435 protein-coding genes, 2 tRNA genes and 3 pseudogenes (2 of these 440 running past the window's edge) are annotated in these 456,043 nt (G+C 64.9%); 187 read left to right on the forward strand and 253 right to left on the reverse strand.

Translation table 11 applies throughout. From position 1 onward, the window contains the following. The 7 genes from HAP47_RS29930 to HAP47_RS29960 form a co-directional block, all read right to left on the reverse strand. Positions 1–2,571 carry the 5' portion of an acetyl-CoA carboxylase family protein gene (locus HAP47_RS29930; RefSeq protein WP_173641494.1) on the reverse strand. The gene continues 744 nt to the left of window position 1, outside the view, so only the first 2,571 of its 3,315 coding nucleotides appear in the window; it begins with the start codon at positions 2,569–2,571; the stop codon falls past the left edge of the window. 17 nt (positions 2,572–2,588) lie between these two features. After that, positions 2,589–3,473, reverse strand: a complete 885-nt coding sequence (locus HAP47_RS29935) for an ABC transporter permease (RefSeq protein WP_173641493.1) — start codon at positions 3,471–3,473, stop codon at positions 2,589–2,591. Beyond that, positions 3,470–4,426 (reverse strand): ABC transporter permease, encoded by a 957-nt coding sequence (locus tag HAP47_RS29940; protein ID WP_173641492.1) that lies wholly within the window; start codon positions 4,424–4,426, stop codon positions 3,470–3,472. The genes HAP47_RS29935 and HAP47_RS29940 overlap by 4 nt, the downstream gene beginning before the upstream one ends. Positions 4,427–4,429: 3 nt before the next feature. Further along, a complete protein-coding gene (locus HAP47_RS29945) occupies positions 4,430–5,977 on the reverse strand; it encodes an ABC transporter substrate-binding protein (protein WP_173641491.1) in 1,548 nt (515 codons plus the stop codon). A gap of 64 nt (positions 5,978–6,041) precedes the next feature. Beyond that, on the reverse strand, positions 6,042–7,049 hold the full coding sequence (locus HAP47_RS29950) for an ABC transporter ATP-binding protein (RefSeq protein ID WP_173641490.1): 1,008 nt from the start codon (positions 7,047–7,049) through the stop codon (positions 6,042–6,044). Next, positions 7,046–8,122 carry an ABC transporter ATP-binding protein gene (locus HAP47_RS29955; RefSeq protein WP_173641489.1) on the reverse strand — a complete coding sequence of 359 codons (1,077 nt, stop codon included), beginning with the start codon at positions 8,120–8,122 and terminating at the stop codon, positions 7,046–7,048. Before HAP47_RS29955 ends, HAP47_RS29950 begins: the two co-directional genes overlap by 4 nt. Next, complete coding sequence (locus HAP47_RS29960; RefSeq protein ID WP_173641488.1) at positions 8,122–10,560, reverse strand: CaiB/BaiF CoA transferase family protein; 2,439 nt, start codon at positions 10,558–10,560, stop codon at positions 8,122–8,124. Before HAP47_RS29960 ends, HAP47_RS29955 begins: the two co-directional genes overlap by 1 nt. A gap of 244 nt (positions 10,561–10,804) precedes the next feature. Between HAP47_RS29960 and HAP47_RS29965 the strand changes: the two genes are divergently transcribed. Continuing rightward, complete coding sequence (locus HAP47_RS29965) at positions 10,805–12,019, forward strand: mandelate racemase/muconate lactonizing enzyme family protein (RefSeq protein ID WP_173641487.1); 1,215 nt, start codon at positions 10,805–10,807, stop codon at positions 12,017–12,019. Between the two features lie 165 nt (positions 12,020–12,184). On the opposite strand, the gene HAP47_RS29970 is transcribed toward HAP47_RS29965, so the two are convergent. The 3 genes from HAP47_RS29970 to HAP47_RS29980 all read right to left on the reverse strand — a co-directional run bounded on the left by HAP47_RS29970 (position 12,185) and on the right by HAP47_RS29980 (position 17,227). Further along, positions 12,185–13,420, reverse strand: a complete 1,236-nt coding sequence (locus HAP47_RS29970; RefSeq protein ID WP_231168464.1) for an ABC transporter substrate-binding protein — start codon at positions 13,418–13,420, stop codon at positions 12,185–12,187. A 107-nt stretch (positions 13,421–13,527) separates the two neighbouring features. Then, complete coding sequence (locus HAP47_RS29975) at positions 13,528–15,567, reverse strand: hydantoinase/oxoprolinase family protein (RefSeq protein ID WP_173641485.1); 2,040 nt, start codon at positions 15,565–15,567, stop codon at positions 13,528–13,530. 7 nt (positions 15,568–15,574) lie between these two features. After that, entirely contained in the window at positions 15,575–17,227 is a 1,653-nt protein-coding gene (locus tag HAP47_RS29980) for a hydantoinase B/oxoprolinase family protein (protein ID WP_173641484.1), read from the reverse strand. Positions 17,228–17,492: 265 nt separating this feature from the next. On the opposite strand from HAP47_RS29980, the gene HAP47_RS29985 reads away from it, so the two are divergent. From HAP47_RS29985 to HAP47_RS30000, 4 genes are read left to right on the forward strand one after another with little or no spacing between them, the layout of a single operon-like run. Continuing rightward, positions 17,493–17,978 (forward strand): DUF305 domain-containing protein, encoded by a 486-nt coding sequence (locus tag HAP47_RS29985; RefSeq protein WP_173641483.1) that lies wholly within the window; start codon positions 17,493–17,495, stop codon positions 17,976–17,978. Next, the gene (locus HAP47_RS29990; protein WP_173641482.1) at positions 17,978–19,435 is read left to right on the forward strand and encodes a YncE family protein; all 1,458 of its coding nucleotides are present in this window, start codon (positions 17,978–17,980) and stop codon (positions 19,433–19,435) included. Before HAP47_RS29985 ends, HAP47_RS29990 begins: the two co-directional genes overlap by 1 nt. Beyond that, on the forward strand, positions 19,432–19,962 hold the full coding sequence (locus HAP47_RS29995; protein WP_173641481.1) for an RNA polymerase sigma factor: 531 nt from the start codon (positions 19,432–19,434) through the stop codon (positions 19,960–19,962). The genes HAP47_RS29990 and HAP47_RS29995 overlap by 4 nt, the downstream gene beginning before the upstream one ends. After that, on the forward strand, positions 19,959–20,729 hold the full coding sequence (locus HAP47_RS30000) for an anti-sigma factor family protein (protein WP_173641480.1): 771 nt from the start codon (positions 19,959–19,961) through the stop codon (positions 20,727–20,729). The genes HAP47_RS29995 and HAP47_RS30000 overlap by 4 nt, the downstream gene beginning before the upstream one ends. 8 nt (positions 20,730–20,737) lie before the next feature. On the opposite strand, the gene HAP47_RS30005 is transcribed toward HAP47_RS30000, so the two are convergent. The 9 genes from HAP47_RS30005 to HAP47_RS30045 all read right to left on the reverse strand — a co-directional run bounded on the left by HAP47_RS30005 (position 20,738) and on the right by HAP47_RS30045 (position 29,725). Then, complete coding sequence (locus HAP47_RS30005) at positions 20,738–21,982, reverse strand: MFS transporter (RefSeq protein WP_173641479.1); 1,245 nt, start codon at positions 21,980–21,982, stop codon at positions 20,738–20,740. Between the two features lie 161 nt (positions 21,983–22,143). Next, positions 22,144–22,989 carry a CmcJ/NvfI family oxidoreductase gene (locus HAP47_RS30010; RefSeq protein ID WP_097670318.1) on the reverse strand — a complete coding sequence of 282 codons (846 nt, stop codon included), beginning with the start codon at positions 22,987–22,989 and terminating at the stop codon, positions 22,144–22,146. A gap of 261 nt (positions 22,990–23,250) precedes the next feature. Then, positions 23,251–24,192: an ABC transporter substrate-binding protein gene (locus tag HAP47_RS30015; RefSeq protein ID WP_173641478.1), complete on the reverse strand. Its 942-nt coding sequence runs from the start codon at positions 24,190–24,192 to the stop codon at positions 23,251–23,253. Beyond that, positions 24,189–25,283: an LLM class flavin-dependent oxidoreductase gene (locus tag HAP47_RS30020; protein WP_173641477.1), complete on the reverse strand. Its 1,095-nt coding sequence runs from the start codon at positions 25,281–25,283 to the stop codon at positions 24,189–24,191. Before HAP47_RS30020 ends, HAP47_RS30015 begins: the two co-directional genes overlap by 4 nt. A gap of 33 nt (positions 25,284–25,316) precedes the next feature. After that, complete coding sequence (locus HAP47_RS30025) at positions 25,317–26,489, reverse strand: acyl-CoA dehydrogenase family protein (protein ID WP_173641476.1); 1,173 nt, start codon at positions 26,487–26,489, stop codon at positions 25,317–25,319. Continuing rightward, entirely contained in the window at positions 26,483–27,280 is a 798-nt protein-coding gene (locus HAP47_RS30030) for an ABC transporter ATP-binding protein (RefSeq protein ID WP_173641475.1), read from the reverse strand. Before HAP47_RS30030 ends, HAP47_RS30025 begins: the two co-directional genes overlap by 7 nt. After that, complete coding sequence (locus tag HAP47_RS30035) at positions 27,274–28,290, reverse strand: ABC transporter permease (protein WP_173641474.1); 1,017 nt, start codon at positions 28,288–28,290, stop codon at positions 27,274–27,276. Before HAP47_RS30035 ends, HAP47_RS30030 begins: the two co-directional genes overlap by 7 nt. Further along, positions 28,268–29,362, reverse strand: a complete 1,095-nt coding sequence (locus HAP47_RS30040) for an ABC transporter substrate-binding protein (RefSeq protein ID WP_173641473.1) — start codon at positions 29,360–29,362, stop codon at positions 28,268–28,270. The genes HAP47_RS30035 and HAP47_RS30040 overlap by 23 nt, the downstream gene beginning before the upstream one ends. Positions 29,363–29,437: 75 nt before the next feature. Beyond that, positions 29,438–29,725: a hypothetical protein gene (locus tag HAP47_RS30045; protein ID WP_173641472.1), complete on the reverse strand. Its 288-nt coding sequence runs from the start codon at positions 29,723–29,725 to the stop codon at positions 29,438–29,440. A gap of 111 nt (positions 29,726–29,836) precedes the next feature. Here HAP47_RS30045 and HAP47_RS30050 point away from each other — a divergent pair, with 111 nt between their 5' ends. Further along, complete coding sequence (locus tag HAP47_RS30050) at positions 29,837–30,823, forward strand: ABC transporter substrate-binding protein (RefSeq protein WP_173641471.1); 987 nt, start codon at positions 29,837–29,839, stop codon at positions 30,821–30,823. Between the two features lie 349 nt (positions 30,824–31,172). Beyond that, entirely contained in the window at positions 31,173–31,952 is a 780-nt protein-coding gene (locus HAP47_RS30055) for an SDR family oxidoreductase (RefSeq protein WP_173641470.1), read from the forward strand. Between the two features lie 167 nt (positions 31,953–32,119). Here HAP47_RS30055 and HAP47_RS30060 read toward each other — a convergent pair whose 3' ends face one another. Next, entirely contained in the window at positions 32,120–32,419 is a 300-nt protein-coding gene (locus HAP47_RS30060; RefSeq protein WP_016843119.1) for an HU family DNA-binding protein, read from the reverse strand. 434 nt (positions 32,420–32,853) lie between these two features. On the opposite strand from HAP47_RS30060, the gene HAP47_RS30065 reads away from it, so the two are divergent. The 4 genes from HAP47_RS30065 to HAP47_RS30080 all read left to right on the forward strand — a co-directional run bounded on the left by HAP47_RS30065 (position 32,854) and on the right by HAP47_RS30080 (position 38,038). Beyond that, the gene (locus HAP47_RS30065) at positions 32,854–34,467 is read left to right on the forward strand and encodes an ABC transporter substrate-binding protein (RefSeq protein WP_173641469.1); all 1,614 of its coding nucleotides are present in this window, start codon (positions 32,854–32,856) and stop codon (positions 34,465–34,467) included. Positions 34,468–34,605: 138 nt separating this feature from the next. Then, on the forward strand, positions 34,606–35,583 hold the full coding sequence (locus tag HAP47_RS30070; protein WP_173641468.1) for an ABC transporter permease: 978 nt from the start codon (positions 34,606–34,608) through the stop codon (positions 35,581–35,583). 2 nt (positions 35,584–35,585) lie between these two features. Next, complete coding sequence (locus tag HAP47_RS30075) at positions 35,586–36,416, forward strand: ABC transporter permease (RefSeq protein ID WP_173641467.1); 831 nt, start codon at positions 35,586–35,588, stop codon at positions 36,414–36,416. Next, positions 36,413–38,038, forward strand: coding sequence for an ABC transporter ATP-binding protein (locus HAP47_RS30080; RefSeq protein ID WP_173641466.1), 1,626 nt, complete (start codon positions 36,413–36,415; stop codon positions 38,036–38,038). Before HAP47_RS30075 ends, HAP47_RS30080 begins: the two co-directional genes overlap by 4 nt. A 36-nt stretch (positions 38,039–38,074) precedes the next feature. Here the strand turns inward: HAP47_RS30080 and HAP47_RS30085 are convergent, their stop codons facing one another. Continuing rightward, positions 38,075–39,442: an NAD(P)/FAD-dependent oxidoreductase gene (locus tag HAP47_RS30085; RefSeq protein ID WP_173643055.1), complete on the reverse strand. Its 1,368-nt coding sequence runs from the start codon at positions 39,440–39,442 to the stop codon at positions 38,075–38,077. Between the two features lie 128 nt (positions 39,443–39,570). Between HAP47_RS30085 and HAP47_RS30090 the strand changes: the two genes are divergently transcribed. From HAP47_RS30090 to HAP47_RS30105, 4 genes are all read left to right on the forward strand, one after another. Further along, on the forward strand, positions 39,571–40,425 hold the full coding sequence (locus HAP47_RS30090) for a VOC family protein (RefSeq protein WP_173641465.1): 855 nt from the start codon (positions 39,571–39,573) through the stop codon (positions 40,423–40,425). A gap of 217 nt (positions 40,426–40,642) precedes the next feature. After that, positions 40,643–41,965: an ABC transporter substrate-binding protein gene (locus HAP47_RS30095; RefSeq protein WP_173641464.1), complete on the forward strand. Its 1,323-nt coding sequence runs from the start codon at positions 40,643–40,645 to the stop codon at positions 41,963–41,965. Next, on the forward strand, positions 41,962–42,903 hold the full coding sequence (locus tag HAP47_RS30100; RefSeq protein WP_173641463.1) for a carbohydrate ABC transporter permease: 942 nt from the start codon (positions 41,962–41,964) through the stop codon (positions 42,901–42,903). The genes HAP47_RS30095 and HAP47_RS30100 overlap by 4 nt, the downstream gene beginning before the upstream one ends. After that, on the forward strand, positions 42,900–43,724 hold the full coding sequence (locus HAP47_RS30105) for a carbohydrate ABC transporter permease (protein WP_173641462.1): 825 nt from the start codon (positions 42,900–42,902) through the stop codon (positions 43,722–43,724). Before HAP47_RS30100 ends, HAP47_RS30105 begins: the two co-directional genes overlap by 4 nt. Positions 43,725–43,867: 143 nt before the next feature. Here the strand turns inward: HAP47_RS30105 and HAP47_RS30110 are convergent, their stop codons facing one another. From HAP47_RS30110 to HAP47_RS30125, 4 genes are all read right to left on the reverse strand, one after another. Next, positions 43,868–44,062, reverse strand: coding sequence for a hypothetical protein (locus tag HAP47_RS30110; RefSeq protein WP_173641461.1), 195 nt, complete (start codon positions 44,060–44,062; stop codon positions 43,868–43,870). Positions 44,063–44,102: 40 nt separating this feature from the next. After that, positions 44,103–44,318, reverse strand: coding sequence for a hypothetical protein (locus HAP47_RS30115; RefSeq protein WP_173641460.1), 216 nt, complete (start codon positions 44,316–44,318; stop codon positions 44,103–44,105). A 1,074-nt stretch (positions 44,319–45,392) separates the two neighbouring features. After that, positions 45,393–46,067 (reverse strand): cysteine hydrolase family protein, encoded by a 675-nt coding sequence (locus HAP47_RS30120; RefSeq protein ID WP_173641459.1) that lies wholly within the window; start codon positions 46,065–46,067, stop codon positions 45,393–45,395. 209 nt (positions 46,068–46,276) lie between these two features. After that, positions 46,277–47,350: a YeiH family protein gene (locus tag HAP47_RS30125; RefSeq protein WP_173641458.1), complete on the reverse strand. Its 1,074-nt coding sequence runs from the start codon at positions 47,348–47,350 to the stop codon at positions 46,277–46,279. Between the two features lie 86 nt (positions 47,351–47,436). Between HAP47_RS30125 and HAP47_RS30130 the strand changes: the two genes are divergently transcribed. Then, positions 47,437–48,369, forward strand: a complete 933-nt coding sequence (locus HAP47_RS30130) for a LysR family transcriptional regulator (RefSeq protein ID WP_173641457.1) — start codon at positions 47,437–47,439, stop codon at positions 48,367–48,369. Positions 48,370–48,456: 87 nt separating this feature from the next. Here the strand turns inward: HAP47_RS30130 and HAP47_RS30135 are convergent, their stop codons facing one another. The 3 genes from HAP47_RS30135 to HAP47_RS30145 all read right to left on the reverse strand — a co-directional run bounded on the left by HAP47_RS30135 (position 48,457) and on the right by HAP47_RS30145 (position 51,508). Then, entirely contained in the window at positions 48,457–48,678 is a 222-nt protein-coding gene (locus HAP47_RS30135) for a hypothetical protein (protein WP_224942950.1), read from the reverse strand. Positions 48,679–48,826: 148 nt separating this feature from the next. Then, entirely contained in the window at positions 48,827–50,065 is a 1,239-nt protein-coding gene (locus HAP47_RS30140) for an ATP-binding protein (RefSeq protein ID WP_173641456.1), read from the reverse strand. 159 nt (positions 50,066–50,224) lie between these two features. Then, on the reverse strand, positions 50,225–51,508 hold the full coding sequence (locus HAP47_RS30145; protein ID WP_173641455.1) for an allantoate amidohydrolase: 1,284 nt from the start codon (positions 51,506–51,508) through the stop codon (positions 50,225–50,227). A gap of 372 nt (positions 51,509–51,880) precedes the next feature. On the opposite strand from HAP47_RS30145, the gene HAP47_RS30150 reads away from it, so the two are divergent. From HAP47_RS30150 to HAP47_RS30170, 5 genes are read left to right on the forward strand one after another with little or no spacing between them, the layout of a single operon-like run. Beyond that, positions 51,881–52,990: a BMP family ABC transporter substrate-binding protein gene (locus HAP47_RS30150; protein ID WP_173641454.1), complete on the forward strand. Its 1,110-nt coding sequence runs from the start codon at positions 51,881–51,883 to the stop codon at positions 52,988–52,990. Continuing rightward, positions 52,987–54,096 carry an ABC transporter permease gene (locus HAP47_RS30155; RefSeq protein WP_173641453.1) on the forward strand — a complete coding sequence of 370 codons (1,110 nt, stop codon included), beginning with the start codon at positions 52,987–52,989 and terminating at the stop codon, positions 54,094–54,096. The genes HAP47_RS30150 and HAP47_RS30155 overlap by 4 nt, the downstream gene beginning before the upstream one ends. Before the next feature lies 1 nt (position 54,097). Continuing rightward, a complete protein-coding gene (locus HAP47_RS30160; protein ID WP_028339446.1) occupies positions 54,098–55,024 on the forward strand; it encodes an ABC transporter permease in 927 nt (308 codons plus the stop codon). 16 nt (positions 55,025–55,040) lie between these two features. Continuing rightward, positions 55,041–55,724 carry a biuret amidohydrolase gene (gene biuH, locus HAP47_RS30165; RefSeq protein WP_173641452.1) on the forward strand — a complete coding sequence of 228 codons (684 nt, stop codon included), beginning with the start codon at positions 55,041–55,043 and terminating at the stop codon, positions 55,722–55,724. Then, positions 55,721–57,253 (forward strand): ABC transporter ATP-binding protein, encoded by a 1,533-nt coding sequence (locus HAP47_RS30170; RefSeq protein WP_173641451.1) that lies wholly within the window; start codon positions 55,721–55,723, stop codon positions 57,251–57,253. Before biuH ends, HAP47_RS30170 begins: the two co-directional genes overlap by 4 nt. 254 nt (positions 57,254–57,507) lie before the next feature. Here the strand turns inward: HAP47_RS30170 and puuE are convergent, their stop codons facing one another. Both puuE and HAP47_RS30180 read right to left on the reverse strand, forming a co-directional pair. Further along, positions 57,508–58,446 carry an allantoinase PuuE gene (gene puuE / locus HAP47_RS30175; RefSeq protein ID WP_173641450.1) on the reverse strand — a complete coding sequence of 313 codons (939 nt, stop codon included), beginning with the start codon at positions 58,444–58,446 and terminating at the stop codon, positions 57,508–57,510. 1 nt (position 58,447) lies between these two features. Continuing rightward, a complete protein-coding gene (locus HAP47_RS30180; RefSeq protein WP_092124838.1) occupies positions 58,448–58,861 on the reverse strand; it encodes a DUF3830 family protein in 414 nt (137 codons plus the stop codon). 199 nt (positions 58,862–59,060) lie between these two features. Between HAP47_RS30180 and HAP47_RS30185 the strand changes: the two genes are divergently transcribed. Then, on the forward strand, positions 59,061–59,795 hold the full coding sequence (locus HAP47_RS30185) for an SDR family NAD(P)-dependent oxidoreductase (protein WP_173641449.1): 735 nt from the start codon (positions 59,061–59,063) through the stop codon (positions 59,793–59,795). Between the two features lie 132 nt (positions 59,796–59,927). Next, a complete protein-coding gene (locus HAP47_RS30190; RefSeq protein ID WP_173641448.1) occupies positions 59,928–60,128 on the forward strand; it encodes a hypothetical protein in 201 nt (66 codons plus the stop codon). Between the two features lie 12 nt (positions 60,129–60,140). On the opposite strand, the gene HAP47_RS30195 is transcribed toward HAP47_RS30190, so the two are convergent. The 3 genes from HAP47_RS30195 to HAP47_RS30205 all read right to left on the reverse strand — a co-directional run bounded on the left by HAP47_RS30195 (position 60,141) and on the right by HAP47_RS30205 (position 62,415). Continuing rightward, entirely contained in the window at positions 60,141–61,031 is an 891-nt protein-coding gene (locus HAP47_RS30195) for an aldose 1-epimerase family protein (protein ID WP_173641447.1), read from the reverse strand. Positions 61,032–61,135: 104 nt separating this feature from the next. Further along, positions 61,136–61,903, reverse strand: a complete 768-nt coding sequence (locus HAP47_RS30200; protein WP_173641446.1) for an enoyl-CoA hydratase-related protein — start codon at positions 61,901–61,903, stop codon at positions 61,136–61,138. Positions 61,904–61,980: 77 nt separating this feature from the next. Continuing rightward, the gene (locus tag HAP47_RS30205; protein WP_173641445.1) at positions 61,981–62,415 is read right to left on the reverse strand and encodes a MarR family winged helix-turn-helix transcriptional regulator; all 435 of its coding nucleotides are present in this window, start codon (positions 62,413–62,415) and stop codon (positions 61,981–61,983) included. Positions 62,416–62,676: 261 nt separating this feature from the next. On the opposite strand from HAP47_RS30205, the gene HAP47_RS30210 reads away from it, so the two are divergent. The 8 genes from HAP47_RS30210 (at position 62,677) to HAP47_RS30245 (ending at position 71,152) form a co-directional block, all read left to right on the forward strand. Then, a complete protein-coding gene (locus tag HAP47_RS30210; RefSeq protein WP_231168465.1) occupies positions 62,677–63,576 on the forward strand; it encodes a CHAD domain-containing protein in 900 nt (299 codons plus the stop codon). Between the two features lie 161 nt (positions 63,577–63,737). Beyond that, on the forward strand, positions 63,738–64,010 hold the full coding sequence (locus HAP47_RS30215) for a helix-turn-helix domain-containing protein (protein ID WP_173641444.1): 273 nt from the start codon (positions 63,738–63,740) through the stop codon (positions 64,008–64,010). Beyond that, entirely contained in the window at positions 64,007–66,022 is a 2,016-nt protein-coding gene (gene hyfB, locus HAP47_RS30220) for a hydrogenase 4 subunit B (protein ID WP_173641443.1), read from the forward strand. The genes HAP47_RS30215 and hyfB overlap by 4 nt, the downstream gene beginning before the upstream one ends. Next, complete coding sequence (locus HAP47_RS30225) at positions 66,013–66,969, forward strand: respiratory chain complex I subunit 1 family protein (RefSeq protein WP_173641442.1); 957 nt, start codon at positions 66,013–66,015, stop codon at positions 66,967–66,969. Before hyfB ends, HAP47_RS30225 begins: the two co-directional genes overlap by 10 nt. Next, positions 66,969–67,631, forward strand: a complete 663-nt coding sequence (locus tag HAP47_RS30230) for a hydrogenase-4 component E (protein ID WP_173641441.1) — start codon at positions 66,969–66,971, stop codon at positions 67,629–67,631. The genes HAP47_RS30225 and HAP47_RS30230 overlap by 1 nt, the downstream gene beginning before the upstream one ends. Then, positions 67,628–69,076 carry a hydrogenase 4 subunit F gene (locus HAP47_RS30235; protein WP_173641440.1) on the forward strand — a complete coding sequence of 483 codons (1,449 nt, stop codon included), beginning with the start codon at positions 67,628–67,630 and terminating at the stop codon, positions 69,074–69,076. Before HAP47_RS30230 ends, HAP47_RS30235 begins: the two co-directional genes overlap by 4 nt. 18 nt (positions 69,077–69,094) lie before the next feature. Further along, positions 69,095–70,606, forward strand: a complete 1,512-nt coding sequence (locus HAP47_RS30240) for a hydrogenase large subunit (RefSeq protein ID WP_173641439.1) — start codon at positions 69,095–69,097, stop codon at positions 70,604–70,606. A gap of 12 nt (positions 70,607–70,618) precedes the next feature. Next, positions 70,619–71,152: an NADH-quinone oxidoreductase subunit B family protein gene (locus HAP47_RS30245; RefSeq protein ID WP_173641438.1), complete on the forward strand. Its 534-nt coding sequence runs from the start codon at positions 70,619–70,621 to the stop codon at positions 71,150–71,152. Between the two features lie 153 nt (positions 71,153–71,305). Here HAP47_RS30245 and HAP47_RS30250 read toward each other — a convergent pair whose 3' ends face one another. Continuing rightward, positions 71,306–72,316 (reverse strand): LacI family DNA-binding transcriptional regulator, encoded by a 1,011-nt coding sequence (locus HAP47_RS30250; protein ID WP_173641437.1) that lies wholly within the window; start codon positions 72,314–72,316, stop codon positions 71,306–71,308. A 98-nt stretch (positions 72,317–72,414) separates the two neighbouring features. Here HAP47_RS30250 and HAP47_RS30255 point away from each other — a divergent pair, with 98 nt between their 5' ends. The 3 genes from HAP47_RS30255 to HAP47_RS30265 all read left to right on the forward strand — a co-directional run bounded on the left by HAP47_RS30255 (position 72,415) and on the right by HAP47_RS30265 (position 75,575). Continuing rightward, positions 72,415–73,287: a phytanoyl-CoA dioxygenase family protein gene (locus tag HAP47_RS30255; RefSeq protein ID WP_173641436.1), complete on the forward strand. Its 873-nt coding sequence runs from the start codon at positions 72,415–72,417 to the stop codon at positions 73,285–73,287. Positions 73,288–73,364: 77 nt separating this feature from the next. Beyond that, positions 73,365–74,711, forward strand: coding sequence for an MFS transporter (locus HAP47_RS30260; RefSeq protein WP_173641435.1), 1,347 nt, complete (start codon positions 73,365–73,367; stop codon positions 74,709–74,711). 3 nt (positions 74,712–74,714) lie between these two features. Then, a complete protein-coding gene (locus tag HAP47_RS30265; protein WP_173641434.1) occupies positions 74,715–75,575 on the forward strand; it encodes a sugar phosphate isomerase/epimerase family protein in 861 nt (286 codons plus the stop codon). Between the two features lie 40 nt (positions 75,576–75,615). On the opposite strand, the gene HAP47_RS30270 is transcribed toward HAP47_RS30265, so the two are convergent. After that, the gene (locus HAP47_RS30270) at positions 75,616–75,912 is read right to left on the reverse strand and encodes a hypothetical protein (protein ID WP_231168466.1); all 297 of its coding nucleotides are present in this window, start codon (positions 75,910–75,912) and stop codon (positions 75,616–75,618) included. 51 nt (positions 75,913–75,963) lie between these two features. On the opposite strand from HAP47_RS30270, the gene HAP47_RS30275 reads away from it, so the two are divergent. After that, positions 75,964–77,148 (forward strand): hypothetical protein, encoded by a 1,185-nt coding sequence (locus HAP47_RS30275; protein WP_231168467.1) that lies wholly within the window; start codon positions 75,964–75,966, stop codon positions 77,146–77,148. 115 nt (positions 77,149–77,263) lie between these two features. On the opposite strand, the gene HAP47_RS30280 is transcribed toward HAP47_RS30275, so the two are convergent. Together HAP47_RS30280 and HAP47_RS30285 are read right to left on the reverse strand one after the other, a co-directional pair. Then, complete coding sequence (locus HAP47_RS30280) at positions 77,264–78,115, reverse strand: division plane positioning ATPase MipZ (protein WP_173641432.1); 852 nt, start codon at positions 78,113–78,115, stop codon at positions 77,264–77,266. A 194-nt stretch (positions 78,116–78,309) separates the two neighbouring features. After that, a complete protein-coding gene (locus HAP47_RS30285) occupies positions 78,310–79,098 on the reverse strand; it encodes a crotonase/enoyl-CoA hydratase family protein (protein ID WP_173641431.1) in 789 nt (262 codons plus the stop codon). A 104-nt stretch (positions 79,099–79,202) separates the two neighbouring features. On the opposite strand from HAP47_RS30285, the gene HAP47_RS30290 reads away from it, so the two are divergent. From HAP47_RS30290 to HAP47_RS30305, 4 genes are all read left to right on the forward strand, one after another. After that, positions 79,203–79,772 (forward strand): TetR/AcrR family transcriptional regulator, encoded by a 570-nt coding sequence (locus tag HAP47_RS30290; RefSeq protein WP_173641430.1) that lies wholly within the window; start codon positions 79,203–79,205, stop codon positions 79,770–79,772. A 37-nt stretch (positions 79,773–79,809) separates the two neighbouring features. Further along, on the forward strand, positions 79,810–80,568 hold the full coding sequence (locus tag HAP47_RS30295; RefSeq protein WP_173641429.1) for an SDR family NAD(P)-dependent oxidoreductase: 759 nt from the start codon (positions 79,810–79,812) through the stop codon (positions 80,566–80,568). Between the two features lie 111 nt (positions 80,569–80,679). Next, on the forward strand, positions 80,680–81,603 hold the full coding sequence (locus HAP47_RS30300) for a glutathione S-transferase family protein (protein WP_173641428.1): 924 nt from the start codon (positions 80,680–80,682) through the stop codon (positions 81,601–81,603). 226 nt (positions 81,604–81,829) lie between these two features. Then, positions 81,830–82,864 (forward strand): LLM class flavin-dependent oxidoreductase, encoded by a 1,035-nt coding sequence (locus HAP47_RS30305; RefSeq protein WP_173641427.1) that lies wholly within the window; start codon positions 81,830–81,832, stop codon positions 82,862–82,864. Positions 82,865–83,376: 512 nt separating this feature from the next. On the opposite strand, the gene HAP47_RS30310 is transcribed toward HAP47_RS30305, so the two are convergent. The 4 genes from HAP47_RS30310 to HAP47_RS30325 form a co-directional block, all read right to left on the reverse strand. Beyond that, positions 83,377–84,951, reverse strand: a complete 1,575-nt coding sequence (locus HAP47_RS30310; RefSeq protein ID WP_173641426.1) for a porin — start codon at positions 84,949–84,951, stop codon at positions 83,377–83,379. A gap of 843 nt (positions 84,952–85,794) precedes the next feature. Next, positions 85,795–88,899, reverse strand: a complete 3,105-nt coding sequence (locus tag HAP47_RS30315) for a DEAD/DEAH box helicase (RefSeq protein ID WP_173643053.1) — start codon at positions 88,897–88,899, stop codon at positions 85,795–85,797. 753 nt (positions 88,900–89,652) lie between these two features. Then, the gene (locus HAP47_RS30320) at positions 89,653–90,351 is read right to left on the reverse strand and encodes a carboxypeptidase-like regulatory domain-containing protein (RefSeq protein ID WP_173641425.1); all 699 of its coding nucleotides are present in this window, start codon (positions 90,349–90,351) and stop codon (positions 89,653–89,655) included. Positions 90,352–90,583: 232 nt separating this feature from the next. Continuing rightward, positions 90,584–90,658: transfer RNA gene (locus HAP47_RS30325), tRNA-Gln, on the reverse strand. 220 nt (positions 90,659–90,878) lie between these two features. Between HAP47_RS30325 and HAP47_RS30330 the strand changes: the two genes are divergently transcribed. Then, on the forward strand, positions 90,879–92,657 hold the full coding sequence (locus tag HAP47_RS30330; RefSeq protein WP_173641424.1) for an acyl-CoA dehydrogenase: 1,779 nt from the start codon (positions 90,879–90,881) through the stop codon (positions 92,655–92,657). 278 nt (positions 92,658–92,935) lie between these two features. Here the strand turns inward: HAP47_RS30330 and HAP47_RS30335 are convergent, their stop codons facing one another. Next, entirely contained in the window at positions 92,936–93,187 is a 252-nt protein-coding gene (locus HAP47_RS30335) for a hypothetical protein (protein WP_173641423.1), read from the reverse strand. 38 nt (positions 93,188–93,225) lie between these two features. Continuing rightward, positions 93,226–93,522: a 30S ribosomal protein S21 gene (gene rpsU, locus HAP47_RS30340; protein WP_173641422.1), complete on the reverse strand. Its 297-nt coding sequence runs from the start codon at positions 93,520–93,522 to the stop codon at positions 93,226–93,228. Between the two features lie 497 nt (positions 93,523–94,019). Here rpsU and HAP47_RS30345 point away from each other — a divergent pair, with 497 nt between their 5' ends. Further along, positions 94,020–94,283, forward strand: a complete 264-nt coding sequence (locus HAP47_RS30345) for a DUF6894 family protein (protein WP_173641421.1) — start codon at positions 94,020–94,022, stop codon at positions 94,281–94,283. A 116-nt stretch (positions 94,284–94,399) separates the two neighbouring features. On the opposite strand, the gene HAP47_RS30350 is transcribed toward HAP47_RS30345, so the two are convergent. The 3 genes from HAP47_RS30350 to HAP47_RS30360 form a co-directional block, all read right to left on the reverse strand. Next, complete coding sequence (locus HAP47_RS30350) at positions 94,400–94,555, reverse strand: VOC family protein (protein WP_231168468.1); 156 nt, start codon at positions 94,553–94,555, stop codon at positions 94,400–94,402. A gap of 102 nt (positions 94,556–94,657) precedes the next feature. Next, entirely contained in the window at positions 94,658–95,092 is a 435-nt protein-coding gene (locus HAP47_RS30355) for a hypothetical protein (protein ID WP_231168469.1), read from the reverse strand. 41 nt (positions 95,093–95,133) lie between these two features. Next, positions 95,134–95,364, reverse strand: coding sequence for a hypothetical protein (locus tag HAP47_RS30360; protein ID WP_173641420.1), 231 nt, complete (start codon positions 95,362–95,364; stop codon positions 95,134–95,136). Between the two features lie 128 nt (positions 95,365–95,492). Here HAP47_RS30360 and HAP47_RS30365 point away from each other — a divergent pair, with 128 nt between their 5' ends. Both HAP47_RS30365 and HAP47_RS30370 read left to right on the forward strand, forming a co-directional pair. Further along, positions 95,493–96,056, forward strand: coding sequence for a DinB family protein (locus HAP47_RS30365; protein ID WP_173641419.1), 564 nt, complete (start codon positions 95,493–95,495; stop codon positions 96,054–96,056). 115 nt (positions 96,057–96,171) lie between these two features. Continuing rightward, complete coding sequence (locus HAP47_RS30370; RefSeq protein WP_173641418.1) at positions 96,172–96,900, forward strand: alpha/beta fold hydrolase; 729 nt, start codon at positions 96,172–96,174, stop codon at positions 96,898–96,900. A gap of 27 nt (positions 96,901–96,927) precedes the next feature. Here HAP47_RS30370 and paoC read toward each other — a convergent pair whose 3' ends face one another. From paoC to paoA, 3 genes are read right to left on the reverse strand one after another with little or no spacing between them, the layout of a single operon-like run. Beyond that, the gene (paoC, locus tag HAP47_RS30375) at positions 96,928–99,135 is read right to left on the reverse strand and encodes an aldehyde oxidoreductase molybdenum-binding subunit PaoC (RefSeq protein WP_173641417.1); all 2,208 of its coding nucleotides are present in this window, start codon (positions 99,133–99,135) and stop codon (positions 96,928–96,930) included. A gap of 17 nt (positions 99,136–99,152) precedes the next feature. After that, positions 99,153–100,103, reverse strand: coding sequence for an FAD binding domain-containing protein (locus HAP47_RS30380; protein ID WP_173641416.1), 951 nt, complete (start codon positions 100,101–100,103; stop codon positions 99,153–99,155). Beyond that, positions 100,100–100,741 (reverse strand): aldehyde dehydrogenase iron-sulfur subunit PaoA, encoded by a 642-nt coding sequence (paoA, locus tag HAP47_RS30385; RefSeq protein ID WP_173641415.1) that lies wholly within the window; start codon positions 100,739–100,741, stop codon positions 100,100–100,102. Before paoA ends, HAP47_RS30380 begins: the two co-directional genes overlap by 4 nt. A 404-nt stretch (positions 100,742–101,145) precedes the next feature. Here paoA and HAP47_RS30390 point away from each other — a divergent pair, with 404 nt between their 5' ends. From HAP47_RS30390 to HAP47_RS30425, 8 genes are all read left to right on the forward strand, one after another. Continuing rightward, on the forward strand, positions 101,146–101,907 hold the full coding sequence (locus HAP47_RS30390; RefSeq protein ID WP_173641414.1) for a crotonase/enoyl-CoA hydratase family protein: 762 nt from the start codon (positions 101,146–101,148) through the stop codon (positions 101,905–101,907). 76 nt (positions 101,908–101,983) lie between these two features. Beyond that, positions 101,984–103,654, forward strand: a complete 1,671-nt coding sequence (locus HAP47_RS30395; protein WP_173641413.1) for a bifunctional metallophosphatase/5'-nucleotidase — start codon at positions 101,984–101,986, stop codon at positions 103,652–103,654. A 108-nt stretch (positions 103,655–103,762) separates the two neighbouring features. Beyond that, positions 103,763–104,689, forward strand: a complete 927-nt coding sequence (locus HAP47_RS30400; protein WP_173641412.1) for a histone deacetylase family protein — start codon at positions 103,763–103,765, stop codon at positions 104,687–104,689. Positions 104,690–104,814: 125 nt separating this feature from the next. Continuing rightward, complete coding sequence (locus HAP47_RS30405; protein WP_092124735.1) at positions 104,815–105,066, forward strand: exodeoxyribonuclease VII small subunit; 252 nt, start codon at positions 104,815–104,817, stop codon at positions 105,064–105,066. A gap of 544 nt (positions 105,067–105,610) precedes the next feature. Beyond that, positions 105,611–107,539, forward strand: a complete 1,929-nt coding sequence (gene dxs / locus HAP47_RS30410) for a 1-deoxy-D-xylulose-5-phosphate synthase (RefSeq protein ID WP_173641411.1) — start codon at positions 105,611–105,613, stop codon at positions 107,537–107,539. A gap of 38 nt (positions 107,540–107,577) precedes the next feature. Beyond that, on the forward strand, positions 107,578–108,141 hold the full coding sequence (locus HAP47_RS30415) for a nucleoside 2-deoxyribosyltransferase (protein WP_173641410.1): 564 nt from the start codon (positions 107,578–107,580) through the stop codon (positions 108,139–108,141). Beyond that, positions 108,138–108,911: a TlyA family RNA methyltransferase gene (locus HAP47_RS30420; protein ID WP_173641409.1), complete on the forward strand. Its 774-nt coding sequence runs from the start codon at positions 108,138–108,140 to the stop codon at positions 108,909–108,911. Before HAP47_RS30415 ends, HAP47_RS30420 begins: the two co-directional genes overlap by 4 nt. Continuing rightward, positions 108,904–110,145 carry a class I SAM-dependent RNA methyltransferase gene (locus tag HAP47_RS30425; protein WP_173641408.1) on the forward strand — a complete coding sequence of 414 codons (1,242 nt, stop codon included), beginning with the start codon at positions 108,904–108,906 and terminating at the stop codon, positions 110,143–110,145. The genes HAP47_RS30420 and HAP47_RS30425 overlap by 8 nt, the downstream gene beginning before the upstream one ends. A 117-nt stretch (positions 110,146–110,262) precedes the next feature. Here the strand turns inward: HAP47_RS30425 and HAP47_RS30430 are convergent, their stop codons facing one another. Further along, positions 110,263–111,111, reverse strand: coding sequence for a DUF1194 domain-containing protein (locus tag HAP47_RS30430; RefSeq protein WP_173641407.1), 849 nt, complete (start codon positions 111,109–111,111; stop codon positions 110,263–110,265). A gap of 280 nt (positions 111,112–111,391) precedes the next feature. Between HAP47_RS30430 and clpS the strand changes: the two genes are divergently transcribed. Then, on the forward strand, positions 111,392–111,697 hold the full coding sequence (gene clpS, locus HAP47_RS30435) for an ATP-dependent Clp protease adapter ClpS (protein WP_021076758.1): 306 nt from the start codon (positions 111,392–111,394) through the stop codon (positions 111,695–111,697). A 90-nt stretch (positions 111,698–111,787) separates the two neighbouring features. Next, positions 111,788–112,552, forward strand: a complete 765-nt coding sequence (locus tag HAP47_RS30440; RefSeq protein ID WP_231168470.1) for a hypothetical protein — start codon at positions 111,788–111,790, stop codon at positions 112,550–112,552. 7 nt (positions 112,553–112,559) lie between these two features. Here the strand turns inward: HAP47_RS30440 and HAP47_RS30445 are convergent, their stop codons facing one another. The 4 genes from HAP47_RS30445 to HAP47_RS30460 form a co-directional block, all read right to left on the reverse strand. Continuing rightward, entirely contained in the window at positions 112,560–113,447 is an 888-nt protein-coding gene (locus tag HAP47_RS30445) for a DMT family transporter (RefSeq protein WP_173641406.1), read from the reverse strand. Positions 113,448–113,458: 11 nt separating this feature from the next. Next, positions 113,459–114,652 (reverse strand): adenylate/guanylate cyclase domain-containing protein, encoded by a 1,194-nt coding sequence (locus HAP47_RS30450; protein ID WP_173641405.1) that lies wholly within the window; start codon positions 114,650–114,652, stop codon positions 113,459–113,461. A gap of 50 nt (positions 114,653–114,702) precedes the next feature. Beyond that, positions 114,703–115,791, reverse strand: a complete 1,089-nt coding sequence (aroC, locus tag HAP47_RS30455; protein WP_173641404.1) for a chorismate synthase — start codon at positions 115,789–115,791, stop codon at positions 114,703–114,705. A 136-nt stretch (positions 115,792–115,927) separates the two neighbouring features. Then, positions 115,928–116,527 carry a histidine phosphatase family protein gene (locus tag HAP47_RS30460; protein ID WP_173641403.1) on the reverse strand — a complete coding sequence of 200 codons (600 nt, stop codon included), beginning with the start codon at positions 116,525–116,527 and terminating at the stop codon, positions 115,928–115,930. Positions 116,528–116,702: 175 nt separating this feature from the next. Between HAP47_RS30460 and HAP47_RS30465 the strand changes: the two genes are divergently transcribed. Further along, the gene (locus tag HAP47_RS30465) at positions 116,703–117,191 is read left to right on the forward strand and encodes a sigma-70 family RNA polymerase sigma factor (protein ID WP_173641402.1); all 489 of its coding nucleotides are present in this window, start codon (positions 116,703–116,705) and stop codon (positions 117,189–117,191) included. A 67-nt stretch (positions 117,192–117,258) separates the two neighbouring features. Next, a complete protein-coding gene (locus HAP47_RS30470; protein WP_173641401.1) occupies positions 117,259–118,023 on the forward strand; it encodes an anti-sigma factor family protein in 765 nt (254 codons plus the stop codon). A 387-nt stretch (positions 118,024–118,410) separates the two neighbouring features. On the opposite strand, the gene HAP47_RS30475 is transcribed toward HAP47_RS30470, so the two are convergent. Together HAP47_RS30475 and HAP47_RS30480 are read right to left on the reverse strand one after the other, a co-directional pair. Beyond that, positions 118,411–119,370, reverse strand: coding sequence for a DnaJ C-terminal domain-containing protein (locus HAP47_RS30475; protein WP_173641400.1), 960 nt, complete (start codon positions 119,368–119,370; stop codon positions 118,411–118,413). A gap of 132 nt (positions 119,371–119,502) precedes the next feature. Next, on the reverse strand, positions 119,503–119,907 hold the full coding sequence (locus HAP47_RS30480; protein ID WP_173641399.1) for an RT0821/Lpp0805 family surface protein: 405 nt from the start codon (positions 119,905–119,907) through the stop codon (positions 119,503–119,505). Positions 119,908–120,015: 108 nt separating this feature from the next. Between HAP47_RS30480 and pdxH the strand changes: the two genes are divergently transcribed. Beyond that, complete coding sequence (gene pdxH / locus HAP47_RS30485) at positions 120,016–120,657, forward strand: pyridoxamine 5'-phosphate oxidase (RefSeq protein ID WP_173641398.1); 642 nt, start codon at positions 120,016–120,018, stop codon at positions 120,655–120,657. 37 nt (positions 120,658–120,694) lie between these two features. Continuing rightward, positions 120,695–121,447, forward strand: a complete 753-nt coding sequence (locus HAP47_RS30490; protein WP_173641397.1) for an SDR family NAD(P)-dependent oxidoreductase — start codon at positions 120,695–120,697, stop codon at positions 121,445–121,447. 143 nt (positions 121,448–121,590) lie between these two features. On the opposite strand, the gene HAP47_RS30495 is transcribed toward HAP47_RS30490, so the two are convergent. Beyond that, a complete protein-coding gene (locus HAP47_RS30495) occupies positions 121,591–121,812 on the reverse strand; it encodes a hypothetical protein (RefSeq protein ID WP_173641396.1) in 222 nt (73 codons plus the stop codon). A gap of 131 nt (positions 121,813–121,943) precedes the next feature. After that, positions 121,944–122,921: a magnesium transporter CorA family protein gene (locus HAP47_RS30500; protein WP_173641395.1), complete on the reverse strand. Its 978-nt coding sequence runs from the start codon at positions 122,919–122,921 to the stop codon at positions 121,944–121,946. A gap of 350 nt (positions 122,922–123,271) precedes the next feature. Here HAP47_RS30500 and HAP47_RS30505 point away from each other — a divergent pair, with 350 nt between their 5' ends. Beyond that, positions 123,272–123,949 carry a L,D-transpeptidase gene (locus HAP47_RS30505; protein ID WP_173641394.1) on the forward strand — a complete coding sequence of 226 codons (678 nt, stop codon included), beginning with the start codon at positions 123,272–123,274 and terminating at the stop codon, positions 123,947–123,949. 23 nt (positions 123,950–123,972) lie between these two features. Here HAP47_RS30505 and HAP47_RS30510 read toward each other — a convergent pair whose 3' ends face one another. Then, a complete protein-coding gene (locus HAP47_RS30510; RefSeq protein WP_371821679.1) occupies positions 123,973–125,163 on the reverse strand; it encodes an extensin family protein in 1,191 nt (396 codons plus the stop codon). Positions 125,164–125,239: 76 nt separating this feature from the next. On the opposite strand from HAP47_RS30510, the gene HAP47_RS30515 reads away from it, so the two are divergent. Together HAP47_RS30515 and HAP47_RS30520 are read left to right on the forward strand one after the other, a co-directional pair. Then, complete coding sequence (locus HAP47_RS30515; protein ID WP_173641393.1) at positions 125,240–126,868, forward strand: fatty-acid--CoA ligase; 1,629 nt, start codon at positions 125,240–125,242, stop codon at positions 126,866–126,868. Positions 126,869–127,140: 272 nt separating this feature from the next. Then, positions 127,141–127,998, forward strand: coding sequence for a DUF1499 domain-containing protein (locus HAP47_RS30520; protein WP_173641392.1), 858 nt, complete (start codon positions 127,141–127,143; stop codon positions 127,996–127,998). A gap of 151 nt (positions 127,999–128,149) precedes the next feature. On the opposite strand, the gene HAP47_RS30525 is transcribed toward HAP47_RS30520, so the two are convergent. The 4 genes from HAP47_RS30525 to HAP47_RS30540 form a co-directional block, all read right to left on the reverse strand. After that, positions 128,150–129,067 carry an MBL fold metallo-hydrolase gene (locus tag HAP47_RS30525; RefSeq protein ID WP_173641391.1) on the reverse strand — a complete coding sequence of 306 codons (918 nt, stop codon included), beginning with the start codon at positions 129,065–129,067 and terminating at the stop codon, positions 128,150–128,152. A 142-nt stretch (positions 129,068–129,209) separates the two neighbouring features. Continuing rightward, positions 129,210–130,424, reverse strand: a complete 1,215-nt coding sequence (locus tag HAP47_RS30530; protein ID WP_173641390.1) for an acyl-CoA dehydrogenase — start codon at positions 130,422–130,424, stop codon at positions 129,210–129,212. Positions 130,425–130,554: 130 nt separating this feature from the next. Beyond that, positions 130,555–131,631, reverse strand: a complete 1,077-nt coding sequence (ribB, locus tag HAP47_RS30535; RefSeq protein WP_173641389.1) for a 3,4-dihydroxy-2-butanone-4-phosphate synthase — start codon at positions 131,629–131,631, stop codon at positions 130,555–130,557. Between the two features lie 182 nt (positions 131,632–131,813). Next, positions 131,814–133,559, reverse strand: a complete 1,746-nt coding sequence (locus HAP47_RS30540; RefSeq protein WP_173641388.1) for a cation:proton antiporter — start codon at positions 133,557–133,559, stop codon at positions 131,814–131,816. A gap of 59 nt (positions 133,560–133,618) precedes the next feature. On the opposite strand from HAP47_RS30540, the gene HAP47_RS30545 reads away from it, so the two are divergent. After that, complete coding sequence (locus HAP47_RS30545; RefSeq protein ID WP_371821680.1) at positions 133,619–134,161, forward strand: DUF3124 domain-containing protein; 543 nt, start codon at positions 133,619–133,621, stop codon at positions 134,159–134,161. Between the two features lie 61 nt (positions 134,162–134,222). Beyond that, positions 134,223–135,461, forward strand: coding sequence for an aminotransferase-like domain-containing protein (locus tag HAP47_RS30550; RefSeq protein ID WP_173641387.1), 1,239 nt, complete (start codon positions 134,223–134,225; stop codon positions 135,459–135,461). A gap of 18 nt (positions 135,462–135,479) precedes the next feature. On the opposite strand, the gene hpaD is transcribed toward HAP47_RS30550, so the two are convergent. The 3 genes from hpaD to HAP47_RS30565 are packed head-to-tail and all read right to left on the reverse strand — an operon-like array spanning position 135,480 to position 138,001. Continuing rightward, on the reverse strand, positions 135,480–136,334 hold the full coding sequence (gene hpaD / locus HAP47_RS30555; RefSeq protein ID WP_173641386.1) for a 3,4-dihydroxyphenylacetate 2,3-dioxygenase: 855 nt from the start codon (positions 136,332–136,334) through the stop codon (positions 135,480–135,482). Between the two features lie 23 nt (positions 136,335–136,357). After that, positions 136,358–136,693 carry a helix-turn-helix domain-containing protein gene (locus HAP47_RS30560; RefSeq protein WP_231168473.1) on the reverse strand — a complete coding sequence of 112 codons (336 nt, stop codon included), beginning with the start codon at positions 136,691–136,693 and terminating at the stop codon, positions 136,358–136,360. Positions 136,694–136,720: 27 nt separating this feature from the next. Continuing rightward, a complete protein-coding gene (locus HAP47_RS30565) occupies positions 136,721–138,001 on the reverse strand; it encodes an amidohydrolase family protein (RefSeq protein WP_173641385.1) in 1,281 nt (426 codons plus the stop codon). Between the two features lie 231 nt (positions 138,002–138,232). Between HAP47_RS30565 and HAP47_RS30570 the strand changes: the two genes are divergently transcribed. Continuing rightward, on the forward strand, positions 138,233–138,448 hold the full coding sequence (locus HAP47_RS30570) for a hypothetical protein (RefSeq protein ID WP_173641384.1): 216 nt from the start codon (positions 138,233–138,235) through the stop codon (positions 138,446–138,448). A gap of 92 nt (positions 138,449–138,540) precedes the next feature. On the opposite strand, the gene HAP47_RS30575 is transcribed toward HAP47_RS30570, so the two are convergent. The 4 genes from HAP47_RS30575 to HAP47_RS30590 form a co-directional block, all read right to left on the reverse strand. Then, a complete protein-coding gene (locus HAP47_RS30575) occupies positions 138,541–139,359 on the reverse strand; it encodes an aldo/keto reductase (protein ID WP_173641383.1) in 819 nt (272 codons plus the stop codon). A 219-nt stretch (positions 139,360–139,578) separates the two neighbouring features. Continuing rightward, positions 139,579–141,159, reverse strand: a complete 1,581-nt coding sequence (locus HAP47_RS30580) for an alkaline phosphatase D family protein (RefSeq protein ID WP_173641382.1) — start codon at positions 141,157–141,159, stop codon at positions 139,579–139,581. 333 nt (positions 141,160–141,492) lie between these two features. Beyond that, positions 141,493–141,924 carry a hypothetical protein gene (locus HAP47_RS30585; protein WP_173641381.1) on the reverse strand — a complete coding sequence of 144 codons (432 nt, stop codon included), beginning with the start codon at positions 141,922–141,924 and terminating at the stop codon, positions 141,493–141,495. Between the two features lie 226 nt (positions 141,925–142,150). Further along, complete coding sequence (locus HAP47_RS30590; RefSeq protein ID WP_173641380.1) at positions 142,151–145,624, reverse strand: indolepyruvate ferredoxin oxidoreductase family protein; 3,474 nt, start codon at positions 145,622–145,624, stop codon at positions 142,151–142,153. Positions 145,625–145,844: 220 nt separating this feature from the next. Between HAP47_RS30590 and HAP47_RS30595 the strand changes: the two genes are divergently transcribed. The 4 genes from HAP47_RS30595 to HAP47_RS30610 all read left to right on the forward strand — a co-directional run bounded on the left by HAP47_RS30595 (position 145,845) and on the right by HAP47_RS30610 (position 148,681). After that, positions 145,845–146,795 (forward strand): hypothetical protein, encoded by a 951-nt coding sequence (locus HAP47_RS30595; RefSeq protein ID WP_173641379.1) that lies wholly within the window; start codon positions 145,845–145,847, stop codon positions 146,793–146,795. A gap of 46 nt (positions 146,796–146,841) precedes the next feature. Beyond that, positions 146,842–147,396 (forward strand): carboxymuconolactone decarboxylase family protein, encoded by a 555-nt coding sequence (locus HAP47_RS30600; protein WP_173641378.1) that lies wholly within the window; start codon positions 146,842–146,844, stop codon positions 147,394–147,396. A gap of 1 nt (position 147,397) precedes the next feature. Beyond that, on the forward strand, positions 147,398–148,198 hold the full coding sequence (locus HAP47_RS30605; RefSeq protein WP_173641377.1) for an SDR family NAD(P)-dependent oxidoreductase: 801 nt from the start codon (positions 147,398–147,400) through the stop codon (positions 148,196–148,198). A 264-nt stretch (positions 148,199–148,462) separates the two neighbouring features. Then, on the forward strand, positions 148,463–148,681 hold the full coding sequence (locus HAP47_RS30610) for a hypothetical protein (protein WP_173641376.1): 219 nt from the start codon (positions 148,463–148,465) through the stop codon (positions 148,679–148,681). 133 nt (positions 148,682–148,814) lie between these two features. Here HAP47_RS30610 and HAP47_RS30615 read toward each other — a convergent pair whose 3' ends face one another. Both HAP47_RS30615 and HAP47_RS30620 read right to left on the reverse strand, forming a co-directional pair. Then, positions 148,815–151,997: an efflux RND transporter permease subunit gene (locus HAP47_RS30615; protein WP_173641375.1), complete on the reverse strand. Its 3,183-nt coding sequence runs from the start codon at positions 151,995–151,997 to the stop codon at positions 148,815–148,817. 23 nt (positions 151,998–152,020) lie between these two features. Further along, a complete protein-coding gene (locus HAP47_RS30620) occupies positions 152,021–153,262 on the reverse strand; it encodes an efflux RND transporter periplasmic adaptor subunit (RefSeq protein ID WP_173641374.1) in 1,242 nt (413 codons plus the stop codon). Positions 153,263–153,465: 203 nt separating this feature from the next. On the opposite strand from HAP47_RS30620, the gene HAP47_RS30625 reads away from it, so the two are divergent. After that, positions 153,466–154,065 carry a TetR/AcrR family transcriptional regulator gene (locus HAP47_RS30625; RefSeq protein WP_173641373.1) on the forward strand — a complete coding sequence of 200 codons (600 nt, stop codon included), beginning with the start codon at positions 153,466–153,468 and terminating at the stop codon, positions 154,063–154,065. A gap of 290 nt (positions 154,066–154,355) precedes the next feature. Here the strand turns inward: HAP47_RS30625 and HAP47_RS30630 are convergent, their stop codons facing one another. From HAP47_RS30630 to phnG, 9 genes are all read right to left on the reverse strand, one after another. Then, positions 154,356–154,967: a pyridoxamine 5'-phosphate oxidase family protein gene (locus tag HAP47_RS30630; protein WP_173641372.1), complete on the reverse strand. Its 612-nt coding sequence runs from the start codon at positions 154,965–154,967 to the stop codon at positions 154,356–154,358. A gap of 75 nt (positions 154,968–155,042) precedes the next feature. Further along, entirely contained in the window at positions 155,043–155,642 is a 600-nt protein-coding gene (gene phnN, locus HAP47_RS30635; protein ID WP_173641371.1) for a phosphonate metabolism protein/1,5-bisphosphokinase (PRPP-forming) PhnN, read from the reverse strand. Beyond that, the gene (locus HAP47_RS30640; protein ID WP_173641370.1) at positions 155,639–156,793 is read right to left on the reverse strand and encodes an alpha-D-ribose 1-methylphosphonate 5-triphosphate diphosphatase; all 1,155 of its coding nucleotides are present in this window, start codon (positions 156,791–156,793) and stop codon (positions 155,639–155,641) included. The genes phnN and HAP47_RS30640 overlap by 4 nt, the downstream gene beginning before the upstream one ends. A 13-nt stretch (positions 156,794–156,806) precedes the next feature. Continuing rightward, positions 156,807–157,505 carry a phosphonate C-P lyase system protein PhnL gene (gene phnL, locus HAP47_RS30645; RefSeq protein ID WP_173641369.1) on the reverse strand — a complete coding sequence of 233 codons (699 nt, stop codon included), beginning with the start codon at positions 157,503–157,505 and terminating at the stop codon, positions 156,807–156,809. Positions 157,506–157,513: 8 nt separating this feature from the next. Further along, complete coding sequence (phnK, locus tag HAP47_RS30650) at positions 157,514–158,311, reverse strand: phosphonate C-P lyase system protein PhnK (protein WP_173641368.1); 798 nt, start codon at positions 158,309–158,311, stop codon at positions 157,514–157,516. After that, positions 158,304–159,188: an alpha-D-ribose 1-methylphosphonate 5-phosphate C-P-lyase PhnJ gene (locus tag HAP47_RS30655; protein WP_016846424.1), complete on the reverse strand. Its 885-nt coding sequence runs from the start codon at positions 159,186–159,188 to the stop codon at positions 158,304–158,306. Before HAP47_RS30655 ends, phnK begins: the two co-directional genes overlap by 8 nt. Beyond that, the gene (locus HAP47_RS30660; protein WP_173641367.1) at positions 159,185–160,288 is read right to left on the reverse strand and encodes a carbon-phosphorus lyase complex subunit PhnI; all 1,104 of its coding nucleotides are present in this window, start codon (positions 160,286–160,288) and stop codon (positions 159,185–159,187) included. The genes HAP47_RS30655 and HAP47_RS30660 overlap by 4 nt, the downstream gene beginning before the upstream one ends. Positions 160,289–160,291: 3 nt before the next feature. After that, positions 160,292–160,900 (reverse strand): phosphonate C-P lyase system protein PhnH, encoded by a 609-nt coding sequence (gene phnH / locus HAP47_RS30665; protein ID WP_173641366.1) that lies wholly within the window; start codon positions 160,898–160,900, stop codon positions 160,292–160,294. 4 nt (positions 160,901–160,904) lie between these two features. Beyond that, positions 160,905–161,366: a phosphonate C-P lyase system protein PhnG gene (phnG, locus tag HAP47_RS30670; protein ID WP_173641365.1), complete on the reverse strand. Its 462-nt coding sequence runs from the start codon at positions 161,364–161,366 to the stop codon at positions 160,905–160,907. 126 nt (positions 161,367–161,492) lie between these two features. On the opposite strand from phnG, the gene phnF reads away from it, so the two are divergent. Further along, positions 161,493–162,218 (forward strand): phosphonate metabolism transcriptional regulator PhnF, encoded by a 726-nt coding sequence (phnF, locus tag HAP47_RS30675; protein WP_173641364.1) that lies wholly within the window; start codon positions 161,493–161,495, stop codon positions 162,216–162,218. A 153-nt stretch (positions 162,219–162,371) separates the two neighbouring features. Here the strand turns inward: phnF and phnE (HAP47_RS30680) are convergent, their stop codons facing one another. The 4 genes from phnE (HAP47_RS30680) to phnC form a co-directional block, all read right to left on the reverse strand. Beyond that, positions 162,372–163,220, reverse strand: coding sequence for a phosphonate ABC transporter, permease protein PhnE (gene phnE, locus HAP47_RS30680; RefSeq protein ID WP_173641363.1), 849 nt, complete (start codon positions 163,218–163,220; stop codon positions 162,372–162,374). Continuing rightward, the gene (gene phnE / locus HAP47_RS30685) at positions 163,217–164,101 is read right to left on the reverse strand and encodes a phosphonate ABC transporter, permease protein PhnE (protein WP_173641362.1); all 885 of its coding nucleotides are present in this window, start codon (positions 164,099–164,101) and stop codon (positions 163,217–163,219) included. The genes phnE (HAP47_RS30680) and phnE (HAP47_RS30685) overlap by 4 nt, the downstream gene beginning before the upstream one ends. A gap of 81 nt (positions 164,102–164,182) precedes the next feature. Further along, positions 164,183–165,112, reverse strand: coding sequence for a phosphonate ABC transporter substrate-binding protein (gene phnD, locus HAP47_RS30690; protein WP_092124685.1), 930 nt, complete (start codon positions 165,110–165,112; stop codon positions 164,183–164,185). Between the two features lie 75 nt (positions 165,113–165,187). Next, positions 165,188–166,003: a phosphonate ABC transporter ATP-binding protein gene (phnC, locus tag HAP47_RS30695; RefSeq protein WP_173641361.1), complete on the reverse strand. Its 816-nt coding sequence runs from the start codon at positions 166,001–166,003 to the stop codon at positions 165,188–165,190. Positions 166,004–166,212: 209 nt separating this feature from the next. Here phnC and HAP47_RS30700 point away from each other — a divergent pair, with 209 nt between their 5' ends. From HAP47_RS30700 to HAP47_RS30710, 3 genes are read left to right on the forward strand one after another with little or no spacing between them, the layout of a single operon-like run. Next, positions 166,213–166,860: a chloramphenicol acetyltransferase gene (locus HAP47_RS30700; protein ID WP_173641360.1), complete on the forward strand. Its 648-nt coding sequence runs from the start codon at positions 166,213–166,215 to the stop codon at positions 166,858–166,860. A gap of 14 nt (positions 166,861–166,874) precedes the next feature. After that, a complete protein-coding gene (locus HAP47_RS30705) occupies positions 166,875–168,047 on the forward strand; it encodes an alpha-D-ribose 1-methylphosphonate 5-triphosphate diphosphatase (RefSeq protein WP_173641359.1) in 1,173 nt (390 codons plus the stop codon). Between the two features lie 20 nt (positions 168,048–168,067). After that, positions 168,068–168,757, forward strand: a complete 690-nt coding sequence (locus HAP47_RS30710) for a DUF1045 domain-containing protein (RefSeq protein ID WP_173641358.1) — start codon at positions 168,068–168,070, stop codon at positions 168,755–168,757. A gap of 8 nt (positions 168,758–168,765) precedes the next feature. Here HAP47_RS30710 and hemC read toward each other — a convergent pair whose 3' ends face one another. From hemC to HAP47_RS30780, 14 genes are all read right to left on the reverse strand, one after another. Beyond that, complete coding sequence (gene hemC / locus HAP47_RS30715) at positions 168,766–169,710, reverse strand: hydroxymethylbilane synthase (protein WP_231169017.1); 945 nt, start codon at positions 169,708–169,710, stop codon at positions 168,766–168,768. A gap of 130 nt (positions 169,711–169,840) precedes the next feature. Beyond that, positions 169,841–170,461, reverse strand: a complete 621-nt coding sequence (gene pncA / locus HAP47_RS30720; protein ID WP_173643047.1) for a bifunctional nicotinamidase/pyrazinamidase — start codon at positions 170,459–170,461, stop codon at positions 169,841–169,843. Further along, the gene (locus HAP47_RS30725) at positions 170,461–171,279 is read right to left on the reverse strand and encodes an aspartate dehydrogenase (protein ID WP_173641357.1); all 819 of its coding nucleotides are present in this window, start codon (positions 171,277–171,279) and stop codon (positions 170,461–170,463) included. The genes pncA and HAP47_RS30725 overlap by 1 nt, the downstream gene beginning before the upstream one ends. Then, positions 171,279–172,676 carry a M20/M25/M40 family metallo-hydrolase gene (locus HAP47_RS30730; RefSeq protein ID WP_210285336.1) on the reverse strand — a complete coding sequence of 466 codons (1,398 nt, stop codon included), beginning with the start codon at positions 172,674–172,676 and terminating at the stop codon, positions 171,279–171,281. Before HAP47_RS30730 ends, HAP47_RS30725 begins: the two co-directional genes overlap by 1 nt. Positions 172,677–172,826: 150 nt before the next feature. Continuing rightward, a complete protein-coding gene (locus HAP47_RS30735) occupies positions 172,827–173,315 on the reverse strand; it encodes a Rid family hydrolase (RefSeq protein ID WP_173641356.1) in 489 nt (162 codons plus the stop codon). Positions 173,316–173,334: 19 nt separating this feature from the next. After that, positions 173,335–173,745: a c-type cytochrome gene (locus HAP47_RS30740; RefSeq protein WP_231168476.1), complete on the reverse strand. Its 411-nt coding sequence runs from the start codon at positions 173,743–173,745 to the stop codon at positions 173,335–173,337. Beyond that, positions 173,742–175,334 (reverse strand): flavin monoamine oxidase family protein, encoded by a 1,593-nt coding sequence (locus HAP47_RS30745; RefSeq protein WP_173641355.1) that lies wholly within the window; start codon positions 175,332–175,334, stop codon positions 173,742–173,744. The genes HAP47_RS30740 and HAP47_RS30745 overlap by 4 nt, the downstream gene beginning before the upstream one ends. Positions 175,335–175,458: 124 nt before the next feature. Continuing rightward, positions 175,459–176,211: a 2-amino-5-chloromuconate deaminase CnbZ gene (gene cnbZ / locus HAP47_RS30750; RefSeq protein WP_173641354.1), complete on the reverse strand. Its 753-nt coding sequence runs from the start codon at positions 176,209–176,211 to the stop codon at positions 175,459–175,461. Between the two features lie 951 nt (positions 176,212–177,162). After that, positions 177,163–178,383, reverse strand: coding sequence for an ABC transporter substrate-binding protein (locus HAP47_RS30755; RefSeq protein ID WP_173641353.1), 1,221 nt, complete (start codon positions 178,381–178,383; stop codon positions 177,163–177,165). Positions 178,384–178,600: 217 nt separating this feature from the next. Beyond that, positions 178,601–180,031 carry an amidase family protein gene (locus tag HAP47_RS30760; RefSeq protein ID WP_231168478.1) on the reverse strand — a complete coding sequence of 477 codons (1,431 nt, stop codon included), beginning with the start codon at positions 180,029–180,031 and terminating at the stop codon, positions 178,601–178,603. Positions 180,032–180,071: 40 nt separating this feature from the next. Then, complete coding sequence (locus HAP47_RS30765) at positions 180,072–180,269, reverse strand: hypothetical protein (RefSeq protein WP_173641352.1); 198 nt, start codon at positions 180,267–180,269, stop codon at positions 180,072–180,074. Between the two features lie 44 nt (positions 180,270–180,313). Beyond that, positions 180,314–181,108, reverse strand: a complete 795-nt coding sequence (locus tag HAP47_RS30770; RefSeq protein WP_173641351.1) for a FadR/GntR family transcriptional regulator — start codon at positions 181,106–181,108, stop codon at positions 180,314–180,316. A 127-nt stretch (positions 181,109–181,235) separates the two neighbouring features. Next, positions 181,236–182,357 (reverse strand): amino acid ABC transporter permease, encoded by a 1,122-nt coding sequence (locus HAP47_RS30775; protein WP_173641350.1) that lies wholly within the window; start codon positions 182,355–182,357, stop codon positions 181,236–181,238. Between the two features lies 1 nt (position 182,358). After that, positions 182,359–183,495, reverse strand: a complete 1,137-nt coding sequence (locus tag HAP47_RS30780; protein WP_210285630.1) for an amino acid ABC transporter permease — start codon at positions 183,493–183,495, stop codon at positions 182,359–182,361. Between the two features lie 171 nt (positions 183,496–183,666). On the opposite strand from HAP47_RS30780, the gene HAP47_RS30785 reads away from it, so the two are divergent. From HAP47_RS30785 to HAP47_RS30800, 4 genes are all read left to right on the forward strand, one after another. Further along, positions 183,667–184,542, forward strand: a complete 876-nt coding sequence (locus tag HAP47_RS30785) for a MurR/RpiR family transcriptional regulator (protein WP_173641348.1) — start codon at positions 183,667–183,669, stop codon at positions 184,540–184,542. 17 nt (positions 184,543–184,559) lie between these two features. Next, on the forward strand, positions 184,560–185,909 hold the full coding sequence (locus HAP47_RS30790; protein ID WP_173643043.1) for an aspartate aminotransferase family protein: 1,350 nt from the start codon (positions 184,560–184,562) through the stop codon (positions 185,907–185,909). Between the two features lie 12 nt (positions 185,910–185,921). After that, complete coding sequence (locus HAP47_RS30795) at positions 185,922–186,932, forward strand: amino acid ABC transporter substrate-binding protein (RefSeq protein ID WP_173641347.1); 1,011 nt, start codon at positions 185,922–185,924, stop codon at positions 186,930–186,932. An 85-nt stretch (positions 186,933–187,017) separates the two neighbouring features. Then, on the forward strand, positions 187,018–187,650 hold the full coding sequence (locus HAP47_RS30800; RefSeq protein ID WP_173641346.1) for an aspartate/glutamate racemase family protein: 633 nt from the start codon (positions 187,018–187,020) through the stop codon (positions 187,648–187,650). A 118-nt stretch (positions 187,651–187,768) separates the two neighbouring features. On the opposite strand, the gene HAP47_RS30805 is transcribed toward HAP47_RS30800, so the two are convergent. After that, positions 187,769–189,103: an MFS transporter gene (locus HAP47_RS30805; RefSeq protein ID WP_173641345.1), complete on the reverse strand. Its 1,335-nt coding sequence runs from the start codon at positions 189,101–189,103 to the stop codon at positions 187,769–187,771. 326 nt (positions 189,104–189,429) lie between these two features. Between HAP47_RS30805 and HAP47_RS30810 the strand changes: the two genes are divergently transcribed. After that, positions 189,430–190,629 (forward strand): multidrug effflux MFS transporter, encoded by a 1,200-nt coding sequence (locus HAP47_RS30810; RefSeq protein WP_210285629.1) that lies wholly within the window; start codon positions 189,430–189,432, stop codon positions 190,627–190,629. Between the two features lie 163 nt (positions 190,630–190,792). Here the strand turns inward: HAP47_RS30810 and HAP47_RS30815 are convergent, their stop codons facing one another. Both HAP47_RS30815 and HAP47_RS30820 read right to left on the reverse strand, forming a co-directional pair. Further along, positions 190,793–191,197, reverse strand: a complete 405-nt coding sequence (locus HAP47_RS30815) for a hypothetical protein (RefSeq protein WP_173641343.1) — start codon at positions 191,195–191,197, stop codon at positions 190,793–190,795. Between the two features lie 221 nt (positions 191,198–191,418). After that, positions 191,419–191,853 (reverse strand): DUF983 domain-containing protein, encoded by a 435-nt coding sequence (locus HAP47_RS30820; RefSeq protein WP_231168480.1) that lies wholly within the window; start codon positions 191,851–191,853, stop codon positions 191,419–191,421. Between the two features lie 81 nt (positions 191,854–191,934). Here HAP47_RS30820 and HAP47_RS30825 point away from each other — a divergent pair, with 81 nt between their 5' ends. Continuing rightward, positions 191,935–193,311, forward strand: coding sequence for an aminotransferase-like domain-containing protein (locus HAP47_RS30825; RefSeq protein ID WP_173641341.1), 1,377 nt, complete (start codon positions 191,935–191,937; stop codon positions 193,309–193,311). A gap of 104 nt (positions 193,312–193,415) precedes the next feature. Beyond that, positions 193,416–194,714, forward strand: a complete 1,299-nt coding sequence (locus HAP47_RS30830) for a serine hydrolase domain-containing protein (protein WP_371821681.1) — start codon at positions 193,416–193,418, stop codon at positions 194,712–194,714. Positions 194,715–194,913: 199 nt separating this feature from the next. On the opposite strand, the gene HAP47_RS30835 is transcribed toward HAP47_RS30830, so the two are convergent. Next, positions 194,914–196,146 (reverse strand): rhodanese-like domain-containing protein, encoded by a 1,233-nt coding sequence (locus HAP47_RS30835; RefSeq protein WP_173641339.1) that lies wholly within the window; start codon positions 196,144–196,146, stop codon positions 194,914–194,916. A 247-nt stretch (positions 196,147–196,393) separates the two neighbouring features. Between HAP47_RS30835 and glgC the strand changes: the two genes are divergently transcribed. Then, the gene (gene glgC, locus HAP47_RS30840; protein WP_173641338.1) at positions 196,394–197,656 is read left to right on the forward strand and encodes a glucose-1-phosphate adenylyltransferase; all 1,263 of its coding nucleotides are present in this window, start codon (positions 196,394–196,396) and stop codon (positions 197,654–197,656) included. Next, a complete protein-coding gene (glgA, locus tag HAP47_RS30845) occupies positions 197,653–199,107 on the forward strand; it encodes a glycogen synthase GlgA (RefSeq protein ID WP_173641337.1) in 1,455 nt (484 codons plus the stop codon). Before glgC ends, glgA begins: the two co-directional genes overlap by 4 nt. Before the next feature lie 7 nt (positions 199,108–199,114). Here glgA and HAP47_RS30850 read toward each other — a convergent pair whose 3' ends face one another. The 6 genes from HAP47_RS30850 to HAP47_RS30870 all read right to left on the reverse strand — a co-directional run bounded on the left by HAP47_RS30850 (position 199,115) and on the right by HAP47_RS30870 (position 202,010). Next, a complete protein-coding gene (locus tag HAP47_RS30850; protein ID WP_173641336.1) occupies positions 199,115–199,447 on the reverse strand; it encodes a hypothetical protein in 333 nt (110 codons plus the stop codon). Positions 199,448–199,596: 149 nt separating this feature from the next. Continuing rightward, positions 199,597–199,773 carry a hypothetical protein gene (locus tag HAP47_RS41945; RefSeq protein ID WP_441299935.1) on the reverse strand — a complete coding sequence of 59 codons (177 nt, stop codon included), beginning with the start codon at positions 199,771–199,773 and terminating at the stop codon, positions 199,597–199,599. Continuing rightward, positions 199,721–200,050: a hypothetical protein gene (locus HAP47_RS41950; protein ID WP_441299936.1), complete on the reverse strand. Its 330-nt coding sequence runs from the start codon at positions 200,048–200,050 to the stop codon at positions 199,721–199,723. Before HAP47_RS41950 ends, HAP47_RS41945 begins: the two co-directional genes overlap by 53 nt. A gap of 348 nt (positions 200,051–200,398) precedes the next feature. Beyond that, a complete protein-coding gene (locus HAP47_RS30860) occupies positions 200,399–200,887 on the reverse strand; it encodes a DUF417 family protein (protein ID WP_173641335.1) in 489 nt (162 codons plus the stop codon). Positions 200,888–201,110: 223 nt separating this feature from the next. Beyond that, positions 201,111–201,314, reverse strand: a complete 204-nt coding sequence (locus HAP47_RS30865) for a hypothetical protein (RefSeq protein WP_210285335.1) — start codon at positions 201,312–201,314, stop codon at positions 201,111–201,113. Between the two features lie 60 nt (positions 201,315–201,374). Continuing rightward, positions 201,375–202,010, reverse strand: a complete 636-nt coding sequence (locus HAP47_RS30870; protein ID WP_173641334.1) for a TetR/AcrR family transcriptional regulator — start codon at positions 202,008–202,010, stop codon at positions 201,375–201,377. Between the two features lie 251 nt (positions 202,011–202,261). Between HAP47_RS30870 and HAP47_RS30875 the strand changes: the two genes are divergently transcribed. Genes HAP47_RS30875 through HAP47_RS30910 form a run of 8 tightly spaced genes read left to right on the forward strand, consistent with a single transcriptional unit; the run spans position 202,262 to position 211,071 of the window. Next, the gene (locus HAP47_RS30875) at positions 202,262–203,572 is read left to right on the forward strand and encodes a phytoene desaturase family protein (RefSeq protein ID WP_231168484.1); all 1,311 of its coding nucleotides are present in this window, start codon (positions 202,262–202,264) and stop codon (positions 203,570–203,572) included. Between the two features lie 5 nt (positions 203,573–203,577). Continuing rightward, positions 203,578–204,432, forward strand: a complete 855-nt coding sequence (locus HAP47_RS30880) for an ABC transporter ATP-binding protein (RefSeq protein ID WP_173641333.1) — start codon at positions 203,578–203,580, stop codon at positions 204,430–204,432. After that, positions 204,429–205,220, forward strand: coding sequence for an ABC transporter ATP-binding protein (locus tag HAP47_RS30885; RefSeq protein WP_173641332.1), 792 nt, complete (start codon positions 204,429–204,431; stop codon positions 205,218–205,220). Before HAP47_RS30880 ends, HAP47_RS30885 begins: the two co-directional genes overlap by 4 nt. Next, on the forward strand, positions 205,220–207,154 hold the full coding sequence (locus tag HAP47_RS30890) for an AMP-dependent synthetase/ligase (RefSeq protein ID WP_173641331.1): 1,935 nt from the start codon (positions 205,220–205,222) through the stop codon (positions 207,152–207,154). Before HAP47_RS30885 ends, HAP47_RS30890 begins: the two co-directional genes overlap by 1 nt. Then, positions 207,155–208,027: a branched-chain amino acid ABC transporter permease gene (locus HAP47_RS30895; protein WP_173641330.1), complete on the forward strand. Its 873-nt coding sequence runs from the start codon at positions 207,155–207,157 to the stop codon at positions 208,025–208,027. After that, positions 208,027–209,073 (forward strand): branched-chain amino acid ABC transporter permease, encoded by a 1,047-nt coding sequence (locus tag HAP47_RS30900; protein ID WP_173641329.1) that lies wholly within the window; start codon positions 208,027–208,029, stop codon positions 209,071–209,073. The genes HAP47_RS30895 and HAP47_RS30900 overlap by 1 nt, the downstream gene beginning before the upstream one ends. 29 nt (positions 209,074–209,102) lie before the next feature. Then, positions 209,103–210,263, forward strand: coding sequence for an ABC transporter substrate-binding protein (locus HAP47_RS30905; protein ID WP_173641328.1), 1,161 nt, complete (start codon positions 209,103–209,105; stop codon positions 210,261–210,263). Positions 210,264–210,267: 4 nt separating this feature from the next. Then, positions 210,268–211,071 (forward strand): NAD(P)H-dependent oxidoreductase, encoded by an 804-nt coding sequence (locus HAP47_RS30910; protein WP_173641327.1) that lies wholly within the window; start codon positions 210,268–210,270, stop codon positions 211,069–211,071. Between the two features lie 133 nt (positions 211,072–211,204). Here HAP47_RS30910 and HAP47_RS30915 read toward each other — a convergent pair whose 3' ends face one another. The 9 genes from HAP47_RS30915 to HAP47_RS30955 form a co-directional block, all read right to left on the reverse strand. Next, a complete protein-coding gene (locus HAP47_RS30915; RefSeq protein WP_173641326.1) occupies positions 211,205–212,398 on the reverse strand; it encodes an acyl-CoA dehydrogenase family protein in 1,194 nt (397 codons plus the stop codon). Next, complete coding sequence (locus HAP47_RS30920; RefSeq protein ID WP_173641325.1) at positions 212,395–213,330, reverse strand: alpha/beta hydrolase; 936 nt, start codon at positions 213,328–213,330, stop codon at positions 212,395–212,397. The genes HAP47_RS30915 and HAP47_RS30920 overlap by 4 nt, the downstream gene beginning before the upstream one ends. 1 nt (position 213,331) lies before the next feature. After that, a complete protein-coding gene (locus tag HAP47_RS30925) occupies positions 213,332–214,084 on the reverse strand; it encodes an SDR family NAD(P)-dependent oxidoreductase (RefSeq protein ID WP_173641324.1) in 753 nt (250 codons plus the stop codon). A 3-nt stretch (positions 214,085–214,087) separates the two neighbouring features. Next, positions 214,088–214,882, reverse strand: coding sequence for an enoyl-CoA hydratase/isomerase family protein (locus HAP47_RS30930; RefSeq protein ID WP_173641323.1), 795 nt, complete (start codon positions 214,880–214,882; stop codon positions 214,088–214,090). Positions 214,883–214,983: 101 nt separating this feature from the next. Then, positions 214,984–215,481 carry an aromatic-ring-hydroxylating dioxygenase subunit beta gene (locus tag HAP47_RS30935; RefSeq protein ID WP_173641322.1) on the reverse strand — a complete coding sequence of 166 codons (498 nt, stop codon included), beginning with the start codon at positions 215,479–215,481 and terminating at the stop codon, positions 214,984–214,986. Next, positions 215,481–216,740, reverse strand: a complete 1,260-nt coding sequence (locus HAP47_RS30940) for an aromatic ring-hydroxylating oxygenase subunit alpha (protein ID WP_173641321.1) — start codon at positions 216,738–216,740, stop codon at positions 215,481–215,483. Before HAP47_RS30940 ends, HAP47_RS30935 begins: the two co-directional genes overlap by 1 nt. A 182-nt stretch (positions 216,741–216,922) precedes the next feature. After that, positions 216,923–217,426 carry a hypothetical protein gene (locus tag HAP47_RS30945; protein WP_173641320.1) on the reverse strand — a complete coding sequence of 168 codons (504 nt, stop codon included), beginning with the start codon at positions 217,424–217,426 and terminating at the stop codon, positions 216,923–216,925. Then, complete coding sequence (locus HAP47_RS30950; RefSeq protein ID WP_173641319.1) at positions 217,423–218,493, reverse strand: phosphotransferase family protein; 1,071 nt, start codon at positions 218,491–218,493, stop codon at positions 217,423–217,425. The genes HAP47_RS30945 and HAP47_RS30950 overlap by 4 nt, the downstream gene beginning before the upstream one ends. Then, positions 218,490–220,043, reverse strand: a complete 1,554-nt coding sequence (locus tag HAP47_RS30955) for an acyl-CoA synthetase (protein ID WP_173641318.1) — start codon at positions 220,041–220,043, stop codon at positions 218,490–218,492. Before HAP47_RS30955 ends, HAP47_RS30950 begins: the two co-directional genes overlap by 4 nt. A gap of 201 nt (positions 220,044–220,244) precedes the next feature. Here HAP47_RS30955 and HAP47_RS30960 point away from each other — a divergent pair, with 201 nt between their 5' ends. From HAP47_RS30960 to HAP47_RS30980, 5 genes are all read left to right on the forward strand, one after another. Further along, complete coding sequence (locus HAP47_RS30960; protein WP_173641317.1) at positions 220,245–221,468, forward strand: ABC transporter substrate-binding protein; 1,224 nt, start codon at positions 220,245–220,247, stop codon at positions 221,466–221,468. Between the two features lie 55 nt (positions 221,469–221,523). After that, a complete protein-coding gene (locus HAP47_RS30965) occupies positions 221,524–222,639 on the forward strand; it encodes a hypothetical protein (protein WP_173641316.1) in 1,116 nt (371 codons plus the stop codon). Continuing rightward, positions 222,639–223,565 carry an acyl-CoA thioesterase gene (locus tag HAP47_RS30970; protein ID WP_173641315.1) on the forward strand — a complete coding sequence of 309 codons (927 nt, stop codon included), beginning with the start codon at positions 222,639–222,641 and terminating at the stop codon, positions 223,563–223,565. The genes HAP47_RS30965 and HAP47_RS30970 overlap by 1 nt, the downstream gene beginning before the upstream one ends. A 211-nt stretch (positions 223,566–223,776) precedes the next feature. Continuing rightward, positions 223,777–224,010 (forward strand): hypothetical protein, encoded by a 234-nt coding sequence (locus HAP47_RS30975; RefSeq protein WP_173641314.1) that lies wholly within the window; start codon positions 223,777–223,779, stop codon positions 224,008–224,010. Between the two features lie 344 nt (positions 224,011–224,354). Next, positions 224,355–225,569 carry a PepSY-associated TM helix domain-containing protein gene (locus tag HAP47_RS30980; protein ID WP_173643041.1) on the forward strand — a complete coding sequence of 405 codons (1,215 nt, stop codon included), beginning with the start codon at positions 224,355–224,357 and terminating at the stop codon, positions 225,567–225,569. 9 nt (positions 225,570–225,578) lie between these two features. Here HAP47_RS30980 and HAP47_RS30985 read toward each other — a convergent pair whose 3' ends face one another. Both HAP47_RS30985 and HAP47_RS30990 read right to left on the reverse strand, forming a co-directional pair. After that, positions 225,579–226,106 carry a DUF4269 domain-containing protein gene (locus tag HAP47_RS30985; RefSeq protein ID WP_173641313.1) on the reverse strand — a complete coding sequence of 176 codons (528 nt, stop codon included), beginning with the start codon at positions 226,104–226,106 and terminating at the stop codon, positions 225,579–225,581. 222 nt (positions 226,107–226,328) lie between these two features. Then, positions 226,329–227,966 (reverse strand): isocitrate lyase, encoded by a 1,638-nt coding sequence (locus tag HAP47_RS30990; RefSeq protein ID WP_173641312.1) that lies wholly within the window; start codon positions 227,964–227,966, stop codon positions 226,329–226,331. Between the two features lie 146 nt (positions 227,967–228,112). On the opposite strand from HAP47_RS30990, the gene HAP47_RS30995 reads away from it, so the two are divergent. Continuing rightward, positions 228,113–229,552, forward strand: a complete 1,440-nt coding sequence (locus HAP47_RS30995) for a helix-turn-helix domain-containing protein (RefSeq protein ID WP_176396279.1) — start codon at positions 228,113–228,115, stop codon at positions 229,550–229,552. Positions 229,553–229,561: 9 nt separating this feature from the next. Here HAP47_RS30995 and serA read toward each other — a convergent pair whose 3' ends face one another. The 9 genes from serA to deoC form a co-directional block, all read right to left on the reverse strand. Next, on the reverse strand, positions 229,562–230,815 hold the full coding sequence (gene serA, locus HAP47_RS31000; protein WP_173641311.1) for a phosphoglycerate dehydrogenase: 1,254 nt from the start codon (positions 230,813–230,815) through the stop codon (positions 229,562–229,564). 358 nt (positions 230,816–231,173) lie between these two features. Next, positions 231,174–232,265 (reverse strand): ABC transporter ATP-binding protein, encoded by a 1,092-nt coding sequence (locus tag HAP47_RS31005; RefSeq protein WP_173641310.1) that lies wholly within the window; start codon positions 232,263–232,265, stop codon positions 231,174–231,176. 83 nt (positions 232,266–232,348) lie between these two features. Next, on the reverse strand, positions 232,349–233,788 hold the full coding sequence (locus HAP47_RS31010; RefSeq protein ID WP_371821826.1) for an extracellular solute-binding protein: 1,440 nt from the start codon (positions 233,786–233,788) through the stop codon (positions 232,349–232,351). Positions 233,789–233,837: 49 nt separating this feature from the next. After that, positions 233,838–234,875: a carbohydrate ABC transporter permease gene (locus tag HAP47_RS31015; protein ID WP_173641308.1), complete on the reverse strand. Its 1,038-nt coding sequence runs from the start codon at positions 234,873–234,875 to the stop codon at positions 233,838–233,840. Further along, complete coding sequence (locus tag HAP47_RS31020) at positions 234,872–235,747, reverse strand: carbohydrate ABC transporter permease (protein WP_173641307.1); 876 nt, start codon at positions 235,745–235,747, stop codon at positions 234,872–234,874. The genes HAP47_RS31015 and HAP47_RS31020 overlap by 4 nt, the downstream gene beginning before the upstream one ends. Before the next feature lie 7 nt (positions 235,748–235,754). Then, a complete protein-coding gene (gene rbsK, locus HAP47_RS31025; protein ID WP_173641306.1) occupies positions 235,755–236,678 on the reverse strand; it encodes a ribokinase in 924 nt (307 codons plus the stop codon). Between the two features lie 4 nt (positions 236,679–236,682). Next, entirely contained in the window at positions 236,683–237,138 is a 456-nt protein-coding gene (locus HAP47_RS31030; protein ID WP_173641305.1) for an RbsD/FucU family protein, read from the reverse strand. Between the two features lie 81 nt (positions 237,139–237,219). Next, positions 237,220–239,607, reverse strand: coding sequence for an aldehyde dehydrogenase family protein (locus HAP47_RS31035; protein WP_173641304.1), 2,388 nt, complete (start codon positions 239,605–239,607; stop codon positions 237,220–237,222). A 10-nt stretch (positions 239,608–239,617) separates the two neighbouring features. Continuing rightward, positions 239,618–240,640, reverse strand: coding sequence for a deoxyribose-phosphate aldolase (deoC, locus tag HAP47_RS31040; protein ID WP_173641303.1), 1,023 nt, complete (start codon positions 240,638–240,640; stop codon positions 239,618–239,620). A 239-nt stretch (positions 240,641–240,879) separates the two neighbouring features. On the opposite strand from deoC, the gene HAP47_RS31045 reads away from it, so the two are divergent. Continuing rightward, positions 240,880–241,674 carry a DeoR/GlpR family DNA-binding transcription regulator gene (locus HAP47_RS31045; RefSeq protein WP_173641302.1) on the forward strand — a complete coding sequence of 265 codons (795 nt, stop codon included), beginning with the start codon at positions 240,880–240,882 and terminating at the stop codon, positions 241,672–241,674. Between the two features lie 80 nt (positions 241,675–241,754). On the opposite strand, the gene HAP47_RS31050 is transcribed toward HAP47_RS31045, so the two are convergent. Further along, positions 241,755–242,906 (reverse strand): substrate-binding domain-containing protein, encoded by a 1,152-nt coding sequence (locus HAP47_RS31050; RefSeq protein ID WP_173641301.1) that lies wholly within the window; start codon positions 242,904–242,906, stop codon positions 241,755–241,757. A 271-nt stretch (positions 242,907–243,177) separates the two neighbouring features. On the opposite strand from HAP47_RS31050, the pseudogene HAP47_RS31055 reads away from it, so the two are divergent. Continuing rightward, a pseudogene (locus HAP47_RS31055) lies at positions 243,178–243,893 on the forward strand (IS5 family transposase). Between the two features lie 13 nt (positions 243,894–243,906). On the opposite strand, the gene HAP47_RS31060 reads toward HAP47_RS31055, so the two are convergent. Continuing rightward, complete coding sequence (locus tag HAP47_RS31060; protein ID WP_173641300.1) at positions 243,907–244,899, reverse strand: ABC transporter permease; 993 nt, start codon at positions 244,897–244,899, stop codon at positions 243,907–243,909. Further along, the gene (locus HAP47_RS31065; protein ID WP_371821684.1) at positions 244,896–246,470 is read right to left on the reverse strand and encodes a sugar ABC transporter ATP-binding protein; all 1,575 of its coding nucleotides are present in this window, start codon (positions 246,468–246,470) and stop codon (positions 244,896–244,898) included. Before HAP47_RS31065 ends, HAP47_RS31060 begins: the two co-directional genes overlap by 4 nt. Before the next feature lie 268 nt (positions 246,471–246,738). Between HAP47_RS31065 and HAP47_RS31070 the strand changes: the two genes are divergently transcribed. Beyond that, complete coding sequence (locus HAP47_RS31070) at positions 246,739–248,571, forward strand: outer membrane protein assembly factor BamB family protein (RefSeq protein ID WP_173641298.1); 1,833 nt, start codon at positions 246,739–246,741, stop codon at positions 248,569–248,571. 291 nt (positions 248,572–248,862) lie between these two features. Here the strand turns inward: HAP47_RS31070 and HAP47_RS31075 are convergent. Then, positions 248,863–248,939: transfer RNA gene (locus HAP47_RS31075), tRNA-Pro, on the reverse strand. A 79-nt stretch (positions 248,940–249,018) separates the two neighbouring features. Here HAP47_RS31075 and HAP47_RS31080 point away from each other — a divergent pair. The 4 genes from HAP47_RS31080 (at position 249,019) to HAP47_RS31095 (ending at position 252,600) form a co-directional block, all read left to right on the forward strand. Beyond that, entirely contained in the window at positions 249,019–250,005 is a 987-nt protein-coding gene (locus HAP47_RS31080; protein WP_173641297.1) for an L-threonylcarbamoyladenylate synthase, read from the forward strand. 111 nt (positions 250,006–250,116) lie between these two features. Beyond that, positions 250,117–251,544 (forward strand): FAD-binding oxidoreductase, encoded by a 1,428-nt coding sequence (locus HAP47_RS31085; protein WP_173641296.1) that lies wholly within the window; start codon positions 250,117–250,119, stop codon positions 251,542–251,544. A 14-nt stretch (positions 251,545–251,558) separates the two neighbouring features. Then, positions 251,559–251,999 carry a GNAT family acetyltransferase gene (locus HAP47_RS31090; protein WP_173641295.1) on the forward strand — a complete coding sequence of 147 codons (441 nt, stop codon included), beginning with the start codon at positions 251,559–251,561 and terminating at the stop codon, positions 251,997–251,999. Between the two features lie 19 nt (positions 252,000–252,018). Beyond that, entirely contained in the window at positions 252,019–252,600 is a 582-nt protein-coding gene (locus HAP47_RS31095; RefSeq protein WP_173641294.1) for a GDP-mannose pyrophosphatase, read from the forward strand. Positions 252,601–253,004: 404 nt separating this feature from the next. Here HAP47_RS31095 and HAP47_RS31100 read toward each other — a convergent pair whose 3' ends face one another. Next, positions 253,005–253,445, reverse strand: coding sequence for a hypothetical protein (locus HAP47_RS31100; RefSeq protein WP_173641293.1), 441 nt, complete (start codon positions 253,443–253,445; stop codon positions 253,005–253,007). Between the two features lie 259 nt (positions 253,446–253,704). Between HAP47_RS31100 and HAP47_RS31105 the strand changes: the two genes are divergently transcribed. Then, entirely contained in the window at positions 253,705–253,959 is a 255-nt protein-coding gene (locus tag HAP47_RS31105; RefSeq protein WP_173641292.1) for a hypothetical protein, read from the forward strand. Between the two features lie 87 nt (positions 253,960–254,046). Here HAP47_RS31105 and HAP47_RS31110 read toward each other — a convergent pair whose 3' ends face one another. Continuing rightward, positions 254,047–254,520, reverse strand: coding sequence for a hypothetical protein (locus tag HAP47_RS31110; RefSeq protein WP_173641291.1), 474 nt, complete (start codon positions 254,518–254,520; stop codon positions 254,047–254,049). Positions 254,521–254,644: 124 nt separating this feature from the next. On the opposite strand from HAP47_RS31110, the gene HAP47_RS31115 reads away from it, so the two are divergent. Together HAP47_RS31115 and HAP47_RS31120 are read left to right on the forward strand one after the other, a co-directional pair. After that, entirely contained in the window at positions 254,645–255,412 is a 768-nt protein-coding gene (locus tag HAP47_RS31115) for an SDR family NAD(P)-dependent oxidoreductase (RefSeq protein ID WP_173641290.1), read from the forward strand. Positions 255,413–255,581: 169 nt separating this feature from the next. Next, a complete protein-coding gene (locus HAP47_RS31120) occupies positions 255,582–255,842 on the forward strand; it encodes a helix-turn-helix domain-containing protein (protein WP_021076090.1) in 261 nt (86 codons plus the stop codon). Between the two features lie 3 nt (positions 255,843–255,845). Here the strand turns inward: HAP47_RS31120 and HAP47_RS31125 are convergent, their stop codons facing one another. After that, positions 255,846–256,832, reverse strand: coding sequence for a hypothetical protein (locus HAP47_RS31125; RefSeq protein WP_231168486.1), 987 nt, complete (start codon positions 256,830–256,832; stop codon positions 255,846–255,848). Positions 256,833–256,961: 129 nt separating this feature from the next. Here HAP47_RS31125 and HAP47_RS31130 point away from each other — a divergent pair, with 129 nt between their 5' ends. Further along, the gene (locus tag HAP47_RS31130) at positions 256,962–257,489 is read left to right on the forward strand and encodes a collagen-like protein (protein ID WP_173641289.1); all 528 of its coding nucleotides are present in this window, start codon (positions 256,962–256,964) and stop codon (positions 257,487–257,489) included. A gap of 56 nt (positions 257,490–257,545) precedes the next feature. Here the strand turns inward: HAP47_RS31130 and HAP47_RS31135 are convergent, their stop codons facing one another. Beyond that, a complete protein-coding gene (locus tag HAP47_RS31135) occupies positions 257,546–257,788 on the reverse strand; it encodes a hypothetical protein (RefSeq protein WP_173641288.1) in 243 nt (80 codons plus the stop codon). 98 nt (positions 257,789–257,886) lie between these two features. Beyond that, on the reverse strand, positions 257,887–258,153 hold the full coding sequence (locus HAP47_RS31140) for a DUF2277 domain-containing protein (protein ID WP_173641287.1): 267 nt from the start codon (positions 258,151–258,153) through the stop codon (positions 257,887–257,889). Positions 258,154–258,272: 119 nt separating this feature from the next. Between HAP47_RS31140 and HAP47_RS31145 the strand changes: the two genes are divergently transcribed. Next, the gene (locus tag HAP47_RS31145) at positions 258,273–258,518 is read left to right on the forward strand and encodes a DUF2188 domain-containing protein (protein ID WP_173641286.1); all 246 of its coding nucleotides are present in this window, start codon (positions 258,273–258,275) and stop codon (positions 258,516–258,518) included. Positions 258,519–258,533: 15 nt separating this feature from the next. Here HAP47_RS31145 and HAP47_RS31150 read toward each other — a convergent pair whose 3' ends face one another. Then, positions 258,534–259,223, reverse strand: a complete 690-nt coding sequence (locus HAP47_RS31150) for an ArsR/SmtB family transcription factor (RefSeq protein ID WP_173641285.1) — start codon at positions 259,221–259,223, stop codon at positions 258,534–258,536. Between the two features lie 139 nt (positions 259,224–259,362). On the opposite strand from HAP47_RS31150, the gene HAP47_RS31155 reads away from it, so the two are divergent. The 5 genes from HAP47_RS31155 (at position 259,363) to HAP47_RS31175 (ending at position 262,383) form a co-directional block, all read left to right on the forward strand. Beyond that, entirely contained in the window at positions 259,363–259,764 is a 402-nt protein-coding gene (locus HAP47_RS31155; RefSeq protein ID WP_173641284.1) for a nuclear transport factor 2 family protein, read from the forward strand. 108 nt (positions 259,765–259,872) lie between these two features. Continuing rightward, a complete protein-coding gene (locus HAP47_RS31160) occupies positions 259,873–260,934 on the forward strand; it encodes an alpha/beta fold hydrolase (RefSeq protein ID WP_173641283.1) in 1,062 nt (353 codons plus the stop codon). 18 nt (positions 260,935–260,952) lie between these two features. After that, entirely contained in the window at positions 260,953–261,300 is a 348-nt protein-coding gene (locus HAP47_RS31165) for an MmcQ/YjbR family DNA-binding protein (protein WP_173641282.1), read from the forward strand. A gap of 154 nt (positions 261,301–261,454) precedes the next feature. Further along, positions 261,455–261,808, forward strand: a complete 354-nt coding sequence (locus HAP47_RS31170; RefSeq protein WP_173641281.1) for a hypothetical protein — start codon at positions 261,455–261,457, stop codon at positions 261,806–261,808. A gap of 149 nt (positions 261,809–261,957) precedes the next feature. Beyond that, positions 261,958–262,383: a hypothetical protein gene (locus HAP47_RS31175; RefSeq protein WP_231168489.1), complete on the forward strand. Its 426-nt coding sequence runs from the start codon at positions 261,958–261,960 to the stop codon at positions 262,381–262,383. 97 nt (positions 262,384–262,480) lie between these two features. On the opposite strand, the gene bfr is transcribed toward HAP47_RS31175, so the two are convergent. Together bfr and HAP47_RS31185 are read right to left on the reverse strand one after the other, a co-directional pair. Beyond that, positions 262,481–262,969 (reverse strand): bacterioferritin, encoded by a 489-nt coding sequence (bfr, locus tag HAP47_RS31180; protein WP_173641280.1) that lies wholly within the window; start codon positions 262,967–262,969, stop codon positions 262,481–262,483. A 227-nt stretch (positions 262,970–263,196) separates the two neighbouring features. Further along, the gene (locus HAP47_RS31185; RefSeq protein ID WP_173641279.1) at positions 263,197–263,469 is read right to left on the reverse strand and encodes a (2Fe-2S)-binding protein; all 273 of its coding nucleotides are present in this window, start codon (positions 263,467–263,469) and stop codon (positions 263,197–263,199) included. A 386-nt stretch (positions 263,470–263,855) separates the two neighbouring features. Between HAP47_RS31185 and HAP47_RS31190 the strand changes: the two genes are divergently transcribed. Together HAP47_RS31190 and HAP47_RS31195 are read left to right on the forward strand one after the other, a co-directional pair. Further along, positions 263,856–264,161 carry a hypothetical protein gene (locus HAP47_RS31190; RefSeq protein WP_050422015.1) on the forward strand — a complete coding sequence of 102 codons (306 nt, stop codon included), beginning with the start codon at positions 263,856–263,858 and terminating at the stop codon, positions 264,159–264,161. Between the two features lie 231 nt (positions 264,162–264,392). Continuing rightward, positions 264,393–264,677, forward strand: coding sequence for a hypothetical protein (locus HAP47_RS31195; RefSeq protein WP_173641278.1), 285 nt, complete (start codon positions 264,393–264,395; stop codon positions 264,675–264,677). Positions 264,678–264,764: 87 nt separating this feature from the next. Here the strand turns inward: HAP47_RS31195 and HAP47_RS31200 are convergent, their stop codons facing one another. Further along, positions 264,765–265,997 (reverse strand): lytic murein transglycosylase, encoded by a 1,233-nt coding sequence (locus HAP47_RS31200; protein WP_173641277.1) that lies wholly within the window; start codon positions 265,995–265,997, stop codon positions 264,765–264,767. 189 nt (positions 265,998–266,186) lie between these two features. Between HAP47_RS31200 and HAP47_RS31205 the strand changes: the two genes are divergently transcribed. Beyond that, positions 266,187–267,353: a toll/interleukin-1 receptor domain-containing protein gene (locus tag HAP47_RS31205; protein WP_173641276.1), complete on the forward strand. Its 1,167-nt coding sequence runs from the start codon at positions 266,187–266,189 to the stop codon at positions 267,351–267,353. A gap of 30 nt (positions 267,354–267,383) precedes the next feature. Here HAP47_RS31205 and HAP47_RS31210 read toward each other — a convergent pair whose 3' ends face one another. Both HAP47_RS31210 and ettA read right to left on the reverse strand, forming a co-directional pair. After that, on the reverse strand, positions 267,384–267,968 hold the full coding sequence (locus HAP47_RS31210; RefSeq protein ID WP_173641275.1) for a TIGR00645 family protein: 585 nt from the start codon (positions 267,966–267,968) through the stop codon (positions 267,384–267,386). Between the two features lie 167 nt (positions 267,969–268,135). Then, positions 268,136–269,785: an energy-dependent translational throttle protein EttA gene (gene ettA / locus HAP47_RS31215; protein ID WP_173641274.1), complete on the reverse strand. Its 1,650-nt coding sequence runs from the start codon at positions 269,783–269,785 to the stop codon at positions 268,136–268,138. Positions 269,786–270,056: 271 nt separating this feature from the next. On the opposite strand from ettA, the gene HAP47_RS31220 reads away from it, so the two are divergent. After that, a complete protein-coding gene (locus tag HAP47_RS31220; RefSeq protein ID WP_173641273.1) occupies positions 270,057–270,299 on the forward strand; it encodes a hypothetical protein in 243 nt (80 codons plus the stop codon). A 126-nt stretch (positions 270,300–270,425) separates the two neighbouring features. Further along, complete coding sequence (locus HAP47_RS31225; protein ID WP_173641272.1) at positions 270,426–271,388, forward strand: D-2-hydroxyacid dehydrogenase family protein; 963 nt, start codon at positions 270,426–270,428, stop codon at positions 271,386–271,388. A gap of 9 nt (positions 271,389–271,397) precedes the next feature. On the opposite strand, the gene HAP47_RS31230 is transcribed toward HAP47_RS31225, so the two are convergent. Continuing rightward, positions 271,398–272,150, reverse strand: coding sequence for a DUF4336 domain-containing protein (locus tag HAP47_RS31230; protein ID WP_173641271.1), 753 nt, complete (start codon positions 272,148–272,150; stop codon positions 271,398–271,400). Positions 272,151–272,252: 102 nt separating this feature from the next. Then, complete coding sequence (locus HAP47_RS31235; RefSeq protein ID WP_173641270.1) at positions 272,253–273,500, reverse strand: L,D-transpeptidase; 1,248 nt, start codon at positions 273,498–273,500, stop codon at positions 272,253–272,255. A gap of 322 nt (positions 273,501–273,822) precedes the next feature. Between HAP47_RS31235 and HAP47_RS31240 the strand changes: the two genes are divergently transcribed. Continuing rightward, entirely contained in the window at positions 273,823–274,653 is an 831-nt protein-coding gene (locus HAP47_RS31240; RefSeq protein WP_173641269.1) for a hypothetical protein, read from the forward strand. Positions 274,654–274,663: 10 nt separating this feature from the next. Here HAP47_RS31240 and sseA read toward each other — a convergent pair whose 3' ends face one another. From sseA to HAP47_RS31255, 3 genes are all read right to left on the reverse strand, one after another. After that, entirely contained in the window at positions 274,664–275,521 is an 858-nt protein-coding gene (gene sseA / locus HAP47_RS31245) for a 3-mercaptopyruvate sulfurtransferase (RefSeq protein ID WP_173641268.1), read from the reverse strand. A gap of 100 nt (positions 275,522–275,621) precedes the next feature. After that, positions 275,622–276,035: a rhodanese-like domain-containing protein gene (locus HAP47_RS31250; protein WP_173641267.1), complete on the reverse strand. Its 414-nt coding sequence runs from the start codon at positions 276,033–276,035 to the stop codon at positions 275,622–275,624. A 133-nt stretch (positions 276,036–276,168) separates the two neighbouring features. Next, complete coding sequence (locus HAP47_RS31255) at positions 276,169–277,344, reverse strand: vWA domain-containing protein (protein ID WP_050632069.1); 1,176 nt, start codon at positions 277,342–277,344, stop codon at positions 276,169–276,171. Between the two features lie 285 nt (positions 277,345–277,629). Here HAP47_RS31255 and HAP47_RS31260 point away from each other — a divergent pair, with 285 nt between their 5' ends. From HAP47_RS31260 to HAP47_RS31270, 3 genes are all read left to right on the forward strand, one after another. Then, entirely contained in the window at positions 277,630–277,875 is a 246-nt protein-coding gene (locus HAP47_RS31260; RefSeq protein ID WP_173641266.1) for a GlsB/YeaQ/YmgE family stress response membrane protein, read from the forward strand. Between the two features lie 105 nt (positions 277,876–277,980). Beyond that, on the forward strand, positions 277,981–278,823 hold the full coding sequence (locus tag HAP47_RS31265; protein ID WP_173641265.1) for an AAA family ATPase: 843 nt from the start codon (positions 277,981–277,983) through the stop codon (positions 278,821–278,823). Between the two features lie 72 nt (positions 278,824–278,895). After that, entirely contained in the window at positions 278,896–280,398 is a 1,503-nt protein-coding gene (locus HAP47_RS31270; RefSeq protein WP_173641264.1) for a flavin-containing monooxygenase, read from the forward strand. Between the two features lie 208 nt (positions 280,399–280,606). Here the strand turns inward: HAP47_RS31270 and HAP47_RS31275 are convergent, their stop codons facing one another. The 6 genes from HAP47_RS31275 to HAP47_RS31300 form a co-directional block, all read right to left on the reverse strand. Next, positions 280,607–282,250, reverse strand: coding sequence for a GMC family oxidoreductase (locus HAP47_RS31275; protein ID WP_173641263.1), 1,644 nt, complete (start codon positions 282,248–282,250; stop codon positions 280,607–280,609). 28 nt (positions 282,251–282,278) lie between these two features. Next, positions 282,279–282,872, reverse strand: coding sequence for a GNAT family N-acetyltransferase (locus tag HAP47_RS31280; protein WP_173641262.1), 594 nt, complete (start codon positions 282,870–282,872; stop codon positions 282,279–282,281). Between the two features lie 138 nt (positions 282,873–283,010). Next, entirely contained in the window at positions 283,011–283,937 is a 927-nt protein-coding gene (locus tag HAP47_RS31285) for an SMP-30/gluconolactonase/LRE family protein (protein ID WP_173641261.1), read from the reverse strand. Between the two features lie 338 nt (positions 283,938–284,275). Continuing rightward, positions 284,276–285,163 carry a 4-(cytidine 5'-diphospho)-2-C-methyl-D-erythritol kinase gene (locus HAP47_RS31290; RefSeq protein ID WP_173641260.1) on the reverse strand — a complete coding sequence of 296 codons (888 nt, stop codon included), beginning with the start codon at positions 285,161–285,163 and terminating at the stop codon, positions 284,276–284,278. A 268-nt stretch (positions 285,164–285,431) separates the two neighbouring features. Beyond that, complete coding sequence (locus HAP47_RS31295) at positions 285,432–287,219, reverse strand: tetratricopeptide repeat protein (RefSeq protein ID WP_173641259.1); 1,788 nt, start codon at positions 287,217–287,219, stop codon at positions 285,432–285,434. A 553-nt stretch (positions 287,220–287,772) separates the two neighbouring features. Beyond that, a complete protein-coding gene (locus HAP47_RS31300) occupies positions 287,773–289,431 on the reverse strand; it encodes an electron transfer flavoprotein-ubiquinone oxidoreductase (RefSeq protein WP_173641258.1) in 1,659 nt (552 codons plus the stop codon). Between the two features lie 192 nt (positions 289,432–289,623). Here HAP47_RS31300 and HAP47_RS31305 point away from each other — a divergent pair, with 192 nt between their 5' ends. Continuing rightward, positions 289,624–290,433 (forward strand): uracil-DNA glycosylase, encoded by an 810-nt coding sequence (locus HAP47_RS31305; RefSeq protein ID WP_173643037.1) that lies wholly within the window; start codon positions 289,624–289,626, stop codon positions 290,431–290,433. A 91-nt stretch (positions 290,434–290,524) separates the two neighbouring features. Here HAP47_RS31305 and HAP47_RS31310 read toward each other — a convergent pair whose 3' ends face one another. The 4 genes from HAP47_RS31310 to HAP47_RS31325 form a co-directional block, all read right to left on the reverse strand. Continuing rightward, positions 290,525–292,030, reverse strand: a complete 1,506-nt coding sequence (locus HAP47_RS31310) for a glycosyltransferase family 39 protein (protein ID WP_173641257.1) — start codon at positions 292,028–292,030, stop codon at positions 290,525–290,527. A gap of 251 nt (positions 292,031–292,281) precedes the next feature. Then, positions 292,282–293,058 (reverse strand): ribonuclease HII, encoded by a 777-nt coding sequence (locus HAP47_RS31315; protein WP_173641256.1) that lies wholly within the window; start codon positions 293,056–293,058, stop codon positions 292,282–292,284. Positions 293,059–293,136: 78 nt separating this feature from the next. Continuing rightward, positions 293,137–293,583, reverse strand: coding sequence for a VOC family protein (locus HAP47_RS31320; protein WP_173641255.1), 447 nt, complete (start codon positions 293,581–293,583; stop codon positions 293,137–293,139). 126 nt (positions 293,584–293,709) lie between these two features. Then, a complete protein-coding gene (locus HAP47_RS31325) occupies positions 293,710–294,888 on the reverse strand; it encodes a PA0069 family radical SAM protein (protein WP_173641254.1) in 1,179 nt (392 codons plus the stop codon). A 164-nt stretch (positions 294,889–295,052) separates the two neighbouring features. Here HAP47_RS31325 and HAP47_RS31330 point away from each other — a divergent pair, with 164 nt between their 5' ends. Then, the gene (locus tag HAP47_RS31330) at positions 295,053–295,622 is read left to right on the forward strand and encodes a glycosyl transferase (RefSeq protein WP_173641253.1); all 570 of its coding nucleotides are present in this window, start codon (positions 295,053–295,055) and stop codon (positions 295,620–295,622) included. 93 nt (positions 295,623–295,715) lie between these two features. After that, positions 295,716–296,657: a bifunctional helix-turn-helix transcriptional regulator/GNAT family N-acetyltransferase gene (locus tag HAP47_RS31335; protein WP_173641252.1), complete on the forward strand. Its 942-nt coding sequence runs from the start codon at positions 295,716–295,718 to the stop codon at positions 296,655–296,657. Between the two features lie 73 nt (positions 296,658–296,730). On the opposite strand, the gene moaB is transcribed toward HAP47_RS31335, so the two are convergent. Further along, positions 296,731–297,294, reverse strand: a complete 564-nt coding sequence (moaB, locus tag HAP47_RS31340; RefSeq protein WP_173641251.1) for a molybdenum cofactor biosynthesis protein B — start codon at positions 297,292–297,294, stop codon at positions 296,731–296,733. A gap of 173 nt (positions 297,295–297,467) precedes the next feature. Beyond that, positions 297,468–298,403: a KPN_02809 family neutral zinc metallopeptidase gene (gene ypfJ / locus HAP47_RS31345; RefSeq protein WP_173641250.1), complete on the reverse strand. Its 936-nt coding sequence runs from the start codon at positions 298,401–298,403 to the stop codon at positions 297,468–297,470. Positions 298,404–298,784: 381 nt separating this feature from the next. Between ypfJ and HAP47_RS31350 the strand changes: the two genes are divergently transcribed. The 3 genes from HAP47_RS31350 to HAP47_RS31360 all read left to right on the forward strand — a co-directional run bounded on the left by HAP47_RS31350 (position 298,785) and on the right by HAP47_RS31360 (position 301,266). Continuing rightward, entirely contained in the window at positions 298,785–299,918 is a 1,134-nt protein-coding gene (locus tag HAP47_RS31350) for a site-specific DNA-methyltransferase (RefSeq protein ID WP_173641249.1), read from the forward strand. A gap of 198 nt (positions 299,919–300,116) precedes the next feature. After that, positions 300,117–300,443, forward strand: coding sequence for a hypothetical protein (locus tag HAP47_RS31355; RefSeq protein WP_173641248.1), 327 nt, complete (start codon positions 300,117–300,119; stop codon positions 300,441–300,443). 136 nt (positions 300,444–300,579) lie between these two features. Then, entirely contained in the window at positions 300,580–301,266 is a 687-nt protein-coding gene (locus HAP47_RS31360; RefSeq protein WP_173641247.1) for a glutathione S-transferase family protein, read from the forward strand. Positions 301,267–301,333: 67 nt separating this feature from the next. On the opposite strand, the gene HAP47_RS31365 is transcribed toward HAP47_RS31360, so the two are convergent. Beyond that, positions 301,334–301,510, reverse strand: a complete 177-nt coding sequence (locus tag HAP47_RS31365; RefSeq protein WP_231168491.1) for a DUF1127 domain-containing protein — start codon at positions 301,508–301,510, stop codon at positions 301,334–301,336. Between the two features lie 4 nt (positions 301,511–301,514). After that, the gene (locus HAP47_RS31370; protein WP_173641246.1) at positions 301,515–301,958 is read right to left on the reverse strand and encodes a nuclear transport factor 2 family protein; all 444 of its coding nucleotides are present in this window, start codon (positions 301,956–301,958) and stop codon (positions 301,515–301,517) included. Positions 301,959–302,049: 91 nt separating this feature from the next. On the opposite strand from HAP47_RS31370, the gene HAP47_RS31375 reads away from it, so the two are divergent. After that, complete coding sequence (locus tag HAP47_RS31375; protein WP_173641245.1) at positions 302,050–302,964, forward strand: LysR family transcriptional regulator; 915 nt, start codon at positions 302,050–302,052, stop codon at positions 302,962–302,964. A gap of 165 nt (positions 302,965–303,129) precedes the next feature. Here the strand turns inward: HAP47_RS31375 and HAP47_RS31380 are convergent, their stop codons facing one another. Then, on the reverse strand, positions 303,130–303,750 hold the full coding sequence (locus HAP47_RS31380) for a glutathione S-transferase family protein (RefSeq protein WP_173641244.1): 621 nt from the start codon (positions 303,748–303,750) through the stop codon (positions 303,130–303,132). 173 nt (positions 303,751–303,923) lie between these two features. Between HAP47_RS31380 and HAP47_RS31385 the strand changes: the two genes are divergently transcribed. Further along, complete coding sequence (locus HAP47_RS31385) at positions 303,924–305,192, forward strand: flavin-dependent oxidoreductase (protein ID WP_173641243.1); 1,269 nt, start codon at positions 303,924–303,926, stop codon at positions 305,190–305,192. A 182-nt stretch (positions 305,193–305,374) separates the two neighbouring features. On the opposite strand, the gene HAP47_RS31390 is transcribed toward HAP47_RS31385, so the two are convergent. Further along, complete coding sequence (locus HAP47_RS31390) at positions 305,375–305,794, reverse strand: PaaI family thioesterase (protein WP_173641242.1); 420 nt, start codon at positions 305,792–305,794, stop codon at positions 305,375–305,377. Positions 305,795–305,862: 68 nt separating this feature from the next. Further along, complete coding sequence (mutY, locus tag HAP47_RS31395; RefSeq protein ID WP_173641241.1) at positions 305,863–306,954, reverse strand: A/G-specific adenine glycosylase; 1,092 nt, start codon at positions 306,952–306,954, stop codon at positions 305,863–305,865. A 141-nt stretch (positions 306,955–307,095) separates the two neighbouring features. Here mutY and HAP47_RS31400 point away from each other — a divergent pair, with 141 nt between their 5' ends. The 8 genes from HAP47_RS31400 to HAP47_RS31435 all read left to right on the forward strand — a co-directional run bounded on the left by HAP47_RS31400 (position 307,096) and on the right by HAP47_RS31435 (position 317,008). Next, positions 307,096–307,575, forward strand: coding sequence for a DUF721 domain-containing protein (locus HAP47_RS31400; protein ID WP_173641240.1), 480 nt, complete (start codon positions 307,096–307,098; stop codon positions 307,573–307,575). A gap of 122 nt (positions 307,576–307,697) precedes the next feature. Further along, positions 307,698–308,354, forward strand: a complete 657-nt coding sequence (locus HAP47_RS31405) for a DsbA family protein (RefSeq protein WP_092124558.1) — start codon at positions 307,698–307,700, stop codon at positions 308,352–308,354. Positions 308,355–308,689: 335 nt separating this feature from the next. Then, the gene (smc, locus tag HAP47_RS31410; RefSeq protein WP_173641239.1) at positions 308,690–312,154 is read left to right on the forward strand and encodes a chromosome segregation protein SMC; all 3,465 of its coding nucleotides are present in this window, start codon (positions 308,690–308,692) and stop codon (positions 312,152–312,154) included. Between the two features lie 122 nt (positions 312,155–312,276). After that, a complete protein-coding gene (locus HAP47_RS31415) occupies positions 312,277–313,242 on the forward strand; it encodes a small ribosomal subunit Rsm22 family protein (RefSeq protein ID WP_173641238.1) in 966 nt (321 codons plus the stop codon). Between the two features lie 250 nt (positions 313,243–313,492). Further along, on the forward strand, positions 313,493–314,053 hold the full coding sequence (locus HAP47_RS31420) for a LemA family protein (protein WP_173641237.1): 561 nt from the start codon (positions 313,493–313,495) through the stop codon (positions 314,051–314,053). A 34-nt stretch (positions 314,054–314,087) separates the two neighbouring features. Further along, positions 314,088–315,347 carry a M48 family metallopeptidase gene (locus HAP47_RS31425; protein ID WP_173641236.1) on the forward strand — a complete coding sequence of 420 codons (1,260 nt, stop codon included), beginning with the start codon at positions 314,088–314,090 and terminating at the stop codon, positions 315,345–315,347. A 163-nt stretch (positions 315,348–315,510) separates the two neighbouring features. Further along, the gene (locus HAP47_RS31430; protein WP_173641235.1) at positions 315,511–316,254 is read left to right on the forward strand and encodes a hypothetical protein; all 744 of its coding nucleotides are present in this window, start codon (positions 315,511–315,513) and stop codon (positions 316,252–316,254) included. Between the two features lie 85 nt (positions 316,255–316,339). Continuing rightward, positions 316,340–317,008, forward strand: coding sequence for a hypothetical protein (locus HAP47_RS31435; protein ID WP_173641234.1), 669 nt, complete (start codon positions 316,340–316,342; stop codon positions 317,006–317,008). A 156-nt stretch (positions 317,009–317,164) separates the two neighbouring features. On the opposite strand, the gene HAP47_RS31440 is transcribed toward HAP47_RS31435, so the two are convergent. Both HAP47_RS31440 and HAP47_RS31445 read right to left on the reverse strand, forming a co-directional pair. After that, complete coding sequence (locus HAP47_RS31440) at positions 317,165–317,704, reverse strand: adenine phosphoribosyltransferase (protein ID WP_074131621.1); 540 nt, start codon at positions 317,702–317,704, stop codon at positions 317,165–317,167. A gap of 14 nt (positions 317,705–317,718) precedes the next feature. Continuing rightward, complete coding sequence (locus HAP47_RS31445) at positions 317,719–319,884, reverse strand: anthranilate synthase component I (RefSeq protein ID WP_173641233.1); 2,166 nt, start codon at positions 319,882–319,884, stop codon at positions 317,719–317,721. A 342-nt stretch (positions 319,885–320,226) separates the two neighbouring features. On the opposite strand from HAP47_RS31445, the gene HAP47_RS31450 reads away from it, so the two are divergent. Beyond that, the gene (locus HAP47_RS31450; protein WP_231168493.1) at positions 320,227–321,225 is read left to right on the forward strand and encodes a VOC family protein; all 999 of its coding nucleotides are present in this window, start codon (positions 320,227–320,229) and stop codon (positions 321,223–321,225) included. A 146-nt stretch (positions 321,226–321,371) separates the two neighbouring features. On the opposite strand, the gene HAP47_RS31455 is transcribed toward HAP47_RS31450, so the two are convergent. The 3 genes from HAP47_RS31455 to petA form a co-directional block, all read right to left on the reverse strand. Continuing rightward, a complete protein-coding gene (locus HAP47_RS31455) occupies positions 321,372–322,046 on the reverse strand; it encodes a dienelactone hydrolase family protein (protein ID WP_173641231.1) in 675 nt (224 codons plus the stop codon). A gap of 165 nt (positions 322,047–322,211) precedes the next feature. After that, positions 322,212–324,284: a cytochrome c1 gene (locus tag HAP47_RS31460; RefSeq protein WP_173641230.1), complete on the reverse strand. Its 2,073-nt coding sequence runs from the start codon at positions 324,282–324,284 to the stop codon at positions 322,212–322,214. A gap of 72 nt (positions 324,285–324,356) precedes the next feature. Beyond that, complete coding sequence (gene petA, locus HAP47_RS31465) at positions 324,357–324,887, reverse strand: ubiquinol-cytochrome c reductase iron-sulfur subunit (protein WP_173641229.1); 531 nt, start codon at positions 324,885–324,887, stop codon at positions 324,357–324,359. A gap of 277 nt (positions 324,888–325,164) precedes the next feature. Here petA and HAP47_RS31470 point away from each other — a divergent pair, with 277 nt between their 5' ends. The 6 genes from HAP47_RS31470 to HAP47_RS31495 all read left to right on the forward strand — a co-directional run bounded on the left by HAP47_RS31470 (position 325,165) and on the right by HAP47_RS31495 (position 328,711). Beyond that, positions 325,165–325,665, forward strand: coding sequence for a tRNA (cytidine(34)-2'-O)-methyltransferase (locus HAP47_RS31470; protein ID WP_173641228.1), 501 nt, complete (start codon positions 325,165–325,167; stop codon positions 325,663–325,665). Between the two features lie 10 nt (positions 325,666–325,675). Next, the gene (gene queE / locus HAP47_RS31475) at positions 325,676–326,308 is read left to right on the forward strand and encodes a 7-carboxy-7-deazaguanine synthase (protein WP_173641227.1); all 633 of its coding nucleotides are present in this window, start codon (positions 325,676–325,678) and stop codon (positions 326,306–326,308) included. 34 nt (positions 326,309–326,342) lie between these two features. Then, positions 326,343–326,708 (forward strand): 6-pyruvoyl trahydropterin synthase family protein, encoded by a 366-nt coding sequence (locus HAP47_RS31480; RefSeq protein ID WP_173643035.1) that lies wholly within the window; start codon positions 326,343–326,345, stop codon positions 326,706–326,708. A 2-nt stretch (positions 326,709–326,710) separates the two neighbouring features. After that, complete coding sequence (gene hemF, locus HAP47_RS31485; RefSeq protein WP_173641226.1) at positions 326,711–327,607, forward strand: oxygen-dependent coproporphyrinogen oxidase; 897 nt, start codon at positions 326,711–326,713, stop codon at positions 327,605–327,607. After that, positions 327,598–328,338, forward strand: a complete 741-nt coding sequence (locus HAP47_RS31490; RefSeq protein ID WP_173641225.1) for an HAD family hydrolase — start codon at positions 327,598–327,600, stop codon at positions 328,336–328,338. The genes hemF and HAP47_RS31490 overlap by 10 nt, the downstream gene beginning before the upstream one ends. A gap of 112 nt (positions 328,339–328,450) precedes the next feature. After that, complete coding sequence (locus HAP47_RS31495) at positions 328,451–328,711, forward strand: YodC family protein (RefSeq protein WP_173641224.1); 261 nt, start codon at positions 328,451–328,453, stop codon at positions 328,709–328,711. Positions 328,712–328,853: 142 nt separating this feature from the next. Here the strand turns inward: HAP47_RS31495 and HAP47_RS31500 are convergent, their stop codons facing one another. Genes HAP47_RS31500 through HAP47_RS31515 form a run of 4 tightly spaced genes read right to left on the reverse strand, consistent with a single transcriptional unit; the run spans position 328,854 to position 331,691 of the window. Beyond that, positions 328,854–330,110, reverse strand: a complete 1,257-nt coding sequence (locus tag HAP47_RS31500; protein WP_173641223.1) for a CCA tRNA nucleotidyltransferase — start codon at positions 330,108–330,110, stop codon at positions 328,854–328,856. Continuing rightward, positions 330,107–330,370, reverse strand: coding sequence for a DUF6111 family protein (locus HAP47_RS31505; protein ID WP_173641222.1), 264 nt, complete (start codon positions 330,368–330,370; stop codon positions 330,107–330,109). Before HAP47_RS31505 ends, HAP47_RS31500 begins: the two co-directional genes overlap by 4 nt. Then, complete coding sequence (locus HAP47_RS31510) at positions 330,367–331,002, reverse strand: CoA pyrophosphatase (protein WP_371821827.1); 636 nt, start codon at positions 331,000–331,002, stop codon at positions 330,367–330,369. Before HAP47_RS31510 ends, HAP47_RS31505 begins: the two co-directional genes overlap by 4 nt. A gap of 32 nt (positions 331,003–331,034) precedes the next feature. Then, positions 331,035–331,691, reverse strand: a complete 657-nt coding sequence (locus tag HAP47_RS31515; protein ID WP_231168494.1) for a DUF1285 domain-containing protein — start codon at positions 331,689–331,691, stop codon at positions 331,035–331,037. A 229-nt stretch (positions 331,692–331,920) separates the two neighbouring features. Here HAP47_RS31515 and HAP47_RS31520 point away from each other — a divergent pair, with 229 nt between their 5' ends. From HAP47_RS31520 to HAP47_RS31545, 6 genes are all read left to right on the forward strand, one after another. Then, positions 331,921–332,925 (forward strand): AAA family ATPase, encoded by a 1,005-nt coding sequence (locus tag HAP47_RS31520; RefSeq protein WP_173641220.1) that lies wholly within the window; start codon positions 331,921–331,923, stop codon positions 332,923–332,925. Further along, positions 332,925–333,866 (forward strand): DUF58 domain-containing protein, encoded by a 942-nt coding sequence (locus tag HAP47_RS31525; RefSeq protein ID WP_173641219.1) that lies wholly within the window; start codon positions 332,925–332,927, stop codon positions 333,864–333,866. Before HAP47_RS31520 ends, HAP47_RS31525 begins: the two co-directional genes overlap by 1 nt. Next, complete coding sequence (locus tag HAP47_RS31530) at positions 333,866–336,676, forward strand: DUF4159 domain-containing protein (RefSeq protein WP_173643033.1); 2,811 nt, start codon at positions 333,866–333,868, stop codon at positions 336,674–336,676. The genes HAP47_RS31525 and HAP47_RS31530 overlap by 1 nt, the downstream gene beginning before the upstream one ends. Before the next feature lies 1 nt (position 336,677). Further along, positions 336,678–338,741, forward strand: a complete 2,064-nt coding sequence (locus tag HAP47_RS31535; RefSeq protein WP_173641218.1) for a hypothetical protein — start codon at positions 336,678–336,680, stop codon at positions 338,739–338,741. Positions 338,742–338,900: 159 nt separating this feature from the next. Continuing rightward, positions 338,901–339,329 carry a DUF2946 family protein gene (locus tag HAP47_RS31540; protein WP_173641217.1) on the forward strand — a complete coding sequence of 143 codons (429 nt, stop codon included), beginning with the start codon at positions 338,901–338,903 and terminating at the stop codon, positions 339,327–339,329. Between the two features lie 119 nt (positions 339,330–339,448). Beyond that, on the forward strand, positions 339,449–341,815 hold the full coding sequence (locus HAP47_RS31545) for a TonB-dependent receptor (protein ID WP_173641216.1): 2,367 nt from the start codon (positions 339,449–339,451) through the stop codon (positions 341,813–341,815). A gap of 57 nt (positions 341,816–341,872) precedes the next feature. On the opposite strand, the gene HAP47_RS31550 is transcribed toward HAP47_RS31545, so the two are convergent. The 3 genes from HAP47_RS31550 to HAP47_RS31560 form a co-directional block, all read right to left on the reverse strand. Beyond that, entirely contained in the window at positions 341,873–342,190 is a 318-nt protein-coding gene (locus HAP47_RS31550) for an EthD family reductase (protein WP_092124536.1), read from the reverse strand. A gap of 114 nt (positions 342,191–342,304) precedes the next feature. Beyond that, positions 342,305–342,817: a GNAT family N-acetyltransferase gene (locus HAP47_RS31555; protein ID WP_173641215.1), complete on the reverse strand. Its 513-nt coding sequence runs from the start codon at positions 342,815–342,817 to the stop codon at positions 342,305–342,307. A 39-nt stretch (positions 342,818–342,856) separates the two neighbouring features. Next, positions 342,857–343,345, reverse strand: coding sequence for an NUDIX domain-containing protein (locus HAP47_RS31560; protein ID WP_173641214.1), 489 nt, complete (start codon positions 343,343–343,345; stop codon positions 342,857–342,859). A 147-nt stretch (positions 343,346–343,492) separates the two neighbouring features. Here HAP47_RS31560 and HAP47_RS31565 point away from each other — a divergent pair, with 147 nt between their 5' ends. Continuing rightward, positions 343,493–344,380, forward strand: a complete 888-nt coding sequence (locus HAP47_RS31565; protein ID WP_173641213.1) for a metallophosphoesterase family protein — start codon at positions 343,493–343,495, stop codon at positions 344,378–344,380. Between the two features lie 102 nt (positions 344,381–344,482). On the opposite strand, the gene HAP47_RS41380 is transcribed toward HAP47_RS31565, so the two are convergent. After that, positions 344,483–344,608 carry a hypothetical protein gene (locus HAP47_RS41380; protein WP_256459367.1) on the reverse strand — a complete coding sequence of 42 codons (126 nt, stop codon included), beginning with the start codon at positions 344,606–344,608 and terminating at the stop codon, positions 344,483–344,485. A gap of 134 nt (positions 344,609–344,742) precedes the next feature. Between HAP47_RS41380 and HAP47_RS31570 the strand changes: the two genes are divergently transcribed. After that, complete coding sequence (locus HAP47_RS31570; protein WP_176396278.1) at positions 344,743–344,910, forward strand: hypothetical protein; 168 nt, start codon at positions 344,743–344,745, stop codon at positions 344,908–344,910. Between the two features lie 375 nt (positions 344,911–345,285). On the opposite strand, the gene HAP47_RS31575 is transcribed toward HAP47_RS31570, so the two are convergent. Both HAP47_RS31575 and HAP47_RS31580 read right to left on the reverse strand, forming a co-directional pair. After that, entirely contained in the window at positions 345,286–345,861 is a 576-nt protein-coding gene (locus HAP47_RS31575; RefSeq protein ID WP_173641211.1) for a hypothetical protein, read from the reverse strand. 211 nt (positions 345,862–346,072) lie between these two features. Next, on the reverse strand, positions 346,073–346,282 hold the full coding sequence (locus HAP47_RS31580; RefSeq protein ID WP_016839740.1) for a DUF4170 domain-containing protein: 210 nt from the start codon (positions 346,280–346,282) through the stop codon (positions 346,073–346,075). A gap of 242 nt (positions 346,283–346,524) precedes the next feature. Here HAP47_RS31580 and HAP47_RS31585 point away from each other — a divergent pair, with 242 nt between their 5' ends. Then, on the forward strand, positions 346,525–347,967 hold the full coding sequence (locus tag HAP47_RS31585; RefSeq protein WP_173641210.1) for a helix-turn-helix domain-containing protein: 1,443 nt from the start codon (positions 346,525–346,527) through the stop codon (positions 347,965–347,967). 2 nt (positions 347,968–347,969) lie between these two features. Here the strand turns inward: HAP47_RS31585 and HAP47_RS31590 are convergent, their stop codons facing one another. The 4 genes from HAP47_RS31590 to HAP47_RS31605 form a co-directional block, all read right to left on the reverse strand. Continuing rightward, the gene (locus tag HAP47_RS31590) at positions 347,970–348,227 is read right to left on the reverse strand and encodes an iron oxidase (protein WP_173641209.1); all 258 of its coding nucleotides are present in this window, start codon (positions 348,225–348,227) and stop codon (positions 347,970–347,972) included. Positions 348,228–348,688: 461 nt separating this feature from the next. After that, positions 348,689–349,120: a hypothetical protein gene (locus HAP47_RS31595; RefSeq protein WP_173641208.1), complete on the reverse strand. Its 432-nt coding sequence runs from the start codon at positions 349,118–349,120 to the stop codon at positions 348,689–348,691. Between the two features lie 79 nt (positions 349,121–349,199). After that, positions 349,200–349,838 carry a S1 family peptidase gene (locus HAP47_RS31600; protein ID WP_173641207.1) on the reverse strand — a complete coding sequence of 213 codons (639 nt, stop codon included), beginning with the start codon at positions 349,836–349,838 and terminating at the stop codon, positions 349,200–349,202. Positions 349,839–350,367: 529 nt separating this feature from the next. Continuing rightward, complete coding sequence (locus HAP47_RS31605) at positions 350,368–350,829, reverse strand: GYD domain-containing protein (RefSeq protein ID WP_231168496.1); 462 nt, start codon at positions 350,827–350,829, stop codon at positions 350,368–350,370. 251 nt (positions 350,830–351,080) lie between these two features. Between HAP47_RS31605 and HAP47_RS31610 the strand changes: the two genes are divergently transcribed. After that, entirely contained in the window at positions 351,081–351,452 is a 372-nt protein-coding gene (locus HAP47_RS31610) for a hypothetical protein (RefSeq protein WP_173641206.1), read from the forward strand. A 245-nt stretch (positions 351,453–351,697) separates the two neighbouring features. Next, positions 351,698–352,648, forward strand: coding sequence for an aldo/keto reductase (locus HAP47_RS31615; protein ID WP_173641205.1), 951 nt, complete (start codon positions 351,698–351,700; stop codon positions 352,646–352,648). A gap of 210 nt (positions 352,649–352,858) precedes the next feature. Here the strand turns inward: HAP47_RS31615 and htpX are convergent, their stop codons facing one another. The 5 genes and pseudogenes from htpX to HAP47_RS41955 form a co-directional block, all read right to left on the reverse strand. After that, positions 352,859–353,791: a zinc metalloprotease HtpX gene (htpX, locus tag HAP47_RS31620; protein WP_173641204.1), complete on the reverse strand. Its 933-nt coding sequence runs from the start codon at positions 353,789–353,791 to the stop codon at positions 352,859–352,861. Positions 353,792–354,016: 225 nt separating this feature from the next. Next, a complete protein-coding gene (locus HAP47_RS41655; protein WP_371821687.1) occupies positions 354,017–354,385 on the reverse strand; it encodes a response regulator in 369 nt (122 codons plus the stop codon). Positions 354,386–354,536: 151 nt separating this feature from the next. After that, positions 354,537–354,935 (reverse strand): annotated as a pseudogene (locus HAP47_RS41660) (ATP-binding protein); the annotation flags it as partial. Next, a complete protein-coding gene (locus HAP47_RS41665; RefSeq protein ID WP_371821688.1) occupies positions 354,935–355,171 on the reverse strand; it encodes a histidine kinase dimerization/phospho-acceptor domain-containing protein in 237 nt (78 codons plus the stop codon). The gene HAP47_RS41665 and the pseudogene HAP47_RS41660, both read right to left, overlap by 1 nt. Positions 355,172–355,248: 77 nt before the next feature. Continuing rightward, a pseudogene (locus HAP47_RS41955) lies at positions 355,249–355,671 on the reverse strand (hypothetical protein). Positions 355,672–355,853: 182 nt separating this feature from the next. On the opposite strand from HAP47_RS41955, the gene HAP47_RS31630 reads away from it, so the two are divergent. From HAP47_RS31630 to HAP47_RS31645, 4 genes are all read left to right on the forward strand, one after another. After that, positions 355,854–357,197 (forward strand): lytic murein transglycosylase, encoded by a 1,344-nt coding sequence (locus tag HAP47_RS31630; protein ID WP_231168498.1) that lies wholly within the window; start codon positions 355,854–355,856, stop codon positions 357,195–357,197. Between the two features lie 160 nt (positions 357,198–357,357). Further along, positions 357,358–357,861: a DUF1993 domain-containing protein gene (locus tag HAP47_RS31635; RefSeq protein ID WP_173641203.1), complete on the forward strand. Its 504-nt coding sequence runs from the start codon at positions 357,358–357,360 to the stop codon at positions 357,859–357,861. Positions 357,862–358,078: 217 nt separating this feature from the next. Continuing rightward, a complete protein-coding gene (locus HAP47_RS31640; protein ID WP_173641202.1) occupies positions 358,079–358,933 on the forward strand; it encodes an SDR family NAD(P)-dependent oxidoreductase in 855 nt (284 codons plus the stop codon). A gap of 88 nt (positions 358,934–359,021) precedes the next feature. Next, a complete protein-coding gene (locus HAP47_RS31645; protein WP_173641201.1) occupies positions 359,022–360,125 on the forward strand; it encodes an alkene reductase in 1,104 nt (367 codons plus the stop codon). 216 nt (positions 360,126–360,341) lie between these two features. On the opposite strand, the gene HAP47_RS31650 is transcribed toward HAP47_RS31645, so the two are convergent. Then, positions 360,342–360,815, reverse strand: a complete 474-nt coding sequence (locus HAP47_RS31650; RefSeq protein WP_231168500.1) for a MarR family winged helix-turn-helix transcriptional regulator — start codon at positions 360,813–360,815, stop codon at positions 360,342–360,344. Between the two features lie 73 nt (positions 360,816–360,888). Between HAP47_RS31650 and HAP47_RS31655 the strand changes: the two genes are divergently transcribed. Next, positions 360,889–362,058 carry an FAD-dependent oxidoreductase gene (locus HAP47_RS31655; protein WP_173641200.1) on the forward strand — a complete coding sequence of 390 codons (1,170 nt, stop codon included), beginning with the start codon at positions 360,889–360,891 and terminating at the stop codon, positions 362,056–362,058. Positions 362,059–362,131: 73 nt separating this feature from the next. Next, on the forward strand, positions 362,132–362,944 hold the full coding sequence (locus HAP47_RS31660) for a tetratricopeptide repeat protein (RefSeq protein ID WP_173641199.1): 813 nt from the start codon (positions 362,132–362,134) through the stop codon (positions 362,942–362,944). Here HAP47_RS31660 and HAP47_RS31665 read toward each other — a convergent pair. The 16 genes from HAP47_RS31665 to HAP47_RS31740 form a co-directional block, all read right to left on the reverse strand. Continuing rightward, positions 362,933–363,643 (reverse strand): hypothetical protein, encoded by a 711-nt coding sequence (locus HAP47_RS31665; RefSeq protein WP_173641198.1) that lies wholly within the window; start codon positions 363,641–363,643, stop codon positions 362,933–362,935. The two genes, HAP47_RS31660 and HAP47_RS31665, sit on opposite strands and share 12 nt — an antisense overlap. Before the next feature lie 172 nt (positions 363,644–363,815). Further along, positions 363,816–365,558, reverse strand: coding sequence for an ABC transporter substrate-binding protein (locus HAP47_RS31670; protein ID WP_173643029.1), 1,743 nt, complete (start codon positions 365,556–365,558; stop codon positions 363,816–363,818). A gap of 108 nt (positions 365,559–365,666) precedes the next feature. Beyond that, the gene (locus HAP47_RS31675; RefSeq protein ID WP_097672938.1) at positions 365,667–365,993 is read right to left on the reverse strand and encodes a DUF2160 domain-containing protein; all 327 of its coding nucleotides are present in this window, start codon (positions 365,991–365,993) and stop codon (positions 365,667–365,669) included. A gap of 9 nt (positions 365,994–366,002) precedes the next feature. Beyond that, positions 366,003–366,809: a carbohydrate ABC transporter permease gene (locus HAP47_RS31680; RefSeq protein WP_021075985.1), complete on the reverse strand. Its 807-nt coding sequence runs from the start codon at positions 366,807–366,809 to the stop codon at positions 366,003–366,005. After that, positions 366,809–367,711, reverse strand: coding sequence for a carbohydrate ABC transporter permease (locus tag HAP47_RS31685; protein WP_092124514.1), 903 nt, complete (start codon positions 367,709–367,711; stop codon positions 366,809–366,811). Before HAP47_RS31685 ends, HAP47_RS31680 begins: the two co-directional genes overlap by 1 nt. Further along, a complete protein-coding gene (locus HAP47_RS31690) occupies positions 367,711–368,796 on the reverse strand; it encodes an ABC transporter ATP-binding protein (RefSeq protein ID WP_173641197.1) in 1,086 nt (361 codons plus the stop codon). Before HAP47_RS31690 ends, HAP47_RS31685 begins: the two co-directional genes overlap by 1 nt. A 12-nt stretch (positions 368,797–368,808) precedes the next feature. Then, a complete protein-coding gene (locus tag HAP47_RS31695; RefSeq protein WP_173641196.1) occupies positions 368,809–369,948 on the reverse strand; it encodes an ABC transporter ATP-binding protein in 1,140 nt (379 codons plus the stop codon). Further along, entirely contained in the window at positions 369,945–371,489 is a 1,545-nt protein-coding gene (gene glpD, locus HAP47_RS31700) for a glycerol-3-phosphate dehydrogenase (RefSeq protein WP_173641195.1), read from the reverse strand. The genes HAP47_RS31695 and glpD overlap by 4 nt, the downstream gene beginning before the upstream one ends. Positions 371,490–371,830: 341 nt before the next feature. After that, complete coding sequence (locus HAP47_RS31705; RefSeq protein WP_092124510.1) at positions 371,831–372,661, reverse strand: DeoR/GlpR family DNA-binding transcription regulator; 831 nt, start codon at positions 372,659–372,661, stop codon at positions 371,831–371,833. Positions 372,662–372,806: 145 nt separating this feature from the next. Beyond that, positions 372,807–373,481, reverse strand: coding sequence for an HAD family hydrolase (locus HAP47_RS31710; RefSeq protein WP_173641194.1), 675 nt, complete (start codon positions 373,479–373,481; stop codon positions 372,807–372,809). Between the two features lie 81 nt (positions 373,482–373,562). Beyond that, positions 373,563–373,757 carry a hypothetical protein gene (locus tag HAP47_RS31715; RefSeq protein WP_163161526.1) on the reverse strand — a complete coding sequence of 65 codons (195 nt, stop codon included), beginning with the start codon at positions 373,755–373,757 and terminating at the stop codon, positions 373,563–373,565. A 168-nt stretch (positions 373,758–373,925) separates the two neighbouring features. Further along, positions 373,926–374,279 carry an acyl-CoA thioesterase gene (locus tag HAP47_RS31720; RefSeq protein ID WP_231169018.1) on the reverse strand — a complete coding sequence of 118 codons (354 nt, stop codon included), beginning with the start codon at positions 374,277–374,279 and terminating at the stop codon, positions 373,926–373,928. An 89-nt stretch (positions 374,280–374,368) separates the two neighbouring features. Beyond that, positions 374,369–376,465, reverse strand: coding sequence for a 3-hydroxyacyl-CoA dehydrogenase NAD-binding domain-containing protein (locus tag HAP47_RS31725; protein WP_173641192.1), 2,097 nt, complete (start codon positions 376,463–376,465; stop codon positions 374,369–374,371). Between the two features lie 2 nt (positions 376,466–376,467). Next, positions 376,468–377,751, reverse strand: a complete 1,284-nt coding sequence (locus HAP47_RS31730) for an acetyl-CoA C-acetyltransferase (RefSeq protein WP_173641191.1) — start codon at positions 377,749–377,751, stop codon at positions 376,468–376,470. Then, positions 377,751–380,018 carry an acyl-CoA dehydrogenase gene (locus tag HAP47_RS31735; RefSeq protein ID WP_173641190.1) on the reverse strand — a complete coding sequence of 756 codons (2,268 nt, stop codon included), beginning with the start codon at positions 380,016–380,018 and terminating at the stop codon, positions 377,751–377,753. Before HAP47_RS31735 ends, HAP47_RS31730 begins: the two co-directional genes overlap by 1 nt. A gap of 269 nt (positions 380,019–380,287) precedes the next feature. Further along, complete coding sequence (locus HAP47_RS31740; protein WP_173641189.1) at positions 380,288–381,553, reverse strand: SMP-30/gluconolactonase/LRE family protein; 1,266 nt, start codon at positions 381,551–381,553, stop codon at positions 380,288–380,290. A gap of 170 nt (positions 381,554–381,723) precedes the next feature. Here HAP47_RS31740 and HAP47_RS31745 point away from each other — a divergent pair, with 170 nt between their 5' ends. Next, entirely contained in the window at positions 381,724–382,071 is a 348-nt protein-coding gene (locus tag HAP47_RS31745; protein ID WP_173641188.1) for a hypothetical protein, read from the forward strand. A 24-nt stretch (positions 382,072–382,095) separates the two neighbouring features. Here HAP47_RS31745 and HAP47_RS31750 read toward each other — a convergent pair whose 3' ends face one another. From HAP47_RS31750 to HAP47_RS31765, 4 genes are all read right to left on the reverse strand, one after another. Next, complete coding sequence (locus HAP47_RS31750) at positions 382,096–382,719, reverse strand: flavin reductase family protein (protein WP_173641187.1); 624 nt, start codon at positions 382,717–382,719, stop codon at positions 382,096–382,098. 162 nt (positions 382,720–382,881) lie between these two features. After that, on the reverse strand, positions 382,882–383,490 hold the full coding sequence (locus HAP47_RS31755; protein WP_173641186.1) for a TetR/AcrR family transcriptional regulator: 609 nt from the start codon (positions 383,488–383,490) through the stop codon (positions 382,882–382,884). A 21-nt stretch (positions 383,491–383,511) separates the two neighbouring features. Beyond that, positions 383,512–386,649, reverse strand: a complete 3,138-nt coding sequence (locus HAP47_RS31760) for an efflux RND transporter permease subunit (protein ID WP_173641185.1) — start codon at positions 386,647–386,649, stop codon at positions 383,512–383,514. A gap of 134 nt (positions 386,650–386,783) precedes the next feature. Beyond that, the gene (locus HAP47_RS31765) at positions 386,784–387,890 is read right to left on the reverse strand and encodes an efflux RND transporter periplasmic adaptor subunit (protein WP_173641184.1); all 1,107 of its coding nucleotides are present in this window, start codon (positions 387,888–387,890) and stop codon (positions 386,784–386,786) included. A 246-nt stretch (positions 387,891–388,136) separates the two neighbouring features. Between HAP47_RS31765 and HAP47_RS31770 the strand changes: the two genes are divergently transcribed. After that, positions 388,137–388,520: a hypothetical protein gene (locus HAP47_RS31770; protein ID WP_173641183.1), complete on the forward strand. Its 384-nt coding sequence runs from the start codon at positions 388,137–388,139 to the stop codon at positions 388,518–388,520. A 206-nt stretch (positions 388,521–388,726) separates the two neighbouring features. On the opposite strand, the gene HAP47_RS31775 is transcribed toward HAP47_RS31770, so the two are convergent. From HAP47_RS31775 to HAP47_RS31785, 3 genes are all read right to left on the reverse strand, one after another. Beyond that, positions 388,727–390,061, reverse strand: coding sequence for an MFS transporter (locus HAP47_RS31775; RefSeq protein WP_173641182.1), 1,335 nt, complete (start codon positions 390,059–390,061; stop codon positions 388,727–388,729). Positions 390,062–390,278: 217 nt separating this feature from the next. Then, positions 390,279–391,442 carry a winged helix-turn-helix domain-containing protein gene (locus HAP47_RS31780; RefSeq protein ID WP_173641181.1) on the reverse strand — a complete coding sequence of 388 codons (1,164 nt, stop codon included), beginning with the start codon at positions 391,440–391,442 and terminating at the stop codon, positions 390,279–390,281. A 105-nt stretch (positions 391,443–391,547) separates the two neighbouring features. After that, complete coding sequence (locus HAP47_RS31785; RefSeq protein WP_173641180.1) at positions 391,548–391,790, reverse strand: hypothetical protein; 243 nt, start codon at positions 391,788–391,790, stop codon at positions 391,548–391,550. Positions 391,791–391,952: 162 nt separating this feature from the next. Here HAP47_RS31785 and HAP47_RS31790 point away from each other — a divergent pair, with 162 nt between their 5' ends. Further along, positions 391,953–392,585: an OmpA family protein gene (locus HAP47_RS31790; RefSeq protein ID WP_173641179.1), complete on the forward strand. Its 633-nt coding sequence runs from the start codon at positions 391,953–391,955 to the stop codon at positions 392,583–392,585. A 62-nt stretch (positions 392,586–392,647) separates the two neighbouring features. On the opposite strand, the gene HAP47_RS31795 is transcribed toward HAP47_RS31790, so the two are convergent. Further along, positions 392,648–393,952, reverse strand: a complete 1,305-nt coding sequence (locus HAP47_RS31795) for a phospholipid carrier-dependent glycosyltransferase (protein ID WP_173641178.1) — start codon at positions 393,950–393,952, stop codon at positions 392,648–392,650. 234 nt (positions 393,953–394,186) lie between these two features. Here HAP47_RS31795 and HAP47_RS31800 point away from each other — a divergent pair, with 234 nt between their 5' ends. Both HAP47_RS31800 and HAP47_RS31805 read left to right on the forward strand, forming a co-directional pair. Beyond that, the gene (locus tag HAP47_RS31800) at positions 394,187–394,897 is read left to right on the forward strand and encodes a FecR family protein (protein ID WP_173641177.1); all 711 of its coding nucleotides are present in this window, start codon (positions 394,187–394,189) and stop codon (positions 394,895–394,897) included. Between the two features lie 2 nt (positions 394,898–394,899). Beyond that, positions 394,900–396,054: a hypothetical protein gene (locus HAP47_RS31805; RefSeq protein ID WP_210285331.1), complete on the forward strand. Its 1,155-nt coding sequence runs from the start codon at positions 394,900–394,902 to the stop codon at positions 396,052–396,054. Between the two features lie 67 nt (positions 396,055–396,121). Here HAP47_RS31805 and HAP47_RS31810 read toward each other — a convergent pair whose 3' ends face one another. The 3 genes from HAP47_RS31810 to HAP47_RS31820 form a co-directional block, all read right to left on the reverse strand. Further along, a complete protein-coding gene (locus HAP47_RS31810) occupies positions 396,122–396,451 on the reverse strand; it encodes a hypothetical protein (RefSeq protein WP_173641175.1) in 330 nt (109 codons plus the stop codon). 67 nt (positions 396,452–396,518) lie between these two features. Next, positions 396,519–396,761 (reverse strand): hypothetical protein, encoded by a 243-nt coding sequence (locus HAP47_RS31815; protein ID WP_173641174.1) that lies wholly within the window; start codon positions 396,759–396,761, stop codon positions 396,519–396,521. A 196-nt stretch (positions 396,762–396,957) separates the two neighbouring features. Beyond that, positions 396,958–398,727: a glycosyltransferase family 39 protein gene (locus HAP47_RS31820; RefSeq protein ID WP_173641173.1), complete on the reverse strand. Its 1,770-nt coding sequence runs from the start codon at positions 398,725–398,727 to the stop codon at positions 396,958–396,960. Between the two features lie 539 nt (positions 398,728–399,266). On the opposite strand from HAP47_RS31820, the gene HAP47_RS31825 reads away from it, so the two are divergent. Then, on the forward strand, positions 399,267–399,938 hold the full coding sequence (locus HAP47_RS31825) for a response regulator (RefSeq protein ID WP_050401724.1): 672 nt from the start codon (positions 399,267–399,269) through the stop codon (positions 399,936–399,938). Then, positions 399,938–401,383, forward strand: a complete 1,446-nt coding sequence (locus HAP47_RS31830) for a sensor histidine kinase (protein ID WP_231169019.1) — start codon at positions 399,938–399,940, stop codon at positions 401,381–401,383. Before HAP47_RS31825 ends, HAP47_RS31830 begins: the two co-directional genes overlap by 1 nt. A gap of 29 nt (positions 401,384–401,412) precedes the next feature. Here HAP47_RS31830 and HAP47_RS31835 read toward each other — a convergent pair whose 3' ends face one another. The 3 genes from HAP47_RS31835 to HAP47_RS31845 all read right to left on the reverse strand — a co-directional run bounded on the left by HAP47_RS31835 (position 401,413) and on the right by HAP47_RS31845 (position 402,974). Next, positions 401,413–401,835 carry a VOC family protein gene (locus tag HAP47_RS31835; protein ID WP_173643028.1) on the reverse strand — a complete coding sequence of 141 codons (423 nt, stop codon included), beginning with the start codon at positions 401,833–401,835 and terminating at the stop codon, positions 401,413–401,415. A gap of 120 nt (positions 401,836–401,955) precedes the next feature. Continuing rightward, entirely contained in the window at positions 401,956–402,504 is a 549-nt protein-coding gene (locus tag HAP47_RS31840) for a serine aminopeptidase domain-containing protein (RefSeq protein WP_231169020.1), read from the reverse strand. Further along, positions 402,432–402,974: an alpha/beta hydrolase gene (locus tag HAP47_RS31845; RefSeq protein ID WP_231168504.1), complete on the reverse strand. Its 543-nt coding sequence runs from the start codon at positions 402,972–402,974 to the stop codon at positions 402,432–402,434. Before HAP47_RS31845 ends, HAP47_RS31840 begins: the two co-directional genes overlap by 73 nt. 216 nt (positions 402,975–403,190) lie before the next feature. Between HAP47_RS31845 and HAP47_RS31850 the strand changes: the two genes are divergently transcribed. Further along, a complete protein-coding gene (locus HAP47_RS31850) occupies positions 403,191–404,717 on the forward strand; it encodes an amidohydrolase family protein (protein ID WP_173641171.1) in 1,527 nt (508 codons plus the stop codon). 69 nt (positions 404,718–404,786) lie between these two features. Here the strand turns inward: HAP47_RS31850 and HAP47_RS31855 are convergent, their stop codons facing one another. Both HAP47_RS31855 and HAP47_RS31860 read right to left on the reverse strand, forming a co-directional pair. Further along, the gene (locus HAP47_RS31855) at positions 404,787–405,524 is read right to left on the reverse strand and encodes an enoyl-CoA hydratase/isomerase family protein (RefSeq protein WP_173641170.1); all 738 of its coding nucleotides are present in this window, start codon (positions 405,522–405,524) and stop codon (positions 404,787–404,789) included. Positions 405,525–405,653: 129 nt separating this feature from the next. After that, positions 405,654–406,178, reverse strand: coding sequence for a cupin domain-containing protein (locus HAP47_RS31860; protein ID WP_173641169.1), 525 nt, complete (start codon positions 406,176–406,178; stop codon positions 405,654–405,656). 139 nt (positions 406,179–406,317) lie between these two features. On the opposite strand from HAP47_RS31860, the gene HAP47_RS31865 reads away from it, so the two are divergent. Beyond that, a complete protein-coding gene (locus HAP47_RS31865; protein WP_173641168.1) occupies positions 406,318–406,533 on the forward strand; it encodes a CsbD family protein in 216 nt (71 codons plus the stop codon). Between the two features lie 69 nt (positions 406,534–406,602). Here the strand turns inward: HAP47_RS31865 and HAP47_RS31870 are convergent, their stop codons facing one another. The 4 genes from HAP47_RS31870 to ggt form a co-directional block, all read right to left on the reverse strand. After that, positions 406,603–407,592, reverse strand: a complete 990-nt coding sequence (locus tag HAP47_RS31870; protein WP_173641167.1) for a D-2-hydroxyacid dehydrogenase family protein — start codon at positions 407,590–407,592, stop codon at positions 406,603–406,605. Positions 407,593–407,637: 45 nt separating this feature from the next. Beyond that, on the reverse strand, positions 407,638–408,096 hold the full coding sequence (locus HAP47_RS31875; RefSeq protein WP_173641166.1) for an FKBP-type peptidyl-prolyl cis-trans isomerase: 459 nt from the start codon (positions 408,094–408,096) through the stop codon (positions 407,638–407,640). 64 nt (positions 408,097–408,160) lie between these two features. Then, positions 408,161–409,369 carry an NAD(P)/FAD-dependent oxidoreductase gene (locus tag HAP47_RS31880; RefSeq protein ID WP_210285329.1) on the reverse strand — a complete coding sequence of 403 codons (1,209 nt, stop codon included), beginning with the start codon at positions 409,367–409,369 and terminating at the stop codon, positions 408,161–408,163. A gap of 129 nt (positions 409,370–409,498) precedes the next feature. Next, positions 409,499–411,085 (reverse strand): gamma-glutamyltransferase, encoded by a 1,587-nt coding sequence (gene ggt, locus HAP47_RS31885; RefSeq protein ID WP_173641165.1) that lies wholly within the window; start codon positions 411,083–411,085, stop codon positions 409,499–409,501. A gap of 183 nt (positions 411,086–411,268) precedes the next feature. Between ggt and trhO the strand changes: the two genes are divergently transcribed. Together trhO and HAP47_RS31895 are read left to right on the forward strand one after the other, a co-directional pair. Further along, the gene (trhO, locus tag HAP47_RS31890; protein WP_173641164.1) at positions 411,269–412,021 is read left to right on the forward strand and encodes an oxygen-dependent tRNA uridine(34) hydroxylase TrhO; all 753 of its coding nucleotides are present in this window, start codon (positions 411,269–411,271) and stop codon (positions 412,019–412,021) included. Then, entirely contained in the window at positions 412,014–412,229 is a 216-nt protein-coding gene (locus HAP47_RS31895; protein WP_173641163.1) for a SlyX family protein, read from the forward strand. The genes trhO and HAP47_RS31895 overlap by 8 nt, the downstream gene beginning before the upstream one ends. A gap of 30 nt (positions 412,230–412,259) precedes the next feature. Here HAP47_RS31895 and HAP47_RS31900 read toward each other — a convergent pair whose 3' ends face one another. Further along, positions 412,260–413,147 (reverse strand): LysR family transcriptional regulator, encoded by an 888-nt coding sequence (locus HAP47_RS31900; RefSeq protein WP_231168506.1) that lies wholly within the window; start codon positions 413,145–413,147, stop codon positions 412,260–412,262. 398 nt (positions 413,148–413,545) lie between these two features. Here HAP47_RS31900 and HAP47_RS31905 point away from each other — a divergent pair, with 398 nt between their 5' ends. From HAP47_RS31905 to HAP47_RS31915, 3 genes are read left to right on the forward strand one after another with little or no spacing between them, the layout of a single operon-like run. Next, a complete protein-coding gene (locus tag HAP47_RS31905; RefSeq protein ID WP_173641162.1) occupies positions 413,546–413,959 on the forward strand; it encodes a TadE/TadG family type IV pilus assembly protein in 414 nt (137 codons plus the stop codon). 1 nt (position 413,960) lies between these two features. Beyond that, positions 413,961–415,631: a pilus assembly protein TadG-related protein gene (locus HAP47_RS31910; RefSeq protein WP_173641161.1), complete on the forward strand. Its 1,671-nt coding sequence runs from the start codon at positions 413,961–413,963 to the stop codon at positions 415,629–415,631. Between the two features lie 56 nt (positions 415,632–415,687). Next, complete coding sequence (locus HAP47_RS31915) at positions 415,688–415,984, forward strand: hypothetical protein (RefSeq protein ID WP_231168508.1); 297 nt, start codon at positions 415,688–415,690, stop codon at positions 415,982–415,984. A gap of 224 nt (positions 415,985–416,208) precedes the next feature. Here the strand turns inward: HAP47_RS31915 and HAP47_RS31920 are convergent, their stop codons facing one another. Next, the gene (locus tag HAP47_RS31920; RefSeq protein WP_173641160.1) at positions 416,209–416,394 is read right to left on the reverse strand and encodes a hypothetical protein; all 186 of its coding nucleotides are present in this window, start codon (positions 416,392–416,394) and stop codon (positions 416,209–416,211) included. A gap of 120 nt (positions 416,395–416,514) precedes the next feature. Here HAP47_RS31920 and hemE point away from each other — a divergent pair, with 120 nt between their 5' ends. Next, positions 416,515–417,561, forward strand: coding sequence for a uroporphyrinogen decarboxylase (gene hemE / locus HAP47_RS31925; RefSeq protein ID WP_173641159.1), 1,047 nt, complete (start codon positions 416,515–416,517; stop codon positions 417,559–417,561). 172 nt (positions 417,562–417,733) lie between these two features. Here hemE and HAP47_RS31930 read toward each other — a convergent pair whose 3' ends face one another. The 6 genes from HAP47_RS31930 to HAP47_RS31955 all read right to left on the reverse strand — a co-directional run bounded on the left by HAP47_RS31930 (position 417,734) and on the right by HAP47_RS31955 (position 422,256). After that, on the reverse strand, positions 417,734–419,365 hold the full coding sequence (locus HAP47_RS31930; protein ID WP_173641158.1) for a GMC family oxidoreductase: 1,632 nt from the start codon (positions 419,363–419,365) through the stop codon (positions 417,734–417,736). 178 nt (positions 419,366–419,543) lie between these two features. Next, positions 419,544–420,353, reverse strand: a complete 810-nt coding sequence (locus tag HAP47_RS31935; RefSeq protein WP_173641157.1) for a GntR family transcriptional regulator — start codon at positions 420,351–420,353, stop codon at positions 419,544–419,546. Between the two features lie 127 nt (positions 420,354–420,480). After that, positions 420,481–420,810, reverse strand: a complete 330-nt coding sequence (locus tag HAP47_RS31940) for a 2Fe-2S iron-sulfur cluster-binding protein (protein WP_173641156.1) — start codon at positions 420,808–420,810, stop codon at positions 420,481–420,483. 12 nt (positions 420,811–420,822) lie between these two features. Beyond that, the gene (locus tag HAP47_RS31945) at positions 420,823–421,119 is read right to left on the reverse strand and encodes a ferredoxin (protein WP_092124473.1); all 297 of its coding nucleotides are present in this window, start codon (positions 421,117–421,119) and stop codon (positions 420,823–420,825) included. Positions 421,120–421,122: 3 nt separating this feature from the next. Beyond that, positions 421,123–421,467, reverse strand: coding sequence for a 2Fe-2S iron-sulfur cluster-binding protein (locus HAP47_RS31950; RefSeq protein WP_092124472.1), 345 nt, complete (start codon positions 421,465–421,467; stop codon positions 421,123–421,125). 21 nt (positions 421,468–421,488) lie between these two features. Beyond that, positions 421,489–422,256: a TenA family transcriptional regulator gene (locus tag HAP47_RS31955; RefSeq protein ID WP_173641155.1), complete on the reverse strand. Its 768-nt coding sequence runs from the start codon at positions 422,254–422,256 to the stop codon at positions 421,489–421,491. A 310-nt stretch (positions 422,257–422,566) separates the two neighbouring features. Here HAP47_RS31955 and HAP47_RS31960 point away from each other — a divergent pair, with 310 nt between their 5' ends. The 3 genes from HAP47_RS31960 to HAP47_RS31970 are packed head-to-tail and all read left to right on the forward strand — an operon-like array spanning position 422,567 to position 426,138. Beyond that, positions 422,567–424,108, forward strand: a complete 1,542-nt coding sequence (locus HAP47_RS31960; RefSeq protein ID WP_173641154.1) for a hypothetical protein — start codon at positions 422,567–422,569, stop codon at positions 424,106–424,108. Positions 424,109–424,118: 10 nt separating this feature from the next. After that, on the forward strand, positions 424,119–425,624 hold the full coding sequence (locus HAP47_RS31965) for an aldehyde dehydrogenase family protein (RefSeq protein WP_210285328.1): 1,506 nt from the start codon (positions 424,119–424,121) through the stop codon (positions 425,622–425,624). Positions 425,625–425,664: 40 nt separating this feature from the next. Beyond that, on the forward strand, positions 425,665–426,138 hold the full coding sequence (locus tag HAP47_RS31970) for a GlcG/HbpS family heme-binding protein (RefSeq protein ID WP_173641153.1): 474 nt from the start codon (positions 425,665–425,667) through the stop codon (positions 426,136–426,138). Here the strand turns inward: HAP47_RS31970 and mhpA are convergent. Together mhpA and HAP47_RS31980 are read right to left on the reverse strand one after the other, a co-directional pair. Then, positions 426,128–427,753: a bifunctional 3-(3-hydroxy-phenyl)propionate/3-hydroxycinnamic acid hydroxylase MhpA gene (mhpA, locus tag HAP47_RS31975; RefSeq protein ID WP_173641152.1), complete on the reverse strand. Its 1,626-nt coding sequence runs from the start codon at positions 427,751–427,753 to the stop codon at positions 426,128–426,130. The genes HAP47_RS31970 and mhpA overlap by 11 nt on opposite strands. 7 nt (positions 427,754–427,760) lie before the next feature. After that, complete coding sequence (locus HAP47_RS31980; protein ID WP_173641151.1) at positions 427,761–428,756, reverse strand: VOC family protein; 996 nt, start codon at positions 428,754–428,756, stop codon at positions 427,761–427,763. 282 nt (positions 428,757–429,038) lie between these two features. Between HAP47_RS31980 and HAP47_RS31985 the strand changes: the two genes are divergently transcribed. Then, positions 429,039–431,000 (forward strand): putative bifunctional diguanylate cyclase/phosphodiesterase, encoded by a 1,962-nt coding sequence (locus HAP47_RS31985; protein WP_173643023.1) that lies wholly within the window; start codon positions 429,039–429,041, stop codon positions 430,998–431,000. A 34-nt stretch (positions 431,001–431,034) separates the two neighbouring features. Here the strand turns inward: HAP47_RS31985 and HAP47_RS31990 are convergent, their stop codons facing one another. The 7 genes from HAP47_RS31990 to HAP47_RS32020 form a co-directional block, all read right to left on the reverse strand. Then, positions 431,035–432,015, reverse strand: a complete 981-nt coding sequence (locus HAP47_RS31990) for a PDR/VanB family oxidoreductase (protein ID WP_173641150.1) — start codon at positions 432,013–432,015, stop codon at positions 431,035–431,037. A 12-nt stretch (positions 432,016–432,027) separates the two neighbouring features. Continuing rightward, positions 432,028–432,774 (reverse strand): GntR family transcriptional regulator, encoded by a 747-nt coding sequence (locus HAP47_RS31995; protein ID WP_173641149.1) that lies wholly within the window; start codon positions 432,772–432,774, stop codon positions 432,028–432,030. A gap of 8 nt (positions 432,775–432,782) precedes the next feature. After that, the gene (locus tag HAP47_RS32000; RefSeq protein WP_173641148.1) at positions 432,783–433,832 is read right to left on the reverse strand and encodes an aromatic ring-hydroxylating dioxygenase subunit alpha; all 1,050 of its coding nucleotides are present in this window, start codon (positions 433,830–433,832) and stop codon (positions 432,783–432,785) included. Positions 433,833–434,081: 249 nt separating this feature from the next. Continuing rightward, positions 434,082–435,116 (reverse strand): DUF2778 domain-containing protein, encoded by a 1,035-nt coding sequence (locus HAP47_RS32005; RefSeq protein WP_231168510.1) that lies wholly within the window; start codon positions 435,114–435,116, stop codon positions 434,082–434,084. Positions 435,117–435,325: 209 nt separating this feature from the next. Next, on the reverse strand, positions 435,326–437,707 hold the full coding sequence (locus tag HAP47_RS32010; RefSeq protein ID WP_173641147.1) for a putative bifunctional diguanylate cyclase/phosphodiesterase: 2,382 nt from the start codon (positions 437,705–437,707) through the stop codon (positions 435,326–435,328). Between the two features lie 144 nt (positions 437,708–437,851). Then, complete coding sequence (locus HAP47_RS32015) at positions 437,852–438,262, reverse strand: DOPA 4,5-dioxygenase family protein (protein ID WP_173641146.1); 411 nt, start codon at positions 438,260–438,262, stop codon at positions 437,852–437,854. 23 nt (positions 438,263–438,285) lie between these two features. Next, complete coding sequence (locus tag HAP47_RS32020; RefSeq protein ID WP_173641145.1) at positions 438,286–438,906, reverse strand: class I SAM-dependent methyltransferase; 621 nt, start codon at positions 438,904–438,906, stop codon at positions 438,286–438,288. A gap of 185 nt (positions 438,907–439,091) precedes the next feature. On the opposite strand from HAP47_RS32020, the gene HAP47_RS32025 reads away from it, so the two are divergent. Beyond that, positions 439,092–439,796, forward strand: a complete 705-nt coding sequence (locus tag HAP47_RS32025; RefSeq protein WP_173641144.1) for a hypothetical protein — start codon at positions 439,092–439,094, stop codon at positions 439,794–439,796. Positions 439,797–440,310: 514 nt separating this feature from the next. Then, on the forward strand, positions 440,311–441,123 hold the full coding sequence (locus HAP47_RS32030) for an enoyl-CoA hydratase (RefSeq protein WP_173641143.1): 813 nt from the start codon (positions 440,311–440,313) through the stop codon (positions 441,121–441,123). Between the two features lie 219 nt (positions 441,124–441,342). On the opposite strand, the gene HAP47_RS32035 is transcribed toward HAP47_RS32030, so the two are convergent. The 7 genes from HAP47_RS32035 to HAP47_RS32070 form a co-directional block, all read right to left on the reverse strand. Then, positions 441,343–442,125 carry an SDR family NAD(P)-dependent oxidoreductase gene (locus HAP47_RS32035; protein WP_173641142.1) on the reverse strand — a complete coding sequence of 261 codons (783 nt, stop codon included), beginning with the start codon at positions 442,123–442,125 and terminating at the stop codon, positions 441,343–441,345. A gap of 285 nt (positions 442,126–442,410) precedes the next feature. Beyond that, entirely contained in the window at positions 442,411–443,280 is an 870-nt protein-coding gene (locus HAP47_RS32045; RefSeq protein WP_173641141.1) for a hypothetical protein, read from the reverse strand. Between the two features lie 19 nt (positions 443,281–443,299). Further along, a complete protein-coding gene (locus HAP47_RS32050; RefSeq protein WP_173641140.1) occupies positions 443,300–444,046 on the reverse strand; it encodes a TetR/AcrR family transcriptional regulator in 747 nt (248 codons plus the stop codon). 58 nt (positions 444,047–444,104) lie between these two features. Further along, on the reverse strand, positions 444,105–444,983 hold the full coding sequence (locus HAP47_RS32055) for an SMP-30/gluconolactonase/LRE family protein (protein ID WP_173643021.1): 879 nt from the start codon (positions 444,981–444,983) through the stop codon (positions 444,105–444,107). A gap of 35 nt (positions 444,984–445,018) precedes the next feature. Further along, positions 445,019–446,089, reverse strand: a complete 1,071-nt coding sequence (locus HAP47_RS32060) for an aldose epimerase family protein (RefSeq protein ID WP_173641139.1) — start codon at positions 446,087–446,089, stop codon at positions 445,019–445,021. Positions 446,090–446,091: 2 nt separating this feature from the next. Further along, positions 446,092–447,021 (reverse strand): Gfo/Idh/MocA family protein, encoded by a 930-nt coding sequence (locus tag HAP47_RS32065; RefSeq protein ID WP_173641138.1) that lies wholly within the window; start codon positions 447,019–447,021, stop codon positions 446,092–446,094. A 237-nt stretch (positions 447,022–447,258) separates the two neighbouring features. Further along, on the reverse strand, positions 447,259–448,284 hold the full coding sequence (locus HAP47_RS32070) for a histone deacetylase family protein (protein ID WP_173641137.1): 1,026 nt from the start codon (positions 448,282–448,284) through the stop codon (positions 447,259–447,261). A gap of 151 nt (positions 448,285–448,435) precedes the next feature. Here HAP47_RS32070 and HAP47_RS32075 point away from each other — a divergent pair, with 151 nt between their 5' ends. Then, on the forward strand, positions 448,436–449,047 hold the full coding sequence (locus HAP47_RS32075; protein ID WP_173641136.1) for a TetR/AcrR family transcriptional regulator: 612 nt from the start codon (positions 448,436–448,438) through the stop codon (positions 449,045–449,047). A 3-nt stretch (positions 449,048–449,050) separates the two neighbouring features. Here HAP47_RS32075 and HAP47_RS32080 read toward each other — a convergent pair whose 3' ends face one another. Further along, the gene (locus HAP47_RS32080) at positions 449,051–450,001 is read right to left on the reverse strand and encodes a fatty acid desaturase (RefSeq protein ID WP_173641135.1); all 951 of its coding nucleotides are present in this window, start codon (positions 449,999–450,001) and stop codon (positions 449,051–449,053) included. A gap of 14 nt (positions 450,002–450,015) precedes the next feature. Then, positions 450,016–451,047: an alpha/beta fold hydrolase gene (locus HAP47_RS32085; RefSeq protein ID WP_173641134.1), complete on the reverse strand. Its 1,032-nt coding sequence runs from the start codon at positions 451,045–451,047 to the stop codon at positions 450,016–450,018. A 214-nt stretch (positions 451,048–451,261) separates the two neighbouring features. Here HAP47_RS32085 and HAP47_RS32090 point away from each other — a divergent pair, with 214 nt between their 5' ends. The 4 genes from HAP47_RS32090 to gudD form a co-directional block, all read left to right on the forward strand. Beyond that, entirely contained in the window at positions 451,262–452,599 is a 1,338-nt protein-coding gene (locus tag HAP47_RS32090) for an MFS transporter (protein WP_173641133.1), read from the forward strand. A gap of 152 nt (positions 452,600–452,751) precedes the next feature. After that, positions 452,752–453,657: a LysR substrate-binding domain-containing protein gene (locus tag HAP47_RS32095; protein ID WP_173641132.1), complete on the forward strand. Its 906-nt coding sequence runs from the start codon at positions 452,752–452,754 to the stop codon at positions 453,655–453,657. A gap of 127 nt (positions 453,658–453,784) precedes the next feature. After that, positions 453,785–454,726, forward strand: a complete 942-nt coding sequence (kdgD, locus tag HAP47_RS32100) for a 5-dehydro-4-deoxyglucarate dehydratase (RefSeq protein ID WP_173641131.1) — start codon at positions 453,785–453,787, stop codon at positions 454,724–454,726. A gap of 32 nt (positions 454,727–454,758) precedes the next feature. Then, positions 454,759–456,043: the 5' portion of a glucarate dehydratase gene (gene gudD, locus HAP47_RS32105; RefSeq protein WP_173641130.1), read on the forward strand. 71 nt of this gene lie beyond the right edge of the window; only the first 1,285 of its 1,356 coding nucleotides appear in the window; its start codon is at positions 454,759–454,761; its stop codon lies beyond the right edge, outside the window.

Here is a 456,043-nt window from a genome sequence, read left to right on the forward strand (position 1 = left end):
GCGCAGCAGCCGCTGATCCGGCGCTTTCCAGTCCGCAACCGCGCCCTGGAAATAGGACAGATACTTCTGCGCAACCGTCGTCGCCTCTTCCTCGTCCTCGACCAGGATGTCGATCACGCCGTTCGGCGACTGGAACGAGACTGGGCCGACCTCGGCGGGATGATAGACCCCGAGCCCGCCGCCCTCGATCATCGCCGGGCCGCCCATGCCGATCGAGGCGTTCTTGGTGGCGATGATGACGTCGCAGACGCCGAGCATCGCGGCATTGCCGGCGAAGCAATAGCCGGAGACGACGCCAACGACAGGCACGAGGCCCGAGAGCTTGGCGAACTGCACGAAGGACGGGCCGTCGAGCCCGGTCATGCCGAGCCGGTCGGTATCGCCGGGCCGGCCGCCGCCGCCCTCGGCATAGAACACCAGCGGCATGCGCCACTGCTCGGCGAGGCCGAGCATGCGGTCGATCTTCTTGTGGTTCATGTGGCCCTGGGTGCCGGCGAGCACGGTGTAGTCATAGGAGATCACCATGCAGCGCGCGCCGTCGGCGCCGAAATCCCTGGCGTTGACGGTGGCGACGCCCGCGATCAGTCCGTCGGCCGGCGTGTTCTTGATGAGGTCCTCGACCTTGCGGCGGCGCCGCTGCGCCGCGATCGCAAGCGAGCCGTATTCGACGAACGAGCCCTCATCGACCAGCTGCGCGATGTTCTCGCGCGCGGTGCGCTGGTTGGTCTTGCGGCGGCGCTCGACCGACGCCGGCCGGTTCTCGTCCAGCGTGATCGCCTTGCGCGCGATCAGTTCGGCAAGGTCCGGGCGGATGTGATCGAGATCGATCGCGGCCGCTTCCTCCGCGGCATGGCCGTCGACCTCGGCCGGCTCGAGGAACAGGATCGGCTCGCCATGCATCAGGGTGACGCCGGGGCCGCCGGCGATCCTGGTCACCCGGCCGCCATGCGGCGCCGTGACGAGATGCTCCATCTTCATCGATTCCAGCACCGCGATCTGCTGGCCTGGACGGACCAGATCGCCCTCCGTGACCTCGATCGCCACGATCGTGCCCTGCAGCGGCGCGGGCACCGGGAGCGATCCCTCCGGCGCCACCTCGGTGGCGACGGCCTTGGTCGCCGCCGCCTCGCCCACCTCGATCAAGGGGGCGGCGAGATCGCTGGCCGCACCGACCAGCGCCGCCACATGCGTATCGATGAAGTTGGTGCTGATCTTGTTCCGCCCAAAACTCTGATGCGCCAGGATCGCGCCGAGGAACGGGATGTTGGTGGCGACGCCGCCGATGCGGAATTCGCGCAAGGTCCGCGACGCCTTGTGCACCACGTCCGTCCATTTTTGGCTCGGCGAATGCACGATGACTTTCGCCAGCAGCGAGTCGAACGCGGCGCTGGTCCGATAGCCCGAATAGCCGAACGTATCGACCCGGACGCCGGGGCCGGATGGCAGGTCGAATACATTGAGCGTGCCGCCGGTCGGCTTCGTCACGCCCTTCTCGTCCATCACCTCCATGTTGACGCGCAGCTGCATGGCATAGCCGCGCGGCAGCGGAACGGCTGATTGCGCCAGCCCGAGCGAAGCCAGCGTGGCGCCGGCGGCGACCGCGAGCTGCGAACGTACCAGGTCGATGCCGAGCACCGCCTCGGTGACGGTGTGCTCGACCTGGAGCCGCGGATTGGCCTCGATGAAGGCGAAGGCGACCTCGCCTTCCCCCTTGCTTTCCTCTGCCTCGTCATCGACCAGGAATTCGAAGGTGCCGAGATTGTCGTAGCGCGCGGCGGAGGCGAGCTGCTTTGCCGCCTCGATGATGCGCGCGCGCAAGCCATCGCTCAGCGACGGGCTCGGCGCCACCTCGATCAGTTTCTGGTTGCGGCGCTGGATGGTACATTCGCGCTCCCAGAGATGGCTGATGGCACCATGACGATCGCCGATGATCTGCACCTCGATGTGGCGGGCCTTGCGGATCAGCCGCTCGACATAGACCGCATCGTTGCCGAACGCCGCCTTGGCCTCCGACTGGCAGCGCGCGTAGGCCTCCTCAAGTTCGGCCGCGTCCTCGACCACGCGCATGCCGCGCCCGCCACCGCCGGCGATCGCCTTGATCATCACGGCAGCATTGGCGCCGAGCGACGTGAAGAAGGCTTTTGCTTCGTCCAGCGTCGTTGCACCGGACGTTCCGGCGATGATCGGCACGCCGCATTTCTTCGCCAATGCTTTTGCCTTGGCCTTGTCGCCGAACAGATCGAGCGCCTCCGGCGACGGACCAACGAAGGTGATCTTCTCCTCGGCACAGCGCCGCGCCAGCTGCATGTTCTCGCTGAGGAAGCCATAGCCCGGATGCAGTGCATCGCAGCCGGTGGCCTTGGCCGCTGCGATGACAGCCTCGATATCGAGATACGCCCGCGCGCCGCGGCCGGGGATCTCCTGGCTGGCATCGGCGGATCGGACGTGCAGCGAGGCGGCATCGTCGGCGGGATAGATCGCGACAGTCGCGATGCCGCTCTCGGCCGCGGCGCGGGCAATGCGGATCGCGATCTCACCGCGGTTGGCAATCAGCAATTTCTTGAAGGACATGGTCATTCCACCAAAGGTCAACGATCCTTCATGGTCGGATCGAGCACGACACGCAAGGATTCTCCCAGCGCGTTGAACGCCAGGGAGACGACGAGAATGGCAAGGCCCGGCGCATACATCTGCTCCGGGGCGATTTCCATATATTGATAGGCGCGCGCCAGCATGGCGCCCCAGCTCGGGTCCGGCGGCTGGATGCCGAGGCCGAGGAATGACAGGCTGGCCTCGGCAAGCAGCGCCGCGGCGAGCAGCAGCGTCACCTGCACGATGACCGGCTGCAGCGTATTCGGCAGCACATGGCGCCACAGCACGTGCCAGGTCGGCGCGCCAAAGCCCCTCGACGCGTCGACATAGAGCTCCTGCCGCACGATCAGCGTACGGGCGCGGACGATGCGTGCCAGCGCCGGAAACATCGTGATGCCGATCGCGATCATGCCGTTGGTCAGCCCGATGCCGAGCGCGCCGGTGACCGCGATCGCCAGTACAATGGCGGGGAACGACAGGAACGTGTCGATGATCCGGCTGATGATGTCGTCGATCCAGCCACCGAAATAGCCGGCGACGAGGCCGACCGGCAGCCCGACCAGAACCGCAACGCCGACCGCGAGCAGGCTGGCATAGACGGTTGCCGGTGCGCCGTAGATCAGGCGGGAGAAGATGTCGCGGCCGAGATCGTCGGTGCCGAGCAGATGCAAGGGCCCCGGCGGCGCCAGCATGTTGTTGACGTCCTGCGCGGTCGGCGCGTAAGGCGCCATCCAGGGCGCGCCGATTGCCACGACAACGAGCACCGATAGCACCAGGATCGACAGCGCAGCACGGAGATCGTTGGCGAGCCAGCGCAGGAAACGCCGGAGCCGGGTCGGCTTGGCCGGCATCTTGAGCGGAGCAAGTGCGGTGTCGGTCATTGCTCGATCCTCGGATCGACCGCCGCACACAGCAGATCTGTGATCAAATTCACTGCGATCACGACCACCACCATGGTGAAGACCACGCCCTGCACGATCGGGAAATCAGGCTGGATCGCGCCGCGCACGATCAGGCTGCCGAGGCCGGGGATGGCGAACACCGCCTCGATCACGACGGTCGCCGCCAGCATGCGGTTGACCAGCAGGCTGATGATGGTCAGCAGATTGACGCCGACATTCTTCAGGCCGTGCTGCCAGAGAATCCGCGACATCGACAATCCCTTGGCATGCAGCGTGCGGACATATTGCGAGGACAGCACCTCCAGCAAGGCGCCGCGCAGTTGGCGCGCGACCTCGGCCATGCCATAGGCCGCGATCGCGACGGCAGGCAGCAGCGCGTGCCGGATCGCATCGATCGGCGAGGCGCTGAAGGATTTTGCGCCGGTCGCCGGCAGCCAGTTCAGCTTCAGCGAGAACTCCGCCACCAGAATCATCGCGAGCCAGAAGCCGGGCACCGCGACGCCGAGCGAGGCAATCATGCTGATCAGCTTGTCGACCCAGCCGTTCGGCTTGATCGCGGCGATCACGCCCATCGGAATCCCCGTGACCAGCGCCAGCAGCAGCGCGATCACGACGATCAGCAGCGTGTTCGGGAAAGCGCGGCCGATCGAATCCGCGACCTTCTCGCCGGTCAACAGCGATTGCGAAAGATCGCCCTGCGCAACGTGGCCGAGCCAGGCGCCATATTGCACCAGGAACGGCCGGTCGAGGCCGTAGATTGTCCTGATCTCGCTGATCCGCGCGTCGGTCGCGTTGTCGCCCGCTAGCGTCACGGCAACGTCGCCGGGCACCAGCTTGAGCAGCGCAAACACCATGAAGGTCGCGAGCAGGATCACGGGCAGCGCCTGCACGAGGCGGCTGCCGATGACCTTGACTGGTGACCGTCGTGCCATGGTTCAGCCTTCGAGCCAGACGTCGTCGTATTTCGGCTTGCCAAGCAGATTGGGCCGATAGCCCTGCACCTTCTTGTTCATCGCGACCAGCTCGAACTGGAACGCCAGCGGCGCGACAAAGGCGTTTTCCATGACCAGCCGCTGCACAATGGAGAACGCCTTGCGCCTGACCTCGATATCTTCAGACGCGCGCGATTCCTTGATCGCTGCCTCGAGCTCCGGAGGCACCGGCGCGCGGCCGCCATTGTAATAGGCGTCCTTGGTGAACATCAAAGAATAGGTCAGGCTCGGGTCGGGCCGTCCGGTCCACGCCGAGAGCAGCCCGGTCCCCTTCTTCTCCGGACCGAAGAACGCGGCGGAGGCCTCCGCGATCGGGGCATTGACGAACCGCACGTTCATGCCGGCCTTGCGCAATTGCTCGATCAGGATCTCCTGACGCTGCACCGAATCCTGATCCGGATAGCCGCCGAGCTCGATCGGGGTGCCCTCCTTGAAGCCGGCCTCGGCGAGCAGCTTGCGTGCCTTGTCGGGATCGTAGGGATAGAGTTTCGCGACCTCGGCATCATAGGCCCAATGCGCCTTCGGCAGGTTCATGTAGGCGGGCTCCGCGAGGCCGGCGAGCGCGGCCTTCACGAAGGACTCGCGATCGATCGCGAAGTTGAGCGCCTGGCGAACCTTGACATTGTCGAACGGCGGCTTGGCCCAGTTGAGGAAAATCTGGAGCACATAGAGCGTCGGGCCGTGCACCACCTTGACGCTGGAGGCGCGCTCGATGATCGCCTTCTGCCGCGGCGGCAATTGATAGATCAGGTCGTTCTGCCCGGCGGTGACCGAGCGGGCGCCGGTGGTGAGTTCGGGAATGATCGAGAACTCGATGCCGTCGGGACAGGGCCGGTCCGGCTTCCAATATTTCTCGTTGCGCTTGACCACGATCTTCTCGCCGTCGGCCCAGCTCACGAAGGCATAGGCGCCGGCGCCGACCGGCTTGCGCGTCACGACGCCGCCCTCAGCCGCCTTCAGCGCCGTCGGCGATACCATCATGCCGGCGCGATCGGAGAGTATGCCGGGCAGCGCGGTATCCGGCGTCTTCAGCTTCAAGGTCACCTGCTGCGGACCGGTGACCTCGACCGAGGCGACCGAGAGCAGGTCGGCCTTGATGTTCGACTTCGCATCGCTCCGGTTGCGATCGAGGTTGAACTTCACAGCTTCCGCATCGAGCGGCGTGCCGTCATGGAAGGTGACGCCGGCACGGATGTTGAGCACCAGCGTATTGGGATCGGTGAACTTCCAGCTTTCGGCGAGCCGCGGCTTCGGCTTCAGCGTCTCGAAATCCCACTCGACCAGCGTGTCGTACATCGTGAACAGGAAGGCGTGGTCGGAGCCGGCGCCGCCGGTTGCCGGATCGAGGCTCGACGGATTGGCCGGCGCTGATATCCGCAAGGTGCCGCCCTTCTTCGGCGCGGCTTGCGCGAATGCACTGCCGCCGAGCGTGGTGCCGGCCAGCGCCGCCGAGATCAGCGCCATGGCCTCGCGTCGTGTCGTCATCGTCATGGCGTTGTCTCCAGTGCTGTTTGGAGCATGATCTTCTCGGAAAACCACATCATACTTTTCCGGATCATGCTCTCGGCGAAAAATTCGGGCGGTCGGCGAAATGGCAGGCCACCCAGTGATCGGGCTTCAGCTCGCGCCACTCCGGCACACGCTCGGTGCAGAGCGGCTGCGCATGCGGGCATCGGGTGCGGAAGCGGCAACCCGAGGGCGGATCGATCGGGCTCGGCACCTCACCCTGCAGAACGATCCGCTGCGCTTCGCGCATCGCCGACGGCAGCGGCCGCGGCTCGGCCGAGAGCAGCGCGATCGTGTAGGGGTGCAGCGGGCGCTCGGCGACCTCCTCGGTCGGCCCGAGCTCGACGAACTGGCCGAGATACATCACCGCGACGCGCTCGCTGATATGCGAGACCACGGCGAGATCATGGGTGATGAAGACATAGGTCAGCCCGAGATCGCGCTGCAGATCGGCAAACAGATTGAGCACGTCGCCACGGATCGACATGTCGAGCGCGGCCACCACCTCGTCACAGACGATCAGTTTCGGCTTCAGCGTCAGCGCGCGGGCGATCACGACGCGCTGCTTCTGCCCGCCGGACAGCTGGTGCGGATAGCGCTCGCCGAACTCCTGCGGCAGCCCCACGCGCTCCAGCGCCTCCCGCGCTAGCCGCTCCCGCTCGGCGCGGCTGCCGACGCGGGCAAGCTGCAGCGGCTCGAGCACGGAGGCCAGGATCGTCATGCGCGGATTCAGCGCCGCGTTCGGATCCTGGAAGATGATCTGATAGTCGCGGCGATGGCTCTGGAAATTTTGGCGCGGCAGCGCCGTTGGGTCGATGCCGTCATGCAGGATGGCGCCGGCGCTCGGCTTCAGCAGAAACACCAGCGCGCGGCCGATCGTGGTCTTGCCCGATCCGGATTCGCCGATGATGCCAAAAGTCTCGCCGCGGCGGACGTCGAAATTGACGCCGTCGACCGCCTTCACGGTGGCGCGACGGTCCGAGGTCTGGAAGCGGACCTCGAGGTCGCGCACCGATACGATGGGCTCGCCGCGCTGTTCAGCAGATGCTGCGGTCATTGCGTCGCGACCTTCGCAGCAGCCGGCGTATCGGGCGGATGCAGCGCGCCCGGCAGATTGAGCTCGGCAAAGCGCCAGCAGCGCACCTTGCGGGCGCCGCCGGCGTCCTGCAGCTTCTGCTCCGTCTCGCAGCCCCTGGCGGCATGCGCGCAGCGGGCGCGGAAGCGGCAGCCGGCCGGCATCTCCGCGATCGACGGCACCCGGCCCGGGATCGACGGCAGCCGGCCGTGCCGCGGGCTCAAATGCGGCAGCGAGCGTAGGAGCCCCGACGTATAGGGATGCAGCGGCCGCACCAGCGCCTCATCGACGGTGGCGTCCTCGATCACCTCGCCGGCATACATCGTGATCATCCGCGTGCAGGTCTCGGCGACGACGCCGAGATCATGGGTGATCAGCATCAGCGCGGTCTTCGAGGTCTCGCTGATGTCGCGCAGCAGCTCGAGGATCTGCGCCTGCACGGTGACGTCGAGCGCGGTTGTCGGCTCGTCCGCGATCAGGAGCTGCGGCCCGCAGATCAGGCTCGCGGCGATCATCACGCGCTGGCGCATGCCGCCGGAGAGCTGGTGCGGATAGTCGTCGATCCGCCGCTCCGGCGAAGCGATGCCGACGCGGCGGAGCATCTCCAGCGTTTTGGCGCGCGCTTCCTCGTAGCTGACATCGGTATGGACGCGCAGCGTCTCCGCGATCTGGTGGCCGACGGTGAAGACCGGATCGAGCGCGCTCATCGGCTCCTGGAAGATCATCGCGATCCGCTTGCCCCGGATAGCGCGCATCTGCCGCGCGCTGCAGGAGGCGAGATCGACGCCGTCGAACAGGACCCTGCCGTCGAGCCCGGCAAAATTGCCCGGCAAGAGGCGCAGGATCGACAGGCCGGTGATGGTCTTGCCGCAGCCGCTCTCGCCGACGATGCCGACCCGCTCGCCGGGCGCGATGTCGAATTCGATCCGCCTCGTCGCCTGCCAGATGCCCTGCGCAGTCTTGAAACGAATGCCGAGCCCGCGCACGGACAGCAGCGGCCGCGCGCCGTCGCGCGCACCCTCCGCCTTGCGCTGTGCCGGCTGGTTTGCCTCCATCAAACCGCCGCCCGCTTCTTCTCTTTCACCAGCTGCTCCTCCATCAGCATCTCGGTGCCGATGATGCCCTCGCGGCTGAGCTCCTCAAGCTCGGCGTCGGAGAGGCCGAGCATGCCGGACAGGATCTCGCGGTTGTGCTCGCCGAGCGTCGGCGGCACCGAGCGGATCGCAAACGGTACATCGCCCTCGCGGAACGGCATCGACGGCTGCGGATGCTTGCCGATGAAGGCGCGGTCGACCTGCTGGATGAAACCGCGGGCGTGGAGCTGCGGGTCCTGCAGCAGATCGATCGGCAGCCGCGCCACGCCGGAGGCGATACCTTCAGCCTGCAACGCAGCCATCACCGCGTTCGGATCGCGTGCCGAGGTCCAGGCCGTGATCGCAGCCTCGATCTCGGCCTCGATGGCGCGCCGGCCCGCGGCCGACTTGAGCGTCGCGTCCGTCGCCCAGTCCTCGCGGCCGAGCAGCCGCGCGAGTCTTGGCCACATCGCGTCGTCGGACACCGCGACCACGATCCAGTTGTCCTCGCCATCGCAGCGAAAGCAGCCATGCGGCACGAAATCAGGATGGCGGTTGCCATACTTCGTCGGCGGCCTGCCGCCGGTCGAATGCGCCACGATCCAGGGTGCGGCGAACGGCATCATGCACTCGATCTGCGCGAGATCGATGAACTGCCCCTGCCCCGTCAGCCTGGCGTGGATCAGCGCCGTCAGCACCGCGGCGGCGCCGTTGAGGCCGCCGACGGCATCGCCGAATGCGGTGTGGCTCATGACAGGCGGACCGCCGGGATCACCGACCACGCTCGGCAGTCCGGAGCCCTGCTCCAGGGTCGAGCCGTAAGCGCGGCAGTCGCGGTGCACGCTGCCGGCACCGAACGCCGACATCGACATCATCACGAGCTTTGGATTGATCTTGCTCAGCACGTCGTAGCCGAGGCCGAGCTTGGGCAGCACCTCGACCGAATAATTGTCGACCACGAGGTCGGCATCGGCGAGCAGGCGCTTTGCCAGCGCAAGCCCCTTCGGCCGGGTCAGATCGAGCGTGATGCCGCGCTTGTTTCGGTTCATGATGCAGTAGCGCACCGACTTCTCGTACATCTGCTCCAGCACATAGGCCGGGCGGCGGTCGACGCCGCGCCACCAGTCCGGATACTGTGTCGCCTCGATCTTGATCACGTCGGCGCCGAGATCGGCGAGCGTCCGGGTGCAGATCGGCCCGGCCCAGCCCATCGAAAAATCGACGACGCGGATGCCCTCGAGCGGCAGGCGATTGGTCGGAGCCGGCTTCGGCGCCGGCGCCGGCACACGTGGCGCGGCCGCGGGCCTCGCCTGCTGCTCGCCGAGATCAGGCACGCGGCCACCGCGCAGCGGCGGCGTTCCCGTCAATCGTTGCATCGTGCCGGCGGAAAGGCCGGTCTCGTCACCGACCGTGATCGGAACGATGGCGCCGCGCGCAAGCTTTTCTTCGTCGGCGATGAGATCCGCAATCTCCGGCACCGGAACGATCGGGATCTTGCGCTTGAGACCCTCGGCAAACCATTCCTGCGCGGTGCGCTGCTTCAGCTTCGGCAGGATCTTGCCTTCGATCTCTGCGACGCGTTGCAGCCGGTCGACGCCCATGACCAATGTCGGATCGTCGCGCAGATCGATGAGCCCCAGCATCTCGCAGAACGCGCGCCACTGCGCCGGGGTCACCGTGGTGACGCCGAGCCAGCCCTGCCTGGTCTCGTAGATGCCGACAGGAAAGGTCGGCCAGAACCGGTTGACGCCGATCCGCCGCATGATGTCGCCGCGCTGGAACGCCTCGAACATGATGTATTCGGTGACGGCGATAGAGGCCTCGAACAGGCTGAGATGGCTGCTGCGCCCGCGCCCATCCTGCATGCGGCCGAGCACCGACGAGGCGGCCGCGATGAAGCCCCACAGCCCGCCGAGAATCCCGGCCTGGAAATCCGGCGCGTGCATCGGCGGCCCTTGCTCGGGCCCGACCAGCTTCACGAGGCCGGTGAGCGCGCGGATCGTGGAATCGGTCGCTGCGAAATTGGCATAGGGACCGCGATCGCCGAACCACGTGAGGTCGAGATGGATCAGCCCGGGATTGTTCCGCTTGATCGCATCGAGATCGAGGCCGGGACAATTGGCCGCATCGATGCCGCGCCCATCGAGCAGGATGTCGCAGCCGGCAATCAGCTCACGCAGGCGCGACGCGGCGCTCGCATCGCTCTGGTCGAGGACGACACTCGATTTGCTGAAATTGAGAAACGCAAACCACGCGCTGTGCCCCCGCGGGGTCAGCGGCGCGGTGCGCCGAAGCGGATCGCCCGCGGGCGGCTCGACCTTCTGCACATCGGCGCCGAAATCAGCGAACAGCCGCGCGCAATAGCTCGTCGCCGCTGCGCTTCCGATCTCGACTATCCGCAGATGCGACAACGCGCCCATCACGCTTCCTCGCGACAAAATGACCAGCCGATGCCATCGGCTGATTCAGTTTCTTGTTGCGTGAACTTGAAGCCGCGCCGACTGTGTGATGCAAGTGGAATTTTCTTCCGCTTGACGGAATTCGCTGGATTGCCGCAGCACTTTGCAACACGCGTGCGCTGACGGTCTGCCGCCGTGCGGTTGACGCATTGCTCGATCCGCTATTGTGCTCTCTTCAACACCAACAAACGCCGGGCAGGAAACCATGAGCAAGTCCACCACAATCAAAAGCGTCGAGACGCTCGCCTGCGATGCCGGCTGGCGGAATTATCATTTCGTCAAGGTGACGACGTCAGACGGGCTGGTCGGCTGGAGCGAATATGACGAGGGCTTTGGCGCCCCCGGCGTGACGGCTGCGATCGAGCGGCTGTCGGCGCGCGTGGTCGGCAAGAACGCGTTCGAGCACGAGCGGATCTATGTCGAGCTGTTCGCCGCGACGCGCCCCGCCGCCGGCGGCGTGGTGGCGCTGGCGCTCGGAGCGATCGAGAACGCGCTGCTCGACGTCAAGGCCAAGGCCCTCGGCGTGCCCTGCTACGATCTGCTCGGCGGCAAGATCCGCGACCGCGTGCGGGTCTACTGGTCGCATTGCGCGACCTGGCGCATCAATCATCCGGATTGGTACAAGCCTGCAATCACCGATCTCGACGGCGTCAAGGCGATCGGGGCCGAGGTGCGCGAGAAGAAATTCACGGCGATGAAGACCAACATCTTCGTCTATACCGATGGCAAGCCGCAAGGCTGGCGGCCCGGCTTCGGCTCGCCGTTCCAGCCCGAGATCAATGTCGACCGCAATGTGCTGCGCAATCTCTGCATGCATCTGGAGGCGATCCGCGACGGCGCGGGGCCGGATGTCGATCTCCTGCTCGACCTCAACTTCAACGCCAAGACCGAGGGCTATCTGAAGATCCTTCGCGCCATCGAGAAGATGGATATGTTCTGGGTCGAGATCGACACCTTCAACCCGCAGGCGCTCGGCTATATCCGCCGCCAGAGCCCGCATCCGATCTCGTCCTGCGAGACGCTTTTGGGCCTGCGCGAATTCCTGCCCTATTTCACCGAGCAGGCGATGGACGTCGCGATCATCGACACGCCGTGGAACGGGGTCTGGCAGTCGATGAAGATCGCCGCGGCCGCTGAGCATTTCGAGCTCAACGTCGCGCCGCATAATTTCTACGGTCACCTCTGCACCATGATGAACGCGCATTTCTGCGCGGCAGTGCCGAACCTGCGCATCATGGAGACCGACATCGACCGGCTGGCTTGGGACCACGAGCTGTTCACCCACGTGCCGGAGTTCGTCGACGGCCATCTCGTGATCCCGGATCGCCCGGGTTGGGGCACCGAGCCGAACGAGGAAAGCCTGCGCGCCCATCCGCCGCAGAACAAGGGCGGCCTGCTGAATTACGGGCTCAAGAAGTAGGTGGTTACTTAGGGAGCTGAGCGGGGGCACCGCCTAACCCGTCATCCTGAGGAGGCCGCGCAGCGGTCGTCTCGAAGGATGCACGGCCACAGTCGGGCCGTCGCCCCTTCGAGACGGCTGCTGTGCAGCCTCCTCAGGGTGACGGTGATGGAGTGACCACCGTGCTCAATTATCCTCCCGCACCGGCGTGAACGCGCTCTCGATCACGTCGCCAATCGGCTGCCAGGCGTTGCCGTCGAACTGCACCAGCCGCATCTGCTTGATCGGGCGGAAATCCTTCGGCCCGGTGTTGATCACGATCCCGGGCAGCGCGATCGGGCTCTGGTAGTCCTTCAGCGAGGCGGCCTGCCGCATGATGTTCTCGCGCGACAGGTCGTCGCCGCACTGGCGCAGCACCTGCATCAGCGTGTCGGCGGCGGCATAGCCGAACACGGCGTAGATGTCGTCCTTGTCGCCGTCGGGATAGTACTTGTCCATGAAGGCGTCCCACGCCTTGATCTGCGGATCGTTCTTCCAGGCGGCGTCGCCGGCATCCTTCAGGAACGAGGTCGAGATCACGCCGAGCGAGTTCTGCAAGCCCGCCGGCCGCAACGCGCTGGCAATCGAGGCCGATGCATTGTCGAGGATGAACACCGGATGCCAGTCGAGGTCGGCGGCAGCGCGGATCGCGCGCGCCGCGATCGCCGGCGCACCGTCGAACACCAGAATATCGGCGCCGGAGCCTTTCAGGATTCCGATATGGTTCTGGATCGCGGTCTCCGACGCGTCGAAAGCGAGATCGGCGACGATCATCCCCGCGGTGTCGCCGAGCCCTTCCTGCAATCCCTTGAACAGATCGCGGCCGAACTGATCGTTCTGCCACAGCACCGCGATCTTGCGGGACGGATAGGCGGACTGGATGTAGTTGGCGTAGATCCGCCCCTCGGCGCGGAAGGTCGGCTGCCAGCCCATGGTCCAGGGAAAGGTTTTCGGCTGCGCCCACTCCTCGTCGCCTGAGGCGACGAACAGCTGCGGGATATTCTTCTCGTTGAGGTATTTTCGCACAGCGAGGTTGCTCGGCGTGCCGAACGAGCCGAACATCAACAGCACGTCCTGGCTCTCGACGAGATCGCGGGTCTGCTCCATGGCGGTCTTCGGATTGGAGCTGTCATCGACCGAGACGAACTTGACCTTGCGGCCGTTGATGCCGCCATGCTCGTTGATCATGTCGAAATAGGCGGCTTCCGCCCGCCCGATGGTCGCGAACGCGGCGAGCGGTCCGGTATAGGGCATGACATTGCCGACGCGGATCTCGCTGTCCGTCTTCGCTTCGGGCGACTGCTGCGCATGCAATGGCGACGCCGCGAGCATCGCTGCGAGGACAAGGGATTTCGAAAGCACGGTTTGTCTTTTTGTTTGCATCAACATCGCCACAAACGCCGGCAGCAGCCGGCGCTCCCTCCCGAGGAGGCGACCTTATCGCCCAAGCCAATGCCGGGAAAATGAAATGTTGATGGCGGAGGCGAACCTCAGCGCAATGTTATGTCGAGCCAGCCCAGCGGGTTGACCGCGACGCGGTCGCCGCTGTCGACCAGAACCGTGGTGGTTTCGGCTTCAATGATCGCGGGACCGGCCAGCTCATGGCCCGGCTTGAGATCGTCGAGCGCATAGACCGGCACCTCGCGCCAGGCGCCGAACCAGGCCTGTCGTTTGCCGCGAGGCGCGCAGGGTGCGGCCGACGCTGCCTCGCCGACATCGCCGCCACCGCGCGCCACCTTGCCGACCGCGGCGGCACGGGCGTTGACGAACACCACCTCCTGCCCGCGCGAGGCATAAGTGTAGAGCTCCTCGTGGCGGCGATGGAAGCGCTCCTCGATCTGTGCCACGAGGTCCGCGGCGCCGAGATCGAGGTCGCCGAGCGGCACGTCGATCTCGAACACCTGCTCGCCGTAGCGCATCTCGGCCGAACGCTCGATCGCGATGTCGCCCTTGAACCAGTCGCGCAGCCGGCCAGCGGCCTGCTCCTCCAGCCCGGCGAACAGCGCCCTCACCTCATCGGCGGAGATCCGTCCGGTGCCGTAATGGGTGCGGCTGACCTCGTAGCGCAGATCGCTGGTCAGCATGCCCCAGGCCGAGAGCACGGAAGCGACCGTCGGCACGATGATGCGCTTGATCTCGAGCTCGCGCGCGACTTCGGCCGCATGCATGCCGGCCGCGCCGCCAAAACTGAGCAGCGCGAATTTGCGGGGATCGACGCCACGGCGCAGCGTCATCAGGCGGATGCCGTCGGCCATCTTCAGATTGATCATCTTGTAGATGCCGGCGGCAGCCTCGATCAGGGACAGATCGAGCGCCTGCGCGATCCGATCGACCGCGGCTTCCGATGCCGCGCGATCGAGCGGCCGCGCGCCGCCCATGAAGGCGGCTGCATCGAGATAGCCGAGCACGACATTGGCATCGGTGACGGCGGCAGCTAGGCCGCCATTGCCGTAGCAGGCCGGCCCCGGCACCGAGCCCGCGCTCTCCGGCCCGACCCGCAGCGTGCGGCTGCCGTCGACACCGGCAATCGACCCGCCGCCCGCCGCGATGCTGGCGATGTCGAGGCTGCGCAGCGCGATGCGCTGGCCCGCGAGCATGCCGTCGGCCGACAGCGAGGCCTGACCGTCAGCGATCAAGGAAATATCGGTCGAGGTGCCGCCCATGTCGAACGGCACGAGATCGGGAATCCCGAGCATCTCGGCGCAGCGGCGGCTGCCGGAGATGCCGCCGGCCGGGCCCGACAGCACGGTGCCCGCGGCAAGCCGCGAGGCTTCTTCCACCGGCGCCATGCCGCCATGCGACAGCACGACGAACAGCGAGCCTTTGAAGCCCGCCTCATGCAGGCTGCGCTCCAGATTGGTGAGATAGCGCCGCACCGTCGGCGCGACATAGGCGTTCACGATCGTGGTCGAGACGCGCTCATACTCCTTGATCTGCGGCAGCACGTCGCTCGAGCGCGACACGCTGACATCGGGCAGCTCTTTCGCCAGCCGCTCGACCGCGGCGAACTCATGCGCGGGGTTGAGATAGGCGTGCAGGAAGCAGACCGCGATTGAGTTCGCGCCGGACCGTTTCACCTCGGCGATGACGTCGCCGAGCGCGGCGGCATCGAGCGCAATTGCAGCGCTGCCGTCGGCCTTCAGCCGTTCGCGGACGCCAAACCGTCGTTCGCGCGGCACCAGCGGCTCGGGCGGCGGCGTGCGCAGATCGTAGCGGTCCGGCTTCAGCCCCTCGCGCATCTCCACGACGTCGCGATGGCCCTCGGTGGTCAGCAGCGCGACCCTGGCGCCCTTGCGCTCGAGCAGCGCATTGGTCGCAACCGTCGTACCGTGCACCAGACGATCGGTTGCCGCGAGCATCGCCGCGCGGGTGACGCCGAGGCGGCGCGCCAGTTCCTCAAGTCCCGCCATGACGCCGATCGACTGATCGGCCGGCGTGGACGGCGATTTCGCGAAAACGGTGCGCCCGGTTTGATCCATCGCAACCAGGTCGGTGTAGGTGCCGCCGACGTCAACCCCAATCGTGTACATCGCTGCCCTATACCGCTTTCGAAACCAGACCTTGAGCGACGTCGCGCGCCCTCGCCTCCGCCGTTCGCTTCTCCGGCGGACCCCAGCCGCCGCCACCAGACGAGCGGATTTCCAGACAATCGCCCGGGCGCAACTCGATGCCGACCTCCTTGGTCTTCAACACGCGCGGCGCGCGGCCTTCCGACAAGAGGCGATAGTGATGCGGCTCGCCGTCCTTGCCGCCGAGCATGCCGCAGGGGCCGTGGCGCGCGCCATCGCCGGCGGTGTTGCCCTTGGCGGGCTTTGCCGTCTCCAGCACCATGTCGAGCGCAACGCCGAGCCCGCCGCGATGCTGGCCGTCGCCGCCGGAATCCGGCCGGAACTCGTGCTGGCGGAAATGCAGCGGAAAGCGCACCTCGGCAACCTCGATGCTGCCGAATTTGAGCCCGCCGACCGAGTGCCACTCCCCGATCGAGGAATAGCCGTCGCCGCCGGGCGATGCGCCGCCGCCGGGCCGCGCCTGGAACATGTGCCAGATGAAGTTGCGCCCGTTGCGCGGATCCTCGCCCTGGATCGCGATGCGGAATCTACGGCCCCATCCGCCCATTACGCGATCCGGACAGGAGGCCGACATCGCCTTGATGATGGCTTCGACGATTTCGTTCGAGGGATGGCTGGTGCACAGCGTCACCGGACGGCCGGGGTCGGCCCACACGATGGTGCCCTGCTTCGCCACCACCTTCAGCGGCCGCAGCGCGCCGGTGTTTTTGGGAATATCGGCGTCAATCAGATAGGCAAAGGCCATCGCCACCGCCGCCTGCATGTTGGCGTGCGACGAGTTGACGAAACTCGTCGACTGCGGATCGGAGCCGGTGAGATCGACCTCGATATCGCTGCCCGTCTTGGTCACCTTGGCGGCGATCCTGATGTCGGTGCGGCCGTGGCCGTCATCGTCGAGCAAGGCTTCGCCGTAGAACACGCCGTCCTTCCAGCTCGACACCACGGCGCGGCTCTGTTGCTCGGTGGCATCAAGAATGGCCTCGATCGCGGCCTCGACAGTCTCCGCGCCGAACTCGCTGAACAGTTTTGAGACGCGGCGCTCGCCGAGATGCGCGGCGCCCAGCATCGCCGCGAGGTCGCCGCGGAATTCCCTGGGGTTACGGATGTTGAGCGCCAGCAGGTCGAGCAGATCCTCACGCGGCTTGCCGGCCTCGTAGAGCTTGATCGGCGGAATGCGAATGCCTTCCTGATAGATCTCGGTTGCGGCCGGATTATAGGCACCGTGGGTGGCGCCGCCGATGTCGCTCTGATGCGCGCGCACGATGGTCCACAGAAGCCGCTTGCCGCCGTCGAACACCGGCACGAAGGCGGTGAGATCAGGCAGATGGCTGCCGCCATGATAGGGATCGTTGAGCAGGATGACGTCGCCGGGCGCGACATCCTTGAAGCGTTCCTCGACCGCGAGCGTCGCCCACGGCAAGGCGCCGACATGCACCGGGATGTGATCGGCCTGCGCGATCAGCCGCCCGCCGGTGTCGCAGATCGCCAGCGAAAAATCGCGGCTGGAATTGAGGATTTGCGAATAGGAGGTGCGAAGCATGGCTTCGCCCATCTCCTTCACGATCGACGACAGGCGGTGCTGGACCACGGAGCGGGTGATTGGATCGATCTTGGCGGACATCTTGGCCTTGTTGGCGCGTGCGATTGCGCAGCGAGGATCGAGGAACCGGTCGAGCGGAACCGGAATTCCCTCTTATAGCCAGTGGCTTGCCGATCGCAAACCGGCCGGTTCGGCCGGAACGGGGTATTCCATCGATCAGCAAGTCGTGATCGACAAGAATCGACCTAGCGACGGAATAGAACTCTCGCCACCGCGTCCCACCCATGCAAGCCGGCCCCAAAGGCCGAACCGCTCAGACTTCCCCGACAACTCCCAGGGTGACGCAATGCTTCCTCGATTCCTCAAACCCGGCCTCGCGCCGCTCGGCGCGGCCGTCCTGCTCGCCGTTGCCGCGGCCGCGTTCGCGCATGACGATCATCCGGTCCAGACCGCGCAGACGGCCGATGAGAGCGCCTTCCTCGCCGAAAACGATGCGGCGATGACCAAGATGATGAACGACATGGCCGCCAAGCCGAGCGGCGATATCGATCGCGATTTCGTCGCGATGATGACGCCGCACCACCAGGGCGCCATCGATATGGCCGTGATCGAACTCCGCTACGGCAAGAACGAGCGGCTGCGCCGGATCGCACAGGAGATCATCGTCGAGCAACGCCAGGAGATCGACGCCATGAAGCTCGCGCTCGGCGAACAGGTCACGGACACGACACCCGCGCCGACACAACAACCCGGACCGAAACCCGCCCCGGGGGCGACCACGCACGATCACATGAACATGCATCACGACATGATGAAGCAGGAGACCAAGTGATGGCGAGCCCATTCATGAAGGGCCTGTTGGCCACCAGCATGATCGTGCTGTCGACATCCGCGTTTGCCGGTCAGGCGCCGGGCGCCGTGTCCTCGCCCGACATTCCGATCAGCCATCACGACCGCGTCTACGCCGCCGAGCAGTTCTCGAACACGGTGTCGGTCACCGATCCCGTCGACAATAAGCTGCTCGGCGTGATACGGCTCGGCGATCCGCAGCCCGGCAATTTCAGCCCGCTCTACAAGGGGCAGGTGCTGGTCCACGGCATGGGCTATTCGCCCGACCACCACACCCTCGCCATCGTCTCGATCGGCTCGAACTCGGTCACCTTCATCGACACGGCAACGAACGCGGTCAAACACGTCACCTATGTCGGACGGTCTCCGCACGAGGCGTTCTTCACGCCCGACGGCAAGGAAGTGTGGGTCACCGTGCGCGGCGAAAATTACATCTCGGTGATCGACTCGCAGAGCTTCAAGGAAACGATGCGGATCGAGGTGCCGGCGGGACCGGGCATGCAGATCTTCTCGCCCGACGGCAAGTACGGCTACATCTGCTCGTCGTTCAATCCGGAGACCGACGTGGTCTCGGTCGCCGACCATCAGATCGTCGCCAAGGTGAAGCAGGAAAGCCCGTTCTGCCCGAACATCGCGGCCTCGCCTGATGGCGAGCAGGTATGGTTCACGCTGAAGGACACCGGCAAGACGCAGGTCTTCAACGCCAGGCCGCCGTTCAATCCGATCAAGACGATCGACACCGGCCCGATCACCAACCACGTCAATTTCGCGAAGACGGCGAAGGGTACTTTCGCTTACATCACGATTGGTGGGACCAACGAAGTCAAGGTGTTCCGCACCGACGACTTCTCGCAAGTCGCGACCATTCCGGTCGGCAACCTGCCGCACGGCGTCTGGCCGTCCGGCGACGGCACGCGGGTCTATGTCGGCCTGGAAAATGCCGATGCGCTGGCCGCGATCGACACCGCGACCAACAAGGTGATCGCCAACATCCCGATCGGCCAGGCGCCGCAGGCCATCGCCTATGTGCCGAACGCCGCACCGAATCCTGATGATCGACAGAACCTGCAGCCGCTCGGCGTCGCCGGCCAGGTTGCACACCTCGCGCTCGCGCCAAGGAAGGAAGCCAAGGGCGACAAGCCGCCGACCAGCGTCTCGCTGTTCGATCAGGGATTGATCCAGGTGCTGCAGGCCTCGGTCACCGGCCTCGAACCGAAGCAGCACTACGTCCTGGCATTGGCTGACAAGGCGGACGGGACCGGCACGGTGCAACCGCTCGCCGCCTTCATGACCAATCCGGCAGGCTCCGCGATCGTCAATGTGACTGGCCCGATCCGGCAGATCGTGCAAAGCTCGGGCAAGGCCGAACGGCGCTACCTCGTCATCGCTCCCGGTGAGCCGTCGAAGTTCGGCGCGGCCGTACAGGTCGAGACGCCATGAGCGACATGCTGCACCAGATCGAGCCGGTAATTCCAGCGTTGCGCCGCTATGCGCGTTCGCTGGTCCGCAACCGCGCGGCGGCCGACGATCTGGTGCAGGACTGCCTGGAGCGCGCCGTCACTCACTGGCACCAGCGGCGCGACACCGGCAGCGCAAAGTCGTGGCTGTTTGCCATCCTGCACAACCTTGCCATCAACCAGTTCCGCAGCGCCGCGGCACGCGTCCAGCATGTCGCCATCGACGAGGCGGGCGAGCACGAGTTCGGGCAAAGCGCCGAGCAGGAACAGAAACTGATGTATCAAGACGTGCTCGGGAAACTCGCCAGGCTTCCCGACGAGCAGCGATCGGTGCTGCTGCTGATCGCCGTTGAAGACTTGAGCTATGCGGAAGCCGCCAAGGTGCTCAATATCCCGATCGGCACCGTGATGTCGCGCCTGTCGCGGGCGCGCGAGAGATTGCAGCAGGAGCTGGAAAGGCCCGCGGACAACCAGCAGGGGAATGTCGTGCAGTTGCGGAGCAAGCCATGAGCAATCGTCCGATCTCCGAAGACGATCTGCACGCCTATGTCGATCACGCGCTCGAGCCGGAGCGCCGGGCCGAGGTCGCCGCCTATCTGGAGAGCCATCCGGATGTGGCGAATCGCGTCGCGTCCTTCTCGGATCAACGTAGCCTGCTGCGTTCAGCGCTCGCGCCGATCGCGGAGGAGCCGCTGCCGCCGCAACTCAATCTGTCGAGGATCATCGAGAACAAGCGCCGCCGCTCGACTGCATCGTCGTTCCGTTGGGCGATCGCGGCGATGCTGATGCTTGCGATCGGCGGTGTCGGCGGCTGGGCGGTCCGTGGCGCCACAGACGGGCCTGCGAGCGGCGTTGCCGCGCTCGCGCAGGAAGCAAGCGACTCCTACAAGGTGTACGCCTCCGATCACACCCGGCCGGTCGAACTGCGCGACAGCACGGAACTCGCGGCGTGGGTTTCCAGCCGATTGCACCAGCCGGTCAAGCTGCCTGATCTGAGCAAGTCGGGATATCGTTTCATGGGCGGACGTGTGGTGCCGACCGCGCATGGCCCCGCGGCCATGTTCATGTATGACGACGATCGGGGAGACCGGCTTGTCGTGCTGACGCGGCCGATGACATCGGACCAGAACGCACCGATGGCGCCGCATTCGGGCAGCGACTTCGCCGGCTTCTCCTGGGCCGATGGCGGATTGGGCTATAGCGTCGTGGGACCGGGCGCGGCCGAGCAACTGCGACCGCTTGCCAACGAGATCCGCAAGCAGGCACAGACAATCTGATCAACGCGTCAGGGCCTGGTATAGGCCCAGAACAGCACGATCCCGATCACCAGGGCGCCGGCGATGAACAGCAGCACCGCGGGCAGCCCGAACAGTGCCGCAACGCCGGCCGTGCTGAACTGCAGCAGCGCCGCGCCGAGGAAGAACGCAAGATTGACCGACGACAGCGCCTTGCCGGTGTTCTGGGCGTCGACGAGTTGACGCGTCATGCCGTAGATCAGCGGCTGCGCCGAGGTCGCAAACCCGATCAGGATCAGCAGCACCAGGTCATACTGCACCGGCATCACGGCGGCGCCGAGCAGGTTCGAGACCGCCAAATGCGGCGCGCCGGCGGCCATCAGCACCAACAGCAGCGCGGCGACAGCATGGGTCGACGCCACCATGGTGCGGCGATGTCCGAACTTGCGATCGATGGCGCCGATACAGGCCGGGCCAATGATCATCGCCAGCGTAAACAGGCCGAGCACATTGCCGGCCTCGATGCGGCTCAGACCCTTCACATCCATCAGCCATGGCCCGCCCCACAGGCCGCGCAGCACCAGCGAGGCGCCGAGCGACACCAGCGACAGCGCGATCAATCCGCGCAGGCCGCGCGACAGGCCGAGCCGCAGCACCTCGGCCATCTGCTGCAACGGCGAGGAATCGTCTGCATGCGCCGCCGGCTGCCGCGGCACCAGCGCGAACACCGCGATCAGCACGACGATGCCGAAGCCGGCCGCCCCCCAGAAGCCGGCGCGCCAGCCGAACTGATCGACCACGAAGGCCAGCGGGCTTGCCGACAGCAGCATGCCGATATTGCCGATCGAGAGGATCAGGCCGGACCACAGGCCGAACTTTGCTGCCGACATCTGCTTGGCCGCCAGCGTCATCGGGCACATCAGCATGCCCGAGGTGGCGATGCCGAGCATGAGTTGCCCAAGCACGAAGCTCGCGGGCCCCGTGGCGAGCGCCGAGACCACCGTCCCGACCACGGTACCTCCGAGAAGGCTCAGCGACACCGGCCGCACGCCAAAACGGTCCATCGCGGCCCCGACCGGTATTTGCGAGGCGGCAAAGGAGAAGTGGTAGATCGAGGTGAGGCTCGCCAGCGCCTGTGGCGAGGTGCCGAAATCTCGCGCCATCAGATCGAGGCTGATCGCGGGGATCGTGCGCAGCAGCGTCGACAGCATGTGACCGCAGGCCAATGCCAGAAGTGCAAGGACCAGGGCGCGGAACCCGATCCCCGCGGCTTCTTTCGTCACCACGCCGTCCATGAGTCGCCCTTTCCCCCAGCAGTTTGGGGCGGGGCGTAACATTATTGGGACAGAGGTGCCAACTTTGGGAGCAGAGCTGATGGGCTCAGCCTATCCGCGGGCACACCTCTCCCGCAAGCGGGAGAGGGAGCGCAACTCTTATGCCGTACCGTTCTTCGCCATCAATGCTTATGGAACACCAGCGTGCGGAGCTCGATGCTCTCGCGCGGCGCGGCATCCGCTGGCGTGGTCGGATCGACGAAGGCCGTGTGCGGTCCAAACCGCGTCCGGCCGTCGGTCGCCGAGTCGTAGCATTTCAGCAGGATCGCCTCGTCCGGCGTCATCTCGGGAATGTAGAACCAGCGATGGTTCGGATTGTACTTCACCGAATAGGTCTCGCCGCTGCGGTTCGGGTAGATCAGGTCGGAGGCGATCAAATCCTCCGGCGCGACCGTGGTGCCGTCGGCCATCGCAAGCGGTGAATCGCGCAGGGGGCCGCGGATCGGGCGCCACAGATTGATCACCTGGACGCGGCCCTTGACGAGTTGCTCGGCTTCGTCAGGCAAATGCTCGAAGACCCGATTGTGGCCGGAGACGGCGGTCTGGTCGACATGGACGCGGGTCGCGGGCTGGCGCGGGCCGCCGCCGCGGATATCAGCCGCCCCCTCGACACGCTTGCGCACGGTGTGGTCGAAGATGAAAACGCGATCCGCCTTCAGTGTCGCCTTGAGAAAGGCCTCGACGGCGGGATAGTAGACATTGCGGACTTCGTTGTCGTCGTAATAGTCCTTCACGATGGTTGGATGCTTGACCAGCGCAAAGCCCTCGCGGTCGAGCGAGAAGCTGTCGGCGATCAGACGCCCGTCAAAGATCGGGACATTGTGGGCTTCGGGCAGTGCGGTGGATTTGGGTTCGCCGGGCGGCGGATCGAAAGCGTAAGTCCGGGGCTTGCCCGGCGTCGGCGCGAGATAGTTCAGTTCAGCGGTCACAAACGGCAGCGACTCGATGCGAGTTTCTTGAAGGCCCACGGTGATCTCCCGGACTCGATTGTTCGTCCGATTGATCTTGGAAGCGCTGACGGCTGCGGCAAGGCCGCGGCGAAAATAGCAATGTTGCGGTTTTGTTAGAGGCCGAAAGGGGAAAATCCTTGCTGGCGGCTACCCGCCGACGAATGGATATCTTTGGGATCACGGATTCGTTAGCGGCGTTCGCCGTCACCGCGGGTCCGCTCCACCTCCCCCGCAAGCGGGAGAGGGAGCGCGCTGCCGATGCGGCGCTTGTCCGCCCGGCTATAGCCCGGCCCCTTTCTCCACGGCCGCTGCAAACGACCGGTCGACGATGTCGGCGGCGTTGATCTTCTGCCGGATCAGGCCCCAGCGATCGTAGAGATCGATGGTCTTCTGCTCGTCGGCCACCACGCTGTCGTCGATTGGCGCGATGCGGATCCTGGCGCGCGTCAGCCAGTTCAGTGGCACCGCGGGCGGGATGTTCATCAGCCTGCCCCAGGTCGCAGCGTAGCCTTCGACATTGTTCTGCGACCATGCGCGCGCGGCCGCGAGGCGACGCACGAAATCCTCGAGCTCGGCGCGCTTGTCCTTGATCGCGTCCGGCGTCGCGACCTGGAAGCCGAGGCCGGGCGTGATGCCGTCAGCCGTGATGACGCGGCGCGACTTGAACAGCACTTCCTCCTGGCTGACATAAGGCTCCCAGGTCGACCACGCATCGACAGCGCCCTGCGTGTACGCGACCTTCGCATCCGACGGCGCGAGGAACACGATCTGCACGTCGCTCGCCTGCCAGCCCTTCGATTCCAGCGCGGCCAGGATCAGCTGATGGCCGATCGAGCCGCGGCCGGTTGCGATCTTCTTGCCGCGCAGATCGTCAAAGCTCTTGATCGCGGAATTCTCCGGCACCACGACCGCGAGCCCATCGCGCGACTGCCGCACGGCGGCGATCGCCTTGACCGGGATCCTGGCGGCGGCCGCGAAGGTGAATGGCGCGTCGCCGACCAGGCCGGTGTCGATCGCACCCGCGCCCAAAGCCTCCAGCAGCGGCGCCGCGGCGGCGAACTCCTTCCATTCGATCTTGTAGGGAACGTCCTTGAGCACGCCGGCCGCTTCCATCACGGCCTGCGAATTGCCCTTCTGGTCGCCGACGCGCAGCGTGGTCTGCGCGACGGCCGCGTCGATGGCGGCGAGCGCAAGCGCCGCCGCGACAATGAGACGGATCATTCGGCGGCGATCCCCCGCTGCTGGTCGCGTGCTTCGATCAGCTTGCGGGTCAGCGGAATCAGCTCGCGGCCATAGTCGATGGCATCGACCAGCGGATCGAAGCCGCGAATCAGGAAATGGCTGACGCCGAGATCGTAATAATCGGCGAACACCTCGGCGACCTGCTCGGGCGTACCGACCAGCGCGGTGGTGTTGCTGTTGGCGCCGGTGAGCTTTGCGATCTCGGTCCACAGCCGCTTGTCGATCCGCGCGCCCTGATCCGCGAGCGCCAACAGCCGCTTGGCGCCGTCGGTCGCATGATTGGGCCGGCGGTAACCGGTCTGGTCCTGCAGCGCAGTGGCGCGCTCGAGGATATGCTCAGCCTTCGCCCATGCCTTCTCCTCGGTGTCGGCCAGGATCGGCCGTACCGACAGGCTGAAGCGCGGCGTCGGCCGGCCGTGCTTGGCCGCGGCCGCGCGCACCCGCGCGGTGACGTCACGCACCTGCGCGTAGGATTCACCCCACAGCGCGAAGGTGTCCGCATGCTTGCCCGCGACCTCGACCGCGGCATCCGAGCCGCCGCCGACGAAGGTGTAGATGCCGCCCTTCTGCAGCGGTTTCACCTGCGAGAAGCCGTTCTCGACGTTGTAGTACTTGCCGCTGTAGTTGAACGGCTTCTCGCTGGTCCATTCCAGCCGCACCACGTCGAGGAATTCGCTGGTGCGGGCGTAGCGCTCGTCCTTGTCGTCGAGCGTATTGCCGTCCTGGCGCAGCTCAATGGCGTTGCCGCCGGTGATGACGTGCAGCGAGACGCGGCCGCCATAGAACTGATCCAGCGTCGCGAGCTGGCGCGCCAACAGCGTCGGCGCGGTGAAGCCCGGGCGCTGCGCGATCATCACCTTGAGCTGCTTGGTGATGGTCAGCACATGCTGCGCGACCTGCAGCGCGTCCGGCGTGGTCGAGTGAAACGCCAGCAGCGCGCGATCGAAACCGGCGAGCTCATGGGCCTTGGCGACGGTCTCGATATAGGGCGGATCGAGCACCGGGCCGGACCGGACGATGGTCTCGGAGGCATTGTTGTTGGTGATGAAGCCGATGAACTCGACCGGCATGACTGACAACTCCGTTGTTGTTGGCTGTTGTTTTCAGACGCCCAGCGCGGAACGTCCGGCGGAGACACGGGTGGCATCGTCTTGCGGGGTATGGACGCGGCCGCACAGCACGTCGCGGTAATGCCGCTCCAGCGGATTGGTTCGCGACAGACCGTGATTGCTGGTCAGCGACAGGGCATCCTCCACGACTGCTGCGGCGTTATTGGTCACCGTCAGCTTGATGATGTTAGACTCGATCGCGGACAGCGGGAAGCCGTTATCGAAATCGGCGGCGAAGCTGTCGATCAGGCGGGCATTGACGGCAAGCCGCGCCTCGATACCGCCGACGACCTCCTGCATGCGCGGCAGCGTCGCCAGCGGCGCGCCGAGATTGGCCGGCACCCGTTCCTTGAGGAACTTGACCAGCCAGTCGCGCGCCGCACGCGCAATGCCGTCATAGATCGCGGCGACGAAGATCGCGTGCACGGTCGCCTGGGTGACGTCAAGAACCTTCCAGTCATCGGGCTTGCGGACGTCGATCTCGTAGTCCAGCGGAAACACCGCGTCGTCGAAGATCACGGTGTGGCTGCCGCTGGCGCGCAGGCCGAGATGATCCCAGGTCTCCTCGATCCGCGTTCCCGGCAATCCGGCCGGAACCAGAAACAACCCGACACGAGTCTGCGGCTCGTCGGTTTTCGCCCAGACCGAATACCATTTCAGGATCGGCGCGCCGGTCGAATAGATCTTGCGGCCGGTGAGCCGCCAGCCGGTTTCGGTGCGGCGCGCCGTGGTCGCCGGCAGGCCGCCACGCGCGGGCGAGCCGAGCTCGGGCTCGACGCGCAACGCGTTGATCAGCGCCACGCCCTCGACCGTCTCCCTGGCGAGCTTGCGCGAAAGACGTGCCGGCCAACGCGTGCTGCGCGCCATCACCAGATGCTGAATATAGTGCATCGACAGCACCAGCGCGGTCGACGGATCGGCCTTGCCGATGATGCCGAGCACGCGCGTGGCATCGCGCGCGCCCGCCCCGCCTCCGCCTGATACCGCCGGCACGGTCAGCGCCAGCAGCCCTTCGCGCGAGAGGTCAGCGAAATTCTCGAAGGGGAAGCTGGCGTCACGATCATGCGCGGGCGCACGCGCGGCAAACACTTCGGCGAGCCGCAAAGCGCGCGCGATGTATTCGGGCTCGTTTGCCGGCGGCAGCTCTCTCGCCGCTGTCGTCACCATGTCGCCTCCAGTCCGAGCAGCCCGAGGATCTGCTTGCGCAGCTCGGCGAGATAGGGATCGCCGCGATGCCGCGGGTATGGCCGGGCGACGGCGATATCGGCCTTGATCCGCGCCGGCCGATCGGAGAGCACGATGACGCGGTTGGCGAGCACCAGCGCTTCCTCGACGTCATGGGTGACCAGCAGCGTGGTAAAGCCCTTGCGCTGCCACAGCGCCACGAGCTCAGCCTGCATCGCGATCCGCGTCAGCGAATCGAGCTTGCCGAGCGGCTCGTCGAGCACCAGGATCTTCGGATCGTTGACCAGCGCGCGCGCCAGTGCCACGCGCTGCGCCATGCCGCCGGAGAGCTGGTGCGGATAGGCATTGCGGAACGACGACAGCCCGACCAGCTCGATCACGGCATCGACCCGGTGCCGCTGCGCCTTCAGGATGCCCTGCGCTTCCTGCCCGAGCGCCACATTGTCCCACACCGAGCGCCAGGGAAACAGCGTCGGGTCCTGGAACACGACGACACGCGACGGATGCGGGCCACTGATGCGGACTTCATCCTCGCGCAGCGAGCCGCTGCGCGGCTTCTCCAGCCCCGCGACCAGCCGCAGCAAGGTCGACTTGCCGCAGCCGGACGGGCCGAGCAGCGCCACGAACTCGCCCGGCGCGATCGCAAGGTTCACATTGTCAAGCACCGGCAGCACAGCGCCGTCGATATCGAACGCATGGCTGACGCCTTCGATGTCGAGCTCGGCGCCGACGACGGGATAGGTGATCGCCTCGGCGGCGGATTGCACTACCATTTGACGACGCCCTTCTGCCAGACCAGCAGGCGGTCGCGGGTGCGGAACAATAGCGTGATCGCGCCGGAGCAGAGCAGCGACATCACGATCAGCGCCGCATACATGTTGGCATAGGCCGCCCAGCCCTGCGCCCATTGCAGGTACCAGCCGAGCCCGGCCTTGACGCCGATCATCTCGGCAACCACGAGCACGGCAAAGGACGAGCCGAGCCCCATGAACAGCCCGACGAATACGTGCGGCAGCGCCGCCGGGATCGCGACCTTGAGCACCAGGAACGACGGCTTGGCGCCGAGCGTGCGCGCGACGTCGTAATAGGCGCTGCTGACGCTCGCCACGCCCGACCAGGTCAAGACGGTCACCGGGAAGCCGGTCGCCAGCGCGATCAGGAAGGTCGAGGCGCTCCAGCTCGACGGGAAGGTGAAGAACGCGATCGGCAGCCAGGCGGTGGCAGGCAGCGGACCGATGAAGCGCAGCACCGGATGCACCCAGTAGCCGATCTTCTGCGACCAGCCGATCGAGACGCCGGTGAAGAAGCCGACTGTCGCACCGATGATGTAGCCGCCGAGCTGTAGCTTGATCGAGGCGAACACGCTGTCGAGCAGTTTCGGCAGATCGTCGGTATAGACCTCGAGGATCGACTGCGGCGGCGGGAAGAACGGCAGCGGCAGCCAGGCGAATTTCGCGGTGGCGACCTCCCACAGCGTCACTAAGACGCCGAAGGCCACCAGCCATGGCGCACGCTTGCGCAACGCTTGCCCGGCGCTGCCGAGATAATCCGCGCTGAACGTACCGAACAGGATAAAGGCCGCGATGACGATCGCACCGATGCCGAGCGATTGGGTCCGCGACCAGTCGCCGACATCGGGCCAATAGAGGCACGACAGCCCGAACGCGAGCCAGGCGAGGGTTGCCGCGAGGCCAACGCCATAGCTGCCGGAGAGGTTCGAGAACGTGACCGCGGCGCGCGGCGCGGCGGCGGCCGTCGTGTCAGACACTGAATACGTCGACATAGATCCGCTCCGCGAATTTGGCCGTGTCGGTGCTCTGCTTGAACACCTGCACCGATTTCAGGTCGTCGGCGTAGCCCTTGAGCTCGCGCTTGAGCACTTCGCCGGTGGGATGATGGTGATGGGTGTGGTAACGCGCCATCGCCTCGAGATCGGCGAGGTTGGCCGACTTCGGCGCATAGGGCTGGAACGATTTCGCCGCCTTGTCCGGGTTCTGCGAGGTGAACATCGCGGCATCGAGCAGCGCCTGGGTGATGGCGCGCGCGACGTGTGGCTCTTCCCGTACCAAACTGCCGCGCAGGCCGACGATGCAGCAACTCTTGTCGCGGTATTCGCCGTCGAGATTGGAGGCGACCTCCTTGTATTGCGTGTCCTTCAGCCAGAGATAGGCGAGCGGGTCCGACGACAGGAAGGCCTGCACCTCGCCCTTCTCGACCGCGACGTTCAGGAGATTGCCGGGATAGGCACGCCAGTCGACATCCCTCACCGGGTCGATGCCGAGCTTGGAGAGCTGGATCGAGAAGAAGTTCTTGTCGGGACCGGCGAGATCGCCGACCGCGACGATCTTGCCCTTGAGATCGGCGAGCTTGTCGAAGCCGGAATTGGTGCGTGTCAAGACGCGCATGCAGCCGCCATGGGTCCCGGCGGCGATCTTGACGTCGAACCCCTGCTCCAAGGGCTTGAGCCAGCGCAGCGCCATGCCGAGACCGGCGTCGCTCTTGCCGGTGGCGATCGCCTCCAGCAGCTGGTCGGTCGAACCGGAATAGTTGACGAGCTCGACGTCGAGATTCTGCTTCTGGAAGAAGCCATGGTCGATGGCGACCGGCAGCGGCGCGAGGCAGACCGCGCCGGCGTTCCAGGACAGCTTCAGCTTGCGCGGGCTGCCTGCCAGCGGCGGCGCATCGGAGCCGGTCTTGCAGATCGGGAATTCGGAGAAATCGATCGCCGGCGTGATCGCCCGCGGCGCGAAGGCCTGCGCGCTATAGGCGCCGATCGGCGCGGCAAAGGCCGCGGCGGCCCCCGCGCGCAGCAAGGTGCGGCGATCCATCACCGTCTTCTTGTTATCCGTCGACATTATCACTCCTGCATTTCGGCAAAGCTCCGCCCCGCGCGCAAAACGTCTCCGTCTGCGCGCCCCATCGTTCGAAGCTCATGGTTCAGAAAAAGCGGATTTCTCCGGCGCTATTGCACTCAAAGCAACGCGCAAATGATGCGGCGCGACAAGTTCATCGTCAATGAAATGGAATTTCGAATGTAGTCGGCGCCGCAGCTGAACTCTCCACGATCGCAGCGCGCGACGATGAAAGGATTTTCGCTGTTGTCGCGGCGCAGACGCGCGACCCAGCGGCATCGATTGCACCGAATTTGAGCGAAACATCGCCGCTTGCGCGATGTCTTCTACGCATGATGGCTCGGCGAGATCATCCTTGCTGCGCACGGGCTGACTTCAGTTTTCCGTTTCGTTGACGGCGAGCGGCTTGCTCATAGACTCGGTCGAACGCTGCCGCGCTTCCCGACGAGCAGCGAATGAATCAGAAAGAAAATGCATATGCGCAAACTGACCCGCTCGGGTTCTCCCTATACTTTCACGCGCCGCACCGCGGCCGCGCTGATCACAGCCGTGATCACGCTGTCGACATCGGCCGCAGCTTTCGCGACTGACGCGATCGTGCTGCGCGTCGGCGACCAGAAGGGCGGCAACCGCTCGCTGCTCGAGATCTCCGGCCTCGCCAAGGGTCTGCCTTACAAGATCGAGTGGTCGGAATTCCCGGCCGCAGCCCCGATCCTGGAGGCGATCAATGCCGGCGCGCTCGACGTCGGCTACACCGGCGACCTGTCCTTCCTCACGGTCTATGCCTCGGGCGCGCCGATCAAGGCGATCGGCGGCACGCGCTCCGATGCGCGGACCCAGGCGATCCTGGTGCGCGCGGATTCGCCGATCAGGACGGCGGCCGATCTGAAGGGCAAGCGTCTTGCCGGTACCCGCGGCGGCTGGGGCCAGTTCCTGATCGATGCGACGCTGGAAAAGGCCGGCAACAGGATCGAGGATGCGACCTTCGCGCCGCTCGGCCCGGTCGACGCCAAGATCGCGCTCGTGGCCGGCTCGATCGATGGCTGGGCGGTGTGGGAACCCTACGTCTCCTTTGCAACGCTGAAAGACAATGCGCGCGTCGTCGCCGATGGCGAGGGCTTGACGCCGACCATCACCTTCATCGTCGCCTCCGACAACGCGATCGCGACCAAGCGCGCCGCGGTGCAGGATCTGGTGCAGCGGCTGAACAAGGCGCGGCTGTGGTCGCTCGACCATGTCGCGGAGTATGCCAGGAATACGGCCGAGCTCACCAAGCTGCCGGAAGACGTGCTGCTCGCAGCCTACACCGCGCAGAAGACGAGCCCGATCGCGATCGACGAGGCCGTGGTGAAGGAGGTGCAGGCCGCCTCCGACCGCGCCACGCGCTACGGCATCCTCGGCAAGACGCTGGATGTCGGCAAGGCCGTCGACCGAAGTTTCACGGCCAGCGCGAATTCAAACTAGGCCATGCCTGAATCAGCGAACTCTCTATTCACCTCCCCTTGAAAAGGGGAGGTCGGATTGCGCGGAAGCGCAATCCGGGTGGGGATCCTGCCTCCACAGACGCCGGCGTCCGTGGAGAGCAACCCCCACCCCGCCCTCCCCCTTTCAGGGGGAGGGAGACAATCGGCAGTGCTCACCTGACGAAGTGCTCATCCGACGGGTACCAGGCCGCGCACCGCAATGGAGACATCCGATGCCCGGCCCGCTCCATCTCGCGATAATCGTCACAGCACACCTGCTCTGTATGACCTTGTTGGTCGCGCTGTCGGTTTGATAGCGTTCTCCGCGGGGAAGCCCAGGGAGAACAACAATGAACCTCACAATGAAAGACCGCGTCGCCGTGGTCACCGGCGGCAGCAAGGGCATCGGGATCGCGGTGGCGCGGCGGTTTGCGGAATCCGGCGCCAAGGTCGCGATCCTCGCCCGCGGCGCGGCCGACCTCACGGCGGCGCGCGAGGCACTCGCCAAGGACGGCCTCGTGGTGCGCGATTACGTCTGCGACGTCGCCAAGGCCGCCGACATCTCTAAGGCGTACGACCAGATCGTCGCGGATCTCGGCAAGATCGACGTGCTGGTCAACAATGCCGGCACCGCGCGCACCCTGGCCTTCGAGAGCATCAGCGATGAGGCCTGGCAGGAGGACCTCGACCTGAAACTGTTCGCCGCGATCCGCTTCAGCCGGCTGGTGTGGCCGGGCATGAAGCAACACAAATGGGGCCGCATCATCAACGTGCTCAACACCTTTGCGAAGGCGCCGGCCGGCAATTCCGCGCCGACCTCGGTGTCGCGCGCGGCCGGCATGGCGCTGACCAAGGTGATGGCCAATGAGGGCGGCGAGCACAACATCCTGGTGAATGCGCTGCTGGTCGGCCTGATCATGAGCGATCAATGGGTCAAGCGGCACGCGGCCCAGGCGCCGAACACGGATTTCGGGGAATTCGCCAAGGGCCTTGCCAAGGGCACGCCGCTCGGCCGCATCGGCACGGCGGAGGAGTTCGCCAACCTCGCCTGCTTCCTGGCTTCGGAGCAAGGCTCCTACATCACCGGCACCGCCATCAATGTCGATGGTGGCCGATCGCCGGTAGTCTAGAGCCCCGGTCCAGGTTTAGCCAGGCCCCAGGGCTCAAGATTCTGCTTTGGCGCGTTTTCTTCACGCGAACCGGTGTCCACTGCGCTCGAAAACGCTCAAGCGGGCAACCAACGGCAGGAAGCGACGGCTCAAAAGCAAAAGGCCTCCGTCACCGGAGGCCTCTCATCTTAAACCGCGTCCTTGGCGGCCTTGACCGGCCGTGCGCGGACGATCTTCCGGGCCGGCTTGGCCTTGAACATCATCTCTTCGCCGGTGAAGGGGTTGGTGCCCTTGCGCGCCTTGGTCGCCGGCTTCTTGACCACAACGAACTTGGCGAAGCCGGGGACGAGGAACACCCCGTTCTTCTTCAGCTCCTTGTGGCCGACATCGACGAGCGAGTCCAAAACGTTCTTGACGTCGCGCTTGGAGAGTTCGGTGGTGGTCGCGATCTTCTCGATCACTTGCGACTTCGACAGTTGGGTAGCCATGGTTGCTCCATTGATTCTGGAGTGGGCACGATATGGCGGAAAACGCCGAGAAAAACAGTGTTTTCTGCACTCACCACAGCAATATCGCTGTGGACAGCCCCCGAATCAGGGTTTTTCCAGTGTTTTCTCCAGTCAAGTCGCTTCCGACCCCTAAAATTACAGGGTTTGCGCGGCTTCGGGGCTACCGAAACGTCCTCTCGATCGAATCACTCGACTCATCCCGCGCGGCCCAAGTGCGACAATGCTGCGCGCAATTCGGGTTGCGAAGCACAGCGGCTGGCCACTTCAGGTTTTGGAAACGATCCTCCAAAAGGCCGAGGCATTAGAAAATGACTCGGGTTCCCATTCCATCGTAACATCGCAAACGGGCGCCACGGCCGATCGGCTGGCCACCCCGCTGCAAGCCTTTATGTATGACTCCGGAGACCCCGCGTATGGATTTGTCCCGCCTCGAGATCAACCGCCGCACGGCCCTTCTGACCTCGGCCGCGATTGCGGCCAATGTCATCAATCCGATGCGGGCATTCGCGCAGGAAACCCCGCGCAAGGGCGGCGTGTTCAACGTCCATTACGGCGCCGAGCAGCGCCAGCTCAACCCGAGCATCCAGGCCTCGACCGGCGTCTACATCATCGGCGGCAAGATCCAGGAGAATCTGGTCGACCTCGACGCCCAGGGACAACCGGTCGGCGTGCTCGCCGAGAGCTGGGAGGCGACGCCGGACGGCAAGACCGTCACCTTCAAGCTGCGCAAGGGCATCACCTGGCACGACGGCAAGCCGTTCACCTCGGAGGACGTCGCCTTCACCGCGATGAACATGTGGAAGAAGATCCTCAACTACGGATCGACGCTGCAGCTGTTCCTCACATCGGTCGATACGCCCGATCCGCAGACCGCGATCTTCCGCTACGAGCGGCCGATGCCGCTGAACCTGCTGCTCCGGGCCCTGCCCGACCTCGGTTATGTCTCCGCCAAGCATCTCTATGAGAGCGGCGACATCAGGCAGAACCCGACCAATCTGGCGCCGGTCGGCACCGGCCCATTCAAGTTCGTCAAATACGAGCGCGGGCAGTACATCATCGCCGACCGCAACCCGGACTACTGGCGACCGAACGCGCCCTATCTCGACCGCATCGTCTGGAAGGTGATCACCGACCGCGCCGCCGCCGCCGCCCAGATGGAGGCTGGCGAGCTGCACTACAGCCCGTTCTCGGGGCTGACGATCTCGGACATGGCGCGGCTCGGCAAGGACAAGCGCTTCATCGTCTCAACCAAGGGCAATGAAGGCAACGCCCGCACCAACACCATCGAGTTCAACTTCCGCCGCAAGGAACTGTCCGACATCCGCGTCCGCCGCGCCATTGCGCATGCGATCAACGTGCCGTTCTTCATCGAGAACTTTTTGGGCGATTTCGCCAAGCTCGGCACCGGCCCGATCCCCTCGACCTCGACCGACTTCTATCCCGGGCCGAACACGCCGCAATATCCCTACGACAAGGCCAAGGCGATCGCGCTGCTCGACGAGGCCGGCTTCAAGGCCTCCGGCGGCAACCGCTTCTCGCTGAAACTGCTGCCGGCGCCGTGGGGCGAGGACATCTCGCTGTGGTCGACCTTCATCCAGCAGTCGCTGGGAGAAGTCGGCATTCAGGTCGACATCGTGCGCAACGACGGCGGCGGCTTCCTCAAGCAGGTCTATGACGACCACGCCTTCGATCTTGCGACCGGCTGGCATCAGTACCGCAACGACCCCGCGGTTTCGACCACGGTGTGGTACCGCTCCGGCCAACCCAAGGGGGCGCCGTGGACCAACCAGTGGGGCTGGGAGGACAAGACCGTCGACAAGACCATCGACGATGCCGCGACCGAGGTCGATCCGGTCAAGCGCAAGGCGCTCTATGCCGACTTCGTCAAGGAGGTGAACACCGAGCTGCCGGTCTGGATGCCGATCGAGCAGATCTTCGTCACCGTGATCACCGCAAAGGCGCGCAACCACTCCAACACGCCGCGCTGGGGCTCGGCGAGCTGGCACGATCTTTGGCTTTCGGCCTGAGGCGGCGCGCCTGCGCAGATGGACCTGTACCCCCTCACCCGGATCGCATCTTACAATGCGATCCGACCTCTCCCGCAAGCGGGGCGAGGTGATCAAGGGGCGGGTGTCCACTTCGTTCGAAAACGCTATAGATAACCGATGCGTATCCTGAGCCTTGCGGGGCGGCGGCTCGCCGCCTCGATCCCGACCCTGTTCCTGATCCTGATCGGCGTGTTCCTGCTGCTGCAGCTCGCGCCGGGCGACACCGTCGATGCGCTGATGGCGCAAATGGGCGGCGGCGATGCCGCGACCGCGCAACAGCTGCGCAAGTTCTACGGCCTCGACCTCTCGGTTCCGGCGCAACTCGGCAACTATCTGTGGCACCTGGTGCGGCTCGATCTCGGCTTCTCCTCGATCTACGGCAAGCCTGTGGCGACCGTGATCCTGGAACGGCTGCCGCCGACCATCCTGTTGATGACCGCGTCGCTGTCGTTCGCGTTCTTCTTTGGCCTGGTGTTCGGCGTGATCGCCGCGCGCGGCGTCAACCGGTGGCCGGACACCTTGATCTCGACACTCGGCCTGATCTTCTACGCAACGCCCTCGTTCTGGTTCGGGCTGATGGCGATCGTGGTGTTCTCGGTCTACCTGCAATGGCTGCCGCCGGGCGGCTTCGAGGACATCGGCACCGTGCAGAGGGGGATCTGGCACGTGCTCGACATCGCCGCGCACCTGGTGCTGCCGACGCTGACGCTCGGGCTGATCTTCCTTGCGATCTATCTGCGCATCATGCGCGCCTCGATGCTCGAGGTCCTGAACCTCGATTTTGTCCGCACCGCCCGCGCCAAGGGGCTGGACGAGACCCGCGTCATCACCCGTCACGTGCTGCGCAACGCGCTGCTGCCGATGGTGACGCTGATCGGCTTGCAGGCCGGCACCATGCTCGGCGGCTCGGTCGTGGTCGAGAGCGTGTTCTCCCTGCCCGGCCTCGGCCGCCTCGCCTATGAATCCGTGGTGCAGCGCGACCTCAACACCCTGCTCGGCATCGTGTTCGTGTCCGCGCTCCTTGTGATTGTCGTGAACTTCGTCGTCGACCTGCTCTACGCGCGGCTCGATCCGCGCATCGCAACGGAGGGCTGACAATGGACGCGGTGAAACGCTACTTCCGCAGCCCGGCCGCGGTGATCGGCCTGATCCTCCTGCTGCTCATCATCGCGATGGCTGTCAGCGCGGGCTTCCTCTATCCGCGCGATCCGCTCGCGCTGGCGGGCCGGCCGCTGGTCTGGCCGTTCTCCAATCCGCGCTTCCTGCTCGGCACCGACAATTCCGGCCGCGACATCGCCGCCCAGATTTTCTACGGCGCGCGGATCTCGCTCCTGATCGGCGGCGTCGCCACCGTGATCGCGATCCTGATCGGCATCCTGGTCGGCGCCTTCGCCGGCTATTACGGCGGCTGGATCGACAACGTGCTGATGCGGATCACCGAAGCTTTCCAGACCCTGCCGAACTTCGTGCTGCTGCTCGTACTGGTCGCGGTGTTCGGCTCGACGCTGACCACGGTGACCATCGCAGTCGGCGTGGTGTCGTGGCCGGCGCCGGCGCGGCTGACCCGCGCCGAGTTCCTGTCGCTGCGCAACCGCGAATTCGTGCAGGCCGGCAAGACGCTCGGCATGAAGGACCTCCAGCTGATCCTCGGCGAGATCCTGCCCAATGCGCTGCCGCCCGTGATCGTCTATGCCAGCGTGGTGATGGCGGTCGCGATCCTGCTGGAAAGCGCGCTGGCGTTCCTGAGGCTATCCGACCCCAACGTCGCCTCCTGGGGCAATCTGATCGGGCTCGGCCGCGACGTGCTCCGTGTGCAATGGTACGTCTCGGCAATCCCCGGCATTGCGATCCTCGTCACCGTGCTCGCGGTATCGCTGGTCGGCCAGGGCCTCAACGATGCGCTCAATCCGAGGCTGAAGAGCCGATGAGCGACACGGTCCTATCGCTCGACGGGCTCACCGTGCGCCTGCCCAAAGGCGCCGACCGGCCGCATGCGCTGTCCGACGTTTCCCTGTCGATTGCGTCCGACGAGATCCTCTGCGTGGTCGGCGAGTCCGGCTCCGGCAAATCGATGATGGCGAACGCCATCATGCGGCTGCTGCCGAACGAGGTCACCATCGAACGGGGCCGGATGATGTTCGACGGCCGCGATCTCTGCACGGCAGACAGCGCCGAAATGCGCGAGGTGCGCGGCGCCGGCATCGCGATGATCTTCCAGGAGCCGATGACGGCGCTCAACCCGCTGCGCACGATCGGCGACCAGATCGGCGAGATGTTTGCGATCCACACCGGCCTGTCGAAGGCCGAGATCAATGCGCGGGTAGAGGCACTGCTCGAGGATGTGCGCATCCCCGACCCCAGGGCGGCCGCGAAGGCCTATCCGCACGAGCTGTCCGGCGGCCAGCGCCAGCGCGCCATGATCGCGATGGCGCTGGCGCTGGACCCGAAGCTGTTGATCGCCGACGAGCCGACCACCGCGCTCGACGTCACGACGCAGGCGCAGATCCTGAAGCTGATCCGCGATCTGCAGCAGCGCAAGAAGACCGCGGTGCTGTTCATCACCCATGATTTCGGCGTGGTCGCCGAGATCGCCGACCGCGTCGTGGTGATGCAGCACGGCGCGATCGTCGAGCAAGGCACGGCCGACAAGGTGCTGAACGACCCCCAGCATGCCTACACCAAGCAGCTGATCGCAGCGGTTCCGCCGTTGAAGGCACCGCCGCCGCGCATCCTTTCCGGCAAGGACATCCTGACCATCGACGGCGTCTCCAAGACCTACCGCACCGGCGGCTTCCTCGGCCGCGGCGCGCGAGTGACCGAGGCGGTCAAGAACGTCTCGCTGCGCCTGCCGCGCGGCGCAACGCTCGGCATCGTCGGCGAGTCCGGTTCGGGCAAATCGACGCTGGCGCGCTGCATCGTGCGGTTGATCGATCCCGACAGCGGTTCGATCGTGCTCGACGGCAAGGACTGGGCGAAGCTCGGCCGCGACGCCATCAGGCGCGAGACCCGCCACATCCAGATGGTGTTCCAGGATCCCTTCGCCTCGCTCAACCCGCGCCGCAAGGCGGCCGAGCTGGTGGCGCAGGGACCGATCGTGCACGGCACCGACCGCGCCACGGCGATCGCGGAAGCGCGAAAACTGTTCGAACTGGTCGGGCTCGATCCGTCCGCCGGCGATCGCTACCCGCACGAATTCTCCGGCGGCCAGCGCCAGCGCATCGGGCTCGCGCGGGCACTGGCGCTGAAGCCGGATGTGCTGGTCGCCGACGAGCCGGTTTCGGCGCTCGACGTTTCGGTGCAGGCGCAAGTCTTGAGGTTGCTCGCCGGGCTGCGCCAGCAGCTTGGGCTCTCCATCATCTTCATCACCCACGATCTGCGGGTAGCCGCGCAGATCTGCGACCTCGTTGCCGTGATGAAGGATGGGGCCGTGGTCGAGCAAGGGTTGATCGCCGAGGTGTTCGGCAGGCCGCAGCATCCTTACACGCAGGCGCTGCTGTCAGCGATCCCCGGCGGCGACTTCACGCGAAAGCGCGATGCCTTGATCGCCTGATCGAGCCATCGTGCGTGGTGCGTCGCTGGTCCGCGCTCACCGCGAGCGGCGCGAGGCGAGCAAATGCTCCGCCCAGCGCAACAACTCGAAGCGATCGCCCTTGACCAGCTCCTGCGCATCGCGGCGCCTGTAGAGCACCAGCATCCATGGCGCGAGCTTGCGCAACAATCCATGCGCCATGTACTGCACCGGCTCGGTGAACGGCAGCGCCAGCTCGCTTTCCGGCACGCCCTGGACGGCTCGCGCCAATTCGCGGCCGAGCGGGATCGTCAGCGCGACGGCGCGGCCGTTGCAGCCGGTCCAGCCATAGGCATTCGGTCCGAGGCGATGCATGCGCGGCAGGAAATCCGCGGTCATCCCGACATAACCATTCCAGACATAGTCGAAGGAGACGTCGCCGATCTGCGGCCACAAGCGTTGCAACCGCTCGGTCACCCGCGCCTTCAGCCGCGCGGTCTTGTCGCCAGGGCCAAGCACGGCGCCGCCGGTGACGAGGCGATTGCGGGCGTCATAGCGCGCGAAATACAGCTCGCCATGGGTATCCGACATCGCCTGCCGGCCGGGAATGATGGTCTTGCGGACATTGTCCGACAGCGGCTGCGTCGCCATCTGCCACGACAGCACCGGCATCACCTCGGTCGCGATCTCAGGCACCAGCGATTTTGCGAATTCGCCGCTATAGGCATTGGTCGCGACCACCAGCGCGCGGCCGGAGATTTCGCCTCTTTCGGTCTTCACCACCCAGCGATCGCCGCGGCGCTCGAAGCTCAGCGCAGGGGAACGGGCATAGATCCGCGCGCCGAGGCCGAGCACGGTCCGCGCAAGACCCCGTGCCAGCGCCAGCGGATTGACGTGACCGCCGGTCCTGTTCCAGAAGCCGCCGTACCAGGCATCCGAGCCGAGCATGTCCCTCGTCTGGTCGCGCGACAGCAATTCGACCGGAGCGCCGAATTTCGACCATTGCTGCACCCGCCGCTCCGCGATCCTGATGCGGCCAGGCGAATGCACCGGCTGCACCCAGCCGGCCTGCTCCTGCTCGGCCTCGATATTGTAGCGCTTGACGACGTCGAACAGCATGGCCGCGCTGTCGCGCAGCATCGCGACGAAGCGCTCGCCGGCCGCGCCGTGCCGGGCGATGATGTCATCGGGATCGGGACGCGAGAGCGTCGGGATCACCTGGCCGTTGTTGCGGCCCGAGGCGCCCCAGCCCGGCTCGGCGGCCTCGACGATCGCGACGTCGACATTGGCCTCGCGCAGATGCAGCGCGGTCGATAGACCCGTGAAGCCGCCGCCGATGATGACGACGTCGGCCTGTTGCGCGCCGGTCAATTCGGGGCAATCGGGGCCGGGTGGCGTCACTGCTGCCCAAAGCGAATCGGGCCAGCGCACGGCATTGCTGCTCATCATGATCCTTTCTTGCGGGCGTCCGGTCATTCTGGTTAGCTTTAAAGCATGATCCGGAAAAGTGCGTAGCGGTTTTCCGAAAAGATCATGCCCAAGCAAAGTCCCTATTCCAGCCGGGAAGACAACAAGTGACACTCAAGAACGTCATCGGAATCGATCACGCCGTGGTCATGGTGAAGGACCTCGACAAGGCCGCCGAGAATTACAGGCGGCTCGGCTTCACCGTGTCGCCGCGCGGCACCCATAGCGCGCATATGGGATCGGGCAATTACACCATCATGTTCGACCCTGACTACATGGAATTGCTCGGCGTGCTGACGCCAACGGAACACAATGCTCCGGCACGCGCCTTCCTCGAGAAGCGCGGCGAAGGCATCGAACGGATCGCGTTCACCGCGCTGGATTCGACCGCCGGTGCCGAGGAGATCCGCGCGCGCGGCTATACGCCGATCGGGCCGACCGATTTCGAACGCCCGGTGACACTGCCCAACGGCACGGTCTCGGCCGCGAAATTCCGCACCTTCCAGTGGCCGACCGCCGAGGCGCCCGGCGGCGTCCGGATCTTCGCCTGCCAGCACAAGACCCGCGAGACGGTGTGGATTCCCGAACTGATGACGCACGCCAATGGGGCAAAACGCCTCAAGCAGGCGCTGATCGTCTCGCCCGACCCAGCGACCGATGCCGCGCATCTCTCCAGGATGATCGATATCGCCGCGAGGCACGATCCCGACGGTGCGGTTGCAGTGCCGTCCGGCGGGGATCGCGCCGACTTCGTGTTCCTGACCAAGGATCAGCTCGGCAAGCGCTATCCCGGCGTATCGCTGGATGGCCTCTCCGAGCGCGGCGGCGCCGGCCTCGTGATCGCTGCCGACCTTGCCGCCACCGAGAAGGCGCTGGGCGCGACCGGCGTCAAGAGCGGCAGCGGCATCACCGTGCCGCCGGCCGCTGCGAACGGCACCCTGCTCGCCTTCGTCAAGGCATAACTGCCATACCATGCGCGGCGCGGCGTTATGCAGCGGCGCCGCGCATCCGGGGGCTAGGCATGGAAGGTTGAGACGCTCAAACATTGATGCGATTGCAAATCGCATCAATGTTCTCGCTCAATATCCTGAGCATGATCCGTTCGGAAAACCGGTTTCCACTTTTCCGGATCATGCTCTACTATCTCTCCCAAACAAGAACCGTCCCTGGGAGAGAAACATGTCGCATCACCTGATCTCGCGCCGCCAGATGCTGGCCGGCACCGCTGCCGCCGGCGCGGTTGGATTGACCGGATTTCCGGCCCGCGCCGAGCTCAACTGGAAGAAATATTCCGGGACGACGCTGGAGGTGATCCTCGCCAAGGGGCCGCGCGGCGACAATCTGCAGAAATACATCAAGGAATTCACCGAGCTCTCCGGCATCAAGGTCGAGTCGGAGCAGATTCCCGAGCAGCAGCAGCGCCAGAAATGCGTGATCGAGCTGTCCTCGGGCAAGCCGAGCTTCGACGTCGTGCACCTCAGCTATCACGTTCAGAAGCGGCAATTCGAGAAGGCGGGCTGGCTCGCCGACATGTCGGGCTTTCTCAAGGACTCGAGCCTGACGCCGCCCGACCTCGTCGAGAGCGATTTCTCGGCCGCCGGCCTGCAGTATGCGCGCAACGACAAGGGCCAGATGCTGTCGCTGCCGTGGTCGGTCGACTATTTCATCCTCTACTACAACAAGGAGTTGTTCCAGAAGAAGGGCGTCGAGGTCCCGCAGACGCTGGAGGAAATGGCGGTCGCCGCCGAGAAGCTGACCGATCCCAAGGAAGGCATCTACGGCTTCGTCGGCCGTGGCCTGCGCAACGCCAACATGGCGATGTGGACCAACTTCTATCTGAACTATGGCGGCGAATTCCTCGATGCCAAGGGCAACATCCTGACCGACGGCCCCGAGGCCGTCGAAGCCACCAAGCTCTATCAGCGGCTGCTGACGAAGTGCGCGCCGCCCGGCGTCGCCGGCTTCAACTGGATGGAATCGATGGCCTCGTTCACGCAAGGCCGCGCGGCGATGTGGATCGACGCCGACGGCTGGGCGCCGCCGCTGGAGGACCCCGCCGCCTCGCGCGTCGTCGGCAAGGTCGGCTACACGCTGGTGCCCGCCGGACCCAAGGGCAAATTCTCGTCGACCTATGGCGACGGCGTCGGCATTCCCGCGGCGAGCAAGAACAAGGAAGCCGCCTACCTGCTCTGCCAATGGGTGGTCTCGCGGGGACAGGGCGCCCGCCTGCTGCAGGCCGGCGGCGGCGTGCCGTTCCGCAACTCCATCGTCGACGACCCCGAGGTCGCCAAGGGCGTCAAGACCAAGGAATGGCTGCAATCGGTGGTCGATTCAGCCAAGATCTCCAAGCTCGGCCTGCCGGTCATCATCCCGGTCGCCGAATTCCGCGACATCGTCGGTGCGGCGCTGACCGCAACGCTGTCGGGCGCCGATCCCGCCACCGAGCTGAAGAAGGCGCACGAGCAATTCCGCCCCATCCTGGAGCGTAGTGAAAAAGCGTGAGCGTGGTGACACAGGCTGAGCCGGCGGCGGCCGAAAACAATGCCGCGCCGGCGCGTGAATGGCGTCCGCCGTCCTACTGGCCGTTCGTGATTCCGGCGCTTGTCGTGGTGCTGGCGGTGATCGTCTTTCCGTGGGTGTTCACGATCTGGATGAGCATGCAGGAATGGAAGGTCGGCTCGCCGACCGTCTTCGTCGGGCTCGCCAACTATCTGCGGCTGCCGACCGATCCGCGTTTCGTCGAGGCGGTCGGGCACACGCTGTCCTACACCGCGCTGTCGGTCGTGCTGCCGCTGGTGTTCGGCACGCTGGCGGCGGTGGTGTTTCACCAGAAATTCGCCGCGCGCGGCTTCCTGCGCGGCATCTTCATCATGCCGATGATGGCCACTCCCGTCGCGATCGCGCTGGTGTGGACCATGATGTTCCACCCGCAGCTCGGCGTCTTGAACTATCTGCTTTCGCTGGTCGGCCTGCCGCCGCAGCTCTGGGTGTTCAACCCGACGACGGTGATCCCGTCGCTGGTGCTGGTCGAGACCTGGCAATGGACGCCGCTGGTGATGCTGATCGTGCTCGGCGGCCTCGCCGCGATCCCGACCGAACCCTATGAGAGCGCGCAGATCGACGGCGCCAATTTCTGGCAGGTGTTCCGCTTCATCACGCTCCCTTTGATCATGCCGTTCCTGTTCATCGCCGGTATGATCCGGATGATCGACGCGGTGAAAAGCTTCGACATCATCTTCGCGATCACGCAAGGAGGGCCGGGCTCGGCGTCGGAGACCATCAACGTCTATCTCTACAGTGTCGCCTTTGTCTATTACGACCTCGGCTACGGCTCGGCGATCGCGGTGGTGTTCTTCCTCCTGATCGTGGCGCTGGCGGCGCTGCTGCTCTACCTGCGCAAGCGCCTGCTGTGGACCTCAGAGCTCGGAGACGGCGCATGAACCTGCGTCAGATTCTCGGACGGATCGGGCTGTGGCTGTCGGTGTTCGTCATCGTCTCGCCGGCAATCCTGTTCTTCCTCTGGATGGCCTCGCTGTCGCTGAAATTCGAGATCGACAACGCCTCCTATCCGCCGGTGTTCATCCCGGAGCATTTCGCCTGGAAGAACTATGCCGACGTGTTTGCCTCCAACCGCTTCCTCACCTATTTCAGCAACAGCCTTGTTGTCACCGGCTGCGCCACGGGGCTTGCGATGCTGGTCGGCGTGCCCGCGGGCTACGGCATTGCGCGGATGGCCGCGCATAAATCGGCGATCGTGATCCTGATCGCGCGCATCACGCCCGGCCTGTCATATCTGATCCCGCTGTTTCTGCTGTTCCAGTGGCTCGGCCTGCTCGGCACGCTGGTGCCGCAGATCATCATCCACCTCGTGGTGACGGTGCCGATCGTGATCTGGATCATGATCGGCTATTTCGAGACCACGCCGCTGGAGCTGGAGGAAGCCGCGCTGATCGACGGTGCCACGCGCTGGCAGGTGTTCCGCCATGTCGCGCTGCCGATCGCCAGGCCCGGGCTTGCGGTCGCCTTCATCCTCGCTGTGATCTTCTCCTGGAACAACTTCGTGTTCGGCATCGTGCTGGCCGGGCGCGAGACGCGCACGCTGCCGGTCGCGGTCTACAACATGATCTCGTTCGACCAGCTGAGCTGGGGCCCGCTCGCCGCCGCCGCGCTGATCGTGACGGCGCCGGTGCTGCTGCTCACCGTGATGGCGCAGCGGCAGATCGTGGCGGGGCTGACGGCGGGCGCGGTGAAAGGCGGCTAGAGCTTGTACCCATCGCCCGCCGAATGACGCCCGCATTGCCGTCAGAAGCGGACAAAAGAGGCGCGCTCAATCATGTCGGCTAAGGACCAAGGCGGACAAGGCAGTCAAGCCGCATGAAATGAGAGCGCCACGTAACGGGGCATTCAGGCATTGAACTGTTCAGCGCCAGCGCGGCGAAAGGGCTTTTGCAAAGTCAGCAAGTCCACAGCGGCAGCCTCCTCTTGCAATCGCCGTTCGATGAACTGGCGTTCCGTATCGGACAGAATGGTTTTGAGCAACCGCCGATATCGTTCAATGTTATTGCGATGGGCGCTCAGCCGGACTACGTCCTTTTCCATGCGGTACTCCTCACAGAAGGTGAAGGACTATGACAACGGATCAGGCAACAACACGTGGCGGCTGATCCGGCCGCACAATGCGAGTGCTTCGTGCCGCGTTCTCGTTGGCCGGCTTAGCCTGACCTATCCAGTATTCAGCGATCAGGCGTTCCCACTCTTCTGCCTCTTTGACCCAAAAGGACTCGTCTTCATTTTCAAATTGAGCGCGCTGACGGCAGAATGATGCCATGGCGCGGCAATGTTCTAGCATATCCATTTCGACCCCCTGTCTTCTGGAAGCAACGAGACGCTAGGCAAGCGATGTGCCGGTTTGATTGCAATCTCGTGAATTTCAAATTGAGTGAAAGAAAAATGCAGCGACGACAGGCATTTATTGAACAATGCTGGCACCTGTGGGACATCACGGCCGGACCACGCAGACGCAGCATTGATCGAAGTCAATTGCGGGACGCCGAAAGCCGAACACAATATTTAGATGAAGATCACAGACGTCGCGTGCCCACAATGCTTGTCGATCTACGAGGTCGCTGAGTCTGCGTCTCCGCTTGGCACCCCGGGGCACGTCGAGTGCAGGGCGTGTGGTCAAACCTTGGCCGCTTGGCAAGATCGAAAGCTGAGAGCCTATCGCTTGGTCGTGTCGCCCGAATACAAGTATCGGTCCGTCTTAGCGCCGCTCTCTCCCATGACTTCAATGAGCGCAGCGCATTAGCGCAGCGTGCAGTCCTAGGGTTTCGAAGAGACGTTCTGAATTCGTTGCCGTTCGATTTTTCGGAAAGCTCTTTCCAAAGAAGCTGCCACCAAGTTGAGCGTACGGGCCTCCTGATGCGCTATGAGCGGCGGCTTTGTCGCTGTTGGACTCGCGCTCCGGGGCAGTTGCTGAGCCGCCAGTCCGGTTAGCGCGTGACCCAGAGGACCACCAGCCCAATCGCGCCGATTGCAAGACCGACCCAAACGGCGGTTCGATCTTCAGAAGCCCAGATATTTGCTTCCTGTGGCCTTTTCATACGTTACCTTGGGAGCAGGATACCCATTCCGACGATCCCACGTCGAAGGTCCCGCTTGGTTCAGCGAGGATTGACCAACCGAAATTCTAAGGTCTTGCTTGTCAGCAATTGTCCGGGCCAAGGCCCGTCAAGATCGCGTAGCTTTGCTCTTGCAATGCTCCAATCATATGACAGTTCTGTGAATAATCGAGCGCAAGGAGCAGTCCCTGGTCCCCGTTTCAGCTTGATGGTGACCCCGGGCTCCGTGCGTCGACTGCCTCGCCTTCATCCGGCTTACTTCGATATGGCTGCGCGTTAATGAGTCCGCAGCCTAATCTCATCTTGCTCTACCCAGCGAGTGCCTCCAGCACCGCGGCTGAATCGGTGACCCAACCGAAGATGCCGCCCTGGGCCTTGATCATCTTCAGGCCCATCTCGTGGAATTCCGGGAAGTAGGACGCGCAGCCGTCGGAGATCACGACGCAGCGATAACCGCGGTCATTGGCCTCGCGCACCGTGGTGTTGACGCAGACTTCGGTGGTGACGCCGCAGACCAGCAGATTCTCGATGCCGTATTTCTGCAGGATGTCGCCGAGCTCGGTGGCGTAGAACGCGCCCTTGCCGGGCTTGTCGATCACGATCTCGCTCTGGAGCGGATAGAGCTCGGGGATGATGTCGTGGCCCGCCTCGCCGCGGATCAGGATTCGTCCCATCGGTCCGGGATCGCCGATCCGGAGCGACGGCGCGCCGCGTTCGAGCTTTGCCGGGGGCGCGTCCGAGAGGTCAGGCAGATGGCCCTCGCGGGTATGGACGACGAGCAGCCCGGCGTCGCGCACCGCGGCGAGGACGGCGCCGATCGGCTTCACCGCGCGGGCAAGCTGGCTGACGTCATTGCCGAGCGTCTCGCCGAAGCCCCCTCGCTCCATGAAGTCGCGCTGCATGTCGATGATGACGAGCGCGGTCTTGCTCCAGTCGAGCGTGATCGGCGCTGGCTCCGCTGTGATCGTCCTCATGCTCGCCATCACGTCCCCCTGGGCCAAATTCCGCAGGCTCAGTAAAGCAAGCGACGTGCCATCGGACAATCTGCGGCGTTCATAGGGTGGGCAAAGGAACGCGGCGACGTGCCCACCATCCGCGCCGTACTCGTGAAGGTGGGCACGCTTCCACCTTCGCTCTTCGAGCTACAGCAGACAAGTCGCTTTGCCCACCCTACGAAGAACGAACCGCGGCGCTACTTGAAGAAATGCACGAGGCCGATGCTGAGGCCCAGCAGCAACATCAGCGACAGCGTGACCGCCGCCGTCACCCGGCCGCCGACGGTCGAGAGCACGCGCACGTCGACGCCGAGCCCAAGCGCTGCCATCGAGACGACGGTGAGGATCGCCGCCGTTTTCGTCACCGGCGCGATCGCGATGTCGGGCACGAGCTGGAACGAGCGCAGCGCGGCCAGCACCAGGAAGCCGATGATGAACCAGGGCACCAGCTTGAACGGGCTGATCGAGGCGGCCTTTGCAGCACCTTCCCTGGCGGTGCCGGCGGCCTTGCGCCGCCGCGCGACGAACAGCGAGAGGCCGACCACGATCGGGCCCAGCATCAGGACGCGCACCAGCTTCACCAGCGTGCCGATCTGGGTGCTCACGATGCCGGCAGGCACGGTCGCCGCCAGCACCTGCGGCACGGCATACACTGTGAGGCCGGCGAGGATGCCGTATTGCGTCGCCGTCAGCTTCAAGAGCGGAATCAGCAGCGGCAGGCCGAGCACCATCAGCACGCCGAGAATGGCGGTGAACGAGATCGACGAGGCGATGTCGTCGCCATCGGCCTCGATCACGGGCGCCACCGCCGCGATCGCGGAATTGCCGCAGATCGAATTGCCGCAGGCGATCAGGATCGCGAGTTTGGTCTTGAGGCCGAGGATCCGGCTGAGACCATAGGTCACCGCAAGCATGATCACGACGGTGACGGCGATCGCGCCGATCAGGAGCCCGCCCGACGCCACGATCGCGGCGAAGCTGATGGACGCGCCGAGCAGCATCACCGCGATCTCGAGCAGTTGCTTGGCGCTGAAGGCAATGCCGGATCGCCAGCGCTCCGACGGCTCCCAGGCGGTGCGCACCGCCATCCCGAGCAGGATCGCGACGACCAGGGCCTCGATATAGGGATGGTCGAAAACCCGCTCTTCGGCGGCCTGGATGCCGAGCGAGATGACCGTGACCACCCCGCAGAGCAGAATGCCCGGAATCAGCAGGAAAATGCGCTTCAGCGCCCCATGCTTCTGCCCCTGATCTTGTTTTTGTTGCGGCACGACATCCTCATTTCGGAGAAGATTTTATGCGCCCGGGCGCGCCTCTTGGCTAATATCTTTTCGAACTGCCCCGATAGAGAGAAGTTATGTCCCTCAACCTGCATCTGCTCCGTCTGTTCGCGGCCGTGGCGAGAACCGGAAGTTTCTCCCGCGCCGCCGACCTCCTGCACATCAGCCAACCCGCGATCTCCAAGGGCGTGCGGGATTTCGAGTTGCAGGTCGGCTGCCGGCTGCTCGACCGCACGCCGAAGGGGGTGCGGCCGACTCGGGAGGGCGCGGCGCTGGCGCGGCATGCCGAGACGCTGTTCGCGGCCGAGCGCGCCGCCGAGGACGAGTTGCAGGCATTGCGCAACCTCGACGGCGGCTCGCTGCGCATCGGCGCCAGCACGACGATCGCGACTTATATGATCCCGGAATATCTCGGCGTGTTTCACCGCGCCTTTCCCGGCATCGACTTGCATGTCGTGAGCGCCAACACCTCTGATATCGCGGCGCTGATGCTGGGGCACGAGATCGAAATCGCCCTGGTCGAGGGGCCGGTCGAGGACGAGAATTTGATCAGCGAAGCGTGGCGTACCGACGTGATGGTCCTGATCGCGGCTCCGGATCATCGCTTCGCAGCCGCCGCGGGAGCGATCGACGTCCGCCTGCTCAACGACGAAATCCTGATCGTGCGCGAGCCCGGCTCAGGCACGCGCGAGGTGGTCGCGCAGGCGCTGGCCGCCCATCGCGTCGAACCGCAGCGGACGCTCGAGATCGGCAGCACCGAGGCGATCAAGCAGGCGGTGGCCGCCGGTGTCGGCGTCGCCATCGTTTCGGTCGCAACGATCGACGATCAGGTGAGGCTGGGGAAGCTCAAGGTCATCCCGATCAAGGGCGTCAATATCGAGCGCACGCTCTGGCAATTGAAATCGCCCGGCCGGCTGGACGTGCCGGCGGCGGTCGCGTTCGAAGGGATCATTCGGGAAACAAAAGGCGCGAAGGCGGCGCCGCGCGCGGCGTCCGCTAAAGCGCGATGAGATCAGGTTGAATCGTCATCGCGCTTTAGCTCTTTGTTTAAGCATGATCTTTTCGGAAAACCGCTTCGCACTCTTCCGGATCATGCTTTAAAGCGCGGCGAACAGACCCTGCGCCCACGCAACGGCATGCTCGAAGCTGAACACGCCGGGCTCGAAATAGACCGCCCGCGCCAGCACGATGCCGACCACCAGCACCCAGAACACGCTGGTGCCCGCGGTCTTCAGCCATTTCGACACGCCTTCGCTTGCGGCCGAAGAATCGACCGCGGGAACCGGCTCGCCGAAGGGATCGAATGCGGATTGGCTCATCGTCTTGACCATCAGGAATACCCGCACAATGTCGCAACGGCGGGGGCGGAAGCAAGGGTAGTGGAATGCCTTTTGCGGCAGTTAATTGGAATGACGTTATCCGGCCCGGAAGCCGGGGAGCATTTCCTTCTCGGCGCTCCAACCGGGATCAACCGTCGATCCCGCGCTGCGGCGCCACCCGCGGCAGCTCGATCCGCACACTCGTCCCCATGCCCGGGACACTATCCAGATGGAGCTCTCCGCCCAGCCGGTTCGTGACGATGTTGTGAACGATGTGAAGGCCGAGCCCGATACGGCCAATGTCGCGGCGCGTGGTGAAGAATGGATCGAAGGCTTGCCGCAGCACGTCGCAGCTCATCCCGCAGCCATCGTCGGCGAACAGGATTTCCACCTGGTCCGCGCCTGACGCGCGCAGCCGGATCGTGATGGTGCCGCCCTTGCCGTCGGGAAACGCATGCGCGAGCGAATTGACGAACAGATTGGTCAGCGCCTGGCCGTAAGGGCCGGGATAGCTGTTCATCGCAAGACCCGACGGGCAATCGACCTCGAGCGCCAGATTGTTCTTCGGCAACGCCGGCCGCAGGTTCGAGAGAACCCGCTCGGTCACCTCGGCAAGATCGAACTGGCTCCGGTTGAAATAGCTGCGATCGACGGCCACCTGCTTGAACGATTGCACCAGATCCGCTGCACGCTTGAGGTTGCCGACCAGCAGCGACGCCGCGCTCTCGACGACCTCGATGAAATCGCTCAGGCTGGAACGCTTCAGCTTGCCGCGCGCGGCCTCGGCAGCGAAGTCGGCGCATTTCTGCTCCAGCACCGAGGCGACGGTGAGGCTGGTGCCGACCGGACTGTTGATCTCATGTGCGACGCCGGCCACCAGTCGGCCCAGCGCCGCAAGCTTCTCCGCCTCGATCAAGGACGCCTGGGTCTCCTGCAGATGATGCAAGGCCTTCTCGGCCGCATCCCGCGCAGCGCGGATTTCGCGTTCGCTGCGCTTGCGGTCGGTGATCTCCTCGGCCGCGACGTTGACACCGACGATGCTGCCGTTCGGCTCGCGCTGCGGGTGCCAATGCGTGATCCAGCACCGCTCGTCATTGTGGCCCGGGCGCTGGCCGTAGACCTCCACGCCGGTGACGGGTTCTCCTGTCTCCATGATCGACCGGACGATACCCTCGACCGCCGCGGCCAGCCCCGGCACGCAATCGTGCACGGTGCGTCCGAGATGACCTTCGACCGAAATGCCGCATATCTCGGTGAGCCGCTGGTTGATCTGGAGGTAGCGGCAGTCGGGAGAGAGGTAGGCAAGACCGATCGGTGCAGTGTCATAGATGAGCTGCAGCGCCGGTTGTTTTGGGAACTGAACGTCCTGGACGATGGACGAGCGCATGTCCTCCCCCCCCGTTCGGACAAGTCTAGCGCTTCCGGGCCGGGCCGCAAATAGCCCCGACCGATGCGGGAAATGCCGATCAAGCCTGTCCGGATTTGGTACGGACGGACGACGGCGGAGCCGGGACTGGTGCTGCGTGGGCCGCTAGGCGCGGCAGCTTCAGCTATTCACTCCACCGTGCGGTCGAAAATCCTCGATAAAACGCAGCAGCACCCGTGCGCCGGTGTCGGCGTCGGCGAGCTCGACATGCTCGGCCGGATTGTGGCTGATTCCGCCGCGGCAGCGCACGAAGATCATGCCGACATCGGCGACGTCGACCATCGCCATCCCGTCATGCCCGGCGCCGCTCGGCAGCTCGAACACGGCATGACCCTCGGCGGCGACCGCCGCCGCGATCTGCGTCTTCAGCCACGGCGCGCAGGGCACGCCGCGGTTCTCGTGAGTGACGTCGATCTGCAACGCGAGTTCGCGGCGCTTTGCGATCGCCTCAATCTGACGCACGATGTCGGCGACCGCACGCTTGCGATGCATGTCGCTCTGCGAGCGGATGTCCATCGTGAAGGACACCTTGCCTGGGATCACGTTGGTGGCGCCGGGCATGGCGTTGATATAGCCGACGGTGCCGACGAGGCCGGCTTCATCGCTCTTGCAGAATTGCTCGATCGCAACGATGCATTCGGCGGCGCCCGTCAGCGCATCGCGCCGCAGCGGCATCGGCACGGTGCCGGCATGACCGGCCACGCCGGTGAGATTGGCGGCGAGCCGCGTCGCACCTGAAATCGCGGTGACGACGCCGACCGGCAGCGCCTTCTGTTCCAGCACGGGGCCCTGCTCGATGTGCAGCTCGACATACCCGAGCAGCTCGCGGCGGGCGCGCGCCGCCTTGCCGATATGATCGGGATCGAGCCCGAACTGCACCAACGCATCGCGCATCGAGGTGCCGGCGCGATCGCGCGTGTTGAGCACGCTCTCGTCGAACGTGCCGGCCACCGCGCGGCTGCCGAGCAGGGTCGACGCAAAGCGCACGCCCTCTTCGTCCGCGAAGCCCACGATCTCGATCGCGAACGGCAGCCGCCTGCCGCGCCGGTTCAGATCGGCGACGCAGGCGATCGCGGTGATGACGCCGAGCGGGCCGTCCCATCTGCCGGCATCGCGCACGGTGTCGTAATGCGAGCCGAGCATCAGGGCCGGCAGGCCCGGCCGCTCGCCCTCGTAGCGGCCGCAGACATTGCCGATCGCATCGAGATGCGCGCTCATGCCGGCCTCGCGCATCCAGGACAGGATGAGATCGGCCGCCCTGCGATGCTCGTCGGTGAGGAAGACGCGCGCCAGATGCTCCGGCGTCTCGGAGATCGCCGCGAGCTGATCGATCCGCGCCACGATGTCGTCGCCAAGGGAGGATGGATTGGAGGACGATTTCGCGGACGGTTTCTTCTCGCTCATGCTGTTTCCCATCAGTCCGACCCGCCACTCGAGCCCGCTTCACTCGTAGCAGGCCCGATCCGATTGACCAGCCGGCAAATCACGCCTTGGTCGCCGCCTCCTAGCCGACTCGCGCCGGTCGTCCGGCGGTTAGCGACTGCTTAACGGCATTGCATACAACGGCGATCGATCGCTCACAAAATAGGCAAGAAAGTCTCACTCGGCTTCCGATCCATGCCACTCCGACAAATATTCCATTTCATATTCAGCCACTTATTGAATGATGATCGCCAAACGTGCTCTGGCACGAAGCTTGCGACACTCCCTCAAGCGCCGCCGCTACGGCGGCTGCGACAAGGACAGGCGGGCCGGACCCGCCGGAGGGAGCACGCGATGGATTTTGGCAGGATTTCAAGAAGGCATTTGTTGCAGGGAAGCGCAGCATTGGCGCTCGGCAGCACGCTCGGCGTTCGCGGCGCGGCGGCAGCGGAAACCACGGTCGGCTTCATCTATGTCGGGTCCCGCGACGACTACGGTTACAATCAGGCCCACGCCCAGGGCGCGGCGGCGGTTAAGAAGCTTCCCGGCATCAAGGTGGTCGAGGAAGAGAAGGTGCCGGAGACCGACGCGGTCGAGAAGACCATCGAGTCCATGATCAATCTCGACGGCGCCACGCTGCTGTTTCCGACCTCGTTCGGCTACTACAACCCGCACGTCGTCAAGATGGCGGCCAAGTTTCCAAAACTGCACTTCGAGCATTGCGGCGGCTTGTGGACCGACAAGGACCCGAAAAACGCCGGCAGCTATTTCGGCTACATCGACGAAGCGCAATACATCTCCGGCATCGTCGCCGGCTATTCGACCAAGAGCGGCAAGCTCGGCTTCGTCGCGGCCAAGCCGATCCCGCAGGTGCTGCGCAACATCAACGCGTTCACGCTCGGCGCCCGGCTCGCCAATCCGAAGGCGACGACGCAGGTGATCTTCACCGGCGACTGGTCGATGCCGGTCAAGGAAGCCGAGGCGACCAACAGCCTGATCGACCAGGGCGTCGATGTGCTGACCTGCCATGTCGACGGACCGAAGACGATGGTCGAGAACGCCGCGCGCCGCGGCGCGATGGTGTGCGGCTATCACGTCAACCAGTCGCCGCTGGCGCCGAAGGCCTATCTCACCGGCGCCGAGTGGAACTGGGAAGCGCTCTATCCGAAATTCGTCAAGATGATCACCGCGGGCGAAGCGATCCCGAACTTCTATCGCGGCGGCCTGAAGGAAGAGATCGTCAAGGTCTCGCCCTATGGCGAGATGGTCTCTGCAGAGGCCCGCGAGCATGCCGACGACGTCAAGGCCAAGTTCATGTCCGGCGAGTACGCGATCTTCAAGGGCCCGCTCGTCGACAACAAGGGCAAGACCGTGATCGCCGGCGGCACCGATCGCGGCCAGCAGGATCCCGAACTCGAGAAGATGGACTACCTCGTCGAGGGCGTGATCGGAGCCACCGCGTGACGACCGAGACGGCGGAATCGGTGGAGGCGGCCGGCGTTGCTCCGGCCGCCGATCCCGGCTTCCTCCAGCGCTACGGCGCGAGCATCGAATACATCCTGATCCCGGGCGCGGCGCTGGTCGGCGCGCTCGCGGTGTTCGGCGGTTTTATCGCGCTCTACGGCAAGAACCCGCTCGACCTCTATTTCTACATGTATTACGGGGCCTTCGGCACCTGGTTCTCCTGGCAGAACACGCTGACCCGCGCAGCGCCGCTGATCCTGACCGCGCTGTGCACGGCGCTGCCGGCGCAGCTCGGCATGGTGATCATCGGCGGCGAAGGCGCGCTTCTGATCGGCGCGTTGTCGGCGACATCAGCGGCGCTGGCGTTGCAGGGCGCGGCGCCGATCGTCGTGCAGATCGCGATGGTGATCGCGGGCATGATCGGCGGCGGCCTCTGGATCATGCTGTCCGGCGGCTTGCGGCAGTATCGCGGGGTCAACGAGACGATCTCGAGCCTGCTGCTGGTCTATATCGCGCTCGCGATTCTGAACCATCTGGTCGAGGGGCCGATGCGCGATCCGGCGAGCCTCAACAAGCCGTCGACGCGCGAGATCGGCGCCGCCAACATGATCGGCAGCATTCCCGGCACCGACGTGCATTGGGGCCTGGTGTTCGGCCTCGTGGCAGCCGTTGCCGCCTACATCCTGATCTATCACACCACCTTCGGCTTCGCCGCGCGCGTCGCCGGCGGCAACATCCGCGCCGCCAAGATCGTGGGGCTTTCCGTCGGCAAGCTGATCCTGACCGTCTGCTTCCTCGCCGGCAGCAGCGCGGGACTAGCCGGCATGATCGAGGTCGCGGCCGTGCAGGGCCGCACCAATGCCAACCTCGCCGCGGGCTACGGCTTCACCGGCATCCTCGTCGCGTTCCTGGCGCGACAGAATCCACTCGCGATCATTCCGGTCGCGATCCTGCTCGGCGGCATTTCCGCCTCCGGCGGCCTGTTGCAGCGTCGGCTCGGCCTGCCCGATGCGTCCGTGCTGGTGCTCCAAGGCATCATCTTCGTGTTCGTGCTGGCAAGCGACGCGCTGTACGGGCGGATCGGCTTCCTGAAGGGAAAGTCCTGACATGGCGGATGCTTCGCTCGGGCTCTGGACCGTCCCGCTCGCCGTGTTCGGCGGCGCCATCCGCGTCTCGACGCCGTTCCTGTTCGTCAGCCTCGGCGAATGCATCACCGAACGAAGTGGCCGCATCAATCTCGGCCTCGAAGGCACGCTGGTGATGGGCGCGATGAGCGCCTACGGCATCTCCTACCTCTCCGGTTCGCCATGGTTAGGCGTGCTCGCGGCGGGGATCACCGGCGCCTTGTTCGGCGCGCTGCATGCCGGCATCTGCTCGCTGCCGCGAGTCAACGACATCGCAGTCGGCATCGCGCTGATGCTGCTCGGCACCGGGCTCGCCTTCTTCCTCGGCAAGCCGCTGATCGAGCCGACGGCGGCCCGGCTGCCGGCGATCGATTTCGGCTGGTGGAGCGACGTGCCGCAGGTGCGCGCGGCGCTGCGCATCAACGTGCTGTTCCTGATCGGCGTTGCGATCGCGCCGCTGCTCTATTGGGCCTTCAGGACCACGCGCTGGGGCTTGTTGATCCGCACCGCCGGCGAGAGCGCGGACGCGGCGCGCGCGATGGGTCATTCCGTGCTGCTGATCCGGTTGCGCGCCACCATGGTCGGCGGCTTCCTCGCCGGCATCGGCGGCTCATTCCTGTCGCTGTTCTATCCCGGCAGCTGGAATGAAGGGCTCTCCTCGGGACAGGGCATCACCGCGGTTGCGCTGGTGATCTTCGCGCGCTGGGACCCGATGCTGTGCCTGTGGGCCTCGCTGGCGTTCGGCGGCGCCGCCGCGCTCGGGCCCGCGCTGCAATCGGTCGGCATCACCTCGGGCTATCATTTGTTCAACGCCGCGCCCTACATCCTGACCCTGGCGATCATGATCATCACCTGCTCGCCGAAGCGCACGCTGACCGGCGCGCCCGCCGAATTGTCCATCACCCGATAGGCCGCGAGATCATTCCATGCCCGAGCGCTTCATCAAATCCGAACCCTACGCCTGGCCCTACAATGGCGACCTGCGGCCGGAGAACACCGCGCTCATCATCATCGACATGCAGACCGATTTCTGCGGCGTCGGCGGCTATGTCGACAAGATGGGCTACGATCTGTCGCTGACGCGGGCGCCGATCGAGCCGATCAGGAAACTGCTCGCGGTGATGCGTGCGCAGGGTTTTCACATCATCCACACCCGCGAAGGCCACCGCCCTGATTTGACCGACCTGCCCGCCAACAAGCGCTGGCGCTCGCGCCAGATCGGCGCCGGCATCGGCGATCCCGGCCCGTGCGGCCGCATCCTGGTGCGCGGCGAACCCGGCTGGGACATAATCCCCGATCTTGCGCCGCTGCCGGGAGAACCCATCATCGACAAGCCCGGCAAGGGCTCGTTCTGCGCCACCGATCTCGAGCTGATGCTGCGGCTGCGCGGCATCGAGAACATCGTGCTGACCGGCATCACCACCGACGTCTGCGTCCACACCACGATGCGCGAGGCCAATGACCGCGGCTTCGAATGCGTGCTGGTCGAGGATTGCTGCGGCGCGACCGACAAAGGCAACCACGACCACGCGCTGAAGATGATCAAGATGCAGGGCGGCGTGTTCGGCGCGGTGGCGAAATCCGCCGACCTGATCGGGGCGCTGTCGTGATCATCGGCGAGCTGCCCGCCCCATCGGGCGCGTTCGGCGTCGACGCCATCGCCATGACGATGCGGTTCGGCGATTTCCTCGCGCTCGACAATGTCGAGCTCAAGGTGCGGCCCGGCTCGTTTCACGCTTTGCTCGGCGAGAACGGCGCGGGCAAGAGTACGCTCGTCAAATGCATCATGGGCTATTACCACGCCACCGAAGGCGACATCATCGTCGGCGGCCGTCAGCAGACCATCGCCAATCCCAAGGACGCCCATGCGCTCGGGCTCGGCATGGTCTACCAGCACTTTACCCTTGTGCCGGCGATGACAGTCGCCGAGAACCTGGTGCTGGCACGCGACGATGTGCCTGCCATGGTCGACTGGCGCAAGGAGAAGAAGGAGCTCAAGGCGTTCCTGGCGCGGATGCCGTTCAAGGTGCCGCTCGATGCAAAGGTCTCCGACATCTCCGCCGGCGAACGACAGAAATGCGAGATCCTCAAGCAGCTCTATCTGAAGCGCCGCTTCCTCATCCTGGACGAGCCTACCTCGGTGCTGACACCGGGCGAGGCTGACGAGGTGCTCGGCATGCTGCGCGCCATGGTGGTCGCGGGCGAGCTGACCATCCTGATGATCACGCACAAGTTCCGGGAGGTGATGGCGTTTGCCGACGACGTCACGATCCTGCGCCGCGGCAAGCTCGCCGGCTCCGGCCGGGTCGCCGACCTCACGCCGGACGAGATGGCCCGCACCATGATCGGCGCCGAGCAGCTGACGGTGCAGCCGCCGCGTACCGGCGAGACCGGCGCGGCGAGGCTCGAGCTCGACAAGCTCACCGCGCTCGACGATGCCGGCACAATTGCCGTGCACGGCGTGTCGCTGACGGTGAAGAGCGGCGAGATCGTCGGCATCGCGGGCGTCTCCGGCAACGGCCAGCGCCAGCTGGTCGAGGTTCTGGCCGGCCAGCGCGAGGCCGAAAGCGGCACCATCCGCGTCCAGGGCGAGCCCTATGCGGCGAGCCGCGAGGAGATGCGCCGCCACAAGATGTCACTGTTGCCGGAAGAGCCGCTGAAGAACGCCTGTGTCGGCGGCATGAGCGTCGCTGACAACATCGCGTTCCGCGAGTTCGACCGCGCGCCGTTCGCGCGCGGCGGCTGGTGGCTGAACCGCTCGGCCTTCCGCGACGACGCGGAGCGCAAGATCAACCGTTACAAGATCAAGACGCGGACGCCGGATACGCCGATCGCAGCATTGTCGGGCGGCAATGTGCAGCGCGCGGTGCTGGCGCGCGAGCTCTCGGGCGATGTCGAGGTGCTGATCGCCGCCAATCCCTGCTTCGGGCTCGACTTCGCGGCGGTGGCGCAGATCCACGCCGAGATCATGGCCGCGCGCAACCGCGGCGCCGCGGTGCTGCTGGTCAGCGAAGACCTCGACGAGCTGCTGGAGCTGTCGGATCGGCTGGTCGTGATGTTCCACGGCGCGTTCGTGCATGAGGCCCGTGCCAGCGAGGCCGACCTCACCGAGATCGGCCGGCACATGGCGGGACACTGACCATCCACGTCATTGCCGACGGGACGATGCAATCAGCTCTGGCCACGCAAAGAGGTCGTCCCTGCGAAAGCAGGGACCCATACTCCGCAGCGGATGTTGTCAATGGGATTCGTCGTTCCAGCGTTGCGCAACAATCAGCATTCGTGGTTATTGGTCCCTGCTTTCGCAGGGACGACACGGAGTTTGTGGCGCGCGATCCCGCCATTGCAATGACGAAGCGGTTTATCAGCACTCCGCGTCATATCAACGCTGGCCTAGCCGATCTCGAACGCTTCCGCGGCGAGATGCTTCAGATTGGCGTGCCAGTGCTCGGCGATCGCAAGCCGTGTCGGCACCCAGACCCGTTCGTGCTTCTGGATGTAGTCGAGGAAGCGCATCAGCGCGGCGGCGCGACCGGGACGGCCGACGACGCGGCAATGCAGGCCGACCGACATCATCTTGGGTCGCGTCGCGCCCTCGGCATAGAGCACGTCAAAGCTGTCCTTCAGATAGGTGTAGAACTCATCGCCGCCGCCAAAACCCTGGGCGTTGATGAAGCGCATGTCGTTGGCATCGAGCGTATAGGGGATCACGAGATGCGGCTCGGTGCCGGCTGCCTTGATCCAGTACGGCAGATCGTCGGCATAGGAATCGCAGAGATAGCGTAGGCCGCCCGTCTCCATCAGAAGCCGCAGCGTGTTGATCGAGGAGCGGCCGGTGTACCAGCCGAGCGGCCGCGCACCGGTCGCCTCGGTATGCACGGCAATGGTGCGGGCGATCTCCGCGCGCTCCTCGTCCTCCGACATGTCCTTGTGCTCGACCCAGCGCAGGCTGTGGCTCGCGATATCCCAGCCCGCCTCCTGCATCGCCGCGACCACATCCGGATTGCGCTTCAGCGCCATCGCGACGCCGAACACCGTGGCCGGCAGCTTGCGCTCGGTGAACATCCGCCATAGCCGCCAGAAGCCGGCGCGTGAGCCATATTCGAACATGGTTTCGATATTGGCGTGACGCTGACCGACCCAGGGCTGCGCGCCCAGCACGTCAGACAGAAACGCCTCCGAGGCACGATCGCCGTGCAGGATATTGTTCTCGCCGCCCTCCTCGAAATTGACCACGAACTGCACCGCGACACGCGCAGCGTCGGGCCATTTCGGATCCGGCGGGTTGCGGCCGTAGCCGCGGAGATCGCGCGGATAGCGGGCCTCGGTCACATCAGATTTCCTCGAAGCGGATCTGCTGCGCACCCTTCCACAACACCGTCTTGCCGAAGGCGGTGAGGTTCTCCAGCCCCGAGGTCAGCGTGATGAAATGATTGCCGGCGAGCTGGCCCATCTTGCTGGCGAAATGCACGCCGCCATAGGCCAGCAGGATCTCGGTCTCGCTGATGCCGCCGGGATAGAGGATGATCTGGCCCGGCGCCGGATAGCTGGTGTGGTTCTCGTAGGAGACGCCGAAGTCGAGATCGCCGAGCGGCATCCAGACGCCCTCGCCGCTCCAGCGCACGTGGATCGCCTGGCTCTCGAACGGCATCGCCTTGCGGAAGGCGGCGACCGTCTTCGGCGCGAGCTGCTCCTCGAAACGGGCGTCAAAGGTGAACTCGCCGGCGCGGACAATCAGTTTGCTCATCGAACTCTCGTGGGTGGACTGGACGGAACGATGTCCCAACCATTGCCGCCGGCCCGCGCCGGACGCAAGGCCGATTCCAGCTCCAGATGCCGGTTTTTTGCCGCAATAGCGCCCGCGGCAACGCAGATTTGAGCAGGGCTGCGTTGCACCCCGGCTCCCGCTTTGCGAACCTCTCTGCACTCGCAAAGGAGGGCTGCCGATGACGACAAACAGTCTGCACGGACACGTGGCGCTGGTGACCGGCGGATCGCGCGGCATTGGCGCTGCGATCGTCAAGATGCTGGCAGAAGCCGGCGCCGCCGTCGCCATCAATTATCTCGAACGCTCGGCCGAGGCGGAGACGCTGGCGAAGGGTATCACCGCCGCCGGCGGCCGGGCCGTCGCTGTCGCCGCCGATGTCTCGGAAGCAGCCTCCGTCGCCGGCCTGGTCGATCGCGCCAAATCCGAGCTCGGTCCGATCGACATCCTCGTCAACAATGCCGGGATCGCGATCGTCAGGGGTGTCGACGACCTCCTCGAGGAGGATTTCGACCGCACCATCACGGTCAACCTCAAATCGGCATTTCTTTGCACGCAAGCGGTGCTGCCGATGATGCGCACCCGAAAATGGGGCCGCATCGTCAACATCTCCTCCGGCGCAGCGCGCGGCGCCGGCGCGATCGGGCCGCACTACAACGCATCGAAGGCGGCGATGGAGGGCCTGACCCGCGGTTATGCCGCGCGCCTCGTCAAGGAAGGCATCACCGTCAACGCCGTCGCGCCATCGCTGATCGAGACCGACATGATGAAGGGACAGAGCGGCCTCGTCAGCCGGATCCCGATCGGCCGCTTCGGCACCGCCGAGGAGGTCGCGCAGGCCGTGATGCTGCTGGTCAACAACCCTTACATGACCGGACAGACCATCGCGATGAGCGGCGGCATGGCGTTCAACTAGGGTCCAGGCCGGCATCGAACATCGGACGATCGAATTGCGGGGCTTCGGTTCCGCGCCGTCATCAAAGCGTGGCAGGAACTGTGCTCGACTATGACAGTTGTCCGCTCGGCGAAACCGGATTTGGAGCTTGTCGTGATCAATCCGAAAACGCTTCTCGAACGCGCCGCGCAGCTGGCCGATCAGGCCAAGGGCGAGCAAGATGCCGGCATTCGCGAGCGGCTGCTGCGCATGGCGGAGCATTACCGCGATCTCGCCGCACATGAGGCCTGGGCGCACGAAAATCCGCCATCGGTGGGCGCGATCACCAGCGCGCTCAGCTCCCGCGCGCATTGATCTGACCTTCGATCAGCTCACGCGAATGCGATAGCCCAGCGACTGACGTGCGCCCGGCGCGATGTGCATCAAGCCGGGCTTGTCGGCGAACTCGCCGTCGAACTCCGCAGGGCTGGCAAAGCCGTGCCACGGCTCGATGCAGAGGAACGGCGCGCCGCCGACCTTCGACCAGATGCCGAGTTCGCGGAAGCCGCGCCACGACATCTCGATCGCAGGGCCTTGTGTGGCTGCTGCCGGGCCTAGTGTCGCCGTGAAGAGGATCGATGTACTTGCGACCTGATCGAAGACCATCGCGTCGTCATCGAACAGCTCCTCCGACAGTGCGAGCGTTCTGCCCTTGACCGGATTGGGTTCGGGCTGCGGCCGCATCAATCCATCCTTCAGCCGCCGGATCGGCGCAAGTTCAGTCTTGCCGAAGGTCAGCGTGTAAGCCTCCTTCGGCAGCCCCGGCACCAACGGCCAGTTGAAGGCGGGATGACCACCGAGCGAGGCCGGCAGCATCTCGTCGCCGGTGTTGATGATATCGAAGGCGACATCGAGATCGGTACCATCAACGGTGTAAGTGACCTCGAGCCTGAACGCGAACGGATAGCGTGCCGGCGTTTCCTCATCGTCGGTGAGCGCGAGCTTGCAGGATCGCGGTCCCTGCTCCAGCCAGACAAAGCGGCGATCCCGCGCAAGGCCGTGCTGCGTCATCGGATAGGTCTTGCCATGGTGACGCAGCGTGTCGTTCTTCAACCGGCCGACGATCGGGAACAGGATCGGTGCATGGCGCGGCCATTGTGGGCCAGCCTGCCACAGCAACTCGGTTCCGTCGGCATTGCTGAGCGACGACAATTCGGCGCCCTGCGCCAAAATGGTCGCGGCGATTCCGTCGCCGCGCAGCGTGTGACTGTCGCTCATGCCTCGCCTCACCGGTTGCGCCATGCCCTGACACGAGATGTTCGATGCCGGCGAAGCCGTCAACCCCCAAGCGATGGGGCCGCCGGCGCGCGGCTGCCCCCAGCCTACCCTGTGATCTTGGAGAAATCAGGCTGCCGCCGTTCGGCAAAGGCGGCAAAGGCCTCGCGCGCTTCCGCGCTCATCAGCCGCTGCTGGAAGATTTCGCCCTCGCGCGCCATTTGCGCGCTGATCCTGGCGGGATCGCGCATCAACGCCTTGGTGTGCTGGAGCGAGCCGAATGGCCGCTTTGCCAGTGCGTCCGCCGCCGCCCGGGCCTTGGCGCGGAGATCCGCAAGCGGCACTACGGCATTGGCAAGGCCGATGGAGACCGCAGTCTCCGCCTCGACCGGCTCGCCGAGCGCGAACATCGCATAGGCCCGCGCATAGCCGATGCGCTGCGGCAGCAGATAGGTCGAGGCCGCCTCCGGCACCAGCGCCAGATTGACGAACGGCGTGATCAGCCGCGCGGTCGGCGCGAGGTAGACGAGGTCGCAATGCAGCAGCATGGTGGTGCCGATGCCGACCGCATTGCCCTGCACGGCTGCAACCAGCGGCCGCGTCGCCTTTGCAAGACAACTAAGGAAGCGCGACACGTGACGCTCGCCCTGCACGCCGCGCGACACCGCCGCGAAATCAGCGAGATCATTGCCTGCGGTAAAGCTGTCGCCGTCGCCCTGCAGCAGCACTGCGCGGATTGTAGAATCGCTTTCCGCGCGTTCGAGCGCGTCGGCCATCGCGCCATACATCGCGTTGGTGATCGCGTTCTTCTTGTCCGGACGCGCCATCGTCACGGTGAGAACGCCACCGTCCAGCGCTACGACCACTTCACTCATGTCTCACTCCTGTTGCTTGCTTCGCGTTTGACGCGTTTTCTTGACGCGAACCGGTCCCCACTTCGCTTGAAAACGCTCTAACCATTTTTGTCTTTCGGAAATTTCTCTTGCAGGCTGGTCAGCCAGCGCGACACCACGTCGATCTCGGCTTCCGAAAATCCGTCCATCAGGCGGTTGTTGATCACCTTGGTCCGCGTTGCGGCGCGCTTGCCGAGCTCCTGCCCCGCCATGGTCAGATGCAGCCGCTGGCTGCGCCCGTCCTCACCGTCGCGCCGGCGCTTGACGAGGCCCGCACGCTCCATCCGGTCGGCGAGCCCGGTCATCGCCGACGGCACGATGTCGAGCGCCTGCGAGACGTCGCCGATCAGCGCACCGTCATTGCGCCCAAGGAAGAACAGCACGCCAGCCTGCGCCGACGTCAGATCGTGCGCGGCCGTCTCCTGCTCGACGGCGCGTTGCAGCCGCCGATAGGCCACGGTCAGAAGAAAGATCAGCCGGTGTTCCGCTCTCATGCCGCAATTATATATTTCGTGTGCGAAATATCAAGATATTTCGTGCGCGAAATATCCAACGGGCGCCCCTGCCGGGACTACCCGCTTATCGAGCGGAATGGGCCTCCTCGACCGGGTTGATTGCACATTTTGATCGTGTCGTTGGATCGTTGCACTGCGGATCGGCAGAAAACCCTTGATAGAAATCAATCAAACGGGAAATCTTTGGATCAGGACGGCAGCTGTCGCGTTTGCGGCTCCGACCGGATCGCGAGAGAGTTCATGACGTCAACCGCAAGTCCGGTCAGGGAGCGCGTTGTCCGCCCGAAGCGGCTACGCCATCTCAGCGAAGCCATGCGTTGTGAGACCGCGTTTCGCCTGATCCTGTCCGAATGCCTCGAGGAAGTCGCAACCAACCACGAGGCCCTGAGTTCCGGCGATCCGGCCGCGCTCCATCAGACCCGCATTGCGCTGACGCGGCTGAAGGCGGCGATTGCCTTCTACGGCCCGATGGTGGCGGACAGCGAATGGACGCGGCTGAAATCCGAGCTGAAATGGCTAAGCGCCTATCTCAGCGCAACGCGAGACCTCGACGTTGCGATCGACAACAGCAAAGGGCTGCCGGAAGAGCGCATGCTCAGGACAGCACGCGCCGATGCGTTCGAAGCCCTCAAGGAAGCCTTGCAGAGCGACCGTTACTGGCAATGGTTCGACGGCATGTGGGACTGGGTCGGCAGCGGCCCCTGGACCACGCGGCTGAACCGCCGTGCCGCGCAACGGCGAGCGGTGCCGGTGTCGGTGTTTCATGCGCGCCGGCTGGCGCGCTGGCATGGCAAGCTGTGCCAGAAGAGCCGCGGGCTGCAGGGCGTGGGCAAGAACAAGCGCCACCGCGTTCGGCTCGCCAGCAAGCGGCTGCGCTACGCCATCGAGTTCTCAGAAGGCGGATTGCCCCCCGACGAATACGCCTCATGGCGGACCGTCCTCAAGCATCTGCGCAAGGGACAACAGCTGCTCGGCGAATTGAACGATGACGAGGTCCGTCGCGCGCTGCTCGAGAGTGCCGATGCCCCCGCGCGGCGCGCCGACGAGCGCAAGGCCAAGCACCAACGCGTGCACGAGCGGAAGCGCAAGAGCCGCCTGCTGCGCCGCGCCGCGGCCGTCTACCGGAAAATCTCCAACTAAAGCGCGCATCAGTGCATCGTCGGCGGCGCGGATACGGGCCGAATTGACGATCGCGCTAGAAATGATGTATTAAACATCATTTATTGGACTTGTAGCATCACTACTTGATGTATATAAATGACATCCAAATAGACCCGACCCTCAATCGACGGCTTCGATCGATGATCACCGCGGCGCAGCTACGGGCTGCCAGAGCCTTACTTGGCATCGACCAAAGGCAGCTCGCCGAGTTGTCCGGACTTTCGGTGCCGACCATCCAGCGCATGGAGGCGAGCGAGGGCACCATTCGAGGCAATGTCGACTCGCTTGTGAAACTGATCGACGCGCTCGGCACGGCGGGCCTCGAAGTCATCAACGAGGGCGCCGTCAGCGGCGGCGGCGGCCGCGGCGTACGATTGAAGGCCGGATCCGGGTCGTCGAGGGTGCAGACATGATCCCGGCGGTCGCTCAGCAGATCTGGTGTGTCGCCGCACTGCTGGGAACGACCGCTCTCGCGATCGCAGTGAGCCGATCGCGCCGATCAACAGCCATTGTCTACGGCGCGACCTTTGCGATTTCGTTGGTCGCATTGGCCGGAGCCCTGTTCTCGCTCATCGCCCACGCCAGTGCGACGGAACTGATGTTGCCGGTCGGCTTGCCGTGGCTGGGATCGCATTTCCGCCTCGACGCGCTTGCCGCATTCTTTCTCGCCGTGGTCAATCTCGGCGGAGCGGCCGCAAGTCTTTATGGCCTCGGCTATGGCAGTCACGAGTCCGCACCACAGCGCATCCTTCCGTTCTTTCCGGCATTCCTGGCCGGGATGAACCTCGTTGTGCTGGCCGACGATGCGTTCACCTACCTCTTGTGCTGGGAATTCATGTCGCTTGCGTCCTGGGCGCTCGTGATGGCGCACCACCGCGATGCGGACAATGCACGAGCGGGCTACGTCTATCTCGTCATGGCAAGCTTCGGAACGCTGGCTTTGTTGCTCGCTTTCGGCCTGCTGTCGGGAGCTGGCGGCAGCTACAGTTTTGCGGCCATCCGCAGCGCCCAGCACACGCCTTCCGAAGCCGCGCTGGTGCTCGCGCTGATGCTGCTCGGCGCGGGGTCGAAAGCCGGCCTGGTGCCGTTGCACGTATGGCTACCGCTGGCGCATCCAGCGGCGCCGAGCCATGTCTCGGCGCTGATGAGCGGCGTGATGACGAAGGTCGCGATCTACGGATTCATCCGGGTCATGTTCGATCTGCTCGGGCCGCCCAGCTGGTCGGCTGGTGTCGTCGTGCTCATCCTCGGCGGTGCCACCGCCGTGATGGGGATCCTCTATGCGCTGATGGAGAAGGATCTCAAGCGCCTGCTCGCCTACAGCACGATCGAGAACATCGGCGTCATCTTCGCAAGTCTCGGCCTTGCGCTGGCATTTCAGGCCAACGGCCTCGGCCTGGCAGCGGCGCTCGCCTTCACAGCCGCGCTGTTCCACGTGCTCAACCATTCGTTCTTCAAGAGCCTGCTGTTCTTCGGCGCTGGCGCCGTACTGACGTCGACCGGCGAACGCGACATGGAGAAGCTGGGCGGCCTGATCCACCGCATGCCGCTCACCAGCTTCGTCTTTCTCGTCGGCTGCGTTGCGATCTCGGCGCTTCCGCCGTTCAACGGGTTCGTCTCCGAATGGCTGATGTTTCAGGCCGTCCTGCAGAGCCCCGATCTGCCGCAATGGCTACTGAAGATCATGGTGCCCGCGGTCGGCGCCTTGCTGGCGCTGGCGGCGGCGCTCGCCGCCGCGTGCTTCGTCAAGGCCTTCGGAATCACTTTCCTCGGCCGCGCGCGGAGCCCGGCCGCGCAAGCCGCCGGCGAAGTCGATCGCTATTCGCTTGCCGCGATGTTCAGCCTCGCCCTGCTCTGCTTCCTCGCCGGCATTCTGCCGGGCCTGGTGATCGACGCGCTCTCGCCGGTCACTATGGCCACGATCGGCCATCGGATGCCACTCCAGGCGAACGACCCCTGGTTCTCGATCGTGCCGATCGAGGAGAGCCGCAGTTCCTACAACGGATTGCTCGTCTTTGCTTTCATCACGGCCGCGGCGTCGCTTGCGGTGTATTTCATCCATCGCTTTGCGTCGCGCGCGATCCGGCGCGGACCGGCCTGGGGTTGTGGCTTCACCGATCCGACACCGGCGGCGCAGTATTCCGGGGCGAGCTTCGTCCAGCCGATCCGCCGGGTGTTCGGCACGTTGGTTTTCCAGGCCCGCGAGGATGTCGACATGCCTTCGCCGGGCGAACTGCGGCCGGCCCGCTTCAGGGTCGATATGCACGATCTGGTCTGGGAGCGGCTGTACACGCCGGTGACTGAAGTCGTTTGGTTTTTCGCCGATCGGCTGAACCAGCTCCAGTTCCTGACCATCCGCCGCTACCTCAGTCTGGTCTTCGTGACCCTCGTCACATTGCTGCTGGCGCTCGCAATATGGTCGTGATCTCGGACATTCTCGTTCAGTTCGGCCAGATGACGCTGGTGCTGCTGCTCGCGCCGCTCCTGACCGGCGTGGTGCGCAAGGTCAAGGCCCGCCTGCTGCGCCGGAGAGGTGCGTCGATCTTCCAGCCCTATCGCGACCTGCTGCGGCTGCTTCGCAAAGAGGTCGTGCTCGCCGAAAACGCGTCCTGGCTGTTCCGTGTCACGCCCTACGTGACGTTCGCGGCCATCTGGGTCGCCGCGGCGCTGGTCCCGACATTTGCGACCGGCCTCGAATTCAGCTGGAGCGCCGACCTGATCGCGATCGTCGCCCTGCTCGGCAGCGCGCGGTTCTTCCTCGCGCTTGCCGGTATGGATGTCGGCACCAGCTTCGGCGGCATCGGCTCCAGCCGCGAGGTGATGATCGCTGCATTGGCCGAGCCGGCCATGTTGTTGATGGTGTTCTGCGTCGCGCTGATTGCCGGCTCCACCCAGCTGTCGACGGTCGCGACCTTCATGGCGTCGTCCGAAGTGGGACTGCGCGTCTCGCTCGGCATGGCGATGATTGCCCTCGTCATGGTGGCGCTTGCCGAAAACGCGCGCATCCCGGTCGACAACCCGGCGACGCATCTGGAGCTGACCATGGTGCACGAGGCGATGATCCTCGAGTATTCCGGGCGGCACCTCGCCATGATCGAGTTCGGCGGCTTTCTCAAGCTGCTGCTGTACATCTCCCTGATCATCTGCGTGTTCTTCCCGTGGCAGATCACCACCGAAGGCGCAGGTCCGCTGTCCTATCTGGTGAGCGTCGCCGCCTACATCCTCAAGCTTGCGGTCGCAAGCTTCCTCCTTGCCGTGTTTGAGACCGCGACGGCGAAGGTGCGGGTTTTCCGTGTCCCCGAGTTCCTCGGCGCCGCGCTGATGCTCGGGCTGCTCGGCACGCTGCTCCGGTTCGTGTCACGGAGCTTCTGATGCACAACCTCGCCTTCGACATCGCCCATCTGCTCGCCGGCGGCCTCGTGCTGATCAGCTTCATGATGCTGTACCAAGACCGCCTGTATGCGCTGCTGAACATCTTCGCGCTTCATGCAGTGGTGCTCGCGCTTTCGGTCGCCTGGCAGGCGTTCGTCCAGAACGCACCGCATCTCTATGTGACGGCGATGATCGCGCTGGTCTTCAAGGCGATCATCATCCCGGTGGCGCTGCACCGGATCGTCAAGCAACTCGGGATTCATCGCGATATCGAGACCGCGGTGGGTATCGGCCTGACCATGCTGGCGGGCATGGGGCTCGTCGCCCTCTCCATGGTGCTGATGCTCCGGGTGACCGGCGCGGCCGATCCGCTGGCGAGGGAAGACCTCGCCTTCGCGCTGTCGGTGGTGCTGCTGGGATTGCTTGTCATGGTGACGCGGCGCAACGCCGTCAGCCAGGTCGTCGGCTTCATGTCGCTGGAGAACGGCCTGGTGCTGGCCGCGACCGGCGCCAAGGGTATGCCGCTCGTCGTGGAAATCAGCGTCGCGTTTTCGATCCTGATCGCATTCATCGTCATCGGCGTGTTCTTGTTCCGGATTCGGGAGCGGTTCGACACCGTCGACGTCGGTGCGCTCGATGAATTCAGGGGAGAGCGGCGATGACTGCGGCATCGGATGCCGTCGCCTGGGTTCTGCTGATACCGATCTGTGCCGCGGCGGGGCTTGCGGTGCTGCCTGGCTACCGGCTGACCGCAGGGCTCAATATCCTGGCCAGTCTCGGCACCTTGCTGGCCGCACTTTCCCTGCTCGTGATCGAGCGCCCGCAGCCCGGCCACTACCTGCTGATCGACGATCTCAACATCGTCTTCATCGTGCTCAACACCTTCGTGGGATTCACGACCAGCGTGTTCAGCGCGAGCTATATCGCGCATGAACTCGAGACCGGGCGGCTGACGCCGGGCTATCTGCGATTCTACCATGCCATGTATCAGGTCATGATGTTCGGCATGAACCTCGCATTCGTGTCGAACAATATCGGCCTGATGTGGGTCGCAGTCGAGATCGCCACGCTGACCACCGTGCTGATGGTCGGCATCTACCGGACCCATGCGGCGCTGGAGGCCGCCTGGAAGTATTTCATCCTCGGCAGCGTCGGTATCGCGCTCGCACTGTTCGGCACGATCCTGGTGTACATGGCGGCGCGGCCGGTCATCGGCGAAGGCCAGGACGCCATGGTCTGGACGGTGTTGATCAGCCGCGCCGCAACCTTCGATCCGGCATTGCTCAACGTCGCCTTCATCTTCCTGCTGCTCGGATACGGGACCAAGGTCGGCCTGGCGCCGCTGCACGCATGGCTTCCGGATGCCCATGCCGAGGGCCCGACCCCGATCTCCGCCGTGCTCTCCGGCCTCTTGCTCAACGTTGCGCTCTACGCTGTGCTCCGCTTCAAGATCCTGCTCGCCGCCAATCCGGATGCGATATCGCCGGGCCCGCTGATGGTGACGATGGGGCTGACCTCGCTGCTGTTCGCAGCCTTCATGCTTTACCGCCGCCGCGACATCAAACGGCTGTTCGCCTATTCCTCGATCGAGCACATGGGCATCATCGTGTTTGCGTTCGGGATGGGTGGCCCGCTCGCCAACTTTGCCGGCCTGCTGCACATGGTGATGCACAGCCTCACCAAGTCGGGGATCTTCTACGCCGTCGGCCACATCGCACAGGTGAAGGGTACGCAGCGGATCGCCAACATTCGCGGCCTGACTGAAACCCATCCGGCCCTCGGCTGGAGCCTCGTGATCGGCGTGGTCGCGATCGCCGGCCTGCCGCCGCTCGGCATCTTCATGAGCGAATTTCTGATCGTCAGTTCCACCTTTGCACGCCAGCCGCTGCTCGCTATTCCGCTGGTTTTCGGCCTGCTGCTCGCCTTGGGCGCGCTGATCCTGCGCCTGACCAGCCTTGCGTTCGGCGAGCCGCGCGGCAATGCCGCTCCGGCGGATGCGTCCTATTTGCCGATGTTCGCGCATTTCGCGCTGGTGCTGACTGCGGGCATCTACCTTCCGGGACCGCTGGTCGTCTGGTTCCAGCACGTCGCCAGCCTCCTGGGCTAGGGCGAGGGAGAACGGGATATGCCGAAATTGATCGATCTGATCCAGGCGGGCCGCAAGGTCGAACGGCACCATCCATGGCCGCGCGCAGTGGTGGACGACGATGTCTGGCGCTCCGCCGCCAGCGCGCTCGCCGATGGCGGCTTGAGCCTGCTCGGGCTATGGGGCGAGGCATCGTGCGTGCATATGGCGATCCTCGACGACCACACCTCCGATATCGGCGTGATCAGCCTGGATTGTCCCGATCGCCAATTCCCGTCGGTCGCGGCCTATCATCCTCCGGCGCTTCGATTGGAGCGCACCGTCCATGACCTGTTCGGGCTTCGGGCCGCGGGCACGCCGGATCCCCGTCCCTGGCTCGATCATGGCCGATGGCAAATGCGTTTTCCGCTGGGCGAACGTCTCGATGCGTCACCGGATGCGGCGCCCTATCAATTCCTTCCGGCCGAAGGGGACAGCCTGCATCAGATTGCGGTCGGCCCCGTGCATGCCGGCATCATCGAGCCCGGACATTTCCGCTTTACGGCGAGCGGCGAGACCGTGGTCCGCCTGGAGCAGCGGCTCGGCTACACCCACAAGGGCATCGAAGGGCTGATGGCGGGGAGCACCGTCGAGCAGGCCGCGCGGCTCGCCGGCCGGGTCTCCGGCGACAGTACGGTCGCCTATGGACTGGCATTCGCGCAGGCCGTCGAGGCCGCGCAGCAGATTGCCGTGCCGCCGCGCGCGCTCTTGCTGCGTGCGCTGATGGCCGAGCTCGAGCGACTGGCCAATCACCTCGGTGACATCGGAGCGATCTGCAATGATGCGTCATTTGCGCTGATGCAGGCACATTGCGCCGTGCTGCGCGAGTCTGTGCTGCGCGCTGCCGACGCTGCATTCGGGCACCGCCTGATGCGCGACCTTGTCGTTCCCGGCGGCGTCGCGCGCGACATCGCAAGCGACGGACCCAACGTAATCCAGGCCGCGCTTGACCAGATCCGCCGGCATTTCCCTGCGCTGGTCGAACTCTACGACAACACCGCCTCGTTGCAGGATCGCACCGTCACCACCGGCATCGTTACCCCGGCGCTCGCCCGGCAATTCGCAGCCGGTGGCTATGTCGGGCGCGCAAGCGGCCGCAACCATGACGCCCGACGCAGGCCCGGCTATCTCCCCTATGATGTTCTGCGTTTCGAAGTCCCCGTTCTCAGCGAAGGCGACGTCAACGCCCGCGTCTGGATCCGGATCCGGGAGGTCGAGCAGAGCCTTGCGCTGACGGACCAGATCCTCATCGGCCTCGAGGCCGGCCCCGTCAGGGTGTCGCTGCAAGGCGCGACCGAAGCCTCCGAAGGCATGGCGGTGGTTGAAGGCTTTCGGGGCGACATTCTGGCCTGGCTACGCCTCAACGGAGATCGGATCGAGCGATGTCATCTGCGCGATCCGTCGTGGTTTCAGTGGCCCCTGCTCGAGGCAGCGATCGAAGGCAACATCGTGGCGGACTTCCCACTCTGCAACAAGTCGTTCAACTGCTCCTATTCGGGGCATGACCTCTGAGGACCGCAGGCGATGCGCAAACTTTTGCTCCAGGGCCTGTTTCGCCAGCCATTGACCGAGCAAGCGCCGCGTCCGGACGACGCTGCGCTCGCGGAGCTCGGGGCCATGGTCGGCCGCACCGCAAGACGACGCCTCGGCCGCAGCCTCTCGATCCGCGAGGTCGATGCGGGCTCGTGCAACGGATGCGAGCTGGAAATTCACGCGCTAAGCAATGCGTATTACGATGTCGAACGGTTTGGAATCCGGTTCGTCGCCTCACCGCGTCATGCCGATGTTCTGCTCGTTACAGGCCCCGTCACCAAGAACATGCGCGAAGCGCTGGAGCGCACCTACCATGCGACCCCGGATCCCAAATGGGTCGTCGCCGTAGGCGATTGCGCCAGGGATGGCGGATGTTTTGCCGGCAGCTATGCGGTGGTTGGCGGGGTCTCGGCGGTTGTCCCTGTCGATCTCCATATTCCAGGCTGCCCTCCTTCGCCGATGGCCATTCTGCGTGGCCTCATCGGCTTGCTCGAGGCTGTGGACGCCGACGTCGCGGCAAAATGACAGCATGCAGAGAGACGCGTTAGCGACCTGCGCCTGCCCGGTGGCGGCGATTGCTAAAGCATGATCCGGAAAAGTGCGAAGCGGTTTTCCGAAAAGATCATGCTCAAACAAGGAGCTAAAGCGCGATGACGATTCAACCCGATCTCATCGCGCTTAGCCGCTGTCGCGCAGCACCAGCTCGAAGCCGAGATCGATGCGGCGCTCGCCGCCGCGCTCCAGCGTCAGCGTTGCCGCAGTGCGACCGATCGCGTCGCCATGCACGCTGATCGTGCTCAATGTCGGCGAGATCAGCTGGCCCATTTCGAGATCGCCGAGCCCGATCACGGCGACCGGCTGCGCCGCTGCAGGCCCGTCGCGCAGCAGGCCGGCCTTGCGCAGCCCCGACATGAAGCCGATCGCATGCGCATCGTTGGCGGCGAACACCGCGTCGACATCGGGCAGGCGCGCATGCGCCGCCACGCTGCCCGAGTCCTTGCGGTCGAGGATCAGCCGCCGCGGCTCGGATAGGCCGCTTGCCAGCGCCTCGTCCCTGAAGCCGAACCAGCGCCGCGTGCCGCGCGGATCATCGCCGCCGATGAAGGCGAGCTGCTTGCGCCCTTGCGCAACCAGATGCTTCGCGACGGCGACACCGGCCTTGTAATTGTCGAAGCCCGCGACCGCATCGATCGGGTTGGCCGGCAGATCCCAGGTCTCGACGATCGGAATCCGCGCATTGCGCAGCAGGCGGCTGCCTTCCTCGGTCGCCGGCGAGCCGACCATGATGATCGCCTCCGGCCGCCGCGACAGCAGCGCCGCGAGCACGCGGTCCTCGCGCACCGCGTCATAGCGCGACTGCGCCAGGATCACGGAGAAGCCGAGCGGCTCGAGCTTGTCGGACAGGCCTTGCACCGTGTCGGCGAAGATCGAGTTGGCGATGGTCGGCACCAAGACGCCGACCGAATTGGTCCGCGCGCTCGCCAGCGCGCCTGCCACCAGGTTCGGGACATAGCCGAGGTCGCGCATCGCCCGCTCGACCCGCGCCCGCGTCTCGGGGGCAACCAGGTCAGGCATCCGCACCACCCGGCTCACCGTGATCGAGGAGACGCCGGCGCGTTTGGCCACCTCTGAGAGGGTGGGCGCGGCGCCCGACGGGCCGGTCCCGGATTCGGTCAGGTCGGAGCTCATGGACCGGACCCTGCACGATTCCGGGTTGCCAAGCCACGATGTTAGCGCTAGCATCCGCGAATGTTAGCGCTAACATGGAACGAAATGGGAGAAATGGCGTGATTTCGGACGAACAGGCCCAGGGCTACAAGCGCGACGGGGTGATCGTGGTCCCCGAGGTGCTGAACCAGGAGACGCTCGGCAAGGTACGCACGGTGCTCGCCGAGCTGGTGGCGGGCGCGGCCGCCGTGAGCGAGCATACCGACGTCTACGACCTCGAGCCGGGCCATACGCCGGAGACCCCGCGCGTCCGCCGCATCAAGGCGCCGCACAAGGTGCACCCGATCTTCGACGAGATCGTCCGCAGCCCCGCCGTGATCTCGATCCTGACCAAGCTGATCGGCCCCGGGCTTCGCCTGCACGGCTCCAAGCTCAACATGAAGTCGGCGCAATACGGCTCGCCGGTCGAGTGGCATCAGGACTGGGCGTTCTATCCGCACACCAATGACGACATCCTCGCGATCGGCGTGCTGCTCGACGACTGCGATATCGAGAACGGCCCGATGCTGGTGACCCCGGGATCGCACACCGGCAGCACGATGTGGGATCATCACGGCGAGGACGGCTGCTTCGCCGGCCTGATCGATCCGGACCAGATCCAGGACGACATCAAGCGCGCGGTGCCCTGCATGGGCAAGGCCGGCAGCATGTCCTTCCACCACGTGCGCGCGCTGCACGGCTCGGCGACCAACACGTCAAGCCGGCCGCGCAACCTCTTGCTCTATGAAGTGGCCGCCAGCGACGCCTGGCCGCTGATGGGCGTGAAGGACTTCGACGAGTTCAACAGCCGCCTGCTGGCAGGTCCGCCGGTGGTCACACCGCGGTTGACCGACGTGCCGGTGCGGATGCCATTGCCGCCGGCCAAACGGCAGGGATCGATCTACGAGACCCAGTCGGCGGCGAAGAAGTCCTACTTCACGCGCGCCGCGTGAGACTGACGACAGTGCCCGCGGCAAGCCGCGGGCACTGCTGCTTTCAATACATAAAAAACAAAACAACGGGGAAACGAATGACCGAGATGGCAAGAGATGGCGCTCGCACATCGCGCCTGCGTGTGATCCTGGCCGCAAGCATCGGCTCCGCGCTCGAATGGTACGACTTCTTCCTCTACGGCACCGCGGCCGCGCTGGTGTTCGGCGAGCTGTTCTTTCCAAAGAGCGATCCGGTGGTCGGCACGCTGCTGTCGTTCCTGACTTTCGGCGTCGGCTTCGTGGTGCGGCCGTTCGGCGGCCTGCTGTTCGGCATCCTCGGCGATCGCTATGGCCGCAAGCCGGTGCTGGTTGCAACCCTGTTGATGATCGGCATCGGCACCACCGCGATCGGCTTCCTGCCGACTTATTCGCAGATCGGCGTTTGGGCGCCGATCCTCCTCGTCGCGATGCGCGTCATCCAGGGCCTTGGCGCCGGTGCCGAGTATGGCGGCGCGGTGATCTACCTCGTGGAGAACGCGCCGCCGAAGCATCGCGGCTTCTGGGGCGGCTTCGCGCCGCTCGGCGTCTCCGTCGGCAATCTGCTCGCCGCCGGCGCCTTCGCGCTGGTGACGATGCTGCCGCGCGAGGACCTGATGAGCTGGGGCTGGCGGCTACCCTTCCTGGCAAGCTTCCTCCTGATCGTCGTCGGCATCTTCGTCCGAATGCGCATCACCGAGACACCGGTCTACACCCAGGCGGTGGTCGCGCGCGGCAAGGTCGAGAGCAATCCGGCGATGGAGGCGTTGCGCCGGCACCCGCGCAACTTCTTCGTCGTGCTCGGCGCCCGGATGGCCGAAAACGGGCTCGGCTATTTCTTCCCGGTGTTCGGTCTGAGCTACGTCATCACCACGCTCGGTGTGCCGAAAGCGGAGGCGCTCAGTGCGCTGATGCTGGCATTCACGGTCGAGCTGTTTGCGATCCTCGGCTTTGCGGCCCTGTCGGACCGGATCGGACGGCGGCCGGTCTACATGTTCGGCGCGCTGGCCGGCGTGGCGCTTTCCTTCCCGTTCTTCTGGATGGTCGGCACCAAAGAGTGGGTCATGATCGCGCTCGCCTTCATCCTGGCGCGCGCGGTGGTGACGGCGGCGATGTTCGGGCCGCAGGCGGCGTATTTCGCCGAACTGTTCCCGCCGCAGCGCCGCTTCGCCGGCTTCGCCTTCGCCCGCGAGCTCGGCTCGCTGCTGTCGGGCGGCCCGGCGCCGTTCGTCGCCACCGCACTGGTGGCGGCCTACGGCACCTGGTGGCCGGTCGCCTGCTACGCGATGTTCCTGTCGGCCTGCACGGTGGTTGCGATCTGGATCGGGCCGGAGACCTATCAGGAGAACATCGCCGAGGATACTAGCGAACAGGCCGAGCTGCCCGCAGCGATCCCGGCGCGGGCCTGATCGATGGCGCAGCAGCTGCGCGTCCTGCAGTCGCTTTGGGCGATGGAGCGGCGGCTGGCGGACGAACCGGAGTGGCCACTGCAAACCCAGCTCGCGATGATCCGCGATGCAGGGTTTGACGGCGCCGGCGTGCGCTTCATCGATCCCGCCTTTGCGCGCGAGGTGACGAGCTTCCTTCGCGCGCATGGCATGATCTGGCAGGCGCAATGCTATCCGAAGGGCGTCGACGACCTGAGGCCGGTGCTGGAGCTGGTCGTCGAGCTCGGCGCCGATCACGTCAACCTGCAGCCGGACATCCGGCCGCGCCGGCTTGCCGATTGCATTCCCCTGCTCGAAGGCTGGCGGCGACTGGCCGCGGAGGCCGGCGTCGCCGTGCATGTCGAGACCCATCGCGATCGCATGACGACCGACCTGTTCTTCACGCTCGATCTGCTCGACTGCTTTCCCGATCTGCGGCTGACAGCCGATCTCTCGCATTATCTGGTCGGACGAGAGTTCGCCTGGCCGGTCGACGACGTCAATCATGCGATGATCCATCGCATCCTCGACAATGCCTGGGGCATCCACGGCCGCATCGCGAGCCGCGAGCAGGTGCAGATCTCGCTCGGCTTTCCGCAACATCAGGGTTGGGTGTCGCTGTTCATGGACTGGTGGGACTACGGCATCCGCTCCTGGCGGAAGCGCGCCGGGCCCGATGCGACCCTGACCTTTCTGTGCGAGCTCGGCCCCCCGCCCTATGCCATCACCGGGCCCGACGGCAGGGAATTGTCCGACCGCTGGCAGGACGCGCTGGTCATGAAGGACATGATCCGCGCACTGTGGGATCGCATCGCGAACGAGCCGAACGGCGCGGCATCGAGTTGATCCAGAGAAGCTGCAGCGGCATGCTGCGGCGAAGCGCCATTCAGAACGCCGCGAACTCCTTATGCGCGACCATCGGGTCCTTCCTTCTCGACGCTTCGCATGCGTCGTTGTCCTGGCCATTGCGGCCTTTGCCCAGGCGAAGGCCGCAGCGGCGGAGCTGACGCTTGACGTCGTCGCCATGCAGCGTGTTGCGACCATCGATGCGCGCTTCCAGTCGTACAACATCGAGATGGTCGAAGTGACCGGCGGACGGTTCTGGAGGCCCGATGCGGCCGCCGACACACATCCGCGCATAGCGGCCGAGCGGTTCGCGGCGCGCGCTCCGATCGATCTGCATGACGGCAGGTTGCGAAGGCTCGCAGCAGCCCTCTCTCCTGCCTTCCTGCGTGTGAGCGGAACCTGGGCCAACAGCACGTTCTTCGCGGATTCCGAGAGGCCACCGGCCGCGCCGCCGGCCGGCTTCAACGGCGTGCTGACACGGCAACAATGGCGGGACGTGATCGACTTCTCGCACGCCGTCGACGCTCCGGTTGTCACCTCCTTTGCGATCAGCGCCGGCACGCGTGGCGTTGAAGGCCGATGGACCTCCGAACAGGCCCGGCAGCTTCTCGCCTTCACGAAATCGACCGGCGGCCGGATCGCCGCAGCCGAACTCATGAACGAGCCCGATCTGCCGGCCATCGGGGGCGCCCCAGCGCACTACGATGCCGCAGCCTACGGCCGCGATTTTGCAACGTTCCGCGCATTCATGAAGGACACCGCACCCGACGTGACGATCCTCGGCCCAGGCACGATCGGCACCGGCGCGGAGGCTCGAGCGCGCTTCGCCGTCTCGGCCGCAGGCATCGACGCGGTCTCCTACCATCATTATGGCGCGCTCTCGGCGCGATGCTTCGGCGATCGCACGGCAAGGCAGGCATTGTCAGACCAATGGCTGGCACGAACCGGCAAGACATTCGCCTTCTACCGGACGCTGCGCGACCGGCTCGCACCGGACAAGCCGATCTGGCTGACCGAGACCGCGGAGACCGCGTGCGGCGGCAATCGCTGGGCTGCGACCTTCACCGACACATTCCGCTATCTCGATCAGCTCGGGCGACTCGCCAAGGCGGGAGTTCAGGTGGTGATGCACAACACGCTTGCCGCGATCGACTATGGGCTGCTCGACGAGCGAACCCATTTGCCGCGGCCGAACTACTGGGCCGCGCTGCTATGGCGACGGCTGATGGGAACCACCGTGCTCGATGCCGGTGTCGGCGAGCAACCCGGTCTCCACATCTATGCCCATTGCGCGCGCGATATGCCGGGCGGAATAGCCATGCTCGTCATCAACAATGATCGGCGGATCCGGCGCAGGCTGACGCTGCCAGCGGCATCGCAACGCTACACATTGGCGAGCGAAAAACCTGTCGACGGCAATGTTCAGCTCAATGGCAGCACGCTTGCCCTTGGGGCTTCCGACCAGATGCCCGCCCTGGATGGCAAGCCGACCCCGGCGGGAGCGATCGTCTTCGCTCCCGCAACGATCACGTTCCTGACCGTTGCCAATGCAGGCAACACCAACTGCCGCTAAAGCGCGATGAGATTAGATTGAATCGCCATCGCGCACTAGCTCTTTGTTTGAGCATGACCTTTTCGGAAAACCGCTTCGCACTTTTCCGGATCATGCTTTAGCGATCCGACCTCGCCTACGCCGCGTCGCGGCTCGCGTCGGAGGATTCCGCCGTGCGCGACACCAGGTGACCCAGCATGATGGCGGTCATCAGCCGCTCCATCTCAAGCCATGCGGTGACATGCGACATGGTCGGCCGGCCGCCGAGCGCGAGCTGATTGACATCGTCGACCGCGGTCAATCCGCGCGGATAGAACTCGCGGAAAATCACGCGCTCGGCCAAGCCGTCGACCAGGCGGAAATTCAGCGTCTTCGATAGTTCGTTGAGGGCTTCGCCGACCAGCCGCTTGTTGCGCGAACCGATCGTCGAGAGGCGGTTGCGCAGCACCACCCACTCGAATGCCGGCTGATCGTGCGCGCTGCGCTGGCGCCGCGCTTCCTCCACCATCTTCGAATAATGGCTGATGCCGGTCACCTTGAAGTCGTTCGGATCGACGGTGCCGAGCACGTCGAAGTCGAGGAAGCTGTCGTTCAGCGGCGTAATCAGCGTGTTCGCCAGCGTATGCGTGAACGTCGTCAGATAGGTGTCGTGGCCGGGGCAATCGATGACGACAAAATCGTGCGAACGGCCGAGCCGCTCGACGATCTCGGCAAGCGAGCTGCGGCCGAGGGTCTCGACCTCGCTGCTTCCGCCGCCTACCGTCTCGAAGCACATATGCGCGGGGATACCGAGATCCAGCGAGGTTTCCCGCGCCCAGTCCCGCCGGTTGTCGACGTAGTGCGTCAGCGACTTCTGCTTATTGTCGAGATCGATGGTGGCGACACGCTGACCCGCCTTGATCAGCGCGATGGCGACGTGCATGGCAATTGTCGACTTGCCCGAGCCGCCCTTGTTATTTCCGACAACTATTACTCGTGCGTTTGTCATGGGAATCCATACCGGACGCTTGAGTGAAAGCAGGACGAAATTGAATTTAATGAATGGATTCGAATCTCCCTGATTCGACGAATCTCGACAAGAGTCGTCGCGCGATCATTGTGATCGAAATAGATGCGGCTGCGACAACATTGTCACAACCGCAATTCGAGCACGTATCGTGAACGCAGCGAGCGCCGCTGAGACTAGCGCCCCTGGAACACCGCGGCGCGGCGCTCGACGAACGACTTGATGCCCTCGGCCGCATCTGCCGTGTTGAGCACGCGTTCGCGGATCTGCGGGATGATCGCAATTGCCGCCTGCTCGCCGGCTTCGATGAACTTGCGGGCCGCCTCTTTCGTCACCTGGATTCCAAGCGGCGCATTGCACGCGACGATCTCCGCAAGCGCCATCGCGCGCTCAACCTGCTGACCGGCCGGCACGACTTCCTGCACGAGGCCGATCCGATGCGCTTCTGCGGCACTGAACTCGTCGCACAGCAAGAGGTGATACATCGCATCACCCCACCCGGCGCGGCTGATGTAGCGGAAATGCGCGCCCGCCAGCGGCGCGATGCCGCGCCTGGCTTCCATCTGACAGAACCGGCTGTCGTCCGCGGCAACGACGATATCGCCGGCCAGCATCATCTCGATGCCGACGGTGAACACGATGCCCTGCACCGCCGTGATGATCGGCTTCCTGCACCGCTTCGACAGTCCAAAGGGATCGACGTTGCCTTCCGGCAACGGCTTGCGGCTCGCCGTCGGACCAAAGAATTTCGGCATGTCGAGACCCGCGGTGAAACTGCCGCCGGCGGCACAAAGCACGCCGACCCGGAGGCCGTCGTCATTGTCGAGCAGCGTCAGCGCGTCGGACAGCTCAGCCATCATCTCCGGGCTGAAGGCGTTCTTCTTCGCCGGATTGTCGATGACGATCTTCAGGATGTGATCATGCCGCTCGTGGCGGACCCGCCCTTCGCTCGCGCTGCCGGACATCTGTTCCTCCCTGCTTCGTGACTGATAATTTTATGGATGATAGTTGTCATCCAGATGTATGATGGTCATAATGCAGATTGAGAGTCAAACAGGGGCTATACGAAATGGGGCATTCCCAGGCCGACAAGGCCAGGAGCCGTGAGCGGATTCTGAACGAGGCTGCGACGCAGATCCGCGACAAGGGGCTCGACGCGCTCAGCATCGGAAGCCTGATGCAGCAGGTGAAGCTGACCCATGGCGGCTTCTATGGCCACTTCGCCTCGCGTTCCGACCTGATCGCCGCGGCGCTGGAACAGGCGCTGACCTTGGGCGAGGCGTCGGCGCGCGCATCCCGCGATCCCGACAAGCCGGTCAGCGTCAACTCCCTGGTGCGAAGCTATCTCAGCCGCAGCCATCGCGACTCGCCGAAGTCGGGCTGCGCGATCGGCGCACTGATCTCCGATGTCGGCCGCGCCGATGAGCAGTGCCGCGCGGTGATGGAACCGCACATCGAATCCTTCATCGCCAAGGTCGCCGATGCGTTCGGCGACGGTGACGACAGCGACGCAATCGTCGCGGTGAGTGCGATGGTCGGCGCACTCGCGATCTCGCGCGTCATCACCGATCCGAAGCGGTCCGATGCCATTCTGCGCACGGTGCGCGACAGCATCGTCGCGATGGCATCCGACGAATGATTTCGCCCGCGCCGCGGGCAGCTTGATGGAGTGAGCCATGAACGACCGATCCGGCCTCGAGCCGACCGCTGTGCAGGGAAGCGTGCTGATCGCCGGCGTCGGCGCATCCAATGGCCTCGGCGCCGCGATCGCGCGTCGTTTTGCAGCCGGCGGCTATCCCGTCGCGATCGCCGGACGAAACGCCGAGAAGCTCGCCGCGACGGCGGCCGAACTCGCAGCAACCGGCGCCAAAGTCACCCATGTCGTCGGCGATGCCTCAAGTGCCGCGGATGTCGCCCGCTTCGTCGAGGCTGCCGGAAAGCTCGCCCCGCTGGCGATGGCCGTGCACAATGCAGGCTCCAACCGGCCCGCGCCGTTCTTGAAGGTCACCGAACAGCGCTTCGAGGAGCACTGGCGCGAACACGCGCTCGGCGGATTCCAGCTCGCACAGGCCGCGATCCCTGCCCTGCTTGCGCGGGGCGGCGGCACGCTGGTGTTCACCGGCGCCAGCGGCTCGTTGCGCGGCAAGGCCAACTACTCGCCATTCGCCTCCGCCAAGGCCGCGCTGCGCGCGCTGGCGCAGAGCGTGGCGCGGGAATTCGGGCCGCAGGGCATTCATGTCGGCCATGTCGTGGTCGACGGCGGCATCGAGGGCGATCGCCTGCTCAGTGTACGCCCGCAATTGAAGGACGACCGCGGGCCGGATGGGCTGCTCAACATCGCAGCCATCGCGGACGCCTATTGGGTGCTGCATCACCAGCATCGCAGCGCATGGACGCTGGAGCTCGACCTGCGGCCATGGGCGGAGTCGTTCTGACGACCCTGCGCCGTCGTCCTTCTCCCGAGAAACGGGTTGCGATCCGCCGAAATCTCGTCAGGCTGTGCGACAAGGTCCGAGGAGATCGCACCCCTATCCCGGGAGAAGGCCATGTCGCAGCCCACGCCGATCCTGCATCATTTCGATCAATCGCCGTTCTCCGAGAAAATCCGCGTCATCTTCGGATTCAAGAAGCTTGCCTGGAACTCGGTACGGATTTCCCGGATCATGCCGAGGCCGGATTTGATGCCGATGACCGGCGGCTATCGCCGTACGCCGACGATGCAGATCGGCGCGGACATCTACTGTGACACCCAGGTGATCATCCGCGAGCTGGAGCGGCGCTATCCGACGCCGACGCTGTTTCCCGCAGGCAACGCCGGGATGCCCTGGGCGCTCGGCATGTGGACCGACCGGCCGTTCTTCCAGAACACGGTCACCCTCGCGTTCGGCTTCATCGGCGACAAGGTCCCGCAGGATTTCACCGAGGATCGCGAGAAGCTGCGCGGCGCCAAGTTCGACGTCGCCGCCATGACCGCGGCGCTGCCGCAGATGCGCGACCAGTTCCGCGCCAATGTCGACTGGATCGAGGCGCAACTCGGTGACGGCCGGCAGTGGCTGTTCGGCGAGTTCAGCCTCGCCGACGTCAGCGCCTACATGAACGTGTGGTATGCGCGGCAGAGCGTCGCCACGATCGACGAGATCATGAAGCACTTGCCACGTACTGCGGCGTGGGAAGAGCGCGTCCGCGCCATCGGCCACGGCACACGCACCGAGATGTCGTCGGCAAACGCGCTCGAGATCGCGGCGAAGGCGCGGCCGGAGTCGCCTGTTTTCGACGACCCTTTGGATCCGAACGGTCGCAAGCCCGGCGACATCGTCAGCGTGATGCCGGATGACTACGGCAAGATCCCGGTCCGCGGCGAGATCGTCTCGCTGTCCGCACAGCACATCGCGATCCGCCGGTCCGACGAACGCACAGGCGAGGTCGTGGTGCATTTCCCGCGGGCCGGCTTCCTGGTCATCCCGGACTGATCGCCCCGGCCTCGGCCGCAGGCCGGATACAAGCGACCTGGAAACGCTGCGTTTCGCAGCGTGGCCTTGCCGGCCGGCGAACAGGCAATAGCTCCACTGGATCTCCAACCGAAGGCTCCACAGCGCAGGGCTTGCGGACATTCTCCGCAGCAACACGACCTCTCGGCCTGCGTGCGATGGGTGGCCCGTGGCGGATGCTTCGCCACGCCGACAACTGGACTGATTGATGACGACCTCTCTCGAATTCGGGCTCGACACGTTCGGCGACGTCACCAGGGACGCAGCCGGTGCGCCGCTGCCCCACGCCCAGGTGATCCGCAACGTCGTCGACGAGGCAGTGCTGGCCGATCAACTCGGGATCGATTTCATCGGGCTCGGCGAGCACCACAGGGCCGACTTCGCGATCTCCTCCCCCGAGACCGTGCTGGCGGCGATCGCCGCGCGCACCCAGAACATCCGCCTCGGCTCGGCGGTGACCGTGCTGAGCTCGGACGATCCGATCCGCGTCTTCCAGCGCTTCGCAACCGTCGATGCGGTCTCGAACGGCCGCGCCGAGGTGATCCTCGGCCGCGGCTCATTCACCGAGTCGTTCCCGCTGTTCGGCTTCGACCTCAGGCAATACAACGAGCTGTTCGAGGAGAAGCTCGACCTGTTCGTCGAACTCCTGAAGCAGGAGCCGGTGAGCTGGGAAGGCAAGCTGCGGCCGCCGCTCAGCGGCCAGTCGGTCTATCCGCCGGTCGAGCACGGCCGGCTGAAGACCTGGATCGGCGTCGGCGGCAGCCCGGAATCGGTGGTGCGCGCGGCGCATTACGACCTGCCGCTGATGCTCGCGATCATCGGCGGCGATCCCAAGCGCTTTGCGCCCTATGTCGACCTGCACCAGCGCGCCTACCAGCAGTTCGGCCGGACGCCGAAGCCGATCGGCGTGCATTCGCCGGGCTACGTCACCGAGACCGACGCGCAAGCTCGCGAGGAGTTGTGGCCCGACTACAAGGTCATGCGTGACCGGATCGGCAAGGAGCGCGGCTGGCCGCCGATGAGCCGCGACGAGTTCGTAGCCGAGGCCGAACACGGCTCGCTCTATGTCGGCGGGCCGGAAACCGTCGCCCGCAAGATCGCGGCGACCGTGAAGGCGCTCGGCGCGGCGCGCTTCCAGCTGAAATATTCGGCGGGCCGGCTGCCGCATGAGAAGCTGATGAAGAGCATCGAGCTCTACGGCCGCAAGGTGGTGCCGATGGTGCGCGACATGCTCGCCGGCTGATCGGCGAGAGCGCGCCCACCAAAGCAAAACCCCCGGCGTTTTGGCGCCGGGGGCTCTGTTGGATCGCAGTCAGATCAACCGGGACGCAGCATGTGCATCTGCTACCGAGACAGTCGCCTCAGCCGTGCTCTCGAGTCAGAGCTTAGGTTTCGTAGAATGATAGGTGAACGGGTCCGCCCCCCATCCCCGGCCATGTCGCTCTAGCCAGCCCATTGCCACTAACTTCCGGCACGTTGGATTGACGCGCTGTATGGAACCTCCCTTGCCGAACAGCCGCTCGGCAAGTTGGCGCTCGGTGAGACCTGGCTGCTCGCGGATTATGCGAATTATTTGTTGGGCTACCGTCATGGCTCGCCAAACGTCCATCGCGGGTTGGCCCGCGTCAATGACCCAAATTTGACATCGTGCAAAAGAAAAAATGGCTGCCGCGCCGCAGACGCATCGCCGAACAAAGCAAAACCCCCGATGTTTCCACCGGGGGCTCTGTTAGATCACAGTCAGATCAACCGGTATTACCAGTTGCGCTGAGCGCGGAGCATCAGGAGAAGCGTATTCTGGTCCTTCAGCTCGTAGAGAGCTGCGGGCTTGCCGATAGGAGCGCTGGGCGCCACGACCGTGCCTTCGCTCTTCTGATCGAGATGGGTGTAGACCAAGTCCGCCGAGAAGGTCAGGTTCTTGATGGGGGTCCACTGGGTCTGCGTACCGAGCTGCGCGATGTTGTAGTCGGGGTTGCAGGTGGTGATAGCAGCTCCGCTGCCCGCAGGAGCAAGTGCGCTCCGGATCGAACCACCGACGCCGCCAACACCGCAGATGAGGGTCTTGGCCGTGTCGTTGTACATCACAGCAGCATAAGCACCGTAGATCGAGGTGTTCCAGTACGGGTTCCAGTTATGCACGTATGCACCGCGGAAGCCCCAGGTCTGAACCAGCTGCTGCTGTGTTCCGGTCGCGAACACCGAGTCGGGCGCAATGCCGAACCCTACGCTCTGATAGGCGCCGGCCAGACCGGTGCCGCCATAAATGGTATTCGCACCTGCCGAGCCGGCGAGGTCCTGGATGTTGTAGCGGGTCGCGCCGTCCGTATACACGCCCTGCATGTTGATGGTGTCGCCCGGTCCGGTCGGGATGTTCTTGATCGACAAGGCCAACTGACCAGCCCAGCCCCACCTGTCGTCCGGATGACCGGTCAACTCAGTGCCGCCGTAGTAGGCCGCATGATTGTCATGCGCCGCGAACGAAGCCTGGAACAGTCCCCAAGCCTGGTCGACACGCAGCATCGCGACGAAGTCCGGAGCAACCGTGCCGGCATAGTCGCTGGCGCCGAAAGGACCGGTAGCGCCGATAGCGGCGCCGATCGGGCTAAGGGCGCCAAGATTGGCCACACCAGCCTGATAGTACTGGGTCTGATCCTGAGCCGACAGAGACAGCGACACGCCGTTGCCGAACTGAGCGGTGTAGGTGAACTGGTTCACGCCAGTGATCGTACCGCCGCCGCCGACGAGACCGTCGTAGTTGTTGCCCGGGTAGTTGGCCCACGGAGCCGAGAACTGCGAGACCGCCTTACCCATGGTGAAGCCGGCGAACTGGATGAAGGCGTAGTAGACGCCGACCGTACCACCAGCAACCGCACCGGAGTTCGCGTTGTTCGGAGCCGAAGCGGTACCGATCGGCGAGTAAACGGTCGCGCCGTTGCCCTGGCCAGCGTAGGTGTCCGACGTCCAGGAGAACGTCGCATCGAAGAAGGTGCGGACGACGCCGTATTCGGTCGCGGTGCGCGTGTCGATGTTGAGGTCTTCACGAGACCGCCAAGTATAGCCGTTGGTGAAGCGATTTTTCGCCCCGCCAGCGCCCGAGGTGTTGCCGGTGTTGTCCGAGTTGGTGTTCACCAGAACGTCTGCGCGCAGATAGCCGCCCAGCTTGATACAGGTATCGGTGCCCGGGATGTAGTAGAAACCGGGACCATACAGGGAGCAAACCTTCACGTACTCGACCGCTTTGGCCTTGACGGGAAGATCGGCCGCCTGAGCTCCGCCGACCGCGACGAGAGCCGCCGCCGAGCCGAGGATAAGGCTCTTAACCATCTTCATGTTAAACCTCCAAGTTGCTCTATCTCAGGGAAGGTTCCGGATCCGCCGGGTAAAACACCCTCAGGTTGGTTCCCTTTGTCCCTTAAATCCCCGCTCAGTCGCTTCGCGCCTTCGGACACACCCGCATGAACGCGAGGGACTTAAGCGAACCACCTAAAACGGGACGACCTTGGGATGCCCCCCTCCGTCGCAGTTCCATATGAGACAGAAGGCCCCCGATCACGCAACAAAAGACCGCTCGCGTAGAGGTAAGTTACGGCTGTTTTCGGGCAAATGTTGCACAAATACCACGGGTATTTGAACTGCGGCGTTTCGACAAGCCATTGAAATATAGCGATAATACCGGAGATACCGCTAGCGGGCCCAAGCTTGGGCAACACCGGGCGGAACGGTGTGCAAAAAGCATCGTCCTACGGAGAAAACGAAAATCGGAGGCTGTTCCGACGCCACTGATTCCGGCTCCGTGCCCAAAATTTCGGCTCGAAAATGCCGGTATCTGAACGACATAGCCCGCTCCAAATACCGTCGACTCGCGCCTGGAAGGGGGCATTCCGATTGCTCGGAGCAGGTTGGACGACGGCGGACGGACCGCCTCACATGTGCACTACCGTTGCTACATGTCACGGCGATGTCAGCGCACGGAATCAGTCGATTTGTTCTCCGCAGCCGGCACACGATGAAATATCTCCACTGCTCGCGCGATGCACTCACATGGCGCGAAACAGCCCGCTGCAGTCACAAGACTCGCATCTGACGAACGTCAGGAGCACCGCGAAGCGGCGGCGCGATCGGTCACATCGGAGCACACCGACGACGAAGGCTTGGCCAGGAGTTATGTCGTACTCACTCGTCCAAGATATCGAGCAGATCATCGATCCGCTCGAACGGCGGTTCGTTTGTCTTGCCTGAATAAAAGACGCGATCGCCGTCGCGTTGTAGCGATCGTGCTCTGGATTTGGGCAGCCTCCCCGGCAGGAATGTCGCTGCGACGGCCTCCGGCCCGACGTCGAGCCTCACGATACCTCGCCGCTTGCAATCGATCCTGAGCCTTGCCGCTGTGAAGAAATCCCGGCCGGCCGGCGGCAGCTTGCCGAAGCGGCGAGAGGTCTCTTCCTCCAGATCTTCCAGATCGTCTTCGCTCCGGCACCTCGCGACGCGGCCATAGATTTCAAGGCGCATGGATTCCGATTGCACATAATTCCTGGGCAGCAGGTCGGCGACTGGAAGATTGAGATCGGGCACCCAAAGATCCGCGGCCCGGTCGTTGGTCTTCTCCGAAGCCTGTTTCAGAAGGTGGCTATAAAGCACCGGCCCGAAAACCTGCACGTGGCCGGATTGCCGCTCGGAAAGCAGATCTCCGGCACCTCTGAGGTCCAGATCGCGCTCGCTGATCGCGAAACCGGCGCCCGGTCTGCTGAACTCCTCGAGAACGGCCAAACGCTTGCCCGATTGCTCCGAGTTCGATTCCGTCAGCATGTACGCGAAGGCGCGCGTGCCACCGCGCCCCACCCGCCCTCTGAGTTGGTGGAGCTGTGCCAGCCCAAACTTTTCCGGCCAACAGACCACGATGGTGTTCGCCCGCGGAATGTCGAGACCGCTTTCCACGATGTTGGTCGCCAGCAGCACGTCCGCCCCGCCTTCGACGAAGCTCATCATTCGATCGTCAATCTCGTCGGCCGGTAGCTTGCCATGCAGGCAAACGATGCGCAGTTCCGGAGCCACCGCCTGCACGCGTGCCAACAGCGGATCCAGATCCTGGATGCGCGGACAGATCAGGAAGCTTTGCCCGTGACGTCGCTGCTCGCGCAGCAGTGCAGCGGCAATGGCGGCGTCCGAAAGCGGCGCGATCTTGGTCGCGACCGGAAGCCGATGCACCGGCGGGGATGCGATCACGCTCAGGTCCCTGAATCCGGCGAGACCTGCCGCAAGCGTGCGCGGGATCGGCGTGGCACTCATCCAAAGCGTATGGACGCTCTTCGCCAGGCCCGAAAGCTTCGCCTTCTCCGCCGCCCCGAAGTGCTGCTCTTCGTCGACAATGACCAGGCTCAGCTTGGCGAATTTCACGTCCTTCGATGCGATCGCCTGCGTGCCGACCACGACCTTCATCTTTCCGCTTCGCAGGCCTTCCTTCGTCTGCTTCATCTCCGCAGCCGACGTCGCGCGCGACAAGCTTCCGACTTCGATGCCGAGCGGGGCAAACCGTTTGCGGAACGTCGCGACGTGCTGCCTTGCCAGGACGGTCGTTGGCACGACGACGGCAACCTGCTTGCCTGACAGGGCAACGGCCGCCGCCGCGCGCAACGCAACCTCGGTCTTGCCAAACCCGACGTCGCCGCAAACGACCCGGTCCATCGGATGACCCGACGCAAGATCATCCAGCACATCCCGAATCGCCTTCGCCTGGTCGACTGTCGTGAAATACGGAAAGCGCGCGACGAACCGCTCGTATGCGGGACCGGGAGCGACCAGTTTGGGCGCGCGCCGGCGACGTCGCTGCGCGATGTGTTTGGCAAGCGCCTTGGCGGCAAGTTGAATTTCCTGCTCCGCCTTGGTCCGTCGCGTCCACCACGTGCTTCCGTCCGCCTTGTCCAAGGTCAGCTTGCCGCGCTCCGCCGCATACGGCCAGATCAGCGCAAGGTCGGCGGGCGGAACGAGCACGGCATCATCCCCGGCAAATCCCAGCCTGATCATCTCGCGCGATGATCCCTTCCCCATGTCGAGGGTTTGCAAGCCATCGAGCACGGCCAGCCCGCGCGGCAGATGAACGACGACCGCGCCGCGCTTCGGCACGTCGGGATGATCGAAGGCCGCACTCCAGGCTCTGGCCATGGGTTGCGGATGATGAGCCCGGCTGCCGAGCACGTCGGTCGCCGTGACGACGACAAGCGGCTTGCGGCCCGAACCGATGAAGCCGGTGTCGAAGTCAGCCAGCAGGGCCGCTTCGCCGCCCCGCCCCTTCGCCGCCTCGCTCCAACCTCCGACGCGCTCCGCCTTGATCCCGCTCATGCGCTCGATCGCGCGCAGGTCGTCCTCCACCGCCGCAACAAACACCAGCCGCGATCCGGCGCGCTGCATGTCGGCGACAAAGGCGCGGAGCGCCTTTCGCGACGAGGCGACCTTCGAGAAATCGGGCGTCGGGGTGAACGCCGCCTTGCGAGGCAGCGCACTCATGCGCTTGGTCAGACGCTTCCAGTCGACGGGGCCGAAGTACTCGCGCTCCGTCTCTCTGCGGCCGGCCGCCTCCTTGATCGTGCTCAGCCAGCTATCGGCATGACCCGCAACTCCGGCGTCCGCGATCCAGCGGGCGCGTGGGCAATAATCCGGCAGCGCCGCCCGCTGTGCTCGCTTGCCTCCCAACGCAATCCGTTCCGACATCGGATCGATGAGCAGCTCCTGGGTGTCGAACACGACGTCGTGTTCGTTGGGATCTACTCCGGCTATCCTGCGGATCACGCCACCGGAATGCTCGATTCTGTACGGCCCGAGGGCGCCGGCAGGAAACACTTCGAACGTCATTCCGTGGAACAGGACGCTTCCGGGATAGTCCGCCTCTTCGTCGAGATCGTATCCCAGAGCTTCCAGACGATCCTTGAGTTCCTGCTCGGAATAGCGCGCACCGACCTTCAGGCTGATGCTGAGGCGGCCCCAGCTGGCGGGCAGCGGCAACCGCTCCATGATCGCCTCCGCCGTCGACACCAGGAAGACCGGCTTCTTGCTCTTCGCGAGACGCCGCAACACCGAGCTCCGCCTGCCGGCGATCTCGTGCGACGGCTCCAGCCCGTCAAACGGCAAGGTATTTAGCCTCGGGAACACCAGCACCTCGAGCGAAGGATCGAGCGAATGCAGCACGCTGCCGAGGCGCTCCGCCCTGTTCTCGCTTTCCGCAAGGAAGACGATGCCGTCACGCCCGGACTTCTTCCATTGCTCGAGAAGATGCAGCGCCAGCATGCCAAGTGGCGAGGAGGATGAGATCCCGGAACGCGTCAATCCCCTGCTTTTCTTTTTCGCGCCAGCAGCCGCGCGAGCCTTCTTGGTATTCGCCACGTCAAATCCATCGTTATGTCGTGAGTCCGATCGCCTGGTGACAGGCACGTCAAGTCGATCGCGGCCCGCCAGCGCCCCCCGACGCACGCGGCCAGCGACCTCCTTACAGTCTCGCATTCGCGTTGGATAGCGGTGGGTTCAAGATCAATTGCGGCATCGGAGGATGTCTCGCTCCGCGCCGCCATTCTGATGGTAGTCCAGCCTTCACATCGGATCGCGCCCACCAGGGCGTCCGAGAATTCACCGGCGCGAACAATCACCACAGGCCAGCTGCGCGTCGCGCCAGCTCAAATTGTCTAAGGGGTGTGAGCCACATCGGCGCCGATGCCGACGACGACGCGCAGGGCTGTGTGCCCTGCACGGCGAACAGCTTCGATTGTCTTGAGACGTTCCTGCGCAGCTGCCGCGTGGCAGGCGTTGAAGGATAGCGTCGCGCCATTGCAGTCTTATGCGATGCGTGAATGGCTGCGCAGTGCCGAGCGTTCGCGGCGAGCCATCCGACAGAGCTTGCGCTTGCGGTACACGAGATGCGCCGACGCCACGTCGCGCAACACGAGAGTTCTCGGTGAACTGCGATGATTCATGTGACCCTAACCCGCAAGAATTTTTCGCAGGTCAACACAGCGGCGGCCTCCCCGCTCAAGCGATATTGGGCAACTACCGCTCTTGCGCCAAAAGCTCCGGCATCGTTTCGCAAGCTTGTGGATCGGCGACGGTATTGGCTGGAGACAGAGACGATCTGCCGGAGAGTTGCAGGTTCCGCCCCACTTCAATGTCGAGCTCGGCCTCGTCCTTGCCGATCTCGATACGGCGCCCCTGCCTTGGGAAGCACTGCCGTGAGCCCAGTTGAGCACGGATGCTCACGATTTGCCCGCTCGGCTGTTCGGGGAAAAAGTAGTACCCGTCTTGATCGGTCGCGGTAGAGGAGATGCGTCCGGACTCTGTCGCCGCTCGAACTTCCACTCCCGGCGCCGGCATCCGGCCGTCCAGGGTGACGCGGCCCGCGATCAACTTGGCGCCGTCCGAAGCCTGACCGTTCCCGGAGGGCCGCAAAGCCCTGAAATTTTGCACATCGAGCGTCGTGCCGGCAGGCGCGTTCATCAACGACACCCTCACCTCCTTGACCCTTCCGAGCGGGAGGCCGGGCCGACGCCAGTCGTCGCCCTCGTCGATGAATTTGGACCAAGCCAACTGCGTCACATCGAGGGTGTGCGATACCCACTCATCGAGCTTCTTCAGACGCGGGACAGACCAGGTGCTGGACGACACACGCCCATCCGGCGGCCGATCTTCCAGAATGGAAACCGTGCCGCCATCGCCAACGGGAATCTCACGCGGGCCGGCCGCGCCGCGCATTCCTGGCCGAAGACGGTCAACCAGGACGACCGTCTCGGCGGGCAGTCGCGATCGAATCGGCCTCCCCCGGATTCGCTCGCCAAAACCGGGACTTGCAGCGACGGGCGAGAGACTTTCAATGATCTCGCCCCGGATGCCGCCGACCTGGCGGCGGCTGATGCCAACCCACGGAAGCCAGCCAGTCTCGGCCCATACATGTTATTTTTCAAGTACTTAGATGCCGCGCATGGGATGGCTGGGGCGGGAGGGATCGAACCTCCGAATGGCGGAATCAAAATCCGCTGCCTTACCGCTTGGCTACGCCCCAACGCGCCGATCGAAGGCCACGCCGGTCTATAGGGTGAGTTCGGCCTTTTCAACAGGGCGGCGCGCGAAAAGGCAGGAAAGCCGCAGGTTGATGCCGGCACCCTTATCATAGGGCGGCGCCGCGGTGGCCGAAACAGACCGGGCGATGTCCGCTCGGACAGTTGAGAGGTCGCTGGTTTCATGGGAAGACAATTTCCAAACGCCTCCTCGGGAGTAACGCCATGACCTACCGTGCGCCGATCAACGACATACTGCTGTCCCTCAATCATGGCGCGGGGCTCGCTGCCGCCGTGGCGGCCGGCCACTACGGCGACTTCGACGGCGACATCACCGCTGCCGTCCTGGAAGAAGCCGGCAAATTCGCCTCCGATGTGCTGGCACCGCTGAACAAGGTCGGCGACGAGCACGGCATCAAGCTCGACAACGGCAAGGTGACGACTGCGCCCGGCTGGCCCGACGCCTATCGGCGCTGGACCGCCGCGGGATGGAACGCGGTGTCGGGACCGGAAGCGTTCGGCGGCCAGGGCCTGCCGCTCGCGATCAACGCCGCCTGCACCGAGATCTGGAGCGCATCGAACGTCGCCTTCGGCCTCTGCCCGCTGCTGACGCTGTCGGCGATCGAGGCGCTCGATGCCCATGGCAGCGCCGAGCTGAAGAAGACCTATCTCGAGAAGCTCGTCACCGGCGAATGGACCGGCACCATGCAGCTCACCGAGCCCAACGCCGGCTCCGACGTCGGCGCGCTGCGCGCCCGCGCCGAACGCGCACCCGACGGCACCTACCGCATCAAGGGCACCAAGATCTTCATCACCTATGGCGAGCACGACATGACCGACAACATCGTGCACTTCGTGCTCGCACGATTGCCCGATGCGCCCGCCGGCACCAAGGGGATCTCGCTGTTCCTGGTTCCGAAATTCATGGTCAATGCCGACGGCTCGCTCGGCGAGCGCAACGACATCCATGCCTCCGGCGTCGAGCACAAGCTCGGCATGCACGCCTCGCCGACCTGCACCATGACCATGGGCGACAAGGGCGGCGCGACCGGCTTTCTGATCGGTGAGGAAAACGCTGGCATGCGCTGCATGTTCACGATGATGAACCAGGCGCGGCTCGGCGTCGGCCTCGAGGGCGTCGGCATTGCCGACCGCGCCTATCAGCAGGCGCTGGCCTATGCGCAGGAGCGCCGCCAGGGAAAAGCGGTCGGCCACAAGGGCGACGGGATGGATCCGATCATCGTGCATCCCGACGTCAAGCGCATGCTGATGCAGATGCGCAGCATGACGGCGGCGGCGCGCACGATCTGCTACGCCACCGCGGTCGCGCTCGACGTCTCGGTGCGCGCCAAGGACGCCAAGGTCCGTGCCGACGCCGCGGCACGCGGCGCGCTGCTGACCCCGATCGCCAAGGCGTTCTCCACCGACATCGGCAACGAAGTCGCCTATCTCGGCGTGCAGGTCCATGGCGGCATGGGCTTTATCGAGGAAACCGGCGCCGCGCAGCATTACCGCGACGCCCGCATCACCTCGATCTATGAAGGCACCAACGGCATCCAGTCGATCGACCTCGTCACCCGCAAGCTCGGCGCCAATGGCGGCGCTTCGGTGTGGGCGCTGCTCGACGAGCTCGCCGCCACCATCAAGCAGGTCGAGACCTCCAACGATCCGGCGTTCGGCACCACCGGCACGAAGCTCCGTGACGCCCATGCCGCGCTCGAACGCACCAGCAAATGGCTGCTCGAGCGGCTGGCATCGGCGCCGAACGAGGCGCTGGCCGGCGCGACGCCCTATTTGCGGCTGTTCGGCGCCACCCTCGGCGGCTGCATGCTTGCCGGCGAGGCACTGGCCGCCAAGGCGAACGGCGACGCCGAGCCGCAGCGCTACGTCGCACTGGCGCGCTTCTTCGCCGAGAACATCTCGGTGCAGGCGCCGTCGCTGGAGAAGACGGTGACGGAGAGCGCCGAGGCGGTGACCGGCGCGGATGCGGTGCTGGCGGGGTAGGATGCTTTCCGCCGCCCTCATCGCAATTGTCGTCCCGGCGAAGGCCAGGACGACAGTGAATGTGTGGCGCGGCCGCGGAGTCATGGACTCGCGTTCTCGCGACATGAATCGTCCGGGCTTTTTTTATTTCTGATAAAGCGAAATATCTTTGCCGCGGGCGCTTGCGCCGTCGGGCAAATCAGTGATTGGGCTTCCGCGATCCCGTCGGCACCGACCAGGACTCCCGTCGCATGCCAATCGGTTTAGCAGTCAAGGCAAGAAGCTGCACGACCGTTTCGTCAACGATCCTGGCGAGACGAGCGAAACTCCATGGGACCGTCCAGCAGATCATGCTTGCGGGCAGACTGATCGATCCGGCTGGCCGAATGATCTGCCATTGCGTTGATGGCCGTGCCGGCGAGGTTCTGCGCACGCTGCCGTCGTACCTCGTCCTTCGATCGAACATCCCGGTCTTCGGCTCGCCGACGACAGAGTTCGTCAGAGATGCGTTCCTGGAGACATCCATTGCCTCGATAAGGTCGCTGCTTCATCTTGCACGCTCCCTCCAACAGGATTGCGGTACGGAGGACTAACTCTCTCGGGGGCCGCTGGTTCGCGGTGCCAATTGACTTAGTGCCGGGAATTTCGGCGCCAGCAATCTGGGCTTCTTCGGCGGAGCCGCAATCAATCCATCCCGTATCGCCTGCTTGCGGGCAAGCTTGCGAGCTCGCCGCGCGGCCTCGGCTTTCTCCCGAACCTTTCTTTCCGAAGGCTTTTCGAACGAGCGGCGGCGCTTCATCTCTCTGAAGACGCCTTCGCGCTGCATCTTCTTCTTTAGAACGCGCAGTGCCTGGTCGATATTGTTGTCCCTGACAAGAACCTGCAACGGATCACCTCTCGCGGTAGAAGACACGTCAAGCGCACAAATACGAATGCCCGCTCTATCGGTGACAGAGCGGGCCGCACTGCCATTCCAGTACATCCGTGAAACGGCAGCCGATCAACAAGGTGACGAAAGCTTCAGCCGCAGCACTGATAGCACTGCGCCTTCCCTTTCATCCGACGATGTCTTTGGAAAAGGGTCCCCTGGGACCGATCTACAAGGCTCAAGGCCAGTCGATACAATACAAGTATACACTTATCTCAGCTATGCAAGGCACAATTGCCAGTTTCCGAGGTTTATCTCTCGCGCTTCAAGCGTTCGAGATCGTAGCCGGAAGACGGTAGCGGCCCCGAGCGAGCGCGTGAGCGGTTCCTTGAATCGATATCATTGTTGCGTAGCAAATTCGGACCCGCTGACGCAGAGTGCGGCGCTGCCGGGTGAATTCAGCGCGCCGGCATTCGAGAGCCTGGGCAGCTCCCACCGCAAAGAGGGAGCCGCAATTGGCAACCCGCTATTATTTCGACATCCGCAACGGCGAGGAACTCTATGCCGACAGGCAGGGTATCGAGCTGCGCGACGAGGAGACTGCTGCCCACGAAGCGATGCAGTCATTGCTCAGCATGACGAAAGACAACCCGCCGTTGGACAAACACAGTTTGTTGGCGTTCGAGGTCCGCACGGACCAAGGGCCGCTGTTTCAGGTCAGTCTCAATCGGGGCATAACGAAGCACCAGGGGCGTCGGCGCGCAACCGAACGCCAATAACTTGGCCGGCGTCCGCGCAGCATTTTCGATGCTGATCAGATCAGAACCGAAGCGCTAGATTCTTGTTTGACGCGTTCTCTTCACGCGCCCCGGCGTCCACACCGCACGAAAACGCTCTAGTGATCGGACAGGCTGCCGACGATCGATGCGCGGCGGGACAGTTCAATCCAGTTGCCATCCGGATCGAGGATCATGGAAATCCGCGCGACCTCGCCAAGCGTGACCGGTGCGAGGCCCTCGCGCACGCCCTTGGCGCGCAGCCCGGCATGCACGGCGTCGATATCGGCGACTTGCAGCGTGATGTAGCGCCAGCCGCGCGCGCCCCGAACCGGATCGACGGTCGCGGCCCGATCTTCACTGAGCAGGATCAGGCTCTAGCCGAGGCGAAACGCCGGACCGCCCGACCAGGATTGCTCGGCGAAGCCGAGAATATCGCCGTAGAATTTGCGATGCGCGGCGAGGTCGCGCACGGCCATGGAAACGGCAACTTGGGTGATGCCGTCATGTCCGGGCGCCACCAGGCAAACCCCGTTGCCGTCGGGATCGGCCATGCGCTGCGGCGCTCCAACGCCGTCTCGCGCAACGATCAGCTCGCGATAGCCGCTCGGTGCCGCATCCGGCAGCGGCTCGACATGATGGTTGAGCTTGATGACCGAACCATGCGCGTCGTGCCGGTATTGCTTCTGCCCGCGCCGGATCGGTTGCACATGATCGAAGCGAAGCCCGGCATCCTGCTGCCAGAACCGCAGCATCGGCTCCAGATTGTTGGTGGAAAGGCCGACGTCGATCACGTTCTTCGCAAGTTGCATGTCCAGTTTCCCCAGCCGCCGTGCGCGCTCGCTGGGTCGGCTCAGCCGGGAAAGCGATCGCCAAACATCGGCAGTCCGCTGCGCGACTGTTCGCGCGTCGCCTCATCCTGGATGACGTGCCAGTGCTCGGCGAGCACGTCACCCTCCATGCGCACGATGTCGGCGACGACCCATGCCGCCGGTAGGCCATGACCGCTGAACCGGCCGTGCAGAATAACGAAATCGCCGCTCGCCGTGCCGACATGGTTCTCATAGCACAGCGTCGCGGGCAAGCCCTTGACGAGATCGAATAGCCCGTCCCGGCCGGGCGCGATATACGCGCTGTGCTTGATGTAGCGCTACGACCAGAGCCGCTCGGCCGCGGCGCCCGCCTGATCCATTCAATCCAGTGAGGACCAATATGCCGGCAAGCCTCGTTCAGACCTTTCGTGCCTTTGCTTACAACAACGCCTGGGCCAATCATCGCCTGCTCACGGCATGCGCCGGCCTCAGCCAGGCGGAATTTGCTGCCACGCGGACCGGGTTCTTCCCAAGCCTGCAGGCGACGCTGAACCACATCCATGTCATCGACCTCTTCTACGTCGATGCGCTCGAAGGCGGCTGGCTCGGGCCGAAAGCGTGGGCGAACGAGGTACCCTACCCGTCCGTCGCAGAGCTGCGACCTGCGCAGCGCGCGATTGACCAGCGCCTGATCGTTCACTGCGACGCGTTGACGCCCGAGCGGCTCGACGACGTCGTCAATGTCAATCGCGACAGCTCGGTGCAGACCGAGCGGCGCGACCGCCTTCTGATGCATTTGTTTCAGCACCAGGTCCATCATCGCGGCCAGGCCCACGCCATGCTCTCCGAAACTACCGTCAAGCCGCCGCAGCTCGACGAATTCTTCGCCGCCGGCGAGATCCCGCTGCGGGCAGCCGAGTTCAAGGACCTTGGCTGGAGCGAAGCCACCGTGTGGGGCGGCTGAACGCAAGGTTTCCGCCCGCGACAAGTCCCGCGCGATCGGGTTCCAGATCCGGAACAAGGTCTTGAATCCGGCCCCCTCCACGCTCACCTGTCGATGAAACGTGGGGAACTTTCGAATGCCTTTTGCCAATCATCGGGGCCAGCGCATCCATTATACCGTCGAAGGATCCGGACCGCTGATCGTGCTGCAGCACGGACTGCTGCTCGACGCCGCGAGCTGGAAGCAATGCGGCGTGGTCGACGCGCTTGCCGACCGCTTTCGCGTCGTCTGCGTCGATTCGCTCGGGCACGGCTTGAGCGACAAGCCGGCCGATCCGGCACTCTACGACCAGGCGCAGCGTGCCGGCGACATCGTCGCGGTAATCAACGATCTCGGCGGCGAGCGCGCGCATGTGGTGGGGCATTCGATGGGCGGCTGGGTCGCCGTCGGCGTCGCCAGATTTTTCCCGACGCGATTGGCGTCGCTGGCGATCGGCGGCTGGGATTTCCTTACCGGATTGCCGCGCGGCAACGCCGGCCCGCTGACCTATGGCGCCTTCATCACCTTCGCCCGCCGCACGGTGCCGCAGCTCGCCGAATGGGTGACGCCGGATCTGGAAGGCGGCGTGCGCGCCTGCTTCGATGCGCTCGGTCAGGTCGATGGCGCCAAGGACGCGGTGCTGTCCTCGCGGGTGCCGGTGCTGCTCTGGAACGGCCAGGACGACGGCCCGCATGCGCCGATGGAGCGTTTTGCCGCGGAGAACGGCCTCTATGCGATGTCGGTGCCCGGCGATCACCTCGGTGCGCTGCTCGAGCACGGCGCCGCGATCGGCCGCGGCATCCGCTCGTTCGTCGGACGTGCGTAGAGAGTCTGAGACGAGGTCGACTGGCAGCTAGGCCGGCTCAGGCATCTGCGCGAGCAGCTTGTCCAGCGTGATCGGGTAGTCGCGCACGCGCACGCCGGTAGCGTTATAGACCGCATTGGCGACCGCGGCTGCGACGCCGCAGATGCCGAGCTCGGCAACGCCCTTCGCCTTCATCGGCGATGACATCGGATCGGTCTCGTCGAGGAAGACCATGTCCTGATGCGGAATGTCGGCATGCACCGGCACCTCATAGGCCGCGAGGTCGTGCGTGATGAACAGGCCATGACGCTTGTCGATCACCAGATCCTCCATCAGCGCGGCGCCAACGCCCATCGTCATCGCGCCGATCACCTGGCTGCGCGCCGCTTTCGGATTGAGGATGCGGCCCGCCGCGCAGACCGCGAGCATCCGCCGCACGCGAATTTCCGCCGTGTCGGCGTCGACGCCGACCTCGACGAAATGCGCGCCGAAGGTCGATTGCTGATAGGTCTTGGCGAGATCGCCATACTCGATGGCGTCCTCCGCCACGAGATCGCCCGCACCGGCGGCCTGCGCCAGCGGTACGCTGCGATTGCCGGAACGGACCACGCCGTCGGCGAACACCGCCTCTTCGGAATTGAAACCGAGCTTCTGCGCGATCGTCTCGCGCAGCTTGACGCAGGCCGCATAGACGCCGGCGGTGGAATTGTTGCCGCCCCACTGCCCGCCGGAGCCGCACGACACCGGAAAGTCGGAGTCGCCGAGCCGCACGACAACCTTGTCCAGCGGCACGCCCATCATCTCCGCCGCAGTTTGCGCGATGATGGTGTAGGAGCCGGTCCCGATATCGGTCATGTCGGTCTCGACCGTCACCGTTCCCTGCCGGTCGAGACGGACGCGTGCCGCCGATTTAGTCACGAGGTTGTTGCGGAACGCCGCCGCAACGCCCATGCCGACGAGCCAGCGCCCGTCACGGACCTGGCCGGGTTTCGGATTGCGCTTGCTCCAACCGAAGCGCGCCGCGCCCTCGTTCAGGCACAGCACCAATTGGCGCTGCGAGAAGTGCCGCTGCGGATGCTCCGGATCGACCTGCGTGTCGTTGGTGATCCGCAGCGCGACCGGATCGACACTGAGCTTTTCGGCAAGCTCGTCGATCGCGATCTCGAGCGCCATCATGCCGGAGGCTTCCCCGGGCGCACGCATCGCGTTGCCCTCGGGCAGATCGAGCGCCGCCAGCCGCGTCGCCGTCATCCGGTTGGCGCCGGCATAGAGCAGCCGGGTCTGGCTCACCGCCATCTCGGGCTCGCCGTCCTTGACGTTGCCGGACCAGCCTTCATGACCAATCGCGATGATCCTGCCGTCGCGTTCGGCGCCGATGCGGATGCGCTGAATCGTGGCCGGACGGTGCGTGGTGTTGTTGAACATCAGCGGACGTTGCAGCGCCACCTTGACCGGACGGCCCGCCGCACGCGCCCCGAGCGCGGCGAGCAGCACCTCGGCGCGCAGAAACAGTTTGCCGCCGAACCCGCCGCCGATATAGGGCGACACCAAGCGGACATTCTCCTTGGCTATCCCGAGCGTCTTCGCCAAATCTTCCACGCCCCAGGCGATCATCTGGTTGGAGGTCCAGACCGTGAGCTTGTCATCATCCCATGCCGCGATCGAGGCATGCGGCTCCATCATCGCGTGGGCCTGATCGGGCGTGGTGTAGGTGGCATCGAGTTGCACGGGTGCAGCGGCGAAGGCGGCCGGGAAATCGCCGACCGCCGTATCGGCCGGTCCGCCGATCTTTGGATCCGGCGTGCTCGCCTTGTCCCGCTCCGCGGCGAGATCGAATTTGCCTTCGCCTCGGACATAATCAATCCGGACCAGTTGTGCCGCGGCACGCGCCTGCTCGAAGGTTCCGGCGACGACGACGGCGACGGCCTGGTGATAATGCGCGATCTCGGGCCCGCCGAGCAGCGGCGCGGCGTTGCGCTCGCCCTTGCCGAGCTTGCCGGCGTTGTCGGCAGTGACGATGGCGAGCACGCCGGGCGCAGCCTTTGCCGCCGCGAGGTCGATCGCGGCGATCCGGCCTTTGCCGATCGCAGAGCCGATAACATAGCCATAGGCTTGGTTCGCCACGACGTCGTGCCGCTCATAGGCGTAGGGCGCAGTGCCGGTGGTTTTCAGCGGCCCTTCGATCCGACTGGTGGGATGGCCGATTACCTTGAGCTGATCGATCGGATTGAAGGTCGCGGGATGTTCAAAACGCATGATCTCAAGCCCTCATCTCAAGCCTTGGCCTCGCGCAGCACCGCCGCCAAGGTTCGCTCGGCGAGCGGCAGCTTGTACGCATTGTCCCTGGTCGGCTTCGCATCGGCGAATAGCCGTGCAGTGACCGCCTTGGCGCCATCAGGCAATTCCATTTCCGCCGCCTCGACCCGCCACGGCTTGGGCGCGACGCCGCCGAGCGCGACGCGGCCGGTGCCGTCGCGCTGCACGATCGCAGCAACCGAGACCAGCGCGAACGCATAGGAGGCGCGGTCGCGCACCTTGCGATAGGTCTGCGCGCCGCCGACCGGCTTCGGCAGCACCACCGCAGTGATCAATTCGCCGGGCTGCAGGACGGTCTCGATGTCCGGGCTATCGCCGGGCAAACGATGCAGGTCGGCGATTGGAATGCTGCGTGTGGTGCCGTCGGGCCGCACGGTCTCGACCACAGCGTCGAGCGCGCGCATCGCCACCGCCATATCGCTCGGATGGGTCGCGATGCAGGCTTCGCTGGCGCCGACCACCGCGTGCTGGCGGCTGAAGCCGCCAATCGCGGCGCAGCCGCTGCCGGGCTTGCGCTTGTTGCAGGGCAGATTGGTGTCGTAGAAATACGGACAGCGCGTCCGTTGCAGCAGATTTCCAGCCGTCGTCGCCTTGTTGCGCAACTGGCCGGAAGCACCGGCGAGCAGCGCGCGCGACAGCACGCCATAGTCGCGTCGCACGCGCGCATCTGCGGCCAGATCTGTGTTGCGCACCAGCGCACCGATCCGCAAACCGCCGTCAGCGGCTTGCTCGATGCGGTCGAGCGCGAGGCCGTTGACGTCGATCAGATGCGCTGGCGTCTCGATCTCGAGCTTCATCAGGTCGAGCAGATTGGTGCCGCCGGCGATGAACTTGGCGTTCGCGGTGCCGGCGGCGGCTGCGGCCGCTGCGCCCGGCGACGCCGCGCGCTCATAGCTGAATGATCTCATGCGCTCCTCCCGGCGACCTCGCTGATCGCCTCGGCGATGTTGGAATAGGCGCCGCAGCGGCAGATGTTGCCGCTCATGCGCTCACGGAGCTCGGCATTGGTCAATCGCACCGGCGCGTTCAAATCGGCCGTGACATGGCTCGGGATGCCGGCCTTGACCTCGGTCATTACCGCGACCGCCGAGCAGATCTGGCCCGGCGTGCAATAGCCGCATTGGTAGCCGTCGTGCTCGACGAACGCCGCCTGCAGCTGATGCAGCGCGTCCGGCCTACCGAGACCTTCGATCGTCGTGATCGCGTCGCCCTGATGCATCACGGCAAGCGTCAGGCACGAATTGATCCGCCGCCCGTCGACGATCACCGTGCACGCACCGCATTGGCCGTGGTCGCAGCCCTTCTTGGTACCGGTTAGATGCAGCTGCTCGCGCAGCGCGTCCAGCAGCGTGGTCCTGGTATCGAGCTCGAGCCGATGGGTTTCGCCGTTCACCTCAAAGGATACTTTTGTCATTACAGGCGCTCCGTTCGGGGCAGATTGGGCGGCCGCAGGCGGCGGCTTCGCGATCGACGACGCTGCCAGCGAGGCGGCTCCGACAATCAACAGATGGCGCCGGGATAGTTCCAAACGACCTGATATCTGCATGCCGCTCTCCTCCAGTCAGCCGAACGCGGAACCACGACAACGACGCGTCGGCTCGGCTTGTCAGCTGAGGGGAATGCCGCAGGCGGCGGAATGTTTCTCGCGGGAGGTTAAACTGCTCGCGAGCACCACGGCGGCTGTGGGCGGGCCACGTGCGCCATTATGGCGCGACTGCCCGCACCCGCGGCATCGTCGTGCACCTCCAGCCTACGACCAACGTCTCCTGCCTAGAATCGCGAAATTCCGGTTAGCTGCATTGCGCCGTTCTCATGCTCGCCCACGTGGAAAAGCAGAGCAGAACACGCTGGAGCCCTTGGGGCTTGCACGGGATCATGTAGGATGGCGTCACGACCGCTACCGGCGACGCTGCCGGCCGACACTCGGACCGCTTACTCTGGGACTGCTTGATGACCGCGCATGTCATAGTCACCGACGAAGCCGCCACACGCGTGATCCGGCTGCGCAGGCCCGAGAAGAAGAACGCGATCACCCAGGAGATGTTTCGCGCGATCAGCGATGCGATCGACAAGGCGCAGAACAATCCGAAGATCCGCTGCCTGATCATCACCGGCGGCTCCGGCGTGTTCACCGCGGGCAACGACATCGAGGACCTGCTCGCGCAGGGCACCTCGACCGGCGAGACGCCGCCCGCCTCCGACCTGGTCAAGTTCCTGTATTCACTGGCCCACAATGTGAAGCCGATCATCGCCGCCGTCGATGGCGTCGCGATGGGCATCGGCACCACGATGCTGTTTCACTGCGACTATGTGCTGGCGAGCAAGGCCGCGCTGTTCTCGACGCCGTTCTCCAGTTTCGGCCTGGTGCCGGAAGGCGCCTCCAGCCTGCTGATGCCGCGCATGATGGGCCATCAGCGCGCCTTCGCGATGCTGGTGATGGGCCGCACCATGTCGGCCGACGACGCCCGCGTCGCCGGCTTCGTCAACACCGTGGTGGCGCCGGGGCATGCCGAGGTCGAGGCGCACAAGGTGGCGCGCGAGATCTGCGCGCTGCCGGCCGAGGCGGTGGCGATCTCGCGACGCCTGATCCGGCTGCCGCCCGAGGACGTCACCCGCCGCATCGAGCAGGAGAACCATCTGTTCAGCGAGCGGATGCGCTCCAACGAGGCGGTCAGCGCCTTCAAGGCCTTCATGGCGCGCACGAAGGATTGAAACGAAGCGTCGCAAAATTGTAGTGGCGTCGCGCCATGATCGTGTGTTCCATGATCGTGCACGCCCTGGACAGGTCATGAGACAGCCCCGCCTTACGCCCCTCGCCGCGCTGTGCGCACTCGGACTGGCCGCGGCAGGCCCCTGCCAGGCGCAGACCGCAGCGCCGGTGAGCCTGCGCATTCTCGCGATCAACGATTTCCACGGCTATCTGCGGCCGCCGCCGGGCGGCATCCGCATCACCGATCCCGCTGACGCGGCCAGGAAGATCATGGTGCCCGCCGGCGGCGCCGAGCGATTATCCACCGTCGTCAAGCAGCTGCGTGAAGGCCACAACAACAACATCTTCGTCGCGGCCGGCGACCTGATCGGCGCGAGCCCGTTTTTGTCGGCGATGTTTCACGACGAGCCGACTATCGAGTCGCTGTCGATGATGGGGCTTGCGATCTCGTCGGTCGGCAACCACGAATTCGACGAGGGCAAGGACGAGCTCCTGCGGATGCAGAAAGGCGGCTGCCACCCGGTCGACAAATGCCAGGGGCCGCATCCCTTCCTGGGGGCCAAATTCCGCTATCTCGCCGCCTCCACGATCGACAAGGCCTCCGGCAAGCCGGTGTTTCCGCCCTACGAGATCAAGGAATTTGACGGCATACCGGTGGCCTTCATCGGGTTGACGCTGAAGAACACCCCGAACCTGGTATCGCCGGCCGGCGTTGCCAGCCTGGAATTCCGCGACGAGGTCGAGACCGTCAATGCGCTGGTCCCCGAGCTGAAGGCGAAGGGCGTCGAGGCGATCGTGGTCTTGATCCACGAAGGCGGCTTTCCGACCGGCGACTATAATGAATGCCCCGGCATCTCGGGGCCGATCGTCGACATGGTCAAGAAGTTCGATCGCGCGGTCGACGTCGTGATCTCCGGCCACACCCACCAGGCCTACGTCTGCGAGATCGATGGACGGCTCGTCACATCAGGCGACAAATACGGCACGCTGGTCACCGCGATCGACCTTCAGCTCGATCCGAACAGCCACGACGTGATCAGCGCCAAGGCCGACAACACCATCGTGAAGATCGGCGGCACAGCCAAGGACCCGGAGCAGAGCGCGCTGCTGGAATCCTATGACCGGCTGGCCGCGCCGATCGCCAACCGCGCGGCAGGCTCGGTGACGGAAACGCTGTCGCGCACGCCGGCCGAGACCGGCGAAAGCCCGCTCGGCGATATCGTCGCCGACGCACAGCTGCGTGCCACCGGCTCGGAGCCGAACGGCGGCGCGGTGATCGCCTTCACCAATCCCGGCGGCGTGCGCACCGACATCGTCAAGCGCGAGGACGGCGCCGTCACCTATGCCGACATCTTCGCCAGCCAGCCGTTCCGCAACCAGCTGGTGACGATGACGCTGACCGGCAAGCAGCTCAAGGACGTGCTGGAGCAGCAATGGGCCGACCCGAAACGGCCGCGCGCCCTGCAGGTCTCGAAGGGCTTCGCCTATGCGTGGGATGCGAGCAAGGGCGACGGCGCGCGCATCATCGCGGCGCGGATGTCGCTCGACGGCAAGCCGATCGACCCGGCCGCGAGCTATCGCGTCACCGTGAACAATTATCTCGCAGAGGGCGGCGACGGCTTCACGGTGTTCAAGGAAGGAACGGCGCAGCAGTTCGGCATCTACGACGTCGATGCGCTCTATGCCTATTTCAAGGCTAACAGTCCGGTCGGCCCGGCGGCCGGAAAACGGATCGAGCGGATCGATTGAATTGCGGGCATGGAACATCCGTGGGGCGGAGACAGGGCTTTCCGGCGGGCCGGTAACGGCCTAAATTAGGCGCTCCTCGCACGCGCCCCAAATGCGCCAGGAATTTGCATGACACTGCTTCTGACGCACACCGCCTGCCTCGAACACCTGACCCCACCCGGACATCCCGAACGCCCCGACCGGTTGCGCGCGGTTGCCGAGGTGCTCGGCGAAGACCGCTTCAAGGCGCTGGTGCGCGACCTCGCGCCGGAAGGCGACCTCGACAGCGTGCTGCTCTGTCATGGCGAGCACTATGTCGGCGAGCTGCGCCACATCGCGCCGACCTCCGGTATGATCTATATCGACGGCGACACCTCGATGTCGCCGGGCACCTGGGAAGCCGTGATGCGCGGCGTCGGCGGCGCGGTGGCGGCGACCGATGCGGTGATGGAGGGCAAGCACCAAAACGCCTTCGTCGCGGTGCGCCCGCCCGGGCATCACGCCGAGAAATCGACGCCGATGGGCTTCTGCTTCTTCGACAATGTCGCGATCGCCGCGCGTCACGCGCAGCGCAAATACGGCATCAAGCGTGCCGCGATCATCGATTTCGACGTCCATCACGGCAACGGCACGCAGGATATCTTCTGGGCCGATCCGACCGTGATGTACTGCTCGACGCATCAGATGCCGCTGTTCCCCGGCACCGGCGCTTCAGGCGAGCGCGGCGAGCACGACACCGTCGTCAACGCGCCGCTGGCGCCCGGCGACGGCGGCGCCAAATTCCGCTCCGCCTTCGAGAACCTGATCCTGCCGCAGCTCGAGAAGTTTTCCCCCGAGCTCGTCGTCATGTCGGCGGGCTTCGACGCGCATCACCGCGATCCGCTGGCCTCGATCAACCTGACCGGCGAGGATTTCGGCTGGGTCACGCGCAAGCTGATGGACCTCGCCGACAAGAGCGCCGGCGGCCGCGTCGTCTCCGTGCTGGAGGGCGGCTACGACCTCGAGGGCCTGAAAGAGTCGGTGGCATCTCACGTCACCGCATTGATGGGCGGGTAAATCCCCGCCACAATACCCCCGCAAAAATTCGATTGATTCTGCGCCGGGGCAAGCATGGCCTGCGACAGGTCATGTTTGGACGACAAGATCCGATCACGGTCTGATCGGCGCACTGGGAACACATAATGGCCGAAAACGCTCAAGCCGACGTCAAGAAGCTCTCCTTTGAACGCGCGATCGAGGAACTCGAATCGATCGTCAAGCGGCTCGAGGACGGCAAGGTCCCGCTTGAGGAATCGGTCGCGATCTATGAGCGCGGCGAGGCGCTGAAGCGGCGCTGCGAGGAATTGCTGCGCCAGGCCGAAGCCCGCGTCGACAAGATCACCACCGACGCCTCGGGCCAGCCGACCGGCACCGAGCCGCTCGACGTGCAGTAGCGCCGATCCACCGCGATCACGCGACATGATGTCCGCCACCGCCGGGCGATTGTTGCCGTGCATTTCCGTTGGTCGACCACGCCGCGGGGCGACCGCCGCGATCGGGTACGGCTGCGAATCAGGCCGATCCGGACCGTCCCGGCTCTCGTCAAATTAGCAAAAATGGAACCCGCCCCCGGCCCGAGCATTGAAAAGTCTAGGCTTTTCAGGATAACGCATAGGAACCCTGCGCCCCCTAGCGGGTTGGCTTTGGTTACGGCTTTGGTGTAATGCTTCCAGTTCTATGGGCATTTGAGGGTGGCGGGCGGCCCGGATTTTTCGGGCGGCAGGCATCTCAAATGGTTCGACAAAACTGAACCGGGACGGGTGAAGAGCGACCAAGGTGGTGCATATCACGTGGTCCAATCCGGAGTGAATCTAGGCTTACAACCAGGCAGGGCCTGCCGGGACGGCACCCAGTGTCTGGCATTCGCTGCGCGGTGAGCGCGCCAACCCATCTCGCGTCGGGCCGTTCGTTCCGACAGGCAAAAATTGGAAATTCGCTGTGACCACATTTAGTAAGACGCCGCTTCTTGACACTATTCACACGCCGGATGACCTGCGCAAGCTGAAGGTCGAGCAGGTGCGGCAGGTTGCCGACGAGCTCCGCCAGGAAACCATCGACGCCGTGTCGGTGACCGGCGGCCATTTCGGCGCCGGCCTCGGCGTGGTCGAACTGACCACCGCCATCCACTATATCTTCGACACCCCGCGCGACCGCCTGATCTGGGACGTCGGCCACCAGGCCTATCCGCACAAGATCCTGACCGGTCGCCGCGACCGCATCCGCACCCTGCGCACCGGCGGCGGCCTCTCCGGCTTCACCAAGCGGACCGAGAGCGACTACGATCCGTTCGGCGCCGCGCACTCCTCGACCTCGATTTCGGCCGGCCTCGGCATGGCCGTGGCGCGCGACCTCTCCGGCGGCAAGAACAACGTTATCGCCGTGATCGGTGACGGCGCGATGTCGGCGGGCATGGCCTATGAGGCCATGAACAACGCCGGCGCGATGAACTCGCGCCTGATCGTGATCCTCAACGACAACGACATGTCGATCGCCCCGCCGGTCGGCGCGATGAGCGCCTATCTGTCGCGCCTCTACTCCGGCAAGACCTACCGTTCGCTGCGCGAGGCGGCCAAGCAGATCAACAAGCGCCTGCCGAAGATCCTCGCCAACCGCGCCAACCGCGTCGAGGAATATTCCCGGGGCTTCATGATGGACGGCGGCACGCTGTTCGAGGAGCTCGGCTTCTATTATGTCGGCCCGATCGACGGCCACAATCTCGACCATCTGCTGCCGGTGCTGAAGAACGTCCGCGACATGGAGACCGGACCGATCCTGGTTCACGTCGTGACCCAGAAGGGCAAGGGCTACGGCCCGGCCGAGGCTTCCGCCGACAAGTACCACGCCGTGGTCAAGTTCGACGTCGCGACCGGCACCCAGGCCAAGGCCAAGCCGAATGCGCCGGCCTACCAGAACGTGTTCGGCCAGAGCCTCGTCAAGGAAGCGCAGAAGGACGACAAGATCGTCGCCATCACCGCGGCGATGCCGTCGGGCACCGGCGTCGACATCTTCAACAAGGCGTTCCCGGAGCGCACCTTCGACGTCGGCATCGCCGAGCAGCACGCGGTGACGTTCGCCGCCGGCCTCGCCACCGAAGGCTACAAGCCGTTCTGCGCGATCTATTCGACCTTCCTGCAGCGCGGCTATGACCAGGTGGTCCATGACGTCGCGATCCAGAGCCTTCCGGTCCGCTTCGCGATCGACCGCGCCGGCCTGGTCGGCGCCGACGGCGCGACCCATGCCGGTTCGTTCGACAACGCCTATCTCGGCTGTCTGCCGAACATGGTGATCATGGCCGCCTCCGACGAGGCGGAAATGGTCCACATGGTGGCGACCCAGGTTGCGATCAACGATCGTCCGAGCGCGCTGCGCTATCCGCGTGGCGAAGGCCGCGGCGTCGAGATGCCGGAAGTCGGCGTTCCCCTCCCGATCGGCAAGGGTCGCATTGTCCGCGAGGGCAAGCAGGTCGCGCTGCTGTCGTTCGGCACCCGCCTCGCCGAGTGCGAGAAGGCCGCCGACGAGCTCGCTGCCCACGGTCTCTCCGCAACAATCGCCGACGCGCGCTTCATGAAGCCGCTCGACGAGGAGATGATCATGAAGCTCGCCCGCGACCACGAGATCCTGATCACCATCGAGGAAGGTTCGATCGGCGGCTTCGGCTCGCATGTCATGCAGTTCCTGTCCGACAACGCCATGCTGGACAGCGGCATGCTCAAGTTCCGCTCGATGATCCTGCCCGACGTGTTCCTCGACCACGACTCGCCGGCGGCGATGTATGCCCGCGCGGGTCTCGACGCCAAGAGCATCGTTGCCAAGGTGTTCGAGACCCTCGGCAAGGACTACAAGACCGAGACCGTCAAGCTCGCGTAATCGCTTCGGGCGGCGCTCCCGGGAGCGGCGGCAAGTCCATGAAAATCTATCTGGCAGGTCCTGACGTGTTCCTGCCGGATGCCGTGGAGATCGGCCGCCGCAAGGCGGAGGTGTGCGCCTATCACGGACTGACCGGGCTCTATCCGCTCGACAACAGCATCAATCCCACCGCCGCCGGCGCCTCGCTCACCATCTTCAAAAGCAACGAGGCTATGATGGAATCGGCCGACGCCGTCATCGCCAATTTGACGCCGTTTCGCGGCCCCAGTGCCGACGCAGGCACCGTCTACGAACTCGGTTACATGGCTGGACGCGGCAAGCTGTGCCTCGCCTATTCGAACGATCCCACGTCCTACGCCAATCGCGTGGCGCGGCTGCAGCAGGTCGTGCCGGCATCCGACGGACGCCTGATCGACGCGGAGGGGCTGACGGTGGAAGAGTTTGGCTTGCCGGACAATCTGATGATGATGCATGCGCTCGAGCTGCACGGCCGTCCGCTGGTAACACCGAGGGAGCCTGCGGCCGACCTCTGGCACGACCTCACCTCCTTCGAGACCTGCGTGCGGCTCGCCGCCGCGCAGCGCCGGCAGGCCGCCAAATGACCAAGCAAGTGACCAAGCCGGGCAACAACGACAACGACGCATCCGCCGGCAAGCGCATCGACGTGCTGCTGGTCGAGCGCGGCCTGTTCGAAAGCCGGGCCCGGGCGCGCGCCGCGATCGACGCCGGCCTCGTCACCGCCGACGGCAAGCCAATTGCAAAGGCATCCGAGATCGTGGCGCCCGGCGCCGCACTCACGGCCGAGCCGGCGCATCCCTATGTCTCGCGCGGCGGCGTCAAGCTCGCCGGCGCGCTCGAACACTATCCGATCGACGTCGAGGGCCATGTCTGCCTCGATGTCGGCGCCTCGACCGGCGGCTTCACCGAAGTGCTGCTCGCCAATGGTGCGAGCCTCGTCTTCGCCATCGATGTCGGCCACGGCCAGCTGCATCCCTCGCTGCAGGGGCATCCGAAGATCGTCTCCATGGAGGAGACCGACATCAGGAATTTCGAGGGCAAGCGCCTGCCGGCGCGGCCCGATGTCGTCGTGATCGACGTCAGCTTCATCTCGCTGAAGCTGGTGCTGCCGGTGGCGCTGTCGCTGGCGGCGGCGCCGATGCAACTGTTGGCGCTGATCAAGCCGCAATTCGAGGCGGCGCGCAAGCACGCCAAGCGCGGCGTCATCCGCAATGCGATGGTGCACCAGGAGATCTGCGACGATATCGCCGCCTTTGCCGCCTCGCTCGGCTGCACCGACATTCAGGTGTTCCCGTCATCGATCACCGGCGGCGACGGCAACATCGAATTCTTCCTCGGCGCGCGCCGTGGCTGAGCTCCTCACCATCGACCATGTCGGCCATCGCGGCGACGGCGTTGCGATCGACGGCGCGCAGTCGATTTTCGTGCCCTATACGCTGGCCGGCGAAACGGTCGAGGTCGACGACGTTCCGGGCAATCATCCCGACCGGCGGCGGCTGGTGCGGGTGACGCAGGAAAGCCCCGAGCGGATCACGCCGTTCTGCCCGCATTTCGGCGTCTGCGGCGGCTGTGCGATCCAGCACTGGAATGACACGCCCTACCGCGCCTGGAAACGCAACATCGTGGTCGAGACGTTGGCACAGGCAAAGGTCGCGGCCGAAGTCGCGCCGTTGCTCGACGCCCATGGCGCCGGCCGCCGCCGCATCACGCTGCACGGACGCATGGGCACCCATGAGGTGCTCAAGGTCGGCTTCGCTGCGGCCGGTTCGCACGACATCATCCCGGTCGACCGCTGTCCGATCCTCGATCCGGCGCTCGACGGCGCGCTCGAGGCAGCCTGGGCCACAGCCGAGCCGCTGATCTCGGTCGGCAAGCCGCTCGACATCCAGGTGACCGCGACCCTCAACGGCCTCGACATCGATGTACGCGGCTCCGGCGCGCTACCGACCAGCCTGATCACCACCCTGTCGCGGGTCGCGGAGAAGCACCGGCTGGCACGCTTGACACGGCATGGCGAGCTGGTGCTGCAGCGCAGCTCTCCCGAGGTTGCGATCGGAAAGGTGAAGGTCGTGCTGCCGCCGGGCTCGTTCCTGCAAGCGACCGCCAAGGGCGAGGAGACGCTTGCGGCGCTGGTTCGCGAGCATTGCGGACGCGCCAAACACATCGCCGATCTGTTTTGCGGGGTCGGCCCGTTTGCGCTCCGCCTCGCCGAGAAGGCGCGGGTCACGGCCTTCGACAGCGACGCCGACGCGATCACGGCACTGCAGAAGGCTGCGCAATCGACGTCGGGGCTGAAGCCGCTCAAGGCCGAGGCGCGCGACCTGTTCCGCCGCCCCCTGATGCCGCAGGAATTGCGCGACTACGACGCCGTCGTGTTCGATCCGCCCCGGCAAGGCGCGCAGGCGCTGGTCACCCAGCTTGCGGCGAGCAAGGTGCCGGTGGTCGTCGCGGTGTCCTGCAACGCCGCAACGTTTGCGCGCGACGCAAAAATCCTGATCGATGGCGGCTACAAGATCGCTAGCGTCACTCCGGTCGATCAGTTCCGCCACACCCCGCATGTCGAGCTGGTGGCGCGCTTTGCGCGCTGACTGACGTGACCGGGACAGAACCGTAGGATGGGTAGAGCGAAGCGAAACCCATCGCGGCGAATTGAAATTGATGGGTTTCGCTTCGCTCTACCCATCCTACGAGATCACGAATCGTCCTCACCGCCCCCAGCGATCCTGCCAGATCTTCTCGCCGATCGTGCAACTGACCCGCGGCTCCTTCTCGGCGGTCCGCACGATCGGGCGCTCGGGGGTGCGGCCCGCGACCTCGAGCAGCAGCTTGGTGCGGATCGCTTCCTTGAACTTCTCACGATCCTTGATCGACACCACGAAGGAGCCAGGGCCACCGATCACACAGTCCTCATAATAGTAGTCGAGATTTTCGATATCCATCGTCGAATAGGACGGCTCCTTCACCATGATCGGCAGGCCGTTGATGACGATGCCCTTGTCGAGCGCCGCGTCGCGCGCAGGCGTGATCGGCGTGCCGTTGTTGTTGGGGCCGTCGCCGGAAATATCGATCACGCGGCGCAGGCCGCGATGCGGATTCTCGTCGAACATCGGGATCGCGAAATAGATCGCGCCCGAGATCGAGGTGCGCGAGGCGCGGCGCACCGGCGTCTTCATGATCTCGGCGGAGACCGCGTCGGCGGATTCGGGGCCGTCGATCACCCGCCAGGGAATGATGACCTTCTGGTCGTTGGAGGCGGCCCATTCGAAATAGGTGATCGAAATCTTGCCGTTCGGGCCGGCCTTCAGCGCCTGCAGGAACTCCTTGGAAACGATCGCCTGCGCATAGCCCTCGCGCTGGATCGCGAGTTCGTCCATGTCCATCGAGTAGGAGACGTCGACCGCGATGATCAACTCGATGTCGACGCTCGGCGTGGATTCCTTTTCGGCCAGCCGGCCTGTCTGTGTTCCCGGGCCGGGGGCGGCAACACCGGCCACATCGCCGCTGGCCAACATGCCCGCGACAAGCACCGCTCCGATCGAGACATACCAGCGCATTGCGGCCCTCCCGTCGTGTCCTGTCATGGTGACACGCAAATCAGGCGGCGAAAAGCGCAGATATCATCTCTCCTTCACATTCAAGTTAGAGGTCTGCAAGTTAGAGGTCTGCAAGTTAGAGGTCTGCAAGTTAGAGGTCTGCAAGCTAGACGCTTGCGGATCACTTGCCGCGATTGCGGCAACGCGCGCCGTGCCGTTGCCGCAATGACGCCGTGCAAATCGAACGGTTCCAACACGCGCGGGAAGACGGTATTCTTACGGGCAATCGCGAGGGAGTGCGATGCCCGATACCGTCGTCAAACCGAAAACCAGGACAAAGACCAAGGTCGAGCGGCCGCGCCTGCACAAGGTGATCCTGGTCAACGACGACTACACGCCGCGCGAATTCGTCGTCACCGTGCTGAAGGGTGAATTCCGCATGACCGACGACCAGGCCTACAAGGTGATGCTGACGGCGCACCAGCGTGGCGTCTGCGTGGTCGCGGTGTTCACCAGGGATGTCGCCGAGACCAAGGCAACGCGCGCCACCGACGCCGGCCGCGCCAAGGGTTATCCGCTGCTGTTCACCACTGAGCCCGAGGAATAGCGCGCCAGCGCCAGATTGCCGCAGGCCTTGCCGCGAATTTTATCGATCGTAGCGACGCCTGCTTTAGGTATCGCATGGCACGAACGCGGCATGACCGTCGCACTGCGCCAACAGCTTTCACTGCGAAAGACCCGCCCGGAAACCTCGTTCGGGCCTTTTCGCCCGCTGCCCGGTCTGCCCTGGCTCGTCATCGCGGCGGCACTGCGGATCGTCGGCTATGGCAAGCCAGGCCTGATGCTGCCTGCACTGGTGCTGGCCGACGTTTGCGTGCTGCTCGCCTTCTTCGCAACGGCACGGGACTCGATCCAGGCCTCCGGAGGCCGATCATCGCTTGGTGAATTGACGCTGGCCGAGCAGACCGGACTGTCACTGTCGATCCTGTGGCGGATCGCGCTCGTGATGATCGTGGCTGCACTCGGGACCGCCGCGATCGGCTTCACATCGTTTGCACCGCACTTCCTGACGGGCCTCGACGGCATGGCCTTCGATCAGGCCACTCATCTCGGCCGGTTCTGGAGTGCCGCGATCGCAGCGCTGGTGCTGCTGATCATCGTCGATGCGGAAGGCAATGGCGGTCGCGTCGCGCTGTTTGCCGCCGTCAAGGACCTTGGGCGGCACGCTCTCTCGCTCGGCGCTGCCGTGCTCGTGCTGGGCGCGATCAACGTTGCGCTCGGCTACGGGCAGGGGTTGGTTCGCACCGCGATCTGGCACTTCTGGCAGACCTCGATGGTGGGCCAACCGATCAAGAGCCTGGTCTACGTCGTCTTCATCTTCGGCTTCGCGATGCTGCGGCTGTGGATCACGCTGTCGATCCTGACCTTCGGCCTGAAGCAGTCTTACGCGCGCGGCGGTTAGCTGGCCATCACCGCTCGGCCGGCCGCGCGAGCTGCGCCCGCTGGCTCAGCGCAATGTCGGCGACGACCGCCCCCATCACCAGCGCACCGCCGATCAGGGCGCGCGGCGACGGCACCTCGGCAAACGCCAGCCACACCCAGAACGGCATCAGCGGCGTTTCCAGCGTGGCGATCAGCGAGGCCTGCGCGGACGGCAGCAATCTGGAGCCGACCGTGAACAGGGTGAGGCCGAGACCGACCTGGCACGCGCCGAACATCGCGAGCACGCCGAGATCGGCGCCGGTGACCGCGCCGATGCCCTGCCCCAACGGCAAGCTCACGGCGCTGCCGAGAAAGTTCGAGAGCGCCGCGGCGGCGATCATCGGCGTCCTCTTGTGCCGCCGGATCACCACCGTCATCAGCGAAATCGCCAGCACCATCACGCAGGCAAGGCCGATGCCCCTGTAATCCGTGATGCCGCCGGCGCCGCTGACGGTGATCGCCACACCCGCGAGCGCGACAAGGCTTGCCAGCAATGTGCCGGGCCGCGCCCGCTCACCGAGCCAAAGCCGGGCGATCGCGGCCGCCGCAAACGGCTGCATCGCGATCAGAATGGCGACATTGGCGACGCTGGTCAGTTGCAGCGCCGGAATGAACGTCACCATGCCGAAGGTCGAGAGGCCGGCCACCAGCCATCCGCTCGCCGGCATCACGACGAGATCGCGCGCGCCGCGCCAGCCCTGCGTGGCGACCAGGAACAGCGCGATCGCGCCGCCACCGAACAGCCCGCGCCAGAACAGGATGGTCCAGGAATCGAAGGGCAGCAGCCTGGTGAAGAACGGCGCGGTGCTCCAGGCCGCCGCAGCCGCGACGACCAGCGCGATCCCGGTGCGATGCTGCGCGTGCACGTCAGTCACGTACGCTGCCCTTAGCTGGCAGCGGCGACCGGCGCCTCGTCGAACAGGCCGTAGACCCGTTCGGCCTTGGCAAATCCTGCGATCGGAAACTCGCCGAGATCGCTCCAGCCGCCGTCGTGAATGCCGGCGAAGCGCTCGGAAGCCACGACGGTGCGGCCGAGGCGGCCGGCGATCTTCTCGAGCCGTGCGGCGAGATTTACCGCAGGGCCTATGCAGGTGAAGTCGAGCCGGTTGCCGCCGCCGATATTGCCGTAGAGCACGCGCCCGAGATGCAGCGCGACGCCGAAGCGGAAGCGCTCGACGGCGTCGCCATTGGGGAATTGCAGCGCCTCGACCCCGGCGCGGGATGCGCGCGCCGCCTCCAGCACCCGCGAGCACACCTGCACCTCGTCGCCGAGATATTCGTCGACCGGGAACACCGCGAGCAGGCCGTCGCCCATGAACTTGAGCACCTCGCCGCCATGGTCGCGGATCGCGGTGACCTGACAATCGAAGTAGAGGTTGAGGATCTCCACGACGGTCTCCGCCGGCAAGCGGTCGGAAAGCGCGGTGAAGCCGCGCAGGTCGGACAGCCAGATCGCGGCATCCATCGTGTCGGCATGGCCGCGCCTGATCTGGCCGCCCATGATGCGCTCGCCGGCCCGGTTGCCGACGTAAGTGTCGAGCAACAGCGTTGCGGTGCGGCGCAGCGTGATGATCTCGATGTAGCGCGCCAGCGGGACAGTGATCGAGCGGATCGCGTCGAGTTGCTCCTCGGTGAAGCCGCCCGGCTGCCTGGTGGTCCAGCTCGAGGCATTGGTGAAGCCGTCGGTATAGACCAGCGGCACGGCGATGTAATCGGTGACGCCCTCCGCCTGCAAATCTACGACGATCGGAAAGCGCTTGCTGGCCGGATCGTCGAGCCGCGCGCGCACTTCAATGCCCTGCTTGAAGACGATCGACAGCGGGCTGACGGCAAATTCCGGGGTGTCCAGAATGTTGTGATCCACGGTGCCGGTTTCGACCTCGGCGCCGGGCTTCCAGAAGAAATGGCGGCCGTAGATCTCGGGGTGCAGCGTGCGTACGAAGACGCCGACGCGCCATAGCGGCAGCCCGGCCCGTACCAGGCGTTCGCAGCATTCCGCCATCATCTGCGGCGGGGTCGGCGCCGATCGCGCGCCGCCGATCATCCATTCGATGATGTCCCGAAGCTCCGACGCGTTCATGGCATTCCCCAAGCGAGCACCCGATCCGGTGATCTGCACTATACAGGGGATCAGCGCCCGGTCTGCCCGCGGTCGCGCAGAAAATGATCGGCCAGCACGCAGGCCATCATTGCCTCACCGACCGGCACCGCGCGGATGCCGACGCAGGGGTCGTGGCGGCCCTTGGTCAGGATGTCGGTATCGGCGCCTTTGCGGTCCACGGTCTGGCGCGTGGTCAGGATCGAGGACGTCGGCTTGACCGCAAAGCGCACCACCACCGGCTGGCCGGTCGAGATGCCGCCGAGCACGCCGCCGGCATGGTTGGACAGGAAACGCGTTCCGTTGTTGCCGGTCCGCATCTCGTCGGCGTTCTCCTCGCCTGTGAGTTCGGCGGCGCCGAAGCCGGCGCCGATCTCGACGCCTTTGACGGCGTTGATGCTCATCATCGCCGCAGCCAGATCGCTGTCGAGCTTGGCGTAGATCGGCGCGCCGAGCCCGGGCGGCACGCCCTCGGCGACGACCTCGATGACGGCGCCGATCGAGGAGCCGCTCTTTCTAATGCCGTCGAGATAGCTTTCGAAGAACGCCGCCTTGTCCTTGTCGGGACAGAAGAACGGGTTGTTGGCGATCTCGTCCCAGTCCCACTTCTCGCGGTCGATCTTGTGCGGCCCCATCTGCACAAGCGCGCCGCGGACCTTCACCTCGGGCAGGACTTTTCGCGCGATCGCGCCGGCCGCGACACGGGTCGCGGTCTCGCGCGCAGAGGAACGCCCGCCGCCGCGGTAGTCGCGCAGGCCGTATTTCGCCTCATAGGTGAAGTCGGCATGGCCGGGGCGGAACTTGTCCTTGATCTCGGAATAATCCTTCGAGCGCTGGTCGGTGTTCTCGATCAACAGCGCGATCGGCGTCCCGGTCGTGACCTGCACACCGCTTTCCGGATGCGCCATCACGCCGGACAGGATCTTCACCGCATCCGGCTCCTGGCGCTGGGTGGTGAAGCGCGACTGGCCGGGCCGGCGGCGGTCGAGGTCGTGCTGGATCTCCTCCACCGTCAGAGGGATCATCGGCGGACAGCCGTCCACCACGCAGCCGATCGCAACCCCATGGCTCTCGCCGAAGGTCGTGACGCGGAACATATGGCCGAAAGTATTGAAGGACATGGCGTGTCGTAACGCGCGCAGGCAGCGGGGTCAAACCTGAGACGTCATTCCGGGGCGATGCGAAGCATCGAGCCCGGAATCTCGCGATTCCGGGTTCGCTTCGCGCCCCGGAATGACGGGTGGGGACACCGCGCCCTTAACTATACTTCCGCAGGCCCGCCGCGCTGAACACGTAGACCGCGCCCTGCTCGATGGTGAGGTCGGCCGCGGAGGCCGTGGTCTCGAAGCCGAGCGCCACCATCAGCGCCCGCGCCGTGCCGCCATGGGCGACGGCGACCGTGTCCGACGTCACCGCGCGATACCACTCGGTCATCCGCGCCTGCACGTCGACATAGCTCTCGCCGCCCTCCGGCGACACCGTCCACTTCTCGGCCAGGCGGCGGGCATAGACGACGGGGTCGGCGGCCTGCGCCTCTGCCAACGTCGAGCCTTCCCACGTCCCGTAGGCGATCTCGCGCAGCCGCGCGTCGAGGGCGTAGTCGCCCTGCGGCAGGCCGAGCTCGGTGCGCACCAGCTCCATGGTCGCGCGCGCCCGGAGCAGCGGGCTTGCGACGAACGGCAGCGTCGCCTTGTCGCGGCCGTCGCGCGCCAGGAGATCGGCGAGGATGCGGCCGGCATGTGCCGCCTGGGCGCGGCCGCGCTCGTTGAGAGCAATATCCTGCACGCCCTGAAGCCGGCCTTCGGCGTTCCACGAGGTCTCGCCGTGGCGGATGTAGTAGATCGTTGGCACCGGCATTCGCTTCGAATTTTTCTGGCCCGGAGGTACACCAGCACTTTGGCTGGCGACAAGCCCAAATCGGCCGCAGCCGAGGCGCTATGCGCGGAGGTCGGCGCAAACCGGAATAGCCACGCCGTTAGGGTGTTATGTTGAGCAAGGCGGTTGCCGCCGAGACCATCGAAGACTGGGATGCATGACCGCGTTTCGTCAAAGTGTCGAGGCCATGATTCCAGCGCTCCGCCGCTATGCGCGGGCGCTGGTGCGTGACACGGATATCGCCGATGATTTGGTGCAGGACACGCTGGTGCGCGCGCTGCGCTCGGAGCGGCTGTTTCTCGGCGGCGACGTCAGGAGCTGGCTGTACACGATCCTGACCAATCTGAACAAGAACCGCAGGCGCTCGCTGGCGCGGCGGCCGGCCTTCATGCCGCTGCTCGACAACAATGCCGACGCCAGCGGCACCGAGGCCGAGGGACGCGATATCGAGCGCGCGCTGTCGACACTGGTCGAGGAGCAGCGCTCGGTGCTGCTGCTCGTGATGCTGGAGGGCATGAGCTACCGGGAGGTCGCCGATATCCAGGGCGTGCCGATCGGCACGGTGATGTCCCGCCTCGCCCGCGCGCGCGCCCATGTGCGGGCATCGATCGAGGGCCAGCGCCCAACGCTGAGGCGGGTGAAATGATAATGTGCGCGATGACAGGCGTTACGCATGCACGTCTTTCGAACAAGATTTGGCAGAGACCATTGATATGACCGACCCGAACATCCCCGTCACCGAAGACGAGCTGCATGCTTACGTCGACAACGAGCTGCCGGCCGAACGCCGCGGCGATGTCGAGGCATGGCTCGCCGCGCATCCCGACGACGCGGCGCGGGTGCAGTCGTGGCGCGCGATGGCCGAGACATTGCATGCGCGCTACGACACGGTGCTGGACGAGGCGGTGCCGAAGCGGCTCGAGCTCGAGCGGCTGGTGCGCCAGCCGCGCCGCTGGGTCTATGGCGCCGTGGCGGCGACGCTGATGGCCTTCATCGCCGGCGGCGGCGTCGGCTGGATCGCGCGCGGCGCCGCGGCGACGCCGTCGGCCTTCCAGAGCTTCACGCTCGATGCGCTGGATGCGCACCGGCTCTACGTGGTCGAGGTCCGTCATCCCGTCGAGGTGCCCGGCAGCGAGCGCGACCATCTGCAGCAATGGCTGACCAAGCGGTGCGGCTGGGATGTTCGCGCGCCCGACCTCACCGGGTTGAAGCTGGTCGGTGGCCGCCTGCTGCCGGGGCCGAGCGGGCCGGCGTCGTTCCTGATGTATGAGAGCACGTCCGGCGAGCGCTTCACGGTCTACACCGCCAAGGCGAAAACCGAGGCGACCCAGATGCGCTATGCCGTCCAAGGCAGCGACGGCGCGCTGTTCTGGGCCGATCGCGGCGTTGCCTATGTCGTCAGCGGCGGCACCGACCGCACGCGCCTGACCCAGGTCGCGCAGGCCGTCTACGATCAGATGGAGAAGAACGGCGGCTGATCTCCCGTAGATTTACGGGGAGATCAGCCGCCGATATTGTGCCGTTTCGAGCAAGTGAATCCAGCCTCACTCGGCGTCCCAATTCCGACATTGAAAATTTCGATTCGCGTCATGGACGCGTCTCATTGTCGTACCGGATGCTCACGCGAAGATGATCGGCGCCCGATCCGCCGATCGGCGCACGCGGCCTCGATTGGGGTTTTGTGTACCGCGCTGGTCCCCCTCTCGAGGCCGCACTCTTTCCGCATCCGATCTGCACGCCGCAGATTTGGACGTCGGACGGCCGGTCATCCATTGACGCCCTCACAATGGCTGCGTCTACCCCGATAGAGTCCGGGGTAGTGCAGTTTCGCGTCTCTTGCGTCTTTTGGGGCGCGCTCTCGGCGGTCAGCCGAGATCGCTGCGCGGATTGTAGGGATTTCGCTCTCGCCACGTCTGCATCAATGCCTCAAGCTCGGCATCGTTCCCGTCGGGAAGGATGATGCGGGTCGTGACATAGAGGTCGCCGACGGCGCCCGCCTTCGACAGCCCCTTGCCCCTGAGGCGGAAGGTACGGCCGCTCGAGGTGTTCTTCGGGATCGACAGTTCGACCGCGCTGCCGAGCGTCGGCACCCGGACCTTGCCGCCCAGCACCGCCTCGTAGAGGGTCACAGGCAGATCGATCCGCAGATCGTTGCCGTCGACCTTGAAGAACGGATGCGGCGCGATCGAGATCGTGATCAGGAGGTCGCCCGGCGGGTGACCTTGCGCGGTGTCGCCCTGCCCCTTCAGGCGGATCTGCTGGCCGGCGGTGACGCCGGGCGGAATCTTGACGTTGAGCTCACGGCCGGTCGGCAGGCGCACGCGCTTGTCGCCGCCCCTGACCGATTCCTCCAGCGACACGGTCATGGCGACCGAAAGATCGAGGTCGACGCCGACCCCGCCGCCTTCGAATTCAAACGGGCTCGCCCGCCCGCGCGCGCCACCGCCGCCACGCGCGGCGTTGCCGAACATGCTGTTGAGGATGTCCTCGAAGCTGCCGCCGCCCACGCCGCCGGGGCCGGGACCGCCGCGGAAGCTGTACTCGAAGCCGCCGGGACCGGCACGGCCGCTGGCGCCGCCGCCAGGGAATCCCTGGAAGCGCGGCTTGCCCTCGGCATCGATCTCGCCGCGGTCGAACTGCTTGCGCTTGTCCTCGTCGCCGACGATCTCGTTGGCCGTGTTGATCTCTGCAAAGCGGGCAGCCGCCTTCGGATCGTTCTTGTTGTTATCAGGGTGATGCTTCTTGGCGAGCTTGCGATAGGCGCTCTTGATCGTCGCAGCGCTGGCGCTCCGCTGCACCCCCAAGACCTCATAGGGGTCGCGCATCCGTCACGTCTCCTTCACGGGAAAATCAGTCCTGGGAACCCATCGGGCCCACTTTGTCCTTATGTGGGGACCCAGTGGCATTTTTGCAACTAGCTTGACGCCGGCATCGGCCGGGACTTTCAGGACTTGCTCTCAGGACTTGCTCCAAGGCTTCAGGCTATGAATTTGCCACCGGCCTTGTCCAGCCTTGCAGGCGGCGCCCTGCAGCCAGGTCTCGGTGGCTCCATTGACATAGCTGGCGAGGAAATCCCGGCACGTCTTGCCGTCCTCGTCCGAATAGGCCTGGGCCAGCGGCGTCACCGAGCCGCGCGCCCCGGTCTGGGGATTTTCCCAGGGCTGGCTGGAATCCTTGTCGCCCCTGGTCAGCACGTCGGAGGCGGCGTTGCGGGCAAAGGCGAGATCGCTATCGGTCGGCATCACTGCGCTGACCTGGGTCGGGTTGATCGAGCCCGTCACATCCTTGTCCATCTTGGCGAAAGCATCGGTGCGCGACAGGCTGCAGCCGCTGGCGCCGACGCCGATCAGGATCAAGGTCACCACCGCGCCCGCGGGGTGGATCGCCGATAGGCCAACGCGCCCCCATGCCCTATATAGGGCTAGAAACGCGCTCTCGGACGCGGGCGAATGCAAATCGGGACTCCTGACATGACCGACACGACCTCCATCAAACACCCGACACCGTTAACATCGGGTGATTTCACCGCGGCGGAGGAGCCGTTCGCCCTGTTCGGCGAATGGTTTGCGGAAGCGGTCAAGTCCGAGCCGAACGATCCGAACGCGATGGCGCTCGCAACCGTCGATGCCGACGGGCTGCCCGACGTGCGGATGGTGCTGATGAAGGGCTTCGATGCCGACGGCTTCGTGTTCTACAGCCACATTGCCAGCGCCAAGGGCAGCGAATTGGCCGCAAACCCCAAGGCCGCTTTACTGTTTCACTGGAAATCGCTGCGCCGTCAGGTGCGCATCCGCGGGGCGGTAACGCCGGTGACGGACGCCGAGGCCGACGCCTATTTCGCCACGCGGCCGAAGCAGGCGCAGATCGGCGCCTGGGCCAGCAAGCAATCGCAGCCGCTGGAGAGCCGCTTCGCCTTCGAGCAGGCGATCGCCAAGGCCGGCGCGAAATACGTCATCGGCGAGGTGCCGCGTCCGCCGGGCTGGAGCGGCTGGCGGATCACGCCGCAGCGCTTCGAGTTCTGGCACGACCGCCCGTTCCGCCTGCACGACCGCATCGAATTCCGCCGTGACGGCGCCGGCAGCGCCTGGTCGAAGGTGCGGCTCTATCCGTGACGACGACAGCTCAAAAGACGACAACCTGAAAGACACCATGTCCCCTCCTTCCAACGCGCCGCGCCGTACCCTGCTCCTGACCGGTGCCAGCCGCGGCATCGGTCACGCCACCGCGATCCGGTTTGCTTCCGCCGGCTGGCGCGTCATCACCTGCTCGCGGCATGCATTTCCGGAAGTCTGCCCCTGGGGCGCTGGACCGGAAGATCATATCGAGGTCGATTTCGGCGACCATGACGACACGGTTCGCGCCATCAGCGAGATTCGCAAACGGTTGGTGAACGACGAGTTGCACGCGCTCGTCAACAACGCCGCGATCTCGCCAAAGGGTGCGGCCGGCGCGCGGCTCGGGACCATGGACACCGATATCGAGACGTGGCTGCACGTGTTCCGCGTCAACTTCTTCGCGCCCATCATGCTGGCCCGCGGGCTGATCGACGAGCTCAGGCACGCCAAGGGCGCGGTGGTGAACGTCACCTCGATCGCCGGCTCGCGCGTGCATCCGTTCGCCGGCGTTGCCTATGCGACCTCGAAAGCCGCGCTGGCGTCACTGACGCGGGAAATGGCATCCGACTTCGGCCGCGTCGGCGTGCGCGTCAATTCGATCGCACCGGGCGAGATCGATACTTCGATCCTGTCGCCAGGCACCGAGAAGATCGTCGACCAGCAAATCCCGATGCATCGCCTCGGCACTCCGGACGAGGTCGCCAAGATCATCTACGTGCTGTGCACGGAAACCAGCTCCTACGTGAACGGCGCCGAGATCCACATCAACGGTGGCCAGCACGTCTGAGCTGTGGCTTGGATGTTGTTTCGGGGAAGGAAGCGAGAGGTTCGAGGCGATCCCGGCCGCCGCCGCGGCCGTCACGTTGGGATTGCTTCGATTGCAGGCGTAACGACGCAGACGAGGCTTCTGCCTCCAAAAGGCCTCAGCCTCTAGTCCGCATAAAACCGGCGAGACTTCTTCTCAATCGGCTGCAGCGCGATGTCGTTCAACGCGCTGGAGCAATCGTCTTCGTCCTCGCCATCAAGCAACGCAGCGCCACAATAGCGGCAAAGTCTCGGCGAGATCGCCTGCACCTTGCCTGCTGCGCGGTCGTGTTGATAGCGCGCAAAGTCGATGACGTTACGCCGTGGCGTTATGATCTTCTGAACCATTGCTGTCCTCCGGCTTCGAGGCGGGCGTTATCGCAGACAAGTTTCGCCCAAACGTTCAGCGCAACACTCAAATTTTAGCAGAGGAAATAAGGCAGAAAGCGCGTCCCAAAACGCGACGTGTGGAACCAGCGCTACAGCCACTTTTTCCACTTGAAGATCCAGTACGGCACGATCGCCGCGATCAGCATCAGCACCAGCGCGAACGGATAGCCGTGCGTCCATTCGAGTTCCGGCATGATCTTGAAATTCATGCCGTAGACCGAGGCAATCAGCGTCGGCGGCATCAGCACCACCGCCATCACCGAGAACAGCTTGATGATGTTGTTCTGTTCCAGATTGACCACGCCGAGCATGGCGTCGAGCACGAAGGTGATCTTGTTGGAGAGATAGGAAGCGTGGTCGGTCAGTGAGGCCACGTCACGCTGCATGGTCTTGAGCTGCTCGCGCATGTCCTTGGACCATTTCACCCCTTCCACGATCGCCGAAAGGAACGTGACGAGGCGGCCGATCGAGACCAGGCTTTCGCGGACCTTCGAGGTCAGGTCGCCCTTGCGGCCGATCGCGATCAGGATCTGCGAATATCGCTTGGCGTGGCCGTGGCGCTCGGCCTCCGGCTCGAAGATCTCGTGGGAGACCTGGTCGATGTCGGCCCCGCAGCGCTCCAGGATGTCGGCGCAACGGTCGATCACCGCATCCAGCAGTTCCATCAGCACCTGCTCCCCGGTGATGCCGGGGGAACAGGCCCGAGCCAGCTTGTTCTCGACCAGCGCGAACGGCTTCGGCAGGTCGTAGCGCACCGTAACCAGCCGATGGCCGGTCAGGATGAAGGTGACCGCCGTGGTGCGCGGCATATCGGTGTCAGACTGGCACATCAGCGTCGCGGTCATGTAGCGCGCGCTGTTCTCGATATAGAGCCGGCTGGAGATCTCGATCTCCTGCATGTCTTCCCGGGTCGGAACCGCGATCCCCGCGAGCTTCTCGACCGCCCGGTCCTCCTCGACGGTCGGGTTCACCAGGTCGACCCAGACCGCCGCCTCCGGCAGCGCGCCGATGTCGGTGGCGGCGGCCTTCTTGAGGGAAAAGTCGGAGGGAACGAACACCGACAGCATCACGGACTCCACGAAACAGGGCTGGCAAGACCCGTCGATCTAGCGCGATTCTGGCTGGCGCTTCATGACCGGGCGATTAACCGGACATCCACCTTTGTGGCCGCCAAGCGGCAGTGAATGTGACGTTGAAGCAGCTTCGATTGAACAACCGTTGCCTGTTTGCACAAAAACTGGCCGCACACCAGAAGACTTGCGGCAAAAAAGCCACAGACGACGTCCCGCGATGCGGGAAAGGCATCTAAACTCTGGGAATAATGGCACGTTTCGGCAATAATGCCCTTCATGGAATCGTGGCGTTTGGGGCGTAATGTTGGCGCTTTCGGGCGCGGATTTTCGATTGGAATGTAATCATGTCGTCGTTCAAAGTTACCTTCGGGATCCTGGCCGCGGGCCTGATGTTGTCGGGCTGCATGCAGGCCACGACCTATGAGGCAACCAACACGGCCGCCTTCAAGCCGCGTGACAAGGAACTGCTGGCCAAGACCACCTATGTCAAGACGCCGGTGGCTGAACCGTTCCGCCGCGCCATCGTCGAGTACCACCGCAAGGAAGCCCCCGGCTCGATCGTGGTCGATTCCGACAACCATTACCTCTATTACGTGCTGAACGACGGCAAGGCGATCCGCTACGGCATCACCGTCGGCGAAGAAGCCATGGCCTGGTCCGGCATTGCCAAGGTCGGCAGTATGACCGAATGGCCGGCCTGGCATCCCACCCCCGGCGAAATCTCGCGCCTCGGCGTTCCGACTTTCGTGGCGCCCGGCCCGGACAATCCGATGGGCTCGCGCGCGATGTATCTCTACTCGGGCGGCAAGGACACGCTGTTCCGCATCCACGGCACCAACCAGCCGGAATACATCGGCTCGTCGATCTCTTCGGGCTGCATCCGCATGACCAACGAGGACGTCATCGACCTCTACAACCGCGTCAAGCTCGGCACCATCGTCGTGGTGCTGGAGCCGAAGCACGGCGACTCGCCCTACAAGCCGCAGATGGCGCTGCAGGGCGCCGGCGGCACGACCTACTGATCCCAATCACGTCGCAATCGCGATCAAAGGCGCCGGCTTTGCCGGCGCTTTTTTGTTGGCTGCGGCTTGGTCTCGGCAGCACCCCCGGGCGCGGCCGCATCATCCGATTTCGCCGCATCCGGCTCATCGGCCTTGCCGCGGTCGGCTTTGGATCCGTCGGTCCTGGATGAGTCCGGCTTGGACGCGTCCGATTTGGCGGCGACCTCGCGCGGCGGCGCCTCTTCGGGGCGCTCGGCCGGCAACAGCGGCGCGACATGCGGCAGCGGGTCGTACACGTTCCACTGGCAGATCCGGTAATTGTTGCGGCGCTCGATCAGGTCGAGATGGACGTGGTCCTCGTGGTACCAGTCCGAGCCCGGGCCGAGCACGGTGGAGAAGCGGCCGCAGACCGAATGCAGCAGGGTCTCGCGCAGATCGCGCGGCACGCTGCGGTCGGTCAGCGAAATCGACTTGCCGTTGGCGAGACCGAAGGCGCGCACGTCGAGCGCGTTGGCGCGGCCATGTTCGGAGAGTTGTGCGCCGGCGACGCGATTGCGGCCGCGGCACTCGAACGAGTCGAAATTGTCGAGATTGCTGATCCCTCCGCCGAGGCTCTGCGCCAGCGGCGCGATATCGGTACGGACCCAGTCGGCGACTGCACTTGCCATCTTGCAGCGGAGGATCGCCGCGGGCTTGACCGCGACCTTGTGCTTGTCCGGAAGCACGATGGCCTCGAGCCGCACCAGATCCTCGCCGCCGCAGCCGCCGGCGCCGTGGATATCCGGAATGCTCGGCGCGATCGCGATCTCCTCGGTGAGGGCCTGCCGGCAGGCCGAGAGCTGCGGCGTGGGCGGCTCGGCGGGCTTCGCTGCTTCGGCTGGCTTGGCCGTCTCGCCGGGCCCGGCAGCCTCAGCAGGCGCGGCCTGTGGCGGTGCCGCAGCCGCCGGCGGCTCGGGCTCCGCGGCCGCAGGCGCGTCAGCTGCTGCCGGCGCCTCCGCGGGGCGTGGCTTCGGCAGCGGCACCGCTGAGCGGCGGACCGCCTTGTGCGCCCCGTGCGATCGGGTGCCAAACAGATCGTCCCAGGGAAAGCCAGGCGCTCCGCGGGCGGCCTGCGCGGTCCCCGCTTGCATGCCAAGGCAAAGCAGCGCGGCGGCAGCGGTAACCATTGCCGAGCCCCCGCGACGAAACGCGCCATCGGGCCATTTTCGGCTTGCTTTCTCCGCGCTACAGTTCATGTCAGTTCCGTGATTTTACCGCCGGCCGTCCAAGATGCCGGCGGATCATGCGTGAGGATCGAGGAGGGATTTGCGTATGCTTGGCTTGATGCAAGATTGGCCTTTGCTGTGTCACAAGATTATTGAGCATGCCGCCAAATATCACGGCACGCAGGAAGTCGTGACCCGGTCGGTCGAAGGCCCCATTCATCGCACCACCTACGCCCAAATCCACGCCCGCGCGCTGAAGGTCTCGCAGAGCCTCGAACGCGACGGCATCAAGCTCGGCGACCGCATCGCCACTATCGCCTGGAACACCTGGCGCCACCTCGAGGTCTGGTACGGCATCATGGGGATCGGCGCGATCTGCCATACGGTCAATCCACGACTGTTTCCGGAACAGATCGCCTGGATCGTCAACCACGCCCAGGACCGCATCGTCATCACCGACCTCACCTTCGTTCCGGTGCTGGAGAAGATCGCCAGCCAGCTGCCGAGCGTCGAGCGCTACGTGGTGCTGACCGACAAGGCGCACATGCCGCAGACCACGCTGAAGAACGCGGTCGCCTACGAGGACTGGATCGCGGCATCCGACGGCAAGTTCGCGTGGAAGACCTTCGACGAGAACACCGCCGCGGCGATGTGCTACACCTCCGGCACGACGGGCGATCCCAAGGGTGTGCTCTATTCGCACCGGTCCAACGTGTTGCACGCGCTGATGGCCAACTCGAAGGACGCGCTCGGCACCTCCGCGTCGGACACAATGCTTCCGGTCGTCCCCTTGTTCCATGCCAACAGCTGGGGCATCGCCTTCTCCGCGCCATCGATGGGCACCAAGCTGGTGATGCCGGGCCCGAAGCTCGACGGCGCCTCGGTGTACGAGCTGCTGTCGACCGAGAAGGTCACCCATACCGCGGGTGTCCCGACGGTGTGGCTGATGCTGCTGCAATACATGGCCGCCAACAATTTCAAGCTGCCGGATCTGCAGATGGTGATCTGCGGCGGCTCGGCGATGCCGCGCTCGATGATCAAGGCGTTCCTCGACATGGGCAGCCAGGTGCGCCACGCCTGGGGCATGACCGAGATGAGCCCGCTCGGCACGCTGGCCACGCTGAAGCCGCCATTCAACGCGCGCACCGGCGAGGAGCGGCTCGACATCCTGCAGACCCAGGGCTATCCGCCGTTCGGCGTCGAGATGAAGATCACCGACGACGCCGGCAAGGAGCTGCCGTGGGACGGCAAGACCTTCGGCCGTCTCAAGGTCTCCGGCCCCGCGATCGCGAAGGCCTACTTCCGGGTCGATGCCAACATCCTCGACGACGCAGGCTTTTTCGACACCGGCGACGTCTCGACGATGGACGAGCACGGCTACATGCGGATCACCGACCGCTCCAAGGACGTGATCAAGTCCGGCGGCGAATGGATCTCCTCGATCGATCTCGAGAACCTCGCGGTCGGCCACCCCGCGGTGGCGGAAGCCGCCGTGATCGGCGTCCATCACCCCAAATGGGATGAGCGGCCGCTGCTGATCGTGCAGCTCAAGCAGGGCGAGAGCGCCACGAGCGAGGACATCCTGAAGTTCATGGACGGCAAGATCGCCAAATGGTGGATGCCCGACGACGTCGTCTTCGTCGACGGCATTCCCCACACCGCGACCGGCAAGATCCTGAAGACGGCACTGCGCGACCAGTTCAAGGATTACACCTTCCCGACGGCGGCGGCTTGACGCTTTACCCTCCCCTGGAGGGGAGGGTCGGCTCACAGCGAGCAAAGCGAGATGTGAGGCGGGGTGGGGTGATCTCTCCACTCGGGCAGCGCCCGATATAAGAGACCTTCACCCCACCTCGGTTCGCATTTCATGCGAACCGATCCTCCCCCCTCCAGGGGAGGATAGGAATGTCCCAAATCCCTTGAATTCGCCGCAGGTCCGTGGTCTCACACGATCATTGGCGGCGGCTGAGGTCGCCGGGGCAATCCTAACCGGCAGATTATTCGACGATGGCGCGCAGGTTTTCCGCTCCCTACCAGCAGGAGCCCGTGTCCGGTCTCGCCACCTGGTCGCGCAACCTCGCCATCTTCTCCGTCGTCGCGGTGGTGGTCTCGATCATTATCGTCCGGTTCGGGTTCCTGGAGGTCAAGCCGGCGCTGGCGACCTTCTTCGGCGCGCTGGGCCTGGCCGGCCTGTCGATCCTGCTCGGGCTGGCCGCCTTCGCCGCGATCTGGCAGAACGGCACCCGCGGCATGGGCCGGATCCTGCTCGCGTTCCTGATCGACGCCGCGATCCTCGGCTACCCGGCCTATCTCACCTATCAGTACCGCAAGCTGCCGCGGATCTACGACGTCACCACCGACGCGATCGACCCGCCGAAATTCGAGGCGCTGGCGCGGCTGCGCACCGGCGAAGGCACCAACCCGGCCGCCTATGCCGGCCTCTATTCGGCCGAGAAGCAGCGCGCCGCCTATCCCGATATCGAAACCGTCGAATTGGAAACCCCGGTCGACCGTGCCTATGAGATGACCTTGCGGCTGGTGAACCGCCGCAAATGGCTCGTCATCGACGCACGCGCGCCGCAGCCGCCGCGCCGGATCGGCCGCATCGAGGCGGTGGCACGCACGCCGATCATGGGTTTCCGCGAGGACGTCTCGATCCGGGTCACGCCCGACGACGAGGACTCGCGCGTCGATATCCGCTCCGCCTCGCGCTATTTCGACGCCGATCTCGGCAGCAACGCCGCGCGGGTCAAGAAGCTGATCGAGGACCTCAACACCGCCGCCGACAACGAAAACGCCAAGCCGGCGAAGAAGGCGGCGCCCGTCGCGCCGAAGGCGCCGCCGGCGAAGACCGTGAAGAAATAATCTCCCCCGTCATTCCGGGGCGCGCGCAGCGCGAGCCACGGAATGACGAACTAAAGCATGACCCGGAAAAGTGCGAAGCGGTTTTCCGAAAGGATCATGCTCAAACTAAGAGCTAAAGCGCGATGACGATTCAACCTGATCTCATCGCGCTTTAAGCCATCCGGTACGTGCCGCCGATCACGGGATCGCCATCCGTCGACACGATGCCGCGCGCGACCAGATCCTCCAGATGCGCCAGCACCGAATAGCCGGCGGCATTGGCGAGGCGCGGGTCGAGCCCGATATAGATCGCCCGCACCATGGTCGGGATATCGGCCTCACCCTTGCCGAGGCGATGCAGGATCGACGCCTCGCGCGCCCGGCGATGCCGCGCCAGGAAACGGACATAGCGCGGGCCTTCCGGAATCTCCGGGCCGTGGCCGGAGAAATAGAGCTGCTCGGGGCGCTGTCCCAGTTGCTCGAGCGAGGCCATATAGTCGATCATCGAACCGTCCGGCGGCGCCACGATCGAGGTCGACCAGCCCATCACATGGTCGCCGACGAAATTGATGCTGCGCTCGGCCCAGGCAAACGCCAGGTGATTGGCGGTGTGGCCGGGGGTCGCGACCGCCTCCAGCGCGAAGCCACTGCCCTCGATCACGTCGCCGTGCTTGACCTCGATGTCGGGCCGGAAATCGCGGTCGGCGCCGGATTCCGGATTGTGCTTCTCGCTCTCGAAGCGCGGGCGCGAGGCGCGGTGCGGCCCCTCGGCATAGACAGGCGCGCCGGTCGCAGCCTTGATCCGCGGCGTGTTCGGCGAATGATCGCGATGGGTATGGGTGACCAGGATATGCGTCACGGTCTCGCCCTTGACCGCATCGAGCAGCGCTTTCGCATGCGCCTCATCGTCGGGACCGGGATCGATGATCGCGACCTTGCCCTGTCCCACGATGTAGCTGACCGTGCCGGTGAAGGTGAACGGGCTCGGATTGTTGCAGAGGACGCGGCGCACGCCGGGCCGGACCTGTTCGACTACGCCGGGCTTCAGCGGAAAATCGCGGTTGAACGGGATGTCGTCGTTGTCGGCCATGGCTTTTGTCCGTGATGTCCGGATTCTCTTTGACCTCGTCATGCCCGGGCTTGTCCCGGGCATCCACGTCTTCCTTTGCGAGCCCCAAGACGTGGATGCCCGCGACAAGCGCGGCCATGACGACGTTTGGGTGGGCGCCGCTTTACGAGAACGCCTGGATGCCGGTGATCGCGCGGCCGAGGATCAGCGCGTGGACGTCGTGCGTGCCCTCATAGGTGTTGACAGTCTCGAGGTTCGCGGCGTGACGCATCACATGATACTCGATCTGGATGCCGTTGCCGCCATGCATGTCGCGCGCCATGCGGGCGATGTCGAGCGACTTGCCGCAATTGTTGCGCTTGACGATCGAGATCATCTCGGGCGCCATCTTGCCCTCGTCCATCAGGCGGCCGACGCGCAACGAGGCCTGCAGGCCGAGCGCGATCTCGGTCTCCATGTCGGCGAGCTTCTTCTGCACCAGCTGGGTGGCGGCGAGCGGCCGGCCGAACTGCTTGCGGTCGAGCGTGTATTGGCGCGCGCGGTGCATGCAGTCCTCGGCGGCGCCGAGCGCGCCCCAGGAGATGCCGTAGCGGGCGCGGTTGAGGCAGCCGAACGGGCCCTTGAGGCCGGAGACGTTGGGCAGCAGCGCGCTTTCCGGCACCACGACGTTGTCGAGTACGATCTCGCCGGTGATTGAGGCGCGCAGCGAAAGCTTGCCGCCGATCTTCGGCGCCGACAGGCCCTTCATGCCCTTCTCCAGGATGAAGCCGCGGATCTGGTTGTCATGCGCGGCCGACTTGGCCCACACCACGAACACGTCGGCGATCGGCGCGTTCGAGATCCACATCTTGGCGCCGTTCAGCTTGTAGCCGTCGGCCACCTTCTCGGCGCGGGTCTTCATGCCCCCGGGATCGGAACCGGCGTCCGGCTCGGTCAGGCCGAAGCAGCCGACCCATTCGCCGGTCGCGAGCTTGGGGAGATATTTCTTGCGCTGGTTTTCGTCGCCATAGGCGTAGATCGGATACATCACCAGCGACGACTGCACCGAGTTCATCGAGCGATAACCGGAGTCGACGCGCTCGATCTCGCGCGCCACCAGGCCATAGGCCACGTAGCTCGCATTGGCGCAGCCATATTCCTCGGGCAGCGTCACGCCGATCAGGCCGAGCTCGCCCATCTCGTTGAAGATCTCGCGATCGGTCTTCTCTTCCAGATAGGCCTTGGTGACCCGCGGCAACAGCTTGTCCTGCGCATAGGCCCGCGCGGTGTCGCGGATCAGGCGCTCGTCTTCGGTGAGCTGGTCGTCGAGCAGGAACGGATCATCCCACTGGAAGCTGGCGGCAGCCGGCTTGTCCTTGGCCTGGGGGCGCACGCTCATGAAACATCCTTTCGCATCGTCACTCGGAAATTGGCGGATAAATTAAAGCGCTATGCTGCGAAGCGCAATTGAATTGGGCGTATGTCGCGCCCGGGGCGATGCGCACGCATCGCGCCCGGAATGACCCGCGTCAGCACTCCAGCCGCTCGTTCGACACGATCTCGATGCCGAAACCGGACAAACCCTTGTAGTCGTGCACCGAAGAGGTCAGGTGCCGGATCGAGGTGATGCCGAGATCGCGCAGGATCTGTGCGCCGACGCCGACCTCGCGCCACTGCTTGTTGCGATCGGCCTCCGCCGATTTCTGCTCGCTCACCGGCTGGACCGGAACTCCGGCGGCACCATCCCGCAGATAGACCAGCACGCCGCGGCCGGCAGCCTTGAAATGCCGCAACACGGCTTCCATCCGCGCCGGACCCGTGAAGAGGTCCGTCACGATATTGGGCTTGTGCAGCCGGGTCAGCACGTCCCGGCCATCGCCGATGCCGTTATAGACGAAGGCCGCATGCATGATCTCGTCGAACGGCGAGCGATAGGCATAGCCCTGCAAGGGGCCGATCGGGCTTTCGGTGGTGAAGGTCGCGACGCGCTCGATCAGCTTCTCGCGCGCCTGGCGATAGGCGATCATGTCCGCGATCGTGACATGCTTCAGCTTGTGGGCGGCGGCGAATTTCGCGACCTGCTCGCCCTTCATCACGGTTCCATCGTCGTTCATCAGCTCGCTGATGACGCCGACCGGCGGCAGGCCTGAGAGCCGGCACAGATCGACCGCGGCCTCGGTGTGGCCGGAGCGCAGCAGCACGCCGCCGTCGCGCGCGATCAGCGGGAAGATGTGGCCAGGGCGCGCGAAATCGTTGGCGCCGGCATTGGGATTGGCGAGCGCGCGGCAGCAGGAGGCGCGTTCGTCGGCGGAGATGCCGGTGCCGCCATCGGGCTTGTAGTCGATCGAGACGGTGAAGGCCGTGGTGTGGTTGGACTCATTATGCGCCACCATCGGGTCGAGCCGCAGCCGGCGGGCGTCCTCGGTGGTGATCGGCGCGCACACGATGCCGGAGGTGTGGCGGATGATGAAGGCCATCTTTTCCGCCGTGCAGAACGACGCCGCGACGATCAAATCGCCCTCGCCTTCCCGATCGTCATCGTCGGTGACGACGACGAGTTCACCCTTCGCAAAGGCTTGCAGCACTTCCTGGATCGTATCGGCCATTGTCCTGACATCTCGCTTTATGCAGGCAGTGGATTAGCCGGGTTCCGATGTCAGCGCCAGTATCATTATGCAACCCGCCATGCGTCCGGCAGGCATACCAGGCGGTGGCGGGCACCGTGGCCCCTTTGCTTGAGCATGATCTTGTCGGAAAACCGGTCTCCACTTTTCCGGATCATGCTCGCTTACGGCAGCACCTCGCGGCGGCCGCTGAGCTGGGCGTCGAGCTCGGCGCGCTTGTCGTCGAGCAAGCCGGCGTCGGCGGCCTCTATCACCGAATAAAGCTCGCCGGCGTCGCTGAGCCGGGTCACCGTCACGTAGTCGGCGCCGGCGGCGTAGAGATCGTCGACACCGGTCAGGAGATCGGCGGTGGCAACAACCTTCGCGGTCGGATTCAGGGCGCGGACGTGGCGCACCAGCTTCTCATTGTCGGCGCCGACCAAAAGGAAATCCGGCACGCTCAGGATGATGATCTCGGCCTTGCCGATGCCGGCATGAACCAGCGTATCGACGTTGCTGATGTCGCCATAGATCACGTGCATGCCGCGGTCGGTCAGCGTGCGGAACACCAGCGGATTGAAGTCGATGACGCTGATCTGCTCGAGCAGCGACTGGTTCTGCCGCTCGATCTGGCTGATCAGCGCGCTCGCGGCACGGAAGAAGCCGAGGATCACGATGCGTCGGATTTCGCCATGCCCACCCTCTTGGCCACCCTCCTGCCCGGCCTCGCCGCCGGCCTCGCGTCGATGGTCGAGATCACGCAGCCCGATCCGCTTCAACGGACCGATCAGGCCGCGCACGATCTGATCGCTGCGGGCCATCGCGAAGGTCGAGAGCACCGCCAGCACCACGAAAGCGAACGAGACTGCATTCGCGGTCTCGGTCCCGATGTGGTTGGCGGCAACGCCGGTCTGGATCACCACCAGCGAGAACTCGGAAATCTGCGCCAGATTGATCGCCGGCAGCAGGCTGGCGCGCAGGCCCTGCTTCATCAGATAGAGCGGCGTGAACGTCGTGACCATGCGGCTCGCCACCGTGAAGGCCGCGATGACCAGCGCAAGCCAGATCACCTGTAAGCCCGGGATCGGGATCGTCATGCCGAGCGCGACGAAGAACAGCGTGATGAAGAAATCCCGCAGCGTCGTGACCTTGGCGGTGACGTCGAGCGCGTAGGGAAAGGTCGAGATCGAGACGCCGGCGACCAGCGAGCCCATCTCGCGCGACAGGTGCAGCCGCTCGGCGATCTCGCCGATCAGGAAGCACCAGGCGAGCGCGCCGAGCAGCACCAGCTCGGGCCGGCGCGCGATCTGGTGGAACAGCCGCGGCAGCACGTAGCGGCTCAGCACCAGCGCGGTCGCGACCAGCACCGCGACGCGGGCGATCGACAGCAGCACGACGCCGATCTGCAGATTGTCCAGGCTCGGCTGCACGGCCAGGAACAGGATCGCGAAGATGTCCTGCAGCACCAGCACACCGAGCGTGATGCGGCCCGGCAGCGTGTCCAGCTCGCGCTTCTCGTAGAGCACCTTGACGATGATGACGGTCGAGGACAGCGCGCAGGCGACGCAGAGATAGACCGCATCGAACTTGCCGCCGCCGATCGCAAGCCCGATCCCGGCAAAGAACGCCACGCCGATCAGGCAGCCGCCGATCAGCTCGCCGGCGCCGGCGAACAGGATGACCTTGCCGGCGCGGATGATCTTCTTGAGGTCGATTTCCAGCCCGATCATGAACAGCATGAAGATCAGGCCGAGCTCGGAGATGACGCTGATCGATTCCTGGGACTTGACCCAGCCCATGCCGAATGGACCAATGAAAAAGCCGGCGATAAGGTAGGCCAGTATCAGCGGTTGCCGGGAGAAATGGGCGAGCAGCCCAATCCCCCAGGCAAACAGGATACAGAGCGTGATATCGCGAATGAGTTCATGCATGCGTCAAAGACTTCCTGTTGCCGCAACCTAGAGGGCCGGGCGTGAGGATCAACCGAGCAATGTGTCACATCCGCGCAGGCGGCATTTTTCTGGCAGTTTTGCTCTGCCTGCTCACCGTGCGCATGACGGAGGCGCTAGCACAATCCTCGGCAAGTATTGAACAAAATTTTGCGAACTCACTAACGGCGGTGCCATCGGAAGGCCTCACGGCCTCCGGTGCATTCTACGTGCCGGTGTATTCCAGCGTGTCGATGAGCCAGGGCAAGCTCAGGGCCGATTTCTCAGTGACGCTGAGCGTGCACAACGCCTCGGAGACGAGGCCCCTGGTGCTGAAGCGGATCGCTTATTTTGACACATCAGGCAAGATGGTGGAGAGCTACCTCAAATCGCCGGTTGCGCTAAAACCGTTTGCGACCGTCGAGGTCTCAATCGCCACGACCGATACCCGCGGCGGCACCGGCGCGAATTTCGTGGTCGATTGGGCGGCCGCCGGCGAGATCGCGGAACCGGCAGTCGAGGCATTGATGGTCGGCAGCGTCGGCGCCGGGCACTATGCCTTCATCAGCCATGGTCGCCCGATCCGGCTGATCGGCAAGAACTGACTTCATGGAAGGCCCTTTGCCACGGGCCTTCTCAACGACAACAACACGGAGCGAAACGTCCATGTCCACCTCAGCCCAGTTCGACTTTGCACCGCTTCTTCCGGCCGGCCTGCCTGCGCCGGCCGCGCGGTGGACCGGGCTCGCCAAATACAGCTTCGTCGGCGGCAACAACGATCCCGACCAGGTCCCGGTCGACGGGCTGATCGAGGCGGTCAATGCCGTGCTGAAGCGCGAGGGCAGGAGTCTCGCGACCTACAACCTCGCGCACGGGCCGCAGGGCTATCTGCCGTTGCGCCAGTTCCTCACCGAGAAGCTGAAGCGCGATGCCGGCATTGCCTGCACGCCGGACGAGATCATGATCGTCTCCGGTTCGCTGCAGGCGCTTGACCTCGTCAATCACACGCTGCTCGCCAAGGGCGATACGGTGCTGATCGAGCAGGAGACCTATCAGGGCTCGCTGAACCGGCTGACCCGGCTCGGCGTCAACGCGGTCGGCATTCCCCTCGATGGCGACGGCATCCGGATCGATGCGCTGGCCGCAGCGCTCGCCGATCACAAGCGGCGCGGCATCATGCCGAAATACATCTACACCATTCCGACCGTGCAGAACCCGACCGGCTCGATCCTCCCCGAGAGCCGTCGCGCCGAGATGCTGAAGCTGTCCAGAGAATACGGCGTGCCGATCTTCGAGGACGATTGCTATGCCGATCTGATCTGGAACGGCGAACGGCCGCCCGCGATCTATGCCATGAGCCAGCATGGCGGCGTGATCCATATCGGCTCGTTCTCGAAGTCGATCGCACCGGCGCTGCGGGTCGGTTTCATCGTCGCGCCCTGGGAAATCATGTCGCGGATGCTGCCGCTGAAGACCGACGCCGGCTCCGGCGCGCTGGAGCAGATGGTGCTCTCGGAATATTGCGCGCCGCATTTTGCGACCCACGTGCCGCGGCTGACCAAGGGCCTGCGCGCCAAGCTCGACACGCTGATGGAGGCGCTGAACGAGCAGTTCGGCACCGCGGCCGAATTCGAGCTGCCCAAGGGCGGCATCTTCCTCTGGGTCAAGCTGCCCGACAATGTCGACACCATGAAGCTCTATCAGGCGGCGCTCGCCGCCGGCGTCTCGATCAATCCGGGGCCGGAATGGTCGACCAGCAAGGCGCATTCCGCCAGCCGGCTCCGCCTCTGCTTCGCCAGCCCCTCGCACGAGCAGATCCGCGAGGGCGTCGCGGTGCTGGCCGAGGTGTGTCGCAAGGAATTCGGCGTGCCGGCGCGCAGCAGTAATGTGGAGAAGCGCGGCTAGCGATCCGCATTCGCCGTCTCACGCGGTCAGGTGAAATTCCACATGCACCTGGCCGCTGCCGCTCGACGGAAAATAATCGCAGAGCTGCTCGGCTGCGCCATGAAAATCGTACCAGCCGAGCGCGGCAAACAGCATGATGGTATCGGCCATGCCGCCCTCGCCGTTACACCGCACGGCGTAATCGGGGAGCATGTCGAGGAACTCCCGGTAACGGCGCTGCTGCCACAGCTCGAGCACACGCAGATCGACCTGGCGGTTGAATTCGCTGGCTATTGATGTCCAGGCGTCGGGGCCAAGCTTCTTGTTCGGCAATAACCGATGCGACAGCGATCCGCTGGCCAGCAGCGCGACCCGCTCGCCGGACCGCGCGATCGCACGGCGGGTCGCTTCGCCGAGCAGCCGGCTCTCCTCCATCGACGTGAACAGCGGCGACGCAACCGAGACGACCTTGGCCCAGCCATCTTCGTTCAGGTAGTGCATCGGGACGATGGTGCCGTATTCAAGACCGAGGCTTTCGACCCGGTGCGCCATTACATTGAGACCATCGCTCTCCGCCTCGCTCGCAATCGCTTCCGCAAGCACGGTATTTCCCGGCCAATCGTAGCGCAGATCCTTGATCATCTGCGGCGCCTCGTGGCTCGTGAATGAGCCGCCGTGCCGGGCATTGGCGTTGATGTGGTAGCCGAAATTGGACAGCCAATGCGTATCGAACACCACGAAGGTCGACACGCCGCGTTCCCTGGCGCGCCGGCCGAGCTCATGTAATGCGGCGACCGCGCCGGCCCGCGCATCGTGCAGCGGGTGATCGGGGCGTTCCGACAGCATCAGGGACGGTACGTGGCTGACCTTGGCAGCAAGAACGAGTTCACCCATCGGCGTGATCTTCCCCTACCCGGTCAGGCCGCCTTGGCGGCGTCGCTGCGGAACGCGTTCAAAATGCGCAGCAGCAGCAAGATTGAGACGTTGCCCTTGCCCGCTTCGATGAGAGCAATGTAGCGCTGCGACACGCCGGATCGGCGGGCCAGTTCGCGACGTGTCATGCCGATATTCGCGCGCGCCCCGCGCATGGCCTCGCCCAGTTGCCGCAGGAAGTCGCTTTCGGAAAACGACGTACCACCAGGCCCGGAAGAACGTGCCGATCGGTCTATGGAGGAACGATTTCCAGTCACGACGTGCCCCTTATGATTGCTCATCATCGACGAGCGGGATTTCCTGTCCTTGACGCGGATCAATGACAGGAAACCGGCGGGGCCTGCCGCTTATCGCACCGAAAACGGCGCCTGATAGGGCCGGCCGAACGGCACGCCGTTGACCACGGTCTGCACCGGCTTCAGCTGCAGATTGCCGTCGCGCTTGTTGTTGCGGGTGTCGACGAAGGTGACCGGGCCTTCGATGAGGTCCATGATCGCGACATCGCCGGGGGCCCCACGCTGCAGCGTGCCGATCTTCGGGGTGCGGTTGATGATCCGCGCCGGCACCGAGGTCGCCATCGCCACCACCTGATCCAGCGAGGAGCCCATCGCCAGGAACTTGCTCATCACGTTGGGCAGGAACGGGATGCCGGGCGAATTGCCGGAGAAGACGTGGATGTCGGACGAGATCGTATCGGGCGTGCAGCCGGCGGGGATGGCGATCTCGGCCACCGTGAAATCGAAGCTGCCGCCGCCATGGCCGACGTCGAACAGCACGCCGCGCTGCTTGGCCGCGAGCGCCGCCGGCAGCAGCTTGCCGTCCTGCACGATGTTGGTGAAGGCGCCCGACATGTTCGGCGCGCCGGAATAGGCGTGGGTGAGGATATCGCCCGGACGCAGCAGGTCGAGGATGTCGGACATCAACTCCCTGGTCTCGACGCCGCCGATATGCACCATCATCCGCGCCGGCCAGCCGCACATCTCGCAGGCCTGGATGCCGCGCTTCAGCGGCTCGACGCCGTGCTTGAAGATGACGTTCTCCGACATCCGCACCTTGACCCCGATCAGGAAGTCAGGGTTCTCGGCGAGCGCCATGGCGCAGGCTTCGACCTGGGCGTTGTCGATGTTGTAGAGCTCGGCCACCGGAAAGGCCGACAGGCCGTTGTTGGCGATATGGACGAAGGCATAGATCCGCGTCCGCGACTGCGCGACGATGAAGCGCCGCAGCGCCGCGAGATTGTTGACGCCGGCATCGCCGGCCGAGACGACCGTCGTGGTGCCCTGGAACTGCACCAGCTCGTCGGCGGGAATGCCGATTGCCGAGCCGTAGGGATAGACGTGGCAGTGCAGATCGACGAGGCCCGGCATCACAAGCTTGCCCGATGCGTCGATGGTCTTGGCGGCGCGCGCGGCCGGGATCTCGTCCTCGATCGCCTCGATCAGGCCCCAGCGGATGCCGATGTCGCGCTTGCCGCGCAACGATTGGCTCGGATCGATCACGTCGCCGCTCTTGATGACGAGGTCGAATTTGTCGTCCGGCCCCATCGCCGCAGCGGCCGGCCCTGCGATGACCGCAGCAGCGGCCGATCCCGTACCTCTCAAAAAATCCCGGCGTGAAAATTCACTCACGGCAACGTCCCCCCGAACATTGATTGTTATGGCGCGATGATGCTTCGGACGCCGGGGTTAGGCAAGGCCGTCGAAAGAGGCTGTAACGCTCACGCACCGGTTGTGCAGCGAACGCGCGGCGAGCGTTGCGCTGGGACCGTTGCTGAACAGGTGTTCAGAAAACTCCTCTGGTTCCAGAGGAACGTTTCGATGCCTGCACGGTTTCCTCCCCGCATCATTGAGGAGGATGAAATGAAGAAGATTGGTTTTGTTTTTGCGGCGATTGGTACGCTTGCTGTGGCCGTTCCGTCGATCGCGAGCGCCGAGACCGTCGTGATAAAGCGCGGTCATCACCACTGGGATCGTGGCTGGGGCTCGCGGGCCGAGATGCGCCATGACCATGGCTGGCATCGCGGCTGGCATCACGACCATGATCGCGCGATGGTCATCAGGCGGGACCGCTATTAAGCGCCGAGACATACGATAGACCGACACAACGGAAAATGGCTCCTCGCGGAGCCATTTTCTTGTTCTGCGTCCTTATCGGGTCCTCGCAGGACTCAGTCCCACGCCGGAGCAAAACCCGGATTCACGCAGCGCATGTCCTTGCGCAGCGCAGCGATCGCCTTGCGGTCGTCGTCGTCGAGCTTGACCTTCAGCGCGTCGAGATTGGCCTTTTGGCTCTCGGCACGCGAGGCTTTCGGGATCGCCGCAACGCCGTCCTGGTCGAGCAGCCATTTCAGCGCCGCCTGCGCTGCGGTCGCATCATGCTTGCTGCCGATTTTCGCCAGCGTCTCGTCGGTCGCGAAACGGCCCTGGGCCAGGGGGCAATACGCCACGAGCGGGATCGATTTCGCGGCGAGATATTTCCGCACCGGCGTCTGGTCCAGCATCGCATGATATTCGATCTGGTTGCAGGCGATCGGTGCCTTGATGTCCTCGACCACGGTCTTGAGCAGCGCGGTGGTGAAATTGGCGACGCCGATCGCGCGGGTGCGGCCTTCCTCCTTCAGCTTCATCAGCGTCTCGAAGACAGCCGGCAGCTTCATGCTCCGCGATGGCCAGTGCACCAGATAGAGGTCGACGTAATCAAGGCGCAGCTTCTTCAGGCTGGCGTCGAACGCTTTCCGGATCGCATCCGGCGCCAAATTCTCATGCCAGACCTTCGTGGTCACATGCAGGTCCTTGCGCGCGACCTTCGCATCCGCGATCGCGGCCCCGATCGCCTCCTCATTGCCGTACATCTCGGCGGTGTCGATATGCCGGTAACCGAGCCCGAGCGCGCTCTCGACCGCCGCGCGGCAGGCATCACCCTGCATGCGGAAGGTGCCGAGCCCGAGCTGCGGCAGGCTGATGCCCTGTGTCTGCAGATTGTCCATGGATAGCTCCTGACGCGTGGGACGCCGATATCATCGGCGACGTCACGCCAGCAAATCGTCTGAAAGGAATGAAATTGGCAGAACTGCCGGCACGCAGTCTGCCTGCAAACCGGCGCTGCGGGCAAGGCGCCCGCAATCAAGATGTCGCGACGAATCCGCGCTTGACGCGTTTTCCTCACGCGAACCGGAACCCCACTTCGCTCGAAAACGCTATGGGTTCTAGATGTGTTGCGCCATGATCTGGCCGGGCCGCGCGTCCGGCCGCGGCTCGATATCGACCGACCAGAGATCGTGGTTGTCGACGTCCTTCAGTGTCACTCTCATCACGCCGGTCCTGCCGTCGATGTCGACGCGGCCGAAGAATTGCAGGCCGAAGCACGGCGCGAGATTGTCATCCTGCTCGGCCGAGCAGCCCTTCTGGTACATCGCCTTGGGGCCAAAGGTGTTGTCGAGCTCGCCCGGCGACCAGGTTCCGGCATGCAACGGACCGGAGACGAACTCCCAGAACGGCTCGAACTCCTGGAACACGGCGTGGTTCGGATCATAATGATGCGCGGCGGTGTAGTGCATGTCGGCGGTGAGCCACACCGTGTTGCGGATGCCGGCGCGCTTCATGAAGGACAGGAGATCGGCGATCTCGTGCTCGCGCCGCTCCGGCGGCCCGTCGCCGAGCGCGACGGCGTCCAGGCTGACGAGGCCGATCGGCAGATCCGCCGCGATCACCTTCCAAATAGCATCCGACGCCACCAGCTCCCGCTTCAGCCAGGCGAGCTGGTTCTCGCCGAGGATGAACGCCTGGTCCGGATCGCCTTGCTTGTTCCAGCTGGAATCGCGGTAGGAGCGCATGTCGATGATGAAGACGTCGAGCAGCGGCCCGTAGGCGATCTTGCGATAGACCCGTCCGTCGCGCTCCGGCATCAGCCGCATCGGCATGAATTCATGGAAGGCGCGGCGCGCCCGCGCCACCAGGCGCGAGGTACCGTCCGCGTCATAGCCGGTTGCGTCGGCGGTGCCGATTGGCGACCAGTCGTCGGCCACCTCGTGGTCGTCCCACTGCGCGAACATCGGCACCTCGGCATGGAAGGCGCGGAAATTCTCGTCGAGCCAGTTGTATTTGTAGTTGCCGCGAAACTCCTCGAGGCTGCGCGCGACGACCGATTTCTCCTCGGTGACGATGTTGCGCCAGATCTCGCCGTTGGGCAGCGTCTGTTCCGACGGCACCGTGCAATCCGCATAGATGTGGTCGCCGGAATGGATGAAGAAATCCGGGCGCTCGTTCAGCATGGTGCGATAGCTGCGAAGGCCGCCGCGCGAGGGGTCGATGCCCCAGCCCTGCCCGACCACGTCGCCGGACCAGATGAACGAGACTGAGCGGCGGTCGACTGGTGCGGTGCGGAAATGCCCAATGCGGCTCTCGCCGGCGATGCCGCCGCGATCCTCGAAGCGGATACGGTAAAACAGGTCCTGTCCCGGCGGCAGGCCATCGAGCAGCAGTTTTGCGGTGAAGTCGCGCTCGGGCAGCGCGTCGGCGGACGCGCGGCGCAGGACGGTGGCAAAACTCTCGACCGCGGCGCATTCGATCTGCATCCGCGCGGCGCGATCGGCGCGGGCCCAGATCACAGCGGAGTCGCTGGCGACGTCGCCAGACTGGATGCCCGCGATCGCAGGGCGATCCGCCGCACGGCTCAGATATGGTTTTGCCAGCGCGCCCAATCCCGCCAGCGCGGCCGTCGACGCCGAGCGCACTAGAAGCTGACGCCTTGTGAGGCCTCGCCCCCTCGCGGAGATCGCTGTCGCCATCGAATAACCTTCGTCGAATCGCAACGAAGGTTTTGCCTGCGCCGTTTGACTCCGCCCTTACGGTTTCTTGACTCTCCGCCGACGGTTTTGCGACGGCGGGATGACTCGGCGGAGAGATGGAGATATGAACGGTGTCGTCAGGCGCCAAGCGCGCAAACGCCGAACCCGTCATCCTGAGGGCAAGCGGAGCGAGCCTCGAAGGATGAATCGGCCCGGCTGCGAGATCGGGCCGATTCATCCTTCGAGACGGCCGTTTCGCGGCCTCCTCAGGATGACGGGTTTGGTATTGGTACGAACGCGCGCGCGAGTTCGCGTGAGACCGCCGAACTGCCCTCACCGCTGCCAGTTGCAGATGCCGCCAGTGCGGCACGGCCAGGTCTGGATCCTGGTGTCGCGGGCTTCCGCGTCGAGCGGATTCGAATGGCGCCGTGCCAGCTTGGCACGGGCGGGAACCTGCGCCACTGCGCGCTTGCGTTCATGCGGTGCCGACACCCTGGTCGTCCGCACAGCCTTCTGAGGCTCGACTTTCGGCTGCTCGACATTCGGTTCGACATTGGCGTGCTGATCAGGTCCGTGGTCGGTCTTCGCCTCGACCGGAACCGGCTCGAACTGCGCCGGCGGGCCAAGCGGCTTCGGCGACAGCACGGCCCGCGCTAGGTCGAGACTGAGGAACTCGCTTGGGCGGTAGTCGTCAGCCAACGCCACGCCACCCAACGCCAGGTACGCGGTGCAAACAGTTGCAACAAAAGCGCTTTTCAGGACCATCAAAGGGCCTCCTGAAATCACTCGAACAGAACAGCCATCATGTAGGAAGCCGGCCGCGCGAATCCAGCCGCGGCTCGCGGGCAGGGTTACCGGTCAACCAAGGCGGCCCTGGAAAGTTCCGCTGCCTGCCGCCTCAAGCCCCGTTCCGATGGTATCGGAACGGGGTTCCAGGTTGTTGTTTTGACGCGTTTTCTTCACGAGAACCGGTAGCCGAAAACGCTTGAGCCTATTCGGCCGCCTGCGCCAACGGCTGGCCGATCGCACGCTCCAGCCGCGCGCATTCGGTGCGGTAGCGGGCGACGTTGCCTTCCTTGATGTGGCCGTAGCCGCGCACGAGGTCCGCGGCCTTCGCCAGCGCCACCAGGCGCGGCAGGTCGAGCGGCGTCTTGCCGTCGAGGTGACGCAGGATCATCGCCGAATAATCGACCGGCAGCGTGCGCTCCATCTTGCGCTCGGCGGTGTAGCCGAAGATGTCGAATGCGGTGCCGCGCAGGCCCTTCAGCCCCGCCAGCAGGCCGAACGCCTTGAAGATCCACGGGCCGAATTCGCGCTTCTGCAATCGCCCGGTGACGGGATCGCGCTGCGCCAGCAGCGGCGGCGCCAGCAAGACCTTCAAGCCGGAATTGCCCTCGAACTGCTCCTTCAGCGCCTTGCTGAACTCGCCGTCCGAATAGAGCCGCGCGACTTCATATTCGTCCTTGTAGGCCATCAGCTTGAACAGGCCCTTTGCAAAGGCCTCGGTCAGGTCCTGCGAGCCCGGCGCTGCCGCAGCCTCGGCGGAGCGGACGCGCGCGACGTCGTCGAGATAGCGCTTCGCGTAGCCCGCGTCCTGATAGTCGGTGAGGAATTTGGCGCGGAACGCGATCGCCTCATCGAGCGTCTTCTTCGCCGGTGCGGCCCCTGCGCTCTTGAAGCGCGCGGCGCTGACAACGCGCTGCAGATCATGCGCGGCGAGCCGGCCCCATGAGAACGCGGTCTTGTTCATCTCGATCGCGGCGCCGTTGAGCTCGATCGCCTTCAGGATGGCCTCGAGCGACAGCGGGATCGCGCCACGCTGGAACGCGAAGCCGAGCATGAAGGCGTTGGTCGCGATGCTGTCGCCCATCAGCGCGGTGGCAAGCCCGGTGGCATCCAGGATGTCGAGATCATCAGGTCTCACCGCGCCGTTCAGCGCATCGCGCATCGAGCTGGCCTCGAAATCGATATCGGGATCGATCACGAAGCTCGCGGTCGGCAGCAGGTCGGCATTGACGACGGCGCGAGTGACGCCGCGCTCGGCGCGGCTCAGCGCCGGCACGCTGGTGGCGACGACGAGATCGCAGCCGAGGATCAGATTGGCATTGCCGGGCGCGATGCGAACCGTGGTCAGCATGTCGGACGCGGGCGCCAGCCGGACATGGCTCATGACCGCGCCGTTCTTCTGCGACAGGCCGGTGAAGTCGAGCGTCGAGCAGGCGAGCCCCTCGACATGGGCGGCCATGCCGAGCAGCGCACCGATAGTGATGACGCCGGTGCCGCCGATGCCGGTGATCAGGATGTTGTAGGGGCCAGTCAGCGCGGCGGCGGGCGGCGCCGGCAGGTCCGCGAACAGCGCCTTCGGATCGGCGGCGGTGCGATCAGCCTTGCGCAGCTTGGGATCCTGCACCATCACGAAGCTCGGGCAAAAGCCCTCGATGCAGGAGAAATCCTTATTGCAGTTCGACTGGTCGATGCGGCGCTTGCGGCCGAACTCGGTCTCCAGCGGCTGCACCGAGACGCAGTTCGAGGCCACCGAGCAGTCGCCGCAGCCTTCGCAGACGCGCTCATTGATGAAGACGCGCTTGGCCGGATCGGGAAACAGCCCGCGCTTGCGGCGGCGGCGCTTCTCGGCAGCGCAGGTCTGGTCGTAGATCAGGACGGTGAGGCCCTCGATCTCGCGCAAGGTGCGCTGCACGGCATCGAGCTCGCGGCGATGATGGATGGTGGCGCCGGACGGGAAGTAATTGGCGGGATATTTGTCGGGATCGTCGGAGACGATCGCGAGCCGCTTGGTGCCCTCGGCCGCGACCTGGTGCGCGATCTGCGCCACCGTGAAGCCGCCTTCGGCCGGCTGGCCGCCGGTCATCGCGACCGCGTCGTTATAGAGGATCTTGTAGGTGATGTTGACGCCGGCTGCGGCAGCGGCCCGCAAAGCTAAGAGACCGGAATGCGTGTAGGTGCCGTCGCCGAGATTCTGGAACACATGCTGTTCGCTGGTGAACGGCGCCTGCCCGATCCAGCTCACGCCTTCCGCACCCATATGCGAGATGGTCTGGGTGTTGCGGTTCGGTACCGACAGCGCCATGCCGTGACAGCCGATGCCCGCCATGGCGCGGCTGCCTTCGGGAATCTTGGTCGACGAGTTGTGCGGGCAGCCCGAGCAGAAATACGGCGTGCGCTGCAGCTTCGCGGTGCCCGTGCCCTCGACCGGGCGGTCGAACGCCTCCAGTTTTGCCAGCCGCTGCTCCAGCAGCGGGCTGCGGTGGCCGAGCCGGCGCAGCCGCGCGACGACGGCCGCTGCCACCATGGTCGGCGTCAGCTCGCCCTCGCTCGGCAGCAGCGGCGCGCCGCTCTCGTCGCGCTTGCCGACCACGGAGGGACGCTTGGAAGCGTCCATGTTGTAGAGGATACGAACCAGCTGGTCCTCGATGAAGCCGCGCTTCTCCTCGACGACAAGCACGTCCTGCAGGCCTTCGGCGAAGTCGCGCGCGCCGCGCGCTTCGAGCGGCCAGGTCAACGCCACCTTGTAGATCCGCAAGCCCAGCGCCTGGGCGTCGGTATCGGTGATGCCGAGATCGGCGAGCGCCTGGCGCAGATCGAGATAGGCCTTGCCGGTGGCCATGATGCCGAGCCGTGCCGGCTTCGAATCCAGCACGATGCGGTCGAACCGGTTGGCGCGGGTGAAGGCTGCGACCGCCTCCATCTTGGGCCCGTGCAGCCTGCGCTCTGCCTCCAGCGGCGGATCCGGCCAGCGGATCGAGAGGCCGCCCGGCGGCATCTCGAAATCATCGGGCATGATGATCTTGATGCGATCGGGGTCGCTGACGATCGAAGCCGAGCTTTCCACCGTCTCCGAGATCGCCTTGAAGCCGACCCAGCAGCCGGAATAGCGCGACAGCGCGAAGCCGAGGATGCCGAGGTCGAGATAGTCCTGCAGCGTCGCCGGATTGACCACCGGCATCAGCGCCGAGGCGAACACCTGCTCGCTCTGATGCGCCAGGGTGGAGGACTGGCAGCCATGGTCGTCGCCGGCGAGCGCGATCACGCCGCCATTCGGCGAGGTGCCGGCCGAATTGGCGTGCTTGAGCGCGTCGAGCGAACGGTCGACGCCGGGACCCTTGCCGTACCAGATGCCGAACACGCCATCGACCTTGGCGCCGGGGAACATGCCGACCTGCTGGCTGCCCCACACCGCGGTCGCCGCCAGATCCTCGTTGAGGCCGGGAACGAAGGCGATGTCATGCTCTCTAAGGAACGATTTTGCCCGCCACAGCGCGTGGTCGTACATGCCGAGCGGCGACCCGCGGTAACCGGAGATGAAACCCGCAGTGTTCAGCCCATGCGCGCGGTCGCGTTCGCGCTGCAACATCGGCAATCGGACCAGAGCCTGGGTACCGGAGAGGAAGATTCGTTTCGTATCCAACCGGTACTTGTCGTCCAGTCCAACTTCCATCAACGCCATCAGTTTCAGGCTCCCGCCGATCAGGTCACGCCGGTCCGAACCGGTCTCATTCGCTTGCCCATGATCATGCATCAGCATGCACTGATTTTGTTATGCATGAACAGCCCCGTTCCATGGCCGCAGCACATATCTCATGTTGCGCATGCGAGGCCTTGTTGCTCTACGAGGCTTGCCGAACCCCGACATCTTTGAAACGGTGGCGCGCGAAGGGAGACCAAGGATGATTAAAGTCGAATCCGCATTCACGACGGAAATCGTGGAGAACGGCAATCTGCTGGTAGGTCCCTGGCGCAGCCCGAAGCAGATGCTTCAGGCCCAGACCTACGACTCCCACGCCTCGATTCACGACGATGCAACCGCGCAGAAGCTCGGCTTCCGCGGCGGCACGATCGAGGGACCAACCCATTTCAGCCAGTTCGCGCCGCTGTGCGAGCGGATCTGGGGCCGGGCCTGGTTCATGACCGGGTGCCTGTCCGCGCATTACCGCAATCCGGTGTTTGAAGGCGAGGAGGTCCAAGCCCAGATCGAGAAGCCGAAGCCGGGCCAGACCGTTTGCACGATCGGGATGATCAAGCGTGACGGCACCGAGATCCTGCGCGGCACCGCCTCGATCGACGGTGACGGCGCCGAGACGGCGCTCGCCCACAGGCTTGGCGAATTGAAGCCGCTGACCGATCCCGTGATCCTCGCCGACATCAAGGTCGGCATGAAGACGCCGCGGCAGGCGATCAAGATGGATTTCGACCAGAACATGGGCGATCTCTATCCGTTCTCGCTCGCCGACAAGCTCAAGGTGATCACCGAGCCGTCGGATTATTATTCGCTGGAGTACAATCCCTGGGGCCGCGCCATCATCCCGATGGAGATGCTGAGCGTGCTGTTCCAGTACCGCGCGCGCGAGGACCGGCTGCCGGTCCGCGGCCCGGCAGTCGGGCTGTTCGCCGATCAGGAGATCCGGCTCGTGCGCGGGCCGCTGTTCCCGGGCGAGACCTATTGGGTCGAGCGCGAGGTCGTCGCGCTTTCGGGCAGCAAGCGCACCGAGAGCATGTGGGTCCGCTCGACCGTGTTCGATGCCGACAATGCGGTGGTCGCGACCATGCTGCTCAACGGCGCCAGCATGAAGGATTCCTACGCCAACTACGCCAGCGAGCACAAAGCCCTCTACGGCTGAAGCGACAGCCGCCTCCTCGCAAGCCGCCGAACCAAGGGCAACAACAATGGCCCGCCTGCCCTATCTCGAAGCCGACCAGGTCGCCCCCGAATATCGCGACATGCTCAAGCGCAACACCAACCTGCACAAGCTCTTGGTGAACTCGCCTGATATGGCGCGCGCCTTCAACGGCATCGGCGGCTACATCCGCTTCAAGAGCAAGCTCGCCCCGCGGCTGCGCGAGCTTGCGATCCTGCAGGTCGGCTGGCTCGAGAAGTCGGAATACGAGTTCACCCACCATGTGAAGATCGGCAAGGAGTTCGGCGTCACCGACGAGGACATCGAGGGCCTGATCGCCGAGACCTCTGGCAGGCCGTCGAAGCTCGAGCCGCTGGCGAAGGTGATCCTCAAGGGCGCCCGCGAGATGGTGCGCGAGCTCGCGATGTCGGATGCCACCTTCGCCGAGATCAAGCAGCATCTCTCCGACGAGCACATGACCGATCTGGTGCTGACGATCGCGTTCTACTGCGCCGTGGTGCGCGTGCTCGCCACCATGCAGATCGACAACGAACCAACCTACAAAGAGGTACTGCAGCAGTACCCGATCCCGGGAGTGAAGTGACATGCGCCTGCAAGATCGCGTCGCCATCGTCGTCGGAGCCGGCCAGAGCCCCGGCGAGGGCATCGGCAACGGCCGCGCCACCGCGCTGACCTTCGCGCGCGAAGGCGCCAAGGTGCTGTGCGTCGATCACAATTCGGCATCGGCGCAGGAAACCGTCGATATGATCGCGGCCAAGGGCGGCACCGCTGTCGCCTTCAAGGCTGACGTCACCAAGAATGCCGACATCAAGGCGATGGTGGCGGACGCGCATGGCCGCTGGGGCGGCGTCGATATCCTGCACAACAATGTCGGCGTCAGCCTCTCCGGCGGCGATGCCGAGCTGCTCGACATCACCGAGGAAGCGTTCGACCGCTGCGTGGCGATCAATCTGAAGAGCTGCATCCTCGCCGCCAAGCACGTGATCCCGATCATGCGCCAGCAGCAGCGCGGCTCCATCATCAACATCTCGTCGATGGCCGCGATCACGACCTATCCTTACGTCGCCTACAAGGCGACCAAAGCGGCAATGATCGCGTTCACCGAACAGCTCGCCTACCAGAATGCGCAATATGGCATTCGCGCCAACGTGATCCTGCCCGGATTGATGAACACGCCGATGGCGGTCGACACGCGTGCACGCGAATTCAGGAAAAGCCGCGCCGAGGTCGAGGCCGAGCGCGACAGCAAGGTGCCGCTGCGTCACAAGATGGGCACCGGCTGGGATGTCGCCAATGCCGCGCTGTTCCTCGCCTCGGACGAGGCCAATTTCGTCACCGGTGTGACGTTGCCGGTCGATGGCGGCGCCAGCGTGCGGCGCGGTTAACTCGGTTAATCCAGCTGATTAGCCCGGTTAATCGGGGTGATTAACCTGGTTAATCGAGACGATTAACCTGTGTGACGATGTGCGATTAATCACTGTGACGGTATCACGTGGCAATGCGCCACAATGATTCGAAAATCTTGAAGTATTCCAATGACACGGCGATGTGACGGCGTGTCCACATAAATCGAAATCCCGACTCGTTGTGGTCGCACCAAATTCATCTGCGCTCTGTATCTCCCGCGCAGAAATGGAGTGCTTGGACCAATGAGCGAAGAATTCGAACTCAGACTGGATCAGTGGGATGCGCTGAAAGCGTTGCGGGTTCCCGCGGCAAACCCTTCAAGGCTGAACCGGTTCGCTGTCGAAAGCCTGATCACGCTCGGTTATGTTGCGGTGCGAGGAGATTCGTTTGAACTCACGCCCGCGGGCCGCACGGTGCTGGTCCGCGGTTCGTCACAATTGCTGCTCGATATCGCAGCCTGAACTCCCAAACTGACATGAACGAGAGCTTCAGTTTTGATTCGATCAAACCCGAAGCTCTCGTTTGCTGTTTTGACGCGCTTTCTTCACGCGAACCGGTATCCACTTCGCTCGAAAACGCTCTGCACGCGCGGCATCATGCCGCGTGTGCTTTTCCGGGAATGGTCGCCTCACCGTGCTGCGTCAGCGGCTTCATGCCGGTGACGGTGCGCAGCAGCACATAGAACACCGGCGTCAGGAACAGGCCGAACACGGTGACGCCGATCATGCCGGAGAACACCGCGACGCCCATCGCGCGCCGCATCTCCGAGCCCGCGCCGGTCGACAGCACCAGCGGCAGCACGCCCATGATGAACGCCATCGACGTCATCAGGATCGGCCGCAGCCGCAGCCGGCTGGCCTCGATCGCAGCGCGGATCGGGGAGCGCCCGGCGAATTCGAGCTCGCGCGCGAATTCGACGATCAGGATGGCGTTCTTGGCCGACAATCCGACCAGCACGATCAGGCCGATCTGGGTGAAGACGTTGTTGTCGCCCTTCGACAGCCAGACGCCGAACATCGCGGCCAGCAGGCCCATCGGCACAATCATGATGATCGAGAGCGGCAGCGCCAGGCTCTCATAGAGCGCGGCGAGCACCAGGAACACCAGGAGGATCGCGAGCGGAAACACCCAGATTCCGGAATTGCCGGCGATGAACTCCTGATAGGTCAGGTCGGTCCATTCGAAGGCAAAGCCCGGCGGCAGCGTTTCGGCCGCAATCCGCGTCGCCGCCTCCTGCGCCTGGCCGGACGAAAAGCCCGGCGCCGCGGCGGCGTTGACGTCTGACGACAGGAAGCCGTTGTAGCGGATCGCGCGTTCCGGACCCGCGCTCTGGCGGACCTTCAGCAAGGCCGACAACGGCACCATGTCGCCCGAGGACGAGCGCACCTTCAACTGCCTGATGTCGTCGGCACGCGCACGGAACGGCGCGTCCGCCTGCACATAGACCGAATAAGTGCGGCCGAACTTGTTGAAGTCGTTGACGTAGTAGGAGCCGAGATAGATCTGCAGCGTGTTGAAGACCTCCGTGACCGGCACGCCGAGCTGCAACGCCTTGGTGCGGTCGATGTCGGCGAACAGCTGCGGGACGTTGACCTGGAAGCTCGAGAACACGCCGGCGATCTCCGGCGCCTTCTGCATCGCCGTCATGAACGCCTTGGTCACATCGTTCAGCGCCTCATAGCCGAGGCCGGCGCGGTCCTCGATCTGCAGCTTGAAGCCGCCGATGGTGCCGAGGCCGTTGACCGGCGGCGGCGGAAACATCGCGATGAAGGCATCCTGGATGCCGGCATATTTCTTGTTGAGCGCCGCCGCGATCGCCGGGCCGCTGAGCGACGGATCCTTGCGCTCGTCGAACGGCTTCAAGGTCGAGAACACGATCCCGGCGTTGGAGGAGTTGGTGAAGCCGGAGATCGACAGGCCGGGAAACGCCACCGAGCTTTCGACGCCCGGCTGGGTCAGCGCGATGTCGCTCATCTTGCGGATCACTTCCTCGGTACGGTCGAGCGTCGCGCCGTCGGGCAGCCGGGCAAAACCGACCAGATACTGCTTGTCCTGACCCGGCACGAATCCACCAGGCACCTGCTTGAACAGCACGCCGGTCAGGCCGATCAGCAGCACATAGAGGCCGATCACCACGGCCTTGCCATAGATCACCTTGGTGACGGTACGGCCGTAGTTCTCCGAGGACTTCGTGAAGACCTTGTTGAAGCCGCGGAAGAACCAGCCCAGCGACCTCTCCATGCCCCTGGTCAGCCAATCCTTCGGCTCGTCATGCCCCTTCAAGAGCAGCGCCGACAGTGCCGGCGACAGCGTCAGCGAATTGATCGCCGAGATCACGGTCGAGATCGCGATCGTCAGCGCGAACTGCTTGTAGAACTGTCCGGTGAGGCCGGAGATGAAGGCAAGCGGCACGAACACCGCGATCAGCACCAGCGCGATCGCGATGATCGGGCCGGACACTTCGCGCATCGCCTGGTTGGTGGCATCGCGCGGCGACAGGCCGGACTCGATGTTGCGCTCGACATTCTCGACCACGACGATGGCGTCGTCGACCACGATGCCGATCGCAAGCACCAGGCCGAACAGGCTGAGCGCGTTGATCGAGAAGCCGAACACATGCATCACCGCGAAGGTGCCGACGATCGACACCGGGACCGCGATCAACGGGATGATCGAGGCGCGCCAGGTCTGCAGGAACAGGATCACGACCAGCACAACGAGCGCGATCGCCTCGAGCAGCGTGTGGATGACCGCCTCGATCGAGGACCGCACGAACTGCGTCGGATCGTAGACGATCTGGTAGGACACGCCCTCCGGCATGTTCTTCTTGATCTCGGCCATCGTCGCGCGGACATGGTCGGAGATCTCCAGCGCGTTCGACCCCGGCGCCTGGAAGATCGGGATCGCGACCGCCTGCTTGTTGTCGAGCAGCGAGCGCAGGCCGTATTCGGAGGCGCCGAGCTCGATCCGGGCGACGTCGCGCAGCCGCACCACCTCGCCGTTCGAGCCGGTCTTCACTACGATGTCGCCGAACTGTTCCTCGGTCGACAGCCGTCCCTCCGCGTTGACTGAGAGCTGGAGGTCGAGGCCCTTGACGCTGGGCGAGGAGCCGACCACGCCGGCCGCGGCCTCGACGTTCTGCGCCTGGATCGCGCGCACGATGTCGCTTGCGGTCAGCGCATGTTCGGCGGCCTTCTGCGGATCGACCCAGACCCGCATCGAATAGTCGCCGGCGCCATAAAGCTGGACGTCGCCGACGCCGTCGATCCGCGCGAGCCGGTCCTTGACGTTGAGCACTGCGTAGTTGCGCAGATACGTCATGTCATAGCGGTTGTTCGGTGACAGCAGATGCACGACCATGGTGAGGTCGGGCGAGCTCTTCTTGGTGATGATGCCGAGCTGGCGCACCACGGCCGGCAGGCGCGGCTCGGCCTGCTGCACGCGGTTCTGCACCAGCTGGGTCGCCTTGTCGGGGTCGGTGCCGAGCCGGAAGGTCACCGTCAGCGTCATCGCGCCGTCGGTGGTCGCCTGGCTCGACATATAGAGCATACCCTCGACGCCGTTGATCTGCTCCTCGATCGGCGTCGCGACCGTCTCGGCGATCACCTTCGGATTGGCGCCGGGATAGGTCGCCCGCACCACGACCGACGGCGGCACCACATCAGGGTATTCCGAGATCGGCATCGCCAGCAGCGAGATCAGGCCGGCGAGGAAGATCAGGATCGACAGCACGCCGGCGAAGATCGGCCGGTCGATGAAGAATTTTGAGAGATTCATGGCTCCGCCCCCGCGTGCAGCGCCTAACGCTGCACGACGTGCTGGTTGGTTTCAGTGAATGCCTGCTGCGTGCCGCGGGCACCCATCTCGGCGACTTCCATCTTCAGAAGTGCACCGGGACGCACGCGCTGCAGGCCGTTGACGACGATGCGGTCGCCGGACTTCAGGCCCGCGGTGACGATCCGCAGGCCATCGACCGCGCCGCCGAGCGAGACGGAGCGGTACACGGCGCGGCTGTCGTCGCCGACCAGCATGACGAACTTCTTGTCCTGGTCGGTGCCGACGGCACGTTCGTCGATCAACACCAGCGTCTGCTGCTTGGGCTGGCCCATGCGCACGCGGGCAAACTGCCCCGGGATCAGCCGGCCGTCTTCGTTCTTGAACACGGCGCGGACGCGAATCGTGCCGCTCTGCCCGTTGACCTGGTTGTCGATCAGCTGGATGTGCCCCTTGGCGCTGAGGCCGCCCGACGTCACCATGTCGACCGGGATCTGATCGAGATTGCCGCGCTTGCCGGAGGCATCCGCGATCGAGTTCAGCGCGCGCAGCACGACCTCCTCATCAGCATCGAAGCTCGCATAGATCGGATTGACCGAGACCAGCGAGGTCAGGACCGGCGAAGATGTCCCAGCCGCGACGAGATTGCCGACCGTGACCTCGATCCTGCCGACCCGGCCGTCGACCGGTGCGCGGACCTCGGTGTAGTCGAGATTGAGCTTTGCAGTCTGCAGCGCGGCTTCGGCGGCCTTGACGTTGGCGATCGCCTCGCGATTGGTGTTGTCGCGCTGGTCGAAATCGCGCTTGGTCACGATGTTGTTGCCGACCAGTTGCGCACCGCGCTCGACCTCGTTTGCGGCAAAGACCGCGCGGGCCTTCGCGGCCTCGAGCTGGGCCTGGGCCCGGTCGACCTCGGCCGCGTAAGGCGCGGGATCGATCTTGAACAGGATGTCGCCGGCCTTCACCAGCGCGCCCTCGGTGAAATTGGTCGCCAGGATCGCGCCCGCCACCCGCGGCCGAAGCTGGACGCGGTCGACGGCCTCGAGCCGGCCCGAGAAGTCATCGAACAGGGTGGTCGGCCGGGGCTGGATCACGGCCACAGTCACCGGCACCGCCGGTTCAGGGGCGGCGGCCGCGGTCGCCTGCGCAGCGTGGAAATAATGGCCGGTCGCGATCGAACCGGCCACCGCGAGGGCGCCGAGGATCACGACACCGCCGACGACGCGTCGGAAACGGCCGGAACGGGCATTTTGGGTTGACGAGGGCATTCACGCGCTCCAGATATCTGTAGTGTTCACTACAGATGTGGAGCTGGACGCCGGTGCGCAAGATACTTATGTATCGAGCACTATGAATTTATTATCTCATTCGTGCGGAAATGGGAAGTCGCGGAAAAACATCACGTGCAACAAGAGGATAAGTCAGGGACAATCCGTCACAGAAACGGCACCCGGCTTACGGAGCAACAAAAATGGGAATGGGACGCCCCCGCGCCTTTGACGCGGACGCCGCTTTGGACCGGGCCATGGACGTGTTCTGGCGCCACGGTTACGAGGGCACCACGATCGCGCAGCTCACCGAGGCGATGAATATCAATCCGCCGAGCCTCTACGCCGCCTTTGGCAGCAAGGAGGGCCTGCTGAAGGCCGCGCTCGACCGCTACTCCGAAAAGCGCGACGCCTGGATGGAGAAGGTCCTGGGCGCTTCCACCGCCCGAGAGGTCGCCGAACGATTTCTGATGGAGCACGCGGACGCCCAGACCGATCCCGCCAACCCGCCCGGCTGTCTGCTGGTCCAGGGCGGCCTAGCCTGCGGCACCGGCTCGGAAAACGTTCCATTCGAACTGGCGGCGCGCCGTACCCACACCGAAGACCAGTTGCGAGAGCGCTTTGTCCGCGCCAAGGCCGAACGCGATTTGGGCGAAAGCGCCGATCCGGTCACGCTTGCCCGTTATCTCTCCGCGGTCACATCGGGCATGTGCGTGATGGCCTCCTCGGGCGCCGACCGCAACGCGCTGCGCGAGATCGCGGCGGTCTCGCTGAAGGCGTTCGATGAGCAGGCGAAGGCCTGAGCTGTTCCGCGGTAATTTCGGCACAGCCGTTGGAACTCGCCTCGCCCCGCTTGCGTGGCGCTGGCGCGCGAGTCGCAAAATTTCTGAATATCAGAAATATACCCCATGAGTTGCCCGACGTGTCAAGTTGCCGTGTCGAACGCGGGCCGCCGCCGGCTCCTTTGCATGGGGTTGTTTTCGATGTTTCGGCGGCGCGCACCCGCGGCTGACCGCTCGCTCACCCCCCACGCCTCCAAGAGCGAGCTTCGCCCGTCTCGACGCTGCCAGAGCGGGCGAGGGAGAACATATCGTCACCACATCGTCTGTCGCGCGCGCTCCGGCCATTCGCGATCGTATTTTTCGCCGCCGACCGTGTGCTCGCTCATCTCGGCGAGGATCTGGCCGGGCGTCGGCAGGGCTTTCGGATCGACCCGCTTATCCGGATTCCAGAGGTCGGAACGCACGATTGCGCGGGCGCACTGGAAGTAGATCTCGTCCACATTCATCACGATCACCGTCCGCGGCGCCTTGCCTTCCATCTTGAAGGAGGCCAGGAGCTCCGGCTCAGCGGTGACATAGGCGCGGCCGTTGACGCGCAGCGTGCTGCCCGAGCCCGGGATCAGGAACAATAGCCCGACGCGTGGATCGCGAACGATGTTGCGTAGCGAATCGCAGCGATTGTTGCCGCGGCGATCCGGCATCATCAGCGTCTTGGCATCATGGATGCGCACGAAGCCCGGCAAGTCGCCGCGCGGCGAGCAATCGAGCCCCTCGGGTCCCGAGGTCGCAAGCGACACGAACGGCGATTTCTCGATGAGCACACGATAGAGCGGCGTTACGTGGTCGGCGACCTTCACGGTCGACGCGTCGTTCGGGATGCCGTAGATCGCCTCAAGCTGCTCGATCGTAGAGATCACCGACATTCGTGCTGCTCTCCTCGCTTGCTTTTTGACGCGTCTTCTTCATGCGGACCGGTATCCACTTCGCTCGAAAACGCTCTACTCGTCCCAGCGCTCGCCCTTGATGATGCGGACAAGCTGTCGCGCGTGATATTCGACGGTGCCGGAATTGACGATGGTGAAATCGGGCGTCGAGGTGCTCTCGTCGACGGTGCGGGCCAGCCGCTGCGCGAGCAGGCCGTCGCTGCTGCGCGCCCGCATCGAGAGCCGGGTGGCTAGCACGTCCGGCGGCGCCGTGACCAGCACCACAACGGCACTGGCATAGTTGCGGCGGGCCCCCGCGATCACCATGCGCGAGACGTTCGCGATCACGGTACGTCCGGCGCGGATATCGTCGTTGATGGCCCGCGACAGCGCATAGCGATGGCCATGTGCTTCCCAGTGCATCGCGTAGTCGCCGGCGGCGGCCGCTTGCTGGAAAGCCTCCGCGCCGATCTCCTCATTGTCTTCCGACGCCGAGGCCTGGCGGGTGATCAAACGGCGCGGAAACACGACGTCGCGATCATCGGCGCAGGCCGCTTTCGCCAGCCCCAGCAGCGTATCCTTGCCGGCGCCGCTCGGGCCGACCAGCAGGATCAACCGGCCCGGACCGATCGTGGTGGCGTGCTGCTGCGCGGCGACGGCAGGAACTTCGCTCATGCGACCCTGGCTCCTTCGCGCCAGACGCTGCGCACGACCGGCAAATCGCGCGCAACGTGCACGCGGATCAGATCGGCCCGCCTGCCGACCGCGATCTCGCCGCGATCGTCGAGGCCGACCGCCTCGGCGGGCGTCTTGGTCACGGTGCGGACGGCGGACGCAAGATCGATCGCCGGGACATGCCGCGGCAGCTGCAGCGCCGCCATCAGCAGGCTGGACGGGATGTAGTCCGACGACAGGATATCGAGCATGCCCTCATTGGCGAGATCGACGGCGGCGATATTGCCGGAGTGCGAGCCGCCGCGCACCACGTTCGGCGCGCCCATCAGGATGTCGATGCCGGCGGCATGCAGCCCGCGCGCGGCTTCCATCGTGGTCGGGAATTCCGCGACCGCGACCTTGTCGTTGACGGCGTCGACCACGTTTTCATTCGTGGTGTCGTCGTGGCTCGCCAGCGGAATCCTGTACTGATGCGCCAGCGCGACGATCGCGCGGGTGTTCGCCACGGCATATTCCTTCTGATAGGCGAACCGCCGTGCGAACAGCACGTCGAGCTGGGCGTCGGTCATGCCGCCGCCCTTGCCGCGGTAGTAGTCGCGCAGCTTCACCTCGTCGCGAAACTGGCGCTGGCCCGGCGTATGATCCATCAGCGACATCAGCCGCACGTCCGGCCGGTCGATCAGCTCCTTGGCCTCGGCGACGACATCAGGCATTGGCACCTCGCAGCGCAGATGCAGGAAATGATCGGCACGCAGCAGGTCCTCCTCGCGCGCGGCCGAGATCGCCGCCGCCAGCACGCCGGCGCGGCCGTCGACATCCTCGGCGCCGTCCTCGCGCCAGACCCGCAGCGAGTCCAACACGGTAGTGATGCCCGAGGTCGCGAGCTGGCCGTCATAGGAGATCACGGCCGCGACCGGATTCCAGAACACCTTCGGCCGCGGCACGTAGTGCATCTCGAGATGGTCGGTATGCAGCTCGATCAGCCCGGGCATCAGGAGATCGCCGCCGGCGTCCTCGGCTGCCTCGGGCGCCCTGCCCTCGCCGAATTCGGCGATCTTGCCGTCAGCGATCGCAACCCAGCCCTGCTCGATCACGCGATCGGCGAGGACCAGCCGGGCGTTGCCGATGATCGTGTCTTGCTTGGCGGTCATTTCAAACGATCCTTCAGGCAGCGGCGGCGAACGAGGTCACATCGACGATACGGTCGGCGATCAGATGGCGGATTTCGTCGTCATGGACAATCGCCACCATCGCGACGCCCTTGGTCTTTTTCTCCGCAATCAGCTCGACCACCACTGCGCGATTCGCCGCATCGAGCGAAGCGGTCGGCTCGTCCAGCAGCAGGATCGGCAGGTCCGAGATGAAGCCGCGCGCGATGTTGACGCGCTGCTGCTCGCCGCCGGAGAAGGTCGAGGGCGGCAAGGTCCACAGCCGCTCCGGAATGTTGAGGCGGCGCAACAGGCGCCCGGCGCGTTCGCGGGCCTCCCCGCGCGCTACGCCGTTGACGATCAACGGCTCGGCGACAACGTCGATCGTCGCCACCCGCGGCACCGCACGCAGGAACTGGCTGACATAGCCAATGGTCAAGCGGCGGATGCTCAGCACCTGCCGTGGTTCGGCGGTCGCAAGATCGATCACCTTGCCGCGGTGGCGGATGCCGATCCGGCCGCTGTCGCAGCGATAATTGCCGAAGATCATCTTCAGGATCGAGGATTTGCCGGCGCCCGACGGGCCCGACAGCACCACGCATTCGCCTGCTACGACGTGGAACGAGACGCCGCGCACCACCGGCAGCTCGACGCCGCCCTGCAGATGCATGGTGAAGGTCTTCTCGGCGTTGGCAAGTTCGATCATCGCGGTCATTGGCAAGCTCATGGCGGAAGTATCGAGGAAACGAGCAGCTGCGTATAGGGCTCGCGGGGATCATCGAGCACCTGGTCGGTGAGACCGGTCTCGATGACGCGGCCGCCTTTCATCACCATCACGCGATGCGACAAAAGGCGCGCGACCGCGAGATCGTGGGTCACGACGATGGCGGCAAGGCCAAGCTCGCTGACGAGATTGCGCATCAGGTCGAGCAGGCGCGCCTGCACCGAGACGTCGAGGCCGCCGGTCGGCTCGTCCATGAACACCAGCCGCGGCTCGGTGACGAGGTTGCGCGCGATCTGCAGCCGCTGCCGCATGCCGCCGGAATAGGTCTTCGGCGCATCGTCGATGCGGCCGACATCGATCTCGACCCGATCGAGCCAGGTCGATGCGGTGTCTCTGATACGGCCATAGTGGTTCCAGCCGACCGCCATCAGCCGTTCGCCGACATTGGCACCGGCCGAGACGCCCATGCGCAATCCCTGCGCCGGATCCTGGTGGACGAAGCCCCAGTCGGTGCGGAACAGGAAGCGCCGCTCCGCTTCGCCGAGCTCGGCGAGATCGCGCAGCACGCCGTCGCGCATCCGGTAGGACACCCGCCCCGCGCTCGGCGCGAGCTGCGCGGAGAGCAGTTGCAGCAGGGTCGACTTGCCCGAACCGGACTCGCCGACGATCGCCAGCACCTCACCGGGATAGAGCGCGAAGGAGACATCGCGGCAGGCCGGGAGCCGGCCGTAATTCTTGGCAAGCCGCTCGGCCACCAGCAGCGGCTGGTCGTTGTCGAGGCTCGAGAGCTCAGACATGCGCCTTCTCCTTGTGCGGCGCCGCGCTCTCGGTGCCGTGATGGCCGGCCGCCTGGCGCTGCTCGCAGAAGTCGGTATCGGAGCAGACGAACATCCGCCCGCCCTTGTCGTCGGTGACTATCTCGTCGAGATAGGAATTGTCGGCGCCGCACAGCGCGCAGGGCGCGTTGAAGCGGTAACGCGTGAACGGATGATCCTCGAAATCCAGCGAGACCACGGTGGTGTAGGGCGGGATCGCGTAGATGCGCTTCTCGCGGCCGGCGCCGAACAGCTGCAGCGCCGCGCAATTATCCATCTTCGGATTGTCGAATTTTGGCGTCGGCGACGGGTCCATGACGTAGCGTGCATTCACCTTCACCGGATAGGCGTAGGCGGTTGCGATATGGCCGAAGCGCGCGATGTCCTCGTAGAGCTTGACATGCATCAGCCCGTATTCGGCGAGCGCGTGCATGCGCCGCGTCTCGGTCTCGCGCGGCTCGAGGAAGCGCAGCGGCTCGGGGATCGGCACCTGATAGACCAGCACCTGTCCGGCGTGCAGCGACGCCTCGGGAATGCGGTGCCGGGTCTGGATCACGGTCGCGTCCGTCGTCGAGGTCGTGGTCGCGACACCCGCGGTCTTGCCGAAGAACTTGCGGATCGAGATCGCGTTGGTGGTGTCGTCCGAACCCTGGTCGATCACCTTCAACACGTCGTCGGGGCCGAGGATCGCCGCCGTCACCTGCACACCGCCGGTGCCCCAGCCATAGGGCATCGGCATCTCGCGGCTCGCGAACGGCACTTGATAGCCCGGGATCGCGATCGCCTTCAGGATCGCGCGGCGGATCATTCGTTTGGTCTGCTCGTCGAGATAGGCGAAATTGTACGTCGGCGCGTTCATTCCGCGGCCTCCTGCATTTCCACGGCATCGTTGGCTTCCGCGAACTCCTGCCGCAGCTTGCGCAGCAGGCCGAGCTCGGACTGGAAGTCGACGTAATGCGGCAGCTTGAGATGCTCGACGAAGCCGGTCGACTGGACATTGTCGGAGTGCGACATCACGAATTCCTCGTCCTGCGCCGGCGCTTCCGCCTCCTCGCCAAGTTCGCGTGCGCGCAGCGCGCGGTCGACCAGCGCCATCGACATGGTCTTGCGCTCGCTCTGGCCGAACGCGAGGCCATAGCCGCGGGTGAAGCACGGCGCCTCGGTCGTCGAGCCCTTGAATTGGTTGACCATTTGGCACTCGGTCAGCTCGATCGAGCCCAGCGGCACCGCGAAGCCTGCGTCCTCGGCTGAGAATTCGACCTCGACCTCGCCGAAGCGGATCTCGCCGGCGAAGGGGTGATTGCGGCCGTAGCCGCGCTGCGTCGAATAGCCGAGCGCGAGCAGGAAGCCTTCGTCGCCGCGCGCCAGATTCTGCAGCCGCAGATCGCGATCGGCCGGGAAGCTCAACGGTTCGCGCGTCAGGTCGCCGACCGGTGCGTCAGCATCGGCCCGTGGTGACGATTCGATCAAACCATCGCGGCCGAGAATGTCGGTGACCCGCGGCGTTGCCGCCTGCGACGCTTCCGCGGTCATCGGCTGTTCCGGCACGAAGCCTTCTGCGAGCTGCGGATCGAGCAGGCGATGGGTGTAATCGAACGTCGGCCCCAGGATCTGGCCGCCCGGAACGTCCTTGAAGGTCGAGGAGATGCGCCGCCGCACCTGCATCTGGCCGGTGTTGACCGGTTCGGTGGCGCCGAAACGCGGCAGCGTAGCGCGGAAGGCGCGAACCAGGAAGATCGCCTCGATCATGTCGCCGCGCGCCTGCTTGATCGCGAGCGCCGCAAGCTCGCGATCGTAGAGCGAGCCTTCGGTCATCACGCGGTCGACACCCAGCGCGAGCTGCTCGGAGATCTGCGCCAGCGTCACCTCGGGCACATCGCGATCGCCGCGCCGCTCATGCGCGAGCAGCCGATGAGCGTTCTCGATGGCGCGCTCGCCTCCCTTGACGGCTACATACATCGCTCAAACTCCGCTAGCGATCAACCGCGTCGTGCGCGGGATCGCGACAATCTTGTCGTCATGGACCAACACGACGTCGATGCCGCGCGGGAACAGCGCTTCATTGATCGACAGTCGCTGGAACAGGTCGCGCGGCTTGATCATCGCCTGCAGCAGCGTGCTGCCGTCGATGCCGGGCCCCTTCAGCTCGAAGGCCAGGCCCTGCGTCAGGCTGTCGACCTGCAGGATCAGCGTGGTCGACCGGTCAGGATATTCGCCGCTACCGAGCGCGAAACGCTCCAGCGCCGGCAGGTTTGCGGCATCGCCGATCAGCGCGAAGCTTGCGATTGCGGAATCCGCAACCACCGGCGCGCTGGCGTGAAACTTCAGCCAGCGGGCAACATCCGGTATCGCCGACATCGCATCGTCGAGCCAGATCGGCGTATCGTGATCGAACAGCGTCAGCGCGATCGCGGCCGCGCCGCGCATCAAGCCGGCGGGCGTTCCGACATCAGCGGAGACGCGCTGCACGCTGCCCGGGCGCGCCATCGCATCCATCACGGAGCGGAACGTGGATTGCGCCGACAGCACCTTGTCGGCAAAGCCTGCGGGCATTTCGGCAATCGTCGTCATTGCATCACCCCTCACCGCGCACCATCGTGTAGAAATCAACCCGGGTCGCCGCGGTCTCCGCGGCCTTGCGCGCGCGTTCGGCATTCATGGCGACACGCAGCGGCGCGATCACCTTTGCCTCCACCTCGCCGGACAATTCTGTCGACTGCACCATGGCGTCGCACAGCGCGATCATCTGCGCCTTGTGCGCATCGCGGCCGAGCGTGTAGCCGAAGCCGACCTCGCCGGTCGCAAGCCGCACCGCCGCGCGCGACACCGTCGCCTCGCCGAGATTGAACGGCGCACCGTCGCCGCCGATCCGCCCGCGCATCATCACGAGGCCGTTCTCCGGCTCGCGCAGGTTTTCATGCGTCGGCACCGCAATCGCCGCCAGCCGGCCTGCGATGTCGGCCGCGGCGGAGTGCGCCAGCACCGTCATCGCGGCCTTGCGCTGGGCCTGTTTGCTGTCTGGTCCGGTCGAACTCATGGTCGAATTCATGGGCAACCTTTGGCAACCTTGCTTGCATCGAGTTGTCTATGATACTAGACAACTTGATAGCCGAGCGCCATGACTGTTTCGTGACAAACCGAAGATTTCTGGTATCACCGCGCCATGAGCATGCAGGAAAGTTCCGGCGTCGCCTTGTGGCGGCAGGTCGCTGACGGCATCGAGCGCGGCATCGCCGACGGCCGCTTTGCTGCGGGCGAAAAGCTGCCCGGCGAGATGGAGATCGCCGAGACTTACCGGGTCAACCGCCACACCGTGCGGCGGGCGCTCGCCGCACTCGCCGAGCGCGGCCTAGTGCGCGCCGAGCGCGGCAGCGGCACCTATGTCGAGGCCCAGCGCCTTGCCTACCCCCTGCGTTCGCGCACGCGGTTCTCGGAGATCGTCGGCGCCGGTGGCCACGAGCCGCGCGGCCAGCTGATCGATGCAGGCAGCGACATCGCCAATCGCGAGATCGCGCGCGAGCTCGGCCTGAAGATCGGTGCGCCGCTGATCAGGATCGAGGCGGTGCGGCTCGCCGACCGGACGCCGATCTGCGTTTCCACCACCTGGCTGTCGGCCGAGCGGTTTCCCGATGCCGGCAGCGTGTTCGCCGGCGTTCGCTCGATGACGAAGCTGCTCGGGCATTACGGCGTGAAGGATTACCACCGCGCCTCGACCCGGATCACCGCGGCGATCGCCGATGCGACCGACGCCGCGCGGCTCGATCTGCCGCTGGGCCGGCCGGTGCTGGTGGTCGACGCGACCGATGTCGATATGCTGGACCACCCGCTGGTGACCAAGCGCTCGCGCTTCGCCGCCGAGCGCGTCGAGTTCCTAGTCGAGAACAGCTGATCTCTCTGCCCCCTCGCCCCGCTTTTGCGGGGAGAGGGTTGGGGTGAGGGGCTATCTCCGCGAATCCGACAGACGTGAATACGGGGACACCCCCCTTACCCGGATTGCTTCGCAATCCGACCTCTCCCCGCAAGCGCGGGGCGAGGTAACCTCCTACACCACCGCCCTTTGGCCGATGATGGCAAAGCGCAGCTTGCTCGAGATGAAATCGATCGCGGCGACCGCGATCAGGATCATCAGGATCAGGAACGACACCTTCTGCCATTCCAGCACGCGGATCTGCTCGGCGAGTTGCAGGCCGATGCCGCCGGCGCCGACGATACCGATGATGGTGGCCGACCGCGTGTTCGATTCGATGAAGTAGAGTACCTGCCCGGCGATCACAGGCAGCACCTGCGGCAGCAGGCCGAAGCGGATTTCATGCAGCGCGTTGCCGCCGGAGGCGCGGATGCCCTCGACCTGCTTGCGGTCCGCGGCCTCGATCGCCTCCGAGAACAGCTTTCCGAACGCGCCGAAGTCGGAGACCATGATCGCCAGCACGCCAGCGAACGGGCCGAGGCCGACGACGTTGATCCAGACCAGCGCCCAGATCAGCGTGTCGACGCCGCGGATCGAATCCAGGAAGCGGCGCACCGGAAAGCGGATCAGGTTCGAGGGGATGATGTTGCGCGCCGCCAAGAGGCTGACCGGCAGCGCGAAGAGTGCCGCAAGCGTGGTGCCGAGCAACGCGATCGACAGCGTCTCGCCGAGCGCCTGCATGTAGAGCGGGAACGACGAGCCGGGGTTCGGCGGGATCATCATCATGGTGATCCAGCCGAGTTGGCTCATCCCTGAGATCAGCTTCGTCGGCGAGAAATCGAGATCGACCAAGCCGTAGACGAAGATCGCGAGCGCTGCCACGATCGTGGCCGGCATCGCCAGCCGCGCCGACGCGGGGCGTTCGAACACGCCAGGGTATTTCGCACGCAAGTCCGCGGTGTCCGGCTTCGGCAGCTGGCTCATCGCCGGGTCTCCTTGCCGAACAGCCGGCCGCGCAGCCAGCCGGTCGAGATGTCGATGATGAAGACGGTGACGATGATGGTGACGAGGATCGCACTGACGTCGGAATAGTAGAACTTGCGGATCGCGACCACGAGCTCCTGCCCGATGCCGCCGGCACCGACGAAGCCCATCACCGACGCCTCCCGGACATTGATCTCGAAGCGCAGCAGCGCATAGCTGGCATAGCCCGCCGAGACCTGCGGCAGGATGGCAAAGCGCATGCAGGACAGCCAGCTCGCGCCGGTGGAGCGGATGCCCTCGACCGGCTTCATGTCGGCATTCTCGACGATCTCGGCGAACAGCTTGCCGAGCGCCCCGGTGGTGTGGATCGCAATCGCCAGCACGCCGGCCATCGGCCCGAGGCCGAACGCGATCACGAAGATCAGCGCGAACACGATGCCCGGCACGGTGCGGGCGAATTCAAGCAGGCGACGGACGGTAAAGCGCACCCATGGTCCCGGCGAGGTGTTCTGGGCCGCGAAGAAATTCAGCGCAAACGCGAACACAGCACCGGTCAAGGTGCCGACATAGCTGATCAGGAGGGTCTCACCGAGCAGCCGCAGCCATTTCTTCAGGCCCCAGAACCATTCCACCGGATCGGTCCAGACCCGCGCACCGGAATCCAGCGTCAGGATGCGGTCGAAATAGCTGACGAAGTTGCCGAAATAGGTGAAGAACGTGTGCAGGTTCACGTCGGCGCCGAGCGCCGCGATAAACAGCGCCGCGCAAAACACCGCGGCCGCCACCGTCGCCTTCAGCCGCTTGCGCGCGACCGCCTTGCGATAGGCATCGTTCAGCGTCGCCAATTGCTGCGCTGGAAGGATGGAAATGGCGGTCGCCATCGATGCGGGCCAGTCTGCTCGAGGGGTGAACGAAAAGGGCCGGGTTGTCGAAACCCGGCCCAGTTCAACGGCGATGTGCGATCAGGAGCCCTTCTTGCGTAGAGCGTCGACGAACTTGATCAGCTCGATGGTCTTGTCGTAGTCGGCATTGGTGACCGGCTGCCACGGACGGTTCTTGCCGTCCGACAGCTTCTTGAAGGCTTCCGGATCCTTCGTCGGCATGTCGAGGAAGGCCTGCTTGATCTTCGCCTTCATGTCGTCGGGAAGGCTCTCGAGATAGGCGTAGGGCGAGTTGATGATCAGATCCGACTTCACGATGATGCGGAAGTCTTCCTTCTTCAGCGGCGTGCCGTCGCTCGACTTCACCATGTTCTTGGCGAGCATGCGGGTCAGGTTGGAATCATCGTCGGCATTCCACCAGTTGGCGGCGACGTCGACGGTGCCCTGCGCCAGCGCCAGCACGGCGTTCTCGTGGCTGCCGGTGAAGACGACCTTGGAGAAGTAGGTTTCCGGATCGATCCCCATCTGGTTCAGCTTGAAACGCGGCATGTTGTTGCCGGAGGTCGAGTTGGGATCGACCAGGCCGATATTCTTGCCCTTGAGGTCTTCGACCTTCTGGTACGGGCTCTTGGCGAGCACGTAGAACACCGAATAATAGCCCTTCGAACCGTCGGCATTGACGTCGATCACGAACGCGTCGGTCTTGACGCCGGTGAGGCGGGCGCGGGCGAACGACGCCGGGCCGTAGTAACCGATGTGGATGTTACCGGCGCGCTGGCCCTCGATGACGGCCGCGTAGTCGTTGGCGACGCGCAGGGTCACCTTGATGCCGAGTTCCTTCGACAGATACTCGGTGAGCGGACCGTAGCGCTCGGTAACGCCGGAGCCGTTTTCGGCGGGGATCACCGCGAAGGTGATTTCCGGATACTTGGTCTTCCAGTCCTCGGCCGAAGCGGATCCTGCGAATGCCAGCGCGGCGGCGCCGGCCAGAATGATGCGACGAGTGATCATATTACCCCTCTTTGGTAGTTACGCCTGTTGGCCGGGCGAAATGCCCGGTTGCCCTGTTCTTCGAAAATGCGCCGCTCAGGCCGCGGCAGCGGTGCCGAGCGCCGGAGCAGTTGCGCCATCGGGCACCGACAGCGGTGCCGCGCCCATGACGTCATTGGCCTCGAGGTCATAGAGCTCGCGGGCAATATGGTCGGTCAGCGCCGCGGGGGCGCCGTCGAACACCACGCGACCCGCCGCCATGCCGATCAGGCGATCGCAATAGGTTCGCGCCAGGTCGAGGGAATGCAGATTGCAGAGCACCGTGATGCCGAAATGCTTGTTGATGCGGAGCAGCGCATCCATCACGATTTTGGTGTTGCGCGGATCGAGCGAAGCGATCGGCTCGTCGGCAAGAATGATGTCGGGCTCCTGCACCAGCGCGCGGGCAATCGCGACCCGCTGCTGCTGGCCGCCGGAGAGCTGGTCGGCGCGCTGTGCCGCGAGTTGGGCAATATCGAACTGCTCCAGCGCCGACAGCGCCAGCGCCCTGTCCTGCTCCGGCCAGACCTGCGCCAGCGAACGCCAGGACGGGATCTGGGCAAGCCGGCCCATCAGCACGTTGGTCAGCACGTCGAGGCGGCCGACGAGATTGAATTGCTGGAAGATCATCGCCGAGCGCGCCCGCCACTGCCGCAGCGCCTTGCCGCGCAGTTCGGTGACATCGGTGCCTTCGAACAGGATGCGGCCGGAGGTCGGGTCGGCGAGACGGTTGATCATCCGCAGCAGCGTCGACTTGCCGGCACCGGAGCGGCCGATCACGCCGACAAAGCTGCCCGGCGCGATCGAAAAGGATGCGTTATCGACTGCGGCCTTTGTGCCGAACCGGCACGTCAAACCTTCCACCACCAGCATGCAATGCTCCAACCGCGTCGCGTTGGGCCATCGCTATCCCCGGTGCTTGACAGTTATGTGACGTGACGTTGCAGTGCGGCGATCGTCCACACCCTCCACTGCCGTTCGTTTGACGTCATCGCAACGTCATGATGTTGTCATCAAGCGTCCCGATGACGAGCCCGCATCTCCCCGGAAGCCAAAGATTTGCAAGATTTGCGGAGGCCCTGATGGCCGGAAAAACACTCTCGGTTGTGCCGACGATCGACCAGACTGCGTCGGTGCGCGAGAGCAAGCTCGGCAAATATACCGAGGTCGGCGCGCGCACCATTCTGCTTGAAGTCAGCATGGATGACTATTCCTACGTCGTGAACGACAGCCAGATCACCTACACCTCGATCGGCAAGTTCTGCTCGATCGCGGCGATGACCCGCATCAATCCCGGCAACCACCCGATGCATCGCGCGACCCAGGCGCATTTCACCTACCGCGCCAGCGCCTATTTTCCCGGAGAGAGCGACGACACCGACTTCTTCAACTGGCGACGTGCGCATCACGTGCATATCGGCCATGACGTCTGGATCGGTCACGGTGCGATCCTGCTGCCGGGCCGGAACGTCGGAACCGGCGCAGTGATTGCCGCCGGCGCGATCGTGACCAAGGATGTGCCCGCCTACACCATCGTTGCCGGTAATCCGGCGCGTCCGGTCAAGCGGCGCTTCTCCGAGACAGCAGCGGATCGCCTGACAGCACTCGCGTGGTGGGACTGGGGTCACGAAACGCTTCGTCGTGTCCTGCCCGACTTCCGCACGCTCGCGGTCGAGGAATTTCTCGACAAGTACGAGGCCGAGGCCGTATCCCAATCACAGAATCAATAACGGAGCACCGTATCGTGACGGACATTTTCATCGAGGGCGGACGCGCGCTGGTTGACGGTGCCTTGGTCGGGACCTCGCTGCGGACCTCAGGCCGCGACATCGGCGCGCTCGACGCCGAACAGGGCCGCGCCGCACTCCACATCAATGCCGGCGGCCTGCTGGTGCTGCCCGGCATCATCGATCTGCACGGCGATGCGTTCGAGCGGCAGATGATGCCGCGCCCCGGCGTCGATTTCCCGACCGACGTGGCGCTGATCGACAGCGACCGGCAGGCGATCGCCAACGGCATCACCACCGTCTTCCATGGCACGACCTGGTCGTGGGAGCCCGGCCTGCGCAGCGCGGAGAATGCGCGCAAGCTGCTCGATGCGATCGAGGCGCTGCGGCCGCAGCTCGCCGCCGATACGCGCTTCCACCTGCGTCACGAGACCCACAATCTCGAAGCCGAAGCCGAGATCATTCAATGGCTCACCGAAGGCCGCATCGACCTGTTCGCCTTCAACGACCACAGCAACGTCAAGCCGAAGAAGCGCAACCAGCTGGCCGAACGCACCGGGCTCTCCATCGAGGCCGTCAACGACATGCTCGATCGGATCGTAGCGCGCCGTCCCGCGGTGCCCGCCTCGATCGCGCGACTGGCGGCCGCGGCACGCGAGGCGAACATTCGGATGCTCTCGCATGACGACAACACGCCGGCGATGCGCCAGGAGTTTCGCGCGCTCGGCGCCACGATCGCCGAATTCCCCGTCAATGAAGAGACCGCGCGCGATGCCGCGGCGGCGGGCGACTTCATCGTGTTCGGCGCGCCGAACGTGGTGCGCGGCGGCAGCCACACCGGCTGGACCAAGGCATCCGACATGATCGCACAGGGCCTCTGCTCGGTGCTGGCGTCGGACTACTATTATCCGGCGCAACTGCTCGCCGCGTTCCGCCTCGCCGCCGATGGCATCCTGCCGCTAGCCAAGGCCTGGGACCTGATCTCGTCGGCGCCGGCACGCGCGGCAGGGCTTGCCGATCGCGGCGTGATCGCTACGGGCCGCCGCGCCGATCTCATCGTCGTCGACGACAAGGTGCCGCTGCGGCCGCGCATCGTCGCCGTGATATCAGCCGGACGGCTGTTGCATCTGGCAGACGCGAGCTGCCTTGTTCACTCGCTCGCCCCGCGCAAAACGGTTGCGGCAGCATAGTCAGGACCTATTCTGCTGCCATGGCCAACACTCCGCGCTACGCGATCTATTATTCGCCGTCACCCGACAGCGCCCTGCACCGCTTCGGTTCGACGATGCTCGGCTACGACGCCGTGTCAGGCGACGACCTGCCGTTTCCCGACGGCGTCGCACCCGACTGGCGCGAGGTGACGGAGGACCCGCGCAAATACGGTTTTCACGCCACGCTGAAGGCGCCGACCGCGCTCGCCGATGGCAGGAGCGAGTCCGAGCTCCTCGATGCCTGCGCTGCCTTCGCCGGCCGCGCGCGGCGTATTCCGGTGATCCTGCCTGTTGTCGATGTCATCAGCGGCTTCATCGCCGTGATCCCGGCGAGCCGCTCGGATGATCTGCAACAGCTTGCCGCCGATTGCGTCACCGAATTCGACACCTTCCGTCCGCCGCTGACGCCGGAAGATCGCGCGCGGCGCAGACCCGACCGGCTCACGGAGCGGCAGCGCGACTATCTCGATCGCTGGGGCTATCCTTACGTCATGGAGGAATTCCGCTTCCACATGACCCTGACCGGACGGCTGAGCGAGGAGCGGCGCGGCCCGATCGTGGCGCGGCTGCGCGAGCGGTTCGCGGCGATCGACCTTGCGACGCTCGCGATCGACCGCATCGCGCTGTTCAAGCAAGCCGACAGCGCATCCCGCTTCCGCATCATCGGCAGCTGGCCGTTGCGGGCGTAGCGACGACGCTACTCGTCCACCCGGGTGCGGGCGATGATCTCGGCAGCGCCCTTCGCGAGCAGTTCCATCCCGACGGCGCGGCCGAGTTCGCGCGGCCGGTCGGCCGGTCCGCGCCGCGTCACCTCGATGAAGCCGGCACCGGCCTCGTCGAGCACGGAGGCGCGCAGCGTCATCTCGTTTCCGGCGAGCGTGGCGTGGCCGGCGATCGGCGAATTGCAATGGCCGTTGAGCACCCACAGCACCTCGCGCTCGGCCTCGGCGGCAAGCCGCGACTGCGCATTGTCGATCCCGGCGAGCCGCGCCCGCGTCGCCCAGTCGGTCTCGACGCATTCGACCGCGACGATGCCCTGGCCGACCGCCGGCAGCATCTCGTCGACGGAGAAATCATGCGCGATGCGCGCGATCATGCCGATACGCTCGAGGCCGGAACGCGCCATCACCAGCGCATCCGCCGGCCCCACCTCGCCGCCATCGGGCAGCCGCTGCTTGGCACCGCGATCGAGTTTTGCAATTCGCGTGTCGGCGGCACCGCGGAAATGAATTACCGTCGCCTCGGGGAACAGCCGGCGCAGATAGGCGGCGCGGCGCACGGCATTGGTGCCGATCATGAAGCCCTTGCCGCGCGAGGCGCGAAACGCATCCAGCGTCAGGCCCGGCCGCAACACGAGGCTGTCATTGGCGGCATCGCGCGCCAGCATCGCGGCAAGGACGAGACCCGGCGTCTCCTCATTGCCCGGCACGTCCTTCAGCGAATGCATCGCCGCCTGCAGCGTGCCGGCACGCATGGCTTCGCGGATCTCGGCGACGAAGGCGCCGCCCTTGCCGCCGTGACGCAGCAGCTTGCTGGTCTGGTCCTGGTCGCCGCGGGTCTCGAACTTGACGATCTCGACGGCAAGGTCGCCCGCCGAGGCGCGCAGCAGCCGTGCGACCTCGTCCGTCTGCGCGAGCGCCATCGCGCTCTTGCGTGTCCCTATCCGCAAAACCTGTCCCGACACGAAAGCTCCGCTGGCGTGATCATCAACGGCTGGGGATTAGAACAAAAGGCCAGTCAAAACAATGGTTTTTGCCCCGGCCCGACCACGCTCAGGCGATCTCCTCAACGAGGGCCACGCCGGCCTCTCGCATCGCCGCCGTGGCGGCAGCAAGCGAGCCGCCGAGATCGATGGCACGGCAGCCCGGCAGCACGACCGCGGTCTCGAAGCCGAGCCGCCGCGCATCGAGCGCCGAATACTGCACGCAGAAATCGGTGGCGAGCCCGGCCATCACGACGCGCCTGAGGCTGCGCTCGCGCAGATAACCGGCGAGCCCGGTCGGCGTTATCCGGTCGTTCTCGAAGAACGCCGAATAGGAATCGATCGCGGCCCGAAACCCCTTGCGGATCACGAGCTCGGCCCGGTCGGTTACGAGGTCGGGATGAAACGCGGCGCCGACTGTGCCCTGGATGCAATGATCCGGCCACAGCGTCTGCGGCCCATAGGGCATGGTGACCGAGGAGAACGCCGCCGCGCCCGGATGCGAGCTCGCAAACGAGTTGTGGCCTGCCGGGTGCCAGTCCTGGGTCAGCACGACATGGTCGAAGCGCGCGGCGAGCTGGTTGACGACAGGCACGACGGCATCGCCGTCGGCCACCGCCAGCGCGCCGCCCGGGCAGAAATCGTTCTGCACGTCGATGATCAGCAAGAGATCGTCGGGCCCGATCTTCATCACGTCCCGATCCGCAACGACGCGCGCAGCTTGCGCAGGCAGGCGATCACCGACAGCGCCGTGATGCGGCCGGTCTTGGGGTTCTCCGAGGGGATGTTCTCGATCGTCATCGAGAACCGCGCGGAATCGGAATCGACCTCGATTCGGTGGGTGTTGCGTGTCACCGTCGGATCCGCCCAAATCTCGACCCTGGTTCGATCGGGGCCGATGCCGGCGAGCGACAGCGCCACCGCGACGTTGAGATTGGCCGGAAAGCCCTTTGCCGCATCGCGCGCGCTGCCCTCGAAGATGCGCAGCGGCTCGGTGATGTCATCGATCCGGATGTTGTTCTCGACCAGATGCGGCGCGCCGATGAGGCCCGCGACCGGCTTCCGCGTCACGAGCCTCGCCGAATGGATGGTCCCGACCGCGGCCGCGGTCACGGCATCAAGCCCGATCAGCGCTCCGGTCGGCACGATGATCTGGCCGCCATGCGCTTTCGCGAGGTCGACCAGATCCTCGTTCTGCAACAGCGCGCCGACGCTGAGCACGACCGCGGTCTTGCCGCGCTCGACCACCGGCGCCACGATCACGCGCACCAGCTTGCTCGGCGCGCACTCGACCACGATGTCGGCGAGCTCGGCAAGCTCATCGATCGGCACCAGCTTCGGCGCGGACTTGAGCTCGGCGATCCAGCCGCGGTGCTTGTCCGGACTGTTCGCCGACACCGCAACCAGCGTCAGGCCTTCGATGCCCCGATCGAGCGCCTTGACGACATCAGCGCCGATCGCACCGAGGCCAGCAACCGCAACCCGTGTCTTTGCCTTGTTGTCAGCCATCATTTCCCGCCGGCGAGCATCTTGACCAGGCGATAGAGGTACTCCTCGCCCTCGTAGAATGACTTGACGAGCACGCGCTCGTCCTTGCCATGGTTCCGGTTGTCATCGACATCGGCGCCGAGCCCTGAGTGACCATAGGTCGGAATTCCGGCATTGCGCAGATAGCTGCCGTCGGTGGCACCAGTGCTCATCACGGGGACGATTTCGGCATTCGGCCAGAATTCCTTCGACAGCTTCTCGACCGATCCCATAATCTCCTCGTTCAAGGGCGACGGCGGGCTCAACACGGCTTTGCCGGTCGGGGTCACCTCGATCTGCTTGTCGGCGAGCACGCGCTCGATCGTCGCCTGGACGCCTTCGACCGGCTCGCCGGGCAGGATCCGGCAATTCACCTTGGCGGTTGCCAGCTGCGGCAGCGCATTGATGGCGTGGCCGCCCTCCAGCATGGTCGCGACGCAGGTGGTGCGGAGCTGCGCGTTGTAGCCGGGATTCTCCGACAAGCGCGCCAGCGCCGCCGGATCGGGCTGCGGCGCCAGGATGGCTTTGATATCATCGGCATGCGACTTGTCGACTTCGGCGGTCTTGGTGAAATAGATCCGCGTGGTCTCGTTAAGATTCATCGGGAAGTCGTATTTGGAGAGCCGCACCAGGCCCTCCGCGAGCCGATAGATCGCATTGTCCTTGCGCGGCAGCGAGCTATGGCCACCGCGATCCTTCACGGTGAGCTGGTAGCCGATCGAGACCTTCTCGCTGGTCTGCACGCTGCTGCGGATCGCCTTGCCGTTCTTCAGGCCGACGCCGCCGCCTTCGTTGAGCGCGAACTCGGCGTCGATCAGGTCGCGGTGGTTCTTGATCAGCCACTGCATGCCAAGGCCGTTGGCATCGAGGATCTCCTCGTCGGTCTCGAGGGCGACGATGATGTCCCGGTCCGGCTTGTAGCCCTCCTTTTTGTAGCGGATCAGGTTGGTGATGAAGGCGGACGCCATGTATTTGTCGTCGCTCGAGCCGCGGCCATAGAAATAGCCGTCCTGCTCGGTGAGCTTGAACGGATCGACCGACCAGTCCTCGCGGTTGGCCGGCACAACGTCGATATGGGCGACCAGCAGGATCGGCTTGCGCGCGCCGGAGCCGCGCAGCCGTGCCACCAGATTGCCCTTGTGCGGTGCGGGCGAGAACACATGCACGTCGCCCTCCGGAAAGCCTGCCGCGCGGAGCCGCGCGCCCATCGCTTCCGCCGCCTTTTGCGTATCGCCAGTCGCGGTGGTCGTGTTGATCTCGACCAGTTCCTGGTAGATGCCGCGGGCAAATTGCTGCTGTTCGGTCAGTCCCAGCGCGCTGGCGCCGGACGCGAGCAGGACCGGAGCGAACGCCGCCGACATCAGCAATAATCGAACCATGTTTCGGCCTTGTGCGACATCGTGCTCTCCCAGAATTCCACCACCTGATTGGAGATGAATTCAGACAGGCGGCACGCGCTTTGGCAAGACGGCGAGCCCTCCAATTTCCGCGCGCATGCTCCGCGCTTTCGCGCACGCCAATTGGAGTCCTTATTTGGCATCCTTGGCCGCAATCACCTCGATCTCGACCAGGAAGCCGGGATTGGCAAGCGCGGCGACGCCGACCACCGAGCGCGCCGGCAGGTTCGGCTGGCTGCCGCCGAAGAACTGGGTGTAGCCCTCCATGAAAGCCTTGAAGTCCATCGGCGCAGCCGCGTTGTGCACCAGGAACACCTGCATCTTGACGACATCGCCCATGCCAAGCCCTTGGCCTTCCAGAATGGCCTTGATGCGGTTGAGCACGCCGACGGTCTGGGTCTTGGTGTCGCCATAGGCCTGCGGGCTCGACGGATCGGCATCCTTGTTGGCGACCGGCGGCACCTGGCCGCTGACATAGACCGTCGTGGTGTTGCCGGTGACGGTCACGGCCTGCGCGATCGGAAATGTCGAGTTGGGAATCGGATGCCTGACCACATCAGCCGAGGCAGCGGTCGCCATCGCCGACAGCGCGGCGCCCAGTGCGATACCGATGAATTTCATCGAACTCTCTCCAAAGTGGTTAGCGGCGGGCGTCCTGGACGTCCTTGGTCGTCATCGCGTCCTGATAGGTGTTGCCGAAGTGCGTCCGCAGATAATTCACAACTGCGGCGACTTGACCATCGGTCATCATGTCGCCGAACGCCGGCATGCCGCGGCGGCCATTGACGACCAGGTAGATCGGATAGCTGCCGGTCTCGAGATTCTTGTTGCCGGCGAGCGAAGGATAGGTGCCGGCGCCGCTTGCGCCCGTCGCATCCGGCATGTGGCAGCCCTGGCAGACATTGCCGAACAGCTCTTCGCCGGTCATCTCCACGAAACGGTAGCCTGAAGAGAAGGTGCGCTTGGTCACCCCGCTGTCCTGCCCGAGGGCCGCAGTCGCCGACAGCAAAATCAGCGCCGCGATAACCGGTGTTCCTGTCCGCACCATCATGTCTTCACCACGCGTTCGTGCAATCGGGTAATCGCATCGAGCGCGGACAGGATCGCACCCTCCTGCCAGGCCGGCAGCTGCGAAGCGTGCTCACCCGCCAACGCGATGCGGCCGTCGATCTGGCAGAGATTGCGGTAATGCTGCGCCCGCCCGGCTTCGGTCCATTCACCGGCGCAGCCGAGCGTGAACGGCACGCGATGCCACGCCACCGCGACGCCGTTCTCGAACTCGCTTTTGTACTGCGGATGGATCTTGGCGCCGAACTCGACCGCGCTGGCGACCCGCTCGGCCGGCGTCATTGCCGTGAACTCGAAGGAATTGGCGCCTTCATACAGATAGGCGCCGAGCAGGACGCCGCGGCCGCTGCGGTTGAAGCCAGAGTTCGGATAGCCGATATTCCGGATCGGCAGATCGGTATAGCTGATGCCGCCGTAGATCGCCTCATCCTCCTCCCAGAACCGCCGCTTGAACTGCAGCCCGACCTTCACCGAGGCGGCGTAGGGCAAGGAATCGATCGCATTCTTCATCGGCCCACCGACGTCGAGAGGCAGCTGGCTCAGGATCGGCAGCGGGATGGTGCAGATGCACCAGTCGGCGGTCGCCTGCTGCACCGCGGATGAACTGGCGGTGTCGACATAGCTCACGGTGACGCCGGAGCCGTTCTGCTGGATCTGCGTGACCTTGGCGTTATAGCGGATGAGATCGCCGACCTCGCGCGCGAACGCCTTGCCGATCATGTCCATGCCGCCGACCGGCTGGAACATGGTGGTCTGAAAATCGTAGTGCGCGAAGCTCTGCACATAGCGCCACATCCGCGACCGCAGCAGTTCCTGCAGCGAGATCGGATCGCTGGGCAGTGGATCGCCCATCAGGCCGCCGCCGGGATCGCGTGCATAACCGCGCACGTCGGCGGAGCGGAGATTGGCACTGTACTTGTAGTCGCGATCCAGTGCGCCCCACTCCCGCAGCGCCTGCAGCAGGATCTCCTGGTCCTCCTTGCTGACGAATTCATCGAGCCGGCCCTGCTGGCTGACTTTCGCGAGCAGCTCCGACACTCCGCCCTGGAAGTCCGCCTTGATGCTGCGAAAGCGTTGCGGCTTGCCGTCGAACGCACGCGTCGCGTGCAGATAGGCGTTGTGGTTGAGCTGGATGAAGGGTTCCAGCGTCACGTTAAGCCGGCGGCAGTAATCGAGCAGAGCGCGATGATGATAGGGAATCCGCCACGGGCCGGGATTGAGATAGAGCCCCTGCTCGAACTGGCAGGTCTGCTTGAAGCCGCCGAGTTCGGTAAAGCTGTCACCGCCGCGGATCGACCAGTTGCGACCGCCGGCGCGGCTGTTGAATTCGAGGATCTGGACCTTGTAGCCTGCCTTGCGCAGTTCCAGCGCCGCCGTCATGCCGGCAAGCCCCGCGCCGAGAATCAGCACCGAAGCGCCCTTCACGTCGCCTGTGAGCTTGAGCGGGCCCTTGTAGGCGGACTCGGATGCGAAACCGAGGCTCGTCATCGCCTGATACATCGCCGAACTGCCGGCGATGGTCCCGATCAGCGCCAGCAAATCCCGCCGCCTGATCACAGATTGGTTCTGCACCCGCGTTCACCCAGCCACTGATTTCGATGGCGAAGGGAAACGGTTGACGCGACCCGTGTCAAGAAAGCGCACGCGCTTACACATGCGCCCACACGCGCTTTTGATGCGTCACGCGACCGATACCTCACACCACGCGTTCGAGTTGCACGCGCCGGCAGTCCATTTCATAGTCTAATCCAACCACCGGCGGCCGGTCGAAATGCCAGGTCAGGCCATTGCGAAGCACGCCACGGCGGCCGAGCTCGCTTTCGAGCACCGGATAGGCATCGTGCACGGTGTAGAGCTGCACCGCGGTGGTGTCGCGCCAGGAGCCGCCGAACGCGCTCATCCGGCGTTCCATCTCGCCAAGCACGAATTTGGCCTTCGCCAGAATGCCGGCCGGGCTGGTGTCGCCGGGCGCGACAGTATGATCGCGATAATTGGCCTTGCCCTCGACCGACTCGCCGCTGCCGGCGACGACGAAGCTCGTCGGCGCGTCCTTCGCAGCCGGCACCGTGTAGCAGAAGGCGTGCAACGACGGCTCGGCGGGCGGATCGAGTTTTGGACAGACGTTGCTGCGCGCCACCGGATTGACGCCGTCGCGCATCACACCCCAGGCGATCAGCGTCTTGATGTAGATTTCGTTGAACGCCTTGAACCCGTCCTCGGTGAACGGCGCCGGCGAGCGCAGTTCGCAGGCAGCGAACGCGGTCAGCGGACGGCCCGCGCCCCTGATGATATCGGAAATCCGTTCAAAACCCGCGCTCAAGGGTATCAGTTCGGAGAACCTGACCCGCTCGATGGCATAACCGGGCAGCGCACCGACGCCGCAGGAATACTGACTGACGCCGGGCATGAAGCGGTAGCCGCCGTCGGGAGCCTCGCTGGTGTTGGTCATGTTGCCTCTTGATGTGGATACGGTGGTGCGGCCGTCGCGAGGTTCGCGATGGAGGGTATGCACGAACTGCTCGATTTCACCACAGCCGTCGTCCTGGCGAAAGCCAGGACCGATAACCACCCGCATTTCGTGATGAATGGAATCGCGGCCCCAGCGTCGCGCAACGATTGAGATTTGGGGTAATGGGTCCTGGCTTTCGCCAGGACGACGCTGAGTGTGTTGCGCCGCTTGTGAGTCGCACGTTCGCATTCTCGCGACATGAGCCCGAGCTTTGCTCTTTCGTTCCGCCCTCCTCTTGCAGAGGGCACAGGGAAAGCCGGGTGCCGATCGCACCCATGGGCCCCGAGCAATGGGTAGAAAGCTCGGGGGTAGGACCACAGGTGTAACCGGGAACTCCGGCTTTCCCTGCGCGATGGTTTTACGGCTTACTTCGTGCTCTCCCCGGCGAGACTGGGCTTGCTTGTCACCGCCTTCACAAGACGCGTAGCGCGTTGTGAAAAGACACCTGCCGCTAGGGCGTCAGGACCACACGACTTCGCCGTCCGCTTCACGCGCACTCGTCAGTTGCGCGATCGGCGTCCACCGCATCTCACCGCAACACCCGTGACGATGCGCAGCGCCCCTCGATCGGGTGAGACGGGCAAACCATACACTGAGTTGCACTTCGGATAAAGCGAAATATATTTGCGGCGGGGGCTTGCGCCGTCGGGCAACTCAGTGGCACGCGCGCGTGAAGCGGGCACCGGCGGAAGGTTCCCCTCTCCCCTTGCGGAGAGGCGCCACACGGCGGGCTCTCTCCGTATCTGTCACGACGACAAGCGAACGAATCCCGAGAGCGATGTCCTCATCGATCATCTCGCCCGGGCCCCCCTTCTCCCCTCCCTCTCCCGCAAGGGGAGAGGGAGCCTGAGAGACGTGCTCACCTCACAGCATTCTGCGGCGTCTCGCTCCCTAATGCGCCTTGGCGACGTAGGGGCAGCCGCCTTCATCGAGCGGACGGAAGGCCTGGTCGCCCGGCACCGTCGCGAGATATTCGTAGAGATCCCACTTGCTCTTGGACTCTTCCGGCTTCTTGATGCGCATCAGATACATGTCGTGCACCATGCGGCCGTCCTCGCGTACGACGCCGTTCTGGGCAAAGAAATCATTGACCGGGGTCTTGCGCATCTGCGCGATCACGGTCTCTGAAGCCACCGAGTTGGTCGCCGCGACCGCCTTGAAATAATGCCGCAGCGCCGAGTTGACGCCGGCCTGGTAGGCCGTGGGCATCGCGCCATGCCGCTTGAAGAATTCCTGGGCGAAGACGCGGGTCTCGGGCGTGCGATCCCAATAGAAGGAATCGGTGAACAGCAGATCGTGCGCATGCGCGAGGCCAAGCGCCGGCACGTCGGTGAGCGTCACCTGCAGCGCGACGAGCTGCATGCTGGCGCGGATGTTGAACTCGTCGGCCTGGGACACCGCGTTGCGGAAATCGGAGCCGGCGTTGGCGAGCGCCAGGATCTTGGCGCCGGAGGACTGCGCCTGCAACAGGAAGGACGAGAAATCGGCGGTGTCGAACGGATGACGGACGGCGCCCAGCACCTTGCCGCCGGCCGATGTCACGGCCTTGCTGGCGTCGCGCTCCAGCGCCTGGCCGAACGCGTAATCCGCCGTGAGGAAGAACCAGGGCGAGCCGCCGCGCGCTACCACGGCCTTCGCCGTCGCATTCGAGGAGGCATAGGTGTCGTAGGTCCACTGCACGCTGGTCGGCGAACACTGCTTGCCGGTGAGGTCGGATGAGCCGGAGCCCGAGATCAGAAACAGCTTCTTGCGTTCGCGCGTCACGGTCTGGATCGCGAGCGCCACCGCGGAATTGACGCCTTCGGCGATGACGTCGACACCCTTGTTGTCGATCCAGTTGCGCACGATGCCGGTCGCCACGTCAGGCTTGTTCTGGTGATCCGCGGAGATGATCTCGATCTTGCGTCCGGCGACCGTGCCGCCGATTTCCTCCGCGGCCATTTGCGCCGCGATCACCGATCCCGGGCCATTGCCGTCGGAATATTGCCCGCTCATGTCGGTGATGATGCCGACCCGCAGGACACCATCCTCCGCGCGAGCAGCGCCGGCCGCAAGGGAGAGACACACGGCGGCAATTGCGACCAGGACAGGCGAGCGTTTTGTGATGGACATTTCGTTCCCAAGGGTTCGGATGGTTCGGACGAACTCCTGAAGCAATCAGGGATCGCCGACAACCCCATCGCTGGCATGGCGCTCTGCGATTCCGCGCAAGAATTCCGGGAGGAGGAACATGCCCGGGCGCCGATACGCGCGTCGCCGATCATGCGAACGCCGCGACGAGATTTTCGCCGCGGCGTTCCTTACAGTGCTGGATGGTTTCGAAATCGCCTCAGCGCCGCTCCCACAATTGTCTTGCCAGGATGCCGACCTTGCGCTCGATCGCCTCGGCGGCATCGAGGCACATGTCCTCGCGATAGCGCGAGCCGACGATCTGGACGCCGACCGGCAACCCTTCATGCAGGCCGACCGGCACCACGGCCGCCGGCAGCCCCAGCACGTTCATCGACGAAATAAAGCGCAAATCGTTCCAGAACAACTCCTTGACGCGCTGGTCGCCGCCGAGATCGGCATTGACCTCCGGCGTCTGGCGCACCGAGGTCGGCATCAGCACCAGCGGATACTGCTCGAGGAACATCATCCAATTCCTGATGTGGCGCGACCGCTCGGCGATCGCCTTCATGTAGCCGGCCTGGTCGAGCGGGTTGGCCAGCGCCATGAAGCCGCGGAACGTCTTCTGGAAGTCGGCACTCGTCGCCGCCAGCATCTGGTCCTGCTGCAACACACGGGTCTCGGTCATGATCAGGTCGCACCAGAGCTGCCAGACCTTGTTGAGATCGGGCACCTCGACTTCGCTGACCGCGTAGCCCGCATCGGCCAGATGATCAGCCGCCTTGCGCTGAAGCGCGATCACGCCGCGATCGGTCACCATGTCTTCAGGGATCTTTGCGAGCGCGACCTTGACCGGTGCGGTAGGCTTCGGCCCCGTCAACGGCGCCGGCACGTACCAGGGATCGCGCGGATCGCGCTGCGCCATCACCTCCAAGCCGAGGCGGACGTCGGCGACGTGGCGCGCCAGCGGTCCTTGCGACGACATGAACTGCGCCATCAGCGGCCGTTCTGCCGTGGCGCTGGGATTGAACGCCGGAATCCGGCCTTGGGTCGGCTTGATGGTGGCGATGCCGTTGCAATGCGCCGGCCAGCGTAGGGAGCCGCCGATGTCGTTGCCATGCGCGATGGTGCCGATGCCGGCCGCGATCGATGCGCCGGCGCCGCCCGATGATCCGCCGCAGGTCACGTTCGCGTTCCAGGGATTGCGCGTCAGGCCGTGCAGCGGGTTGTCCGTGAAGCCGCGGAGCGAGAATTCCGGCGTGTTGGTCAGGCCGATGATGATTGCGCCGGCCTTCTTGAGATTGGCCGTCACCGGCGAGTCGCCCGGCGCGATATTGTCCTTGAACGCGACCACGCCGTTCGAATTGGCCTGGCCCTCGACGTCGATGTTGATTTTGATCGTGACCGGCACGCCGTGCAGCGGTCCGACGGCGCCGCCCTTCCCTTTGCTTGCCGTCAGCGCTTCGTCGGCCGCCTTGGCGGCCTTCAGCGCAGCGTCGCCGAGATCAATGACGACGGCGTTGAGCGCCGGATTGGCCGCGTGCATGCGGTCGAGATGGGCGCGAACCACCTGCTCCGAGGTCACTTCGTTGTTCCTGATCGCCGCGGCCGTCTCGACGGCGGACCATTGCCAGATCGGTGCATTCGTCACGTGTTGTTCTCCCGGTTGTGTTGAGTGCTTTGTTGTTGGTTCAGTCTCGCGGATCGATCGGCGTCAGCGTCGACGCACGCGCCTCGATCACCTCAGCGTTCAACGCCGGATTAACCTCTGCGATCCGATCGAGGCTGGATTGCACCGCGTCCCGGCTGGAGATCGCGCGCGTCGCGATCGCCCGCGCCAGATCGACGGCCGACCAGCTCCACAATTCATTCTCGCGCCGCCTAACCATTGTTGTTTCCTCCAACGCGTGATGCAACAGTCAGCCGATGCGGTTCAGTCGAGCCGCAACGGCTGGTGAAAGACGGGCAGATCCATGCGGCGGTCTTCCGCGGGGACGACCACGGCTTCGGCGCTCAGCACATGGTCGAGCATCACGCGTCGGGCGCGCGCGGCATTGCCGGAGCGGAACGCGGTCATCAGGCGCTTGTGAAACCCGATATTCTCGCAGGTGAAGCTGGATGCGAATTCCTGCACGCCGAGCTTGCCGATCAAGTGCCGGATCGCCTCGTTGACGAAGCGGGCGACCAGGCCGAGCAGCGGATTGGGACAGGCCTCGATCAGGATGTCGTGGAAATCGATCTCGGCGTGGCGGTGGTGCTCCCAGTCCGCGATGCCGCCCGGATGGTGCTCCTGAACCGCGATCGCCTTGTCGAGCGCGGCGAAATGCGCCGCTGTGAGGTGGCCGACCACGCTGAAGGCGAGCTCCGGCTCGATCAGGCGGCGGATCTGGTAGATCTGCGCGGTGCTGATCGACTGGAAATAGAAGTAGTTGCTGAGCAGGCCGACGATCCGGTTGATCGACACCGGCGCCACCCGCGCGCCGCCGCCGGGACCGGTGGTGTTCTGCACCAGCCCCTGCACTTCCAATGATTTGAGCGCCTCGCGGATGGTCGAGCGGCTGCAGCCGAACATCTCGATCAGCTCAACCTCCTGTGGCAGCCGGTCGTTCGGCTGCAAGCCGGCCTGGAAGATGTGGCTGCGGATCTGATCGGCAACGGCGTCCGAGCGCTTGCGCTTGATCGAGGCGCGCCGCGACGGGTCCAGGGAGGGGAGAGCCGATTTATCCATTTTATGATCATAAATAGGATCGAGACGGCTTGGCAAGGGCGATCGCCCCAAAAAGGTCGTCGTACCCGGGGCTCATCCCGGGCATGACGGCCGACCCAACATTCAGGAATTGGCGAGAGACGATCGCTCAGTTCGCTCCGCGCTGTGCCTCGAGGCCGCGGCTGTAGCGCGACATCCCAAAGCAGAACACGAAGTAGATCACACCGACGAAAACATAGACCTCGACGCTGAACGACTGCCAGGCCGGATCGACGATCGCGGTCTTCGCCGTCGTCAAGAGGTCGAAGATGCCGATGATCAGGACCAGGCTGGTGTCCTTGAAGAAGGCTATGAAGGTGTTGACCAGCGGCGGGATGACGTGGCGGATCGCCTGCGGCAGCACGATCAGCGCGTTCTTCTCCCAGTACGACAGCCCGAGCGCATCGGCGGCCTCATATTGTCCGCGCGGCACCGCCTGCAGGCCGCCCCGCACCACTTCCGCAAGGTAGGCTCCGGCATAGAGGATGAAGGCGATCTGCGCGCGCAGCAGTTTGTCGATGTTGACGCCGTCGGGCATGAACAGCGGGAACATCACGCTCGCCATGAACAGCAGGCTGATCAGCGGCACGCCGCGGATGAGCTCGACATAGAGCACGCAGAGCGAGCGGATTGCAGGCAGCTTTGAGCGGCGGCCGAGTGCCACCAAAATTCCGAGCGGGAAACCGAAGGCGAGCCCGAACGTCGCGAGGATCAAGGTCACCGGCAGCCCGCCCCAGCGGTCCTGCGTGACAAAGGACAGCCCAAGGAAGCCGCCCCACATCAGGCATCCGATCGCGATCAAGGCTGCGGCCCAGAGCAGGAACAGCTCCTTGCGCCAGAAGCTGCGGCGGCTCGAGACCGCGAACAGCGCGATGAAGATCAGGACCGCGAGCGCCGGCCGCCACTGCTCGTCGAACGGATAGGTACCGAACAGGATGAAGCGGTACTTCTCGGGCACGACCGCCCAGCAGGCGCCGGCGCCGCGCAGCGCGCGGCAGGCGCTGGTGTCGTTGCCGGAGACGATCCAGACCGCGTTGGCAATGCCCCATTGCCAGAGGCCGATGCAGGCCTTGCCGAGCACGAACAGCAGCAGCAGCGTCATGATGCTGGACGGGATCGAGGCGAACAGGTTGGCGCGCAGCCACGCGGTGAGATGTCCGCCGAGCGCCCGTGGTGCGGGCCGCGGCCCGATCGGCAGCGGATCCTGCGGAAGGTGTGCGACCGAGCTCATCTCAGCGCTCCACCAGCGCGATCCGCGCATTGTACCAGTTCATGAACAGGCTGATGCCGAGGCTGATGGTGAGGAACACCATCATGATCAGCGCGATCGACTCGATCGCCTGCCCGGTCTGGTTCAGCGTGGTGTTGGCGATCGAGACGATGTCCTGGTAGCCGACCGCGACCGCGAGCGAGGAATTTTTCGTCAGGTTGAGATACTGGCTGGTCATCGGCGGGATGATGACACGCAGCGCCTGCGGCAGCACGATCTGCTGCAAGACGAAGCCGCGCTTCAGCCCGAGCGCCTTGGCGGCCTCCGACTGGCCGCGCGGCACCGCCTGGATGCCACTGCGCACGATCTCCGCGATGAACGCCGAAGTGTAGGTGACGAGCGCGATCAGCAGCGCAAAGTATTCCGGCGCCAAGGTCAGGCTGCCGACGAAGTTGAAGCCGCGCAGCTCCGGCAGCATGATGCTCCAGCTGGCGCCCGAGAGCCACGACACCAGCGCGGGCAGCGCGACCACGAGGCCGAGCGCGTAGGGCCAGGTCGGCCGCGCCTTGCCGTCGAGCATCTGCTGCGCGATCAGGCGGCGCCTGACGAGATGGAGCACGACGAGACCCGCGACCAGCGCCAGGATCGTCCACCAATTGGCCTCCTGCAACGGGACCGACGGCAGTATCAGCCCGCGATTGGAGAGGAACACGCCCTCGATCGGCTTCCACGCCTGACGCGCGGCCGGCAGCCCTTGCATCAGCACGTACCAGAACAACAGCTGCAGCAGCAGCGGCAGGTCGCGCAGCACCTCGACATAAACAGCGGCGAGCCGCGCCAGCAGCCAGTTCGACGACAGCCGCGCGATGCCCACCAGCGTGCCGATCACGGTCGCCAGCACGATGCCGATGACAGCGACGCGCAGCGTGTTGACGATGCCGACAATGAAGGCGCGCAGGTAAGTGTTCTTCGGCGAGTAATCGATCCAGGAATCCGCGATCGGCATGCCGGCTTCGCGACCGAGGAAGGCAAAGCCGGTCGAGATGCGCCGCACCGAGAGATTATGGACCGCGTTCGACCACAACCATGCGACGATGGCGACCGCGATGGCGACCACCAGGACCTGCCAGAACAGGCCGGCGACGCGGGGATCGCTCAGCGAAAGCCGCCAGGACCGACGTGGAGCCCGGGCGGGAAGGCGTTTCGGCGTCGATGTCGTCACAGCACAAGGATCCCAGTGAGAAGCGATCTTCTGCCATGCGCAAGAGCGTGTTCGAGGCTGCGCACTTCATATGTTGCACCAAATTGATATTCGTGCAACATATGTTTCATGGGCCAGGCTCAGCCGAAACCATCGCCCCTGAACGAATTGTGCAGCGCATTGCCGTCGCTGCCGACGCGTTTGCAGGAAGTCGGACGTTTTGTCGCAGCCAATGATTACGACGCCACCACCCGCTCGATGCGCGAGCTCGCCTCGGTCGCCGGCGCCGACCCTGCATCCTTCACCCGTCTTGCCAAGGCACTCGGCTATTCCGGCTGGGACGAATTGCGCGCCGCACTCACCGAGGCGCGACGGCCGGCGCAGGGCTCGCCGTTCTCCGGCCGCGCCAAGGGCCGCCGCGCCGGGCCGAATGCCGATGTCAAACTGGTGCACGACAAGCTCGAGGCGGAAGCCGCGGGGCTTGCACGGATTTCCGCGAGCGCGATCGCGGACGCCGCGCGTGCGCTGCACGCCGCTGATAGAATCTGGATCACGGGCTTTCGCAGCTGCCGCAGCGTTGCGGAACTCCTCACCTATCAGCTCCGCCTGTTCCGTCCCGATGCCGTGCAGCTGGTCGGCGGTTCCGGCCCGTTCGATCTCGACCACGGCGCCTTCCGCTCAGGCGACGCCGTGGTCGTGATCGGCTTTGCGCCCTACACATTGGTCAGCGTCGAGACCGCGCGTGCAGCGCATCAGGCGCGCGCCACGCTGATCGCGATCGCCGACACGATCAGCGCGCCGATGGCCGAGGGCGCCGATCATCTCTTGCTGTTCGAGGCCGCCTCCTCGCCCGGCTTCTTCCCGAGCCTCACCGGCGCAATTGCGGTAGCGCAGTCGCTGGCCGCCGTCGCCTTCACGCTGGGCGGCGCGGGTGCCAAGCGCAAGCTGGAGGAGACTGAGGGCCGGCTTGCCGCGATGTCGCAATATTTTGTCGAGAAAGGATAAGTATCATGGCAGTCCCCTTGGCCGCCAACAAGAGCCGCGTGATGCATCGCAGCCTGCGCGAAACCCCGCCGAAAGCGGTCGGCGGCGACGGCGTCTGGTTGATCGCGGAGGATGGCCACCGCATTCTCGATTCCTCCGGCGGCGCCGCGGTGTCCTGCCTCGGCCACCAGCACCCGCGTATTCTTGCTGCGATCGCAAAGCAGGCGTCCAAGCTTGCCTATGCGCATACCGGCTTCTTCTCGTCGGAGCCTGCGGAAGAGCTCGCCGAGCGGCTGGTCGGCCACGAGCCCGGCGGCCTCGGCTACGTCTATTTCGTCAGCGGCGGGTCGGAGGCGATCGAGGCCTCGATCAAGCTGGCGCGGCAATATTTCATCGAGCGCGGCGAGCCGAAGCGTGCACGCTTCATCGCGCGCCGCCAGAGCTATCACGGCAACACGCTCGGCGCGCTGTCGGCCGGCGGCAATGCCTGGCGGCGCGAGCCCTATGCGCCGCTGCTGTCACCAGCGTTCAGCCACGTCACCCCGGCCTTCGCCTATCACGAGAAGCGCGATGATGAATCGGAGGCCGCGTTTGTGGCCCGGCTCGCCGCCGAGCTCGAAGCGGAATTCCAGCGGCTCGGCCCCGAGAACGTTGCCGCCTTCATCGCCGAGCCGGTGGTCGGCGCCACCGCCGGCTGCGTGCCGGCGCCGGAAGGTTACTTCAAGGCGGTGCGCGAGATCTGCAACCGTCACGGCGCGCTCTTGATCCTCGACGAGGTGATGTGCGGCATGGGCCGCACCGGCACACTGCATGCGTGGGAGCAGGAAGGCATCGCGCCCGACATCCAGGCGGTCGCCAAGGGACTCGGCGGCGGCTACCAGCCGATCGGCGCGATGCTTGCGAGCGGTGCCATCGTCGACACCGTGCGCAACGGCTCGGGCGCGTTCCAGCACGGCCACACTTATCTCGCGCATCCGCTCGCCTGTGCTGCCGCGCTCGAAGTGCAGAAGGTGATCAGTGAGGAGAAGCTGCTCGACCAGGTCAAGGAGCGTGGCCGCCAGCTCGAGCAGCGGCTCACCGAACGCTTCGGCAATCACCGCCATGTCGGCGACATCAGGGGCCGGGGCCTGTTCTGGGCGATCGAGCTGGTCGCCGACCGCGGCACGCGGCAGCCGTTCGATCCCAAGCTGAAGCTGCATCAACGGATCAAGTCCACAGCGTTTGCCGGCGGGCTCGGCTGCTATCCGTCGGGCGGCACCGCCGACGGCCAGCGCGGCGACCATGTGCTGCTCGCCCCGCCCTATATCGCAACTTCCGGCGACATCGACATGATCGTCGAAAGGCTCGGCGCTGCGGTAGACAGCGCGTTGAAAGATGTTGGTCATTAGGAGGAGGACAGGATGAGGAAGACATTGATCGCGGCGAGCCTGCTCGCCGCAAGCATCACGGGCGCAAGCGCGACGACGCTCGACACCATCAAGCAGCGCGGCACGCTGGTGTGCGGCGTCTCGACCGGCTTTGCCGGCTTCTCGGCACCGGACTCGCAAGGCAACTTCAAGGGCCTCGATGTCGACTATTGCCGCGCGCTTGCCGCAGGCATCCTCGGCGATGCCAATAAGGTGCGCTACGTCGCGCTGACCGCGCAGAACCGCTTCACCGCGCTGCAGTCCGGCGAGATCGACGTGCTCTACCGCAACTCGACGCAGACCTTTCTGCGCGGCACCACGCTCGGCCTGCGCCAGGGCCCGGTCAATTTCTACGACGGCCAGGGTTTTGTGGTGAAGAAGGACCTCGGCGTGAAGGAGCTGAAGGACCTCAAGGGCGCCACCGTCTGCGTCGCGCAGGGCACCACGCATGAGGTGACGCTCGGCGATTACGGCCGCGCCAACGGCATCGACTGGAAGCCTTTGGTGTTCGACCGCCCCGATACCATGTACCAGACCTTCTTCGGCGGCCGCTGCGATGCCATGACCCAGGACGCCTCGGCGCTCGCGGGCGCGGTCGCGACCGCCGCGCCAAAGGCGGAAGATTACGTCGTGCTGCCGCAGACCATCAGCAAGGAGCCGCTCGGCCCGTTCACCCGCAACGGCGACGAAGTCTGGAGCGACATCATCACCTGGCTGCATTACGGCCTGGTCGAGGCCGAAGAGCTCGGCGTCACGCAGGCCAATGTCGACGAGATGACGAAGTCGCAGGTCCCGGCGATCCAGCGCCTGCTCGGCGCGTCCGGCGATCTCGGCAGCCGGCTCGGCCTCGACAACAAATGGCTGGTCGCCGCGATCAAGGCGGGCGGCAATTACGGCGAGATCTTCGAGCGCAATGTCGGCAAGGCGAGCCCCTTGAAGCTCGAGCGCGGCCTCAACGGCACCTGGAGCAAGGGCGGGTTGATGTACGCGATCCCGTTCAAGTAACGCTTCGTACCTCGCCCCGATTGCGGGGAAAGACCCCCTCACCCCAACCCTCTCCCCGCGGGGAGAGGGAGAGCAAGAAACATCGATGCGTATCACCCTCATTCACGCACTGAAACATTCGATCGTACCGATCGAGGCCTCGTTCGCTCGCCATTGGCCGGAGGCGCGGCTGATGAACCTGCTCGACGACAGCCTGTCGGCCGACCTTGCGCGCGACGGCAAGCTCAGCGAGCGCATGACCGAGCGTTTCCTCACCATGGGCCGCTACGCCGTCAGCTCCGGCGCCGACGGAATTCTCTTCACGTGCTCGGCGTTCGGGCCCTGCATCGAGGCGGTGGCGCGCGTGCACGCGCCGATGCCGGTGCTGAAGCCGAACGAGGCGATGATCGAACAGGCGGTCGCGAAGGGACGACGCATCGGCCTGCTCTCGACCTTCCCGCCGACGCTGGTGTCGATGCCGCCGGAGTTTCCATCGCACGTCACGCTGGTGCCAAAACTCGCCGACGGCGCGCTGGCGGCGCTGGATCGTGGCGACCGCGCCGAGCATGATCGCATCGTGGTCGAAGCGTCGAGAGACTTGGGCGACTGCGATCTGATCGCGCTCGCGCAATACAGCATGGCGCCGGCCGCCGAGCGCGTCGCCGAGGTCACCGGGCGCGAGGTGCTGACGACACCCGACAGCGCGGTCAAGAAGCTGAAGGCGATGCTCGGAGCGTGAGCCCCGTCATTGCGAGCGAAGCGAAGCAATCCATCGCGCAGCATATGCGGCGCGATGGATAGCTTCGTCGCTTCGCTCCTCGCAATGACGGAGATGCGAATTCGCCGCCCTGCAGTGCCTACCCGCCCGCGTCATTCACATTCAAATCGGCGCCTTGCGGATCCCTGATCGTCGACACCGTGATCAGCGAGATCAGCGACAGCACCGCGATATAAACGCCGACGCGCCAGGACTGGCCGTAGGTGCCGATGATCCATTGCGCGATCATCGGCGCGAAGGCACCGCCCAAGATGGCGCCGAGCGCGTAGCCGATCGAGACGCCGGAATAGCGCACCTTGGCCGGAAACAGCTCGGCATAGAGTGCCGCCTGCGGACCATAGGACAGACCGAGCGCGATGGTGAGACCGACGGCGCTGACGAAGAACAGCAGCAGGTTCTTGCTGTCGATCAGGAACCACATCGGCACCGCCCACAGCACCATCAGGCCGTAGCCGATCTGGAAGCAGCGCACGCGACCGATTCTGTCGCCGAGGATGCCACCGAGCAGCGTGAAGATGAACCAGCTCACCGCCGCCAGCGTGCCGATCAAGAGCAGCTGCTCCGACGGCATCTTCAGCGTGTTGGTGCCATAGCTGATGATGAACGCGATCAGGATATATCCGGCCGCATTGTTGGCCATGAAGATCAACGCGGTGCGCAGGATCTCCTTGCTGTGATTGCGCATCAATTCCCGCAGCGGCGCGGAGGATTCCTTGTGCCGCCGCTGCATCGCCAGGAACACCGGGGACTCTTCGACCGTGCGGCGGATCACGATACCGACGACGATCAGGAGGATCGAGAGCAGGAACGGAATGCGCCAGCCCCATTCGATCATCGCCTGCTTGCCGAGCGAAGCTGTCAGCACCCACAACACGCCGGTTGCCAGGATCATGCCGAGCGGCGTGCCGATCTGCGGGAACGAGCCGAAGAAGCTGCGCTTGTCGCGAGGAGCCGATTCCACCGCCATCAGCGCCGCCCCGCCCCACTCGCCGCCGGCCGAGAAGCCCTGCAGGATGCGGAGAAGAATCAGGAGTGCCGGCGCCCAGGCGCCGATCTGCGCGTAGGTCGGCAGCAGGCCGACCAGCGCGGTCGCAGCGCCCATCAACAGCAGCGTGACGACGAGCATGTTCTTGCGCCCGAAGCGGTCGCCGAGATGGCCGCAGACGATGGCCCCTAACGGGCGGAACAGGAATGAGAGGCCGAGCGTCGCGAACGAGACGATCTGCGCCAGCAGCGGATTGTTCGCGTTCATCGGCGCGAAGAACAGCGCGCCGAACACCAGGCCCGCCGCCTGGGCGTAGACGAAGAAGTCGTACCACTCGATCGTGGTGCCGACGAGCGTTGCGGTGAGGACCTTGCGCTCCTCATCCGACAGCGTAGCGCCGCGCGAGCGCGCGGACATTTCGATGGTCATGTGGCCTCCCCAAACCCGTTCTTGAACCCGTTCTTGGCCGTGCGCGCATGATCGGCCGCGATGCGCCTGCCCGTACGGATGCTGGTACCGGGATAGCAAAGCTTCCAGCGCGGGACGAGTAAAATAGTTGCAGCAGCAACGACATAGTACCAGCCGACGGCCTCGCGGCCGGTTCCATGATTCGGCTACCTCACCCGCCGCCGACGGTCTCCCATCCCAAAACGTCGATTGTGCAATGCAGCAAGGCCGCTATGCTGGGAGTCTCCAAGGGGTTTTAAGTGTCTGACATCAATGCCGATGCCTGGGTGTCCTCAGGCCACCGCCCGATGGGCTTTCCCGAATTCGTCGTCATCATCGCCTCCATCATGGCGCTCAACCCGCTGGCGATGGACATGATGCTGCCGGCGCTGCCGAACATCCGCTCCGCGTTCCAGATCGCCGACGCCAACCGTCCGCAGATGGTGCTGTCGATCTTCCTGGTCGGCTTCGGCGTCGGCCAGTTCGTGATGGGCCCGCTGTCGGACCGCTTCGGCCGCCGCCCGGTGCTGCTCGGCGGCATGACCGTCTACACCATCGCCGGGCTGCTCGCGATCATGGCGCCCTCGTTCGAGACGCTGCTCCTGGCGCGCGCGCTGCAAGGACTCGGCACCGCGGCGACCCGCGTGATCGCAACCTCGATCGTGCGCGACTGCTATGCCGGACGGCGCATGGCGAGCGTGATGTCGCTGGCGATGATGGTGTTCATCGCGGTGCCCGTCATCGCGCCGTCATTCGGCCAGGCGGTGATGTTGCTGACGCATTGGCGCGGCATCTTCGTGCTGCTGATGATCTACGGCGTGATCGCGCTCGCCTGGAGCGCGATGCGGATGCCGGAGACGCTGCCGCTCGAATTGCGCAAGTCGCTGGCGATCCCCGAGGTGCTGTCCGCGTTCCGCCAGACCGTCACCAACCGCCAGACGCTCGGCTACGCGCTCGCCGCCGGCGGCGTGCAGGGCTCGCTGTTTGCCTTCGTGTTCTCGTCGCAGCAGATCTTCACCGAGATCTTCAAGCTCGGGCACTACTTCCCGGTCGCCTTTGCGGCGTGCGCGGTCGGCGTCGCGATCGCCGGATTCCTCAATTCGCGCATCGTCGGCCGCATCGGCATGCGCGTGATCTCGCACGCCGCGCTGACCGGTTTTGCCGTGGTCGCCGGCGCGCTGTTCCTCGCCGTGAAGACCGACACGCTGTCGCTGCCGCTGTTCATGGTGCTGGCCGGCCTGATGATGTTCGCATTCGGCCTGATGATGGCGAACTTCACTGCGCTCGCGATGGAGCCGCAGGGCAAGATCGCTGGCACCGCGTCCTCGCTCTACGGCACCATCACCACTCTGCTCGGGATCGGCGTCGGAACCACGATCGGCCAGGATTACGACGGCACGCTGCTGCCATTCGCGACCGGCTTCTTCCTCTGCACGCTGGCCGCGCTCGCCGTGGTGCTGGTGACGGAGAAGGGCCGCATGTTCCGGCCGCATCATCATCCGATTTGATTTCGTAGCGTGGGTTAGCCGACGACATCCGCCGTAGCTCAACAAGCGAACGCGGAAGGTGTAACCCACCATCCTTCTCGCAAGCGCGGCGGATCACGCTTCCGCCTTCGCTCGCTCAGCTACGGCGGACAAGTCGCTAGTCCGCCCTACGGTGCTGATGGGCTCATCCAGAATATTGAACCCCTCCTCTCAATTCTCCCAGAAAACTCTGCACGGCTTCATTGTCCTCCGGAGTTTTCGCTGCCCGAGTCAGCACTGGCCCAGCATGATATTCGAGCAATTGCCTACGATCTTTGTTAGGCATGTACTTGCGCATGATATCGACCAGACGACGCGTCTGTATGAACGATGCGAAAACCTCATAGGGCCTGGCCGAAGCGAACGGTATCGCGCTCAGGTAATATTCAGCCAATCGAATCTGCTCAGCTTTCTTCCACGATAGGTGTTGGATGATGGTTATGGCTTCGCCATCGCCGCTAACTGGATAATGCCTCATCAGCCAGTCAGCAGCCTCACCGGAACTCTTCGCTCGCAAATCAGCAATGATTGATCGAAGGCGCTCATCCATCTTTCAACCACCTCGGAACGACCAGATATGGCGGAAGGTCCGTGTTGCCACGGCGTCAAGCAGGACGCATCCCGCATCATTGGACCGCACCTTACCCGACTTAGCGTCGTCGCCCGATAATGCCTGACAGCGATCCAACGCTCAAGCCGTCATGGCCGCCATCCTTCTCGCAAGCGGCACGGAGATTACGCTTGAGCCCTCGCTCGCGGAGCTAGGGCGGATTACGCTCCGCTAATCCGCCCTACAGAGCCGGCGTTGGTCCGCGCCCGCACCGGCGCGGCGACACGCCGCGTCGCCGCAAACCCTTCCATCCCAAGCTGCCACTGCAGGCCGACGATCGCGCCCTTGGTCGGCTGCAGCAGTCCGAGCGCGCTGAACAGCGTGACCGGCAGCCAGATCGCGAGTTGCAGCCAGGCCGGCGGCGCGTAGGTCATTTCCATCCAGAGCAGCGCCGGGACCACGACGTGGCCGACCACGACGATCACGAGATAGGCCGGGAAATCGTCCGCGCGCTGCGGGGTGAAGTCCTCGCCGCAGACCTCGCAGTGATCCGCCACCTTGAGGAAGCGACCGAACAGATGGCCACGCCCGCAGTTCGGGCACTTCATCGTGAAGCCGCGCCACATCGCCTTTGGCAGGGAAACCGTCTCGGTCATTGTCGTTGTCCTTGACCTGATCTGATGATCCATACAATATGAATTGTGGGGCATACAATCAAAGACAAATCGCCGGATTGCATGGATTGGATCCCTACAGTTTCGGAATGGCACGGCCCGATGTTCCTGCGCATCGTCGATGCGCTCGCCGCCGACATCGCAAGCGGCCGGCTGGTCCGCGGCCAGCGGCTGCCGACCCATCGCGCGCTGGCGTCAGCGCTCGACATCGATCTCACCACCGTGACGCGCGCATATGGCGAGGCGCGCCGGCGCGGGCTGCTCGACGCCCGGGTCGGCCAGGGCACTTTCGTCTCGGAGACCACCGCGCGCGCTGCGTCCGATCTGCCCGCGCCCGTCAACATCGACCTGTCGATGAATTTGCCGCCGCAGCCGGTCGAGGCCAATCTCGATCTGCGCATCGCGCAAGGACTTGCCACCATCCGCTCCGAGGCCGGGTTCTCCGCCTATCTCGGCTATGCGCGTCCCGGCGGCATCGCGGAGGAGCGGGACGCCGGCGTCGCGTGGCTGCTACCGCGCGTGCCGCAGGCATCGGCCGAGCGGATCGTGATCTATCCAGGATCGCAGGCGATCATCTTCAACGCACTGCTGGCGCTGACCTCGCCCGGGGATGCCGTGGTGACGGAGGCGTTGACGTTTCCCGGCATCAAGGCCGCGGCCGCGCGGCTCGATGTCCGCCTCATCGGCGTTGCGATGGACGCCGAGGGCGCCAGGCCCGACGCGCTCGACGATGCCTGCCGCAAGCACAAGCCGAAGGTTGTCTATCTGGTGCCGACGCAGCAGAACCCGACCACGGCGACGATGAGTGCCATCAGACGCAAGGCGATCGCCGACATCATCAGGAAGCGCGGCTGCGTCCTGATCGAGGACGACGTCTACGGCCCGCTCGAACCGCAGGTGGCGCCGATCGCCACGCTGATTCCCGAACGCACCTACCTTGCCGCGAGCATCGCCAAATGTATCGCGCCGGCCTTGCGCGTCGCCTATCTGCTGGCGCCCGATGCGACCGCCGAGCAGCGGATGCGCGCCGGCATGCAGGCCACCATGCAGATGCCGCCATCGCTGATGGTCGCGCTGGTCACGCATTGGCTGCGCTCCGGCGTCGCCGCCGACATCATCCGCGCCATCCGCAACGAAGCCGCCGCGCGCCAGCAGCTTGCGGCCCGCTTCCTCAAAGGGATCACCTATGCGGCGCGGCCGGCGAGCCACCATCTCTGGATGCCGCTGCCAAAACATTTCGACGGCACCGACCTGCTGTCGCATCTGATGCGCAATGGCCTGGCCGTGGTCGGCGAAGACGCCTTTGCGGCAGGCGAGGCCGCGCCGCGCGGCTTGCGCGTCTCGCTCGGCGCCGCGCGCAATCGCGCCGAACTGAGCCAGGCGCTGCAGGTGCTGTCGAACGCCGTGCGCACGCCGGTCGGCGCCACCCAAATTGTATAAATTTCAACCATCGTTGGGGAATAAACTCGCCCGAGAATGATTATGGTGCGGGGCGCCTGCGCTAAAACTGCGGCGTTCAGGCCATCAGACAGGGGCGGCTTTCAATGTCATGCGGATACGATCGAGCATTCCACACTGACGTGCGGACGCTCCGTGAGGTAGTGACCGCGATCGTGTATCTTGCATTTGTCACATCAAGTGCGGCGCGCGCCACCGAGGCCCCTGCCCCGTCGTCAGAAAGGCTCGAACGCATCACCGCGTTCTTCAACAACGAGGTTGCGACAGGAAAAATTCCAGGCGCCGCCATCCTGATCCAGCAGCACGGCAAGCCGGTCTATCTGAAGACCTTCGGCTATCGCGACATCACGACCAAGTCGCCGATGCGGCCCGATACGATGTTCGCATTGCATTCGATGACCAAACCGATCACCAACACCGCCGCGATGATGCTGGTCGACGAGGGCAAGCTGTCGCCGCAGGACCCGCTGTCGAAATACATTCCGGCGTTCGCGGACGTGAAGGTCGCGATCGAACCCGACGGCGGCAACGATCCGGCCAAGGTGGAACTGGTGCCGCCGATCCGCCCGGTCACGATCGAGGACCTGATGCGGCACACCTCGGGCATCACCTACGAATACATCGGCGCCGACTGGATCCAGAAAATCTATCGCGCAGGGCATCTGTTCGACGGGAAATTCGACAACAAGGAGTTCACAGCAAGGCTCGCCAGGCTGCCGCTGTCACGTCAGCCCGGTACGTTGTGGCGCTACGGTCATTCCACCGACGTGCTCGGCCGGGTGATCGAGGTTGTCTCGGGCAAGTCGCTCTATCAGTTCGAAAAGGAGCGCATCTTCGATCCCTTGAAGATGAACGACACCAGATACGTGCTCGATGCGGAAACCGAACGGACGCGGCTGGCCGAACCGCTGCCCTCGGACACGATCCTGATTGACGGGGAGAACGACCGGCGCGCGCATCCGGAGTGGGAGTCCGGCGGCGGCGGCCTGGTGTCGACCATTCTCGACTATGCGCGCTTCGCGCAGATGCTGCTCAATGGCGGCGAGCTCGACGGCAAGCGCTATCTGAGCCCGGCGGCCTTCAAGGACATGACGAGGGACCATATCGGGCCGGGCTCCGGCGTCGGCCGCGACTATTGGTACTTCCCCGGCGACGGCTTCGGCTACGGCTACGGCATCGCGGTGCGCACCGATCCCGGTATCGCCAAGCCGCCGCCGCCCGGCTCGATCGGCGAATTGAAATGGGACAGCGGCAGCGGCACCTATTTCGGCGTCGATCCGAAGCTCGACATGATCTACATCATGCTGGAGCAGACCCAGAACGAGCGCCAGCGCATCACGCCGGCGTTCCGGAAACTGGTGTACGAGGCGTTCAGCCCGGATTGAGTTCCGCCGCTGGCTGCGTCATTGCGAGCGCAGCGATCGTCTCCGGTCGATGGTTATTGTGTGCAGGGTTCCCGACCGGATTGTCACCCGCCTGCCTCGTCGCATCGATATATATGATAGTATATAGTGCAAGGAGAGCTCCAAAGAGGAGGAAGCAGCGGAGCGGGGAAGCTGCGACGGCCGGAGTGCCTCATATGGGCTAGATCACATAAAACCCGTGCGTGCCGTCGCGGCGCAGCTGGTCCACCAGGCCGTACTCCCAATCGAGATAGGCCTGCATCGCCTGCTCCGCGACGCCGGTGCCTTCGTAGGGACGACGATAGCGGTGCGCGGGATCGGGCCTTGGCACGACGCGCGGCGGTCCGACGTCCAGCGGACCGTCATAGCCGCCGTCGAGCACATAGACCTCCCAGCCCATCTGCGCGAGCCAGGACGCCGTCATGTCGGCGCGGATGCTCTGGCTGTCGCTCAGCACGATGCGGGCGCCGCGCACCGGCGCGGCCATATCGATTTCCTGCACCAGCTGGCCGCCCGCATAATGATGGAAGCCGGCGAGATGGCCTGCGGCGTATTCCTCGGCGTCGCGGACGTCGAAGCGATACAGTGTGCGGTGTGCGTCGTTTTCCAGCGCGGCGAGTTCAGCCGCGCCGATGTGGCGGACGCCGGCGCGATAGGCGACGTCGCGAGCATTGTCGGCGGCGCCCGCGAACGGCCCGATGTCGCCGCGCTTGCCGGCGCCGTGTTCGAGCTCGTGTTTCGCCAGCGTCCAGCCGATCGTGCCGTTGCGCAGCGCCCGCACCTTGTTCGGCAGTCCGGCATTGATCAGGGACTGCGTCCCGATGATCGAGCGGGTGCGGCCGGCGCAGTTGACGATGATGGTGGTGTCGGGATCGGGCGCCGCGCTCCCTGCGCGCAGCACCAGCTCGGCGCCGGGCACGCTGATCGAGTCCGGGATGTTCATCGTGGCATATTCGTCGAAGCGGCGGACATCGAGGATCGCGATCTTGGCCTTGTCCGCTATCAACGCGGCGACCTCGTCGGCGCTCAGCGAGGGCGTGTGCCTGCGCGACTCGACCAGCTCGCCGAAGGCCTTGGCATAGGAATTGACGTCCTCGAACACCTCGTAGCCGGTCGCCTTCCAGCCCTGCAACCCGCCAGCGAGCGCCGCAACGTTGCTGTAGCTCAGCGCCTGCAACTGGCCAGCCGCGACAGCGACCAATCCTTCGCCATTGTCATAGAGAACGATCGGCACTTCCTTGCGCGGCAGTCGCAGCTCGGCTTCCAGCGCGATCCGGCCGGCGGCCATGTTGGCGGCAAACAGCGGATGGCCGGTGGCGAACTCCGCCTCATGCCTGACGTCGAGCAGCGCGATCTCCTGGCGCAGCAGTAGCATCGAACGGATGTTCTGGGGTGTGACGGAAGAAACTGTCATGAGATGCTGGCCTTGGGCGGGAAATGCGCAGGCCTGCTCTAGGCCGAAATCGCGCGCCGTCAATAGCCTTAACCAGCCCGCAACCCCGATCTTCAGAGGCCGGGATTCGGGGAACGAAAATCCGCCATCCCGCTTTGCCCAACCGAGGCGCGCTTGCTACGTTCCCAATCGGCCCCGTTGGCGGCCGATCAGGCCTTCCGAACAAGAGAAGGTAGCGGGGCCAGCCTGAAGTTCTGGGAGGATGACCATGAGATCAGTCGGAAATGAACCATTGTCGCGTCACGCCCTCGCCTATGTGCTGGCTGGCGGACGCGGCAGCAGACTTCAGGAGCTCACCGACAGGCGCGCCAAGCCCGCCGTCTATTTCGGCGGCAAGTCCCGCATTATCGATTTCGCGCTCTCCAACGCCGTGAACTCGGGTATCCGCCGCATCGCGGTGGCGACCCAGTACAAGGCGCACAGCCTGATCCGACATCTGCAAGGCGGCTGGAACTTCTTCCGCCCGGAACGAAACGAGAGTTTTGACATCCTGCCCGCAAGCCAGCGCGTCTCGGAGACCAACTGGTATCTCGGCACGGCGGACGCGGTGTATCAGAACATCGACATCCTCGAAGCGCACGGCACCAAGTACATTCTGGTGCTCGCCGGCGACCATATCTACAAGATGGACTATGAGGTGATGCTGAAGCAGCACGTCGAGAGCGGCGCCGACGTCACGGTCGGCTGCCTCGAAATGCCGCGCACCGAATCCAGCGGCTTCGGCATCATGCATGTAGACGACAACGGCCTGATCCAGTCGTTCCTGGAGAAGCCGGCCGATCCGCCGCCGATGCCCGGCAAGCCCGACAAGTCGCTGGCCAGCATGGGCATCTACGTGTTCGACTCGCAATTCCTGTTCGACGAATTGCGCCGCGATGCCGCCGATCCGAATTCCAACCACGATTTCGGCAGGGACATCATCCCCTATATCGTCAAGCACGGCCGCGCGGTGGCGCATCAGTTCAACGATTCCTGCGTCCGCTCCGGCGACGATCCCCGCTCCTACTGGCGCGATGTCGGCACCGTCGACGCCTATTGGGGCGCCAATATCGATCTCACCGACGTCGTGCCGGAGCTCGATCTCTACGACCGCGCATGGCCGATCTGGACCTATGCCGAGATCACCCCGCCCGCCAAATTCGTCCACGACGAGGACGGACGGCGCGGCCAGGCCGTCACCTCGCTGGTCTCGGGCGCCTGCATCATCTCGGGCGCGGCGCTGCGACGGTCGCTGCTGTTCACCGGCGTCCACGTCAATTCCTACGCCAATGTCGAGAACGCGGTGATCATGCCCTATGTGAATGTCGGCCGCGGCGCGCGGCTCAGAAACGTCGTGATCGATCGCGGCGTGCGGATTCCGGAAGGGCTGGTGGTCGGCGAGGATCCCGAGTTCGACGGCAAGCGATTCCGCACCACCGAGAACGGGATCACGCTGATCACGCAACCGATGATCGACAGGCTCCCGACATGACGCCCATCCGCGTCCTCGCGGTCGCTTCGGAAGTCTACCCGATCGTCAAAACCGGCGGCCTCGCCGACGTGGTCGGCGCGCTGCCGGCGGCGTTGAAGCAGCACGGCGTCACGACGCGAACGTTGGTGCCCGGCTATCCCGATGTGCTCGAGGCGCTGGCCTCGGCGGAGACGCTGCTGCACTGGGGAGAATTTTACGGCGGACCGATCCGCGTGCTCGGCGGCTCGCATGGCGGCCTCGACCTTCTCGCGCTCGACGCGCCGCATCTCTATGCGCGCCCCGGCAATCCCTATGTCGGTCCCGACGGACGCGACTGGCCCGACAATGGCATCCGCTTTGCGGCGCTGTCGCGGATGGCGGCCGAAATCGGCCGCGGGGCAATCGAGGGCTTCGTCCCCGACATCGTGCACGCGCATGACTGGCAGGCCGGCCTCGCGCCGGCTTACCTGCATTACGGTGAGCAACCGCGGCCGGGCACGGTGATGACCGTGCACAACCTCGCCTATCAGGGGCAATTCTCGCCGGACATGCTGGCTGCGTTTGGTCTTCCGGGTGAGGCCTATTCCCTTCACGGGGTCGAATATTACGGCACCATCAGTCTCTTGAAAGCCGGCCTGCAATTCGCCGACCGCATCACCACGGTGTCGCCGACTTATGCGCAGGAGATCCAGAGCGACGAAGGCGGCATGGGGCTCGGCGGCCTGTTGCGCGAACGCTCCGACGTGCTGAGCGGCATCCTCAACGGCATCGACATCGATGTGTGGAATCCGGCCACCGATCCCGACATCGCCGCGCGCTTCAGCGCCGGGCAAATCGCGGAGCGCGCAGCCAACAAGACAGCGCTGCAGCGCCGGTTCGGTCTCGATCCGGCGCTGGATGCGATGCTGCTCGGCGTCATCAGCCGGCTGTCATGGCAGAAGGGGCTCGACCTGCTGCTGGAGAACATTCCGACATTGCTCGGCGAAGGCATTCAGCTCGCGCTGCTCGGCAGCGGCGATCGCGATCTGCAGGATCGCTACGCCGCGCTGGCGCGCGACAACCCCGGGCGGATCGCGGTCGTGATCGGCTATGACGAGGCGCTGGCGCATCTGATCCAGGCAGGCTCCGATGCACTCGCGGTGCCGTCGCGGTTCGAGCCGTGCGGCCTCACCCAGCTCTGCGCGCTGCGCTACGGCGCGGTCCCGATCGTTGCCAATGTCGGCGGCCTTGCCGACACCGTGCAGGGCTTTGACGAAGCCGCGGTCACCGGCAGTGCTGCGACCGGCATCAAGTTCGCACCCGTGACCTCGGAAGCGCTCGCCCATGGCTTGCGTACAGCGAACCTGCTGTTCAACGACAAGGTGACCTGGCGCCGGCTGCAGCAGGCCGGCATGGCCACCGATGTCTCCTGGCACAATCGCGCCGGCCGCTACGCCGCGCTCTATCGCGAACTCGCCGCCGCGCGAACATGAAGCGCGATCAATTCAACAGATCGCAGGACGCGATGCGGTTGATGTCGGCGAGGCGGCGGTCGGGATTGCCCTTGAGATCGAGGCTTGCGACCAGAGCGAGCAGGCGGCCATAGGCGCGGTCGGCGACCGCGACCGGCAGCGGCTCCTCGTCGAAGGCCTCGATGTAGTTGCCGACGAGACCGCTCAGCAGCCGGCACATCGCCCGCTGCTCGGGCTGATGCCTGCTCAAGGTCTCGAGTTTTTCCTGGAGGGTTCGGTAGGTTCGCAGGCCGTGCGGCTGTTGCGAAAGCCAAGCATGCAAATCAGGAGCGTGCAAATCAGAATTTTGTAAATCAGTCATATCAGCCTCTTCGAGCAGGAGAAGAAGCTACCGGTTTATATAGCCGATCGCGGTTCCGCGCCATGACGATTTTTGCATGCATCCCCTGCCCGGCGGCACGGGCCGTCATCGGATTGGCACGCAGTATCGCTAGGGTCTCTTGGTTTCGATCAGAGTCGCGCGAGTGCCGGCAGAATCCTGTAGCGCGCGATCTCGTGCGGATAGTCGCCGCGATTGGCGAGCAGCACAATGCCGAACCGGCGCGCCAGCACCAGGCCGATATAAGCCGAGGCATTATTGAGGCCGCCGGGCTTTGTCGATGACGGTGACGCCGTCCAGCGGCACATGCTCCCACGCCATCGCTTGCCCAAACGTCGCATCGACACGAAAACTCTCGCGCATGGTCATCTGCAATGCCGCGCGCAATTTGGGATCGATCACCGCGCCGTCGAGACAGGCGCGCAGCAGCATGCCGAGATCGCGCGCCGACGAGAACATCTGGCCGGTGCCGGGAAAATCGTAATAGCTCTGCTGATTGCCGGGTGGACCGATCAATCGCGCGTCTTGCACCGTGCCCCGTTCCGGCTGGGGAACGGGCGGCCCGATCGCTGTCCCGGCGGTCACTCCCGGAAACCACGATCGCGACCGCCCTCCCACTCCAGCCACGGCGCGGGAACTGCAATGGAACTAAAAAATCCGGAACGTTTGAAAATACGGAAGATGTGCTGCGAACGGCGAAGCAATACCGACGCTTGCCGGACTCGCCGCCGATATGTCTGACTTCGTCACATTACGCTCCCAATCGGGGGACGGTTTCTTACTAGCAACAATTCGTCAATCAAGGGTTGCATAGGCCCATGGGATTCGATTTGCAAGACACGGCTGCGTGCGACGGATTGTCCCGTTCCCGATGCAGGACGCGCGCGATGCCGTGATTAAGCATGGCTTAACTATTGAACGCACGGCGCGCGCCTATCCGGTTCGCGACCGGACGATCGACCGCGGCAACGACGCCAGCAGCAGCACGAGGCAGACGCAGAGCAGCACGATGTCCTTGAACAGGAACTCGCCGGCCAGGTTCCAGGCCATCGGATCGGTCGACGGGCTCCATTTCACCACCCCGGGTGTCGTGAAGAAGAACGACCAGGTCACCGCGAAGGTGATCACGCCCATCAATGAGCCGATTGCGGACAGGATCGGGCTGAACGCGCCGGCGGCAAGCAGCACGGCGATGCCGAACTCGGTGACGCCGAGCACATAGGCCTCGCCGCGAAGGCCGAACACCGACAGCCACGAGACGAACGGGCTGTTGCTGATGAATTGCACGATGCCTTGCGCCGATTGAAGCGTGAACTTCTGCATGCCGAACGACACGAAGATCACTACCATGACCCAGCGCAGAATCGTGAGCAGACGATAAGACCCCTCGCCTTGTTCGGCGATGTTGAACGACAGATTCATGCGGATGTTTCTTCCCTCGCTGCGACGCCACCATCAGCCGCGGTTACGGCGTTCGTGGCAGGATTACGCAGCGTGCCCCGCACGCGTTACGCGCAACAGGGCGTCACGTCCTTCACAAGGATGTGCAGATGAGGTGATCGGAAGAGCCGGCGGTGGCAGAAGCCTCAAGCCGCGGTGAACAACTTGCCGACCTTCTCGTAGGCTTCGCCCTTGAATCGCCCGGTCAGCGCCAGTTCCATGGCGACGTGATAGGGGATCCGCTTCGGCAGCGGAGCAGGCCGCCACCGATGGCAACGACATTGAGCCTGACTTCCGGCAGGCCCATCCTGGCGTCCCGCGCGGCGAAGATCAGATCGCAGGACAGGCAAAGCTCGAGCCCGCGGCCGACGGCCGCGATCAGCGGCTTGCGCGGCGGCCGGCGAAACAATCCGGAGCCGCCGCGTTCGGTCAGAACGACCTGTTCGCTCTCAGTGGTGATCGCGCCGGCTCACGCGCGCTGGCGCAGCGGCCGTGCGGCGTCCTTGGCCGGCACCGGCATGGTGAAACCGTACAGGAACAGGTCCACCACCATGTCGGCGAACTCGCCAGGATCAACACCACCCTTCGGGTCGTACCAGGTGTGGCTGAAGTTCAGGATGCCAAACAGCATCATGCTGTAGATCTTCTTGGTCCGCCTCACGATCTTGCCTTCCTTGTCGAGCTTGACCAGAAGATCCGAGACCGTGTCGACGAGCTGGCGCTCCAGCGCCTTGATCGCATCCTGCTCGGTCTCGCCGAGGAACGAGAGGTCGTTGAGGATCACACGCTGCTCGTCGCTCGAGCGCGCATTGAGCGCGACGATGGCCTGGATCGCGGCACGGAACTGCTCCAGCGTTGCCGCCTTGCCGGCCATCGCGACCTCCACGTCCGCGATCATCTCGCGGATATGCGCATCGAGGATCGCGAACAGGATCGCTTCCTTGGAGTCGAAATAATGATACAGCGCGCCGCGCGACAGCTTGCAGGCGTCCGCGAGGTCCGCGATCGAGGCACGCATGTAGCCCTGGCGCGCGAACAGGCCGCAGGCGGTGGTGAGAATGCCCCGCTGGATCTCGTCGTAGTTTTCTGAGCGCGTTCGCGCCATACCCGTCTCTCTCGTCCACCGCTGACGCCGCCGGAATCGGGCGGCTTCCGTCTCTCTATACTATTGCCGCCGCGCTCTCTTCCCCTTTGCGGGCACCGTCCACCAGAACTCATCAACCCTGGCGCAGCGGGATCATTGACCTGCGTCAAAAAATAATTTAAACGACCGGTCGGATTATATTATCGTGACCATCATCAAGCAAGTGGATTGCGCATGCCGGGCCAACCCGGCGGCATCGAGGGAGGCTGCGCGTGGATGCTCATAAGGCCGATGCTGTCGTGATCGGAGCCGGCGCGGGCGGGCTGTGCGCCGCGGCGCGTCTCGCCCATGGCGGGCTGCATACCCTCGTCGTCGACGACAAGGACCGGCTCGGGGGACGCGCCTCGACCGAGGAGATCGACGGCTTCAAGGTCAATATCGGCGCAATCGCGATCGAGTTCGGCGGCGTGTTCGAGGAGACCTTCCACACCGTCGGCGCGCCGCTCGATATCCGCGCGCCGGAGCCTGCGAGCTCGTTCTTCATCGACGGCAAGGTGATCGATGTCGGCCGCGGCGGCTGGTCGCTGCTGCTTGGACAGCTGACCAAGCAGGCCTCGCGGATCCTGGAGAAATTCGCCGACGCCCGCTCCGGCAACCTGCCCGACGGGCGGCAATCGACCGAGGACTGGCTGAAGGGCTACACCAGCAACGCGACGGTGCACGCGCTGTTCCGCAACCTCTGCGCGGCGATCTTTGCCTGCAACGCTGCCGAGCTGCCGGCCCGCGCCTTCCTCACCTATTTCACCAGCAAGGGCGCCTTCAAGAAGTTCGGCTTCTGCCCGCAGGGCACGATCGGGGTTTGGAACAGCCTCGGCGGCGCGATCAGGCGCAATGGCGACATCTGGCTCGGCACGCCGGCGACCACGATCCACACCGCCGATGGCCGCGTCGAAGGCGTCACCGTGCTCCGGAACGGCGAGAAGGTGCGGATCGACACCGATCTCGTCATCAGCAACGCGGGACCGAAGGCCACCGTCGCGCTTGCCGGCAGCGAGGCCTTTCCAGCGGATTACATCGCCAAGGTGAAGAACGACCTTCGCCCGGCCGCCAACATTGTCATCAATTTCGCGAGCCGCGAGCCGCTGATCAACCATCCCGGCATCGTCACCTTCGGCAAGACGCGCCGGCTCTGCAACATGGCAAACCTCTCCGCAACCTGTCCGGAACTCGCTCCGCCGGGCTGGCATCTTTACGTCGCCTACGCCGTGCCGGTGCCGGCGCTCGGCGATTTCGACGCGGATGCCGAAGTCGCGCTCGCGCTCGCGGATCTTCGCGAGCAGTTCGCCAATTTCGACCAGGCGAAAATCCTCTCGATCCGGGTGATGCGCGACGACTGGCCGGCGCAACGCAGCTGCGCCGGTTACGACCTGCCGCGCGAGACCGGCATCGAGGGCCTGTGGTGCGTCGGCGACGCGGTGAAGCAATATGGCAATGGCGGCACGCAGGCTTGTGCCGAGACCGCCAAGATCGTCACCGATGCGATCTTCGCCGCGCGGCCGCGCCGGTCGGTTGGCCGGGTCTGAACGCGATGCCGACGACCGTCCCGCACCCGACGCCATCGGCAGCGCTGCTCACTGGGCCGGCGCGCGAGTCCCTGCTCGAATTCCGCAACATCCGCATCGTCTACGACAACGCCATCGAGGCGATACGCGATGTCTCGATCGCGGTGCCCGAAGGCAACATCGTCGCTCTGCTCGGCTCCAACGGTGCCGGCAAGTCGACGCTGCTGAAGGCGATGTCCGGCATCCTCTATACCGAGGAAGGCGTGATCGAGAATGGCAGCATCCGCTTCCGCAATGACGAGGTGCATCACCTCGCGCCGGATGAACTGGTGCGCCGCGGCATCGTGCAGGTGCCGGAGGGCCGCCGCGTGTTCGCGGCGCTGACCATCGATGAGAATTTGCAGATGGGCGGCTACACCAGGACCGGCGCCGAGGCGCGCGAGCGCCGGGACAAGGTGTTTGCGCTGTTTCCGCGGCTCTACGAACGGCGCGACCAGATCGCCGGCTACATGTCCGGCGGCGAGCAGCAGATGCTCGCGATCGGCCGCGCGCTGATGACCGATCCCGTGCTGCTGGCGCTCGACGAGCCGTCGCTCGGCCTCGCGCCGCTGATCATCGACCGCATCTATGAGGTGATCGTCCGGCTGCGCGACGAGCTGAAGATGACCGTGCTGCTGGTGGAGCAGAACGCGCAGCGCGCGCTCGACATCGCCGACTACGGCTACATCCTGGAGACCGGCCGCGTCGTGCTCGACGGCACGGCAAAGAGACTCACCGCCAACGAGGACGTCCAGGAATTCTACCTCGGCGTCTCTTCCACAGGCCGCAAGAGCCTGCGCGACGTCAAGCATTACAAGCGCCGCAAGCGGTGGCTGTCGTGACCGCGCTGCTCACAATCGAGAACCTGTCCAAGCGCTTCGGCGGCCTGCAGGCGGTCGCCGATGTCAGCCTTCGAGTAAGCCCTGGCGAGATCTGCAGCGTGATCGGCCCGAATGGCGCCGGCAAGACCACGCTGTTCAACATGATCTCCGGCGTGCTGCGGCCGAGCGGCGGCCGCATCTCCTTCGACGGCATCGACCTTTCGACCATTTCGCCGTGGAAGTTCGCCGCCGTCGGGATCGGCCGCACCTTCCAGAATCTGGCGCTGTTCAAGCACGGCACCGTGGTCGAGAACATCCTGACCGGCCGCCACACCCATCTGCGCTCGACCGTGCTCGACGCCGTGGTGTTCTTCGGCCGCACCCGCAAGGAAGAGATCGCGGCGCGGCAGCGCGTCGAGCACATCATCGAATTCCTCGAAATCGAGCATATCAGGGACGCCGTCGTCGGCACGCTGTCCTACGGCCAGCAGAAGCGCGTCGAGCTCGCCCGGGCGCTCGCCTGCGAGCCGAAATTGCTGCTGCTCGACGAGATGGTATCCGGCATGAACCAGGAGGAGACCGAGGACATCGCACGCTTCGTGCTCGACATCCGCGATGAGCTCGGCATCACCGTCGTGATGATCGAGCACGAAATGCGCATCGTGATGGACATCTCCGATCGCATCCATGTGCTGAATTTCGGCCGCAAGATCGCCGAAGGCACGCCCGACGAGGTCAGGCGCGATCCGGCCGTCGCGGAGGCCTATCTCGGCGGCCAGCGCGCCGAAGCGATGAAGGCAGGCGCGTGATGTCGACGATGGACAGCCTGCGCACCGCTCATCCGCCGCTGCAAGCCGGCGCCGCGCGCAGCGCGCCTGCGGCAGGCGCCGACGCACTGCAGGCGGCGCTTGCGGATGCCGCCATCACCATCCCGCAATTGCTGCGGCAGCGCGCCGCGATGCACGGCGATGCGCTGGCGCTGCGCGAGAAGGATTACGGCATCTGGAATCCCTATTCCTGGCGGCACTATTACGACACCGCGCGTGCGGTCGCGCTCGGCCTGCTGTCGCTCGGCATCAAGTCGGGCGACCGTGTCGCCATCGCCGGCGAGAACACGCCGGAATGGTTTTACGCCGATCTTGGCGCCCAGATGATCGGCGCGGTCGCGGTCGGCATCTATCCGACCAATCCCTGGGTCGAGCTGCAATATATCGTCAAGCATTCCGGCGCCCGGGTCGTCATCACCGGCGATCAGGAGCAGACCGACAAGGTGCTCGACGCAATGGCCAACAATGGCGGCCTGCCGGATCTGGAGGCCATCGTCTGCGTCGACATGAAGGGCCTGCGGCATTATCGCCAGTCCGAGCTGATGTCGTTCGCCGCACTGTGCGAACGCGGCAAAGCCTACGCCGACGCGAACCCGGACGCCAACGCCAGCCTCGATCGCCTGATCAGCCAGGGCGCGCCCGACGATGTCTGCATCCTCGTCTACACTTCGGGCACGACCGGCCCGCCCAAGGGCGCGATGCTGACCCATCGCAATCTCGTCTATGCCGCCTATGCCTACGCCAAGACCGTCGGCATTGCCGACAGGCCGTTCGAAGCGGTGAGCTATTTGCCGCTGTGCCACGTCGCCGAGCGTTGCTACGGCACGGTGACCCATCTGGTGCTCGGCGGCACCGTCTCGTTCGCCGAATCGATCGACACGGTCGCGATCAACATCCGCGAGATCGCGCCGACGTTCTTCGTCGGCGTGCCCCGCATCTACGAAAAGCTGCAGCAGGGCTTTCTGTTCCGCCTCGGCGAGAGCGGCCGACTGCGGCAGAGCTTTACCAAGGCCTGCCTCGGCTGGGGCCGCACGCTGTCCGACCGCCGTCAGGCCGGCAATGCCAATTGGCTCGATCACGCCGCCTACGGGCTGCTTTACCTCCTGATGTTCCGCAATCTGCAGCGCCATCTCGGCTTCGCCTACAGCCGGCACCGGCTGTGCGCCGGCGCATCGATCTCGCCGGAGACGCTGCGCTTCTTCGACATCATCGGCCGTCCGGTGTCGCAGGGCTATGGGCTGACCGAAAGCGGCGGCGTCGCCTTCATCCAGACCGAGAGCCACCACCGGATCGGCGGCTGCGGCGTGCCGTTGCCGCAGACCGAATGGAAACTCGATGGCGACGGCGAGATCCTGCTGCGCAACCCCGGCGTCTTCAAGGGCTACTTCCTCGACGAGAAGGCCTCCACCGCTTCGCTGGAACAAGGCGGCTGGCTGCGCACCGGCGACATTGTCGACGTCCTCGACAACGGCGAGATCGCCGTGGTCGACCGCAAGAAGGCGATCATCATCACCGCCGGCGGCAAGAACATCGCACCCTCGGAGATCGAGAATGCGTTGAAGGATTCCGAATTCATCAAGGAAGCGATCGTGGTCGGTGAAGCCAAAAAGTACCTCGGCGCCATCGTCCAGGTCGATTACGACAATGTCGGCCGCTGGGCGCGCGATCGGGCGCTGGCCTACACCAATTACAAGTCGCTGTCGCAGCTGCCCGAAGTGCAGGAGCTGGTCGAGCGCATCGTCAATGAGACCAACAAGCGCTTCGCCCGGGTCGAGAACATCAGGCGCTTCGCCATCCTCGAGAAGGAGCTGGACCACGACGACGGCGAACTCACCGCCACACAGAAGGTGCGCCGCGCCATGATCGAGAAGAAATTCGCGCGCGAGCTCGCCATCATCTACCAGGCGGAGGGCTGAATGCAGTATCTCATCCAGCTGCTGATCTCGGGGCTCGCGATCGGCGCGATCTACGGCCTGATCGCGATGGGCTTTGCGGTGATCTACAAATCCACCGGGCTGGTCAATTTCGCGCAAGGCGAGATGACCATGATCACGGCCTATATCGCCTGGACCATTTCGACCACGGTCAGCGGCAATGTGTTCGTCGTCGCAACGGGCGCGATCCTCGCCGCGATCCTGCTCGGCCTCATCATCGAGCGCCTGGTGATGCGGCCGATGCTGGGCGAGCCGGTGTTCGCGACCGTAATGGTCACGATCGGGCTCGCGGTGATCCTGCGTTCGGCGATCAACTTCATCTGGGACGCCTATCCGCACGGCCTCGATATCGGCATGGGCCGCGGCATCGTCCATCTCGGCGGCATCGGCGTGCGCACCGGGCAAATCGCCGTCATCGTGACGCTGCTGGCGCTGCTGGCCGCGATCTGGGCGTTCTTCCGCTACAGCAAGGTCGGCGTCGCGATGCGCGCGGTCGCGGCCGACGACCGCACCGCGCTGTTGATGGGCATCAGCGCCACCAGGGTTCACGCGCTGGCCTGGGCCGCCTCATCCGTGATCGCCGGCATCGGCGGGGTGTTCTTCGCGCTGTCCTACGATCTGTCGCCGGCAATGTTCCAGCTTGGCCTGAAGGCGTTTCCGGCCACGATCCTGGGCGGGCTCGACGCGGTGCTCGGCTCCGGCCTCGGCGGCCTCCTGATCGGCATCACCGAAAACCTGGCGGGCGGTTATGTCGGCTCCGGCATGAAGGAGGTCGCGGGCTTTGCCATGATCATCGTCGTGCTGATGATCCGCCCGTTCGGCATCTTCGGCGAACGCGACATCGAGAGGGTCTGATGCGCACGGGTGATTACAAGCAGAGCTACGGCGAGCTGGTTGCGCTGATCGATTCCCCGCCGGTGTGGCTATGGTCGGCCGTGCTGCTGCTGGCGCTCATCGCCGCACCCTACCTTCTGAATTCCTACGCGCTGTCGTTCCTGATGATCATCCTGATCACAATGACCGGTGCGCTCGGGCTCAACATCCTGACCGGTTACACCGGCCTGATCTCGCTCGGCCATGTCGGCTTCCTGGTCACCGGCGCGTATGCCTATGCGGTGCTGGTCTCGAAGTACCACATGCCGCCGCTGGTCGGCTTCCTCGGGGCCGGCGTGGTGCCGGCGCTGGCGAGCCTGATCGTCGGCACGCCGTCGCTGCGGCTGAAGGGGCTCTATCTCGCCATCACCACACTCGCCTTCTCCTTCATCATCAACACCGTGATCCTGGAGATGCGCTGGCTCACCAACGGTGCACGCGGCATCCAGGTGCAACGGCCGGAGATCCTCGGCATCAGCTTCGACAGCGACGCGGCCTTCACCTATCTCTGCCTCGCCTTCGCGGCCTTGACGCTGCTCGCCACCCTCAACATCCGCCGCAGCCGGGTCGGCCGTGCCTTCGTCGCAATCAGGGACAACGACACCGCGGCCCGCGTCATGGGCATCAACCTGCATGCCTACAAGCTGTTCGCCTTCATTACCTCGGCCTTCATCACCGGGATCGCCGGCGCGCTCTACGGCATCTATCTCTCCTTCGTCAGCGTCGAGGGCTTTCCATTCCTGCTCTCGATCGAGGCGCTGGCGATCCTGATCGTCGGCGGGCTCGGTTCGGCGCTCGGCGCGGTGCTCGGCACCATCCTGATCGTGCTGCTGCCGGAGGCGACAAGGCTCGTCTTCAGCCTGTTCAGCGCGCAGATGGACGCGACTTTCACGACCGGCGCGCAGGAGCTGAAGAGCATGCTCTACGGCCTTGTCATCATCCTGTTTCTGCGCTTCCAGCCGCGCGGGCTGGTCGGCGCCTGGCACGACATCAAGCGGGCCTGGGTACACTGGCCGCTGCGCTACTAACAAAAAAAGCACATCATGAGGAGGAGACAATGATCAGACATCTGGCGGCGGCTTCGCTGCTGCTTTCCACGGCCTGCCTTGCCATCGGTCCCGCTGCCGCCGCCGACCCCGGCATCACCGACACCGAGATCCTGATCGGCGACGTCGAACCCCTGACCGGCCCGCCGGCGCTGCTCGGCGTCGCGGCCTCGATCGGCCACAAGATCGCGATCGCCGAGGCCAATGCTGCCGGCGGCATCAACGGCCGTAAGATCAAATACGTGCTGGAGGATGACGGCTACGTCACCGCGCGCACCATCCAGGGCGTCAAGAAGGTGATCGACGTCGACAAGGTCTTTGCGATGATCGGCATCTCCGGCTCGGGCCAGTCGATCGCCGTCATGCCGGTGCTGGAGAAGTCGGGCATCCCGACCGTGATCGACGTTGCGCCGGTCAAGCACCTCTGGGAACCGCCGCGCAAGAACGTGTTCGTGATCGGGCAATCCTACGAGGAGGGCATCGTCCACCTCGTCAACTTCCTGGCCGACAAGAACCCGGGCAAGAAATGGGGCCTGATCACCCAGGATGACGATTACGGCATCACGGTCCGCGACGGCTTCGACTCCGTGGTCAAGGCCAAGAAGCTGAACGTTGTCTACAGCGGCAATTACAAGAAAGGCCAGCAGGACTTCTCGTCCGACATGCTGCAGCTGAAGGATTCCGGCGCAGAGGTGTTCCTGGCCGGCGGCATTATCGCCGAGAACATCGCGATGATGAAGGAGATCGAGAAGCTCGGCATCAAGCCGGTGACCGGCATCTTCTGGCCCGGCCGTATCGAGCCGGTGCTGAAGCTGATGGGCCCGGCCGGCGACGGCATCTATGCGGTCGACTATGTCGAGCCGTTCGCCGGCGCTGCGGGCAAGGCGTTCCTCGAGAAGGCCAAGCCGCTGGTGTCGGAGGCCGAATTCAAGGGCATCAACCGCTACACCATGACCGGGTACGCCGCCGCGAAGGTCCTGATCGCGGCGATCGAGCGCTGCGGCAAGCAGCCGACCTGGGCCTGCACCATCTCGGAGCTGGAGAAGACCAAGAATGTCGAGACCGGCGTGATGGCGCCGATCAGCTTCGGCCCCGGCGTCCGCTTCTCGAACCAGAAGCTGCAGATCATGCAGGCCGACACGGCCACGCTCAGCTTCAAGCCGGTGGACTAGATCGATGAAGGTCCTGATCGTCTTTGCCCATCAGGAGGCGCAGTCGTTCAACGCCGCGCTGCTGGCGCGGTCGGTGGCCGAGCTGACCGCGCTCGGGCATACGGTCAGGATCTCCGACCTCTACGCCATGCGCTTCAATCCGGTGGCGACCGCCGAAGACTTTGGCGAGCGGCGGTTTCCCGACCGGCTGCAATATGACCGCGAGCAGAAGTATAATCTGCAGCATGGGGCGCTCAGCGGCGACATCGCCGCCGAGATCGAGAAGCTGCTGTGGTGCGACGTCCTGATCCTGCAGTTTCCGCTGTGGTGGTTCTCCGTCCCCGCCATCATGAAGGGCTGGATCGACCGCGTCTTCGTCAACGGCGCGGTCTATGGCGCGGGCCGCCGCTACGACACCGGTGGCCTCGCCGGCCGCCGCGCCATGGTCGTGACCTCGACCGCCGCCTATCCCGGAATGTGCGCGCCCGACGGGCTGGTCGGCGCACTCGATGTGGTGCTGTGGCCGATCCAGAACGGCACGCTGGCCTATGCCGGCTGCAAGGTGCTGCCACCCTTCGTGTCTTATTCGGTGAACTTTGTCGACGAGGCCACGCGGCATCGCTATCTCGACGACTACGCCGAACGGCTGCGGCAGCTCGAGACCACCGAGCCGCTGTTCTTCCATCCGCTGGAGGATTTCGGCGAGGATTGGCGGCTGAAGCCGGGCGTCGCGGCGCAGACGGTCGGCCAGGGCAAGCCGGCGGCGTCCGTGCGAACTGAACCAGACGAAGACGCCAGTATGCTCCCTCGCCCCGTTCTTACGGGGTGAGGGTCGGCGTGAGGGGCTCTCTCCGCGAGTCGTGTGCGTGAATAGACCGGTACCCCCTCACCCGGAACGCATCTCTCGATGCGTTTCGACCTCTCCCCGCAAGCGGGACGAGGTGAAGCGGAGCCCAGCCCCCTCACATCCGCTTGGCGACTTCCTCCAGCATCACCTCGGTGGCGCCGCCGCCGATCGTCAGCACGCGGGCATCGCGCGCCATGCGCTCGATCGGGGTGCCGCGCATGAAGCCTGAGCCGCCGTGCAGTTGCAGGCAGCCATGCACGACCTCATGCAGCACCTCCGGCGACAGCGCCTTCACCATCGACACCTCGCGCAGACACTCCTGCCCCGCCGTCGCAAGCTCGGCGGCCTGATAGGCCAGCGCCCGCGCCGCGGCCGCCTTCGCCGCGAGCTGGGCGAGCTTCAGCCGCACGCCCTGCTGGTTCCAGAGCGGGCCGCCGAACGCCTGCCGGGTCTTCACATAGTTCGTCGTCAGCTCGATTGCCTTGGCGGACTCGCCGGCGCAGATGCCGCCGATGCAGATGCGCTCGTTCTGGAAGGTCTCCATGATGCCATAGAAACCCTTGTTCTCCTCACCGAGCAGGTTTTCCGCCGGCACGCGCACGTCCTGGAACGATATCTCGGCAGTGTCCGAGCAGAGCCAGCCATGCTTGTCGAGCTTGGTTGCCGTGATGCCCGGCGTGTTGCGTTCGACGATGAACAGCGAGATGCCGCGGCTGCCCTTGGCGTGTGGATCGGTGCGCGCGGCGACGATCAGGATGTCGCCATAGACCGCATTGGTGATGAACATCTTCGCGCCGTTGATCACCCAATGATCGCCGTCGCGCCGCGCACGCGTCTTCAGGCCCGCGACATCGGAGCCGGCATCGGGCTCGGTCACCGCGATCGAACAGACCGTTTCGCCGCTGATAATCGCCGGCAGATATTTCTGCTTCTGCTCCGGCGTGCCGCGCAGGCTGATGTGAACCGCCGACATGTCGGTATGCACCAGGATCGACGAGGTGAAGCCGCCAAAGCTCGAACGTCCGAGCTCCTCGGCGAACACCATCGAGGCCAGCGGCCCCATGTCGGTGCCGCCATATTCGACCGCATGGCGCATGCCGAGGAAGCCGAGCGCACCCATGCGGCGATAGATCTCGCGCGGGATCTTGCCGTCGCGCTCCCACGCCTCGGCATGCGGTACCACTTCCTTTTCGACGAAGCGGCGCACCTGCTCACGCAGCATGCGCAGCTCCTCGGGCAGATTGGGCGGCTCCGGGAAATGGAATTGGGTCTCAGAGAGCTGGCGCGGATCCGAGGTCATGACGTTCATTGTGGCGCCCTCTCATGGCCGATGTGAAGATGGTTGCGCAGGAAAAATGCAAGCGATGCGATCGCCTCTCGGGCCTGCGGAATCTCGGGGAACATCTGGAACACGTGGATCATGCCGTCCCAGACCTGGAGTTCGACGTCGCCGCCGGCAGTCTTGGCGCGCGCAGCAAGGTCCACCGAATCGTCGCGCACGGTCTCGCGGTCTCCCACCTGAACCAGAAGCGGCGGCAGACCGGTGAGATCGGCATAAAGTGGCGAGGCCAGCGGATCGCTGACATCGCCGTCCTTGCCGAGATAGTTCTTGGCGAGTGCCAGGATCATCGCGCGCTGGTGGATCGGATCGGCCTCGGCCCTGCTCTGATAGCTTGCGCCGGAAGCCGCGAGATCGGTCCAAGGCGACATCAGTGCGCCCGCGGCGGGGAGCGGCAGGGCGCGATCCTGCGCTGCGAGCATCGCGGCGAGCACGAGATTGCCGCCGGCAGAGTCACCGGCGAAGGCGATATCGGCCGGACGCAGTCCCAGATCGCGCAGATAGTGATAGGCCGCCAGCGCATCATCGAGCGCCGCCGGGAACCGGTGCTCCGGCGCGAGCCGGTAGTTAATCGAAAGCACGCGGCAGCCGGATGCGTCCGCAATCCGCGCGGTCAGGTCGCGATGCGAGGCAACCGAGCCGATGCGGAAGCCGCCGCCGTGAAAATAGAGGATCGCCTTGTTGCGCGGCGCGTCCGATGGCACGAGCCATTCGCTATCGACCCCGCCGGCGGAAACCGGCTCGCACTTCACCGGCACCGAGCAACCGGCAAAGGCCGCATCCCAATCGCTGCGCATCTGCGCCACCGATGTGTCGCGGCTCCAGCCGCGATAGATCGCACGCAGGCGTTTGATTGCGCGATCGACCGCCGTGATGGCGCTATCGTCGCCTGTGCTGGCCATCTCAGCCGCCGATGCCCATGCCGCCGGACACGCCGAGCGTCTCGCCGGTGATATAGGCGGCCTGGTCGGAGGCCAGGAACAGCGCGGCAGCCGCAACCTCCTCCGGCTCGCCGAGCCGGCCGAGCAGCGTTGCGCCAGTCATCGCCTGCAGGATCTTGTCGCCGCCCTTTGCCACGGCATGCTCCAGCATCGGCGTGCGGATCGGTCCCGGCGCGATCGCGTTCGCGGTGATGAGAAAGCGCGCATTCTCGCGCGCGATACTTCTGGTGAAGGAGATCACGCCGCCCTTGGCCGCGGAATACACCGCGCCACCCTTGGAGCCGAGCCGTGCTGCCTCCGAGGTGACATTGATGATGCGGCCGAACCGCGCCGCCTGCATCGCCGGCAAGGCGGCGTGGGTACAGGCCAGCACCGAGGTGAGATTGACGGCGATGAGCCGGGCCCAATCCTCCGCCGTGGTGTCGGTGAAGAAGGCGTGCTGATCGACGCCGGCATTGTTGACGACAATGTCGAACGGGCCGTCCTGCGCCATCACGGTTTGCACGGCGGTGGCATCGCTGACATCGAGCCCGGCGACACCGGCGCCGGTCTGACGCGCGAGCTCCGAGGCTGCGGCGACGTCGAGATCGGCGATCACGACCCTGGCGCCCGCTCCGGCAAAGCTGCGGACGATCGCGGCACCAATGCCGCGCGCGCCGCCGGAGACGAAGGCGCGGCGGCCATCGAGACGCCCGAATGGCAAGGTGCTCGCCACGTCTCAGCGCCCGGTGAAGACAGGCTTGCGCCGCTCGATCACGGCGGCGAGCCCTTCGCGGGCATCGGCCATGCCCGAGAGTTCGGCAACGGTGCGCGCCTCCTCCGAGAGGCACTGCTCGATGCTGGTACCGGTGCCGGCCCAGACCAGCCGCTTGGTCGCCGCCAGCGCCTTCGGCGCACCGGCCGCGAGCTCGCGCGCCAGCTCGAGCGATGCATCGGCAAGCTCGGCATCGGGTACGACCTTGGTGACGATACCCATCTGCAGGGCTTCCGCAGCCGGGATCACCGGATTGGTCAACAGGATCGACATCGCCCGCCGCAAACCGACCAGCCGCGACAGCGTGACCGAGACGCCGGCATCCGGCGCCATCGCCACCCGCGTCGCGCCGGCGAGGAATTTTGCCGATTCCGCCGCGATCACGATGTCGGAAGCACAGACCAGGCCGAAGCCGCCGCCGCCCGCCGCAAAGCCCTGCACCGAGGTGATGACGGGCGCCTCGAGCCGCAGCAATCCGGTCACCGCATTCTGCAGACAAGCGGTCGCCTGGCGGATATAGTCGGGCAGCTTCTCGCCCTTGGAGGCGAAGGCGCGGACGTCGCCGCCCGCACAGAAATTGGTGCCCTCGCCACTCAGCAGCACGACGCGCAGATCCGGATGGCCGTGACACACCATGATAGCGTCGCACAGCGCACTCAACAGCTCGGCGCTCATGCCATTGGCCGCGTCGGGCCGGTTGAGCCGCAGCCGCGCGATGCCGTCGGTGATGTCGAGCAGAACGGGGCCGTTGTCGATCATGGCGAGACCTTCCCTAAAGCATGATCCGGAAAAGTGTGAAGCGGTTTTCCGGACAGATCATGCGCAAACAATATTCTAAAGCGCGACGAAATCATCGCGCTTTAGACCAGGAATGACAGCGTGTAGATCGCCTTGTCGTTGTTGACGAGGATGACCTTCTTGGTGGCCATTCGCAATTCGCCATCGACATGGCGCAGCCGGTATTCATTGCGCGCGGCCCACAACGTGTCGTCGCGCAGACTCGACTCAAAAATCAGGCTGTTGCTGGCGACCGCGATGTCGACATTCTCGGGCTGCTCATCCATCAATTCGATATTGGAGATCAGCCGGCGCAGGTTCGACTGCGGCGTCTGAGTGAAGTGCTTGCCGGTCATCAGCTGCCGGACGCGCAGCGCGATCCGAGATCGGTTGTCGTAGATGATCGACATCTGCCGCTCAGGGTCGATGTCAGCGCCGTTGGCCGGCACCCAATAGACGCCGTCGTCGGTCCAGAGCTTTTCCCAGGCCTCGTATTGATGCTCGTCCTGCAACCGCGCCTCGCGATAGAGAAAGGCGGTGATGGCGCTCATCAACGTGGCGCTGCTCTCGCGCGACAGCATCAGTTAGGCTCCATCAGCTTGCGATAATGGGTCCAGATGCCGCGCGACGGCACCTCGTCCGTAACGTGGCCGACCGTGAAGCCGAGCTCATCCTGCCGCTCGCGCTTCTCGCCGCGGCCGAGGAAGATCCATTCCGGATTGCGCGCCAGCACGCCGCGATGGCAGCGCTCATACATCTCGGAATCATCCGCGAGCAGGAAGCCGGCGGGGCCGACCGAGCCCATAGTCTGCTGCCGCAGCCGGCGGTTCAGATCGGGTGCGCCCTTGAACTGCAGCGCGGTGACGTGCTGCACGCTGTCGTCGACGCCGAGCGGCTGGATCACGAACATCTGGATCTCGGCGATGAACAGGTTCGGAAAGATCATCACATGCGGCGTGCCGTCGATCATGATCTCGCGCGCCGCGGTGTCGCCATAGGCGGCCTTCATGCGCGTGGAGTAGTCGGGCAACCGTTCCTCGCTGGTGCCGAACCAGCTCATCGGCGTATCGCGCTTGCGGAACTCGGGCCGCAGGTCGATCTCGGTATGGCCGTTGCCATAGTCGCGCGTCAGCGCGGTCGAGGTGCCGCCATAGAGCTTGCCGATCATGCTGTCGGCGACGCCGAAGATCGAGGTGTGCACGAAGGCCGGGTGATAGCCGTCGCACTCGTTCTCCAGGATGAACTTCCAGTTCGCCTTGACGCGATGCTTGAGGAAGCCCGCGGTGATTTCGACCTCACCCTCCGGCGAGGTGCGCACCAGCCGATCGATGGTCTCGGCGGCGCCGCCGAGATGTTCCTTCAAGGTCGGGCCATCGGCCGCGAACGAGCCGAACACGAAGCCGCGATAGGATTCGACGCGCGTCACCCGCCCGAGCGCGAGCTGCGACTTGTCCTGCCCCTCGTAACCGTCGGGGAAGGCGTAGCCGACCAGCCGGCCGTCATTGGCAAAGGTCCAGGAGTGGAACGGACAGGTGAACGAGCGCGCATTGCCGCGCTCAAAGGAACAGACCTGGTTGCCGCGATGCGAGCAGCGGTTGAGCAGCAGATTGACCTTGCCCTGCTCGTCGCGCGTCATGATCACGGATTGCGGGCCGATCGACTTGACGACGTAGTCGTTGGCGTTCGGGACCTCACTCTCGTGCCCGACATAGACCCAGGTCCGGTACCAGATGTTCTTGAGCTCGGCCTCGAATATCTCGGGGTCGGTGTAGAGCGATCCGTGCACCCGGTCGGGCCGGATCAGTCGCCCCCACGGCGAGACGCCGGTCATCATGTTCATCACTCCGTCTCCCTCACCGGCCGCTTGCCGCGGATGCCTACACCGGTCGCCAATAATAATCCGAACGACCGTTCGGTCAATAAATAACACGCTCCCGGCGGACCGGCAAGCTTCTTTGCGATGACGGCCGTTATTCCCGGAGCAGCGCGCAAAGATGCAATTCCCGGTGGTCGCGGCGCGCCTCAGCCCTGTGCCGCGCCGCCGTCACCGCCCGCGATCTGCTGCAGCATCGATTTCGGCGTCGTCGCAAGCTCGATCTTGAGTTGGTCGCAGATCGCACGCCGCAGCAGGCGTTCGATCTCGTTCGCGGCAGCGCGGTCAACCGCACGCGCGCCCTCGCCGCTGGCCCAGAGCAGAAGCTGCCCGAGCCGCCGGTCGCCATCGTCGCGCAACGCCTCGATCGCGGCGACATCGGAGACGTCGCTGTGAATGCGAGGCGTCGCGGGACTCTCCGGATGCGCCATGCCGCCGGCCAATCGCTCGACCGCAGCAAAAGTATCGTCCTGCAGACGCACCTGCTCCAGCAGCGGTCCGGCCTTCCAGTCGGCCGCGAGCTTCAGCCCGTTCAGTGCGTAGATCGCGGAGAACACCTGGCCGCGGACGAAATCGTCGTTGCTGTTCGGCACGATATGGCTTTGCAGGGAATCGATGATGCCGTCGATCAGCCGCTCGAAGGATGCACTCATGCCGCGGCCTCCAATGCGCGCTCGAAGGCCCGCACGATCGAGGGCATCTGGCTTGCCATCACCGCAAGCCGCATGTCGTTGAAGTGGTCGACCTCGAAGGCGCGCACCGCGCACATCTGGATCGCGGCCGCCTGATACAGCGCGTAGGCCTCGTAGAAGGCGAGGCTCTTGTCCGAGACCGCAATGCCGGAGGCGCGCTGATAGAGATCGATGACCTCCGCGCGCTCGAGCACGCCATAAAGCTTGCGGCTTCTGGCATTGAAGGTCGGCATCATCGCCCAGGCCAGATCCTCATGGGGATCGCCCAAATGAGTCAGCTCCCAATCGAGAATGGCGGTGATCCGCCCGTTGTGCTCGATGAAGTTCCCGATCCGGTAGTCGCCATGCACGATGGTGCGGCACGGCGGCTGCGGACAGTTATCTTCAAGCCAGCGTCCGCCCCAATCGAGCAGCGGGTAGTAACGCACGGTCGGACGCGCCAGCGACGCGCGCCAGCCGGCGATCGCGCGAACTTCGGCGCGTTGCCCGCCTTGTTGCAGCGATGCGAACGGCGTTGTGCCTGCATCGATCCGGTGCAGCGAGGCGAGGATATCGACGAACTGCCGGGCGATCGCGCGCTTGTGCTCCGGATCGAGCTCGCTCGCCGCCCAGGGTGCGGGAACGTCGCCCTCGACATGCGCGCAGATGAAGAAAGGAAAGCCGATCTCGGCGCCATGCTGTTCTGATGACACCAGCGCCGGAACCGGCACGCCGCTGCCGGCCAGCGAGTGCAATGCATAGACCTGCGGCAGCACCGAGTAAGGCGCAAACAGCCCATTCGGCGGACCGACGCGCAGGATCAGCTTGCGATCCCCGTCAGCCGCAGAGCGCGCCACAAAGGCATAAGTGATCCAGGAGAAACCCGAAGATTTGCGGCCGAAGCTCGTGATCTCCGTCCTGCTCCCGGATATCCGCGACAGATGCTGCGCCAGCGCCACCCGCACCGCATCGTCATTGACCGCGACCGGACGAACAGGCTCCGGCGCGGCCGGCGCCTCATCGGGTCGCTTCGCAACGTCTTGGATCAATTGACCGACCTCGTATAACCCTGCCACTTCTCCTCGCGCAGCGCCGATTTCATGATCTTGCCGGAGCCGGTCAGCGGCAGCGGCTCGAGACGGATGTCGACCGAGCGCGGGCATTTGTAGCCGGCGATCAGGGAGCGGCAATGCGCGATCACCATGCCGGAATCGAGCCGTGCGCCGTCCTTCGGCACCACGATGGCGTGCACCGCCTCGCCCCATTGCGGATCGGGCACCGCAATGACGGCACATTCCTTGACGTGCTCGTGCTGGAAGATCGCGTTCTCCACCTCGCCGGAATAGACGTTCTCGCCGCCCGAGACGATCATGTCCTTCAGGCGATCGACGATATAGACAAAACCGTCCTCGTCCATCCAGGCGCCGTCGCCGGTGTGCAGCCAGCCATTGCGCAGCACCCGCGCGCTCTCTTCGGGCTTGCGCCAGTATCCGAGCATCACGCCGGCGCCGCGGATCGCGACCTCGCCGACGGTGCCGCGCGGCACTTCGTTGCCCGCGAGATCGACGATGCGGATTTCGACACCCGGCGCCGCGCGCCCTGCCGATTTGCGCTTGCCCGCCAGCGGTCCTTCCAGCGCGTGATATTCCCAAGGCAGGATCGTCGCCAGCGCCGCGCTTTCGGTCATGCCGTAGCCCTGGTGAAAACGCCAACTCGGCAGCACGCGCATCAGCTTGACCAGCAGCGCATCCGGCATCGGAGACGCGCCATATTCGCAATCCCTCACGCTGCTCAGATCATAGCTGCCGAAGGACGGATGATTGAGCATCATGTTGAGCATGGTCGGCACGAACAGGCAGTAGTCCACTCTGTGCTCGGCGATGGTCCGCATCGCGAGCTCGGGCTCGAATTTCGGGATCGTGACATGGGTGCCGCCGACCAAAGTCAGCGCGATCATCGGCGAGGTGCCGGCCAGATGGAACATCCCGGCCGAGTGCAGATATCGCGTATCTTCCCGGAACCGGAGCGCATAGATCCAGACCAGCGATTCATAGATGATATTGGCATGCGACAGCATCACGCCCTTGGGGAAGCCGGTGGTGCCGCCGGTGTAGAAGATGCCTGCGAGATCGTTGTAGGCGCCGGATGCATCCTCGATCGGCGCATGCGCAACGAGTTCGTCATAGCCCTCCATGCCATCTGGGACCTGCCCCTCGTCCAGATAGACCATCGTGGTGAGTGATTTCGCGCCACGGAGCGCCGAGCCGATCTCGGCAAAGGCCTTGTCGACCAGCAACAGCTTTGGCGTGGAATCGTCGATCGCATAGGCGTTCTCCGCGACCGCCCAACGGGTGTTGAGCGGCACTGCGACCGCACCGGCCCAGGCGATGGCATAGAGCGCCTCGATATAGAGGTCGCTGTTGTGCGCAAGGATCGCAACGCGATCGCCGGCCTCGACGCCGAGCCGTCGCAGTCCACCCGCGGCGCAGGCGACGCGACGACCGATCTCCTTCCAACTCCGCGACCGTCCCGAATGGATGGTACCGGGCGCATCCTTGCGCAACTGCACTGCCGAGATGAGCGCCTGCGTCAGCTTCATGTTTCCTCCTCACCGCCATGCGGCCGCGCGCCTGCGGATGTTTCCGTCATGCGTGAAGCCGATACGCCTCCCGGAGATTCAAGTTGATAATCCGGACAGACGGTCTATTATTACACAGCCAACGCGACGGGTAAAGCCCTTGAGGGCCCCGCCGCCGGGATCAACGAGCCCCGCAAAGAGAGGGCGTCATGGGAGGGGAAGATGCGAAAGCCAATCGTCACGCTTGCGGTGTGGGCGTTCGCGCTCACCGGCGCGCTCGGAACAGCGAACGCCCAGAAGGCCTATGGCCCCGGGGTCAGCGACACCGAGATCCTGCTCGGCGCTAATGCGCCCTACAGCGGACCGGCGTCGATCTATGCGAGCTTCCCGAAGACCATGCTCGCCTATTTCACGATGTTGAACGAGACAGGCGGCATCAACGGCCGCCACATCAATTTCGTAACCCGCGACGACGCCTATAGCCCGCCAAAAACCGTCGAGGTGACGCGCGCGCTGGTCGAGAATGACAAGGTGCTCGCGATCATGGCGCCGTTCGGTACGCCGACCAACGCCGCGATCCAGAAATACCTCAACAGCAACGGCGTCCCACAACTGCTGGTGCAGAGCGGCGGCACCCGCTGGAACGATCCCAAGCAGTTTCCCTGGACGACGCCCTACTCGCCGACCTACGTAAACGAGTCCCGGATCATCGCGCGCTACGTCCTGCGTGAGAAGCCGGACGCCAAGATCGGCGTGCTGTTGCAGGCCGACGACATCGGCAAGGATTTTGTCCTTGGCCTGAAGGAAGGGCTGGGCGCGAAAGCTGAGACGATGATCGTCAAGGAGGCCATGTATCAGTCAACCGAGCCCACGATCGACTCGCAGATCGTGAATTTGAAGGCGTCCGGCGCCGACACCATCCTGATCGCCGCGCAAAACAAATTTGCCTCGATGGCGATCCGCAAGATCCACGAGCTCGGCTGGAAGCCGCTGATCTTCCTCGGCTCGACCGCGAATTCGATCGCCGGCGTGCTGGTGCCGGCAGGGATCGAGGCCTCGACCGGCATCCTGACCACGACCTCCTACAAGACGCCGAACGATCCGGCCTGGGCCAATGACAAGGGCATGGCTGATTATCTCGCCTTCGCCGCCAAATACATGCCGGGGATGGATCCGAACGATGTGATCGCGGTGACGGGCTACACCACGGCGCAACTCGGCGCGATCATCCTGCAGCGCTGCGGCGACAATCTCACGCGGGAGAATGTGCTCAAGCAGGCCACCAACCTCAGCGGCATCGAGCTGCCGATGCTGCTCCCGGGCATCACGATCCAGACCACGCCGCAGGATTACGCGGCGATCACCGAACGCCGCTTCGCCCGCTTCGACGGCAAGACCTGGATGCTGTTCGGCGACATCGTGGGCGCAGGCCCAGCCAAGGACTGATCCTGCGCCTCGCATCCGACTGACCGAACCGGCTCAAACACCAAGGACAAGAACAATGCTGACAGCCCAGGACGATCTCATCGGCCACCAGACGCCGCAGCCGCTTGCCAAGGCCGGCGGCGGCGACATCAGGTTCACCGAGCGCTACTGGTACACCGCGCATCCAATCGACGGTAGCGAATTGCTGATCGACATCGGGCTCGGCTATTACCCGAACCGCAATGTGATGGACGGCTTTGCCGGCATCACCATCGGCCGCCGCCAGCACAATTTCCGTGCCTCGCGCCGGCTCGGGACCCGTCCGCTGGAGACCGAGGTCGGCGGGCTCAGAATCGAGATTGTCGTGGGCAACAGCCTGCACCGGCTGTCGCTTGCGGAGAACTCGTCCGGCATCAGCTTCGCGCTCGAATTCAAGGCGAGCTTTCCGGCGGCGCAGGAGAAGCAGAATTTCCGCGAGCGCAACGGCGTCGTCGAGGAAGACCTCGCCCGCGTCTCGCAATTCGGCCGCTGGCGCGGCTGGATCAAGGTCGACGGCAAGCGCACCAACATCGAACCGGAACTCTGGTGGGGACAGCGCGACCGCTCATGGGGCCTGCGCTCCGAGATGCGCACCGACGAGACCAGGCCGCCGGTTGCGACCCATCGCAATTTCTTCTGGACCTGGTCGATGTTCCAGTTCGAGACGTCGGCGCTGTCGATCTTCATCAAGGAGCGCGCGCCGGGCAAACCGCATTACCTCTCGGGCAGCGAGTTCCGCCGCGAAGCCGACGGATCGGTTTCGCATCGCGAAGTAACCTCGGTCGAGCACGCGATCGAATGGGCCGACGATCCGCTCGGCCAGACCATCGCTGTGGCCGACTTCACCTTCAGCTTCGATCGCGGCGAGCCGCGCCGCGTCAGGATGCACGGACTGCCGACGCGATTTTATCTCAAGGCCGGCATGTATGGCGGCCTGCAAGGCTGGACCCATGGCGACGACCGCGGCGAGAACCATGCCGCCCACGACATCTGGAACCTCGACGACGCGGCAACGCGCGCCATCGCGCGGACGCTGTCGGACCATGTGGTCCGGCTCGAAAGCGGCAGCGAGACCGGATTCGGCATCAGCGAGTACGGCGTCGCCGCCGGCTATCCGCTCTATTCGGGACCGCAGAAATTCCCGGCGATGTGATGGACGGGCAAGACATCCACGCCGCGGAGGGTAATGAGGCCGCGTGCGATCCGTGGGACGACAAGGCCGCCGAGGCGCTGGTCTCGCTCGAGACCATTGCGCCGCTGCGCTATCGCAGCCGCTTCGGCGACGGCAATCTCAACGGGCGCTCTTACGGCGGCCAGATACTCGGGCAGGCCATGATGGCCGCGACGCTCAGCGCGCCCGAAGATCGCCCGGCGGCGATGCTGCAGCTGTTGTTCCTCCGCGGCGCCGATCCCACCCGGCGCATCACGTTTGACGCGGAGGTTCTGCAGGACGGCAAGCGGTTCTCCTCCCGCCACGTCGTCGGCAACCAGGGGGACGGCCGTAGCGTCGTGAGCGCGCAGGCAACGTTCTGCGCAGCCCAGCCCGGCCCGCGACACGCAGCGCCGTTTGCGCCGCCGGAAGATCCCGAGAGCCTGCCCGATCTGAGCATGATCCCCGACGAGCTGATGGCGCAGTTGCGACCGCTCGGTCCTTATTCGCCGCAGATCAAGTCCAGCATGGATTTCCGCATCCCCGAGATCGAACGTCAGCTCTCGGCCGCGACGGCAGGGCCGCGCCTGCGCTTCTGGATCAGATGCCGGCAGCCGCTCGCCCCCGGTTCCCGCGCCCAGGCCGCGGTGTTCGCCTATCTCTCGGATTGGTGGCTCAACTTCTCCAGCGTCGGCGGCCATCTCCGCGTCCTGCAGTCGCGCGCGCCGCTCTATCTGTCGAGCCTCAACCATTGCATCTGGTTTCATCGTGCATTCTCGCCCGACGCCTGGATGCATGTCGAGACCGAGAGCCCCTGCGCCGATGGCGGCCGCGGGCTGTCGATCGCCCGCGTCCATGATCGCGATGGGTCGATGCTCGCGACCTCGATCCAGGAAACCCTGATGGTGCATCCGGATGGCGATGCGTAGCTCACGCTCCAACAGTCGAGACGGCGTCACGATCGCGGCTGATTTGCAGCCGCTGTTCATCACCGGTTCCATGACCTGTTGAATCCCGGCAACACCGGCAGACAAAATGCGCGATCGTGCAGTTTGCGCGTTTTGAACCACGACTGTGCCGCATCTCGGTCCAATCCTGCCTGCGGGTGGCGCAACAAAAACACGATTGGGGAAAACCTACATGCAGCAGGCACCGTCGGGCGCACGGAGCGCGGAACCGTCTGGCTATGTTCTCTACTTCCAGCTTGCCAGCAATGGCGCGAGACGCGCGTGCAGTCTGACGATCCAGGCGGAGAGTGCCAACGAGGCGGCGCGAATCTTCCGCGAGAACTGGAGCGCAATCGAATCGATGGCACGCGACGGCGTCAGCACGGGGATGGTCGGCTCGGCGCCCGTCAGCCTGGCGATGTCGTGAGGCGCATCGCGCCACATGAGTCACCCTACGCTTGAGGCGTGTCAGGACAACGACCGCTCACCTCATGCGAGGATCGCGCGACCATTTGACGCGCTAACGTGAAATCAAGTCATGAGATGCGGGGCTCGCGCACACGCGCGAGCCCCATTGCGTCTTAGAACGATTCAAATCCAATCCGGTTAGAGAGATTCAAGTCTGCTCCGGTTCTTTTCGCGCGCGCCAACTGCTAGAGGCCCGGCGTGAGCGAGTTCGCGTGAACCGGAAGTCCAAGAGTGCCTGTGATTGCTGATGGCCAGGTTGTCGGCGACAGTCGAAATGCCGCCGACAAAGGCCACACGCACCTGCTGAATGATATCTGCCGCCCGATCAAGACCGCGCTGCTGCAGGTCCACTCCCTCGCCGGCCTCGCGCTGGCGCTGCTGTGGGCTGTGGTCGGCATCACCGGCGCGACGATGGCGTTCGAGGACGAGATCGAGGCCAGCCTGAACAGCCACATCATGCGCGTCGACGCCAGCGCGACGCGGCGGCTGACACCGGATGAACTGGTCGCACGGCTGCAGTCGGCCGGCGACTTCGGCCAGACCTCCGCCGTGACGATGGCGAGCGACCCGTCAGGGGCCACACGCATCCGTTTCGCCCGCAGCGAAGGGGGTGCGCGGCCGTCCTCGGTCTATGTCGATCCCTACGACGGACATGTGCTCGGCTCGCCGCGCGGTGAAGACTTCTTCGCCACCGTCCGCAAGCTGCATCGCTGGTTGCTGTTGCCGGGAGACGGCAACGGCATGGGACGCAAGATCACCGGCTCAGCCGCGATCTGCCTGATCGTGATGCTGATCACCGGCCTCGTGCTGCGCTGGCCGCATCGCGCGCGCAGCGTGAAGATGTGGCTGAAGCCAAATCTGGGCCTGCGCGGGCGCGGCCTGCACCGCTCGCTGCACGCCGTAATCGGCACCTGGGTGCTGCCGGTCTATCTGGTGATGACGCTGACCGGCCTGTGGTACTCGTTCGAGTGGTACAAAGCCGGCGCCAACTGGCTCCTGGCGCGGCCTCAGGCCACGGCGACTGCGATGCAGCCCAAGCCACCACGCGGCGCGGCGGCCGCCGCGGGCAAGGGCGAAGCCAAAACCGAAGCGAAGGCCGAAGCAAAGCCGCTCGCCTTCGATCGGGTCTGGGCCACGTTCCTGGAGCAGGAGAACAACGATTACGGGCGGGTCCTGCTGACCCTGCCGGCCGGCGCGAGCACGGCGGTGCGCGTGCGGTCATGGCCGCGGGATTCGTCGCTCGAAAGCGTGCGCGACGAATTCCGGATCGATGCCGTCACCGGGCGCGTCATCTCGTCGGATCGTTACGCGGACAAGACGTTTGGCGAGCGCGTCCTTGCCGGCGTGCTCGACATCCACCGCGGCGCCATCCTGGGGTGGCCCGGCAAGCTCGCCTTCATGCTAGCCGCCGCCTTGATGCCGCTGTTCGCCGTGACCGGTCTGCTGCTCTATCTATCCCGTCGCAGGCACCGGCGCCTCGCGCGACAGCCGATGGGGCACCTCGTTCCGGGTGAATGAACCTCGCGATCAGCCGAGACCGCACGCCGCGAGCCGGGCGCGCAACGCGGCGTCCGTTTCGGCAGCGAGTTCGAGCAACCCGCGATAGGGATCGCCCGGTATGGCGAGCACGGCGGCGAACGCAGGCTCGGTCTTGAGGCCATCTGCCCGCAACTTGCCGACGGCTTGCCGCAGCCGTCCGTCATCAAGCGCGAGCAACCGCCGCTCGACCTCGAAATGGATCCAGCCCTGCTGCTGGTCTACCGGACGCTGGTCGCCGAACAGTTCGAACGGCCAGCCATCCCACACAAAGCGGGCAATCGCCGGACGCGTTCCCGAGGTCCATCGGGAGAGCACGAAATCATCGGTCGATCGGTAGTGGGTCCAAACGATGTCCGCGAAAGCGTTCGGATCGGGCGCATGACAAACGATATCGATGTCGCTGCCGGGAACGGCAATGCCGAGTGGCAGCGTTCCGACGATGCGGGGATCGAACGGCTTGAGCAACTCCATCACGGCGGAGCTGGTGACGGCGGATGCATAGTGCCCGATAGTCATCGCGTGGCATGCCCTCAAGGTCGCAGTGACGCAATACCACGCTGGCGTGAATGAGCGAACCTCGACAAGCGAGCGGAAGCCCGACGGGAACGGTCTTGTAAACGCTACGGGGCGATTCGACCGCGTCACCGTGGTCGAATCGCCCCGCCAAACGAGCAGACAGGCGGGACTGCCTCGCAATCCCGCCTGTCCGGCCGATGTCTAAATGACCTGTTCGATCGATCAGCCGAACTGGTTCATCGTGTTGTGGGTGCCGCCCGCCTTGAGGGCGGCCTCACCGGCGAAGTATTCCTTGTGATCGTCGCCGATGTCGGAGCCCGCCATGTTCTGATGCTTCACGCAGGCGATGCCCTGACGGATCTCCGCGCGCTGCACGTTCTTGACGTATCCGAGCATGCCCTGCTCGCCGAAATACTCCCTTGCGAGATTGTCGGTCGAGAGCGCAGCCGTGTGATAGGTCGGCAGCGTGATCAGGTGGTGGAAGATGCCGGCGCGCTTGGCCGAATCCGCCTGGAAGGTGCGGATACGCTCGTCGGCTTCCTTCGCCAGCGGCGTCTCGTCGTACTCCGCCTTCATCAGCTCGGCGCGGTTGTACTTGCTGACATCCTGGCCGGCTTCCTTCATCGCGTCGTAGACCTGCCAACGGAAGTTGAGCGTCCAGTTGAACGACGGCGAGTTGTTGTAGGCGAGCTTCGCGTTCGGAATGACCTTGCGGATGCGATCGACCATCGAAGCGATCTGCTCGATATGCGGCTTCTCGGTCTCGATCCACAGCAGGTCGGCGCCGTTCTGCAACGAGGTGATGCAGTCGAGCACGCAGCGATCCGCGCCGGTGCCGGGACGGAACTGGTAGAGGTTGCTGGGCAGCCGCTTCGGACGCATCATCTTGCCGTTCTGGTTGATGATGACGTCGCCGTTGCGCGCATTGGCAGCCGTCACTTCCTCGCAGTCGAGGAAGCTGTTGTACTGGTCGCCGAGGTCGCCGGGCTCGTGGCTCACGGCGATCTGCTGGGTCAGGCCGGCGCCGAGCGAGTCGGTGCGGGTCACGATGATGCCGTCTTCGACGCCGAGCTCGAGGAACGCATGGCGGCAGGCGCGGATCTTCGCGATGAACACCTCATGCGGCACGGTGACCTTGCCGTCCTGGTGGCCGCACTGCTTCTCGTCCGAGACCTGATTCTCGATCTGCAGGGCGCAGGCGCCCGCCTCGATCATCTTCTTGGCGAGCAGATAGGTCGCCTCGGCATTGCCGAAGCCAGCGTCGATGTCGGCGATAACAGGCACGACGTGGGTCTGGAAGTTGTCGATCTTCTCGATCAGCGCCTTCTCCTTGACCTTGTCGCCTTCCTTGCGCGCCGCATCAAGCGCGCGGAAGATGTCGTTGAGCTCACGCGAATCCGCCTGACGCAGGAAGGTGTAGAGCTCTTCGATCAGCGCCGGCACCGAGGTCTTCTCGTGCATCGACTGGTCCGGCAGCGGGCCGAACTCGGAGCGCAGCGCGGCGATCATCCAGCCGGAGAGATAGAGGTAACGGCGGTCGGTGTTGCCGAAGTGCTTCTTGACCGAGATCAGCTTCTGCTGGGCGATGAAGCCGTGCCAGCAGCCGAGCGACTGGGTGTACTTGGTGCTGTCGGCGTCATAGGCGGCCATGTCGGCGCGCATCAGCGCAGCCGTGTAACGGGCGACGTCCAGACCGGTCTTGAAGCGGTTCTGCAGGCGCATGCGCGCCACGGCCTCGGCGGTGACGCCGTTCCAGGTGTCCTTGGTCTTGAGCAGCGCTTCAGCCGCCTCAAGCTCGCTCTGATACGAAGCCGGTCCCTGGATGGCCCGGTCGCTGATCCCGCGCGGTTGGAAGTTCATGTCCGTGATCCCTTCGGTGACGAAATAACTGGGCTCTTTTGTAAGCTCAGTCTCGCCGGGAGCTAGACCTGGCGCGGAAAACTTGTCATAACTTACAAGATACCGATGTATTGTTGTAAGAATCTTACATGCACTTGGATTAGGCGATGGCAACCTCAAGCGCCCGTTCCGTTTTCATGGGCCCCCGGCTGCGCCGGTTGCGGCGCGATCTCGGGCTGACCCAGGCCGACATGGCGGCCGATCTGGAGATCTCCGCCCCCTATGTCGCGCTGCTGGAACGCAATCAGCGGCCGGTGACGGCCGACATGCTGCTTCGCCTCGCCCGCACCTACAAGATCGATCTGGCCGATCTCGCCGGCGACGGCGGCGCCGATCACACCGCGCGCATGCAGTCGATCCTGAAGGAACCGATGTTCGCCGACATCGACATCCCCGCGCTCGAGGTCAGCGACCTCGCGGTCAGCTATCCCGGCATGACCGAGGCGTTCCTGCGACTCTACACCGCCTATCGCGAGGAACAGCTGGCGCTCGCGGAGCGAAGCGCTCCGGACCTGGCAGGCGGCGCATCCTTTCCGGGGCAGGAAAATTTCGACGCCAACGATCCGGTCGCGGAGGTCAGGCGGTTCCTCGCCGCTCGCCGCAACAATTTCGCCAATCTCGACGACGCAGCCGAGCGCCTCGTCCACGAGCCCGCCGGCCCGGCCGGATTTATCGAGCGGCTGCGCGAGCGCCATAAGCTCCAGGTCCGCTATCTACCGCCCAACGTCATGCTCGGCTCGATCCGGCGACTAGACATGCATCGCCGACAATTGCTGCTCGAGGACTCGCTCGATACCGCGGGCCTGAATTTTCAGTTGGCCAAGCAACTCGCCTATCTCGAACTGGAAGACGAGATCGGCGCAGCGGTCGAAGACGGCAAGTTCACCAGCAAGAGCGCCGAATTGCTGGCACGCCGCGCGCTTGGCGCCTACGCGGCGGCCGCGCTCATCATGCCGTACTCCGTATTCGCAAAGGCGGTCGAGACGCGTCGCTACGACCTGGAGGCACTGGCGCGTCAATTCGGCACCAGCTTCGAGCAGACGGCGCACCGTGTCACGACCTTGCAGCGGCCAGGTCTCGAGAAGGTGCCGTTCTTCCTGATCCGCGTCGATCCGGCCGGCAACATCTCCAAGCTGCTCGACGGCGCCGGATTTCCGTTTGCAAAGCACGGCGGCGCGTGCCCGCTGTGGTCGGTGCATGGCATCTTCAAGACGCCGCGCCAGATCGTGACGCAATGGCTGGAATTGCCTGACGGACAGCGGTTCTTCTCGATCGCCCGGACCGTGACCGCAGGCGGCGGCGCGTTCGGCGCCATCCGCGTGGAGCGGGCGATCGCGATCGGCTGCGCCGCCGAGCATGCGAGCCAGCTGATCTATACGCGCGACGGACAGGGGCCGAATGCGGATGAGCCGACCCCGATCGGCGTCGCCTGCCGGGTCTGCCATCGCCCGCGATGCGCAGCGCGGTCGGCGCCTCCGATCGGACGCGAGATTCTTCCCGACGATTTCAGAACCTCGAGCGTCCCGTTCGGCTTCTCGGCGGATTGACGCGGTCGATCACCCCTGCGGCCGGCTTGCGTCGTACAGCACCCGCACCCGGATCGTGCCGTCAATGGCTTTCAAATCGGCCAGCAGCCCCTCGCCCTCGCCGCCGACCACGTCGGTCTCGAGCACGACATAGCCGACTTCCGGATCGGTCTGCAGATATTGCGCCAGGATGTTGATCCCGTGCCGGGAGACCGCGTCGTTGACCTGACGCATGACACCCGGAACATTGCGGTGAACATGGATGAAGCGCGTGCCGGTCGGTCGCGCCGGCAATTGCACCTGCGGAAAATTGACCGCGCCGAAGGTCGACCCGACATCGGAATAATCGATCAGCTTGCGCGCGACTTCGCCGCCGATGCGATCCTGCGCCTCTTCCGTCGAACCGCCGACATGCGGTGTGAGGATGACGTTGGGGAGGCCCTGCAGCGGCGAGACGAAGCGCGCCTCGTTCGACACCGGTTCGACTGGAAACACGTCGACTGCGGCACCCGCCAGCCGGCCCTCACGCAGGGCGCTCGCCAGCGCATCGAGATCGACCACGGTGCCGCGCGAGTTGTTGATCAGATGGGCCTCGGGCTTCATCAGCCGGAGCTGGGCTTCGCCGATCATGTTGGCGGTGGTCGGCGTCTCCGGCACGTGCAGCGAGACGACGTCGCTCGCTGCCAGCAGCGCGTCAAGCGATTCAGCTGGCTCGGTATTGCCGTGGCGGAGCTTGTCGGTCTGATCGAAATAGACCACGCGCATGCCCATGGCTTCCGCGAGGTTCGACAGCTGCGAGCCGATGTTGCCGTAGCCGACGATGCCGAGCGTCTTGCCGCGCACCTCACGGCTGCCTTCGGCGGACTTGTCCCAGCCGCCGGCATGTGCGGAAACCGAACGCGGAAAGATCCGGCGGAACAGCATGACGATCTCGGCGATGGTCAGCTCCGCCACGCTGCGGGTGTTGGAATATGGCGCGTTGAAGACGGGGATGCCGAGCTTTCGCGCGGCGTCGAGATCCACCTGATTGGTGCCGACCGAAAAGCAGCCGACAACGAGCAGCCGGTCGGCGGCCTCGAGGATTTCCGCGGTCAACTGGGTCCGCGACCGAATTCCCAGCATGTGGATACCCGACAGCGCTTGCCTGAGCTCTTTCGGTCCTAGCGCCTTGGGCAGGCGTTGCAGCTCGGTATAGCCGTTCGCCTCGAACATCCGGGCTGCGGAATCATTCACGCCCTCCAGCAGCAGCACGCGTATTTTGGTCTTAGGCAGCGACAACATCATCAAGATCCGGGCTCGTAGGTTCGGGCAGGTTGTGCGCGAACGCAGGTTCGACGGATCAGGTGATAACATGGAAAACAATCGCATCAGAAGCCGCCGTGGCGGCGCGCCCTGCGATTTTCGGTGAGCCCCCTCGATCCGAGGGTTCAGACGCGAGGCAGGAACCGAATCAGCCAAATGTCCTGTCAATTCGCCGGTAGAGCCCCTGTTGCGGCTCCCGAGGCGTTCGAACGCCCGCTCCGGCTCACCGGCTGAAGGTCAATCCCAGTCGCTTCAACTCGGCGCCGAAGGTTATGTCCGGAGCGCTGGTCTCACTTCCTGGTTCCGGTGCCCGCAAGCCTGCTGCCGTCGCCGGAGCAGATCAGCAAACAGCCATCCCTGACGTCTTGTCGAACAAATGCGTTCGCTCGAGATCGAGCGCGACGTCGATGACATGATCCGGCTCCGCGGCAACGCCGACCGGCATTTGCGCCGTAAACGCAAAGCCGGCGACGGTCCCGATCACCAGCGTGTGCGGCCCCAGCGGCTCCACGTCTTTCACGAGCAGCCGGACGGAAGAACCCGCCGGCGCGTCTTGCCGCAACACATGATCGGGCCGCACGCCGAGCACCACCGGCTTGCCGACGCTGCCCGCATAGGCCGCCTCACGCGACTTCGGCAGGCGCAACGCCGTGCCGGATGCCGCGGCGAAGGTGAGCGCGCCATCGCGAGCGATGATCTCGCCATCGATGAAGTTCATGCTTGGCGCGCCCATGAAGCCCGCGACAAAGAGATTAGAGGGCTTCTCGTAGATCGTGATCGGATCGGCCGCCTGCTCGATCCGGCCTCTGTTCATCACCACGACGCGATCGGCCATCGTCATGGCTTCGACCTGATCGTGGGTGACATAGACGATCGTCTTGGCGAGACGGCGATGCAGCGCCTTGATCTCGGTCCGCATCTCGATGCGGAGCTTGGCGTCGAGATTGGACAGCGGCTCGTCGAACAGAAACACGTCCGGGCTGCGCACGATGGCACGGCCGATCGCCACGCGCTGGCGCTGCCCGCCCGACAGCTGCTTGGGCCGCCGCTGCAAATATTGCTCGAGGTCAAGCACGCGCGCCACGTCATTGACGGCCTTCTCGATGCTGGCGCGCGATTCGCCGCGCACCTTCATGCCGTAGCCGATGTTCTCGCCGACCGTCATGTGCGGATAGAGCGCGTAATTCTGGAACACCATCGCGCAGTTGCGCAAACCGGGGCGCAACTGCGTCACGTCGCGGTTGCCGATGCGGATGGTTCCGCTGGTGACGGCCTCCAGTCCCGCGATCATGCGCAAAGTCGTGGTCTTGCCGCAGCCGGACGGGCCGACCAGCACGACAAATTCCTCGTCGGCCACGTTGAGATCGAGCCCCTCGATGATCTTGTAGGGCCCGTATGCCTTGCTGACGTTCTCGATCTCGACGTGCGCCATGGAATCCTTTTCCGTCCTTTCGTCGACGGCTGGTCAAGCCCCGGATGATGCTCGCGCATCATCCGGGAGGTCTCAGTGGAAAGCTAGTTCTTGGCTGGCAGACCCATCGCGGCGCGATAGGCGGCAAGCTGCTTCGCGCGACCGAACTCGTCGGTCAGGCGATTCCACTCCTTCGCCATCGCGTCGAGCGCCGCCTGCGGCGTGGTCTGGCCGGCCAGCGCCTTGCCGAGTTCGATCTCGACGACCTCGGTATAGGAGAAATAGCCGGGCAGACGCATGTCGAGCGCGACGTTCTTGGCGTTGATGGAGTCCGATTGCGCGCCGAGATATTCCTTGGCCTCTTCCGGCGAGAAGATCTTGCTCCACAATTGCAGATTGGCGGTGTGCGATTTGCGATAGGGATTGACGCCGCTGCCGCCGGTGATCGCCGCCTGGCCCGACACCTCGGGGCTCGTCAACGTCTTGACGAAATCCCACGCCGCCTGCTGGTTCTTGCCGGCCTTCGGCACCGCGATCTGCCAGCCGCCGAATGCCATGAACGGGCCCGGAAGCACGCTCGGGAACTTGTCCCACTTCTTGGTCTTGGCGTTCCATATCTCGTCCGAACCGGGCAGCATCGCGGAGCCGACCTTGCCCGAGATCTTCGACTGCTTCGGGTCGGCGGCGATGACACCGGTGTCACCCCAGCCGATCGATTCCGCCACCTGGCCGCCGGCCACCGCAGCGTTCACCTCGCCGAACGAGAAGTTCAGCGCGTTGGGCGGCCCGAGCTTCGATGCGCGGATGTACTCCTCGAGCCCCTTCACCCAGCCCGGGTTGTTGATCTGCGCGTCCATCGTCTCGGGGTCGAAGAACATCGCACCTGGATAGTTCGGATTGTTGGCGTAGGCCGCGGCGTGGCTGAAGAAGAACCAGAACTGCTGACCGCCGCGACGGAACGCTTCCGCCGTTCCCCACAGGCCCTTGTCCGGTCGCTGGAAGAACTCCGCAATGTCGAGATACTGTTTCCAGGTCTTCGGCGGCGCGAGGTCGTAGCCGTATTTGGCCTTGAAGGCGTCCTTCTCCTTGGGATCGCTGAACAGGTCTGTGCGGTAGGTATAGGTGTGGACGTCGCCGTCCATCGATTGCGAGTAGATCTTGCCTTCCCACACCATCAGGCGTTCGCGATAGGCCGGCTCGATATCGTCCCAGTCCTTGCCGGACTGCATCTCCTTCGGCATCTCGCTTAGAAAGGGGACGAAATCCGGCAACCAGGCCGGTGCGAAGCTGACGAGGTCGAAGGTCGCGTCGGAGGCCGTGAGCGATGTCGCGATCTTCGGATAGAGCTCGGACCACGGAAACTCGACGACATTGACCTTGCCGCAGGTCTTCTTGGCCCATTCGTCCGCGCCGAGCTTGAGCGCGGATGCGATATACGGTCCGGTCTGTGACGCCACCGTCAGGGTGACGCCGGTGTAATCCGGACTGCAGGCAGCATTCGCCTGGCTCGCGGCACAGGCCATCGCGAGCGAGGTGGTCAACATCAGGAACGTCCGTCGCAACATCGTCTAGTCCTCCCTACAAGGTTTTTTGCTATTTGATGGCCCCGAGCAGCAGGCCCGACCGCATCATCCGGCTGAGCAGGCCCGCCATGATCATCATGGGAACGATTGCGACGAGCGCCGCAGCCGATATCGCCCACCATTCGTCGCCGCGCTGGCTGTTCTGTCCTGCCACCAGGATGGGCAGCGTCTGCCATCTGGAATTGGTCAGGAACAGCGCGAACAGAAACTCGTTCCAGACGAAGGCCAGCGTGATCATGAACGTCGCCAGCAGCCCGTTCATCGACATCGGCACCACGATGCCGAAGAAGATGCGCCAGCTCGGCACATTGTCGACCATCGCCGCCTCTTCGACCTCGATCGGCACCGCCTCGAAGAAGTCGCGCATCAGCCAGACGACGATCGGCAGCGAGAAGGCGACGTAGCACAGCGTCAGGCCGACGAAGCTGTCGATCAGCTGGAAGCCCAGCCGGCCGATCTCGCTATAGAGCAGATACAACGCAAAGGCCGTGACGATCGGCGGGAACATGCGCTGGCTGACGAACCAGAACAGGATGTCCTCATTGCCGAGGATCGGTCCGGGCAACGGCAGGCGATTGGCAACGACGGCAGCGATCAGCGCGATCGGAAAGGCGAGCAACAGGGCCTGCGGTCGCGTAAACCCGAACGTCGCATTGAAGAGCAGATAGCCGCCGAGTGCGAGCAGGAAGAACACGAGGCCCGCACCAAGGCGTACCCTGAACTCGAACCGCACCAGCGCATAGGCCGCCATCGCGCCGATCGCGGTGGCGATGGCTGCCGCAGACAGGCCGACGATGGTCGAATTCAGGAAGGTGTGGAAGAACTCGCCGCGGATTCCCTGATAGAGATCGATGAAGGGCTGCAACGTCGGCGTGAAGTCGACGAACGGCAGATAGGTCGGCCCGCCGACCACGCCCGGTGGTGTCTTGAATGCGGTCACCACCACCCAATAGAGCGGGAACACCGTGATCAGGCACCAGGCGAGGACGCCGACCGCGACCAGGCGGCGGCTCCATGGCGACAGTCCGGTCAAGCCCTGCCCGCTCATCGGCGCTTCTCCAGATGCGGCCGCAGCAGCGCCAGATAGGTGACGCCGATGATCGTGATCGCGATCAGGAACAGGAAGCTGAGCGCCGACGTATAGCCAAGATTGAACTTCTTGAAGCCTTCCTGATAGGCGAACAGTGTCAGCGTCTCGGTGTCCACGCCCGGGCCGCCGCCCGTCATCACGAACACCGTGTCCATGATCTTGTAGCTCTCGATCAGGCGGATGAAGACGATCGCAGCCGAGATCGGCAGCAGCATCGGAAAGGTGATGCCCCAGAACTGCTGCCAGGCGCTGGCGTTCTCGAGCTCGGCGGCCTCATAGACATCTTCGGGAAGCGTTTGCAGGCCGGCCAGCATCATCAGGATGACGAACGGGGTCCACTGCCAGACCTCGACTGCAATGATGCAAGCGAGCGCCCAATGTCCGTTGGTGAGGAACGGCAGGTTGACCAGACCGAACTTCGACAGGAACTGGTTGAGCGGCCCCATCGTCGGGTTGAACATCATGCGCGCGACCAGCGCGACCGCGACGGGTGCGAGCAGCATGGGCAGCAGCAAGGCGACACGAAACAGCCGCTCGCCCGGCACCCGTGCGTTGAGCGCCAGCGCGACACCGAAACCGATCGCGTACTGCAGGGCGACGGCGATGAGGGCAATCAGCGTCGTCGTGAAGATCGCGTTCCAGAACCGCGGCTCCTGCAACAGCGTGGCATAGTTGCCGAGCCAGACTACCCGCGGCGGGATCGGCGGAATCAGGCGGTAGCTCAGGAAGCTCGTGGTGAGCGAATAGATCAGCGGAAAGATCGAGATCGCCAGCACGACGAGCACCGCCGGCCAGATGAAGACATGCTTGATCGGATCGTTCCGCATCATCGCGCGATCATCCCTTCAGCAGCGCGTCGATCTCCGCGCGCCGGGGCATCGCGGGCGCGGTGCCCGGTCGCGTCACCGAGATTCCGGCCGCGGCTGAACCGAAGCGCGCAGCCTCCAGCGGATCCGCGCCATCAGCGAGCGCCGCCGCGAAGCCGCCGACGAAGGCATCGCCCGCCCCCGTGGTCTCGACCACGTTGCCGGCAGCGAAGGGCGGCACGTGCAGCGAGCGGTCCCGCGCATGAAACAAGGCGCCGCGCTCGCCGAGCGTGATCAGCGCTGTGCCTGCGCCTTTCGCCAGCAAGGCATCTCCGGCGCGGCGGGCACCGGCGAGATCGCCCACCGCGATCCCGGTCAACGCTTCGGCCTCGGTCTCGTTGGGGACGACATAATCGCAGAGCGCAAACAGGCCAGCGTCGAACTTGATCGCCGGCGCCGGATTGAACACGGTGATGCTGCCGGCGGCGCGCGCGATCTCGAGCCCGCGCCGCGCCGCATCGACCGGCTGCTCGAGTTGCGTCACGAACACGCGGCTGTCGCGGATGGCATCCGCCACCGCGTCGACATCGGCCGGGCCGATGCCGCCCGCCGCACCCGGCACCACGATGATTGCGTTGTCGCCGCGCGTCTCGTGGACGTAGATGAACGCAGCTCCAGTGGGCGCTTCCGCCGTCCTGGCGACGCGCGGCCGGATTCCCTCGGCCTCCCAGGTCTTGATCGCGAGCTCGCCGAAGGCATCGCTGCCGATCCGGGAGATGAAGCTCACGCTGGCGCCGGCCCGCGCGGCCGCGACAGCCTGGTTGGACCCCTTGCCGCCGGGCCCCATCGCAAATCCCGATCCGGCGATCGTCTCGCCGATCGCCGGCATGTTGCCGGCGCGGAACGCCAGGTCGACGACGAAGACGCCGAGGACGGCGACGCCATTCTTGCTCATGTCGTCACTCCCCGTCCGGCGCGATGACGCCCTTGCTGAACAGGAAGCAGCCGTAGAAGCGCCGCTCGCCGGTCGCGATCACGCAATAGGCCGTCTTGGCCTTCTCGTAGAAGGCATGGCGCTCGACGCCGACGAGCGGCCAGGATCGTCCCTCGGCGCGATCGATCGCGGCCTGCACCTCGCGCTGCACCGGCGGCACTTCCTGGGCCTGCCCGACGATCTCCATGCGGATCGCGGCATCGTCGACAAACGTATCGAGCGGCATCACCGAGAGAACGGCTTCGACCGCCTTGGCGGCACTCACATTGTCGATGCGCAGCAGCCTGCCAAGCGCGCTCTGGCGCGCGATCGAGTCGGCCGGAAAATTGGTGTCGCACACCACCAGGCGATCGCCGTGCCCCATTGCCCGCAGGGCATAGAGCACGTCGGCATTGAGCAGTGGATTGATGCCCTTGAGCACGTTGCGTCCCCTCCCTTGTCTTCCAAATCGCCGAACTCTCGTGGTTCGGGCCCCAATCGATATCACCGCAAAGTGACGTCCCTAGTCGCCATACGGAATCCAGATGTTCTTCACCTGCACGGCATGACGCAGCAGGATCGGGCCCTCGCTCGCGGCCTTGTCGTACCAGTCGATCGCGAGGCCTTGATCGACCAGCGTCCGCTTGAGATTGCCGATCGAGTGACGTTCGGCAGCCGCGGAAGTGTCCTGCGACCCGAACACCCAAAGCGCGTCGACATCGTCATGCTCGGCAAGGACCTTGACGAGATCGTTGCGGTCACCAGTGACGATGTTGACTACGCCGCCCGGCACGTCCGACGTCTCGAGCACCTGGTAGAAGTCGGTCGCGGCGAGCGGATGCCGCTCGCTCGGCACGGCGACCACCCGGTTGCCCATCGCTACCAGCGGCGCGACCAGACTGATGAAGGCGAGCAGCGGTGCCTCGTCGGGACAGGCGACACCGACCACGCCGATCGGCTCATGCATTGCGAGCGCCACGCCGCGCAGCGGCGGCGCGTGGATGGATCCCTCGAATTTGTCCGCCCAGGCGCCATAGCTGAACAGGCGCTCGATGCTGGCATCGACCTCGGTGCGCGCCTTTGCTGCCGAGACACCGGTCATGTCGGCGACGCGCCGGGCGAACTCGTCGCCGCGCGCGGAAAGATTCTCGGCAAGGTAATAAAGGATCTGGGCGCGATTATGCGCCGTCGCCCGAGCCCACCCCTCGGCGGAGCGCGCCGCGGCCACCGCATTGCGGATATCCTTGCGATTGCCCTCGCCGGCCTCGCCGACGCGCCGGCCTTTCGGCGAGAGCACCGCGCGCGAAAAATTGCCGTCCGGACGAACCTGCTTGCCGCCGACGAACAGCTTGGCCGTTCGATCGATCGGCGGCACGTCGAAGCCGGCGCTGGCGCCAGACGCCGTCGGCAGCGGCGATGGCTTGGCCCGGGCCTTGCGCCCGCTCCAGGCCTTCGGCTTGAGATACTCATACATGCCTTCACGGCCGCCCTCGCGGCCGAAGCCGGATTCGCGATAGCCGCCGAAGCCGACGCTGGCGTCGAACAGATTGGTCGCATTGACCCAGACCACGCCGGCCAAAAGTTTCGGCGCGATGTCGAGCGCGAGCCCGATCGTCTCGCTCCACACGCTGGCGGCAAGGCCGTAGCGCGTGTTGTTGGCGAGCATGACAGCCTCGTCGGGAGTGCGGAACGTCATCGCCACCAGGACAGGGCCGAAGATCTCTTCGGTCGCAACCGTCGACGACGGATGCACATTCCAGAGCAGGGTGGGCGGATAGAAGCATCCTTCCGACGGGATCGCGCCGGACGCCTGATATTTCTCGGCGCCCTCCTTCACCCCGGTCTCGACCAGCGACTTGATCCGCTCGAGCTGCACCGGCGCGACCACCGCACCCATGTCGACCGCCTTGTCGAGCGGCATGCCGACGCGAAGTGTCTCCATGCGGCGGATCAGGCGCCTGCGGAAGGTCTCCGCAATGCCCTCCTGCAGCAGCAGCCGCGAGCCGGCGCAGCACACCTGGCCCTGGTTGAACCAGATGGCATCGACCACGCCTTCCACGGCGCCATCGAGATCGGCATCGTCGAACACGATGAACGGCGACTTGCCGCCGAGCTCGAGCGTCAGCGATTTTCCGGTCCCCGCAGTCGCCTGACGGATCAGCCGCCCGACCTCGGTCGATCCCGTGAAGGCGATCTTGTCGACACCGGGATTTTCGACGAGCAGCGCACCGGTCGCACCGTCACCGGTGACGACGTTCAACACGCCCGGCGGCAGGCCGGCCTCGGCCGACAGTTCGGCGAACAACAGCGCGGTGAGCGTGGTGAACTCCGCCGGCTTCAGCACCACCGTATTGCCCGCGGCGAGCGCCGGCGCGATCTTCCAGGCCAGCATCAGCAGCGGGAAATTCCACGGGATGATCTGGCCGATCACGCCAATCGGCACCTGATCGGCGAATTCGCGGTCATGCAACTGCGCCCAGCCGGCGTGATAAAGGAAATGTCGCGCGGCGAGCGGCACGTCGAGATCGCGGGTTTCCCGGATCGGCTTGCCATTGTCGATCGCCTCCAGTACGGCGAACAGCCGGGCGTGACGCTGCAGCATGCGCGCCAACGCGTAGAGATGGCGCGCGCGGCCGTGACCGCCAAGCTTTGCCCAGGCGGCCTGCGCGGTGCCCGCGGCGTCGACCGCCGCCGACACGTCGGCAGCGTCGCCCTGCGCGATGCGCGCCAGCACCTTGCCGGTGGCAGGCTCGCTTGTCGTGAGGTGTTTGCCCGCATGCGGCGCCGTGAACCTGCCGGCGATGAAATGCCCGAACGTGGCGCCATGCCGCGCCAGCCAGGCACGCGCCTCGCCGTCCGCCTCGGGCGCGGGGCCATACTCCATGGTCTCGAAATAATTTGCGACGCTCATCGCTGGAGTCTCATCCCACGGGGTGACGGTTGAAAGCCGAGTAGTGGCCGGTCACGTGATGCTCGAGCTGCCGCTCGATGTCGGCGAGCAGGCTGGAGGCGCCGATACGGAACAGCTCCGGCTCGAGCCAGTCACGTCCCAGTTCCTCCTTCATCAGGAACTGGTAGTTGAGCACGTCCTTTGCCGTCGAGATGCCGCCGGCCGGCTTGAAGCCGATCTTGTAGCCGGTCCGCTCCTGATAGATGCGGATCATCCGCAGCATCGCGAGCGTCACCGGCAGCGTCGCGTTCACGCCTTCCTTGCCGGTAGAGGTCTTGATGAAGTCGGCACCGGCCATCATGCAGACCATCGAGGCCTTTGCGACATTGCGCAGCGTCTTGAGGTCGCCGGTGGCCAGGATCGTCTTCAGATGCGCGTTGTCGCAGGCGGCGCGGAAATCCCGCACCTCGGCGTAAAGCGCCCGCCAATCGCCGGTCAGCACATGCTCACGCGTGATGACGATGTCGATCTCCTGCGCGCCGTCTCGGACCGACGCCTCGATCTCCTTCAGCTTCAGATCGTGCGGCACGAGGCCCGCGGGAAAGCCGGTGGAAACGGCGGCGACCGGAATGCCGGATCCATCGAGCGCTTCGACAGCCGTTGCAACGAACCGATGGTAGACACAGACCGCTCCGGTGTGCAGTTCGCGCCCGGCAAAGCCAAGCCGCTCGAGAAGGTCGCCGCGCACGGGCGTCTTGGCCTTGGCACAGAGGCGCTTCACCCGTTCGGCCGTGTCGTCGCCGTTGAGTGTGGTCAGGTCGATGCAGGTGACCGCCTTGAGCAGCCACCCCGCCTGTGCGTCCTTCTTGACCGTGCGCCGGCCCGGCAGGCTCGCGACCCGCCGTTCGGCGGCCGACAGGTTGATCCTGATCTCGTCGACCCAATCCATCTCGAGCGCGCGGCCGCTGTTGCGCGGGAGCGAATGCTCGCCGGCCGGGTAAGGCGATTGCACGGCCAACGGGGACGGATTCTGGATGAAGACGCTCTGCGTCATGGTGGCGCCGTGCGGTCCTAGCGAATCGACGAGGTGGCCAGATAGATTGAATGTGTCGATCGCAACATGTGATCCTCCCCTGACCTTGCCGCCGGGTTTGCCCCCCTGCCGAGGACGATACCGTCTCGACACCGGATCAGCTCGCCGGACTGGATGTTACTATTGTAACAAATCGACGTTGATAAACTCACAACATTGTAAGATCATTGTCAATCGGATAAGCAAGCTCGGCGATCAAAATGGCTGAAATCTCCAACGCACGACCAAGCGAGACACGCGTCCAGCGCCTGCAGAGGCTGCGCCGCGCCGTCGAATCGAGTGGCGCGCTGCATCTAAAGGACGCCGCCGAGCTCCTCGGGGTTTCCGAAATGACGGTGCGGCGCGACCTTGCTGGTCCGGAGGCTGCACTCGCCCTGCTCGGCGGCTACGTCGTCAATGCTGCGTCGCCGACCGGCATCAAGTACACGTTCGAGCAGGAAATCGACCAGCACACCCAGGACAAGCGCCTCGCCTGCCGGGCTGCCGCCGCCTCCATCAAGGAAGGCGATACGATCTTCATCGACTGCGGCACCACGATGCAGTCGCTGGCGGACTGCCTGCCCGAGGATCTGCCGCTCTCGGTGATCTGCTATTCGATGAACGTGGCGTCGATCGTGACTCGCCGGCCCGGCACGCAGGTGATGCTGATGGGCGGGCTCTATCATCCCTCGTCGCAGTCCTTTGCGTCGGACGACGGCCTGTCCTATCTGCGCCGGCTTGGGATCAACAAGGCCTTCATCTCCGCGGGCGGCGTACACTGGACCCGCGGCGCGAGCTGCTCCAACTTTCACGAAGTCGCCGTCAAGCAGGCCGTCATCGAGACCGCGATGGAGAGCACCCTGGTGATCGACGCGAGCAAGCTCGGCAGTCTCAAGTCGGCATTCTTTTCCGATATCGGCGCGTTCTCGCGGATCATCGTCGGCGGCGCGGCGTCATCGGAGATGCGCAAGCACTTCCGCAGCCTTCCTGTCGAGTACGTGACCGGCGCAACCTGATCCGAGCGGGGGCTGGCACGCCCGGATCAGGCTGCTCACGATGCGCGGGCTCGCGGGACCACGCATCGAACTCCTGCGGCTCAGTTGCAGGCAGGCTTTGCCTTGTTGCAGGCGTCGGTCAGTTCCGGCGGCGGCTCCTTCTTGAACACCGTCTTGTAGGATTCGAGCACGTTCGACTGCGTCACCGGCAGCGACTGCACGCCGATCCAGCCGGGCGTTTCCTTGCCAAGCAGCGCGTTCATCATCGCCATCGCTTCCGCGACGCCCTGATCATAGGGGCGCTGCGACCCGGTCGCCTTCAAGGGACCACCCTTGGCGATCTCGATCGCCGATTGCAGGCCGAGATCGACGGTCGTGACCGGAATATCGATGCCCTGCGCGCGCATCGAGCTCAGCGTATCGAGCGCCGGCTGATCCCAGACCGCGAACAGACCCTTGATATCAGGATTGCCGGTGAGGAAGTCACCCGCGATCTGCGACACTTTCGGCGGATCGGTGAAGTCGACCTGCTTCATCTTGATGTCGGGACGGTTCTTCTGCATCCACTCGCGGACGCCCTTGGTGCGCTCGTTGGTGCTGAAATAGTCGACCCCGAAATTGACGAGGCCGATGGTCGCGCCCTGCGGAACGCAGGAGGCCAGGATCTGGGCCGCGATCTGGCCATTGCCCTGGCTGTCCGCCGAGATCATCGAGGCATATTCCTCCGGATGCTTGAGGCCGGTCGGAATGCTGTCCATCAACACGAGCTTGATGCCGGCCTTCGCGATCTTCTTGTAGGTCGGCGCGGTCGCGGTGAAATCGACCGGGATCGAGATGATGCCGTCGGGATGCTGCTGGATGGTGTTCTCGATGTCGGCGATCTGTTTGTCGACCTGATATTCGGCGGACGCGACGCCGGTCACCGTCACGCCGTACTTCTTCAGCGTATCGGTGATGCCCTGGATCTGCAGCTGCGCCCAGTCGAGGTTGACGGTCTGCATGGAGATACCGACCTTGAAATGTTTCTCCTTGATCTTGGCGGCGTCGGCGTCCGACAGCGCGAGCACCTCCGGCGACGCGGCCTTCTCGCCGTGCGGCCCCTGACCGACGATCGATTTCGGTCCAAGCGTCGCGAGATCGACGCCCTTGACGCAGCTTGCCGGCACTTCGGCACGGGCCGAGGGCGCGATCGAAATGGCCGACGCCGCAATAAGCGCGGTCAGCGGCAGGGTTTGTCGCAAGATTGGCTTCATTGTTTCCTCCCTTTTTTGGTCGCCGATTGACCGGAGGCCGGCGACCTTGCCCCTATCCTTCAACGCAGTGACCTTGCGGCCCATGCGCTTGGCTTCCTATTGGAGCATTATCCTTTCGGAAAACCGCTTCACACTTTTCCGGATCATGCTCTAGGTGGTGTGGACTCTAAGGATTCCCTTTTAGGCGCAAATCAGATTCAAGACTGCTTTTGGGGAGGCAGTCTTGGGTGTGATGGACCGTTTGGTATTGAGCGACGCGGCTTGGGAGCGGATGGCGCCGCTGATCATAGGTCGCCCCGACCAGAAGGGCTCCACTGGGCGCGACAATCGGATGTTCGTGGAAGGTGTACTTTGGATTGTTCGCACGGGCTCTCCCTGGCGTGATCTCCCGGAGGCGTTCGGGGATTGGAACAGCGTGTTCCGGCGCTTCAGTCGATGGAGCATCAAGGGCGTCTGGTGGCGGATCTTCGAGGCGATGTCCGATGATCCGGACTTCGAATATCTGATCGTCGATTCCACCATCGTCCGGGCGCATCAGCACGCCGCCGGCGCCAAAAAAGGGGGTCTGAAGATCAGGCGATCGGCCGCTCGCGCGGGGGGCTGAGCACCAAGATACATATGGCCGTTCGTGGCTTGGGATGTCCCGTACGGTTCGCGCTGACCGCAGGCCAGCAGGGCGATGCACCGCAAGCTGCCGCATTGATCGAGGGACTACCTGCCGAGGTCGTCATGGCCGATACGGCCTATGACGCCGATCATTTGCGCCAAGCCATCGCCGCCAAGGGCGCGCTCGCCGTCATCCCCAACAACCCGTCACGCGCACTCAAATACCCGCTGGACAAGCACCTCTATGCCCAGCGTCACCTCGTCGAATGCTGCTTCTCAAAGCTCAAGCAGTTCCGCCGCGTCGCAACCCGCTTCGAAAAGACCGCCCGAAATTATCGCGCCGTCGTCACTCTCGCAGCCATCGTCCTTTGGATGCGGTAAGTGTCCACACGACCTAGCGTTTCGTGAAGGCGACCGCGGCCACGATGATCGCTCCCTTGATGACGAGCTGCATCGGCGAGCTGACGCCGAGCAGCACGAGGCCGTTGTTGAGCGTGCCGATGATGAGGCTGCCGAACAGCGTTCCCAGGATGTAGCCGCGCCCGCCGAACAGGCTGCAGCCACCGAGGATCACGGCGGCGATGACATCGAGCTCCATCCCCTGCACGACGTCAGGCCGGGCGGCATGCGAGCGCGCGGACAGCACCAGCGCCGCAAGCCCGGCCAGCGCGCCGGTCAGCACAAAGGCCGCCGTCGTCACCCATTTGGTGTTGATGCCGGAATAGAGCGCCGCGGTCGGATTGCCGCCGACCGCATAGATGCGACGGCCGAACACGTTGTAGTGCAGGAGCAGGATGCCGACGATCATCGCCACCAGCGTCCAGGCAATGGGAACGGGTATGCCCAGGAACGTGCCTTCGCCGAAAATCGCGAAATAGGTCTCGTTGGTGATGATGACCGGCTTGGTGTTGGTCACCATCATCGCCAGCCCCCGCGCCATGCTCAGCGAGCCGAGCGTCACCAGGAAGGACGGGATCGAAAGCTGCGTGGTCAGGATGCCATTGAGCAGCCCGACCAGCGCACCGGTGCCGAGACCGGCAGTCGCGCCGACGATCCAGCTGTTGTTGATCTGGCTCATGGCGAGCGCCGCGGCCATGCCGGACAGCGCCAACGTCGATGCGACCGACAGATCGATCTGACGTGCGATAATCACGAAGGTCATACCGACGGCGATGATCGACACCAGCGTCGTCTGGCGTCCGATATTCAGGAAATTGTCGAGCGACAAGAACCAGGGCGAGGACAGGCTGAACACGACCAATAGCACGACGAAGGCGATGTAGAGCATGTAGGGCCGCTCGCCGCGCAGCAGATTCTGCAGCAGCTTGCGGCGGCGATCGGTTCGGGTCGACGAGGCGACGACATTTGGCGCGGTCAGTTCGGTCATGCGGGCAGCTCTTGCAATACGCCTTGTCCTGAAGCTTGGTACATCTGCAGAAGATGATGGAGCTCTTCGGCATCATCGATCTCGCCGCGCGCCAGCGTTCGCGCCACGCGTCCATCGACGATCACGGAGATGCGGTCGCAGAGCTCGATCAGTTCGACGAGATCCGAGGAGACGATCAGGACGCCGCTGCCGTCGCGGGCGGCATTGCGGATCACGCCGTAGATTTCCTCGCGTGCGCCGACGTCGACGCCGACCGTCGGTTCATCCAGCAGCAGCACGCGCGGCCGCGGATCGTTCCATTTTCCGAACACGACCTTCTGTTGGTTGCCGCCGGACAGTGTCCTGACCAGGCTGGAAGCGCCTTGCGCTTTCACCGAAAGCCGCGCGACCGCGGCGTCCGCGCGCCGGGCGGCGGCGCGTTGCTGCATGAAGCCCCAACGCGAGAAATGCGGAATCCGCGGCAAGGTGATGTTGCGTTCGATCGAATGGTCGAGCACCAGGCCCTGCACGTGCCGATCCTCCGGCACCAGCGCGACGCCCTGATCGATTGCATTCGCCGCGCTCTTAGGCAGCCACGGCCGGCCCTCGATCTCGAGCGTGCCGCTCTCGGCCGGCCGAAGTCCGAAGATCGTCTCCAGAATCTCCGTGCGTCCGCTGCCGATCAATCCGGCAAGGCCGTGGATCTCCCCCTTCACCACAGACAAGTCGACGGCCGACAGCCGGTCATTCGACACACCCGACAGGGACAGAACCGGCGATGAATCCAACGAACGCACTGCCGCGGGCGTGGCACGCGATGCTGCCGGCGCCAACCGATCGGTGCCGATGATGGCGTTCACCAGCCGCTTCATGTCGGTATCGGCGGTGACGAAAGTGCCCGCATTGGCGCCATCGCGCAGCACAGTGACACGCTGCGAGATCTCGAACACCTCGTTGAGCCGATGGGTCACGTAGATCACGCCGACGCCGCGGCGCGTCGCCTTGCCGATCGCGTCGAACAGGATGCGGACCTCATCCGACGTCAGGGAGGATGTCGGCTCGTCGAGGATCAAGAGCCGCACCTCGCCCATCAACGCCTTGGCGATCTCTGTCATCTGTCGGTAGGCGAACGGCAGCGAGCCGACCGTCGCGCGTGTATCAAGGGGAATGCCGAGCTCCCCCAGGAACGCTTCGGCTTTGGCCATCAGCTCGCGCTTCCGGACAAAGCCGAACCGCGCGCGCGGCTCGCGGCCGAGCAGCAGATTGTCGGCGACGCTCAGCGATTCGACGAGGCTGAGGTCCTGATAGACGACAGCGATCCCCGCTTCGCGCGATCTTGCCGGGCTGTCGAACGTCACTGGTTTGCCGGCGATCTCGATCGTGCCGCTGTCGGCGGCATGAACGCCGCTGAGGATCTTGATCAGCGTGGATTTTCCGGCGCCGTTCTCGCCCAGCAGCGCATGTACCTCGCCGGAGAGGACCTCGAGGTTGATGTCGCGCAGCGCGCGCACGCCGCCAAAGCGCTTGTTGATGCCACCGACCGTCAAAAGCGACGCCGACTGCCGAGGCTCTGCCGCGATCGAACCGGACAATTCCATCTTCCTCCCATCGCCGCGCGAAAAGCTGATGCGATGATGACATCATGTTATTTTTGCAACTTATTGTGTTATAATTCTATCACATCGGGCAACCTGTCAATGGGAGATCGCGCCGACTGGCGCTCGAATTGGGGCGGCCGGTCGCGACCTGGTCCGGCACCGCCCGATACACGCCGCCGGCCTCCCCACGCTCAATGGAAGCCGGCAGGTTGTGCTACGCTTCAGTGGCTCATCTCATCAAAGCCAACGCCGGTGAACCACGATGAAACTGAGTGCCGCGATTGCCGTCGTCCTGATCTGGTCGTGCTTTCCCGCGACAGCGCAGCAAGGCGGCGCCGACCTCTACGCGCAACGCTGCGCGCAGTGTCACGACAGCAGCAACACCGATATCCGCGCGCCGAACCGCGCCGCGCTGCAATCGAGATCGTTCGATGAGGTCCTGGGTGCGATCACCACCGGCGCGATGTCATCCTTCGCGCAGGGGCTGAGCAACGACGAGCGGGCGGCGATCGCCTCGCTCGTTACCGGCAAGGCCGCCTCGCATGCGTCGGCCGACAGGGCAGGCCAATGCGCGCAGAGCGAGACCGGCTTCCCGCAACCGATCGATGGGCCACGGTGGAACGGCTGGGGCGCGGATATCAACAACAGCCGATTTCAGCCGGCCGCCATGGCCGGCCTCACGCCAGACCAGGTCTCCCGGTTGCGTCTGAAATGGGCCTTCGGATTTGCTGACACGTCCAACGCTAACGCTCAACCGACTGTGGTCGGTGGCTTGCTGTTCGTGGGTGGCGGCGACCGCAGGGTCCACGCGCTCGACGCCAAGAGCGGATGCACCCGCTGGGTGTTTCCGACCGAGGCGCCGGTCCGGGCGGCCATCAGCGTTGCCCCGCTGGACAATGGTCGGTCCGCCATTTTCTTTGGCGATGTGCGCGCCAACGTCTACGCCGTGAACGCTGCGACCGGTGCGCTGATCTGGAAGAGCAAGGTCGACGATCATCTGGCCGCCCGGATCACCGGTGCCCCAACCTTCCATGCCGGCGTCGTCTATGTCGGCGTCTCATCGATCGAAGAGGCCATCGGATCTCGCCCCACCTACCAATGCTGCACGTTTCGCGGCAGCGTGGTTGCGCTGAAGGCCGAAACCGGCGCGCAGATCTGGAAGGCCTACACCATCCCTGAAGCGCCGCAGGCCACGAGGACGAACGCCGTCGGGACCCAGCTGTTCGGTCCGGCGGGTGCGTCGGTCTGGTCCGCGCCGACGATCGATGTTCAACGCCAGGCGCTCTATGTCGCGACGTCGAACAGCTATGCCGACCCGGCAACCGACACCAGCGATGCCATCCTCGCATTCGATCTCGCGACCGGGCGAATGCTCTGGCATCGGCAGGCGACGCCGAAGGACAGCTTCGTCGTGGCGTGCTTCGGCACCGACCAGAGCAACTGTCCGCAGGACCGCGGCCCCGACCACGATTTCGGACAATCCCCGATCCTGGTGACCTTGCGTGACGGACAACGCATGCTGGTGATCGGCCAGAAATCCGGCGTGGTGCACGCACTCGATCCCGACCAAGAGGGCAAGATCCTGTGGCAGACGCGGATCGGCCAAGGTGGCCCATTGGGCGGGACCGAGTGGGGCTCCGCCGCGGACCAGGACCGAATCTATGTCGCCAATTCGGACGTGCGGTTTCTGAGGGACGGCTCGAGGCGCCTCAACTCAAGCGAAGGCGGCGGCCTGTTTGGCCTCGATCTTGCGACCGGGAAAATCGCGATGCAGGTGGCGCCGGTTGCCTGTGGCGATCGTCCCCAATGCAGTCCCGCCCTGTCCGCAGCGGTCACCCTCATTCCCGGCGTTGTCTTCTCGGGCGGCGTGAGCGGTTTCTTGCGCGCCTACGCCACCGATGATGCGCGGCTGCTTTGGGAGATCGACACCGCGCGCGACTACACCACGGTGAATGGTGTTCCGGCCCGTGGTGGCGCCATGGACGGCCCCGGCGCGGTCGTCGTCGACGGCATGCTGTATGTCAATTCCGGCTACGCGCAATGGGGCGGCCTGCCCGGCAACGTTCTGCTGGCCTTCGAGGTCGGCAACCCCTGACAAACGCAATGTCAGCATTTGCGACGGCACGTTGAGCACTACTCGCCAAGGGCTATTCGTGCTTTGATGTCGGCCAGGATCGGCTGACAGGTCCGACGGGAGGCCTTCTGGTGCTTGGTGACGGTGCTACGCAACATCACGTCCAAGCGCCTTTCCCTCGTGCCCAGCAATCGTCGCACGTCGGGTTCCGAGCGGTGTCGAATCGAATCGACGGACATGGCTGCCGCGCCACAAATCGATGCGCATTTCGTTGCGCACAAAAAACACAGAAACTATAAGTGCTTGAAAGAATGGTCGGAGTGGCAGGATTCGAACCTGCGACCCCTGCGTCCCGAACGCAGTGCTCTACCGGGCTGAGCCACACTCCGACTAAGAGGCCGGCTTATAGCGTCGGGTTTCGGGGACCGCAAGGGACCACAAGGCACCGAATTGAGGAATCTAGTCACAGTGGATACAGGCCTGAAAACGCACATTTTGCCCGCCGGCGCCGCCGCCACGGCGACCGCGGCCGGGGTTCTGGCCGAGGGCGGGTTGGTGGCGTTTCCGACCGAGACGGTTTATGGCCTCGGCGCCGACGCCGGCAACGCCGCCGCGATCGCCCGGCTCTACCAGGCCAAGGGCCGGCCGGCCTTCAATCCACTGATCGCCCATGTCGCCGATCTCGGCGCCGCGCGCCGGATCGCTCTGTTCGATGGGCAGGCGTTGCGACTGGCGGAAGCGTTCTGGCCCGGTCCCCTCACCCTGGTGCTGCCGAAGGCGCTCTCCTGCCCGGTCGCCGAGCTCGCAACCGCCGGGCTCGATACGGTCGCTATACGGATTCCGGCCCACAAGGTGGCGCGCGACATCATCAAGGCGTTCGGCGGTGCAGTGGTAGCGCCGTCGGCCAATCTCTCCGGCCATGTCTCGCCAACCACAGCCGAGCATGTGAACGGCGATCTGGCGGGCCGGATCGACCTGATCGTCGACGGCGGCCCGGTCGAGGTCGGCGTCGAATCCACCATCGTCGGCTGCTTCTCCGATCCCGTGCTGCTGCGGCCGGGCGGGCTGACGCGCGCCGAGATCGAGCGCGTGCTCGGCCATCCGCTGCAATCGCCGCCGCCCGATGCGGAAGGCGACGCCCAGCCGATCGCCCCGGGCATGCTCGCGTCACATTATGCACCGCGGACACCGGTCCGGCTCAATGCGAGCGATGTCCATGTCGGTGAAGCCTTGCTGGCGTTCGGGCCGGTCAAGGTCGGGCGGCGCGAATGCGCGTCCGTGGAGATGAACCTGTCCGAGCGCGGCGATCTCGCCGAGGCCGCCGCCAATCTGTTCGGCTACCTTCGCACGCTCGACACGAGAAACGCAGATGCTATCGCCGTGATGCCCATTCCCGAGGACGGGCTCGGCGAAGCCATCAATGACCGGCTGCGCCGCGCAGCGGTTGGGCGGTAACAAGCATGACCCGGAAAGGTGCGAGCCGGTTTTCGCCGCGACAAACGCCACGCGTTTGCGCAGAGGTCATGCCTCGATAAAGATCCCGACTGAGTGAAAGACCAAGAAAAAATGAACATCGTCCAATCAGCGGTGCCGCCGCTTCCGCCCGAATTGCTTGCAAGATTCCGCGCCATCGTCGGCGACAAGTATGCCGTGACCGATGCCGCCGACATCGAGCCTTACGTCACCGAGGAGCGCGACCTGTTTCACGGCCGCTCGCCGCTCGTGCTGCGCCCGGGCTCGACCGCCGAAGTCGCTGCGATCTGCAAGCTTGCGAGCGAGCACAGGATCGCGCTGGTGCCGCAGGGCGGCAATACCGGCCTGGTCGGCGGCCAGACGCCGCACAATGGCGAGGTCGTGGTGTCGCTGCGGCGGCTCGACAAGATCCGCGACATCGATGTCGAATCCAACACCATGACCTGCGAGGCCGGCGTGGTGCTGCAAATCGCGCAGCAGAAGGCAGCCGACGTCGACCGGCTGTTCCCGCTGTCGCTCGGCGCCGAAGGCAGCTGCACCATCGGCGGCAACCTCTCGACCAATGCCGGCGGCACCGGAGCGCTCGCCTATGGCGTGGCGCGCGAGATGGCCCTCGGCGTCGAGGTCGTGCTCGCGGATGGCCGCGTGCTCAACGCTCTGTCCAAGCTGAAGAAGGACAACACCGGCTACGACCTGCGCAACCTCTTCATCGGTGCCGAAGGCACGCTCGGCATCATCACCGCGGCAACGCTGAGGCTGTTTCCGCGGCCGCGTGCGGTCGAGACCGCCTATGTCGGCCTGAAGTCGCCCGCGGCCGCACTCAAGCTGCTGTCGATCTCGCGCAACGAGGCGGCGGGCAGCCTGACGAGCTTTGAGCTGCTCGCCGACATCGCGGTCGATTTCTCGATCCGCCACGGCATCGATATCCGCGATCCGCTGGAGAGCAAGCACCCCTGGTACGTGCTGATGGAATTGTCGTCGTCGCGCGACGACGCCCGCGATGCGCTGGAGGCGATCCTCGCCCAGGGCATGGAAGACGGCATCGTCGACGACGCGGTCATCGCCGCCAATCTGAGCCAACGCCAGGCGTTCTGGAAGCTGCGCGACGAGATGTCGGCGGCGCAGAAGCCGGAGGGCGGTTCGATCAAGCACGACATCTCGGTGCCGGTCGCAGCCGTTCCCGCCTTCATCGCAGAGGCCAATGCGGCGGTCGTGAAGCTGATCCCGGGCGCGCGGCCGGTGCCGTTCGGCCATCTCGGCGACGGCAACATCCACTACAATGTCAGCCAGCCGGTCGGCGCCAATGCCGCCGACTTCCTGGCGCGCTGGCACGACGTCAACGCCGTGGTGTTCGAGATCGTGCTGCGGATGGGCGGCTCGATCTCGGCGGAGCACGGCATCGGCGTGCTCAAGCGCGACGAGCTGCCTGACGTCAAGGACAAGGTCGCGATCGAGCTGATGCGGCAGGTCAAGGCGATGCTCGATCCGCTCGGCATCATGAACCCGGGCAAGGTGCTGTGACCGTGCAGGCGACAATGCCCTCCTCTCTCGCCATTGCAGAGATCACCGACGCCGACGTCGCCGCTGTCGTCGCGCTATGGCAGGCGTGCGGCCTGACCCGGCCGTGGAACGATCCGGCTGCCGACATCGCACTGGCGCGGCGCGGACCGAACTCGGCCGTACTGGTCGGCCGCAACTCGGACGCGATCGTCGCATCCGCGATGGTCGGTCATGACGGCCATCGCGGCTGGGTCTACTACGTCGCTGTCGATCCCAACCGCCAGGGCAAGGGGCTTGGCCGCGCCATGATGGCGGCGGCTGAGGACTGGCTGCGCAACGCCGGAGTGCCGAAGCTGCAATTGCTGGTGCGCCGGGAGAACGCCAAGGCCGGCGCATTCTACCAATCGCTCGGCTATGAGGAATCGACTTCGGTGATGCTGGCCAAATGGCTCGACGGTCGCGAAGCCACGCCGTGACAGAGTTGAGGATCGACGCATGAGCATCGCCGACCGCGTCCGCGTCAGGGACGTCCAGCTGCTGTCGAAGCGCCGCTACGAGCTGAAGAGCGCGACCTTCGACTACCGCCGCAGCAATGGCGAATGGCAGACCCAGGTGCGCGAGGTCTACGACCGCGGCAACGGCGCCACGCTACTGCCTTACAATCTCAAGACCCGCACCGTGGTGCTGGTGCGCCAGTTCCGCTACCCCGCGTTCGCCAACGGCTATGACGATCTCCTGATCGAGGCCGCCGCCGGCATGCTCGACGATGCCGCGCCGGAAGCACGCATTCGTGCCGAGGCGGAGGAAGAGATCGGCTACCGGCTCGCGCATGTGCGCAAGGTGTTCGAAGCCTTCATGACGCCGGGCGCGGTAACCGAGAAGCTGCATTTCTTCGTCGCCGAATACGACGCCGCGATGCGCGTCAGTGATGGCGGCGGGCTCGCGGACGAGGGCGAGGACATCGAGGTGCTGGAGCTTGCGATCGACGACGCGCTCGCCATGATCAGCGACGGCCGTATCGTCGACGGCAAGACCATCATGCTGCTGCAGTACGCAGCGCTGCATCTGTTCAGGTAAGCACCGCCGCGGTCACGCGCAGGGAGGTGCGTTGCCAAATTCTCGAAAACAACCCCATGCAAAGGAGCCAGCAGCGGCCGGCGTTCGACCAGGCCACTTGACACGTCGGGCAACTCACGGCTACGATTCTAATATTCCGAAATCATGCAGGCGCACACACTGCCCGCTAGAGCCGTTTCGTTCCGACGGGATCGGAACGCGGCTCTCGATTCCTCTTTTGACGCTTTATTTCACGCGAAGCCGGTAGCCACTTCGCTCGATAATGCTCTAGCCCCGTCATCCTGAGGTGCGAGCCTCTTCGGCGAGCCTCGAAGGATGAATCGGCCACCAGCCGGGCCGTGCATCCTTCGAGGCTCGCAAGTGCTCGCACCTCAGGGTGACGGGGATAGCTTGGACAAAACGCGCTACCGCATCGTGATCGCAAGTCCGCTCAGATCGGCGTTGGCCATCAGGCCGACCTGGTGGCCGGTCAGTTCAAGCACCGCGCCCTTCTGATTGGTCAGCACGATCGCGCGCGCACCGCGGCCGAGGGCAAGCCCGGCGCCCGCCGCGCCATAGACGCCGGCAACGTCGGACGGGCGGTTGATGTTGCTGACGCGGCCGCGCAGCACGGTCTTGGAGCCGCCGAACACCAGGCCGTAGTCGAGACCGCCGGTGGACAGCCGATAGGAGCGGCCGCGGAACGTCAGCACGCCGCTGCCGCCGGAGCCGCCGATGAACCATCCGGCCTTGTAGATCGTGAGCGTCACGAAGCCGCTGTCGGCGCGCGCGGCGGTGGAGACCGCGAGGCCGGTGAAGGCCATCAGTGCGACCAGCGCGGCGCGAAAGGTGGATGAAAGCTTCATTTGCGGTCTCCCCGGGATTGGCTCACGTCGATTTGCTCGCGTCGCGACGCGGGCACGAATCGCAATGCACCGACTGTAGCAAGCGCGTCGTCAGGCGCAATTTGGCACAGCAGGCGTCCATTGGTGACGGGAATGTCCGCGCAAGCGGCGTTGAACCTATTCCCGGGGTTGTAACACTCACTGCATGTCCGGGGGGATCGGCCCCTGAGCTCCAGGATTTCTCCGCGGAGCGTTCACTTTTTCAAACCGGAGATTTTCCATGCGTCGTCTTGCGATCGCCTGTGTCGCCATGGCCGTCACTGTGTCCATGCTTGCCGCGGCAAGCCCGGCCAGCGCCACGCCCTATCATCTGATCCGTTGGCAAGATACCGGCTTCTGTCAGATCTGGGACCAGAGCATTCCGACCACGCCGTGGCCGGCGAACTTCGCCGTCGTCAGCGAGGAGCTGCCGACCTTCGACGCCGCGTTCAGCTACAAGACCGGCCTCCTCAACAACGGCACCTGCTCGTTCTGAGCGCCGCCCCCGATCACGCACAGGGCAGACACGCGGCAACAACGCGGCGTCCGCCCTTGTGCTGTCAGGCCGTAACGCCATCGCGCGTCAGTGATGCTTGATCAGCGCGTCACGCGCAGCGGCGAGTTCGAGGAATGCCGGGCCGTTGCCGCCGCCGTCGGGATGCACCGTCTTGGCGGCGCGCTTGAACGCCTGGTGGACCTCGGTCGCGGCGAGGCGGCGGCCGAACGGCAGGCCGAGCAATTGCCGGTAGCGCTCTTCCTGCGTCAGCGCCTTCGGCGTCAAGCCACGCCGGCCGAACTGCGGCGCGGACAGCATGTGCAGCGCATCGCTGACGATGCCGAGACGGCGCAGCGCCATCGATCTGGTGCAGCGGTCGGCCGATTTCAGCGCCGCCTGGCGCAGGATCGGCAGCACCTGCGCGGCCGCATGCCGCAGCGTTTCGTCGATGTCCGTCGTGGCGATCTCGGCGATCATTCTGGCCATTTCGCTATAGTCGGGATCAGGCGCCGCGCAGAAGCGCGCGATTGCACCTTTCCAATGTCTGATATGCGGGTCCATGATCGGTCCGTACTGTCATCCGAATCCGGATAACAGCAACGCGCAAACGCGGCTTGGCGTTTCGGTTGGCGCAGTTTTGAATAGTGTTGTCGACAACGCTCATAAATCAGAACGAGGAAACACCATGGCCCTTCTCGACAATCACATCGCCGTCATCACGGGTGCAGGCTCGGGCATCGGCCGTGCCATCGCCGCGGGGTACGGCCGCGAGGGTGCGCGCGTGGTGCTGCTCGACATGAACGGCGATGCGGCGGCGGAAGCGGCCAAGGAGATCCGAAACGCCGGCGGCAAGGCGGAGAGCTTTGCGCTCGACGTAACCAATCTCGACGCCTGCATCGCGATGGCAAAGCAAATCGCCGACAAGGTCGGACCTGTCTCGATCCTGGTCAACAATGCCGGCATCGCGCGCCGCAACGGCATGCTCGGCACTGAGGAGGCCGTGATCAAGGATTGGGAAGACATCATCTCGATCAATCTCACCGGCGTCTTCAACGTGACGCATTCCTTCCTCGCACCGCTGCGCAAGAACAAGGGACGCATCGTCAATATCGGTTCGATCCAGTCCTTCGTGCATCTGCGCACGCCGAGCTCGCCGGCCTACACCGCCTCCAAGCACGGCGTGCTCGGCTTCACCAAGGCATTGGCCGCCGAGCTCGGCAAGGACGGCGTGCGCGTCAACGCGATCGGCCCCGGCTTCATCGAGACGCCGCTGAACGAGAAGGTGCGCGCCTCCAATCCCGACCTCGTGAAGGTCTTCATGGACCACACCCCGCTCGGCCGCGCCGGCAAGCCCGAGGACATCGTCGGCCCCGCGATCTTCCTCGCCTCGGACCTCTCGGCCTATGTCTCGGGATCGATCGTGATGGTCGATGGCGGCTACCGGACACTGTGACGGATGGAACCGCAATCGTGGCGATTTCTGGGTATTTTGTTTACAAAGCAGGGAGTTAGGGGCGCGTTAAGGAATTGTTAACCAAACCGGCACACCGTGGATCTACGGGGTAGTTGGTTCTCGATGTCTCCGCCTCATCGACGAGGCGGGCGTTGATCGGGAGGAGTTCATGTCTTACGCGTCCACCGTACCGTCGCCGGAAGCACTGCTGCCGTCGCTGGCTCCAAATGAAATCGTCCCGCTGCTGATCGGCGCGACCGTCGATGAAGTCGAGCGGGAACTGGTACTGCAAACGCTCGCACGCTGCGACGGCAACCGCACCCGTGCCGCGCGCGTGCTCGGACTGTCGGTGCGGACGTTGCGGAACAAGATCCGCGAATATTCGGCCGACGGCATCGACGTGCCGCACAGCGAGCACGCCGCGGCGTAGGGGTCAGATCGGCAGATCGATCGCAAGGCGCCCCCAGCGCGACAGCAACGCGCTGTCATCGTCATCGAGGCAGCGTGCGAGACGCACGTCGGCAACCGCAGTCCGTTGCAGCGTCCCGGCCACCAGTGCGGTCGCATAGTCCCAATAGCCGCGCCGGCCGTTCGGATCCGCCGCGACCAGGGATTTTGCGAGGATCTCGACATAGATTGCGGTGGCAGCCTTGTGCCAGAGCTGACCTGCGCGCAACGCCGCTGAGGGCGCGCCGGTCCGCGCCCGCCACATCAGCCAGTAGTTTTCCTCTCCATTTGCCCAACCCGATAACGGCGGAGTCGGATCAAGACATGGCGAGCGGCACACGAGTGGCCGCATCGTGCGCGCGTCGCAGAACACGGAATAGTCGAGCTTGTGGTACCAGCTTGCGCGCAGCAATCGGCGGATCTCGTCCCGCTCATCCGCCGCGAGTTGCTGCCTGCCGGTCCGCTCGAGATCGGCGATGATCGCGGCCAAACGATCGCGATCGAATGGCTCGACCTCGAGCACCACGCCGATATTGTTCGGAAACAGCGCATCGAGCATGGCGACCATCTCGCGATAGAACGCGCGCGCCAGGCCGCCGCCGCGCCATGCCTTCGCGATGCCGACATGGTTGCAAAAGATCAGGTCGCTTGCGTGATCGTAGGTGAAGAAGCCGAGCCCGACCGCGCACCCGGCGCCGGCGCGCAGGATGAACCAGCGCGAGTCGAGACGATAGGACATCTCGTGGCCGCCGACGCTGAAGCGTCGCCGCTCGCCGACATCATCCGACAACAGCCAGCGCACAATGTCGTCAGGGCTGTCGCGCTCGCTTGCGGGAAACAGCTCTTCATAGAGCTCGAGCACGCCCGTGCTGCGAAAGGCCGCTTCGTCGCGCACATCGTGTCGCGTCACGACGATGTCGAGCGATTGCGGTTCGCTCGCGCCTTCGCGGTACATGCCGTCCAGAACCCGCAACACGCCCTCCGTTGTCACATGCGCATGGAATTATGACTGTTGATCGCTTGCATCGGTGCCGGCAGGCAGAATTGAAGCCGTCCTCCAACCTCTGTTACAAGCGGCTTCAATTCGCGACGGAGCATATCAGTGGCTGACGAGACAACTTCCCGCCAGGGGCAACGGGGACCACAGGGGCCGCAGGGCCGTCAGGGCGAGCCGGGAAAGCCCGGACCGCAGGGGCATCCGGGACGGCCCGGGCCGGAAGGTCCGCGTGGCAAGCCGGGTCCGCAGGGCAAGGCGGGCGCGGTCGGAAAGGCAGGTCCCCAGGGCAAGCCGGGAGCGCAGGGCAAGGCTGGCGTGCAGGGGCCGCGCGGCGAGGCTGGTCCACAGGGACCGCAAGGTCCCGCCGGCCCGCGCGGTGAACCCGGCCCACCCGGCCAATTGCCATCGATCGAGCAGGTGATGCCGTGGCTGCACATGATCTTCGACGCCTGGGAAGACTACAAGCGCACCAAGGAGCGTGAAGCCGCAGAGCTCGCCGAACGCGATGCCGCCGAGCGCGCGGCGGCGGAGGCGATCGCCCTTGACGTCGACGCGATCGATTTCGCTGACGGTGACGACGAGGACGACGATCACAAGAAGAAGAAGAAGCACCGCAAGAAGGACAAGAAGTAACCCTTCTTGTCCTCACGGAGCGACTCGGCCAGCTGAGTCCGTGTCGCGCTCGATGCTCACCGCGCTCGATGCTCAGCGCTCCGCCCCGGCTTGGCCGGAGGATCGGACGGCCGGGCAAGCTGCATGAACTGGAAGACCCAGCGCATCGCGTAGTACCAGGCAACACCCGCGAACGCCCCGCAGGCCGACAGGATGATGACGTTGGCGAGGTCGATCGTGCCGCTCGACCACAGCATGCCGCAGGTCCAGAGCACGGCGAACGCAATCGAACAGAATTTGAGCAGGGCTGCAGGCTTCATGGCGATTGCTCCGGGACCGGGGTGAACGGCCATAGTGCCCGCGGGCAGTGCGCCATACCGTGACCTGCATCACGGAATGCGCGAGCCTCAGCCTGGCCTCAGCCGAACCGCAGCCGCGAACGCTCCCTCGCCTTCTCCGCCTCGACCTCGCGATCGCGCGCCGGCGACGTGGTCTGCAACGAGATCAGGAGTTTTCGCGCAGCACCGGAAACCTCCGCCACGGCAAGGTTGAAGGCGGCCTCATTGGCCTGAGACGGCTTGTTGAAGCCGGACAGTTTGCGCACGAATTGCAGCGCCGAGGCGTGGATCTCGTCCTCGGTGGCGGGCGGCTCGAAGTTGAACAGCGTCTTGATATTGCGGCACATGTCGGTCTCCCTCGCCCGCATCTCGGGGCTTGCGTGTCAAAGACGATCGGCTGCTGCAAAATACGACATCGTGGTCTATTCTGGCAGCCTCATCGTCCACTGCGGAAACGAGGTTCCGGATGAGCCACGTGATCTACAAGGTGGTCCAGCACGACGGCGGCTGGGCCTATACCGTCGACGGGGTGTTCTCGGAGCCGTTTCCAACCCACGCCGCGGCGCTTGCCGCCGCCCGGCGCGCCGCCAACGAGCAGCGCGTTCCCGGGCGCACCGAGGCGATCCAGTACGAGACGTCGGACGGCAAATGGCTGACCGAAACCGCCTCCGGCAATGACCGCCCGGAGACCGAGGTCGAGGACGGCCGCTAGCACAGTCTCGCGGCGTCAGAATGGAACCTCGACGCCGAGCCGGTCGAAGAACGCCCGCCCCCGGTCGGTGATCCGCAACGCGCGCGGAATCCGATACGGCGCAACGCCGCGCATTGCGACCAGCCGCGCCAGCACGGCATTGGCGAACGGACCTGCGAGATGCGGCACGCGCTCGGTCCAGTCATTGCAGAGCCGCAGATGCGGCTGCCGCGCCGGATCGAAATCGATCTCCTCGGCGCTGCACCAAGCCAGCCCCTGCTCCGTCACGCGACCATCGCGCCCGTCGATGACGACAAGGCGGCGCCGCACCAGCGCATTCGACAGCAGCACGCCGAGCTGGCCCGCCAGATGATGGTAGCAGGTGCGCGATTGCCTGAGCTGCTCGGCCGGCATCGCACGCTTGCGCCCGGCCGTGGCTTTCGCCGCAAGATCGACCAGGCTCTCGATCAGCGCCGCGACGTCGTCGTCCCTGATCCGGTAATATCTGAACCTGCCCTGTGCCCACACCGACAGCACGCGCGCATCCACCAGCTTCTGCAGATGCGCACTGGCGCCTTGCGGCGAAATGCCGGCCACCGCGGCAAGCTCGCCCGCCGGCAGCGCCTTGCCGTCGGCCAGCGCGCTGACCATGGCCTCGCGCACCGGATCGCCCAATGCCTCGGCGATCCGCGAAAATCCCGTCTGCACGGATTGGGATGATCTCACCGCATCGTCCTCCGGATCGCGCAACAACGTCCTAGCCGCATTCGCCGGGCCGTGAAACTCATTTCAGTTTTTCCTGAAACGTCGCGGCAGCCTCTTCCGCTCAAATCGGTGCCATCAGACGAAACGCAAGGGAACAATCATGACAGCCAACAATTCCGACGCTGAACGCATCTACAGGCTCTGGGACGAGGCCCTCGGCAACAAGGACCTCGAGGCGGCGCTGGCGCTTTACGCGCCCGATGCCTCGATCGAAAGCCCGCTGGTTCAGCACCTGATGCAGACCGCGGACGGGATCGTCCAGGGCCGCGCCGCGCTGCGCGAGTTCATCACGCGCGTGTTCCGCACCAACCCGCCGCAGCGGCGGCGCTTCAAACAGGGTTTCTTCAGCGACGGCCGAATTCTCACCTGGGAATATCCGCGCCAGTCTCCGGACGGCGACCAGATGGATCTCGTCGAGGTCATGGAGATCGAGAACGGCCTGATCCAGCGTCACCGTGTCTATTGGGGATGGTATGCGCTCAACGTGCTGAGGACGAGTTGAACACATCTTCGCCAGCCGCGCGGCGCAGCGCTCGGACAACGCCTTTCCATCATGCTAGGCTTGCGTCGACGCGGCTGGACAAGCGCGCCGCGGGTGGGGAGAAGCACCATGATCCGTTTGTGCGCGGCGCTTCTGGCCGCCTTCGTCTCGATGTCGGTACCTGCCATGGCCGCAGATTATCCCGCGCCGCAGGATGGCGAGTGGATCGCAAAGGACTTCAAGTTCCACAGCGGCGAGGTGATGCCGGAACTGCGGCTGCACTACACCACGGTCGGCGCGCCGACCGGACAGCCGGTGCTGGTGCTGCACGGCTCCGGCGGCTCGGCCGCCAGCATGCTGACGCCGACCTTTGCCGGTCAGCTGTTCGGCCCGGGCCAGCCGCTCGACGCGGCGAAATACTACATCATCATCCCCGACGGCATCGGCCACGGCAAATCGTCGAAGCCGTCGGATGCGATGCGCGCGAGCTTTCCGAAATACGACTACAACGACATGGTCGATGCACAGTACCGGCTCGTCACCGAAGGGCTCCGCATCAAGCACCTGCGGCTGGTGATCGGCAACTCGATGGGCGGCATGCACACCTGGATCTGGGGCGTGCGCTATCCGCAGATGATGGACGCCCTGGTGCCGATGGCCTCGCAGCCGACTGCGATGGCGGCACGCAACTGGATCCTGCGCCGGACGATGCTGGAAACAATCCGCAACGATCCCGATTACAGTGGCGGCAACTACACGAGCCAGCCGCGGATGATGAAATACGCCATCGCGGCCTATCGCTTCGCCAGCGCCGGCGGCACGCTGGGCTATCAGGCGCTGGCGCCGTCCGCGCCGCAAGCCGACAAGATGGTCGATGAGCAGCTGGCATTGCCGGTCACTGCAGATGCCAATGATTACATCTATCAATGGGAGGCCTCGCACGACTACGATCCGTCGGCAGGAATGGAGAAGATCGAGGCCACCCTGCTTGCGATCAACGCGGCCGACGACGAGCGCAATCCGCCGGAGACCGGCGTCACCGAGGCGGCGGTGAAGCGGATCAAGAACGGCAGGATTGATCTGATCCCCGCGAGCAGCGAAACACGCGGCCACCTCACGACCGGCGATGCCAAATTCTATGCCAGGCAATTGCAGGAGCTGCTGCAGACAGCGCCGCAACGAACGATGTAGCCGGTCGAGATCGAGGCAATGTCCGCAAATCGCTTTCGCAAGGTCGCGCTGAGCCTGCCCGAGGTGATTGAAGGCGCGCATCACGGCACCGCCGATTTTCGCGTCGGCAACCGCATCTTCGCAACGCTCGGCTATCCCGACAAGGATTGGGGCATGGTGAAGCTGACGCCGGAGCAACAGGCGATGGTCGTCGAGGCTGAGCCGGAAATCTTCCGGCCGGTGCCGGGCGGCTGGGGCAAGGGCGGCAGCACCAATGTCCGCCTCGCGAAAGCCGATCAGGTCACGTTGCGTAGCGCGCTCACAATGGCCCGGGACAATATCGCGGCAAAGCCTGCGAAGAAGACGCGCACGAAGACGCAAGCCTGAACGCGGTGATCCCGCACTGCATCACGGAAAGCAGCGCTGGCTCGCTGATTCTTTGGGCATGCATCTCGTGCACGGTTCGGGCCTAATCGCACAAACATCGGATTCGCGCGCGGGACGCTGCGCGCGTGTCACAAGGCTGTCGCGGAGGGATGCAATGCGAAGGCTCACGCATGGCGCGGTGCTTGCGTGGCTCGCCATGACGGCGGGCGCAGCGCTGGCGTTCGACAACGGCCAATACGACAACGTACCGCCCGATATCCGCGCCTGGTTCAAGAGCGTGATCGCGCCCAACGGCGTGCCGTGCTGCGATATCTCCGACGGCCATCGCACGAGCTATGACGTTCGGGGCGGCACCTATTGGGTGCCGATCGAGGGCGAATGGATGATGGTGCCGGAGCGCGCGATCATCCGCGATCGCGGCAACCCGGTCGGCGAGGCCGTGGTGTGGTACGTGCACCACCGCGGCAACATCATCATCAGCTGCTTCGTTCCGGCGGACGCGGTTTGACGCGCCCTCACGCAAATCGCGCCAATTTGAAACAGATACCTCCTGTTAACCTTACCTTTTAACCAATAATTAAGGATAAGTTTGCGGGCGCCCTCAGGCGCGGCCTAGCGTTTGCACAATTGCTCCGTAACCGCGAGTTGGTGCGTGCCATGGCTTATCGAACAATGGCGTATCGAACATATGGGGTGCTGATGGCGTCCCTTGGCGTTGCAGCGCTGCTGCTTGCTTCCTCGACCGCAACCTATGCGAGATCCGGAACGGCGCCGCGCGGCACGTTTTCCTCCCATCATCCGGCCTTCCGTCATCATGTGCGCGTGCCCGGCATCGTGTTGCCGGACGCAGGCGGATACTATGATGGCGCGGCAGATGTTCCCTTCGCCGCCGCGGTCCCGGCGCCGGCGTCGAACGACGTTCGCTACACCTACACCCAGGACGTGCCCTGGGATTGGGCGCATCGGTATCCGCCGGCCGTGGTGCCGTCGGATCGCCCTTATGTGTCGAGCTGCCCCACCGAGAGCGTGACGGTGCCCGGCCGCGGCGGCGATCGCACCATCAACATCATCCGCTGCTACTGACCGATCGCTTCATCCGGATCGCGAAAACGAAAGAGGCCGCCCGCAAGGACGGCCTCTCGCATCTCTGAAAGCCACTCTCCGAACGCGAAGCGGCCGATCAGGACTCCTCGCCCTTCAGATGACCGACGTGCTTCTGGGTGTAGAGCTCAAGACCGATGCGCTTGATCAGGTCGAGCTGGGTCTCGAGGAAGTCGATATGGTCTTCCTCGTCCTTCATCAGCTTCTCGAACAGGTCGCGGCTGACATAGTCCTTGACGCCGTGGCAGTAGGTCGCCGCCTCCTGGTAGAGCGCGCGGGCGCCGATCTCGGCGGCCAGGTCACACTCGATGATCTCCTTGACGTCCTGGCCGATCTTCAGGGGATCGAGCACCTGCAGGTTCGGGAAGCCGTCGAGGAACAGGATGCGATCGACGAATTTGTCGGCGTGCTCCATCTCCTCGATGGACTCCTTACGCCAGACCTTGGCCATCTCCAGGAGGCCCCAATTGTTGAGCATCCGGTAGTGCAGCCAGTACTGATTGATGGCGGTCAGTTCGCTGCGCAGCCCCTTGTTCAGATAATCGATGACCTTCGGGTCGCCTTGCATGATCCACTCCACCTGTCGCGGCCAAGATAGCCCGCACTGAATTTAGAACGCTTCTAAGTCAGATTACCGGAGAGAGCAACCCGTCGCGGAAGCAGCGCGTGGATAACCGGATTCGGGGGATCTGCGGAGGCCGAGCGTTTCCGGCGACTTGGCAGCCGGATCGCTCAAAGAAAACGGACTGAAACGGGAAAGCTTCGGCTCTGCGTCGATCAGAACCGAAAATGGCCCTAGCAGGCCGCGAGCGCGAATTCGGCCGGCTCGGCGTCTTCGTTGGCGACATGCGGATGGCCGCTGTGAGGGCAGCCGGAGCAGCAGGCCTTGGCGCAGGGGCCGAGCGCCTCGTCGATGATCGCCTTGATGGTGCGCGCGCAGCGGCCGCATTCGGCGCTACAGCCGAGGCAGCCATACACCTGCTTGGCATTTCGTGTCACAGACCCGCCGCCATTGACGGCATTGCGGACATCGTGGTCGCTGAGGACGTTACAGGAACAGACAATCATCAGAGGAGGCGGGTCCAACGGGTGATGCTCGCCAATATGGATATTGTCGGCTCCGCCCGGATGCAAAAGGAAAAAGCCGTTCTTGTAGCAATTCCAAACTGATGCGGGATTCATATTGGAATGAATCTAAATCGTTCGGTCTCGCCTTTCGGGAATAGGGAATCCATCAGGCCGGTCTCCCGGGCCAAATCCCGGCTTCCATGGCCACAAGCACCGGTTCACCGCGGCGACAAGCTTGTGCGTTGCAAGATATGCCAAAAGCTGCAAGCATTTGGACGCGAATACGGCGGCGTCGTTCATTGATCATTCAAGCGGAATATGGAACCCTTCGGGCGAGACAGATCGCCAACGTACGCTGTCCCTGCTCCCGTGAGAAAGGTGAGGTCATGAAGAAGACATTGCTGGCGCTTTGCGCCGCCGCCACTCTGGCGGTTTCGGCCGTGGCGGTGCCCGCCCCCGCCCAGGCACAACGCGGTGTCGCCGCTGGCGTCGCTGCGGGATTGATCGGCGGCGCCATCGTCGGCGGCGCGATCGCTTCGCAGAACGGCTACTACGGTCCGGGCTATGGCTACTACGCGCCCGGTCCGGCCTATGTCGCCGAGCCCGGTTACGGTCCCGATTGCTTCTGGCAGCGCCAGCGGTTCTGGGACGGCTACACCTGGCGCGTTCGCCGCGTGCGGGTTTGCGATTGATCGCCGTTCATCTCGATTAATTCGAACCAGATGTCCCGGAAAACCGACTGTTTCTCCGGGACATCTACTGTAGAAGGCCAGAAAAAACCGCTTTTCTGCGCGATGAGCCTGCGGACGTTTACTTTCGGTTGACTGTTCTGCGCTGTTTAGCAAGACAGCGAGATCAGCGTGTGAGTCACCTAAACCCGGCGCCGAACCACGACGCCACCATCTTCCAGGAGAGCCAAAGACATGAAGAAGACTTTAGCTGCCCTTGTCGCCGTTACCACGATTGCCGGCTCGCTGGCCGTTGCTCCGGCTGCCAAGGCTGGTGACGGCGGGGCCATCGCGGCCGGCGTTGCCGGTGGCCTGATCGGCGGCGCCCTGCTCGGCGGTGCGATCGCGGGCGCCCGTCCCGCCCCGGTCTATGTTGCACCGGCCCCGACCTACGTCGAAGAAGCTCCGTGCCGCTGGGTTCGTGAGCGCTTCTGGGACGGCTACGGCTGGCGCTTCCGTCGCATCCAGGTTTGCGACTGATCGACCGACACGCTTTCAGCATCACCCTCGAAAACCCGGCCTCGCGGCCGGGTTTTTGTTTTCCGCCACCAAGCAGGCTTGCGGAGGTCAGCGTTGCCCGTTCATCGCGCGCAGCACCGCCTCGCTCGGCCAGCAATCGACCTTCAGCCCGGCCTGCTTCTGATAGGCGCCCAGCGCGGCGCGGGTCTGCATTCCGGCCTTGCCGTCGAGCTTGTCCCTGTAGAGCCCGATCTTCGTCAGCTGCTGCTGCATCGCCTCGACGTCGGCCGAGCGCAGCTGCTTCGATGCCGACCATGGCGTCGCGAATGGCTGCGGGCTCGTCATGCGGTCGGCGAGATGGCCGACGAACAGCACGTAGAGATCGGAGAAATTGTACTCCTTGATCACGAAGTAGTTCGGCGTGGTCAGGAAGGCCGGACCGTAAATGCCTTCCGGCTGCAGCAGCGAGGCCGATTGCGCCTGCTCGGTGGCGCTGAGCTTCTGCCCGCGCACCGGCACGAAGCCTGCCCGCAGCCATTGGCTGATCGGTTTTGTCACTTCGGGCACACCGATCGTGCAATCGGCGTTGGCGGGTGCTGTGACCTCGTAGGCCCAGCGCACGCCGGGCTGCCAGCCCTTGTTGACAAGCTGCTGCGCGGCGGAAGCGAGCGCGTCCGGCACCGAGTGCCAGATGTCGACCCGGCCGTCGCCATCGAGGTCGACGCCGTGCTTGTAATATTCCGACGGCAGGAACTGGGTGTAGCCGGTCGCCCCGGCCCAGGATGAGCGCAGCTCCTTGCGCGTCACGGCGCCCTCACTGAGGATCTTCAGCGCGAGGATGAACTCGGTGCGGTACTGATCCTTGCGCCGGCCGACATAGGCCTGCGTCGCCACCACGCGCAGCGCGTCGTAGGGCAGCGAATAGCGGCCGTAGTCGGTCTCGCGGCCCCAGATCGCCAGCACGATGGTGGGGGGAACGCCGAACCGCTTCTCGATCGCGTCGAGCGACGGACGATACTTCTGCAGCAGCCGCTGCCCCTCCGTGGCGAGCCGCGCGATCGAGGCTTCCTTGATGTAGTCGGCCGGCACCTGCACAAACTCGGCCTGCGCCGGCGCGCCGGTCTTGGGACGTCCGGGCAGGATCAGGTCGGGCAGCTTGTAGTCCGGCTCGAGCCCGCGCGTTTCGCGATCGAACGTCTCACGCGACACGCCGGCCGCCCTGGCTTCCGGCCACAGCGAGGCGATGAACTGGGTGAACGCGGCGTCGGCGGCGGATGCGGGCCGTTGCAGCGGCGCACACAGCAGCACCGCGCATGCGACGATGGTGGCTGGCCATTTCATGATCGATCTCACCTAGTGTCCCGAATCCGAAGTTCGCATCATTCGCCGCACCTTCGGAGCGAACTTCGGATTCGATAAGGACACTAGCAAACTTATGATTCTAGTGTGCCTTATGAATGCGAAGTTCGTGAAAGCGGCTGCCGCGAAATCGCACGAACTTCGCATTCAGCACACTAGCGGAAACAGGCATTGCAACGTGGATTCGACAATGTCAGAATTCAATTCTGGGTGGTAAGTTTTGCCATGCGCATATTTTTGTCATTTCCCTCCGAATTGGAATCGCAGGCTGACAACATCGCTCAGTCCCTGCGCAATTGCGACCATGACGTCTTCTTTTCGCACGACGATCTCCCGCCGGGCGACAGCTTCGATGCGCGCGTCGAAAAAGCCATCGAAAGCAGCGATTTTATGGTGTTCCTGATCAGCCCGGAATCGGTGACCAAGGGACGCTACACCTTGAGCGAACTGGCCTTTGCCCGAGCCAGGTGGCCGAACCCGAGCAAACGCGTACTGCCGGTGATGATGGCGCCGACCCCGCTCGACCAGGTCCCGGCCTATCTCAAGGCGGTCACGATCCTGGAGCCGCAGGGCAGTGCCGCGGCCGAGACGCGGGCCGCGGTGGACCGCATGCTGGCGGCGGAGCGCGCGCAGTCGCGCGGCCGATCCAGTTTGCCCTTCGTCGTGCTGGCGCTTTTTTCGGTTGTCGGCAGCTTCATTACCGTGAGGTATGCCACCAGCGTTCTGCAATATTCTTTCGTGGATTCGACGCCGACCGGTGGAATAACGATCCTCCCCGGTGTGATTTTTGGATTGGTGGTCGCGACCTGCAACTTTATCTTTGGCGTCAAGGACCGGTTCCAGCTGGCACTGGTGGTTGCGGTGACGGCAGCGGCGTGGGTCGCGGCCTACGATGCCAGCAGCGTCACGCTTCAGTCACTCGGCCAGTATTCGAAAGCTACCGCCGCCGCTGACGCCGGTACCGCCGACACAACCAGCACCCCTGCCGAGGTCAGGGACACGCTCGGCAATAATCCGTTCATGGGCTACGTCATCGGCAGCGTCGGAGGAGCCGTCGGCGGCGCGATCACAATTCTTGGCGTCCTGCTGACCAATCCCGGCTTCAGGCGGCTCGACAGCGTTGTCGTGAACTGGATCGCCGCCATAGCGGCCGGAGCCGTTTACGGCGCGATCGTCAAATTCCCGGACTGGCTGGCCTGGCTGGTGCTATTCGGCGTCTGGCAGACCACATTCATCCTCGCAATGGCGCGCGGATTCCCGCACGGGGCCGCGGAAATCCCGGAATGGCTGGGCAGGATCACCGCGCCGGCATTGTTCGGCCAGCGCGCGGCGCGATGACGCCGCGCCAGCCACTATTAGTTGCCCCGGCTAATGCCCAACCTGCTGCTTGGCGCCCTCGATCGAGTCGTTCGACAGCTTGTCGACGATGGCGATGCCGATCGCCGACAAGATGAAGACGCAGTGGATGATGGTCTGCCACATCACTCCGGTCTCGGTGTAGGTGCCCTTGCCGGACGACAGCGCGCCGGCCTCGATGAAGGTGCGCAGCAAGTGGATCGAGGAGATGCCGATGATGGCCATCGCCAGCTTGATCTTCAGCACGCTGGCATTGACGTGGCTGAGCCATTCCGGCTCGTCCGGATGTCCCTGCAGATTGAGGCGAGAGACGAAGGTCTCGTAGCCGCCGACGATCACCATCACCAGGAGGTTCGAGATCATCACGACGTCGATCAGGCCGAGCACGGCCAGCATGATCTGCTGCTCGCTGAAATCGAAGGCATGAGCGAACAGGTGCCACAGCTCCTTCAGGAACAGCACGACATAGACGCCCTGGGCGATGATCAGGCCGACATAGAGTGGCAATTGCAGCCAGCGCGATCCGAAGATCAGCATGGGAACGGGACGCAGCGGCCGGCCCTTGGAGCGGGCGGGCGCGTCTGATAGTGCGGACATTTTGGAGTGCTCGCGGAATTGAGAATGCGGAGCGCTCTATCTACGCAATCCCGCGCGCTTGAAAAGCGACAACTGGCCGCAGATTGCGCCGCGATGCCCTCACGATCCTGCAAAACGAGTGAGCGGTCGAACACGGCGCGATAGCCGCACTCGACTGCTTCAGCCGATCAGCGCGTCAGCTTCTTGTACTTCACGCGGTGCGGAATGATGCTGTCCTGGCCGAGCCGGCGCATCTTGTCCTTTTCGTAATCCTGGAAGTTGCCCTCGAACCATTCGACATGGCTGTCGCCCTCGAAGGCCAGGATGTGGGTCGCGATGCGGTCGAGGAACCAGCGATCATGGCTGATGATGACGGCGCAACCGGCAAAATCCTCCAGCGCCTCTTCCAGCGCGCGCAGCGTGTCGACGTCGAGGTCGTTGGTCGGTTCGTCGAGCAGCAGCACGTTGGCGCCCGACTTCAGCATCTTGGCGAGATGCACGCGGTTGCGTTCACCGCCCGACAGCGCGCCGACCTTCTTCTGCTGGTCGGCGCCCTTGAAGTTGAACGACGAGCAATAGCCGCGCGAGTTGACTTCCTTCTTGCCGAGCAGGATCAGCTCGTTGTTGCCTGAGATCTCCTCCCACACCGTCTTCTTGCCGTCGAGCGCGTCGCGCGACTGGTCGACATAGCCGAGATGCACGCTCTCGCCGACGGTGATGGAGCCCTTGTCGGGCTCCTCCTGCTTGGTGATCATTCTGAAGAGCGTGGTCTTGCCGGCGCCGTTGGCACCGATCACGCCGACGATGCCGCCCGGCGGCAGCTTGAAGGTGAGATCGTCGATCAGCATGCGGTCTCCAAAACCCTTGCTGAGGCCTTCGAAGTCCACCACATTCTGGCCGAGACGCTCGGCGACCGGAATCGTGATCTGCGCGGTCTGGGTCTGCTTTTCGCTGGCCTGCTTCAGCAGGTCCTCATAGCGCTGATAGCGCGCCTTCGACTTGGCCTGGCGTGCCTTGGGGGACGACGCAATCCACTCCTGCTCGCGGGCCAGCGTCTTCTGGTGGGCGGCGTCTTCGCGGCCCTCCTGCTCGAGCCGTTTCTGCTTCTGCACCAGCCAGGACGAGTAGTTGCCCTCGTAGGGAATGCCGCGGCCGCGATCGAGCTCGAGGATCCAGCTCGTGACATTGTCGAGGAAGTAGCGATCGTGGGTGACGATCAGGATCGCGCCGGGATAGTTGCGCAGATGGCCTTCGAGCCATGACACCGACTCGGCGTCGAGATGGTTGGTCGGTTCGTCCAGCAGCAGCAATTCCGGCTGGTCGAGCAGCAGGCGGCACAGCGCGACGCGGCGGCGTTCGCCGCCTGACAGTTTTGTGACATCGGCATCGTCGGGCGGGCAGCGCAGCGCGTCCATCGCCTGGTCGACCTTGCTGTCGAGATCCCACAGGCCCTGCGCCTCGATCTCGTCCTGCAGCTTGGTCATTTCGTCGGCCGTCTCGTCCGAGTAATTGACGGCCAGCTCGTTGTAGCGGTCGAGGATCGCCTTCTGCTTGGCGACGCCGAGCATGACGTTCTCACGGACGTTGAGTGCGGGATCGAGGTGCGGCTCCTGTTCGAGATAGCCGACGCGGGCGCCCTCGGCGACCCAGGCCTCGCCGTTATATTCCTTGTCGAGGCCGGCCATGATCCTGAGCAACGTCGACTTGCCCGAGCCGTTGACGCCGAGCACGCCGATCTTGGCGTCCGGGTAGAAGCTCAAATGGACGTTATCGAGCACCTTGCGGGTCGGGTAGCTCTTGGTCAGACCCTGCATGAAATAGACGAACTGGCGAGCCATTCGCGATCCCTGGAATTGTCCGGATTTGTGGAAATTTTGCTGCCGCCGATGTAACGGCCGGCCCCCGAAAGCGCAACCGCGGAGCGGTCGTTTTCCATCCGTTCACCACGTTCCGTCCATTCGCCACGGGTGATTACGGGTTCGACACCAAGTGCGCGCCGAATCACGACAATTGAAACTATCTTTTAATAAATCAGGCCAAAACTCGTTCTCAACGCCGAAAACGGCGATTTTCGCGGCAGAACCGCGACCAAACAGTTGAGGCCACGTCATGGCTACCATCATTTCAGCCCCTCTTTCGCGCCAGACGACCAAACGCGAGGCAAAGCTGTTCGCCGAATTCAGCGCCTTTTGGCGGGCTTTCGTTGCCAAGGCTTTCAATCCCTACCGGCCGGAACTGCACTATATGCGCGGCCCGGGTCCGGCCTGCCGTGCCAAGCAGATGGCGCTGTCGCCGGCGGTCCGGTCGATGCTCGCCGATATCCGCACCGCGAAGACACGCAAGCCATCCTGAGCCATGTGACAATCGCCGCATTTTGAAACTGCGGCCGCTTGCGCGACTGCCGATTGCGCGCGACCATCCGGGGCTGCCCGACGGTTGATTGTCCACCGTCGCCCTCACCCTGAATGGACCTTTCCGATGACGCGGCTCCGCTGTGCAATCCTCGACGACTATTTCGACATCGCGCTCTCGCTGGCCGACTGGCCGGCGATCAAGGATCGCGTCGAGGTCACCGTGTTCGACAAGCCGTTCGCGAGCGAGGCGGAAGCAGCGGCCAAGCTGAAGGATTTCGAGATCATCTGCGCGATGCGCGAGCGCACGCCGTTCCCGCGCAGCCTGCTCGACGCGTTGCCCAGGCTGAAGCTCCTGATCACGTCGGGCATGCGCAACGCCGCAATCGACATGGAGGCCGCCAAGGAGCGCAACGTGGTGCTGTGCGGCACCCAATATAGCCGCGACCCCACCGCGCCCCTGACCATGGGCCTGATCCTGGAATTGACCCGCGGCATCGGCCGCGAAAATGCGCGGATGCACGCCGGCGAGCCTTGGCAGAGTTTTTCCGGCACCGAGATCGAGGGCAAGACGCTCGGTGTCATCGGCCTCGGCAAGCTCGGCAGCAAGGTCGCCGGCATGGCCAAGGCGTTCGGCATGAACGTCATCGCCTGGAGCCCCAACCTGACGCCGGAAAAATGCAAGGAGGCCGGCGTCGGCTACGCCGGCAAGGACGAACTGTTCGCGACATCAGACATCATCACCATCCATGTCGTGTTGAGCCCGCGCTCGCGCGGACTGGTCGGTGCTGCCGATCTCGCCCGCATGAAGCCACAGGCCTATCTCGTCAACACCGCGCGCGGGCCGATCGTCGACGAAGACGCCCTGCTTGCGGCGCTCCGCGAGAGGAAGATCGCGGGCGCCGGCATCGACGTGTTCTCGGTCGAGCCGCTGCCGCCGGATCACCCACTCCGTAAGCTCGACAATGTCGTGATCACGCCGCACCTCGGCTATGCGACGCGCGAGAGCCTGCGGACGCATTATCGGCAGATGGTCGCGTGCATCGACGCCTTCACCAAAGGCGGCGAGCCGCCGCGGCGCCTGGCCTGACAGCAGCATTCACGGCAAACGGCCAAGCCAGCGGAATGCGCGTTCGAGCTCGGCGCGGCCGTTCCGGTCATACCAGCGGCCGTGGGCGAGGATGATCCGTTCCGGATCCCATCCGATCATGCAGGCGACGGCGGCCTTCAGTGCCGCCTTGTCGCGCCGGAATGTCAGACGCATGTCGCGCGGCGTACTGCCGTCCGGATCGCGCACGCCGCCGATCCAGGTCAGCAATCGCATCAACGGCGAACCAATTCGTTCGGCTTCAAAATTCTCTATCAGGTCGGTCAGCAGCAAGGTGCGTGACTTCAGATGGAAGAACACGGCCTCCGTCATGTAGCTGCCGGCCACCGGAAGCGTCGCAATCCATTCATCCCAGGGGTAGCCCGATCGCTGCTCCAGCGGCTCGCCATCGAGAGCCAGCCGATCACCGGCCTGCTGTGCGATGCCGCGTGCGAGAAAGACACGCGCGTCGGGATAGGCCGCATGCCATTGCGGTATCCACCAATAATGCAGGCGGTTCGGCCCGATGATCCAGTGCGGCCTGCCCAGACGGGCAATCTCGGCCTTGAGTTCATCCACCAATGGGGTCGGCGAATGAATGAAGAGCTGCGCGCCGGGCAGACGCAGGATCGTGGCGCGGGTCGGAAACGGCATCGTGAAGCCGCGCGGACCGAACCGGATCACCGGGCCGTCGACGATCCACACATCGTCGGCGACCAGTTTCGGCGTGTTCAGCGGCGGATAGGTCAGGCGGGATTCCTGCATCGCATAGCCTCATAGCGGCAACGTCGAAACAGACAGGCTGGTTGCAACAAAAAAAGGCGCGCCGTTGGCGCGCCTTTTTCAATGATCAACTTGCCGATTGGCTTAGCGCACCGTGACCGGTGCGGGCAGCGGCTGGACCGATGTCGGCTGCGCGCCGGGCAGCGGCGCGGCCTGGGCCTGCGTCGGCGCGGGGGCCATCGGGTTGGGCGGCGGCGCGGCTGAAGCCGTCGTCGTGCCCGGGGCTGCGCCGCCGGGCAGCACGACCACGCGGGTGCCGACCTTGGCGCGTTCGAACAGGTCCGAGACGTCCTCGTTCAGCATGCCGATGCAGCCCGACGAGACGAACTTGCCGATGGTCGACGGCTGGTTGGTACCGTGAATGCGGTACACGGTCGAGCCGAGATACATCGCGCGGGCGCCGAGCGGGTTGCCGGGGCCCCCTGCCATGAAGCGCGGCAGATAGGGCTGACGCTCGATCATCTCCGGCGGCGGATGCCAATCTGGCCACTCGGCCTTGCGGGTGATCTTCTGCACGCCGGTCCAGGTGAAGCCGTCGCGGCCGACGCGGACGCCGTAACGGATCGCCCGGCCATTGCCCAAGATGTAATAAAGGTAGGTGTTCGGCGTATCGACAACGATGGTGCCGGCCGGCTCCTTGGTCGCGAAAGCCACTTCCTGGCGACGCAGATTCGGAGCCAGTTGCGCCGGCCCGTCTTCCGGCTGCTCGTCCGGCGGCAACGCTGCGATCTGCAGCGGCTTGCCATTGGCATCGACCGGCGCCTGCTGCTGCGGCACCGCTCCGGTAACGCCCTCGGGCGGACGCATGCCGCCGCGGTCGTCGCCATAGGACACGCCTGCGGCCGGAACGCCGTTGTCGCGATTGGCTTGCTGCGCGCCCGGACGATCGCCATAGATCACCGGCGGCGGCCCCATCGGCCGGCCATAGCGCGGATCATCGGGCGACATCACCGGACCGGTTGGCGCACCACGGTCGGAGTAGACCGGCTGGGAATTCATCGGACGGCCGTAGCGCGGATCGTCCGGCGACATCACGGGACCGGACGGCGCACCACGATCGGAATAGACCGGCGCATTGATCGGGCGGCCATAGCGCGGGTCATCCGGCGACATCACCGGGCCGGGCGGCGGCAGCGCGGCCGAATTGCGCGGCGCGTCTTCATCGTCGAGCGAGTCGAAATCCGGCATGTTGCCCTGCGAGTAGGGCTGCGGCGCGGCCGAATAGGCCGGGCCCTGGGGAGCCGGATAGCCCTGCTGCGCACGCGCAATCGAGGTTCCCGCCACGCCGAGAGCCGCGGCAGTGCAAATCGTCAGAATGCGGTTGATCATCATTGCTCTATTATAGTCCCCAAGCCACACCGGACTGTTAACGGCCCAATGCAGGAAGATAGCGGCGCATTCAAGACAAATCCGCGAAATCCGGGCCATTTCGGGCTTTTGTGATGTGCCGTCAGCGCTGCGGCAAAGATGTCTCATGGGTCGGGAATGTTTGTCCACCTGCCCAAAGTCATCAATCACCCGAATTTTGTAACAAACAGTCGCCGAGGGTTGCGATATCTTCGATATCGGCCTGATTCGCGCTCGCGACACCGGCTTTTGTGTGGTCACCGCGTTCCCTCGAGATCAAAGACCCTCCGCAGAAGAACCCGCGCCCATGCTCCCCGGCCTTCGTTTCCTGTTCGCCGCGATCGTGCTGGCGACGTCGCTTCTGGTGTTCGGGTTAGGGGCAGCCGCGCTGTTTCGCGCGGCGCATGAGGAATTCGCCAGCATCCCGGCCCGCCGGGCCCCGCCCGAGCCGCAATTCGCGCAGCAGCCCGAGGCCCCGCCGGTGCTCGCCATGGTGCGGGTCGAGCCATCAGCCGCGGACAAGGCGGCGGCCGACAGCCCGGTCCCTTCGACACCCTCAGAGCCAGTTGCCGCATCCGAGCCGGCTGCTCCTGCCGAAGCCTCGCCTCCTGCCGAGCCGGCGAAGCTCGCCGCGGTGAAGGCGGAAGATCCGCCGCCCGCCCCGCCGAATCAGGAAGCCCAGACGGTCGAAACTCCCGCACCGGTGCAATCCGCCGAGGTCGCTCCGCAGCCTCCGGCCATGGATCCGTCGCCCGCACCGGTTTCCACGGAAGCGGCACCGGCGCCAGCCGAGGCCAAGGTCGCGGCCGTGGCCGATCCGCCTGCCACACCCGGCGAACCCGCACTCACAGCACCGGCCCCCGCGATGGCTGCGCCGGAGCCAGCAGCGCCGCCATCACCCGAGACCATCGCAGCCGCGACCAGGATCGCAACGCTGGGCGGGCCCGAAGTTGTCGTCGAAGCGCCGGCCGCGCCGAAGGCCGCCAAGGCGAAGAAGCCGGAGCGCAATGCGACCAGCAAGCCGGCGCATCGCAAAGAGCGGCGGCGGATCGTCCGCGCGCCGCCGGTGCGGCAGGCCGTTCAGCAGCAGCTCGATCCGTTTGGCAACCCGACCCTGGTGCCGCTCACCCGGCGTTAGAGGGTATTTATCAGGCCGGCCCCGTCGCGATCGGCGGGCCGCTCGCCTGTCCCCATTCCGACCATGAGCCGTCATAGAGCGCGGTGTCGGTGACGCCGATCCGGTAGAGCGCGAGCGTCAGCACGCCGGCCGAGACACCGGAGCCGCAGCTCGTCACGATCGGCGCGTCGAGCTTGACGCCGGCACCGCTGAACGACTTGCGCAGATCGTCGAGCGGCTTCATCTCGCCGGTCGCGGCATCGAACAGCTGGTTGTAGGGCACGTTGCGGGCGCCCGGGATGTGGCCCGCGCGGATGCCCGGCCGCGGCTCCGGCGCGCGGCCCTCGAAGCGTTCGGCGGCGCGCGCATCGATCACCTGCTCGGCACGGCTTTCGACATTGGCAATCATCTGCTCGATGCTGCGCACGCGCTTAGGATCGTAACTCGCCGTGAAGGTCGCGGGCTTCGCCTTCACCTCGCCGCTCTCGACCGTCCTGCCCTCGGCGCGCCATTTCTTCAGGCCGCCGTTGAGAATCCGCACGTTGCGATGGCCATAGGACAGGAACATCCACCAGGCGCGCGGCGCGGCGACCCAGCCGCCGGCGTCATAGATCACGACGGTATCGGTATTGCTGACGCCGAGCCCGCCGACGTCGCGGCCGAACTGCTCGGCGCTCGGAAACATGTGCGGCAGCGGATTGGAATGATCGGACACCGCATCGACGTCGAAGAACACGGCGCCGGGCAGATGCGCAGCGAGGTAGTCGTCCTTCGGCAGCGGCAGCACGCCGGGCAGCTTGAAGGTCGCGTCAAGCACCTTGACGTTGGCGTCGCCGAGATGCGCAGCCAGCCATTCGGTCGAAACGAGCGGATCGTCGGTGACGGTCATCTTACCTGTCTCTCCATTGTCATTGCCGGACTTGATCCGGCAATCCATCTTGCCTTGAAACGATGGACACGCGGGTCAAGCCCGCGTGTGACATCCTGGCTTAGCCCTTCTTCTTCGGCTCCCACGCCTCGATCGGACCGCCGGCCTCGCGCCAGGCGGCGAAGCCGCCGCCCATATGCGCGACCGGCTTCAGGCCCATGTCTTTCGCGGTCTTGGCCGCGAGCGCCGAGCGCATGCCGCCGGCGCAATGGAAGATGAACTTCTTGTCTTCCTGGAAGATCGGCTTGGCGTAGGGACTGTTCGGATCGATCCAGAACTCGAGCATGCCGCGGGTGCAGGCGAACGCGCCGGGGATCTTGCCGTCGCGCTCGATCTCGCGGGGATCGCGGATGTCGACGATGACAACGTCGTTCTTGCCGATCAGCGTGATTGCATCGGCGGCGCTGATGGTCTCGATCTCGGCATTGGCCTCGTCGATCATCACCTTGATGCCGCGGTGGATGTTCTGGGGCATGGAGCTCTCCCTGGCTTCTTGTTGTTCGTCTTTCCGGGGCGATGCGACAGCATCGAACCCGGAATCTCGATCAAATTTCATCAGCTCGAGATTCCGGATCGGTCCTACGGACCGTCCGGAATGACGGGATTGGTTACCGTACCAGCTCCCGCATCGCGTTCTCCAGACCTTCGATCGTGATCGGATACATGCGCTCGGAGAACAGGCGGCGGATGATGGTGGTCGATTCCGAATAGTCCCAGTGCTTCTGCGCCACCGGATTGAGCCACACCGCGTGCGGATAGGTGCGGGTGATGCGGTCGAGCCAGACCGAGCCGGCCTCTTCGTTGACATGCTCGACCGAGCCGCCGGGCACCATGATCTCGTAAGGCGACATCGAGGCGTCGCCGACGAACACCACCTTGTAGTCGTGCGGGTACTTGTGCAGCACGTCCCAGGTCGGCGTGCGATCGGTGAAGCGCCGCTTGTTCTGCTTCCAGACGCCCTCATAGAGGCAGTTGTGGAAGTAGAAATATTCCATGTGCTTGAATTCGCTCTTGGCGGCCGAGAACAATTCCTCGACCTGCTCGATATGCGAATCCATCGAGCCGCCGATATCGAAGAACACCAGCACCTTGACCGCGTTGCGCCGCTCGGGCCGCATATGCACGTCGAGATAGCCGTGGTTGGCGGTCTCCTTGATCGTGGTGTCGAGGTCGAGTTCGTCGGGCGCGCCGGTGCGCGCGAACTTGCGCAGCCGCCGCAGCGCGACCTTGATGTTGCGAATACCGAGCTCGACATTGCCGTCGAGATCCTTGAACTCGCGCTTGTCCCACACCTTCACGGCGCGGTTGTTGCGGTTCTTCTCCTGCCCGATCCGCACGCCCTCGGGATTATAGCCGTGGGCGCCGAACGGCGAGGTGCCGGCGGTGCCGATCCATTTGCTGCCGCCCTGGTGACGGCCCTTCTGTTCCTCGAGCCGCTTCTTCAAGGTCTCCATGAGCTTGTCCCAGCCCATGGCCTCGATCTGCTTCTTCTCTTCCTCGGTGAGATATTTCTCGGCGAGCTTCTTCAGCCACTCCTCGGGGATCTCCGCCTTGCCCATGGCGTCGAGCAGGCTCTCGAGCCCCTTGAACACGGTGCCGAACACGCGGTCGAACTTGTCCAGATTGCGCTCGTCCTTGACCAGGGCGGCGCGCGACAAATAGTAGAAGTTCTCGACGGTCTGTTCGGCGAGATCGGCGTCAAGCGCTTCCATCAAGGTCAGATATTCCCGTAGCGTCACGGGGACCTGGGCGTCGCGCAGCGATGTGAAGAACTGCAGGAACATACTCACCTAGATCGCCCGCTGGACCGGTGGCGTCAAGGGGCCGAGCCATGCCGAGACCGGCGATCCGCCTTGATATGGCCCCTGGCGCCATGTCTTGCGGGGTCCACCCCACGACGCCCCGCCCCGTTTCCGTGCGGCCGTCATTCCGCGCAGCGGAAACATGACGGTCGACATTCCATGCGTGCCGCGCCGTTCAGGGTACCGCTGCGCTGCGGAATCCGCCCTAGACCGCCCGGCTTTTTCAATTACAATTGCGCCTGACAAGACATTGGGCAGGACGTTTGAATGGGCATCATTGCGGCACTGGTGATCGGTGCGATTGCCGGCTGGCTCGCGGGGCTGATCGTGCGCGGCGCGGGCTTCGGACTGATCGGCAACATCGTTGTCGGCATCATCGGCGCGCTGGTGGCGAGCTGGCTGCTGCCGCAACTCGGCATCAACCTCGGCGGCAGCGCGATCCGCGACATCGTCAACGCGACGATCGGTGCCGTCGTCGTGCTGGTGATCCTGTCGCTGATCAGGCGGGCCTGATCGAACAATTTGCATTTCCGACGGCCGCTGCGAGAGCGGTCGTTTCATGTTGAGGCCCAAGGTGAGACCCATGCGGCCAACGAACGAAGCAAGGCAAACAGATCGATGAAATTCACGGGTACCAAGGACTACGTCGCCACCGATGACCTCAAGGTCGCCGTCAATGCCGCCATCGTGCTCGAGCGCCCGCTGCTGGTGAAGGGCGAGCCCGGCACCGGCAAGACCGTGCTGGCCGAGGAAGTCGCCAAGGCGATCGATGCGCCGCTTTTGACCTGGCACATCAAGTCGACCACCAAGGCGCAGCAGGGCCTCTATGAATACGACGCGGTGTCGCGCCTGCGCGACAGCCAGCTCGGCGACGCCCGCGTGTCCGACATCAAGAACTACATCAAGCGCGGCAAGCTGTGGGAGGCCTTCACCCACGACAAGCGCCCGGTGCTCCTGATCGACGAGATCGACAAGGCCGACATCGAATTCCCCAACGACCTGCTGCTCGAACTCGACCGCATGGAGTTTCACGTCTACGAGACCGGCGAGACCATCAAGGCGAAGCTGCGCCCGATCGTGATGATCACGTCGAACAACGAGAAGGAACTGCCGGACGCGTTCCTGCGCCGCTGCTTCTTCCACTACATCAAGTTCCCCGACGCCGACACGATGAACAAGATCGTCGACGTGCACTTCCCCGGCATCAAGAAGCGGCTGGTGGAAGAGGCGCTGCGGATCTTCTTCGAGGTTCGCGAAGTGCCGGGCCTGAAGAAGAAGCCCTCGACCTCGGAGCTGCTCGACTGGCTCAAGCTGCTGCTGAACGAGGACATCACGCCCGAGATGCTCAGGGAGCGCGATCCGCGCAAGCTGATCCCGCCGCTGCATGGCGCGCTGCTCAAGAACGAGCAGGACGTGCACCTGTTCGAGCGGCTGGCGTTCCTCAGCCGCCGCGAAGTCTAGTACACGCAAGCGCCGGGGCATTCGCTCCGGCGTTTTGCTGAACCGCTCCAACCAACAAGAAGACCAGGGAAGATGAACGTCCAGACCCAAATACGCGCCGCCGAGCCCGTCACGACCGAGCACTTCGACGTCCTGATCGCGGGCGCCGGCATCTCCGGCGTCGGCGCCGCCTACCACCTCACCACGCAATGCCCGGGCACCAGCTTCGTGGTGCTGGAGACGCAGAAGACCTTCGGCGGCACCTGGTCCACCCACCGCTATCCCGGCATCCGTTCCGACAGCGACTTGCACACGTTCGGCTATCGCTTCAAGCCGTGGACCAGCGCCCCGATCGCCAGCGCGGCCGAGATCCTGAAATACATGGGCGAGGTGATCGACGAGAACGATCTCGCCCGCCACATCCGCTATCGCCACACCATCACCGCGGCGAACTGGTCGAACGAGACCAACCTCTGGACCATCGATGCCACGCGCATCGACACCGGCGAGCAGTTACGCTTCACCACGAACTTCTTCTGGATGTGCCAAGGCTACTACCGCCACGACGCGGGCTATACGCCCGAATGGACCGATATGGCGAAGTTCAAGGGCACGGTCGTGCACCCGCAGACCTGGCCCGACGACCTCGACTACAAGGGCAAGCGCGTCATCGTGATCGGCTCCGGCGCAACGGCTGCGACCCTGATCCCGGCGATGGCCAAGGACGCCGGCCATGTCACCATGCTGCAGCGTTCGCCGACCTATTTCCGCACCGGCCGCAACGCGATCGAGATCGCCGAGGAACTGCGCCGGCTGCAGGTCGACGAGACCTGGATCCACGAGATCACCCGCCGCAAGATCCTGTTCGAGCAGGACGCCTTCACCAAGCGGACCTTCGCCGAGCCCGAGGGCGCCAAGAAGGACCTGCTGGCGGCGGTCGAGGCCGTCCTCGGCAAGGACTACGACATCGCCACCCACTTCACGCCGCGCTACCGGCCATGGCGGCAGCGCATCGCCTTCATTCCGGATGCCGACCTGTTCCACGCCATCAAGGGCGGCAAGGCCTCGGTCGTCACCGACGAGATCGAGCGCTTCACCGAGACCGGCATCCTGCTCAAGTCCGGCAAGGAGCTCGAGGCCGACATCATCATCACCGCGACCGGCTTCCACCTCTCCGCCAATGGCGGCATCGACTTCGCAATCGACGGCAAGCCGCTCGACTTCAAGGACACCGTGACCTATCGCGGCATGATGTTCACCGGCGTGCCGAACCTCGTCTGGGTGTTCGGCTATTTCCGCGCCAGCTGGACCTTGCGCGTCGATCTGGTCGGCGACTTCGTCTGCCGCATGCTCAAGCACATGAAGGCAACCGGCGCGAAGAAAGTGACGCCCGAGCTGCGCCCCGAAGACCACAACATGCCGCTGCTGCCGTGGATCGATCCGGAGAACTTCAACCCCGGCTACATGATGCGCGGCATGCACCTGCTGCCGAAGCGCGGCGACAAGCCGGAGTGGCAGCACAACCAGGATTACTGGGCCGAGAAGGACGAATTCCCGGCGATCGACCTCGAGGACAAGGCGTTCGTATACGGCTGAGCTCCTGCAAGTTTCCCGTTATCCTGAGTTGCTAACGGCCACACACTCTCCGCTGTCGTCCCGGCGAAGGCCGGGACCCATACTCCGCGGCGGATGTTGTCGACGGGCCTCGTCATTCCACTGACACGCAACAATGACCATCGGTGCTTATGGGTCCCGGCCTTCGCCGGGACGACGCTGGACGGTTATCGTCGTACGAATCAGCTCCTCACGCATACTCCGGCAGCTTCGCGGCGGCCTCGGGGGTGTTGCCGCGGATCATGTCAGAGGCCTTGTCGGCGATCATCAAGGTCGAGGCGTTGAGGTTGGCTGAGATCATCCGCGGCATAATCGAGGCGTCGATCACGCGCAGGCCCTCCATGCCATGGACCCGAAGCTGGTCGTCGACCACGGCCCAAGGCGCGTCGGCTGGGCCCATCCGGCAGGTGCAGCCGGGATGGAAGGTGGTGGTGCCGCGCTGGGTCGCGGCCGCGAGCAGTTCGTCGTCGCTCGTGACCTTCGGACCGGGAAAATCCTCATAGGCGAAATACGGCTTGAGCGGCTCGGAGGCGAGCAGCCGGCGCGCCAGCTTCATGCCGGCGACGACGACGCGGCGGTCGATCTCCTCGGCGAGATAATTGGTCTGGATGATCGGCGGCGCGAACGGATCGGCGGAGCGGATCCGGACATAGCCGCGGCTCTCCGGCCGCTGCTGCCATGAGGCCACCGTCATGCCGGGCTCGTCCTCGAGCTGGCCCTGCACGCCCTCCTTGTAGCTCGCCGGCGTGAAGGTGAGCTGCAAATCGGAGCTCTCGGTGGTCTCGCCGGAATGCCAGAAGCAGTAGACCATGGTCGGCGACAGCGACAGCAGGCCGCGCCGCGTCGTCGCCCATTTGATCGCCTCGCCCCACAGGCTGAGGCCGCGGCGAAGCTCGTTGATGGTCCGGATGTTCTTGACCCGGGCGACCGAACGCGGCGCGTAGTGATCCTGCAGGCCTTCGCCGACACCGGGCAGCGCGTGGCGCACCTCGATGCCGTGCGACCGCAACAGCTCGGGCGAACCGACGCCGGAGAGCTGCAACAGCTGCGGCGAGTTGTAGGCGCCGCCGGAGAGGATGACTTCCTTCGTGGCGCGGATCTCGAGCGGATCGCCGTGCTTGCCGCCGCGGTTGTAGCGCACGCCGACCGCGCGCTTGCCCTCGAAGATGATGCCGGTGACATGGGCATGCGTGCGCACGTCGACATTCGGCCGCTTCCGCGCCGGATGCAGGAACGCGGTCGCAGCGCTAACACGGCGGCCGTTCAGGATGGTGCGCTGGCAGTACGACACGCCCTCCTGGATCTGGCCGTTGTAATCAGGATTGCGCGGAATGCCGAGGCTGACCGCGCCCGCCATGAAGGCCTCGCAGAGCGGATCCTGCCAGTCCATCGTGGTGACGGTGAGATTGCCGTCGCGGCCGCGATAGGTGTCGTCACCCTCACCAATCCGACGCTCCATGCGCCGGAAGTACGGCAGCACGTCGGGATAGCCCCAGCCGCGATTGCCGAGCTGCGCCCAGGTGTCGAAGTCCTGGCGCTGGCCGCGGTTGTAGATGTGGCCGTTGATCGAGGACGAGCCGCCGAGCGTCTTGCCGCGCGGCGCGTAGATGCTGCGGCCGCCGGTGTAGGGACCGGGCTCCTGCTGGTAGGCCCAGTTCACGCTCTTCATGTGGAAAGTCTTGATGAAGCCGGCCGGCAGATGGATGTAGGGATGCCAGTCGCTCGGCCCCGCCTCGAGCACGCACACCTTCACAGCAGCGTCTTCACTCAACCGGTTGGTCAGCACGCTCCCGGCGGAGCCTGCGCCGATGATCACATAATCGAACGTTTCCATCGTCTCGCTTCTAGCGCCGACCAAGGTGTCAGCGCGGCTTTTCGTTGAGTTGATAGTTGAGATGCGCCTTTACCGTCGGCCATTCGCTGGCGATGATGCTGTAAACCACGGTGTCGCGCAACGTACCGTTGGGCGCGATCTGATGGCTGCGCAGGATGCCGTCCTGCTTGGCACCCAAACGCTCGATGCCGCGCCGGCTCTGGTGATTGAAGAAATGCGTGCGGAACTCGACCGCGATACAATCGAGCTTCTCGAAGGCATGTTGAAGCAGCAGCAGTTTGCACTGCGTGTTGACCGCGCTGCGCTGCACACGCTTGGCGTACCAGGTCGAGCCGATCTCGACGCGGCGGTTCGGCGTGTCGACGTTCATGTAGGTCGTCATGCCCGAGATCCGGCCGTCGGCATCGAACACCGTGAACGGCAGCATCGACCCGGCCGCCTGCAGGCCGAGCCTTCGGTCGATCTCCTTGGCCATATTATCCGGCTGCGGGATCGAGGTGTACCAGAGTTGAGAGAGATGGCCGTCCTTCACCGCTTCGACGAGGCCGTCGCGATGATCGTGCGAAAGTGGTTCGAGCCGCGCATGCGCGCCGCGAAGGGTGACCGGTTCAAGCCAGGGCATTTTGATTCCTTTCCGTCATTGCGAGGAGCGAAGCGAAGACTTGTCCGCCGAAGCCTTGGCAAAGGCGGAAGCAATCCATTCCCTCAGTGTTCGTGGCGGCATGGATTGCTTCGCTTCGCTCGCAATGACGTTCTTACGTCACTTGTTCAGAAAATTCAGCGGCAATCCGGGCCGCGACCAGTCCATCGCGATCAGTTCGCCCTTGCCGGACAGCGTGATGTAGGCGGTCTTCAGGTCGGGGCCGCCGAAGGCGATGTTGGTGGTGACGCGGTCGCCGGTCGGCACCTGTTCGACCACGGTGCCGTCGGGTGCGATCACCGAGATACAGCCCGAGATCAGCGTCGCGACGCAGACATTGCCCGATGCTTCGACCGCGAGCGAGTCGAACATCTGGTAGCCGCCAAGGCCCGCGATCGGCTTGCCGCGCTCGCCGCGATAGATCACGTCGCGCGGCTTGATGGTGCCGGGCTCGGACACCTCATAGGCCCACAGCCGCGCCGTCGGAGTCTCCGCGATGTAGACGGTCTTCTCGTCCGGCGACAGGCCAATGCCGTTGGCCGGCAGGATGCCGTGCACGGCCTCGACGATCTCGTTCATGCCGAGCTTCAGATAATAGAACGCGCCGACATCCATCTCGCGGGCGCGACGCTTGCCGAGATCGGAGAACCACAGGCCGCCCTGTCTGTCGAACACCAGGTCGTTCGGCCCACGCAGCTCATGCTCGCCGCACTTCGTCACCACGGTCTCGACCTTGCCGGATTGCAGATCGACGCACTGGATCGAGCCGCCGAGATAATCCTCCGGCTGCGGTCCCGGCATGATCATGTTTCGGGTCGGGATCCAGGAGAAGCCGCCATTGTTGCAGACGTACATCTTGCCGTCGGGGCCGAGCGCCGCGCCATTCGGGCCGCCCGGCACCTTGGCGACGATCTCCTTGCGCCCGTCGGGATAAACCCTGGTCAGCCGCTGGCCGCGGATTTCGACCAGCACGACCGAACCGTCGGGCATCACGACGGGACCTTCGGGAAACTCGAGATCGGTGGCGAGTACGCGGATATTGGCCATGGCATCCTCCCGGCTCATTGGCTGCAGGCGGATTCCGAACGGTCCCGCACGCGCAACGTTGTTGTTTCATCCTGTTATGGCAAACGGGGTTTGGCTTGCCAAGCAATCAGGGGCGCAACGCTGCCCGGCGTTGGCGTCGCGGTGCCAATCTCGCTCGCTGTCACGCAGAATAGCCACGGTTCATCACCCGCGCATGCGGGTGATCCGAGCCGGGCGATGACAGTTGAAGTTGGGGACGCGGCCTCGCGTTCTCGCCGCACCTCTCCTTTCATTCCGGGGCGTGCGAAGCACGAGCCCGGAATCTCGAAGGAGAGGGAGCCGCAGGCCGCGCGATCGCGTCAGCTCAGCGCACCCGCATGTACCCACCAGCCGGGGTGAGCGGCGCGAAGCTGTTCGCCGGCGGCCTCGGCATCGGTGTCGGTTCCGAACACCGCAAAGCAGGTCGCGCCGGAGCCCGACATGCGCGCCAGGCGAACGTCCTTGGTCGCACGCAGCGCGGACAAGACGTCGCTGATGACGGGCTCGATGCGCGCGGCCGGGGCCTCGAGATCGTTGGTGCCGCGCGCAAGTGCGGCGATCCAGTCGTCGACCGCGCGGCCGGCCTCCGGCCAGGACGGCGCCTGCATCATGACATCGGTGGCGCCGATCAAAAGCTCGCCATGGCGCAGGCCAAGCGCATTGAAGACATCCTTGGTCGCAACCGGCACGCGCGGATTGACCAGCACGCACGGCATTCTCGGCAGGTCGAGCGGCAACAGGCCCTCGCCGACGCCGGTCATGTCGCAGGCGCGCGAGGCGACGCACACCGGCACGTCGGCACCTGTCTGCAGCGCGACCTCCATAATCCTGCTATCGTCGAGCGAGAGTTCGTTGAGCCGCGCCAGCAGCCGCAGCACGGCCGCGGCATCCGCCGAGCCGCCGCCGATGCCGGCCGCGACCGGCAGCACCTTCTCCAGCGTGAAGTGGCCGACCTCGAGGTCCGCGACGCGCTCGCCGAGCAGCCGCGCGGCCTTGAGCACCAGATTATCAGATGTATCGCCGCAGGCATCGGCCAGCGGCCCCGCCATCGAGAGCGACAGTTCGGGCCCCGGCTCGAGCGTGAGACGATCGGCGCAATCGGCAAACGCGACGACGCTCTCCAGGTCGTGAAACCCATCGACGCGCCGCCCGACAACCCTCAGCGTCAGGTTGACCTTGGCACGCCCTTCTTCAATCAGCGCCGGCACGGCGATAAACCCCTAAAGACAAACATCGTGCTGCGATTAGCGTAAATCGCCTCACGATCCTATCCCTTTGTTTGCACGGAAATTCCGGGGCTATGCCGGCCCAAGCGCCGCATCCGCCGCCGTCGTCCCTGCGAAAGCAGGGACCCATACTCCGCGGCGGACGTTGTGAACGGGATTCGTCGTTCGGGCAGTCTGCAACAATACACACCGGTGGTTATGGGTCCCTGCTTTCGCAGGGACGACACCGAGTTTGCCGCACCCGCAAGCCCTAGCCGCCCTTGCCGTCGTCGTCCTTCTTCTTGTCGGCGGAGGCGGCGTTCGAGGTGTCGTCCGGCAGGCCGTTGTCGATCTTGGCCTGGATCTTCGGCAGCTCTTCCGGCTCGGGCTTGAGGTCGCGGGCATGCGCCCACTGGAACTTGGCTTCCAGCGTGCGGCCGACGCGCCAATAGGCGTCGCCGAGATGGTCGTTGATGGTCGGATCTTCCGGCTTCAGGTCGATCGCGCGCTCGAGGTTCTTCACCGCCTCGTCGTAATTGCCGATCCGGTAATAGGCCCAGCCGAGGGAATCGACGATGTAGCCGTCGTCAGGGCGCTGATCGACGGCACGCTTGATCATCTTCATGCCTTCGTCGAGGTTGATGCCCTGGTCGATCCAGGAATAGCCGAGATAGTTCAGCACATGCGGCTGCTCGGGCTGCAGCTCGAGCGCCTTGCGCATGTCGGCCTCGGCCTTTTTCCACTGCTTGGAGCGCTCCTCGCAGATGCCGCGGTAGTAATAGGTGACCCAGGCGTTCTTGTCGCCGCCAGCGGCCGGCAGCGCATCGATCGCCTGCGAATAGGTGGTGGCGCAGTCGGCGAACTTCTTGCGGCCGCGCTCGATGTTGCCGAGCGCGAGGATCGCCTCGATGTCCTTCGGCTGATCGGCGGTGACTTCCTTGAGGATCTTGATCGCCTCGTCGCTGCGGTCGGCGGCGTCGAGATTGGTCGCAAGCTGGATCTGCGCGTTGCGCTTCAGCGGCGAGGACGCCGGCATCCGCTCGTAGACCTTGATCGCCATCTGCGGCTTCTTCACCGATTCATAGAGATCGGCGAGCGACAGCAGCGCCAGCGGATGGTTCGGCTGCAGATAGAGCGCGAGCTGCAGATAGACCAGCGCGAGGTCCTCGCCGCCGCGGCGGGTCAGCGTCGCGCCGATGCCGTACAGCGCCTCGGCGGCGCCGGCCTGCGGTGAATCGATCAGCGGCGGCAGCTTCTTGCCGGCCTTGGTTTCCTTGATGCCTTCCAGCACCAGCGGATGACGCGGCAGCTTCTTGTCGAACGCCTCGTACATCGCGGTCGCGGCGGCGGCATCCTTGTTGCGCGAGGTCCAGCGCGCATATTCGTCGACCGTGCGCAGCATCGAATCGTCGAGCTTGTAGACCTTCTCGAAGCGGGCGCCGGCATCCTTCTCCTTGCCGGACAGCTCGTAGATCATGCCGGCGTGCAGATCCTTGAAGATCGGATACCACTCGGGGCCGGTCAGCTTGTCGATCGAGGCGACCGCACCCTTGCTGTCGCCGGCGCCATAGGCCGCCCAGGCCGACAGCAGCGTCGCCACCAGATCGGTGATCGGTCCGCGCACCGACTGGTTGATGTTGGACTGCGCGGCGGCGTATTTCTTCAGCTTGAGGTCGCGCACGCCGACGACGAGGCGGGCGACGCGGTTGGCCTTGTCCTGGGTCAGGATGCGGTCGGCGAGCTTCACCGCCTCCTCGATATCGCCGTCGGCGAGCGAGGAGATGAAGGCGCGATCGAGCAGTTCGGAATTCTTCGGATCGGTGCGTAGCGCCGAGCGGTAGAACGCCGCGGCCGAGGTCGCATCGCGCTCGACACTGGCGTGGCGAGCGGCGAGATAGCTGCCGGCGGTGGTCAGCGACTTCAGGTCGGTCTTGCTCGGGAATTGCGCGGCATTGTCGGTCGGATGGTCGGGCGTCTGCGCCGACAGCTGCGCAGGCACGGCGAGCGCCGCGGCAGCAAGAACGGCAATCGTCAGGCGGTTGAAACGGGTGGACAGCATCACGGTCGCCTTGCTCCAGGGGTTTAAGGCCACGAAGGATTTACGGCCAAGATCTTCGCGACAAGGTCTTGCGATCAGTCTCAAAATGCGAACCCAAGCGGCGGCATCACGGCGAGCGACAATGCCGCTTTTGGCGTTTATCCGCAAGGATCGCCCAAAGGTAACCCATGCCGAATCGATTGGCAGATTAGGCCGTTAGGCCTGCCGATCCAGCCACCCCACCGCAAGACCCTCCCACTATGGCGGTATCGTGACCGGCCCCGGCATATTCGCGTGCGGAAGCATAAAGCGCCTCGGGAGGCTCGCCACGCGGCCAGTTCCACCTCTCCCCTTGTGGGGAGAGGTCGGAATTCAAGCGAAAGCTTGAATTCCGGGTGAGGGGTTCAGGTCTATCCGTCGGTCGAAGTCCCTCGATGGACCGGTACCTCACCCGGATTGCATCTGTCGATGCAATCCGGCCTCTCCCACAAGGGGAGAGGCCAAGCGCAGGTTGCGGCGCAGACGCAATCTACCTCACGCAAATGTGGTCGGTCGCGTCAGCCTTACCTTGGGCTTACATCGCCTCGTAGTTCGGTCCGCCGCCGCCCTCCGGAGGAACCCAGGTGATGTTGCCGTTGGGGTCCTTCACGTCGCAGGTTTTGCAGTGGACGCAGTTCTGGGCGTTGATCTGGAAGCGCGGGCCTGCCGATTCCTCGACCCACTCATAGACACCGGCCGGGCAATAGCGGTTGGAGGGACCGGCGAACACGTCGTGCTCCGACGTCTTCTGCAGGTTCATGTCGGCGACCTTGAGATGGACCGGCTGGTCCTCCTCGTGGTTGGTGTTGGACAGGAACACCGACGACAGCTTGTCGAAGGAGATCTTGCCGTCCGGCTTCGGATAGGCGATCGGCTGGTGCTGCTTCGACGGATCGAGCGTCTTGCGGTCGGGCTTGGCGTGCGACTGGGTGCCGAACAGCGAGAAGCCGAGCGTGTTGCACCACATGTCGAAGCCGGAGAGCGCCATTCCGAGCAGGTTGCCGAACTTCGACAGCAACGGCTTGGCGTTGCGGACCTTGAACAGGTCCTTGCCGATCGCGGACGAGCGCCAGGCGTTTTCATACTCGACGAGTTCGTCATTGGCGCGTCCGGCGCCGAGGGCGGCCGCGACATGCTCGGCGGCGAGCATGCCGGAGCCCATCGCATTGTGGACGCCCTTGATGCGCGGGACGTTGACGAAGCCGGCCGCGCAGCCGATCAGCGCGCCACCGGGGAAAGAGAGCCGCGGCACCGACTGGTAGCCGCCCTCGGTGATGGCGCGCGCACCATAGGCGAGCCGCTTGCCGCCCTCGAACAGCTCGCGGATATCGGGATGCGTCTTCATGCGCTGGAATTCGTCGAACGGCGACAAGTACGGATCGTTGTAGTTGAGATGCACGACGAAGCCGACCGCGACGCGGTTGTCGTCGTAGTGATAGAGGAACGAGCCGCCGCCGGTCTTGTCGTTCAGCGGCCATCCCAGCGTATGCTGAACCCGTCCCTTGCGGTGCTTGTCCGGATCGATCTGCCAGACCTCCTTCAGCCCGATGCCGAATTTCGGCGGCTCAGAGTTGGCGTCGAGCTTGAACTTCGCGATCAGCTGCTTCGACAGCGAGCCGCGCGCGCCTTCGGCGAACAGCGTGTACTTGCCGAGCAGCTCCATGCCGCGGGTGTAGGAATCCTTGTGGCTGCCGTCCTTGGCGATGCCCATGTCGCCGGTCGCGATGCCGCGCACCGCGCCCTTGTCGTCATAGAGCACCTCGGTGGCGGCGAAGCCCGGATAGATCTCGACGCCGAGCGCTTCCGCCTTCGGTGCCAGCCAGCGGCAGACATTGCCGAGCGAGCCGATATAGTTGTGATGATTGTGCATCAACGGCGGCATGATGAAGTTCGGAATGCGGAACCAGCCTTGCGACGTCGTCCAGTAGAAGCGGTCTTCCTTGACCTGCGTCTTCAGCGGACAGTCCGCGTCCTCGCGCCAGTCCGGGATCAACTTGTCGAGCGACACCGGATCGATCACCGCACCCGACAGGATGTGCGCGCCGACCTCGGAGCCCTTCTCCACCACGACGATCGAGAGCTCGGGATTGAGCTGCTTCAGCCGGATCGCGGCCGACAGGCCCGAGGGGCCGGCGCCGACGATGACGACATCGAATTCCATAGACTCGCGCGGGGGAAGGTCTTCAGCACTCATGATCCTGGTCTCAGCCCATTGAGAACGCTTCTAAGCTTTTCAAAAGTCGTTGTTTCCGATTTTTGGCGGAAGGACAACCATGGAATTGCGCTTCCATGGCTTTGCACGGCCCGGATACCGCAGAGAATAATCTTTTCCGAAATCGAGCCTCCACTTTTCTCCTCCATGCTCTAGATTACAGCCATCATGGCCCTGACGCCCGAGCCCACCCCTACACTGCAGCAATTGCTGGCCTTTTACCTCGAGGCCGGGGTCGATTGCGCGCTTGGCGACGAGCCGATCAACCGGCTGGAAGAGCCCGAGCCAGTTCCCGCCCCCGCCGCGCCGCGTCCCGCTGCACTCAATCCGCTGCGCCCGCCACCGATGCCCGCCGTTCCGCGCAGCGAAATCACCATCGCGCCGGACGCCGCAATCGCCTCGGCGCGCGAGGCCGCACGCACCGCGCCGACGCTTGAAGCCTTGCGCACGCTGATGGAGACATTCGACGGCTGCGCGCTGAAGCACACCGCGACCCGGCTGGTGTTCGCCGATGGTAATCCACAGGCGCGCGTGATGTTCGTCGGCGAGGCGCCGGGCCGCGACGAGGACATCGAGGGGCTACCGTTCGTCGGCCGCTCCGGCAAGCTGCTCGACCGCATGATCGCAGCGATCGGGCTCGATCGCAGCAAGGCCTATATCGCCAACGTCATCCCGTGGCGGCCGCCGGGCAACCGCACGCCGACGCCGCAGGAGACGCTTGTGTGCCTGCCCTTCATCCAGCGCCATATCGAATTGGTGAATCCCGACGTGCTGGTGACACTCGGCAATCCCTCGACGCAGGCGCTGCTCGGCACGCGCGAGGGCATCATGCGCACGCGCGGCAAATGGATCGACTACGACACCGGCACGCGCACGATCCGCGCCGTCGCCACCTTCCATCCGGCCTATCTGTTGCGCTCGCCGTCCTACAAGCGGTTGTCGTGGCAGGATCTGCGCGCGATCGCGAAGGTGCTTGCTTCGTAGGATGGCTAGAGCGCAGCGAAACCCATCATCGTGCCGCGAATGAGTTGATGGGTTTCGCTTCGCTCTAGCCATCCTACAAATCTACGGATCCCTACGCCTTCGGCCGCACGATCGCCCAGCCGATCCGCAGCACCGGCTGCCGGCCGTTGACCAGCCGGTCGAACGAGCGCGGCACTTCCGGCACCAGGCCGGGGAAACGCTGCGCGAGTTCGGGCGGCGGCGTGCCGGCGGTGTCCTGCGCGCGCCAGACCACGACGCCGCCGGTCTCGTTGAATTTTGCCACCGGCAGCCACGGCGTCCGTTGCGGAGCGGCGTCGAGCAAAAGATGCGGACGGCGCCCGTTCATCGCAATCAGGCTGGCGAGTTCGGGATCACCGGCGACCGCGCGCAGGCGCTGGTTGGTGCGGCGTTCATAGCTGTCGTCGAAGAAACGTCCTATCGCGGCTGCCGGCAGCGAGGTCGGCACCTCGGTGGTGCTGGTCCAGGGCAGGAACAGCGCCGCCGCCAGTGCGACCGCGGCGGGCGCAGCGACAGCGAAGGCCCACACCGAGCGCAACAGCCGCTGCCGCCTGAGATGGATCAGATCGCCGGTCGCGACGACGACCGCGAGGCCCGACATCAGGAGCGCCACGCCGGCGCCGCCGAAGGCGCGATCCAGATCGAACAGCCCGGAGACGAAGCTGCTCACGATCGCCGGCGCGAACGCGAAGAAATAAACGAAGTGCTGCGCCAGCGGACTGACCGGCGGACGGTAGATGATCGGGGCATCCTCACGGTCGCGGGCGAACCAGCGCGAATTGAGGATCGCCAGCAGCACGATCGCACCCGTCGCCACGATCAGCCCGCCGAGCACGACACCCCAGCGCAGCGCGCGCGCCTTGAGATCGGCAGCCGCGGGCAATGCCGGCAGCGCCAGCACGTCGGCGCGGACCAGCCAGATCAGATAGGGCAGCGCCAGCACGATGATGACCAGCAGCGCATAGAGGGGATCGACCGCGCGCAGCGTGCGGCGCCCGCGCTCGGTAGCAAGCGCAAAGCCGACCACGAGCAGGATCATGCCGAGTGCCGCCGGCGTCGTCAGCAGCAGCAGGCCGCAATCGATCGACCAGGCGAACCAGGCGGCGCGCCGATCCTGCCCGATCAATTGCCAGGAATGCAGCAGCAGGAGCGCCCACAGCGGACGCGCCAGGATCAGCGGACCGAACTCGACGCTCGGCGAGGAGAACACCACGACCGTCATCGACAGCAGCACCGCCAGCACGCCCTGCGGACCGCCGACGATGGCGCGCGCCAATTGGTAGTAGGCGATGAAGGTGGCGATCTCGCAGACCTGTGCCAGCAGATAGACGCCGAACACGTGATTGCCGGCGGCGCGGAAGGCGATGTCGGCGAGCCAGAATGCGAGCGGCGGCCCCATGTCGGTGCCGACCTGATATTCGCGGCCGAAGGCGAGGACGGTGGCGAGATTGCCGGGCGGGCTGCCGTAGAAGATCAGCGGCACGAGTAGCCAGATCGCGGCCTGCACCAGCACCACGACCCACACCACGAGGCGCGGCCGGGCGCGGATCAGTTCGACAACCAGGGAGGTAAACCGCATGAAACGCCTGAAATGCCCCAGCCACCTCGTCAGCGGCACCATCTGATCCCTGTGGAGTTGATAACGGGCGGCGGCGGGAGAGGCAACCGGAGCCGATGAGCCTACCGTGCAAAGCCAAACACAGATGTCATGCTCCGCGAAGGCGGGGCATCCAGTACGCCGCGGCCGTTGGGCCTAGGCACAGCTGTCTCTGGAATACTGGATCCCCGCGTGCGCGGGGATGACGAGTGGGGATGATCGGCGCGGTCGCGCTATGCCGCCGCCGATGCCGCGGCTTTGCTTTCGGCGTCCACCATGAACAGGTCGGGCTCGGCCGGGACCGGGAAGTGCTTCAGCCGCGCGGCGACGACCGGCGCGAAGAAGCTGCGGTGATGGGTGCTGGGGCCGAGCCGGTCCAGCGCCTCGAGGTGCTCGGGGACGCCATAGCCCTTGTGCTGCTCGAAACCGTAGCCGGGGCAATCCAGCGCCAGCGCGCACATCAGGCGGTCGCGCGTCACCTTGGCAACGATCGAGGCCGCCGCGATCGAGGCCACAATACCGTCGCCGCCGATCACGGCATCACAGTTGCAGGGGGTCGCGAGCTTGTCGCGGCCGTCGACGAAGACGTGTTTCGGCATTTCCGGCAGCGCATGGACGGCGCGCGCCAGCGCCCACAGCGAGGCGCGCAGGATATTGTCACGGTCGATTCGCGCCGGCGAGGCCACCGCGACCGAGAACGCTGCGGTGGCGCAGATTTCCTCGAACAGTTCCTCGCGGCGCTCGGCGGTCAGCCGCTTGGAATCATCGAGGCCCTTGGGAACGCGAGCGGGGTCGAGCACCACGGCGGCGGCGACCACGGGACCTGCCAGCGGGCCGCGACCGGCCTCGTCGCAGCCGGCGACCGGCCAGACGCCCCGCTTGATCAGCGCGCGCTCGCGCCGAAAGCTCGGCCGCGTCACGGCGATGACGCGCTTGTCCGGCCCGGCTGATTTGGCCGACACCGTCTTCGACGCCGTCTTTGGCATGCTTTTGGCTTTATCCCGAATCATGCGGGGATGGTGATCAAGCCGGCTCTCCCGCGCAACCGGGAACTCGGCGCCCTTCCCCGCTATTCAATTCGGCTCGCCCTAATCCGGGATCGACACCCGCCCGTTATCGAGAACCTCGAAGCCCGGCGCCCGCACCACTTCCCAGGCGTGGCCGTCGGGATCGCCGAAATAGCCGCAATAACCGCCATAGCTTGTCGACTGCGCGGGCTTGAGCAATGTGGCGCCTTTCGACAGCGCGAATGCCATCACGCGATCGACCTCGGCATCGTCGTTGCAGTTCCAGGCAACCGCAACGCCGCGGAACGCTGAAGGCCGCGGCTGATCCGGCAACCCGGCGTCGTCGGCGAGCAGATGCCATGGGAACAGCCCGAGCACGCTGCCGCCGGTCTCGAAGAAGGCAACCTCCTCGCCGGTCGCGCGCATCTTTCTGGTGAAGCCGAGCGATTCGTAAAAGGAGATGCTGGCGCGCATGTCGCTGACGCCGAGCGTGAGGACGGTAAAGCGGGCGGTCGGGGCGTTACTCATGTTTGCACTCACTGTTTTGACTTCTTCTTCGTAGCCCGGATGGAGCGAAGCGTAATCCGGGAAAGTTTTGGCCGCGGATGCGAGGCCCGGGATTTCGCTGCACTGCATCCGGGCTACGGGCCTCCACTAGAACAAGCTCAGCTGCTGCCCGCTGCGTTTCGGCTTGGCGAAGTGATCGGTGGTCAGCTTGGTGCGCCGCTTGTTGAGGCCGAGCTTTTCGCACGCGATCTCGAAACGGCGGCCGATCATCCAGGCCATCGGGCCGGTGCCCTTCATCCTTGTGCCCCATTGCGAGTCGTAGTCGCGGCCGCCGCGCATGTCGCGGATCAGCGTGAAGACGTGGCGATAGCGGTCGGGATAGTTCGCCATCAGCCATTCGCGGAACAGATCGCGCACCTCGAGCGGCAGCCGCAACAGCACGTAGCTCGCCTCCCTGGCGCCGGCATGGGCGGCGGCATCGAGGATGCGCTCGATCTCGGAATCGTTCAGCGCCGGGATCACGGGCGCGACCATCACCGTGGTCGGGATGCCGGCGTCAGCGAGCCGCTTGATCGCCTCGAGCCGCTTCGACGGGGTCGAGGCGCGCGGCTCCATGGTGCGGGCGAGTTTCGGGTCGAGCGTCGTCACCGAGAGCGCGACCTTGGCGAGATTGCGCTTGGCCATCCGCGCCAGGATGTCGATGTCGCGGGTCACCAGCGCCGACTTGGTGACGATGCCGACCGGATGCCCGGCACGCTCAAGCACCTCGAGGATGCCGCGCATGATCTTCCGTTCGCGCTCGATCGGCTGATAGGGATCGGTGTTGGTGCCGATCGCGATCATCCGCGCCTCGTAATCGGGCGCCGCCAGCTCCTTCTCGAGCAGCGCCGGCGCATCCGGCTTGGCGAACAGCTTGGATTCGAAGTCGAGTCCCGGCGACAGGCCGAGATAGGCGTGGGTCGGCCGCGCGAAGCAATAGACGCAGCCATGCTCACAGCCGCGATAGGGGTTGATCGAGCGGTCGAAGCCGATATCGGGCGAGTCGTTGGGGGTGATCACCTTGCGCGAGGTGTCGAGCGCCACGCTGGTCGAAAACGGCGGCAGGTCTTCGAGGCTCTGCCAGCCGTCGTCGAAGGCAACCCGCGCCTCGGCTTCGTAGCGGCCGCTGGCGTTGGACTGCGCGCCGCGGCCGCGCCGCCGCTCGCGCTCGATCGCGACCGCAAGCTCGGGAAAAGGGGCAGGAACAGGTGAAGGTGCACCCGCCGGGTTATCGGAGGGCGCCGTTACCGGCGGGTGCTTGAGGGCATGAGAGGATGCTCGGCTCATGTTATGAAGCTAGCACAGCCTTAGAACAAATCAAGAACACCAGCCGAGAAAATCCACAAAGTGATGGCGTAAAAATCTGCAGGCGAACAGGCTGCTTTGAATATGACAAGGTGATAACACGGCCGGAGTTTCTCCACCGTTTGAGCCATCGAAGCCTCAAAATCATGCTGAGCGTGATCATCCCCACCGACGGAGTCGAGCGCACCGCGGTCGCAACGCTCGCGGCGCTGGTGCCGGGCGCGGCCGCCGGCGTCATCCGGGAGGTGCTGCTGGTCGACCGCACCAACAGCGACGTGATGGAGCGCGTTGCCGACATCGCCGGCTGTCACTTCCTGCGTTTCGAGGGCACGCGCGCCGCGGCGCTCGCCGCAGGCGCGCGGCAGGCGCGTTCGCCCTGGCTGATGTTCCTGCATCCGGGCGCGGTGCTCGACGCCGGCTGGATCGAGGAGACCACCCAGTTCATCCAGATGGTGGCGGCAAGCGGCAAGGACCGCGCCGGGATATTCCGCTACGCCCGCGCGCCCTATACCGACCCCGGCCTGCGCGACGGCCTCAAATTCGTCGCCCGCATGATCGCCGGCCCCTCGGCCGAACAGGGCCTCCTGATCGCGCGCGAGCATTATGAGCGGATCGGCGGCTACCGGCCGGACGCCCGCCGCTCCGAGGCGCGGCTGCTGCGCCGGCTCGGCCGCTCCTCCCGCACCATGCTGCGCAGCCGGATCATGGTGGCGTAGGGCATACTCAAGCGAAGCAGGCACCGGTTCGCGCGAAGAAAACGCGTCAGAAAGCGCTTGCGGATTATTTGATTCCGTCAAATAATATGTTTGATGAAATCAAACTCCCATGACACCGCCCTCGATAGCCAGGTCGCCGCGGTCCGCGGCTTCAGCCGGTTCTATACCCGCAAGCTCGGCATCATCGAGCCGAAGCTGCTGCACTCGACATTCACGCTGCAGGAAGCGCGAATCATCTACGAGCTCGCCCATCGCGCGAACTGCACCGCGACCGACCTGGTGCGCGATCTCGACCTCGATGCCGGCTTCGTCAGCCGGACGCTGGCGGCACTGCAGCGCCGCCAGATCGTGACCCGCAAGCCGTCAAAGGCCGACAGGCGCGTCAACGAGGTGGCCCTGACCGCCAAGGGCCGCACTGCTGCCGCTGATCTCGACCGCCGCTCGCGCAGCGAGGTCGGGGCGCTGCTCAAGCAGATGGACGGCAACCGGCGTGCGGCCGTGGTGCGTGCCATGAGCACGATCGAGCAGTCGCTGGAGCCGCCGGCCGAGAAGCCAGTGGGTTTCCTGTTGCGCAGCCATCGCATCGGCGACATGGGCTGGGTGATCTCGCAACAGGGGCGCGTCTACGCGGAGGAGTATGGCTGGGACATCAGTTACGAGGCACTGGTGGCCGAGATCTGCGCGCAGTTTCTGCGATCGTTCGATCCGGACCGTGAGCATTGCTGGATCGCGGAGGTCGACGGCGAGCCGGTCGGCTCGGTCTTCCTGGTCAACGGCGGCGACGGGGTCGCCAAGCTGCGGCTGCTGGCGGTGGAGGAGAAGGCGCGCGGGCTCGGCGTGGGCCACGCGCTGGTCGAGCAATGCATCCGCTCCGCACGCGAGATGGGCTATAAGAAGATGACGCTGTGGACCCAGAGCATCCTGCTCGCCGCGCGCGGTATCTATGCGCGTGCCGGCTTTCAGCGGGTCAAGGAAGAGAAGCACCACAGCTTTGGCGTCGACCTGATCGGGGAAACCTGGGAGCTGGATTTATAAGCGTCACGCTCTCCGGCGTCATTCCCCGATGCGCAATTGCGCATCGGGGAATGACGCCGGAGAGATATGATGGCTAAGCGCTCGCCCCCTTCGCCTTCGGGCGGCGCAAATGTTCATCCAGCCGCGGCATGATCTCGACGAAATTGCAGGGCCGCGTGCGGTAGTCGAGCTGCGCGGCCAGGATGCCGTCCCAGCCATCGCGGCAGGCGCCGGGCGAACCGGGCAGGCAGAAGATGAAGGTCGCGCCGGCAACACCGGCGGTGGCGCGGCTCTGGATCGTCGACGCCCCGATCTTGGCATGGCTCAGCATGTGGAAGGCGATCGAAAAGCCGTCCATCCGCTTCTCGAACAGCGGCTCGACCGCCTCCGGCGTCACGTCGCGCCCGGTAAAGCCGGTGCCGCCGGTGGTGATGACGGCATCGACGCCCGGGTCCGCAATCCAGCGCCTGATCACCGCACGGATCGCCTCGACGTCGTCGGTGACGATCTCGCGTGCCGCGAGCTTGTGGCCGGCCGCGGTGAGACGGTCGGCCAGCGTGGTGCCCGATTTGTCATCCGCCAGCGTGCGGGTGTCGGAAATCGTCAGCACCGCGATGTTGAGCGGAATGAAGGTTTTGGATTCGTCGGTCGACGACATGACAGTGCGCTCCTTCCGCACATTCCACCGTAATCCTGAGGTGCGCGCGTCAGCGCGCCTCGAAGGATGGGCCGCGGGCTCCGTCATCCTTCGAGGCGCGCCAAGAGGCGAGCACCTCAGGATGACGCCACTGGCGGCGGGCCACCATGACCCTCACGCCATCGCGACGGCGGCTACCCGCCCCCACCGAACGTGTTGCAGGCCTGCACCGTGCCCTGCTGGTAGCCGGTCATGAACCACTGCTTGCGCTGCGCGGCGGAGCCGTGGGTAAAGGAGTCGGGCACCACCCTGCCCGTCGCCTGCCGTTGCAGCGTGTCGTCGCCGATCGCGTTCGCCGTGGTGAGCGCGGCGTCGATGTCGCCGGCCTCGAGGAAGCCCAGCCGCTTCTTCTCCTCGCGGTTGACCCAGACGCCGGAGAGGCAATCGGCCTGCAACTCGACCTTGACCTGCAGCGCGTTGGCCTCGGCCTTGCTGCCGGCCTGCTGCTGCAGCCGGTTCACCCGCGGGATGATGCCGAGCAGGTTCTGGATGTGATGGCCGGCCTCGTGCGCGATGATATAGGCCGCAGTGAACTTGCAGGCGTTGCCCGAGCAGCCGCGGAAGCGCGTCTCGACCTCGCGGAAGAAGCCGGTGTCGAGAAAGATGGTCTTGTCCGGCGGGCAGTAGAACGGTCCCATCGCCGATTGCGCCATGCCGCAGCGGCCGCCATTGGTGGCATTACGGAACAGCACGATCTTCGGACCGGTGTAGGTCTGGCCCGAGGCCTGGAAGATCTCGCTCCAGCGATCGTCGATCTCGCCGAGGATGCCGGCGATCATGCTGCCCATCTCGTCGGTCGGCGCGCCGCGCTTGGCCTGCCCGCCCGATGACTGCCGATCGGTCTGATAGGTCGGCGCCTGGCCGCCGCCGGTGAGAATCTCGGCGCCGCCGATCAGGATGCGCGGATCGATGCCGAAGGCATAGCCGAGCAGGCCGAGCACGATGACCGTGCCGATGCCGAGCCCGCCACCGCCCATCGGAATCCCGAAGCCGCCACCACCGCCGCCGCCTCCGCTGTCGTCGCGACGGTCTTCGATATCGTCGCTGCGGCGGAAATCATCATAGCGCATGGCGGTTTCCCTTTATTCCAGTCGGCGCCCCATTGCGGGACACACCAACCTAAAATTTCCATTCTGTTAATCAATATCCTGCCCGGCAAAAATTGCCTAGTCCGCAGACGCGCATCCTTTGCAGTGCGAACCACTGCAAGCAGCAGCCAATTTACCGGCCGAATCGTGCCGGTTTGATGATCCGCAAAATTTTTCGCCGAATGCGCTGATGTTGCAGCACAACGCAAACGACAATGCGCCACGCCGTTCGAAAGCTGCTGCAATCTTTTGCATGAACATTTCCAATTAAGTCGATTTTTACTTTGCCGGGTCAATGTGGCGCCAGTCGGTTGTTTAGTCCCGCGTCGCCGACAGCGTCGCCTGAGTCAGAGTTCTTGAGTCATGGTAGTGTCGCGTCGCGGGGCGTCTGCAAGGGCGCCCCGCACTAAATTTGAGAGTGCCCCGTCGAGCCACATCGTCATTGGCGATTGCGTGGCCGAGTTGTCGAAGCTTCAGGCCGGCTCGGTCGACCTGGTCTTCGCGGATCCTCCCTACAATCTGCAGCTCAAGGGCGATCTCAAGCGCCCCGACGAATCGCATGTCGATGCCGTCAACGACGACTGGGACAAGTTCTCGTCGTTCGCTGCCTATGACGATTTCACCCGCGCCTGGCTGCTCGCCTGCCGCCGCGTGATGAAGCCGTCGGCAACGTTGTGGGTGATCGGCTCCTATCACAATATCTTCCGCGTCGGCGCGATCATGCAGGACCTCGGCTTCTGGCTCCTGAACGACATCGTGTGGCGCAAGTCCAATCCGATGCCGAATTTCCGCGGCCGCCGCTTCACCAACGCGCACGAGACCATGATCTGGGCCGCGCGCGACGAGAAGGCCAAGGGCTACACCTTCAATTACGAAGCGCTGAAGGCGTCCAATGAGGACGTGCAGGCGCGCTCCGACTGGCTGATCCCGCTGTGCACCGGCGAGGAACGCCTCAAGGGCGACGATGGCAAGAAGGTCCATCCGACGCAGAAGCCCGAGCAGCTGCTCGCCCGCGTGCTGCTGTCGTCATCGAAGCCCGGCGATCTCGTGATCGATCCGTTCAACGGCACCGGAACGACAGGCGCTGTCGCCAAGAGGCTCGGCCGCAATTATATCGGCTTCGAGCGCGACAGGACCTATGCCGCCGCCGCCGAAGCCCGCATCGCCGCGATCGAGCCGCTGCCGGCCGAGACCTTGGCCCCGTTCATGACCGCGCGCGAGGCGCCGCGGGTGGCATTCTCCGAACTGATCGAACGCGGCATGATCGTGCCCGGCGCGAAACTCGTCGATGCCAAGAAGCGCCATGGCGCACTGGTGCGCGCCGACGGCGCCATCATGCTCGGCGACAAGGTCGGCTCGATCCACCGCATCGGCGCGGTCGCGCAGGGCTCCGGCGCCTGCAACGGCTGGACCTTCTGGCACGTCGAGACCAAGACCGGCCTAAGGCTGATCGACGAGTTGCGCGCCGAGATCCGCTCCGAGATGGCGGTGGGCTGAGCGGCCGCGAATGCGGCACCGTGGGATGGGTAGAGCGAAGCGAACCCCATGACCTTCATGCCGTGTGATCGATAGGTATCGCTTCGCGGCGCCCCAGAATGACAAAAGATGACGCTGTCTTGAACGTGGCCGCCTTGTTGCGCCGCGGCGCCGAGCCTACATTGACGTCCGTCACTTGCCGTTTCGATTGGTCGCCCGATGCGAAGACAATCCGAGACCTTGCTGCTGGTGCCGCTGTTGCCGGTCTTCCTGCTCGGCATGTTTCCGATGCTGCTGATCGGGCTGCTCGGATTCTTCGGCCTGATCATTTTCGGCATCCTGCTGGTCTGCGTCGGCCTGACGCTTGCCCTCGAGGCACATGGCGAATTCAATGAAGAGATCATCGTGCACGGCTATGCCCGCGGCTCCGAGCGCGCGACGCAGCTTTCCAACCTGCATGCCGCGACCCGCTCCGCCGCCGTGCTGGACGTCGCGGGACTTGCGCTGATCGTCGCGGGTATCCTGGGCTTCTTCCGGGGCGGCTGACCAGCGCTGCACGCGACCCTGATTCACAAACTCGTCGCTTGCGCATTGCAGCGAATTTTGCGCATGAGGGGCCAAGCGGCCTTTTCCCCCGCCGCGTCCCGATCTCGCCGGTCACAAGAACCAAGGGAGTCCCTTCATGATCAAATTCTATTTCAACGGCGCGCCGAACCCGAACAAGGTTGCCCTGTTCCTGGAAGAATCCGGCCTGCCGTTCGAGGCGATCCCGGTCGACACCCGCAAGGGCGAGCAATTCGCGCCGGAATTCCTCAAGGTCAACCCGAACGGCAAGGTGCCGGCGATCGACGATGACGGCGTGCTGGTGTTCGACTCGAACGCCATTCTGCTCTATCTCGCCGAGGAACACGGCAAGTTCCTGCCCGCCAACACGCCGGCCAACCGCGCCGCGACGCTGTCGTGGCTGATGTTCATCGCAACCGGCCTCGGCCCGTACTCCGGCCAGGCGGTGCACTTCAAGCATTTCGCGCCGAAGGACCTCGACTACGCCAACAACCGCTACCAGTACGAGGCGAACCGCCACTACAAGATCCTCGACGACCATCTGGCGAAGTCCCGCTACATGGTCGGAGACAGCTATACGATCGTCGACATGGCGTTCTGGGGCTGGGCGCGGATGGCGCCGTTCGTGCTCGGCGAGGAAAACTACGCGAAATATCCCAATGTGAAGCGTCTGGTCGACGAGATCTCGGCGCGGCCGGCCGCCGCCCGCGCCATCGCGCTGAAGGACAAGCACACCTTCAAGACCGAGATGGACGACGAAGCCCGCGGCATCATGTTCGGCCACCTCAAGAACAAGGTGGCGTAAGCGGTCCTTGACGCTACGCAGGGTGGGCGCGCTGACGCGTTGCCCACCCCGTTATTTCGATCGCCCGTTACGGCGGCCAGTACGGCCTGCCCTCGTCGTCCCGGCGGCGATGACAGATGTCGGCGCGGCAGACGCCGATATCCTGCAAGTCACGCTCGCTCATCGCGGCCAGCTGCCGCCATGAGCGCCGGTCCTCGCGCCACTGCCTGAACCAGAACAACGCCGCCGCGAATGCGGCAGGCAATGGCTCAACCCGCCGCGCGAACCTCTGCGGCTGGATACGGACCGAGGGCCTTCTCGGTCAGCACCGAGTCGCAATATTCCCTCACCTCCTTGATCCTGCCGCCGTCGAAGCGGAACACCAGGCAATAGTCGTTGTCGTAGCGCTGGCCTTCCTTGGTCAGGTTATTGCCTTTGGCCTCGACCACGACGATGTCGCCGTCGGCGATGATGCGATGCGCGATAGTGCGGCCGCGCTCGACCAGTCTCGAACGAACATGGCCGTGAAGGTCGTTCATGATCGATTGCTTGCCGGTGAAGGTGCGCGACCAGGAATATTGCCCGGTTACGGTCCAGATCGCGTCATCGGCGAGCGTCGCCATGAACAGCGATTTCTCGCGCACCGCGGGGTCTGGATCGCCCGCGACGGAAAACATCTGTTGCACCAGTTTCTTGTTGTCGGCTGCGCTCATGGCGCCTCTCCTTGCAATGGGTTGATGGCCCATCCTGCGGCGCCGGCGCACATTCTTCCAATCGATAGGTGGTATGATATATATTCACCAGATGAATTTGAATTCGCTTGACCTCAATCTGCTGGTCGCGCTCGACGCCCTGCTGCGCGATGCCAATGTCAGCCGCGCCGCGATGCGGCTCAATCTGTCGCAGCCCGCGACCAGCCACGCGCTGCAGCGGCTGCGCGACCTGATCGGCGATCCGCTGCTGGTGCGCAACGGCGCGCGGATGGAGCTGACGCCGCGGGCGCAGGCGCTGCGTTCACCGCTGGCGCAGGCGCTCGACCAGGTGCGCACGCTGTTCGTGTCCGATGATTTCGACCCCGCGCGCAGCGAGCGGCATTTCCGCCTGATGATGCCCGACCTCGCGGTCGAGCTGCTGATGCCGCGGCTGATGGAGAAGGTGACGCAGCTGGCGCCGAACGTCACCATCGACGTGGTGCCGTGGCCGAGCTCCGCGATCTTCACGCCCGACTTCGCCCGCACCATCGATCTCGTGATTTCGATCGGCAATTCCTTCAAGGGATTTCACCGCCAGCGGCTCTACACCGACATCGATGCGCTGGCGGTGCGGCGCGGTCACCCCGCCGGTGTCAAACTCGGGAAGCGCGAGGCGTTTCTCGCCGCGCGGCATGTCGCCGTGATCATCCGCGGCCACAACGAGGATCTGATCGACACCTGGCTGCGCGCCAAGGGCATCCAGCGACGGATCGCGCTGGTGGTGCCGGGCTATATCGAGCCGCTGCACGTCACGGCGCGCACCGACCTCGTCGCCTTCGTGCCGCGCCGGCTGATCTCCGCGCTGGCGAAACAATTATCGCTGGTGACGGTGACGCCGCCGCTCGATCCCGGCATCGACGAGCAGCATATGTTCTATCCGACACGGGCCCAGATGGATCCCGGTTCGATCTGGCTGCGCCGGCTGATGCTGGAGACCGGACGCGAGCTGGAGACGCGGAAGGTGTAGCTCAGCTCTATCCACACGTCGTCCCGGCGAAAGCCGGGCCCCATAACCACAGGGTTGCGTTGCGAGAGTGCGCTGCGGCCCCAGCGTCGCGCAACAACGATCATTCGTGGTTATGGGTCCCGGGTCGCGCTGCGCTTGCCCGGGACGACACCGAATTTCTCGCGCTTACACCTTCTGCTCGGCCAGCACCTTCTGCACCGCCGGGCGGCTCTCCATCGCGGCGCGATGCGCCTTCACCTTCGGCAGGGTCGCGATGTCGACGCCGTCGCCGTCGAGCCAGAGGGTGAGCGTGTAAAGATAGGCGTCGCCGACCGTGTAGCTGTCGCCCATCACCCAGGGGCCCTTCAGCATGTCGCGCTCGATCAGGTTGAAGCAGGCGCCCATGGTCTTCGGGACCATCGACTTCATGTCGGCGAACGACGTCTCCTGGGTCGCCCAGCGCGCGCCGCGCATCTTGTGGGCGTGGCAGACATGCACCGTCGAGCAGAGGTAGGAATTGAAGGCCTGCAGCCTGGCGAATGCGAAGGCGTCGTCGAGCGGCGCGAGCTTCGCCTGCGGATAGGTCTGCGCGATGTAGGCCAGCATCGCCGGCGTCTCGGTGAGCACGCCGCGGTCGGTCACCAGCGCCGGAACGCGGCCCTTCGGATTGATCTTCAGATACTCCAGGCTGTTCTGCTGGTTGATCTTGAAATCGAGCCGCTCGACCGAATACGGCGCGCCGGCCTCGGCCAATGCAATGTGGGACGCGAGGGCGCAGGTGCCGGGGGCGGTATAGAGCTTGAGCATGTCGTTGTCCTCTGCGGGCCTTGTCAGTTCGTTGCGAACCCGGCCTGGCTTGTTTTGGGATGCGGCAGACGTTAGCGGCAGCCCCCCCTTGCCGTCCACCCCGCGCGGTGCCGCGGACCTTGCCCGCAGCCGGGCCGCCATGCGATGACGATGGCCAATCGAGAGGGCTTTTCATGACTGTACTCATTGCAGGTGGCGGAATTGGCGGACTGACGCTGGCGCTCAGCCTGCACCAGATCGGCGTGCCCTGCCGCGTCTTCGAGAGCGTGCCCGAATTGCGGCCGCTCGGCGTCGGCATCAACGTGCTGCCGCATGCGGTACGCGAATTGATCGAGCTCGGCCTGCACGATGTGCTCGACGCATCGGCGGTGCGCACGCGCGAGCTCACCTATTTCTCCAAGCACGGCAAGCCGATCTGGAGCGAGCCGCGCGGGCTCGAGGCCGGCTATAAATGGCCGCAGTTCTCGATCCATCGCGGCCGGTTGCAGCAGCTGCTGCTCGATGCCGCGACCGAACGACTGGGAGCCGCGAACATCCTGACCAGCCATCACCTCACCAGCTGGACCGAGACCGCCGACGGAGTCCGCGCCGACTTCATCGACAAGGCGACCGGCAAACCCGCCGGCAGCTATGACGGCGCGGTGTTGATCGCCGCCGACGGCATCCATTCGGCGGTGCGCGAAAAGCTCTATCCGCAGGAAGGGCCTCCGATCTGGAACGGCCGCATCCTGTGGCGCGGCATCACCCGCGGGAATGCCTTCCTGACCGGCCGCACCATGATCATGGCCGGCCACGAGATCCTGAAATTCGTCTGCTATCCGATCTCGAAGGAGGCCGGCGCCGACGGCAAGTTCGACATCAACTGGGTCGCCGAGCGCCACATGCCGCCGACCTATCAATGGCGCCGCGAGGACTATAACCGCACGGCAAAACTCGACGAGTTCCTGCCGTGGTTCGAGAGCTGGAATTTCGACTGGCTCGACGTGCCCGGCCTGATCCGCAACTGTCCGCACGCCTACGAATATCCGCTGGTCGATCGCGATCCGATCCCGCAATGGACCTTCGGCCGCGTCACGCTGATGGGCGACGCCGCACATCCGATGTACCCGATCGGCTCCAACGGCGCCTCGCAGGCGATTTTGGATGCGCGCACGCTGACGCGCGAGATCCTGGCGCATGGCCCGACGCAGGCGGCGCTGTCAGCCTATGAGGCCGAACGGCGGCCCGCGACCACAGACCTCGTGATGCTGAACCGCCGCAACGGCCCCGAACAGGTCATGCAGCTGGTCGAGGAGCGCGCACCCAACGGCTTTGGCGTCGTCACCGAGGTGCTGTCGCAGCAGGAGCTGGAAGACATCGCCGCCAACTACAAGCGCGTCGCCGGCTTCCAGGTCGAGGGATTGAACGCCAAGCCGCCGATCGTGCAGCGGGCCGGGGCCTAAGCGCTCCGTGCATCAAAGCGCCACGCTATGATTCCGTCACCCTGAGGAGCCGCGAAGCGGCGTCTCGAAGGGTGCACGGCCCGCGCCGGTGGCCGCGCATGCTTCGAGGCTCGCCCAGCGGCGCAATTGCGCCGCAAGGCTCGCACCTCAGCATGACGGGACCGGCTACAGCGCGAGCCGCCCTAGCGCAGCGCCCGCGCCGCTTCCACCAGGCGGACGCTGCTGCTCGCCGTCGCGAGCAAAGTGCCGTCCGGGGCGGTCAACCGGCCCTCGACAAAGGCGATGGTCTTGCCGAGCTGCGTGACGGTCGCCTCGCCGGTGATCGGTCCGGGCTTGGCAGGCGCGAGGAAGTTCACATTCATCGTGACCGTCGTGGTGAAGAGCCTGCCCTCGGTCATGATGAACACCGCTGGGCCCATCGTGTCGTCGAGCATCGCCGAGAGCATGCCGCCCTGGATGAAGCCGGCCGGATTGCAGAAATCTTGCTTGCCGTCGAACACGATCCTGATCCAACCGTCCTGCGGACGGGCGTCAGCCACACGCCAACCCAGCAGCTTTGCGACGGGCGGCATCGCGATGCGGTCGAGTGCGGTTGCGATCATGGCGGCCTCCGTTTTGGACATCGTAGCCGAGACCTGCTGCCAGCATGGTGTCAGCAGGTCGTCTCCCCCTAGAGATCCAGCCCGTGCGCGATGGCCTTGCGCATCACGTTCGGAAACGCCTCGCCATCCAGCGTCGCCACCGGCACCCAGCGCATGCCGTCCGGCGCGCGGGTCCGCGCCGGAACATTGGCCGTGTAGACCACGAGCTCGAGCGGAAAGTGCGTGAACACGTGAGTGACCACGCCGGTCTTGCGGTGCCAGCGCGTGACGCCCTTGAGCTCCGGCGCCTGTGCGAGCGCGGCAGCATCCGCCTGCCCGGCAAGCCATTGCGATCCCGGCACCTCGGTCATGCCGCCGAGCAGGCCTTTGTCCGGGCGCGAACGCACCAGGAGCTCGCCGCCGCGCGTTACCACGAAGGCGGCGCCGCGGCGCAACGTGCCGGTTTTCTTCGGTGCCTTGCGCGGAAACGTCTCCTGGTTGCCGCGGGCGCGGCCTATGCAATCGTCATTTAGCGGACACAATGCGCAGGCCGGCTTCTTCGGCGTGCAGATGGTGGCACCGAGATCCATCAAGGCTTGCGCGCTGTCCCCGGCGCGGGAGGGGCCGAGCAATGTCGCCGCCATCTCCTTGATCAGTGGCTTGGCCTGCGGCAGCGCCGCCTCGATGGCGTAGAGCCGGGTGACAACGCGCTCGATGTTGCCGTCGACCGGCATGGTGCGGCGGTCGAATGCGATCGCGGCGATCGCCGCTGCGGTATAGGGCCCGATTCCGGGCAGCGCGCGCAGCCCCTCCTCGGTATCCGGAAACACTCCGCCATGGTCATTCAGCACCACAACCGCGCAGGCGTGCAGGTTGCGCGCGCGCGAATAATAGCCGAGCCCGGCCCACATCCTTAAGACATCGTCGAGCGAGGCGCGGCCGAGCGCGGTCACGTCGGGCCAGCGCGACAGGAATTTCTCGAAATAAGGCCCGACCGCCCTGACCGTGGTCTGCTGCAGCATGATCTCGGACAGCCACACGCGGTACGGATCGGCCCGCTCCCCCGCCTCCGCACGCCACGGCAGCCGCCGGCGATGCCGGTCATACCAGGCAAGCAGCCGCGCCGGGCGGTCGGTTTGCTGGTCGGTCGGTTTGGTCTTGGCGGCCGCGCGAGAACTCATGGACGTATCTTAAGGCAAATCTCGCGACGAGATGCCCGGGCCTGACCTGGGCATCCACGTCTTTCTTATCCCTGGACGGAAGCCCCGCCACATTGATGAACGCGGTTTCGGCCACATCGCCACTGCTGCTATAGTCCCGTCATGCCCAGACCCGGCCCGATCAGCGCAAAGCCCCTGTCGATCCTGCTCAGCGACGTCTTCACCGACGCCTATGCCAAGCAGGGCTTTGCCGCGCGCGAACTGGTGACGCGCTGGACCGAGATCGCGGGCGAGCGGATCGCGGCCTATTGCGAGCCCCTGAAGATCCAGTGGCCTCGGCCGGTCGAGGGGCAGCCGCAGGAGCCGGCCACGCTGGTGCTGCGGGTCGAGGGGCCGATGGCGCTGGAGATCCAGCACTCCTCCGACGTCATCCTGGAACGGGTGAACCGCTTCTTCGGCTGGCACGCGGTCGGCCGCCTGACGATCCGGCAGGCGCCGCTTTCGCGCCGCGCCCCCCCGACCCGGCCGCGCCAGCCCGACGCCAAAGCCGTGGCCCGGGAGGCGGCAAATCTTGAGGCCGTCGAGGACGATGATCTGCGCGCCGCGCTGGCCCGACTGGGTGCCTCGATCAAGCGAAATTGACGCTTTTCGTGGGCACGGCCGCGAGACCCCGGCATTGCCACAATGGTCGTTTCAAGCTAGCGAAGGCTTCTTTTCGGGACCCCCTTAATTCTGGCGTGAATGCGCCAATCCGGGAGCTGACCTTGATCATCACGCGCCGCGCTTTCACCACCGCTCTCTCGCTGACCGGGCTTGCCGCCCTCGCCGGGCTGTCGCCGCTGCGCCTGATCACGGACGCGTTCGCGCAGACCGCCGCCGAGGTCGCCAAGCCGCAGTCGCTGCCGGACATGGGGCTCGGCCCGGCGGACGCCAAGGTGACCATCATCGAATACGCCTCGATGACCTGCCCGCACTGCGCCAACTTCAACGAGACCGTGTTCCCGAAGATCAAGTCGACCTACATCGACTCGGGCAAGGTCCGCTACGTGTTCCGCGAATTCCCGCTCGACATCAAGGCCGCCGCCGGCTCGATGCTGGCGCGCTGCATCGCCAAGGACGACGCGCCGAAGTTCTTCGCGGTGATCGACCTGCTGTTCCGCCAGCAGAACGACTGGGTGGTCAAGAACACCACCGAGACGCTGACGCGGATCGGCAAGCAGGCCGGCCTCAGCCAGCAGCAGGTCGAGGACTGCCTGAAGGATCAGACGCTGCTCGACAAGATCGCCGCCGACCAGAAATACGCCAACGACGTGCTGAAGGTGAACTCGACGCCGACCTTCTTCGTCAATGGCGAGATGCTGAAGGGCGAGACCTCGTTCGAGGAGTTCAGCAAGCACATCGATCCGCTGCTGAAGAGCTGATCACGCGCCCGCGAATCTGACGTCGTTGTGCCCGCGTTCGAGTCGCGGCACGATAATTGTGGATGATTTGCGATCACGGCATGCGGCCGTCGCATAATTTGGTTGTTGAAAACCTGATTCGCACGATGCGAATCTTCGAGGACATGCAGGGGCCATACAACCCCTGTAAATCCCTTGGGAAAAGCTTGGTCAAGCGGTTGCCCTGACGCACTCGCATCGCCATTGTCGCCGCTCATGAGAGCTGCACGCAGCTATTCACCCCAGACACCGACATTGCCATCCATGGTATTGTCACGGCAGGGAGATTCGCGCCCGGCCAAACGAGATTTGTGTACATGAAGCTCACGCGCCTCCGCCTGCACGGTTTCAAGTCGTTCGTTGAACCCACCGATTTCATGATCGAGCCGGGCCTGACCGGCGTCGTCGGACCGAACGGCTGCGGCAAATCCAATCTGGTCGAAGCGCTGCGCTGGGCGATGGGCGAGACCTCGCACAAGTCGCTGCGCGCCGCCGACATGGATGCGGTGATCTTCGCCGGTTCCGGCAACCGCCCGGCGCGCAACCACGCCGAAGTCGTGATGACGATCGACAATTCCGATCGCTCGGCGCCGGCCGCGATGAACGACAGCCAGCTGCTCGAAATCTCCCGCCGCATCGAGCGCGAGGCCGGCTCGGTCTACCGCATCAACGGTCGCGACGTGCGCGCCCGCGACGTCCAGATCCTGTTCGCCGACGCCGCTACCGGCGCGCGTTCGCCGGCCCTGGTCCACCAGGGCAAGATCGGCGAGATCATTCAGGCCAAGCCCGAGCAGCGCCGCCGCGTGCTGGAAGACGCCGCCGGCGTCGCCGGACTGCATGCCCGCCGCCACGAGGCGGAACTGCGGCTGAAGGCGGCCGAAACCAACCTCACCCGTGTCGAGGACGTGATCGGCCAGCTCAGCGGCCAGATGGAAGGCCTGAAGAAGCAGGCCCGTCAGGCGATTCGCTACCGCGAGGTCGCCGCCAAGGTGCGCAAATCCGAGGCCATGCTGTTCCATCTGCGCTGGATCGGGGCCAATGCCGACGTCAACGACGCCGCGCGGACCCATGATCTCGCCGTGCGCGAGATGGCCGAGCGCACCCAGCATCAAGCGGAAGCCGCGCGCATCCAGGCGATCCGCGCCACCGAACTGCCGGCGCTGCGCGACGCCGAGGCGCGCGCCGCCGCCGGCCTGCAGCGCCTGACCAATGCGCGCGAGATGCTCGACCGTGAGGAGCAGCGCGCCAAGGAACGCGTCGGCGAGCTCGATCGCCGCCTCACGCAGTTCGCCCAGGACATCGCGCGCGAACAGCAGCAGACCTCCGATGCCGACATCGCGTTGCAGCGGCTCGACACCGAAGACGCCGAGCTGAAGGAAGAGATCAAGTCGCGGGTCGAGAAGCGCTCCGGCGTCGACGAGCGCGTATCGGAGGCCGAGGAGATCCTGGCCGCGACCGAGCGCCAGTTCTCCGAGCTGACCACGCAGCTCGCCGACCTGACCGCCAAGCGCAACCAGCTCGAAGCCGGCGTGCGCACGCATCGCGATCGGCTGGCCCGGCTCGATCAGGAGATCGCCAACGTCCAGGCCGAAGAAACCAAGCTCGCGCAGGAGACCGGCAATCTCGGCGACATCGACGCGCTCGCCGCCGCTATGGAGATGGCGCAGCAGACGCTCGCCGAATCCGAGGCGGCTGTGCAGGAGAGCGAGGCGCATCACGCCGCCGCACGGCAGACGCTGGAATCCTCCCGCAATCCGCTCGCTGAAGCCGATAAGCGCGTGCAGCGGCTCGAGACCGAAGCCCGCACCATCTCCAAGCTCGTCACCAGCGAGACCAAGAATCTGTGGCCGCCGATCATCGACGGCATCACGGTCGCCAAGGGCTACGAAAAGGCGATCGGCGCCGTGCTCGGCGACGACCTCGACGCGCCGGTGGATTCCTCCGCCCCGATGCGCTGGACCAATGTCGGTGAAGCCGCGGGCGATCCTGCGCTACCGGATGGCGTTGAGCGGCTGGCCGATCACGTCCAGGCGCCGCCGGAACTGGCGCGCCGTCTGGCCCAGATCGGCGTGGTGGCCAAGGAACGCGGCGCGGCGCTGGTGTCGCAGCTGAAGACCGGCCAGCGGCTGGTGTCGCTCGAAGGCGACGTCTGGCGCTGGGACGGCTTTGTCGCCGACGCCCACGCCCCGACCGGTGCGGCACGCCGCCTCGCCGAACGCGCCCGCCTGGTAGATATCGAGCATGAGCTTGAACAGGCCCGCATCGATGCCGCCGCCAAACGCCAGGCGCTGGAGACGGCTGAAGAAGAATTGCGCTCGGCGTCCGCCGCCGAGGGTGCCTCGCGCGAAGCCGTGCGCGCCGCCCGCCGCGAGACCGATGCCGCGCGTGAGCGCCATGCCACGACCGAACGCGAGATCAACCGCCACTCTGCGCGCAAATCGGCGCTGACCGAGGCACACAGCCGCGTCGCCGCCGACCGCGCCGAGGCCGAAGCCGCCCATGAGAGCGCAGTTGCCGCGCTGTCCGAGTTGCCGCCGGGCGTCGAGACCGAAGCCCAGCTCGCCGCGGTTCGCGCCGAGATCGACAACCAGCGCCGTGCCGCGGCACAAGTCCGCGCCGAGGCGCAGGCGCTCGCCCGCGAGGCCGAACTCGCCGACCGCCGCGTGCAGGCCATCGTTGCCGAACGCAACGAGTGGCAGAGCCGCAAGACCAGCGCCGCCTCGCAGGTCGGCACCATCGAAGAGCGCATCGCCGAGGTGTCGGCCGAGCGCGAGGAACTGGCCAATGCGCCGGAAGTGTTCGCCGAGAAGCGCAGCGCGCTGATCACGGAGATCGAGCACGCCGAGGGCGATCGCCGGATCGCCGCCGATGCGCTGGCGACGGCGGAAGCCGCGATGGCGGAAACCGATCGCCTCGCCAAGACCTCGCTCGAAGCGCTCTCCTCCTCCCGCGAAGCCACCGCGCGCGCCGAAGAGCGCATGGAAGGCACCCGCCGCCGCCTCGCCGACATCGAGCGCGAAATCCACGACATGCTCGAGGTCGAACCGAGCGCGGTCGTCGGCATGGCCGAGATCGAGCCCGGCGCGGAGCTGCCGCCGGTCGCGCAAGTTGAAGAAGAACTCGAAAAGCTGCGCCGCGACCGCGAGCGCCTGGGCGCAGTCAATCTGCGCGCCGAGGAAGAACTCAAGGAAGTCGAGACCCAGCACACCGCGCTGACCACCGAACGCGACGACCTGGTCGAGGCGATCAAGCGGCTGCGGCAGGGCATCCAGAGTCTCAACCGCGAAGCGCGCGAGCGTCTGCTGACCTCGTTCGAGACCGTCAACAACCACTTCAAGCGGCTGTTCACCGAGCTGTTCGGCGGCGGCGAAGCGGCGCTGCATCTGATCGAGAGCGACGATCCGCTCGAGGCCGGCCTCGAGATCATCGCCAAGCCGCCCGGCAAGAAGCCGCAGACGCTGTCGCTGCTGTCCGGCGGCGAGCAGGCGCTGACGGCGCTCGCGCTGATCTTCGCGGTGTTCCTGACCAACCCGTCGCCGATCTGCGTGCTGGACGAAGTCGACGCGCCGCTCGACGACCACAACGTCGAACGGTTCTGCACCCTGCTGAACGAGATGACGGCGTCGACCGAAACCCGCTTTATCATCATCACGCACAATCCGATCACGATGGCGCGGATGAACCGGCTGTTCGGCGTCACCATGGCCGAGCGCGGCGTGTCCCAGCTGGTGTCGGTCGACCTGCAGGGCGCGGTCGATATCCTCGACCAGAACGTGGCGTAACGCACTCAGGCGTCATCCTGAGGAGCCGCGCATTCGCGCGGCGTCTCGAAGGATGGGCCACGACTCGTGATTGTCATCCTTCGAGGCTCGCAAGCGCTCGCACCTCAGGATGACGGCGAACCATGACTTCACCCGACCTCCCCGCCGAACTCAGGACGGCCCTCAACGCTAGGCTCGAAGGCCTGTCGCGCAGCGATGCCGCCGGCCGCGCCGCCGTGATCTCGCAGACCTATCGCGAGGGCGGCGGCTCCGGGACGATCCGGACCGAAACCGATGCGCTGGCCTACGCGCTGGCGCGGATGCCGGCGACCTATGCCGCCGTGGTAGCGAGCCTCAATGCGCTGACGGAGATCCGGCCGGACTTCGCGCCGGCGAGCCTGCTCGATGTCGGTGCCGGCCCCGGGACCGCGACCTGGGCGGCCGCGGAGACGTTCACATCGCTAAACGGCTTCACCCTGCTCGACGCCAATGGCGCGTTACGAACGCTCGCCGAGGGGCTGTTTCACGGCAGCATTCGTCTGCGCGACATCAACTATGAACTCGGCCAGGCCCGCGCCTTGCTGGACAAGGCCGATCCGGCCGACCTCGTCGTCGCCAGCTACATGATCGGCGAGCTCGGCGAAACCGAGCGCGCGGCACTGGCCGATACGCTGTGGTCCAAAACCGGCGATACTTTATTGGTCGTCGAACCCGGCACGCCCGCGGGCTATGCGCGGATCATCGCACTCCGCGCCCGATTGATCGCCGCCGGCGCGCATGTCATAGCCCCCTGCCCGCATGACGGCGGCTGCCCGCTGGTCGCGCCCGACTGGTGCCATTTCTCGCAGCGCCTGCAACGCTCGCGCGCGCACAAGCAGGTCAAGGGCGCCGATGCCCCGTTCGAGGACGAGCGCTTCGCCTATGTCGTGCTGAGCCGCGCGCGCGTTGAGAACCGGCCATCGCGCGTGCTGGCGCAGCCCGATGTCGGCAAGGTCGAGGTTGCGGCCAAGCTCTGTACGCCCGAGGGCGTCGTCGTCGCCCGAGTACCCCGCCGTGCCAAGGCTGATTACGCCAGCGCCCGGCGTTGGCGCTGGGGCGATGCAGTTTAGCTGCTTGCGTCGTCCCGGCGAAGGCCGGGACCCATACGCCGCGGCCCGCGGAAGGGGCACAAGCGGCGTCGGCTTTGCTTCATCATCAAGATTGGTGGTTATGGGTCCCGGCTTTCGCCGGGATGACGAATGTTGAACCAATCTTGGTTCTGTTCCGACCAACGATTGCCCACCTTTTCGCGGCGGGCTGCCCTGCGCCCCAATCTTGGGCTACGGTGCCGCCGTCTCGTCCATCAGGAGCTGCCTTGTCATGTCGACCAGTTGGATCGTTATCGGCGTCATCGTCCTACTCGTGCTGTTTGCGTTCGGCGCCTACAACCGCCTCGTCGCGCTCGGCCAGCGGGTCAGCCAGGCCTTTGCCGACATCGATGTGCAGCTCAAGCAGCGCCACGACCTGGTCCCGAATCTGGTCGAGACGGTGAAGGGCTATGCGTCCCACGAGCGCGGCACGCTCGATGACGTGATCAAGGCACGTGGGGCTGCGATGTCGGCACAGGGGCCGGCCCAGGTCTCGGCGGCGGAGAACCAGCTCTCCGGCGCGCTCGGCCGGCTGATCGCACTGTCCGAGGCCTATCCGGACCTCAAGGCCAACGCCAATTTCCAGCAGCTCGCCTCGGAGCTTTCCGATCTCGAGAACAAGATCGCCGCCAGCCGCCGCTTCTTCAACAACGCGGTCCAGGAATACAACACCGGCATCCAGCAGATGCCGGCCGCGCTGTTCGCCGGCATGTTCGGCTTCACCCGCAAGGATTTCTTCGACCTCGGCGCCAGCCGCACAGAGGTCGAGGCGGCACCGAGCGTGAAGTTCTGAGGCGCAACGCGCGCCGGCGAGAGGCTGCTCCGTCATGGCCGCCTATGGTCTCTACACGCACATCGCATCGAACAAGTTTCGTTCGATGCTGTTGCTCGCCGGCCTGTTCCTGCTGATCTACGTGCTGGTCTATGCCGGCGCGCTGGTCGCGGAGGTGATGACCGATAGCGGCCGCACGGCCGATTACTATCTGACCCATGCCTCGCGCGACCTCGTCTCGGCCTTCCCATGGGCAACGATCGCGGCGGTGGCCTGGATCGTGATCGCCTATTTCTTCCACCAGAAGATGATCGACGCCGTTACCGGCGGCGAAAGCGTGACGCGGCAGCAGCAGCCGCGGCTCTACAATCTGCTGGAAAACCTCTGCATCTCGCGCGGCATCCCGATGCCGAAGCTGAAGGTGATGGACAGTCCGGCGCTGAACGCATTCGCGACCGGACTGAACCCGCGGCAATACGCCATCACCGTCACCACGGGTCTTCTGAGGGCACTGAACGACCAGGAGATCGAGGCCGTGCTTGGCCACGAGCTCACCCATATCAAGAACGGCGACGTGCAGCTGATGGTGGTCGCCGTGATCATCGCCGGCGTGGTCGGCTTCTTCGGCGAACTGTTCTTCCGCCTGTTCACAAATCTGTCGTGGAGCGGCGGTGGTGGCGGCTGGTCGTCCTCGTCATCCTCCCGATCGTCGTCATCCTCGTCGGACCGCGACAGCAAGGGCTCGGGCGGCGGCGCGATCGTCGTGATCATCATCGCGGTCGCGCTGATCGTACTCGCATGGCTGCTGTCGCAGGTGGTCAAGCTCGCGCTGTCGCGGTCGCGCGAATTCCTCGCCGATGCCGGATCGGTCGAGCTGACCAAGAATCCCGATGCGATGATCTCGGCACTGCGCAAGATCGAAAACCGCGGCGAGTTGCCGGGCGCCACATCGGCGGTGATGGAACTCTGCGTCGACAATCCGCGCGAGGGGTTTGCCGACCTGTTTGCCACCCATCCGTCGGTGAAGTCCCGGGTCGATGCCCTGGTGAAATATGCCGGCGGGCACGATCCCGGACCGCTGGCGCTGCCGGATGAGACATCGGACGCTACGGAAACGCAGGACCAGCCGTCGGTGTCGGGCGATCCGCTTCCGCCTGTCACCCATGGCCCATGGGGCGACACGCCGCCTGCACAACCGAACAATCCGCCGCCGCTGCCCGGCACCAGCCCCGCACAGGGACCATTGGGACCGCTGGATCCTCTGCAGGGCCCGCTTCAAGGCCCGCTTCAAGGCCCTTGGGGCCGCCACCGCTGATCGTGCCCTAGACCACTCAGTCCATTAAGGAAATCCCCACCAAGCCGGCCATGGGCACCTTAAGGAATTGAATTCTCCCTCGATTCTGCCATGTTCGCGCCCAAAGCAGTATGGGGACTTGCCGATCGCCGTCGCGGTCGGGAGCGCGCTTTAAGGGACTTCCATGGCAAAGCCGGTTGTGATCGTGGTGGGCGCGGACAAAGGCGGGGTCGGCAAGACCACCGTCTCGCGGACGCTCCTGGACTATTTCAGTGCCAACAACGTGCAGACCCGGGCGTTCGACACCGAGTCGCCGCGCGGCACGCTGAAGCGCTTCCACCCCGACATCACCGAGATCGTCGACATGACGACGACCGCGGACCAGATGAAGATCTTCGATACACTGAACGCCGGTTCCTCGGTCACCGTGATCGACGTCCGCGCCGGCCTGCTGTCGCCCGCGCTGGCCTCGCTGCGCGACATCGGCTTCCTCGACGCCGCGCGCTCCGGCCAGATCACCTTCGCCGTGTTCCACATCCTCGGCCCCTCGATCGCCTCGCTGGACGAGATCGCGGAGACCGCCAACTTCATGGGCGGCGCGAAGTACTTCCTGGTGAAGAACTTCATCAACGACACCCAGTTCTTCCAGTGGGACCAGGCGACCTACAATTCCTACTTCCACCGCATCAAGGATGCCGTGGACCTCACCATCCCGAAGCTCAACGAAATGGCCTACGAGCAGGTCGAGGTCTCCTCCGTTCCGTTCCTGAAATTCGTTGCCAACAAGGGCATCAACGACGACGCCGCCAACTACTCCTTCGTGCTGCGCGGCTATGTCCGGCATTGGCTCGCCAATGTCTGGAGCGAGTACGACCGGATCAAGCTGACCGACCTGGTCGGCGCCAAGTCGGCCAAGGGCGAAAAATAGTCGCGCACAAGAGCAGCGAAAAAATCGTGCTGGGGGGCGGCGATGGGGCTGGATTAGGCGAAAATTTGGCCTGATATAGCGGGCGATGTCGTCCACGCCCGTTTACATCATCTGCTCGCCCCGCCCGCAGGTCGGCAAGACGCTGATCGCGCGGCTGCTCGGCGAATTCCTGCTGCTCAAGAACGGCGACGTCGTCTGCTACGACATCAATCTGAAGGAGCCGTCGCTGCTCGACTATCTGCCGCGGATCACGGAAACCGCCGACGTGATCGACACCTACGGCAAGATGCAACTGATGGACCGCGTCATCGTCAATGACGGCATCGCCAAGGTGATCGACCTCGGCTACCACGCCTTCGACGAATTCTTCAAAATGGTCGACCAGATCGGGCTGATGAAGGAGGCACTGCGCCGCCACGTCTCGCCCGTGATCCTGTATGTGGCCGATACCGACCGCGCCTCGGTGCACGGCTACCAGACGCTGCAGCGCATGATCCCACCGAACGCGCTCGTCGTGATCGACAACGAGTTCGTGGTGCGCGGCGAGCTGCCGTCCGTCATGGCCGGCAGCCGGGTGCTGCGCTTCCGCGCGCTGCCGGTGTTCCTGAAGACCTATATCGACCGGCTGACCTTCTCCTTCACCGGCTATCTGCGCCAGGAGAGGGACTCATCGACCGAGCTGCATCAGTGGATCCGGCGGAATTACACCACGTTCCGCGATCTCGAGCTGAGCATGCTGCTGCAACGGGGATGACTGTCGTCCCGGCCAAGCGAAGCGCGAGCCGGGACGACGTGTGGAGAGAGTGCCGCTAAAGCGCGATGAGATTAGGTTGAATCGTCATCGCGCAATAGCTCTTTGTTTGAGCATGATCTTCTCGGAAAACCGCTTCGCACTTTTCCGGATCATGCTTTAATGCCCTTCGAACGCCATCAACGTGCGCACCGGAACGTCCATCGCGCGCAGCTTGGCGGCGCCGCCGAGATCGGGCAGGTCGATGATGAAGCAGGCGGCGACCACATTGGCGCCGATCTGGCGCAGCAGCTTCACCGCGCCCTCCGCGGTGCCGCCGGTCGCAATCAGATCGTCGACCAGGATCACGCGCTCGCCGGGCTGCACGGCGTCGGCATGCATCTCCATCTCGTCGATGCCGTACTCCAGCGAGTAGGCGATCCGCACCGTGGTGTGCGGCAGCTTGCCCTTCTTGCGGATCGGCACGAAGCCGGCCGAGAGCTGATGCGCCACCGCGCCGCCGAGGATGAAGCCGCGGGCCTCGATGCCCGCGACCTTGTCGACCTTCGCCCCCGCCCAGGGATGCACCAGCTCATCGACCGCGCGGCGGAAGGCCCGGGCATCCGCGAGCAGGGTCGTGATGTCGCGAAACAGGATGCCCTTCTTCGGGTAGTCCGGGATGGTGCGAACGGTCGCCTTGATGTCGTGGTCGAAGGTCATTGGTCTCGCAATCCTCAATTGGCCGGCAGATTAAGCCGGAATGCATTCTCGACAATGCGCAGGCCCACCTCGTTGCCGAGCGACATCAGCGATTCCGGATGGAATTGCACGCCCCCGACCGGCAGGGTCTTGTGCTCGATCACCATCGCAACGCCGTCTTCGGTGGTCGCGGTCACCGCCAGCACCTCGGGCACGCTGTCGCGCTCGACATAGAGCGAATGATAGCGGCCGATCACGATCTCATTCGGCAAATTGTGCATCAGCCTGCCGCCGCGGACCTGGACGCGCGAGGGCCGGCCGTGCGCGGGTTGGCCGAGCTGGCCGAGCTGGCCGCCGAAATATTCGCCGATCGCCTGCACGCCGAGGCAGACGCCGAAGATCGGCAGCTTCTTCTCCAGAGCGGTGTCGATGATTTTCGCGATGCCGAAATCCTCCGGGCGACCCGGCCCGGGCGACAGCACCAGCAAGTCCCAGCCACGCTGCTTCAGCATGTCCTGGGCATGGATATGCCTGACCACGGTGACGTTGGCGCCGACCTGGCGGAAATAGTCGGCCAGCATATGCACGAAGCTGTCGTCGTGATCGATCAGCAGCACGTCCTTGCCGGAGCCGGTGGCATCGGGCGCGAAATCCGACAGCGGCTTCGGCGGATCGCCGCGCAACGCCTGGAACAGCGCCGCGGCCTTGACCTGGCACTCACGATCCTCCGCAGCCGGATCGGAATCGAACAGGCAGGTCGCGCCGACGCGCACCTCGGCGAGGCCGTCCTTCATGCGGATGGTGCGGATGGTGAGGCCGGTGTTGATGCTGCCGTCGAAATTCACGCAGCCGATCGCGCCGGCGTACCAGCGCCGCGGCGACCGCTCGTGATCCTCGACGAACTGCATCGCCCACAGTTTCGGCGCGCCGGTCACCGTCACCGCCCAGGCATGGGTCAGGAAGGCGTCGAGCGAATCGAAGCCCGGCCGCAGCATGCCCTCGACGTGGTCGACGGTGTGAAACAGCTTCGAGTAGGTCTCGATCTGCCGCCGCGCCAGCACCTTGATGGTGCCGGGCACGCAGACGCGCGCCTTGTCGTTGCGATCGACGTCGGTGCACATGTTGAGCTCGAACTCGTCCTTTTCCGAGTTCAGGAGCTTGCGGATCTGCTCGGCATCGCCGATCGAGTCCGAACCGCGCGCGATAGTACCGGAGATCGGGCAGGTCTCGACCCGGCGGCCGTCGGAGCGCACGAACATCTCGGGCGAGGCGGAGACCAGGAATTCGCCATCGCCGAGATTCATCAGCGCGCCATAGGGCGACGGATTGATGCGGCAGAGCCGCTGGAACACCTCCGCCGGCGAGCGCTCGCAAGGCTCGGCAAACAGCTGCCCGGGCACCGCCTCGAACAGGTCGCCGCGGGCGAACGCCGCGCGCGCCACTTCAACCGTCGCCTGGTATTCGCCCGGCGCGTGATCGGCAAAGCCCTGCCGCCCAGTCTTGGCGTAGAGGCTCGGCGCGGTTTCGTGCGGCTGGCCGGCGGTGGATTTGCCCTTCCACGTGAACTCGTAATTCAGCGCCACACCGCGGCCGGTGGCGCGGTCATAGGCCAATAGCCGGTCCGGCACGTAGAGCACGATGTCGCGCTGGTCGGCCTCGCGAGCGCGCTTCTGCACGAGATCCTCGATCTGGAACACGAGGTCGTAGGCGAAGGCGCCGAACAGGCCGAGCAGCGGATCGGCATTGGAGGTGAACGCCGCCACCATGTCGCGCACCAGCGACATCACGCTGGCGCGGCGGGTGCGCTGGTCTTCCTCGACCGGCGCGGCGCCGCGGATGATATGGCCGGCGAGCCGCGTGGCACTGCGCTCGGTGATCACGACGCAGGGCTCGCGCAGCACGTCGCCGAGGAAGGCGATCAGGACCTCTCCGCGCGGGTTCAGCGCCTGCAGCGCGAAATCGGTGCCCGAGGTTTCAAGCACCAGCGGCGGATCGGCAAAGCCGAGGTCAAAGCTCTCGTAGCGGCCCGGCACTGTCGTGCCCGAGGACAGCACCACGCCGCGGCGGCGGTCGAGCAGCGCGATCAGGTCGTCGAGGCGGTTGGCGCCGCCGGTGAACTGCTCGACCACGCGCGCCACCGCAAGGCCGCCATTGGTGAGGTATTCGCTCTTGGCCGGCAGGGAGAAGACTGTCCTGTTCATGTGATCCTCTTACGAGACTTGGGAAGAGAGCGCCACACAGGACAAAGGAAGGTACCGTCGCACTGCGATGGCGACCTTCGACGTTTTTGGGAAATGAAAACGCACCGGCCACCTATGAGAAGGTGGGCCACCAACGACGGGATGGACTGGCAACGGTGCTCATGGCCGCTACTCACCACCCGGCGCGGGCCGTGTCAAGGGATGGCCTGACACGCCTGCCCCAATCCTGGACGCCCGCTTGGACGGCATTTTCGGGGTTTGAAGCGACCGGAATCCGCGTAGGATTTGTCGAAATGGCGGCCGGTCAGCCGCCCAAAAGACAGGCAGATGGCGGAGACGCAGATGGCGATTTTGGGTCTCGGATATGCCGGCTTCGGCTCCGACGCGCTCGACGACTGGCGGCAATTCGGCACCGGTCTGGTCGGGCTGCAGGCGATCGAGCGCGGCAATTCGCTGCTCGCCTTCCGGATGGACGACCGCAAGCAGCGCATTGTGATCGACCGCGCCCAGGGCGAAGGGACAAGGTTCTTCGGCTGGGAGGTCGCGGATGCCGCAGCCCTCGACGCGCTGGCGGCGCGGCTGGAGCATGCCGGCGTTGCCGTGACCGCCGAGCCGCAGGCGCTTGCCGATGCGCGGCGGGTGCACGGCCTGATCTCGTTCCGGGATCCCGGCGGCAACCGTCTGGAGGCGTTTCACGGCGCCGAGATCGACGACACGCCGTTCAAGCCGGGACGATCCATTTCCGGTTTCCGCACCGGGCCGCTCGGCCTCGGCCACGCCGTGCTGACCGTCGAGAACATTGCGCCGGTGATGAGCTTCTATGTCGATGTGCTCGGCTTCGGCCTCAGCGACTACATCGAAAAACCGTTCCGCGCCTATTTCTTTCACGTCAATGCGCGCCATCATTCGCTGGCGCTGATCGAGACCGGCAGCAACGGCATGCATCATCTGATGGTGGAATTGTTCTCGCTCGACGATGTCGGTCAGGCCTACGACATCGCGATGAAGGAAGACCGGGTCAACGTCACGCTCGGCCGTCACACCAACGACCTGATGACGTCGTTCTACGCCAAGTCGCCGTCAGCCTTCATGGTCGAGTGCGGCTGGGGCGGCCGCGAGATCGACCCGGCGAACTGGACGCCATTCGAGATGCATGATGGCCCGAGCCTGTGGGGCCACGAGCGCGTCTGGCTGTCGCCGGAGGACCGCGCCGTCGCGCGCGAGATGCGGATGCGCGCCGCCGCCGAGGGCAAGCGCGCCCCGGTGCAGGTGCTGGAAGGCAATTTCAAGCTGATGTCGGGCACCTGTCCGTGGTGGGACGGGGTGAAGGCGGAGAGCTAAACCTCTCGCCGTCGTCCCTGCGAAAGCAGGGACCCATAACCACGGGCGCAGTTGCTTGGCGAGATGACTGCCAGTGTGTCCATTGCCAGAGCCGCGGCGTATGGGTCCCAGCTTTCGCCGGGACGACGCCGGTGTTTGCAAACGTACTACCCCAGATGCTTCCTGAAGAACTCCGTCGCCCGGTCCCAGGCCAGTTCGGCGCACTGCCGGTCGTGCACCGACAGGCGCTGCTCGTTGCCGAAGCCGTGCTCGGCGTCATAGCGGTACAGCTCCAGCGATTTGCCGGCGGCCTTCATCGCCTTCTCGAAACCATCGACCAGTGCCGGCGTGCACCAGTCGTCCTTGGTGGCAAAATGGCCCTGCAGCGGAATTCTCACGTCGGCCGGCTTGGCCGCCTGCTCCGGCGGAATGCCGTAGAACACCACACCGGCGGTCAGCTCCGGGATCTTGGTGGCGCCGATAATGGTCACCGCGCCGCCGAGGCAGAATCCGGTCAGGCCGACCTTGGCGCCGTTCTTGCCGAGATATTGCGCGGCGCCGCGCACTGTCTGCGTGGTGGCGTCCATGAAGTCGAGCGAGTTCATCTCTTTGCCGGCCGCGTCCGTGTCGTGATACGGCACCACCTTGCCCTTGTAGAGGTCGGGCGCCAGCGCATCGAAACCGGCCCGCGCGAAGCGGTCGCACATTCCCTTGATCTGGTCCTGCAGCCCCCACCATTCCTGGATCACGACGACCCCAGGCGCGTTGCCGCGCGCGGCGTTGGCGAGATAGCCTGACGCTTCCTTGCCGTCCGGACGCTTGAAGTTGATGCTGGTACCCATGAGTTCCTCCGCAATGTTTGCCGGCCGATTGGCCGGCATTTTGTCCGCACTACAGCCAGGAAGCAATCAATTAGCCGTCATTGCGGGCCAACGGCTCGCAATGATGGGAGCAAACAAAAAAGCCCCCGAAGGGGCTTTTTCAAACGCGCGCTACCATGCCCGAGGTCAGTGAGCGTCGGCCCAGACCTTGCGCTTGGTGAAGTACATCAGGATGGCGAAGATCACCAGGAAGAAGAACACCTGCATGCCGATCCGCTTGCGCTCTTCCATGTGCGGCTCGGCGGCCCACATCAGGAACGTGGTGACATCGTGCGCGTATTGCTTGACCGTCGCCGGCGAACCGTCGTCGAAGGTCACCTGACCGTCGGACAGCGGCTTCGGCATCTTGATGGCGTGGCCGGGGAAGTACTTGTTGTAGTACGAGCCTTCCGGGATTGTCACGCCGGCCGGGACCTTGTCCTCGAAGCCCTGCAGGATGGCGTCGACGTAGTCGGGGCCCTGCTCCTGGTACTGGGTGAAGAAGTCGATCGCGAATTGCGGGAAGCCGCGCTTGTAGGACCGCGCCTTGGTGATCAGCGATAGATCGGGCGGCGCGGCGCCGCCATTGGCCGCGCGCGCGGCCTGCTCGTTCGGGAACGGGGACGGGAAGTAGTCCGCCGGGCGGCCCGGACGCTCGAACATCTCGCCCTGGTCGTTGGGGCCGTCCTTGATCTTGTACTCGGACGCAAACGCAGCCGCCTGCGCCTCCGAATAGCCGGGGCCGCCGGCATCGGCGAGATTGCGGAACGCGACATAGGACAGGCCGTGGCAGGCCGAGCAGACTTCCTTGTAGACCTTCAGGCCACGCTGCAGCGAGCCCCGGTCATACTTGCCGAACGGGCCGGAGAACGACCAGCTCTGGGCCGGCGGGGCGTCGCCGCCCTCCTCGGCCTTGGCGTTCTGGGTGCTGCCCGCGAACACGCCGCCAGCCACCACCAGCGCAAGCATGACGGAGGCTGCGGTCGCCACCCTGCCCTTGCTCTTCGCCAGCACGTCGTCGGCGATCGAGTTCGGCACCGGGCGCGGCGTCTCGATGCGGGCGAGCAGCGGCAGCACGATCAGGAAGTAGGCGAAGTAGCACACCGTCAGGATGCGGCCGGCGATCACATAGATGCCTTCCGGCGGCTGCGAGCCGAGATAGCCGAGCAGGATGCAGACCACCACGAAGATCCAGAAGAACTGCTTGGCCAGCGGACGATACTTCGACGAACGGGTCCGTGCGCTGTCGAGCCAGGGCAGGAAGCACAGGATGATGATCGCCGAGAACATCGCCACGACGCCGGCGAGCTTGTTCGGGATCGAGCGCAGGATCGCGTAGAACGGCAGGTAGTACCATTCAGGCACGATGTGCGCCGGGGTCACGCCGGGATTCGCCGGGATGTAGTTGTCGGCGTCGCCGAGGTAGTTCGGCATGTAGAAGATGAACCAGGCGAAGAAGATCAGGAAGCATGACACACCGAACGCGTCCTTGATCGTCGCATAGGGCGTGAACGGAACGGTATCCTTCTCGGTCTTGGCCTCGACGCCGGCCGGGTTGTTCTGCCCCGCGACATGCAGCGCCCAGACGTGCAGCACGACCACGCCGGCGATCACGAACGGCAGCAGGTAGTGCAGCGAGAAGAAGCGGTTCAGCGTCGGGTTGCCGACCGAATAGCCGCCCCACAGCAGGGTCACGATGCTCTCGCCGAAATACGGCACGGCCGAGAACAGATTGGTGATGACGGTGGCGCCCCAGAAGCTCATCTGGCCCCACGGCAGCACGTAGCCCATGAAGCCCGTCGCCATCATCAGCAGGTAGATGATGACGCCGAGGATCCACAGCACCTCGCGCGGCTCCTTGTACGACCCGTAATAGAGACCGCGGAACATGTGGATGTAGACGGCGAAGAAGAACATCGACGCGCCGCAGGCATGCATGTTGCGCAACAGCCAGCCGTAGTTGACGTCGCGGACGATCAGTTCGACTGACTTGAAGGCGAGATCGGCGTGCGGCGTGTAGTGCATCGCCAGGATCACGCCGGTCAGGATCTGCAGCGCCAGCATCAGCGAAAGGATGGCGCCGAAGGTCCACCAGTAGTTCAGGTTGCGCGGCGTCGGATAGGCCACGAACGAGGAGTGGACGAGGCCGAAGATCGGAAGGCGCCGTTCGATCCACTTCAAGGCGGGGTTGCTCGGTTGAAAATCAGATGGTCCGCTCATTGATGCGATCCTGAAGAAGAAAAACGACGCGATGGGTCCAAGGGGAAGCCGAAGTCCCGTGATGTCCGGGACTTAGCCGATCTGGATTTTGGTGTCGGTAAGGAAGGCGTAGGGCGGCACCGGCAGGTTGGCGGGCGCCGGCCCCTGGCGGATACGACCGGAGGAGTCGTACTGCGAGCCGTGGCAGGGGCAGAAGAAGCCGTCGTAATTGCCCTCATGGGCGATCGGGATACAGCCGAGATGGGTGCAGATGCCGATCACGACCAGCCACTGGTCGTGGCCTGCCTTGACGCGGGCCGAGTCGGGCTGCGGATCGGGCAGGCTCGAGAGCGCCACGCTCTGGGCCTCCTGGATCTGCTTCTTGGTGCGATGGCTGATGTAGATCGGCTTGCCGCGCCAGAAAACCTTGATGTCCTGGCCCTCGGCGATCGGCGTCAGATCGACCTGGATCGGCGCGCCGGCCGCGATCGTCGCGGCATCCGGGTTCATCTGGGCAACCAGCGGCCAGACGGTCGCGGCTGCGCCGACGACGGCGGCAGCTCCGGTTGCAACAAAAAGAAAATCACGGCGTGTCGGATGGTCCGCCGAAGACGCTGTCGTCACGATTCCTAGCCCTTTCTTTTCTGCAGCCGGTGGAACCGCCCCGGAGACGCAGAACGCGCCCCAAGAAAGGCTGCCGGCGCCCGCGGCCCCCGCGGCGGCAGAAAACCACTATTCCCCACCCCAAATGGCGGAACAGCAGTCCAGAATCGTTCTATTGGCACCCTTGCCGGACGAGCGCAAGCCCGCTATCGGCTCGCACACGTGCAATGCACGAAATCCGCGCCGAGCGATGTTTTATTGAGACAATTTCATCCGGATTTCACAGGTCGCCCGCACCATGCAGATCGCGCTGTTCCAGCCCGACATCCCCCAGAATACAGGGACGATTCTGCGCCTTTGCGCCTGCCTGGACGTGGCAGCCCATATCATCGAACCAGCAGGGTTCGACACCTCGGACCGGAATTTCCGCCGGGCGGGTATGGACTATCTCGACCATGTGCGGTTGAAGCGTCACGACTCATGGTCGAAATTCGAGGAATGGCGGGCCGAGGCCGGATGCCGGCTGGTCCTGTTCACGACCAAGGCGGCGAAATCCTATCTTGATTTCGCGTATTCGGCCTCCGATGTCCTGCTGTTCGGACGCGAAACGGCAGGGGTGACCGAGGCCGTGGTGGCCGCCGCGGATGCGCGGCTGCTGATTCCGATCAAGCCTTCCCTGCGCTCGCTCAATGTGGCGGTCACCGTGGCCATGGCAGTCGGAGAAGCGCAGCGGCAGACGGGTTCAGGACTCGCCGGTTCGGGACTTGCCGGCTCAGGGACTGCCGGTTCGGTAACTTAAGGGATATTTGGTGAGCTACGCGGTCAAGGAGATCTTTCTCACCCTGCAGGGCGAAGGCGCCCATGCGGGCCGGGCCTCCGTGTTCTGCCGCTTCGCCGGCTGCAACCTCTGGAGCGGCCGCGAGCAGGACCGCGCCGGCTCAGTCTGCCGGTTCTGCGACACCGATTTCGTCGGCACCGACGGCACGCTCGGCGGCCGCTATGCCGACGCGGCCGAGCTCGCCGGCACCATCGCCGCGCAATGGACCGGGGGCGAAGCCGACCGCTACGTGGTGCTGACCGGCGGCGAGCCGCTGCTGCAGGTCGATAAAGCTCTGATCGAGGCCCTGCACGGCCACGGCTTTGCGATCGCGATCGAGACCAACGGCACCATCGCCCCACCCGACGGGCTCGATTGGGTCTGCGTCAGCCCCAAGGCCGCCTCCGAGCTCGTGGTGCGCAAGGGGCACGAGCTCAAGCTGGTCTATCCGCAGCCGGAGAACGCGCCGGAGGACTTCGCGGGACTCTCCTTCGAGCGCTTCTCGCTGCAGCCGATGGACGGCCCCGACGTGATCGAAAATACCGAGCGGGCGATCGAATACTGCCTTAAGCACCCGCAATGGCGCCTCAGCGTGCAGACGCACAAGACGCTCGGCATTAGGTGAACTCTACTTTGTCAGAACTGGATTGTTGAACGAGATGTGGGAATTGACGAAAGCGTTTCGGTTCGAGGCTGCGCATGCGCTATCCGGAACGACCTTTGGCACCGCCAGCGAGGAGATCCACGGTCACTCGTTTCGAGCCGAGGTTACCGTCCGCGGCACGCCCGATCCGAAAACCGGGATGGTGGTCGATCTCGGCCTGCTCGAACGCGCCATGGCCGAGGTGCAGAAGACGCTCGACCACAAGTTCCTCAACAAGATCGAGGCGATCGGCGTGCCGACGCTGGAGAATCTTTCACGCTTCATCTGGGAGCGGCTGCAACACGCGGGCAAGCTGACCCGCGTCACCGTCCATCGCGACAGCTGCAACGAGAGCTGTACCTATTTCGGCCCGCAAGGTTAGCCATGCTGCCAACAGACCCCGCCATCATCGAGGACCGCAAGGCGCGTGCACGCGGCTGGTTCGAGGCGCTGCGCAACGACATCTGCGCGGCCTTCGAGAAGCTCGAGGACGATGCCCCCGCAGCGCTCTATCCCGGCGCTGCCGGCCGGTTCGTGCGCACCCCCTGGGATCGCACCGACCACACCGGCAAGCCCGGCGGCGGCGGCGTGATGTCGATCATGAAGGGCCGGCTGTTCGAGAAGGTCGGCGTGCACTGCTCGACCGTGCATGGCGAGTTCGCCCCCGAATTCCGCGCGCAGATTCCCGGTGCCGCCGACGATCCGAGGTTCTGGGCCTCCGGCATTTCGCTTATCGCGCATTTGCGCAATCCGAACGTGCCCGCCGTACACATGAACACCCGCTTCGTCGTCACCACCAAGGCCTGGTTCGGCGGCGGCGCCGATTTGACGCCGGTGCTGAACCGGCGACGCACCCAGGAAGACCCCGATACGGTCGCCTTCCATGCCGCGATGAAGGAGGCCTGCAGCGGTCCGAACGGCGTCGCCGACTACGACAAGTACAAGAAATGGTGCGACGACTATTTCTATCTGCCACACCGCAAGGAAGCCCGCGGCATCGGCGGCATCTTCTATGACTGGCATGACAGCGGCGACTGGGAGGCCGACCTCGCCTTCACCCAGGACGTCGGGCGCAGCTTCCTGAAAATCTATCCCGACCTGGTGCGGCGCAATTTCGAGACCGCCTGGAGCGCGGAAGATCGCGACGAGCAGCTGATCCGCCGCGGGCGCTATGTCGAGTTCAACCTGCTCTATGATCGCGGCACCATCTTCGGCCTGAAGACCGGCGGCAATGTCGATTCGATCCTGTCGTCGCTGCCGCCGGAGGTGAAATGGCCGTAATGAACCTGCCGCGCGCGATGCTGATCGACATGGATGACACCATCCTGTCGGCCTATGGACGCCCGGAGATCGCCTGGAACACGATCGCCACCGAATTCGCCGCGGAGCTGGCGCCCCTGCCCCCGGATCAGGTTGCAACCGCGCTGCTGGCCTCTGCACGGCAATTCTGGTCGACGGCCGAGCCGATCTGGCGGATCAAGCTCGGCGAGGCGCGGCGGCTCACCGTGAAGGGCGGCTTCGCTCAGCTTGCGGCGGCCGGCCACCGTGCACTGCCGGACGATCTCGCGGACCGCATCGCCGATCGCTTCACCGCCTATCGCGAGGAGGAGATGTTCATCTTCCCCGGCGCGCATGAGGCGATCGATGCGTTCAAGGCGCTCGGCATCAAGCTCGCGCTGGTCACCAACGGTGCCGCCGACATGCAGCGCGCCAAGGTCGAGCGCTTCGCGCTCGGCCATCGCTTCGATCACATCCAGATCGAGGGCGAGCACGGCTTCGGCAAGCCCGAGGAGCGCGCCTATCTGCACGCGATGGAGGCGCTCGGTGTCTCCGCATCTGATACCTGGATGATCGGCGACAATCTGGAGTGGGAAGTCGTGGCGCCGCAGCGGCTTGGCATCTACGCGATCTGGATGGACGTACATGGCGCAGGGTTGCCGCCGGGATCGACGATCAAGCCCGACCGCATCATCCGCTCGCTGACCGAACTGGTTCCCGCCGCGCGCAAATAACGCAGCCTCTGTTTTCACAGCAAAATCCACCGCGCAGAACGTCGGCCGTGATCGGACTGTCATCACCGGCCGCTAACTTGCCGTCCGCGTCATCCAGCGCGGAGGGAAAATCATGGAACTGAAACCAGGCGATGTCGTCATGCTGAAATCCGGCGGCCATCCGATCACGGTGGTCGAAGTCGACGAGGACAAGGTCGAGTGCCTGTGGATGGGCACGGACGGCGATCTGTTTCGCGAAACCCTGCCGCTCGTCGCACTCGAATCGACCGAGATCGATCCGGAAGATGACGAGGAAGACGACGACGAAGAGGAAGAGGACGACGAAGACGAGAACGACGACGGCGACCGCAAGAAGAAGCATAAGGCGGCGTGAGATCTGTTGGCGCGATGCTGCCTGGCACATGCCGGCGGCATCGTCTCCACACCAAGTTCAATCGTCGTTCAGCCAATCGTCCCCGTGCCGCCGATGATCACGGCGGCATCGAGATGCCGGCACGAAAATCCGGCGAAAAAATCTAGAGCCGATGGTCGCGGGTGAAACGGGCCACGGTCTGGTCGGCGATGCCAGACAGCACCTGCGGATCCAGCGGGAAATCCGCGGCAAGCCAGGCATCCTCGGCCAGGGTCAGGACATGCCCCAGCGCAGGTCCTTCGGCAATCCCGCGCGCGATGAAATCCGACGCCCGCAAGGGAAAGTGAGGCGCGCGCCAGCGTTGCGGCAGCGTGGCGAGCGCGCGCCACTGCACGACGTCGCGGTCCGCGCCGGTTCGCGCCCAAGCGATCAGCAGCCGGTCGCGATACGGCTCCTCGTCGAGCCGGTAGAGCCTGCGCTTGGCACGCGCCTCGTCCATGCCGGGCAGGCGCCACCAGCGGTGACCCATCGAATCGAGCGCCTTGGCTTCGGCGTTGGAGAGCCGCAGCCGGCTCGCGATCCGCCGCGCGTCCTCGGTCACGGCAACCGTCAGCGCGGCGAGCCGGCGCGTCGCGCTCGGCGCAAGCCCCAACAGCTGCTCGATCTCGATCATCGCCGCGAACGGCCCGGTATAGGCGACGCCGCCGAACAGCGGCAGCAGCAATCCGCCGTCGCCCATCGCGACCACCGCGCTTGCGGCACCGTTCGCGACCACGAGCTTGAGCATCTCCATCCGGATGCGCTCGGCCGAGAGGCCGGCAATCCCGGCGCGACCGCTGATACAGGCGAGATAGCCGGCGCGATCGACCTCGCCTGCGCCATAGGCGGCGTGGAAGCGGAAGAAGCGCAGGATGCGCAGATAATCCTCGGCAATCCGCTGCGCGGGATCGCCGATGAAGCGCACCCGCTTTGCTTCGATGTCGGCGAGACCGCCGACGTGATCATGCACGACGCCTGAAGCGTCGACCGACAGGCCGTTGATGGTGAAGTCGCGCCGCTCGGCGTCGCGCACCCAGTCGCGCCCGAACGCCACCTTGGCCTTGCGGCCATAGGTCTCGGTGTCCTCGCGCAGCGTCGTCACCTCGAAGGGATGGCCGTCGACGACCAGGGTCACCGTGCCGTGCTCGATCCCGGTCGGCACGCTCTTGATGGCCGCCCGCTTGGCGCGGCGGATCACCTCCTCCGGCAATGCCGTGGTGGCGATGTCGATGTCGGCGAGCGGAATCCGCATCAGCGCGTTGCGCACAGCGCCGCCGATCACCCGCGCTTCCTCGCCGTCGGCGTTGAGCAGGCCGAGCACGCGCGCCGCCGGCCCCCAGGCGAGCCATGGCGCGTCGGACAACAGGCGCACCTCGCTCATCTCTCAGCTCCCGGCACCAGCCTGCCGTTCTCGATATGGGCGGGAACGTAGGTCGAGTTCGGCGGCGCGCCGGTCAATTCGGCGAGCAGCACGAAGCTCACGATGACCAGCACCAGCGCCGCCAGCGTCAGCTTCGCGATCATGTCGAGCGGCCAGGATGCCGGCAGCGTCACGCCGGACCGCGTCGCGATGAGGAAGATGGCATAGACCGCGAAAGGGATCAGAAAGACTCCGACCTCGGTCAACACCGTGCGGATCATGACAGATAGATCCGCTCATACAGCACGCGCAGGATGCCCGCGGTCGCGCCCCAGATGTAGCGCTCGGCGAACGGCATCGCGTAGTAGGACCGGTCCATGCCGCGGAATTCCTTGGTGTGGATCTGATGATTCTCGGGATTCATCAGGAAAGCGAGCGGCACCTCGAACGCATCGACGACCTCGGCCTCGTTGATCTCTAAGGCAAATCCCGGCTTCACCCTGGCGACCGTCGGCAGGATGCGGAAGCCGAACGCGGTGCCATAGAGGTCGAGATAGCCGACAGGGTCGATGAATTCCCGCCTCAGCCCGACTTCTTCGCAGGCTTCGCGCAGCGCCGCATCGAGCGGCGAGGCATCGGTGGCGTCGATCTTGCCGCCGGGAAACGATATCTGACCGGCGTGGCTCGACAGATTGGGCGAACGCTGCGTCAACAGCACGGTCGGCTCGGGATGGTCGACCACCGGGATCAGTACCGCGGCCGGCCGCACCGGCTGCTCCTGCGCCACGATCTCGAGCATGCGATCGTTGCCGGAATCTCCGGTGCGCGGAATGATATTCGGATCGACCAGACCCGGCGGCACTTCGAAATCGAGCCGCGTCCGGGCTCGCGCGAAGAATTCCGTCGAGCTGATCGTCGCCGGCTTCACCTTCAGCAACGGCTCGTTCAAAGTGCGCCCCTCACCTGGCTGGCATCGGCCATCGCGAAAAATTCGCCGCCGGACTCGATGCCGAACATCTCCTTACCATCGACCATCCGCTCCTCGCCCATGTCAACCAGATCGTAGTAGAGCGCGCGGGTGACCTTCGCCCACAGGTCGGCGCGGACATGCAGATAGGGCGTCAATCCGCCATCCTCGGCAGCCTCGAATCTGAGGCCGTGGCCCTTCTCGCAATCGACCCAGTCATCGACATTGGTGCGGAACCGGAGCAAACGGCCGCGCGCGTCTTCATCGGTCCGCATTTCCACCGCAAGGAACGGCGCGTCGTCGACGCGGATGCCGACCTTCTCCACCGGTGTCACGAGAAAGTGCTTGCCGTCCTCGCGCTTCAGGATCGTGGAGAACAGCCGCACCAGCGCGGGGCGCCCGATCGGCGTTCCCATATAGAACCAGGTGCCGTCGGGCGCGATTCGCATGTCGAGATCGCCGCAGAACGGCGGATTCCATAGATGAACCGGCGGCAGGCCCTTGCGTCCGGCTGGACCCGATGTCGCGGCTTGATTGGCGGCAGTGGTCAGCCCTTCGAGGCCCTTGCCTCCGAGGGCCTTCGTTTCGAGCCCCGTAGTTTCACTGCCGGAATCGCTCTGCCCTTGCTTCGCCATTGTTTGCCCTGAAGTTTCCTACCCTCAACCTGGCACATTTGGTGCACGTATCCTGAGATGTGGTCGGGATGTCATTCTCGCCACATCGTGATGCCGTTCATACCCTGAAATACCGATAAGGTGGGGATAGTTTAATTCAACGAATACATGGCCTTCGCATAGGTTTAGCTTGCGGTCCATGTGGTGACGACGCGAGATTCGAGCGCATCGTCAAGAAGGAGCGGATCGAATGGCCGGTGCAGACAGCGTCGAAAAACTGGAGGACGTGATCGTCCGCTCGGCCGAACAGGTCGCGGGCCAGATCAAGGCTGCCAAGGAAGCGGTCGCCACCGTCATCTTCGGCCAGGACCAGGTGATCGAGAACACCCTGGTGACGATCCTGTCCGGCGGCCACGCGCTGCTGATCGGCGTCCCCGGTCTCGCCAAGACCAAGCTGGTCGAGACGCTCGGCGTCACGCTCGGGCTCGACGCCAAGCGCATCCAGTTCACGCCCGACCTGATGCCGTCGGACATTCTCGGCGCCGAAGTGCTCGACGAGAGCTCCGCCGGCAAGCGTTCGTTCCGCTTCATCTCGGGTCCGGTGTTCGCGCAGCTCCTGATGGCCGACGAGATCAACCGCGCCAGCCCGCGCACCCAGTCGGCGCTGCTGCAAGCCATGCAGGAGCAGCACATCACCATTGCCGGCGCGCGGCACGATTTGCCGAAGCCGTTCCATGTGCTCGCGACGCAGAATCCGCTCGAGCAGGAAGGCACCTATCCGCTGCCCGAGGCGCAGCTCGACCGCTTCCTGATGGAAATCGACGTCGACTATCCCGATCGCGACGCCGAGCGGCGCATCCTGTTCGAAACCACCGGTGCCGATGAGACGCTCGCCAAGGCGTCGATGGACGCCGAGACGCTGATCACCGCGCAACGCCTGGTGCGCCGCCTGCCGGTCGGCGATTCCGTGGTCGAGGCGATCCTGACGCTGGTGCGCGCCGCGCGGCCCGGCACCGAGGGCGGCGAAGCCGGCAAGCTGATCGCGTGGGGACCCGGTCCCCGCGCCAGCCAGGCCTTGATGCTGGCGGTGCGCGCCCGCGCGCTGCTCGACGGCCGGCTCGCGCCATCGATCGACGACGTGCTCGATCTCGCCGAGCCCGTGCTCAAGCATCGCATGGCGCTGACCTTCTCGGCGCGCGCCGAGGGCCGCACCATTCCTGACGTGATCAAGCAGTTGAAGACGCGGATCGGTTGATGGCGGCAGACAACAGGCACCGGAACGAGGAGATCCTGGCGGTTCGACGTGCCGATGGCGAAAGCAGAACGCTCGCCGCATCGCTGCCGCGTCTTGTGCTTGAGGCCCGCCGCGTCGCCGCCAACGTCATCCATGGCCTGCACGGCCGTCGCCGCGCCGGCTCGGGCGAGAATTTCTGGCAATACCGCCGCTTCGTCTCCGGCGAGCCGTCGCAGCGCGTCGACTGGCGCCGCTCGGCACGCGATGACCATCTCTATGTCCGCGAGCAGGAGTGGGAGGCCGCGCACACGGTGTGGATCTGGCCCGACCGCTCGCCCTCGATGGCCTTTGCCTCGCGCGAAGCCCGCGACAGCAAGCTGGAGCGCGGACTGATTGTCGGCTTCGCGCTTGCCGAACTGCTCGTAGCGGGCGGCGAACGCGTCGGCATTCCCGGCCTGCTGAACCCGACCGCGAGCCTCAACGTGATCGACAAGATGGCGGAAGCGATGTTGCACGACGAGAAGACGCGGGCGAGCCTGCCGCCGTCCTTCGTGCCGTCGTCGCTGGCCGAAATTGTCGTGCTGTCGGATTTCTGGTCGCCGATCGCGGAGATCACGGCGATGCTGGGCGGGCTTTCCTCCTCCGGCGCGCACGGCACCATGATCCAGGTCGTCGATCCCGCCGAAGAGACCTTTCCTTATTCGGGCCGTGTCGAATTCGTCGAGCCCGAGGCCGGCAGCGTCATCACCGCGGGCCGCGCCGAGAGCTGGGCGAGCGACTATGTCGCGCGCGTCGCGCTGCATCGCGACCAGATGCGCAGCGAGACCAACCGGCTCGACTGGCTGTTCTCGACCCACACCACCAGCCGCTCCGCGGCCGAACTGCTGCTGTTCCTGCACGCCGGCATGATGGTGAGCAAGGGCGGCGGCCGCTCAACCGTCAAGGCGGGACGCAGCGCATGATCGCAGGCCTCCCGCTCTCCTTCGCCGAACCATTGCTGCTGCTGGGGCTGGTCAGCCTACCGGTGCTGTGGTGGCTCTTGCGCGTGATGCCGCCGCGGCCGCGCCGGGTCGAATTTCCGCCGACGCGGCTGCTGTTCGACATCGCGCCCAAGGAGGAGACGCCGTCGCGCACGCCGTGGTGGCTGACGCTGCTGCGGCTCGCCGCCGCCGCGCTTGTCATCTTCGCCGCCGCCGGACCGATCTGGAATCCGCAGACCGGCGTTGCCGCCGGCAAGCAGCCGCTGGTGATCCTGCTCGACGACGGCTGGAGCGCGGCCTCGAGCTGGGATGCGCGGATCAAGGCCGCGGACGAGCTGGTCACCAATGCCGACAGCGACCGCCGCGGCGTCGCGCTGGTGCCGCTATCCGAGCCGACGCGCGACATCACGCTGATGCCGGCCGGCGCCGCGCGCGTCGCGTTGCGCCAGCTTGCGCCAAAACCCTACTCGATCGATCGCGTTGAAACCCTGGCGACGCTGGAACGTTTCCTCAAATCGACCGGTGACTGCGACATCGCCTGGCTGTCCGACGGCGTCGACACCGGCCGCGGCAGCGAATTCACCGAAGGTCTCGGCAAGGTGATCGAGAACCGCAGTCTGACGATCTATGCCGGCGGCGCGCAGTCGGCGCAGGCGCTGGTCGCGGCCGAGAACGCCGCGGCCAAGATGACGGTGAAGGTGCTGCGCACCGAGAGTGGTATCGCGGCAGGAACGGTGCGCGCGGTCGATGCCAAGGGCTCGCCGATGGGCGAGGCCCGCTACTCATTCGGCCCGCAGGAGCGCGAGACCGAAGCCGCCTTCGATCTTCCGGTCGAATTGCGCAACGACATCGCGCGGCTCGAAATCTCCGGCGAGCATTCGGCCGGCGCCGTGCAGCTGCTCGACCGGCGCTGGCGCCGCCGGGCCATCGGCGTGGTCTCGGGTGCGAGCAACGACACCGCACAGCCGCTGCTGGCTTCGACCTTCTATCTCTCCCGCGCGCTGTCGCCTTTCGCCGACGTCAGACTCGGCGATCGCGGCGCGCCGCAGCAGGTGATCGGGCAATTCCTCGACCAACGGCTGCCGATGATCGTGATGGCCGATGTCGGCACGCTGTCGCCTGAGATCCGCGACCGGCTCAATGCCTGGATCGAGCAAGGCGGCGTGCTGGTGCGCTTCGCCGGTCCCCGCCTCGCGCAGGCAGATGACGACCTCGTTCCCGTCAAGCTGCGGCGCGGCGGACGCACGCTCGGCGGCAGCCTGACCTGGGAGAAGCCGCAACACATGGCCTCGTTCGCCGCCGACGGCCCGTTCACTGGCCTCACGGTGCCGAAGGACATCACCGTCAGTCGCCAGGTGCTGGCAGAGCCCGACGCCGTGCTCGCGACCAAGAGCTGGGCCTCGCTCGAGGACGGCACGCCGCTCGTCACCGGCGAGCATCGCGGCAAGGGCGTGGTCAGCCTGTTCCATGTCGGCGCCGACATGCGCTGGTCCGATCTGCCGATGTCCGGCACCTTCGTCGAAATGCTGCGCCGGCTGATCGACATGTCCGGCTACACCTCGAAGCCCGGCCCCGGCGTCGCCAGCGATCCCAATGCCGAGACGGTGGCGCCGTTGCGCACGCTGGACGGCTTCGGCGCATTCGGCCCGCCGCCTTCGACCGCCAAGCCGATGTCGGCGGACTATCGCGACCGCGGCACCGCGGACCACCCGCCCGGCTTCTACGGCACCGCCGAGAGCCCGATCGCGGTCAACACGCTGGCCTCCGCCGACCGCATTGCGCCGCTCGACACCTCCGGCCTGCGCGCGAAGCATGCGACCTACACCAACACCGAGCCGCGTGACCTGCGCGGCATCATGCTGTCGACGGCGCTGGCGCTGTTCCTGCTCGATGCGATCGTGGTGGCGATGCTCGGCGGCGGCCTCGCCGCGCTAATCCGGCGGCGCGCGGCGCCGGCGGTGCTTGCGTTAGCCTTCGTCCTTGCCACCATGATGGTGCCGTCGCCGACGCGCGCGCAAAACGCCAGCAGCGACGACTTCGCCATCAAGGCGGTCTCGCAGACGCGGCTGGCCTATGTCGTGACCGGCAATGCCGACGTCGATTCCATCGTCAAGGCCGGGATGTCCGGACTGACGCTGTTCCTTGGGCAGCGCACCGCGCTGGAAGCCGGCGATCCCGTCGGCATCGATCCCGCGCGCGACGAGCTGGCCTTCTTCCCGCTGATCTACTGGCCGATCGTGCCGGGCGCGCCGAAGCCGGCGCAGGACGCCATCAACAAGATCGACGCCTATATGAAGCAGGGCGGCACCGTACTGTTCGATACCCGCGACGCCATCGAGGCGCCGCCGGGCGACAATGGCGCGTCGCAGACGCCGGGCATGCAGACGCTGCGCGAATTGCTGTCGACCCTCGACGTGCCCGAACTCGAGCCGGTGCCGCGCGAGCACGTGCTGACCAAGACGTTCTATCTGCTGCGCGACTTCCCCGGCCGCTTCAACACCGGCCAGACCTGGGTCGAGGCGCTGCCGCGCGAGGACGACGAGGAGGCCGCGCAGCGCCCGGCACGCGGCGGCGACGGCGTCTCGCCGATCATCATCACGTCGAACGACCTCGCCGGCGCCTGGGCGATCCGCCCCGACGGGCAGCCGACGCTGCCGCTGACACCGGGCGAGCCGCGCCAGCGCGAATTCGCGTTCCGCGCCGGCGTCAACATCGTGATGTACACGCTGACCGGCAACTACAAGGCCGATCAGGTGCACGCGCCTGCCTTGATCGAGCGGCTGGGACAATGACATGAACTACGGTATCGCGTTCACACCGCTGGTTCCTTCGATCGTGCTGTGGATCGCGCTCGGCGCGATCGTCGTCATCGCGGCACTGCTGCTGCTGTCACGCGCGCGCGGCGCCGCGGTGCGTGTCGCCGCGCTGGCGCTGATCCTGCTCGCATTGGCCAATCCCTCCTTCACCCGCGAGGACCGCGAGCCGCTATCCTCGGTCGCCGCCGTCGTGGTCGACAAGAGCCCGAGCCAGAATTTCGGCACGCGCACCCAGGAGACCGACAAGGCGCGGCAGGCGCTGGTCGACAGCCTGAAGCAGATCAAGGGCCTCGAGGTCCGCGTCGTCGAGGCCGGCCAGGCCGACGGTGAGACCGACGGCACCAAATTGTTCGGCGCGCTGACGTCGGCACTGTCGGACGTTCCGGTCGAGCGCGTCGCCGGTGCGTTCATGATCACCGACGGCCGCGTGCATGATATTCCCGCCAACGCCCAGGCGCTCGGCTTCCAGGCACCGGTGCACGCCTTGATCACAGGCCGCAAGGACGAGCGCGACCGCCGCATCGCAATCACCGCCGCGCCGCGCTTCGGCATCGTCGGCCAGACCCAAACCATCACCTACCGGCTCGACGACCAGGGCGTCACCGGCGAGCGCGCCAAGGTCACGATCCGCCGCGACGGCGAAGTGATCAACGAGCGCACGCTGACCAGCGGCCAGACCTCGAGTGTCGACATCGACATCAAGCATGCCGGGCCCAACATCGTCGAGATCGAGGCCGCGCCGCTCGAGAACGAGCTGACACCGGTCAACAACCGCGCCGTGGTCGCGATCGACGGCGTGCGCGACAAGCTGCGCGTGCTGCTGGTGTCCGGCGAGCCGCATGCCGGCGAGCGCACCTGGCGCAATCTCTTGAAGTCCGATCCCAGCGTCGATCTCGTCCACTTCACCATCCTGCGTCCGCCGGAGAAGCAGGACGGCACGCCGATCAACGAGCTGTCGCTGATCGCGTTTCCGACCCGCGAGCTGTTCCAGCAGAAGATCAACGAATTCCAGCTGATCATCTTCGACCGCTATGCCCGCCAGGGCGTGCTGCCGATCGCCTATTTCGACAACATCGCGCGCTATGTCCGCTCCGGCGGCGCGGTGCTGGTCTCGGCCGGTCCCGATTACGCCTCGACCACCAGCATCTGGCGCACGCCGCTGGATGCGGTGCTGCCGGCCGAGCCGGTCGGCGTGACCGAGAAGCCGTTCTATGCGCATTTGAGCGATGCCGGGAAACGCCATCCGGTGACACGCGGGCTGGAAGGCTCGAATGCCGAGCCGCCGCATTGGAGCCGGTTTTTCCGCACCGTCGACACCCGCAACGCGATCAACCCGCCGGTCATGACCGGCGCCGACGGCAAGCCGCTGCTGCTGCTGTCGCGGTTCGGCGAAGGCCGCGTGGCGCTGCTGCTCTCCGACCAGATCTGGCTGTGGGCGCGCGGCTATGAAGGCGGCGGACCGCATCTCGATCTGTTGCGGCGGGTGTCGCACTGGCTGATGAAGCAGCCCGACCTCGACGAAGAGGCGCTGCGCATGCAGGTGCAGGGCAAGAACCTCGCGGTGGTGCGCCAGACCATGGCCGACACCGTCGCACCGGTCACCGTGACGTCGCCGAGCGGCGCCACGCATGAACTGACCTTGGCCGCCGGCGATCCCGGCGAGTGGCGCGCCACGTTGCCTGCGAGCGAGCTCGGCCTGTGGCAGGCCACCGACGGCACGCTGAAGGCGCTGATCAATGTCGGCCCGACCAACCCGAAAGAATTCTCGGAGGTCACCTCGACCACCGACATGCTGAAACCGCTGGCGCAGGCGACCGGCGGCGACGCACGGCGCATCGTCGACGGATCGAGCCTCGACATGCCGCGGATCGTACCGGTGCGCGCGTCGACGATCTTCCGCGGCGACGGCTGGCTCGGCGTCAAGATGCGCGACGCCAGCGTGGTCAAGGGCGTCGGCGTGCTGCCGATGTTCGCCGGCCTGGTCGGCCTGCTGCTGTTGCTCGGCGCATTCGCGGCAACCTGGCTGCGTGAGGGACGCTGAGCCCGGTCGGGCTCGCGTCTGCGTTGCGGCAAACACACCGGCGACACATCGACACAGTGTGTCTGAACGTTAGTTGACATCGCGTCCGCCATCCGATGTTATAATATAACATCGGGACCGCTGGGGTATGCGCGCTCCCGACTGGGTGGGCGCTAGCGCATGAACTGGTTCCGGAGACGCATCAAGACTGGCTCGCGGCTGGGGCTGTTCGCGCTCGCCGTCCAGTTCGTGCTGTCGTTCGGGCACTTCCACCCCATTGCGGCTGCGCAAGCGGCGCCCGCGGTCCAGACCGGCCTGTCGCTGCTCGACCTCGCCTATATCGGGACCTCGGCGACGCCGGACTTTGCGGTCCAGGTGACCGGGACCGAGCCGCCCACGAGGCACGACAACGACCACCGGCATCCGGCCGACAATTGCGCGATCTGCGCCGCTATTTCGCTCGCGAGCAGCATGCTGTTCACGGCGCCGCCGGTGCTGCTGCTGCTGCCGGAAGCCGTCGAGCTTCTGTTCCGCACCACCAGTGCCGAATTCGTCCATCTGAAGTCGGCGCCTGCGGCCTTCCACTCCCGCGCACCTCCCCTGTCCTGACATCGACTGATTGCTGCACGCCCTGAGCGGACGGCTGCGTCACAGTTGCGGCCTGCTCCAGCTGGGCAAATCGGGATCGATCCGTCATTTCGACGGGCCTGGGACTTTGGATCGGGACAATGACACTTCAGAAGAAACGAGCACTCCACATCGGAGGCGCGAGCTGGCTGCTGCTCGGCGCAATGCATGGCAGCGCACTGGCCGATGACACGCCGACGCAACTCCCTGACATCACCGTGACGGCGCCAAGCCCGATCCAGCGGCATCGGACCGTACCAACGCGCACGCCGACCCATGCGGTCCGGGCTGCGCCGAGCGCCAACCGAGAACGCGCTGCAGCCGTGCAACCGGCGCAAGCCGCACCAGCGCCCGCACCACAGCAGGGCGTGCTGCCCGTCGTCACCGACCAGTTCGCGACCGTCACCGTGGTGCCCAATGAGGAACTGCGGCGCTCCGGCGGCGCCACGCTCGGCGATCTGCTGTTCTCCAAGCCCGGCATCACCGGTTCGAGCTTCGCGCCGGGCGCATCGAGCCGGCCGATCATCCGCGGCCTCGACGTCAACCGCGTCGGCATTGTCGAGAACGGCCTCGGCGGCGGCGGCGTCTCGGATCTCGGCGAAGATCATTTCGTGCCGATCGATCCGTTCTCGACCAACCAGATCGAGGTGGTGCGGGGACCTGCCGCGCTGCGCTACGGCTCGACCTCGATCGGAGGCGTGGTGAGCGCCACCAACAACCGCATTCCCGACGCGATGCCGACCTGCGCGGCGACGCCGTTCCAGAGCTACGGATTGCCGACGAAGGCGCCGCTGGCCGACACAGGCGCGCCCGGTTGCCTCAATGTCGAGACCCGCACGTCGGTGAGTTCGGTCAATCGCGGCGTCGAGGGCGGCATGCTGCTGGACGCCGGCGGCGACAATGTCGCCATGCATGCCGACGTCTATGGCCGCACCACCAGCGACTACAGCATCCCGAGCTACCCGTATCTTTTCGACCAGACCCGGCCGGTGAACGGCCGCCAGCCGAACTCCGCGACCCAGTCGGACGGCGCCTCGGTCGGCGCGTCCTATTTCTTCCAGGGCGGGTATATCGGTGCGTCGATCACCCAGAACGACTCGCTCTACCACATTCCGGGAATCGACGGCGCCGATCATCAGACCCGGATCGACGCGCACCAGACCAAGATCGCCGTCAAGGGCGAGTACCGGCCGGATGCGGCGGCAATCGACGCGGTGCGGTTCTGGGTCGGTGCGACCGACTATCGCCACAACGAACTCGGGCTTGCCGATCCGACCGACCCGTTCAGCGACGGCGTACGCCAGACCTTCACCAGCAAGGAGCAGGAGGCCCGCGTCGAGGTGCAGATGATGCCGTTCAACGCGCGCTTCGCCACGGTGACCACGGCGTTCGGCCTGCAGGGCGGGCATCAGGAGCTGACTGCGCCGAGCCCGGACGATCCGGGCGCGCTGTTCAACGGCCTGTGGAGTCCGAACAACAACAACCGCATCGCGGGGTATGTTTTCAACGAATTCAAGTTCACGGATTCGACGAAGGCGCAGGTCGCCGGCCGCATCGAGCATGTCGACCTGCACGGATCGACGCCGGATTTCCCGGCGGACTTCCTGCCGGACGGCGCGCCGCAAAGCTCGGTCGCGCGCAATCCGTCCTACACGCCGGTCAGCGGCAGCGTCGGTTTGATCCAGAACCTGCCGGGCGATCTCGTCGGCAGCATCACGGCGCAATATGTCGAGCGCGCGCCGAAGCCCGCGGAGCTGTTCTCGCGCGGCGCGCATGATGCGACCGGGACCTTCGACATCGGCAATCCGAACCTGACCATCGAGACCGCGAAATCGCTCGAGGTCGGCCTGCGCAAGGCGACCGGCCCGTTCCGCTTCGAGGCCACCGCCTATTACACCCGCTTCAGCAATTTCATCTATCGCCGCCTGACCGGGGTGATGTGCGGCAGCGATTTCGATTCCTGCGGCAATGGCGATCCCAACAACGAGGGCCGCCAGGCGGTGTATTCGCAGCGCGACGCCATCTTCCGCGGCGCCGAGTTCCAGAGCCAGCTCGACATCGGCCCGCTCAACGGCGGCATCTGGGGCATCGAGAACCAGTTCGACGTGGTGCGCGCCACCTTCACCGACGGCAGCAACGTGCCACGGATTCCGCCGGTGCGGCTTGGCGGCGGCGTCTACTGGCGCGACAGCAACTGGTTCACCCGGATCAACCTGGTGCACGCGTTCGCGCAGAACGACATCGCGGTCATCGGCGAGACGCCCACTGCGGGATACAATCTGATGAACGCGGAGATCACATACAACACCAAACTCAGTCAGTCATGGATCGGCGCGCGCGAGATGACGCTTGGTCTGGTCGGCAACAATCTGCTCAACCAGAACATCCGCAACTCGGTGTCTTACACGAAGGACGAGGTGCTGATGCCGGGCCTCGGCGTGCGGGCCTTCGCCAATCTGAAGTTCTGAGACAAGCGTCCCTCTGCCGCACGCGGCAGAGGGATCGATGCTCTAACGCCTGCGCGGTCAGTGACCGACGACGACTTCGCTGATCTGGATCACCGGCTGCAGATCGGTGTAATTCGGAATGTCGCCCATGATCTCCTGGGCGTGCTTGCCCATGCCAGCCGCGAAGGCCTCAACCGAGTCGCAGAAGATGTGGCACATTCCGACATAGGTTGCGGGCGTCCCCGGTGCGCCGCCGGCGAGACCCTTGTCGACGGTGTAGTATTTGCAGGCGTCGCCGAGGCGCGCCTTCACCAGCGGCATGTGCTTGTCGCGATAATACTCGTGATCAAAGCGTGCGCCTGGATTGTTCGGATACATCACACTGACCTTGATCATGGCGCGCACTCTCCCTGTTGATATGACATGCGCCGGTCTCGTCCCGGCGCTTGCCTCAACTGTGCTTCAGTTTCCGACAGCGCGCAACCGTTCCGGGCGACGCTCGCGCGGATGTCAGATCGCCTTGCTCCAGTCCGGCTGGATCGGCCCGGATACGTCCTCGGCAGCGCCGTCGACCAGTTCCATGACAAGCAGGCGACTATAGTCGATGGGGCCGGGCATCGTCATCCGCCCTTTCGGGACCGGCTTGAAGCCGACCCGCGCATAGTACGGCGCGTCACCGACCAGCACGATCAGCCGATGGCCCTTGGCGCGGGCGTCGTTGATCGCACGCTCGAGCAGCGCGCGGCCGACGCCGCGGCTGCGGAACGGCGGCTCGACCGTCAACGGCCCGAGCATCAGGGCCGGCGTATCGCCGATCGTGACCGGCAGCTGGCGCACCGAACCGACCAGCAGCGTGCCGATCCGCGCCGTGAAGGAAACGTCGAGCAGATGATCGACATGCTCGCGCAACCGGTAGGCGCTGAGCGCGAAACGGCCGGGCCCGAAGGTGCGCTCATGCAGGCGCTCGATCGCCTGGGCGTCTTTCGGGGTCTCGGGCAGGATGGTCAGGGACAGTTCAGTCATTGTGGGGCGCGGGATAGCATCTGGCGGAGGCGCGGTCCATCACCGCCATGTCGCCGGCGGCGGCTTGCCCTCGAGCACCTCCGCGATCCGCAGCCGCGTACCGGGGGTGGTGTCATGGGGCAGATCGGCCGGATCGAAGAAGCCGCAGGCCACGATCTCGCGATTCGGCTCCGGCAGCCGGTCCTGCCGGTAGTTCCTGACGACATAGACCGCGACATGATCGCGCGGCGAGACGTGGCTGTTGTGGAAGATGCCGTGCAGCACCGGCGTGCCGTCGAACTCGATCCGCCCCTCCTCCTCGAGCTCGCGCCGCAGCGCTTCGATAAAACTTTCACCGACCTCGACCCCGCCGCCGGGCAGATACCAGCCCCGGACGTAGCTGTGCTTGACCAGGAACACCTTGTTGTCGGCGTCGAGCACCACGGCGCGGACCCCGAGCGTCATGCTGCGGGCCAGCCGCCAATAAAAATGAAACACCCACCTGATCTGCGGCTCGTAGCGCTTGCGTAAATCGAGCAGGACCGTCACTGAACCCTCGACATCATGGTGTTTGATCCGTGCTTTGATCCTTGCGCGCTTGCGCAGCTCTTGCCAATACAGGGCAGGACGTTCGGGATAGCACGACATGACCGGCTGCCGGCCACTTTTCACCGACAATCCGAAGGGAATCGCGTGATGGCAGTGTTCCGTCTCGCGCATCTGTCGGATCCGCATCTGCCGCCGCTGCCGGCCGCGCGGCTGCGCGATCTCGCCGGCAAGCGCGCCTTCGGCTATTTGAACTGGACGCGCAACCGCCACAAATATCATCGCCGCGACGTGCTCGATACGCTGGTGTCGGACATGCAGGCACAGCAGCCGGACCACATCGCCGTGACCGGCGATCTCGTCAATCTGGCGCTGGATGCCGAGTTCAATCCGGCCAGGCAATGGCTCGAGGGTGTCGGCAGCGCTGCCGACGTCACCGTGGTCCCCGGCAATCACGACGCCTATGTGCGCGCGACCCGGCATCGCTTCGTCAGTCACTTCGGCGACTATCTGCGCGGCGACGCCGATGGCGCGGCATCGCATTTTCCGTTCGTGCGCCGCCGCGGCCCGGTGGCGCTGATCGGCGTCTCCTCAGCGGTGCCGACGCCGCCGCTGATGGCGACCGGCTGGCTCGGCCATGCGCAGCTCACTGCGCTGGATACGATCCTCGCGCAGCTGTCGTGGGAGGAGGCCTTCCGCGTCCTCCTGGTGCATCACCCGCTGCACTCCGACGGGCGCGCCAAGCGGCTGACCGATTCGCATCAGCTGCTGGCGCTGCTCAAGCGGCACGGCGTCGAGCTGGTGCTGCATGGCCACGACCACATCCATTCGACGATGTGGTTCGACGGCCCCGAGCGGAAGATTCCCGCGATCGGCGTGCCGTCGGCATCCGCGCTGGCGCGCAAGCACTATCCGGCGGCGGCCTACAATCTGTTCTCGATCGAGCGCGACGGCAATAGTTGGCGCTGCGAGCAGACCGTGCGCGGCCTCGGCGCTGACGACGGCATTCGCGAGCTGAAGCAAGTGCGGTTATCCTAGAGCATTTTCGGTTCTGATTGATCAGAACCGAAGCTCTAGACTCTTGTTTTGACGCGTTTTCTTCACGCGAACCGGCGTCCACTTCGCTCGAAAACGCTCTAATCACCCCCCCCCCGCCGCCGCCACACCCACCGCCGCAGCCGCCTCCGCTGTCGCCGCCACCTCCACCGTCGCCGCCGCCTCCATCACCGCCGCCGTGGCCATCGCCGTCGCCTCCATGGCCGCCATGGCCTCCGTCGCTGCCGGCATCGCCAAAACCCGCCGACGATCCGTCGATCGACGAGTCCGCGAAATCGCCGCCGCAATACGGACTGCTGCCACCGATGCCGCTGCGGCGCAGCGCCTCGCAGTCGGTGTGGTAGATGAAGCCGTTCGCGATGCTGAGCTTGGCGTCGAGCGCGAACAACAGCGGCAGCCGCGTCGGCCTGACCGGATCGATGTTCTCGTACTTGCAGCAGTACCACCAGACCCGCCGCAGCCCTTCATTGCTCCGGCGCCGCTCCTTCACCAGCACGACCGCGGGCGTGTGATGCAGGAAGCTGCCGAAGGCGCGGCGGCAGAACGCGTCGTATTCGCGGGTGTAGAGAATGAATTCGTGCCAGAGGTCGTCGGCCGCTTGCGACGGCATCGAGACGTAACGCTTGCCGCTCATCAGATAGGCGAGGAAGAACTGCCGCAGGCCGCGCGACACCAGCGCGCTGTCCTTGCGGGCGAAGCCGGGGTGATGCTTCTCGAGCCGGGCCAGCAGGCCGGCCGGCCACTTGAAGGTGCGGATATATTCGGCGCGCCGCAGCGTCTGCCATTTGCCGAACAGCACGGCGCTGCCGACCACCGCGGCCGCCGCCAGGATGCCGAAAAATGCCGAGGCGGGAGTTACGACCACGATGCTCCCCGCCGGTCAGCGGCTAAAAGTTCTGCACGCTCGCCAGCAGCGCGAAGCCGAACAGCGCCAGCGCGCCCAGGATGAAGCCGAGCACGAACATGCCGATCCCGCCGCGGCGCTTCGGCGCCACCACCGGCGCGGGCGGCGGAGCCGGCGGCTCGGCAACGGGAAGCGGCGTTGCCACCATCGCATGCTCGCGCTCGATCATGCGCCGCGCGACATAGTCGGTGACCGCGTCGACGATCACGGCCACGTCGTGCGATTCGGCGAGCACGATGCGGCCGAACCTCGTGTCCTGCACGAAGCGGTAGATGCGCTTGTCGCGGCCCATCAGCACGTGCGCGACCACGTCGATCCAGAGCCGCGGCGTCTCGCCCTGGCTGATGCCGCGGTCGAACAGATCGACCTTCTCCGGCACCTGCGCAAACAAGGGATCGAGCGCGTCGTTGAGGATCTCGAGCCGCGCCACTTCGGCATCGCGCAACTCGACGACGACGCCGGTGCGATCGGCCGCCTCGATCCGCGCCCGCCGCAGCGCCTCTCGCAGCGTCGGCCGCATCTCACGCGCCTCGCTGCCGTTGTTCTGCGGATCGGACATGCCTTACGGCCTCGTGGTGACGGGTTGCCTTACCCATTAACCTATCAGCAACCATGACGTCCGCAAAGGACGTTGGTTCCCAAGCACTTAGGCGGCCACTTATCCCCAGATCAAAGATCCCGGCACTGTTCCGAAAACGGACAGCCCCACCCGGATGAACCGGATGGGGCTGCCGTCCTTGGACGTTTCTTAGCTCTGATGGGTTCGGCGCTTAGGCCGAAACCCGCGATGGCTCCTCGACGATCGAGAAGCGCACGCCAGCCTTGTGGCGGCTCTCTTCCGAGACTTCCTTCCAGCACTCTTCGGCTTCCTTGCGGGTCTTGAACGGACCGCGGACCTGGGCCGAGCCTTCGACGAGCTTATGGAAGTTCATCGAGCCGAACTCGCCGCCGATCACCCAGAAATTGCTGCCCTTGCTCATCGTCAGTCTCCTCTAAAAATCCTGCTGCCCTTGCTCAAGCCGCCTGAATTCTGATCCCCGCGACCTGCTCGTCATATCGACATTATTGACAGAGCATCACGAAGTGCGTGTCAGAGGATAAACGCGAAAACAGGAAGTTCGTACAGATGACTTGTTTTTTATTGGTGATGTCATGTAACATCTGAACTTGTAATAAATGTCGATTTGTAAATTTTGTCACAAAATGGGTCAGGAAGGCTGTCGTGCCCGGCGAATCCGGAAAGAAGCTGTTCGTCGGTCCCCGCTTTCGGCGGATCCGCCAGCAATTGGGGCTGTCGCAGACCCAGATCGCCGAGGGGCTCGGCATCTCGCCCTCCTACATCAACCTGATCGAGCGCAACCAGCGCCCGGTGACGGCGCAGATCCTGCTCCGGCTGGCCGAGACCTACGACCTCGATCTGCGCGACCTCGCCACCGCCGACGAGGATCGCTTCTTCGCCGAACTCAACGAGATCTTCTCCGATCCCCTGTTCCGCCAGATCGACCTGCCGAAGCAGGAGCTGCGCGATCTCGCCGAGCTGTGCCCCGGCGTGACGCATGCGCTGCAACGGCTCTACGCCGCCTATACCGAGGCGCGCCGCGGCGAGACGCTGGTGGCGGCGCAGATGGCCGATCGCGAAGGCTCGCAGTTCGACGCCAACCCGATCGAGCGGGTGCGCGACCTGATCGAGGCCAACCGCAACTATTTCCCGGAGCTCGAGACCGCGGCGGAAAATCTGCGCGACGAGCTCAACGTGCCGACCGAAGGTCTGTTCACGGCACTCGCCACGCGGCTGCGCGAAAAACATTCGATCGTCACCCGCGTCATGCCGGTCGACGTGATGCGCGAGACGCTGCGCCGTTTCGACCGCCATCGCCGTCAGTTGCTGATCTCCGAACTGGTCGACAGTGCCGGCCGCAGCTTCCAGCTCGCGCTGCAGGTCGGCTTTGTCGAATGCGGCGCCGCGATCGATGCGATCGTCAGCCGCGCCGGCCCGCTCGACGACACCGCGCGCAGGCTGTACCGCATCACGCTCGCCAATTATTTCGCGGGGGCCGCGATGATGCCCTACCAGGCATTTCATTCCGCGGCCGAGGCCCTGAGCTACGACGTCCATGTGCTGGCGCAGCGCTTCAATGCCGGCTTCGAGCAGGTCTGCCACCGCCTCACCACGCTGCAACGGCCGAACGCGCGCGGCGTGCCGTTCTTCCTGCTGCGCGTCGACAATGCCGGCAACGTGTCGAAGCGGTTTTCCTCCGGCACCTTCCCGTTCTCCAAATTCGGCGGCACCTGCCCGCTCTGGAATGTGCATTCCACCTTCGACATGCCCGACCGCCTGCTGAGCCAGGTGATCGAGCTGCCGGACGGCACGCGCTACTTCTCGATCGCGCAGACGGTGCGGCGGCCGGTGGCGCCCTATCCGCAGCCGCAGCCGCGCTTTGCAATCGGGCTCGGCTGCGAGATCCGTCATGCGGCAAAGCTCGTCTACGCGACCGGCATGGATCTGGAGAAGGTCGAGGGCACCCCGATCGGCGTCAACTGCCGGCTCTGCGAGCGCGAGAACTGCAGCCAGCGCGCCGAACCGCCGATCACGCGCACCCTGATCCTGGACGAGACCACGCGGCGGGTGTCGTCGTTCGCGTTCTCGAATGCACGGGAGTTGTGAGATTAATCGACCGCGGCAAAGGCCTTGCACCAGCCGTCCTTGCTGATGGCACCCTCCACCACCTTGCAGCCATCGGGCGCGACGAACAGCGTACAGAGGCCGCACGAATAGATGCCGTTCGGCGTGTCCCGATATTCGGCTTGCAGCTTTGTCATTTTGTCGGAGGCTACAGCAGGTCGCAGGAAGAGCGTGGCGGGAAGTCCTGTGATGGCAGCGCCAACAAAAGCGCGCCGGGAACGTCCGGGTAGTTGTTTGGCCATGGTGTTCACCCCATGCGTCGTCCCGGCGAAGGCCGGGACCCATACTCCGTGAAGAACATTGTAGACGAGACTCGTCGTCCCGGTATCGCGCAACGAACAGCATTTGTGGTTATGGGTCCCGGCCTACGCCGGGACGACACTGAGTTTGTTGAAACGCCTATGAGTCATACTTCCGCATTCTCGCGACATGTTTTGTCCGAGCTTTGCTCTTCGTTCCGCCCTCTCTTGAACACAGGGCGCAGGGAAAGCCGGGTGCCGATCGCACCCGCGCTAGGGGCGCGCGCATGTCTCCCCCTCGTCATTCCGGGGCTCGCGTAGCGAGAACCCGGAATCCATCAGGCCGCATCATGTGTAGTGAAATGGATTCCGGGCTCTCGCTTCGCTCGCCCTCAGGTGCGCAATTGCGCACCGGGGGATGACGAAGAGCGAGGACCCCAGAATGCAGATGCGTAGCCAGCCGCTCAGGGTTTGCGCAGATTGAGCGAGAAGCGCAGGTTCAGCGGCTGCAACATTTCCGGCGGCGGCGCCTCGCCGACATTGCCGCGCTTCAGGATGGTGCGCAGATCCTCCGTGGCGCCGGCGTCATTGAAGGCCGGAAACGCGACGCGCTCGACGGTGCCGTCCGGGTTGAGCCAGGCGCGCACCACGAGCGTCGGCGGCGGCCCGTTCTCCTTGCCGGAATGCTCGATGCACCAGTTGCGGAAGCGATTGGCAACCGTCTCGTCGGCCGCGATCCATTCCTCGAACCGGTATTTGACCAGTTTGGCAAACTGCGCCCATGACGGCGGCGCCTGTTCCGGATTGCGAAAGTTGGCGTCTTGAGCGTGGCCCGGCGCTGGGGACAGGATCAAGAGGCCGAACGAGAGCACGAGCGTGCCCCGCAAGATGAGCATGGTTCTGGACAAGGGTTGACCGCAGACAGCAGGCTGACAAGGCAACGCGAGAGTATTAGCGCTTGCAGCAACTAGTCGCTCATTGTTGCATGCATGTGACGCGTGCCGAGATGCTGGCGGCGCGATGCGCGCGGGACGCGGTGCCGCTCATCTGCGGCCAGTCGTCTTGCTGGAAGCGAACTCCGTGCGCGGCAAGAAAGGATTTGGCGTGCACGGCATCGACCGCCAGCACGCGATCGATCGTGGTCCTGCGGCTCACCACCCCTTCGACGAGGCCACGGGAATCCAGCACCGGCGCACCGCTGGTGCCGAAGGTGACATTCGAGCGCAGCACGAGGTGCTCGGGGTCGCGCAGGGTGGTGTCGACGAACGCATTGCCGAGTGATCCGCCATGCGCGAGCAGCGGCTTCAGGCGGTCATAGGCCTCGGCAAACACCATGTCGTTGGCGACGGACGTATTGGCCCGCGGGAATACCGCTGCGAGACCCAATGTGCGCGGCACCTTGATCAATGCGATGTCGCTCGCGGCCAGCGCCACCATGCGCGCCGCGACGGCCCGCCCCTCCTTGCTGACGACGATGCGGGCGCAATCCGCGACCGCATGCCGCGCGGTCAGCATGTGGCCGAGATCGTCGACAAAGAACGCGGTGCCGTCGAGCCGCTGGCTGGTGGCCGGCGGACCAGTGACGTCAAGCGCCAGCGGCTTCGCAGCCTCCATCTGTCGCACTGGTTGAAGCGGGGAGAATGGCACCTGCGTCGCCGCCCCCTGCGGCGTGAAGCCAATCAGAGCGCAGCCGATCGCAATACCGCAAGCCAGCCGGACCATGCGTACAGGCAATTTCGCGCGCGCCGTCGACGCCGCGCGCCCTAAAGCCGAAACCGGATGATGCACCTTCAGACCCCAACCCGCAAATCCCAAGCCTGCCTTCAACGTCACCGCGCAAATCGCTCGCCGGCAACGTCTGTGCATACACCGCATTCAAGGGCGACTGAAGAGGACTCGACGCAGGATGAGGCGCGCCGTGCTGAACGAGGCGGCGGACGTCATGCGACGGCACAACCGGCCGGGGCTTGCGAACCGGCATGCGCGCGCGACATCCGCCCGAGCGACTGCCCATCCGTTGAACGCCCCGGATCTGCGGCACTCAACGGCCCTCGTCTCCACGCGGGACGCTGCGAAGCGCCGCCGCGCGCGAGTGACAGCGGTCGCCAGATCGATCTGCGCCGCGTTTCGTCGTTCGTGCCTGCTAGCTTCCTGGAGGCGAGTAGGCGGCCTTGAGCTTGCTCGCGTGCTGGCGCACCACCTTGATCTCGTCCGGCGTGAAGAGCCGGACCAGCTTTACATTCTGCATGGCGCCGGCCGCCACGACCACGCCACTGATCGCGGGTGCGACGCTCGGATCAGGCACATCGAAGATCACCATCACGCCGGGGCCGTCGGCCGCCGTGCTGTACATCGAGATCAATTTGCCGCCGGCCGACTCGATCAGCTTTTTGGCGGCCTCGTATCGATTGGTTGTCGGGTTCTCCATGATGTTGTTGATGGAACGCGGTGTGTATTCACCCGAGAAGCAGAAATGCATGGCAATCGCTCCATTTGGTTGAAAAAGAAAAAAGGCAGTCACCCGGGGTGTGACCCAGGCAGAAGGTTTTTCGTACTGAAAATGAGACCATAAGGCCTGCCGATGGCCATGAGCGCTGCCGCTCATTCTCCGGATTTCGGCGTAACCGGTAGCAGCTTGTTGCGCATTCTACATCAAATGAAAGGCAAATGAAATTGCGTTTCGCGGCCCCGGAAAAAATTGCCCTGTCATCGACCGGCCTTGAAGGGCAGCACAGGCAGGACGACGCCGCGATGCACGGGACGGAACGAATCTCGTGGCGATAGACGTCATGTGGTAAGTGTCATCGGCGCTCATTTGCCGGGCGCGTAGTGCGATTGGACAGGGAGTTTTCAGACATGAATTTCCGTGCATTAGGCCTTTCAATTGTTGGATTGCTTGCGGCGGTCTCCGCGACGGCGGCCGCGGATTCTCCGCCGAGCTATCAAGGCGATCCCGACACCTACAAGGTGATCTTCGAAGACCAGAATTTCCGCGTCATTGCCGCGACATGGAAGAAGGGGACGACAGACAAGCCGCACTCGCACCCGGTGCCGTTCGTGGTCTATCCGCTGACCGACTGCACCATTCGTCTGCACAATGCCGACGGCACCACACGAGACAGTCCCAGCAAGGCGGGCACGGCGTTTGCCGGGCCAATCGTGGTTTCCCATACGGCCGAGAACATCAGCAGCGACGACTGCAAGGCGATATTCGTCGAGCGCAAGTAGTCGAGCCGGCGGCGGCGAATTCTCCGTAATCATCCGTCGGCATCCCGACAGGGAATACCGACGGATCCCGCGACAAATGACGGGCAACGTTTCTCACCACGCCGGCCGGCAGCGTTGCGCGTTTGTGGCCGGCGGTGGTCGTAACTCGTTCGGAAACGGCGCAATGCAGACGCTGCGCCTTGCAAACAAGGGCAATCTGCCTCAGTGTCCCGCGCCTCCCGTCAAGAACAAGAGAAAGAACACTCATGAAGCATCGCGCGCTCGGCCGCTCCGGCCTCACCGTCCCTCCCCTCTGCTTCGGCTGCAATGTGTTCGGCTGGACGGTGGACGAGGCGTCGTCGTTTCGCCTGCTCGACACCGTGCTGGAGCATGGACTGACGTTCCTCGATACGGCCGACGTCTATTCGCGCTGGGTGCCGGGCCATCACGGCGGCGAGTCCGAGACGATCATCGGCAAATGGATGAAGGCGCGCGGCAACCGCAACCGCATCATCCTCGCCACCAAGGTCGGCATGGACATGGGAGGCGGCAATGTCGGACTGAAGCCGGACTACATCGCGCGCGCCGTCGAGGACTCGCTGCGGCGGCTGCAGACCGACACCATCGACCTCTACCAGTCCCACAAGGACGATGAGACAACCCCGCAGGAAGAGACGCTCGCGGCCTATGACAAATTGATCAAGGCCGGCAAGATCAGGGCGATCGGTGCCTCGAATTTCTCGGCTGAGCGGCTCAAGAGCGCGCTGGATATTTCCAAAGCCAACGGGCTGCCGCGCTACGAGAGCATGCAGCCGGAATACAGCCTGGCGGAGCGATCGAGCTACGAAGGCGCGCTGCAACGCGTCTGTGTGGAGAACGACGTCGGCGTGATCACGTTCTTCTCCCTCGCCGCGGGATTCCTGACCGGCAAGTACCGCTCGGAGAGCGACTTCGCCAAGAGCCCGCGCGGTGCGCGCAGCATTCCGAAATACATGAACCCGCGCGGCATGCGGATCCTCGCCGGCCTCGACGAGGTCGCCGCGGAAACCGGCGCCGAACCGGCCGCCGTCGCGCTCGCCTGGCTGATGGCCAAGCCCGGCATCACCGCACCGATTGCCAGCGCCACCAAGCCCGAGCAGGTCGCAACGCTGGTCGCTGCCGCCAGGCTCGAGCTGAGCAAGGCTCAGGTCGAGCGGCTGGACGCCGCGAGCGCGTAGCGGCGCGGTTCACTTCACCTCGCCCCGCGTGCGGGGAGAGGTCGGAACGCATCGTTGGATGCGTTCCGGATGAGGGGGAGCCTCCGCGAATGCAGCTATCAACGTAATCTGCGGAGACAGCCCCTCACCCCAACCCTCTCCCCGTAAGAACGGGACGAGGAAGCACACCGCCTTCGCGGCTGCAGTGCAAGATGGATTCCGTCTCACGCCCTAGCCCCACGGCCCGCGCTGGCCTGAGGCACCGCCCCACGGGCTGCGCGGCGGATAGCTGGCGCCGGCCGGGCGCGGCGCGGTCTGGGTGCCGAGCTCGGCGGCGAGCTGCTGCAGCGCGGCGATGCGGTTAGCGGTCGAGGGGTGGGTGGCGAACAGATTGTCGACGCCATGGCCAGACAATGGGTTGACGATGAACATGTGCGCGGTGGCCGGATTGCGCTCGGCTTCCATGTTCGGCACCTGGTGCGCGGCGTTCTCGATCTTCGCAAGCGCGGACGCCAGCCACATCGGCTGGCCAACGATGCGTGCGCCAAAATTGTCGGCGGCATATTCGCGGGTACGGCTGATCGCCATCTGCACCAGCGCGGCGCCGAGCGGCGCCAGAATCATCATCGCGATCGAGCCGACGATGCCGGGGCCGTTGTTGTTGCGGTTGCCGCCGAAGAACATGCCGAACTGCGCCAGCATCGAGATCGCGCCGGCGATCGTCGCGGTGATCGTCATGGTCAGCGTGTCGTGATGCTTGATATGCGCGAGCTCGTGCGCGATCACGCCGGCGAGCTCCTCGCGGCTGAGCTGCTGTATCAATCCAGTGGTGACGGCAACCGCCGCATTCTCCGGATTGCGGCCGGTCGCGAACGCATTGGGCTGCGCCTCGTCCATTAGGAACACGCGCGGCATCGGCAGGCTCGCACGCTGCGCCAGCTCGGCGACGAGATTGTAGAGGTCCGGCGCCGAACGCGCATCGACCTGATGGGCGCCGTACATCGACAGCACCATGCGATCGGAATTCCAGTAGGTGAACAGGTTTGTCGCAGCCGCGACGATCAGCGCGATCACGGCGCCGGTGCCGCCGCCGATCAGATAGCCGACGCCCATGAACAGGGCGGTGAGGCCGGCAAGCAGGAGCGCGGTGCGGAAATAATTCATCGTGGTTCCCTCACGGCGAGCGGAATGCTGCCACAACTGACGCCGCTGAGGTAGGGATTTTGCCGCTGCAGCCGCAAGGGGAACGCGTGCGTCGCAGCGACGCGGCGCGGGTTAACGATTGGTCATGTCGGTTGCCGTAGCCCGGATGAGCGCAGCGATATCCGGGGCAGTCGTTCCGCATATCGCTGCGCTCATGCGGGCTACAAGCCCGCTACGGCATCGTGGCTACTCCGCCGGCTCCTGCTGTGCGAGCTGCCTCTCGTCCTCGCGCAGCGCGACCCGCAGCAGCATGCGGGCGAGCTGCGCGCGGCTGTAGGGCTTGGCCAGGAACAGGATGCCCTGCTCGAGCTTGCCGTCCTGATCGATCGCGTCATCGGTGTAGCCCGAGGTGAACAGCACGCGCAGGCTGGGGCGCCGCTGCTGCGCCTCGGTGGCGAGGTCGCGTCCGTTCATCGCACCGCGCATGATGACGTCGGTAAACAAGAGATCGACCGGCGCGCCGCTGTCGAGCACGGCAAGCGCTTCGCCGCCATTGTTGGCCGACAGCGTGGTGTAGCCGAGGCTCTCGATCTGGGTCAGCACGTAGGAGCGCACCGCCTGTCGTCCTCGACGACCAGCACGACTCCTGCGCGCCGCGCACCTTCGGCTGCCGCCGCTCGGACGCCACGGCCGGCGATTGCACCGCCGCGCGCGGCAGATAGAGCATCACCCGCGTGCCGCGGCCGACCTCGCTGTCGAGCGCGATGTGACCGTTGGACTGCTTGACGAAGCCGTAGACCATGGAAAGCCCGAGGCCGGTGCCCTTACCGACGTCCTTGGTGGTGAAGAACGGCTCGAACACTTTGGCGAGATCGGCTTCCGCGATGCCCTGGCCGTTGTCGATCAGCGCGATCGCGACATAGTCGCCGGCGGCAAGTCCATCATGGCCGTGCACGTCTGATGGCTTCAGTTCGGCAGTGCGGGTCCCGATCCGCAGCCGGCCGCCCTTCGGCATCGGGTCTCGCGCGTTCAGCGCGAGATTGATGATCGCGGTGACCAGCTGGTTGGAATCGACCAGCGCGCGCGGCAGATCCGGCATCGGGCGAAAATCGATGCCGACATGGTCGCCGATGGTCGGCCGCAGCAGCTCGATGGTCTCGACCATCAACCGTTGACGTCGACATCGCTCGGCTGCAGCGGCTGCTTGCGCGCGAAGGCCAGCAGATGCCGCGTCAGCGATGCACCGCGCTCGGCGGCGTCGCGGATCAGACTGGTGATCTCGGTGAGCTGGCGGTTGTGGGTGACCGCCTCGGCCAGGATGTCGATCGTGCCGGTGATGACGGTGAGGATGTTGTTGAAGTCGTGCGCGATGCCGCCGGTGAGCTGGCCGACCGCTTCCATCTTCTGCGCCTGGTGGATCTTGCTCTCATTGACTCGGCCTCGCGGAAACGCTCGAGCAGGACTTCCGAGCGCTGGCGCTACCGACCTTCCTCGGCGAGCGCGACATGGGCCTCGCGCAGCTGTCGCTCGGTCGGGATCGCCAGGATTTTCGGGATCAGCGGCCAGAGCAGTACCGCCGTGAAGATCGAGGCGACAGCGGTGAGCGCCTTGACTATTCCTTCGAGCCCATAGATCGGCACCCACAGCGTGTAGATCGAGAACACATGCGTGAGGCCGCAGGCGAGGATGAACGCGGCGAACGGTCAGGCCATCCAGCCGAACTGGAAGTCGCGCCGCTTGGAGACGAGGATCGCCAGCGCAAACGGAATCGAGAAATAGGAAGCGGCAATGATAGCGTCTGAAATCACGTGCAGCCAGATCAGCTCCGGCTCCCACAACAGGCAGATGCCGTGTGGCGAAAACGTCGACGAATCGAACAGACGCTCGAGAAAACTCCACATGGGTCCCTCCGGGCGTGATCGATCGGCCGACACCCCTGCCCGCGAATCACCAGCCGATCATAGCGGCGACGACTGAACCTGCCGAAGCCCAATTGGTCTAACGAGGCACCCCCGTTGTTGCCCGGTGTCGCCCTGGTGTATGCAGGATGTGCCTTAATCCCCTATCCCAGCCGGTGACATCGATGCCAGCATCTCCCCTCCGCGCCCCGATCATGATCGCAGCGATCGCGGGGGCGTTGGCGCTCTCCTCGCTGGGTCGGGCGCAACAGCCGCTGCCCAATCCCGCAGGCTCCGCCCCGGTCAGACCGCGCCCGGCCGCGGTGGCCTCGCCAAGGGCTGCGTCCTGCCACAACGGGCAGAGCTTCGACCGCTTCCTCGCCGAGCTCAAGCAGAAGGCGGTCGCCGCCGGCGTCTCGCAGCGCACGATCGCGGAGGCCGCGCCCTACCTGGTTTACGACCAGGGCATCGTCAACCGCGACCGCGGCCAGCGCGTGTTCGGGCAGATCTTCACCCAGTTCGCCGGCCGCATGGCCGCGAACTACCGGATGCAGCAGGGCCAGCAGTACATCCGGACCTATGCCGCCGCGTTCGCGCGCGCCGAGAGGGAGTATGGCGTGCCACCGGCGGTGATCGCCGCGTTCTGGGGACTGGAGAGCGATTTCGGCGCCCAGATGGGCAATCTGCCGACGCTGAAATCATTGGTGTCGCTGGCCTATGATTGCCGCCGCTCGGAGATGTTCCAGGGCGAGACCATCGCGGCGCTGAAGATCATCGAGCGCGGCGACCTGACGCCCGACGAGATGATCGGCTCGTGGGCCGGCGAGCTCGGCCAGACGCAATTCTTGCCGACGCATTATTTCAACTATGCCGTCGACTATGACGGCGATGGCCATCGCAACCTGCTCGCCAGCGGCCCCGACGTGATTGGCTCGACCGCGAACTACATCGCCAACGGATTGAAGTGGCGGCGCGGCGAGCCGTGGCTGCAGGAGGTGCGCGTGCCGCAGGCCGCGAATTTTCCTTGGGACCAGGCCGACCTCACCGTCAAGCTGCCGCGTTCGAAATGGGTTGCGCTCGGCGTCAGCCTGACCGACGGCAAGCCGTTGCCGAATGACGAGATGCCGGCCTCGCTGCTGCTGCCGATGGGCCGCATGGGTCCGGCGTTCCTCGCTTATCCAAACTTCGCCGCCTACACCGAGTGGAATAACTCGCTGATCTATTCGACCACCGCCGGCTATCTCGCCGGCCGCATCGCGGGCGCACCGCCGATGCAGCGGCCGCACGCGCCGGTGGCGCAGCTGCCGTTTGGCGAGATCAAGGAGCTGCAATCGCTGCTGGCGCGCGCCGGCTACGACGTCGGCAAGATCGACGGCGTGCTCGGCCAGGCGAGCCGCAGCGCGGTGAAGGCGATGCAGATGAAACACGGCCTGCCGGCGGATTCCTGGCCGACCGCGGAGCTCTTGGCGCGGATGCGCGGCCCGCGGGCGCAGCCGGCCGCGGACGCCGCGATGCCGCCGACGCGGTAGGACGCACCAAACGGCGACGCGCGAAATCTCTCCCCGTCATCCCCGCGCAAGATTTGACCAAGTGTTACAGCCGTCCGCAGTTGTATTCTTCCCTTCGCGGCCCCATGTGCAGCATCTCCGTTCGGCAGTTTCGGATTTCATCAGAACAAAGAGCATCCACATGTCCTTTTATGACGCCGTCGTCCCCGCTTATCTGCAGATCCTCAACAGCCTCAGCGGCCTGTTGACCAAGGCCGAAACGCATTGCGAAGCGAAGAAGATCGCGCCCGAGGTACTGCTGGGATCGCGACTCTATCCGGACATGCTGCCGCTGACCAAGCAGGTGCAGCTGGTCTGCGATCACGCCGCAAGAGGCTGCGCGCGGCTGACCCATAGCGAGGTGCCGTCGACGCCCGACACCGAGAAGAGTTTCGGCGAACTGAAGCAGCGGCTGGCGAAGACGATCGACTATGTGAAATCGTTCAAGCCGGAGCAGTTCGACGGCGCCGACGCCAAGGACGTCACCTTCCCGATCGGCGCCGATCGCACCATGACCTTGAAGGGCCAGCAATTCCTCAGCGCCTTCTCGTTTCCGAACTTCTACTTCCACGCCGTCACCGCACACGGCATCCTGCGCCACAACGGCGTCGATATCGGCAAGCGCGACTTCCTCGGCGTGAGCTGACGCGCTTCGCGCGTCATTCCGGGGCGATGCGCAGCATCGAACCCGGAATCTCGAGCCCCATAACCTCTGGATTCCGGGTTCTCGCTTCCCGAGCCCCGGAATGACTGACAAGCAAATTCCCCCGTCGCGGGATTTTCACGCTACGGCAGACACGTCGCCTCGCAGGCACAGCCGTGCTACTGCTCCCTAACAACAACAAGACGTCAGGGAGCACGCCATGTCGACCCACGCACCGAAAGCCATCGATCCGTCCGCCTCGCTGCATGCGGAATCGCTCGGACTTGCGAAGAACCACGGCCGCCTGGCCGGCCGGCGCATCATCGTGGTCGGTGCGGGCCAGCGCACAACCGTGGATGAAGCGCCGCCGATCGGCAACGGCCGTGCGATGAGCGTGTTGTTCGCGCGCGAGGGCGCCTCGGTCGCGTGCCTCGACGTCAACAAGGCAGCCGCCGACGACACCGTCGCGCAAATCACGGGCGAAGGCGGCAAGGCCTTCACCGATGTGGTCGATGTCTCCGATGTCGCGGCGATCGCGCCTGCGGTCGAACGCTGCGCCGAGAGGCTCGGCGGGCTCGACGGGCTGGCGCTGAATGTCGGCATTTCCTCCGGCCTGTCGCTGCCCAAGATGACGGCGGAAGCCTGGGACCGCGACTACGCCGTCAACGTGCGCAGCCACATGCTGTTCGCGCAGCGGGCGCTCGAGGTGATGGCGCCGGGCGGCGCGATCATCTTGATCTCCTCGATGGCGAGCCAGCGCGCCGGCGGCCGCAACCCGGCCTATGAATCCTCCAAGGCGGCGCAGATCGCGCTTGGGCGGGCTATCGCGCGGGCCGGCGAGGACAAGGGCATTCGCTGCAATGTGATCGCGCCCGGCTTCATGGATACGCCGATGGGCCGCGATGCCAGCCGCAGGCGGTCGGACCGCGCAGTGACAGTGCCTTTCGGCCGCCAAGGCACCGGCTGGGAGGTCGCCTATGCTGCGCTGTTCCTGATTTCGAATGAATCGTCCTATGTGAACGCGCACACCCTGTTCCTCGATGCCGGCCACATGGGCGGAATCGTGCGTGGCTAGCCTGCAAACTGGGCATATCCCGGCCATTGCGCTCGTCGCGGCAATGCACAACTCTCTCCTCATCGATCATTGTCTGGAACCACTTCACATGAGCCAATCGACCAAACTTCTCGAGCCCTACAAGCTTGGCCCGCTGACGCTGCCGAACCGCTTCGTGATGGCGCCGCTGACGCGCAACCGCGCGGTGCCGCCCGGCATGGTGCCAAGCCCGCTCGCGGTGGACTATTACGGCCAGCGCGCCTCCGCCGGCCTTCTGATCACCGAGGCGAGCCAGGTCTCGCAGCAGGGCCAGGGCTATCAGGACACCCCCGGCATCTATTCGAAGGAACAGGTCGCGGCCTGGCGCAAGGTCACCGATCGCGTGCATGAGCGCGGCGGCCACATCTTCATCCAGCTCTGGCATGTCGGCCGTATCTCGCACACCTCGCTGCAGCCGAATGGCGGTGCGCCGGTGGCCCCGAGCGCGATCCGCGCCAAGACCAAGACCTTCGTGAACGGCACCTTCGTCGACGTGTCCGAGCCGCGCGCGCTTGAACTGTCGGAAATCCCCGGGATCATCGAGGACTTCAAGCGCGGCACCGCGAATGCGCTGGCGGCCGGCTTCGACGGCGTCGAGATCCATGGCGCCAACGGCTATTTGCTTGACCAGTTCGCCAAGGACGGCACCAACAAGCGCACCGACGCCTATGGCGGTTCGATCGAGAAACGCGCCCAGCTGATGCTGGAAGTCTCCAAGGCGGTCACCATCGAGGCCGGCGCCGACCGCACCGGCATCCGGATCTCGCCGGTGACGCCGGCCAACGACGTCTCCGACTCCAATCCGCAGCCGCTGTTCGACTACATCGTCGATCAGCTCAACGCGCTGAAGCTGACCTATATCCACGTCATCGAGGGCGCGACCGGCGGCCCGCGCGACATCGCACCGTTCGACTACGCCTCGCTGCGCAAGCGCTTCAAGCAGGCCTATGTCGCCAACAACGGCTACGACTTCGCGCTGGCGGAGAAGGTGCTGGAGGCAGGTGCTGCCGACCTGATCGCGTTCGGCAAGCCCTTCATCTCCAACCCCGATCTGGTCGAGCGGCTCAAGGCCGGCGCCCCGCTCAACGACTGGGACAAGGCGACCTTCTACGGCGGTGGCGCCAAGGGCTATACCGATTATCCGACGCTGAAGGCAACCGAGGCGGCAGAGTAAAACCCGGTCCGCTTTCTCTCCACATCGTCATTCCGGGATGCGCCGCCAGGGGCAGACCCTGAATCCATTGATCCGCATCACTTGCGTCAGGATGGACTCCGGGCTCGCGCTTTGCGCGCCCCCGGAATGACGAAAGAGAATGCTGGAATTGCGACGAGAGGAACAAGGCCGGGTTCGTTCCCGGCCTTTGCGCATTGCGCGCTGCATGCCGGATTCCTACGCCTCGGCAGCCTCACCGCTCTCCACCTCCTCCGCGACCATGCGGTCGAGGTTTCGATTGAGCCGCCGCAGCAGGTCGAGCAGGGTTGCGGTTTCGGCTGCGGTAAAGCCCGCGAGTGCCTGGTCCTGATTGCGGTGCAAGGCCTTGCGCGCCGCCGGCAGTTTGGCCCTTGCCGCCTTGGTCAGCGTGACCTGCTGGCTGCGGCCGTCGCCCGGCATCGGCGTCCGCTGCACCAGGCCATCGCGCTCCATCCGCGCCAGGATTTGCGCCATCGACGGCTGCTCGACCTTGGCGGCGCGGGCGAGATCGCGCTGTGACATCGCCTTGCCGTCGCGCAGCAGATAGATCACCGGCAATTGGCCGATGCTGAAGCCGTGCGGCTTCACGCGCCGCTCGCCGAGCCTGAGGAAGCTGCGCGAGGCCATGTTGACCAACGGCGCCGGACGATCGAACAAGTCCCAATCGGTCACGATCCCACCATTTACATAGGTACCTATTTATACTAGAGAGGCACCTATGTATCCCGTTGTGAGCGTGGTGTCCATGAGCTCAAATCCCATTCGCATTGCCATTGTCGGCGCCGGCCCCGGCGGCCTGACGCTCGCTCGCCTGCTGCATGTTGCCGGGATCAAGACCAGCCTGTTCGAACGCGAAAGCTCGGCAACCGAGCGGCCGCAGGGCGGAACGCTCGACCTGCACGCCGAGAGCGGTCAGCTCGCGCTGGCGCGCGCCGGACTCACCGACGGCTTCCTGCAAATCGCACGTTACGAGGATCAGGGCAGCCGGCTCTACACCAGCGATGGCCGGCTGCTGCTCGCGGATGACGACATGACCGGCGACCGTCCGGAGGTCGACCGCACGGCGCTCCGCGACCTGCTGCTGCAATCGCTCCCGCCGGATGCCATAGCCTGGGGCCGCGGCCTGCGCGAGGTCGCGCCGCGCGATGACGGCCGTTACGATCTCGTCTTCGACGGTGCGCGCGAAGGGCCGTTCGATCTCGTGGTCGGCGCCGACGGCGCCTGGTCCCGGGTGCGGCCGCTGATATCACGCTATCAGCCGCAATATAGCGGGCTGACCTTCATCGAGTTCGGCATCGACGATGCCGACACGAGGCACCCTGCTTTGTCGGAGCTGGTCGGCCGCGGCAAGATGGGCGCCGAGAGCACCGGCCGCAGCCTGATGGTCCTTCGCAACGGCAACGCCCATCTGCGCGGCTACGCGATCTTCCGCGTGCCCATCGAATGGGCCGAGCGGCGGTTCGACATCACCTCGCCGGCTGCGATGCGTCACGCGCTGCTCGGCGAATTCGTCGGCTGGGTCGATGCCCTGCTCGACCTGCTCCGTGCCAGCAGTGATCAATTCGCGCTGCGGCCGATCCACGCGCTGCCGGTCGGGCATCATTGGACCAACCGCCCAGGCATCACCCTGCTCGGCGATGCCGCGCACCTGATGTCGCCGTTCGGTGGTGAGGGCGTCAACGCCGCGATGCTGGATGCGGTGGAGCTGGCGGCGCATCTGGTGGGGTCAAACGATTGGCGCGAGGCCGTTCGCACCTACGAGGCCGGGATGTTCGTGCGCGTCGCCCAGCCCGCGGGCGAGGCCGCCGAAGCCGCCGCGACCGAACTGTCGCATATCAGCCAGGAACTGACGCTGGCGCACCACCAGGCGTACATGCAGATGCGTGCCGCGTCCGGCGACTGCGCCACGCGGTAAGCGCTGGTCATGACCTCCGGCGCCGCATAGCATGGACCGTAACGAGCTAACCTGACGACGGTCGCACGCGAGAATGAACAAGGACAACGCCGAGGATATCGTTCGACGCGCCACCGTCGCCTTCAACAGCGGCCGGCACGACGAGGCGATCGAGCTCTGCGAGCGCGGCCTAGCGCGTCAGCCCGGCGAGCCGATGCTGAGCCATCTGCTGGCCGCCGTATTGTTCGCCAAAGGCGAGATCGCGCCGGCCCGCAGGCATATCGAGACCAGCCTGGCGCGGCGCCCGGACAATGCGGCGGCGCGGCTGCTCGCGGGGCGCCTCGCCCGTGCCGGCGGCGAATTCGATGCGGCACTGACGCATCTCGACCGCGCCATCGCGCTCAAGCCGCAACGCGAAGCCTTCGTCGAGAAGGCACGCACACTGGAGCTGGCCGGCCGCAAGGCGCAGGCCCGCGAGGCCTGGGAGGCGATCCTCAAGGCGATCCCGGAGCATCAGGAAGCCAATGCAAGGCTCGGCCGGCTCGCCTGGGAGGCTGGCGACCTCGCCAAGGCCGCAGGCCTGCTCGAGCGCGCCACCGCGAGCGCAGCGCCGGCCTCGGTGTGGTTCGATCTCGGCGTCGCAAAGCAGGACCTGCGCGATCACGACGGCGCCGCACGCGCCTATCGCAAGGCGCTCGAGATCAAGCCGGATTATGCCGAAGCGGCACTCAATCTGGGGATCACGCTGCAGGAGAGCGGCGAGCCCGACGCCGCGATGCAGGCCTTCGCGCGCGCCTATGCTTTGCGTCCACAGCTGTTCGGATCGATCGCGATGGCGCTGACCTCGGCCCCGCACGGCCGGCTGTGGCTCGATGAGCGCGCGCTGCGTGCAACGTTAAGTCACTAGCCGGCCGCGCTTGGCGCGGAAATGCTTGCGATAGACATTGGGCGCAGCCAGCACCTCGCCGACGACTTTCGAATAGGCCTCGCGATGCGCCTCGTTGAACGCCTCGAACACCAGTTCGGGAGCCGCGCGCGGCACCGCGAAGCATTGCACGACCGGCGTTCCCTTCGGCAACACGCCGGCGAAATCAGGCTGGGTCCAGACCGCCGGGAAATTGATGCCCCCATCGTGAAACCGGTCGGCGTCGACCAGCCCCGAGATCACGCGGAACGGCAGGTCGTCGCGATTGACCGGATGGGTCGCGAACAGCGACCAGCCCGGCTCGAGCTCGATGGTCCAGAAGCTGTTGAATTTCAGCGCAGCCTGTCCGTTGGCGAACGGCGCGCCGGCGAATTGCGCGACGGGATGGAAGCTGAGCGGCGCGCGCGGATGGCCCTGCGTTGCCGGCTCCGGAATGTCCCAATCCCAGGCAAAGGCGCCGCGCTCGACCCTGACATCGCAGGGCAGCGGGATCATGACCCCATGGGCCATCGCATCGACGAAAGGCGGGCATTGCTTGACCGTGCGGATCTCGCGGTCGTGGATGTCGGAATGCGCCTTCGCTGGCATCGCGCGCAGCCAATCGGGCAACGCAGTGCGGGCCGGGAACGGCCGCGGCAGATGATCGGCAAGCCGCGGGTCGCAGCGAAAAGTCATGCGCATGGCGAAACTCCGGGATCATGATGCGATGACGGCAGACGCATATGATCTCATCGCGTCATTTGAGCACAATCCTGAACCGGTCTCCACAGCCGTCGATCCAGCAAAAAAAAGGCCGGGATTGCTCCCGGCCTTTTGCAGTTTGCGGATGGCGTGGCGGTCAAGCCTTACCGCCTTACTTAGCTTCGGCGCGCTTCGGCGGGCTCGCCGGCCACGACTTGATCAGCGTGTCGTAGTCGATCGTTTCGCCCTTCGGCTTCTCGTTCGCGAGCTTGCGCTGCGGAGCGATGGTGCCGTCCTTCTCGGCCTTCTTGTACCAGTACTCGGCGGTTTCCTTCTTGTTCAGCTTCGGTCCGCAGGCGCCCTGCACACCTGACTTCTCAAGACGCTCCATCACCGAATCCTGGGCCGCGGCGAGCGCGTCCATCGCAGCTTGCGGCGTCTTCGCACCGGACGACGCATCGCCGATGTTCTGCCACCAGAGCTGAGCGAGCTTCGGATAGTCAGGCACGTTGTTGCCGGTCGGGGTCCACTGCACGCGCGCAGGCGAACGGTAGAACTCGATCAGACCGCCGAGCTTCGGCGCGCGCTCGGTGAACGACTTGTCCCAGATGTCGGATTCACGGATGAAGGTGAGACCGACTTGGCTCTTCTTCAGGCTCGTCGTCTTGGAGACGATGAACTGCAGGTAGAGCCAGGCCGCCTTGCGGCGATCAACCGGGGTCGACTTCAGCAGCGTGGCCGAACCCACGTCCTGGTAGCCGAGCTTCATGCCGTCCTTCCAGTACGAGCCGTGCGGCGACGGAGCCATGCGCCACTTCGGCGTACCGTCCGCGTTCATCACGGCGATCCCGGGCTTCACCATGTCGGCGGTGAAGGCGGTGTACCAGAATATCTGCTGGGCGATGTTGCCCTGCGAAGGCACCGGGCCCGACTCGGAGAAGGTCATGCCCTGCGCCTGCGGCGGAGCATACTTCTTCATCCAGTCGAGATACTTGACGATCGAATAGACCGCCGCCGGGCCGTTGACGTCGCCGCCACGCTCGACCGACGAGCCGACCGGACGGCAGCCTTCCATGCGGATGCCCCATTCGTCGACCGGCAGGCCGTTCGGGAGACCCTTGTCGCCGTTGCCGGCCATCGACAGCCAGGCGTCGGTGAAACGCCAGCCGAGCGAGGGGTCCTTCTTGCCATAGTCCATATGGCCGTAGACCTTGACGCCGTTGATCTCCTTGACGTCGTTGGTGAAGAAGTCGGCGATATCTTCATAGGCCGACCAGTTCACGGGCACGCCGAGATCGTAGCCATACTTGGCCTTGAACTTGGCCTTGTATTCCGGGTTGGTGAACCAGTCGTAGCGGAACCAGTAGAGGTTCGCGAACTGCTGGTCGGGCAGCTGGTAGAGGTGACCGTTCGGTGCGGTCGTGAACGACTTGCCGATGAAGTCGTCGACGTCGAGCATCGGATCGGTGACGTCCTTGGCTTCGCCCTTCATCCACTCGGTCAGGTCGACGGCCTGGCCGTAACGGAAGTGGGTGCCGATGAAGTCGGAGTCGTTGATCCAGCCGTCATAGACGTTTTTGCCGGACTGCATCTGGGTCTGGATCTTCTCGACGACGTCACCTTCCTGGATGATGTCGTGCTTGACCTTGATGCCGGTGATCTCCTCGAACGCCTTGGCGAGCGTGCGGGATTCATATTCGTGCACCGTCAGGGTCTCGGAGACGACGTTGATCTCCATACCCTTGAAGGGGGCGGCGGCCTTGATGAACCACTGCATCTCCTTCATCTGGTCGTCCTTGGAGAGGGTCGACGGCTGGAATTCGCTGTCGATCCACTTCTTGGCGGCCGCCTCGTCGGCGCGGGCCGGCGCGACAAGAGTGACCGATGCTGCGACGAGCGCGACCGCGCTGGTCATCGTCAAAAGCTTATCTTTAGTCATTCGTAAATGTCGCATTAGATTCCTCCGGTTGCAGCGACTAAATCAGGCCCGGGTAGACCCCGGATCTGCTCTTTTTCGCGTTCTTCAGACGGTGCGAAAAATCACCACGGCTGAAAGAAGCGAAATTACCGTTCCGAGCCACAGGCTCGAAATCTCGACGCCCTCCCCGATCGGCAGGGTGAAAATCGGATCGGTGCCGACGAGGCCGATCCACAGCAGGTGGATCACCGCCGCCAGAACCAGCGAGACGAACAGACGGTCGCCGCGCGTGGTCGGAATGCGCAGCACGCCGACCCGCTCCGCCTCGGGATAGGCGATCGCGAGCCAGGTCATCATCCCGAGCGTAGAGGCAAGCAGCACGAAGAAGACCGCAGTGGGCCAGGTCCATGCCATCCATGCGATGCTGTCCATGAGCGCCTCCTAGACCCGGCCGAGCGCGAAGCCGCGCGCGATGTAGTTGCGGACGAACCAGATCACGAGTGCGCCGGGGATGATGGTGAGCACGCCGGCCGCGGCGAGCAGGCCCCAGTCCATGCCGGCAGCCGAGACGGTGCGCGTCATGATCGCGGCGATCGGCTTGGCCTGCACCGAGGTCAGCGTGCGCGCCAGCAGCAGCTCGACCCAGGAGAACATGAAGCAGAAGAACGCGGCGACGCCGATGCCGCTCGCGATCAGCGGCACCAGGATCTTGATGAAGAAGCGCGGGAACGAATAGCCGTCGAGGAAGGCGGTCTCGTCGATCTCGCGCGGCACGCCGGAGACGAAGCCTTCGAGGATCCACACCGCCAGCGGCACGTTGAAGATGCAGTGCGCGAGCGCAACCGCCCACGGCGTATCGAACAGGCCGATCGCCGAGTACAGGTTGAAGAACGGCAGCGCGTAGACCGCCGCCGGCGCCATGCGGTTGGACAGCAGCCAGAAGAACAGGTGCTTGTCGCCGAGGAAGCGGTAGCGCGAGAATGCATAGGCCGCCGGCAACGCCACCGCGATCGAGATCACGGTGTTGATGACGACATATTCCAGCGAGTTGATGTAGCCCGAGTACCAGCTCTCGTCGGTGAAGATGCGCCGGTAGTGCTGCAGCGTCGGCGTATGCGGCCACAGCGTCATCGTCGAGACGATCTCGGCGTTGGTCTTGAAGCTCATGTTGACGAGCCAGTAGATCGGCAACAGCAGGAAGATCAGGAACAGCGCCATGATCAGGCGGCGGCCGGGGATCGAATGCATCACGCCGCTCCTTCCTTGACCGGACGCTCGGAGCCGGCATTGGTCATCACGGTGTAGAACACCCAGCACACGATCAGGATGATCAAATTGTAGACCAGCGACAGCGCCGCGGCCTTCCCGAGGTCGAACTGGCCGAGCGCAATCTTGACGAGCTCGATCGAGACGAAGGTCGTCGAGTTGCCGGGACCGCCGCCGGTGACCACGAACGGCTCGGTGTAGATCATGAACGAGTCCATGAAGCGCAGCAGCACCGCGATCAGCAGCACGCGGTTCATTTTCGGCAGCTGGATCGCCTTGAACACCGCCCAGCGCGAGGCACCGTCGATCTGCGCCGCCTGGTAGTAGGCGTCGGGGATCGACTTCAGGCCGGCGTAGCAGAGCAGCGCGACGAGGCTGGTCCAATGCCAGACGTCCATCACGATCACCGTGACCCAGGCGTCGACCTCATTGGAGACGTAGTTGTAGTTGAAGCCGAGGTGGTTCAGCACATAGCCGAGCAGGCCGATATCGGGACGGCCGAAGATCTGCCAGATGGTGCCGACCACGTTCCACGGAATCAAGAGCGGCAGCGCGAGGATGACGAGGCAGGCCGCGACGCTCCAGCCCTCGCGGGGCATCGACAGCGCAACGATGATGCCGAGCGGCACCTCGATCGCAAGGATCACGGCGGAGAAGAACAGGTTGCGGCCGAGCGAGGCCAGGAAGCGGCCGCCGAGATCGGTCGAGGGATCGAGCAACTCCTTGAACCAGCCGACGCCGTTCCAGAAGAACTGGTTGTTGCCGAAGGTGTCCTGCATCGAATAGTTCACGACGGTCATCAGCGGCAGCACCGCCGAGAACGCGACTACCAGGAACACCGGCAGCACCAGGAACCAGGCTTTTTGGTTGATGGTCTTGTCCATCAGGCGACCCCTTCGACCAAGTGGCTGTCGGCATAGACGTGGACGTTGGCGGGATTGAAGATCAGGCCGGCGGTATCGCCGGAGATCGAGAAGCCGGGGGGCACGCGCGCCGCGAGTTTGGTGTTGCCGACACGGACGCGGGCGAACTGGATGCGGCCGAGATCGTCGATCCGCTCGATGGTGGCCGACAGCAGCCCGGACGCGGGTGCCGCGACATCGACAAATTCAGGCCGCACGCCGATCTCGATCTTCTTGCCGGCCGGCAGCACACCATAGTTTCGATGCAGGCCGATGACATGGCCGTCGATCCGCGCCTCGTGGCCACTGACCTCGGCGGGCACGATGTTCATGCCGGGCGAGCCGATGAAATAGCCGACGAAGGTGTGCGCCGGCTTGTCGAACAATTCGGCCGGCGTGCCGCTCTGCACCACGCGGCCGTCATGCATGACGACGACGGTATCGGCAAACGTCAGCGCCTCGGTCTGGTCGTGGGTGACGTAGATCATCGTGAGGTCGAGTTCGCGATGCAGCGCCTTCAGCTTGGAGCGCAGCTGCCATTTCAGCTCGGGATCGATCACCGTCAGCGGCTCGTCGAACAGCACGGCGGCGACGTCGGAGCGCACCAGGCCGCGGCCGAGCGAGATCTTCTGCTTGGCGTCGGCGGTGAGCCGCGTCGCCTTGCGATTGAGGTACGGTGTGAGGTCGAGCAAATCGGCGATCTGCCTGACCCGCGCATCGACCTCGGCCTTCGCGACGCCGCGGTTCTTCAGCGGGAAGGCCAGGTTCTGACCGACCGTCATGGTGTCGTAGATCACCGGGAACTGGAACACCTGCGCGATGTTGCGCTTCTGCGTCGACAGCGGCGTGATGTCCTGGCCGTCGAACAGGATCCTGCCGCGCGACGGCGTCACGATCCCGGAAATCAGGTTCAATAGCGTGGTCTTGCCGCAGCCGGAGGGCCCAAGCAGCGCGTAGGCGCCGCCCTGCCGCCAGGTCATCGTCACCGGTTTCAGCGCAAAGGATTCCAGCGGCGCGTCATTGCCGCTGTAGGATTGCGCGAGATCGACGAGGTCAATGCGAGCCATCGGGCATCTCCCTCAATTGCTCTTGCTGGCTGACGCGCGAGCCGCAAGCGAACTGCCATACAATTCGCTTGCAAACGCGGTCGCGGGCGACGCGACCAGGCGGTCGGCGGCGTCAAACACAAAGATATTCTCGGGATCGAGCGCGGCTTCAAGCACCTGCCCGGGTTCATATTCGTGCACGCCGTGCAGCACCGCGACCCAGTTCGAATCGTGGACGTGAACGTGCACAAAGCTCTCCGACCCGGTGATCTCGGTGACCGTCACGGTGGCGGAGAATTTGTGGCGGCCGGGCGCGACGCTTCCGACCTCGAGCTGGTGCGCACGGAAGCCGATCTCGTACGTGCCGTCAGGCAGATTGGCATACAGCCCGGCCGCGGGCGCCTGCTCGCCGCCGGCATAGATCACCCGGTCACCCTTCTTCTCGATGCCGATGATATTGAGCGGCGGATCGGAGAACACCTGCGCGACACGCAGCGTGTCGGGATGGCGGTAGACCTTCGGCGTTGCGCCGATCTGCAGCGCCTGGCCTTCCCACATGCACACCGTGTCGCCGCCGAGCAGCAGCGCCTCCGACGGCTCGGTGGTGGCATAGACGAAGATCGCACCCGATGCCTCGAAGATCCGCGGCAGCTCGGCGCGCAATTCCTCGCGCAGCTTGTAGTCGAGATTGGCGAGCGGCTCGTCGAGCAGCACGAGGTCGGCGCCCTTGACCAGCGCGCGCGCAATCGCGGTGCGCTGCTGCTGACCGCCGGAGAGCTGCAGCGGCGTCCGCTTCAGATAGGGCTCGAGCCGCAACAGGCTGGCCGCCTCGGCCACCCGCTGCTCGATCTCGGCCCTCGGCTTGCCCTGCACCCGCAGCGGCGAGGCGATGTTCTCGTAGACCGTCAGCGAGGGATAGTTGATGAACTGCTGATAGACCATCGCCACCGAGCGCTGCCGCACGTCGGCGCCGGTGACGTCCCTGCCGTCGACCAGCACGCGGCCGGTGGTCGGCTTGTCGAGGCCGGCGAGCAGCCGCATGATCGAGGTCTTGCCCGACAGCGTCGGCCCGAGCAGCACGCTGAGCGTGCCACGCTCCAGCGTCAGCGAAACATCGCGGATGGTCTGAACGCCATCCACGGTTCGCGTGACGTTCTGCAGTGTAACGCTCATGCCCGTCCTCCCGCTTCGCGGAGGGGACGTTCACCGGACACGCGGTTGGCGATCATCCACTCGTCGAGCGCGGCGATTTCACCCGCCGTCATCCGCAAGCCCAGCTTGGATCGTCGCCAGACGACATCGTCCGCGGTCCGCGCCCATTCGTTCGCCATCAGGTACCGGACTTCAGTCTCCGTCAAGGTGGCGCCGAAAGAGCGGCCGAGATCATCAGCCGTTGCTGCATTGCCCAAGACCTTGCTGGCGCGTGTGCCATAGGCGTGGGCGAGACGGTTGGCGTGGGACTGCGAGAGGAACGGATAGTTGCGAACCAGCTCGGCGCTCAGCGCCGCGACCGCGGAGACATCCATGTCGCCGCCGGGCAGCGGCGCCTTGCCGGTCCAGCCCTCCTGCGCTTTCGCTCCGCGGAGATAGGGCGACAGCCGCTCCAGCGCCTCTTCGGAGAGGCGGCGATAGGTGGTGATCTTGCCGCCATAGATCGACAGCAGCGGCGCACCGCCCGGCGTATCGAGCTCGAACACGTAATCGCGGGTTGCGGCCTTGGCTTCGCTCGCACCGTCGTCATAGAGCGGACGCACGCCGGAGTAATTCCAGACCACGTCCTCGGGCTTCACCGGCTTGGCAAGGTATTCGCTGGCGGAGGCGCAGAGATACTCGATCTCCTCACGCGTCGCCTTCACCTCGGCCGGATCGCCGTCATAGTCGCGATCGGTGGTGCCGATCAGCGAGAAATCGTTCTGGTAGGGAATGACGAAGATGATGCGGCCGTCGGCATTCTGGAAGATGTAGGCGCGGTCGTGGTCGTAGAGTTTCGGCACGACGATATGCGAGCCCTGCACCAGCCGCACCTTGGCCCGCGCGTTGACGCCGGCGCCGGTGGCCAGCACCTGCTCGACCCAGGGACCGCCGGCATTGACCAGCACGCGCGCCTTGATGGTGTCACGCGCGCCGGTGGCGCCGTCCTCGACCGTGACATGCCAGACGCCGTCGACCTGCCTGATCTCGACTGCGCGGGTGCGGGTGCGAATCTCGGCGCCGCGATCGGCGGCATCGCGCGCGGTCAGCGCAACCAGCCGCGCGTCGTCGACGAAGCAGTCGGAATATTCAAAGCCCTTGGTGTAGCGCCCGGGGATCAGCGGCTTGCCGACCACGTCGCGCGTCAGGTCGACCGAGCGCGTCGCCGGCAGCAGGTGCCGGCCGCCGATATGGTCGTAGAGGAAAAGGCCGAGCCGCAGCAGCCAGGCCGGGCGCAGGCCCGCATGGTGCGGCAAGACGAAACGCAGCGGACGAATGATATGCGGCGCGATCTGCCAGAGGATCTCGCGCTCGATCAGCGCCTCGCGCACCAGACGAAACTCATAATACTCGAGGTAGCGCAGGCCGCCATGTACGAGCTTGGTCGACCAGGACGACGTTCCGCTGGCCAAGTCATTCATTTCACAGAGGAAAACAGAATTGCCCCGGCCCGCCGCATCGCGCGCGATGCCGCAGCCATTAACGCCGCCTCCAATGATAGCGAGGTCGTAAATTCGGTCCAAAGAACGCTTCCCCCGGCAACCGTTTTCGCTTTGACGGTTTTACTTTCGGATTCGAATAGATCACAACCAAAAACGAAAGCAAAGTGAAAATGGGGAACTTTGGCTGGGGATTTTTTGGGCGGACTGCGTGCGGAATGGTGGACAGGCTCACCCGACCTGACCCCGCGCTATCACTTAACCCGTCACCCTGAGGTGCGAGTGGAGTGAGCCTCGAAGGGTGCGAGGCCCCAGTGTGGCCGTTTATCTTTCGAGGGCCGCTGAAGAAGCGGCCACCTCAAGGTGACGGTGAGAGTTGTTGTGTGGGGACGATGGGCCGACAGCGGCGATATCGTTGAGATCGACTAAGCGCTGCGCAGCGTCGCGGGTGCGGCGTCGGCGCCGTTGTCGTCGATATCGGCCTGCGGCTTGTCCATCGCGACGACAACCTCGATGCCGCGGCTGTGGCAGATGTTGGCGAGGCCTGCGGGCAAGGGCGAATCGGTGACGAAGGTCTGGATCTGGCTCATATGGGCGATCCGCACCGGCGCGCTGCGGCGGAGCTTGGTCGCATCGGATACCAGCATCACGTTGCGCGCGTTGGCGATGATCGCCTGCGCCACCTGCACCTCGCGATAGTCGAAGTCGAGCAGCGCGCCCTCCTCGTCGATCGCCGACGCGCCGATGATCGCGTAATCGACCTTGAACTGGCCGATCAGCTGCGTCGCCGTGGAGCCGACCACGGCGCCGTCGGCGCGGCGCACCGTGCCGCCGGCCACCACCACCTCGATGCGCGGATGGCGGTACAGCAGCATCGCGACGTTGAGGTTGTTTGTGATGACCAGCAGGTCCTCATGCGAGGTCAGCGCGCTGGCGACCTCTTCCGTGGTAGTGCCGATATTGATGAACAGCGAGCAGCCGTTCGGAATCCGCGCGGCCGCGGCGGCGCCGATCGCCTTCTTCTCCTCGGCGGCGACGAAGCGGCGCGCCTCATAGGCGAGGTTCTCGACACCCGAGGCGATGATCGCGCCGCCATGGATGCGGGTCAGCGACCGCTCGTCGCAGAGATCGTTGAGGTCCTTGCGGATGGTCTGCGCCGACACCTCGAATCGCTTGGCAAGGTCCTCGACCATGACCCGGCCGAATGCGCGTGCGATGTTGAGGATTTCAGTCTGGCGATGGGAGAGTCCGGCCACGGCGGCCCCCTTGAAACGGCGAATGACCCATGGTGCGACCGTTCGGCACGGAGGTCAACGAGCTAGCATCGACGGGGTTAAGGACTGCGTTGCAGCAATGTCGAGCCGGCGACGTTTGGGCACAATGCCTCACCAAGCCATTTCCTCACCAAGCCATGGCCGAAGCAACAAGGCGAATCAATTCCGGATCGTCGAATGCCGCCGCGCTGGCGACGGCGCCGGCCGCGAGCAGATCGGCATGACCGAGCCCGGTTCGCATCCCGATCGTCGCGATGCCGGCCGCCGTCGCGGACTGGATGCCGGAGCGCGAATCCTCAAACGCGAGCGAAGCCTGCGCCGACGCGCCTGCGAGGCGCAGCCCCTCGAGATACGGCAATGGATGCGGTTTGCCGTGCGCCAGTTCATCGCCGATCACGACAGCCTTGAAACGGTGCGCGATACCCAGTCCCAATAGCAGCAGTTCGGCGTTCGGGCGCGGCGCATTGGTCACCGCCACCATCGGCACGCCGGCGCGATCGGCCCGGTCGAGCAGCGCTATCAATCCCGGCACCGGCACGATCTGGCCGGAGACCAATTCGCGGAAGATCCGCTCCTTCTCGCCAAGGATGCCGGCGCGGCGGTCAGCCGGCTCGTGGGCGAGGAAACGCTCGCCGATCGACGCATTGGAGAAGCCTTGCAGCTCCTTGCCGAAGCGCGCGTGATCAAAGCTGTGTCCATGGGGGCCGAGCACCCGATTGAACGCTGCCAGATGCAGCGGATCGGTGTCGGCGAGCGTGCCGTCGATATCGAACAGCAGTGCTCTGCCTTGTGTCTGCGACATCCGAAAACAGTTTCCGTGAGTTCGGATGCATCAATACAGACTCTCGCGGCGCGCGCAAACGGCGGGCCGCGTGGCTCCTCATCAGGAGGCCAATTGCAGATCCTGGCCGGTGACAAGCCGTCGCGCCGCGCGCTCGGCCTCGCGTGCGTTGCGGAAGATCTGACCCTCCAGGGCTTGGAAGCGGTGCGACGCCGCGAAAAATGCGTAACCACCGGTATCGCGCACCACGATACCCGCGGTCTGTGAACTTACTTCGATGACGTAGCAGTCTGACATTGTCGGCCTCGGTTTGATTCCGAGCCGACAACGGCATCGCCGCCCGTTTGTTCCTTGAGTTCTTTGCGAAGCGAAGCGCCGCTTTTTTGCAATCGAGGGGCGCTCCGGTCTCAGTTTCGACGCGTTTTCTCTCGCACCGAATCAGCGGCGCTTTTCGCGCGAAAGACGTCAGGTCGAAATCGTTGCACCATCGCGCTGGATCGGTTGCGGACGGCCCTGATCGTCGATCGAGACGTAGGTGAAATTGCCGTCGGTGACGAGGATCGACTGCTGCTCGCGGCGGCGCAGCACCCAGGCTTCGAGATGCACGGTGATCGAGGTACGGCCGACACGAACGAGGTTGGCGTGCACCGAGACGAGATCGCCGACATAGACCGCCTTTCGGAAGTTCATCGCTTCGATCGCCACCGTCACGGTGCGGGACTTCGCCACCTTCGAGGCGAACACGCCGCCGCCGAGATCCATCTGGCTGAGCAGCCAGCCGCCGAAGATGTCGCCATTGGCATTGGTGTCGGCGGGCATCGCCAGCGTGCGGATGCAGAGATCGCCCTGCGGCTCGTTGCCGCTGATCGGCGGTGCGTGAGCAAGAGTTTCAGGCGCTTGGGTATCGGTCACTTGAAGGTCTCCCAGCCTGCGTCGGGTGCGAAACGATCGCCGAATTTCTGCGTCAGCGCGCGCAGCGCGGATACGACGCTGTCGACGCCGCGGGTGCGCGCATAGTTGAGCGGGCCGCCGCGGAATGGGGCATAGCCGGTGCCGAAGATCATCGCGCCGTCGACCACATCGGGGTCGTCGACGATGCCCTCGCGCAAGGCGGCAACGCAGACATTGGAGATCGGCAGCACCAGGCGGTCGATCATCTCGTCGCTGACTTTCGGACCGGTCTCCGGCAGCGGCGCCTTCTCCGCCTTGCCGTCCTTCCAGGTGTAGAAGCCCTTGCCGGTCTTGCGGCCGAGCTCACCCCTGGCGACCTTTTCGCGCAGCCAGGCCGGCGTCGGCGGCAAGGTGTCGCCAAACTTCGAGCGCAGCATGTCGCCAACATCGAGGCAGATATCCAGACCGACCTGGTCGGCGAGCTCGATCGGCCCCATCGGCATGCCGAACTCGACGGCGGCCGCGTCGATCAGACGCTGGTCGGTCTTCTCGTCCAGCATCATCATCGCTTCCAGCATGTAGGGCGTCAGCGCACGGTTGACGAGGAAGCCCGGCGAGCTCTTCACCGGCAGTGGCAGGCGATCGATGGCGCCGACAAACGCGCGCGCTTCCTTGAGCATCGCGGCATCGGTGCCGTCATGGCTGATGACCTCGACGAGCTGCAGCCGCGACACCGGGTTGAAGAAATGCAGGCCGAGCAGCCGCTCCGGCCGCGCCAACGTGGTGCGCAGATCCTGCAAGGGAATGCTCGACGTATTGGTGGCGAGGATCGCGTCCTGTTTCATCTTCGGCTCGAGGCCGGCATAGACCTTCTGCTTGAGCTCGAGCTTCTCCGGCACCGCCTCGATGATCAGATCGGCGTTGCGGACGCCCTCGCCATCCATGTCGGGGATCAGCCGGTCCAGCGCGTCGCGCTGGTCGGTGCGCTTGCGCATGATCTTGCCGAACAGCTCGGCGGCGCGCTTCATCGCGCCCCCGATCGGCTCGGCCTTCATGTCGGCGAGCGTGACGCGCATGTCCTGGCTGGCGCACCAGGCCGCGATATCGCCGCCCATCGCGCCGGCGCCGATGACATGGACGTGCTGCACCTTGTTGCCGCTGCCGGCCGCCTTCTTCATCTGCTCGCGCAGGAAGAACACGCGGATCAGATTCTGCGCGGTCGGCGTCACCATCAGATTGGCGAAGGAGGCCTTCTCCGCATTCAGCATCGCCGAGCGGTTGCCGGCGTGCTTCTCCCAGAGCTCGATCAGCGCATAGGGCGCCGGATAATGCTTGCGCGGCGCGGCCTTCTCCGCCTCGCTGCGCATCCGTGAGGCAAGCAAGCCCCTGACCGGACCAAGATTGAGGATCGCGTTGAGCATGCCGGGCTTGGCTCGCTTCAGCCGGCCGAACACCGCGTCCTTCACCGCGTTGCGGACATGACGCTCCTGGGTGACCGCGTCGACCAGGCCGAGCGACTTCGCGCGGCGCGCGTCGATCGTCTTGCCGGTCAGCATCAAGGTCATCGCCTGCATCGGGTTGACCAGCTCGGTGAAGCGCACGGTGCCGCCGAGGCCGGGATGCAGGCCGAGCATCACCTCGGGGAAACCGAATCTGGCATCGTCGATCGCGATCCGCATCTGGCAGGCCAGGGCGACCTCGAGGCCGCCGCCGAGACAGAAACCGTGGATCACGGCGACCGAGGGCACGCGCAGAGCCTCGAGCCGGTCGATCACCGCATGGGCGCGGCCGATCTCGGTCTCGACCGCCCGCGGGTCGCTGGCGCCGCGAAATTCATTGACGTCGGCTCCGGCGATGAAGCCGCTCTTTTTCGCGGAGCGCACCACGAGGCCGGTCGGCCGCTGTTTCTCCAGCGCCGCGACAACGGCATCGAGCTCCTCGAGCAGATCGGCGGACAGCGTGTTGGCGCTGGTGCCGGCGCGGTCGAACAGCAGCCAGGCAATGCCGTCCTCGTCGCGCGTGAGCTTGAAATTCCTGTAGGGGCTGTCGGCGGCCGGCTTCGGCCCGAGCTCGAGCACGCGATCGGCGAGAACGTCCATGATCCGTGAATCCATGATCACACCGTCTCTATCAACATCGCGCCGCCCTGCCCGCCACCGATGCATTCGGTGGCGACGCCGCGCCTGGTGCCGAGCCGCTTCATCGCATTGACCAGATGCAGCACGATGCGGTTGCCGCTGGTGCCGACGGGATGGCCGAGGCTGATCGCGCCGCCGTCGACGTTCAACTTCGCGCGGTCGATCTCGCCGGCCGCGCCGTCGAGCCCCAAAATCTCGCGACAGAATTTGTCGTCGTTCCAGGCTGCGAGACAGCCGAGCACCTGCGTCGCAAAAGCCTCGTTCAGCTCCCAGGTCTCGACTTCCTGCAAGGTCAGCCCGTTGCGCTTGAGCAGTGCGCTCGCCGACAGCACCGGACCGAGGCCCATGATCGACGGATCGAGCGCCGACCACTGGCTGTCGAGGATCACGGCCATCGGCGTCAGCCCATGCTTTGCCACCGCGGTCTCGGATGCCAGAATCACCCAGGATGCGCCGTCGGTGATTTGCGAGGAATTGCCGGCGGTGACCTGACCCCACGGGCGCTCGAACACCGGCTTCAGCTTTGCCAACGTCTCCGGTGTCGAGTCCGGACGCACGCCATCGTCATGATCGTAGAACTTGCCGTCGCGGGAGAACGCGGTCTCGACCTCGCCCTTGAGGAAGCCTTGCTTCTGCGCGTTGGCGAGCCGCTGATGGCTCTCGGCGGCGTAAGCATCGGACTGCGCGCGCGTGATGCCGAAGAGATGGCCGACCTTCTCGGCGGTCTGGCCCATGTTGAGCTCGGTGATGGGATCGGTCAGCCCGCGCTCGAGGCCGATGATCGGCTTGAAGTAGCTCGGCCTCACCTTCAGCGCCGCGGCGATCTTGGCACCGATGCCCTTGGCGCCGGCAAAGCCGGCAAACCAGCGCACGCCGGAATTCGGCCAGACCAGCGGCGCGTGGCTCAACGCCTCGGCGCCCCCGGCGAGGATCAAATCGGAGATGCCCTCGCGGATATAGCGATAGCCGGTGTCGATCGACTGCATGCCGGAGCCGCAATTGATCTGCACCGTGAAGGCGACCATCTGCTCGCCCATGCCGAGCCGGAGGGCTGCGACCCGCGCCGGGTTCATCTCGTCGGCGATCACGTTGACGCAGCCGAGGATGACCTGGTCGAAAGCGGTGGGCGCGAAAGGCTGCCGCGCCAGCAGTGGCCGGCCGCATTGCACGGCGAGATCGACCGGGGTGAACGGGCCGGGACCGGAACGCGCCTTCAGGAACGGCGTCCGGCTGCCGTCGACGATAAAGACTGGTCGCGCCATCAGCTCGCCGCCCTCTGCTCACCAAGCTCCTGGAAGAACTGATGCACGTCGGCGGTTTTCTTGTAAATCGGGGATAGCGCCTCGGGCGCAAAATCATCGACCTCGATGACCTTGGCCACGGCCTCATGGGCTGCGGCGAGCTTCTCGCCGTCGGCCTCGGTGACGACGCCTTTCTTGACGGCCTCCTTCCAGTCATGCAGCCGCGCCGCGCGCAGCTGCTTGGCCGCATCCTCGGACTCGGTGACGAGGCGGAAGGCCCTTTCCAGCCGCGCGATGCCGCCGTCATCCTCGACAAAGGCGAGATCCGGCGTCAGGCGGTCGCGTGCCGCCGACGGCGACATCACGAGTTGTGCGCAGAGATGCACGACGCTGTCCGACGGCCCCGTGACGCGCGCGCCGAACGGCTGGATCAGGAATTTCAGCATCCATGCCACCGGGCGGTTCGGCAGATTGGCGAGGATCTCCGCAAAGCGGTTCTCGATGGTCTTGAAGCCGGATGCCATGCACCATTGGAGCGCGGGAAGATCTTCCTTCTGCCGCCCCTCGTCCTGCCAGCGTTTGAGCGCGGCAGAAAGCAAGTAAAGCTCCGACAGGATGTCGCCGAAGCGCGCTGAGAGCATTTCCTTGCGCTTCAATGCGCCACCGAGGGTGAGCAGCGCCATGTCGGCGCACAGCGCGAACGCCGATGAATAGCGCGAGAGCTGGCGATAGAACTCCGTTGCATCACCGGCATCCGGCGCTGGTGCGAACAGGCCAAAGGTCCAGCTGCGGCCCCAGGCTCGGAACATGGTCGCGAAGCTGTGGCCGACATGCTTCCAGAACGCGGTGTCGAACGCAGCCAGGCCCTTGTCGCGATCGCTCTCGCTGAGCGCGTTCATCTCCTGCAAGAGATAAGGATGCGCGCGGATTGCGCCCTGTCCGAACACGATCAGATTGCGGGTCAGGATGTTGGCGCCCTCGACCGTGATACCGACCGGTACCGAGCGGTAGAGCCCGCCGAGATAGTTCTGCGGCCCGTCGATCACCCCCTTGCCGCCATGGATGTCCATGGCGTCGTCGATCGCGATCCGCATCCGCTCGGTGGCGTGCAGCTTCATGATCCCTGAGATGACGGCGGGGTGATGCCCCTCGTTCAGCGCGGCGCAGGTCAGCCGCCGCGCGGCGTCGAGCAGGTAGGCGGTGCCGGCGATGCGCGCGAGCGGCTCCTCGATGCCCTCGAACTTGGAAATAGAAATGCCGAACTGCTCGCGGATGCGGGCATAGGCGCCGGTGGTGCGCGCGGCGTAGGCGGCGCCGGCGGCCGACAGCGACGGCAGCGAGATGCCGCGGCCGGCGGCGAGCGCCGTCATCAGCATCTTCCAGCCCTGCCCCAGGCGCTCCTGGCCGCCGATGATGTAGTCGAGCGGAATGAAGACATCGCGGCCCCAGTTCGGGCCGTTCTGGAACACCTGCATCGCCGGCAGATGACGCTGGCCGATCGAGACGCCGGGCAGATGGGTCGGGATCAGCGCAACCGTGATGCCGAGCTCTTCCTCGCTGCCGACCAGGTGATCGGGATCATAGGCCTTGAAGGCGAGGCCGAGCAGCGTCGCCACTGGCCCCAGCGTGATGTAGCGCTTGTGCCAATTGAGCTTGAGCCCAAGCACCTCGCGGCCTTCGAAATTGCCCTTGCAGATGATGCCGGTGTCGATCATCGAGGCGGCATCCGAGCCGGCCTCCGGGCTGGTCAGCCCGAAGCAGGGAATGTCGTGGCCGGCAGCCAGGCGCGGCAGCCATTTGTCCTGCTGCTCCTTGGTGCCGAAGCGCATCAGGAGTTCACCCGGCCCGAGCGAGTTCGGCACCATCACGGTGACGGCCGCGGTCAGCGAGCGCGAGGAAATCTTGCGCACCACTTCGGAATGCGCATAGGGCGAGAAGCCGAGGCCGCCGAATTCTTTCGGGATGATCATGCCGAAGAATCTCTTCGCCTTGATGAAGGCCCAGACCTCGGGCGGCAGATCGCGCCATTCCCAAATGATCTTCCACTCGTCGAGCATCGCGCAGAGCTCATCGACCGGACCGTGCAGGAAGGCGTTCTCCTCGTCGGTCAATCTGGCCGGCGCGAACGCCAGCAATTTCGACCAGTCGGGATTGCCGGTGAAGAGATCGGCGTCCCACCAGACGTCGCCGGCTTCCAGCGCCTCGCGCTCGGTGTCCGACATGGTCGGCAGCACACCACGCGCCCAGGAGAAGATCGGCTTGGAAAGGTAATCGCGGCGGAAGCTCATGGTGGGGTCCTCATGGATCGGCGCGGGTAGCTGATATTATCGGAAAGTGCCGGTCACGGGTGAACACTTCGCCCTGCAAATAAAGCGAAATTGACGCGGCCAGGCCGCCGTTTGTTAACGGCAGGCCGCGCGTTCAGTTCCGAAAGCTGAGCTGCGACAATCAGGTAGCGGGGGGCGCCGGCGCTTAGATCGCGGTGCGCCATGTCGAACGGGCGCCGCAGCGGAAGTCCACCTCTCCCCGCTGGGGAGAGGTGGAGTAAAGATCGCGGCTAGGCCGGCCCGGCGCCCTGGGTCGCGGTATAGACCGCGTAGAGCGACTGGCTTGCGGCCATGAACAGGCGATTGCGCTTGGGGCCGCCGAAGGTGATGTTGCCGCAGACCTCGGGCAGCCGGATGCGGCCGAGCAGCTTGCCTTCCGGCGACCACACCGTCACGCCGTTGTAACCGACCGCGCGGCCGGCATTGCTCGAGCACCAGACATTGCCGTTCACGTCGCAGCGGATGCCGTCCGGTCCGCACTTCACGCCGTCGATCGTAAAATCGCTGAACCGCTTGCCGTTGACGGGCTTGTTGTCGGCGCCGACATCGAACACGAAGACGTCGCCCTTGCCGCCCGGGCCGGTGTCGCCCGGCCCCTTGCCGGTCGAGACGACGTAGAGCTTCTTGTAGTCCGGCGAGAAGCAGAGGCCGTTCGGATCCGGCACCTGGTCCTCGCCCACCACGAGATCGACGCGGCCCGAGGGATCGATGCGATAGCAATTGGTCGGCAGCTCGCGCTTGGCCGCCACGAAGCCCGCCGGCTGGCCGATCCGCGGATTGAGCTTGCCGGCGGAATTGCCCGGTCCGCCTGCCGCGTCAGGCTCGCCCTCGTAGAGCTGGCCGCCATAGGGCGGATCGGTGAACCAATAGCTGCCGTCGGGATGCGCGACGATGTCGTTCGGCGAGTTCAGCCGCTTGCCCTGATAGTTGTCGGCAAGCACAGTCGCAGTGCCGTCATTCTCGTAGCGCGTCACCCGGCGGGTCAGATGTTCGCAGGAGAGCTGGCGGCCCTGGAAGTCGAACGAATTGCCGTTCGAGTAGTTCGACGGCATGCGGAACACGCTGACATGGCCGTCATCCTCCGACCAGCGCATCTGCCGATTGTTCGGGATGTCGCTCCACAGGAGATAGCGGCCCTGCGAACTCCAGGCCGGGCCTTCCGCCCACAGCACACCCGTGAAGAGGCGCTTGATCGAGGTGTTGGGCTGGGCAAGGTCGTTGAAGGACGGATCGACCGCGATGATGTCGGGGTCCCAGAAATAGGTGGTCGGCGCACCGCGCGGACTGAAGTCGCGCGGCGGGCTGGTGATGGTTGTCGGCGGTCCGACCGGTGCGGGCGCGTTCTGAGCCAGCGCGCTGCCGACGCCGGCTGCGGCAGCGGCCGCCCCCACCGCCAATCCCTGGACGAGTGTTCGACGTGAAACGTTCGGATCGCGCCGCTCTTCCTTCTGACCGTTCTGCGCGCCTTTTGGACCGCTCCGCTCCTGGCGTGTCATCGCATCCTCCCATTGTGCTGGCCGGCCGTTGATCCGGCCTGGCGCGCGGGAGGTTAGACCGCTCGCTCGGAGGTTGCGAGTGACGGTTTCGTGGCAACGCCAACTTCGCGGCATGGCAAGATGATCGATTTTGCACGATACTGGCAAGCCGGTTGGGGGATTGACGGCTAATGACGGTAAGCAACTATTTCGATCCGCGATGGGACGGAGCATCAATCCCATCGGAACATTGGCATTTGCACCGCAGGCTCTTGGAGCGTTACGGAATCGTCCTCGCTCCTGGCGAGTTTGCAAAGTTTGCAACCGATATCAGAAAGCGCCGGGCGCATCTTGTAGAAGAGCGGCCGGACGGTACCGCCGTCTATTGCGCCAAGGTCGACAGCGCCGGGATCTACGTCTTTATCGGTACCAAGAAAGGCAAGATGGTCACGATCTTGCCTGCTTCCGACTCGCTTAAACGGAAGACATTCACTTACCTTATGCGCCTCCGCGCGAGCCGATCAGGCACCATCTCGTGAGAGCTTTCCGCCAGTCGGCCCGCGTCAATCCGGCCGGATCATCTCGAACATGTTTTCCGGCTTGATCTCGAAATAGTCGCCGCGGCGGCCGGCGCGGACGATCGGGTGCGCGAGACCGGTCTGATAGACGCCGTCCTTGATGAAGGCCTTGTCGATGTGGACGGCGACCACCTCGCCGAGCGTCAGCCAGGCCTCGGCCTTCTTGCCGTCGGCGCCCTGGAGCTGGATGATCTGGCTCACCTTGCATTCGAACGACACCGGGCTCTCGGCAACGCGCGGCACGTTGACGAGCTTGCCGGCAACCTGCGTCACCCCTGCGAGCTTGAACTCGTCGACATCGCGCGCGACATGCGCCGCGGTCGCATTCATGTGCTTGGCGAGATCCATCGTCGCCAGGTTCCAGACGAACTCGCCGGTGTCCTGGATGTTGGCGACGCTGTCCTTCCAGTTGGTGGAGGAAAAGCCGATGATCGGCGGCACATAGCAGAAGGCGTTGAAGAAGCTGTAGGGCGCGAGGTTGACGTTGCCACCCTTGTCGCGCGAGGAGATCCAGCCGATCGGCCGCGGCGCCACAATGGCATTGAACGGGTCGTGCTTCAGGCCGTGGCCGTTCTTCGGCTCGTAGAAATGCAGGTCTTTGGCGGTCACGCTGGGCCCCTCTCACGGTAGCCCGGATGGAGCGCAGCGCAATCCGGGACTCGTCTCACACGTGGAAGCATTCTCGGATTGCGCTGCGCTCCATCCGGGCTACGATTTCGCTTCGCTTGCAATGCGGGAAGAGTCAACTGACGAAAACGTCAGTGCCGGCGCTCAATTGGCGCGGATGCGCGGCGACAGGCCGGCGATCACGAAATCGATCATCTGGTCGATGGTCGGGCCCGGCTTGGTGGCGCATTGGGCGATCATCTGCGGGTGGAAGAACCGCATCATCGCCGTGCCGGCGCACAGCGCGGCGACTTCGAGGTCGTCGACCTCGAACTCGCCCGTCGCCACGCCTTGCGCGATCACCTCGCCGATGGTGTGGCCGATCGTTTCCATATGGGTGACGCAGACCTGCCAATCCTCCTGCATCGCGATCTCGACCATCTCGTGCAACTTGGAATCGTCGACATAGCGCTCGGTATTCATGCGATTGATCGTCTTCATCATTTGGCGCATGCGCGCCGCTGCTGGCCCTTCCGATCGCGCGATGCGCTGGGCCTCAACCTCGACCCCGCCCATCAGGCCGCGCGCCACGCCTTCGTGGATCGCCTTCTTCGAATCGAAGAAGCGGTACACATTGGCCGGGCTCATCCGCAGCTCTTTGGCGATGTCGGCGACCGTGGTCTTCTGATAGCCGATCTGCCGGAACAAGCGCTCCGCCACCACGAGAATCCGCTCGCGGGTGTCGGTTTCGCTATGTTCCGAGATCAGTGTCATGTTGGCCTGCTCAATCTTCAATTATTCGGCCGCCTCAGCAAGTGGAAATGCGAGTTGTCCCTCACCGGCATGCTGCGGCGCAGTATTGACTTGCTCGGGGCCGCTTTCGTCCAAGGTCTTGCGGAACCAGAGGGCGTAAAGGCCCGGCAGATACAGCAAGGTCAGGAAAGTCGCAACAAACAAGCCGCCCATGATGGTGATCGCCATCGGGCCCCAGAACGCCGAGCGCGACAGCGGGATCATGGCGAGGATAGCGGCGAGCGCGGTCAGCACCACCGGCCGGGCGCGCCGGACGGTGGCCTCGACGATCGCCTCGCGCCGGGTCAGGCCGGAGGACACGTCGCTCTCGATCTGATCGACCAGGATCACCGTGTTGCGCATGATCATGCCGGCGAGCGCGATCAGGCCGAGCAGCGCCACGAAGCCGAACGGCTGGTTGGCGACGTTCAGCCCGAGCGAAGCGCCGACGATGCCGAGCGGCGCGGTCAGGAACACCAGCGTCAGGCGCGAGAAGCTTTGCAGCTGGATCATCAGCAGCGTCAGCATCACCATCACCATCACGGGGAAGAGGATAAAGATCGACGCATTGCCCTTGGCGGATTCCTCGAACGCGCCGCCCGGCTCGATCCGGTAGGCCGGCTCGAGATGCGCCTGGATGTCCTTCAACTTCGGCGAGATCTGGTTGGTGACGTCGGGCGCCTGCACGCCGTCGACGACGTCGGAGCGCACGGTGATCGCCATGTCGCGGTTGCGCCGCCACAGGATCGGCTCCTCATGCGCATATTCGATCTTGGCGATCTGCTGCAGCGGCACGGCGACGCCATTGCGTGACGTGATGGTGAGATCGCCGACGCGGCCGAGATCGAGTCGCTCGGACGGCACCGCGCGGGCGACCACGCCGACCTTCTCGATGCCGTCGCGGATGGTGGTGACCGGCGCACCCGAGATCAGCATCGCCAGCGCCTGCGAGACATCCTGCGGGGTCAGGCCGAGCGCGCGCGCCCGATCCTGGTCGACCGCCAGCTTCAGGTAAGGCGACTGCTCGTTCCAGTCGAGCTGAACGTCCTTGACGTTCTTGTTCTGGCGCATGACCTCGCGCACCTGGTAGGCGATGTCGCGCACCTTGTTGGCGTCGGGCCCGATCACGCGAAACTGGACCGGGAAACCGACCGGCGGACCGAAGTTGAAGCGGTCGACCCGGACCCGCGCCTCGTTCAGCGCGCCGTCGGCGGCGGCCTGCTCGATCTTGGCCTTGACGCGCTCGCGCGCCTCGACGTTCTTGGCGAGGATCACGATCTCGGCAAAGGCCTCGTTCGGCAGCTGCGGGTTGAGGCCGAGCCAGAAGCGCGGCGAGCCCTGGCCGACATAGGCGGTATAGGTCTGGATGTCCTGGTCGTCCTTCAACAGCCCTTCGGCCTGCTTCACCGCCTTCTCGGTGACGTTGAAGGCCGTGCCCTCGGGCAGACGGAGCTGCAGGAACAGCTCGGGCCGCTCCGACAGCGGGAAGAACTGCTGCTGGACATGGCCGAAGCCCACGATCGAAAGCACGAAGACGCCGACGGTCGCCGCCACCACCTTGATGCGGTGATCGACGCACCACTGCACCACGCTGCGCAAGGCCCGATACATCCGCGTCTCGTAGATCGCGTGCGGATCGTGGTTCTGGTGCACCTTGATGTTCGGCAGCAGCTTGACGCCGATATAGGGCGTGAAGATCACCGCGACGAACCAGGAGGCGACCAGCGCGATCGCCACGATCCAGAAGATGCCGCCGGCATATTCGCCGACCGCCGAATTGGCAAAGCCGATGGGGAGGAAGCCAGCGGCTGTGACCAGCGTTCCCGTGAGCATCGGAAACGCGGTAGATTCCCAGGCAAAGGACGCCGCCTTCATGCGGTCCCAGCCCTGTTCCATCTTCACCACCATCATCTCGACCGCGATGATGGCGTCGTCGACCAGAAGGCCGAGCGCGATGATCAGCGCGCCGAGCGTGATGCGGTGCAGATCGAGCGACATCGCGTTCATCACGATGAAGACGATGCCGAGCACCAGCGGCACCGAGAGTGCCACCACGATGCCGGTGCGCCAGCCGAGCGCGACAAAGGAGACGAACAGCACGATGGCGAGCGCCTCGACGAAGGAGTGCACGAACTCGCCGACGGCGTGCTCGACCACCTTCGGCTGGTCGGCGATCTGCTGGATGTCGACGCCCTGCGGCACCGCCTTCAGGAACTCGGCGGTCGCCTGCTGGACCTCCTTGCCGAGCTCGAGGATATTGGCGCCCTTGGCGGTGACGACGCCGATGCCGAGCGCCGGCTTGCCTTCCTGGCGCACCTTGAAGCTCGGCGGATCGACATAGCCGTGGCTGACGGTCGCGATATCGCCAAGCCGGAACACGCGGCCGTTGCTCTCCACCGGCGTTTCGGCAACCGCCTTGACGCCGTCGAGCGCGCCGGTGACGCGCAGCGGCACGCGCTGCGAGGAGGTCTCGACCGTGCCGGCCGGCGTGACATTGTTCTGCTTGGCGAGCGAGTCGAACAACGCCTGCGGCGTGATGCCGAGCGTGGCGAGCTTGGCATGCGAGAACTCGACGAAGATGCGCTCGTCCTGGGTGCCGTAGAGGTCGATCTTGGTGACGCCCGGCACCTTCAGCAGGCGCTGGCGGAAGCCTTCGGCGACCTTCTTGAGCTGCGCGTAATTGGCGCCGTCGCCGGTCATCATATAGAGGATCGAATCGACGTCGGAGAATTCGTCGTTGACCACGGGGCCGAGGATGCCGGAGGGCAGCTCGCCCTGCACGTCGACCAGCTTCTTGCGCAGCAGGTAGAAGAGATAGGGCACGTCCTTCGGCGAGGTCGAATCCTTGAAGGAGACCTGCATCGCCGTGAAGCCCGGCTTGGAATAGGTCTGCACCTTGTCGAAGAACGGCAGCTCCTGCAGCTTCTTCTCGATCGGATCGGCGACCTGCATCTGCATTTCCTGCGAGGTCGCGCCCGGCCACATCACCGAGACGTTTACCACCTTGACGGTGAAGAACGGATCCTCGGCCCGGCCGAGCTTCTCGTAGGAGAAGAAGCCGGCGGCGCCGAGGATGATCATCAGGAACAGCACCAGCGTCGGATGGCTGACCGCCCAGGCCGAAAGGTTGAAGCGCTTCATGTCAGTCTCCAAATCCCCAAACCGTTATCGCCACGGCCGTCATTGCGAGGAGCGTTAGCGACGAAGCAATCCACACCTGTCTTGCTGCGAGATGGATTGCTTCGCTTCGCTCGCAATGACGGAACAACGACCAATCAGAACGACAGCGACGAGACGACCCGGACCTTCTGGCTCGGATCGAGTTTCTGCACGCCGAGGGCGACCACCTTGGCGCCATCGTCGACGCCGCCGGAGATGACGACGTTGTTGCTCTCATAGGCCTTCACCTTGACCGGCTTCAGCGCGACCTCGCCCTTGTCATCGACGATGTAGAGCGAGGGATCGCCACCCTGGCTGTACAGCGCCGACAGCGGCAGCTTGGCGACCCGCTCGGTCGCCTTGTCGGCCAGGGTCAGGGTCGCGGTCATGCCGAGCGAGACGGCCTCGTCGGCGTCCGGCAGCGAGAACTTCGCGAGATAGGTGCGGGTGGCGGGATCGGCCTGCGGCGCGACCTCGCGCAGCCTGGCGGCGTAGGTCTTCTTGGCATCCGACCACAGCGTCACCGTGGCAACGCCCGACCTGGCACGAGCGAGAAGCGTCTCGGGGATCGCGACGACAGCTTCCTTCTCGCCAAGTCGGGCGACACGGATCGAAGCCTGGCCCGCGGCAACCACCTGGCCGGGCTCGATCATGGTCGCGGTGACGACACCCCTCGTGTCGGCCACAAGCGTTGCATAAGAGAGGGAATTCTTGGTCAGCTCGACCGAGCGCTCGGCGCGGTTCAGCCGCGCCCGCGCCTCGTCGCCGGCGGCCTTGGCGGAATCGAGCGCCGCATCGGTGGCCCAGCCCTTGGCCTTCAGGTCCTTGGCGCGCTGCTCGGCGGCCGCGGCCTGCGCCAGCACGCCGGTGGCGGCGCGGAATTCCGCCTCCGCCTGCTCGGCCTGCAGCTTCAGATCGACCTCATCGAGGGTGGCCAAGGGCTGGTCGACGTCGACTGTCTGTCCGACCTCGACCAGCCGCTTGGCCACCTTGCCGGCGACCCGAAAGCCCATATCGGCTTCGATACGGGGCTTGATGGTGCCGACAAAGCTGCGCTCAGGCGTTTCGGCCTCGTAATGGACGGTCGCCACCAGAACGGGGCGTCCGGGATCGGCGTTTTCGGCTGCCTTTTCATTGCAGCCGGTCAGCGCGAACACCGCGAAAGCCAGCGTTGCTCCGGTCAAGAGCCTGTAATAGCTCGACAAAACGGAACGAACGAACATCTGAAATCTCCATCGGGCTGACGACTGATGAAGAGTATCGATTTATCACTGATGAATGTCAACATTCGTCATAAGACACATATTAGTGAAGCCGGCCAGTTGACGAGTAGACTCGCTGACAACATACAGTGAACGATCACTTTATGTTCTCATTGGTTCTCACTTGTTCCTAAAATATCGCATTTTTTCTCAGTTATACCTCATTGGAAACTTGCAGTTGGAACAGAACTATGTTTCATAACTGCCATGCCGATAAAGACTCGCGAGACCTACCGAGACATCCGTTCAGACCTGAAGGAACGGATGATTTCGGCTGCGGCAAACCGCGACCATCATCAGAAGCTCGTCGACGAGTTCGATGCCGAGGTGCTGATGCTGATGAAGTTGTTGGATCAGGAGGAGAAACGCTTCGGAAAGTCGGCTCAAGAACCCGCTGCAGATGCCATCGCACTTCCGACGTTCATCGTCGAAAGCTTATCTCGCGGAAGGATGGACAAGGATGGCCTGAGGCATTTCGCTGAAAGCAAAGGAGTGACCGTCGACGGGCGCTCGCTGCACGCAACACTTATAAACCTGGTTCGCGCTGGGAGGATTAAAGAGGTCGATGAGGGACTTTACGACCTCCCGTAGCGCAAAACGAATTGGGCTCTGGGAGTCATCCAGAGCCCAATGTGTAGGTGTTCTAGAGCACCTGCTAAACCTCCCCGGTCACCACAACCGGGTATCAGGGCGGCGGCGATCCAGGTTCACCCCTGGATCGCCGCTGGCGGCCTAGAGTTCCAATATAGGTTTCTCAGGTGAATCTGTCGAGAGTCGGATTCTGCACGCATTTCTCTCTACTTCGCCTGCCCCGCCCCCGCGAACTCGGTCTTGGTTTCGTGGCTGCCGAGGAAGACCAGCAAGCCCGCCGCGAGCGGCAGCAGCGACAGCACCAGAAGGCCGGTCGACGTGCTGCCGGTCGTCTCCTTGACCCAGCCGATCAGATAGGGTCCGCCGAAACCGGCGAGGTTGCCGATCGAGTTGATCAGCGCGATCGCGCCGGCTGCGGCGGTGCCTGACAGCCAGGCGGTCGGCAGCGTCCAGAACACCGCGAAGGTGCAGAACACGCCGATCGCGGCGACCGTCAGCACGACCATGGTCATGGTCGGATCGGTGATGTAGCTGGAGACTGCGAGCGCCAGCGCCGTGAGCAAGAGCGGCGCGCCGACATGAAACACGCGCTCCCGCGCGGCGTCGGACCGGCGCGCCCACAGGATCATCGCGACGGTGCCGAACGCATAGGGGATCGCGGTGACGAATCCGGTCTGCGCGTTGGTGAGGCCGAACGCCTTGACGATCTGCGGCAGCCAGAACTGCATGCCGTAGAGCGAGGCGACGAAGCCGAAATAGATCGCGCTCAGCGCCAGCACTTTCGGCGAGGACAGCGCCTGGCCGAGCGTGAAGTGCTGCGCCGCTTGCTTGGCCGCAACCTCGGCGTCGAGCTTCGCCTTCAGCCAGGCCTTCTGCTCGGCCGAGAGCCAATCGGCCTTCTCCGGCCGGTCGGTGAGATAGAACCAGGTGACGATGCCGAGCAGAACCGAGGGGATGCCCTCGATCACGAACAGCCACTGCCAGCCCTTCAGCCCCATCGCGCCGTCCAGCCCGAGCAACAGGCCGGAGATCGGCGCGCCGATCACAGTCGAAATCGGCACCGCGAGCGCGAAGGCGGCGAGGAAACGCGCGCGATACTCGGCCGGATACCAGTATGTGAGATAGAGGATGATGCCGGGGAAGAAGCCGGCCTCGGCGACGCCGAGGAAGAAGCGCAACGCATAGAAACTGTGCTCGTCATAGACCGCCGCCATCAGTGCCGAGAGGATGCCCCAGCTCACCATGATGCGGGCGATCCATTTGCTGGCGCCGAATCGCTCCAGCGCCAGATTGCTCGGCACCTCGAAGATGAAATAGCCGATGAAGAAGATGCCGGCGCCGAACGAGAACACCACCGGCGAGAACTTCAGCTCGCTGTTCATGGTCAGCGCGGCGAAGCCGAGATTTACGCGGTCGAGATAGGAGAAGAAGTAGGCCAGGATCAGGAACGGGATCAGCCGCCAGGAGATCGCGCGGATCGTGGACGTCTCGATCTCGCTGCGGGCGCCGCGATCGGGCGCAGCGGTTGCGGTCTGGCTCATCTGTTTCCCCAAAAGCTAATGCTTGCCTTGAGGATTATTGGGTGGCCCGGCCATGAGCAATGGCAAAAACTCATAGCACACAGGCCAAACGGGACCCGGGGCTGCGCCCCGCCGACCATCACCGTCATTGCGAGCGGAGCGAAGCAATCCATAACGCCGCAAATGGTGAGGTGGATTGCTTCGCTCCGCTCGCAATGACGATGGAAAAGGCCAGCCCTTACTCGGCAAGCTGGAAGCGCTCGACGCGGTCGAGCTCCTCCTCGATGCGGCGCTTCAGCTCCTTGCGCGCCGCCTGCTTCTTGCCGTTGCCGACCCAGCTCCATTTCTGCATCAGGAGCTTCCTGTTCTGCCGGTCGGTCTTCAGGTCGAGGGCGGCAACGATATCGTCGCCGACCAGCACCGGCAGCGCGAAATAGCCGAACAGGCGCTTCTCCTTCGGCACATAGGCCTCGAACCTGTGGCCATAACCGAAGAACAGCTCGGTGCGCTTGCGCTGGATGATCAGGGGATCGAACGGCGAGAGGATGTGGACCAAAGCGGGATCCCCCTCGCCGGTCTCCTCCAACACCTCGGGCCGCGCCCAATGCTCCTGCTTGCCGGCGCCATCGAGCGCGATCCGCACCAGCTCCTTGCGGCGCACCCTCGCCTCGATCAGGCTGCGCACCGACTTCTTGCTCGGCGCGTCCAGATGGCAGATCGAGTCCAGGCTGACGATGCCCTGCGAGCGCAGCGCGCGGTCGAGCAGATAGGCTGTTCTGGCCGAGGCCGATGCAGGCTTCGGCGGCTTGTCCCAGCCGAAATGCCTGCTCATCAGCTCGTAGGTCTTCAGCATGCCGGCGCGCTCGCTGATCGTGACCACGCCGCCATAGAAGGCGAGTTGCAGCGCACGCTTGGAGGGTTTGCGGCTCTGCCAGAGATGCTCCTTCTCGGTCAGCACGTCGTCGTCGATGTCGCGAATGGTCAGCGGACCGGCCCGCAGCAGCCGCAGCACCTTGCGGGTATCCGACGGCGTCACCGACGCGAACCATTTATGGCCCTCGCGCTTGTGTGCCTTCATCGCCGGCAGGAAGATGTTGATGTCTTTGGACGGCACGTAGGACAGCGCGTGCGTCCAGTATTCGAACACGCTCTTGTCCTTGCTCTGCGCCTGCTTGAGGTCGGCGCGGCGGTAGTCCGGAATCCGGGTGAACAGGATGTGGTGGTGGCAACGCTCGATGACGTTGATGGTGTCGATCTGCACATAGCCGAGATGGTCGACGGCGGCCGCCACGGCTGACGCCCCGTCCCCGAACGGCGCCGTCGTATCGAGCCGTTGCGCGCGCAGCCAGATATGGCGGGCGGCGGCATTGTTCAGGAATAAGGGTTCGGCGACGCGAGGCATTGCCCAGCCAATGTAGTGAGATTCGCGCTGCTGTGGAGAGCCGCGCGGCGCAAATCAGCCGCGCATGAGCATCGACGCCTGGACGTGTGGGGCGCTTCGGACCGCCTACTGCGATCCAACGGCCCGCCGCAACCAGGCAACGTCCGCCATCGCCGCCGCGAGCGCGGCGTTTTCCTCATCGAAAACCCGGGACGAATGACCGCCAACCGGAAACCAACCGCGGCCATCCTCCACGTCCCGCCGATATTCTTCGAAGCCGATGGTCCCTTCCGGGCGAACGAAGATATCGACACAGCGCGAAGCGCCTTCGTCATTGATCGAGCGGAGGACACGATTGACGTGGGCCAAGATGCTCTCCTCTCCGTCGCCGGGCCCTGCACAGCACGAGACAGGGGCCGGTCGATTCAACCGTGACATGGATCACATTCGCGGCTTTGAACCAGTCCTAGAGTCGCAGCATCAAAACGACAACAGCCGGATTGGCTGACCTGACATTCAAGGACGAAAACCATGACCCGCTCCCTTTCCTTGTCTCTTTTGACAATCGGCGCTGCGCTGTCGATGACGGCGGGCGTCGCACTGGCCGGCAGCGACACCGTTCCGGCCGCCCAGATCCTCAATGCGCTGAAGCCGAAGTCGGCCACCCGCGGCCTCTCCGCCGGCGCGCAGGTCGACCCGGCCGCTTCGGCCAAGGAGGCGAGCTTCCTCAACACCGTTCGCAACCGGCAGACCCGCTCGCTGTCATTGGGCGAACGCCAGGAGATCGCCGACATCGCCGCCAACAAGCCGAAGATCGATCTGGAGATTCACTTCGACTACAACTCGGCGGAAATCGCCAAGGGCTCGACCCAGGCAGTGCAGGAGCTCGGAAAGGCGCTGTCGGACGCCAGCATGAAGGGCTCGACCTTCGTCGTCGCCGGCCACACCGACGCGATCGGCAGCGAGGCCTATAACCAGGATCTCTCGGAGCGCCGCGCCGACACCATCAAGAACTATCTGATCGAGCATTACGGCCTGAACGGCTCTGATCTCGTGACCGTCGGCTACGGCAAGACCCGGCCGAAGGATCCGAGCGCGCCGATGGACCCGACCAACCGCCGCGTGCAGGTCGTCAACATGGATACCAAGACGGCATCGCAGTAATCTCCCGAAACTTCCGATCCGTCTGTCAGACCTGGCGGGCGGATCGCCTGTTTCAGAGAGATTCAAATCCAGTTCTGGAACAGCATCAGCCGATTGAACGTCGCCATCGACGTCCCGATGGCGGCAACCGTGATCGGCAGCATCGCGATGAAGCCCGCGCATCCGGCGGCCGCGAAGGCCCACAACAGCCAGCGCGGCGCACCCTTGCGCGTCAGGGCGTAGACCAGCACGAAGCTCGCCGTAGTCGCGGCTGGCAGGTAATAATAGATGAATCCGAGCGTGCGCGGCAGCAGCGCCCAGGCGAGATAGGGGCCGAGATAGAACGCAAGCACGAGAAACGCATCGCGGCTGCGAGTGACGATCCAGTCGCGCAACGCGACGATCAGCGCGATCAAGGCCGGCCACAATATCAGCGGATTACCGAGAAACACGATCGCGGCGAACCTGTCGTCGCCGGCTTTCTCGAACAGGTACCAGACCGGACGCACCAGGAACGGCCAGGACGGCCATGAGCTCATATAGGTGTGGCCGGCGATCGCGGTCGTGGTGTTGTCGGCAAAGATGCGGCGTTGTGCCTCGACGAGGTCGGTGAACGAGAGGCCGTACAGCGGCACGAAACTCGCGAGATAGACCGCCGACGGAATCAGCACGAAACAGACGATGAAGTGGGGAAGACGGAAATCCAGCCACAGGTCCGGCCGGTACCAGTCCTCCGCATTGGCGTCCACAAAGCGCGTGCGCCAGCCTTGCATCAGGCGGATCACCGCGACGATCGCGATGCAGGTCGCGAGCACGAACAGCCCGCTCCATTTGCAGGCACAGGCAAACCCTGCGAATACGCCCGTCAGCGCGAACGCGGACTGCGGCCGCTTCTGCCTGAAGCCGTGGATGAAGGCCGCGATCGCGAACAGACACAAGGCGAGCGCGAATATATCCAGCATCGCAATCCGTGACTGCACGAACAGCATCTGGTTGAGGAAGGCGATCAGCACGGCCGCGATGGCGCGCTCCTGCGACGCGAACAGCGCGAGGGCGCCGAGATAGACTGCGACCAGCGCGAGCGCACCGAACAGCGCCGCGGGATAGCGCCATCCGAGCGCCACGTCACCAAACGCCTTGATCGACAGCGCGATGATCTCCTTGGCGAGCGGCGGATGCATCGGGTTGAGGATCGGGCCCTCGATCACCGGCAACAGCATCTGGCGCGCCGCCGGCACGTAATGCACCTCATCGAAATAGAGCTTGTCCGGCGTGGTGATCCCGAGCAGCAGCACGACATGGGCGACGATGAAGATGGTGGCCGCGACGATCGCCGTGCGTGCGGCGGGACGCCGCAGAACAGAAGGAGATTCGGATGAGATGATCAAAGGACGAGCACGCTGCGAGGGGACCAGTGTGAGCGAAGTGTGAGCTACGACAGCCAGGAGTGTGATGTATGTGACGAGTGTGATCAAATCTCACGTTGATGTCCGCAGCCGCGAGCATTTCGAATCCATCGACACTCACCATCCAGCGCAACTCAACACGGCTTGTGACAATTATACAATATCAGCTGCGTCCGCGATCCGATACGATGAGAGGGTAGGTCGATCGGTATTGCAATGAATTCGCGTCACAGCTTTTTCTCCTTACTTGCACTCGGTCTTGCTGTCGCACTGACGGCTCATCCCGTTCAGGCGCAAACGCGTGTCGGCGAAGCGGCCATGGTGAAGAACGAGGTCGTCCGCGTTGCGGCCGCGACCACGCCGATCAATGTCGGCGACGCGCTGCTGCGCGACGAGACGGTGCGCACCGGCCTCGGGAGCGCCGCGCGGCTGGTGATGGCCGACAGCACCAACCTGTCGCTTGGACCGAATGCCTCGCTCAAGCTCGATCGCACCGTGTTCGACGACGAGCATCACTATCGCGATGTTGCAATCCGCCTGACCTCGGGAGCGTTCCGCTTCGTCACTGGCCACTCGAACAAGGCCGCCTACACGATCACGACGCCGCTTGCGACCATCGGCGTTCGCGGCACGGTGCTCGACATCCTGTCGCAGCGCGGCAAGACCACCGTGGTGTTGCAGGAAGGCGCATCGACCGTGTGTACCTCGAACCGGCAATGCATCGATCTGACCCAGCCCGGCGACACCGCGATCATCACCTCGAGCGGCGGCCGCACCACGATCCAGAAGACCAACACCCCGCCCTGGACCTTTGCCGCGACCTGCACCCAGGCCGCGGGCCTGTGTACCGTCAGCCAGTTCGCGGATGCATCGCCGGTGACGCCGCCGGTCGCGGACGACCCCACCGGCATGCTGTGCGGACGGTGAGCATGGTGCGGCATATCCATCACCTGGTCCTGTCGGCCGTCCTGACCATGGCACTGTCGCTCACGATGCTGCAGGCGGGCGCTGCGCCGGCCCAGGCGCAGAGCCCGACGCCGAACTGTACGAATCCCGATACGCTATCCGCGTCGTCGAACTGTACATCGACGCCAACGCCTACGCCGACACCTACTGCCACACCATCGCCAACGCCGACACCCACGCCGACACCTACGCCCACGCCCAGCCCGTCGCCAACACCGATCGCCGGCGCACCGTCGAGCGGCCGTTCGATCAACAACCTCGCCGACCAGCGCTTCAACCAGATGATCACCAACCGGGTGCTCGGATCGGTGCTGCTCGGCGTCAACGAGCAGGTCAATTGCGACGACTGCATCAGTGCCTTCGGCTCCGCCGGCTCGTTCTCGGCGGGCATCCATGGCCGCAAGACCATTACGCCGAACCTGTCGCTGCTCGCCGGCATCGCCTACACGCAGTATGGCGAGGGCGGCTACAACGTCACCAGCGCGCCGATCGGCGCCTTCGCGCTGCGTTATGACTTCGTCGACTGGGGCTCGTCGCGGCCGTTCTTCGATATCGGCACCATCCTCTCGCCGTCGGAGAAAGTGCGCTACACCCGCAGCTACGCGACCAGCCTCGGCCCGGTGTCGGTCACCGGCGAGACCTCGAGCGAGAATTACGGCGTCTATGGCCGCGCGGGCTGGATCAACCGGCTGTCCGCGCGCGACGAGGTCGCGGCTTCGGTCGAGATCTGGCAGCTCTGGCAGCGGGTCAAGGGCTACAGCGATCCTGCCGTTGCGTTCAATCCGTTCGATGCGACCATCGCCGACGGCACCGATCGCACCAGCCTGGTCAAGATCGGCGGCCAGTGGACGCATCTGTTCGGATCGAACATCGAGACCAACATCAATGGCGGCTGGGTGCAATCCTTCGCTACCCATTCCGGCATCGTCGCCACCGTCACCGGCGATGGCACCATCGTGCCGACGATCGGCAACCAGGGCTGGTTCGAATATGGAGGCCGCGTCGGCTTCCGCATCACCAAGGGCTGGATCGCCGACCTCTTCCTCAACGGCACCGCCGGACCGCAGCCGGTCGGCAATACGCTTCACGGCGGCGTGGGCCTGCGGATCAGTTATTAGGGCGGAGCCGCTCGTCCGGACCCGCGCCGTGTCACAACGGTCCGCCGGCGCCGACGCCGATCTGCATTCAACCGTTGTCCCAATAGCCGTCCGAGTAACCTTCCCGGTACCCGGATCGATAGCCGTAATCATATCCGCTCGGATATTCGTCGCCGTATTCGTACACGTGGCGATGGTAGTGGACGACAGGAGCCGGCGAAAAATAGTCCCTCTCGTAGACATAGGCTGGAGCCGCACCGGCAGCCATGGTTGAGCCTAACAGGGCACCGACGGCCAAGCCGCCGACGATGCCAACAGCCACCGCATCTCCTCGCCGGCCACCTGCCGCGGCTTTCGTCGACGCAAGACATCCCACAGCGATCACCGCCATGGTGGCAAAGACAGCTACTCGCTTCATTGAAGCATATCCTTGTTCGCGTTCAACAACCGCGCCCGCCCCCTTGGCAGCGATCGACAGAGCTCCTTTAGAACGTGACGAGCTCCTTGAGCTCGCTCCTGACGAATCGCGGCACAACCCGTCGGGCCACGAAATGATTCCAATCCTTGAACTTTGACTTTGCTCTCGCCTCCGTGATCGCCGTGACGCCGCGCACGCTGAGATGCGGAAGCTTCACCAGTTCGCTGACAGGAGCGGTGTTGAGGTTGATCTTGTCGGCGCGACCGATCGACGGTCGTGTTGCGGGTGCCGGGTGAGTTGAACCGGTCATTGATGGAGATGTCTGCGCGACCGCGGTGGCACTGATGACTCCGCAAACGCCGAGGCTGATGCAAACCAACCTGATAAGCATGGACCGCTATCCTTCGTGATATGACGCCCTTGACCTCGCCGCCGATAAAGCGGGAGCCGATTACCGCAAGATTACGAGTGCGATCATCACGGCGGCGTTCCGGGAATGAGCCTGATCAAAGCAGCACGACGAAGAGCCTTGCTGCTCCATGATCCACCAGCATGTTCGCTCCTGGATCAGTCGTCTGCGGCGCATTTCCCGGCGGCTGATTCTCCGGCAGCGCGACATCCGGCTCCGCGCGGAGCGGCGGATCGGCTTGCGGAGAAACATGTCCTCCGCCCTGACCGGCATCGTTGACGAGGCTTGACGGTGCATCGTCCGGCTCACGAAGCGGCGCCACCAGGAATGCAACGAGGTTTCGCTTGATGCCTGGAAGTCCGAACAGGCTCGATTGAACGGAAAACTCGCGTTTGACATAGCTTCCGGCGTGAGCCGCCATTTGCCCGATCCATTCAAGGCAATCGTGCTGGTCATCGAAACAGAGCGCTGCCCAGCCGCGCTCCGGTGTCACCTCGCGAGGCAGTGCCAATGAATATTGGTAGGCGAAAGGAGCGCCATAATGCGGGTGATCGGAGCTGTAGAATGCCACCGCAACCCCAAGGCTATCGTTGCCGCCGACGATCGACAGCGGCGTGCCCATCTGCTCATGCCACAGCCGGGTGAGCTTGTCTGCCGCCTGTTGATAGACGTTTCGCCCTTCCTCATAACCGTAGCTGTTGCGGTAGAGCGCGTGCGCTGGGGCCGCCATCACGGCGGCAATGATTGCTATTCCGGCAACCAGGAGCGCTGCATTGACCGTGTAGAACCGCTCGATCGGATAACGCGTGCTGCACACGACGGGCACGGCGAGCAGGAACAATCCCTGAAGCGCCCATAGCGACGGCAAGTCCGTGCCGAACAGTATGGACGTGGTGAAAGGAAGAGCGATCGTGCCGATCGCGACGTGGCCGATTAGCTTCAGGTTGGGATCCGCCGCCGCAAAATCCCGAGGAAGGCGCTTTATTCGATACCCGGCAATCATCGCCCATGCAATCGCGGACACACTTGTCGCGGCAGCAAGGCCCAGCAGGAAATTGACGGCATCCCGCAGCGAGTGGTGGAAATCGGTCCCCACATGCGTCGCGGCATAATGGACAGGCTCCGCGCCTGTCGTGGCCAGCCAGTGCAGATGCGGAGATAGCGCAATCAGCCCGACGGCAGTGGAGATCCAGGGCGAACTGGACGTGAAATAGGCTCGTCGCAGGGGATGAATGATTGCCGACAACGCGAAGCTGGCGATCAGAAAGATGGAGTAATACTTGCCCAGCATTGCAAGCGATGCCGCGACACCCGCAGCAATCGCCCAGAGCGGCGCCCTCGTTTCAAAGGCGCGCAGGAAGCAGTAGGTCGCAAGCGGCCAGACCGCGAGCAACACGGCGTTGGCGTTGAAGCGCTGCGCGTGAAACTGGTATGCCGGGGTCAGCATCAGCAGGAGCAGCACGATCAGGCGCTTGTGCCCGGTCACGAACCTTCTTGCGATGAGGTCAACGAACCACAACGCCAACGCGGCATTTGTCATCGCCATCAGCTGCAGCGACCAATCGGTGAGCGGAAAGACCGCGGTCCACGCACCGGTCGTCCACCCCATCAACGGCGGATGCTTGGGATAACCCCATGCGAAATGCCTGCCATACGTCCAGGTCTCCAGCACGTCCGGATGCAAGCCGGCGCCGTGATAGGCGACTGACAGATACACCGTCCAGATGCCGACGAAGCAAACGAGCAGCAATGGCACCGACCACCCCGCCTCGACTCCCTCCAGCCATTGATTGAACGGACGGCGCCAAGACGCCGGGCTGCGATCTGACCGCTTGGCCATCGCTGAGAACGCAAAATCGACCGGCATATCGTTCGGAAGCCTGGGGACGGAGATCGGAAAGCGCGATGCGAGCCGCGTTGTCCGCCATGCTTTTCACAGCGACCATTACGACAGCCTGACGTGACTCCGCCGCTGTCGACGTATTCCTGCGCGCGCCGACGCGCCGTCATTCGCCTGTCATGTTGATCGACGTCTCTGGCCGGGAAATCGCTGAGAGGGATGCGCATGCGAAAGCTCGCGCGCTGCCATGACGCTGATCGTCTCCGGAGCACCGATGTGTGCGGCGCCCCCCTGGTTACCGCGCAGCAGTAGCCAGAGGGCTCATTGGCGGCCCGGCGATCGGCGCGTTCGCCGGTGCGGCGCCCATGGTCGAGTCTTTCGGACTGGCCCTCATCAGGCGTCGATCCGATCACCACTTCCATTCGCAATGGCCAATCGAGCCCCAAGGAAAAGGCTAATTACATCAATGCATTCGTGTGGACACCGCGGTTTTCTTCCCGGCCGTAATCTTATTGTAATCCGTCTGTAATGGTAGAAACATTGGTTTACATTTGGGAGAGAATGCGGTGCGAGTTCTGGTCGTGGAGGATGACCCCCAGCTTGGGCCATGGCTGCGGGATACCTTGGCGACGGCCTTCGGCGCATCCGACATGGTCACGACGCTCGAGGAGGGTCGAGCCGCAGTCGCCGTGCGAAGCTTTGAACTCGTGGTGATCGACCGCGGACTGCCGGATGGCGACGGTCTGGCCTTGCTGCGCGACCTGAAGCAGCAGAAGCCCAGCCCCGCGACGATCGTGCTGACGGCACTCGATGACCCCCTCGATATTGCGCGCGCCCTCGATGACGGGGCGGACGACTACGTGGCCAAGCCATTCGAGCCGATCGAGCTGATTGCCCGAGCCAAGGCGGTGCTGCGACGTCTGTTTCTGGATAGAGGGGCGATCGTTCGCATCGGCAATCTGAGCTACGACGTCCTCAATCGCGAGGTCTGCGTCGATCACGCGCCAATCGTTGTCCCGCGGCGTGAACTGGCGATTCTGGAAGCGATGGTCCGGCGCATTGGACGCGTCGTCCTGCGCGAGACCCTTGAAGTTGCCGCCTACAGCTTTGATGACGAGATTCAATCAAACGCCATCGAGGCTCACGTTTCGCGGCTGCGCCGGCGCCTCCGCGCGGCCAACTGCAAGGTCGTCATCAAACCGGTCCGTGGCCTCGGATATCTTTTGAGTGGCGAATGATGATGTTGGAGTGGCAAAGGCTCAAGCGCGTCCATCGCTCGATCGCGGTGCTGTCCGCGACGCTGATCGGCGCCGTGACGACCATCATGCTGCTCTGCGCAGCAGCCTTGCTGATCCGGTTTGGCGGTGACGATGACGGCACCTGGGCCGCCGCCGATGTCGCCGCTGCCTTGAAGGAAGCCGTCATCCGCAACGAGACCGGGCAACTGGCGCTCAAGCGGACATCGAGGCTGGACGAGATCACCCGCAATTTCCCGACATTCTGGTATGTCGTGTCCGACAAGAGTGGAGAGGTCAGCTACGGCCCTATCCCGAAGTGGCGTCCGCAAAAGACCCAGACATCGCGTGACGGGACGAGTTTCATCGCCTACGCGTTTGACGGCGAAACCACGAATCTGAGGAAGATGGCGGTCGTCAGAAATACGCCCGTGGGTGAGGTGTGGATTGAAACCGGTGGCGTGGCCTATACGGCGGCGCAGCTGACGACCGGAATGCTCACCGATGCGACGATCGTTGCGCTCCCTATCATCCTTGTCCTGGCGGCGACGGCGTTTACCGCGATGGTCTTCGTGCCGACGCTGATCGCGCGTCCCGTCCGCGCCGTCGCGGCGGCCGCCGAAATGATCGATGGGGTTTCGGATGGCCGCCGATTGCCGGAACAAGATGCACCGGCCGAGCTCTTGCCCCTCGTCGCGGCTTTCAATCGCGCGCTATCGCGAATAGACGTCGCGTCGAAATCGCAACGAAATTTCCTGTCGAATGCGGCACACGAACTTCGTACGCCCTTGACCAATGCGCGCACCATCCTCGAGCAGGTCGAGGACGCTCCGTTGCGCGCCAGGCTGATAGCCGAGAACCAGAAGCTGTCGTCGATCGTCACCATGCTGCTCCAGCTCGCGCGCATCTCCGCGGAACCTGCCGAACTGATCGAGATGGATCTTGCGGCGCTCGCGCGCAGGGTTGCGGCCGAGCACGTGCCGATGGCGTTGAAGAACGGAAGCGATGTCGAGTTCACCGAGCCTCGTCACCCGGTCTGGGTGCGTGGCTCGGAAACCGCGATCGCCGTCGCGCTCTCGAACCTGATCCGAAACGCCGTGACGCACGGCAGCGCCGGTGGCTCCGTCCTCATCGAGGTCGGAGCACCAGCGCGGTTGAGCGTGATTGACTACGGATCGGGCCTCCAACTCGGTCAGCCCGAGCTGCTGCTGGAGCCCTTCAAGCGCGGCAACACCCGCACGGAAGGAACGGGGCTGGGGCTTTCGATCGTCTCCCAAGTGATGACCACCCACGGCGGCACGGTTTCCCTCTGCGAGACGCCTGGAGGCGGCACCACGGTCGAACTGAACTTTCCGGTCCCAGGCTGCCGGCAAGCCGACCTGCCTTCAGGCAGCAAAGCCGCCCAAGCCATGACCGAAGTCCGGCCGGACGGCATTTCCGCAGTCTGAGGTGCTGTCTTAATGTATCGTGCGGCGTCTCAGGCGGTGGCCGCCGCGGACTGCGCCTTCGTTGCGGCCTCGAGGTCCATCCACATCACTTCCCAGATGTGCCCATCGGGATCCTCGAAGCTGCGGCCGTACATAAAGCCGAAATCCTGCTTCGGCGACGGATCGGCCGTGCCGCCCGCGCCTTTCGCCTTGGTCACGTAGCCGTCGACTGCGTCGCGGTTGTCGGCGGAGAGACAAACCAGCACTTCGCTCGTGGTCTTGGCGTCGGCGATCTTCTTCGACGTGAACTGCCGGAACTTGTCGTGGGTCAACAGCATGACGAAGATGGTGTCGGAGATCACCATGCAGGAGGCGGTCTCGTCGGAGAATTGCGGATTCTTGGTCGCGCCGATCGCCTCATAGAAGGCGGTGGCATGGGCAAGGTTGCTGACCGGCAGGTTGACGAAGATCATTTTGGGATTGGCCACGCGAAGAACTCCTGTTGGCGGGGTTGTGCCCCGAGGACGAACCGCATATCCGGATTCCGACATCGCCGCGCAGATTTTTCTTGCGGCGTCCTGCCGCAGGCTGCTTCAGGTCACGATCGGCGTCGGCATGGTCAGAAATGCCCGTGTCACATGCCAGAACAGCTCACGATTGATGGCCAGCGCCACCGAATGGGCGGTGCCAGGCAGGATGATGAACTGCCGGTCGCCATTCGGCAGCTTGTTGAAGAACTCCTCGAGATCGGGGACCGCCGCGATCCCGTCATGTTCGCCACGGGCCAGCAGCACCGTCGCCAGCACCTTCTCCGGATGCACCACCGGCAGATTGGCGGTCATGTCGAGATAGGTGCCGGTCGGCATCTGGTCGCCGAACTGCATCTCGACATCGGCCAACGCTTCCACCACCGCGGGGTCCGACGTGCCCGGCCTGTCGCGGGTCGCGATCGACCGGATCATGTCGCGGTCGCGCGTGCGCATGTTGTGGCTGCGGTAGTAGGCAAGCTGCTCGGCGCGCTTTGCCAGTGTCGGCGAGCCCTCACCCTTGTAGGTGAAGGCGGCGAACATCAGGCGATCGATGCGCTCGGGCGCGGCCATCGCGAAGGCGCCCGCGCGTAGCGCGCCGGAGGATTCGCCGATGAAGTGACATCGCGCCTCTCGCCGGTCTCGCGCGCGATCACCTCGACCGCCGCCTTCAGATCATCGACGCCGCTTGCGATATCCGCATTGCCCGAGGTGCGGCCCGACTTGCCGTAGTTCTCGTGATCCATTGTCCAGCAATCGAAGCCGTAGCGCGCAAAGACGTTGAGCAGCGAATACTCGCCCTTGCCGGGCACCGTGAGGTCGAACACCCTCGACGTCACCGACGAGCCGTGGACGAAGAACACCACAGGCCGCGCCGGCTCGCCCGGTTTGGGCGCGCCTATCCGCTTGCGGAACATCCACAGCGGGATGTCACCCTTCTTCGCCCAGTATTCGTTGCTCCATATTTCTCCCTCAGCAGGAACTGCGGTCGCGGCCTGCGCCGGCGCTGCGCCGAGCACACCGGCTGCCGTCGCAACGCCGATGCCCTTGATGATGGTGCGCCGCGAATGATCTGCTGGCATCATGGTTCGCTCCCTTCCGGATTTCTTGGTCCGATCCGGTGCGATCGAGCATAGCAGCGCGCATGACCGGTTGCGCAACGGGCGCATCTCGCGGCCGCAGTTGCGATGCACGATTTTGTGAACGCGGTTTCCGGCAAAGGGCGCGGACGACGGACGGACTTGGTCCTAGTCTCCGCCGCGGTCCGACCGGAAAAATCCGGCGAGATGCGGGAGCGAAGAATGAGCAGCAATCTCACCGACGAAGAACTTGCCGCCTTGATGCCCTCCGAACTGTGCCAGTACCAGACGCCGATTCCGACCCAGATCGTCTCCAGCGACGAGTTCTATCCCGACCCGCAGAACGAACGGCAGCGCGAGGTCGAGGCACGTCTGCTGGCGATGGCCGACGATCTCGGCGGCAAGCAGGGCCTCGATCGCCGCCGGTTCTTCCAGACCGCGGCCGGCATGGCCGCTTCCTTTGTCGCGATGAACCAGGTCTACGGACCGTTGTTCGACGTGACGCCGGCCGAGGCCGCAACGCCTGCGATGGCGCAAGAGCGCGCCAACGGATTGAAAGACCAGTTCATCATGGACATGCACACGCATTTCCTGCGTGACGACACCCGCATCATGGGCTTCGTGGAAATGCGCAAGGCGGTCGGCAACGCCGGCTGGAACAAGGAGCTCAACGATCACGAGCAGACCATCGAGGATCTGAAGTTCAACAACTACAAGAAGGAGATGTTTCTCGATTCCGATACCAAGATCGCGCTGATCTCCTCGGCGCCGTCGGACATCGAGCAGGACTGGTTCCTGACCAACGAGCAGATGGCCGATGCGCGCAAGAAGATCAACGACGAGGCCGGCTCGCGCCGCGTATTCTGTCACGCGATCTTCACGCCCGGGCAGCCCGGCTGGCTCGACAAGCTCGATGCTGCGCTGGCCTTGCGGCCGGAATCCTGCAAGGGCTACACGATCGGCGACAACACCCACAAGGAGATCAGCCGCTATCCGTGGCGGCTTGACGACGAGAAGGTCGCCTACAGGGGCTATGAGAAGATGGTGAAGGCGGGCATCAAGAATGTCTGCGTCCACAAGGGACTGTTTCCACCCGGGATCGAGAAGCAGTATCCGAATTTGCGCGGCTTCGCCGACGTTGCCGATGTCGGCCAGGCGGCCAAGGACTGGCCGCAGCTCAACTTCGTCATCTATCACTCGGCCTATCGCCATGTCGGGGGCGATCCCAGGGTCGCGCTGGCCGAATTCGAGCGCACCGGCCGGATCGCCTGGACCTCCGACCTCGCCGACATCCCGGCGCAATACGGCGTCAACAATGTCTACGGCGATGTCGGGCAATTGTTCGCGACCACGCTGGTCGCCGAGCCCAATGTCTGCGCCGCGCTGATGGGCACCCTGATCAAGGGCCTCGGCGTCGACCACGTCTGCTGGGGCACCGACGCGCTGTGGACCGGCGCGCCGCAATGGCAGATCGAGGGCCTGCGGCGGCTGGAAATTCCCGAAGTGATGCAGAAGAAGTTCGGCTACACGCCGCTTGGGCCCGCCGACGGACCGGTGAAGACCGCGATCTTCGGCGACAACAATGCGAGGCTTTACAACATCCAGCCGAAGCGCGCGATGCTCGACATCAAGGGCGACCGCTTCGCGATGATGAAGGCGCAGTATGAGAAGGCCGGCGTGGAGCCGTTCCATACGCGCTACGGCTATGTGGTGCCGAACGGGCCGATCGATCACCGGGTGTTTGCGTAGGCGCCCTACCCGTCATTCCCGGGCTCGCGAAGCGAGAGCCCGGAATGACGAGGAAAGAGGCGCACTAATCTACCTCCCCGTGAACCTCGGCGTCCGCTTCTCGCTGAATGCCTTGACGCCTTCCTTGAGATCGTCGCTGTCTCGCACTTCGTCGAGCAGCCGCCGCACGTCGGCGACGGTTTCCAGCGGCCCCTTCGGCATCGCCTCGCGGGCGAGCTTCTTCAGCGCGCGGACTACCAGCGGTGCATTGCCGGCGATCTTCGCAGCCATCTCCCGCGCCAGCGCGAGGTGCTGACCTTTCGGCGCGACCTTGTTGACGAAACCGATCTGGAAGGCGCGTTCCGCCGACATCTCGTCGCCGACCAGCAGAAACTCCATCGCGATCTTGTGCGGCATCCGCGCCATCACCGATGAGACGCCGCCCGCGGTGGTGCCGATCTTTCCCTCGGGGTAGATGAAGCGCGTCGTCTCCGACGCCACACACAGATCGGCCATCTGGACCAGCACGAATGCGCCACCCACGACCCAGCCGGATGTCGCGGCAATCACCGGCTTGTCCAGCTCGACGCCAAGGCCGGGCACGGCGTGCCACATGTTGGCGGGGAGATCACCAACATCGGCGCCGACTGAGAAATACTTTTCCTCCGCCGAAGCCAGCACCGCGACACGATCGTCGCTGTCCCGAAACCGCAGCCAGGCGTCACGCAGCTCGGTACACAACGCGTTGTTGAGCGCGTTGTGCTTCTCGCTGCGTGCCATCGTGATGGTCGCGACATGGTCGGCGCTCTCGTAACGAACGAGCGTCATGCTGGCCTCCTACCCTACATCGTCATTCCGGGCCACGCGCGTTGCGCGTGGATCCGGAATCTGGAAACTGCAGCGCGAGATTCCGGGTTCTCGCTGCGCGAGCCCCGGAATGACGGTGCAGCAGCAACGTCACCTCTTCTCGTCGGGATGACGGTGCACCGGATCGACCCAGAGCACGTTCTCCGGCTTCTCGACCGGCTCGATGTCGAGATTGATCGCGACCGCCTCGCCGTCGGAACGCACCAGCACGCATTCCAGCACCTCGTCGGGACTGGCATTGATCTCCTGATGCGGCACGTAGGGCGGCACGAAGATGAAATCGCCGGGACCGGCCTCGGCGGTGAACTGCAGCTTCTCGCCCCAGCGCATCCGCGCCTTGCCCTTCACGACATAGATGATGCTTTCAAGGTGGCCGTGATGATGCGCGCCGGTCTTGGCGTCCGGCTTGATGCTGACGGTACCTGCCCACAATTTCTGCGCGCCGACCCGGGCGAAGTTGATTGCGGCCTTGCGGTCCATGCCGGCCGTCGACGGCACGTTGGGATCGAGCTGATTGCCGGGAATCACGCGGACGCCGTCGTGCTTCCAGCGCTCGTCGTCGTGAGGGTGATGGTCGTGGTTATGGGGGTGAGTATGATCGTGGGAACCGCTCATCGTTCCTGCCTTCGCCGGTTAAGTTTTCGTGCGCGGAACGCTAGCGAAAAGCACGCGCGCAAGCGAGCAGAAAATCGGAACCATTGATCGCACCCCCGCGTTGCCCTTCCGAAGATTGAACACACCGCAGGAGAACATCATGAGCAGCACCACCGACAAGATCAAGGGCACCGCCAACGAAGCCATCGGCAAGGCCAAGCAGAAAATCGGCGAGGCCACGGGCTCCGAGGAAATGCAGGGCGAAGGCGCGATTCAGGAGGCCAAGGGCAAGGGCCAGAAGGCTGTCGGCGACGTCAAGGACGCCACCAAGGACGCAGTCAATCGCGCAGCCAACGTCGCGAACAAGAACCTCTGATCGTCCGATGGTTGATTGAAGGAAAAGACCGGCCCGATGGGCCGGTCTTTTTCGTGGCTGAAGGCACCGTCAGCTACGCGGGCGCGCCTTCGCGAGCACGTCCGGATTGACGACATTGGTCGGCGTACCCGCATTGTAGGCGACGATCTGATCGAAGATGTCGGTGAACTGGATCTCGTACTCGTCACGCGAAACATAGCCGAGATGCGGCGTGCAGACCACATTGTCCATGTTGAGCAGCGGATCCGACTTGTCGCGCAGCGGCTCCCTCTCATAGACGTCGACCGCGGCCATGCCGGGGCGGCCGACGCGCAGCGCGTTGACCAGCGCGCCCGGCTCGATCAGCGGCGCGCGGCTGGTGTTGACGATCAGCGCGGTGTCTTTCATTCGCGCGAGGTCTGCGGCCGTGACGATGCCGCGCGTTGCGTCGACCAGCCGCATATGCAGCGACAGCACGTCGCAGCGGGCAAAGAAATCCGCCTTGCTGGCGGCGGTCTCATAGCCATCGGCGCGCGCCTTCGCCAGCGCCGGCTCGCGCGCCCAGGCCAGCACGTTCATGCCGAACGCTTTGCCATAGCCCGCGACCACCGCGCCGATGCGGCCGTAGCCGTAGATGCCGAGCGTCTTGCCGCGCAACGTATGGCCGACGCCGATCTGCCATTTGCCCGCCTTCAGCGCCGCCATCTGTTGCGGGATCGCGCGCATCGCCGCGAGGATCAGGCCCCAGGTGAATTCGGCGGTGGCGTAGGACGGCGTATCGGCATGCTGGCCCGACGACACGATGATGCCGAGCCGCGTGCAGGTGTCGATGTCGATATGCGGATAGACGCTGCGCTGGCTGATCAGCCTCAGTTTCGGCAGACGTTCGAGCAGCGCGGTGCGGATCTGGGTGCGTTCGCGGATCAGCACCAGCGCGTCGGTGTCGCGCAGCCGTTCGGCGAGCGCATCGACGTCCTGGACATGATCGTTCCAGATCGTGACGTCGTAGCCGTCGAGCTTGCGGAAGCAATCGAGGGTGCGCAGCGTGTCGAAATAATCGTCGAGGATCGAAATCTTCATCGCTGCGCCCTCTTGTGGTTGGCCGGTTACTTGACGGCCATCCGGTTATTTTACGCCAAGCAGTTCGACGTCGAACATCAGCGTGGCATTCGGCGGGATCACCCCACCGGCGCCGCGCGCGCCATAGCCGAGGTTCGGCGGTATGATCAGCGTGCGCTTGCCGCCGACCTTCATGGTGGCGACGCCCTCGTCCCAGCCCTTGATCACGTGGCCCTGGCCGATCGGAAACTCGAACGGCTCGTTGCGGTCGACGGAGGAGTCGAACTTCTTGCCCTTCTGGCCGTTTTCGTAGAGCCAGCCGGTATAGTGCATGACGCAGGTCTGGCCGGTCTTCGGCGATGCGCCGGTGCCGACCTTGCTGTCGATGATCTGAAGGCCTGAAGCTGTGGTCATGGGCTTTCCTGCGGTTTGGGCCATTGCCGTCCTGCCGGCAACGGACGTGGAGACTGCCGCCGCAAGGCCGGCGAACGCAGTCGTAATGATCGTGCGTCGTGAAGATCGCATCTTGCACCTCTCGTGAAGGACGGCCGTCTCTAGCCCAGCGCGGGCGAAATCCCTAGCCGCTTTTTCAGTGACCGGCCATGCCATCATCGCGGTCCAGCGCAAAATCGTCGAGCAACGGCGAACTGCCGCCTGCGATGAGATCGCCGATCAGTTGCGCCGCAAGATAGGAAAAGGTGATGCCGTTGCCGCCATAGCCATACGCCGCATAGACGCGCTTCGCGCCGGGCACCGGGCCGATCAGCGGCAGACCGTCGCTGGTGGTGTCGAACGTACCCGCCCAGCGGTATTCGATCTCCGTTGCGGCGAACGGCCAGAGCGCGGCGAGACGTTGCACGAGCCGGCGCGCCTTCTCCGGGATCAGGCGGTCGCGGGCCTCAGGCGCGATGATCTCATCGCTGTCCTCGCCTCCGATGATGATGCGGCCCGCCGGCGTCGTCCGAGCGTAAAGATAATCCTTGGCGTTCTCCCAGATCAGCGCGCCATCCTTCCAGACGTTCTGTGGCTGCGGCGTGGTCGCAATTGCCCAGCTCGAGGACACGGCTTGGACCGTCGACCGAACGATATCCGGCATCACGTAACCGGTCGCCAGCACGACGGCCTTCGCGGCAATTTCACGACCATTCTCGAATCCCACGGTCACCGCTTCGCCCGCCGGATCGAAGGCTATGGCCTCCGCATCGAACTGCCGGGCACCGCGCGCGAGTGCGAGGTGGAGCAGCCCGCGGGCAAGTTGGAGCGGATCCGCATCCGCCGCGCCGGGCGAAACGATCGCACCTGCGCGCGCTATCCGGTAGCTCTCGAGCAATTGTCCATGATCGAGGAAGTCGCCGGGCAGGCCGGCGCGGCGGCGGAGCCGATGCTCATCGAGCAACTCGGCTGCGGAGCTGCCGGCCGCCAGATAGAGCGAACGCTTCTTTCTGATCTCTCCGGGCAGCTTTTGCTCACGAACCAGCGAGATGAGACCGGTCACGGCATCGAGGCTGGCCCGATAGGCACGCGCAGCCCGTTCGAAGCCATACATCGCGGTCAGTTCGACAAGCGGACGGTCGATCTCCCACAACAACATCGCGGTGCTGGCTGCTGTGCTGCCCCGGCCGGGGCGCTCTCGATCAACAATGACGACGTCCAGCCCCTGACGGGTCAGGCGCTCGGCGACCAGCGAGCCGGTGATGCCGGCACCAACGATAAGCGCATCGCAGCCGAGATTTTCCGACAGCGTGGGATAAGGTGGTGGCGTTGCGGCGACAAACCACGGCGAGACGCCGCCGCGCAAATCGGCCTGGTCGGTATCATCTGAATCGAGGGAGCTGATGGCGGGCCTCGCGTGAAAGGGCTTCCAGCACCAATCCCTGCGAGAACAGCTTGTTCCTCAACGCATATCCGGCCCTGCTGCCTGTGACATTCAGTAGCCGAGCGCGCAGCCGTCCTTGCGCGGATCGGAGCCGCCGGTCAGCGTGCCCTTCTCCCAATCGATCCAGATGCCCTGGCCGCCGCCGAGCGGCGCGACCACGCTGGTGGTCTTGTGGCCGATCTTCTTCAGGCCTTCGACGATCTCCGCCGGCACGCTGTCCTCGAGCTGGTAGACGCCCTCGTAATGCAGGCCGCGCGGCATGTCGATCGCCTCCTGAATGTCGCAGCCATAGTCGAGCATGTTGGTCAGCACGCGGGTCTGGCCGACCGGCTGATACTGCCCGCCCATGACGCCATACGGCATCACCGCGCGGCCGTTCCTGGTGGCCAGCGCCGGGATGATGGTGTGCAGCGGACGCTTGCCGGGCGCGATGCAGTTCGGATGGCCGGGCTGGATGCGGAAGCCGCCGGCGCGGTTCTGCAGCAGGACGCCGGTCTTGTTGGAGACGATCGCCGAGCCGAATGAATGCGCGATCGAGTTGATGAAGGAGCAGACGTTGCGGTCCTTGTCGACCACCGTGATGTAGACGGTCGAGGGATTCATCGGCGGCGCAACGTTCGGCAGTTCGAGCAGCCGGTCCATCCGGATATTCTTGATGTGCTCGTCGGCGAATTCGCGGGCGAGAATGCCGGCAACGTCGACATGCACGTGCTGGGGATCGCCGATATGCTGCTCGCGCATCATGTAGGCGATGCGTGCCGCCTCGGCCTCGAGGTGGAAGCGCTCGATGCTGAGCGGCTTGAACCTGGTCAGGTCGAAGCGCGACAGGATGTTGAGCATCACCAGCATGGTGATGCCGGGGCCGTTCGGCGGGCACTGCCAGACGTCATAGCCCTTGTACATCGTGCCGATCGGCGAGGTCGTCTCGGTCGAATGCGCCGCAAAGTCCTCCAGCGTATGCAGGCCGCCGATACCGCGCAGCGTGTCGACCATGTCGGCGGCGATCTCGCCGCTATAGAAGGCGTCGCGGCCCTTTTGAGCGATCGCGCGCAACGTCTTGCCGAGCTCGGGCTGGCGGATCACGTCGCCGGCGACCGCAGGCTTGCCATGCGGCAGCAGGTAGCGCTCGGTGTTGGTGCCGTTCTTCAGCTTCTCGAAGCCGTTCTTCCAGTCGAAGGCGATGCGCGGAGCGACGACATAGCCCTCCTCGGCGGCCCTGATCGCGGGCTGCAGCAGCCGGTCGAAGCCGAACTTGCCGTGATCCCGGAGGATCACGTCCCAGGCGTCGATTGCGCCGGGAATGCTGACGGCATGCGCCGAGGTCAGCGGCACCGAATGGATCTTGCGTTCGAGGTACCACTCGGCGGTAGCCGCCATCGGCGCCCGGCCGCTGCCGTTATAGGCCGTGATCTTGCCCTCGCCCTTCGGCTGGATCAGGGCAAAGCAGTCGCCGCCGATGCCGGTCGATTGCGGCTCGATGACACCGAGCAGCGCGCAGGCCGCAACCGCAGCGTCAGCGGCGGTGCCGCCCGCGCGCATCACCTCGATGGCCGCCAGCGCCGCTTCCGGATGCGACGTCGCAACCATCGCGTTCTGGGCGTGGACCGTGGAACGGCCGGCGAAGTGGAAATTCCTCATAACGGAGAGCTCGCTTGATCGTGAGGGTCTGATGCTGCTGCGGCGGGTGGATGCCAAGGGGATACGAAGTACATGACACATTCGTCCCCGGCAGGGCAATGCATGGTATGCCAGAGGAATTATCCCGATAATGCATGGCTTTGCGGGGTTTCGCCGCTCTGGCTGGCCTGATAAACCCCGGCCATGCCCCTCAAGGTCGCCGCCTTCTACCAGTTCGCCGCGCTGCCCGACTTCCGCGCATTGCGCGAGCCGCTGCGCGCACTCTGCACCGGGCTTGATCTCAAGGGCAGCGTGCTGCTCGCGCATGAGGGCATCAACGGCACCATCGCCGGCAGCGACGAAGCCATCGATGGTTTCGTCGCCGAGCTGAGGCACGGGCCGCTGTTCGGCGGCCGCCTCGACAATCTCGAGCTGAAATTCTCCGAAGCCGCGCAGATGCCGTTCCAGCGACTCAAGGTGCGGCTGAAGAAGGAGATTGTGACGCTCGGCGACACCACGGTCGATCCGACGCGGCAGGTCGGCACCTATGTCGACGCCGCCGACTGGAACGAGCTCATCGCCTCGCCCGACATCATGGTGCTCGACACCCGCAACGCGTTCGAGGTCGCGTTGGGCAGTTTCGAAGGCGCGGTCGATCCCAAGATCGCGAGCTTCGGACAATTCAAGGAATTTGCCGCGCGGCACCTCGATCCCGCGAAGCACCGCAGGATTGCAATGTTCTGCACCGGCGGCATCCGCTGCGAGAAGGCGAGCGCCTATCTGCTCGCGCAAGGCTTCAGCGAGGTCTATCACCTCAGGGGCGGCATCCTGAAATATCTCGAGGAAACGCCGCGGCAGGACAGCCGCTGGCGCGGCGACTGCTTTGTGTTCGACGAACGGGTCGCGCTCGGCCACGGCCTGCGCGAGCGTGGGCACGAGGACGCCGTGCATGAATGACGCGGCCAAGCTGAGCGAACGGATCGATGCGCTGGAGGTCCGCCTGACCTACCAGGACGAAGCCATCGAGACGCTGAACCAGACCATCACGGCACAATGGAAGCAGATCGACGCGCTGACGCGCCAGCTCGCCGAGCTGCGCAACCGGCTTCAGGAGGCCGAACGCCAAGCGCCCGGCCCCGCCAACGAGCGCCCACCGCACTACTGATCGGTACCGCCGGAGCCCGGCGGCGCCGGATTACATGTTGCTCACCTGACGCATCGGCTTCGTGCCGCTGAAGAACAGGCTCGACAACCGCTGCACCATCGCCGTCGCCCGACTTCCTTCGAGACCCGGACGAACGCACAACAAGCGCTTCTGCAGCGGGAGCTCCGGGAGATAATAGTCCCTCGCCGAAACCAGCGAGGACGGGATCATCCGCTCGGGGCACGCCGTCAGGCCGTATCCGGCCCGTGCGGCCTCCAGTCGCAGTTGGTGGTTCGGGCTCCTGAATACAATCTTGTACGAGATGTTATGCTTGGCCAGTGTCCGGATCATCCAGTCGTCACCCGGCCACGCCAGGATCGGGATCGGGGCGCCCGGCCGCAGAACAAAATCGCGAGACCGCACCCAAACCGAACGCTCTTCGGCCTCGGCGGCGATCGTCACCTCGTGTTCGTTCTCCAGCGAAGGGTTGCTGTAGACGAAGGCGATGTCGATGTAGCTGTCGATCAATCCTCTGATGACGACCGGCGACATGTCGGCGTGAACCAGCACGTCGGCGAGTGCGTCGGCCGGATGCAGCTTGAGGAATTCCTCGGCGAGCATCGTGCTTATTCCGAGCCGCAAGGGCTGCGGTCCTTCGTGATTGCCGCCGAGCCGAAGCAGTTGGTCGTTCGCTTCGAGGATTCGCCTTGCCTGCTGCACGGCGACCTTGCCGAGCTCGGTGGTTGTGGTGCCGTTTGCTGTTCTGACAAACAGCGCGCCACCAACCAGGCTCTGCAGTCGCTTGACCTGCGAACTGATCGCCGGCTGACTGAGGCCGAGACGCTCGCCGGCCTTCGATAGACTTCCCGTCTCTGCTATCGCAACGACGGTGCGAACGATCTCTGTCGGAATATTCAAATGTTGACGTGGTCTGTGCATCGCGAGCCCTCCAATCTCAGCGCGAGACGCAATTACGATCTCCAAAGTATGTGATTTACCTATACTAACATTTGGTTGCACTTTCGTTTAACTTCAATTCGCCGCGATGCTACTGCAATTGCAGCCCATATGTATTGTTACGTGCATTCCCACGTAGTGCTACGGTACCAGACGACTGCATCTGCACGCGCACGCAGCACCTCGACACCTTCGGACCCCGGATTTCTGCGGACACGGCATCAAAGATTCTGATCGCCCCATAACGCGTCGTCCACCTAATAAGTTTGAACGCTGCCATTCATCTGAATTGACGTCGCTGATTCGCGGAAGCGTTTTCATAGTTTTCCTTAATCAAAGCCTCGCAACGTGGCGCCCTAGGTTGCGTTCCGAGGTGTGCCATGACCAGGTTCTTTCGTTGTCGAAGCGGCGCTTCTGCCGTCGAATTTGCGCTTATGCTGCCGTTGTTTCTCGCCTTCATTTTCGGCATCATTGTATTCGGTTCGTATCTCGCGATGGTGCATGGCGTCCAGCAACTCGCCGCCGAAGCGGCGCGGTCGTCGATCGCCGGAATGACCGACACCGAACGCAACAGCCTCGCGACCAGCTACGTCGCCGCCAACGCATCGACCTATCCGCTGCTCGTAGCCAGCAATCTCACCGTCAATGCCGCACCGTCCCCATTGAACGCCAACGTCTACGTCGTGACTGTCAACTACAACGCGGCCGGCAACTTCATCTACAAGCTGCCTTTCGTTCCCGCTCCGGCGAGCACCATCGTCCGCTCCGCGGCGATCCAGTACGGAGGATTCTAGCATGAGCCGCATCCTCATGCTGATGCGGCGTTTCGGCGCCGACGAACGAGGAAACTTCGCGATGATCTCGGCCGGCCTGATGACGCTCCTGATCGGGTGCGCCGGGCTTGCCATCGATCTCGGCACGATCTTCGCCGACCGGCGCAAGACCCAGAGCACCGCCGACCTCGCCGCAATCGTCGCTGCCGCCAATTTGAGCAATCCGGTCAACGCCGCCTCCGCGACGGTGACGCAGAACAACTATCCGGCCAGCGCGCTGGTCAAGGTCGAGACGGGGACCTACACCGCAAACAGCGCCGTCGCGCCGCAGGCCCGTTTCGTGACCCCGGCGGTCGGCATTCCGAACGCTGCGCGCGTCACGTTGACGACCAAGACCCCCCTCTACTTCGCGCGCTATCTGACCGGCGCGAGCAGCTTCAACATCACGACGACCGCCACCGCGACATCGACCGAAATGGCCTCGTTCGCGATCGGCTCGCGGCTGCTTTCGGTCAATGGCGGCGTGCTCAACGCGCTGCTCGGCTCCATGCTCGGCACCACGCTGTCGCTCTCGGTGATGGACTATAATTCGCTGATCAGCGCCAAGATCGACGCCCTGGACTTCCTGTCGGCGCTGGCAACCCGGGTCAACCTGACCGGCGTCACCTATAGCGACCTCTTGAGCAGCAATCTCAAGGTCGGCGATATCATCGCGGCCGCGCTGACCACACAGCAGATCACCAACGGCGCGGGCGCGGCGACGACCGCACTGTCGACGATCTCCCAGGCCGTCACCGGCTCCTCAACCAAGATTTCGCCGGGCACCCTGATCGATCTCGGCCCCTTCGCCAACCTCACGGTAGGCCAGAAACCGAAGGTCGGCGCCAGCGTTTCGGTCTTCGACCTCGTCAACACGGTGGCGCAGATCGCCAACGGCAGCAATCAGATCGCAACCTCTGTCAATCTCGGGCTGCCCGGCATCGCCAACGTGTCCGTGATCGCGACGGTCGGCGAGCGCCCGGTCGGCTCGAGCTGGATCGCGATGGGCACCCAGGGCGTGAGCGTCCACACCGCGCAGACCAGAATCCTGGCGACCATCAATGTGCTCGGCTCCGGCAGCATTTCCGCGATCAACCTCCCGGTCTATGTCGAGGTCGCCTCGGGCACCGCGACCCTCAACGCGGTGTCCTGCGGCCATCCGAACATCAACACCTCGCAGGTCACGATCGGCGTGACGCCGGGGATCGTCGACGCCTGGATCGGCAACGTCACGGTTGCCGACATGACCAACTTCACGACCAAGCCCAATCCGCCGCCGGCGATGCTGGTCAATCTTGGCCTCATCACCGTCACCGGCCTCGCCCATGTCGGTATGGGCAATACCACGCCGACCAACGTCAATTTCAGCTACAGCGACATCCAGTCGGGGACGAAGAAGACGGTGACGACCACCAACTTCCTCACCTCGCTCACATCAAGTCTGCTGGGCGACCTCTCGCTCACCATCAATGTCGGCCCGCTTGGGCTTCCGATCCCGGGCTTGGGCGCGCTGGTCATGAGCATCCTCAACGCCGTGACGAGTCCGATCGATCAGGTGCTGGCGTCCCTGCTCTCGACGCTCGGCATCGGGCTCGGCCAAGTCGACGTCTGGGTACTCGGCGTTCGCTGCGACGGCGCGGTGCTGGTGAACTAGGGCGTTCTCCGGGGAAACGATCGCGAGCGGGCATCACATCGCGGCAGGAGACTGGCGTGAGTACAACAATAAAGAGATACAAGATCGACAGCCAGCGAACCGTCCTGATGAAGCGCGGAACGATCTTCTTCCGCAACACCGGCATCGGATGTCTTGTGCTCAACATCTCGACCGGCGGCGCAGGGCTGGCTGTGGAAAGCGATGTCGCGATTCCGTTCGCGTTCGCGTTCGATCTCGAGATCGAGAGCGAACCGATCCGGCGGCACTGCATTCTGGTCTGGCGGCTGGAGCGCCGGCTCGGCGTGACCTTCGAATTTGACCGGGTGCAGCGCCCCGAATGCGGTCCGGTCTAGCCGGTCCGGAACATCACGACATTCGGGCGGCTTCGCTGATCGAGGCCGCCCGCAAACCTGTCATCCGTGCAGCGTCAGCCAGAGGATCACGGCGATTGCTGTCGCGACGATCACGCTCCACACCACGGGTGCGGTGCGCTTCGAACCACCGCTGCGCGGCGAGTCGTTCCTCCCGCGGCTGAACTCATTTCGCATCCTGGTTAGCGATCGCCCGGATATGCCAGCTAATTGTCCCGATTGCCGTCGTGCTTCGACGGCGCGGGCTGGGTGGCACTGAGCGGATCGGAGGCCGGGAAAGTATCCTCCAGCCCCTCCTTCAACCGGGAGCGCGCCTTGCGGTCCGCAGCCTGTGCGTCGTGGGGCTTCTCGGCGTGCTTGTCATGCGCTGCAGGATCGAATTTCTCGGCCATATCGTCCCTCCATTTCGGGGGACAACGCCCCTGCACAAACCGGGGTTCCAGAACCGCCTTGGCCCATTGCGCCGCAGCGTGTATCAGGGGTCAAATTTTGATCTGATCAGGAACTTTCGCGTGCCCCAGGATCCCACGAAGAAGCCGCTCATCAACCTCCTGTCGGGCCACCGGCAGGCCGTGCCGCCGCTCTGGATGATGCGGCAGGCCGGCCGCTATCTGCCGGAATATCGCGAGCTGCGCGCCAAGGCCGGCGGCTTCCTCGATCTCTGCTTCACACCCGAATTCGCCACCGAGATCACGCTGCAGCCGATCCGCAGGTTCAACTTCGACGCCGCGATCATCTTCTCCGACATCCTGGTGATCCCCTACGCGCTCGGCCGTGCGGTGCGCTTCGAGGCCGGCGAAGGGCCGCGGCTCGATCCGCTGGCCACGCCCGGCGAAATCGCGACGCTGGCCACCCAGGCCGATTTCGACAAGCTTGAGCCGGTGTTTGAAGCGCTGCGCCGCGTCCGCCGCGAGCTTGCGCCGAACATTACGCTGATCGGCTTCTGCGGCGCGCCATGGACGGTTGCGACCTACATGGTGGCCGGACAGGGCACGCCGGACCAGGCCCCCGCACGGATGCTCGCCTACCGCCATCCGGACGCGTTTGCCAAGATCATCGACGTCCTGGTCGAGAACTCGATCCACTATCTCGTCGGCCAGCTCAAGGCCGGCGCCGACTGCCTGCAGATCTTCGACACCTGGGCCGGCGTGCTGCCGCCACGCGAGTTCGCCCGCTGGTCGATCGAGCCAACCCGGCGCATCGTTGCCGGGGTGCGCAAGCAGGTCCCCGGTGCCCGGATCATCGGCTTTCCGCGCGGCGCGGCGGGCATGCTGCCGGCCTATGTCGAGCAAACCGGCGTCGATGCCGTCTCGATCGATTGGGCCGCCGAGCCGTCAATGATCCGCGAGCGCGTGCAGAGCCGCGTCGCCGTGCAGGGCAATCTCGATCCGCTGGCCCTGATTGCCGGCGGCGCCGCGCTCGACCGCGCGGTGGACGATGTGCTGGAGAACTTTGGCAGCGGCCGGCTGATCTTCAATCTCGGTCACGGAATCCTGCCGGAAACGCCGATTGCCCATGTCGAGCAGATGGTCGCACGGGTCCGCGCGTATAAGGGGTGAGGTCTCTCACCGTCACCCCTGAGGTGGCCGCTCCTTCAGCGGCCCTCGAAGGGTCGACGGCCCGTCTGTGGCCGTTCATCCTTCAAGGCTCGCCCAGCGGCGCAATTGCGCCGCAAGGCTCGCACCTCCAGCGACAAAGGCTTGCCCTTGCGCGGGGATGACGGATCACGTCTTACCTCGCATCTTCCAAAATCATATCCGAGGCCTTCTCCGCGATCATGATCGTCGGTGCGTTGGTGTTGCCCGACATCAGGTCCGGCATGACAGACGCATCGACCACGCGCAGACCCTCGACACCGCGCACCTTGAGCCGCTGGTCGACGACCGCCAGCGCATCGTTGCCCATCCGGCAGGTCGAGGTCGGATGATAGACCGTGCTGCCGGTGCGGCGGCAGAAATCGAGCAAATCGTCGTCGCTCACCACCTTGGCGCCGGGATCGACTTCCCCGACCGAGTATGACTTGAGCGCCGGCGCGGCCAGGATCTTGCGCAGGATGCGGATGCCGTCGATGAAGGCGCGGCGATCGGTCTCGGTCGCCAGATAGTTGATGCGGATTTCCGGCGGCACGCTCGGGTCCGCGCTCCGGATCTTTAGCGAGCCGCGGCTCTCCGGGCGCAGCTGGCAGACCGAAGCCGTGAAGCCCGAGAACGGATGCAGCTTCTCGCCCATCTTGTCGGTGGAGAACGGCAGGAAGTGGATCTGGATGTCAGGCGACGCCAGCCGCGGACTGGTCTTGAAGAATGCCCCCGACGTACCGGCGGCAATCGTCAGTGGCCCCTTGCGCAACGCCGCGTAGCGCAGGCCGGCCATGACGCGGCGCACCGGATTGTTGATGACGTCGTTCAGCGTGACGCTCTGGGCGCAGCGCGTGACGATGCGCACCTGCATGTGATCCTGCAGGTCGTTACCCACGCCGGGCGCATCGAGCAGAACCTCGATGCCATGCTGCCGCAGCAGATCGGCCGGGCCGACGCCGGAGAGCTGCAGCAATTGCGGCGAGTTGTACGCGCCGCTCGACAACAGCACCTCCTTGCGCGCCTTGGCCGTGCGCAACTGCCCGTTCTGCCTGTACGCGACGCCGCTCGCGCGCTTGCCATCGAACAGGACGCGCTGCGCCAGCGCCGACGTCTCGACATGCAGATTGCCGCGCGTCAGCGCCGGCCGCAGATAGGACCGCGCCGTGCTGGCGCGCCGGCCGCGCCGCGTCGTGGTCTGGAAGAAGCCTGCGCCCTCCTGGGTCGCGCCGTTGAAATCCGGATTGGTCGGGATGCCGACCTCGGCCGCGGCATGCACGAAAGCTTCCGACAGCGGATCGTGGTGCCGCCAGTCCGACACCGGCAGCGGACCGCCCGCGCCGTGATATTTGTCGCCGCCGCGCTGCTGATCCTCCGCCTTCCTGAAATAGGGCAAGACGTCGTCATAGCCCCAGCCGGCATTGCCGCGCTGCCGCCAGCGGTCATAATCCTCGTGCTGGCCGCGCACATAGAGCAGGCCGTTGATCGAGCTGGAGCCGCCGAGCACCTTGCCGCGCGGCTGGAACACCTGCCGCCCGTTCAGGCCGGGCTCGGGCTCGGTCTGGTACATCCAGTTGACGGATTTTTCCTTGAACAGCTTGCCGTAACCGAGCGGGACATGGATCCAGATATTGGTGTCCTTCGGCCCGGCCTCGAGCAGCAGCACCGAATGCCTGCCGTCGGCGCTCAGGCGGTTGGCCAGCACGCAGCCGGCCGAGCCGGCGCCGACGATGACGTAATCATACTCGGCGACGTCGTTCGGCGACGCGCCATCGTTGTTGTTGTTCATTGGTTTCCCCCGGGCCATGCGGCGCGGCCGGCAGGGTTGCGCCCCTGCCCAGCATTGGCAAGAGACGTAGCGAGCGTGGCAGAGACGGTCAAGAAAGTTAGCTGACGATCCGGAGCGGTACCACCGGACCTTTGACCGCAGGATCGGCGGCCACAAACCATCAACGCGACGGGCGCGTTCAGCTCTCCGCTTTTCGCCGCCGCGTACCGGCGCGCTGCTGGTTCCGGCGCGGCGGCTTGGTCGCCGTCTGATCCACGCGGGAGCCGGACGGCTGGCCGTATTTCGCCGACGCCGCCTCCAGCGAGGTCTCCTCATCGGGCACATGGAGGCTGGAGAGAAAATCCGCACCGGCGCGCATCACGTGCTCGGCGGCAAGCGTGGCGGCGGCGCGCTCGTCGCCGGCGATGATGGCGCGCAGGATCGCGGCGTGCTCATCCCAGGTCCGCGCCTGGCGCACCGGATCGGTGGGCGAGAACAGCATCGCCGTGCGTTCGCGCAGCCGCTTCAGCAGATCGGCGAGCACGCGGTTGCGGCCAGCCTCCGCCAGTTCATGATGGAATTGCTGGTTGAGATCCGACAACAGGTCGTAGCGCCGTCCCGCGACCGCCTCGTTGCCCTGCTTCAACACCGCCGCGATCCGCTTGATGATGCTCTCTTCGCGGCGCCGAGCAGCCAGGCGCGCGTTTTGTCCCTCGAGTAGCGCGCGGACTTCGACGGTCTCGCGCGCTTCCTCATCGCTCATCGTGATGACGGAGGCACCGCGCCGCGCCGTCACCTCGACGAGCCCCTCCGACTCCAGCACGCGGATCGCCTCGCGCACGGGATTGCGGGAAACACCGAGCTCATCGGCGAGCCGGCCCTCGACCAGCCGCTCGCCGGGCTTCAGCCGCCGGCTCAGGATCGCCTGCCGCAGCTCCTCGATGACCCTGCCGTGGAGGGAGAGGTAGTCGTCGCCGAGACGTTTGGAGCTTCCGAGCTTGCCTGCCATGAACCGACCTGTCCGGCCGCGCTTCGCTCAATGCATGGACACCGGAGGTCCAGCGAGCTGCCAGAGTCCTGGCCGAATGACCGCTGTTGCGAATTTAGACCGCCGGCTGCATGCCATCAAGCCGCGCTCATTCGCCGTCAACAGCTACAGGTCGAGCCGGCGACGCCGCGGCTTTCGGCACCCACGACACGCTCACGCTGCCGGTGAGAAAGGTCTGGCACGCCATCCGATAGCCGGCGGCGAACTGCGCGTCGGTGAGGTGCTTCCGCTCCTTCGGCTTGATCGCATCGGTGTTCTCGATGCCTTTCTCGATCAGGCATTTGCAGGTTCCACACAGGCCGCCGCCGCACTTGAACGGAATGCCGCCCTGCTCGCGCAGCGAGACGCGCAGCAGATTGCTGTTCTCCGCGGATGTGACGGTTTTCCCGCCATTGGTCAGAAACGTGACTTCGATCATCCTGCCATCCGCTCAGCGCTTGCGCAGCTTGGTGTCCATGTGACCGAAGGTGATGAGGTGCTCGAGTTCGTGCAGCGCCCGCTCGGGCGTCTCGAACTTCTCGAGGAATTTCGAGGGCACCTCGTTCACGATCGGCGGCGACCAGGCCTCGTCGATCACCCTGACCTTGGTCTCCTCGACCAGCTCGGCGATCACGAACGTTGCCTTCCTGATCCCGTAGAACAGGTAGTCATAGGCCGCGAGCGGCCGCAGGCCGTCAGCGATCTCGGTACGAAACTGCCCCGGCTTGCTCGTCAGTATCACATACATCGGTCACGTCCTCCCAACCGCGGCGCCGGCCGGCGCGACGACGTCGACCAGCGGGGCTGCCTCCTGCGACAGTTCAACGTCATGCGTGAGCCAGAGCTGGCAAGCGAGCCGATATCCCTGCTCGATCCTGGCACCGAGGCGCTTCTTTTCCTTCCAGTTCGGCTCCGGCAAGTGCTCGCCGCCCTTGATGATCAGCGACGCGCACTTCCCGCACTTCCCCATCCCGCAGCCGTAAAGGAAGTTGGGGTAGGGAAACTGGCGGATGCCGGCGCGGACGACGAGATTGGTGTTCTCCTTGACCTCGCCGACAAAGGTCTCGCCGTTGCGGTGAAAGATGACGTTGGGCATCGCGCCGCTGCTCCCCGCGACTCAGGCCTGCAACAGCACGCGTTCCTCAGCGGAGACGCCGCTGGCAAGATCGAGCTCAGCCAGCGGAATGTCGCTTGCGACATAGTCGTGGTACAGCGCGGTCGTGTAGAGCAGCCGCATCTGTGCGCCGATCTCGCAGATCTTGAGGCAACGCTGCTGCAGCTCGACCGTATTGGCGTGCTCGAGCACGATCTGGTAGCCGCGCTCGCCGTGAATCTCGTCCGACACGATGTGAAGGTCGAAGAACTCGACTTCCTCATCGGTGAATTTGTACTTCTCGCGCAGGGTCGGCGTCTGCTTGCGATAGATCGAGGGGACCTGCGACTCCAGACCGACCACGAGGCCGGCCACAGCGACGATCGGATCCTCGCGCATCGCGACCGCATAACACCAGCTCTGCAGCCCGCGCGTCGTCGGCGTCATGTTGTCGGGGTTCTTGATGCGCGCAGCGGTCGTGCCGCAGGCCTCCGCGAAGCGGATCAGCAGATCGGTGTGACGGTCGCCCCCGATCTCCTCCTCATACATATTGGCGAGCAGGAAGTCCTTGGCTTCCTGGTACTGCTCCGGCATCCGCGCATAGATGTAGCCGAGGTAGTCGGCAAACGGACCGACATAGTGGTAGTGGTTTTCGGCCCAGCGCGCGAGATGCGCGCGGCTGAGCTTGCCGCTCGCCCAGGCGACGCTGAACGGAGCCTTGTTGGCGCTCTTTCCCTTGATGGCATTTTCGAGGGCCGCTCGAAATTCCACGTGATCCATCAGCTTTTGCATCGTGGCGCTCCTGTGCCGTGAAGAAATGGCCGTCCGGCCGCGGACCATCGGTCCGATTTTGGTTGGCTATTTCGGTATACTGTATACTATATTTGCGCCTGTCAACACTGAAGGCCGGGTTCCCCGCCCTCCATCGCACCCGACACCAACCGCATTGAATCGCCGATATTTTGTGCGCTTTGTGCACAAATATGCGGTCGAAGATACTCCCATCCTTCTGCGACGCACGGATCGCCAGCCCGCAATTTGCGCTTGCCATAGCGGAATACAGTATACATTATTCGCGGCATTAGAGGGGGAAGCAACAACCATGCAGCACGCTCCGATCGTTGCCGCGCACTGGATCTATTTGCTCGGCGTGGCCGTCATCGTTCTCACCATGATCTGGCGCGCCAACGTCGTTGTGCCCTCGGTGATCGCGACACTCCTGGTCGCGCTTGCGTGGACGCACAGCCCGGTCGCGGCACTTGCCAGCGTCTTCAACGCGAGCTTCACCGCCGCCAGGGAGCTCTTCAACATCTTCCTGGTGATCGCGCTGATGACGGCGCTGCTGAACGCGCTCAAGGTGCTGCGCTCGGACATTCGCATGGTCGAGCCGTTCCGCGCCATTATGAAGAGCGGACACACCGCCTACTTCGTGCTTGTCGCCATCACCTATGTGATCTCGCTGTTCTTCTGGCCGACGCCGGCAGTGCCGCTGGTTTCCGCGGTGCTGCTGCCCGCGGCGATTGCGGCCGGCCTGTCGCCGCTCGGCGGTGCCATTGCGATCGCGATCGCCGGACAGGGCATGGCGCTGTCATCGGACTATGTGATCGGCGTCGCGCCCGGGATCAGTGCCAAGGCTGCCGGCGCCGCGGTCAGCGCCGCCACCGTCGCGGACCGCGCGCTGGTGCTGTCCCTCATCACGGGCGGCATCGCATTGACGCTCGCCTATCTTTCGATCCGCAAGTCGATCACCAAGCCCGACGACCGGCTGCTGGAGCGCTGGCAGGCGCAGTCGAGCAATGGCGAATTGGCGCGGCTGGAGCAGGAGGGCACTTTCGACAAGGCGGAGATCGCGCGCGGCACTGCCGACGGCCAGCGGCCGCTTGCGACCCAGGCGCAGATCGACAAGGAACTCGCCGGGGTGCCGACGCGCCGCGAAGGCTGGTCGAAATTCTTTGCGGTTGCGACCCCGCTCGCCTTTCTCTGCGTCATCGCGGTGATGGTGCTGGCCAAGCTTGGCATCGGCCACGACCTCAAGGGCGGCGACGCTGCCGCACTGGTCGGCGGCGTCGCCGCGATCCTGATGATCTGCGCATCCTTCATCACCGATGACCTGCGCAAATTCCTCGATACCAGCGCCGACCACGTCACCGAAGGTTTCGTCTTCGCATTCAAGGCGATGGGCTCCGTGCTGCCGATCGCGGGCTTCTTCTTTCTCGGCGCCGAGCCGGGCCTGTCTGCGCCGATCCTCGGGGTGCCCGCGGCCCAGGCGCCGAGCCTCCTGTTCGAACTGATCCAGACCGCTCAGGCCTGGATCCCCGGCAACGAGATTTTCGTCGCCTTCGGCATCCTGATCGCCGGCATGATCACCGGCATCGACGGCTCGGGCTTTGCCGGCTTGCCGCTGACCGGCTCACTGTCGGGCGCGCTGGCACCGTCGGTGGGAATGGAGCCCGCAACGCTCGCCGCGGTCGGCCAGATGGGCGCGGTGTGGACCGGCGGCGGCACCCTGGTGGCCTGGTCGTCGCTGATCGCAGTGGCCGGCTTCGCGCGCGTGCCCGTCTTCCAGATCGTGCGGACGGCGATGATCCCCGTATTGACCGGGCTCGCGGTGTCGACCGTCTGCGCGGTGCTGATCTGGCATTGAGGAGAATCCTGTGACGATAGCTGAAACGACGATACGCAACGCGCACCCTTCCGCGGAGGGCAGCGCAGGGATCGAGGAATTTCCGAACCTGATCGCCGGCGAGCGGGTCGCAAGCGCTTCCGGCAGACTGTTCGTGAACATCAATCCCGCCGACACCAGCGACCTGGTCGGACGCTTCCAGGAATCGACCGCCGCCGATGCACAAGCGGCCGTCGATGCCGCGGCCGCGGCATTCGAGGGCTGGCGACGGACGCCGATCTCCAAACGCGCCACCATCCTGAACCGGGCCGCGGATCATCTCGAGGCCCGCGCCGATCACATCGCGCGGGAGATGACGCGGGAAATGGGCAAATCGCTCGGCCTCGCCCGCGACGAGGTGCTCCGCTCGGCGCAGACCCTGCGGTTCTATGCCGTCGAGGGACAGTCGCTCACCGGCGAGGTGTTTCCGAACGACGATGCAGACATGACGGTCTATACGTTGCGCGAGCCGCTCGGCGTCGTGTCGGTGATCACGCCCTGGAATTTTCCGACTTCCATCCCGGCGCGCAAGATCGCGCCGGCCCTCGTCACCGGCAACACGGTGGTGTTCAAGCCGTCGTCCGATGCGCCGCTCAGCGGCTATCGCCTGGCGGAGGCGCTGATTGCGGCGGGCCTGCCGAACGGCGCCCTCAACTTCATCACCGGCAAGGCCGGCGAGATCGGGCCTGCGATCACCGAGCCGCCGGTCATTCGCGCGATTTCCTTCACCGGGTCGACGTCCGCCGGCGAACAGATTTGCCGCGCGGTCAGCTTCACGACCCGCACGCAGATGGAGCTCGGCGGCAAGAATCCGCTGATCGTCATGGACGACGCCGACCTTGATCTGGCGGTCGATTTGACCGTCAAAGGCGGCCTGTCGCTGGCCGGCCAGGCCTGTACCGGCACCAGCCGGGTCCTGGTCATGAAGCAGGTGCGAGCCGAGTTCACCGCACGGCTGCTCGCCAAGGTGAAGGCGATCAAGATCGGCAGCGGCCTCACCGGCGGGATGGAGATGGGGCCGCTCGCCACAGCCAAGCAGCTCGAAACCGTGCTGCGCTATGTCTCGATCGGGAAAAAAGAAGCGACGCACCTCCATGGCGGCGACCGGCTCACCGGTGCAGCCTATGACGGCGGATACTTCGTCTCACCCGCGATCTTCAGCGATGTGACCCAGGACATGACGATCGCACGCGAGGAGATCTTCGGCCCGGTCATCGCGATCATCGAGGTCGACAGCTATACTGATGCGATCGCCAAGGCCAACGCCAGCGAGTACGGCCTGTCGGCCGCGATCGTAACTCGCAACCCGCGCGCGATGCACGATTTCGCCAATGACATCCAGTCCGGAACGGTCAAGATCAACCGCACCACGACGGGCAATTTGATCAACGCGCCATTCGGCGGATTGAAGCGGTCGAGCACCTCGACTTTCCGCGAGTCCGGCCGCACCGGCCTCGAATTCTACACCCAGATCAAGACGGTCTACCGCGGCACCTGAGCCGCGGTCGAAGACCCCACTCCAATCCTGGACCAGAGCGATGAGACAGTCCTTCAAACTTGAACTTGCCGAAGCCCGCCACATGATCGCGGCCGCGATCCGCAAATCCGCCGAGATCGGCGTTGCGGAAACGGTCTGCGTGACCGACGACGGCGGCTATCCGCTGGCGCTGGAGCGGATGGATGGCGCGCGGATCACCGGCCCGCAGATCGCCTGGAACAAGGCGTTCACGGCAGCCGGACACAAGCGCTCCACCCATTTGTTCAACCAGCCGCCGAACGGACCTGCCTTGCCTGGCAACGAGGCCTTCGGCATCCAGTGGAGTTTTGACGGAAAATTTGCCGTGTTCGTCGGCGGCTTCCCGATCGTCGTCGACGACGAGGTTGTCGGCGGCATCGGGTTGAGCGGCGGCAACGGCGAGCAGGACACCCAATGCGGCGTCGCGGCCCTGCAGGCCTTGCAGGAGCTGCTGCACGGTCATCGCGTGCTGGTCGCAGCCGACATCAAGAAGTGACTGATGTCGCCGGGAACGACGAACGCCTCGCGCCGAGACCTTCGAGCAGGTGCCCGACGAGCATATTGAGCTCGTCGGCGCTGCCGGCGGCACCGAAGACGTAACGATCAGGCCGCACGATGACCGCGGCGGCGCCATGTTGCCGCATCCAGTCGGCGAACAGCCCGTCGCGCTCGACCACGCTCAGAATACCATTGGCATCGGCGCTTTCACCCGACGTGGTGATGACGACTCGTTCGCCGGCGAGATGCTGCCAGGCGGCACGGGACGCGTCCGACAGCCACGCCATCGGCTCCGCGGCCACCGTCACGATCGCAAACTCCGGCCTCAGCAGATCGTCGAGCCGGCACGTTCGTCCATCCGGCGCACGCACATGCGGCTGCACGAACAGCCGCCCGGCCAGAACGGTATCGCGCCCGATCAGACCGGAGACGAGATCGGGAATGAATTTCTGCCTGATGGTTTCGGCCCTGCCGGCCTTCAGGTCGGCGCGCAGCCGCACGTCGCGTTCGGCGGCAGCCGCGGGATCGAGTTCGCCGATGATCTTGCCGAACTCCTTGGCGCTGGCGACAACGGCACGGACATGCGGCTTGCGCTCGATCTCGTAAGCGTCGAGCAGCGCCTCGCCGGCGTCACCGCGCAGCACCAGGCGCAGCTTCCATGCCAGGTTCACGGCATCGCGGATGCCGGCGCACAGCCCCTGCCCGAGGAACGGCGGCGTCTGGTGCACGGCATCGCCCATCAGGAGCACGCGGCGGTCGCGCCATCGCTGCCCGAGCAGCGCGTGGAAGCGATAGACCGCCGAGCGCCAGATCGTGAGGTCGGAAATATCGGTGAAGCCCTTCAGCAGCTTCACGACGTTGTCGGGCGCGCCGGCCGCCTCGGGATCCTCACCCGGCAACAGCTTGATCTCCCAGCGCCGCAGATTGCGCGGCCCCGGCACGAAGGTGCCCGGCCGCGACGGCCAGCAATACTGAAAGCTCCTGGCCGGCCGCTTGGCGGGATCGCTGGTCAGCGTATCCACCACCATCCACCATTCATCGAAGGCAAGGTCGTCGAGACCAATGCCGAGCTGCTTGCGCACGAAGCTGTTGGCGCCGTCGCAGCCGATCAGATAGCGCGCGCGGATCAGGAACTCCTCACCTTGCTCGCACCGCGCGGTCAACGTCACCGCGCGCTCGTCCTGCTCGAGCGCCACGCCGGCGGCTGCGAGGAAGACGTCAACCTGCGGATATTCGGCAAGCTTGTCGCGCAGCGCCTGCTCGAGGTCCGGCTGCACGAAGGTGACGTTCGGAATCCAGCCGAGCGGATACGGCGGCGGCATCGGGTCGAAGATCTTGATGATCTCGCCGTCGACGCCGAGATAATGCGAGCCGTTATGCGGGGCGATCGCCTGCTCCATGAAATCGCCGAGCCCGATCGCCTGCAGCACGCGCAGCGCCTCGTGATCGAGCGTGATCGCGCGCGGCTTGTCGTAGATGTCGGCAGTGCGCTCGACGACCGCGACGCTCAGGCCGGCTTTCGCGAGCAGATTGGCGAAGATGGCACCGACCGGCCCGAGGCCGACGATTGCCGCGTCATACATCGGACCATACCCGGGGTTCGCGAGGGACATTGGCATACTACTTCGCGAGGAAGCTCTCGAGCGTCAACGGATTCGGCTTCACCTGCGGCTCGCGGACCGCGACACCTTCGAACGGCGTCGCCTCCTCGAACCAGGCCCGCCGCGCCGGCAGTCCCCATGGAAGCGAGATCTTGTGGTCGGACGGATCCCAGCCGATCGGCTCGTTCTCGATGTCCATGATCTGGTAGTGCGTGTTGAACAGCTCGACGCGGTGCCCGTCGGGATCGCGCATATAGACATACATCGCGTGTCCCGGCCCGTGCCGGCCCGGACCGCGCTCGACGGCCGCGCCATAGCCGAACTCGCCGGCGAGATCGCAGGCGTTCAGCAAATGATGGACCTCGGGCGCGAGAAACGCGAAATGATGCAGCCGTGGTCCGGCGCCGTTGAAGAACACGATGTCGTGCGGATTGCCCTTGCGCTGCAGGAACACGCCGCGCAGATCGAACGTGCCGGCGGGCGCGATATACTCGCTGAGCCGGAACCCTGCCGCAGTATAGAACTCGCACGCCTTGCGCACCTCCGGCGTCAGCACCTGGTAATGATCGAGCCGCAGCGCCGACCCGCCGGCATGGCGGGTGAATTTGGTGATCATGCGCGGCTCGACCGGCATGGTCGCGCAGAACTCCAGCGGCGTGCCGGCCGGATCGGTCGCCTGCAGCGTTCGGCCCTGGTGCGGCACCTCGGCCCAGGCGGCCTCGCAGCCTTGCGCTTCGAGGAAGACCTTGAGCCGGTCGAGGTCATCGCCCTGGAACAACCGCAAGCCGAGCCGCGCGCAGACAGCGCTCTCGCTCTTGCGCAACACAAGGCTGTGATGACAGGCCTCCTCGACGCCGCGGAAATAGAGCGCATCACCCTCGTCCGCGGTCAGGATCAGCCCGATCACGTTTTCGTAGAACCGCCGGCTTGCCGCGAGGTCACGGACGGCCAGGACCACGTGGCTGGCCCGCGTGATCCGAAACCCGGGATCGTGGTTCGTGGTCGGCAAGCTCATGCGCACCTTCCGGTTTTGCCGGTGGCGGGAACCCAACTCATTGCGAAAAACCGGCGGGCGATCAAGCAGCGTAGTGGGCAATCTCTGCCGGTCCGTGACGTCACATCACGCATTTGTATCGATTTGTTAGCAATGCCTCCCGATGAAACCGAAGCGGGCGCCCGCGGTGGCACGGCCCGTTCCAATAGTTCATAGTTTGTCAAAGGTTTGCAGAGAATTCTTGGTCCCTGCGCATGGTCAAACCACGCAGCCGACGTGGTGACGCGCAGGCAATGTAGCGAGATGCGTATCGATCTCAGATCATATTTCGCGGCCCTGTTCGCGGGTGACCTCGCGGCCTTCGGCGCACCACCGACAGATGAAGCGCTTGCCGGCCACATCCGCGCCGAGCAGATTTCGCTCGTGCTCGGCTATTCCTACGGCATCATGCTGGCCAACGCCTGCAACGCGCTGGTGCTCGCGGTTGCGCTGTGGCAATCGCCGGATTGGGCCTTCGCGCTGGTGTGGGCCGCCGCCGTGAGCAGCGCGGCGCTGTTCTTCGGCATGCAGGTGCGCGCGTCGCGCCGCATCGCCAAGCCGCAATTCGTGTCGCGCCGAACCATGTACCGGCTGGTGCGCAATGCGCTGGCGCTCGGCGCCGCCTGGGGCGTCGTCCCGGTCGCCTTCTTCGCGAACGCATCGAGCGGCGCGCAATTGGTGATCACCTGTCTTTGCGCCGGCATGCTGGCTGGCGGCGCCTTCGCATTCTCCACCATCCCGATCGCCGCCATTGCCTTCACCGGGCCGATCTTCGTCGGCACCGCGATCTGCCTCGGCAGGGACGGCGACTTTGTCTATCTGCTTATGGTCGTGCTCGTCCTGGTCTACGGCTCCGTGCTGCTGCGCGGCGTGTTCGTCAATGCATTCGAGTTCAGGCGCCGCATCATCGCCCAGCACGAGGCCGAACGAACGGTGCGGCAGGATCCGTTGACGCATCTGCCGAACCGCGTCGCCTTCAACGAGGCGCTCAATGGCGCGCTGAGCCGACTGGAGCGCTCGGGCGAGGAATTCGCGGTGCTGCTGCTCGATCTCGATCGCTTCAAGGAGATCAACGACAGGTTCGGCCATCCGGCAGGCGACGAGCTCCTGGTGCAGCTTGCGGCCCGGTTGCAGCGCTGCACGCGCGCGGCCGAGCATGTCGCACGGATCGGCGGCGACGAGTTCGCGCTGATCATGTCCAATTTGACGCGGCCGGACGACGCGCTTGCGATCGCCGAACGGTTCGTCGCGGCCTTCGCCGATCCGTTCCCGATCGACGGGTTCGAGATCACCAGCGCGATCAGCATCGGCATCGTGCTCGCGCCGCGGGACGGCAACACCTCCCACGATCTGCTCAAGCATGTCGACATCGCGCTCTACCGGGCGAAGAAATCCGGCCCCGGCACGATCTGCTTCTTCGAGGCCAGCGACGACCAGTCGGCGCGCGACCGCCGCGCCCTGCAGCGCGACCTGGAACAGGCCATCGAGGCGGACCAGCTGTTTCTGGTCTACCAGCCGTTCCTCGACATCCGCAAAGGCCGCGTCACCGGCTTCGAGGCGCTGCTGCGCTGGCAGCATCCGACGCGCGGCCTGATCCCGCCAAGCGTCTTCATTCCAATCGCCGAGGAGAGCGGACTGATCCACCAGCTCGGCGAGTGGGTGATCCGCCGCGCCTGCACGATGCTGTCGCGCTGGCCGGACGACATCAGGATCGCGGTGAATTTCTCCGCGGTCCAGTTCCAGAACGTTGGCATCCTGCACACCATCGTCGAGGCGCTTGCCGAGGCCAATGTCGCGCCGAACCGGCTGGAGATCGAGATCACCGAATCGATGCTGATCTCGAAATACGGATCGGCGCCGGCGATCCTGAACGGGCTGCTCGAGCTCGGCCTGACGGTCGCGCTGGACGATTTCGGCACCGGCTTCTCGTCACTGACCTATCTGCGCAAGCTGCCGTTCAGCCGCATCAAGATCGATCAATCCTTCATCCGGGACATGCTGACCCAGCCGGATTGCGCCGCGATCGTCAAATCGGTGATCGGCCTCGCGCAGGACCTGCAGATCGGCGTCGTGGCCGAAGGCGTCGAGACCGCGGATCAGCTCGAATATCTGCGCCAGACCAGCTGCGACGAGGTGCAGGGCTATTTGATCGGCCGGCCGATGTCGGGCAGCGATATCTCCGCGCTGCTCGATCACAATCCGCAGTACTCGGTGCACGCGGCGTAGCGCTGATCGAACGCCCGCGCACCGGTCGGGCACATCACGGCGCGTCGGCGCGATGCAAGGTGTCCACCGTGATGGTGCCGCGGGCACGCGAGACGCATGCGCAGATCTTGCGGCTCTCCTGCTTCTGGTGGTCGCTGAAGAAGACGTCGCGATGGTCGATCTCGCCGTCGACATCGACCACGTCGAGCGCGCAGACGCCGCATTCGCCGCGCCGGCAGTCGCTCATCACCTCATGGCCGGCTTCGTTGAGCACGTCCAGCATCGAGCGGTCGCGCGGTATCACGAACTCGGTCCCCTCTCCCCTGAGCCGCACGCGGAACGCCTCGGTCGGCAGCAGTCCGCTCGATCCAAAGGTCTCGTAGCGCAGATCGGTGATCGGGCGGCCGGACGCTTCCCAGGCGCGCCGCGCGGCATCCAGCATCCGCATCGGGCCGCAGAACAACGTCATCGTATCCTGCGGCAAGTCTACGAAGACGTTATCGAGATCAAGCCGTCTGCCTTCGTCTCCGGCATGGACGATGAGCCGGTCGCAAAGCAGACGCTCGAGCGTATCGAGATAGGCCGCGTCGCCGCGCGTGCGCACCGCATAGTGCAATGTCACGCCGGCATCGCGGCGGACCAGCGCCTGTGCCGCACCGACGATCGGCGTGATGCCGACGCCACCCGCGATCAGGCAGAATTGCCGACGCGTCCAGTCGAGTTGCACCAGCGAGGTCGGCAGCGTGATGGAGAGCCGCGCCCCCGGCACAAGCGACCACATATAGCGCGAGCCGCCGCGGGAATCCGCCGCGTGCCGCACCGCGATCCGATAACCTTGCGGATCGACTTCGCCGACCAGCGAATAGGACCGGGTCTGCGGCTGGCCTTCGATGGTGACGCCGACATCGATGTGGCTGCCGACGGGATAGGGCGCGCCGGTGAAATTGTCCGGCCGCAGCAGGAATTCACGGATGCCGGGCGTGAGGTCGCGCGTTGCCAGCAGCGTGGCCGACGTCCAGGTTTCAATGAATCGCATGGCGCGCTCCGTTCAGCCGGCCGTGACCAGCGCCAGCGCCGGCAGCAGATCGAGGTGCGTGCGGTTGCGCAGCGCCAGCCGCAGATTGCGTGCCGCAAGCCGGGCATGCTCGCGCATGATCGCTTCGGCGCGCGCGCCCTCCCGGTTCTCGATGGCGTCGACCACCACGCGATGATGGTCCTGCGCGATCAGCAGGATCTGGCGCGCCTCGGGCAAGGCCGATTGCGCCATCACGAAGCCGCTCGGCGAGGCGAACGGCAGCGCCGAGGCGCGGTCGATCTGCCGGATCAGCGGCGGACTGCGCGACAGCTCGGTGAGCTGTGCGTGGAAGCGCGCATTGAGCGCGACATAGGACGAAAACGCTTCGACCGAGATCGGATCCTGCCGCACCAGGCCGTCGATCTCGCTGAGACATTCCTTCAGCGGCTCGAGATCGCGCGACGACACGCCGCGCTCGGCGGCAAAGCGCGCGGCAAGCCCCTCCAGCGTGCCGCGCAGCTCGATCGAATCGAGAATGTCGCGCTCGGAAAATGCCTTGACCATGAAGCCACCGGACGGGATCGCCTCCAGCAGGCCTTCCTCCTCCAGCCGAACCAGCGCCATCCGCACCGGCGTGCGCGACACCCCGGTGATCTCGACCGCCTGCAGTTCCGAGATGCGCTCGCCGGGACGCAGCCGGCCCGAGAGAACCAGGTCGCGCAGCGCGAGTTGCGCCCGCACGGTGTGCGATACTGAGCGATCGGCTTCGCGCTCCGCCATGGCTCGGCCTACTCCGCCGCCTGCAGCTGCTGCGACGGATTTTCCTTCGCCACCATGCGGTCGATGACGCGCCGCGCCCACATCGCGCCGGTGTCGATATTGAGGTTGTAGAACACGCGGTCCGGATTCTCGTCCATCGCGCGCTGTTGCGCTTCCAGGATGATCTCGTCCTCGTGGAAGATGCCGGCAACGCCGTCGCGGATTTCGCTGGTCAGGCGCTGCTCGGTGATGCGGTGATTGCGGACGAAGGCCCAGAAGTAATGACAGGTCTTCTCGGTCTCCGGCGTGATGGTGTTGAGCACATAGCCGTTGACGCCCTGCGAGCGATCGCCCTCCGGCGCGCCCGACCCGGCCGGCGCGACGCCGACGTCGATGTTGACGGTGCACGGCGCCTCGAAACGGATGATCTGCCAGCGATCGATCGGGCCCGGCTTCTGCAGCTGCTTCGCCCAGAACGGCGGCGCCTCGATGCCCCTCATCCAGCGCGTGACGGTCACGGTCTTCTCGCCATGGGTGACGTCGAACGGCGCTTCGGCGACCGCATCATTGCCGATGCTCGAGCCGTGCACGAAGGTCTCGTGGGTCAGGTCCATCAGATTGTCGACCACGAGGCGGTAATCGCATTTGACGTGAATGGTCTTGCCGTCGCCGGCCCATGCCGGATCGTGATTCCAGTGCATGTCGGGCACCAGCGCGGGATCGGCCAGCGCGGGATCGCCCATCCAGAGCCAGATGAAACGATGGCGCTCGACGACCGGATAGGCGCGGACGCAGGCCGACGGATTGATCGTCTCCTGCGAAGGCATGAAGGTGCAGCGGCCCTGCGCATTGTATTTCAGGCCGTGATAGCCGCAGACCACGGTATCGCCGTCGAGCCTGCCCTTGGACAACGGCACGAGGCGATGCCAGCAGGCATCCTCGAGCGCCACGACCTCACCGTCGCCCTTCCGGTACATCACGACATGCCTGCCGCAGATCGTCCGCGGCAACAGCGCGTGCTTGATCTCGGCGTCCCAGCCGGCCGCGTACCACGCGTTCATCGGAAAAGATCTTGGCATCGGTCGCCCTCTCGAGTTCTGTCCGGATACTCGATGTATACATTAGTCTCCCACGCTTAGCAATTGAGGGTATTATAATCCGCAGTTTCGCGGATTTATGTATACAGTTCTTAAGAGATAAGAAGCTGCGAGATTTTTCCGGCGCATTCCGCCACGCCAACCGCGCATCGCCCGGCGCTTTCGCGCCGGAGGCCAGGAGACTCATTGGGGATTGACGGATTCGCTGAACCGGCCGCGCCGGTGTGCGGCCTACGAGTTCGACGCCGCGCGGGTCGAGGCCGACTTGACGTCCTTGATGCTGACCACGACGGCGATGCGCTTGATCGTGCCGCTGCGATAGGCCTGCAGGAATTTGTCGTAGTGCTTGACCGAGATGCAGCCGTTGGAGTCGCCGTTCGGCCCGAGCATGTAGCTGTGCACGAGCAGGCCGACACGCCCGAACGTGTCGCTGCCATCGACCGGGGTCATGCGCAGCGCGGGCACGCCGTGGAACAGCTTCTCGCGAGGCTTCATCTCGTAGACGCCCGGCGGCGTCGCACCGGCGTTGCGGGCGTTCACATGCGACGGATCGTCGAGCAGATTGCCGAGCCCCGAATGCGCTTCGAACTTCGTGCCGTCGGGCATGTACACGATGCGGCCGCTGATGTCGTAGACCGCCGTGGTGCTGTCATAACCGAGCGCGCCGAGATCGGGGCTCGGGCCGGACAACAAGCCATCATTCGGATCGATCGAGGCAAGCTGCAGCTTGCCCGGCATCATGTCGGCGATCTTCTGCAGGAACGTCCGGTTGTCGCCCTGCTGCACCGGCGCCTGCGGCGGCTGATCATTGCGCGCCAGCAGGTTGGCCTCGGCTGGCCGCGATCGCGGCATCGGCACGGCGGATGCTGCGGTCGTGGTCGTGGCCGCGACGGATGCCGTCGCCGGCTGGCTGGTCGGCAGCTCGGTCTGGGTGTCACGCAGCTGGCCGGCCAGCGCGTCCTCGATCTGACCGAACTCGGAATTGAAATCCCCGCGGCTCGAACGGAACCCGCGGCGCAGAGGATAATAGAGCGAAGCCGTATTGATCGTGGAGCGAGAGCCGAAGCGATCGTCGAAATTCAACGAGGCGGTGGTGTTGGCGAGTGCCGGTCCATGCAGCCAAGCGGTAGGGTCGATGCCGACCATCCAAGCGGCAAGGCCAGACGACAGGACGAGCGCGCTCACGGCGAACGCCGTGCTGCCCACCAGAGACGTGCCGCGGTTCGACTTGCGCGCGGCAGCTTTCGTCGTACGTTGACCCATCATCCCCAAGTCGGTGCTCTGGGGCCTGTTACCCGGCCCACGCTGGATTCACCGTTTGCTCATTATATCAGGGAATTAGAGTAAGGCATAATCGAGACGAAGCGGGCAATGACAGGATTTTTAAACGTTTTTCGGATGGAAAGTGCCAGGGAATCAGCCCCGGGCAGGCCGAAATGGCCGACAAAGTCCCGATTCGGGACAATTTCGGCGGCTCAGGCGATCTTTTCTTCCCGGAGGGTGAGCACCGGGACCGGCTTCCCAATGGCGTAACCTTGGGCGTAGTCGACCCCGATCTGGCGCAACTCGTCCAGGATCGCGAGGCTCTCGACGAATTCGGCGACCACCTGCTTCTGCATGATCTTCGCGGTCTTGGTGATCATCTCGACCATCGCGCGATCGACCTTGCTGTTCAGTATCTCCTTCACGAACGAGCCGTCGATCTTGATGATGTCGACCGGCAGGTGCTTCAGATACGCGATCGAGGACATGCCGGTGCCGAAATCGTCGAGCGAGAAACTGCAGCCGATCTTGCGCAGCCGCGCGATGAATGTCTGCGCCTCGTCGAGATTCGAGATTGCGCTGGTCTCGGTGATCTCGAAACACACCAATGCCGGCGAAAAATCATGCTGCGCGAACAGCTCGGCGACGAAGTCGACGAAGTCGCTGTCGCCGATCGTGGCGCCGGAGAGATTGATGGCGTAGCTCACAATCCTGCGCGGATGATGCTTGCGCTCGGCGATGATCTCGAAGGCGCGGCGAACCACCCAGCGGTCGATCAGCGGCATCAACCCATAACGTTCGGCCGCAGGCAGGAAGCTGCCGGGCGGCACCAGCGCGCCGCTCTCGTCGCGCAGCCGCAGCAGCAGTTCGCGCCGCTCATTGCCCTTCAGCGCACCGTTGATCGGGCGGATCTCCTGCTCGTAGAGGCAGAACCGGCCCTCGTCCAATCCCTTGCGGATGCGATTGACCCAGCTCATCTCGGCGACACGCACCGCCATGCCGGTATCGGACGGACGGTGTTCCTGGACGCGGTTGCGTCCCTTGTCCTTGGCGAGGAAGCAGGCGACATCAGCGAGGCGCAACGCGTCCTGCACGCCGGCGCTGTCACAGAGCGCGACCAGGCCGATGCTCGCGCTGATCCGGAAGCTCGACCCCTCATGGACGAAGCTCGACTGCTCGACCACCGCCCTGATCCGCTCCGCGACATCGGCAGCAACGTCGTGCGTGGCGGAGCCATCGTCACGCAGCAGAATGCCGAATTCGTCGCCGCCGAGGCGCGCAACCACCCCGCAGTCGCCGACCTCGGCCGCCAGTAGCCGCGCCACCTGCTTCAGCAGCCGGTCACCCGCCATGTGGCCGCAGGTATCGTTGACGATCTTGAACTGGTCGAGGTCGATCAGCATCAGATCGGCGCCCATGACCGGCGAGCCCGACATCGCCTTGTGCAGTTCGAACTCGAACTGTCGTCGGTTCGCAAGGCCGGTGAGCGCGTCATGAGACGCAGCCCACGCCAATTCCTCGACCAGCCGCCGCTCGGCCGTCATGTCGTGAATGATCATGACGCGGCCGGCCGGTTCGCCGGCATGCACGATCGGGGTCTCGACCACCGAGACCGGCACGCTGGAACGGTCCGGCCGCACCAGCAGCCGCTGCTGCGGCCGGCTTTCGTCGTCGGAATCCGCACTCTGCAACGATCCCCGCACCGGCTGCTCGGCAATGTTGAACAGTGACGAGAGCTGCCATCCGGTTACGTCCTGCCCCGACTCGATCAGCCGCTGCGCGGCGCCATTCATGTAGCCGACGCGATCATCCTGCGTCGTCACGATGACCGCGTCGCCGATCGAGGCCAGCGTGAGCTGAGCGCGCTCCTTCTCGACGGCGAGCGCGGTCTCGGCGAGCCAGCGCCGCCACAGCATCCGCCGGGTGTGGAACAGGACGATGCCGGCAAGGCAGACCGCGATCACGAGATTGACCAGCAGCAGCAGCGCGGAGACCTGACGCGACGCCTTCCCCAAATGGTCGGAGAAATCGACGGCGAGCGTGCTCAGGGCCGCGTCGACCGCACCGATCCGCTCGGCCCAGTGCTTGATGGTCGCAGCCGAGGGATCATGCAGCGCGACGTCGTTGGCGGCGTCGTTCCTGATTTCGATCAGCTGATCGAGCAGGGCGTCCGAATTCCGCCAGACCGTCACAGCGCCGGCCACGTGATGCATCGTGCGGAAATATTTGAACAGCCAGATCAGGCCGCCGATGTCGTCGTCATGATTGCCCGCTTTGGCGAAGCCGGCTCGGGCCACGGCGTCGTTGTTGCCTGGCGCTTCCAGCGCGAGCCGCGCCGTGCGATCGGCCAGCGGCACCGCGATCGCGGCATCGAACTTCTGCAGATAAAGCGGCGCGCCGGTGCTGACATAGATCTGGAGGTCGTGAATGGCGTCCTTCTGCCCCTTCGACCACAGGCTCTCGCCCGCCACATAGGCCCGCACCGCGGACATCACCTGCAGGCTGCCGGCCGACAGACCGCCAAGCAGCAACACGATCGCGAGCAGAGGCCCAACCACCCGCCACAGTGACCAGCTTCGAAACGAAAAGAACATGCCCAATGCGCCCGACCCTGAAATGTCGGGTAAGCCTAGGAATGCCGGCTTAACCTCACGTTGCAAAACGCGATGAGTTTGAAACGACTTGGCTGTAACGCAATTGCGTCAAACTTTACCCATCGCGTCGAACGGAGCTCGCGCTCAGGGACGCAATGTCGGCGACGTGTTCGGGGCCGGCGCGTGCTCCATTTCGGCCTCTTCGGGCAGCTTGTCGGCATGGACGGCAAGCGGCGTGCCGATCCAGAGCGGATCGTCGCGATGATCGCGGCGCGGATTGGTCGTGTTGGGATGGACCAGGATGCTCAGGCTGCCATGGTTCAGCATCAGCCACGGCACCAGGGTCGGAAACAGCTCGGCCGCAAACGCCACCTGATACATCGCCTGGTCGTGCGGGCCGACCTTGACGTCGTGCCAACGCCCGAGCGTGACCAGGAAACGCTCGCCCATCCAGTTGCGCAGGCGTTCGGCCTCGCCCCGGCCTGAGGTGGGGTCGTAATAGACATGGGCGTGATAGCTCGCGATCTCGCCGATCGTCCGTGGCCCGTCCGTCATCTCGCCTCTCCTTCCGCGGCCGATCACTTCCGCCGCAGTACACTGAACTGGAACGACTGCGTCGCGCCCCAGGGCGTGACGTGCAGGTGCGCCTCATGCGCGATCAACTCGAATGCCGGGCCGATGGTCCGGCTGAGCGTTGCGGGATCATAGCGCTGCACCGGCAGGCCGCTGCATTTTTCCGGACCGTCGAGCGCGAAGGTGCCGATCACGGCGTGGCCGCCTGCCTTGACGCCGCGATGCAGTCTCTCGAGATAGGCCGCGCGGTCGCTCTCCTCGACGAGAAAATGAAACGCCGCACGATCGTGCCAGATGTCGAAAGCCTGCTGCGGCTGCCAGACCGTCGCATCGTCGGCCACCCAGCGCACCGCAGCGCCGGTCGCGCCGATCCGTTCCCGCGCGCTCGCCAGCGCCGCTTCGGAGAGATCGAGCACGGTCAGATCATGAAAGCCCCTCGCCAGCAGCGCATCGACGAGGCGCGAGGCCCCGCCGCCGATGTCGATGATCGACGCATCGCGGCCGGGCGCGACGGATTCGATCAAACGCAGCGATGGCTGCGGATCGGCCTGCGACCAGCTCACCTGCTGCTCGCCCTTGGTCAGATAGACGGTCTGCCAATGCGACTGACGATCAGAAGCGGTCACGGCGATAGGTCCCGAAAGCGGCAGCAACCCGCGTTGCGCACCATTAACCATGAGCTAGGCGCGGCGGTCTCCCGCGTCAACCGGCAGCAGCCGACACGCACGTCTGCGCAGCAGCAAATGCCGCATTTGCATCGCCACATTTTCCATTTAACCTGATGGCGAGGTTGAGATCGGGGCGTCCGGGGATGGCCAATTTCGGCTGGACACGCGGCAACAAGCCTGCACAGACGGACGACGCCGCCAGCGACTTGCGCGGCCTCACCGATCCATCGGCGTTTCTCGCCGCACTCGACAAGGTGGTGCCGCGCTATCTCGATCTCGCCGACAATGGCGTGCTGGTCTATCCGGCTTGCAAGCGCAAGCCCGGCGACCTGCTCGGCGACAGCAGGGCGATCTGGGTGCACACGCGGCTCGAGGCGATGCGCTATATCCCGATGGTGCCGCGGAAAGACACCTCGCTGCTGGTCGATCCGGCGCGCCAGGCCGAGATGATCGACGCTTTCCTGCGCCAGCGCGCGCACGACAACACCGTCGTCGATTTCACGGGAACGGCGATCGAGGACTACGGCATCGCGATCTATGCGGCGCTGAACTGGCTGAACCATTGCGGCGCCACCGTGGGTGCCGATCCGCAGAAATTCTCCGGCACGCTACGCAGCTTCCGCAAGGTCATGGTCGTCGCCAGGCAGTGGTGGGCGCTCGACGGCGCCGCGGAGCGCTGCCGGCAGATGCTGGAGGCGCGCGAGCGGCCGCCGCTGGTGTTCTTCCTGCTGTGGGCCGAATGCACCAATTTGGCGCGCGAGATCGCGATCGCGGCGGCCGGCGCGGCGGCGACAGAAGACAGTATCGCGCGCATGCGCGCGGCCGAAGATCCGGAACAGCTGACGTAAAGCGGGATGAGGTTTGGTTGAATCGGCTTGCCGCGATTTCGGTTCACCTCTCCCGTCGGGAAGAGGCCGGATTGCTCTCGGCGATGCGAAGCATCGTCCGGTGCAATCCGGGTGAGGGCTCTTGCTCTCTCGATAAACCGTAACCCCTCACCCGATTTGCTGCGCAAATCGACGCAGGTCAGCTTGCCGGCGAACTTCTCGCGCATTGCATGCGTCATCTTTAGCTCAAGCAGGAAGCTGCCGCTCAGCGTGTCGAGATGCAGCCTTCGAGCCTGCCAAACTGCTCGGAATACGGCGGCAGCCGGTCGCCGACCTTGCTGACGACAGGCACGTCGCGTCGGTCTATTTTGCGATCCGTACAACTACCGGGAGAGTTGCCGCACGCCGTTGCAATCGCGCAGTGCCCTAAACCGCCTGCCGCGGCCCGCTATCCGGTGCTAGCCTTGGTGCCAGCCTCAACCTTGATGCCAGCCTTTTAATGCCAGCCTTGGCCGAAATCAGACCGGATCCTCATATGCCAACCATCTCAGACAAGTCGCTTGCCGACGGCAAGATCCTGCAAAGCGTAGTCGACGGCGTCGGCGTCATCACCTTCAACAATCCCGACAAGCGCAATGCGATGTCGCTGGAGATGTGGGAAGGGCTCGGCGAGGCGCTGACCGCCTTGCGCGACGATTCGGCAGTCCGTGTCGTGATCCTGGTCGGCGCGGGCGACAAGGCCTTCGTGTCCGGCGCCGATATCAGCCAGTTCGAGAAGACCCGCCACAACGCCGAGGCCTCCGAGGAATATTCACGGCGCAGCGCCGCCCAGCGCGCCTTGCTCGCCGACTACCCGAAGCCGACCATCGCCTGCATCCGCGGCTTCTGCCTCGGCGGCGGCATGCAGGTCGCGATGCTGACCGATATCCGCATCTCCGGCGCCAGCGGGCAGTTCGGCATTCCTGCCGCGAAGCTCGGCATCGCCTACGGCTATGACGGGCTGCGCCACCTGGTGTCGCTGGTCGGCCCGTCCTGGGCGCGGCTGATCATGTATACCGGCATGCGGATCGACTCCGCGGAGGCGCTGCGGATCGGCCTCGTCGATCGCGTGCTGCCGGATGCCGGGCTGTGGGACGCGACCATGGAGATCGCCCGCACGATTTCCGGCAACGCGCCGCTGGCGATCAAGGCCGCCAAGATCACCATCGCGCAGGTGCTGAAGGATCCCGCCGATCGCGACATGGCCGCGATCAAGCAGATCGGCATCGACTGCATGGACAGCGCGGATTTCCGCGAAGGCCGCAACGCCTTCATGGAAAAGCGCAAGCCGCAGTTCAAGGGCCGGTGACGCGGCAGTCTTACCCCGCCCCGCCGGCAGCAGCGCCCTGCTGCCGCAGGTGCGCTCGCCAAAATATCGAAAACAACCCCATGCAAAGGAGCCCGCGGCGTTCTGACAGGGCGACTTGACACGTCGGGCAACTCAGGATTATTCTTCTAATATTCCGAAATCGTGCAGGGCTCTGCGGGGAGGCGAAGCACAGCTACAGCGCCCTCGCGACGAGCCAGCCTACTTCTTCTCGTTGACCGGCACCGTGTAGTTGAGGATCAGCCGCCCGCCGTCGGGATAGATGGTCTGGCCGGTGATGTAGGAGGCATCGTCGCTGGCAAGAAATGCCACGACGGAGGCAACCTCGCTCGGCTCGCCGCAACGGCCGGCCGGGGTGCGCGACAGCACGCTGCGCCGCGCGTCCTCCGACGAGAAGATCGCCGTCGCCACCATCTCGGTCAGGATGGTGCCGGGGCCGACCGCCACGACGCGAATGCCGTGCGGCGCCAGCGCCACCGCGGCCACCGAGGTGAGCTGCTTCATCGCGCCCTTGGACATCGCATAGGTCGCAAGCGAGGGGATCGCCAGCAGCGCGTTGACCGACGACATGTTGACGACGACGCCGCCACCGCCCTGCGCGATCATCTGGCGCGCCGCGGCCTGCACGCCGAAGAACGCGCCCTTGAGATTGATCCCCATCACGTCGTCGAACTCGGCCTCGCTGATGTCGAGGAAGTCGCGGTTGCGCGCCACGCCGGCATTGTTGACCATGACGTCGAGCCGGCCGAACTCCTTCACCGCGTGAGCTACGATGCGATCGACATCGGCGCGCTTGCTGACGTCGGCCTCGACGGCCCGCAATCGATACTCATGTCCGAGTTCCTGGGCGGCGTGGACGAGCCCCGCAGCGTCGACATCCGAGATGACGACCCTGGCGCCATCGGACAGGAAGCGCGCGGCGCAGGCCTTGCCGATGCCGCGCGCCGCTCCGGTGATGGCGACGACCTTGCCGGAATTCTTCATGGGAGTGCCTCCAGACCAAAACTGTTCGCAGAGCAATAGCGCATTGCGCGTCGGCAGGGAACGCGGCGGATTCTCCGCGCGAGAGATCGGCGCGGGACTGCGCAAGCGCAACGCCGGTCTGCGCTGCGTGTACGCACAGCGCCGCGCCCGCCTCGCGGTCAAGATTGATGTCATAGGCAGACACCTTCACGCCCTGCTTGCGCAGGTCTTCGGCGAGGATGCGTCCGACTTCGCCATAGCCCAGCATGCCGACCTGGCACTGCCGCGGATCGCTGGAGATTGTCATCAGTTCAAGTCCCGTGTCGTGTCGTCAAACAGCTCGTCGACCGCGACGCGCCGGGGGATCAACGCTTGCTGGACGCAATAGTCGATCATCAATTCGAGCGGCTTGCGGTTCGCTTCGACGCCGAACGGCAGCAGGTCCGGCACATCAGGCGGACCGGCGTTCGCCTTGGCGCGCTCGAGGAGTTCGTAGAGGCTGCGCACCACGTCCGGGCGCGATGTCGCAAGCCGCTTCGTCACCACCACCAGATGATTGACCGGCACCATGCCATGCCGCGCGTACCACCGCGCCGCCTCTGCGGCCGGATCGGCGAACAACGGCTTGAGCGCCGGATCGCTCGAGGTCTCGCCCAGCACGGCATCGAGCTCGCCGTCCTTCAGCATCTGGAGGATGGCCCTGCCCTTCGGGGCACGTTCGGTGCTGTCGATATATTCGGCGACATGCGGGTCCTCGAAGGTGACCCAGTCGATGCGATCGAGGTTGACGCCATGATCGTTGGCAAGGATGCCGCGCATCCATGCGCCCGTCGTGGTGGTGAACGAGCGGATGCCGACCCGCTTGCCTTCGAGATCGGCGGGCATCAGCATGCCGCGACCGGCGCGACAAAGCGCATCGCCATGCTGGAAGCGGCCGACCATCGCGGCCGGCAACAGCACCAGCGGCTTGCCGTGCGCCCTCGCCATCAGATAGGTCACAATCGCCATCTCGCAGACGTCGAACGCCTGCTCGCGCACCATCGGCTTGAACGCGGCGTTGGTCGGCGTGAACTCGGTGAAGTCGAGATCGAACAGCTCCGAGCGCAGCTCACCGCTCTTCACCGCCTGGACGTGCGGATGATTGCCAAGCACCGTGCGCAGCCGAAGTTTCTCCATGGCGACGAACTCCGCGGGGTCAGGTCAGCGCGCGCCCTGGATTCACGCTTGCGGCCTTGCGCGGCACAGGCGCTGGTTGATCGACCGGCGCGGCTTGCAGGGCGGCAACCGTCGCGCGCACCAGCTGCTCGATGGCATGGCCGGCATCGGTGCCGTCGGCGCTGCCGCGCGACAGGCGCGAGACGCGCTCCGGCGTCACCAGCGTGTAGTAGAGCGCGCCGAGCAGGAAGTGGCCGCGCCAGACCAGATCGGTACGTGGAATGTGCGGCAGGCTTTCATGGATCGCGTCGATGAAGGCATGGCTGGTGTCGTCGAAGGTCTGCGCGATGATCTTGCGCACGACCTCGTTGCCTTCGGCCGACATGATCGCTCGCAACCGCGTGAACCGCGTCCCGCCGCCGGCGAGGTCGCTGCCCGAGGTGAAGGCCGGCAGTACATAGGCGCGCACGATCGCCTCCAGCCGGTCCTGCAGGTCGCGCACCCGCCGCGCCGCCGTCAGGAGCTCGGAGCGCCGCCGGTTCATCGGGCCGCAATGCCGCCGATAGATCTCCAGCAGCAGGCCGTCCTTGGTCTTGAAGTGATAGGTCACGCTGCCGGGATTGGCGCCGGCCGCCTGCGCGATGTCGCGTACCGAGACGGCGTTGAAGCCGTAGGTCGAGAACAATTCCTCCGCCGCGGCGAGGATCGCCTCGCGCATGTTCGGCTTGCGGGTGCCGGCGGCCTTGGCGTCGGCCTTCATGTCGGACTTGGCAGGCTTGCGGACCATATTTGTACTATCGTCCAAATATTCAGGTCACGTCAACAAGGCGGCGGCAAGCCCGCATTCAGGACAGTTTGACGTCAGGCTCGGCACGACCGCGCGCCGCGGCGTCGAGCAGAAAGGTCTGGCCGTGGCCGGGATCGGCCTCGCGCTGGGCCTCGTCCATGTCCTGCCAGGCTGACGTAACGAGCACGCGCGAAAAATCGCGGCCGACAAAGGCCGGACAGCTCGACTGTTTCGCCGGCACCTTCAGCGAGCGCAGGTGCCGGCCGGCGGGATCGTAGACATCGACGCAGCCGCCGCCCCAGCGCGCGTTCCAGATCATTCCATCGGCATCGACGATCGCACCGTCGAGCCCGCCGGCACCTTGATGTCTGATCAAGTCGATGGGCTCGCCGGTCGGCAATCCGGTCGATGGATCGAGCGGCACGCGATGCAGCACGTTGGTCGCGGTATCGGCGAAATAGCCGACGTCGCCAGCGGGTGAAAAACAGATCGCATTGGGGATCGTGATCCCGGGATAGAGCCGCGTGATACGGCCGTGATGCAGCGCGTAGATCGCGCCGGCGCCGTGCTCGGCCTGGCGCCCCATGGTGCCGAGCCAGAAGGTGCCCGATGGATGGACGCGGGCATCATTGGAGCGCGTCGCCGGATTGTCGGCTTCGAGTGCGACGAACAGCTCCATGCGACCACTGGCGACCTGCCGGGCGTAAAGCCCATCCTCGGTGAGGATCAGCTGCCGTTCGTCATCGATCCGCGCCAACGCGCTCGCCATCTTCGGCAACTCGTGAATGACGGTGCCGCCGCTTGCAAGACGATGCTCGAACAGCCGACGCTCGCGGATGTCGAACCACCATGCGGTGTCGGTCGCCGCGTCATAGGTCGGGCCCTCGCCGAGATGACAGCGCTCGGCAGACAGCACGGATGTCGGCACCTGTTCGATCAGCGGCTCGGCGGCGCGGTCGGTCATGGCGTCACTCACATGGTCGAGAATCGATAAATTGCGCTGCGCCGATAGATCTGCCCGGGGTCGAGCCGCGCCGACGGGAAGTCAGGCCGGTTCGGCGTATCCGGCCAGGCGTGCGGTTCGAGACATAGCGCATCGGATTGACGGTAGAGCAGATCGCCCTTGCCGGCGCTCGAACCGTCGAGGAAATTGCCGGAATAGAACTGCAGTCCCGGCTGGTCCGTGAACAGCTCCATCACGCGGCCGCTGTGCGGCGCCTCGAGGCGCGCGGCGAAGCGAACGCCTGTCCCCGAGGCAAGACAGAAATTGTGGTCGTAGCCGCGCCCGAGCCGCAGTTGCTCGTCATTCATCCTGATCCGCGCGCCGATCGCCATGGCCTTGCGGAAGTCGAACGGCGTGCCGTCGACCGGCCGCGGAGGGCCCGGCAACGGGATCGCGGTGGCGTCCACCGCGAGGAAATGGTCGGACGCGATCGTCAAAGGATGATCGAGGATCTGCGCGCCCGAGCGTGCGCCGTCGAGATTGAAGAAGCTGTGATTGGTGAGGTTGACGTATGTCGGCCGGTCGGTGGTCGCCTCGTAGGTGACCGTGAGTTCCATCGGGGCGCGCACGAGATAGGTCACCCGGGTCTGAAGATTGCCCGGATAGCCCTCTTCGCCATGCGGGCTTTCGCGCTCCAGCACCAGCGTCGGCTCCGGTTCATCTGATAGCTCAGCGATCCGCCACAGCTTGCGATCAAAGCCCTGCAGGCCACCATGCAGCGCGTTGGGGCCGTTGTTGGCGTCGAGTTTCACCGTCTCGCCATCGAGCACGAAGCGCGCGGCGGCGATCCGGTTGGCGTAGCGCCCGACGGTCGCGCCGAAGAATTTGCGCTGCGCGAGATAGCCGTCGAATTCGTCATGGCCAAGCACGACGTCGTCGCAATGCCCGCCGCGATCGGGCGTCAGCAGCGCCTGCAGCGTGGCGCCGAAGGGAAGAATGCTGGCCTCGAAGCCGTGCGCGCCGCGCAGCGTCACGCGCTCGACCAAGGCGCCGTCGGGCAATTTGCCGAAGGGCGCGCGAGCAATGCTGGCTGATGTCATTGTCAGTCCCCGAACGCCTCGACAGAGCGCCGTCGCCCCAGCATGAAGCTATCGGCGACCAGCCGCAAGGGCGCGAGGTCGACCTCGGACTTTCCGTCCGACGTCAGCGCGACGAAGCGGCGGTACAGCGCGGGATATTCCTCATCCGTGGCATCGACCACCAACCTGCTGCCGTCGCGCAGCTGCCGTCCGCCCTTCGACAGCGTCACAGGCCCGGCCTCGGTCTCGCACAGGATGTCCCAGTTCGGCGGCCCGGTCTGGCGAAAATCGAATTCGGCGTGGATCGGCAGGCCGTCCTCATCGGACAGGTCGATTGCCGCGGCAATCGGCGCCTCCCGGTTGGAAGGAACGTCCAGCATCGCGCTCCTGACAAAGACTGGACGCGGCAGGATCTCGGTCAGGATCGACAGTGCATTGATGCCGGGATCGAACACACCGAAGCCGCCCGCCTCGAAAATCCAGGCTTGGCCTGGATGCCAGACGCGGACGTCTTCCTTCCAGATGATCGTCACCCTGTTGATCGTGCGGCCGGCGAGCAATTGCCGCGCCGGTCCGACCGCGGGTGCGTAGCGCGAGTGCCATGTCGCAAACAATGTCCGGCCCGCCTCGCCCGCTGCCGCGATCAACGGCGTGAGTTCGCTTAACGTAGACCCAGGCGGCTTCTCCAGCAGCACGTGCTTGCCCGCGGCGAGCGCCGCGGCGGCCTGCGCGTGACGCGCCTGCGGCGGCGTGCACAGCGCAACGGCATCGATCTCCGGCCCGTCGCGCAACAACTCCTGCAAATCGCGGAAATGCGGCAGCCCCGACGGGCTCTTGGCCGGATCGGCCACCGCAACGAGTGCGACGCCTGAAGTCTTCGCGATCGCAGACACGTGCTGCCGGCGCGCGATCTCCCCGAAACCGACGATTGCGACGCGAAGCAGATCGCTCATGGCCGTCCTCGCGTTGCTGCCCGCCCGGACGGCCGATGCCGCCAGGCAAGGTCATAGGCCAGCGCCGGATACCAACGGCATGATCCGCCTTTGGTTGCAAAGGCGCAAGTCCACGACGCCTTGTTGTGCGCCGCGCGGCGGGAGCATCGGTCCTGATCGATCACAACCGATGCTCCAGGCTGTTGTTTTGACGGGTTTTCTTCACGCGAACCGGTGGCCGCATCATTCGAAATCGCGCTAGCGGGCGGCTTCGAATCCGCCGAGCACCGCCGTCAGATTGGCACCGAGGATGTCGGAGAGATAGCCGCCCTCCTGCACCAGCACGGTCGGCAGGCCGAACCGTGCGAGCGCTTCGCCGATCCGGCGAAAGCCGTCGGTGGTGACGGCGAGGCCCGCGAGCGGGTCCTTCTCGGAGGCGTCGAGACCGAGTGCGACCACGAGCGCGGTCGGCGCGAAGGAACGGATCGCCTTCTCCGCCGTCGCCAGCGCCCTGATGTAGTCGTCGTCGCCGGTGCCCTTGGCGAGGGGAATATTGAGATTGGTGCCAAGGCCGGGCCCGGCGCCGCGCTCATGCGCATAACCCCAGACGAACGGGTAGAAGAACGACGGATCGGCGTGGATCGAGACGGTGAAGACGTCCGGCCGCTCGTAGAAGATGCCCTGCGTGCCGTTGCCGTGATGCACGTCGACATCGAGGATCGCGACACGCTCGTGCTGCTGGCGCAGGTGCTCGGCCGCGATCGCGCTGTTGTTGAGGAAGCAGAAGCCGCCGGCGAGATCGCGATAGGCATGGTGACCGGGCGGACGACACAGCGCGTAGACCGCGTCCTCGCCGTCGAGCACCATCTGCGCCGCGGTGACCGCGACGTCGCTCGAAGCGCAGGCGCCGGCCCAGGTGCCGGGGCCGATCGGCGCCGCGGTGTCGACCGTATGCCAGCCGAGCTTGCCGACGATGTGGGTCGGGTAGGTGCCGGCGTTGCGCACCGGATGCATGTTCGCGATCATCTCCGGTCCGGCATTGCCGAGCGCCGACCATTCGTCCCAGGCATCAGCGAGAAAGCTCAGATATTCCGGACTGTGCACCCGCGCCCGCGGGCCCTGCCCAAATTTAGTCGGCTCGATCAGCGTGTGCTTGCCGACCTCCAGACCCGTCAGCAGGCGGTCGGCGCGCTCGGGCTGCTCGGTGGTGCGCTGGACCACACCGCGGACCAGGAAGAATTGCGGATCATGGCTGCGGTGCAGATCACTGTAGACGGCCTTCACGGGATACTCCTGTTCGATAAGCAGTTGAGCTGAGCCTTCGCAGGCGAATTGTACAGTATCAGCGGCGGCGATGATCTGAAACAACGCGCAATTTCATGCTATGTCCGCAGGCAGCACAACGATTCAAACACGCAGGATACGAATCCCGGCCATGGCGGGAAGCAAGGTGGAGACGGAGGATACGGCAACGGGGCGGCGCGGCCGGCCGCGCTCCGCCGCGACTACGGCCGCGATCCTGCACAGCGCCTATAGCCTGATGGCGACCACCGGCCTCTCCGCCACCACGATCGACGCGATCGCGAGACACTCCAACGTCTCGAAGATGACGATCTACAAATGGTGGCCGTCGCGCGAGGCCTTGCTGATCGATGCCTTCCTCGACCAGGCCTCGCGCGCGGTGCCGCTGCCCGAGGCGGGCAATCCGGTGACCCGCATCCGCCGTCATGTCGCGACCTACGTGGAGGCATTGCAGGGCGAGTTCGGACGGGTGCAGCTCGCGGTGATCTCGGAATGCATCTCGCAAACCGGCACGGCGGAATTGTTCTACGAGCGCTACCTCGGCCTTCGTCGTAGCCGGATGCTGGAAGTCATCGCCGCCGGCCAGAAGGACGGCAGCATCGGCGCGCCGGGCGTACCCGGCGATGTCTATGACGCGATCTACGGCAGCCTGTTCTATCGCTATGTCTTCGGCATCAAGCCGCTGACGCCGGCCTATGCCCGCAACCTCGTCAATCTGGTGCTGCGGCCGCACGCCGAGGCGTGAGCATCAAGCCGAGCGCTGCCGCTGACGGCGGAACCAGGCCCAGGTCTCGCGCGTCACGGCGCGATAGTTGCTGCCGCGATACACGATGTGGCCATCGACGATCGCGTTCAGCTTCGGCAACGCATGGAACGGCACCGTCGGATAGGCATGATGCTCGACGTGATAGGGCATGTTCCAGGCGAACCATTTCATGATCCGGCCTGTCATCGTAGTGCGCGTGTTCTCGAATGCACTCCGCGTCCGCTCGCAACCGGTGTGCTCTGCATAGAGATACGGGCGCAGGATGAGCTGACCGGCGAGCAGCGGCACGACCCACACCCAAAGCAGGACCGCGCTGTGCAGCACAAGCGATACCGCCAGCAACAGCAGATAACCTGCAAGATAAAGCCTTGCTTCCAGCACGATCGAGGCACGCTTGCGTTCCGGAATCCACGGCACGGTCACCTTCCCGGTGAGTGCATGCCGGAACATCAGCCGGATCCGGACCAATACCTGCAACAGTCCCGAATAGGCGATCGCGAGCTGGGTGTCCGACGCGGGCTTGGGACCGACGATCAGCTCCGGGTCCTTCTCCGGATCCTGGGTGTAGCGATGATGGTCCCAGTGAAACAGGCAGTAATATTGATAAGGCAATCCGATCATGAAGGCGGACAGGTTGCCGACGGCAAGATTGAGCGCGTGGCTGCGGAACGCCGTCTTGTGTGCGGTCTCGTGCACCACCATGAACAGGAACGCGACGAAATACCCCTGGATGGCAATCAGCGGCAACGCCCACACGAGACCATAGCGCGACGAGACCAGCCAGATCAGGACGCCGACCACAACGATCATCCCGTAATGGCTGGCCGCGCGCACCGCACCGGCAAGATTCGACTTGGCCGACAGGTCGCGCAAGGTCAGCGGGCTGAGCGGCTTCAGGCGGGGTCCGGCATCACTGGTCTCTGCGGAGCTCATGGTCGTCTCACCTGTCAGCGCTGCAAGAGCGCCGAGATTTCGGCGTTGATGAAGGCGCGGTCTTCGGCGTTGTTGACCGGATTGCCGGCCCGGTGGCCATGGATCGAGGGGATCGGATGCAGCGCCGCGGAGCGGGCATTGACCAGGCGGCCGAGCTCATCCTCATTGTCGCGCGGGTCGAAATAGCGGTCGGTACGCCCCGGCATCAGCAGGACATGCGCCCTGATCGCGGCGAGCGCGCGGTCGAAATCGCCGCCGAATTCATCGCAGCGGCTGATGTCGCCGGCCTGCCAGATCGCAATCTGCGCCAGCAGATCATTGGCATCGCGCCGCGCGAAGGCACCGTCCCAGGATCGCGCGAGGTAGTCCTCCAACGAGCTGAAGCCGGCCTCGCGCCAGACCTCCTCGCGATAGAACTCATGCGACATCGCCCAGCCGGCATAGACGCGCCCCATCGCTCGAAGGCCCGCCGTCGGCTTGGCGAAGAAGGGGCCATCCTGATAGGCCGGATCGGTGGTCAGCGCAGCCTTCACACCTTCGAGGAAGACATGATTATACGGCGAGCACCTTGCGCTGCCGCAGACCACCGCGGCGCGCTCCACCATATCAGGATAGCGCGCGGCCCAGTGATAGGCCTGCATGCCGCCCATCGACCAGCCGTAGACCAGCGCGAGCTTGGTCACGCCGAACCGCTCGACCAGCAGCCGCCGCTGGATGGCGACCGCGTCATGACAGGTGAAGGCGGGGAATGGCGCGCCGCCGAGCACCTCGCTCGAATTCGACGGCGAGGATGACAGGCCGTTGCCGAACAGGTTCGCGATGATGATGAAGTAGCGCTCGGGATCGAGCGCCCCGCCCGGCTGCACCAGCCATTCGATGTCGGTGTGCTGTGCGGCGAACGAGGTCGGATAGAGGATCACGTTGTCCCTGGCCGCATTCAGCGTGCCATAGGTCTGGTAGGCGAGCGCAAGCTGCGGAAACACCGCGCCGCCCTGCAAGGTCACCCGACCTGCCTCGAACACCTCGTAGTCGCGTGACGTCGTCATGCGCATTCGACCTCGAACGGAGGGCGCGACGCTGCGTCCTCAATAACTGTACCACAAGTACACTAATTAAGGAACCGCAGCAAGAGCGGCGAAGGTGGAATGACACCAGGCCGATCCATTCAAAATCGGTATCGATCAATACTCGTTTCGGCTTGGACCCATTGTCGTCATCTCTCTAGGACAGTCCTCGAGGAAATCTTTCAAGGAGGCGCGAATGAGCGCAATTGTGTCCGCCACGGATGCGCGGCGATCCCGCGTCCGGCTGTTGATCGTGACGATGCTGTTTCTCGTCACCACCGTGAACTATGCCGATCGCGCCACGCTCTCGATCGCCGGTCCTGCCCTTTCCAAGGAACTGCATCTCGACCCCGTCGCGATGGGCTACGTGTTCTCGGCGTTCGGCTGGTCCTATGTGATCGCGCAGGTGCCGTGCGGCTGGCTGCTCGACCGCTACGGCTCCAAATGGGTCTATGCGATCAGCATCATCGTCTGGTCGATCTTCACCGCGATGCAGGGTCTGGTCGGGTTCCTCTCCGCGGGCGCCGCCGTGGTGCTGCTGTTCGGGCTGCGCTTCCTGGTCGGCTTCGCCGAGGCGCCATCGTTCCCGGCCAATGCCCGCATCGTCGCGGCCTGGTTCCCCGGCAATGAGCGCGGCACCGCATCGGCGTTCTTCAACTCCGGGCAGTATTTCGCGACCGTGATCTTCGCGCCGCTGATGGGCTGGATCGCGCACGAATACGGCTGGCGCCACGTGTTCTATGTGATGGGCGGGCTCGGCATCATCATGGGCATCGCCTGGATCAAGACGATCTACGAGCCGAAGGACCATCCCGCAATCAACGAGGCCGAGTTCGACTACATCAAGCAGGGCGGCGCGCTGGTCGATATGGACGCAGCGAAGGCCGGCAAGACGCACGACAGCGGCCCCAGCTGGGACCATATTCGCCAGCTGCTCGCCAACCGCATGATGCTCGGCGTCTATATCGGCCAGTACTGCATCAACACGCTGACCTACTTCTTCCTGACCTGGTTCCCGGTCTATCTGGTGAAGGAACGCGGACTCTCGATCCTGCAGGCCGGCTTCGTCGCGACCTTGCCGGCGCTGTGCGGCTTCATCGGCGGCGTGCTCGGCGGCGTGATCTCGGACTACCTGCTGCGCCGCACCGGCTCGCTGACCATGGCGCGCAAGATCCCGATCGTCGGCGGCATGCTGCTGTCGATGGTGATCATCGCCTGCAACTACGTCGACAGCCAAGCGCTGGTGGTCGGCTTCATGGCGCTTGCCTTCTTCGGCAAGGGCATCGGCGCGCTGGGCTGGGCTGTCGTCTCCGACACCTCGCCGAAGGAGGCCGGCGGCGTCTCCGGCGGCTTGTTCAACACCTTCGGCAATCTGTCCTCGATCACCACGCCGATCATCATCGGCTACATCCTCGCCGCCACCGGCTCGTTCAACGGCGCGCTGGTGTTCGTCGGCGCCAATGCGCTGGTCGCGGCAATCGCCTACCTGTTCATCGTGGGCGAGATCAAGCGGGTGCAGTTGAAGGCGGCCTGAGCCGGGCCGCCGCAGCAGCAACAACACATCAACGGCGGCTTCGGCCGCCGTCTTTGTCTTCTTGTTTGTCTGCTTTTTGTCTTCTTGGCCAGTGGGAGGCATCGATGCTAGAACGTACAAATCCTCGCCCGATCCATTCCAGGCTAGCATCGATGTTCGACCTGAACCAGCTCCGCTGTTTCGTCACGGTGGCGGAGGAATTGCACTTCGGCCGCGCCGCGGCGCGGCTCAACATGACGCAGCCGCCGCTCAGCCGGCAGATCCAGGTGCTCGAGCACATCATCGACGCGCCGCTGCTGGAGCGCACCAGCCGTTCGGTGCGGCTGACCCCGGCGGGACGCAGCTTCCTGCCCGAAGCGCGGCGCATCCTCAAGCTCGCGGAATCCGCTTCGCAGGTCGCCCGCCGCATCGCGCTCGGCAAGACCGGCTCGCTCAAGATCGGCTTCACCGCGGCGGCCGCATACGGCTTCCTGCCCGATCTGATCGCGGCCGCCCGCTCTCGCCTGCCCGAGGTCGATTTTTCCCTCAAGGAAATGGTCTCCGGCGATCAGTTCGAGGCGCTCACCACCGGCCAGATCGATGCCGGCCTGCTGCGCCCGCCGATCGCGCGGCCGGAATTCGCAAGTCGCCGCGTCGTTGCCGAGCCGCTGCTCGCCGCGATCCCGAAGAAGCATCCGCTGGCCACAGCCGATACCGTCAGTATCAAGGATTTCGACGACCAGCCCTTCGTGATGTATTCGCCCTATGAGGCGCGCTACTTCCACGATCTGCTGGTGTCGCTGTTCACGCGCGCCGACGTGCTGCCGCGCTATGTGCAGCATCTCAGCCAGATCCATTCGATCCTCGCGATGGTGCGCGCCGGGCTCGGCATCGCGATCGTGCCGGAAGCCGCCGCCAGCCTGAAGATCGCGGATGTCAAGTTGAAGCCGCTGAAGCTACGCACGCCGGTGCCGGTCGAGCTGTTCATGGTGTGGCGGCGCGATCACGAGAACCAGTTGCTGCCGTCCTTGATCGAGATCGCAACCGAAATCGCCGCGCCGCATCTGCGCGGCGATTGATGCCGATTGTGCATCGCTCGATACCGCGTTTGGCTTGGACGCGCATCGAAGCATTCCTTAAGAAGTCCGCCACGGACGCGCGCTGCTCGCGCATCCCTTATCCCAACATCATTCCAGGAGTGGCGCCATGAGCAAGTTGACCCCTCAGGAGATGGCCGCGAGAATCGGTGGCGGCCTCCTGTCTTTTCCCGTGACCCCGTTCAAGCCGGACTATTCGTTCGACGAGGCGACCTATCGCGCCAACATGGACTGGCTGTGCGGCTATGATGTCGCCGGTCTGTTCGCCGCCGGCGGCACCGGCGAGTTCTTCTCGCTGACGCCGGCTGAAGTTCCGCATATCGTGAAGATCGCGGTCGAAGAGACCAAGGGCCGCGTTCCCGTGCTGGCCGGCACCGGCTACGGCACCGCAATCGCGCGCGAGATCGCGGTTGGAGCCGAGAAGGCCGGCGCCGACGGCCTCTTGCTGCTGCCGCCCTATCTCACGCATGCCGAGCAGGATGGCCTCGCCGCCCATGTCGAGGCGGTGTGTTCGTCGGTCAAGATCGGCGTCATCGTCTACAACCGCGACAATGCGATCCTGCAGCCCGATACGTTGGCGCGTCTCTGCGAGCGCTGCCCCAACCTCGTCGGCTACAAGGACGGCATCGGCGACATCGAGCTGATGACCCGCGTCTACACCAGGCTCGGCGACCGCCTGACCTATATCGGCGGCCTGCCGACGGCGGAGACCTTCGCGCTGCCCTATCTCGACATGGGCGTGACCACCTATTCGTCGGCGGTGTTCAACTTCGTGCCGGAATTCGCCACCAGGTTCTACGCCGCGGTGCGCCGGCGCGATCATCAGACCATCCATGCAGGCCTGAAGGATTTCATCCTGCCGCTGATCGCGATACGCAACCGCAAGAAGGGCTATGCGGTGTCGATCATCAAGGCCGGCATGAAGGTGATCGGCCGCGATTCCGGCCCGGTACGCCCGCCGCTCACCGATCTCACCGAGCATGAGATCGCCGAGTTGGCAGCACTGGTGGCAAAGCTGCCGCAGGCCGCGGCGCAGCAGGCGGCGGAATAGGCCGAATCGCCAACGATTAAAGGGAGGAGCAGATGATTCAAGACACGATCCGCACCGGCTTTGCCGGCGCCCCCGTCGTCACGGCGATGGAGGTGATCCCGGTCGCCGGACGCGACGGCATGCTCCTCAATCTGAGCGGCGCGCATGCGCCGTTCTTCACCCGCAATCTCGTGGTCCTGTCAGACAACTCCGGCCACACCGGCGTCGGCGAGGTCCCGGGCGGCGAGAAGATCCGCAAGACGCTCGAGGACGCCCGCGACCTCGTCGTCGGCCAGACCATCGGCGCCTGCAACAACATCCTGGCATCGATGCGCCGGACCTTCGCCGACCGCGACGCCGGCGGCCGCGGCAAGCAGACCTTTGACCTGCGCGTCACCATCCACGCAGTCACCGCGGTGGAATCCGCGCTGCTCGATCTGCTCGGCCAGCATCTCAATCTCCCGGTCGCAGCGCTGCTCGGCGAAGGCCAGCAGCGCGCTGATGTCGAGACGCTCGGCTATCTCTTCTTCGTCGGCGATCGCAGGAAGACCAGCCTTCCCTATGTCGACGGCGAGACCGGCAAGCCCGACTGGTTCAATCTGCGCCATCAGGCGGCGATGACGCCGGAGGCGATCGTGCGCCTCGCCGAGGCGACGCAGGCGCATTACGGCTTCGCCGATTTCAAGCTCAAGGGTGGCGTGCTCGCTGGCGAAGAGGAGATCGAGGCCGTCACGGCGATCGCCAAGCGTTTTCCGAAAGCCCGCGTCACGCTCGACCCGAACGGTGCCTGGTCGCTCGACGAGGCGATCCGGCTTTGCAGCAACATGCATGGCGTGCTCGCCTATGCGGAGGACCCCTGCGGCGCGGAGGCCGGCTTCTCGGGTCGCGAGATCATGGCCGAGTTCCGCCGCGCGACGGGGCTGCCGACCGCGACCAACATGATCGCGACCGACTGGCGTCAGCTCAGCCACGCGCTGCGGCTAGGGGCCGTCGACATTCCACTGGCCGATCCGCATTTCTGGACCATGCAGGGCTCAGTGCGGGTGGCGCAGACCTGCCGCGACAACGGCCTGACCTGGGGCTCGCACTCCAACAACCATTTCGACATTTCGCTGGCGATGTTCACCCATGTCGGCGCCGCCGCGCCCGGCAAGGTGACCGCGATCGACACCCACTGGATCTGGCAGGACGGCCAGGCGTTGACCAGGGAGCCGCTGCAGATCAAGGGCGGCAAGATCGCGATCCCGGATCGGCCGGGCCTCGGCATCGAGCTCGATCGCGCTGCCATCGAGGCGGCGAACGCGCTATACAAGCAGCATGGCCTCGGCGCCCGCGACG

This window comes from Bradyrhizobium sp. 41S5 (assembly GCF_011516665.3).
Lineage (GTDB): Bacteria > Pseudomonadota > Alphaproteobacteria > Rhizobiales > Xanthobacteraceae > Bradyrhizobium > Bradyrhizobium quebecense.

Coding starts and splice junctions, on each gene's coding strand:
- HAP47_RS30310 (WP_173641426.1), bottom strand. CDS start 84,951: ATGAAGATGGTTAAGAGCCTTATCCTCGGCTCGGCGGCGGCTCTCGTC.
- hemC (WP_231169017.1), bottom strand. CDS start 169,710: ATGGCGCTCGCGCAGACGGACGAGGTCGCACGGCTGCTGCGCGCCTCG.
- HAP47_RS30030 (WP_173641475.1), bottom strand. CDS start 27,280: ATGGTAGTGCAATCCGCCGCCGAGGCGATCACCTATCCCGTCGTCGGC.
- HAP47_RS31775 (WP_173641182.1), bottom strand. CDS start 390,061: ATGAGCCAGACCGCAACCGCTGCGCCCGATCGCGGCGCCCGCAGCGAG.
- HAP47_RS30600 (WP_173641378.1), top strand. CDS start 146,842: ATGGCCCGCCTGCCCTATCTCGAAGCCGACCAGGTCGCCCCCGAATAT.
- HAP47_RS31370 (WP_173641246.1), bottom strand. CDS start 301,958: ATGAGCGCAGCCGACAACAAGAAACTGGTGCAACAGATGTTTTCCGTC.
- HAP47_RS29955 (WP_173641489.1), bottom strand. CDS start 8,122: ATGGAGGCAAACCAGCCGGCACAGCGCAAGGCGGAGGGTGCGCGCGAC.
- HAP47_RS31985 (WP_173643023.1), top strand. CDS start 429,039: ATGCGTATCGATCTCAGATCATATTTCGCGGCCCTGTTCGCGGGTGAC.
- HAP47_RS30890 (WP_173641331.1), top strand. CDS start 205,220: ATGTCGACGATGGACAGCCTGCGCACCGCTCATCCGCCGCTGCAAGCC.
- phnH (WP_173641366.1), bottom strand. CDS start 160,900: ATGACGACGATTGCCGAAATGCCCGCAGGCTTTGCCGACAAGGTGCTG.
- HAP47_RS31570 (WP_176396278.1), top strand. CDS start 344,743: ATGAAGCCGTTCGCGATGCTGAGCTTGGCGTCGAGCGCGAACAACAGC.
- HAP47_RS31005 (WP_173641310.1), bottom strand. CDS start 232,265: ATGGCGCACGTCGAGATCGAGAACGTCAGCAAGGCATACGGGCCCTAC.
- HAP47_RS30970 (WP_173641315.1), top strand. CDS start 222,639: ATGGACGGGCAAGACATCCACGCCGCGGAGGGTAATGAGGCCGCGTGC.
- HAP47_RS29950 (WP_173641490.1), bottom strand. CDS start 7,049: ATGACCGCAGCATCTGCTGAACAGCGCGGCGAGCCCATCGTATCGGTG.
- HAP47_RS30355 (WP_231168469.1), bottom strand. CDS start 95,092: ATGCAACTTGCGAAGAACGTGATCGACGTCGGCCTTTCCACCAACAAT.
- HAP47_RS30430 (WP_173641407.1), bottom strand. CDS start 111,111: ATGCGCTGGTATGTCTCGATCGGAGCGGTGCTTGTCGCGGGCATGTTG.
- HAP47_RS31920 (WP_173641160.1), bottom strand. CDS start 416,394: ATGGCCGAGAAATTCGATCCTGCAGCGCATGACAAGCACGCCGAGAAG.
- HAP47_RS31580 (WP_016839740.1), bottom strand. CDS start 346,282: ATGAGCAAGGGCAGCAATTTCTGGGTGATCGGCGGCGAGTTCGGCTCG.
- HAP47_RS30405 (WP_092124735.1), top strand. CDS start 104,815: ATGGCCGAAAACGCTCAAGCCGACGTCAAGAAGCTCTCCTTTGAACGC.
- HAP47_RS30605 (WP_173641377.1), top strand. CDS start 147,398: ATGCGCCTGCAAGATCGCGTCGCCATCGTCGTCGGAGCCGGCCAGAGC.
- HAP47_RS32050 (WP_173641140.1), bottom strand. CDS start 444,046: ATGGTCCGCAAGCCTGCCAAGTCCGACATGAAGGCCGACGCCAAGGCC.
- HAP47_RS32090 (WP_173641133.1), top strand. CDS start 451,262: ATGAGCGCAATTGTGTCCGCCACGGATGCGCGGCGATCCCGCGTCCGG.
- HAP47_RS31970 (WP_173641153.1), top strand. CDS start 425,665: ATGAGACAGTCCTTCAAACTTGAACTTGCCGAAGCCCGCCACATGATC.
- HAP47_RS31095 (WP_173641294.1), top strand. CDS start 252,019: ATGAGCATCGCCGACCGCGTCCGCGTCAGGGACGTCCAGCTGCTGTCG.
- HAP47_RS30490 (WP_173641397.1), top strand. CDS start 120,695: ATGTCCCCTCCTTCCAACGCGCCGCGCCGTACCCTGCTCCTGACCGGT.
- HAP47_RS32025 (WP_173641144.1), top strand. CDS start 439,092: ATGGCCAATTTCGGCTGGACACGCGGCAACAAGCCTGCACAGACGGAC.
- HAP47_RS30550 (WP_173641387.1), top strand. CDS start 134,223: ATGTCCACCTCAGCCCAGTTCGACTTTGCACCGCTTCTTCCGGCCGGC.
- mutY (WP_173641241.1), bottom strand. CDS start 306,954: ATGAGTTCTCGCGCGGCCGCCAAGACCAAACCGACCGACCAGCAAACC.
- HAP47_RS31635 (WP_173641203.1), top strand. CDS start 357,358: ATGTCCTTTTATGACGCCGTCGTCCCCGCTTATCTGCAGATCCTCAAC.
- hpaD (WP_173641386.1), bottom strand. CDS start 136,334: ATGGGTGAACTCGTTCTTGCTGCCAAGGTCAGCCACGTACCGTCCCTG.
- HAP47_RS31850 (WP_173641171.1), top strand. CDS start 403,191: ATGAGCAGCAATCTCACCGACGAAGAACTTGCCGCCTTGATGCCCTCC.
- phnC (WP_173641361.1), bottom strand. CDS start 166,003: ATGCTGGTGGTGGAAGGTTTGACGTGCCGGTTCGGCACAAAGGCCGCA.
- HAP47_RS30850 (WP_173641336.1), bottom strand. CDS start 199,447: ATGACTGATTTACAAAATTCTGATTTGCACGCTCCTGATTTGCATGCT.
- HAP47_RS30960 (WP_173641317.1), top strand. CDS start 220,245: ATGCGAAAGCCAATCGTCACGCTTGCGGTGTGGGCGTTCGCGCTCACC.
- HAP47_RS30580 (WP_173641382.1), bottom strand. CDS start 141,159: ATGGCGACAGCGATCTCCGCGAGGGGGCGAGGCCTCACAAGGCGTCAG.
- HAP47_RS31660 (WP_173641199.1), top strand. CDS start 362,132: ATGAACAAGGACAACGCCGAGGATATCGTTCGACGCGCCACCGTCGCC.
- HAP47_RS41380 (WP_256459367.1), bottom strand. CDS start 344,608: ATGGCGGCCATGGAGGCGACGGCGATGGCCACGGCGGCGGTGATGGAG.
- HAP47_RS30575 (WP_173641383.1), bottom strand. CDS start 139,359: ATGGACAATCTGCAGACACAGGGCATCAGCCTGCCGCAGCTCGGGCTC.
- HAP47_RS31260 (WP_173641266.1), top strand. CDS start 277,630: ATGGGCATCATTGCGGCACTGGTGATCGGTGCGATTGCCGGCTGGCTC.
- HAP47_RS30625 (WP_173641373.1), top strand. CDS start 153,466: ATGGGAATGGGACGCCCCCGCGCCTTTGACGCGGACGCCGCTTTGGAC.
- HAP47_RS31790 (WP_173641179.1), top strand. CDS start 391,953: ATGACCCGCTCCCTTTCCTTGTCTCTTTTGACAATCGGCGCTGCGCTG.
- HAP47_RS30075 (WP_173641467.1), top strand. CDS start 35,586: ATGGACGCGGTGAAACGCTACTTCCGCAGCCCGGCCGCGGTGATCGGC.
- HAP47_RS30240 (WP_173641439.1), top strand. CDS start 69,095: ATGCCGAAATTGATCGATCTGATCCAGGCGGGCCGCAAGGTCGAACGG.
- HAP47_RS30540 (WP_173641388.1), bottom strand. CDS start 133,559: ATGCATGAACTCATTCGCGATATCACGCTCTGTATCCTGTTTGCCTGG.
- HAP47_RS31185 (WP_173641279.1), bottom strand. CDS start 263,469: ATGATTGTCTGTTCCTGTAACGTCCTCAGCGACCACGATGTCCGCAAT.
- HAP47_RS30620 (WP_173641374.1), bottom strand. CDS start 153,262: ATGCCCTCGTCAACCCAAAATGCCCGTTCCGGCCGTTTCCGACGCGTC.
- HAP47_RS30390 (WP_173641414.1), top strand. CDS start 101,146: ATGACCGCGCATGTCATAGTCACCGACGAAGCCGCCACACGCGTGATC.
- HAP47_RS30020 (WP_173641477.1), bottom strand. CDS start 25,283: ATGCCGGTCGAGTTCATCGGCTTCATCACCAACAACAATGCCTCCGAG.
- HAP47_RS30955 (WP_173641318.1), bottom strand. CDS start 220,043: ATGAAGCTGACGCAGGCGCTCATCTCGGCAGTGCAGTTGCGCAAGGAT.
- HAP47_RS30595 (WP_173641379.1), top strand. CDS start 145,845: ATGATTAAAGTCGAATCCGCATTCACGACGGAAATCGTGGAGAACGGC.
- HAP47_RS31810 (WP_173641175.1), bottom strand. CDS start 396,451: ATGAAGCGAGTAGCTGTCTTTGCCACCATGGCGGTGATCGCTGTGGGA.
- HAP47_RS31740 (WP_173641189.1), bottom strand. CDS start 381,553: ATGACACGCCAGGAGCGGAGCGGTCCAAAAGGCGCGCAGAACGGTCAG.
- HAP47_RS31540 (WP_173641217.1), top strand. CDS start 338,901: ATGAACTGGTTCCGGAGACGCATCAAGACTGGCTCGCGGCTGGGGCTG.
- HAP47_RS31655 (WP_173641200.1), top strand. CDS start 360,889: ATGAGCTCAAATCCCATTCGCATTGCCATTGTCGGCGCCGGCCCCGGC.
- HAP47_RS31555 (WP_173641215.1), bottom strand. CDS start 342,817: ATGACTGAACTGTCCCTGACCATCCTGCCCGAGACCCCGAAAGACGCC.
- HAP47_RS31105 (WP_173641292.1), top strand. CDS start 253,705: ATGCGTCGTCTTGCGATCGCCTGTGTCGCCATGGCCGTCACTGTGTCC.
- HAP47_RS31265 (WP_173641265.1), top strand. CDS start 277,981: ATGAAATTCACGGGTACCAAGGACTACGTCGCCACCGATGACCTCAAG.
- HAP47_RS30910 (WP_173641327.1), top strand. CDS start 210,268: ATGAAGGTCCTGATCGTCTTTGCCCATCAGGAGGCGCAGTCGTTCAAC.
- HAP47_RS30590 (WP_173641380.1), bottom strand. CDS start 145,624: ATGGCGTTGATGGAAGTTGGACTGGACGACAAGTACCGGTTGGATACG.
- HAP47_RS31670 (WP_173643029.1), bottom strand. CDS start 365,558: ATGACCAGCGCGGTCGCGCTCGTCGCAGCATCGGTCACTCTTGTCGCG.
- phnG (WP_173641365.1), bottom strand. CDS start 161,366: ATGAGTTCGACCGGACCAGACAGCAAACAGGCCCAGCGCAAGGCCGCG.
- HAP47_RS31350 (WP_173641249.1), top strand. CDS start 298,785: ATGGTAGTGTCGCGTCGCGGGGCGTCTGCAAGGGCGCCCCGCACTAAA.
- HAP47_RS30195 (WP_173641447.1), bottom strand. CDS start 61,031: ATGAGCGACAGTCACACGCTGCGCGGCGACGGAATCGCCGCGACCATT.
- HAP47_RS30295 (WP_173641429.1), top strand. CDS start 79,810: ATGAACGACCGATCCGGCCTCGAGCCGACCGCTGTGCAGGGAAGCGTG.
- HAP47_RS31460 (WP_173641230.1), bottom strand. CDS start 324,284: ATGAGCGGACCATCTGATTTTCAACCGAGCAACCCCGCCTTGAAGTGG.
- HAP47_RS31595 (WP_173641208.1), bottom strand. CDS start 349,120: ATGCTCATCTTGCGGGGCACGCTCGTGCTCTCGTTCGGCCTCTTGATC.
- HAP47_RS30800 (WP_173641346.1), top strand. CDS start 187,018: ATGCGTATCACCCTCATTCACGCACTGAAACATTCGATCGTACCGATC.
- serA (WP_173641311.1), bottom strand. CDS start 230,815: ATGATGTTGTCGCTGCCTAAGACCAAAATACGCGTGCTGCTGCTGGAG.
- HAP47_RS30180 (WP_092124838.1), bottom strand. CDS start 58,861: ATGAGCAAACTGATTGTCCGCGCCGGCGAGTTCACCTTTGACGCCCGT.
- HAP47_RS31015 (WP_173641308.1), bottom strand. CDS start 234,875: ATGAGCGGGCAGGGCTTGACCGGACTGTCGCCATGGAGCCGCCGCCTG.
- HAP47_RS31250 (WP_173641267.1), bottom strand. CDS start 276,035: ATGCCCCAGAACATCCACCGCGGCATCAAGGTGATGATCGACGAGGCC.
- HAP47_RS31725 (WP_173641192.1), bottom strand. CDS start 376,465: ATGGATTCACGGATCATGGACGTTCTCGCCGATCGCGTGCTCGAGCTC.
- HAP47_RS32015 (WP_173641146.1), bottom strand. CDS start 438,262: ATGACGGACGGGCCACGGACGATCGGCGAGATCGCGAGCTATCACGCC.
- HAP47_RS30930 (WP_173641323.1), bottom strand. CDS start 214,882: ATGATCGACAACGGCCCCGTTCTGCTCGACATCACCGACGGCATCGCG.
- HAP47_RS31035 (WP_173641304.1), bottom strand. CDS start 239,607: ATGAGCGTCGCAAATTATTTCGAGACCATGGAGTATGGCCCCGCGCCC.
- HAP47_RS31875 (WP_173641166.1), bottom strand. CDS start 408,096: ATGCGATCTTCACGACGCACGATCATTACGACTGCGTTCGCCGGCCTT.
- HAP47_RS31280 (WP_173641262.1), bottom strand. CDS start 282,872: ATGCCCTGGCTTGAACCGGTCACCCTTCGCGGCGCGCATGCGCGGCTC.
- HAP47_RS30185 (WP_173641449.1), top strand. CDS start 59,061: ATGACGACAAACAGTCTGCACGGACACGTGGCGCTGGTGACCGGCGGA.
- HAP47_RS30130 (WP_173641457.1), top strand. CDS start 47,437: ATGTCCCTCAACCTGCATCTGCTCCGTCTGTTCGCGGCCGTGGCGAGA.
- HAP47_RS30470 (WP_173641401.1), top strand. CDS start 117,259: ATGACCGACCCGAACATCCCCGTCACCGAAGACGAGCTGCATGCTTAC.
- HAP47_RS31615 (WP_173641205.1), top strand. CDS start 351,698: ATGAAGCATCGCGCGCTCGGCCGCTCCGGCCTCACCGTCCCTCCCCTC.
- HAP47_RS30440 (WP_231168470.1), top strand. CDS start 111,788: ATGACCGTCGCACTGCGCCAACAGCTTTCACTGCGAAAGACCCGCCCG.
- HAP47_RS31525 (WP_173641219.1), top strand. CDS start 332,925: ATGGCGGCAGACAACAGGCACCGGAACGAGGAGATCCTGGCGGTTCGA.
- phnE (WP_173641362.1), bottom strand. CDS start 164,101: ATGGCGACCGCCATTTCCATCCTTCCAGCGCAGCAATTGGCGACGCTG.
- HAP47_RS30025 (WP_173641476.1), bottom strand. CDS start 26,489: ATGGTGACGACAGCGGCGAGAGAGCTGCCGCCGGCAAACGAGCCCGAA.
- HAP47_RS30640 (WP_173641370.1), bottom strand. CDS start 156,793: ATGACCGCCAAGCAAGACACGATCATCGGCAACGCCCGGCTGGTCCTC.
- HAP47_RS30825 (WP_173641341.1), top strand. CDS start 191,935: ATGGATTGGATCCCTACAGTTTCGGAATGGCACGGCCCGATGTTCCTG.
- HAP47_RS31720 (WP_231169018.1), bottom strand. CDS start 374,279: ATGCCCGCCGACACCAATGCCAATGGCGACATCTTCGGCGGCTGGCTG.
- HAP47_RS30245 (WP_173641438.1), top strand. CDS start 70,619: ATGCGCAAACTTTTGCTCCAGGGCCTGTTTCGCCAGCCATTGACCGAG.
- HAP47_RS30585 (WP_173641381.1), bottom strand. CDS start 141,924: ATGGTCCTGAAAAGCGCTTTTGTTGCAACTGTTTGCACCGCGTACCTG.
- HAP47_RS30880 (WP_173641333.1), top strand. CDS start 203,578: ATGCCGACGACCGTCCCGCACCCGACGCCATCGGCAGCGCTGCTCACT.
- biuH (WP_173641452.1), top strand. CDS start 55,041: ATGCCCGAGCGCTTCATCAAATCCGAACCCTACGCCTGGCCCTACAAT.
- HAP47_RS31450 (WP_231168493.1), top strand. CDS start 320,227: ATGGCGATTTTGGGTCTCGGATATGCCGGCTTCGGCTCCGACGCGCTC.
- HAP47_RS30505 (WP_173641394.1), top strand. CDS start 123,272: ATGTCGTCGTTCAAAGTTACCTTCGGGATCCTGGCCGCGGGCCTGATG.
- HAP47_RS30285 (WP_173641431.1), bottom strand. CDS start 79,098: ATGTCCGGCAGCGCGAGCGAAGGGCGGGTCCGCCACGAGCGGCATGAT.
- phnD (WP_092124685.1), bottom strand. CDS start 165,112: ATGATCACTCGTCGCATCATTCTGGCCGGCGCCGCCGCGCTGGCATTC.
- HAP47_RS30095 (WP_173641464.1), top strand. CDS start 40,643: ATGTCGCATCACCTGATCTCGCGCCGCCAGATGCTGGCCGGCACCGCT.
- HAP47_RS30230 (WP_173641441.1), top strand. CDS start 66,969: ATGCACAACCTCGCCTTCGACATCGCCCATCTGCTCGCCGGCGGCCTC.
- HAP47_RS31435 (WP_173641234.1), top strand. CDS start 316,340: ATGTCGTCCACGCCCGTTTACATCATCTGCTCGCCCCGCCCGCAGGTC.
- HAP47_RS31415 (WP_173641238.1), top strand. CDS start 312,277: ATGACTTCACCCGACCTCCCCGCCGAACTCAGGACGGCCCTCAACGCT.
- HAP47_RS31905 (WP_173641162.1), top strand. CDS start 413,546: ATGACCAGGTTCTTTCGTTGTCGAAGCGGCGCTTCTGCCGTCGAATTT.
- HAP47_RS31110 (WP_173641291.1), bottom strand. CDS start 254,520: ATGGACCCGCATATCAGACATTGGAAAGGTGCAATCGCGCGCTTCTGC.
- HAP47_RS30040 (WP_173641473.1), bottom strand. CDS start 29,362: ATGTCGACGGATAACAAGAAGACGGTGATGGATCGCCGCACCTTGCTG.
- HAP47_RS31755 (WP_173641186.1), bottom strand. CDS start 383,490: ATGACACTGATCTCGGAACATAGCGAAACCGACACCCGCGAGCGGATT.
- phnN (WP_173641371.1), bottom strand. CDS start 155,642: ATGAGCGAAGTTCCTGCCGTCGCCGCGCAGCAGCACGCCACCACGATC.
- HAP47_RS30305 (WP_173641427.1), top strand. CDS start 81,830: ATGACGACCTCTCTCGAATTCGGGCTCGACACGTTCGGCGACGTCACC.
- HAP47_RS30215 (WP_173641444.1), top strand. CDS start 63,738: ATGATCACCGCGGCGCAGCTACGGGCTGCCAGAGCCTTACTTGGCATC.
- HAP47_RS30205 (WP_173641445.1), bottom strand. CDS start 62,415: ATGAGAGCGGAACACCGGCTGATCTTTCTTCTGACCGTGGCCTATCGG.
- HAP47_RS31735 (WP_173641190.1), bottom strand. CDS start 380,018: ATGAGCTTCCGCCGCGATTACCTTTCCAAGCCGATCTTCTCCTGGGCG.
- bfr (WP_173641280.1), bottom strand. CDS start 262,969: ATGCAAGGCGACCCGAAGGTCATCGATTATCTGAACAAGGGGCTGCGC.
- HAP47_RS31515 (WP_231168494.1), bottom strand. CDS start 331,691: ATGGCGAAGCAAGGGCAGAGCGATTCCGGCAGTGAAACTACGGGGCTC.
- HAP47_RS31445 (WP_173641233.1), bottom strand. CDS start 319,884: ATGAACAGGACAGTCTTCTCCCTGCCGGCCAAGAGCGAATACCTCACC.
- HAP47_RS30870 (WP_173641334.1), bottom strand. CDS start 202,010: ATGGCGCGAACGCGCTCAGAAAACTACGACGAGATCCAGCGGGGCATT.
- HAP47_RS31045 (WP_173641302.1), top strand. CDS start 240,880: ATGGCTGAAATCTCCAACGCACGACCAAGCGAGACACGCGTCCAGCGC.
- HAP47_RS31425 (WP_173641236.1), top strand. CDS start 314,088: ATGGCCGCCTATGGTCTCTACACGCACATCGCATCGAACAAGTTTCGT.
- HAP47_RS31900 (WP_231168506.1), bottom strand. CDS start 413,147: ATGCACAGACCACGTCAACATTTGAATATTCCGACAGAGATCGTTCGC.
- HAP47_RS30160 (WP_028339446.1), top strand. CDS start 54,098: ATGGCGGATGCTTCGCTCGGGCTCTGGACCGTCCCGCTCGCCGTGTTC.
- HAP47_RS30545 (WP_371821680.1), top strand. CDS start 133,619: ATGTGTCACATCCGCGCAGGCGGCATTTTTCTGGCAGTTTTGCTCTGC.
- HAP47_RS32005 (WP_231168510.1), bottom strand. CDS start 435,116: ATGATGGGTCAACGTACGACGAAAGCTGCCGCGCGCAAGTCGAACCGC.
- HAP47_RS30070 (WP_173641468.1), top strand. CDS start 34,606: ATGCGTATCCTGAGCCTTGCGGGGCGGCGGCTCGCCGCCTCGATCCCG.
- HAP47_RS30475 (WP_173641400.1), bottom strand. CDS start 119,370: ATGCGCGACCCCTATGAGGTCTTGGGGGTGCAGCGGAGCGCCAGCGCT.
- HAP47_RS30290 (WP_173641430.1), top strand. CDS start 79,203: ATGGGGCATTCCCAGGCCGACAAGGCCAGGAGCCGTGAGCGGATTCTG.
- HAP47_RS31070 (WP_173641298.1), top strand. CDS start 246,739: ATGAAACTGAGTGCCGCGATTGCCGTCGTCCTGATCTGGTCGTGCTTT.
- HAP47_RS31575 (WP_173641211.1), bottom strand. CDS start 345,861: ATGTCCGATCCGCAGAACAACGGCAGCGAGGCGCGTGAGATGCGGCCG.
- HAP47_RS32095 (WP_173641132.1), top strand. CDS start 452,752: ATGTTCGACCTGAACCAGCTCCGCTGTTTCGTCACGGTGGCGGAGGAA.
- HAP47_RS31910 (WP_173641161.1), top strand. CDS start 413,961: ATGAGCCGCATCCTCATGCTGATGCGGCGTTTCGGCGCCGACGAACGA.
- mhpA (WP_173641152.1), bottom strand. CDS start 427,753: ATGTCCCTCGCGAACCCCGGGTATGGTCCGATGTATGACGCGGCAATC.
- HAP47_RS30000 (WP_173641480.1), top strand. CDS start 19,959: ATGAGCAATCGTCCGATCTCCGAAGACGATCTGCACGCCTATGTCGAT.
- HAP47_RS30035 (WP_173641474.1), bottom strand. CDS start 28,290: ATGTCGACGTATTCAGTGTCTGACACGACGGCCGCCGCCGCGCCGCGC.
- HAP47_RS31455 (WP_173641231.1), bottom strand. CDS start 322,046: ATGGGTACCAGCATCAACTTCAAGCGTCCGGACGGCAAGGAAGCGTCA.
- aroC (WP_173641404.1), bottom strand. CDS start 115,791: ATGTCCTTCAATACTTTCGGCCATATGTTCCGCGTCACGACCTTCGGC.
- deoC (WP_173641303.1), bottom strand. CDS start 240,640: ATGACGCAGAGCGTCTTCATCCAGAATCCGTCCCCGTTGGCCGTGCAA.
- HAP47_RS30570 (WP_173641384.1), top strand. CDS start 138,233: ATGAAGAAGATTGGTTTTGTTTTTGCGGCGATTGGTACGCTTGCTGTG.
- HAP47_RS30530 (WP_173641390.1), bottom strand. CDS start 130,424: ATGAGCGTGCGCCCCCAGGCCAAGGACAAGCCGGCTGCCGCCAGCTTC.
- HAP47_RS32030 (WP_173641143.1), top strand. CDS start 440,311: ATGCCAACCATCTCAGACAAGTCGCTTGCCGACGGCAAGATCCTGCAA.
- HAP47_RS31420 (WP_173641237.1), top strand. CDS start 313,493: ATGTCGACCAGTTGGATCGTTATCGGCGTCATCGTCCTACTCGTGCTG.
- HAP47_RS31820 (WP_173641173.1), bottom strand. CDS start 398,727: ATGCCGGTCGATTTTGCGTTCTCAGCGATGGCCAAGCGGTCAGATCGC.
- cnbZ (WP_173641354.1), bottom strand. CDS start 176,211: ATGACCAACACCAGCGAGGCTCCCGACGGCGGCTACCGCTTCATGCCC.
- smc (WP_173641239.1), top strand. CDS start 308,690: ATGAAGCTCACGCGCCTCCGCCTGCACGGTTTCAAGTCGTTCGTTGAA.
- HAP47_RS30115 (WP_173641460.1), bottom strand. CDS start 44,318: ATGGATATGCTAGAACATTGCCGCGCCATGGCATCATTCTGCCGTCAG.
- HAP47_RS30140 (WP_173641456.1), bottom strand. CDS start 50,065: ATGCGCTCGTCCATCGTCCAGGACGTTCAGTTCCCAAAACAACCGGCG.
- HAP47_RS31325 (WP_173641254.1), bottom strand. CDS start 294,888: ATGAGCCGAGCATCCTCTCATGCCCTCAAGCACCCGCCGGTAACGGCG.
- HAP47_RS31330 (WP_173641253.1), top strand. CDS start 295,053: ATGCTGAGCGTGATCATCCCCACCGACGGAGTCGAGCGCACCGCGGTC.
- HAP47_RS30265 (WP_173641434.1), top strand. CDS start 74,715: ATGGCGCAGCAGCTGCGCGTCCTGCAGTCGCTTTGGGCGATGGAGCGG.
- HAP47_RS30370 (WP_173641418.1), top strand. CDS start 96,172: ATGCCTTTTGCCAATCATCGGGGCCAGCGCATCCATTATACCGTCGAA.
- HAP47_RS30465 (WP_173641402.1), top strand. CDS start 116,703: ATGACCGCGTTTCGTCAAAGTGTCGAGGCCATGATTCCAGCGCTCCGC.
- HAP47_RS31165 (WP_173641282.1), top strand. CDS start 260,953: ATGTCCGCAAATCGCTTTCGCAAGGTCGCGCTGAGCCTGCCCGAGGTG.
- HAP47_RS30990 (WP_173641312.1), bottom strand. CDS start 227,966: ATGAACTTCCAACCGCGCGGGATCAGCGACCGGGCCATCCAGGGACCG.
- HAP47_RS31470 (WP_173641228.1), top strand. CDS start 325,165: ATGCAGATCGCGCTGTTCCAGCCCGACATCCCCCAGAATACAGGGACG.
- HAP47_RS31145 (WP_173641286.1), top strand. CDS start 258,273: ATGAGCCACGTGATCTACAAGGTGGTCCAGCACGACGGCGGCTGGGCC.
- HAP47_RS29965 (WP_173641487.1), top strand. CDS start 10,805: ATGAGCAAGTCCACCACAATCAAAAGCGTCGAGACGCTCGCCTGCGAT.
- HAP47_RS29945 (WP_173641491.1), bottom strand. CDS start 5,977: ATGACGATGACGACACGACGCGAGGCCATGGCGCTGATCTCGGCGGCG.
- HAP47_RS31335 (WP_173641252.1), top strand. CDS start 295,716: ATGAAATCAAACTCCCATGACACCGCCCTCGATAGCCAGGTCGCCGCG.
- HAP47_RS30975 (WP_173641314.1), top strand. CDS start 223,777: ATGCAGCAGGCACCGTCGGGCGCACGGAGCGCGGAACCGTCTGGCTAT.
- HAP47_RS31730 (WP_173641191.1), bottom strand. CDS start 377,751: ATGGCGCGACCAGTCTTTATCGTCGACGGCAGCCGGACGCCGTTCCTG.
- ggt (WP_173641165.1), bottom strand. CDS start 411,085: ATGAGGAATTTCCACTTCGCCGGCCGTTCCACGGTCCACGCCCAGAAC.
- HAP47_RS31120 (WP_021076090.1), top strand. CDS start 255,582: ATGTCTTACGCGTCCACCGTACCGTCGCCGGAAGCACTGCTGCCGTCG.
- HAP47_RS31230 (WP_173641271.1), bottom strand. CDS start 272,150: ATGCAGGAATCCCGCCTGACCTATCCGCCGCTGAACACGCCGAAACTG.
- ypfJ (WP_173641250.1), bottom strand. CDS start 298,403: ATGCGCTATGATGATTTCCGCCGCAGCGACGATATCGAAGACCGTCGC.
- HAP47_RS30725 (WP_173641357.1), bottom strand. CDS start 171,279: ATGGCTGACAACAAGGCAAAGACACGGGTTGCGGTTGCTGGCCTCGGT.
- HAP47_RS30210 (WP_231168465.1), top strand. CDS start 62,677: ATGACGTCAACCGCAAGTCCGGTCAGGGAGCGCGTTGTCCGCCCGAAG.
- trhO (WP_173641164.1), top strand. CDS start 411,269: ATGCCCCTCAAGGTCGCCGCCTTCTACCAGTTCGCCGCGCTGCCCGAC.
- HAP47_RS30055 (WP_173641470.1), top strand. CDS start 31,173: ATGAACCTCACAATGAAAGACCGCGTCGCCGTGGTCACCGGCGGCAGC.
- HAP47_RS30810 (WP_210285629.1), top strand. CDS start 189,430: ATGGGCTTTCCCGAATTCGTCGTCATCATCGCCTCCATCATGGCGCTC.
- HAP47_RS31835 (WP_173643028.1), bottom strand. CDS start 401,835: ATGATCTTCGTCAACCTGCCGGTCAGCAACCTTGCCCATGCCACCGCC.
- HAP47_RS31980 (WP_173641151.1), bottom strand. CDS start 428,756: ATGAGCTTGCCGACCACGAACCACGATCCCGGGTTTCGGATCACGCGG.
- HAP47_RS30775 (WP_173641350.1), bottom strand. CDS start 182,357: ATGAGCTCGGTCGCACACCTTCCGCAGGATCCGCTGCCGATCGGGCCG.
- HAP47_RS30660 (WP_173641367.1), bottom strand. CDS start 160,288: ATGTATGTAGCCGTCAAGGGAGGCGAGCGCGCCATCGAGAACGCTCAT.
- HAP47_RS31505 (WP_173641222.1), bottom strand. CDS start 330,370: ATGATCCGCACGGTGTTGACCGAGGTCGGAGTCTTTCTGATCCCTTTC.
- HAP47_RS30065 (WP_173641469.1), top strand. CDS start 32,854: ATGGATTTGTCCCGCCTCGAGATCAACCGCCGCACGGCCCTTCTGACC.
- HAP47_RS30860 (WP_173641335.1), bottom strand. CDS start 200,887: ATGAATCTGTCGTTCAACATCGCCGAACAAGGCGAGGGGTCTTATCGT.
- HAP47_RS30525 (WP_173641391.1), bottom strand. CDS start 129,067: ATGGCCGACAACGACGACATCCCGTTCAACCGCGATTTTCCGCTGAAG.
- HAP47_RS30060 (WP_016843119.1), bottom strand. CDS start 32,419: ATGGCTACCCAACTGTCGAAGTCGCAAGTGATCGAGAAGATCGCGACC.
- HAP47_RS30300 (WP_173641428.1), top strand. CDS start 80,680: ATGTCGCAGCCCACGCCGATCCTGCATCATTTCGATCAATCGCCGTTC.
- HAP47_RS41945 (WP_441299935.1), bottom strand. CDS start 199,773: ATGTGCCGCTGGACGGCGTCACCGTCATCGACAAAGCCCGGCGGCCTC.
- HAP47_RS31870 (WP_173641167.1), bottom strand. CDS start 407,592: ATGAAGATTTCGATCCTCGACGATTATTTCGACACGCTGCGCACCCTC.
- HAP47_RS31600 (WP_173641207.1), bottom strand. CDS start 349,838: ATGGAGGCTGCGAAGCCGCTGGCGCTTGACGTCACTGGTCCGCCGGCC.
- HAP47_RS31665 (WP_173641198.1), bottom strand. CDS start 363,643: ATGCGCATGACTTTTCGCTGCGACCCGCGGCTTGCCGATCATCTGCCG.
- HAP47_RS31020 (WP_173641307.1), bottom strand. CDS start 235,747: ATGATGCGGAACGATCCGATCAAGCATGTCTTCATCTGGCCGGCGGTG.
- HAP47_RS31710 (WP_173641194.1), bottom strand. CDS start 373,481: ATGTCGCAGACACAAGGCAGAGCACTGCTGTTCGATATCGACGGCACG.
- HAP47_RS31520 (WP_173641220.1), top strand. CDS start 331,921: ATGGCCGGTGCAGACAGCGTCGAAAAACTGGAGGACGTGATCGTCCGC.
- HAP47_RS29970 (WP_231168464.1), bottom strand. CDS start 13,420: ATGCAAACAAAAAGACAAACCGTGCTTTCGAAATCCCTTGTCCTCGCA.
- HAP47_RS30250 (WP_173641437.1), bottom strand. CDS start 72,316: ATGAGCTCCGACCTGACCGAATCCGGGACCGGCCCGTCGGGCGCCGCG.
- HAP47_RS30520 (WP_173641392.1), top strand. CDS start 127,141: ATGGCGCGCAGGTTTTCCGCTCCCTACCAGCAGGAGCCCGTGTCCGGT.
- HAP47_RS31695 (WP_173641196.1), bottom strand. CDS start 369,948: ATGAGCGTTACACTGCAGAACGTCACGCGAACCGTGGATGGCGTTCAG.
- HAP47_RS30200 (WP_173641446.1), bottom strand. CDS start 61,903: ATGAGTGAAGTGGTCGTAGCGCTGGACGGTGGCGTTCTCACCGTGACG.
- HAP47_RS32085 (WP_173641134.1), bottom strand. CDS start 451,047: ATGACGACGTCACGCGACTACGAGGTGTTCGAGGCAGGTCGGGTGACC.
- HAP47_RS31310 (WP_173641257.1), bottom strand. CDS start 292,030: ATGCGGTTTACCTCCCTGGTTGTCGAACTGATCCGCGCCCGGCCGCGC.
- glgC (WP_173641338.1), top strand. CDS start 196,394: ATGAGATCAGTCGGAAATGAACCATTGTCGCGTCACGCCCTCGCCTAT.
- HAP47_RS31945 (WP_092124473.1), bottom strand. CDS start 421,119: ATGTATGTGATACTGACGAGCAAGCCGGGGCAGTTTCGTACCGAGATC.
- HAP47_RS30805 (WP_173641345.1), bottom strand. CDS start 189,103: ATGACCATCGAAATGTCCGCGCGCTCGCGCGGCGCTACGCTGTCGGAT.
- HAP47_RS31480 (WP_173643035.1), top strand. CDS start 326,343: ATGTGGGAATTGACGAAAGCGTTTCGGTTCGAGGCTGCGCATGCGCTA.
- HAP47_RS30915 (WP_173641326.1), bottom strand. CDS start 212,398: ATGAACGTCATGACCTCGGATCCGCGCCAGCTCTCTGAGACCCAATTC.
- HAP47_RS30145 (WP_173641455.1), bottom strand. CDS start 51,508: ATGAGCGAGAAGAAACCGTCCGCGAAATCGTCCTCCAATCCATCCTCC.
- HAP47_RS31930 (WP_173641158.1), bottom strand. CDS start 419,365: ATGAACAACAACAACGATGGCGCGTCGCCGAACGACGTCGCCGAGTAT.
- HAP47_RS31195 (WP_173641278.1), top strand. CDS start 264,393: ATGAAGAAGACTTTAGCTGCCCTTGTCGCCGTTACCACGATTGCCGGC.
- HAP47_RS30985 (WP_173641313.1), bottom strand. CDS start 226,106: ATGACTATCGGGCACTATGCATCCGCCGTCACCAGCTCCGCCGTGATG.
- HAP47_RS31090 (WP_173641295.1), top strand. CDS start 251,559: ATGCCCTCCTCTCTCGCCATTGCAGAGATCACCGACGCCGACGTCGCC.
- HAP47_RS31400 (WP_173641240.1), top strand. CDS start 307,096: ATGCCCAGACCCGGCCCGATCAGCGCAAAGCCCCTGTCGATCCTGCTC.
- HAP47_RS31955 (WP_173641155.1), bottom strand. CDS start 422,256: ATGCAAAAGCTGATGGATCACGTGGAATTTCGAGCGGCCCTCGAAAAT.
- HAP47_RS32080 (WP_173641135.1), bottom strand. CDS start 450,001: ATGAGCTCCGCAGAGACCAGTGATGCCGGACCCCGCCTGAAGCCGCTC.
- HAP47_RS31645 (WP_173641201.1), top strand. CDS start 359,022: ATGAGCCAATCGACCAAACTTCTCGAGCCCTACAAGCTTGGCCCGCTG.
- paoC (WP_173641417.1), bottom strand. CDS start 99,135: ATGCGTTTTGAACATCCCGCGACCTTCAATCCGATCGATCAGCTCAAG.
- HAP47_RS30365 (WP_173641419.1), top strand. CDS start 95,493: ATGCCGGCAAGCCTCGTTCAGACCTTTCGTGCCTTTGCTTACAACAAC.
- HAP47_RS31610 (WP_173641206.1), top strand. CDS start 351,081: ATGAATTTCCGTGCATTAGGCCTTTCAATTGTTGGATTGCTTGCGGCG.
- HAP47_RS30830 (WP_371821681.1), top strand. CDS start 193,416: ATGTCATGCGGATACGATCGAGCATTCCACACTGACGTGCGGACGCTC.
- HAP47_RS32035 (WP_173641142.1), bottom strand. CDS start 442,125: ATGAAGAATTCCGGCAAGGTCGTCGCCATCACCGGAGCGGCGCGCGGC.
- HAP47_RS31765 (WP_173641184.1), bottom strand. CDS start 387,890: ATGTTCGTTCGTTCCGTTTTGTCGAGCTATTACAGGCTCTTGACCGGA.
- HAP47_RS29975 (WP_173641485.1), bottom strand. CDS start 15,567: ATGTACACGATTGGGGTTGACGTCGGCGGCACCTACACCGACCTGGTT.
- paoA (WP_173641415.1), bottom strand. CDS start 100,741: ATGCAGATATCAGGTCGTTTGGAACTATCCCGGCGCCATCTGTTGATT.
- HAP47_RS30785 (WP_173641348.1), top strand. CDS start 183,667: ATGGGCCAGGCTCAGCCGAAACCATCGCCCCTGAACGAATTGTGCAGC.
- HAP47_RS31200 (WP_173641277.1), bottom strand. CDS start 265,997: ATGAAATGGCCAGCCACCATCGTCGCATGCGCGGTGCTGCTGTGTGCG.
- phnF (WP_173641364.1), top strand. CDS start 161,493: ATGAGCATGCAGGAAAGTTCCGGCGTCGCCTTGTGGCGGCAGGTCGCT.
- phnL (WP_173641369.1), bottom strand. CDS start 157,505: ATGACCGCGATGATCGAACTTGCCAACGCCGAGAAGACCTTCACCATG.
- HAP47_RS31545 (WP_173641216.1), top strand. CDS start 339,449: ATGACACTTCAGAAGAAACGAGCACTCCACATCGGAGGCGCGAGCTGG.
- HAP47_RS30935 (WP_173641322.1), bottom strand. CDS start 215,481: ATGCTGTCGCGCGAGAGCAGCGCCACGTTGATGAGCGCCATCACCGCC.
- HAP47_RS30770 (WP_173641351.1), bottom strand. CDS start 181,108: ATGGATAAATCGGCTCTCCCCTCCCTGGACCCGTCGCGGCGCGCCTCG.
- HAP47_RS30330 (WP_173641424.1), top strand. CDS start 90,879: ATGACCTACCGTGCGCCGATCAACGACATACTGCTGTCCCTCAATCAT.
- HAP47_RS31170 (WP_173641281.1), top strand. CDS start 261,455: ATGCGAAGGCTCACGCATGGCGCGGTGCTTGCGTGGCTCGCCATGACG.
- HAP47_RS30815 (WP_173641343.1), bottom strand. CDS start 191,197: ATGGATGAGCGCCTTCGATCAATCATTGCTGATTTGCGAGCGAAGAGT.
- HAP47_RS30710 (WP_173641358.1), top strand. CDS start 168,068: ATGGCCAACACTCCGCGCTACGCGATCTATTATTCGCCGTCACCCGAC.
- HAP47_RS31990 (WP_173641150.1), bottom strand. CDS start 432,015: ATGCGATTCATTGAAACCTGGACGTCGGCCACGCTGCTGGCAACGCGC.
- HAP47_RS30615 (WP_173641375.1), bottom strand. CDS start 151,997: ATGAATCTCTCAAAATTCTTCATCGACCGGCCGATCTTCGCCGGCGTG.
- HAP47_RS31960 (WP_173641154.1), top strand. CDS start 422,567: ATGCAGCACGCTCCGATCGTTGCCGCGCACTGGATCTATTTGCTCGGC.
- HAP47_RS29960 (WP_173641488.1), bottom strand. CDS start 10,560: ATGGGCGCGTTGTCGCATCTGCGGATAGTCGAGATCGGAAGCGCAGCG.
- htpX (WP_173641204.1), bottom strand. CDS start 353,791: ATGAATTATTTCCGCACCGCGCTCCTGCTTGCCGGCCTCACCGCCCTG.
- HAP47_RS30515 (WP_173641393.1), top strand. CDS start 125,240: ATGCTTGGCTTGATGCAAGATTGGCCTTTGCTGTGTCACAAGATTATT.
- HAP47_RS30420 (WP_173641409.1), top strand. CDS start 108,138: ATGACCAAGCAAGTGACCAAGCCGGGCAACAACGACAACGACGCATCC.
- HAP47_RS30905 (WP_173641328.1), top strand. CDS start 209,103: ATGATCAGACATCTGGCGGCGGCTTCGCTGCTGCTTTCCACGGCCTGC.
- hemF (WP_173641226.1), top strand. CDS start 326,711: ATGCTGCCAACAGACCCCGCCATCATCGAGGACCGCAAGGCGCGTGCA.
- HAP47_RS29935 (WP_173641493.1), bottom strand. CDS start 3,473: ATGACCGACACCGCACTTGCTCCGCTCAAGATGCCGGCCAAGCCGACC.
- HAP47_RS29940 (WP_173641492.1), bottom strand. CDS start 4,426: ATGGCACGACGGTCACCAGTCAAGGTCATCGGCAGCCGCCTCGTGCAG.
- HAP47_RS30110 (WP_173641461.1), bottom strand. CDS start 44,062: ATGGAAAAGGACGTAGTCCGGCTGAGCGCCCATCGCAATAACATTGAA.
- HAP47_RS31865 (WP_173641168.1), top strand. CDS start 406,318: ATGAGCAGCACCACCGACAAGATCAAGGGCACCGCCAACGAAGCCATC.
- HAP47_RS31605 (WP_231168496.1), bottom strand. CDS start 350,829: ATGAGCGGCAGCGCTCATGGCCATCGGCAGGCCTTATGGTCTCATTTT.
- HAP47_RS30015 (WP_173641478.1), bottom strand. CDS start 24,192: ATGATCCGTCTCATTGTCGCGGCGGCGCTTGCGCTCGCCGCCATCGAC.
- HAP47_RS30610 (WP_173641376.1), top strand. CDS start 148,463: ATGAGCGAAGAATTCGAACTCAGACTGGATCAGTGGGATGCGCTGAAA.
- HAP47_RS30795 (WP_173641347.1), top strand. CDS start 185,922: ATGAGGAAGACATTGATCGCGGCGAGCCTGCTCGCCGCAAGCATCACG.
- HAP47_RS31255 (WP_050632069.1), bottom strand. CDS start 277,344: ATGTTCCTGCAGTTCTTCACATCGCTGCGCGACGCCCAGGTCCCCGTG.
- HAP47_RS31830 (WP_231169019.1), top strand. CDS start 399,938: ATGATGTTGGAGTGGCAAAGGCTCAAGCGCGTCCATCGCTCGATCGCG.
- HAP47_RS30940 (WP_173641321.1), bottom strand. CDS start 216,740: ATGAACATGATGACCGGCGTCTCGCCGTGGGGGCGACTGATCCGGCCC.
- HAP47_RS31355 (WP_173641248.1), top strand. CDS start 300,117: ATGCGAAGACAATCCGAGACCTTGCTGCTGGTGCCGCTGTTGCCGGTC.
- HAP47_RS31690 (WP_173641197.1), bottom strand. CDS start 368,796: ATGGCTCGCATTGACCTCGTCGATCTCGCGCAATCCTACAGCGGCAAT.
- HAP47_RS31430 (WP_173641235.1), top strand. CDS start 315,511: ATGGCAAAGCCGGTTGTGATCGTGGTGGGCGCGGACAAAGGCGGGGTC.
- HAP47_RS29995 (WP_173641481.1), top strand. CDS start 19,432: ATGAGCGACATGCTGCACCAGATCGAGCCGGTAATTCCAGCGTTGCGC.
- HAP47_RS31295 (WP_173641259.1), bottom strand. CDS start 287,219: ATGCTGTCCACCCGTTTCAACCGCCTGACGATTGCCGTTCTTGCTGCC.
- clpS (WP_021076758.1), top strand. CDS start 111,392: ATGCCCGATACCGTCGTCAAACCGAAAACCAGGACAAAGACCAAGGTC.
- HAP47_RS31440 (WP_074131621.1), bottom strand. CDS start 317,704: ATGACCTTCGACCACGACATCAAGGCGACCGTTCGCACCATCCCGGAC.
- HAP47_RS31160 (WP_173641283.1), top strand. CDS start 259,873: ATGATCCGTTTGTGCGCGGCGCTTCTGGCCGCCTTCGTCTCGATGTCG.
- HAP47_RS31240 (WP_173641269.1), top strand. CDS start 273,823: ATGCTCCCCGGCCTTCGTTTCCTGTTCGCCGCGATCGTGCTGGCGACG.
- HAP47_RS31060 (WP_173641300.1), bottom strand. CDS start 244,899: ATGACCGAACTGACCGCGCCAAATGTCGTCGCCTCGTCGACCCGAACC.
- hyfB (WP_173641443.1), top strand. CDS start 64,007: ATGATCCCGGCGGTCGCTCAGCAGATCTGGTGTGTCGCCGCACTGCTG.
- HAP47_RS31760 (WP_173641185.1), bottom strand. CDS start 386,649: ATGAAGCGCTTCAACCTTTCGGCCTGGGCGGTCAGCCATCCGACGCTG.
- HAP47_RS30415 (WP_173641410.1), top strand. CDS start 107,578: ATGAAAATCTATCTGGCAGGTCCTGACGTGTTCCTGCCGGATGCCGTG.
- HAP47_RS29980 (WP_173641484.1), bottom strand. CDS start 17,227: ATGTCCGCCAAGATCGATCCAATCACCCGCTCCGTGGTCCAGCACCGC.
- HAP47_RS31300 (WP_173641258.1), bottom strand. CDS start 289,431: ATGAGTGCTGAAGACCTTCCCCCGCGCGAGTCTATGGAATTCGATGTC.
- HAP47_RS30380 (WP_173641416.1), bottom strand. CDS start 100,103: ATGAGATCATTCAGCTATGAGCGCGCGGCGTCGCCGGGCGCAGCGGCC.
- HAP47_RS30315 (WP_173643053.1), bottom strand. CDS start 88,899: ATGCTGGCGCTGCATCTTCTCGAGCAATGGAAGAAGTCCGGGCGTGAC.
- phnK (WP_173641368.1), bottom strand. CDS start 158,311: ATGTCTGAGCTCTCGAGCCTCGACAACGACCAGCCGCTGCTGGTGGCC.
- HAP47_RS31685 (WP_092124514.1), bottom strand. CDS start 367,711: ATGGACAAGACCATCAACCAAAAAGCCTGGTTCCTGGTGCTGCCGGTG.
- HAP47_RS31800 (WP_173641177.1), top strand. CDS start 394,187: ATGAATTCGCGTCACAGCTTTTTCTCCTTACTTGCACTCGGTCTTGCT.
- HAP47_RS31535 (WP_173641218.1), top strand. CDS start 336,678: ATGAACTACGGTATCGCGTTCACACCGCTGGTTCCTTCGATCGTGCTG.
- rbsK (WP_173641306.1), bottom strand. CDS start 236,678: ATGAGCAAGAATGGCGTCGCCGTCCTCGGCGTCTTCGTCGTCGACCTG.
- HAP47_RS30005 (WP_173641479.1), bottom strand. CDS start 21,982: ATGGACGGCGTGGTGACGAAAGAAGCCGCGGGGATCGGGTTCCGCGCC.
- HAP47_RS30735 (WP_173641356.1), bottom strand. CDS start 173,315: ATGAAATTCATCGGTATCGCACTGGGCGCCGCGCTGTCGGCGATGGCG.
- HAP47_RS30050 (WP_173641471.1), top strand. CDS start 29,837: ATGCGCAAACTGACCCGCTCGGGTTCTCCCTATACTTTCACGCGCCGC.
- HAP47_RS31715 (WP_163161526.1), bottom strand. CDS start 373,757: ATGTCAGACTGCTACGTCATCGAAGTAAGTTCACAGACCGCGGGTATC.
- HAP47_RS32045 (WP_173641141.1), bottom strand. CDS start 443,280: ATGGAGAAACTTCGGCTGCGCACGGTGCTTGGCAATCATCCGCACGTC.
- moaB (WP_173641251.1), bottom strand. CDS start 297,294: ATGTCGTCGACCGACGAATCCAAAACCTTCATTCCGCTCAACATCGCG.
- HAP47_RS31140 (WP_173641287.1), bottom strand. CDS start 258,153: ATGTGCCGCAATATCAAGACGCTGTTCAACTTCGAGCCGCCCGCCACC.
- HAP47_RS31050 (WP_173641301.1), bottom strand. CDS start 242,906: ATGAAGCCAATCTTGCGACAAACCCTGCCGCTGACCGCGCTTATTGCG.
- HAP47_RS30400 (WP_173641412.1), top strand. CDS start 103,763: ATGACACTGCTTCTGACGCACACCGCCTGCCTCGAACACCTGACCCCA.
- HAP47_RS30080 (WP_173641466.1), top strand. CDS start 36,413: ATGAGCGACACGGTCCTATCGCTCGACGGGCTCACCGTGCGCCTGCCC.
- HAP47_RS30655 (WP_016846424.1), bottom strand. CDS start 159,188: ATGAACGCGCCGACGTACAATTTCGCCTATCTCGACGAGCAGACCAAA.
- HAP47_RS30965 (WP_173641316.1), top strand. CDS start 221,524: ATGCTGACAGCCCAGGACGATCTCATCGGCCACCAGACGCCGCAGCCG.
- HAP47_RS29990 (WP_173641482.1), top strand. CDS start 17,978: ATGGCGAGCCCATTCATGAAGGGCCTGTTGGCCACCAGCATGATCGTG.
- HAP47_RS31550 (WP_092124536.1), bottom strand. CDS start 342,190: ATGATCAAGGTCAGTGTGATGTATCCGAACAATCCAGGCGCACGCTTT.
- HAP47_RS31390 (WP_173641242.1), bottom strand. CDS start 305,794: ATGATCGCAACCGCACTCGACCGCATCGCGATGCCGCCCGTCGCAAAG.
- HAP47_RS30280 (WP_173641432.1), bottom strand. CDS start 78,115: ATGACAAACGCACGAGTAATAGTTGTCGGAAATAACAAGGGCGGCTCG.
- HAP47_RS31590 (WP_173641209.1), bottom strand. CDS start 348,227: ATGGCCAAACAACTACCCGGACGTTCCCGGCGCGCTTTTGTTGGCGCT.
- HAP47_RS31135 (WP_173641288.1), bottom strand. CDS start 257,788: ATGAAGCCTGCAGCCCTGCTCAAATTCTGTTCGATTGCGTTCGCCGTG.
- HAP47_RS30450 (WP_173641405.1), bottom strand. CDS start 114,652: ATGAACGCGTCGGAGCTTCGGGACATCATCGAATGGATGATCGGCGGC.
- HAP47_RS31275 (WP_173641263.1), bottom strand. CDS start 282,250: ATGGAAACGTTCGATTATGTGATCATCGGCGCAGGCTCCGCCGGGAGC.
- ettA (WP_173641274.1), bottom strand. CDS start 269,785: ATGGCTCGCCAGTTCGTCTATTTCATGCAGGGTCTGACCAAGAGCTAC.
- HAP47_RS31155 (WP_173641284.1), top strand. CDS start 259,363: ATGACAGCCAACAATTCCGACGCTGAACGCATCTACAGGCTCTGGGAC.
- HAP47_RS31630 (WP_231168498.1), top strand. CDS start 355,854: ATGCCAGCATCTCCCCTCCGCGCCCCGATCATGATCGCAGCGATCGCG.
- HAP47_RS31190 (WP_050422015.1), top strand. CDS start 263,856: ATGAAGAAGACATTGCTGGCGCTTTGCGCCGCCGCCACTCTGGCGGTT.
- HAP47_RS30270 (WP_231168466.1), bottom strand. CDS start 75,912: ATGCAGATCGATCGGAGCGCGCGCCGCGAACCGCTCGGCCGCTATGCG.
- HAP47_RS29985 (WP_173641483.1), top strand. CDS start 17,493: ATGCTTCCTCGATTCCTCAAACCCGGCCTCGCGCCGCTCGGCGCGGCC.
- HAP47_RS31100 (WP_173641293.1), bottom strand. CDS start 253,445: ATGAAGCTTTCATCCACCTTTCGCGCCGCGCTGGTCGCACTGATGGCC.
- HAP47_RS31175 (WP_231168489.1), top strand. CDS start 261,958: ATGGCTTATCGAACAATGGCGTATCGAACATATGGGGTGCTGATGGCG.
- HAP47_RS30765 (WP_173641352.1), bottom strand. CDS start 180,269: ATGGTTAGGCGGCGCGAGAATGAATTGTGGAGCTGGTCGGCCGTCGAT.
- HAP47_RS30730 (WP_210285336.1), bottom strand. CDS start 172,676: ATGGTTCGATTATTGCTGATGTCGGCGGCGTTCGCTCCGGTCCTGCTC.
- HAP47_RS31770 (WP_173641183.1), top strand. CDS start 388,137: ATGCCGATAAAGACTCGCGAGACCTACCGAGACATCCGTTCAGACCTG.
- HAP47_RS30755 (WP_173641353.1), bottom strand. CDS start 178,383: ATGTCCATCACAAAACGCTCGCCTGTCCTGGTCGCAATTGCCGCCGTG.
- HAP47_RS31235 (WP_173641270.1), bottom strand. CDS start 273,500: ATGATGATCAACCGCATTCTGACGATTTGCACTGCCGCGGCTCTCGGC.
- HAP47_RS30320 (WP_173641425.1), bottom strand. CDS start 90,351: ATGCGCGGCGCGGCCGGCCCGCGTGAGATTCCCGTTGGCGATGGCGGC.
- HAP47_RS31935 (WP_173641157.1), bottom strand. CDS start 420,353: ATGGCAGGCAAGCTCGGAAGCTCCAAACGTCTCGGCGACGACTACCTC.
- HAP47_RS31860 (WP_173641169.1), bottom strand. CDS start 406,178: ATGAGCGGTTCCCACGATCATACTCACCCCCATAACCACGACCATCAC.
- glgA (WP_173641337.1), top strand. CDS start 197,653: ATGACGCCCATCCGCGTCCTCGCGGTCGCTTCGGAAGTCTACCCGATC.
- HAP47_RS31680 (WP_021075985.1), bottom strand. CDS start 366,809: ATGCATTCGATCCCCGGCCGCCGCCTGATCATGGCGCTGTTCCTGATC.
- HAP47_RS30085 (WP_173643055.1), bottom strand. CDS start 39,442: ATGAGCAGCAATGCCGTGCGCTGGCCCGATTCGCTTTGGGCAGCAGTG.
- sseA (WP_173641268.1), bottom strand. CDS start 275,521: ATGACCGTCACCGACGATCCGCTCGTTTCGACCGAATGGCTGGCTGCG.
- HAP47_RS30120 (WP_173641459.1), bottom strand. CDS start 46,067: ATGGCGAGCATGAGGACGATCACAGCGGAGCCAGCGCCGATCACGCTC.
- HAP47_RS30460 (WP_173641403.1), bottom strand. CDS start 116,527: ATGCCGGTGCCAACGATCTACTACATCCGCCACGGCGAGACCTCGTGG.
- HAP47_RS31315 (WP_173641256.1), bottom strand. CDS start 293,058: ATGATTCGGGATAAAGCCAAAAGCATGCCAAAGACGGCGTCGAAGACG.
- HAP47_RS31210 (WP_173641275.1), bottom strand. CDS start 267,968: ATGTCCGCACTATCAGACGCGCCCGCCCGCTCCAAGGGCCGGCCGCTG.
- HAP47_RS31495 (WP_173641224.1), top strand. CDS start 328,451: ATGGAACTGAAACCAGGCGATGTCGTCATGCTGAAATCCGGCGGCCAT.
- HAP47_RS32000 (WP_173641148.1), bottom strand. CDS start 433,832: ATGCCAAGATCTTTTCCGATGAACGCGTGGTACGCGGCCGGCTGGGAC.
- HAP47_RS30740 (WP_231168476.1), bottom strand. CDS start 173,745: ATGATGGTGCGGACAGGAACACCGGTTATCGCGGCGCTGATTTTGCTG.
- HAP47_RS31845 (WP_231168504.1), bottom strand. CDS start 402,974: ATGATGCCAGCAGATCATTCGCGGCGCACCATCATCAAGGGCATCGGC.
- HAP47_RS32060 (WP_173641139.1), bottom strand. CDS start 446,089: ATGACATCAGCCAGCATTGCTCGCGCGCCCTTCGGCAAATTGCCCGAC.
- HAP47_RS31940 (WP_173641156.1), bottom strand. CDS start 420,810: ATGATCGAAGTCACGTTTCTGACCAATGGCGGGAAAACCGTCACATCC.
- HAP47_RS31010 (WP_371821826.1), bottom strand. CDS start 233,788: ATGTTGACCACCTCGCTCGCGATGGCCTGTGCCGCGAGCCAGGCGAAT.
- HAP47_RS30630 (WP_173641372.1), bottom strand. CDS start 154,967: ATGTCGGTGATCTCTACGATCGAGCAGCTTGAGGCGATCTACGGCATC.
- HAP47_RS31220 (WP_173641273.1), top strand. CDS start 270,057: ATGGCTACCATCATTTCAGCCCCTCTTTCGCGCCAGACGACCAAACGC.
- HAP47_RS30105 (WP_173641462.1), top strand. CDS start 42,900: ATGAACCTGCGTCAGATTCTCGGACGGATCGGGCTGTGGCTGTCGGTG.
- HAP47_RS30700 (WP_173641360.1), top strand. CDS start 166,213: ATGGCCGGAAAAACACTCTCGGTTGTGCCGACGATCGACCAGACTGCG.
- HAP47_RS30135 (WP_224942950.1), bottom strand. CDS start 48,678: ATGAGCCAATCCGCATTCGATCCCTTCGGCGAGCCGGTTCCCGCGGTC.
- HAP47_RS31285 (WP_173641261.1), bottom strand. CDS start 283,937: ATGGCCAATATCCGCGTACTCGCCACCGATCTCGAGTTTCCCGAAGGT.
- HAP47_RS31375 (WP_173641245.1), top strand. CDS start 302,050: ATGAATTTGAATTCGCTTGACCTCAATCTGCTGGTCGCGCTCGACGCC.
- HAP47_RS31115 (WP_173641290.1), top strand. CDS start 254,645: ATGGCCCTTCTCGACAATCACATCGCCGTCATCACGGGTGCAGGCTCG.
- HAP47_RS30820 (WP_231168480.1), bottom strand. CDS start 191,853: ATGACCGAGACGGTTTCCCTGCCAAAGGCGATGTGGCGCGGCTTCACG.
- HAP47_RS31490 (WP_173641225.1), top strand. CDS start 327,598: ATGGCCGTAATGAACCTGCCGCGCGCGATGCTGATCGACATGGATGAC.
- HAP47_RS31995 (WP_173641149.1), bottom strand. CDS start 432,774: ATGGCGGAGCGCGAAGCCGATCGCTCAGTATCGCACACCGTGCGGGCG.
- HAP47_RS30335 (WP_173641423.1), bottom strand. CDS start 93,187: ATGAAGCAGCGACCTTATCGAGGCAATGGATGTCTCCAGGAACGCATC.
- HAP47_RS31380 (WP_173641244.1), bottom strand. CDS start 303,750: ATGCTCAAGCTCTATACCGCCCCCGGCACCTGCGCCCTCGCGTCCCAC.
- HAP47_RS31500 (WP_173641223.1), bottom strand. CDS start 330,110: ATGAGCGAGGTGCGCCTGTTGTCCGACGCGCCATGGCTCGCCTGGGGG.
- kdgD (WP_173641131.1), top strand. CDS start 453,785: ATGAGCAAGTTGACCCCTCAGGAGATGGCCGCGAGAATCGGTGGCGGC.
- HAP47_RS30260 (WP_173641435.1), top strand. CDS start 73,365: ATGACCGAGATGGCAAGAGATGGCGCTCGCACATCGCGCCTGCGTGTG.
- HAP47_RS30920 (WP_173641325.1), bottom strand. CDS start 213,330: ATGGCCAGCACAGGCGACGATAGCGCCATCACGGCGGTCGATCGCGCA.
- HAP47_RS30235 (WP_173641440.1), top strand. CDS start 67,628: ATGACTGCGGCATCGGATGCCGTCGCCTGGGTTCTGCTGATACCGATC.
- HAP47_RS31085 (WP_173641296.1), top strand. CDS start 250,117: ATGAACATCGTCCAATCAGCGGTGCCGCCGCTTCCGCCCGAATTGCTT.
- HAP47_RS30835 (WP_173641339.1), bottom strand. CDS start 196,146: ATGACAGTTTCTTCCGTCACACCCCAGAACATCCGTTCGATGCTACTG.
- HAP47_RS30900 (WP_173641329.1), top strand. CDS start 208,027: ATGCGCACGGGTGATTACAAGCAGAGCTACGGCGAGCTGGTTGCGCTG.
- pncA (WP_173643047.1), bottom strand. CDS start 170,461: ATGAAGATCGGGCCCGACGATCTCTTGCTGATCATCGACGTGCAGAAC.
- HAP47_RS30945 (WP_173641320.1), bottom strand. CDS start 217,426: ATGAGTGCATCCTTCGAGCGGCTGATCGACGGCATCATCGATTCCCTG.
- HAP47_RS30495 (WP_173641396.1), bottom strand. CDS start 121,812: ATGGTTCAGAAGATCATAACGCCACGGCGTAACGTCATCGACTTTGCG.
- HAP47_RS31640 (WP_173641202.1), top strand. CDS start 358,079: ATGTCGACCCACGCACCGAAAGCCATCGATCCGTCCGCCTCGCTGCAT.
- HAP47_RS30395 (WP_173641413.1), top strand. CDS start 101,984: ATGAGACAGCCCCGCCTTACGCCCCTCGCCGCGCTGTGCGCACTCGGA.
- HAP47_RS30225 (WP_173641442.1), top strand. CDS start 66,013: ATGGTCGTGATCTCGGACATTCTCGTTCAGTTCGGCCAGATGACGCTG.
- HAP47_RS31270 (WP_173641264.1), top strand. CDS start 278,896: ATGAACGTCCAGACCCAAATACGCGCCGCCGAGCCCGTCACGACCGAG.
- pdxH (WP_173641398.1), top strand. CDS start 120,016: ATGACCGACACGACCTCCATCAAACACCCGACACCGTTAACATCGGGT.
- HAP47_RS30895 (WP_173641330.1), top strand. CDS start 207,155: ATGCAGTATCTCATCCAGCTGCTGATCTCGGGGCTCGCGATCGGCGCG.
- HAP47_RS31855 (WP_173641170.1), bottom strand. CDS start 405,524: ATGACGCTCGTTCGTTACGAGAGCGCCGACCATGTCGCGACCATCACG.
- phnE (WP_173641363.1), bottom strand. CDS start 163,220: ATGAGCCAGCTGCCGAAGCCGGACACCGCGGACTTGCGTGCGAAATAC.
- HAP47_RS31815 (WP_173641174.1), bottom strand. CDS start 396,761: ATGACCGGTTCAACTCACCCGGCACCCGCAACACGACCGTCGATCGGT.
- HAP47_RS32065 (WP_173641138.1), bottom strand. CDS start 447,021: ATGAGCGATCTGCTTCGCGTCGCAATCGTCGGTTTCGGGGAGATCGCG.
- HAP47_RS31675 (WP_097672938.1), bottom strand. CDS start 365,993: ATGGACAGCATCGCATGGATGGCATGGACCTGGCCCACTGCGGTCTTC.
- ribB (WP_173641389.1), bottom strand. CDS start 131,631: ATGGCCGATACGATCCAGGAAGTGCTGCAAGCCTTTGCGAAGGGTGAA.
- HAP47_RS31385 (WP_173641243.1), top strand. CDS start 303,924: ATGACTGTACTCATTGCAGGTGGCGGAATTGGCGGACTGACGCTGGCG.
- HAP47_RS31805 (WP_210285331.1), top strand. CDS start 394,900: ATGGTGCGGCATATCCATCACCTGGTCCTGTCGGCCGTCCTGACCATG.
- HAP47_RS31745 (WP_173641188.1), top strand. CDS start 381,724: ATGACGGTAAGCAACTATTTCGATCCGCGATGGGACGGAGCATCAATC.
- HAP47_RS31320 (WP_173641255.1), bottom strand. CDS start 293,583: ATGAGTAACGCCCCGACCGCCCGCTTTACCGTCCTCACGCTCGGCGTC.
- HAP47_RS31565 (WP_173641213.1), top strand. CDS start 343,493: ATGGCAGTGTTCCGTCTCGCGCATCTGTCGGATCCGCATCTGCCGCCG.
- HAP47_RS31225 (WP_173641272.1), top strand. CDS start 270,426: ATGACGCGGCTCCGCTGTGCAATCCTCGACGACTATTTCGACATCGCG.
- HAP47_RS30995 (WP_176396279.1), top strand. CDS start 228,113: ATGGCAACCTCAAGCGCCCGTTCCGTTTTCATGGGCCCCCGGCTGCGC.
- HAP47_RS31895 (WP_173641163.1), top strand. CDS start 412,014: ATGAATGACGCGGCCAAGCTGAGCGAACGGATCGATGCGCTGGAGGTC.
- HAP47_RS31950 (WP_092124472.1), bottom strand. CDS start 421,467: ATGCCCAACGTCATCTTTCACCGCAACGGCGAGACCTTTGTCGGCGAG.
- HAP47_RS30510 (WP_371821679.1), bottom strand. CDS start 125,163: ATGAACTGTAGCGCGGAGAAAGCAAGCCGAAAATGGCCCGATGGCGCG.
- HAP47_RS30150 (WP_173641454.1), top strand. CDS start 51,881: ATGGATTTTGGCAGGATTTCAAGAAGGCATTTGTTGCAGGGAAGCGCA.
- HAP47_RS41665 (WP_371821688.1), bottom strand. CDS start 355,171: ATGGAAGCGGTCGGCCAGCTCACCGGCGGCATCGCGCACGACTTCAAC.
- HAP47_RS32075 (WP_173641136.1), top strand. CDS start 448,436: ATGGCGGGAAGCAAGGTGGAGACGGAGGATACGGCAACGGGGCGGCGC.
- HAP47_RS30500 (WP_173641395.1), bottom strand. CDS start 122,921: ATGCTGTCGGTGTTCGTTCCCTCCGACTTTTCCCTCAAGAAGGCCGCC.
- HAP47_RS32010 (WP_173641147.1), bottom strand. CDS start 437,707: ATGTTCTTTTCGTTTCGAAGCTGGTCACTGTGGCGGGTGGTTGGGCCT.
- HAP47_RS31780 (WP_173641181.1), bottom strand. CDS start 391,442: ATGCCTCGCGTCGCCGAACCCTTATTCCTGAACAATGCCGCCGCCCGC.
- HAP47_RS31360 (WP_173641247.1), top strand. CDS start 300,580: ATGATCAAATTCTATTTCAACGGCGCGCCGAACCCGAACAAGGTTGCC.